This is a genomic window from Leptotrichia shahii, assembly GCF_008327825.1.
GTDB lineage: Bacteria > Fusobacteriota > Fusobacteriia > Fusobacteriales > Leptotrichiaceae > Leptotrichia > Leptotrichia shahii.
The window spans coordinates 1-461,373 of record NZ_AP019827.1 but is presented as its reverse complement, the minus strand read 5'-3'; the positions used below and the strand labels follow the sequence as shown (position 1 = coordinate 461,373).

Below are 461,373 nucleotides of genomic sequence, written 5' to 3'. Positions count from 1 at the left end.
ATATTGGATTACAACAATGATAATAAATATTTTCAACTGACTTTGCGGCTTAATTCTTTTTGAATCTAGAAAAAATTTATAAACATAATTTGTTATAAAAATAATAAAAATATACTTAAACATATTAAAAAATTCCAGTGAAAAACCTCTCTTATATCCAAGAAATATAAATATTATCAATAAGACTACAAATCCAATATCCAGTATCATTTTTTTACTCCTATTTTTCTACATAAATTCTAGGCACTCTTTGACTTATTCCACATAAAATTTCGTATGAAATAGTGCCACATAATTCAGCAACTTCCGCAACACCTATATTCTCACCAAAAAACTCCACAACATCACCTTTTTGAGCCACACCTTCCAATTCTTCAGGAAGCAAAATCATAAGCTGATCCATACAGACACGTCCTACAATTTCACACTTATGCCCCTTATAAAAGACATAACCTTTGTTTGACAAGTCACGCCTTACTCCATCAGCATATCCAATAGAAACAGTCGCATAAGTTTTTCCAGCTTTTCCAAGATAAGTGTTTCCATAACTTATAAAACTGTCTTCCTTTAATGTTTTTATATAGCTTATTTTCGCAAAAAGAGACATTACAGGCTTAAATTTATAAGGTGCTGTTTCCCTATCTGTAACTCCTCCATAAATTATAATTCCAGCCCTCACAAAATCTTCTATGCTTTCTTGAAACTTTAAAGTTCCAAAGCTGTTGTGCAAATGTCTGTATCGTATTGATGGTATTCCACTTGATATTTTTTCACACATTGCTTTAAATTTTCTTTCCTGCAATTTTGTATATTCTTTGTCGCTATCAGATGATGAAAAATGCGAAAAGATTCCTATTGGATTAATATGCTTAACATTCTTAAGAATTTTATTTAATTGTCCTGCTTCATTTTCCTGAAAACCTACACGTCCCATTCCTGTATCTATCTTTATAAACACATCTACAGTTTTACTGTTTTCTGTTCCAGTTTTTTCTAAAAATTCTATTTCTTCAAAATCTGTAACCATAAAATAAATTTTCTTGTCAGCAATGAGATCCATATATTCATTTTCCACAGGTCCCAATATCAGCACCATAATATCATTATGGAGCTCCTTTATTTTAAGTGCTTCATCACTTGTTGCCACAGCAAAATTTTTAATTCCTTTTTTTATTAAGGCATCGCATATTTTTAACATTCCATGCCCATAAGCATCAGCCTTTATTACTGCTATTATTTTTTCTTTAGGCACAATTTTTTGAATTTCATCAATATTGCTATATAAATTATTTATATTTATTTCTGCCCAGCATCGCATTTTTCATTTCACCTTCTAAACTTATCATTTTATTTTTTTATTATATTTGTAAATTAACTAAACTAAAACCTTATCCTTTTCATCATAGCCATTTACTGTTTTTCCAGAATCTTTTATAGTATCTTTTGCTTTTGGCTCATCTTTACCTTTTTTCATAATATAAACTAAAGGGCTTGCCACAAATACTGATGAATATGTTCCAACTAACATTCCCACAAATAATGTCATACTAAAAGTCTTCAATGTATCTCCACCAAGAATAAGAAGCACAATTACAGAAAACAATGTAGTCAATGAAGTATAAATTGATCTTGTAAATACTTGATTTATAGATTTTTCTATTACTTCACCAAATGACATCGTAACTTTATTTCTACCTGATCTATTTTTCTTAATATTTTCCCTAATTCTGTCAAATACAACAATCGTATCGTTGATGGAGTATCCCAAAATTGTAAGAATTGCCGCAATAAACGGAGTATCTATCTCATATCTAAGCATTGTGATAACTCCAAAAGAAATAATAACATCGTGAATTAATGCCACAATTCCTGCTACGGCATAAATGAACTCAAATCTTACTGTTATATAAATAATAATCAATATGCTTCCTATTATTAATGCTTGAAATGCATTTGCTGTCAATTCCTTACCAATTACCGCACCTACAGTTTCATTTTTTACAACTTCATATTTCCCAGTTTTTTGATTTAGCTCTGACATTATTTTTGCCTTTTGAGAACCGCTCATTTGCTCAGTTCTTATAATAACTGTATTATCCGTATCGGAAAACTGCACTCTTTTGGCTTTCATTTGAGGAATTTGTCCAACTAAGCTGTTTAAGGCATTATTTACTGCATTTTGGTCTATTTTTTGGTTATATTTTAATTGAATTAATTCTCCTCCTTTAAAATCAACTCCCAAATTTAATTTTATAGTAAATAGTGATATTAGTGAAATTAAAACCATTGCCACTGAAATTCCCAAATAAAGTTTTCTCTTTTTTATAACTTTCAAATTAATCTTCATTATTTAAAGCTCCTTTCCAGAACAATCGTTCTCTTTTTATTTTAAATACTTTTATAAATAGTCTCAAGAATATTTTTGAAACAAATACCCCTGTAATTACTGTAGCAACTACACCAAGTGATAATGTCACAGCAAATCCCTTTATCGGTCCTGTTCCAAAGAAAAATAACACAGCCGCCACAAGTAACGTTGTTATATTTCCATCAATTATCGCAGGAAAAGCATTTTCATAACCTTTTTCCACCGCATCGTGCAATGATTCTCCAAGCCGCAGTTCTTCCTTTATTCTCTCATAAGTAATTACATTTGAATCAACTGCCATTCCTAATGTCAATATAAATCCAGCAATTCCAGGAAGTGTCAAAGCTGCACCTACACCACTAAGCAATCCTAAAACTAAAACTCCATTTATAAGAAGCGCAATATCCGCCACAATTCCAGGTATTTTATAAATAGCGATCATAAATACTGAAATTACACATAGAGCAATTAATCCAGCTACACCAGTTTGTCTTATCGAATCCACTCCAAGTGTAGCTCCAACTGTTCTATTTTCAACAATTTTGATTTCCACAGGCAATGCTCCTGATTTTAATAGATTTGCAAGGTTATTTGCTTCTTCCATTGAAAATCTTCCAGTTATAACTCCACTTCCTCCACTAATTTCACTATTAATCGTAGGAGCCGACTGTTCTTTATTATCTAGCATTATCGCCAGTTGCTTTCCAATATTTTCTCTTGTAATCTTAGCAAAAGTATTTGCCCCTTGCGAACTTAATTCAAAACTGACTGACGGCATTCCCATTTGATCTCTTGTTACTCCTGCGGATTTTAAGGCAGAGCCCTCCAAAAGCACAGGCCCATAAGAACCATCCTTATTTTTTATTCTAAACTCAAGTTTTGCCGTTGTACCAATTAATTCAACAGCTTTTTGAGGATCTTTTATTCCTGCAAGTTCCACTATCAATTTATCATTTCCACTAAGCTGAATAACAGGTTCAGCCACTCCAATACTATTTACCCGTCTTTCAATAATATTTCTAACCTTACTCATTGTATCAGCCTCTATTTTCCCCTGTGCCTGTAATACAACTGATGTTCCACCACGTAAATCAAGTCCCAGTTTTACTTTATTAAAGTACAAAATAAGAGCTGGAACAAAAATTACCAAAAGTAACCAAACATAATGTGATTTTTTATTCTGCATTTTTTTATCCTTCCTTTTTTCCTATCTAAATATTTTTCATAAATTTATTCTCCAATTATTTAGATTACTGATTTTTATTTAGTCATTAAAATTTACTTTTATTAAAAATTTTTAAACAAAATTTCGTTAAAAGAAATTATTATATAAATAAAATAATTCTAAACTAACGTATCTAAATATTTTTGCAAAATGATTGATGCTGCCACCATATCTACAACTTTTCTTCGCTCTTTCCCATTCTTTTTGGAATAATTCTTTAAATAATGTTCTGCTTCTGTTGTCGTATATCTCTCATCCACAAAAATAATCTGAATTCCAGATATTTCTTTTTTTAGATCTTCCACAAATTCTTCAACCTTTTCAACTTGTCTTTTTTTTGTTCCATCCAAACTTTTCGGAAGTCCAACAACGACTTTTTTTGTGTTTTCATCATCCAATATTTCTTTTATCCGAGAAATAGGCTCAGTTTTATTTCTATCAATCACTTCAAGAGCAGTCGCAAGAATTCCCATTGGATCGCATTTTGCAACCCCAATTCTCACATCTCCGACATCAAGTCCAATAAATTTTCTCATCTTTTTCTCATTTCTAAATTTTATTATTCAAATCATAATTTAATTTTACTTTTGACAAAGGGGCTTGATCCCTTGCTAAGTAACATTTACGTGATTATAAAATTATAATTTTTCGTTTACAAACTCAAACGCTTTGTTTACAGCTTCTTTTACAGCACTTCCATTTTTTCCACCAGCTTGTGCAAAGTCAGGACGTCCTCCACCGTTTCCGCCAGCAACTTGAGCCGCAACTTTTACTATTTCTCCAGCCTTCACTTTTGAAATCAAGTCTTTTGTAACTCCTACTACAAAGATTGCCTTTCCATCGTTATTTGTTCCCAAAATGATGATTCCAGACTGCATTTTTTCTTTTCCTCTATCTACAATCTCTTTCAGCTCATCAACATTTTTATTTTCAAATGAAGTTTTTAATACTTTCACACCATTTACTGTTTCAACATTCTCAAGCATTTCATTGATTTCATATTTTACAAGTTTTGTCTGCATTTCTTCATACACTTTTACTGCAGCTCTCATATCCCCAATATATTTTTCAATAATATCAACAACATTTTTTTCATCTGTTCTGAAAATATCAGATATTTCCTTTATTTTTTCTTCAAGCCTGTTTACATAATTTAAACTCTTGTGTCCTGTTGTAGCTGTAATTCTACGTGTTCCTGAAGCAATACCGTTTTCAGACTCAATATTGAATAATCCGATTTCTCCCGTCGATTTAACATGTGTTCCCCCACAAAGTTCAATTGAATATCCATCAATTTCCACAACACGGACTACATCTCCATATTTGTCTGAAAATAATGCCATCGCTCCTCTTGCCTTTGCATCTTCAATATTTTCATAATTTATTTTTACCTGTAAATTTGATAAAATAATGTCATTTACACCTTTTTCAATTTTTTCAATCATTTCTGGACTGATTGCCTCATAATGTGAAAAGTCAAATCTTAATTTTTCATCATCAACAAGTGATCCAGACTGTTCAACGTGTGTTCCAAGATTTTCTCTTAAAACTTTGTGTAAAATATGTGTAGCCGTATGATTTCTCTGAATATCTTTTCTACGATTTATGTCAATTTGCATTTTCACTTCCACGCCTACAGCTGGAGCAATTCCCCTTGTGATTTCAACCTGATGAATAAAGACATCATGTTTTTTAACCACATTTACAACTCTTCCTTCAAATTCTCCAGAAGTAATAATTCCTGTATCAGCAACTTGCCCTCCAGATTCAGCATAAAACGGTGTTTTGTCAAAAATCATCTCATATCCTGAAATTCCTTCACTTTTGGCAATATGTAAAAGCGTGCTTTTTTCCTCAAAATTTTGTAAATATCCAGTAAATTCAGTTTTCCCATGTTTTTCAAAAAATTCATCTATAAATTCATCTTTTATCATATCAGAAATTGTTGTTCTGCTGTCCTTTGAACGTTGCACCTGTTCTGCCAGTTTTTTCTCAAATTCTTCTTCTGATGCTTCAAATCCTTGATTTTCCAAAATCAATTTTGTAAGTTCAAATGGGAATCCAAAAGTGTCATACAATTTGAAAGTCAGTTCAGCTGGCAATTCCTTCTGATTTGCCTCTTTTAATTTCTGAATTTCTTCTTCCAGCATTTCAGTTCCATTTTTCAAAGTTGTTGCAAATCTTTCTTCTTCCAGCCTTATAACTTTTTCAATGTATTCCTGCTTTTCAGCTAATTCTGGATATGCTTCATTCATTGTTTCAAGAACATAAGGTACTAATTTATAAAGAAATATATCCTCTTTTTCAAAAACTTTCTGTTTTGCAGAACTTCCAGCTCCAAAGGCACGTCTTATAATTTTTCTTAAAATATATCCACGTCCTTCGTTTGACGGCAACACTCCATCTCCAATCAAAAATACTGATGCTCTTACGTGATCGGCAATAATTTTTATTGCTTCCTCATTTTCATTTCCTTGAATTTCAAGTACAGATTTTATACCTTTTGTAATATTTGTAAACAAATCAGTATCAAAGTTGTTATCCTTGTTTTGCACAACTGAAGCAATTCTCTCAAGTCCTGCCCCTGTGTCAATATTTTTTTCTGGAAGTGGTACAAGTGAACCATCTTCAAGCCTGTTCCATTCAGTAAATACCAGATTCCAAATTTCTAAAAATCTATCTCCGTCATCTCCTGGCTTTCTGTCAGCTTCTTCGTTATTTTTTCCCATATTCTGAGTATCGTAATAAATCTCGCTACAAGGCCCGCAAGAACCTACAGGTCCTGCTGCCCACCAGTTGTCCTCTTCTCCAAGCCTAACAATTCTTTCTTCTGGCACTCCAATTTCCTTGTTCCAAATTTCATAAGCTTCATCATCTGTTTTATACACAGACACCCAAAGTCTGTCCTCTTCCAGTTTCAATACTTTCGTTATATATTCCCAAGACCACTCGATAGCTTCCTTTTTAAAATAATCTCCAAACGAGAAATTACCCAACATTTCAAAAAATGTATGATGTCTAGGCGTTCTCCCTACATTTTCCAAGTCATTAGTCCTGATACATTTCTGATAAGTCGTAATCCTTTTAAATGGTGCCTCCTTTTCTCCCAAAAAGAATGGCTTAAACGGTACCATCCCTGCTACAGTCAGCAACAAGCTCTTATCATCTGGTATAAGCGACGCACTTTCAAAATGTTTATGCTCCTTTGATTTAAAAAAATCTACAAAACTTTTTCTTATTTCATTTCCTGTCATTTTTTTTCCTTTCTTTAATTACAATTTATATATTTTTATAAATTCTTGTTTTTTCAATATTTTATTTTAATTTTAAAGTATTATTCCATTTCAAACTTATTAAAAACTTCCTTAAATTTTTCTAAGAACACATAAAAATTTGTCCAATTAAAACTGCTATTAATTTTTTCTTTTTCTTTAAGATTTTCGATTTTGCTTATTCATTCTTTTTTTCTAGCCATAAATAAACCCCAAAATCTTTTAATTTAAGTATTTCATCAAAATTTCCATTCAAATAATCTCTTAATAAGTATTTATTTTTTTCTTATCCTAAAATCATCATTTTCAACCAATACAACTTCTTTATTATTAATCACTTTCAAATCCAATTTATCTTTATAAAGTTCAACAACTTTTCTAGAACTTTCCACAAAAGGCTCCTCTTCAAAATGTGGAACTACATAAAAATCTACAAGATTTAATCCAGTATAATCATTCAATTCTGTTGCTAGTGCCTTGTCATCCACTATATCAGCATATCCTATATTGGGAGCTGTTATTACAGAACCTGCAGATTCTCCAATATAAAGTAATCCATTTTCTATTTTTTCCCTCAAGTAAGATATTAGATTTTTCTTCTTTAATTCCTGTAATAAATAAAATGTATTCCCACCAGAAACAAAAATTATCTTTGTTTCCGATATTTTTTCTTTTACAGTTTCTTCTGAAAAAACAGAAATATCAAAATTTTCCACTTCATATCCAAAGTCTTCAAATACCTTTTGCGTAAGATGTATATATTTTTTATATTCATCAACATTAGTTGCCGTTGGAATAAATAATATTTTTTTGCTTTCAGTTTTTTCATTCAGAAACTTTTTGACAATTCCCATACTTTCGTATAAAGATGATGTTAAAATCATATTTTTCAAAAAAATCAATCCTCCTAGTCTAACTTGAAGTTATCTCCTAGATACACCCTTCTCGCTGTTTCATCATTTGCAATCTGTTGACTCGTTCCTGCAATTAGAATAGTCCCTTCTGCCATTATGTAAGCTCTTTCCGTAATTCTCAATGTTTCACGCACGTTATGATCGGTAATCAAAATTCCTAGTCCACGTTCCTTTAGCTGCATTATTATATTCTGGATATCTTCAACTGCAATCGGATCTACTCCCGCAAAAGGCTCATCTAGCAATATAAAATCTGGATTTGTAGAAATTGTTCGAGCAATTTCCACCCGTCTACGCTCCCCTCCAGAAAGTGCATATCCCAAACTTTTTGCAACGTGCGACAACTTAAATTCTTCAATCAGACTTTGCATCGTGGCAATTCTTTCCTTCTTATTTACCCCACGCATTTCTAGAACCGAAACAATGTTTTCTTCTACAGTCAAGTTTCTAAAAACTGACGCTTCCTGCGGCAAATACCCAAGTCCAAGTCTAGCCCTCTTAAACATTGGCAAGTTTGTAATTTCCTCTCCATTGTACATTACTCTTCCATGATTTGGTCTTACAATCCCTGTAATCATATAAAAGGTAGTTGTCTTTCCTGCCCCATTTGGTCCAAGAAGTCCTACAACTTCACCCTTTTCCATCGCAAGGCTTACACTTTTTACGACTTCCCTGTTTTTATATATCTTTTTCAAGCTATCGGCTTCTATACTAATTTTTCTAGCCATATTCTCTCCTACTTATTCTCTCTTTTCTAGTTATTTGTAAAAATTTTAATTTTTTTATTTTCTCTACTTTTTAATAAATTTGAAAATCTCTCATCACTATAAATATTACTATCATCCAATTTATAGCCTTCACTTTTATATTTCCCAATTTTTTTTCAATACCAATTTATTTTAACTCCAATAATTTTAAATTCTTAAAATTATTATTACTTCGATATATTATAAATCATTTTTGCTTTTTTTTCTACTTTTTTTTAAAATTGATACTGTAAAAATTTGATAAATGATTTAAATTATTAAAAAAATTTGTTTTTAAAATATTTTTATTATATAATTTAAAAAGAAATATAATTGTAAAAGGAAAGGAAATAAAAAATGATTTTTTTAGATAAAGCTATCTTGTATTTAACGCAAAATATTGAGAAACCACGTGAAGTAATTGAGGAAGAGCTGGAATTTGTAATAAAGCAGTGTATTTTAAACTATTTTGTAAATGAAAAGAAAATTGACATTAATGAACTTTCTGATTTAAATGTAACACTTGTTATAGATTTTGAAGATGATGATACCAATAATAAGAAAAAAATGATTGTAGAAGAATATATGTTTGAAATAAATCATAAAAACATTCCGTTAGTACGAACTTTTAGACTTGGAGCTGATAACGAGCATTATGTAAGAAACGATTTAAAAGAGTTGGAAAATGAAATTGATATGTTTGAAAATGGGATTGGCATTTCAAAAAAATAGTTAAATAAAAAATAATATTCTTATACCATTTCTCATTTCTAATTCATAAATTTATTATGAATTTTTAGTTTTAGCAAGGGGGGTGACCCCTTGTTGTAAAATAAATAAAATATAGTTTCTATTTTTTAAACATGGTCTAGTATTAAACAAATGGTAAAATAATAAAATCAACAAATCATAAACCCTATATATTTTACCATTTTTATAAAACCAACACTTCAGATTTTCAAAAATATACAATATTTATTTTTAACTTGCAAAATACTCTTTTACCTTTATATATTTTATTAAAAATTCAAACAATTTTATTGAACATACACTCCAAAATCTTTATTATCAATCAAAATTTCTATATTTTGTTTTTCTTTATATTTTGGATAAATTTCTGTCAAAAACCACGCCACAAGTTCTTCATCTCTTTCAATTTCCGTACCATTATTCACAAACACACTTATAACCAATTCCTTAAAATTTTCCATTCCTTTCTCAATGTCGTTTAAAATCTGTTCTTTTGTCTGCCCTTTTGTACAAATCATTAATAGACACATCTGATATTCACTTTTCAATTTTTCTAAAACTCTCTCATTCAAAATAAACTTTTTCTTCAAAACTTTAGTTCTATAATCATTGTCAAAAGTTTCCAATCCAAATGCAAATCTCACTTCCTGTTCAGAAAAATACTCTCTAATTTCATTCAATCTGTTCAAATACCCAAAATATGCCTCAAAATAAAGAATTTTTATATTTTTCTCTTTACAAATTTTTCTTATTCTTTCCAATGTCACACTATTCAATTCAAACACAGAACCAGAATTTATTACTTCAAGAACTCCATATTCGCCTGTAACCCTGCTTAAAGCCTCAAAGTTTACCTTTTTCATTTCTTCTTCGTCATTCGTATTATCCAAAATATAATTACAAAAAGCACACTTTCCATATGCACAGCTAAATCCTTTTAAAAGTACTATTTCTCTAGGATTTTTTTCTTTTATTACACTATATCTTATCATTATATTCGCTGATCTAACTCCTTAATTTTTCCTTGTTTTTTCCACAATGCCGCTAAATATACAAACGGCGTATCCATCACAGAAATAAATAATTCAAGAAAGTATGTTGAAAACGCAATGACAAATAAAGTTTGAATATTATATACACCTGCAAATGCAAGAATTGTAAATAATGAATTATCTATCACTTGTCCAACTACTGTACTTAAATTATTTCTTATCCATATATCTTTATAACTCGGACGCCAATTTCTAATTACCTGATAAGCCCACACATCAAATAGCTGTGATATTATAAATGCTGTCATACTCGCTAATGTTACCCTTATAACTGACAATTCATTAATTGCAAGTCCAAATATTGGTTTTAAATGCTGCTGAAATTCATCTGCTGGAGCAGGCTTTATTGCTAATGCCCAGTTCATCACGATAGTAGTAAATACCATTGTAATAAATCCAATTGTAACTAATTTTTTTGCATATTTCTTTCCTTCTACCTCAGATAAAATATCCGAAACTAAAAATACACCACCAAACGCAATATTTCCCATTGTAGTATCAATACCAAATAATGTCATCATTTTTAATACCTGTATATTTGCCAAAACTACTGATAGCGGTACAAAAATAAGTACACCAACTTTTCCCCAAAATCTATAAGCTAATAAAACAGCTGTATAATTGAATATTAAATACCCCAGCCATAGTAGTTCATTTGTTCCAAATTGAAAATGTTTTAAAAATTCCAAAATTTTTCCTCCTCATAATTTTTATTTTTTATTTAATTAAAATTTTCCCTATTTTTTTAGACAAATAAAAAACACACACTATCCTTTTGAATAATATGTGTTTCCAAAAGGTTTTTTTTATAGATGGAATATCCCAAACATCATTATATTTTTTATTACTATCATTTATAGTTATTTTTACTGGCTTTTATTATACAAGTATTTGACAAAAAATGCAAGAAAATAATATTTTTTTATCTTCCTTTAATTTCTATCCGAACTTTTATATAAATTTTCAATATATTCATTCTTTTGCCCATTTTCATCATAAACAAAAAGAGGCATTTCAATGGAAAATCCCTTCTTAGCATCTTTTATTGCTTCCAATAAACAAATTTTTGAGTTTTCACCCCATTTAGTATAGCAATTTTTCATTCTTTTTGGCTCTAAATTATATTTTTGTAAAAGCGCTAGAACTTCCACCAGCCGTTCGCTTCGGAATACAATTGAAAAACTTCCCATATTTTTTAATAAATAGGAAGAAATTTTTATAATTTCCTCAAGTGTCAAATTAATATTGTGCCTTGCGTATGCCAGCTGTTCCAAATTGCTTATCTGGGAAACATTGCCGATAAACTCAAAATATGGGGGATTTGTAACAATTGCGTCAAATTCATCACGGTTAAAAATATTTTTATAATTTTTTATATCTTCATTTATTATTTTAATTTGATTCTCAAATTTATTATTTTCAACATTTCTTTCAGCAATTTCTGCCATCGTTTGCTGCAATTCAATGCCTGTAATTTGTGCCTTTGAACGTTGTACCAAGAGTAAAGCGATAATTCCGCAGCCAGTTCCAATATCAAGAATATTTTTTGTTTTCCGATTAATTTTTACAAAATCAGAAAGTAAAACTGAATCAAGCGTAAAGTTTTGAAAATCATTTCGCTGAATTATTTTCATATTTTTTATTGGAGTAATCATCTCTTCTCCAGTTTTTTTCATAAAATATAGCTCCTTTTTTCTTATTCACCTAATTTATCCTATTCCCCATTTTAACAGATTTATTATAAATTTTAAATCACACGCTATTTAGCAAGCGGGATTGATCTCTTATTTTATCTTTTAAATAGAGTTTATAGTAAAACCAATTTAAAACTGAACTCAAAAGCTATGACTATTTTAAGTTTCTATAATTTTAATAATTCAATTTTAAATAGGTTCGAGTATAGTACTATTTCTTTTATTTTTTATAAAAATAAATGCGGAAATTAATTCCGCAATATATGTTTTTATAATTCTCCAGCATAATTGTGATGAACTTTTTGAACATCATCATCATTTTCCAGAGTGTCAATTAATTTTCTTAATTTTTGCAAGTCTTCTTCACTAAGAGTTTCAACTTCAATCGACGGTAAATATTGAATATCTGCTTCCAATAATTTGTATCCTGCATTTCTTAAAGCATCTGCCACAACATCAAAGTTCCCTGTTTCAGTTGTGATGTAAAAACTGTCTTCCAAAGTTTCCATATCTTCCATTCCAGCTTCAAGTGCTACTTCCATTAACGCTTCTTCATCAATGTCATCAGTCTTTTCAATGATGATTTCACCTTTTCTTCCGAACATATATGAAACTGACCCAGAAACGCCAAGATTTCCGCCATTTCTATCAAAAGCCATTTTTACAGATGAAGCAGTCCTATTTTTGTTGTCTGTAAGAGCTTCTACAATGATAGCAACTCCCGCAGGTCCATAACCTTCGTAATTTAATGTTTCAAAAGCTGTTGAACCGTCAGTTCCTGCTCCTTTCTTGATTGCTCTATTAATGTTGTCATTAGGCATATTAATTGCCTTTGCTTTTTCGATTGCATGTTTGAGGGCAACATTAAATTCAGGATTTTCTCCACCTCTTGCTGCCACTGTTATAAGTCTAACAAGTTTTGTGAATGATGCGGCTCTTTTTCTATCCTGTGCTTCCTTACGCCCAGCTATTGTACCATGTCTTCCCATTTTTTCCTCCTAAATTGATTATATAAAATTATATCATAAAAAAAAAGTCTAATCAATGGTGAAATTAAAGGAATTTTTTTATTTTAAAAAATTTATATTTATTCTTGACTTTTTTTTTAAAAGTGATATTATAAAGATAGAGATACAAGTTTTGTAAATCAAATTATTTTAATTTGGGAGGAATTTACGATGAAAGAAAGATTAGAAAGAATGAGAAATGGTAAAGGATTTATTGCCGCATTGGATCAAAGTGGTGGAAGTACTCCAAAAGCACTGAAATTGTATGGAATTGACGAAAGCGAGTATTCTAATGATACAGAAATGTTTGACTTAATTCATAAAATGAGAACAAGAATCATAAAAAGTCCTGCTTTTAGTGATAAAGAAATTGTAGGAGCTATTTTATTTGAACAAACTATGGATAGAAAAATTGACGATAAATATACAGCTGACTTTTTGTGGGAGGAAAAAGGAGTATTACCTTTCTTAAAAGTTGATAAAGGACTTCAAGAATTGGAAGATGGTGTTCAATTAATGAAGCCAATTCCAGGATTAGATGAACTTTTGAGCCGAGCGAATGAAAGACATATTTTTGGAACAAAAATGCGTTCTGTTATAAAAAAGGCATCACAAACAGGAATTGCAAAAGTTGTAGATCAGCAATTTGAAGTTGCAGATAAAATTATTGCAGCCGGACTTGTTCCAATTATTGAGCCAGAAGTAGATATTCATAATGTTGACAAAGCAGAATGTGAAACAATTTTGAAAAATGAAATCAAAAAACATCTTGATAAATTACCTGAAACTTCAAATGTAATGTTGAAAGTAACTTTGCCTACAGTTGAAAACTTTTACGAAGATTTGACAGAACATCCAAGAGTTGTTAGAGTTGTTGCATTATCAGGAGGTTACCCAAGAGAAAAAGCAAACGAGATTCTTGCTAAAAATAAAGGAGTTATTGCAAGTTTCTCAAGAGCATTAACTGAAGGATTGTCGGCACAACAAAGTGATGATGAATTTGATAAAGATTTGGCAAAAGCTATTAAAGAAATTTATGAAGCTTCTGTAAAATAATTTTATATTAAACTAAAGATGTGAAAAAGTAACTATTATTTTATAAAAAAACAGAATCTTTCACTATAAATTATAAATGAAAGATATTAAGCTATTAAATATAAAAACTAGCTCGTTTCAAAAGGATGAGCCAGTTTTTTTTATTACAAAGATAAAAATTGATACAAAAAAATAATCTCATATTTCATTTAATACTATTTAGCAAGGAAAAAAACTTTCATTAATTTTATGAATAATTTTTTTATATTTCAATCAAAATTTTCCTCATTTCTTCAAATTCTCCCCAATTTTTTTTATTAACAAATTCCTTCCATTTTTCAAAATCATTTTTTCTCATATATTCTCTCAGAGTTGAAGCATTTATTTTTATGTCATCTCTAGAAATTACAATAAAATTTACAGATTTTTTTATTCTTTCACTAAACCAGCTCTTACATTTAGATTCCTCACCATATACGATACAGTCAACTTCTCCAAAAATTTTTCCCGCTTCACAAAACAAATAATCTCCCCATTTTGTAACATTTCCAGCTCCCAAGTCAGCAAGTGGGGAAATTACCAATTTATTTTTCACAATTTCATTTCCATAAATTTTTTTTATCAATTTTTCCCTTAATTCATAGGAAAAAGGATTTTCAATTGTTCCAGATTTATCGCTAGAACCTATAAATACCAAAACTTTATCACATATCTCAAGAGCTTTATTTATAATGTATTCGTGTCCTTTGTGAAATGTCTGGAATCTTCCCAGAACCAAGCCTGTCTTATATTTTTTCATTAAAATTTCTCCGTTTTTTATAAATTAAATATAAAATTTCAATATTCTTTTTCCCGCTCCAGCCTAAATTTTACTGATGCCTTCAAATATTTTAAATATTTTTCATCATCACACATGACTTTTCCTTCCACATCACTCAATTTAGCAACTGGCCTGCCATTTACATACTGAAGTTTTATTACAATATTCAGTGGCTTTTCTTTCGTATCATTAGTTACAAATGTTCCGATTCCAAAAGAAATTTTTACTTTATCTTTGAATGTCTGGTAAAGTTTTTCTGCTTCATCAAAATTTAGTGAATCGCTGAACAAAAGTGTCTTTGTCTTTGGATCTATTCCATATTTTTGGTAGTGATTCAATATTTTTTCAGCCCAGATATATGGATCACCTGAATCATGCCGCACTCCTGTGTAGTTATTTACCATGCTTCTGTCAAAATCTCTTAAAAATAAGTCTGTCGTTATTGTGTCGGTAAGTGCTGTTCCGTTATCTCCCTTGTATTCGTCATACCAGTCTTTTAATGCATAATGATTTGTGTAAGATAGCGGAATTGAGTCGATTCCCTGATACATTTGGACATATTCATGTGCATAAGTTCCGATTGGCACTAAGTTGTATTTCATTGCCAAAAATACATTGGAAGTTCCGACCATATTTTGAGTTTCGCTGGATAATTTTTTCACTACTTCTTCCTGCCATTCCCTTGAAAGACGTCTTCTACAGCCAAATTCGGCAAATTTAAAGTTATATTTTTTATTTTTAAAATCCAAAATCTTTTTTTCTAATTTTTCTTTTGCAGAAATAAGCAATTCATCATAATTAAACTTCATTCTAAAATACACTTCGTTAATAATTTCAAGCAAGTAAATTTCAAACTGCATTGCACTGAAAAGTGGTCCTGAAACAATAACTTTAAGTTCTCCATTTTCAAGCACTGTGGTTACATAATCTTTAATTGGATGCCACAGTCTTAAAAATTCGACATAGTCTGGCTTTATAAATCTTATCGAACGCAAGTAGTTTAATTCTTCATTTTTAAACCGTAAACTGCACAAATGGTCAATTTGATCGTTTATTTCCGTAACCATTTCTTTTGTAAAAAAAATATTTGGAGTACGGCATTTAAAGTGATATTCTCCGACTAAATCAGTATGTTTGTGAAAAATTACTTGATTCATATTAAATTTGTAAAGATCTGTATCAAGCAGTGATGTTATAATTGGCTTTAGTTTCATTTTATTTTTCTCCTTTTTTATACGATGGCATAGGTAAAATTTTGTGTAAATTTATTTTGTGTAAATAGTCTATTTTTTCTTTTATTCTCAAATCTGAAATGTTTCCCGTTCTAATATATTCATCCAAAACTTCATAGCTAAATCCCAATTTTTCCTCATCAGATTTCCCGCTCATTCCATCTTCAGGCACTTTTTTTAAAAACATTTCAGGGAGTCCAAGTTCAGCTCCCAGTTTCCGAACTTCAGTTTTTGTAAAATCAGAAATTGGAGAAAAATCCCCCGCAGCATCTCCAAATTTTGTTGAATAACCCACAAAATCTTCCGACAAATTACAAGTATTAGCCACTCTCCCGCCAATAATGGCAGAAACTCCATAAAGCACAGCCATCCGTATTCTAGCAGGCTGATTAGTCTTATAGGCGTCAAACTCATCTGGATTTACTCCTATTTGCTGCGAAATTAACTCCTTTAAGTCATTCACAGGCTTTTCCACATTCACTTCATAATGCTTTATTTTCAAAAACTCAACTAATTTTTTGGAATAATCAATATCATGCTGCACACCTTTTGGCATAAGAACTCCTATCACATTTTCCCGTCCCAGAGCTGCCACACAAAGTGCCGTCACAACTGAAGAATCTGTTCCTCCTGAAATTCCTACAACTGCCTTACAGTTTTTTCCATTTTCTTCAAAATATTTTTTTATCCATTCGATAACTTTCTCTTTTTCATTTTTCATAAAATCACCTCTTTACTTTATTATACCTGGAAGTTTTGTGAATAACAAGGTTTTCAAGAAAATTATATTGATAAAACTTTATAAAAATTATATAATAAATTTGTTTTATAAGTAAAATTGATTTAAAATTGAACTTAGAAGCTATAACTATTTTACCTAAGTTTATATAATTTTTTTCTTTTTTAAGCAGAAGTGTCATTGCCCTACCTATGCACCATGGATAGTCTACAACAGTAGATATTTTATTTAAAAACCTATATGAATAAAAATTATATCCTAAAAATTTTTACTTTAATAAAAAAAATATAAATGAAAAATATAAAAAATAACTTAATTAAAAGATTTAAGAATAAATATTAAATTATAATTATTTGATATAAAAAATAAAAAAAGTAAGGGGGATAAATAAAAAGTGAGTACTAAATACTTAAAAATTAAGCCATCAGATGATTTTTTTAGAAAATATGGGATTAAAAATTTTGAGATTGAGTATGTCAATTTGTTTTCTAAAAAGAGAGAGATGGAGATATTTGTAAGGGTTCATAATTTTGCTGCACATAGTGAGATACGAGATTTAAGATGGTCGCTTTACAAAAATTTTGAAGATGGAGTAAAACTTAAAATCAAATTGGATGTTAATCCTGAATTGATTCGAGAAAATGTTGCTGAATTTGTAAAATTTATGATTGAGAATTATAAAGATGAAAGTAAAAGATATCAATATATTTTTGCAACTTATGAAGTGGAAAGCATAGAAAATTCTGTATTTATAAAACTACCATCACATCATTTAATAGAAGAGGCTCAAAAGACCGATGCAAAGGAAGAGTTAAAAAACAAGATTTGTGAATGTACTAGTGATTTAGTAAAAGTTGAATTTGTGAATGGCGAGTTTAAGGAAATTAAGGAAAAATTAAAAGCTCAAAGCGAGCTAAACTCGGTAAAGGCTAGCGAACTTCCTAAATATGAGAATACTGAGACGAAGAATGGAAACAGATATTCAAATGGCGGGAATTTTAATGGAAATAATAATGGATATAGGCGGAAAGAAATTCCTGATATGGAGGCTGCCCTTTTTTCTACACTTGATATTTTAAATGATGGAAAAAATGTAGCGTTAGAAGGAAAAGTTTTCAATGTAGGCATGAGAGAAACTAAGAATGGGAAGTTAATGTGTGATTTTATGATTACAGACTATACAGATTCTGTTAGTTGTAGAATATTCTTTAATACAGATGAGGATATTCAGGTAAAACTTGGGGAATGGGTAAAAGTTACAGGAACATTTGAATCGGATATGTATACTGGGGAAAAATATATAAGAACTCAAAAAGTGGAAGCTATTGACTCCAAAGATGTGAAAAAAGAAGACAATGCTCCGAAAAAAAGAATAGAACTTCATGCACATACGAATATGAGTGAAATGAGCGGAGTTATGTCAATCAAGGATTATGCAAAAAGAGCGAAAGAATTTGGGCATAGCGGGATTGCTGTGACGGATTACGGAGTGGTGCATTCATTTCCGTTTGCATTTAAAGAGGCAAATGAGGATTTCAAGGTTATTTTTGGGATGGAGGCGTATGTAGTCGATGACGAGCAGGACTTGATTACTAATCCTAAGGATAAGATGATTGAAGATGAAATTTATGTTGTATTCGATATTGAAACGACAGGATTTGATCCGTTTAATGATAAAATAATTGAAATTGGGGCTGTGAAAATGCGTGGAAAGGAAATTATCGGGGAATTTTCTGAATTTGTAAATCCTGAAATTCCAATTCCGCCAAAAATAACAGAACTTACAACAATTACTGATGAAATGGTCGCAAATGCTGAAAAAATAGAAACTGTACTGCCAAAATTTTTAGAATTTTGTGCTAATACAACGGTAGTTGCCCACAATGCGAAATTTGACGTGGGATTTATCAAGCAAAAAACTATTGAGCAAGGGCTTGAGTATTCTCCAAGCGTGATTGATACATTGCCTTTGGCTAGAACATTGCTTCCTGATTCGAGAGGATATGGTCTTGCTAATTTGGTAAAATATTTTGGAATCACACTTGAAACACACCATAGGGCTGTTGATGATGCAAAGGCTACTGCGGAAGTTTTTCAGAAATTTTTAAATATGATTTTAAGTAAAGGGATTTTGAAACTGATTGAGATTAATACGGATTTACAGCCGAATATTCAAAATTCTGAAACATTGAACACCATGATTTTGGTAAAAAATCAGGCTGGGCTTCGTGACCTATACGAGCTTGTATCACGTTCCAACATAGAATTTTTTGGAATGAGAAGACCTAGAATACCAAAAACTTTGTTAAACAGCATGAGGGAAAATCTGTTAATTGCAAGTTCGGCTTCGGCTTCTGAAAGAAATAAGGGGGAACTTGTAAATCTATATTTACGTGGGGCAGAAAAAGATGACATTGAGGAAAAAGCGAGATTTTATGATTATATCGAGATTCATCCATATACAAACTATGCTGACATGGTGGAAAGAACGAGCAAGGAAATTGAAAGTTACGATATAATAAAGGAAATGAACAAGTATTTTTATGAACTTGGAAAAAGTCAGAATAAAATTGTAGTTGCTACAGGGGATGCACATTATCTTGAAGAGCGTGAAGCAATTAACAGGAATGTTCTTCTTTTGGGAAGTGGAACAATGTGGAAAACTGAAACTTCGGAGGGAGTTAGAGGATATGAGTTTTTCGACAGAAAATTGTATTTTAAAACTACTGAAGAAATGTTGGAGGCATTTAACTATCTAGGAAAAGAAGCGGCTCAGGAAGTCGTTGTGGAAAATACTCATAAAATCAATGATATGATAGAGCAGGTTCGTCCAATCCCAACTGGATTCTATCCGCCGAAAATTGACGGGGCAGAAGATGAAGTAAGGGAAATGACTTACAAGAAACTTGAAGAACTTTATGGGGAAAATATTGATGAGAGCCTGAAGGAAAGAGTGGAAAAGGAGCTTAATTCGATTATTCAAAATGGATTTGCGGTGCTTTATCTGATTGCACAGAAACTTGTGCATAAATCGGTGGACGCAGGTTATCTTGTAGGTTCACGTGGTTCGGTTGGATCTTCAATAGTTGCCTATCTTATGGGAATTACCGAAGTAAATGGACTTTATCCGCACTACAGATGTCCGAAATGTAAGCATACGGAATTTATGAACGAGGAAGGAAGTGGAGTTGACTATCCTGACAAAAATTGTCCAGAATGTGGTACAAAATATATAAAAGATGGACACGCCATCCCATTTGAAGTGTTTATGGGATTTAACGGAGATAAAGTGCCAGATATTGACTTGAACTTTTCCGGGGAATATCAAGGGGAGATTCATAAATATACGGAAGAGCTGTTTGGAAGTGACAATGTCTTTCGTGCTGGAACAATTTCTACACTTGCTGAAAAGAATGCTTTTGGGTATGTGAAAAAATATCTTGAAGAAGTGGAAGGAACACCTGAAATAAAGGAAAGAAAAGCAGAAGTTATGAGAATTGCAAAAGGCTGTGAAGGGGCTAGAAAAACTACTGGACAGCATCCTGGCGGAATGATAGTCGTTCCAAAGGACAAGTCAATTTACGATTTTTGTCCAATCCAGCGTCCAGCAAATGATATGAAATCAGCTTCCAAGACAACCCATTTTGATTATCACGTAATGGATGAACAGCTTGTAAAACTAGATATACTGGGACACGACGATCCGACAACGCTTAGAATTTTGCAGGATTTGACAGATGTTGATATTTATACGATTCCGCTTGATGATAAGGAAGTAATGAGTTTATTCAGCGGTACAGAGGCACTTGGTGTAACTCCAGATGAAATCGGCTCTCCGACAGGTACATCAGGAATACCTGAATTTGGAACGTCTTTCGTAAAACAGATGCTAGTTGACACACGTCCAAAAACTTTTGCGGAATTAGTCAGAATTTCTGGACTTTCACACGGAACAGACGTTTGGCTGAATAATGCACAGGATTACGTAAGAAGTGGAATTGCAACCTTGAGTCAGATTATCACGGTGCGGGATGACATTATGAATAAGCTGATTGACGATGGACTTGATAAATCATTAGCCTTTTCCATAATGGAATTTGTAAGAAAAGGACAGCCTACGAAAAATCGTGAAAAGTGGCAGGAATATTCTAAAACAATGAAAGAACACGGTGTAGAGCAATGGTACATTGATTCATGCGAAAAAATAAAATATATGTTCCCAAAAGGGCATGCGGTGGCTTACGTAATGATGGCAGTAAGAATCGCTTATTTTAAAGTGCATTATCCAATCGAATTTTACACAGCATTCCTAAATAGAAAAGTTGGAGATTTTAAAATGACAACAATGTTCAGACCAGTGGAAGACTTGAAACGGGCAAAAATGGAAATGGACAGAAAAGGAAACTTAAACGCTAAAGAAAAGCAAGAATTATTCCTATACGAAATTTTAATTGAAATGCACTACCGTAAAATCGAACTGGAACAAATTGACATCTATAAATCAGAAGCAAAACTTTTCACAATACAGGACGGCAAAATTAGAATGCCATTAATTGCAATGGATGGACTGGGAGAATCTGTTGCTGAAAAGGTAGTTGCCGAGCGGAAAGAATCTAATTTTCTGTCAATTGAGGATTTGGTGAAACGTACGAAATTGAATAAGACGGTTGTGGATTTGATGAAGGAATATGGATGTTTGAAGGATTTATCAGCTACAAATCAGCAGACATTGTTTTAAAAAATAGAATAAAATCAGAACAAAATTAATTTATTTGTTTTTCCAAATATTGACAATTATGCAAAGATATAATATGATATATTTGTAAAAAAATCAAGAAAAATAGTAAAACGAACAAATTATAAATGAATATCGGAAAAGTCTATTAGTTATGAACTACGGCTTTTTCGATTTTTTAAATAATAAAAAATGTAGGAGGATATAAGAATGACAGATATTGAAATTGCTCAAAATGCGAAATTGAAAAAAATTGGTGAGATTGCAGAAAGTATTGGACTTACAGAGGATGATTTTGAGCCGTACGGGAAGTATAAAGCTAAGGTTAGTTTGGAAGTATTAAAGAAAAATGCAGGGAAAAAAGATGGGAAATTGATTTTAATGACGGCTGTTACTCCTACACCTCCGGGGGAAGGAAAGTCTACTGTTACTGTTGGATTGACTCAAGCGTTAAATAAGTTTGGGTATAAGTCAATTGCGGCACTTAGGGAGCCGTCTTTGGGGCCTGTGTTTGGTATGAAAGGTGGAGCTGCCGGTGGTGGAATGTCGCAAGTGGTGCCTATGGAAGAGATAAATTTACATTTTACAGGGGATATTCACGCAATTTCAGCTGCACATAACTTGATTTCTGCGTGCATTGACAATCATATACATTTTGGAAATGAACTTGATATTGATGTGAATAATATTACTTTTAAGCGTGTGCTTGATATGAATGATAGAAATTTGAGAAGTATTGTTGTTGGGCTTGGACCAAAAGTGAATGGCGTGCCTCGTGAAAATTCGTTTCAGATAACAGTTGCTTCAGAAATTATGGCGATTTTCTGTCTTGCTGACTCTATTACCGACTTAAAGGAAAGAATTGGCGAAATAGTTTTTGCATACAACAGAAAAGGAGAAATGCTTAAAGTTAAGCAGCTTAATATTCAAGGGGCAGTAGCGGCATTACTAAAAGATGCGATAAAGCCTAATTTGGTACAGACTTTGGAAAACACACCTGTATTTATTCACGGTGGGCCTTTTGCGAATATTGCACATGGATGTAATTCGTTGCTGGCTACAAAAATGGCTTTGAAATTGTCAGATTACGTGGTTACGGAAGCTGGATTTGCAGCTGATTTGGGTGCTGAGAAATTTTTGGATATAAAAGCTAGGCTTGGGAACTTGGAGCCAAACGTTATTGTAATTGTTGCGACAGTTCGTGCGTTGAAGCATCACGGCGGAGACAAAGACTTGAAGTCGGAAAATATCGAAACATTGACAAAGGGGCTTGTAAATCTTGAAAAACATATTGAAAGCATGCAAAAGTATAATTTACCAGTTGTCGTGGCAATTAACAAATTTATAACTGATACTGACGCTGAAATTCAAGTGATAAAAGATTTTTGTGCAAAAATGGACGTGGAAGTTGCCAACTGCGAAATCTGGGAAAAAGGTGGAGAAGGTGGAAAAGAGCTTGTGGAAAAAGTTATGAACGCCATTGAAAAGAATGAAAAATTAGATAAAAAATACACTCCACTTTATGATTTGAACTTGTCAATTCAGGAAAAAATTGAAAAAATTGCAAAAGAAATTTATGGAGCAGATGGAGTGAACTTTGCACCAAAAGCACTTAACAATATTAAAAAATACGTAGAAAACAGCTATGACAAATTGCCAATATGTATCTCAAAAACACAAAAATCATTGTCAGACAACCCAAATCTTTTAGGGCGACCAACAGGCTTCACAATTACAATCAACGAAGTAAGATTATCAGCTGGAGCAGGATTCTTGGTAGCAATGGCTGGAGAAATAATCGATATGCCAGGATTACCGAGAAAGCCAGCGGCAGAGTTAATTGACATTGATGAAAGTGGGGTAATTTCAGGATTATTTTAAATTTAATATTACAGATATAATAGAATGGAAAAACATAAAAATGGAAAATACAAAAGTAAAAATGCGAAGACGGGACAGAGAAATTACAGACAACGAAAAAATAAAAGAAATTATAAAAGCCTGTGACTGTTGCCGTCTTGGCTTAAACGATAATGGAAAAGTATACATTGTCCCACTAAATTTTGGCTTTACCGAAGAAAACGGAAACTATACATTTTACTTTCATGGTGCAAGAACAGGGAGAAAACTTGATATAATAAAACAAAATAACTACGTAGGATTTGAACTTGACACAAATCACAAAATTTATACGAAAGGCGATAAAGCCTGCAATTATACCGCCAGATTTCAAAGTGTAATCGGAAATGGGAAAGTTGAAATTATTGAAGATTCACAGGAAAAAATGAAGGCGTTGCTGGAACTGATGAAACATAATACTGGAAAAACAGAATGGGAGTTTGATGAGCAAATGTTGAAAGCAGTTTGTGTGTTTAAACTTGTAGTTGAGGAGATGAGCTGTAAGGAGCATGAATAGAAATTGCACTTATATAGTGCAAGAACTGGATGGTGAAATAATTGGGAATGTTTGGAAAAATAATAGATAAATTTCGGAATAAGGATAACGAAGAAGAAAAGTATTTAAAGATTGCAAAAGAACATATAGATAAGGCAGGAGAAAATTTAACAAAAGAACAAATTGATGAAATGATGAAGCTGGGAATGGATACATGGGAGTTTTATCCAGAAGTTTCAAAATTGTATTTTGAACGAATAGAAGATTATGTTCCAACAGCTTCAACGATGTTATCTACTTTTTACATGGGTAAAGATGAAAAACTATATGAAAAATATTGTTTAAAGGCTGCAAATAAGGGAGAAAAAGTAGCACAGAAGAGTTTAGTCATATTTTATGCAAAACAGAATAATGAAGAGAAAATGCTGGAATGGTACAATAAGCTTGATGATAAGGAAGATTACGATGTATTAGCCTACATGTCAAATTATTACATGTTTCAAGATAATTATGACAAAGTAAAAGAAATAAATTTTACAATATTAAAAAATAAGAAAGATGATAAGTATGCTCCAAATTGTTTAGGTGATGCATATTTTGTTGAAGGTGATTTTGAAAATTCTGAAAAATATTATAAAATGGCTTTGGAAAATGGAAGTCCTGATTCAAAGGATAAATTATTTAATCTTTATCAAACAACAGAAAATATAGAAAAGTTTAGAGAGTTAATTGAAAGAGATGAAACTAAAAGAGGAGAAGATTTTTTAAGCTTAGGAAACCTTTATTTTAATAAAAAAAATTATAAAATGGCTGAAAAATGGTACCTAGAGTCTGAAAAATTAGGATTTTTAGAAACAAAATATAATTTAGGATATGTTTATTATGAAATTGGAAATTTTGAAAAAGCTGAGAAGTATTTTCAGGAAGTAATAGAAAAAGTCCCACATCTTAAAGAAAGTGCTATTGAAAAATTAATAAATGTATATAACAGTCAAGCAAATGTCTATCTAACCAGTGGAGATTTTGATAAAGCTGAAAAATATTTAAAAGTATTGGTTGAAAAATATGGGATAAATGAATGCTGTTACAATTTAGCAGTAATAAATAGAAAAAAAGGAAATATAGAAAAATATAAAGAATATATTTTGAAAGGAATTGAATTTGGAGATAGAGAATGTATGTTTAATTATGCATTATTTATTTATTCTGAAACTGGAAAATATACTAATGAAATAGATAAGTATTTAAAAAATTCTGCTGAAGCAGGAAATGTTGAAGCAATGTATGAATTAGGACTTTTTGCTGATGAACAAAATAAAATAGATGATTCTAAAAAATGGTATAGAAAAGCAATTGAAAAAGGGCATACAACGGCTATGAATAATCTTGCGAATATTTATAGTGAGGAAGGAAATAAAGAAGAAGCAATGAAACTTTATCTGAAATCAGCTGAAAAAGGTAATCCTTTAGCATTTTTCAACCTTGGAAATTATTATGAAGAAAATAATAATATAAAACTTGCGAAAAAATATTATGGTAAAGTATTAGATTCATTAAAAGGTTATCCAACATGTAAAATAGAGCAAGAAGCCTTGGAAAAATTAAAAAGATTGGAGAATAATTCAGAATTAAGGAAATAATTAAAGATAGAAGGTGAAAAAATGTCAAAAAAATATGATTTTGAAACAATCTTAAGCAGAAAAGGGCAAGGCTCGTACAAATGGGAGCAGATGTATGAAGTGCTTCCAGAGCTGGAAGACGATATTATTCCGTTTTCTGTGGCGGACATGGAATTAAAGATTGCTCCTGAAATAACGGAAGGGCTGAAAAAGTATATTGATGAGGCGGTTTTGGGTTATTCGGGGACTTATCCTAAATATTATGAGGCTGTTATAAATTGGATGGAGAGAAGACACGGTTTTAAGGTGGAAAAAGACTGGATTTTGTGTACACCTGGCGTGGTTTCAGCTATATATGTTGCGATTAAGGCTTTTGCGAAGGAGGATGAAGGGGTAATTACGTTTACGCCTGTTTATTATCCGTTTTATAGTGCGATTACTTCAAATAAGAGAAAATTGGTGGATTGTGGCTTAGTTGAGAGTAAAAATGAGAATGGGGAAGCCAAGTATTATATTGATTTTGAAAAGTTTGAAGAGTTTGCAAAAGATAAAAATAATAAAATATTACTTTTGTGCAGTCCTCATAATCCGCTTGGGATTGTGTGGAGCAGGGAAGATTTGGAAAAGATTGGGAAAATTGCGGTTGAGAATAATTTGATTGTGATTTCTGATGAGATTCATTTTGATATTGTGATGGCTGGGCATAAACATACGGTTTTTCAGACTTTATCAGAGGAACTTGCTGAAATTACAATAACATGTACTGCCCCTACAAAAAGTTTTAATCTAGCTGGAGCAGGAATCTCAAATATAATTATTAGAAATGAAAAACTACGTAAGAAATTTAAGGCTGAAATGGAAAAAATGTCGATGCATGTTTTTTCAACATTATCATATAAGGCATGTGAACTAGCTTATACAGAAGCAAAAGAATGGCTGGAAGAATTTTTGCTATTAGTTGATAAAAATCAGAAATTGGTAAATAGATTTTTTGAAGAAAGATTTGTAGATTTGAAGGCACCACTAATACAAGGGACTTATTTACAATGGCTAGATTTTCGAGCATTGGGGCTTAAAAATACAGAACTCAAGGAATTTATGAATAAAAAAGCAAAAATATTTTTTAGTGAAGGATATACGTTTGGGAAAGATGGAAATGGATTTGAGAGGGTAAATCTGGCTGTGCCAACGAAATATTTGGAGAAAATGCTGGAAAGACTTTATGAAGTGATAAAGATGGACTTTTCACAATTTTGTAAATAATCCAATTTATTATTATTTTATGTTTTACTTTTTTAGGAATATTATGGTATAATATAAACGAAAAATAAAATTTTCTGCTTTAAAAATAAAAATTTTTGAAAAAAGGATGGAGAGATATTAAAATGAAAAAAGTTAGTAACTTTTTGATTGATGAGTGGAAATGTTTTGGAAAGAGAAAATGTAGGAGGGGAAATTGTGACAAAAAAATTGGATAATATTATTAAATCAGGAAAAGAAAAGATAAAAAAATGGAAAAAAATAGAAATTGGAATAATGGCATTAATTAATACAATTATAGGATTTAACACAAATGCAGAGCCATTAAATCTACCAAAGGAATATTCTGAAAATATTGTGGTAAAAGGGCAGGAAAAAGATGTTTTTGATTATGATTTTAATAGTGATGGGATAAATGAGAAAGTTGTTGTAACTTATAGTGCAGTAAATAATTTAATTGGGGCTGTTATTTCAATTTACACAAATCAAGGCGGGAAAGATATTTTGACATATCAAATAGCTTTTGATAAAAAATTTAATATAATGGAACTTCAGGCAATGCAAAAAATGCTCGATAAAGTAAAGGAATATTATCCTGAATATTCTAAAAATATTCAGCCAAATGAAACTAGATATATTACAATTTATGGAGATAATAAAACAAATGATATTGTTTTTGATAAGGTAAAATTTAATAATCATTCTCCCGAAAATACAAATAACTTTTTATTTATAAAAAAATCATCAAGTATGCTAGATGCTCCAAATGGAAGTGCAATAGCTGATTTGAAATTTAGTGAAAAACCTGAAATACTGTTTGACATGGTTTCAGATGCTCCAAATGCACAAACAAAATGGTATTATACTGAATTTACAAAAAGAATTACTACTAATGTAAGTAAAAAAGTTAATAAAGATAAAAATGGTAAAGTTATCGCAGAAAATCCAACAACTATCAAAGGATTTATTGCAGGAGGAGAAGATAATGTTTCTAGAAGAGGCTTTTATTGGGACAAAATGATTAGTAAGATAGAAATTGTAAACGACTTTATTACTAAAGCCACAAAAGCTAATGAGCAATTGTATATTGTTACAGAGTATGCTCCTCTATCACGTGATAAACCAAGTAAAAAGGATAAATTTGGAAATAAAAATAATCAAAGTATTATAGGTTATACAAATTCTAAAAAAGAAGGAGAAATAATTAATATCCCTGATCAGACAATTTTTAGAATAATTGGTGAAGTAAATAATATGTTAAAAATTGAAACACCATTCTATGGAGGACCTTATTTTATTGAGAAAAAGGAAGATACTTACAAAAAAATTGAAAATATAAAAGGTGAAGTAAATAAATTTGTTGCAATTGATCCAAGCAGCCAAACTGAAGTGCTTTTTCAAAGAAATCCCGAAACTGAAAAATATGAAGTTGTGACATATTCGTATGTAACAACAGGAAAAGATGGATGGGGTTCATATGAAACGCCACACGGAGCATTCTTAATAGCATTCACAAGACCATACATGACATTTACAAGACACGCAAGAGAAGGAGACAAAACTCTTCCTGGAAGATCTGATTTGACTATCGGAGGAAGTGCAAAATACGCTGTAAGATTCAGTGGTGGAGGTTATATGCACGGAATTCCTGTGGGACTTAATTTTAAAGGATCTACATTAAGCACGGGAACTGCTCAAAAAATTGGGACATACAAGGATTCTCATAAATGTGTAAGACACTTTGATGATCAGATTGAATTTATTGTCAAATGGATAAATGCAGACAGTAAAATCAAGGATAGAGACAACACAATTCCTGAAGAGCCTGTAATAGCAGTAGTTTTATAGAATAACCTTAAAATAAAGAATAAGGAGAAAAAATTTATGGTAAAAAAAATGAATTTACAAAAAATGAAATTTTTTATTTTGGCATTAATAATGATTTCTACAGTGTCAATAAATACTTTTTCTGCACCAAAAGAAACTCAAAAATTAGAATGGAAGCAAATTTCTTTAGAACCAGATTTAGATGGAGATGGAATTAAAGACAAAATTGACGTGGATTATGCAGTAGAAGGAAATAGCGTACATTTAAAATTTACTCCATATTTATTTAGTGAAAAAGCTAAATTTATGAAAGGAAAAAGTGTAGAAAAAACAATAAGTAAATCTGAATTTGAAGTAAAATTTGATACCTTTATAAAAGGATTTATAGCAGAATATCCTAAAAAATCAGGAATTTCAGCTAAATCAAAACAAAATACACAAACTCAAATTCCAGAAAAACAGGAAACAGTAAAACCAGCAACACCAACAGGAACTAAAGTTAATGATGGAAATAAAAAAACCAATTTACAAAATGATTCTCAAAAAAATGACAAGCCTATAAAAAATAATACAGAGGATCAAAAAACAACTAATATGAAAAAAGCTCAAGATTCTATAATTGAGGAGAATAAAAAAGGTGATAATTCAAGTGAAAATACAAAAACAGAAACACCTAAAAATACAAGTTCAAATTCTCCAAAGGGATCTCATCCTTACATAAAGGAATTTTCAGCCCAAAGACCTAAAAATCTTACTTTTAATTTTCAATATGATAAACATTCTCCAAAAGATATGGATGAATTTGTTTTCATAAAAACTGCAACAAATATAAAAAAAGAGCCAAGTTCAAACTCTAAAACAATAAAATCTGCATCCTATTCTCAAAAATACAAAACTATAGGTATTGTAGGAAGTAAATCAGATGAATGGTATGAAGTATTTTTTGACAATCAGATTGGATATATTCCAAAATCTGCTGCTGAAAAAAGAGAATTTGACTGGAATGACATGATGAATAAAGTTGAGAAAACAAATAAATTCATAAATGAGGCACTTTCAGCAAATAAAAAATTATATGTTTTAGATGACTATATTCCCCTTGGCGGTGGAGAAAATGGAAAACGTGATAAATTTGGAAATCGTGCTAACCAAAGTGAATTTGGATATTTGGACAAAACTTTTAAAGACTATATAAATATTCCAGATAGAACTATTATGGTTATTGATGAACAGAATGACAAATATATCAAAGTTAAAATAGATGCTTATGATAGCGGTACTTATTATTTAAAGCCTTCTACAGGTAAATATTTAAAAGATGCTGGAATTACAGGAGAAATAACTAGATTTATCTATGTTGACAGAGCTAGCCAAAATGAAATGATTATTGAAAAATCTGGAAATGACTGGAATGTTGTAACTTCTTCATTTGTAACTACTGGAAAAGATAGTGGAAATTCATTTGCCACTCCTTATGGAACATTTTTAATTGCCTATTCTAAACCTGTAATGCAATACACAGGTTCAGATAATAAAACTGTCGTCGGAGATGCAAAAAATGCAGTAAGATTTAGTGGTGGCGGTTATATGCACAGCATCCCATCATTATTTGAACCCAAAAATACAAGAGAGCAAAGAAAAGCTGCAACAGCTAAAAAAATTGGAACTTATCCAGAATCACACAAATGTATAAGACATTATGATGATCAAATCAAATTCATTTATGACTGGTTAGGAAATTCTACACCAGGACATAAGGAAGGTTTTAGAGTTCCTACTGTTCCTACTGTAATGCTAGTTAAATAAAAATCTATTTAAGAGGGTATCTCAAAATGAGATAGCCCTTATTTTTTTATAACAGTAGATTGTAAGTATAATTGTCACTTTTTACGAAATATATTTTTATACTTGGAATATTATTAAAAGGTATTCATACGTCTGTTTATAGTAAAAAGAAAGGACTTCTAAAGTAAAATATAAATCCTATGAAAAAACATTGAACATACTAAATAAATTAGAAAAAAATAAAACACCCTAATTTAGAGTGTTTTATTTCTTATCGATTCTACTATTTTATAAATCATTTTAAATAGTTATTTTAAAAGTTTTGAATTAACTTTACTTTTTAATCCAAGGCATTAATTTTCTTAATTCCGCTCCAACTTTTTCTACGCCATGATTAGCAAATTCTTGTCTTTTTTCTTTTAAGAATGGCTGTCCTGCTTTGTAGTCCGCTAAGAAGTCGTCAGCAAATTTTCCTGATTGAATATCTTTTAAAACACCTCTCATAGCTTCTTTAGTTTCAGGTGTAATAATTTTCGGACCAGTCAAGTAATCTCCATATTCAGCTGTATTTGAAATAGAACTTCTCATTGTTGCAAGTCCACCTTCATAAATTAAGTCTACAATTAGCTTCATTTCGTGAATACACTCAAAGTAAGCATTTACTGGGTCATATCCAGCTTCTGTCAATACTTCAAATCCAACTTTCATAAGTTCTACAACTCCACCACATAATACTACTTGTTCTCCAAATAAGTCAGTTTCTGTTTCTTGTCTGAATGTAGTTTCAAGAATTCCACTTCTTCCTCCACCAATTGCTGATGCCCAAGCTTTAGCTACTTCCATAGCATCTCCTGCTGGATCTTTTTCCACTGCTACTAAACAAGGTACTCCACTTCCTTCTTGGAAAGTTCTTCTTACTAAGTGTCCAGGTCCTTTAGGTGCAACCATAAATACACTTATATCTTCTCTTGGAACTATTTTTTCAAAATGAATATTAAATCCGTGTCCAAATGCAATGTATGCTCCTTCTTTTAAGTTTGGTGCAATGTCTTTTGCATAAACTTCTGCTTGTAATTCATCTGGAATCAAGATCATAACTATGTCTGCACCTTTTACAGCATCTGCAGTTTCTTTAACTGTAAATCCAGCTTCTGTAGCTTCATCCCAAGATTTAGAACCTTTTCTAAGTCCAACAGTTACATCAAATCCACCTTCTTTTAAGTTTAATGAATGAGCATGTCCTTGTGAACCATACCCTAAAACTGTTATTTTCTTCCCTTCCAATTTACTTAAATCACAATCAGCGTCATAATAAACTGTTGTTCCTAAAATGTTTCCTGCCATTTTTGAGTCCTCCTAAATTTTTATTTAAATTTGCACACTTATATAATATAACATTTTCCAAATTTTTTCAAATTTTTTTTAAATATAGCTATTATTTTTATAAAAAATACTATCCTGTACTATATGTATTACATTTTGAATTTACACAAATTTTTGGACACTTTCGATCATTTTATTAAATATGAATTTTTTATTAATCTTTGTTATACTTTTTACCAAAATTTTCAATTTTCAAATTTACTGAAAAATCTTTTTATTTTGTCTTTAAATGAATGTGCCTTTTTATAATTTTTTTTATTATCAAGCGAACCATCAAATTCACGTAAAATATCCTTTTGCTTATCAGTAAGGTTTGTTGGAGTTTCTATTTTTATTTCTACAATTTCATCTCCTCTGTTTTCACTTCGACTATATTTTATTCCTTCATTTCTCAATCTAAAAATTTTTCCATTTTGAGTTCCTTCTGGAATTACTATTTTTTTCTTGCCACTAAGTGTAGGTACTTCTACTTCACCACCTAAAATGGCTGTTGTCATTTTTAGAGGTATTTCACAATGAATATCATATTCACTTATCCTATCAAAAATATCATGTCTTGCAACAGTTATATAAACTCTTAAATCTCCGAAAATTCCACCATTTGCCCCTGCATCTCCACAATCTCTTACTATTAATTTTTGTCCAGTTTGAAGACCTGATGGAAATCTTACTTTTTTTGTAAATGTTTCTCTTTCTAAGCCTATTCCGTGACAAGTATGACATTCTTTTTCAGGTATTTTTCCAGTTCCATGACACTTATCACATTCCTGTATCCCACTCGCCATTCCAAACAATGTTCTTTGCTGCACTTTTATATGTCCTGAACCATTGCATTTATCACACGTTTTCGTACCGTGTCCAGGTTCAGCACCGCTTCCATGACAAGTGTGACATTGTCCATTTCTTTTATATTTTAATTCCTTTTCTGTACCAAAAGCTACTTCTTCAAGAGTTAATGTTAAATTGTATCTCAAATCATCCCCTCTATGCACTCTTGGTCCTTGACTTTGTTGACCTCTTCCACCAAAAAAACTTCCAAAACTTCCAAAAATATCTCCTAAATCTTCAAAATCAAATCCACCAGCACCGCCAAAGCCGCCAAAACCTTGTCCTCCAAAGCCACCTGCTCCAGCTCCGCCATTTTCAAATGCCGCATGTCCATATTGATCATAAGCTGCCCTTTTTTGTGGATCGCTTAACACTTCATTTGCTTCTTGTACTTCCTTAAATTTGGCTTCAGCTTCAGGATTATCCTTATTTCTATCTGGATGATATTTTTTCGCCATACTCCTATACGCTTTTTTAATATCCTGTTCCGAAGCGTTTTTGGGTACGCCAAGCACTTCATAATAATCTTTTTTTGCCATTTTCTATCTTTATATCCTTTCCACTTCTGCAAATTTTATTTTACCTATTTTTTATAATAAAATTTTTTTAAACTGTAATTTTTCTATTATTAAATTAAATACTTCCAATTAGGCTTACTAAACTGAATAATACTAACATTTCATTATTTATATTTTCCATACCTTTAAAATACATTATAGAACCAGGATATCTATAAAGTATAAGCCCTATCATAAGAGCAATTAATAAATATAAACCTCCTATTACAGGTTCTTTAATTTTTCCAACTTCCTTTACTTTATTAAAAACGGAACTAATTGAAATATACATAAATACTCCGTATAAAAATGACTTAAAACTCGTATCTAGCGGGAGCATATAAATTGCAACTATTAACAAAGTTTCTACAATTGCATTTTCAAATCCTACTTTTAGTGTTTTACCAACAAAACAATAAATAACTAATGCAATTAAAAAATATACAAATAAATACATTATATTCGAAAAATTAAAATTAAAGTTATAACTTAACATTCCAAACGATACTGAACCTACAAAAATTGCAAATTTTTTTAAGTCATTTTTTAGCAGATCTAACATTTTCACTTCCTTCTATTATACAATTCCATAAAAATATCTTCTAAATTGTCAGGAACTTATAATTTTTTTTAGGTTTCTAGCTGATGTCCAAAAAACTATAATTATCCATTAATTGGTTTTCCAGCTAATTGAATATATTATAACCTAATTTTCCGATAAAACCAACATAAAATTTGAATTTTTATCTATTTTTTCCCTTCAATAACTAATTTTGCAAAAAAGTTTTCACCATTTTCCAATTTTAGAATCCCTGTCTTTTCTTCCAATTTCCCTGTACAGTTTTCAAAATCTGAAATTCCATACCAAGGTTCTATACACACATAAGGAGCTTTTGGCTTACTCCAAAATGCAATATACGGGAATCCTTTATATTCAACGCTTAATTCTTTAGAATTTTTATTATTTTTTATTGTAACTTTTTCTGATTTTAAACCTTCAAATACTATTGCATCATCATCAAATACATTTTCAGTAATTTGAATCTTGTTAGTATTATTCAAATAATCAACTTTTTCATCAAAAACTAGCCCATTATTAGTAAGTTTATATTTTTGCGAAGTTTCATTTTTTTCAAATTCCAAGTAATAGTCATCTAATTTTAGACCATCGTTCACATTAAGTGCAAATGCAGGATGTGTTCCTAGTGAAAAATACATCTCAGAATTATTTTTATTTACAACATCATATCCAATTTCCAAGATACCGTCATTAACTGTATAAGTTAAAAACAAATCAAATTCAAACGGATATTTTTTTAAAGTTTCACTATTTGAAGAAAATCTAAATTTCAAAGAATTTTCAGTTTTTTCAACAAAATCAAAATCTTCTGTTCTTGCAAATCCATGTCGTGTAGTGATTTCATAGTCTTTCCCTTTATAATTGTATACTCCATTTTTTATGCTACCTACAAACGGAAACAACACAGGTGAGCTGGCAGCCCAGATTTCAGGATTTCTATCCCACATAAATTCTTCTCCATCTACCTTGTAACTTCTCAATTCAGCCCCTCTATCAGCAACTGCGATTTCAACACTTCCACATTTTAAAGTTCTTACTGTACTTTCCATCTTTAACACATCCTTTTCTTAAAATTTTTATTTATTTTTATTTTTTAATTTTATTATCTCAATTTCAAATTTATTTTTTTATTCAATTTCTATTTCTGAAAAAATAATGTCTACGACTTTTTCTAAAATATCCTCTGGTAATTTTTCAATAATTTTATAACTTCTTTTATTAATATCCAAAGATTTAAGGTGTTCACATAAAATTATGCCCATCGTAGCAGTCCGATTGTCTAATTTTATATGAAGCGGAAATTTGTCTATTGAATCTGTAATTGGACAAACTAAAACTAAATTTGTTACCCTATTGAAAGTACCATTACTTACTATAACCGCAGGACGATATCCAGCTTGTTCATGTCCCATCTGCGGATTAAAATTTATCTTTATTATATCCCCTTGTTTTACCATACCTCTTTACCTACTGGTTCTCCCCAATCTATTTCCTGTTTTTCATAATCCTCATTATAATTTGCAAACAATTCCTTTATTGTCTTTCTTTTTTCTTTTTTTATTTTTTTTAATTTAAGGCAATTATCTCCCTCTTCTATCAAAATAGTATCATTTACTTTTAAATCAAGTATTTCCAATATTTTTTTAGGAAGTCTTATTCCCTGACTGTTTCCCCATTTTTGTATTTTTAAAACCTCTGCCATAATAATCTCTCTTTCTATTAAGTATATACATAGTATATACTTTTTTTTATGAAAAAATCAATTATTTTTTACAAAAGAAGGAGAACTAATTCCCCTTCTCAATCCTATCTTTCACTTTAAATTTCTACTTCTTAAATTAATCCACAACTTCCGCATCTTCCACATTGTCAGCGCTAGAATTATTATTATCTCCAGCCGCTTCTCCACCTTGTGCTCCTTGTTGAGCTGCTGCTTCTTGGTACATTCTAGTTGCAAATCCTTGAGATACTTTCGACAATTCTTCGATTCCTTTTCTGATTGCTTCGATGTCGTCTCCATCTTTTACTTTCTTCAATTCTTCGATTGCTTTTTCGATGTCTTCTTTTTCAGTTCCTTGCAATTTAGATTCATTTTCTTTTATAGTTTTTTCAGTTGCAATTACTAATTGGTCAGCTTGGTTTCTAGCTTCTACTAATTCTTTAAACTTAGCATCTTCAGCTTCATTTGCTTCAGCGTCTTTTTTCATTTTTTCGATGTCTTCTTTAGACAAATTAGATGAACCAGAAATTGTTACTGTATTTTCTTTACCAGTTCCTAAATCCTTAGCTGATACATGCACGATACCATTTGCATCAATATCAAATGTTACTTCGATTTGAGGTACTCCTCTTGGTGCAGGCGGAATGTCATTCAAGTTAAATTCTCCTAATTTATGGTTGTCAGCCGCTCTAGCTCTTTCCCCTTGCAATACAACGATTGATACTGCTGGTTGATTATCAGCCGCTGTTGAAAATACTTGTGATTTTTTAACAGGAACTGTAGTATTTCTATCAATAATCTTAGTAAATACTCCTCCCATTGTTTCAATTCCTAATGACAATGGAGTTACATCTAATAACAATACGTCTTTAACATCTCCCATTAATACTCCACCTTGAATAGCTGCTCCTGCTGCTACAACTTCATCAGGGTTAATTGATTTATTAGGTTCTTTTCCAAAGAATGATTTAACCCATTCTTGAACTGCTGGGATTCTTGTTGATCCACCAACTAACAAGATTTCATCAATTCCACTTGGATCTAAATCTGCATCTTCTAATGCTTGTTTAACAGGTCCTTTAGTTGCTTCAACTAAATCTTTTGTCAATTCATCAAATGCCGCCCTAGTTAATTTCTTTTCCAAATGTTTTGGTCCAGTTGCGTCCATTGTAATGAATGGCAATGAAATTTGTGTTTCTAATGTTGTTGATAATTTTTTCTTAGCATCTTCTGCTGCATCTTTCAATCTTTGAATTGCCATTTTATCATTTCTTAAATCAATTCCAGTTTCTTTTTTAAATTCATCAGCTAACCAGTCAATAATTTTTTGGTCAAAGTTATCTCCACCTAAGTGGTTGTTTCCTGAAGTTGAAATAACTTCTACTACTCCATCTCCAATTTCCAATACTGATACGTCAAATGTACCTCCACCTAAGTCAAATACTAATACTTTTTCTTCTTTTTTCTTATCTAATCCATAAGATAATGCCGCTGCTGTTGGTTCATTAATAATTCTTTGGACTTTCAGTCCTGCAATTTCTCCTGCATCTTTAGTTGCTTGTCTTTGAGCATCAGTAAAGTAAGCTGGTACAGTAATTACTGCTTCTGTTACAGTTTCTCCTAAATAGCTTTCAGCATCTTTTTTCAATTTTTTCAAAATCATTGCTGAAATTTCTTGTGGTGTATAATCTTTTCCATGAATATTTACTTTATAATCTGATCCCATTTGTGTTTTAATTGAAATTACTGTTGAATCAGGATTTGTAATTGCTTGTCTTTTAGCAATTTCCCCAACTATAATTTCTCCATTATCTTTAATATTTACTACTGAAGGTGTTGTTCTTCCTCCATCACTATTTGGTATTATCGCAAAGTTTCCACCTTCCATAACTGCCACGCAGCTGTTTGTTGTTCCTAAATCTATTCCTATTATTTTACTCATATATATCATTCTCCTTAATTTTCAATTTATTTAAATTTATTTAAATTTATTTAATTTTTTTATAAAAGTCTTATTTTAAAATTTATTCTTTGAATTTTCAAATTATAACTTTTACAAAATTACTTTTTATTAACTGTTACCATCGCTGGTCTTATAACTTTCCCTTTCAATTTATATCCTTTTTGGAACACTTTCACAATAACATCATTGTCTAAATTTTCCACATTTTCAGTCATCATCGCTTGATGTTCATAAGGATTAAATTTCACACCTTCTGCTGCTTCCAATTCTTCAACACCTTCTTCAGTCAAAAGATTTTTCAAATTTCTCAAAATCATATTAACTCCTTCAACCAGTGCATCAAAGTTTTTAGTTTCAGCAGAGGCCTGTTCAGCTCTTTCTAAATTATCAATGTTATCTAATAATTTTGTGATAATTCCTTCGGAAGCATATTTTTTCATTTCAGCAACTTCATTTTCTTTTCTTTTTGTAAAGTTTTGAAACTCAGCTAACTTTCTTGTATAAGAACTTTTCCATTCTTCCAAGTCCTTCTCAAGTTTTGCAATTACTTCTTCAGGTGTTTCTTCTTTAATTTCCTTTTCAGAATCATCAGTTTTATCTTCCTTATCTACCGCTTCCTTTGATTCTTCGACTTTTTCTTCTTTTTCTAAATCTTTCTCAGACATTTAAAAACCCCACTCTCCTTCTTATTTATTTTTTGATTTAACAACTGATTTACTTCCTCTGCCACATACTCAACGAGTCCAACCGTCTTTGAATATTCCATCCGCTTTGGTCCAATCACACCGATAATTCCCTTCGCATTATTAAGCGTATAAACCGAAAATACGAATGAGAAATCCTCAAGCCCTGCAATTTTCAAATCTTCTCCAAAAATTACATTCACTTCTCCATCTTGAAATTCCTCCATTTGCAAAAACTGTGAAAATACATTTCGCAAATCATTCGGATTGTTAAACAGTTTTACACGATTTATAATGTTCATTATATCAGATGTATTGTTTTCAATAAGATTCGTTCCGCCTTCAAAAAATAATTTTCCTTCATCTGAAATCCCATTGCCTTGGAAATCGCTTTGTGAAAATAGATTTGTATTTGTAAAAAAATCTTTTAAATCAGATAACGTAAAATACTGACTATTTGTAATTTTTTCATTTAAAAAATCGTTTATTTTCTCAACTTCATTTTCAGTTACAGGATTTTCCAAAAAAATATTCAAATTTTTTGTAAGAGAAGAATTCATTATAACCACAGCAAGTACGGTCGTGTCATTAATATGCACCAGCTTTACCTTTCTTACACCTTCCTGCGTAAATGCTGGCTCCAAAACAACACCAGCATATTGACTAATCTTTGACAATAACCTGGATGTTTCTTCAAATATCACATCAATTTGATTCATCCGCTTATTGTACGCCTGCATGACTTTCGCCTTTTCCTCTTGGGAAATATCTCTAATTTTCAAAAGCTCATCGACATACAGCTTATATCCTTCACTTGTCGGAATACGTCCAGAAGATGTATGTGTTTTTACAATTAGACCCTTATCTTCCAAATCTGCCATTGTATTTCGAATAGTGGCTGAAGACACTCCAATATTGTATTTTTTCTCAAGTGTCCGTGATCCTACACTCTCACCAAATTCCAGATAATGCTTGATAATAGCCTTTAAAATTAATTGCTCCCTATCATTCATCTTGGCACCTTCCTTTTTTCTTGTTAGCACTCTCTAGCATTTAGTGCTAATCACAAATATATAATATTACATTTTTTTAATTTTGTCAACACTTTTTTTAAAAATTTTTTCATTTTTTTAAAAAGGTGTGAAGATTATTTGTTATTACAAAAAAATTTCAATATGCAATTATTCTATAGAAAAATATTCTTTACATTTTCTGTTTTTTCTATTATACTTTAAATATATAAAACCAAAAGACAGGAGGATAAATAAAATGAAAATCGCTGAGGCTCTTATTTTACGTGCTGATATTCAAAAAAGAATTGCACAATTAAAGGTAAGGCTTAATAATAATGCCAAAGTTCAGGAAAATGAAGAACCTGCCGAAGATCCTGAATTTTTATTAACTGAATTAACTGCCTTGATTTCTCAATTAACAGAATTAGTAATAAAGATAAATAGAACAAATACTCTTTCAAAAATTGATGGAATTTCATTAGTAGAGTTAATTGCTAAAAAAGACATGCTTTCACAAAAGGCGGGAATTTTACGTGAATTTATTGAAATTGCAAGTCAAAAGGTAAATTTATATTCTGCAACGGAAATAAAAATTTTTAGTACAGTTAATATACCTGAACAGCAAAAAAATCTGGATAAACTTTCTAAGGAAATTCGTGAAACTGATACAAAATTACAGCAGGCAAACTGGACTATTGATTTAATTGGAGAGTAAAAATATAATTTAAAACTAAAAATTTTAGGAGTAAACATTATTAAGGTGAACATAAACCTTTGGATATTAGGGGAAAAATATCTCACAATGTGAGTAATGCGGGGAAGTTGCAAAAGTTATAGTTAATCCCAGTATTGTTACATCTGTACGAATTATTGTAATAGTTATTACCGTATGTTAATTGATAATGTTGAGGTTGGGTTGCGGGATTAGTTTTGTTATGAAAAAATTTTAGGCAATTGTAAAAATAAAAGCGATAAAAATTGAATAACAGGAATATTTAAGACTACATGGAGGCAAGACTCCTTGTCAAAGAGCAGAAGGAAATAATAAAGCTAAAAAATTTAAAAATGCTGTATTTATTGGAATTTTTATGTTTTTACAAATGGCCAATGTAAAAATTTTATAAGGAGAGAAAATATTTTATGAAAAAAATAGGGCTTGTGCCACGTTTGATTATTTCGATTGTTCTTGGTATTTTGCTAGGATTAGTTTTACCAAGTCCAGTTATAAGGATTTTTGTTACGTTTTCATCGCTGTTTAGTAAATATTTGTCATTTATTATTCCATTTATGATTATTGGATTTGTTGTAACTGGGATTTCAGATTTACGGCATGGAGCTGGAAAATTACTCGGGATTACAACTTTGATAGCTTACATTTCTACAATTATTGCAGGGACGCTTTCATATTTTATGGCAATTACTATTTTTCCAAAAATTCTTAATTTTGCTTCATTTGTGACGGTAGAACATCCTGAAAAGAATCTTTTGACAGCTTATTTTGACATTCCAGTTACACCAATGTTCGATGTAACCTCAGCGATTATTTTTGCCTTTATAATGGGACTTTCGATAAGCTGGCTTAGAAACAAGGGAGAAGGTCAAACGACTTACAATCTTTTTCGGGAATTTTCAAAAATAATTACAAAATTGTTAAGTACCTCAATTATTCCGCTGCTTCCAATTTATATTTTTGGAACCTTTATGAATATGACTTACAGCGGACAAATTTTTGCAACACTTTCAATATTTTTAAAAGTATTTATTTGTGTAATAATTTTACATATCTTATATACTGCAGGTTTATTTATATTTGCTGGCGGACTTTCAGGAAAAAATCCATTTGTCTGTATGAAAAATCAGATTCCTGGATATTTTACAGCTCTTGGTACACAGTCTTCAGCTGCCACAATCCCAATAAATATTGAATGTTCCAAAAAAAATGGAACATCGCCTGAAATTCGTGAATTTGTAGTTCCTTTATGTGCCACAATTCACTTGGCTGGAAGCATTATTACAATTACAAGCTGTGTTGTTACTGTGCTTATGATGCACGATATGTCCTATGGAATGTCAACAATTTTTCCATTTATAATGGTTCTTGGAGTGGCAATGGTAGCCGCACCTGGAGCACCTGGAGGAGCAATAATGTCTGCACTTCCATTTTTAGGAATGGTTGGAATTGCCTCAAGCAGCCCAATGGCCTCTCTTTTAATTGCACTTTACATAACACAGGACAGCTTTGGAACAGCAGCTAATGTTTCTGGAGATAATGCGATTGCTATTATAGTTGATTGGATTTATCATAAATTTATAAAAAAATAATTAATATAGTTGAAGAAATGAAAAATTCTCATTATTAATATATATTATCCATATTAAATTAAAAAGGTAAAAAGAATGCTCTATCTGATTAGGGTATTTTTTTATTTATAAGAAAAAGTCAACAATATAAAAAACTTTTAAGAAAATTAATATCTCAAAAGTTTTTTTATAAATTTAAATATTTAACTCTTTTTTTTTATAAATTTTAATAATGCAGTACAACCTTTTACAACATCATTATAAGTTGTATCAAAATCTCCAGTAAACCATGGATCTTTTATTTCCCGTTTTTCTCCTGCATATTCGAGCAGCATTTTTATTTCACCTTTATTTTTGCCATCTGCGAAAAGTTTTATATTTTCTATATTGCTTTCATCCATTCCAATAATATAATCAGCATCCAAGTCATCATTATTTAAAATTCTTGAATACATTCCCTTTACGCTGATTCCTTCTTTGGCAAGCCTAGCTTTAGTACCGTGATGGACTGGATTTCCATGTTCCCAAGAACTTGTTGCAGCTGAGTCAATAATAATTTTGTCAGATAGCCCTTCTTTTTTTACCATATCTCGAAAGACTGCCTCTGCCATCGGGGAACGGCATATATTTCCTAGACAGACAAATAATACTTTTACCATTTTCACCTCTTTATTTATTTTTTATCTCAATTCTAATTATTTTAATTTTTTAAAAACTTCTCCTATACTCTCATGTATAGACAAATTTGCAAAATTGTCTTGTTCGGTCTTAGACTTATTTATTAAAACAAGATTTTTTCCTTGAAAATAGTGTATAAGAGAAGCAGCTGGATACACGATAAGGGAAGTTCCTCCTATAATTAGTGTATCGGCTTTGGATATTTCGTTTATTGCCTTTGTAAAAGTCCCCTGATCAGGTATTTCCTCATACAAAGTAACATCTGGCTTTATAATTCCATCACATTCTGGGCAATGTGGAATATTTTCTTTTTCACAGATTTTCAAAAATTCTTCCATATTGTATTTTTTACCGCAAGTAACACAAGTATTGCTGTCAACAGTTCCGTGCAGCTTCAAGACATTTTTGCTTCCAGCCATTTCATGTAGACAGTCGATATTTTGAGTAATAACAGCCGTCAATTTTCCATCTTGTTCCAGTCTTGCTAAATATTTATGAGCAAAATTCGGTTTTGCATTGGGATAAACAAGATGCTTTTTATAAAAATCATAAAATTCTTCTGGATATTTTTCATACATTGTGTGGGAAACAAGCTCTTCTGGAGAAAAATTCCTATCAAGTTTTAAGTTATAGACTCCGTTTGCACTTCTAAAATCAGGAATGCCAGATTCTGTAGAAACACCAGCACCTCCGAAAAAGACAATCCTTTTACTTTCATCAACTATTTTCTGAAGTAGACTTATTTTATCCATTTTTATCACCTTGTTTCATTTTTGTAAAAAAATTATAAATATTTCAATTTCCCTCTGAAATCTTCAATAGTTTTATATCCTTTTTTATCCATAATAGCTTTTAATTCATTAGTAATTCTTTCAAAAGCGGCAGGACCTTCCTTGTGCAAAGTTGTACCAATCTGAACCATGCTTGCTCCGCACAAAATATGTTCAAAAGCATCTTGCCCTGTAAGAACTCCGCCTGTTCCGATAATTTTAATAGATGGGTTCAATCTTTTATAAAATGCGTGAACATTAGCAAGAGCAGTTGGTTTTATATATTCTCCACCAATTCCGCCAAATCCATTTTTAGGTTTTATTACAACGCTTTCATCTTCAATTACAAGTCCATTTCCAATGCTGTTTATACAGTTTATAAATGTCAATGGAAATTTATTGAATACCGCCGCCGCTTGATCGAAGTGGACGATATCAAAATATGGAGGCAACTTTACTCCAAGTGGCTTTTTGAAATATGAAAAAATATCTGTTAATAATTTTTCAGTAGTTTCCAGATCGTACGCAATTTGTGGTTTTCCCGGCACATTTGGACAAGACAGGTTAAGTTCTGTTATTCCGCTAAAATCACTTTCCTGAACTTTTTTCAGTAATGCGTGAGTGTCTTCCGTTGACATTCCTACAAGCGAGAAAAAGAAAGTTCTGTCAGGATGTGTTTTCTGCAATTCCAATAAATAATCCAAATAGTAATCAAATCCCAAGTTTGGAAGTCCCATTGAATTTATGCTTCCTAAAGCTGTGTCGTGGTATCTAGGTTCAGGATTTCCTGAACGTGACTGTAATGTAGCAGTCTTTGTAACAAATGTTCCTGCCTCTGAATTTATCACTTGTTCCAATTCATTTCTATCATAGCAGAAAACTCCTGCCGCATTCATAAAGCAGTTTTCAAATTCAAAATTACCTATTTTTGTTTTTGTGGTTGGCATTTTTCCTCCTAAATTATTTTTATTATAGTCATTTGTAAAAGTTTAAAAATTGGGATAAACACCTGTATCTCCTAATGTTTAATTTTCTTATTTTCTCCACTCTCTGATAAAAGGAGCTTGACCCTTTGTTATTATAAATACTGCTATTATTCAATCTTTATTGCTTTTACAATTGCCTGTATTCTGTATTATGTAATAGATATGTTCGATAACCTAAGTTTTTTATCTATACAAGGGGTCAAGAACCCTTGCTTCAAGATATTTATTTTATTAAATTCTAAGTTTGTATAGTTATCGAACAGGTCTAATTTATAAAATTTATTAATAGATTTGTTTGACAACTCTATTTTTTGGACAAGAGAATACTGACTCCCTGTTCCAGAATATTTGTTTTCAGATAACAAATACAATTTTCTTTTTTTAAATTAAGACTTTAACAAAATTATACATGTAAAGCTAATTTATAGTATTGAATAGCTGTCTTTAACTGGTCAGCTTCTTCATAAAGTTTTGCAACTTCGATGACATTATCCGAAACTTTTAGATAAATATTGTCTTTTAGATTCTCTTCAGCATCCTCAAATTTACCTAATTTTATACAGCATTTCCCAAAATTAAATTTAAGTTTTTCATCATCAATTTTTTTCATATCAACTTTTACATTTGCACGTTTTCTTCCTTCAAAAAAATGATTATAATTTGTATAAGCAAGATTATAATTTTTTTCATTAGCAAATATGTTTCCAAGTAGTACAAATGATTCCAAATGATCTTCATCTGCAAGTAATGTCAAATAGTGCTTTGTAAGTGTTTGATTGTCTTTGTCTGCATAAAGTTTATAAAGTACTTCTTGAGCTTTTTTATTATCATAGATATCTGCCGCTGTTTTTAAGTGTCTTTCAGCAGTTTCAATGTCTTGTTTTTCACCATATAATTTACCGAGGAGATAATAGGCTTCTCCATTATCTTTAGCTTTGTGCAGATATTCTTCAGCTAGCTCAATTTGTCCATTATCGTAATAAAGTTTGGAAAGCAGCACTTGAGCTTCTTGGTCTCTTTCATCTGCTGCAGGTTTTAAATATTCCATCGCAAGACTTTTTTTATTATATTGGTAATATAAGTTTCCAAGATTATATCGAGCTTTTTGATTACCGTTATTTATAGCTTGTTTAAAGTAATATTCTGCTAGTTCAAAATTAGCTTTTTTCTTATAAACTGTTCCAAGTTTATTTTGAAGCTGAAAATCCCCACCATCAGCAATCTTTTTTAAATATTTTTCTGCCAAATTTAATTTATTATATTTCAAATAGATATCAGCAAGTATAAAAACTGCATTCCTATGTCCACCTTTTGCAGCTTCTTTCAAATATTTTTCCGCTAATGTATCAGAACCATTATCATAATAGTTTTTTCCCATTTGATAAAGTCGTTCAGAATTATTATTGTCAATATTATCAAAATTGTCAAACTCAATGTTTTCCATGCAAATAAACCTCCTATATTTATTGTTTTATTTTTTATTTCAAATTATTTTGATTCAAAAGAAATTTAAACTTATTACAAAAATTAAATTTCATTATATTATACTATATTTTTTTATATTTGTCATAATATTTTGAAAAATAACAAAATTTTATATTTAATATTAAATTTTATTAGTAAAAATAGGAAATTCTCACATAAAAATAAAAATAAATGAAACACTATTTTACTGTTTTTTTCAAATTATCATTTAAAAAAATTAACAAAATAAAAACTAATTTTATAAAATTATTTACAAATTTTAATAATGGAAATATAAGATATAATAAGTTACAAATTGTTTAATATTAATTTTTAAATACTTTAGAAAGAGCATTTTTATTTTTAAAAATATAACATAAAATAAGAATTTTAAACTATTTAACAATTTAATTAAACATAGATTAAACAAAGAAAGGTGTGAAATTATGAAAAAACTGGCAATGGGATTGTTTTTAGTTTTAGGATTAGCTTCATTTGCAGCACAAAATAATATTGAAGTAAAAGCAGGTTATGATTTTGGTGGAAAATATGACATCGATGATTTTTCTGGATCAGATAAAGTCAAAAATGGAGCATTTGAAGTAGGTGCAGAATATAGATATACAATGACTTCAGGAATAGAAGTAGGTGCAGGAATAGCATACCAAGGACATAAAAAACTTAAAGATTCTAACACTGTAGAAGGGTTTGACTCAATTCCTGTATATGCAACTGCTAAATACAATTTTGATACAGGTTCATCTCCAGTAAAGCCATATTTAAAAGCAGATATGGGTTATTCATTTAACACAAATGATTTTAATGACGGAATGTACTATGCAGCAGGATTAGGAGTTTCATATAATAACTTCAATGCTGAATTAATGTATAAAGAAAATAAATCAAAAATTGATACTTGGTGGTATGACGGAAACCTTAACTATAAGAGAGTTAGTCTTGGTATAGGTTATAATTTTGGTTTCTAATTTGATAAATTTTATTAATAAACATGGGAACTGTTTATCTTTTGAACCCTTTCGATATACGCTAAATTGTTGAGAGGGTTTAAATTTCAGTAAAATTTAGCAACAATAATATTTAATTAAGGTATTAATACATTTGATTAAAAAATAATAAAAAGGAGAGAGTGACATGAAAAAATTAGTAAAAATTTTAGTTATTGTATCAGCAATGATGGCATTAAGTAGCTGTAGTGACGCATTGATGTGTGAATTAGGATCAAGAACAGCTTGTATAGATTATGCTAGATAATCAAAAATATTTTTTGAAGGGCAGGTTTAAAAATGAGAAAACTAAAAATAATTTTATTAATAATAGGATTGATGTCAATGACTACAAGCTGTGAAATATTAAGAGTAATAGATCATTGTTCTAAAAATCCTACTGCTAAAGGTTGTTAATTGCTAATTTAACAATTTAATAAAATCTAGCAAGAAGCCGTAAACTTTTATAAGCGGAAATAGAGCACTAAATAATGAAACTGTCTTAAATTAATGTTGATAATAATTTTTTAAGGCAGTTTTATTTTAGAAATTAGATTTATGTAACTTCATTTTGAAATATAAAGTACGATATTTTTACGTATTATTATACAAATAATAGAGCAGTAAAAATAAAAAAGAGCATTGTCAAACTTTGAACTATGTTAATGAAATTTTAAAATATTAGAGAAGGAGAAAATATCATGAAAAAAATTTCATTATTTATTTTAATACTAACAATTTTAGCAAATGTAATATCCTTTGGGAAAACAACAAATAAAACTAATAATAAAGCAAATTCTCAAAATCAAATTTCAGGAACTAGATATGGAAATAGAAATGTAGGATATGTAACAAAACCAAGCAATTGGATTAATTTTAAAGATCCAAACAGTTCTCCAAATACTGTTCAAATAGCGATAGATCCAGTTAATATAGTAACTTTAGATGTAATTATGGCTAATGGACAAGCAACATCTAATGAAGCAGTATTAGTAACTCAGGAAAAATATTTAAATTCTGGAATAAAAAAAGAAAATATTAAAATAAAAGATGTTAGTCTTAATGGTTATAAAGGAAAAAGAATAAAAATAGATTTTCCTGATGGAACAGTTTATACAGTAAATTACATTGATTATAATGGAAATATTTATCTTATAACACAAGAAGGACTTCCAGAATACCAAGATAAATTATCAAAAGTTATAGATACTTGGAATCCAGTTAGATAAATTGGAAATAAAAAATTTTTAAAATTAGTAAATAAGAGTAGGACATTATAGTTTTACTCTTTTTTTGTATATTAATAATTTTTTAAATTAACTTGATTTTTTCAAATTTCAAGTTAAAATTTAATATAGAGTATTTTAAAAAGATAAATAAAAAAATAGAAATATATAGGGAGGAAACTGTTATGAGAATATATGATAGCAGCAACATTAGAAATATTGGAATTCTAGGACATAGTGGGTCTGGAAAGAGTAATATGGTGGAAGGATTGGAATTTACAGCAGGACTTACTAATCGGATTGCGGGAAATGAAAACGATACTAAAATTACAAGCTCTTTAAGTCTTCATGCGGTGGAATATCAAGGGGGCAAGTATAATTTTGTGGATATTCCTGGATACGGTGATTTTTTTGGAGAAGTTGAATCTGGACTTGCAGCAGTTGATGGAGCGATTATTATTGTTGATGGAACTACGAATTTAACAGTTGGGACTGAGACGGCTTTGGAATTGACTGACAGCAGAAATATTCCACGAGTTATTTTTGTAAATAAAATTGATAACGAAAAAGCTGATTATGAAAAAACTCTTTCACAATTGAGGGAAAAATATGGAAAACGGATTGCACCGTTTCATGTGCCTTGGGGAAATGGGGAAAACTTTAGAGGGCACATCAATGTAGTGGATATGTTTGCGAGAGAGTTTGATAAAAATCAAAATGAGTGCAAAACGGTGGATATGCCAACTGATATGGATGATGAGATAAATTCTGTGCGTGAAATGCTTTTAGAGGCTGTTGCGGAAACTGATGAAGAATTAATGGATAAATATTTTAATGGAGTTGAGTTTACTACAGCTGAAATTCACCGTGGACTTAGACAGGGAGTGCTTGATTGTTCAGTAATTCCTGTTATTTGTGGTTCAACTTTGAAAAATATTGGACTTCATACAACTTTTGATGTAGTAAAAGATTTCTTGCCATCACCTGATGATAATAAAAAAATACAACCTGAAAAAAATGAATTTGTATGCCAAATTTTTAAAACAACAATTGATTCTTTTTTAGGAAAAATTTCTTATGCAAAAATTTATTCTGGTGAAATTAAGCAAGATAGTGAAGTTTTTAATTTGAATAGAAAAGCAAAGGAAAAAATCGGTAAAATTAATACATTTGTAAATAATAAGATGGATGAGGTTCAAAAGGGAATTGCAGGAGATATTGTTGTATTCTCAAAATTTAACAGCACAAGAACTTCTAACACACTTTCGGCTAGTGAAAAAGAAATACCGTTAAAGGACATAACGTTCCCTAAACCTCAATTATTTGTAGCTATAGAGCCACTGAATAAAAATGATGATGAAAAAATGTCGTCTGGATTGAATCGTTTGTTGGAAGAAGATCCATCATTTACTTGGCATAGAAATCTTGAAACAAGTCAAACAGTTCTTGGAGTACAAGGAGAACTCCATTGTGCAACGGTTATAGAAAAATTAAAGGCAAAATTTGGAATAACAATAAAAACTGTAGAATTGAAAGTACCTTACAGGGAAACAATTAAAGGAACTTCAGATGTTCAAGGAAAATACAAGAAACAATCTGGAGGACACGGACAATATGGAGATGTCTTGATCAAATTTTCACATATAGATAAAGATTTTGTCTTTGAAGAAACAATTACAGGTGGAAGTGTTCCAAAATCATATATTCCAGCGGTTGAGAAAGGATTGAGAGAATCGTTAAAAGAAGGAGTTCTTGCAGGATATCCAGTAACTAATGTAAAAGCTATCCTATACGATGGCTCTTATCATGATGTAGATTCTTCTGAATTAGCCTTCAAAATTGCGGCAAATTTGGCTTTTAAAAAAGGGATGCTTGAAGCAAAACCGATATTGCTTGAGCCAATTATGGAACTTACAATTATCGTTCCAGAAGAATATATTGGGGATATAATGGGAGATATTAATAAAAAGCGAGGACGTGTTTTAGGGATGGAAGCCCATAAAGGAACAAAACAAAAAATTACCGCTGAAGCTCCAATGTCTGAAACTTTTAAATATGCTAATGAATTGAAGGCAATTACGCAAGGTCGTGGATATTTTGAAATGAAACTTGTGAAATATGAAGAATTAACAGGAGAGTTGGCACAAAAAGTTATTGAAAAAAGAAAGAGATAAAGATTATACTAGATCTCATTTAAAAAATAGAAATTATATTTTATATTATTTTCTGACAAGGGATCTTGATCCCTTCCAGAGAAATTCATAATCAGTTCACTGTTTAAATAAGAAATAGTATTGGTTAACACAATATTTTATAAAAATTATTAACCAAAAAAATAAAAAGTTCCCAATAAATCTATACTGGGAACTTGATTTTTTTATGCATGAACTAAAAATATAGCTAAAAGAATCAATTTTATTAATTATTATCAATATTTATTAATGGAGGCGACAACCAGATTCGAACTGGTGTACAAGGTTTTGCAGACCTCTGCCTAAGCCACTCGACCATGTCGCCATTTAACTTTCATAAGTTTATCATATTTTTAGACTTTTGTCAAATATTTTTTATTTCTCCTCCACCAATAATCTCATTTTCCAAATAAAATACAATATGCTGCCCTTCAGAATTTTCATGAGTCTTTTCATCAAATTCAAAAATTAATTTATTTTTTTCATCTTCTAAAATCTTTAATTTTCCAGTTAGACCTTTTGAAGAAAATCTTGGACGTGCAATTAATTTTACTCCAATTATATTTTCCAAACCACAATGAAATTTATAATTTATCACTTCAATTTCCTTTACCAGCAATTCTTCAAAATCACCCACAACAACTTCATTCGTTTCAGGTCGAAGTTTCAGCACAAAAAATGGCTTTCCCAAATTAAGACCCAGTCCACGCCGTTGTCCAACCGTATAAAACTGGTAACCTATATGCTCTCCAATGATTTTCCCGTTTTTATCCACAAAATTCCCCTTTTTTACATCATTTCCAAGCACTTTTTTCAAAAATGGGATATACCCGTTTGGAGCAAAACAGATTCCTTGGCTATCTGGCTTATTGTGTGTATGAATTCCATTTTGTCTAGCAATTTCTCGAACTTCTAACTTTTTGTATTCTGAAAGCGGAAATAAAAACCGCTCCACTACTTGCTTATCTAGTCGATAAAGCATATAAGTCTGGTCTTTTCTGTTATTTTTATCCCACAAAAGCATATTATTTTGGCTGATTTTTGAATAATGCCCTGTTGAAATGTACTTTATTCCCATTTTGTCAGCAAATTCTACGAGTTTTTTTATTTTTACCTTTTCATCGCAAATCACACAAGGCGAGGGAGTTTTTCCTGCATTATACATTTTCACAAAATATTCCATCACATCTCTTCTAAATTCCTCCACAACATTTAAGACATAATGAGGGATTCCTAAAGTGTAACAAGTATATCTTGCATCATTTATATCATCCAAAGAACAGCATGTCTTTCCTGGATTTTCCGAAAGCTCATCAGACAAATGCTTTAATGTAACTCCAATTACTTCATATCCTTGCTGCTTTAACAAAAGAGCGGCAACAGAGCTGTCTATCCCGCCGCTCATTCCAACAACGACTTTTTTATCATCTAGTTTTTTATCCATTTTTTATTTTTATTTCTCCTATTTTCTACAACTTAACTTTTTTCCACATAAATTCTCCAATTGGAATTGCCAATATTAAAAACAATTTACTTTTGCTTTCTTGAAATATTTTTCTAAATTTATAGCCTGCTACTTTGCAAAATTTATAATAAACGGCATTATTTAAAATTTTCTGTTTAAGAGTCAACTTTTGAGAATTTATTTCATTATGATAAAGTGCCTGTCCTTTTGGATTTCGCAACAATAAATTATTGTATTTTGCAGTTAATCCGTCCTCCTGATATTCCTTTATTTCAATTTTCTCATTTACGTAAACCATCTTATATTTTTCACAAATTCTATTATAAACAACAGCTTCTGTAATAAACTTCTCATCTTCAAAAACTGGAAATTTGTATTTTTTTATAATTTCAGTTCTGAACATAAGCCCCTTATCGCCTTTAACCCTATATTTATTATAGATTTTAAATTGTGTAGAGATCATTTCCTTTTCTGGAAAACTAGAGCCGATAACTTCTCCATTTGGATAAGTTGACAAATATCCCATTCCAGCAATATCAGTATTTTTCTCATACTTTTTCCAATATTTTAAAATAGTTTCAAGTCCATTCTCCACATATTCATCATCTGAATCAAGGCATATAAAAAGTTCCCCATTTGCTTTTTCTGTAGCAAAGTTATAAGCTCGCTGCTTACCGCCATTTTCCTTAAAATAATATTTTATATCCAACTTCTTTTCACACAAAAATTCTTTTACTTTTTCTTTAGTCCCATCAGTAGAACCATCATCTACAATAAGCCATTCAAAATCTTTATAACTCTGCTTTTGAAGCGATTTATACAATTTTTTAAGTAGTTCCTTGCGATTAAAAGTCGGTGTAAAAACTGTAAATTTCATTTTCTAATTCCCCTTATTTTCCAAAAATTTAAAATTTATCGTTTCATAATTTTTCTTCTTATGCCATTCACAAGATTCGCAATTTTATTATATACTTCCTTATTTACAAGAAATTTTGTAACTATTGCCAAATATACTATTTTAAATCCAAATTTTACTATTGAAAGCTGATCATTTGACAAATAAAATATAATAGGATTTACAATAATTATAAAATAAAAAAATAATTTTTTATAATTAAATGAAATTTTGTATTTCTTTCTTATAATCAGCATTTCCATTATTGCTCTGAACAAAAAGGCAAGCAATGTTGTCCATGCTGCAATGATTGGGCCAATTTGAGGAAATTTTGGTATAAATATTATATTTCCAACCAAATTAAATATCATTGCAAACATTGTAAAATAAAAAATGTATATGCTGTCTTCGTGAAAATGGAAAAAATAATCAAGACAAAATAACGCCTGAATTACAATTCCAGCTAAAATTAATGACATATAATTAATTGCAGGATAATAACTTTTTGGAAATATTAATTTTATCCCCTCTGGAGCAAATAGCTGTGCAATTACACATGCAAAAGAAATAATTGCGATAAAATTTTCTACGCTTCTTGTTATCGTCGGGTTTGTTCTATCTTCCTTCATTGCCTCATAAAACTCTGGTGTCCAGCTATTCACAAAAGATCCCGTAACAACTGATAAAACTCTTCCACCAGTAAAAGCAAGTGTATATCCCCCAACTACCGCAAGAGAAACAAATTTTGCCAAAACAAGCCTGTCACTTAAATTTACAACTTGGTCTGTAAGTTCAATAAAAATAAGTGGTAATCCATTTCGCAGCGAATATTTCACATAATCAAAATTCAGCTTAAATCTAAATTTCCCAAAATAATCTTTAAAATAAAATAAGAATACTATAAGCAATGCAATTAAATTTGCAAACTGATTCCCAAAAACTCCCCATTTTAAATACTTTATAAAATAAATTGCCAGAATATAAGTAGTAAAAAGACTTATAACACTTCCTATTGCCACTTTCATATACATTCTCTTCATTCTGAACAAAGTAGTTGAAAGATTATTAAAAGCATTTGCTGTGGCAATTAAAATACTGACAATTATCAAGGGATAGTAACTTACTTTACTTAAATCTACAATGTATGAAAACAGCCTTTGAGCCACTGGCGTAAATAAAAAAATATACGTCAAAATATTAAAAACAACTATTATCAAAGTTGAAGAAAACATATAGCTTCCAAATTCATCTTCACTTTCCTTCAAATCCACATATTTTTTCATCTGAGCATTATACAGCCCTAATCCCAAAATCACTGTAAATAGTGAAGTAATCGGAGCTAATGTTCCTACAATCCCAAATTCCTCCTGTGTAAGCAATCTTGTTATTATTGGTAAAAATACAAACGAACCCATTTTTGTAACTAAATTCATAAGAGAATAAACCATTGTTCCCTTTAATAAATTTTTATTATCCATTCAATAATTCCCCTTCTTATCTTAATCCTATTAAATCGTGAATTCTTATAAGCCCTGTGACATTCCCATTTTCCACAACTGGCAGTACATTAATCTGACTTTTTCTATTTTCCATCAGATGAAGCGCATCAAGAGCCATCGCATCCTTTTCAATCGTTACTGGTGTAGAAATCATAATATCAGAAGCAACATAATCAAAAAATTTATCCTTATGCTCCAATGCACGCCGAATATCCCCTTCCGTTATAATTCCAAGCAATTTCCCATTTTCAAGACCTGTATCTGAAATACACACAGCTCCCAATTTTTTCTTAGTAAGAACCATTAGCACATTTTCAATTTTTTCATCCTTCCTTACAACTGGTAATTCATCTCCAATATGCATTAGATCAGAAACATGCAGCAATAAACGTTTTCCAAGGCTTCCACCTGGATGATATTTTGCAAAATCATTTTCAGTAAAGTTTTTCAGCTTCATAAGACAAGCGGCAAGGGCATCTCCTGTTACAAGTGTCGCCGTAGTCGAACTCATTGGAGCTTGCCCCAGCGGACACGCTTCCTTTTCAACTCCAACATTAACTGTAAGTTGTGCATATTTCCCCAATGTAGAATTGGGATTTCCAGTAAATGCAACGATTTTCCCGCCAATTTTTCTTATTGGTGCTAAAATACTCAATACTTCGTCAGAATTTCCACTATTCGAGATGGCAATTACCACATCTCCATTGCTAACCATTCCCAAATCACCGTGAAGTGCTTCTGCTGCATTTATAAATACAGCGGTTGTTCCAGTCGAAGCAAGCGTTGCTGAAATTTTTTTCCCAATTATTCCAGATTTTCCGATTCCAGTAATGATAACTTTGTTATTATTTTTAAGTTCTAAAATCATTAGAACCAATTTTTGAAAAGCATCTCCCAATTTATTTTTCAATTTTTCAAGTTCTATTATTTCAATATCAAATACATTTTTAGCTTCTTTTATAATATCTATTTCCATTTTTTATTTTTCTCCTTTTTTTGAATATATCAATATAAACAACAAAAAATTTTATTTTTTTACTTTATTTAATTCAATTTTATTTAATATTTTCTTTACTTCCTGACTTTTATCCTTATGACAGACAAGCAAAGCATCCTTTGTATTTACAATAACAATATTTTCAAGCCCAATTGTAGCAATAATTTTTTCATTTTCCTTATTAATCACAATATTTCCTTCAGATTCAATCTGCTCAAAATAATCAGACCGCACAACGTTACTGTCTTTATCCTTTGGAAAAATATCTTCAAGTGACTTAAAATTCCCAACATCATTCCAGTCAATATCAACAGGAATTACACTCACAGATTTAGTATGCTCCATCACTCCAAAATCTATCGAGATTTTTTCAAATTTTTCAAACTCATCTTTTACAAAATTACTCAATTTTTCTCCAAAAACTTGATCTAAATCCACATTTTCAAGCATTTTTTCAATATTTTCCAAAATCACTTTATGTGTTTCCATGTGTTTTTTTATTTCGTTTAAAATAAATTCCGTTTTCCATACGAACATTCCGCTGTTCCAAAGATAATTCCCCTGCTCAATATATTTTTCAGCTAATTCCTTATTTGGCTTTTCTCTAAATTTTTTCACTTTATACGATTCAAATTTTTCTTTAATTCCATTCTTTTCACAATCATTTTTTTTATTTTTCCTATCAATATACTCAATATATCCATATCCAGTTTCAGCATAAGTCGGCTTAACCCCAAGCGTAACAATCTTATTCTTTTCAGCCTCACAAAATGCAAATTTCAGGCTTTCCAAAAATTCCTTTTCTTTTTTTATTAAATGATCTGATGGTAAAACTGCCATAATGCTATTTTTATAAATTTTCCTAATAATGCAGGCTGCATATCCTATACAAGCCGCTGTATCTCGTGCCATTGGTTCAAAAATTATATTTCTGTCAGCAATTTCAGGCAATTCTTTTTTTATTATATCAAAATATTTAATATTTGTAGAAATGAATATTTTTTCTACTGGAATGATTTCTTTTATTCTGTCGATAGTTTCCTTAATCATTGTCTTTTCCGACACCAGATCCAAAAATTGCTTCGGCTTGTCATTTGTAGATAATGGCCAAAATCTTGTTCCACTTCCTCCAGCCATAATTAAAGCTACTTTATCCATATTTTTTCTCCTGTTCTTCTAATTAATTTCATTTATCTCATCATTTATCTCATGATAAGGGTTTGTAACCTCTTGCTAAATAGCATTTATCCTATTTAAAAGATTTAGTTACTTATTGACTTCCTTCATAACAAATTTGTTATTTAAATAGGAAAGAATATTACTCAAAATTCATATAACTATTAAATAAGTATAGTTAATTTTTCCTTTAAAAGTATAACACAATTTATCTGTTTTATCAAAAGGAATTATTTAGAAAAAAATTAGCAAAAAAAGTAATATTGTGATAAAATAAATTATATGAAAAACTTTTTAGAAAGGATTCAGATTATGCTAATAGATAAAGTGAAAAAAGTTAAAATTACTGATGATATTACGATTGGTAATGACAAGATTTTCTTGATTGCAGGACCTTGCGTGATTGAATCGGAAGATCTGGTTATGGAAGTGGCTGGGAAAATGAAAGAAATTACGGATGAACTGGGCATTCAATATGTTTTTAAGGCTTCATTTGACAAGGCTAACCGTTCTTCAATTTCATCTTTTAGAGGACCTGGACTTGAAAAAGGACTTGAAATTTTATCAAGAGTCAAGTCTAAATATGGCGTTGCTCTTGCGACTGATATTCACGAACCTTATCAATGTAAAGAAGCTGCAAAAGTAATTGACCTTTTACAAATTCCAGCTTTTTTATCACGGCAAACCGACTTGCTTGTTGCCGCAGCCAAAACAGGAAAAGCTGTAAATATTAAAAAAGGGCAGTTTTTAGCACCTTGGGATATGAAAAATGTTGTAAAAAAATTTCAGGAAGTTGGAAATGAGAATATAATGCTTTGCGAACGTGGAGCTTCATTTGGATACAATAATCTTGTTGTAGATATGCGTGGACTTTTGGAAATGAGAAAATTTGGATATCCAGTTATATTTGATGCAACACATTCGGTACAAATTCCAGGAGGAAGAGGTGAAACTTCAGGTGGTAACCGTGATTATGTTTATCCACTTGCAAGAGCGGCTGTATCTGTGGGAGTAGATGGGATTTTTGCTGAAGTACATCCCGATCCCGATAAAGGTCTATCTGATGGACCAAATATGCTAAAATTAGATAATATTGAAGAAATTTTAACAAAACTTTTGAAATATGATAAATTAACAAAAGAACTATAAAAAAATAAAAAATATAAACTTTAGGAGGAAAGATTTATGAGTTCAAAATTATTATTAACACCTGGGCCAACAAATATACCAGAAGAATATCTAGAAATTTTAGGAAATGACATTATTCATCACAGAACACCTGAATTTAGAAGAATTATGAAAGAAAACAATGAAAACTTGAAAAAAGTATTCAAGACAACACAAAATGATGTTGCTGTTCTAACTTCTTCTGGAACAGGTTCAATGGAAACTGCCATTGTAAACTTTTTCTCAAAGGGAGATAAAGTTTTAGCTGTAAATACTGGATATTTTGGTGACAGATTTAGAAAAATCGCAGAAATTTATGGCTTGAATGTAATTAATTTACAATATGAATTTGGAGAAAGCTATAAATTGGAAGATGTAAAAAAAGTTATTTCTGAAAATCCTGATTTAAAGGGAATTTTAGCTACTCATAGTGAAACTTCAGTTGGAATTTTAAATGACATAAAATCACTTGGAGATTTGACTAAAAATACTGAAATTTTATTAGTAGTTGACACAATTAGTGGACTTGTAGTAAATGAATTTAATTTTGATGAATGGCATGTTGACGTTGCAATAGCAGGAAGCCAAAAGGCATTTTTAATACCTCCAGGGTTAGCTTTTGTAGCAATTAGCGATAAGGCAAAAAAAGCGATGGAAACTTCTGATTTGCCAAAATATTACTTTGATTTAAAACAATATATTAAATATTTTGAAGAAAAAGGAGAAACACCTTATACTCCAGCAATTGCATTAATTTTAGCATTAAATCAATCATTGAAGGATTTAATCAAAAATGGAATTGAAAATACAATAAAACAAAAACACAACTTGAGAAAATATGTGGAAGAAAAAGCAGAAAAACTTGGATTTAAATTATTAGTTAAAAATGAAGAAAATAGAACAAATACATTAATTTCTGTTTACAGAGAAGGAATCGTAATAAAATCAATTATTGCCGCTCTTGAGGAAAAGGATTATACTGTTACAGGCGGAAAAGGAAAATATGCTGAAAGCCTTATGAGAATTGGTATTTTGGGACAAATTTCAAAAGAACAAATTGATGACTTCTTTGTTATCTTTGAAGAAGAATTAAAAAAACAATTATAAAATTTAAAAAATAGGGGCTTGTTTTTAAAAAAATCAGAAGCCCTTATTACATAATATTGAAAAGGAGCATAAATGAGACCATATTTATTTAAAATTGGAGGTTTTGAACTTAGAATTTACAGTTTGATGTATATTTTAGCTTTTCTTTTTGGAATGTTTATCGCACTTTCAGATGATGTTGCTGAAAAAAGAGGAGTTAATGATCGAAAAATTATTGAAGATTTTGCATTTACAACGATAGTATCAGGATTAATTGGAGCAAGGCTATATTATGTTATTTTTAAATTTGCCGATTATATTGGGAATCCTTTATCCATATTTTATATTTGGGAAGGCGGTCTTGCAATTCATGGCGGAATTATCGGAGCATTTATTGGTGCATGTTTTTATGCTAAAAAAAATAAAATGAATTTATGGGTGCTTACAGATATGGCTGTTGGACCTTTATTATTTGGACAATTTTTAGGAAGATTCGGAAACTTGGCAAATGGCGAAGTTCATGGAGTTCCTACATTTACTCCACTTAGCATAATTTTTTCAGGAAAATTCAATGAATGGTGGATAAAATACCAATCAATGAGCACTACTGCACAAGCTCAATTTAAGCAGCTTGTACCTTGGGGATTAGTTTTTCCGCTAAATACACCAGCTGGATCAGAATTTCCAAATTTGCCGTTACATCCTGCTATGCTTTACGAAGCATTTTTAAATTTAATTGGATTTACAATTCTTTGGTTTTATTTTAGAAAAAAAGAATATAATCCTGGAGTTTTATCAATGATTTATTTAATTATGTATGCGATTATAAGAACATTTGTAAGTACATTTAGAGCAGAAGATTTATTAATTTTTGGAATAAGACTCCCATATTTAATAAGTATAGTTATGATTGTTGTTGCGATTATCGGAATAAAATTCTTTAGCAATCCAGAAAGAAAATTTGTGCCTGCTAAAAGTGAGGAAAAATAATAAGTTATGCTAAATTACTTGTTAAATAAAAATTCATAAGAAAATAGTATTAAAATATACTCGAACCTATTCAAAATTAAGCTATTAAAAATCATATAAATTCAAGATTTGAGTTAGATTTTAAATTAGCTTTATTATACAAACTAAAAAACTGTCATTTTCATATTTATCAATGAATTTGACAGTTTTTTCAATATTTAATATTATTTTTTTATTTCATTAGATTATTTCTTAGTTTCAGAACGTCTTTTCCCACGGTTATCTGTTAAAGCATCAACTCCACCATTTTCATATTTTTTTACCCATGAATAAATTTGTTGATATGAAATTCCGAATTTACGAATAGTCAGATTATAGTCATAATTATTATTTTGACAAAATTCAACAGCTTCGACTTTAGCTTCAATAGTTTTTCTTACATGTTTTTTTAATGCCGATACTTTTCCGTGTTCATCTATACTTTTTCTATAGTCTCTAATCCAGTAATTCAATACACTTACAGATGCAATATCATATTTTTTACAAATTTCAAATAATGAACCTTCATTATTTAAATAGCTCTTAACAGCTTTTTCTTTAATTTCACGAGAGTAATGCCTATTTTTATCTTCAACTTTTATACTTTCTTCACCTATTTCAATATATTTTTTTTTCCATGTCATTAATGATGACTTTGCAACATTATATTCCTTTGATAATTCTTGAATAGTTCCCTTCCCCTCTAATATCATTTTTACGAGTTCAATTTTTAGCTCATTAGATACTTTCGATTTTCTTCCCATTAAATTACCCTTTCTAAATAAGATATATTCTTTTTTTACTTAAACTAAGTAATACACAGCAAAAAAGTGTGAAATACTTCCTAAAATTACAAAAATATGCCATATCATATGATTAAACTTACATATTTTCCATGAATAGAAAATTGTTCCAAGCGAATATAAAACTCCGCCTAAAATTAAATAAATCAGCGAAATTTGATTGATATTATTTATCAGATCATTCCAAGCAAATATAATCATCCATCCCATTATTAGATAAAGTAATGTTGAAAATAATTTAAATTTACCTGTAAAAAATGCTTTAAACACAATTCCTAAAACACAAACTATCCATTGAATCGTCAATACGATTTTATTTGTTGGAGAATTAACAACTAAATACAAAAATGGAGTATAAGAAGCGGCTATTAAAACATAAATTGCCGAATGGTCAAAAATTTCAAATATTGATTTGGCTGTCCCCTGCTTTAATCCGTGATATATGGATGACATTGTATACAAGACAATCAATCCAAAACCAAATGCCATAAAGGATATTATTGTTCCTGCATCATGCGTCCAGCTAGCACGTATCGTTAATATTATAAAAGCTAGTATTGATAATCCTGCTCCAACCGTATGGCTTACAAAATTAGCAATTTCCTCTCCATGTGAAAAATTCTCCGCTTGTTTATGTATTTCATTTAATATATAATTATTTTTCTTAGTTTTTTTATTCATATTTTCTCCCTCAAATACAAAAACATTTTTTAGCTATTTACAATACATAATCAAATTTTTCTGATATTATTTTTTATTAAATAAACTTAGAAATTAAGTAAAACAGTTATAACTTTTAAATTCAATTTAATAAGATGAATTACTATAAAATAAACTTTATATAGTAAATTTACATTATAATAATATCATATAAAGTTTAATAATGTATGTTTTTTTGCTTATAAACCAGTTACTGTTTTTTTTTTGTAAATATTAAAATTTTTTTGATTTAAAAATAATAAATTAAAATAAAATCAATACTCTTGTGAAATGCTTATATCCCTTTAGTTTAGAAGTAAAATTAACTTTCATAATTATTATAACAGATGTTTTAATTATATTCAACTAAAAATCTGACTATTATTAAATTTTTTTGTAATTTTAGTAAACTAAGAAAAGTGAGCCTTATAATTTTACCCACTTTTCATGACAATTATTTAAAATTGCTGACGATAAGATGCTCCATCGTATCTTAGTGTTGCAACATTCCTATCTCCATTTTTACTCCAAGATATTGGTATATCTATTGTTCTTCCTCTTACATTCACTCTAACTGATGAAGGCAGATTTTCTCCATCTTCTGGGACATAAATATTGCTTGCTGCTCTTACTAGCATTTCATGTGCTGATTCTGTTGGAACACTTACGCTAAAAGTTCTTTCTGCTGTATCTACTCCGGCTTTTGCCGTTGCAGTTAGTGTTACTCCTTTAGTTCCCCCGCCATAAAATTGCTTATTAACTCTTCCAGACGTTGAAAATATGCTTGAATTTGAAGAATGCCACCTTATCGTAACTGGAACACCATTTGAGGCAGTCATTGATTTCGGAAGATGACCTCCTTCAGAAACTGATAACTTACCTATGACTTCTTGAACAGCTTCGGAATTTTTAGGATCTGATTTTGCTTGTTGAATTTCATTATTATTTTGAACTTCATACTGCATTTGAATATTTCCTTCATTTTCAAGAATTTTTTTATCCATATTATATATTGCACTTTTAGATGAAATTTGATTTTTACCTTGGTAAGTTACGACATTTCCATTTAATTTTATTTTTTTGTCCTTCAGATAAATTGTAGCCTTATCAGCACTTGTATTAATCGCTCTAAACTGTGGCAATGTACTTACAATTTTTATGTTATTTCTAGCATATCCTTCCTGCTTATTCATATCCATATACAGATAATTTGCAGTCATCTTAGTGTTATTCTTAAAATCAACCATAACCTTATCTCTTGCAAGTATAAGGTTTCTTCTTGAATCCATCTCATTATATTGGGAATCTAATGTAATATCCTTATAAGTCATATGAACATTTTCCTTGATTTCACTACGTGTAATACTCATATTACTTCCATTTTTATGGGAAACAAAATAAACTTTTGCAGTATTTCCAATAAAATGGACTGCTTCTGATTCTACAAGTGGTCTTGGATCATTCACCAGATCTTTCACATTCCCCCGAATTTTACCTTTAACATGTCCATCAAATCTGAATTCCTTTTTCTCAAAACTTCCTTGTCCAATATCAGATGAAATTCTATCTCCTTGAACACTCGTCATTACCATTTTATTTGCAAAAATATCTTTTGAAATGGTGTTCATTTTACCATTTTCTCCGTGAACTGTAAAATTTTGTTTTTTTACATTAAAAGGTCCATTCATAACGGCATTTCCTGTAGGGAAAACATATACAAGGTTTGTTCCGTCCATTTTATAATCATCATAATTAGCAGTATAGTAATCATTTGTTGTCATAGTGTGTGTTTTTAAGTCATAAACTCCACTTTTGTAAGTTCCTGTTGTTTTTCTTGGCAAATAATTATAGGTACCATTTCCATCACCATTTATTATATTGGCAATTTTGTCGTAAAATACATGATCTCCTGTAATTATCATAGTTTTTCCCGTATATCTAACATGCCCTCTTCCATCAACTTGTTTCTTATCAACAAAATAAACAGCACTGTCACCTGTAATTACACTTTCTTTACTTTTATAAACAACATGTCCATTTCCATTAATTTGTTTTTTCTTGATGAAATAAACAGCACTATCTGCTGTAATTACACTTTCCTTTCCTGTATAAACAACATTTCCAAAACCTTCTACTCTTTCATCGTCACCATTCATATAATAATCTGCCTTTTGAGCATCCAGCTTGCTTTCAGGAGAAGTATAATGAACATTTCCTTCTGCATTTCCTATTTTATTAATATCATCATATCGCATTTTATCTGCCGTAAGGGTTCTTTTTGTCTTTTCTTCCTTATAAACAACATGCCCCTCTGCAAAACTTACCTTTGTTGGATCATTATACGTAATCTTATCCGCTGTCATAGTTTTCTTGTCTTTTTTATTATTATATCTTGCATGTCCTGTAGCTACAATCGTTTCAAATTTTGTCGTCGTTTCAACTTTATCTGCTTCAGAAACAGTGTCATCAAACGTATTTACGAGTTTTGTCTTTACTGGCGAATTTAACAGGTCGCCCTGTTTTTTATAATCTACACGTTCCGTATAAATTTCCCATTTTTTGTCTTTGGTTGTCCCAACGACTTTCTTCATTAACGAGACATCAAGTGTTTTAGTATTTACAACTCCTTCTTTTCCAGAAATTACCATCTGTTTTTTTACAAGATCTATAATCACATTTTTAAACTTAATGACTTCATCTCCTTCAGATCCGATCTGTTCATCTGCATAAACAATCGCTTCATCTTTTAACCTATACACAACTTTTTTTGCCTTCATATCTTTTTGTATCCTATTTATTATCTTTTTTCATATTTTCCTTTAATTCAAACAAAAATTTCATTGCATCCATCGGTGTAATATTATTTATATCATAACCTTCTATTTTATTCACAATTTCTTGCAAACTTTCCTTCTCCTCCTCAATTTGAGCCAATTTTTCCTCGTAAAACTGATTATTTTCAATATTTTCTAAATCATTTGCATTTTCAAATTCTTCAAAATCACTTTCAAATTCTGAGTTTCCTCCAAAAAGCGAAAGCTGGTGAACATCCACAGTCCTCTCAATCAGCTCCTTTTTCTGCTCCAGCCGTTTCAATATTTTCTTGCTTTCAACCAATATTTCTTTTGGAAGCCCCGCCAATTTTGCCACTTCAATACCATACGACTTATCTGCCCCGCCTTTTACAATATTTCGCAAAAACATTACTTTTCCCTGCTTTTCATCCACTTCTATCCGATAATTTACAATATGTGCAAATTTATTTTCCAAATCAGTAAGTTCGTGATAATGTGTTGCGAAAACTGTCTTAGCACCAATTTTATCGTGAATATACATTGAAATAGCAGTCGCAATGGAAACACCGTCGGTTGTGGAAGTTCCACGTCCAACTTCATCTAATATTATCAGGCTTTTTTCAGTCGCATTGTTTAGAATGTTGGAAACTTCGCTCATTTCCACCATAAATGTACTTTGCCCAGTCAAAATATCATCAGAAGCCCCAATTCGTGTCAAATATTTGTCTATAACTGATAAATTTGCTTTTTTAGCAGGGACAAAAGAGCCAATCTGAGCCATTATGGAAATTAATGCGATTTGCTTCATATACGTTGATTTTCCTGACATATTAGGTCCTGTTAGCACAACAAAGCTTTCTTTTTCAGTAAAAACTGTATCATTTGAAACATAATCCGTCCTTCCAATCAGTTTTTCCACAACTGGATGCCTTCCGCCTTCAATTTTAAAGGAATATTCCTCGTTCATTTCAGGTTTTGCATAATTATTTTCAATGGCACTTACAGCAAAAGATACCATTACATCAATGTATGCAATCCTTTCTGCAAGTTCGGACAAAATTTTTCGATGTTCCTTGAGTTTTCCACTAATTTCCTTGAACAAATGATACTCCAAATCTTCGATTTTTGCTTTGGAATTTATTATTGTATCCTCATATTTTTTCAGCTCAGGCGTAATGTACCTCTCTGAATTTGAAAGTGTCTGTTTTCTTATGTAATGTTCTGGCACCATATCCAAATTTGCTTTTGTAATTTCAATAAAATAACCAAAAACCTTGTTAAATTTTATTTTCATATTTCGAATTCCTGTTGCTTCCCTTTCACGCTGTTCAATATCCAGCAAAAAGTCCTTCCCAGAATTCATAATATTTCTAATTTCATCCAGTTCCGCATTGTATCCAGATTTTATAATTCCGCCTTCACGTACTGAAAATGGTGCATCTTCATTTATACTGTTGTCGATTATTTTATAACACTCAAACAAAATATTTGCATCAATATTCTTAAAAAAATCAGTATTTCCCAAAATTCTCATTATTTCAACAGCCGATTTTATCGTCTTTTTCAATGCCGTCAAATCTTTCCCATTTTCACTACCAAAGATTATTTTCCCCAAAAGCCGCTCCAAATCGTAAATATCTTCAAGTTTTTCCCTCAAATCCTCACGAATTAGAATATTATCAATAAAATACTGTACATCTTCCTGCCTTTTCCGGATTTTTTCAATATTTAAAAGTGGATTATTTATAAATCTTTTTAAAAGTCGTGTTCCCATCGAAGTTTTACACTCGTCCAGCACCCACAAAAGTGATCCGTAAACAATTTTTTCCCTCTGATTTTTCAATAGTTCCAGATTTCTGCTTGTAATCGCATTTATTTCAGCATAATTGGAAATATTTACAAACTCAATCTTTTCCACAGTCAGCTCATGCTCAACCTGCATAGTAGCCGCATAATCAAGTGCCATGGCTGCAGCCCCAATTATCCCTTTTTTATCCTTAATTCCATAACTTTCCAACGATACAATCTCAAAATAATCCATAAGATATTTTGCACTATCCCGAACCTTATTTATAAAAGTCACAACCGAATCATTCTTTTGTAAAAAATCATCTAACTTTTCCTTTATTTCTCCATAAAAATCCTCTGTAACAAGCACTTCCTTAGGCTCAATCTTATTAATCTCATTAAATAATTTTACAAAATCATCATCCTTTTCAACTTCCGTTACTTTAAACTCTCCAGTCGTTATATCAATATACGTAATTCCAAGTTTATTCTCGATTTTCAAAATACTCATCAAGTAATTATTGCTCTTGGCATCAAGTGCCTCCACATCCACAACTGTCCCCGGCGTTATAATCTTCACAACTTCTCGTTTTACAATTCCCTTTGCCATCTTCGGATCTTCTGTCTGCTCACAAATCGCAACTTTATACCCTTTTGAAACAAGTTTTGTAATATAGGAATCCGCCGAATGAAACGGAACTCCTGCAAGCGGTACATCTGCATTTTTTTCCTTATTCCTTGAAGTCAATGTAAGCCCCAGCTCTCGTGACACCTTTACCGCATCCTCAAAAAACATTTCATAAAAATCACCCAATCTAAAAAACAATATAGAGTCCTCAAAATTTGATTTTATCTCCTTATATTGCTTCATAAGTGGTGTATCTGCCATCGTTATTTTACCTCTGTTCTCTTTATTTTTTCGTTCTTAAATTTTATCATAGTTTATTTTCTTTTTCAATTTTTTAAAAAATTAATAAAAATTATCCCCTGCTTATTTCTTAGTGAACTACTCCCGCTTTTAGAAGCGGGAGCTTCTTGGGAAGTATCTGCTTTTGTTAGCCAAATATATTTACCAAGCTCTTTGAGTAGTTCCTACCCTGTCTTCTTTTATTTTCCTAATATTCTAACATCAATTTTCCAATGTTTTTTATATTCAATGCCGCATTGTAATCTCTATCAATTTCAATCCCACAGCACTCACATTTATAACTTCTTTCTGATAATTTCAATTTCTCTTTAACGTTTCCACATTTACTGCAAGTTTTCGACGATGGAAACCACTTATCTATCTTCAAAAATTGTTTCCCTAAAAACATCAGTTTATACTCAAGCATTCTCAAAAACATTCCCCATCCATTATCTCCTACACTTTTCCCAAAATTTAATGCCTGGCTCATCCCTTTCATATTCAAATCCTCAACAACCACAGCATTATACGTTTCGGACAATTTTTTTGATAATTTATGTAGAAAATCTCTTCGGCAATTTTTGATATACTCATGTAATTTTGATATTTTCATTTTTTGCTTATACCAATTTTTAGAAAATTTTACTTTTCTCGATAATGATTTTTGTAATTTCTTCAATTTTTTCTCCAACATCCTAAAATATCTTGGATAATCAGCTCTTTGGTTTTCAGAACTGACAAATAATTCAGATATTGAAAAATCAAGTCCAATTACTTTATCACTATTTGGCATTTTTTGAATTTCTTTTTCAAATTCTGTCAAAACAGAAACATAGTAATTTCCATTACTGTTTGTTAGTGTTACCGACTTTATTCTATAATTTTTTGGTATTTCTCTATGATATTTCAATTTAATTTTTTTTAATTTTGGCAAAATCAAATATTTGTTTTCCTCTATTTGTATCGAATTATTCACACAATTTGTCGTATAACTTTTAACACTATTCTTTTTAGATTTGAACCTCGGAAATTTCGCTCTCTTCTGAAAAAAATTCGTAAATGATCGTTTTACATTCAATTGAGCATTTGAAAGTGCTAGACTGTCTACTTCTTTTAGAAATTGATTTTCACTTTTCAAACTGGCAGGTGTAATTATTTTATTTTTTCCAGTTTCTTCATAAATTTTATTAGCTGTATACAAAATTATATTGTAAACAAAACGAACACATCCAAAAGTCTTATTTATCAATAATTCCTGATCTTTATTTGGATAAATCCTGTATTTGAATGCTAAATTATATTTCATGAAATTACACCTCCTTTTAATTTTGAATATTATTTTTTAATTATTTCTCTTCGATATTTTATACAAAAATTGTATCATAGGCATATCCTTTTTTTAATTTTTTTTACAAAAAAAGCAATTCATCTCCCACTTATAGAAGTCGGAGACTTCTTGCTATCTTTTTGTTAAAAATCTTCTTAAACCAATTTAAACTCAATTCTTCAATTTTATATTTTTTCCCATATTCTATCTTTTTTTCTAAATCTTAATTTAACAAGATCACTATTTGTATCTTCAAATCCATATGACTCTATTTCTACTATTGCTTCATCAATATCTACAAATTTAATCTTTATCAGAAATGAACCTTGAACCTGAAAATTTTTTCTGGTATTTTTTTTATCTTTTTATTCTTTATTTCTTTTTCAAAGTACTTTTTAAAATTTTCCACAATTAAGAATTCATTATTTTCTAGTTCTTTGTCTGTAATTTTCACATTTTCTGTTTTTTCAGTTTTTACTGTTAAACCAAAAGCATTGTTATTAATAAAAAAAACTTCTGATGAGTAACTTATTATATAAAACAATAAGAAAAATACCAATATTTTCCATTTAATTTTATTTTTTGAATACATTATTCTTTCTTCTCCAAATATTTTAAAATTATTTTGTAAACTCTCTCACAATTCCCCTTATCTACATACTTTAAAAACTTTTCTCTCAATTTATCAGACTTTTGCTTCATTTCCTTGTCATAATGAAAATTATTTTCAGAAATCTCAATAATTTCCTCTACACATTTTTCCACAATTTTAGCCTGTTTTCCAAACAAATCCTTATCTAAATCTACGTAAGAGCCAACTTTTTCTTCATATTCACGTTTATCAAACTGGAAGAAGATAATTGGCTTGTTTAGATAATAAAAGTCGTAGGCTACGCTTGAATAGTCTGTTATTAATAATTTTGATTTTTGCAGTTCCTCAGTTATATTTACTTCTTTCGGAAGTATTCTTATATTTTTTCCAAGTTTTATATTTCCAAAATTTTTTAAATGATCCTGCATTAATTGATGAATGTAGACATTCAATTTAATATTATTTTTTTCCAGATAATCATTTAATTTTTTATCTGTAATTAAATTTGAGATATTCTGAAAATATTTTGTATCTTCAAATTTTTGATTTTCTGATTTTAGCCAATTTCGCCAAGTTGGCATAAAAAATATTTGTTTTTCAGCGATTTCCAAATTATATAATTTGTCATATCTTGGATAACCTGTTATAACCGCTGTTTCTTTCGGCACTTCCCACCAGACTTCTGTTTTCACTTTTCTTTCAAATTCTGAGTCACAGATATTTAAATCATAGGATTTTACAAGTGCTTCTGCTACTTTTGCTGTTTTTGGATTCATTGCCTGTCGGACTTTAAAGCCTACTGTTCCATGATTCAGGAATACTTTGAATACTTTTTTATGAAATTTATTTATTAATGGTACTACAAACAGGTATGGGACAATGTCCGCAGAAATTGAGTGGGAAAATAATGCAACTTTTGCATTCATAAAATAAAGGTAGCTTTTTATACTTCCTTTTATCAGCTTTTCTCCTGGAATTTTTTTAGCAATTTTGGCATTTCTGTTTATCACCCAGTATACTTCCTCCTGCTGTTTTGACCGTAAATACTCATACATCGCACGTCCATTATCCACAAAAAGTTCTCCTGCGTTTCCGCCTACAAGCCAAATATTTCTATTTTTGAATTTTTCTTTGTTAAATGGATAAATGAGATAAGCTATTATCATATTTATCAAGCATTTTACCTTATCCATATTCTTCTCCTAATTTTTTACTTTATTTAATTTAAAAATTCTAATATATTTCCTTCAAATTTTATTTTTTTAGCAAAATTACTTATTGTATATGGTCTTATATCCAAATTTTCCTGATATTTTGTAAACCCACACATATATTTTGTATCTTCGTGTATATTTGGAGCAACGAAAATTGAAAATATATTTTCTTTCTTTGATTTTTCATTTAATTCTACTAAATGTCTAGTTATTGCAGGGATTTCTAGTATAGATTGCTGTCTATTTTTTATTAATGTAACTTCTACTAAAACATCTGATTTTTCATCATAAACTTCAATATCTGCTATTCCACCTTTTGCTGTAAATGTCGGATTTCCTTCATCGTCTATCGAATAATTCGGTTTTATTATTAAATTAGGATAATTTTTTATCAAAATTAAACTTGTTAAAAATTCTAAACGAGTTGGATTATCTATTAATTTTAGAAATTCATCCTTTGAATGTCTATTTTTTTCCAAACATTCCAATTCTTCAATAATTTTTTTATTTTCATATTTTTTGGCAAAATTATTTAATGCATTAATTTTTATATTTTCTTTCAATTCATAATTAACATTTTCTTCAATATTAATTACATTTAAATCCAGTTCTCCCATATATTTATAAAAATCATATTCTGTTTCATAAGTTTTAGATTCTGAATAATTTTTTATTATATATTCTATTTTATTCTTTTCTAATTCATTAATGTCAATAAATTTTCCTAACCCTCTTAACGAAAAAATTCCTGTTATTCTTAATTTTCTAATTAAATCATCAACAGATTCCTGTATAATTTGTTTTATTTTAAATCTTTTTTCATTTTCACTTTCTAATAATTCCAAACATCTTTCATAGACGACTTCATTACTTGCAGTATATCTATAAATTTTTCTAAAATTTTTTATATATTTATATAACTCATCGGAATCATTATTTCTCCAGCAAATTAGAAAAGGTAATTCTTTTCTAAAAATTCCTGCTCCATTTTCTTCTTTATCATTTTTCAATTTTTTCAAAACATTTAATAAAAGGGGAATCGGTGTACTTTTATTTAGATTTTTTCTATAAGGATTATCCACATTATACTTCATTAAAGCATTTAAAAATATTTTCTGTATCTTTTCTCCTGAATTGCTATTTTCATTCTCTAAATAAGCATCACAAAGCATATGTCCTGTTTTTGAAATTTCTATTGGTTTATCCATTTCATAATAAAGAAATCCAAATTCCTTTGATAATTTATACCAAGTGTCAAACCTACTATCCCACCCTTTTTCAAATCCTGCTTCTTGATGATTCTGTGGACTATTTTCTATAATTTCTTTTATTTCTTCTTTACTAAAAGAATTTGTATTATTTTTTAATATTTTTTTCAAATGTGGTATTCTTTTTATGTATTTTGGAGCATACAATTTATTTTTTATTAATTTTTCTACTATTTTCATAATAACTTCTTTTGTTAAAATTTTCCCTTCAAATTCTTTCAGATTTTCAATAAATGAAGCTATTCTTTCAGGATTTCTCATAGTTGTTGAAAACGATAATGGTTTTCTCTCTAATTTTCTCTTTCTCATAATTTGTTACATAAACCTCTCTTGAATTTATTTTTCTTGTATTATCAAAACGACTTATATAATTACTATTTACTTCGTATACTTTATATTTTTTCATCCAATCTAATAATATTTCATTTTTCTTATCTTTATGTATCACTAAATTGGAAAGCCCAAATTTAACATCTTGATTATCTATGTCTTCTAAAATTTGATATAGTTCTTCTTCATTTTTTTCATTCCATATTTTATTATACTCACTATTTGAAATTAAATATGGAGGATCTAAATATACAAAATCATTTTTCTCAAAATCACGGTTAATTAAGAATTCTTTGTAATCTTGATTAAAAAAGTTTAGATTATTTTTTTTAGAAAAATCAAAATAATTATTTAAGGCATTATACACATTTTTATTAAAATCCACATTTCCTACTGGTAAATTAAATTCTCCTTTTAAATTAAATCTTATCATATGATTAAAACCATAAATTAATAATAAATATAGCAATTCAAAATTTGATTTATTTTTATTATAATCTTCTCTCATTTTCATATAATTTTCTTTATTATATCTTGAATAATATGTTTTTATAAATTCTTTTTTTAATTCATCTGGTACAATTTTTCCTAAAAAAGAACAGGATAATCCATATTTTTTTATAGTTCTAAAAAGGCTTTCAAAAAATTTATCTTTACTTTCCCTAAAACTTTGTAAATAACAGTGTAATTGAATAACGTATTTATTTATATCATTTAAAAAAAAATTCTTTGCTTCTGTGTTTAAAAAACTGCTTCCACCACCAACAAAAGGTTCGTAGTAATTATTTATATTAACTGGAAATAATTTTTCTAACTGAGGCATTAGTTTATATTTATCACCAACATAAAAAAAAGGCGATCTAATTTTTGATTTCATTTATATTATTTTACCTCCGTTAAAAATAAAAATTCTTTATGAGCCTTAAAATCTGTTTTTCCTGCATTAAAAAACTTATATTCCTTTTCAAAAACTTTTGTTTCTCCAACCTCATTTAAAGATTTTGATATTTCTTCAAAACTAATTTTATTTTTTGAAGATGAACTTTTTGAATTATAAGTATTATTATATGTAACAGCAATATATTTACAATTTAATTTTTTTACTAAATCATCAAACACTTTTGGTGCATTACTCCTACAATAATCACTCATATTTTTTTCTTTTGGTTTTAATGCTACACCAAATAATTCTGGTTTTTCCCACTCAATTAAATTTTCAATTACATGATAAAATCTTGAATATTGTCGAGAATTATAAGGAGGATCTAAAAATACTATATCTGATGTTATTTTATTACCTAATTTATTTGCTTCTTCTCTAAAAATTTTTATATTTTTTCCTTTTGTGTCTAATGGCTTTATTAAATTAAAAAATAATAAGTCATCTTTTATAGATTTTTTTATGTATGCCTCATAATGCCCAACCGTGTTTGCAATCTTATCAATTGAATAAATAAGAGAAGATAATAAAATATTATATTCTTTTTCACTTATTTCTTTCTCTCTTTTTTTTGTTTCAATTTTCTCACGAATAAATCCTATTCTTCTTGCATCTCTTTTACCAAAATATTTATCTCCAAAATTTTTATCAAAATAATTCTCTTCTAAATCTTCATATTTGCAACTATTTATATCTACTGCTATTTTTTCTAATTTCTTTTTATCATAATCTTCATTTCCAAAAAATGCTTTATAAATAACATTATTTGAAAATAAAAAATCATTAATTATAATCTCATCATAATAATTTAAAGCTTCTTTTGATACTGAACCAGTACCTGAAAAAATATCAAAAAAAGAACTTCCAATTGTATTTTCTCTTATTTTTTCAAAAATCCATTCCAACAACTTACTTTTATTTCCAATATATCTTCTATTATTTATGTTAAATTTCTCCATTTTTCTCCTAAATTTCTATTTTAGCTCATAATGTTTGTATCCTATTTTTCTACCCTTCATCACAACTCTATGATATGCCCTGTTTCTTGTAACAATCATTCCAACAAAACTTCTAAATTGCCGCTTCCAGTATTTCAGAATATAAAATCTGTTTTTTCTACCCTTAACTTCCTTTTTTACTAATGCTCCAAATCCCAAAGCATATTTATATGCACGATCCAAATCGCTGTAGTTTCCTTTTTTAGCTGGATGAAAAATTATGTCGTTTGCAAAATATCTTCCCTTGTAGCCTTTATGAAGTAATGTAAGCACATAGTCAGTTTCTTCTCCACTTCCAAAAGTAGCACCAACTCCCAAATTTTCATCAAATAAAATAATATCATCTTTTTTATAATTTACAAAAAAAGTTATAGATTTCACTGTTTTATCTACATTATCTTTAGTTATTTCCATGTCTTTTTTTTCCATAACACCTGTTCCATAAGTTTTCCCACGTTCAAGTGTACGACACGAATAAATCCGATAATTTTTTTTTCTTTCAAAAAAAGCAACAACTTTTTCCAACGTATCAGGCTGATACTCACAGTCATCATCGGGAAATCCCACAATTTCCCCTTCCATAAGTACAAGCCCTCTATTTCTGTTTAAACTCAGCCCCTTTTCATCGCTTTTTGCATATTTTATCTTAAATTCCTCTTCGTAATCTTTCACAATTTCAAAAGCTTCATTTCCTTCATTCTGATCCACTACAATTAACTCAAAATCTTTATAAGTCTGTGTTCTCAAACTTTTCAAAAATAATTCAAGTTCAGTTGTAACATTAATTGTTGGCATTACAAGGGAAACCTTCATACTTCATACCTCCTTTTATTTTTTTTCTATCCCAATTTTTTTATTTTATATCCACAGTTGTTATATATGGAAGATGATCCGACAATTTTGTCCAGTCTTGAGTTGCATCATTGATAAAATAACTTGACTTCACCTTCCATTTTTTTGACTGACTTCCAAAAATATAGTCAATTCTTGGATCTGAAAGTGATCTTGCTCCACTAAAATTAGCTTCCATATATGTATCTCTCCAGTCCTTTGTCATTTGTCCATAATATTTTGTTGATGGCAAAAAATTAAAATCTCCGCTTATAAATTTTATATCATCTTTATCAAAAAATTTTGTAAGTAAATCAAGTGATTCCATTTCCTCAGGTTTTATACTTGGCTTAAAGTCTAAATGTGTATTCATAACTAAAACCTTTTTACCAAAAGTCTTTTTAGAAAGTTCTGCAACTACAAGCTGTCTTCTTTCCTCACCTTCTGATGGCAATTCATAAGTGTATATTTTCTCAAGCGGATATTTTGAGATAAATGAAATTCCATATTCCCCGCCATCATAATCTCTAGATTTTTTGAAAAAATAATAATCATATCCCAAGACTTTTGCAATATCAGACGTTACATCCCTAAAATTGCTTCTCTTTGTAAATTTATCAACTTCCTGAAGTGATATAAAATCAGGTGCATACGGCTTTATGCTTTCTCCCAATTTCTGTCCGTTTGTAAGCCTTGCCCCATAAATATTATACGTCATCATCTTAAATTCCTTCGCCCAGCTAACAGTCGCCCCACAAATCATAAGCGGCAATAATACTTTTTTTAATTTGCTCATTTTTCTCTTGTTTCTCCTAATCCTTTGTTTATTGTATAAATATTTCATTCCATTATATCACTTTTTTTAGTATCTACCAACTTTATTTTTTCCTTTGTCTTTTATTTACGCTTTTCCTTCAAATAATACCTAGCAATTATCCTGGCTCGCTTCATTAATTTTTTTACTCCCGACAAATGCTTCGCTTCCAAAAACAGCCTCGCCTTCAAACTACTCCAGCTGTCATTCCACCAATGAATTCCGTATGTTTCAGGCTTTATACAATCATCTGTATATTTTTCATGAAATCCGTAAGGATAAAAATATTCTTTTGGAAAAATAACTATCTTTCCATCTTTCAACAAATTTTCCCTTTTTCCGCTCAAATTATACTTTTTCTCAAAAATATACGTAAATATTTTTGGAATCGTCCAAACTGGCTTTTCCCAAATCTCTTTTTCATAAAACTCTTTAATATCCTTCAGCACTTCATTGTGTTTTGATGTTCCAAAAATCCCAACGCTTATGTGCTTTTCATCTTCATAACCTATAAAAAAATCCATTTTTTTTAATTTCTCATTTTTTGGATTTTTAAAAAAAGAATCTTTTTCTTCTAAAATCAGTGTCAAATTTTTAATTATTTCCATATCCGTATCAACATAAATTCCCGAATTTTCATACATAAAATGCACTCTCATATAATCTGAAACATAAGCCCAAAGCCTTCTTTCATAACATTCACGGAAAAATCTATTTTTCGAAAGATGTTTTTCCATGTCAAAATTTTTCTCATTTATCTCTATAATTTCAAAATCAGGCAAATTCTTTTTCCAAGATTCCAAACATTTATAGAAAATATCAGGCTTTTTGGCATTTCCAACCCAGACATAATATATTTTTTTTTCTATCATCATTTTCTCCTATTTTTCACCTTTTTCTATAATCATCATATACTTTTTCATCGGATTTTCAGTAATATTCACAACTTTAAATCCCACTTTCTCATACAATTTCTTTGCCCCCACATTATAATCAAACACATTCAAAGTAATAGAATTTACATTCTTTTCTTGAAAAATCAAATTTATAAATTCCAACAAAGCCCTTTTTCCAAGTCCTTTTCCAGTAAGTTCAGGATTAATCAAAAATCGCCCAATATGGATATTATTCATTTCTTTTCGTATTTTCTGAATAATCCCCACAAATTCATTTTTACAAAAAATCGAGTAAATATCCTTCAAATCATCAATTTGGCTTTCTGTAAGCGGAAAATCAAGGCTTTTTCCAGCCCACTGTTCAAGAAAGTCCTTTCCCTTTTCATTAGTCCATTTGACTATATCATTTTTATTATTGTCATTTATTCCGCCTATTATTTCTATATTTTCTACTTCCATCAATATTAAACTCCTATTTTTCTACACCAACTCATATTCAATTTCATTCACAATACAAAATTTTATTATTTCTTCATAAAGACTTTCATAATTTTCATTTATCCTGAAATTTTTAAATTCTAAATCTGAAGATAATATCAAAGTATAAATTCTTCTTCCGTCATTTTCAAAAATTTTTAATGTCCTGTATCCAAACAATTTTAACTTTTCAGATTGAGTCTGCAGACTTGTAAACATCAGTTTTTGAATGTCATACTTGCTGTATTCTGTATTATCAATGCTTATAATATCAGCAGATATTCTTATATTTTCAGGTGTATATAACTTCATTCTAATAAAGAAAACAATCTTAAAAATTAAAAGTAGCAAATAAATAATTATAAAAAGAATTATCATATATGTATTGCTTGAAAAAACTATTATTCCTACTATTAACGGAATCATATTAAAAACACAGCTTATAAAAATTTCTTTTCGTTTTTTCACAATTAATTCTTTTTTTTGAATTTTAAATGCCTTATCTCTAACTTTTGATTTTTTATACCAAATCTCATAAATAGCTTTTTCAAAGTTTAACATTCCTTTAGTTCCTAGTAAATAAATTGGTATTTCATAATCATTTATTGATAAATATTTTATTCTATATCTCTGTTTAGAAGTACCTTTTTCTTTATCATATATTTTAATATTATGCCTTCCTATCTCTGCACGATAACATTCTTTTCGCTTTTTATAATAAATCAAAGTATTTCCAAGTATTACAATTTTTTTATTATATATAAAAATTAACTGATATAACAAAAATACTGTAATTGGAAACATTACTATCAAAGAAACTACCAAAATCACTCTATAATTTGTAAGTAAAGGAACATTGAGAAGCATCATCATTGCATATATACTTGGAATAATTCCTAACAGTTTTAACTTCTCTATCCACGACATTTTAAATACTTGCTCTTTTTTGCCCAACTTCACTCAACTCCCTAAAAAATCAAATCAGTTCCTTCTTTTCCTCAATCTTCCTGTACATATAGTCAAAGCTAAAGACTAGAACGTAAACCGCAATTAGCATTGCCATATTTTTTATTAATCCTTCTCCAAAGAATGAACCTCTTGGGATGTAAAATAAATTTGGGATAAAGTAATAACTTGTCAATAATAAAAATCTATTTTTTACAACATATTTTTCATACTTTATAATTGCAATTCCAAGTAAAATTGAAATTATAATTAACCAGATATATCCTAAATCATATATTTCAGCGATGTAATTTGAACCAATTCCTTCACCTTTTAGATAAGCTCCTGAATTTAGGTAATATGTTAATCTGTCTGCAAGTGAATTTGTTGTTTCAAGAGTTTCAAGCGACTGTGATTGGAAGCCTAACAGTCCCTGCAAAATGTACGGATAGCTTCCATGTCCGACAATGTTATGCTTGAAGTTAATTGTGTAGCCTAGGACAAGGTAGCTTACACCTTGAGAAAATAGGAAATTGTAAATTGTATTTATTAAATCTAAACTGAATATTTTTTTACTTCGGATAGATACTAAAATTTGTGAGAAAATCACTGTAAATCCTACTAATTTTACCATTGTCTTGGCTTTTATCCTGATTCCATAGACTTTTGCATAATACCACATTATGAAAAGCAGCTGTGTCAAAAATATTGCTCTTGCCCCCTTGAACGAATCCAACAGTTTTACCATAAGATAAAGTGAAGAAATTGTCAAAAATTTTCTTTTGGATGGAATTGAAATTAGAAATATTAAAAATCCAATTGTCATTACTGTTCCAGAACCTTTTGTAAATGCAGGATAGTCAACTCCTTTTAAAATTCCAGTATAATATGCCTCATATCCGGCATGTAATATTACTCTTAACTGTATGAACATTTTGTAGGCTAAAGCAGGCAATGAGATTATAAATAAAGCCATTCCAATATCTGTAAACATTCTTCTACTTTCAAGTGTAATGCTGCTTCTTATTTCACTAATTTTTTCATTTGAAATTCCAATAAAAAATCCCAAATGTGTAAACAATAAGACAAGTAAAAAAACTGTTATTATCTCATTTCTCACATCATAATAAAAATAAAAGTTAGCAAACTTCGTAGCCCATCCAAATTCTTTATAATTCACAATATCCAAAAATATTCTTGTAAAATTAAACAAAAATAACGTATACAAAAAAATCATATACGAATTTAACCACTCCAAATAAATTTTTGCCGTAAAAAATGTATAAATATATACTCCCATAAGCAAACATTCTAAAAATTTCATTTCCAATGCATCATTTGGAAAAGATACAATACTTTTTAAAAATAGTACAAATGCAATAACAAATATATGAAATATTAAAAATCCAATTTTATCTTCCTTTATAAAATTATTCCTTTTCATCAATTTACCTCTATTTTCATTTTTTTCTTTTATACTCAAATCCTTTTAATATCAATCTGTTTCAAATCAAACAGGGGATTGAATAAATATCCATAGTTTTTTCTAAATTAGTTTTACTATGATTCCATCTAAAATTTTATCATATCGCCACTAAAACTTCAATGATAAATATTTTTTTCAATTTTCATTTTTTATACATCAATATTCCCTAAAAAAATTGGTAAAATGTGGCAATTAATACTATAAATATATATTATAAATAAAAAAAGAAACTATCTATTTATTTAAGACAGTTTCTTCAATATTTTCAATCTAAAAAATTACAAATTATTTTCCCTCAAATATTCTTCCACATCAAGTGCCGCAATTGCTCCACTTCCCGCTGCAACAATTGCTTGCTGATATTTGCTATCTTGAACATCTCCAGCTGCAAAAATTCCAGAAGTACTTGTTTTAGAAGATTTTCCTTTGGTTGCAATATAGCCTCTGTTATCAATTTCAACTTTTCCCTCAAGAAATTTTGTATTTGGAGTTCTTCCAATTGCTACAAAAATTCCATCTGTTGCCAAAGTTTCAGTTTTACCTGTTTTGTTATTTATAAGTTCAATTCCTGTAACTTTTTCATCTGCCAATACTTTTTTAGGCGTGTAATCCAATTTCCATTCGATTTTATCATTATCTTTTGCTCTTTTTTGCATGATTGCAGAAGCACGTAAAATATCTCTTCTATTAATAATAGTAACTTTATTTACAAATTTTGTTAAAAAAATTGCCTCTTCCATTGCAGTATCTCCCCCGCCAATTACAACTACTTCTTTTCCACGATAAAAAAATCCATCACAAGTGGCACAGGCACTAACTCCTTTTCCAATATTTTCCTTTTCATTTTCAATTCCAAGATATTTTGCACTTGCTCCTGTTGATAAAATTATTGTCTTTGTTTCTACAATATTTCCATTATCTAAATGTAACTCAAATGTCTTTTTCCCATTATTTTCAACATCTTTAATATCCTTTACCACCGCTTGCAAAAATTCAGTCCCAAAATTTTGGGATTGAGATTTTATATCTTCCATTAATTGCGGTCCTGAGATTCCTTGTGGAAATCCCGGAAAGTTTTCAACTTCTGTTGTTGTTGTAAGCTGTCCGCCTGGCTCCATTCCATTTATCACTATATTTTTTAGTCCAGCACGGCTTAAATAAATTGCAGCTGTAAGTCCTGCCGGTCCTGATCCAATGATTACTGAATCGTACATATTTTTCACCATTCCTTTTTTATATTATTAAAGTCTAGTGAAAAAATGACCACTAGACTTATCCTATAAATAAATATTTCTTTAATAACCTATTTCACCTGATTGTAATTATAACACTTGATTTACTTCTTCATAAAGTGCTTCTTTTGAATGTAATCCAACTAATTTTTTAACAGGTTTCCCATCTTTGAATAAAATTAATGTAGGAATACTTTGGATTCCAAAAGATTGTGCCAATTCCAATTCTTCATCTACATTTACTTTTCCAACTGTAGCTTTTCCTTCCATTTCTCCTGAAAATTCTTCAATAATAGGAAGCTGCATTTTACAAGGTCCGCACCAGCTAGCCCAAAAGTCAACTAGAGCCACTCCATTTGCAATACTTTGTTCAAAATTATCTTTATTTAAATTTAATGCCATTTTACATCATCCTCTTTCTTTTTTTATTTTTTTCTTTATTTAAGTTAGTAAATTTATAGTTTATTTTTTAAAAAATTTGTGTTATACTATTTTTAGAAAATCAACTATTCAATCAAGTAATTGAATAGTATCATATTTAAAAAAAATTGTCAATACTTTTATTTAAAATTTTAAAATTATGCTTGAACTTTATCAATATTTAAATTAATTTTAACTAAATTTCATTTAAAAAACAGAAATTATATCACATTTATTCGATATAAAATTTAAATTGAAAATAGTATAAATTATACAGAGCTAGAAGTTTAAGCAAAATTCAAGTTTGACTTTAAAAAAATTTTACTATTACAGTAAAACCAATTTAAAACTAAACTCAAAAATTATGACTATTTCACTCAAACCCTAAGTTTATATGATTTTTAACAGTTTAATTTTTACGAGTTCGAGTATATAATTGAAAAGGAAGATAAATAAATGGATAAAATATGTGAAAATTACAAAAATAGCCTGTATTCAGGATTATCAAAAATTGGAAAATGCCTGTCTAGTGAAAAAAGGATTGAAATATTGGATCTGCTTGTACAAGGGGCAAAAACTGTGGAAAGTATTTCAAATGAAACAGGAATGAGCATCGCAAATACTTCTAGGCATTTGCAGATTTTAAAGGATGGAAACCTAGTCATTAATGAAAAAAAGGGAAATTATGTTGTCTACGAAATTGCAAATACGCAGATAATTGACTTGGTGTATCTTTTAATTGGCGTGGGAGAAAAGCAGCTGGCAGATATTCAGCGAATACACAATGAATTTAATGACAGCTGTATGAAAATCCGTCCTATTACATTAGAGCAGGCATATGAAATGGCAAGACAAAACAAAACACTAATAATAGATTTACGACCTGAAGATGAATTTAATTCAAGCCATATAGAAAATGCAATTAATATTCCGATGAAATATCTTGAAAAAAATATTAAAAATTTGCCAAGAGATAAGAAAATCATTGTTTATTGCAGAGGAAGAAACTGCGCCTATGCAAATTTGGCTTCCAAATTGTTAAATGATAACGGTTTTCAGGCATATAGCCTGAATCAAAGCTATTATGACTGGCAGAAAAATAAAAATTTTTAACTTTATTGAATTAAAAATAAAAAATATAAAACAGGAGATAAAATGGGATTAATTTTTGTTACTGGCGGAGCTAAAAGCGGTAAAAGCAAATTTGCTGAAGAGATGCTTTTAAAATTGAATAACGGAAATCAGAAAAATATATATCTAGCAACATCGCTTGTGTTTGATGAGGAAATGAAAGAAAAAGTTCGACTTCATAAAAAAAGGAGAAAAAATGACTGGTTTACAGTAGAAACTTACAGGAATTTTAAAAATAAATTGAATAATTTTTTTGAAAATAATGATAAAATAAAAAATAATATGCTTGTAGACTGCCTTACAAATATGATTACTAACATAATTTTTGAAAATCAAAATATTGACTGGAACAATTTTGAGAAAAAATTGTATATTCAAACTTTAAAAAAATTAAATAAAAATGTAAAAAACTCTGTAGATGAGCTTTTAAATATTACAAATCAATTTGAAAATACTGTAATTGTGTCAAATGAGCTGGGAATGGGGCTTGTCCCAAGTTATCCACTTGGAAGGTATTTTCGTGAAATTGCTGGGAAAATGAATCAGATTGTGGCAGAAAAGGCAGATGAAGTGTATTTTGTAGTTTCTGGGATTCCAATGAAAATAAAATAAATAATAATTGATAACTATACAAACTCAGAATTTGATAAAATAAATATCCTAAAGCAAGATATCTTGACCCTTCACAATAAAAAATAAATCAAAACAAAGGAGGATAATTTTAATATGGGAAAACAAAAAACAGATTTGCAAATAAAAAAAGATAAAATTAGAAAACAAATTTTAGAAAAAAGAAATAATCTTTCTATTGAAGAAGTAGACAAAAAAAGTGAATTAATTATAAAAAATTTATCTCCATATCTAAAAAATGCTCAAAATATAATGATTTTTATGGATATGAAAAATGAAGTTAGAATTACAAAATTATTAGAATTTTACCCTAAAAAAAATTTTTTTATTTCAAAAATTGTAAATAGCAAAAACAGAGAAATGAAAATTAACAAATATAACGAAAATGAGCTTATTTTACACAAATTTGGCTATTATGAATCTTCTTCCAATGATTTTTATGACGAAAAAATATTGGATATTGTGATTGTTCCAGCACTTGCCTTTGATTTTAAGAAAAATAGGATTGGATTTGGTGGCGGGTATTATGACACTTTTTTGAATAAAGTTAGAAAACAAAATAAGAAGGCTTTATTTATAGGTGTTTGCTATGATTTCCAAATGATTGAGGAAGTGCCGATTGAAGGGCATGATATAACTTTGGACTTTATTATTAATGAAAGTGAAATTATATGATTTTTAAATAAATTAAAAAAAATTTTCTCTTGAAATTATAAAAAAAAAATGATAATATATATTGCTAAAATAAATAAAATATCCTATAATATTCCCAAAAAAATTTATTCATTCTTATCTAACACAATATTAATGGGATTTGGTTATATTCTAATTCGGACTACAACCCAAATTTAATTAGTCCGAATTTATTATTTTAAAATTTTTATTGGTCAAAAAATTTTAAAGGAGATGAAATTTTAGAAAGGAGGTTTGTATGAAGAAAAAGTTGAAAAATAATAATTTTTTAATCCCATCTTTTTTAGCAGGAATGACAGGTTTAGGATTTGGAGAAAAAGTGGAATCAAATAATGCTCCATCCGTAAATATTTCAAATAAGAAATTATCTCAAAATAAAAGAAATTTATCAAATAAAAAAAATAATGATTTTTCAAAAAACGAAGAAATTTATGATATTATTAAAAATAATCTAAAAATTGAAGATAAATTTAAAGTGGATTTTGGATATACAAATGGATTTCATAAAAGTCCAATTAACGATTCTTTTTCAGAATCTAAAGAAATTAATGAAAAAAATTCCACTAAAAATGAAACAACAGTTCCCTATGTTATTATTAATCCTGCAAATGGACCTTCTGACAAGGCAGAATATGAATATATTGTACAAATTAGAAAAAATAAGGAAATGGGAATTAAAAATTTGGGATATATCACAACAGATGAATATACAAAAAGTATAAAAAAAGTAACTTTTGAAATTGATAATTATATACAATTTTACGGCTCAAACAATATTTCTGGAATTTTTATTGATGAAATCTCATCAGGAACAAATCCGCTAGAAGTCGATTATATGGCACAAATATACACGCATATAAAAAATAAATATCCTGACTCAATCGTAGTTGCAAATCCCGGAGGCACAATAACTGACGAAATGTCCAAATATTCTGATTTATGGCTAACAAGTGAACAATCCGCCGATAACTACATCAATCATTGGACGCCAAGAACCTATAATTTTGAAAATGATCCTAAAAATGCAAACCGTATTGTCCATGTTATTCATTCTGCAACATCTGAACAATACGAAACTCTATTAAAATTATCAAAAGAACGAAATGCAGGTTTTCTAATGATAGCAACTGATATTCCAAATATTCCTTATGGTGATTTGCCACAAAATTTTGAAAATCTAATAATGTCAATAAATACTCCCAGACTTGAAAATCTTTCAGATGTAAAAGACACTTTATCTGAACAATTAACGATGGAAAATAAAAATACAGAATCAATCTCTGATAATTCAGAAAATCCTGCATCTGAAGAAATTACAAAAAATCCCAAAATAGAAGATGAATTTGGTTTACAAAAATTTATTTCATCAGGAAAATATAGCATTAGCGGAAATCTCAAAATTTCAAGTCTTGATTTCTGGAATCTTCTAAATTTTCATTGTAAACCTGAAATATTGCTTTCTTATCTTAATATCGGATACAACATTTTAGAAGAATTTACTGTAAAGCCTTCAGAAAAAATAAATGAATCTGGAGATTTTAAATTTGATTTAAATAAAAATTGGGATGTCTAATAAATATAAATAAAAAAATAGGCTGTTTCATAGATATTTATGATACAGCTTTTTTATTAATACTTTTTTCCATTTAAGCAACGAATTAACTATGAATTTCTTTGCAAGGGGTAAAGCCCCTTGTTAGAAAATATACTCAAATCCATTCAAAATTGAATTATTAAAAATTATATAAACTTAGGGTTTGGGTAAAATAGTCATAGCTTTCGAGTTCAGTTTTAAATCATTCTTACTATAAATAAAATATAATTTTTATTGTTCTTGTATTCCGCTCTTTTCCACAATTACCTTTAGTGAGTGCCAACTCAATGTAGCACATTTGACCCTTGCAGGCATTTGAGCTACATACTCCATAAGTACCGCATCTCCTAATTTTTTACTTTCTTCCCTTGTCAGCTTTTCCTCCTGCTTCATCATTTTAAAAAATAAATCTACCTTTTCTTTTGCCTCTTTCATTGTCTTTCCTTTTATCAAGTCAATCAGCATAGCCATAGAAGCTGTTGAAATAGCACATCCAGAACCGATAAATGCAGCATCTTCTATTATGTCATTTTCATCAGTTTTTATTTCCAAAGTTAAGTCATCTCCACAGTTTGGATTATGCCCTCTTTCAGCAAATGTCGGATTTTCAATTTCACGGTTTAATTCTCTACGTCTACTGTATTCTAGTATTGTCTGCTGATAAATTTTTTCTAAATTCATAATAACCTTCTTTTCAAATTTTTATTTTTTACTTTTTTTCTATAATCCAAAAACTTCTTTTACTTTTAAAAGCCCTTCTATCAATTTATCAATATCCTCTTCGTTATTGTAAATGCTAAAACTAGCACGGCAGCACGACGGTATTCCTAGATAGTTCATCAAAGGCTGAGCACAATGATGTCCTGAACGAACTGCCACATCATAAGAATCCAATATAAATGCCACATCGTGGGAATGTACATTTTTCACGTTAAAGGCAATAATTCCAGTATGTTCAACATCCTTTGTAAAATATGTTTCGACAAAATCCAATTTTTTCAATTTCTCCAAAGCATTTTTTGTAAGTGAATTTTCAATTTCATTGATTTTCTCATAACTTATTTCCTCAATAAAATTAATCGCTTCCTCCAAAGTTACAGCTCCTTCCACATTTTGAGTCCCACCTTCAAACTTATTAGGAAGCTGTGCAAATGTTGATTTTTGCTCTGTTACAAACTCAATCATATCTCCACCATACAAAAAAGGCGGCATTTTCTCAAGAAGCTCCTTTTTTCCATACATAACTCCAATTCCCATCGGTGTAAACAGTTTATGCCCTGAAAATACAAGAAAATCTGCATCGAAATCTTGAACATCATGTCTAAAGTGCAGCATTGACTGTGCAGCGTCTACAAGAACAAGTGCATTTTTATTTCTATTACGTGTGATTTCGATAATCTCTTTTATCGGCTGAATAACTCCTGTAACATTTACCACGGCAGAAACTGCCACAAGTTTTGTTTTATCAGACAATTTACTTTTAAAATCTTCAATATCAAACTGTCCATTTTCAGTAAGATATACAAATTTTATCTTGGCATTTTTCTTTTCTGCCACAAATTGCCACGGCACAATATTTGCATGATGATTGGAAACTCCCAGTATTATTTCATCATTTTCATTTATAAATTCTATTCCATAGGAATAAGCTATTAAATTAATTGATTCTGTCGTATTTTTTGTAAAAATAACTTCCTTATCGTATTTTGCATTAATGAACTTTTGTACAGTTTTACGTGCATTTGCCATTAAATTTGAGGCTTCCATAGACAATGTATGTGAACCACGTCCTGGATTTCCATTATATTTTTCATAATATTCCATAATTTTATCTAGGACTCTTTTTGGCTTTTGTGAAGTTGCCGCTGTATCTAGATAATGGCTATCTCTATTTTTAAATATTGGAAATTCTTTTCTATAATCCATATTTTTTCCCTCCTTATAATTACAATTTTGCCCACAAGTAATACAAAATTATATCACTTTGCGGGCATTTTTTCAAACTTATACTAAACCCTCATAAAAAAACAGAAATTATATTTTATTTACTGACAAGGGGCTTGAACCCTTGTAAAAAATCTGCTATTTAAATAAGAAATAGTATTATATTCTAATTTTTTAAATTCTTCTTTCCAATTCATCAAATAATTTATCTCTCAATTTTTCATCATCAATGTTATCCATTATTGGACGGAATGAAGATTCGACTATTAATTTTTTTGCCCTGCTTTCAGAGAGTCCACGGCTCATTAAATAAAATAACTTAGCTTCGTCAACTTTCCCAACAGAAGCCGCATGTTCTCCAATAACGTCATCTTCACTACAAAATAACGTTGGAATGGAATCAGCTTTTATTTCATCATTTAATAAAATCGCAAATTCTCCTTCACGTCCTTCAGACTTGCTAGAACCTTGCTTAAAGTAAAGGTTTCCACGGAATACCTTTTTAGCAGTATCCTTTACAGCTCCCCTTGCCTGAAGCTCCCCAATCGTTCTACGTCCACGAAATACTACCGAATATTCCAAGTCCAGCTTTCTGTCTTCATCAGCAAGATATGCAGGCCATACATAAACTTCTGATGAATCTTCTTCAAGATATGATTTATGGCTTATCGCATTAATTTTCCCACCTAATTCAACGCTATAATATTCGGTTTTTCCTTGTCCCATTGTTTCAATTTTTGATGATTCAAAATTAGAGCTTTTGGTATTTAATGTCTGTATTTTTATAATTTTTACTTCTGAATTTCTTCCAGTAACCACTTTGATAATTCCATTATGATAAACTGGTGTTTCATCTAGTGAATCATAATTAATAATTACTGTAACTTTTGCAAAATCTTCCACTTCAATTACATTATAGTCAACTAAAAAGTTATTTTCCTTATTTGTATGATAATTTAAATAAATTGGCTTATCAATTTTTTTTCTTTCTCTAATTTTCAAATATTTCCCTTCGTTATAAAAAGCAAAATTTTGCTTTTTGAAAAAATCTCCTAATCCATAATCATTGTCATTTTTCAATTTTTCCAATTCTTCTAACGATTCACTTATATTTTTTATAACAACTCCATCCTGATTTTCATTTTTTATTTCCAAATTATTAAATTCCTTAAATGCTTCAGGTTCTTCATACTGGTAGCCTACTCTTTTCCAATTAACCTTTTCAAGCGTTTTATATTCTTCAAAGATTTTTAATCTGTAATCGCTGTTATCAAGATTCTGTATGCTTGATTTTTCTAACATTTTCTCTCCTCTCATTTTTTAAGCAATAAATGTATTTGTAATTTTTTTTGAAAAGGGGTCAAGACCCCTTGCTAGATAATATCTATTTTATACAATTTTAAATCCATATAGTTATCAAACAGATCTAAAGTCTTTTAATTATCCAATTGTCCCTTCAAGTTCCAATTCAATCAGCTTATTCAATTCAACTGCATATTCAAGCGGTAATTCTTTTGAAATTGGCTCAACGAATCCTCTTACAATCATCGCCTTTGCCTCATCTTCGCTAATACCTCTTGACATCAAATAAAATATTGCTTCATCACTTATTCTTCCAATTTTTGCTTCATGTCCAATATCCACACTGTCGTTATTTATATCAATTATTGGTATTGTATCTGAAGTTGATTCATTATCCAGCATTAATGATTCACATTCTACAGTTGATCTTGTTCCCGTTGCTTCTGGCAGAACTTTTAAAAGTCCTCTGTAAAAAGCTGTTCCTCCATTTTTTGAAATAGATTTTGAATGAACTGTCGAGCTTGTATTTTTCCCCTGATGAATAATTTTACATCCTGTGTCTAAATATTGCCCAGCTGCAGCAAATGTAACTCCTGTAAATTCACATCTTGAACGATCTCCCTTTAAAATACTCATTGGATAAAGCATAGAAACTCTTGATCCAAATGATCCTGACACCCATTCTATTACTCCGTCTTCTTCCACCAATGCTCTTTTTGTATTTAAGTTATACATATTTCTTGACCAGTTTTCAATCGTAGAATATCTTAATCTTGCCCCTTTTCTAACAAAAAGTTCTACTGCTCCTGCATGTAATGCATTTTTTTGATATTTAGGTGCTGAACATCCTTCGATAAAATGTAAATCTGCTCCTTCATCAACAATTATAAGGGTATGTTCAAATTGTCCAGCTTCTGGTGCATTTAGCCTAAAATATGACTGCAATGGCATTTTTACCTTTACTCCTTTTGGAACATAAATAAATGATCCTCCAGACCATACTGCTCCGTGCAATGCTGCGAATTTATGGTCATTGACTGTAATTAATGTCATAAAATATTCCTTTAGCATATCTCCATATTTTACAATTGCTGTTTCAATATCTGTATAAATCACTCCTTGTTCTTCCAGTTCCTTATGAACGCTGTGATAAACCACTTCAGAGTCATACTGTGCTCCTACTCCCGCAAGTGACTGCTTTTCAGCTTCTGGAATACCAAGCCTGTCAAATGTATCCCTTATATAGCTTGGCACATCATCCCAATTTTCATTCATTGGTGCCGAATCAGGCTCTAAATAATGTACAATGTCATTCATGTCAAGGTCTGATAAATCTGGACCCCAATCAGTCATTGGCTTTGAATTATAAACTTCCAATGCCTTTAATCTAAATTCCCTCATCCATTCAGGCTCATTTTTTCTTTCTGAAATTTTTTTAATAATTTCTGGAGTAAGCCCTTTTTCAACTTTATATCTATAATGCTCTTCATCCTTTATATCATAAACACCACGCTCAATATCCGCAATATATGTTTTTTTTCTATTTTCCATTATTCCCACACTTTCCATTCTGTAATCAAATTTTATAATCCTAATTCTTCTTTTATTTTAGCATAACCTTCTTTTTCAATTCTTTCCACTAATTCTTGTCCGCCTGTCTTTACAATCTTTCCATTCATTAAAATATGAACAAAATCAGGCTTCAAATAGTCAAGAACTTTATCATAGTGAGTAATTATAAGCAAAGCTGTATCCTTAGTCTTTAACTTTTGAACTCCTTCAAATACAATCTTTGTCGCATCAATGTCAAGCCCAGAATCAGTTTCATCCAGAATAGCCAATTTCGGTTCTAAAACTGCCATTTGCAAAATTTCATTCTTTTTCTTTTCTCCACCAGAGAATCCAACATTCAGATGTCTATCTGCATATTCAGGATTTATATGAAGTTTTTCCATTTTTTCCACCAACTCATTGTGAAATTGCATCAAATATTGTTTTTCCCCAGTAACAGCTTCCTTTGCCGTTCTCAAGAAATCCTCCACAGTAAGCCCTGGTATTTCCTCTGGATATTGGAATGATAGGAAAATCCCCTTTTTAGCCCTTTCATCTACAGCAGCATCATTAATATTTTCTCCATCCAGAATAATATCCCCAGAAACCAGTTCATGCTTTGGATGTCCCACAAGAATACTTGCAAGCGTTGATTTTCCAGCCCCATTAGGTCCCATAATTACGTGAACTTCCCCTTTATTTATAGTTAAATTTAATCCCTTTAGGATTTCTTTTCCTTCTACTTCCGATCTTACATTTTTTAATTCTAACAAACTCATGTTAATTTTACCTCCAAAAAAATTTTATAAATATATCCAAATTTTATAAACTGAAAAAAATAAGATATATTAACCAGAACATATTTAATTTTTACATTTTGTTCTTAAACTAATTTTATCATAAATTTATTTGTTTATCAAATTAAATATCTTTACAAATATTAATTTTTACATTTTTCAATAATTTAGACTTTCAAAACAAAAATAATTAACAATGTAAAACTTTATAATAGATTTTTTTAAATATATAGTAAAATAATTTTAAGAAGAATATAATAAATCTATTATTTCAATAAAATTACATAATATCATTCCCTATTTAAATAGCGAATTTTTTATAAGTTATTTTTAGCAAACTAGCTTAATCTTTGCTAAAATATTATTCTATTTTTTATGTAATTCAGTATAAAATGAATTTTCTTTGACACAAGGAGGATGAATAAGGAAATGGATGAAAAAAGCAAGGTAAAAAATGACTGGAAAATGACAGATGATGAAATGGGAAATACAAACGTTCCTGTAATAATAAATAAAAGCTATGATGAACTGCTGCAACAGTTGACGGATACAATTAAAAAAAATGGTCTAGATGTAGATATGGACAAGATTTCAGAGGCTTTTACACTCGCTTATGAGTCACATATCGGACAGAAGAGAAAAAGTGGAGAAGATTATATTCTACATCCTGTGGAAGTCGCAGAAATACTTGCTGATATGCAAATGGATACAGATACGATTGTGGCTGGACTGTTGCATGATGTGGTTGAAGATACGCTTATATCCCTTTCAGATATAGAATATAGCTTTGGAGTAAATGTGAAAAAACTCGTAGATGGTGTTACAAAACTTAGAAATTTGCCAAGAACAAATAGTAAAAAATTAGAAAATATACGAAAAATGGTTGTTGCAATGTCTGAGGATATTCGGGTTGTAATTATAAAATTGGCAGACAGGCTTCATAATATGAGAACGTTAAAATATATGAAACCTCAAAAACAGCTGGAAAAATCTAAAGAAACTCTTGAAATTTATGCACCAATTGCCCATAGAATCGGAATGGCTAGAATAAAATGGGAACTAGAAGATATAAGTTTTAGATTTTTGTATCCAGATGACTATTATGAAATTAAAGAACTTGTTAATTCCAAAAGAAAAGAACGTGAAGAATACACGGCAAAATTCATCGAAAAAATAAAGGAAGAGCTTAAAAAAAATAATATAAATGGAGAAGTTACTGGGCGTCCAAAACATTTATACAGCATTTACCGAAAAATGCACGAAAAGGAAAAAAGATTTGTGGATTTGCATGATTTAATCGCAATAAGAATTATCGTTGAGAAGAAAAATGAATGCTATAATGTGCTTGGAATAATTCACGATTTATTTATCCCTGTATTTAAACGTTTCAAGGATTATATCTCACAGTCAAAACCAAATGGTTACCAATCCATCCATACAACAGTAAAAGGAGTAAATGACCAAAATGTAGAGATTCAAATTAGAACAAGAAAAATGCACGAAATTGCAGAAGAAGGAGTTGCTGCACATTGGAAATACAAAGACAAAAAATCAAAATCTAAAAATGAAAAATTTTATGCAGATGCAAAAAAATTAACAGATTCTGTTCAAAGAAAAATAGATGAGAAGGAACAAAAGGGATTTGCCCAAGAAGTTACTGGAGATGTGCTTAAACAGACAATATTCGTATTTACGCCTAAAGATGATGTTGTGGAAATGCCTAGAAATTCAACTGCACTCGACTTTGCATTTCAAGTTCATACACAAATTGGGTACAGAACAATCGGAGTAAAGGTAAACGGAAGAATTACACAGCTTAATCAAGTGCTTAAAAACGGGGATAAAGTCGAAATTATGACTTCTAAAAATATTAATAAGGGACCTGGAAAAGACTGGATTGAAATGGTAAATAACCATAGTTCACGTGTAAAAATTAGAAAATGGTTCAAAGATAGGGAATTTGAAGAAAAGTCTAAAGAAGGGGAACAAATTTTAGAAAAAGAATTTGAAAGGCTTGGTTTAAAGTTAAAGGATATGCTTGAAGATGAACGTGTTTTCCTTTATATGAAAAAATTCAATATTCCTGATAATAAAACATTATTTTATAGATTCGCCATTGGAGATTTGTCACTTGACGGATTTTTGAATAAATTTGAGAAAAAGGAAGAAAAGGCTCTGGAAAAGGTGCTTGAGGAAGAAACAGAAAAGGCAAATAGACAAAAGGAAAAAAACGGCGGTATTAAAATATCTGGAACTGAAAACACAATGTACCGTTTTGCAAAATGCTGCAGTCCGCTTCCAGGTGATGAAATAGGTGGTTATGTAACGAGAGGTCGTGGAATTGCAATACATCGTTCAGATTGTGAAAATTTTATTTCCCTTATGGAAAAGGAACCTGAAAGAGAGGTTGACGTTTACTGGGATGAATCTGCAATATCTGCCAATACAACATACGAATTTAATTTTACAATAAAGGCTTCAGACCGAAACGGATTACTTCTAGATATAATCCGAATTTTAAACGAATATAAAATGAACCTTCTAAATGTAAATACAAATACCTTTAAAGAAAATGGGAACAAACGAATGCTCATACATTTAAGAATAACAATAAAAAGTCGTGAAGATTTTGAAAGATTGTCAAACAATTTAAAATCAATGTCGGAAATAATAGATATAATAAAAAAATAAAGAGTATTTTTAAAAGGGGGAATTTATATGGATTTAAAATTTTTAATTACATTAATTTTATTCATATTATTATTCAAAATATTTATATACATTACAAAAAAAATCATTTTTTTATTTTTCATAATTGTAATTTTTATAGTTATTATAAATTATTTTAAATATTGAATATAACTTTTATGAAAAATATAATTCAATAAATTAATAACTTATAAAAAATAATGACAAGGGACTTAATCCCTTGTCAAAAATAATTTATAGCAAATTTACTATTTAATGGGAATAGTATTTAATAAATACTAATTTTGATTTTCCTGATTAAAGAATGAACCAGTATTATTTAGATTTGGTGTACTTGGTGTTTCAGTTTCATCATTTGATGTATTATTAGTAGTTGATGATTTAAATTCAAATGGATGTAATCTATCCTCAGGTATTTGATAATTATTTATTTTTTTAATAGTTATGATTCCATTTTTATTGGAAATAGTACCGACAACATCTAAAACGACAATATCAGTATCTGTAACTCCATATTTTTGACCAATAAAATTATAAATCTGATCCAGTAATCCAGAATCATCTTTTACTGTATAATTAATTGTCTTATTTGGGAATATTAAATTATCTTTTACATAAGTGAAAGTATTTGTTGCTTTTACATATTCTCCTTCAAAAGATTTATTTACAGTTTTTTTTGCAGCTGTTCCAATAACAGACATTACAAGCATCATTATTAGTAGTAGTAATTTTTTCATAAAATCTCCTTGATTAATATTATTTATGGAAACCTAAATCAGCTGGATTGACATCTCCAGAGATTTTTTTTACAGCTCCTCCTTTTTTCTCAAACTCATTTCTCATTAAAGTGGTTTTTTTTATAAGTTCAACTGTATCCTTTTCAAGGTTGGAACTGTTATATCGCCCTTTAGTCCAGTATTCGATAACTAATGAACTATCTCCAAAAATTATTTTTGTGCCATATTTTTTTGCATAGACAAAAGCTATATAAATACCAACTAATTCACCAAAATTGTTTGTTCTAGTGCTGGCGACATAATAGTTTCCAAATTCATTGATATTTTTTTTATTCATAATCTTGTAAAGCAGTGAATTGCCCTCAAAATCAGTTAATCTGACTTCCACGCCATTGCCTCGCCCTGTTCCCGCATCAAAATAAATTGCTTCACGTTCCAGTTCAGAATGCAATTCTATTAAATTCTTTTTTTCTTTTTTTTCATAATTTGCTCCAGAATTTAGCCATTCTTGTGCTTCCAAAAGGCTTTTAAATGATTTATAACGAGCTTTTTCACCGCTTACTTTTTTTTGACAATCTGCCCAACTTTCAAGTATTCCATTTTCATTTGTACCTATAATGAAATAAGCATAAAATTTTTGATTTTTTGACATTTTTAGATTATAAGTTCAATCCTCCGTCAACTCTTAATACTTGTCCTGTAACGAATTTAGACATATCACTTGCTAGATATAATGCTGCATTTGCTACATCTTCAGCATCTCCCATTTTTCTAAGAGGAGTATTTGCAAGTACATTTTCTACAATTTTTTCGGGTAACACGTGAGTCATATTTGTTTCGATGAACCCTGGTGCAATTGCATTTGCTCTAAGATTTTTTCTACCAAATTCCTTTGCCCAAGTTTTTGCCATAGCAATTACTCCACCTTTGGTAGCTGCATAGTTAGTTTGTCCTGCATTTCCATCAACTCCAACAACAGAAGCCATATTAATTACACTTGAGGCTTTACTTTTTAACAATAATGAAACAAATCCTTGCATTACGTTGTAAACACCTTTTAAGTTAATATCAATTACTAAATCCCAGTCAGCTTCCTTCATTCTTTGAAGCAAAGAATCTCTTGTAATTCCTGCATTATTTACAAGAATATCCAGTCTTCCATATTTTTCCTTGATTTCCTTTGCAACTTCCTTAATATTTTCCCTATCTGTAACATTTAATTTTATATGTGACACATTTTCGTGGCTGTAATCAGGATCAATTAAATCTCCAGAAATAACTGTAGCTCCATTTTCTGCAAATTTTAATGCAATTTCCTTTCCAATTCCTCTTGAACCGCCTGTAACTAATGCAATTTTACCATTTAACACTATATTTCCACCTTTCTATTCTTATTTTTTTTATTTTATTTCTTTTATAATTTAATTAATTTAAATTACTCAGAACTTCCAATTTTACTTTTGTTAATCCTTTTCCTGGACTTTCAATTTTTGAAAAAGCTCCATAACTTAAATCTATTACACGTCCTTTTGCAAAAGGTCCTCTATCATTTATCTTTACAACAACTTCCTTCCCATTGCTTAAATTTGTAACTTTAACTTTTGTTCCAAATGGCAGACTTTTATGTGCAGCTACCATTTCGTTTGAATTATGTCTTTCTCCACTTGCCGTTCTGCTTCCGTGCAATCTTTTCCCATAATATGAAGCAACTCCACTTTGTGAAGATTTACTTTTTGTTTCAAATTTTTTTGCTTCAGAAGAAATTTCGGATTTTTTTGAAACGATTAAATCTGGTCCGCTTTCAGCCGCTTTCATCATTTCTTTTTTTATGTAAATTATATTTGTTTCATCTGTTTTTGTTTCTGAAACTAATGATAGTGAAACTACCAGACCTGCAAACATAGTAATTATTTTTCTCATTTAATATCTCGCTACTAAAAATATATTAAAATATATTCTCTCTAAATATTTATTAGTAGGCTCTCCTTTTATTCCTTATTTGAGAATATATGACTTAATTATATCATACTATTAAAGTTAATTCACTTTTTTTTATCTTAGTTATTTTAGGATTAATTCATTTCAGGTTGTTTAACATGTTGAATTTTAGGGCTATTTACATTAAGTGTTTCAAATGTGTATCCTGCTTTTTTATATCCATCTATAATTTGCTGTAAAGCCTGAACAGTAGTTTTCTTAGCATTTGTATCGTGCATTAGTACATTAATGTCAGAATGAGTTGTACAAATACCGTATTTTACTAATTTTGCCACAGGTACATTATTTCCTGAAGCATCTGTGCTGTCACAGTTCCAGTCAAAATAAACAAATCCTTCTCTTGTCAATCTATTAATGATAGCAGTTTTTAAAGCCTTTGAAGCAATAGCGTTGCTAGAACCTCCAGGAAATCTTATAATTTTTACATCTTGCCCAGTTGTAGATTTTATAGCGTCACGTATTTGATAAAATTCTTTAAAGAAACTATCTTCATTTGCATAAACTTTTTTATATTCATGTGTAAAGCTGTGCAGTCCAATAGCATGTCCCTGATCAGTTATTTTCTTGTAGTCTTTAAAGTTTTTTCCGATTCCGATTACAAAAAACGTAGCTTTTATATTATTTTTTTTCAAAATTTCAAGAATTTGATCAGTATGTCCTGAAGGTCCATCATCAAATGTCAAATAGACTGTTTTAATTTTCTTGTCAGCTTTTAACTTTTGATATTGTGCTTTCACATCAGCATTTTTTTTAGTAACGGCAGCCAGTTCTGCAGTTTTTTTATCTTTTTCGTTAGTTAATTTTTTTACACTTGATTCTAAACTATGATGTTCTATAAATTTTGCAGTTGTACCAAAAATATGCACTCCTGAATACAAAAATCCTATTATAGCCAATGTTATTCCAATGACTGAAAATGTTTTTTTCATTTTTAATTACCTCTCATTTCTTATTTGTATTTGTTAATTAATGCTTCAACTTTTTTGTAACTGTCGTTGCCGTGCTTGATATTTCCGTCAAGAATTTCAACTTCTTTTTCTAATTTTTGTTTATTTTCCTTCAATGTTGGAATTTCTTTTTTAAATTTTTCACCTTGTTTGATTAGGACAAAATGTGAAAAAAGAAATAGTAATACAGAAATAATAAACAAAATAAATGCCTTTTTTGCTAATTTTTTATTATTTTCATCATTATGATCATCTCTATAGTCATAAATAAATTGTTGTCGCTTTGCCATTTTTCTCCTCATTTCTATTTTTTGTTTTTTATTATCAATTTATAAAAAAGACCTCTTAAAAAAGAGGTCTCATAAAAGGGGGGGTTAATTGAGGTTTCAGATCTTTTAATCGATCTAATTATAGTATACACTATAACCATTAAATTAACATTAAACCAAAATTGTTTTTTGATTAATTTTATCTCTTTTTTAATTGATAATGTATTTATGATTGATTTTTATAAGTTTAAAATTATAAATTTTAAATTTACATTCTATTTACTGTGCTTATTCCGAGTAAACTAAGCCCTTCTTTCAGTATAAAAGCAGTTTTTCTTGCCAGTAAAATTCTTGCATCCATTACTTTTTTATCTTCTTCCTTTAAAATAGAGCTTGAATTATAAAAGTTATTAAATAATTTTGCCATATCAAATAAATAATCTGCAATTATATTTGGACGATAATTCTCATAAGATTTTACCACAGCTTGTGGAAATTTTAACAGTTCAACTGCAAGTTCACGTTCAATTCCATTCATATTATCCAAGATAATATCGTTATTCTTAGGTTCAATATTTTCTTCCTTCAATTTTCTAAAAATTGACATAATCCGAACATAGGTATATTGCAGGTAAGGTCCTGTATTTCCCTCAAAACTAAGCACTTTATCCCAGGTAAACGTTATATCAGAAGTTCTATTTTGACTTAAATCAAAATATTTTATAGCTCCACTTCCTACAATTTCAGCAATTTTTTCCTTTTCATCTTCTGGAATATCTGGATTTTTTTCATCAATTACTTTTTTTACTTGAGCTTTTGCTTCATCTAGCAAATTTACAAGCCTTATTGTATTTCCACTTCTAGATGAGAAAATTATCCCATTGCCAAATCTCATAATTCCAAATACAATGTGAGTCTTTTTATAATTGTAAGGCTCACCTAGCATTCTTCCAATTTCAAAAACCTGCTTAAAGTGATTTTGCTGTCTATCATCTGTTAAATAAACTGCTTCGTCGACTTTTAATTCATCTTTTCTAAACTTCATTGTAGCAAGATCTGAAGTCGTATATAAAAAACTTCCATCTTTTTTTTGAACAATCGCAGGCGGCAATCTATTATTTTCAAAAAATACTACTAGTGCACCTTGATCTTCTTTTGCGATACCTTTTTGCTTTAATTCTTCAAGAACCGATGGCATCATATTGTTGTAAAATGACTCACCAAAATAATAATCGAAGTTTACGCCAAGTCTATCATAAATTTTATTATATTCTTTTAGTGAAATATCAATAAATTCTTTCCATAATTTTTGATTATTTTCATCTCCAAGCTGTAATTTCTTCAATTCTTCCCGTGCTTCATCTTCCAAAGCAGGATTTATTTTAGCTTCATCTGAAAATTTTACATAGATTTTTTCCAGTTCTCCAATGGGATCTTCTTCGTAAGCCTTTTTATCCAGCCAGTTCTTATAAGCCACAATAAGTTTTCCAAATTGTGTTCCCCAGTCACCAATATGGTTATCAGCAAGTGTATGAAATCCTAAAAACTGTAAGATTCTTTTAATAGAATCTCCAATAATTGTACTTCTCAAATGCCCAATGTGCATTCTTTTGGCAATATTTGGAGAAGAGTAGTCGATAATTACAGTTTTATCAATATTTAAAAACGAAAAATCATATTTTTCATTTTCTACTTTTTTTATTTCCTCATTTAAGAAATTATTTTTTAGATAAATATTGATAAATCCTGGTCCTGCAATTTCCAGCTTTTGAATAATGTCATTTTCTGAAAAATTTTCCACAAGAATATTTGCAATTTCACGTGGACTTTTCCCAATTAATTTTGAACTAACCATTGCAAAATTTGTCTGAAAATCTCCAAATTCTTTTTTAGTAGAATTTTGAATATCAATCTTTTCTGTATAATCTGCACTAAAAATGTTATTTATATTTTCTGAAAATAACTTTTTTAATTTTATCGTTAGCAATTCCATTATTTTAAATTTTTTCCCTTCCTTTCAAAATTTCAAAAATTTACGTTAATTATCAGGATAACGCATAATCCTTTTTTCCAAAAACATTATACTATAATTAAAGACTTTTTTCAAATTTTTTATAAATAAAAAAAATATCATTTTTCTTAACTCAAAGAGAATATTTTAGCAGTATTTAATTTATAGTAAAACTTATTTAAAATCGAACTAAAAAGCTATGACTATTTTGTTCAGACCCTAAGTTTATATGATTTTTAATAGTTCAATTTTAAACAAATTCGAGCATACATTTAAAATAGAGAATTGACATATAAAATTAAAAATGTTACTATAATTATAAGTTTCACATACAAATTTCATAAAAAAATAAAAGAGGTGAACATAAAGAATGAAAAAAATATTAGTTTTTTTAATAATTTTATCTAATTTAGCTTTTGGAGAGCAAAAAAATCCTATAAATTCAAGAACATTGGATAGTATAATTGAGCAAGTGTCAAAAGATGTTGACAGAGGAAATACTCAAAAGGCTATATCAACATTGAAAAAGAAAATAGCAGAAAATCCTTCAGAATCAGTTTCACTAAAAGTAATGTTAGCAATGCTTTATGAAGATAACGGAAGAAAAAAGGAATCTGAAAAAGAGCTAAACGAGGCTATAGAATTACAGAAAAAGTATCCTTTTTATGATGAAGATGGGAAAAAAAGAGATATAAAATTAGCCATTGGGATAATATATTTATCAATGGATGATTATGAAAATTCCTTAAAATGGCTAAAACAAGCCGATGATAAGGATTTTAATGAATTAATTGAAGATCAGGGGATGCCAAAGGATTATTTTTTAGGTTATATCAGTTATTTGGCAAATAATATTGAAGAAGCTAAAAAATATCTATTAAAGTCATACATTCATGATAAAGAGGGGCTTTCAGAAAATGTTTTAGGACAAATTTATTTTGCTGAAGGAAATCAGAAGGAAGCAATAAAATGGTTTTTAGCTTCAGCAAATAAAGGAAATCCCGGAGGTCAAGGTAATTTAGGTTATCTTTATTATCAACTAGGAGATAAAAAGTCAGCGTTAGAATGGTTACAAAGAGCCTTTGAAACAGCGAAAAAGACTAAAGATAATGATCTGATGAAAGAAATGCAAGAATCTATTAAAGAAGTTAAAAATAGTCAAAAATAATATTTTTATTTTAGATGATTGTAAAAGCGAATGAATTAAAAATAGTATTTAAAGGCAAGACTCCTTGTAAGAAAGTGGAGAAAAACAGGAAAGTCAAATATTGTACTTATTGGATTCTTGTACTTTTACAAATAGCTATATTTTTATCTTAGGAAAGGAAAGTTTTAATATGAGAAAATATTTAATTTTATTAGTATTAGTTGCGAACTTAGGATTGGGGATTCAAAGTTTTTCAGCAATGACAAGACAGGAAAGAGAAAATTTGGAAAAACAGATAAGCGAAGCTTATGATAAAGATGATCAAAAGAAATTATTGCCTCTGGTTACTAAATATGTAAACGAGTTTCCAAATAATGCGGATTATTTAAACAAACTGGGAGTTTTATATGATAATTTGGATAATTATTCAGAAGCTGAAAAATACTATTTAAAGGCTATAGAAAGAGGAAATTATAACGCAATTTCAAATTTGGCTTATGTCTATTATGAAAAAGAAGAATACGAGAAAGCTATAAAATATTATAAGGAATATCAAAAAATAGCAGATAATACTGATAATTATTTTTGGATCGGGGCATCTTATGAAGAATTGGAAGATTACAAAAATGCTAAGGAATGGTTTTTGAAAGTTACGAAATTTGAAAAGGATGGATCTTCTGAAAATAGATTAGGATTAATTGCTGAAAATGAAGGAAATCAAAAAGAAGCAATAAAATGGTATTTGGCATCAATACAAAAGGGAAATTTGTGGGCTTACGATAATTTGGCAGTTTTGTATATTGATTTGGGAGATTATGATAATGCAGAAAAATTAGTAAAAAAAGGATTGGAATTATCTAAGAATTCAGATGACGAAGATTTGAAAAAGGAATTTAGAGAAACACTCGACGTTATTCGTAAAAAAAGATAATGCTATTTAATCAAATGGTTTCTTTTTCAGCATTTAATTTTTTAAAGATTAATAAAATAGATAGATTATATATATAATATATATTTTACAAAATTAATGATTTTTGCTATAATAATTGCATAAAAATGAGCTAGAGAAAAATTGGAGGAAATTATGTCATTATTAATTTTAGTCTTATCATTATTACTGATTATTGAAATTTTAGAAATTAAAACTGTGCAAAATAGAAAATATGTTGCCTTAAAAGTTTCTGATAATGATTTTGTTACATTGGTAAATGATAAAAAAGTAATGACTAATTTTACTGAAAAATAATTATATAGAATCATAATAATATTAAAAAACTATTTTTGTTTTTATAACTTTGAGGCGATTTATATTTAAATCGTCTTTTATTTTTTATTAAAAAAAATAGGTAAAAATTTTACAAAATATGTGATAAAATATATTCAAATAACTTTAAATGATTATATTGTTAATTTTTAAAGGTTATTGATATTTATATAAAAAAATTTAGGAGAGTGAAAATCAATGAATGGAAAAGGAAGAAGTAATAATTTGACAAAAGGTGCAGCTAGAGCGCCGCACAGATCATTGCTAAAGGGATTAGGATTCACAAGTGAAGAAATGGAAAAACCAATAATCGGAATTGCGAATTCCTTTAATGAAATAATACCAGGGCATGTTCATTTGAAAAACTTGGTTCAATCGGTAAAAGATGGGATTAGAATGGCTGGAGGAGTTCCAATGGAATTTAATACAATTGGGATTTGTGATGGACTTGCAATGAATCACATTGGGATGAAATATTCGCTGGTTACAAGAAATATAATTGCAGATTCTATTGAAGCGGTTGCTATGGCGACTCCGTTTGATGCGATTGTGTTTATGCCAAGCTGTGATAAAGTAGTGCCTGGAATGCTGATTGCTGCGGCAAGATTGAATATACCTTCAATATTTGTAAGTGGAGGAGCAATGCTTGCTGGAGTTTATAAAGGTAAAAAAATTGGATTAAGTAATGTGTTTGAAGCGGTTGGAGCTTATAACACTGGACAAATTACTAAAAGAGAATTAAATTCAGTTGAAGAAATGGCTTGTCCTACTTGTGGTTCTTGTTCAGGAATGTATACTGCAAATACTATGAACTGTCTGACAGAAGCTCTTGGAATGGGACTTCCTGGAAATGGAACTGTTCCAGCTGTATTTTCAGAAAGAGCAAGACTTGCTAAAAAAGCGGGAATGCAAATTATGGAAGTTTTAAAAGCAGATTTAAGACCAAGCGACATTTTAACAAGAGAAGCGTTTGAAAATGCGGTTGCAGTGGATATGGCACTTGGAGGATCTTCTAATACAGCATTGCACTTACCTGCGATTGCTCATGAAGCTGGAATAGATCTGACTTTAGATGACTTTAATGAAATTGCTCAAAAAACTTGTCAAATCTGTAAATTATCGCCATCTGGAGAGTACTTTATTGAAGACTTGTATAGAGCTGGTGGGGTTACTGGTGTTATGAAGAGAATGCTTGAAAACGGAAGATTGCATGGAGATACGAAAACTGTAGCATTGCAAACACAAGGAGAATTAGCAAAAAATGCGTTTATTAATGATGATGATGTGATCAAACCTTGGGATAAACCAGCTTACAAAACTGGGGGAATTGCTGTACTGAAAGGAAATTTGGCACCGGATGGCTGTGTTGTTAAAGAAGGTGCAGTAGATCCAGAAATGTTGCAGCATACAGGACCTGCAAAAGTATTTAACAGTGAAGAAGAAGCTGTCGAAGCGATTACAGGTGGAAAAATTGTAGCAGGAGATGTTGTGGTTATTAGATATGAAGGGCCGAAAGGTGGACCGGGAATGAGAGAAATGCTATCACCAACAGCGATGATTGCAGGAATGGGACTGGATAAGGATGTTGCACTGATTACTGACGGAAGATTCTCAGGAGCTACAAGAGGTGCTTCAATTGGGCATGTTTCGCCAGAAGCTGCTTCAGGAGGAAATATTGCAATAGTTCAAGACGGGGACATTGTTGAAATTGATATTCCAAACAGAACAATTAATATTAAAGTTTCAGATAAAGAGATTGAAGCTAGAAAAGCTAAATTGGAACCGTTTAAACTTGAAGTAAAAGGATATTTGAAAAAATATGCGATGCATGTGTCTTCAGCAGATAGAGGAGCCATAGAAATTTTAGATTAATAAAAAATAATATTGGAATTAATTCTAGTAAAAGGCACATGACTGATTTTTAGCAAATAAACATTAGACCTGTTCGATAACTATACAAACTTAGAATTTAATAAAATAAATATCTTGAAGCAAGGGGTCTTGACCCCTTGTATAGATAAAAAAACTTAGGTTATCGAACATCTATTAGATGGAATTTGATATTGTTAACTTTAAATTGTAATTATAGGAAAATTTCAGAGGAGAAAAATGAAATGGTAAATGATAATGAAAGTAAAATTCTAAATGTTAAATTGACACAGGAAAAAATAAAATCAATAGTAAATGTTACTTATTCTCAGCCAGTCAGCTATTTTAGGAAAAATATAAAATTGGAAATGGATATTTTAAAGCCTAATAGAGAGGGGAAATATCCGACAGTATTATTTGTGCCAGGAGGGTCTTTTGCACACAGCTACAAGGAAAACTATTTGCAGCAAAGATTGGAAATTGCAAAGGCGGGTTATGTGGTTGCAAGTATAGAATATAGAACTATTCCTGATGGAGTGTTTCCACAAAGCGTGGAAGATGTAAAAGCAGCAATCAGATTTTTGAAGGCAAATGCTGATGAGTATGGAGTTGATAAGGGGAAAATAGCATTGATGGGTGAATCTGCTGGAGGTTATCTGGTAGCAATGGCAGGAGTTACAAGCGGAACTACCAATTTTGACAGGGGCGAGAATTTATCCGAAAATAGTGATGTGCAAGCAGTTATAGATATTTATGGCGTAACGGATTTTGGAGAAGTTGATTTTGATATTCCAGAAGATGCAGAAGAAGGCTATAGGGCGATACTTATGTCAGTAAAGTTCTGGCTAAATGATGTAAGGAATAATATTGAATCTACAAATCCTATATCTTATATTTCACAAAAAACGCCTCCATTCCTATTAATGCATGGAGATGCAGATACATTGGTTCTTCCGAATCAGACAGAAATACTTCATAAGGCGTTGATTGAAAATGGTGTGGACTCAAAAAGATACATAGTTCCGGGAGCGGGACATTCAGATGAATATTGGTTTCAGCCAGAAGTTACAGAATTGATAATAGATTTCTTGAACAAAAAAATAAAAAATATTTAAAGTAAGACAGGGAGTGCCTAATAAATCATAAATTATTTTTATTTGATTTATGAGGTAGCTCCTTGTAAAAAAACTGAAAGAAAATTAGGGAAATAAAAAAATTGGAGAAGGTGAAAAAATTGCATAAATTATATGATTTTATGGAAGCTAGAGAACGATTGGGGACAGTTATTGAAAAGACGAAATTGATTCATAGCAATATTTTTTCTGATGAATCAGGAAATGATGTCTATATTAAACCAGAAAATTTACAAAGAACAGGTGCATTTAAAATAAGAGGTGCTTATAATAAAATTGCGAAATTGACGGAAGAAGAGAAAAAAAGAGGAGTAATTGCAGCATCAGCTGGAAATCATGCACAAGGAGTGGCACTAGCTGCTCAAAAATTGGGAATTAAGGCTGTAATTGTTATGCCTAAACATACCCCGCTTATTAAAGTTGAAGCGACTAGAAGATATGGTGCAGAAGTTATTTTGACTGGAGAAGTTTATGACGAGGCTTATGAGTATGCAAAAAAATTGCAGGAAAAAGAAGGATATACTTTCGTGCATCCGTTTAATGACGAAGATGTGATTGAAGGGCAAGGAACAATTGCTTTGGAAGTACTGGAGGAATTGCCTGATGCAGATATAATTTTGGTGCCAATTGGTGGCGGTGGACTTATTTCGGGAATTGCTTCGGCTGCGAAATTAAAAAATCCATTGATAAAAATAATTGGTGTTGAGCCAGAAGGTGCGGCAAGTGCATTGGAGGCTAGAAAAAGCCATCATGTTGTTGAACTTGATGAAGCGAATACAATCGCAGATGGAACGGCTGTGAAAAAAATTGGTGAAATTACATTTGACTATATTGAAAAATATGTAGATGACATAGTTACTGTATCTGATTATGAGCTAATGGCGGCATTTTTAGTCTTGGTTGAAAAACATAAGATTGTTGCGGAAAACTCAGGAATTTTAGCTGTAGCAGGATTGAAAAAATTGAATGTTAAAGGGAAAAAAATAATTTCAATAATAAGTGGCGGTAATATAGATGTATTAACTATTTCATCTATGATTAATAAAGGGCTGGTAGCTAGAGGAAGAATTTTTACATTTGCGGTTGATTTGCCAGACAAGCCTGGTCAACTGGTGGCTGTATCGCAAATTCTTTCAAAACAGAATGCGAATGTAATTAGGCTGGAGCATAATCAGTTTAAAAATCTGGACAGGTTCCACGAAGTTGAACTGCAAGTAACAGTTGAAACAAATGGGGAAGAACATATAAATAAAATAACAGAAGAATTTAAGAAAAAAGGGTATATAATAAAAAGATTAAATTCTCAAGCTATGATTAATGATTAAAAAATAGAAAATAAAAAATTTAGAAAAGGTGGTTGAAACAATGGGTGAAACTAAGATGATAAACGGTGGCAGAATTTTGCTGGAATCGCTACATAGATTAGGAATAACAGATATTTTTGGGTATCCGGGAGGAGCGGTAATACCAATATTTGATGAAATTTATAGCTATGACAAAATAAATTACTATTTTGCAAGACATGAGCAAGGATTGTCACATGCGGCAGATGGTTATGCGAGGGTTTCTGGAAAAGTGGGAGTTTGTCTTGCGACTTCAGGACCTGGCGCAACAAACATGGTTACAGGAATAATGACTGCACACATGGATTCTGTGCCAATGATTGCGATAACTGGACAAGTTAGATCAAATTTATTGGGAAGAGACGCTTTTCAGGAAACTGATACAGTTGGAATTACAATGCCAATTACGAAATGTAATTATTTGATTCAAAATATAAAAGAGATACCTAGAGTTGTAAAAGAGGCTTACTATATTGCAACAACAGGTAGACCAGGACCAGTTCTTATTGATATTCCAAATGATATTCAACTTCATCAAATTCCGTATGAAGAATTTGAAAGATTATTTAATGAAGAAATTGAATTGGAAGGATATTCGCCAACTTATGAAGGGCATCAAGGTCAAATTAAAAGAGCAATTAAATTGATAAAAGAAGCGAAAAAACCCTTGATAATTGCAGGAGCGGGAGTTTTGAAATCGAAAGCCTCTAAAGAATTGTTTGAATATGCTGAAAAAATGCAGACGCCTGTGGCTACGACATTGCTTGGATTGGGAGCGTTTCCTGAATCGCATGAATTGTCTCTTGGAATGTTAGGAATGCATGGAACTGTACCAGCGAATTATGCAACAGACGAAGCCGATTTAGTAATTGCCGCTGGAATTAGATTTGACGATAGAATTGCTGGAAATCCTAACAAATTTATTGAAAAAGCAAAGATAATTCATATTGACATTGATCCAGCTGAAATTGACAAGAATAAAAAAGCGGATGTGCCTATTGTCGGTGATCTGAAACATGTTCTGACTGTTATTAATTCGGAAGTTAAACCACAAACTCATACGGAATGGGTTAAAAAAGTTAATGATTGGAAGAAGGAATATCCATTGGGACATAGGGAAGTTGGAGAAGACAGATTGCTTCCACAAGAAGTTTTAAGAGCGATTGATGATATTCTGAAAGGAGACACAATTATTGTAACTGATGTTGGTCAGCATCAAATGTGGGCTGCACAATACTTCACTTATCAAAATCCCAACTCTATTGTAACTTCAGGTGGAGCGGGAACAATGGGATTTGGACTTCCTGCGGCAATTGGAGCGCAAATTGGAGCACCTGATAAAAAAGTTGTGCTAATTGTTGGAGATGGAGGATTTCAAATGACGTTGCAGGAACTAATGATGATAAAACAGTACAATCTGCCAGTAAAAGTTGTTATCCTTAATAATTCATACCTAGGAATGGTTAGGCAATGGCAAGAACTATTTAAAGACAGAAGATATTCATTCGTTGATCTAGAAATAAATCCAGACTTTATCAAAATTGCTGAAGCATATGGAATTAAAAATGCAAAACTTACAAACAAGGAAGATTTGAAAACAAAATTGAAAAATTTAATATTGTCTGATGAAGGTGTGTTAATCGAGTGTGTTGTTGAAAAAGAAGAAAATGTATTCCCGATGATTCCAGCAGGAAAAACTGTAAGTCAAATGATCGGAAAGAAAGGTGTGTTAGAAAATGAATAGAGAGCATGAAATTTTAATAATTGCAAAAAATACTGATGGAATTGTATCGAGAATAATGTCTTTATTCAATAGAAGAGGATATTCCGTTTTAAAAATGACAGCAGGAGTTACTAATAAACCAGGCTATGCAAGATTGACTTTGTCAGTTGAAGGAGATGACAAAACATTAAATCAGATTCAAAAACAAGTTTATAAAATTGTCGATGTCGTAAAAGTGAAAGTGTTCCCAGTTGAAAACGTTATCAGAAGGGAATTAATGTTAATAAAGGTAAAAGCTGATGCTGAAACTAGAGCCCAAATCGTTCAAGTGGCAGATATTTACAGGGGAAAAGTTCTGGATGTGTCGCCAACTTCCCTAGTAGTTGAATTGACTGGAAGTGTAAAAAAATTACGTGGATTTGTAGAAATTATGCATAATTACGGAGTTCTGGAAATTGCTAAAACTGGAGTTGTAGCAATGAGCCGTGGAGAAAAATTATAGAATTTTAGAAATTTTGAAATAAATTTTGAGATTAAATATTAGAAAAATAGAGATGTTTTGTTAAAATAAAAATTCTTGTTGAAAATATAAACAGAAATAGTACAGAAAGAAGGTTCAAAAAAATGAGGGTAAGTCAACATTGGGAAAAGGAAAAATATGAGAAAAATGCACGGTTTGTTTCAGATTATGGGAAGGAACTGATTGAATGGTTGAATCCACAAAAAGATGAGTATATCTTGGATTTAGGCTGTGGAGATGGAGTATTGACTAAGAAAATTACTGAATATGGGTGCAAAGTTTTAGGACTTGATGGAAGCCAGAAATTTGTTGAGGCGGCAAGAAAAATTGGGGTTGAGGCAGTACAGGGAGATGCACAGAATATGAAATTTGAAAATGAGTTTGATGCGATTTTTTCCAATGCGGCGCTACATTGGATGACTAATCCAGAGAAAGTAATGGAAGGAGTATCTCGAGCCTTGAAAAAAGGCGGACGCTTTGTAGCCGAAACGGGCTGTAAAGGAAATGTGGAAAAAATAGAAAATGCAATGTTTGAAGTTGCAGAAAAACATAATTTTAAAGCTGTAAAATGCTGGTTTTTTCCAACAGAAAAAGAAAAAACAGAATTACTTAATAAATACGGCTTGAAAGTGAAAAGAATGATAACTTTTTCTCGTCCAACTTTACTTCCTACAGGGATAAAAGGATGGCTGCAAACCTTTTCTGCACCTGCTTTTATAAACATTCCAAAAGAAATGCAAGAAAAATTGATTGATGAAATAGCTGAAAAATTAGAAAAAGATCTTGAAAAAAATGAAAATGGACAAATTTTGGCAGATTATGTGAGATTGAGATTTGAAGCTGTGAAAGAATAGTAAATTTTTGTTTTTAAAGTGAATATTTTTGAAACAAATTTTTGAATTTAATAAATTGAGATGGAGAAAATAGAAGAGCGAAACAAAAAAATTATTAACAAGGAGAATAAGACAATGAAAACGCATATTAAAATATTCGATACGACCCTAAGAGATGGAGAACAAACACCAAGAGTTAATCTTAATGCTGAAGAAAAATTGAGAATTGCAAAACAATTGGAAAGTCTGGGAGTGGATATAATTGAAGCTGGGTTTGCTGTGGCATCGCCTGGAGATTTTGAAGCAGTTAAAATGATTGCGGAAAATGTCAAAAATTCTACAGTCTGCAGCTTGTCAAGAGCTGTGAAGAAAGACATTGAAGCAGCAGGGAAGGCTCTAAAAGGTGCGGCAAAGCCTAGAATTCATACATTTATTGCGACTTCGCCTATTCACAGGGAGTTTAAGCTGAAAATGACAAAAGAGCAAATTGTGGAAAGAACAAGAGAAATGGTGGAACTTGCAAAATCATTTGTTGATGATGTTGAATTTTCTTCAGAAGATGCGACTAGAACAGAGAAAGAATTTTTGGCGGAAGTATACGAAACAGCTATAAAAGCTGGAGCTACTACATTAAATGTGCCTGATACTGTGGGTTACAGAACTCCAAATGAAATGTTTGAATTGATAAGTTATTTGAAAAAAAATGTAAAAGGAATTGAAAATGTGGATATTTCTGTGCATTGTCACGATGACTTGGGACTTTCGGTTGCAAATTCGGTTGCAGCGATTCAAGCTGGAGCGACACAGATTGAATGTACGATAAATGGACTTGGCGAAAGAGCTGGAAATACTTCACTTGAGGAAATTGCGATGATTTTGAAAACAAGAAAAGACTTATTTGAAGAATATTACACAAACATTGACTCAAAGCAAATTTATCCAACAAGTAAATTAGTAAGTCTTTTGACAGGGGTTACTACGCAGCCAAATAAAGCAATCGTTGGAGCGAACGCATTTGCTCACGAATCAGGAATCCATCAGCACGGAGTTTTAGCAAATCCTGAAACTTACGAAATTATGAGTCCAGAATCTGTAGGAAGAAATCCAGACAGCTTGGTACTTGGAAAACATTCAGGAAAACACGCTTTTATACAAAAGTTGGAATCTTTAGGATTTGACCATGTTGGAAGTGACAGAGTGGAAAAATTATTTGCACAATTTAAAAAATTGGCAGATAAGAAAAAATATGTTTTAGATGAAGATATTATCGCATTAGTTGCTGGAGATGCAGCAAAAATCGAAGGAAGAATCAAATTGACTCACTTTGAAATTTCAAGACAGGAAGGAAAAAAGCCAAAAGCTACAGTAACAATTGATTTAGATGGAGAAAAAATGGTTAAAGAAGCTCTTGGAGACGGACCAGTTGATGCGGCTTATAATGCAGTTAATTTGGCAGTGAGCGACACTTTTGTCTTAGAAGAATATAAATTGGAAGCAATTACAGGAGATACGGATGCACAGGCACAGGTTGTTGTTATAATTGAGAAAAATGGAAACAGATTTATTGGTAGAGGACAAAGTACAGATGTTGTGGAAGCAAGTATAAAGGCTTATATTAACGGAATAAATAGATTATATAGTAATTAAGTGAAAATATAGGAGAATAAAAAAACATGATAATGATGCAGTATAAAGTAAAACTTCCAAATGATTTTGATATGAACAATATTAGAAAAAGAGTGCAAGAAAATGGATTTAAAACAGATGGATTTGAAGATTTATTTTTTAAAGCCTATTTAATATCTGAGAAAAATAAAGAATATTCGCCATTATACTTTTGGAAAGATAACAAAGGAATGAATAAATTCATATTTGATGGATTTTATGACAATATCTTAAATTCTTTTGGCTGGCAGACTATAAATATTGGAATACCATTGTCGCAAGAATTTAATGAAAACTTTTCTAAAGCAAAATATTTATTGGAAATAGAGAATGAAACAAAACCGATGGAAAAAATGAAACGAATGGAATTTTCTATATCAGATGATAAAATTGTTGGAAAAGCATTAGTATATAACCCTGAAAATTGGAAACATACAGAGTATTATTTTTTTGAAGATGCCCCTAAAGAAACAGAAAATTCAAAAGTGTACGAAGTTTTACATATTTCTCAATAAATTAAGATGAGAGTAATAGATTTTACCGTAATCAAAATTGATTTTGGAAAGATAAAAATGGAAATAGATAAAGTACGGATGCTGTGGAAGCAAGTATAAAGGCTTATATTAATGGAATAAATAGGCTTTATAATAAATAGTTTTTATAATAGACATTTGTAAAAATATAAAAAAATATAAAATAGAAATGAAAAATTAAAATAAAAAGATACTGAAAAAAAATTCAAATTAATTGATATTAGAGTTATTAGAAGAATATTCGGAAAGAGGAGGAAATTACTTCCTGTACATTGAAATTAGGGTTATTTTAAAAATTTTTGGTTTCTTTGAGTTTAAAGTTAAAAAGAGAATTTATTCTCTATTTTTCTAGTTTTTGATTCTGACAAATGACAAAAAATATAAAAACAGAAAGGAGAGTATAATTTTATATAAGGAGTTATAATATAAAATTATATAATAAAAAGATGAACGATAGTTATAAAGGAATTATTGATGAGTACTTAAAAAATTCAAATACAGAAAAATTAGTAAAACATATATTTCTTTTGAAACCAAGCTTAAAAATAACTTCTAAAAAAGTTTATGATATTTTTGATAAAATATCTAAAGAGTATAACATTCCCTTTAAAGATTTTAAAATCATTGGTTCAACTCATACTGGTTTTAGTTTTGTAAAACCTAAAAAATCGAAAGAAATTAAATTTTTTTCAAATGATTCAGATTTAGATATTGCAATAATAAACAAAGATTTTTTTTATTATTTATATAAAAATACTTTGAAAATAACAGAATATTTTAAAAATAATACTTTTTTTAGTAAACCTGAACATGAACAATTGTTTAAAGAAAATTATCTTAAAGGTTATATAAGACCTGATACTATAGGAGACAAGAAATTTAAAAGAAATTGGAGAAATTTTTTTTATGAGTTAAGTAAAGAATATAACCAAAAAATAAGTGCTGCGATATATTTAGATGAAGAAACATTTCATAATAAATTAAAGGAAAGTTTAGAAATATATAAAGAAAAATTGGAGGTATATAATGGGAAGTGAAATTTTAGGTGGGAAATATAAATTAAATTCAGAAGATATAGGAAATTTAGAAAGTATGATGAAAAAGGGAGAATTAATCTATGCACCATATTATCAAAGAAATTTTGTATGGGATATGAAAGATCAAATAGAATTTATTGAAACGATTTTATTAGGATATCCTTGTCCTGAAATTTTTATAGCTGAAGGTAAAAGAGATTTAGAAAAAAATATCAAATATATTCATGTAATAGATGGACAACAGAGATTAACAACAATAAAAAGATTCATAAATAATGAGTTTTCAGTTAAAGAAAAATTTTATAAAGAACTTTCAGATGAAGAAAAAACAAAATTTCTTGATTATGAAATAGGTACGGTTACATTAAAGTTAAATCCAGAGCAAGATATTTCAGAAATAGAAGAAATATTTAGAAGGTTAAATAAAAATAAACATACATTGAATGAGACTGAAAAAAGAGTTTCGCTTCTTTCAAATAATAATTTTATGTTATTTGCCAGACTTTTATCTGGAGACTTAATAATAAAACAAGATGAGGATTTAGAAGAAAATGAGGAGAAATTATTTATAGAAAATCCTTTTATTACTTTAGAATTTAAAAAATGGGCTTCAGATAAAGATTTTAAAAAAATAGTAGAATATATTGAAGAAAGAGTTTACACTCCGAATCAAATAAAACAAAATTATGCAACAAAAGATATTATTGATATTATTGGTACTTATATTAAAGGAAGTTTTTTTTCAAGAATTTTAGATGAAGATGAAATTGTTGAATTAACAGATAAGGTTGATAAAAAGAAAACAAAAATATTTAATCTTTTTTCTAAAATAATAGATATTTTTCGTGAAACTAAATTTCCAACTTATAATTATTCACGAAAGAAAAATTATTTTATGATAAGAGGAAATTTTTTTAGTTTAGTTTTAGCTTTAATGCTTAATGAAGAATTTATTGAAAATATAGATATAAAATTATTTGAGAAAAATTTAGATATATTTTTAAAAACGATTCCTGATGAATATGTACAAGCTGCTAAAAATAGTGTTATGGACAAAAAGCAAAGAGAATTAAGACATAAATATATATCAGAAATTTTATCAAAATCTTTAAATTAAATCCTGGACAAAATAAATAAAAAATGTTATCCTAAATAAAGAGAATGGAGGATATATGAAACCAATAGTAATTGATTTATTTTGTGGAGCAGGAGGGATGAGTGAAGGGATTTTACAAGCAGGATTTCATATTATTTTTTCAAATGAAATAAGTAAAGATGCTTCTGAAACATATAGAAAAAGACATGAACAATTGGGATTAGTCCAAGGTGAGAATACTTGGCTTGAAGTTGGGGATATAAAGAATATAACAGGAACGTATATAAAGAGAATAATTTCGGAATTAAAAGACTTTGAAGAGAATAAAAATATAGAGATTGATGCTGTTTTTGGTGGACCACCTTGTCAAGGATTTAGTAGAGCAGGAAAGCAAGAAGAAAATGATAATAGGAATTTATTGTTTAAAGAATATTTAAGGGTTATAAATGAAATAAAACCAAAATATTTAGTTTTTGAAAATGTTCCAGGAATAATTGATATAAAATTTAAAAGTTTTGTATCTGATTTTGATAATGAAATTTATAAAAATAAAAATGCTATAGATATAATTGAAAATGAATTAAAAAAAGTAGAATATAATTTATTAGAACCAAGAATATTAAATGCCTCAAATTATGGGGTTCCTCAAAATAGACATAGATTAATATTAATTGGTTTTAGAAATGATATGAAAAAACCTAAATATCCAAAAGAAATTCAACAAAAAATTACTTTAAGAGAAGCAATATCAGATTTAACAAATTATGAATTAGATAATAAGAAATATCAAAAATCTTCTCAAAAAGGAAGAACAAAAAATATAGTAACTAATAAAACAATTTCAGAAAAAAAGAAGTATAATAATGAACTTTCAAAACATTATAACTATATAGAAGAAAGATTTTCTCTTTTAAATGAAGGAGAAAGTAATTCACAGTTAAGGAAAAGACTAATAAAAGATGGATTGGAAATTATTAAATATCCTAATTTATTGGAATATTTATCAAATAGATTAACTACTTCAAAGTCGGAAATAGTAAAAAAGTGTAAAAATATTTCAAAGGAGAAGAAATTATTGGATTTGATAGTTACTAAAAAAAATTCAAGAATAAAATTATATTTAGATAAACCAAGTAATACAATCTTAACTTTGCCTGATGACTTAATTTTACCTATTTGTAATAGAATATGTTCAGTTAGAGAATTTGCAAGACTTCAATCATTTGATGATAGTTTTGTGTTTTATGGAAAAAGAACTACTGGTGGAAAAGCAAGAAAAAATGAAGTTCCTCAATATACACAAGTTGGAAATGCAGTTCCACCATTATTGGCAAAAGCTATTGCATTTGAAATATATAAAGTTTTAAAATAAATAAATATGGATTAAAAACAAAAAAAACAAATTTAGGGTGTGTTTGAAAACTTTCAAAATGACAAATTTTTAATAAATTTTTTCAAAACCCAAAATAATAAATGTTAATTTTAATGTAATTTTTAAAATAAGAAACATTAAAAATAACATAAATTTCGAGTTTTCAGACAAAGTCTAATTGACTTTTTTGTATATAAAGATTTTAAACAGAAATAAGTTTATAATAAAAAAGTAAAAATATTTTTATTTTATTTGATAGTGAGGGAGAAATGACTAGAGTTTGATCTTATAAATCTAATTAATTAATGGGTTTAGTTTTGAGTAAATATATGTATTACACATAATTTAATTTTTACATTTTTCTTCTCAAAAATGAACATAAAAATCAAAAGCTTTGTAATCTTAATAATAATCCTGACAATAAATATTATTATATGGATGAACAACTATCATTTTATTAGATTTAACACGCAATAATATGGGAGTAAGGAGGAATATTCATCTTCTTATTTCTAGTTATTTCTAGAAGTTACAGTAAAATAAATATGTTCTTTAGGTATGTATTTTTAATACAACTAGTTATAAATATACTACAGAAAAAGAAAAATGAAGAAAAATTGACTAATGAGAAATCAAAAATAAAGTATGAGATATAAAAAAACAAAAAAGGAAGAAAGGAAATAAAAATGAAAATAATAGTTTTTGCACATCCATGGAAAGGAAGTTTTAACAAGGCAATTTTAGATAAAGTAATGGAAAAACTTGATGAAACAAAAGAAAAATATACAGTTATAGATTTGAATAAGGATAAATTTAATCCTGTAATGACAGAAGAAGAATTGTCTTTGTATTCACAAGGGAAAAGTATTGATCCTTTGGTGGAAAAATATCAGGAAATATTGAAAAATACTGATGAACTGATACTTGTATTTCCAATTTGGTGGATGTCAATGCCTGCAATATTAAAAGGATTTTTTGACAAAGTTATGACTAAAGGATTTGCTTATGAAAGTACACAAACTGGAATAAAGGGTGTTCTAACTAACATAAAAATGGCAAAAATGATTACAACTGCTACAGCACCAAAATTTTTGCTGAATATTACAGGATTTGGAATTACTATGAAAAAGGCTAATTTTGGTGGAATTGGGATAAAGAAAACGAAATGGATTCATTATAGTTTTAAAGCAAAAGGTAAAGATGAAGATAGGAAGGAATTTCTTGAAAAAGTTGGAAAATTTGTGAGTAAATGAGAAAAGGAGGAGAAATGTTTATATTTAAAATTATAATTGTAATTTTCGGTTTAATAGAAATTATGACAAATGGTTATTACCTTTTTGGGAAAGATAAAATAATGAAGGCTAAATTACAGCATAGAGAATTACCTGAAGAAATCACAATTTTGCAACTTAAATTAAAAGTAATGTTGATGTTTTTAAGTGGATGTCTGTTTCTTATAACAGGAATAGCATCTTTCTTTAAAGAAAAAGAATATTTATTATTTTTATCATTAATTTTCTTTAATTTGTATGCTTTGTGTGAAACTTTATATTATAGATATTGGAAAGTATTTGGCTTTTTTATAGTTTCAATTTTTATGACATTGATTTATATTTTTTTAAGGTCGTAATTACATAAAATAACGAGTTTTATATTATGAAAAAGAAATTGTACAAATCAGTAAAAGATAGAAAACTTACAGGCGTATGCCGAGGAATTGCAGAATATTTTGATATTGATTCAAGTATTGTAAGAATAGTATGGCTTGTTTTGATTTTTTGTGCAGGAACGGGTCTACTGGCTTATATTATTTGTGCGATAGTTCTTGATGATAATACTAATGAGTAAAATATTTTTGAAAAAAAGAATTTGATTTTTGAAATTCTTAAATATCTAAATAAAAAATTAGGTGGAGAATAAAAATGAAAAAAGTATTTTTTTGGTTATTCTACTTGCTATTTTTAATATTTTTTGATATTGTTTTGGTGATTATAAGGTTTAATAATAGCATTTATGATTTTTTAACAAGTTTGAATATAAAAAATGAGTGGATTTTAGAAAGATTATTTTCACTAGAAGAAATTATTTTTATCATCATTAGTTTGATTTTTACTTATTTAATTTCAAAAATAAAAGTAGATAAAAAAAGTTTGTTAATCCCTCCATTAATTATAGTAACAATAAAAGCGGTGATACTTTTTTTTGTATTAAAATACATAACATCCCTTGATAAAACGGGAGAAAGTATATTTTTTACATTTTTCATGATAGCAGGATTTGGAGCTTATATGGGAATGAAAAATTTATACTTTTATTTGGGGTTATTGTTTAATTTATTTAGAAGGAGAAAAAATGAAGGCAAAAAGTTGGATTATTAAATTTTTGTTGGTTTTTGTAGTATTAATTGTGATATTTTTAATTGATGCTCATTATGAGTATAGGCATATTAAAATTAAGGCGATTGAGATAAAGTCGAAAGATATTCCAAAAGAATTTGATGGTAAGAGAGTACTGTTTGTAGCGGATTTTCAGTATGATACGATGACACGGTTTAATCGAGTTCAGGAAAAAAAGGCGATTGAGCTGATAAATGCACAGAAAAAGGATATAATATTGCTGGGGGGAGATTATGCGACTTGGGAGAAAAATATTCCTAAGTTTTATGAGGATGCTAAAAATATTAAAATTCCCGAGCTTGGAGTATATGCGATTTACGGAAATCATGAGTATCCAGGTGAAAAGGAAACTGCTGAAAATATGAAAAAACTTGGATTTAATCTTCTTACAAATGAAAACAGAAAAATAACAATAAATAATGAAAAAATATATATTGCAGGAGTGGCTGATTTGTGGCATGGAAAGCCTGATGCGAAAAAAGCTCTTGAAGGTACAAAAAAAGAAGATTTTGTATTGTTTTTGACTCACAATCCAGAATATTTTGAGGAAATGACAGAGAATGAGAAGGAAAAGGCAGATATGACGCTTGCGGGGCATACTCATGGCGGACAGGTTACTTTCTTTGGAAAAATTATTATGTCGGCAGTAAAAGATAAGAAAAAATATGGCTATGGAATGAAAGAGTATGGCGGACATAAAATTTATATTACCTCAGGGCTAGGAGGGGCCTTTCTTGAAATGTTTATTCGATTTTTTGCACAACCTGAGATTGTGATTTTTGAACTTAAAAGAGGATAAAAAAATAATAAAATTTTATTATAATCTTTTTGATAAGCCAGAATATGAATATTATTATTGAAAAAATAAGAGAAGTATGAGAATTTGAAAGGAATTAAATTAATGAGAAAAAATATAAGCGGAAATTCTCCATGGGAGGACATTGTAGGATATTCGAGAGCAGTAAGGATAGGAAATATTTTTGAAATAGCAGGAACAACAGCTGTCAAGGATGGAAAGCCTTATGCAGCAGGAAATGCCTATGAACAGACAAAATATATTCTTGAAAATATAAAAAAGGTTCTTAAAAAGGAAGGATTGGCGTTAGAAAATGTTATTAGAACAAGAATGTTTGTTACAGATATTTCAAAATGGGAAGAATATGGAAAAGCACATGGAGAATTTTTTAGGGATATTAAACCAGCTGCAACAATGGTAGAGGTGTCTTCATTAATTGATAAGGAATTGATGATAGAAATAGAAGTAAGTGCAGTTTTTGATTAGGAAATAAATGAAAAATTATAAATTCTAAAATCAGAGAGAAAAAAAACAAATAAAAAGGAAAATTTTATGATAACTAAAAAAACAGTATTTTCAGTTTTAGGAATTTTAGCAATATTTTTTATAATCTGCCTAATTTATGCACATTATGAATATACACAACTTAAGGTTAGAACAATAGAAATTGCCTCAAAAGATATTCCAAAAGAATTTGATGGAAAGAAAATTGTGTTTGCGGCAGATTTTCAGCTGGATACTTATGCGAGATTTAATCAGAAGCAACTTGACAGGATTATTGATTTGATAAATAAGCAGGAAAAGGATATTATAATTCTGGGTGGTGACTATACTAACTGGACTGGTAAAATTCCACGATTTTACAAAGGAATGGAAAAGTTAGAAAAGCCTAAATATGGAATTTATGCAATTTTGGGGAATCATGATTATAATTCTGTGGAAAAAAATATGGCTGGACTGAAAAGCCTTGGGTACAAAGTGTTGGTAAATAAAAATGACAAAATAACAGTAAATAACCAGAGTATCTACATTTCAGCAGTTGACGATTTACTAAAAGGCAAACCTGATGCACAGAAGGCACTTAATGGTATAAAAAAAGATGATTTTAATATCTTCATCACACATAATCCTGATTATTTTGAAGAAATGACAAATGAACAGAAGGAAAGGTCAGATATAACTTTGGCAGGGCATACTCATGGTGGACAGATAACATTGTTTGGATTGATATTGTGGGCAGAAATTAAGCATCCTTGGAAATATGGATATGGATTAAAAGAATATAATGGACATAAGATTTATACTACTTCAGGTGTTGGTGGTGGAGCTTTTGAGATGTTTATTCGATTTTTTGCACAACCTGAAATTGTGGTGCTGAAATTGAAGAAAGTTAAATAAAACTTGGAAGAGGTGTAGAATGGAAGAGAAAAAATTAAAGATTTTAGCAAAAGATATTTTTGAAAAAATAGAAAAAAAATATCAAGAAACAGCAAAAGAAATGAAAGTTGCATCTGCTTCAGTTAATGCTTCAAAGGAAATAAAAATAACAGACAGTAAAATTGAAGGAATTCCATATATTCCAAAAGGGAGTAAAATTCCAACAAATTCAGAAGGGAAACAGTTTATGTTTCTTGCACAGATAAATTGTGCTGACTTAAAAGGTCTAGAAGATTTTCCAAAAGAGGGGATTTTGCAGTTTTGGATTCTGGGAGAAGATTTGCTGGGATTGGATTTTGACGATTATACAAATCGAGATGGTTTTGATGTGATTTATTATGAAAAAATTGAAGATTATCATTCGGAAGTTGAGTTTAAGAAAATGTACAATCCTTATAGAGAAAATTCAGGAAACTTAGAAATAGCAAATAAGCCTTGTGAAATGAATTTTTCTTTGGAAAGTAGTGAAAAAGAAACTTTCGATTATACGCTTTTGGAAAAGTTATTTGAAGAAGTGTTAAAAGAAAAAAATATTGATGTAGGTGAAAAAGAAAAATTGTATCAAAAAGTTGAGGGAATATTCATAAGTAATTCTAATGGGGAAAATGGCGGAACGAAATGTAATGGATTTCCATTTTTTACACAATTTGAGCCAAGAGATGAAGAACAATTGAAAGAATACGATACTTTGCTATTTCAAATTGACAGTGGAGGGGAAATTATGATTGGAGATTGTGGAGTGATGAATTTCTTTATTAATCGTGAAAAGTTGAAAAATAAAGATTTTTCAGATATTTTTTACAACTGGGATTGTTATTAATTTTATAAGAATAGAAAGTTGAAAAAGATGGATATAAAAACAATAAATTATGAGTATTTTTTAGATTTATCAGTAAGAATGACGCATCACTCGAATGCTATCGAAGGAAATACATTGACACTAAATGAAACTGCTACGATTATTTTAGATAGTACAATACCTGGAAGTAAGAGTGTTCGTGAAGTTTTTGAAGTTTTGAATCATAAAAGGGCGATTGACTATATGTTGAATAAACTTGCGAATGATCAAAATTTGGATATTTATATGATAAAAAATATAAATAAGGAAATTTTAGATAGGTTAAATGATAATGCTGGAAATTTTAAAAATAGCAGTAATGCAATAATTGGTGCAGATTTTCAAACTTCTACACCAAGTCAAGCGCCAGTTCTTACAAAAAATTGGATTGAAAACTTGAATTATCGGTTGAAATTGTGTAAAAATGATGATGAAAAGTTGTCAGAAATATTAAATTCTCATATAGAATTTGAGAGAATTCATCTTTTTAGCGATGGAAATGGGCGAACAGGAAGGCTGATTATGCTGTATTTGTGTTTTCAGGAAAATATAAGTCCGTTTGTGATTGAAAAAAATGATAGAGCATTGTATATGAACTATTTAAGGGAACAAAATGCAGATATTATTTTAGATAAAGTGAAGGAATTGCAAGAATTTGAAAAGAAACGAATGGAACAATTTTAAATAGATTAATAAATTAATTAAAAAAATATAAATAAAAAATTTGGAGAGAAAATCGGAGGAGAAAAAATGTCAGAAATTAAAAATGAAGCGAAAAAACCAAAAACATTGTTTGATAAAGTTTGGGAAAAACATGTGATTACGGGAGAACCTGGGGAAGCACAACTTTTGTATATTGATTTGCATTTGATTCATGAGGTTACTTCGCCACAGGCATTTTCAGGATTGAGAATTGCAGGGAGAAAGGTTAGAAGACCTGACTTGACATTTGGAACAATGGATCACAATACGCCAACAATTATGGCTGACAGAATGAATATTAAAGATAAAGTTTCAAAGGCACAGTTGGATGCGTTGTCAGCTAACTGTAAAGAATTTGGGATTGAATTGGTTGACATGTTTAATGAAAATAATGGAATTGTGCATATGGTTGGACCTGAACAAGGGTTGACACAGCCTGGAAAAACTGTAGTTTGTGGAGATAGCCATACTGCGACTCATGGAGCTTTTGGAGCTTTGGCATTTGGAATTGGAACAAGTGAAGTGGAACATGTTTTGGCGACACAGACAATTTGGCAAAAGAAACCAAAAACAATGGGAATTGAAATAACTGGTGAATTACAAAAAGGTGTTTATGCGAAAGATATAATTTTGCATATTATTAGAACTTACGGAATTGGGCTTGGAAATGGATATGCATTTGAGTTTTTTGGAGATACAATAAGAAATATGTCAATGGAAGGAAGAATGACAATTTGTAACATGGCAATTGAAGGAGGAGGAAAATCAGGAATTATCGCACCTGACGAAATTACTTTTGAGTATGTAAAAGGAAGAAGATTTGCACCAAAAGGCGAAGAATTTAATAAAAAAGTGGCTGAATGGAAAGAATTGTACACAGATTCTGTAGATGCATTTGACAAATACATAAAAGTTGATGTTTCAAATCTTGAACCACAAGTAACTTGGGGAACAAATCCTGAAATGGGAATTGGAATAAGTGAAAGATTCCCTGAAATTAAAGATGTAAACTATGAAAGAGCATACAGCTACATGGGACTTACACCAGGAGCATCTCCTTACGACATTCCATTAAAACATGTATTTATCGGATCTTGCACAAATGGAAGATTAGCAGACTTAGAAATTGCAGCAAAAATTGTAAAAGGGAAAAAAGTTGCTCCAAATATCACAGCAGTAGTTGTTCCAGGATCACAAGTTGTTAAAAAAGCAGCTGAAGAAAACGGGATTGCACAAATATTCAAAGACGCAGGATTTGAGTGGAGAGAAGCAGGATGCTCAACTTGCTTAGGAATGAACCCAGACTTAATCCCAAGTGGAGAACACTGTGCCTCAACTTCCAACAGAAACTTTGAAGGAAGACAAGGAAAAGGGGCAAGAACTCACTTAGTAAGTCCAGCAATGGCAGCAGCAGCGGCAATTTATGGAAAATTTGTGGATGTTAGAAAATTGGATGAAGTGAAATAGAAATTTTAGTATAAAGGAAACGATATATTAGACATGTTTGAAAACTATACATATTTAAGATTTGATAAAACAAATGTTCTAAGGCAAGGGGTCAAGACCCCTTGTCAGAAAGTTGAGAAAAACAAGAAAATTAAACATAAAAAATACAATATTTATTGCAGTTCTTAGAGTTTTAGAAATAACTATAAAAATAAAGGAGAAAAATATGAAACCATTTACAAAATATGAAGGAACAATCGTTCCAATAATGAATAACAATATAGATACAGATCAATTAATTCCAAAACAATACTTGAAAAGTATTGAAAAAACAGGATTTGGAAAACATGTTTTCGATGAATGGAGATACAACGAAGACGGATCTGACAATATGGATTTTAATTTGAATAAGCCAGAATACAAAAATGGAACAATTTTGATTACTGGAGAAAATTTTGGTTGTGGATCAAGTAGAGAACATGCTGCTTGGGCATTGCAAGACTATGGAATTCATGTAATCGTGGCGGGAGGATATTCGGGAATTTTTTACATGAATTGGTTAAATAACGGACATTTGCCAATAACATTGCCAGAAGCAGATAGAATCGAATTATCAAAATTGCCTGGAGATACGAAGGTTACAGTTGACTTGGAAAATAATAAATTGATTGCGAATGGAAAAGAATATGTTTTTGAGCTGGAAGAAAGCTGGAAACAAAGATTGCTTAAAGGGCTTGACTCGATTGGGTTGACTTTGCAGCATGAAGATGAGATTAGAAAATATGAGGAAAGTCATAAGTAGTTAAAAAAGGAGTAAAAATGAAAAATTGGGAAGTCATAGATGGATAGCATACTCGTAAAGTGATGTGGATAAATCATGAAATAGAAATGAAATTGTACTGTAATGGTGAAGATGACATTGATAAAGAGGAAATTGATGAAATAAAAATCGAAGAAATGGTTGAAAAAATTTTAGAAAAGAAAGAATACTGGGATAAAAAGTGTAAAAATTTGTTTGCTGATGAATTTGTTGACTGGTTTAATGAAGAAAAATGGGTAAAACCAGAATATGCTGAAATTTATTATGAAACAAATAGTATTGAAGAAGTGGAAAAAGAATTACTTAAAATTATTGGAAAAGAAGATACAGAAAAAATTATGAAAAATTATTTTTTAAAGAAAGAAGCGTTTAAAAAGTTGCTTGATAATGATGAAATAGAAATAGTAATTGATTATGGTGAGGTAGAAGAAAATTCTAATTTTACAATAGCTATGCATGAAAAATTATTTTTTGTTGATAAAATGTTTTATGCTTGTTGTAATTTTAATGGTGAAATAGACGAGTATTATATGGGCTAACTTTCTTAAATTTTTTTAGAAAGGAAAATCAGATATGGAAATTCAGGATTTTCGAGAAAGTTCACATAGCAGTTATTTTAAAGAATGGTATGGGAAAGTTATTTGGAAAGGTGAAGAAATACGAGTAAGTCTAACAATTTCCAAAAAATGTGATAATGTTGAACTTGAAAAAGAAAAAATGTTTAAAATTTTGGAAGAATTGTATCTTAATCAGGATGAATGGAATAAAAAAGTGAAAGATACGATGGTTAAGTATTTTTATGATGTGCTGAATGATGATTTTTTTAATGATGGAGTATTTCCAGAGTATCCAACTTGCTATGATATGTTATTTGAAATTTTAAAAGACGATTTTACAAAAGAAGAAGCAGAAAGAATATGGAAAACAAAAGTATTTCCATTGGATAAGTATAGAAATTATATTTTTGTTGATAATATTCAGATAACAAGTGAAGGAAATTTTTATTTTGAAGTAGCTGATGATTATACAGTTGTGGGGGATAACTGGATTTGGTTAAAAGGGAATATTGATAAGGGATTTTTTGCTGCAAGTTTTGATGATCTTTTTGAATTTGTCACTGACTTAGAATTAAATGACGAGTTTTCTTCAATTCTTCGTGAAAAATTTAAAATAGGTTATGCAGATGCTAGTAGTTTTTTTGTATCAAGAAGAGAAGGATTGACAAAACTTTATTATAAGAAGAATCACAAATTAGCGGCAATTGGAAATTATAAATCTGGAAAAAAAGAGGGAATTTGGAAATTCTATGATGAGGATGGGAAATTGACTAAAAAGGTTAATTATGTTAATGATATTGCTGAGGAAGAAGTTATTTATTGAAATAATAGAATAAAAATTAGAAAGAAAAATTTAAAAGATGGCAGAAAAGTCAAAAAGACAATTAAAAGTGGAAGAATATTTTAAACAAAATGGGATAGAGTATGATAAAAATTTTGTTTATGGTATTAATTAAAAAAGAAAGAAATTTTGAATTTGTAACTGAAATTTTTTGTATTTTGCGAAGGGAGAATATTGATTTATGTTTTCAATATTAGGTGCAGTATTATTTGGCGTTATAGCAATTATGACAGTTCTTGTTGTTTGCGGTTTACCTCTGGGCGAATTTACAATGGGTGGACAACATAAAATCTTACCTAAGAAATTTAGAGTTATGGCAGTCATTTCAGTGGCTATCCAAATTTTTGCAATGATAATTATTTTGCAAGCCGGAGGTTTTATTTCCTTGTGGCTGTCTTTTAAGGTTACTAAATATATTTGTTTCTTCTTTGCCGCTTATCTATTTTTGAATACTGTTATGAACATGATTTCAAAAAGTAGGAAAGAAAAATATGTTATGACTCCTCTTTCACTTATAGCCGGAATATGTTTTTGGATAACGGCATTTCAAATGTAGTATATAAAATGAGGATCATCTACAGTGTGTCAAATTGGAATTTGTAGAGGTGAGAAAAATATAATGGCAACACATCCAACTTAAATTGAAATAGTATAAAATTACGAGGAGATTATAAGATGAATAATTATATAAAATTAAATGAAGATAGATGGAATAATGTAACAAATGACTATACTGAGCCATTGACACATGAAGAATTAGAAGAAGTTAGAAATAATCCAATTTCTGTTGCATTAACTGTTGGGAAAAAAGTTCCAAAAGAATGGTTTGAAAAAGCAAACGGAAAAAAGATATTAGGTTTAGCTTGTGGTGGTGGACAGCAGGGACCAGTTTTTGCTATAAAAGGTTATGATGTAACCATAATGGATTTTTCTAAATCACAATTACAAAGAGATGATATGGTTGCTAAAAGAGAAGGCTTAAAAATCAACACAGTTCAAGGTGATATGACAAAACCATTTCCATTTGAAAATGAAACTTTTGATATTATTTTTAATCCGGTTTCAAATGTATATATAGAAGATTTAGAAAACATGTATAAAGAAGCCTCTCGAGTATTGAAAAAGGGTGGATTGTTGATGGTCGGATTTATGAATCCTTGGATATACATGTATGATGCTGACATTGTATGGGACAAACCCGATGAGGAATTACTTTTAAAGTTTTCAATACCTTTTAATTCAAAAGAGCTTGAAGAGGAAGGTAAGATAACCATAAATCCAGAATATGGATATGAATTTAGCCATACCTTAGAAACTCAGATTAGAGGACAACTTAAAAATGGTCTCGCAATGATAGATTTTTATGAATCATGTGATAAAAGACATAGATTATCACGTTATGGAAATGACTATATAGCTACACTCTGCATTAAACTATAATGTTATAGAACATACTTCACGAGAATAGCCCATTTTATTTTCCTTAAGGGTTAAAATCTAAAAATCCCAGTTTACAAAGAAAAGAAAAAATAGATTTCTGAGAAAATATCTACAATAAAGCTGGAGGTGTATTGTTAATTTGAAAAAAACTCTGAAACAAAAATTGACTAATTTAGCTGTTGGAGAATTAGTGGCGGTAGTAGTATTCTGGATAAATTTTTTTCTGTTCAAAAAATTAATTACTACTACAAAATCTCTAATTTCTATTTCTTTCTCCTTATTTATACTAAGTTTTATTCTTGTACAAGGCTCTATTTTTTGGTGTATTTTGATAAAAAGAATTTCAAAATCAGGATTTGCTGCAAAATATACAGGCAAGATTTACAATAAACTAAAGATATTAAATGTAATTTTGCTATGCATGGGAGTCCTAGTGATAATATTAAATTACAGTACGTTTTTTACAATGATTATCTCTTTTGCTATTTGGATATTTGCTGTGATAGAGTGGGTAAATTACTATAAATTACAATTATCGTATAGCCTTAATCCTGTCGTTTTATTAAAATACATAATACAGAGAAAATTAAGAAAAAGTAGAATAGCAAATGAAATTGACAATAGTTTTGATTTTGAAACATATGGAGAAACATTGGAAGAGGCTCATAAAAATTTTAAGACAAAGATTGTCGATGGGCAAAAAACGGAATTTGTGCCATATGGGAAACCAGGGATTCCGCCTAAAAACAGCAAGTTTTCATTGGTAAATTATCCATCAAAATTAGGAGAAATGCCAATGTATATTACAGCAAAAGAAAATAATGGGAAAAAATATCCTGCAATTATATATTTAAACGCTGGATTTGGTGGAATTGGAGATAGTGAGTTTGGCTGGGATGAAGAATCACCTAAAAATAATTATCAAGGAACAGATGCATTTAAAAGAGATGATTTTGTACTTGCAATACCAAGTGCTAGAGGAGAAAATGCAAATCCTGGAAAATATGAAATGTTTTATGGGGAAATTGAAGACTTGGAAGAAGCCAGAAAATATGTGGCATCACTTCCTTATGTTGATCCAAACAGAATTTATCTCTTGGGCATAGTACAGGCGGGACAAAAGCAGTCTTATTAAGTGAATATTCAAAAGGATTTAGAGCAGTTTTTGCAGTGGGTCCTTGCCAGATTTCTTTTGGGCAACAGAAAAAACAACAATGATCGCACAAAAAATATTGGCTGATACAGGGGCAAAAACGAATATTCAGTTTACAGCAGAGGATTTGGAAAAAATTTCAAAAAATATTGTTAAATAGCAGATAATTTAATTTTAGAAATTTGATTGAAAATGAAAAATTATCGATGTAAAAGTAGAAAATACGAGTTAGAAAATAAATTTCAAGTTTCAGATATAATCTGAAAAAAAGGAGATGTCTATGTGGTCAAAAGGAATTGAGTATAGAAAGCGAGAAAAAGAAAAACTTTCTAAAATAAGTTCAAAAGATTTACCATTTGATGTGTTTGTAAAAAATGGAGAATTAGTCAGCTGGAGAAGAAGTGGCTGGTGTAAGAGAGCTTATCAGTTTTACAAAAAAAATTGCAAACGAAATTTTAGAAGAAATAAAAATCTTGAAACTTCAGTTAAAGGGAATTATTACAGAAAGTGCTATGAGTTGAAGTATGCTTGGATCTAGCAAAAAATTTTCATATGACTAGGAGATAAAAATTATGCGAACTATCAAAGAATGGAATAAAATAATAGAAAATTATTTTAACGAAAATAATATTGAGTATGACAGAAATTATTTATGTTTTTTTCCTGAAAACAATTTTATAAAATTGTTTTTTGATAAAAATCTTATTTATGATTTTAACAAGGATTTAAGAGAAAGTATTATAGTTTTATTTAAGAAAGATAACATAGAAATATTTTCGTGTGATATAACATTAAAAATACCTTCAGGAATACAACTTTCGAATATAGGTAAAATGAGGAAAATAATCCCTCGGGAAAAAGTAAAGGTTTTAAAATTAGTAAAAAAAATAATGAGATATAAATTATATTTTAAATTAGATAATGAAAGTAAAGCTTTTAGAATTGATATTTTTTTTAGATTTAATAAAAACTGGGTAGTTGAAAATATAAATTATTTGATAGAAAATAGATTAATAGATTTAAAAAAATGAAAAAAGTAAATTTTTTTTGAAAAAGTTAATTAAAATATTGATTTTTACACCATTTAGTAATATAATTACATTGTGTAATAAAAGTATTACAAAGGAGTGGTAAAAATGGCTACAGTAACAGCAAGAGTTGATGAAAATGTGAAAAAGGAAGCAGAAACTCTGTTTAAGAAAATGGGGCTTAATATGAGTACTGCTATGAATCTATTTTTGAAGAAGTGTATTTTGGAGCAGGGAATTCCGTTTGAGTTGAAAGTTCCAAATGAAGAAACTTTAAAGGTTTTGGATGAAGTTGAAAAAGGTATCGGATTAAGCAAAACTTTTGATAGTGTAGATGAGCTAATAGAAGACTTACAAAAATGATGAGAAAATTTCAATTAAAGAAACACTTGAGACAATGTAGGAAATCTCAAGATATTTTTAGTGGGAAGAGGGTATAGCAGAATAAAGTTAGTCAAAAGAGGTGTAAATGGAAAATTATGTAGATTGGAAATCAACAGAAATATTTGAAGATGGAGAATTTAAAGAAATTATATGGAGAAATCACAAAGTAAAAGTTTTTGTATTTTGGGACAATGAGTCAAAATTTACAAAAAAAATTATAATATCGAAAGCAAATAATTTATTGGAAAATGAGATAGATTATTATTTGGAAAAAACTAAAGATACAATTATAGAATGCCTTATGAATAATTCTGAACCTTCAGAAGATATGCCAAAAATAATTTTGAAACATATAGAATTTTATGGAATAGAAAATGTAAAAAAGAAATTATTGAAAATAATTGGAAAAAATGATACAGAAAAAATCTTGCAGAAAAAAATTGTTACAAAAAAAATGTTAAAAAAGTTGTTGGAATCTGAAAAAATTGATATTGATGTGGAATATGAGGAAATAATAGTCAATATGTACGAAGGTAAATTTTTTATACATGAGTTATTTACTGTTGTTTGGGATTCTTTAAATAAAAAAATAAAAGAAATAAATATTTGTTAATAAAAGAAAGGAAGTGCAAAAATGAACTATAAAATTGCAGTATTAAATGGAGATGGAATTGGTCCAGAAATCGTTGATGAAGCGGTAAAAGTTTTGGATAGAATTGGAGAAAAATTTGGGCATAAATTTGAGTATACGCAAGGATATTTGGGAGGAGAATCTATTGATAAATATGGGATTCCTTATTCTGAAGAAACTGCGAAAATTTGTAAAGAGAGTGACTCGATTTTGTTAGGATCAGTTGGAGGGCCTAAATGGGATAATGTTGAGCCTGATAAAAGACCTGAAAAAGGACTTCTTGCGATAAGAAAAGAATTGGGAGTTTACACAAATTTAAGACCAGCGGTTCTGTTTAAACAATTAAAAAGTGCTAGTCCATTGAAAGATGAAATAATTGGAGAAGGGCTAGATGTAATGATAGTTAGAGAGCTTACAGGAGGAATCTATTTTGGTCCTAGAGAATATTCTGATGAAAAAGCTGTCGACACATTGCCATATACAAAAGGGGAAATTGAAAGAATCACAAAAAAAGCATTTGAAATTGCAAAATTAAGAGGAAAAAAAATTACAAGTGTGGATAAACACAATGTTTTAGATACTTCAAAATTGTGGAGAAAAACAGTAAATGAACTTGCAAAAGATTATCCAGAAGTGGAAGTTTCTCACATGTATGTGGACAACGCTGCAATGCAATTGATTGCAAATCCAAGACAATTTGATGTAATTTTGACAGATAATATGTTTGGAGATATTTTGTCAGATGAGGCTTCAATGCTTACAGGATCACTTGGAATGTTGCCATCAGCAAGTTTAGGAGATGGAAAAGTTGGACTTTATGAACCAAGCCACGGTTCAGCACCAGATATCGCAGGACAAAACATAGCAAACCCGATCGCAACAATTTTATCAGCAGCAATGATGTTAAGATACGCATTTAACTTGACAAAAGAAGCAGATGCAATTGAAAAAGCAATCGAAGAAGTGTTGCAAGATGGATTCAGAACAGTGGATATTTATACTGATGGAATGAAAAAAGTTGGAACGGCTGAAATGGGAACTGAAATTGCTAATAGAATATAATTTTATTTTTTAAATTTCCTCAAAATTAATTTCATGTAAATGATTGAAAAAATAATTTTTATAAATAATAGCAAAAAAGAAAGGAAAGTTTTATGGAAGAAATTTTACATTACGAAAACATAACTTTCAAGAGGGAAGGCAGAGAAATTTTAAAAGGGATAAACTGGCACATAAATAAAGGAGAAAACTGGGCTTTACTGGGGCTGAATGGTTCCGGTAAATCCACTCTTTTGGGAATGATTCCGGCTTATAATTTTCCAACTTCAGGAGAAATGCGAGTTTTTGGTCATAAATTTGGAAATTATGCTTGGACAAAAATTCGAGATAGAGTAGGTTTTGTAAGTTCTACTTTAAATAATTTTTTGAGTACATTGAATTCCGAAAAACTAGAAGATGTTGTAATTTCTGGGAAATTCAATTCGATTGGAATTTATCAGGAAGTAACAGAGAAAGACAGAATAAAAGCTGAAAAAATAATCGAAGATTTTGGAATAACATACATCAAGGACAAATATTTTGCAACATTGTCGCAAGGTGAGCAAAGACGGACATTACTTGCAAGGGCATTTATGAATGAACCAGATTTGCTGATTTTGGATGAGCCATGTTCAGGATTGGATGTAAAATCAAGAGAATATTTATTGTCAGTCTTAGAAAAAAATTCTAAAAATGAAAATGCTATTCCATTTATCTATGTTACACACCAAATTGAGGAAGTGATTCCAGCAATAACTCATATAACTCTTTTGAAAGATGGAAAAGTTTTTGCAAAAGGAAGAAAAAAAGATATTTTGACAGATAAAATTTTGTCGGAGATGTTCGAAATGCCAATAAAAATTGTTTGGGAAAATGAGAGGCCTTGGTTGATTGTGAAATAATAAAAATTATGGAGCAAAAATTTTTCAAAAGATTAAAATATTTGAAAATTTTACTCCTTTTTTATAATTTTGTGTAGCAATAAAGATGGCAAATAGAAGTAAAAATTCAATACTGGAAACAATAAAATATCTGACAACCAATATTCCCAAAGAAGCATTTAAGACTTTTATCAGACAAGGGCAAGTAATTTTCATGCTAGGAAGAAGTGGAGAAGCTGGGAATAGATTTCTATTTTGCAGATCCTTATTGCTCGTGGCAGAGAGGGTGTAATGAAAACAGCAACAGTCTTCTAAGAGAATTTTACCCAAAGAATACTAATATATCAAAAGTAGATACAGAAGACTTGATAAGAACCTTGATACTAATAAATTCAAGACCAAGAAAATGTTTAAACTATGCAACACCATTTGAAAAATTTTTACATGAAATTAGTTTTTAAAAAAATTTGGTAAAATGTTGCAATTAATATTGTAATTTAGGTAAGAAAATTAGCAACCGTTAATTTAATTTGTTTATAAATTGTTATAAAAAAATTATGAAATGAAAAATCTTGACCTCTGCATTTTTTTTATAACTATATTGTAGATAAGAATATTTATGCTGTATATCTGTGATAACTGAATGAAAGTTTAAGTGTTATGTAAGAACGTCAGCCACAGAGTCACTATTTGAGTGGTATTTTTTATTAAATAATAATTGATTTTTAAATATTTTGGATGTATAATATACATATATTATAAATTTTAGGGAGTGATAGAAATGAGTGCAACAACTATAAATATAGATGAGAATACTAAAAAAGAAGCCCAAGAATTGTTAAAAGATATGGGAATGAATTTGAGTACAGCAGTAAATGTATTTTTAAAACAATTAGTAAAGGAGCAAAGAATACCTTTTGAGATTGGAAATCCACGTCCAAGTCAAGAATTATTAGAAGCATTAAGGGAAGTAGAGGAAATGAAGAAAAATCCCAATACGGGAAAAAGATATTCTTCTTCAAAAGAAATGATAAAGGACATACTGGAAAATGATGAACTTTTGTTATATTTGACAGATATAGGAACTCACAGCGATTTATTTGGATAAACTGATTGAATCACAGTTATTAATTTAGCCGTGATTTTTTCTTGAAATTATTTTATATAAATTAAAAAAATCAATTAGTATCGTTCTGGTAGACTTTTTCATTTCAAGGAAAGGTTATTTATCCAAAAAATTTTTTAACGAATGCTACAAGGCTATTACACGGATATACGAGCGAATAATAAAAGGGACTTACTCCAAAAAGCAGTCCCATAAATTTAATAATTCATTCTTAAAACACACGTTATCATTTTCTTGATTTTATTTGAATTTTTCCTTAAAAAAAGCATTTTGAATTTTATTAAACAATTCCTCTTTTTCTTCAATATTTATATTTTCATTCTTAAAAAATGATACGATATTTGATTCTAAATCATTATAATCTTTTTCAGTACCATACAATATGTATTCAGGTGAAACATTATATAAATTATATAAATTAGATAACTTAATTAAACTCTCACTATTTATTTTTCTTTCGTTATTTTCATATCGTGAAATAGTTCCAACAGATGATTTTATCTTTCTAGCCACTTCTTCCAAAGAAAATTTATACTTTTCCCTTAAATTCTTTAATCTTTTTCCTACATTTTCCATAGTAATTCTCCTTTAAAATCAATATATTTTATCAATTTAATTGAATTAATCTTGATAAAATTTTAATTTATGATATAATCATTTTACTAATTAGCAAAGGATAAGAGATTTAAAATGAGAAAAAATCTTTTAAAATCGAAAATGAGTTTACACGAAGACAACAATAAAACACTTGCACATAAATTAAAAATAACTCTTTCAGCATTTTCAAGAAAAATAAATGGAACTAGTAATTTTACTATTGAAGAAATGAAATTTATTAGGAAAGAATATGAGTTGAGTGATGTTGAGTTTTTGGATATTTTTTTGATAATTAATTTGCTATTTGGAAAAATCATTTTTAAAGTTAAGGAGAAAATGGAAGTAATGGAAGGAAATAACAATAAGACAATTAAAATTTTAATTGGAGTAATAATTGGATTATCTGCAATTATACTTTTTAGTGGAATATTCTATATCTTAAATATGCAGGGTAAAATAGCAAAATTGGAAACAGAACAGGAAGAACGATTAAAAAGGCAAATGGAAAGTCAAAATATGGCTTCTGTTCAAACTATGCAATCAGCACAAACACAACAACAGTCTAATATTAATAGAAAAGAGGAAACAGGAACACGTTCACAACAATCTCAAACAATTACATCCAATGGAATAAACATAACTAAAGAAGAAGGTGTTTATATAAGAGTTAATTTCAATACTTTTTTTGGTTCAAATGAAGTATGTCATAACATAGGGAGAAATCACGTTAATTTTCCTGCAATTTATAGTGGTAACAGACCTGATTTATCAGCTGCTCTTTTGAGATTTATAAAAAAATCAGATTCAAGTTTTGTTAATAATTCTAATCTTTCGGATGAAGATAATGTAATGAATTGGTACACAGCAAATTGTGTTAGATATAATGCAATTGGATCTGAAAATAGTAAAACACTTAGATATTTTTACAATTATGTTTCCAATTTTTAAAATATGTATTAAATGAAAATTTAATAAAATAGATAGGAGAGAGAGAAATGAAAAAGAAATAAATATATTTACTGGTTATGATATTAAAAAACTGTGGGATAATATTAAAATTGATTGGGTAGAATACATTTTAATTATGATTTATACAGGAATGCGGATTGGGGAAGCTGTTAATTTAAAAAAAGAGAATGTTGACTTGATAAATGGAATCATATTTGGTGGAAATAAGACGGAAAAAGGGAAACATAGACAAATACCTATACACAAGGATATATTTCAGCTAGTGAAAGGACTATATGAGAGCAGTCCAACTGAATATTTGCTATATAACAAAAAATGGGTATTTGAGAAAAAGAAAAAGGAAAACAAGCCGATATGTACAAATTATTTCAGGGAAAAATTTTATAAAACACTGGAAGAGTTAGAAATGAACCATAAGCCACACGATTGCCGAAAGACATTGGCAACCTTTATGAACAATCAAAAAATAAATAGCGTTTAATATAACCGATATACTAGGACACGAGGACATCAGCACTAAGAACGAATACTATATTCAATCAGACATCGAGGAATTGACTGTATCAATGGACAACATCAAATTTTTAAATGATGTAAATTAAAACTATAAGTTGATCCAACAAAACTGATAATTTGCAGGCATTGAATTTGGAGTCCAACGCTAGTCCAACGGATAAGGTAAATGAGTACCTTTTTATAAAAAATTACAAAAAAATAGAAAATCATAAAAAATGAAAAAGGTAATAGAATACCTTTTTGGTACTGTATTACCTTACTTTGTAAAAAAATGGCAAAAAAAATATGCTACCCTTGTGATAGCATATTTAAAAAGGAGTTTTGAAGAAAAAACTACTTTTTTAAGAGAAAGCCATTAAAAATGGGGGTAAAATTTTCATTTTGGTCTAACCGTGGTCTAACCTCAAAAAGTAAAAAAACGAAGTCGCTATTTATGGGGGTTTGCGAGTACCAATAAAAATATCACTACTTTTGCAATTTTAAAACGAAAAATCTAGCTAATAAAAAAAAGGATTATTCAAATTTGAGTAGTCCTTTTTTGATATAAATTATTTTCCAGCTGATTCAAATTCTATGCAAAATATGGTATAATTATGTTACCAATCCAAAGGCTAGTAGTGTATTTCATAATGGTACTACTCCATAAAAATTTAATAATGCAACCAATTAGAATTGGAAATACAACCAAAAAGTAACCAAAAACACAACCAATTTTAATGGTTGCAAAATGCTAAAGAACACAGTAATAATAAGGATTAAAGGTAACAACCAAAAATGAAAATATTTGCAAAAAATTTCAGTAAATGCACCCACTTTTTTTCAAAATGCACCCCTTTATAAAAGAGTGCAAAACATCAAATAAGCCTGTAATTATGGTATATTGAAACGGTAACCAAAACCAAATAATAATGGCAAAAAGTGGCAGTAAAAACCAAAAAGTAACCAAAATGCACCCACTTAAAAAGGTTGCAAATTATACAGGAATATATAAATAACGGTATATACACACTGCACCAAATTAATAAATTTTGCACCAAAAATATAAATGGTGCAATAGACAAACGAAGCTAGAAATTATAAACGATTGAATAGATAAAAAGGTCTTACAAAAAAATGGAAAATCACGGAAAAATTTGCACCAAATTCTAAAAAAATGCACCAAAAATATAAATGGTGCAGACAGTAGACGAGAGCAATAATGATAAGTGGTTGAATAGATAACAAGGAAACACGAGAGATTGCAAAAATTTTCAGTAAATACAGCCAAAAGCGAACGAACGTTGGAAATAAAATTATTGAACTTAAATAAATGGGCCTGATGTAAAATTTCAGACTTTTTTATTGCTTTTTATATATTTTAAGTGTATAATATATATATAATATAAATATTTAAGGAGTGATAAAAATGAGTGCAACAACTATAAATATAGATGATACTACTAAAAAAGAAGCACAGGAGTTATTTAAGGACTTAGGAATGAACTTAACTACAGCGATAAACATATTCTTAAAACAGGCAATAAAAGAACAGAAGATACCTTTTGAAATTAGGAATCCACGCCCAAGACAAGAGTTATTGGCTGCTATTAAAGAGGCGGAAGAAATGGAAAGAACTGGCAATATGGGTAAAGGTTATTCGTCAGCAAAAGAAATGATAGAGGACATACTGGAAAATGAAGAATAATGATAAAATGATATACTCGATACATACAACTAAACAATTTCGCAAAAGTTTGAAACGTGTAGAAAGACGTGGATATAATACAAGTTTATTAAATGAAGTTATAGAAATGCTGGCAAAAGGGGAGAAGTTACCTGAAAAGAATAAAGACCATTCTTTGATAGGAGACTATGTAGGACATCGTGAGTGCCATATAGCACCTGATTGGCTATTGATATACAAGATAACAGAAAAGGGCTTGATACTGTTATTAACAGATACAGGAACTCACAGCGACCTATTTGGATAAGATAAACGAATCACAGTTATTAATTTAGCTGTGATTTTTTTATGCAAAAATGAAAAGGTACTTTGGAGAGATTTTTTTGCCCTGTGGGTCTAGCGAGTCCCAATTAATTTACGCACACTATTATTTTTTAAATTAATGTCCGTTCCGCTTTTTTTATCTAGGAAATCTATAAATACCCTATATTTAGGTACTTACAAACATTTTTTCTATTTACTAAAACGGACATAAAAACGGAAATAACACAAAATATTACTAATCAGCAATAAATATAAAGCGATTTAAGAGCCAAAATATACCAAGACATAGTTGTTTGTAAACGAACGTGAGCGAAACGCTAGCCACCTTAAAATTGATTTTAAGAATAAGTGTTGAAATATAAATTATAAAAATTTCACTCCAAAAAATTACGGAATCAAATTATAAAAGCTGATGCGAAAAATTTCCATATCAGGTAAAAGCTCCCCTAATATTTCAGGAGGGGTATTTTTGTGTAGTAATTTGTAGTAATTTTTATGAAACCTTAAATTTAAGTTATCGTATTGGGGTTGGCTGAAATTTCCGCAGACCTATTCAAAAATGATGTGAGTAAAATATTTTACCTACATACTTCACAAAGAATAACGCTGAAGCTACTACTTAAATTTAAGTAACAGCTAATAACAAATGGGCCTATTGTTAGAACAGCCTATAAAAACGCAAATAGCACGTTATAATTAAAAAATAAAAATAGTTTTTTAATGGAAATTAAGCGATTTAAGAGAGATTTATGCTCTATCCATAGATTAATACCAAAATTTAATTTATCGAACGTGATACCCACTCTACGTTCGTCTGTGAACGTCTTATGAATAAATTGAGAAATAGAAAATATAAATTACTAAAAAATACTAAAATTTGAAATAATCTTAACTTGCTGATTCATTGTAAAAATAATTTTAGGAAACACTAAATTTGAATTAGGGTATAAAAAAACTCCCTAAGTTAGATTTATGCAGTACGGATATAAAAACTTAACAAAAGCCAACAATTTAATTTCTATTAACATTAAAAAAATGTTTTATTTTTTAATCTTAACGTGCTTATCCGGATTTAAGGAATAGGCCCAAATGTAAATTTAAATATCGGTAAGTTTACAATCATAACTTGTGTATAGATAAGTTGTACTTGGAAATATCAAGAAATGAAATAAAGAGCGTGTATAGGCTTGTATTTCGCTTATACAAGGTTGTATTTCACAAGTAATCAATTCACGGTACAAAAAATTTCCATATCAGGGTTATCACTTATTTATACTAGAAAAAGTTATAAGGGAAATTGACGGTATAATTCTGAATCACAGACAGTGATTCAAAAAATAACTGGAATAAAATCACGTTCGCCATAAGGGCGAGGGCAAACAGCAAAATATATTGTTTATTGACTTTTCCCCACAAACGGAGAAATAAAAACAACCAAAGGGGAGTTTATCCCTATTGGCTGTATTCAATGATTATTCACGACCTAAGTTTAACATAGCCCGTTATCTGATATATAAATTTTATATACTGGCTAACAAGATAACACAGTAGATTTTATCTATGCACTTCAAAGGGGGTCATTTTAACGGACTCCCTTAATAATCCGTTCAATAGGGGTAGACAATTCGCCTAGTCCTTTAACTATGGGTAGGCGATTTACCCAGTCATTTAATTATGGGTGCACAATTCGTTCAGTCGTTTTGAGATGGCAGAAGTTTTGCTGTTTGATTAATCGGTGTCTTTAATTTCAATATCTAAAATTTTTAAGTATTTCAAAAAATTATCCGATACATCTTTTTTTAGTAACATTAATATATTTTCAAAAAGCATAGAATCCATTTTATAAGTTGATTTTTCTTTTTTTATTATAAATTTTCGTGTTTTTTCGATAACTTGTATATCAAAATCTAAACATTTCAATAAATCTATTAAAATTTTATCACTTGTTTTAAAATCGTCAAAGTTTTTTTTGTTAGGCTTTTCAAGTGATTGATTATCTTTTTTTAAAAAATTTTTGTTGTCGCTAGAAAGTTTTTTTAAAAGTTCGAGCGTATTTTTTAATTTTTCCACTTCGTCGCCAGCTATTAGTAAATCTTCAAAAAAATTTGTTCCATTATCTTTTTCGTACTGCGAATTTATTCCATTATAATTATCTATCATTAAATTTTCAAGTTGATATAATTCTTGATAAATAGCATTTTCTTTTTCTAAGCGTTTTTTATAAAAAAATTCTACTTCTTCTATTTCGTCAAGATTATCAAAATTAATTTCAAGTATTTTTTTTAATTCTAGTTCAAAATGTTTTTCTATTTTTTCAATATTCTTTTTAGTTGGGTTAAATTCAGAACGTAAATATTTTCTAACTGTTGGCAGTGGGACATCACTTTTTACAGCAAAATCAACTTGTGTTAAATTATGAATTTCCATTAATGCCTTAATTATCCTTGCTATATTATTCATTTTTCTACTCCAATCCAATAATTTTATACAAAAGTAACCTATGTATTACATAAGTAATATATCATAATTTTTTAAAAAAGCAAAATTTTGTTTGACTTTTATAAAACTATGTGATATAAATAACCTATAACATTACCGATATAAGTGATAGGTAATAAATTATAGGAGGGATAAATAATGAAATCAAACAAATTGAAAGCTAAATTAAGGGAATATGATTTTAATTATAGGGATTTTTCCAAAAAAATAAAATCAAATGTTTCTAGCTTTAACAATAAAATTAATGGGAAAATTCCATTTAATTCAAGGGAAATAGCCAAAATCAAAAAAATCTTAAATTTAACCAATGATGAAGTAGTAGAAATCTTTATAAACAAGTAGGTACTCAATTCAAATTTGAGTTGAGATGGGCTGAAATTTTAGCCGAGTAATATTAAAAAAAAAGGATAGGAGAGGTAAGAAATGAAACACAAATTTGAAGCCATAGGAATGGTAAACAAAAACAGCGACAAGGCAAGGGAAAAGGAACAAAATAAAATCATTAACAGAATCAAGAAAATATTTAAATAGAAGAGTGGTGCAAATGGAAAAGAAAATAAGAGAAGAAATATTAGGCGACAAGGCAGACGAAATAAGGGAAGAAATATGGCAAAAAGAAAGGTATGCAGAACGTGAAAGCCTAAAACTTGTTAAGAATGAAAAAGTAAAAGAAAAATTAATTGAACTGTTTACAGTTATACAGGTAGCAAGGGAAGAAATAACAATCAATGAAGATATACAAAAAACATACAAGGAAAACATCAGTAATATGGATATTGAAAATGTTATACGTGAAAGCATAGTTGTAATTGATGTATTTACAGAGGAAGAAAAAACGATAAAAGAAATATTGAATAAATCAAATTAAGGAGTGTGGATTAAATGGAAGAAATGAAAGAGAAAGCGAAAAAAAGTATGGAAGAAGCAATACTTGAATGGGCAGATATAGAACTTGAGATACGTTGTAAAAGAAAAATGGATATTGTAATGAAAGAACTTAAAAGCAGTAGAGAGGCGAGTAATTTTTTTGCTGATTTACTTGTAGAAACACAAAAAACTTTTTTTAAATTAGGAAAGCAAGTGGCAAGAATGGAAATGGAGGAGATAGGAAATGGAATTAATGGAAAATAAAGAAATGATAACAAGTAGGGATTTATTAAAGAAAATCAATGAACTTAGAGAAAAGGAATATGAAGAAAAGGCAAAGGCTGGGACATTAACGGAATCAGAAATTAAAAGAGGGAAATTTATTGAATTAAGACACGATACATTAATCAGTATCATAAAAAATGAATTTTCTGAAGAAATAACAGGGCTTAAAAATTACCTTAGTGAAAACTTAGGTGTCCAAAATATTTTGGAGACCTCACAGCAAAAATTATTACTGTTAAATGAAAAAATAGGTAAAGGAAAAATTTCCTCGACCTCGATTATAGAAAGTGAATATATTGACCAATGGAATAGAAAGCAACTGATGTACATACTTGGATTGCCACAAGCCAAACAAGTTTTAATGAGGGAAAGTAAATTTGTAAGAAAAGCCGTGATTGAGTATATAGACTATTTAGAAAATCAAAACAGGCAATTAGAGGAGCTTGCAAGGCTACAGGCAAGGGAATTAAGCAAAGTAACAAGGAACATTGAAACATTGAATCTAAAGGCATTGCTGGAGTATGGGAAAGTAAGAAAAGAGAAGCAGAGAATATATTATATTCATTATTCAAACTTGGCACGGAACATTGCTGGAATACCTAAAGGAATCAAAAGAGACGAATTGACGCAAGGACAATTAGGAATATTACAGCAGGTAGAATTGATTATGGCGGCTGTTATAAACGAATGTATGGCAGAAAATATACCTTTTGTACTTATGTATCAGGAAGTAAAGGACAGAACGGAAATCAAGGCTAAGGTGCTGTTAAAAGCATTGCAGAGAATTGAAAACGTAGATAATGGGCCTGTGTGGAAAATAGGATATTAATTATAAAAAAATAGCCTAATTTTTCAAGATAATTGTAATTTTAGGCTTTAAATTTGAAAAAATAGGAGAAATTTAAAAATGGAGAAAGCAAACAGTGGCGAAAGAGCAAAGGCGATAATCAAAGCATTTAAACAATTAAGCTTGGAAGAAATGGAAAAATTATTAATTAAGTTAGGAATACCAACAAACAAAAATTACAAAACCATAAAAAGTTGTGTAAAAAAATGAAAAAAATTACAAAACTATAAAAGTTAGAGGAGAAAAGTAATGGGAAAATACGAAAAGAAAATGCCTAATGTTAGAAAAAATATTCAAAAGATACAGAAACATAAAAATTATAACGAGGATATAGAAAGCGTGATAAAGAAATTAGATAAGGAAATAGACGATTATAAGCTATATGAACGACATTTAACATCAATATATGAATTAATGAATCTTGGTATAAAGATAACAGCGTTAGCATACAATTAAGGGATAGAATGGATAAAATAGATATATTAAGAAAAGTCTTAATAACAGCAAAAGGAGAAAATATGAAATCAGTATATTGTAAGCATTGCGGAACATTCTTATTTGGAATAGAAAACAGTTGTGTATATTATGTTACAAAATGCAAGAAATGTGGCAAAGTGAACTATGGGAACACTACCCAAGTTTTTAAGCCAAATAAAAAGAATAAGAAATAAAAAAAATGCCTGTTATTTCACAAAAGGGGGAGTGTTATAACAAGCAATCATAATTATTTTGGTGTATTTTTATATATCAATTATACCATATCACAGCAGTTAAGACAATCAAAATTTTAGGCCCTAATCTTTAAATGATAAAAGAATAAAAATGTAATATTAAATACCATAACAAATTATACATTTTTGAAGTAAAAAACAGGAAATAGAAATGTAAAGTTAGATACCATAACAACCAAAAATGTAAGATTAATACAAGGTTAAAAAAATTACGTGATTTTGAATGAACAAAAAATTATTTTCTTTTCTTTATATAGTAATGTGGGATTGAATTTTACATTTTTAATCATTTTTCATTCAAAGATATAATCTAGATAGCATAAATAAAGGCTTAGAATACAAAATAATCTATATATTTCAAAGAAAAGCAATGATAATTTATTGATTATATACAGACATACACAAGGGAAAATAATTATAGAAAAAAGAGAGGGATAATGCACGCCGAATTTAACATTTGGGTAAGGAAGTGAAATTAATGGAGAAAAGGGGAAATTATCCTAAGCGATATAGATACACAGAAAAAGAAACAGATAGGATAATAGAGATATTGGAAATCATAGAGGAATACAGGAAAGCGAGTGAAATTAATGAAACGCTTGATTGCATAAACAATGAACTTTTATTTGGAACAGGAGAAATAAACTATGTTACAAGGTGTAAGCGTCAAACTTGTCCTTTATGCAGGGAGAACAGAAAATACAAGACATATCTAAAATTAAAGGAAAAAATCAATGAACAAAATGGAATCCGATATATCCTAATGACATTTAACGGCAGAGAAATAAACGATTTATCAAAATTAAGCAAGGAAGTAGGAGAAAATAATGATATAGTGGCTAAAATCATAAGGAAAAGGAGCATACAGGCAATAATGCTGGGCTATGTAAAGATAGTTGAAATATCCTATAACAAGTATTCTAAAAGGCTTTTGCCACATATTCATTTGTTGCTGGGAGTTAGAGAGGACTTTAAGAAATATTGGATTAGAAAAAAAGAAATAGAAAAATTGGAAAAGACCTGGAAAAAATGGAAAAAAGAAGCAATCACAAATGCTATTGATGTAAAAATAATAAAAGATACAGATGAGGACATAGAAAAAGTATTAAGATACATCACAGTAGCAAGGAAAAAAAGAATAATGAAACTTGATGATATGGAAATTCGGGCCTTTTTTGAAATGATAAACGACAGAAAAAGGCTGTTTACTACTTCAGGGATATTCAAATAACAAAACGGGGTGATTTAATTGAACTTGAGAGCAAAGAGAATGGCATACGACGTATTAAAGCTCAAGATAAAGGATAAAAAATTGAATTACCAGAAATTAGCTAAGGAATTAAGAATATCGGAAAGCGGACTTAATAAAAAAATAAACGGAAAAAATTATTTTACACAGTCGGAAATATACCAGTTAAAAGAGTTATTGGAATTATCTAACAATGAACTTATTGAAATATTTTTTTGACTATTGTAAAAAACGGTATTAAAATTATAGGGCAGAGTAGTGCCTATTAGCTAGATTTTTGGATTGGTGGAAGAAATGAAAAGAATAAAAAATGCAAATGGGCAGGGGAGCATATCAAAAGTAACAACGAATAAGAAAAATCCCTACCGTGTAAGAGTAACGGACTGGAGAACAGGAAAACAGAAATCGCTGGGATATTATGAGACAAGGAAACAGGCAATGGAAGTTCTGAATGAATATTTATACAATCCCTATGATTTAGAAAACAGTACGATGACGTTTAAAGGCTTGTATAGGCTGTTTATTGAAAATCAGAAAGGATTGGTTGCCCAAAGCACCATAAAGGGATATGAAAATAGTTTTAAGAGATGTGAGCCGTTGCATACTTTGGTATTCAGGGAAATAAAAGGCCCACAAATGCAAGATACACTAAATAATCTTACTTGCAGTGTAGCAACAAAGAAAATCACAAAGAACTTTTTAACAGTATTATCCAATTATGCTATGGAACTTGAGATAATGACAGTGAACAGAGCAAAGTTTATAAGATTGCCAAAGGAAAGCAGTAAAAGGCAAAAGAACGTGTTTACAGGCTACGAGATTCAAAAACTGTGGAATAACATCAGCATACAGTGGGTGGACTATATTCTAATTATGATTTACACAGGTATGAGAATAGGAGAACTTGCAGACCTAAAAAAAGAGAATATTGACTTGTTACGTAGAATAATAAACGGTGGAAACAAGACAGAAAAAGGAAAGCATAGGCAGATACCTATACACAAAGATATATTTCAGTTGGTAAAAGGGCTATACGAAAGCAGTCCAACGGAATATTTGTTATATAATAAAAAATGGATATTTGAGAAAAAGAAAAAGGAAAATAAGCCTATACGTGTAAATTATTTCAGGGAAAAGTTTTATAAAACACTAGAAGCCTTAGAAATGAGCCATAAGCCACACGATTGTAGAAAAACATTGGCAACCTTTATGAACAATCAGAAAATAAATAGCGTTGTAATTACTGATATACTAGGACACGAGGACATAAACACTACAAATGAATATTATATTCAATCAGACATTGAGGAGTTGACTGTATCAATGGACAATATCAAATTTTTGAATGATGTAAATTAAAACCATTAATTGAATCAATAAAATTGATATTTTGAAGTCGTCATTTTTTTGGTCTAACCGTGGTCTAACCGACAAGGTAAATGAGTACCTTTTTATGAAAAATCACAAATAAATAAAAAATATTAAAAAATGAAAAAGGTAACTGAATACCTTTTTGGTACTGTATTACCTTGCTTTGTAAAAAATTGGCAAAAAAAATATGCTACCCTTGTGATAGCATATTTAAAAAGGAGTTTTGAAGAAAAAAGTTTTCACTTTTTCTATTGGTCGAATAATATTATACAGCAATATTCTTATAATAAAATTTTTATTTACTTTGTTTTTTGTTTGTATAATAGAGATTATAAAAATGTAATTAAGCCCTATGTATATAAAATCATAAGTCATAAGATTAAATATTACTAGGACTTTTTTATTTTATAACTTTTGAATCATTTTTACTACTTAACATGATTTTCTACTTTTTTATGTGAACTGCAAGTTGAACCACCTGAACAATGGCAGCAGTCTGTTCCACAAAAATTTTTATTTTTTTTGTAGTCCTTGTATATCTTTCTAAATACTGTAAATACGATTGCAGCTGCAATTATAGCGATGATAACTGTTTTTATTATCATTTTTTGCACTTCCTTTCAAAATTTTACTTTATATTTATATAAATAGCCTTGCAATATTGAAGAATAAGGTTGATACTACATAAGGCAGGATTAATAGCATTGACACTTGAAATACTAATAATTTCCATCCAAATTCTTGTTTTAAAGCTCCCATTGCTACGGCACATGGCACTACTAGAAGGACATACAACATAAATGAATATGCTCTCAGTTGACCATATTTGTCATTCCACAAACTTCTAATTGCTGGAATGATATTTCCGCCTGCATCCTGGTCAAGCTCCTCCTGACTTTTCATTTCTAATGTTGAAATTTTAAATGTTGCAATATGCCCTAATGATTTTATTGAATCTACTGCAGCTCCTCCCAATCCAACTACTTGATCCTTCAAATCTGACATAAAATTATATTCTTTTTTCTCATCATCTCCTTGAGATAACAAGATTTGTCCTAAAAATCCAACTACTGTTTCTTTTGCGATGATACTTGGCACAATAGAAGCCACAGGTTCCCATCTGTCACCAAAACCAGTTGGTTTGAATACAGGCTGAACAACTTTTGCTGCTTGACCTATGTATGAATTTTGAGCATCTCCTTTATTTGGGAAATATTGGAAGAACCAAATAATTAACAATATTCCTAAAACTATTGTAGTTGCTTTTTTTATATAAGAAAAAGTTCTTGATTTCATATTATGCCAAACGGCTTTTGCACCTGGAAGTCTATATGGCGGTAATTCTATAAGTAACTCTGTATTGTTTCCCTTAAAATATTTAAATCTTTTTAAGACAAAAGCTACTAAAAGAGCCATAAAAACACCAAAAACATAAATTGATACTACAACTATAGCTGCATGTTTACTAAAAAATGCTGCTGCGAGTAATGAATAAACTGGCAGTCTTGCTCCACACGACATAAATGTTGCGATAACTCCTGTCAATCTTCTTGTTTTCTCATCTTCCAATGTTCTTGTTGAATAAATTGCAGGAACTGTACATCCAAATCCGATCAGCATCGGAATAAATGCTTTTCCTGAAAGTCCAACTTTTGTCATCATTTTGTTTAAAATAAATGCAACACGAGCCATATATCCACTTTCTTCAAGTATTGCCATAAAGAAGTAAATAAAGAACATAAGTGGAACGAATGTCAATACTGAACCTACACCAGCCAAAATTCCATCAAGTATAAAGCTGCTTAGCCAATCTGGCACTCCTTCAATAGCGTGACCCACATATTTTATGACAAAATCACTAAAAAAACCATCAATCCAGTCGATAAACGGCGAACTTCCATCAAACACGATTACAAAAACGGCATAAATTATAGCAAGAAATGCTATTCCACCAAAAAATTTATTTAAAAGAATCTTATCAATTTTATCGGTTAAGGCAAATTTATCTCCTGTACCTCTTTTTAGATTCATTGAAATAATACCACGCACTATTCCATATCTTTCCCTTGCCAAGGCATCTTGAGGTTCAATTCCATAACGATTCTCAATATTTCTCTTTTCAGATTCTCCCATACTTGAAAGACTTACTCCAAATTCAGATTTTACTCTTGCTTCTACATTAGAATCATCTTCTAAAATTTTAATTGCAAGCCATTCTACTGGATATTTTTTCAAAACTTTTTCATAAGATTTATCATTTTCCAATTTATCCTTTAAACTTTTAATATTATCTTCGATTTCTTTTTCAAATGGCAATCTATGTTGTATTTTTTTATCTGAAGAATTTTTTTTGTAAAGTTCTACAGCTTTTTCCATAAGTTTGTCTACTCCAGCTCCAGATCTTCCACTTGTGAAAACAACAGGAACTCCCAATTGCTTTTCAAATTTTTCCACATCTAATTCATAACCAATTCTTTTAAATTCATCTTCAAAGTTGAGTGCCATCACAACTGGAATATCAAGTTCCTTTAACAAAGCTGTTAAATAAATATTTTTTTCAAGTGATGTGGAATCTAGAACATTAATTATCACATCAACTTTTTCGTCTAGCAAAAAATCTCTTGAAACTCTTTCTTCAGCTGTACTTATTGATAAATTATAAATTCCTGGCAAATCAATTAATTTTACATCTTCATCCTCAACTTTAAAAAAGACTTCTTTTTTTTCAATTGTTACCCCTGGCCAGTTTCCCATTTTTAGACTCGCATGTGAAATTTGATTAATTAAGGCGGTCTTTCCTACATTAGGATTCCCGACAAATGCCACATTTATCATTTTACCACCTCAATTTTAATATGATTTGCTAAATTTGTACTAATCACAATTTTAGTTTCAACTGTCTTTATAAGAACATTTCCATTTGCAATATTTTCAATTGTACATGCATCTCCTCTACAGACTCCTAAACTCAATAATCGTGTGTCCAATTTTCTTTCATCAATGTCCTTTAATAAAAATTTTTCTCCGACTTTTCCCTCTATTAATGTCATGTCAGATCATCTCCTCTCGTTTTATATCTTATGTGATATTATTTATTCTCGATTTTCAAAAAACATTTATATATACAAACTAATATAAAAACTTCCTATATATTAAAGCACTTTATAATAATTTCAAAATTGTATCAAATACTATGAAAATCGAATATTTTAATTACCAAACTAATTTTATACCTTTTTAGAAAATAATGCAAGTTTTTTCTAAATAAAAAAGATTTAAAGTAAGTTACAAGTGTATCTAATATATTCTCCTTTCCTGAATATCAAATCTACCTCAAGCAAGTCCTTAAAAACTTTTTCTAAAAAAGCTAGAATTATTTTTTCCAATCAAAAGATTTATCTTATTATTTAAATTCTAGAAAATTAAAACGGCCTAATTTTCATATTCTAAATTATGGCAATCAAAATTATGAAAAAAGACTTTTTTTGAAACCAAATTAAACAATAATAATTTTATTTATTATTTTTAAGTGTGAAAAAATAAAAAGTTAAAACCCGAAAGTATTTTCTTTATTATTAAGAGCACTCTCAGGCAAAGGAAATCGCTTATTTAACAGAAGAAAGGAAGTATAAAAAAATTTTTGAATGATGATAAGTATTTATCTAAAGAACAAAGAAATGTTATAAATAAATTAGTCTATTAAAATAGTTGCCAGTAAGTTGCCAATAAATTTTTAATGTATTGAAATAAATAGAAACAGATTAAGACAGGATAAAACTGCAAAGTACCATAAATAAAAGAAAAAAGTGCAATTCAGCATAAACACTGATTTGCACTATATATCACATTTTTAACTATTCTAATGGTGCCCAGACGCGGAATCGAACCACGGACACAGGGATTTTCAGTCCCTTGCTCTACCGACTGAGCTATCTGGGCATAATGGCGGGTGAACTGGGATTCGAACCCAGACATCTTGCGATTTCGCCGGTTTTCAAGACCGGTCCCTTAGCCGTTCGGACATCCACCCACAACTCTATTAAAACATTAACACCATAAACTTTTTAAAAAAAATACCACAATTTCAAATTATGGTTCTAAAAGAATAAATGGTACGGCCTAGGGGGATCGAACCCCTGTTGCCAGGATGAAAACCTGGAGTCCTAACCACTAGACGAAGGCCGCATAAATTTAAATGGTGGATCCAGCTGGACTTGAACCAGCGACCGCTCGGTTATGAGCCGAGTGCTCTAACCAGCTGAGCTATGGATCCATATGGCGTGCCTGAAGAGATTCGAACTCCTGGCCCACGGCTTAGAAGGCCGTTGCTCTATCCAACTGAGCTACAGGCACATATGGTTATTTAAATGGTGAGCCATACTGGGATCGAACCAGTGACACCTTGATTAAAAGTCAAGTGCTCTACCGACTGAGCTAATGGCTCATATTTTGGAGCGGGAGACGAGGGTCGAACTCGCGACATTCAGCTTGGAAGGCTGACGCTCTACCAACTGAGCTACTCCCGCATAATATGATTTTTATGGTGCCTCGGGCCGGACTTGAACCGGCACGGGATAAATTCCCACAGGATTTTAAGTCCTGTGCGTCTACCGATTTCGCCACCAAGGCATTAGTAACTTGTATTTTTTACCTACTCACAAGCACCTGTTTAGTATATCATATTTAAGTAATATTGTCAACACTTTTTTTAAAATTTTTTCAAGAAAGGAAATTGCAAGTGTAAATATTACTTTTTATGAAATATATTATTTTAATTGAATTTCATATATTGCATTTGAATCTTTTCCATTAAAAAGTTTTCTAGGATAATTATTTATCCACTTTTCTATTTACTTTCTTTTCTGTTATTCCTGTCATATCCTGTCCTTTCTTTTTCATTTTCTCCAGTAACTTATCCCAAGTTCTTGTGCTATCTGAATTTTTAAAATTTGTGCTTTAAGAAGAGCTTTTTCCTCTCTCAATTAATTTTAAACGTTGCCCTTTTCTTCTTTATTATTATATACTATCGAACTCATAGCTCCATATAAACTCTTCTGAATAAATTGCCAGATGCAAATAAATTGGGTTTCTTTAATTAATGGTACCTTGAACTATTTTTTTGAAAATTTACGTTTCTGCATCTGCATAGCGGGTGGTTTTGTGTTTTGCACGCTTTGCATACTTAACTGACTAAAGTCAATAATAAAAAAATCGGGATTTTCCCGATTTAAAAATTATAATATTTTTATTTTAAAATTCCTGATAAATAAACAAGGAAAAATATTGTAAATCCTGATAAATATACGATTCCCGCAACTGACAAAAACCATAGCCAAACTGGCAATTTGCTGTTATCCTTAACAAGTGAAAAATTAAGGTAAGAATAAACAGGGGCTGAAACAAATGAAAATATCATTGCAAAATTCATCATTGCAGCTACATTTCCAGCAAAGAAAAATACTATAATCATTGCTAAAATTACAGTTACGATCATCCATATATTGAAATCTGCAGTTGTTACTTCCTTTTGCTTACGAATTAAACGTAAACATTCAGCATTTGCACGTGAATAACCATCCACAACTGTAATTGTCGTACCAAAAATACACATAAAGGCAATAAAGGCAATAAGAAGTCCCGACCAGTTTCCAATTACACTTGAATACATTTTTATAAATTGAGTAATATAAGCTGCACTTGCTCCTTTAATCGCAGTTCCTGTACCATATTGAATCAATGCCCCAAGTGCTAAAAACACAAAGGCTAATATTGTTGTAACATAATAACCTACATTAAAGTCAAGCATCGCGATTTTACGAGGCACTTTCATTTCTTGCTGCTTTTCAACAGTCCACATCGAATTAATTGCTGAAATTTCAATTGGTGCAGGCATCCATCCCATCAATGATATAATAAATGGCAATGCCTTTAATTTCCATGGAGATGGAGCTACAAAATTTGGTGCCATAGGATGATGTTTAAACATTGCTATAACAACCGCAATAACTGTCGCTACTGTTAATGAAACAACAATAAATTTCGATGAACTGTCTAAAAGTTTATAACCTCCAAATATCATCATTGCAAGTGAGCCCACGAGAACAATTGTAGTAAGCATATTGATCATTGAGGCCATTGCTGCAGGTGTAAGGCTAGGTAAAACTGTCAATTTTAAGATATTTGCTAAAATTGCAGCTGTCAAAATACCTACTGCTGCAATGTTAATAATTGCTGAAAATATATTCATAATGAAAAATACCCATAAATAAATCTTTCCTTTTTCCCCATAACCTTCAATTAATGTTTTTTTTCTTTCCAAGGTATATTGAGTTCCAAAACGGAAAAACGGATATTTAAAAATATTTACTAAAATTACAATAATTGCCAATTGCCATCCGTATAATGCACCCGCTTGTGTAGATGCCACAATATGAGAACCCCCAATAGCCGCCGAAGCCATAAGAATACCAGGCCCAAAGGCTTTAAATTTGCTATACCAGCCTGCTTTAGTCTTTGCTATATTTGTCATAAAAATACCTTCCTTCTCTATTATTTGTTTCAAAAACTACAGTAAATTCCTCTAAGACTTAAAGGTTAATCATACTCTTTAAACTTTAAATTCGTATAATTCTTATTAATCCAACTAATCTCACTTATAGAAGTCCTAGACTTCTCTATTAAATTAAATGAAAATTTTCTAAATTTTCCCAAGTTTAAGTATATTTTGATTACCAAATTTTTGAAATTATATAGGTATTATAGCACTTTGTCTTAAATATTCAAAATTTTTTTAACTAATTTTAGTATATTTTTAGACTTCTTTTTATTTTTTTTAAAATAATTTTATCCCAACTTAAATACTTCATCTTCAAAATGCCGTATCATTTCCCCTCTAAAGAATTTTCCCATTTCCTGTTCCATCATATCCACAAATAAATACTCACTTTCAAAATGCCCAATATCAACTAAAATACGCCCTTCCTCCAAAGCATCCAAAGCTTCATGGTATCTCAAATCCCCAGTAAGAAACACATCTATTCTATTAGCGACTTCATACATAAATGAACTTCCACCACCTGTAACAAGACCAATTTTTCTCACATAAGAATTTTTATTCCCAACATATCTCACATAGCTTATCCCAAGTGAATCCTTTATTCTTTCTATTAAATCCCCAAGTTTCATTTTTTCATTTAATATTTTAATTCTGGCAAGTCCGCCACGAACATGCTCCATTTTATTTTTTATTGGATTATAATCTTCAAATTCATGTTCATTAAAAATTATTTTTTCACCATCTAAATTCAATTTATCCATTATAAAATCATTTAGTCCATTTATTGCAAAATCTGAATTTGTATGAATTGAATAAACTGCTATTTTATTTTCTATTAATTTTAAAATTTTTCTCCCATGCACAGTTTCGTTTGTAATTTTCTTCAATCCTGAAAAAATAACTGGATGATGTGAAATTATCAAATCCACATTGTTATCCACAGCCTTTTGCACAGCCTTCTCCGTCACATCCAAACAAAATAAGACCTTGTTTATTTCTCTGGTGTTATCTCCCACAAGAAACCCAACATTATCCCAATCTTCCGCTATTTTCGGACTGAAAATTGTCTGCAGTTCTCCCATTATTTGCCATAACTTCATAATTTTATTTCCTTTCATTGTTTTTTATTTTATAATTTTCCTATCTTCTCAACCTTTTTGCGTCAAGTATTTTCATTTTATACTCTAACCCATCCAAAATCGAACTATTAAAAATCATATAAACTTAGGGCTTAAGTAAATAATCATAGCTTTTGAGTTCGGTTTTAGATGAGTTTTGCTATATTTTTACGAGAAACCAAATCTCCTTGCTTCAGAATCCCAATTTCTAAAAATTCTATTAATTTACTGTATAATTTGCCTCTTCGCTATTTTCGACAAAATCATTCCTCATCATATCAATGGAAAGTTTATTAAGTGCCTTCTCCTTTAAAATTTTCACGTTATGTCTTGCAATATTTAATGACTTTGCAATTTCCTTTTCTGTATAAACTTTATCATCAAGCCCATAAGTCATAACCAAAATTTGCTCATCCAAATAATTTAATTTTTTCGGAATATTTTCTAAAATATACATTTGTGTGATTTTATCCGCTTTTTCAAATATTTGTGTATTTTCCATTAATTCTTCAGGCTCAGCCTCATCAAATAACATTTCCAGCTGTTCAATATATTCTGTTGAAACATTCATTTGCCTGCTTATTTCCTTCATTGAAAGTCCCATACTTTTATCCATTTTTACTTTCAAATACAAAATATATGATAATTCTGAAGATTTAATATCTTTTAACAATTCCTTTTGAAATTCCAAAATATATCTTACAGCAAAATTTTTTATAAAAAATTCAGGATCTTTTGTAATTTCTGTAATTTGACTATAATAATTCAGCCCTGACATAATTCCAAGCGTAGCCTCCTGAACCGTATCCAAAAATGAAAATCCATATTTTGAATAAAGCAGGCTTTCCTTTACAGCAATTTTCAGATATTTATCAATTAATTCCTCATTTTCCTTTTCACTCTCGCTCTTTTTCTCAAATTCTTCATATTTTTCCTTTATATTTTCTAAATATGATTTTATAATGTCTTTTTCCGCAATAAAAACATTTTCATCCTCTAACACAATAAAATCACTTCCATCAGTTGAATTTCTAACTTCAGGGATATTTTCCAGATGAACAAATTTTAGAAATTCAAAAAATTCATCATCACTCATTGTATAATTCTCAATGATTTTTTCAAAACTAAAACTTCCCTTCTTCCTAATATCTTCAAAAATTTTGGCTAACATTTACTTCTCCCCTTATTTTATTTTTTATTTATTTTATGACATAAAAACCGATGAAATTACACTTTAGCTATTTAATACCCTGCTAAATTATTTATACTGAATATCTAAAAGGAGCTAAATAATAATTTTAGCTCCTATAATCTTCCAGTTTTTTTCTTCTGCTCGGATGTCTTAACTTTCTTAATGCTTTTACCTCAATCTGTCTGATACGTTCTCTTGTTACATTAAATATTTTTCCAACTTCCTCCAAAGTCTTCTGGGAACCATCATCCAGTCCATATCTATATCTAAGTACCATCTCTTCCCGCTCGTTTAATGTTTTCAGCACATCATCAAGCTGTTCCTTTAAAAGGACTCTTGTTGTCGCATCATAAGGATTTGCAAATTTGTCATCTTCTACAAAATCTCCCAGTTCGCTATCTTCTTCACTTCCAACTGGAGTTTCCAGCGAGATTGGATCTTGATTCATTTCAAGAATACTTTTTACTTTTTCAACAGGTAATTCAAGTTTTTCAGCCAATTCTTCCGCAGTCGGCTCTTTTCCAGTTTCCTGAAGAATTATTCTGCTTTCCTTTTTAATTTTATTAATCGTTTCAATCATATGAACAGGTATTCTTATTGTTCTTCCCTGATCAGCAATTGCACGTGTTATAGCCTGTCTAATCCACCAAGTTGCATAAGTTGAAAATTTGAATCCCTTCTCATATTCAAATTTTTCTACAGCTTTCATAAGACCCATATTCCCCTCTTGAATTAAATCCAGCATTTTTAAGCCACGATTTGTGTGCTTTTTTGCAATACTGACAACAAGTCTTAAATTTGATTCAATTAATTTTTGTTTAGCTTCTTCTTCCCCATTTAAAACTCTTTGAGCATAATCAATTTCCTCTTCATAGCTAAGTAACGGAATTTGCCCGATTTCTCTTAAATACATCTTTATCGGCTCATCCACATCCATACTTTCAGCCATTTTCAATAGATCTGTCTGCAACAATTTATCCACTTCCGAATCATCAATTTCACTCTCTACAAACTCATCATGCGAATCTTCAAAATCTGTTAATTCCATTTTTTCAATATCTTCCATAGATTCAGGAACTTTTAACAAATCTTCCTTTTCCTTTATCGTATCTACAATTTGAACACCGTCATCAGTCAGTTTTTTTATTAACTGATCAATTTTTTCAGTTGAAAATCCGATAGACAAAACAGAATTTATTTCTTCGTAACTTACAACTTTTTGCTCTCGTGCCTGTTTTATAAAATTTGCGAGACTATTTTTTAAATTTTGTTTTTTATCAGACATAACCCAGTCTCCTTATCAATATAAATTCATCATATAATTTCTTTATTTCATCAATTTTATTAATATTTTTTATTTTTAACAACAATTTTCTTAACTCAATTTTTTTTATTTTATTATTTTCTTCTTCTGACTTTTTACTTTCCTCTCTTATTTCACGCTCAAACCATCCAGAATAAACTTCCATAAAATATCTATCTTTAAAATAGCTATCCTTGTACTTAATATCCTTATCTGCCCGTAATTTTAATTGTGTTACAACTTCTCTGCTTTCTTCGCTAATGTCATTTTTATCAAGCTGTACTATATCAAAATTTACAAGTTTTAGTTTTTTTATTAGCTCATTAAACAAAGAATGGCTAAATTCCTTATTTAACAATTCTTCGCATCTTTTCCTTTCAGAATCGTAAAATTCCAAAATGTACATAAGTGTCTGTTCTTCCAATGCAATATTCAAGTCTTCTTTTAACTTTTTATATTGAACTTTTTGATTTCCGTAATCTTTTCTTTTTTTTCTTTGTGAAGTTTCACCTGATATATTTTTTAGCGATTCTTCCAATACAAAGTCGTTAATTCCAAAATTGACTGACAATCGCTGTAAATATAGATTTTTACTAAGATTATTCGTAATATTTGAAAAAAATGGCTTTAATCTTTCAATAAACTTTTTCTCACCATTTATATTATTTAAATCCAAATCCTTTGAAACTTCCTTTGTCAAAAAGTCAAAAATTTCTTCCGATTTTTTTACAACTTCAATAAAAGCCCTTTTCCCATTTTTTCTCAAAAACTCGTCAGGATCCTTCTCACTTCCATCCATAACTAGGCACTTTACATCAAAATCATATTTTTTCAAAATATATCCAGCTTTTACAATTGCATTTTTCCCTGCTTCATCATTATCGTATGAAATCAATACCTTATCCGTATATCTTTTCAAAAGCTCTCCCTGCTCTTCGGTAAATGCCGTTCCAAGACTTGCTACCGCATTTTCAAACCCATTTTTCTGAGCTGTCAGCACATCGAGATAACCTTCCATTAGCATCGCAAAACCTTTTTTTCTAATATTTTCCCCTCGGTACTTTATTCCAAAAAGTTCATTTCCTTTTTTAAAAATAGGCGAATCTGGAGAATTTAGATATTTAGGCAAGTTAGTATTTTTCTCAATTATCCGTCCTCCAAATCCAACAATTTGGGCATCTGCATTATAAATTGGAAAAATTATTCTATTTCTGAAACTATCATAGATTTCTCCATTTTCATTTCTTTTGACAAGTCCCAGTTCCATTATTTTCTGTTCTGGAAAATCCTTTTTTAGTAAATATCGAAATAACTCATCCCGTGAGCTAGAAGCAAATCCGATTCCAAACTTATTTATTTCATCCAGCGAAAAATCCCGCTCCTTCATATATTCCAATGCTTCATCATACTTCTCGATATTTTCCCTAAAAAATATCTGAGCTTCCTTCATTATTTCAAAATATTCCTTATTTACAGCCTTTTTTTTCTCAATTTCCTGATTAACTATCTCATATCCCCTATTTTTTTTTAGCGGAATATTATACTTTTGTGACAATTCCTCAACCGCCTGAATAAATCCAATGTCATTAATTTTCATATAAAATGAAATTACACTTCCACCAATTTGAGTACTAAAATCTTTAAAAATATTTTTTACTGGACTGACTGTAAAGGAAGGGGTCTTTTCCTCCTTAAACGGAGATAGCCCCTTATAATCTGAACCTGCCTTTTTCAAATTAACATATTCACCAATCACTTGAACAATGTCCAGATTGTCAATTAACTTTTGTATTTCTTTTTTACTGTAAAACATTATTCTTCATTCCTCCGCAAAACAGTCACTAAAAAATACTTACACTATTAGTATAATTTATTTTTCTAAATAGTCAATACTTTTTAAATAAATTTTTTTAATTTTCTTCATTCTTTTCTCTAATAATTACTACTTCGTCTTCCATAATGTCCTTAAAAACTTCATCCATTATTTCTGATTTTGATTTTCCTTTAGCAAATTCTTTTTTTGCAATTTTTCCTGAAATAATTGCAAGTTCATATTTATTAGATACTTTAGTCAATAATTCATCTATTGTTATTTTTTCTTTTTTCATTTTTTATAATTTCTCCTATTATTTTAGAATTTATATTAACTTTACGAATTAATGATATTTATTAATTTTTGGCAAGATTCTTCAATATCATTATTTATTATTGTATGATCATACTCTTTTTCATACTCCAGCTCTTTTAGTGCATTTTTTAAACGTGTCTGAATAACTTCCTCTGTATCAGTATTTCTATTACGAAGCCTTTTTTCAAGCGTTTCCATATCCTTTGTACGAAAAAACACTAAAATAGCATCTCTTTTCTTTTCCTTCGCAATTAATGCACCTTGAACATCAATCTCTAAAATTACATTTAGCCCTTTATTCAAGTTGCTTTCCACAACTTCCTTTAACGTTCCGTAATAATTGCCATGAACATTTGCATATTCATAAAATTCATCATTTTTTATTTTTTGTTCAAAGGTTTCCTTAGTTAAAAAAAAGTAATCTTTTCCGTCGATTTCTCCATTTCTTGGCTTACGAGTTGTAGCTGATATTGATAATGGGATATTTAATCTATCTTTTACTAATTTTGTGACTGTTGATTTTCCTGAGCCTGAAGGCCCCGAGATGATAAATAGTTTTCCTTTCATTAAAAAACCACCTTTATTTTAAGTGAATAAGGGGAAATTCATATTTACAAATTCCCCTATTCATTAAATTTATTTTTTCTTTTCTAAGTTTCAAACTGACAAATTACTTTACTTTGTAAACAATTTTTATAGTAAAGCCGATTTAAAATCAAACTTAAAAACTATGACTATTTTATTCAAACCCTAAGTTTATGAAATTTTTTATAATTTACTTTACAAAGGTAGCGAATGTATCAGTCACTTAATTTAGAATTTTTCTAAACTTCTGTTTCTTCTGTATTTTCTACGAATTCTACTGTTTCATTTTCTAAAACATCTGAAACTGCCTCAACTTCTTCATTTCCTTCATTCGTATTAGCTTCCATTTCTACTTCAGAATCTTCTACGATATCACTTTTCAAAGTTGCATCCAAATATTTATAATCTCTAAAACCAGTACCTCCCGGTATTTTCTTACCAATGATTACATTTTCCTTAAGTCCTTCAAGTCTGTCTGTTTTTCCTTCAACTGCAGCATTTGCAAGAACTTTTGTTGTTTCCTGGAATGATGATGCTGAAATGAAACTTTCTGTATTTACTGCAGCTTTTGTAATACCTTGTATTACAGGCTCATAAGTTGCTGGACGTTTTCCTTTTGAAATCAATATTTCATTTTCACGTTCCACAATTTTCTTATCAATCAATTCATCTTCAAGGAATAGCGAATCTCCAGCTTCTTTAATCTTAATTTTTTGGAACATTTGTTTTACTATTATTTCAATATGCTTATCATTAACTGCAACCCCTTGTTCACGATAAACTTGTTGCACCGATTCTAAAATAAATTGCTGTGCTTCTACAAGCCCTTTAATTTTTAAGATATCATGAGGTGAAACTGGTCCATCTGTAATTTTAGCACCTTTTTCGATTAACATTTCATTAGTTACAACCAGATGTTCCCCCACAGGAACTGTATATTCTTGAATTAATTCCCCAGTTTCAGGATCTTCAATTAGGATTAATCTCATACCTTTTTTCTTTTTATCTGAGAATACAACACGTCCTGCAAATTCTGATAAAATAGCTTTTCCTTTAGGATTTCTCGCTTCAAACAATTCCTGAACACGAGGAAGTCCTCCAGTAATATCCTTATTTCCTTCTCCTGTTTTCAAGATTTTTGTAATAGTTTGCCCTTTTTTAACTATTTCTCCTTCATTTACCATTAAATATGCCCCATAAGGAACTGCATATTCCACTCTTCTGTCATCTTTTGTATAAATTATAATTCTAGGGTTTACATCGCTACTTTCCACAGGTTTTATTGCCACTTTTTCAGTAACTCCATATTTTATGTCAATATTTTCTCTCACATAAATATCTCTAAATTCCACTTTACCTTCTTCAGATGTAATAATCGGTGTTTGATAAGGGTCAAATTCAACTAGGACTTGTCCTTTTTCAACTGTGTCTCCATCTTTTACATGTAAAACTGAACCAGATTGAATTTCATATCTATGTTTTCCTATTATCAAACGTCCATTTTGAGAAACAACAATTTCCTTTCCTTCTTCATTTACAAGGGTAGAAATATCTCTAAATTTAATTTTCCCAGAAACATCTGCTTTATAATCAGATTGAACAGAAGCTGCTGTGGCAACTCCTCCAGTATGGAAAGTACGCATTGTAAGCTGTGTACCAGGTTCTCCGATTGACTGTGCCGCAATAACTCCTACTGCCTCCCCTTTCAAAATTTCCTTGTGGTTAGAAAGATCCAATCCGTAACATTTTTTACAAACTCCCTTTTCCAATTTACAAGTCAAAGGTGTTCTGATTTCCACTTCACGAATATCCAATTCTTCAATCTTTTTAATCAATTCATCATCAATCAAAGTATTTCTAGTCGCAATAACTTCTCCATTATGAACCAAATCTGTTGCCAAATTTCTTCCATAAATTCTTTCACTTAATTTTTCAATAACTTGCCCAGCATCCATCAAGTCTGATACGACAATTCCGTGTTCACATCCGCAGTCATCATGATTTACAATAACTTCGTGTGAAATATCAACTAGCCTTCTTGTCAAATATCCTGAATCCGCGGTTCTTAGTGCAGTATCGGCAAGTCCCTTTCTGGCTCCATGCGAAGACATAAAGAATTCCAAAATATTAAGCCCCTCTCTAAAGTTCGCTTTAATTGGCATTTCAATAATTCTACCTTGCGTATCCGCCATAAGTCCACGCATTCCACCTAATTGACGCATTTGTGCGATTGACCCTCTGGCTCCAGAGTTTGCCATCATATATACTGGATTAAATTCATCAAGATTGTCCATCATATCTTTTGTAACTCTTTCAGTAGCTTCTGCCCAGATACCCACTGTTTTTCTGTATCTTTCTTCGTTAATAATTTCTCCATCTTTATATTGTTTTTCAACTTCTGCTACATCTTTTTCAGCATTTTCAAGTATTTCTTTTTTAGTTTCAGGAATTTTCAAATCTTCAATTCCAACTGTAATTCCAGCAAGTGTACCATAATGATACCCAAATTCTTTAATATCATCCAGTAACTTTGAAGTTTTTTCAAATCCATATCTCTTATAAAGTTCAGCAATTAGATTTTTCAATTCTTTTTTACCAAATGTAATTCCATAATTTCTAACTTCTTTTGGCAAGATTAAGTTAAACATTAATCTTCCTGGTGTTGTTTCAAGAATACTATTTTCCACTCTAACTTTTACTACAGCATGAACTGATATTTTTCCGCTTTGATAAGCAGTAATTAACTGATTTCTGCTAGAAAATACCTTTCCTTCTCCTTTTGAACCTTTTTTCTCTTTCGTCATATAATAACATCCCATTACCATATCTTGTGACGGAACGGCTATCGGTCCACCATTGGAAGGAGCTATAATATTATTTGTAGCAAGCATAAGTAATTTTGCTTCCATTTGCGCTTCTTGAGATAATACTAAGTGAACTGCCATTTGGTCACCATCGAAATCCGCATTAAATGCAGAACATACAAGCGGATGAAGTCTTATTGCCTTTCCTTCTATCAAGATTGGCTCAAATGCCTGAATCGAAAGTCTATGCAACGTTGGAGCACGATTTAGAAGCACAGGGTGATTTTTAATAATTTCTTCAATCAATTCCCATACATTTTCATCTTCTTCTTCTACCATTTTCTTAGCAACTTTAATATTTGAAGCCAATTCTCTTTTTACAAGTTCTCTCATCAAGAATGGCTTATACAGTTCAAGTGCCATCTTTTTAGGCAATCCACATTGATTCATTTTCAAGCTTGGTCCAACGACAATAACCGACCTTCCTGAATAATCCACACGTTTTCCCAATAAATTTTGTCTAAAACGTCCTTGTTTCCCTTTTAACATATCAGAAAGTGATTTCAATTCCCTGTTGCTTTGATTAACAACAGGTTTTCCACGTCTACCATTATCAATTAACGCATCTACAGCTTCCTGCAACATTCTCTTTTCATTTTTTATTACAATCTCAGGAGCTTTAATTGACATCAATTTTTTAAGCCTGATATTTCTATTAATTACTCTTCTATACAAATCATTCAAGTCAGAAGTAGCAAATCTTCCACCATCTAATTGAACCATCGGTCTTAAATCAGCTGGAATAACTGGCAACACAGTTAAAATCATCCATTCAGGTCTATTTCCAGCTTCTATCAAATCTCTTACTACTTTTAATCTTTTTATAACTTTTCTTCTTTTTTGTGTAGAATGTTCCACATCCATCTCATTTTGAAGTTTACTTTCCAATTCATGTAAATCAATTTCCTCAAGTAAAGTTAAAACTCCTTCAGCACCCATTTTTGCTGTAAACTCACCTTTAAATTGACTTTCATGCAATTTATATTCTCTTTCTGTCAAAATTTGACCTTTTTCAAGCCCAGTTTCTCCAGGATCAGTTACAATATATCTTGAAAAATACAAAACTGATTCCAATTCTTTTGTGCTAATTCCCAACAAAAGACTCATTTTGTTGGGCGTACCTTTAGAATACCAAATATGTGCAATCGGTGTAGCCAGTTTAATATGTCCCATTCTTTCACGTCTAACTTTTGAAGTTGTCACTTCAACACCACATTTTTCACAAACCATGCCTTTGTAACGCATTCTCTTATACTTCCCGCAGGCACATTCATAGTCCTTAGACGGCCCAAATATTCTCTCACAGAATAATCCGTCCATTTCAGGCTTTAATGTTCTATAATTTATTGTTTCGGCTTTCGTAATCTCACCATACGACCATTCCAAAATCTTTTCTGGCGATGCCAACTTTATTTGAATACTGTCAAAATCTCTTATACTCATTCGTTAAGAGCCTCCTCTATTCTTTAATTCCACTTTTTTTGAAAAGTAAAGTGGGAAAACTTTAATTATTTTTACCAGTCTACCATGTCAGGAGCACCTGAATTATCGACTAGCCATTTTCCATTTACATTTTTTACTTTTACTTTAACTTTAAAGTCAGGCATATCAATACCTTGAATTATTACAATTACTTTATTAGAATTATAGGAAAGAATTTTTAATTTAGGATCATAATATTGGTGTCCTGTAATTAAATCTGCACCGCAGCCGTCTTCCTCAGAATAACATTCTACGGTTAATTTTAATAACTCATTTCTAAATCTTTCTGTAATTAAATCCGTTGTTTTAAAATAAATATATTCTACATCATAATCTTCTGGATTAGATACATCATTTGGAATACCTGTCGTATTGTTTTCTAAAACTTCTGTATACTCTTTTAAAAATTTTAATGCAACTTGTGCTGCCTCTGAATTTATTTGACTAGATGAATTTTTTTTATTCGAATTTGATTTTCTAGTTGCAGAAAATGTATTAACATTCACAAAAACTGCTAAAACAATCGCTAAACAAAATATTTTTTTCATATTCTCTCCCAAAATTGTTCTTATTTTTATTAATTTTCAACAAGGGGTCAAGACCCCCTTGCTATTTTATATTTAATTTTACTAAGCATCTACATTTTTATCTAATTCAATTTGTTCCCCATCTTTATCATAAAGAGCCACATCTAGTCCAAGTGACTGGAATTCCTTAATTAATACTCTAAATGATTCTGGAGCGTCTGCTTCTGGCATTGCCTGTCCTTTTACGATAGCTTCATAAGTTTTTGTTCTTCCGCTAATGTCGTCTGATTTAACTGTAAGCATTTCTTGAAGGATATTTGACGCACCGTAGGCTTCCAATGCCCAAACTTCCATTTCTCCAAGTCTTTGTCCACCAAATTGGGCTTTTCCTCCAAGTGGCTGCTGAGTAACAAGTGAGTATGGTCCAATTGCTCTGGCATGCATTTTATCTTCTACCAAGTGGTGAAGTTTTAGCATATACATACGTCCAACTGTTACTGGATTGTCAAATGGCTGTCCAGTTCTTCCGTCAATTAGTTTTACTTTACCAGTTCTGCTGTATCCAGCTTCTTCCAAGTAATTTTTAACATCTTCTTCACTTGCTCCGTCAAATACTGGCGTTGCAATATATTTGTCAATATCTCCAATTGCAAGTCCCAAATGCACTTCCAGAACCTGTCCAATATTCATACGTGATGGTACTCCAAGCGGATTAAGACAAACATCTATTGGTGTTCCATTTTCTAAATGCGGCATATCTTCGACTGGCAATACTCTTGAAATTACCCCTTTGTTTCCATGACGTCCAGACATTTTATCCCCAACCATTATTTTTCTTTTTTCCGCAATATAAATTCTGATTAGTTTATTTACTCCAGCTTTCAAATCATCTCCATTTTCCTTAGATAACTCAAGTACGTCTACAACAGTACCTTTTACCCCATGCGGAAGTCTTAATGAAGTATCTCTTACATCTTTTGCTTTTTCCCCAAAGATTGCACGTAATAGTTTTTCTTCTGCTGGTGGCTCAGTTTCCCCTTTAGGAGTTACTTTTCCAACAAGAATATCATCAGGAATTACGTGAGCTCCTATTCTTATAATTCCATTTTCATCAAGGTTTCTCAAGGCTTCCTCAGAAACATTAGGAATTTCTCTTGTAATTTCTTCATCTCCTAATTTTGTAGTTCTTGCCTCAATATCAAATTCTTCAATATGAATTGACGTGAATACATCATCTTTTCTAAGTCTTTCAGAAATAAGGATTCCATCCTCAAAGTTATATCCTTCCCAAGGCATAAATGCCAGCAGGATATTTTTACCTAATGCCAAATCTCCACCTGCAGTAGATGGTCCATCTGCAATAATATCGCCTTTTTTAACTTTATCTCCCAAGTCAATAATTGGTTTTTGATGTAAACACATTGACTGGTTAGATTTTTCAAAGTTTAGTAATCTATGGTAATGTTCTTTTCCATTTTCATCAGTTACAATAATTTTTCTTGCATCTACAAAAGTTACAGTTCCTGCTGCTTTTGAAGTAATAACTGCTCCCGAATCCACAGCAACTTTTCTTTCAAGCCCAGTTCCTACATAAGGAGCCTGAGTTTTTAATAATGGTACGGCTTGACGCTGCATATTTGACCCCATTAACGCACGATTGGCATCATCATGTTCCAAGAATGGAATTAATCCCGCTGAAACAGATACTAGCTGTTTAGGCGACACATCCAAAATATCAACTTTTGACTTATCAATATGTACAATTTCATCTCCGTAACGGCACACAACTTCATCAGTCAAGAAGTTTCCATCTTTGTCAATAGGAGTATCAGCCTGTGCGATAAACAGTCCTTCCTCTTCATCAGCGGCTAAATATCTAATATCATTAAAATCAGCTTTTCCATCATTTATTTTTACAAACGGAGTTTCAATAAATCCGTATTTATTAACTTTTCCATAAGTTGAAAGTGAAGCGATAAGTCCGATGTTTGGTCCCTCTGGAGTTTCTATTGGACAAATTCTTCCATAATGCGAGTTATGAACGTCACGAACCTCAAATCCTGCTCTATCTCTAGAAAGCCCTCCCGGTCCTAATGCCGAAATTCTTCTCTTATGAGTCAATTCAGATAACGGATTTGACTGATCCATAAATTGTGATAGCTGTCCACTTCCAAAAAATTCAAGAATTAACGCATTTAATGGTTTTGTATTTAATAAACTTTGTGGAGTCAATGTTGTGATATCTTGAATTGTCATTTTTTCTCTGACCATTTTAGACATTTTAAGCATTCCACCTTTTATTTGGATGGAAAGCAGCTCTCCAACACCTCTTACACGTCTATTTGACAAATTGTCAATATCATCTGTAAATCCTTCTCCGCTTACAAGATTTTTCACATATTCAATAGTCTGTAAAACATCCTCTTTTGTCAATACAATTACATCTGCTGGAACTTCCAGTTTTAATCTTTTGTTAACCTTGTATCTTCCAACATCTGCCAAATCATATCTTTGTGGATTAAAAAACATCTGTTTAACAAGCGATCTGGCACTGTCCACAGTTACCAAGTCTCCTGGACGTAATTTTCTAAACACTTCTATAACAGCCTCATCACTGTTTTTTGTATTATCGTGAACCAAAGCATTAGCAATAATTCTATCTTCAGGTTTTACTTCCCAAATACTAAGTACAGGTACTTTTGCGTCAATTATTCTCTGAATGACAGGCATATCAATAATTTCTTCCGATTCCGCTACAAATTCTCCAGTTTCTTCATCTAAAATATCTTCTCTTACAAAACTTCCTTCTAATCGTGAACGCAAAATTTCTTCCAACTCAGTATCTCTATACTTTGAATAAAGTTCTGACAATTCTACTTTCTTTAATTCAAAAAATTCATTCATAATTTCTTCATTACTGTGGAAAAAATCAACTGCTTTAAGGAAAACAGGCAATAAAACTTTCTTTCTTCTATCAATTTTTACATTTAAAATATCATTCTTGTCAGTTTCAAATTCAAGCCATGTTCCTTTATAAGGGATAATTTTTCCAATAAACACATCTTTTCCTGTCTGAATATTCAATTCTTTGTTAAAAGTAATTCCTGGTGATCTGTGTAATTGGGAAATAACGACTCTTTCTGCACCATTTATAATAAATGTTGCTTTATCAGTCATAAGCGGTATATCTCCAAAATGAACTAATGTCTCTTGAATTTCTCCTGTTCTCTTGTTAGTTAATTTTAATCTAACTTTTAATTGACCAGAATACGTTTTACCTCTTTTTTTACATTCCAATTCATCATTTAAAGGCTCATCATTATCATGAATTTCATACCATAAGTATTCTAATTTCAATAATCCATTGCTGGATTCAATTGGAAAAATTTCATTAAAGATCGCTTCAAAACCTTTATTTTCTCTCTTTTGAGGCGGCACTTTTGTCTGCAAAAAATCTTCATAAGAATTTATTTGAAATTCTAAGAAGTGCGGCATTTCCCCTCTGTCTACTATTTTTCCGAAACTATATCTTTCAATAAGTTTGTTCATTTAAAAAATTCCTCCCTATAAAGAACACATTCTTCTTCAATTCAAATCAAAAATTAAGCTTTATATAAACTTCTAAATTTAAATTTCTAAACATCTATAATTATGTTCGCTTTAAGTTTTATATATCAAAACTACTTTTCATAATTCAATTATTTAAAAATAATCAAATTTATCTAAAAAACAATCTATTTTTTCAATATTCATGTCTTTTCATAAGCAGCTTTGCTGTATTATAATTATGAATTTGTTTTGACCTATTTTTATCTCTAAAAATTAATACAAAAAAGAATAAATTGTCTATTCAATTTTAAAGTTTTATAGTGGAAAAAGACACTCTCTGTAACGTCTAAGAGTGTCTTCACTTTTGATTTTGATTTTGACTATTTAACTTCTACAGTTGCTCCTGCACCTTCTAATTGAGCTTTAACTGCTTCAGCTTCTTCTTTAGAAACTCCTTCTTTAACTGCTTTTCCACCAGCTTCTACTAATTCTTTAGCTTCTTTAAGTCCTAATCCAGTAATTCCTCTTACTTCTTTAATTACTGCTAATTTAGCTCCTCCTGGAGATACTAAGATTACATCAAATTCAGTTTTTTCTTCAGCTGCTCCACCTGCTGCTGCTGCTCCAGCAACTGCTACTGGTTGAGCTGATACTCCAAATGTTTCTTCAATAGCTTCAACTACTTCTTTTAATTCTAATACAGACATAGCTTTTAAATCTTCTATAAATTGTTCTTTATTAAATGCCATTATTTTATTTCCTCCTAATTTTTCTTTTTTTAAATTTATTTTTTATTACTTCAATTTATTAATATTTTTATTTAATTATTCAGCTGCTGCTCCAGTTTCTTTTTGTTCTGCAACATTTGATAATGCCACAGCCAACATTCTAACTGGTGACAACAATCCGTAAGCAATTTGACCAAGTAATTCATCTCTAGATGGTAATTTAGCCAATGCTTCAACAGTTGACACGTCAACTCTTTCAGATTCTAATAATCCACCTTTAATTGCTAATTTGTCTTTTAGTTTTTTTCCAAAATCAAAAACTAATTTAGATGGCGCAACTCCATCTTCATATCCTAATGCAAATGATGTAGTTCCTTCCAACAGATCATCAACGTCAGTGTCAAATCCTGCTTCCTTCAATGCTATCTTAAACAATCTGTTTTTAGCAACAAAGTATTCTACTCCTGCTTCTCTAGCATTTTTACGAAGTTCAGTATCTTCATTAACACTAATCCCTTTATAATCAACAAATACTACTGCTTTAGCATCTTTTAATTTTTCAACTAAACTTTTTACAACTTCTAATTTTTCTTGTGCTGGCAATTCACTTCACCTCCTTATAATAAAAACCTCTGAAACAAAAACAATAAGCCCAGAGGTATCATATTATAAAAATATTTATTATTTAACTTTAATATCTATTTGTAATAATATTTACCTCGGTAGGGTTTAAAGAATTTTAATTCTACCTACTGTCTTTGGTTATATTTTTCTATATGATTTATATATTATAAACCAATATATATTATTATACAACAATTTTCACAAAATTGCAAGTATATTTTAAAAATCATTATTAATTTTTATATTTTTTTAAATTACCGAACAGAAAAAATCCGCTCGGTAATTTATATTATTAAGATTATTTACTATTTAGCAACAAATGCTCCAGCCAATAATGGATCAACTTTAATTCCAGGTCCCATAGTTAATGAGATTGCAACTGTTCTTAAATATTGCCCTTTTGAAGCGGCTGGTTTTAATTTGATAATTTGATCTAATGCTACTTTGAAGTTTTCTACGATAGCTTCCTTTGTAAAATCAACTTTACCGATTGGTAAGTGAATCGATCCTAATTTATCAACTTTAAATGCAACTTTTCCTTTTTTAAATTCTTGAACTGTTTGTTCAATGTTTGTTGTAACTGTTCCTGATTTAGGGTTAGGCATAAGTCCTTTAGTTCCTAAAATTCTTCCTAATCTTCCTAGTTTAGGCATCATATCAGGTGTAGCAATTACTAAGTCAAAATCAAGCCATCCACCTTGGATTTTGTTAATATATTCATCATCTCCAGCAAAATCTGCTCCTGCTGCCAATGCCTTATCAATATTTTCTCCGCTTGTAATAGCCAAGATTCTTACTGTTTTACCTGTTCCGTTTGGTAATGAAACTGTACCTCTTACTTGCTGATCAGCGTGTCTTGGATCTACTCCCAATCTTATTGCTAATTCTACTGTTTCCACAAATTTTGCACTTTTAGTTTCAAAAACTAAATCCAATGCTTCTTCTGGTGTGTAAACTTTCATTTTATCTACTTTTTGAGAAATGTTATCGTATCTTTTTCCTCTTTTTGCCATTTATTATTTCCTCCTCTGTGGTCATTGGTTTTATAACCTTCCACTTGTTCTAATAATCATTATAATTCTTTATTTCTTATCTCTAATTTAAATATTTAATTATTCAGAAATTTTAATTCCCATACTTCTTGCAGTTCCTGCGATAATATTCATAGCCGCTTCAACTGATCCAGCATTTAAATCTGGCATTTTAGTTTCTGCAATTTCTTGCAATTGAGCTTTAGTTATAGTTCCAGCAACTTCTTTTACTGAGTTCCCAGCACCTTTTTTAACTTTAGCAGCTTTTTTCAACAAGTCTGATGCAGGTGGTGTTTTTAGTATAAATGTAAAACTTCTATCTGCATAAACAGTAATTTCTACTGGAATTACGAATCCCATTTTATCTTGTGTCTGAGCGTTGAATGATTTACAGAATTCTGCAATGTTTACCCCATGTTGTCCTAATGCAGGCCCTACTGGTGGTGCAGGATTCGCTTTCCCCGCTTCTAATTGTAATTTAATCTTCCCGATTACTTCTTTAGCCATTTTTCCTCCTCTGTGGTAATTGAATTTTTAAAATCTCCCACTCTTTCTTTCAAATTAAAATTTCGCTAATTGTTATTCTTTAATAATACTTTCCTTTAAAATAATACTTTTTTTGTTTTTAAATTTTAATAATCTATTTTTTCTATTTCAGTATGCTCTACTTCTACAGGAGTCAAACGCCCCAATACTTCAAGCATTACCTTTATTTTACCGTGTTCATGGTCAATTTCTGAAATTTCTCCTTGCTGTCCATCAAATGAGCCACCTTTAACAGTAACAACTTCTCCAACTGTAAAATTAATATCAAGTCTCGGAGCTTTTTCTTCTCCATCGATATCAATTCCAATTTTAGAAAGTAAATCTGCAGCTTCTTCATCAGACAACGGTATTGGATCACTTCCAACCCCGACAAATCCAGTAACTCCATTAGTGTTTCTTATTACATACCAGGCATCACTGTCAACACGATATCCCAGCCCTAATTCATTTTCTTCTCTAACAGAAAGCATTTCTATCATTACATAACTTGGAAAAAGTTTTCTTGGAACTTTTACCATTTTTCCACGTTTTTCTTCTAGAACCTCTTCTTCAGGCACCAAAATTCTAAAAACTCTATCCGTCAAATCAAGCGACTCTATTCTTTTTTCTAAATCAGCAGCCACTTTTTTTTCATAACCAGAATAAGTGTGAATTATATACCATTTTTTTTCGTATGCAACTTCCTCTTCAACCTTTTCACTTGCTTCAGTCACTTTACGCGCCTCCTAAAATATTTCTTAGAACTTCACTTATTTTTGCCAACACAAAATTAAATGCTGTATCAAAAAGAAGTGTATATACAGCTATAAAAGCTGTCATCAAAATCACAATTATAGTAACATGATAAATTTCAATTTTATCTGGCCAATATATTTTTTTATATTCCTCACGTAAATTTCTGATAGCATCCTCTAAATTAAATTTACTCATAATTATCTCCTAGAATCATCCAAGAATTTTAACTAAAAAACTAAATTCTCCTACTCTAAATAAAGAAATTTAACTTAAAAAATAAATAGTTCTCAAACCATATATAACTAATTTCTTTATTAAAAAAAATTCTCATAAAATAAAATGGCAGGCCAGGCAGGAATCGAACCCGCAACTTTCGGTTTTGGAGACCGACGCTCTACCAATTGAACTACTGACCTATCTATTTTTATGAGATTATTTAACTTCTCTGTAAAGAGAATGTCTTTTAAGCACTGGATTGTATTTTCTCATCTCTAATCTTTCAGGATGAGTTTTTTTATTTTTAGTTGTAACATAATGTCTCAACTTAGTTTCAGTGCACTCTAAAATAACTTGTACTCTCATTGTTTCTATCCCTCCCAATAAAATATTGGTATTACCAGAATAAACTAGCTCATTTATAATACCATACTCTGTAGCTTTTGTCAACACCATTTCTTTACTTTTTTAAATTTTTGCTGTTTTTTTATAAAAAATAACCTTTAAACAAAATCAATGCCTTAAAAATAATTCCATCACCTTTAAAATGCAAAATGTAATTCCGCTGGCAATAACTGGTCCTGCCGCAATTCCTTTAAAAAATACAACTCCCATTATTGTCCCAATTACAAGGGCAACGGTGATCTCAGGCTGCCCAGAAAGAAGTCCGACTCCTTTTGAAGAAAGGATGGAAACTGTAATTCCACTTATAATTGCAACCCATCCAACTGGAGATTTAAAGGCAGAAAGCAGATGGGAAAAACCAATTTCCCCAGTTGCAATAGGAATCAAAATTGCAATTGTAATTATTAACACTCCCCAGCTTATCCCTTCCTTTCTAAATTGAGTCATAAATCCTTCAATATTAATTCCCTTTATTTTATAATATTCAGTAATATTAAATAAAGATTTTAAAATTAGCACAAAAATTGTTGCCCAAACAATAGACTTATTATTTGTTATTGCTCCAACTAACAAAATAATTCCTAAAAAAATAAAACTTTCCAAATTTTTCTCCTTTAAAATTCATATTCTCCATTCCAAGTAATAAACAATTTAACAAGTTCTTCAGCTACTTTTTTATTTCTTGTTTCAATATCTTCAAAAGTCCAGTCATTCTTATCATCTGGTATCAATTCTCTAACATATTTAATTTTAGATTTTTTATAACTTATCTTTTTCTTTTCAAAGAAGTTTTCCGTAGCTTTAATTGACAATCTTCTTTCAAATGGAATCTTGTTTCCTATATAATTTATATGCTTCTTAACTTCTTTATTTTCGACACTTTCTGTAAACCGGTCACTCCATTTTTGTGGCAATATATATTCAACTTCCCATTTTTCAGGCAACAGTTCATCTTGATTATTATAGACAACCATTTTTAAAATCATACGCACAAGATTTTTATTGGGCGTTTTAACTCTTTCCTGTAATATCGTGATTGGAATATTTTTAAACGCAACTTTTGGAGAAATATTATCAACTATATCAACATTTAATTTGAGAATGTCTGCTTTTACTGCTGAAACACTTGGCGTTACAAGGTAATTGGCAGTTAATTCCAAAAACAGCTTTCTCAAAAATTTTAGAAAACACGCTTCAAAATTTTCCTTTTCTCCATGCGACAAATAATATACAACAACTGGATATTTCCAAGATTCATTTGGATATGCTGACAAAGTATCCAAAATTTTAATAATATTTATATTTTCAGTCCAAGGCTTGTCGTCAATAGATTCATGCCTGTTCATTACAACCCATAAATCCAGAATTTGATCCAGATGTTTTAGTAAATTTGATTTATACAGCCTTGTAAATCCATTTTTTGAATAAAAACGTCTAAGTCCAAGTGTAGTTGTTGCAATATCCTTTTCTACTGCCCTTAAATAGAACATATAGTAATAAAACAGCTGTTTTACATTTTCTCTGGCATAGGTTGCCCGTTCACTTAGATTTTTCCATTGCTTAATAAACATTTTCTTATATTCTTTTTTTATTCTATTATACATTTTTGCCTTAAATATATCCGCTTCAGATAATGGCAATCCTCTGTCATTCAAAGTAGAAAACACGCTTAGAGCATCATCTTGAGAATCTGTCTTTATTGGGAAAACTACCACCTTATTTAATGTATAATAAATAAATTCCAGCATTAAAGTTGGACTTAATTCACAAAGTTTATCAAATAGCCTTTGGAATAAAATATAATTTTTAGAATAATTGTCCTTTCTCTTATGGTCAGCAATTCCTGTTTCTAAAATATCCTGTAAAATTTTATTTCCCTCATTATCTATAACTCGTGATGTAATCAGCACACTTTTATAATCAACTTCTCCAGTCAATTTTTCCTGTTTCCAAAGTGCAGGCTGAATCTGTCTTATAAAGTTTTCCTGCTCAACAGTTTTTTCCTTATAAGAAGTTAATTTTGTATAAATTGCACGAAGAAGCAAGAACAATGAAGTGATTCTTTGCTGCCCATCAATGATTTCCTGCTCTCCAGCTTCATTTTCATAAGAAACGATACTTCCTAAAAAATATGTTCCTTCCACTTCACTATTTTTTTTCGACTCACTTTCTGTAAATTCCAAAAGATCGTAAAATAATGTCTTAGTCTCATTTTCAGTCCAGGAATATGGCCTTTGATATTCAGGTATTAAAAACATCTGTTCTTTCCCGCTTTCCAGCAGCCGTTTTATACTTTGTTTATTAACTTGTATTGTTGCAACCATAAAGCCTCCTATATTTTTCTTTATTTTAGTTTTATGTAAAAGTTTATATAATTTTTACAGACTTTACTTTTACAATTTCCTATTTATTTTCCTCAATTATTTTTATCTATAATAATTTTAATATTCTAAAATATATTATACTCTAAAATTTATAAGATTGCAATTTTTTGACGGTATTTTAAAAATTATTTGTTTTCTATAAAATTATTAATATTTTTTTTATTTTTACTGTTATTCTATTTATTTTTAAAATACTTTGATTAACAAAATAAAAATATTTAATTGTAAAAATTACAAAAACATTATATAATTAAAACAGTATGCATTGTATAAACAAATTTTTTTAATATCAAAATAATTAAGTAATAAAGGAGGTTTTATGTTTGAAAAATTTCGGCTAAAAAAACTCTCAAAAGTTGTACAGTCGGTTATATCAATTCTTTTTGACCAAATAACAAAAAAAGATTACTTTGGTACTTTTTCTAAAATAAATTTTTTAAATATTGAAAACGTTGCTTTATTATATAAAAAAAATAAAAATATTGTTATTAGCAAAAGTGATGGATTTCTAAAGGCTTTGGATAAATATATTTCCAATTCAGGCATTGATTTATCCTTTTTGGAAAATGTTGATTTAAAAAGGCTCGTTGAAAAATTTGAGAGGCTTTGTGCCAATGGATATAAAAATTTTATTGAAAATGATATTAGAAATAAGATAATCGAAAGAATAAAAAAAATATTAGAAATTTTACAAAAACTATATTTATTTTTTTATATTCTCTTAAATTATACTTCAATAAGTTCAAATACAAAAATTTGTAGAGCTCCTCCGTATAATTTTCATAAAAATAACTATTAATAAAAATTATAAAATTGGAGGAAATTAAAGTGAATAAAGCATCAGAAATAAAAGAAGAAAATTCTGTAAATTTAAATGAAGAAAAAATAAATGAAAATAAAAAAATTGAATTAAAGGGAATTAAAATAGGAAAATATTTTATTGAAAAACCAATCGTTCAAGGTGGAATGGGAGTTGGTATCAGCTGGGACAGACTTGCTGGAAACGTTGCAAAAAATGGATGTCTTGGAACAATAAGTGCAATTTGTACTGGATATTACCAAAATATGAAATTTGTAAAAAAAGCTGTAAATGGACGTCCTCTTGGAACAGAAAATGCCTATAATCGTGAAGCACTTTTTGAAATATTTAAAAATGCAAGAAAAATTTGTGGAGATAAACCGCTTGCCTGCAATATTCTCCATGCAATAAATGATTATGCGAGAGTTGTAAAGGATGCACTTGAAGCTGGAGCAAATATTATTGTTACAGGAGCTGGACTTCCGCTGGAACTTCCAAAACTTGTAAAAGATTATCCAGATGTGGAAATTGTTCCAATAGTTTCATCAGCCAGAGCATTAAAAATAATTTGCAGAAAATGGAAGGCTGCTGGAAAAATGCCAGGCGCAGTAATTGTGGAAGGACCAAAAAGTGGAGGACACCAAGGTGCAAAATATGAAGAATTATTCGCTCCTGAACATCAGCTGGAAGCAATTCTTCCTCCAATAAAGGAAGAGCGTGATAAATGGGGAGATTTTCCTATTATTGCAGCAGGTGGAATATGGGACAATAACGATATAAAAAATATTATGGCACTTGGAGCAGATGCCGTTCAGATGGGTACAAGATTTATCGGTACTTACGAATGTGATGCAAGCGATGTGTTAAAACAAGTATTGATCGATGCAAAGGAAGAAGACATTGTAATCGTAAGTTCTCCAGTTGGTTATCCTGGACGTGCAGTAAAAACAAATTTAATCAAAACATTAGAACCAAATACAAAAAAAATCAAATGTATAAGCAACTGCGTATTTCCTTGTGAACGTGGAAAAGGTGCAAATAGAGTGGGATACTGTATTGCCGACAGCTTGGGAGATGCTTATCTAGGTAGACTTCAAAGCGGATTGTTTTTCTCAGGGGCTAATGGATGGAGATTAAAGGAACTTGTGCATGTAAAAGATCTGATAAATGAACTTATGACAACAAACTAATTAATATTTTGATAATATTCTGGAACGAGGGGCAAAAACCCCTTGTTTTCTAGTTATTGATAAGATTTTCTTTAAATCTGAACCTTTAAAATTATTGACTTTTTTTAAATTAAAAGAGTTCGCCTTATTACGTAAATTTACTAAAAATTAATAAATAAAAAATGGAGATAAAAATGGTTAGAAGAATAAGTTTTAGACGAATAGCAAACATCCTTTTCAACAAGAACATTGATGAAGATGAAAAGACTATAAAAAAAAATACAAATAAAGAACGTCAACCAATGAAACCAATGACAAAAAATACCAAAATAAAAGAAATTGCAGATCCCAACCTTTTTTACATACCTCTTTCACAACATATAGGAAGTCCAGCTATTCCAATAGTAGAAATTGGAGACCACGTAAAAAAATATGAAAAAATAGGAGAAATTTCTGGAAATATTTCAGCTAATATTCATTCGCCAGTTTCTGGGGACGTCGTTGATATTATTGATCATCTTATGGCAAACGGAAAAAAAGTCAAAACAGTTATTATTGTAAATGACTTTCAAAATACAGAAGAAACTTTGACGAAAAGAGAACTACGTGATTTAAGACTGATAAAAAAAGAAGAAATTTTTAAAATAATCAGGGAAGCAGGAATAGTTGGGCTTGGAGGAGCACAATTTCCCACACATGTAAAATATGATATAAAATTTAAAAAAGTAGAAACCCTTATAATAAACGGTGCTGAATGTGAACCATATTTGACTTCTGACTACTCTGTTATGAAAAATTTTACAACAGAAATTTTCCGTGGCTTAAAAGTTATACAAAAATTATTAAATCCGAAAGAAATTGTAATTGGAATAGAAGAAGAAAATAAGGAACTAATTGAAATATTTGAAAAAATACAAAAAGAAGAAAAATTTGAAGTAAAAGTAAAATTGCTTCCTACAATTTATCCACAAGGAAGTGAACTACAACTAATAAATACTATTACACAAAAAAAAGTTAAAAAGGGGGAACTGCCTCTTGAACAAGGTGTAATTGTAAGTAATGTAAGTACAGTCAAAGCAATTTACAATGCTTTTTTTGAAGGAAAGCCACTTATTGAAAGAATTGTTACAATTTCTGGAGAAAAAGCAAGAAATATCGGAAATTATAAGTTAAAATTTGGAACTCCACTTTACTATATTGTAAATGAACTAAAAATTGTAAATGAAGATAAAGTAATTTTTGGCGGACCAATGATGGGAACAGAAGTTTTTGATTCTAGAATACCAACAGTAAAAGGAACTTCTGGAATACTATTTTTAGACACAGAAGAAATTGAACGTAAAAACTGCATTTCTTGCGGATATTGTGTAGAAGCCTGTCCAATGAACCTAATGCCTTTTGAATTTGCAGATTACTATAAAAATGGGAAATATGAAAAAATGATAACAGCTAATATTCAAAACTGTATCGACTGCGGAGCTTGTGAATTTGTATGCCCTTCAAGAGTTCCTTTGATGGAAAGTATAAAAACTGGAAAATTAATTTTGTCGGAATTGGAGGTAAAAAATAATGAAAAATAACGAAAAATCGTTAATGGAAGAAATATTAGACAGAAAAAAGAATAACGGCAAAAAGGGACTTTTAGACAACGATGATACACTTTTAGATTCTACAGTTCACAACCTTCCAAAAGCTAAAAAAACTGAACAATTAAAAAAGAATTATTCTCAAGATTCTGAAATAGGCAGAACCAACAGTAAAATAAAAAATTCAAGTAATTTGAATACAACTGAAAACATTAAAGAAAGAGAAAAGAAAAAAGAAACAGAACTACTAAAAAAAAATAAGATTGATATAAAAAAAATATTTTCTAAAAAAGAAGCTCTAGAAAGCGATGAAAAAATTAAAAGAAAAAAAATAATAAAAAACTTTTTTAAAAAAAGAAAATTACAGAAATTATCTTTTACTCCATATATCAGAACTGAAACAGAAGTAAGAAATATTATGAAAGACGTAATCGCAGCATTATTTCCAGCTATTATCGCCTCAGCTTTAGTTTATGGAACAAAATCGCTCCTTTTAATAGCGACTTCTGTCTTATCCGCTGTGGTAACTGAAAAACTTTTTTCAAAATATTTTTTAAATGACAACGATTCTGTTCATGACTTGTCAGCAATTATAACAGGTATCTTGCTGGCTATGACACTTGCCCCATTAACTCCATTACCTATAGTTATTTTTGGAGCTTGTATGGCAGTTATTTTTGGAAAATTAATTTATGGCGGAATTGGAAAAAACATTTTTAATCCTGCAGTAATAGGTCGGGAATTTATGACTGTATTTTTTTCATCAGCAATGTCCTCTGGAACAATATGGTTCAGTCAGGAATTAATACAATTATCTAAAATAAAATTTTTTGCAGGATTTCATAATTCTTCAATTACTAATTATCTAGACGGATTACTATTAACTTCTTCAGGATCTGTTGGTGCTTATTCTGCATTTGCCCTAATTTTAGGAGGACTGTACTTGTTATTAAAAAATCGAATTTCATGGCATATTCCAGTAAGTTTATTTGCTACATTTTTTCTAGTTTCAATATTTTTAAGAAATAATATTAATATTTCAACTGGCGGATTATTATTAACAGGAATCTTTATGGCAACAGATATGCCAACAAGTCCATCATCTGCACCAGGAAAAATATATTACGGGATAATGCTCGGACTTGTAATTGGACTTTTATCAATACTTGGAGTAAAAAACGAAATATTATCTTATGTTCTATTAATATTAAACCCTTTTACAAGAATTATGAATAAAGTTTTCCGTCCTGTGGTATTTGGTTACGATGTGAAGGAAGAAATGTTAAGAGAATCTGGAAAAATGATTTTACTTACTCTTGGAATTTTTGTTTTTGCAATTGTTTTTACTGAATTCCATAAAGTTGGGGCTATGCCATATTTGGTATATCTTTATATTTTAATCTCAACATTGAATTTAATTTCAAAAAAAAATAAAAATAAAATAATCCATAAAAATCTAAAAATGTAATATAAACTCCATCATTTATTTCTAAAAATGTTGCAACTCTTTTAAATGAACAATTTGGATTGACTTGTATAACTAATGTTAAAAAGATTTTCAAATATTTTTTAGTTAAAGGTTTTGATAAAAATAAAAAAAAATGGCTGTCTCATAAAGTTAATCTTACGAAATACAGCCTTTTTTAATACTCCTATTTTTTTATCAATGTAACGCTAACTTCAGAATCCTCTAAAGCAACACCATTAATAAAATTCACTCCGTCAAAATGCAAAATATCTCCTGGAACTAAAATATGTTTTTCAGTTTCATTTAAAAATATTTCCATTTTTCCCTTCAAAACTGTGAAAATAATTTCTTCATTTTCATGATTATGTTTAGCAATTTTTTCATCCCTTTTCAAAACTTTTTTTACCAATTTAAAATTTTCCTTGTTAAATAACAATCCTGCTTCATATTTTACATTTCCAAACATTTTTACTCTCCTTCTATTTTTTATTTATTTATTTTTTTCGTTTTATACAAATCTTCCAATAATTCATCATTATTTTTATATTTTTTTATAAGCTCAATTAGATTTCTTATTCCTTCAACTTCAGACATTTCATTTAATTCTCTTCGCAATTTCCATATTTTTTCCAAATTCTGTCTTGGAATTAAAAGCTCCTCACGTCTTGTTCCACTTTTCAGCACATCAATCGCTGGAAATATTCTCAACTGCTCAAGCGTTCTGCTTAAAATGATTTCCATATTTCCTGTACCTTTAAATTCCTCAAAAATCACTTCATCCATTCTACTTCCAGTTTCAACAAGAGCCGTCGCAATAATTGTCAAACTTCCACCATTTTTTATATTTCTCGCAGCTCCTAAAAATCTTTTTGGATAATAAAGTGCATTTGGATCAATCCCTCCTGAGATCAACTTTCCACTTGATGGAATGGTTATATTATATGAACGTGCAAGCCTTGTCAGGCTATCCATAAGAATTAAAATATCTTTCCCACGTTCCACTTGTCTTTTTGCCATTTGAAGCACATTTTCCGTAACTTCCGTATGCACTCTAGGATCCTCATCAAAAGTCGCCGAATAAACTTCCGCATCCTTCACATTTTCCTTAATATCCGTAACTTCCTCAGGCCGTTCATCAATTAGCAGTATCCAGACATCAATTTCTGGATTATATTTTATAATATCATTTGCAAGTGTTGAAAGAAGCACAGTTTTTCCCGCTTTTGGGGGTGCAACTATGAGCCCTCTCTGCCCTTTCCCAATAGGCGAAACAAGGTCTATAATTCTAGATGAAATTTCTCCACCTCCCAAATTTAACTTTTCATCTGGATAAGATGGCACTAAATCATCAAAATACGGACGTTCCAGCGATTTTTCAGGCAAATCCCCATTTACAAGCAAAACCTTCAAAATCCCATAATTTTTCTCTGTTCCAATCGGAATTCTTAATTCCCCAAATACAATATCTTCATTTCTTAAAAAAAACCTCTTTATCTGAGAAATCGACACATACACATCAGGTCCAATTGATGTATTTCTCAAAAATCCATAATTTCCGTCGCCTATTACATCCAGTTTCCCAAATCCATAGGTTTTTCCTCTTTCCTCACCTTTTTTTATCAAAATAGCATTTATAAGTTCAAGTTTTGACATTCCAGAAAAACCTTCAATTTTATATTCCTTTGCCATTTTTTTCAATTTAGTTACATTTTCAGAAAGAATATCTTTTATCATTTTTTCTTCATAATTTAAGTTTTCATCGTCTTTATGTTTTTTTTCTTCCCCTGATTCAGCACTTTCCAAAATTTTATCTGTTTCTATATTTCTTATTCGTCCTCTTCTTAGTTTTGTCGTTTCTGGCTGTTCTTCCAATACTTTTTCATCTTCAATTTTTTTTTCTTTTTTTATCATTTATTCCTCCACCAACTCTCCATATAATGTCCATGTCTTAGCATCATAAATTTTTGTATTCACAAATTTTCCCTTTAGATCCTTTCTATCACTTTTAAATAAAACTATTTTATGCGTAGAACTTCTACCAGTCAACATTTCAGGATTTTTTTTGCTCGGTCCTTCAACTAAAACTTTTACAATTTTCCCTAAATACTTTTGACTTTCTTCCTTTGCCTTCATATTTTGCAATCTCATAAGCTGTTGTAATCTCTCATTTTTTATATGCTCGTCAACTTGCTTTTCCATTGTAGCCGCAGGAGTTCCTGTTCTTTTAGAATACATAAACATAAACGCATTTTCAAATCCAACTTCATTTACAACATCCATCGTATCTTGAAAATCCTCATCAGTTTCTCCTGGAAATCCTACAATAATATCAGTTGTAAGCCCAATATCAGGTACTTTTTGCTTAATTTTCTTAGCAAGTGCAATAAATTCCTCCTTTGTATATCCTCTATTCATTGCATCCAAAATTTTCGTAGATCCTGATTGTAATGGCAAATGTAACATTCTAGCTATTTTAGGATTTCTTGCAATCGTATCAATTACTTCGTCACTAAAGTCCTTTGGATGTGGCGATACATATTTTATCCAGAAATCCCCTTCCACATTTGCACTTTGCTCCAAAAGTTCAGCAAAATTATCTTTTCCATTTGCAAAATCACTTCCATAAGAATTTACATTTTGACCCAAAAACAATATTTCCTTATATCCCTTCTTAGTATACTGCTCGACATCCCTCACGACTTCATTAAGAGGCACAGAACGTTCCATTCCACGCACATAAGGCACAATACAGAAAGTACAGTAATTATTACATCCATAAGTTATCGAAATGGAAGCCACAATATCATCTCCAAAGTCAGCATCCACTCTAGTTGGCAGTTCATCCTCATCTTCTACCATAACAATATGCGTTTCTTCCCCAGCCTCAATTCTTTCTAAAAGATCAGGAATTCTCCCAATATTTTGATTCCCAAGCACCAAGTCAACATAAGGCGTCTTTTTAATAAACTCATCTCTTACTTCCTGAGCCAGGCACCCCGTAACTCCAATAATCATTTTCCCATCTTTTTCTTCTTTAATTCTCTTCAAATCTCCAAGTTTTCCATACACTTTAACAGCTGCACCTTCTCTAACTGTACAAGTATTCAAAAATACTAAATCTGTATTTTCAATATCTTCAGTCATACTGTATCCCATTGTTTGCAACATCTGCTTCATTTTTGCACTTTCATTTACGTTCATCTGACAACCATAAGTTATTATTGTCGCTCTTTTTTCCACTTTTTCCCTCCAAATTTTAATTCTTTTTTACTCTTTTGATTTTTCCTGAATAGCTTTTGAATTGCTGTAAATATGATATATCTTATTACTCAAATAGCGCTTCAATACTATCCAAGTCAAAATCTATATTTTCAAGTTTATTTTCTCTTGTCATAATGGTATCATTTTTATTTTATAATTTCAAGAAATTTTTATTTTTAGTTTTCTTTATCTTTATCACTTAATTTCAATAAATAAAAAACACTCTAAAAATGTAGAGTGTGATTTATTATGAAAAAATTTAATTATATTATTGGTGCCCGAGGCCGGAGTCGAACCGGCACGATATAAAATCGACGGATTTTGAGTCCGTTGCGTCTACCAATTTCACCACTCGGGCTAATTTTTAAATTACCTAATTATTATAATATATTTTTTTAATTTTGTCAACTTATTTTAAAAATTTTTTTGATATTTTTACCAGATTTGAAATTTTTTGATCTTATTTAATATTATTTTCTTTAAAAAATACTAAAAAAAGAGATGAAATAACTTCTTCATCCCTTTTAAATATGAATCTAATTAAAATAAACTATTTAACTTCTAATCCAACGTTTAATCCTGCTCTTAATTCATTGTATTCTCTTGTGTATTTATCAGTGTTATAACGTCCATCGTTAGCATATCCTTTAACAGTTTCTTTATTAACAACTCTGTATTTAACTTCAGGATTTAATGTCAATGTTCCTACTGACAAATCAATTCCTGTTTTATATCCTAATCCAGTCCATACTGAGAAGTTATTTTTGAAACCATGTCTAGCAGTTTGTTTTTCCCATTCATTTTCAGTATTAACTAACCCATAGAATCCTGCTAATTCAGGTGTTTTATAAGTTGCACCAGTTACATAGTCTAAATATACAGTAGATTTAGCATCTTTTCCAGTTTCAGTTAATTTACCGTTTGCATCTCTTAAATGGTTATTTAAAGTAATATAGTAATTTAAATTCCCGGCTCCATTATCAAAAACTTTACCATTAGTTGTTAAATCAAAATTACCACCTACACCACTTGTTTTTCCATTTTTGAAATCATTTCCAGACCATGCATTATCTGCATCTTTTTCTCCTGATTGGTCAAAATATACAAATTGAGCTTTCCCATCAAAATGTTGACCAAAGAAATTAATTCCAAATTCTGGTCCTACATAAATTTCATTTGATGTTCCTCTATGTCCTGCATATCTACCATTACCATTTGTAGATTTATATTTCCATCCCAAATCCCATTTAGCAGTCCAAGCACCTAATTTAATATCTTTATATAATGCAATATCATTTTCCCAAGTTTGAGCTTTATCAACAGTTCCTTTTGTACCTGTTTTAGTTTTGTAATTAAAAGGATTTTCAACTCTATCTTGATCATTTTGAAATTCAAATCTTAATCCTAAATTTCCTTCATCTACTAAACGTAAATCTCCACCAAGAACATTTTTCCATTTAGTTTTTTCTTTGTTTTCTCCTCTAAATCCTGCAATTCCTAATCCATTTCCTGTATTTGATTTTTTATCTGTGTAAGTTTGTCTTAATTCTGAAGAGAAATGAATTTCTTTTAATGTATCTTGTTCTTGATCAGCGATTGCTAAACTAGATACGCTTAAAACTAATGCTAATACTCCTAATACTTTTTTCATTGTTTTTTCCTCCTAAAAATAATTTTAACAAATATATATCTTAACGATTCACAGTTAATTTTACCATAATAATATAAATTTGTAAAGTCTTTTTTAAAATTTAGAAAATAATTTTAAAAATTTATTGAACCACTTTAATTTAATCAAGCAATTACTTAGTAATAGTTTACATTTCGATCTAAAATTCTATTTATTTCCTCTTTACATAAATTTTTTATAAACATAACTAAAAATCTTTATTAACTGATAAACTTAATCTGTATTTAAAATAAATCTTATTATGTAATATAGTATACCTTATTTTTCTTTTAAAAACAATAGCACACGATAATTTTATGAAAATTTATTTAATCGAGTGCTATATAAATTATTTTTTGATTATAAAAATCTTATTTTAATAAAATAACCTTAATTTTAAGAACTCATAACTACTTAGTAATAGTTGCAACTACTCCTGAAGCTACTGTTCTTCCACCTTCTCTTATCGCAAATCTTAATCCTTCTTCCATTGCGATTGGGTGAATTAGTTCCACTGTCATTTCTATGTTGTCTCCAGGCATTACCATTTCTACTCCTTCTGGTAAGTTTACTTCTCCTGTAATGTCAGTCGTTCTGAAGTAGAATTGTGGCTTGTATCCTGTGAAGAATGGTGTATGTCTTCCTCCTTCATCTTTTGTCAATACATATACTTCTGATTTAAATCCTGTATGTGGAGTGATTGTTCCTGGTTTTGCAAGTACTTGCCCTCTTTCCACTTCTTCTTTCTTAGTTCCTCTTAGCAATGCTCCTATATTATCTCCAGCTTGTCCTGAATCCAATAATTTTCTGAACATTTCTACTCCTGTTACTGTAGTTTTTGAAGTTGGCTTGATTCCTACAATTTCTACTTCTTCCCCAACTTTCACTACTCCTCTTTCTACTCTTCCTGTTACTACTGTTCCTCTTCCTGTAATTGTAAATACATCTTCAATTGGCATCAGGAATGGTTGGTCAACTGGTCTTTCTGGTGTCGGAATATATTCATCCACTGCGTCCATTAGTTCTGCAATTGCATCTACCCATTTTTGTTCCCCATTTAATGCTCCTAATGAAGACCCTTTGATTACTGGCACGTCATCTCCTGGGAATCCATATTCGTTCAATAGTTCTCTTACTTCCATTTCTACTAATTCTAATAACTCTTCGTCATCTACCATGTCTACCTTGTTCAAGTATACTACAATGTAAGGAACTCCAACTTGTCTTGCCAGCAAGATGTGTTCTCTTGTTTGAGGCATTGGACCGTCAGCTGCTGATACTACTAAGATAGCTCCATCCATTTGTGCTGCCCCTGTAATCATGTTTTTTACATAGTCAGCATGGCCTGGACAGTCTACGTGAGCGTAGTGTCTTTTTTCTGTTTCATACTCAATGTGAGCTGTGTTAATTGTAATCCCTCTTTCTCTTTCTTCAGGGGCTTGGTCAATGTTTTCGAAGTCAACTTTTTCAGCTAGACCTTTTTCAGATAATACTTTTGAAATTGCTGCTGTTGTTGTTGTCTTACCGTGGTCAACGTGACCTATTGTCCCTATGTTTACGTGTGGTTTGCTTCTCTCAAATTTAGCTTTTGCCATTTTAATTTTTCCTCCATTTTATTTTATTTTTTTGTTTTTTATTAATGTATTTTATAGCATTTTGATTATAGCATATTTAAAAGACAAATGCAAGTATATAAAATTTCCAAAAATATTTTCCCAATTAAATATTTTTTAAAACTGCTTCTGCAATATTTTTAGCTCTTAATCCATAATTTGTAAGCATAGTTTCTCCATCTGCACTTTGTCCAAAAATATCTTGTATTCCATGTCTTATTACTTTTGTTGGATGAACTTCTGATAAGTATTCTGAAACTGCACTACCTAATCCGCCAATTACTGAATGTTCTTCACTTGTTACAATAAATTTACATTCTTTTGCAGCTTTTAAAACTGTTTCTTTATCAAGCGGTTTTATTGTTGAAACATTAATTACTCTTGCTTTTATACCTTTTTCTTCCAATACTTTTGCAGCTTTTAAGGCTTCTGAAACCATAAGTCCTGTTGCTAATATTGCCACATCATTACCTTGTGTCAAAGTTACAGCTTTTCCTATTTCAAATTTATAATTTTCATCAAATAATACTGGAATATTCAATCTTCCAAGTCTTACATAAACAGGTCCTTCATATTCGGCTACTGCAAAGATCATTTTCTCTGTTTCAACTGCATCTGCTGGAGATAATACAACCATTCCTGGAACTGCACGCATTAAAGCCACATCTTCAACTGATTGATGCGAACCTCCATCTTCTCCTAACGAAATTCCTGCGTGAGTCGGACAAATTTTTACATTTAATTGAGTATATGCTACCGAATTTCTAATTTGATCAAAAGCACGTCCTGCTGCAAAATGTGCAAAAGTCGAAGCAAATGCTATTTTACCAGTTGTTGCAATTCCTGCTGCGGTTGCAATCATGTCAGCTTCTGCAATTCCAATGTTTATATGTCTTTCTGGAAATTCCTTTTGGAAATATGCAGTCATTGTCGATTTTGACAAATCAGCTTCCAGTACTACTATATCTTTATTTATTTTCCCCAATTTAACCAGTGTTTCCCCATAAGCCACTCTAGTTGATTTTTTTTCCATTGTTATTATTCTCCTATTTTTAATATTGATATTTGCTTATTTGTAAAAATTTATGAAATCCTATTAATATAGCTTTTCCTGTTTATTTTCTCCTCTTCTTTAAAAAAGGGCAGAATTTCTTTCTGTATAAATAAATAGATATGTTCATCAACTCAATTCTTTTTATTTTTTATAAAGAACTAAGCTGCTTTGCTTCAAAATATTTGTTTTTTCATAATTTTAAATACTATTACTTCCAAGCGAATCTACTTTTTACAACTTTTACTTCTAATTGCTATTCTATTTAAAAATCTGAATTTTAATCTTAGTTCAATTCTTCCATCGCTTTTTTATATTCTTCCTCATTCGGAGCAGCTCCATGGAATCCTGCATTATTTTCCATAAATGAAACGCCTTTGCCTTTTATAGTATTTGCAACGATAACTGTTGGCTTATCTTTAACTGTTCTTGCTGTATTAAGGGCATTTATAATTTCTTCATAATTATGTCCATCAATTTCAATTGCATTCCAATCAAATGCCTCAAATTTTTCTCCAATCGGAGCAACATTCATTACATCCGAAACTTTTCCATCAATTTGTAAATTGTTATAATCAACTATTGCAACTAAATTATCAAGTTTATAGTGTGCAGCAGTCATAACCGCTTCCCAAATTTGCCCTTCCTGCAATTCTCCATCTCCCAAAATTGCATAAACTCTATAATTATTTTTATAAATTTTCGCACTCAAAGCCATTCCATTTGCGGCAGAAAGCCCTTGTCCAAGTGAACCAGTTGACATTTCAACTCCAGACAGTTTTTTCATGTCAGGATGCCCTTGAAGCGGAGAATTCCATTTTCTCAATGTTGGAATAAGATTTTTCCCTTCTTCGCCTAAAAATCCTTTCTCAATTAAAGCTGCATAAAGTGCAGGAGCTGCATGGCCTTTACTAAGCACCAGCCTATCTCTGTTTTCCATTTTTGGATTTTTTGGATCAATATTCATTTCTTTCCAGTAAAGCACAGCCAAAATATCAGCAATTGAAAGCGAACCTCCTGGATGCCCCGATTTCGCTCCATAAACCATTTCAATAATATCTTTCCTCAATATTTTTGCCTTTTTTTGCAAATCTCTTATTTCCATAAAAACCTCCATTTTTTATTTATAAACAATAATAATTAACTAAATTAATCTTCCTTTTTTAAATTATAAAAAAACAATGAAACACCAAACAGAACCAATGCCACAACAAGCGTTATCTTAACCCCCAGTTCAGTTGCACCTTTTACGCCATTTTGAATATTTTGATTTCCAGCAACTAACAAAGTTGACTGAACAACCTGCTGAACTAGAAATGCCAATTTTAAAAACATTCCCTGTATTCCAAACATAAAGCCTTCCAAACTTACTTTTTTTATTTCTGACAGCTTTGCAGAAATTTCACTAAGCATTGCCTGTGGGAAAATAAACGCTGCACCACTTAATCCTGTTCCACAAATTACAAAAAGCAAATATGCAAAAATCGAATTATTTTTATTAATGAACAGCAGTCCAAAGGTACCGATTATTAAAAGCAGCATATCCACAATCAATATTTTCTTATACGAATATTTTTTCCCAAACTTGTTTGTAATTGGAAAAAACAGCCCCGCCATCCCAAATAGCACAACTGATATTACAGTCAAATACTTTATGTCCTTTTGCATTACAGCACTCAAATAATACGTCAAATCCCCACGAAGTATATTAAATCCACAAAAGAAAAAGAAATATCCCAAAAAATACAAAATAATTTCTTTATTCTTCAAATGTGAAATTGATTTCATAAATCCTAGTGATTCAGTCTTAGGGCGATTTTGTGTAAGCTGTTTTTCCTTTAGAAAAAATACGCACGCATAAATTCCCAAAACTGACAATATTGTAATCAAAATTACTGTTTTACGTATTCCAACTTCTGTATTTAGAACTCCATTTATTCTTCCCAATTTTGAAATCAAAATACCAGGCAGAACCATCGCAATACCAGTAAATATAAGCCTAAAAGTCGACTGCATCGTAGATAAGTTAAGTCTTTCCTCCTTATTGGAAGCCAAATCTGGAATTAAGGCATTATACGGTGCTGCAACCAAAGTATAAGCTGTAAAATACAGTCCTCCAACAATTGACAAATAAATAAGTGTTACCAGCTGCGAACTTTTAACTGGATAAAAATACATAATTGTAAGAAGTCCAAGCGGTAATCCTCCAATTAGCATAAATATTGACCTTTTTCCAAAACGTGATTTGGAATTGTCTGATAAAAATCCTACTACAGGATCTGATATTGCATCAATAATCCTCGCAAAAATAAATGCCAGAACTAAATATTGAGGCTTTAGCAACGGAACTAAATTTTTTTCCGTTTCAGGCGGCAAATAATAATACGACAGCCATTGATTATAAATCTGGTCAATCATAAAATATGAAACACCAAGCCCATAAATTATATAACTTTTTTTCGTTAACCTTGAACTCATTAATTTTTTTACCTTTCTGCTTTTAATTTATATTAATTTACCAAAAATTCCTTTACTGCTTTGGCATATTCATCTTTGCAATCAGGATCAGCATAAATTCTAGTGTGTGAACCTTTTTCAAAAACCTTTAATCTAATATGTTCATTTTGTGCCAATTCATTGTATTCTTCCATAAGCATTCCGTAAGTTGTTGCTTTATCATTTTTAGACTGAATTATCAAAGTCGGTATTCTTTTTAGCAAATATGACAATTTTAATTTATCAAGATGACTTCCAACTCTAAAATTAAAAATTCTCACAATAACACTTACAATAAATTTTGGAACACGACGTTTTCTTGCATCTTCCTTAATTCTCTTTCTTATATTTGAAATTGAACTATCCAATATTAATTTTTCAATAATTATCCCTTTTTTTCTAAGTGTCTTTATATACATTTTAGAAGCAATGGCAGACCCCATTCCCCCTTGTGAAAACCCATAAAGCGTAAAATTATTCTTTCCAAACTTTTCATTCAGCATTTCCATAGTATGAAAAATATCCTGCCCAAAGCAATATCCCATCTTAGTTCTAGCTACATCAGACTTCCCAGAATTTCTCAAATCTGGAATAAAAAAATTATACTCCTTATCAAGCCCAATATCCTTAAACATCCCCAAATACTGTAATGCCGCCAATCTATTCACACCACGCCCATGAGAAATAATCATAGTTTTTGCAGCTTCCTTATTTTCAATAAGCCACCCATAAAGCTGAATTTTCCCTGATTTATACTCAATTTCTTTAAAATTATAACCATAATCATAAGGATTTGCCTTATTATTCTCAATATTATACTTCTGTCTTAACTTTTTACTATTATACACCTCTTCAAATGTGATTCTTGGATATTTCTCAATCTGATTAATAAAATACCGTATTGATAAATATGCAATCACAAAGAAAAATATCATAAATAGTACATTAACTATTATTAATAACTCCGTTCCCATAACTCACTCCTATTCTACTTTAATTTTTTAACATTTATAAAAGCATATAAAATCTCTTTAAATAATATCATTTTTTTATTTCCTTACTACTACTGCTTAATTTTTAAAGATTTTACTTTTATAGTTGCCTGTATTTTAATTTTGATTATTCAAATAAATAATTGGATTCAATTTTTCTCTTTTTTCTAAAAATAATTCTTTTAATAGAAATCCATTTTTTTCAATTTTTATTTTTTTAAAAAAATTTTCTTGAATTTTAAAATTTTTTATATTTTCTGAATTTTCCATATTCCCATTATTTTCAGAAAAACTTCCAAATTTTTCAATATCCTTCCAATTTACAAAAATATTTTTTTTCTCAAAATCATTTTTCCCTTCAATATCTTCAAAATTATTATTTTCTCGAATTTTTTTCAAATATTTCTGTCCCTTTTTATCAAATCCTAAAATTCTGACATAATTTATCTCAAAATCCATCATTTCAGCCTTTATGTTTAGCAAAATATTTAAAATAATCCGCTCTACACGCTTATTTGACAAGTTTCTTGATTTCGTATTTTCCAAAAATTCCTTATAATTTTTTGAAATTGCCGCTCCCCTATATATTCTAGCATAAATTTCACAATTAATGTCATATATTTTCATTATTTTTTCTTTTTTTTCAGTCAAAATCTTATATTTTACGATTTTAAAGATTTCTTTCTTTAATTTTTGCCAATTAATTCCATTTTTTATTTTAAATTCTAAATTTTCAAGAATTATTTCAAAAGACTTTTTTGGCACAAATTTCTGAATTTTTTCCAGCTTTTCCAAAATAAGTTTTTTAGATTTTAAATTTTTATCGCCACAAAATTCTTCTAATATTTTTTCCAGTTCATTCCGTAAAAACGAAGCACTGGCAAACTCTTCCCTCTCTTTTTCAACTTTTTCTTCATTATATTCTGAAATTTCCCTTTTTACAATAAACGGCTTTATTTTAAGATTACTTTTTTCAATCTCACGCATATATTCCAAAGCCAAAATATTATTCGATTTCACAATTCTATCCAGTCCATATTCCTTCAATGCCAACCTTTGAGAAGTGCTGTAACTATTGCCCTTTTTCATATACTCCATAAGTTTGTCCTTATAATCCTGACTTTTCTGCAAATCAAGCACCTTTTGCAAAACCTCAATGTTTTCTTCTTCTGCTCCAAAAACCTGAATATCCATTCCCAAATAATCCAAAATTTGTGTCGCCATCTTTGAAAAAATCTCAGCATTTTGAATTGAATAGTAAAGTGGGAGCTCTGTAATTAAATTAACTCCATACTCTAAATTAACCTGAGTTTTCTCCCATTTATCCAAAAACGAAATTTCTCCTCGCTGAACGAAATCTCCACTTATCACAACTGCAATAAAAACATTTTTACCAAATATTTCCTTAATTTTCCGGATTTGATACAAATGACCATTGTGAAACGGATTGTATTCAGCTACAATTCCTATTTTTAACAATTTTTTCTCCTAAAAATTTTTCTTACGTTACACATATTATATCATATATCCACCTAATTTTTATAAGTTTTTTTAATTTCTTTGCAAAATTTCTTGTTTGAATCCTTTTCTTGAATTTTCTTGATGAAAATTATATAATATACTTGATCTCTTTGACCTTAAAATTTGAATAAAATCTTAATTTTAAAGTGATTTCACCAAAAATCTAAAATTTGAAGGAGCACAAAAAATGAAAATACACTTCATATTACACGAAATATTTGAAGTCCCAGGAGCTTATCTTGCTTGGGCAGCACTTTCTGGACATGATGTTACAATGACAAAAGTCTATCAAAATGAGAAACTTCCTGAAAATGCGGATTCATTTGATTTTTTAATAGTAATGGGAGGCCCTCAAAGTCCAATTGGAGATAATAGCGAGTTTCCTTATTTTAATCCAAAAGCTGAAATTGATTTGATTAAAAAGGCTATAAAAGCTGATAAATACATAGTTGGAGTTTGTCTTGGAGCTCAACTTTTAGGAGAAGCTTATGGTGGAACTACAGAAAAAAGCCCTTCTTGCGAAATTGGGAATTTTCCAATTGAACTAACTGAAGCTGGATTGGAAGATGAAAATATTAAACATTTTGGAAAACAAGCTATAACTGGACATTGGCACAGCGATATGCCAGGACTGCCTGACACGGCAGAAATTTTAGCAAAAAGTAAAGGATGCCCACGACAAATTATAAAATACAGCAAAAAGCACTACGGCTTTCAATGCCATCTTGAATTCACAAAAAAAGTGGCAGAATTACTAATTAATTCAGATAAAGATCTTGAGAAGAAAAGCCAAACTTTACCTTATGTCCAATCACCTCAAACAATCCGTGATTACGATTACAATGAAATGAATAATCTTCTTTATGAATTTTTGGACAATCTTACAAAAAGGAATAATCAAATGCAAAAACTTAAAAATTATAAACAAATACTAAATAAAATAAAAAAAGAAAAATATTTTTTATTATATGTTTCTATGAATAACTGCAGTATCTGTCATGCTGATATGCCAAAAGTTGAAAAAATTGTAAATGAAGAAAATTTTCCAGCCTATTATATTGAAGCCACTGAAATTCCTGAAGCTATTGGACAATTAAGTTTATTTTCAGTTCCAGTAGTTATTTTATTTTATGAAGGCAGGGAGATACATAGGCAGGCTAAAATTATTGATTTTAACGAATTAAATTATAGAATGAAGCAAATATGTGAAAACAAGTAAATTAAAAGGGAACCGATTCTAATAAAAATAGAAGTAATTCCCTTAATTTTATTTATCCAATAATTTTAACCCATAAGATCTAAAAATTCCCTCAGCTTTTTCAACTAATTCTCGTGTCGGTGTCGGTGTATCCTTTAACTTATACTCTTTTCCAACCTTTTCCCATTTATACTGCCCCATTTGATGAAACGGCAAAACATCCACTCTTTCCACATTTTTTAACTGTGACACAAACTTTGCCCACTCATGCAAGTCATTTTCATCATCAGAATACCCTGGAACCAGTACATATCTTAGCCAAGTTGGCTTATTAATTTCGTTCAAATATTTTGCAAATTTTAATGTATTGTCAAGTTCTACTGAGGTCAATATTTTATATTTTTCAGGATTTATGTGCTTAATATCTAAAAGTACCATATCCACAAGCTCCAATACTTTTTTCGCCTTTTCATTGAAAATATATCCAGATGTGTCAAGTGCTGTATGAATACCATTTTCACGGCAAAGTTTAAACAATTCCATTAAAAATTCAGGCTGCATCAAAGGCTCACCACCAGATACAGTAACTCCGCCACTTTTTATAAATCCTTTTACTTTTAAAATTTCCTTCATAACTTCCTGTGCTGTCATTATCATCTTTTTATCTTTAATTTCCCAAGTATCTACATTATGGCAATACAAGCATCTCAAAGGACATCCCTGCAAAAACAGCACAAATCTAATTCCCGGTCCATCCTTTGTCCCAAAAGATTCAAATGAATGAATATACCCTTTTATTTCCATATTAATTTTCTCTCTTTCTCTTTCTATTCAATAAATTTGTTCAATAACTTAAATTTTATTTTAAATTTATTGGCTATGTCATCAACATCAAACTTTATTTATTTTATGACAAGAGGAAAATACCTCTTGCTAACACTGAAAATCCATAATAAATCTATTACCAAAAAATGAGAAATAGCATCTAACAAATTTATTATAAATTAAATTTCAAGCCACATAATAGAAAATAATGCCGCATAACTCATATTCTTATGAAACTATGCGACATTTTTCATATTTCTAACAATTTATTAAATTTATTTTAGCAATTAAATTTTTAAATTTTCAAAAACTACATTTTATTTGAAATTGTTCTGTTAATTACATCTAATTGTTGTTCTCTAGTCAATTTAACGAAGTTTACTGCATATCCAGAAACTCTGATTGTCAATTGTGGATAATTTTCAGGATGTTCCATTGCATCTTCTAATAAATCTCTTCCGAATACATTTACATTTAAGTGGTGTCCTGTTTGGTTGAAATATCCGTCCATTAATCCAACTAAGTTAGTTTGTTTTTCATTTGCATTTTTACCTAATGTTTCTGGTGTAATTGCGAATGTATAAGAAATTCCATCATTTGCATCTTCAAACGGAATTTTAGCTACTGAAGCAAGTGAAGCAACAGCTCCTCTTGTATCTCTTCCATGCATAGGGTTTGCTCCTGGACCAAATGGTGCTCCAGCTCTTCTTCCATCAGGTGTATTTCCTGTTTTCTTACCGTATACAACATTTGAAGTAATTGTCAATACTGATTGTGTAGGTATTGCATCTCTATACATTTTGTGAGTTCTCAATTTGTTCATAAATCTTCTTGTAATATCTACTGCAAATTGGTCAGTTGCGTCGTCATTATTTCCAAATGGAACATAGTCTTTTTCATTAATATAGTCAACTGCATCTCCTTCTTCATCTCTTACAACTTTTACTTTACCATATTTAATAGCCGCAAGTGAATCTGCAATAATTGAAAGTCCAGCAATTCCAAATGCTTCTGTTCTTCTAATATTAATGTCGTGCAATGACATTTCTAATGCTTCATAAGAATATTTGTCATGCATATAGTGAATAATATTCAATGCTTTAACATAAGTTGAAGCTAACCAGTCTAACACTTTATCTAATTTTTCCCATACTTCGTCAAATTCTAAGTATTCACCTTTGATTGGTTCAAATTGTCCAACTGGTGTAACTTGAATCTTAGATTTTTCATCTTTACCACCGTTAATTGCGTATAACAATGCTTTTGGCAAGTTTACTCTTGCTCCAAAGAATTGCATTTGATGTCCAATTGTCATTGGAGATACGCAACATGCGATTCCATAGTCATTCCCAAATTGTGGTCTCATAATGTCGTCATTTTCATATTGTACTGATGAAGTATCAATTGACACTTTAGCACAGAATTTTTTCCAAGTTTCAGGCAATTTTTCACTCCATAATACTGTTAAGTTTGGTTCAGGCGAAGTTCCCATGTTATACAATGTGTGTAAAATTCTAAATGAATTTTTTGTAACCATTGATCTTCCGTCTAATCCCATTCCTCCGATTGATTCAGTTACCCAAACTGGATCTCCTGAGAACAATGCATCGTATTCAGGTGTTCTTAAGAATCTAATTATTCTTAATTTCATTACAAAGTGATCCATTATTTCTTGAGCTTCTTTTTCAGTCAAAGTTCCTTCCTGTAAATCTCTTTCCAAGAAAATATCTAAGAATGTAGAAGTTCTTCCAATACTCATTGCAGCTCCATTTTGATCTTTTGTAGCGGCTAAGTATGCAAAATACAACCATTGTACTGCTTCTTTACCGTTAGTAGCTGGTCCCGAAATATCAAATCCATAAGCTTCAGCCATTCTCTTCAATGCTTTTAATGCTTTAACTTGTTCAAAAATTTCTTCTCTAAGTCTAATAACATCTTCTGTCATTTCAGCTGGATCTAAGTTTTTAAATTGTTCTTCTCTATCAGCTATCAGTCTGTCAACTCCGTAAAGTGCAACTCTTCTGTAATCTCCAATAATTCTTCCACGTCCATAAGCATCTGGAAGTCCTGTAATAATTCCTGTGTGTCTTGCTTTTTTGATTTGGTCAGTATAAGCTGAGAAAACTCCGTCATTGTGAGTTTTTCTGTATTTAGTAAAAATTTCTTCAGTTTCAGGATCTAATTCGTATCCAAAAGCATTTAAACTATTTTTTACCATTCTTAATCCACCATTTGGAAAGATTGCTCTTTTTAAAGGTGCATCAGTTTGAAGTCCTACAATTTGTTCCAAATCTTTATCAATGTATCCAGCTCCATAAGCATCTATTTGAGAAGGTATTTTAGTTTCAGCATCATAAATACCTTTTTCTCTTTCTACTTTAAATTTTTCAGAAAGATTTTTCCATAATTTAGTAGTCGCTTCAGTCGGTCCTTCTAAAAAACTGTCATCTCCTAAATATTCTGTGTAGTTTAATCTGATAAATTCTGTAACATCAATGTTGTCTTTCCAATTTCCTTCTTTAAATCCTCTCCATGCGTCCATTACTTAACAACACATCCTTTCAATTTTTAATATTTGTTATCTATTTACTTGTAATCATTATAATATTGAACTTAACTCCACACCTATTATACCCCAAAAATTTCATAAAAGCAAATATATTTTTTAAATTATTGAAAAAATTTTTTACAAAAAAAGTTGCTCAAACGCCGTAAAATAGTGAAAAAAATAATTTATATAATTAAACGCTTAAATTACCTGTAGTTCATTCTTTTACGAAATATTTTCCTATCTTTTTTAAATTCCAAATACTGAAACATCATTGTACGTAAATATATCATTTGCTTCAAAATATTAGTTCTGCTTTGTAAAGTCCCTCTTTCTTTTCCTAATACAAAATTAAAAATGGGAATATCTGAAAAGTTTCTTATTATATTTAAAAATTTTGAATTTGAAATTATCAGTATCTGCTCATAATTTGTATTATTTTTTGTAATAATCTTCTTAAAATTGTTTAAGTGATATATTTCTACTACTTCTACAAAATTAAAAAATTTCATTACTTTGTTAAATGACTTTAAAATCTGATTTTCTTCTACATCAACTAAAACTAATGTCTTTATTTTTGAAGTTTCATCCAAATGAATATACTTTTTCACAAGTTTTTTATTTAACAAATTTTCATTTCCAAAATTTACAGATGTTTCAGCAATACTATAAACCTCTACTTTATCTTCTTTTTTCTTTTTAATTTCCACTTTTTTTATTCCAAATGTCTCTCGACTTTTTTCAACCATTACAGCCTTATTAATTTCACTTAATATTTTTTCAGGTTTTCTTTTCTTTCTATGTAATTTTTTATAAAATAACGTAATAAATTTATAATCCATCTTCAATTTTTCTCTTTTGTAAATTTTCTCCATCATTAAGAAAAATTCTTCAGTTTCAGCAGTTCTTTTTATACAGTATTTAAATTTTATATTTGTATTTCTCATATTCAAAATAAAATATGTCAATATAGAATATTTCTCATACATTGAAATTATATCGGTAGACTGTTCAATATACGAAAAAATAAGTTTCTTCATATATTTAATTCCTTTTAATTCCAAAATTTCCTGTAATATCTTAAAATAAAAATTTTCCTGATATGTACTTTTCCCAATATAAATCTTTTCCATTCTTCTCATCAGTATTTCCATTAAATAATTTTCTCTTAATTCCTTAAGGTCATAATTTTTACTTTCAAATAATTTTTCGATATTCGATATTTTTACATATTCTGAATGCTTTATATTATAAATTTTTAATATCTGCTTTAGATCATTTTGAATATTTTTGGTATTTTGTTCATTTCGTCTGATTTGCTTATTGAATTTATAAATATTCAACTTTTCTTTTCCAAGCAGCAAGATAAGCGTGATAAGTTCTCTCCTGAATGACATTTTCATATTTATGCTTCTATCATCCACTTTGAATAGTTCTTCATAATATTTTCCAAAATAATATAAATAATTTTTACTTTTATGTATTATTCCATTGTTATTTTCACATAAAAAATCATTTATATGTTCAATTGTGTAATCCAATATTTTAAATCCATATTTTTCCTCTAATTTTCTTCTATTAACAATTTTAAAATTTAAAATATCCTTTAATATATCACTTTCATTAAAATCAATTCCCATTGATTGTTTTCTCCTCATAATTCTTAATTAAACTCGCAATATCAATGTTTGCGAATATTTTCATAATAACAATTATGAGTTTATTTTTTTAGATGACTTTTTTGACTTTCTCAATTTTGAGAAATCTACCTAAAATAAGGGTTTCCAACGATTTATTAAAATTAATTTAAAATTAAACACATACAAGAATATTTTTAAAATTATACTTTTTAAGTTCTATTTTTATTGATAAAAAATATACTAATAATTTTCAAAATTTATGATTTTTTTTGAAAAAATTCTTAAAAGCTAAAATATAACGGCTATTCTATTTTTTAAATGGAGATAAAGCCAACAATAAAATTTGTAATTGCAAAAAAAATAATATTGTATTATAATAAATATATACATTACACAAGACTACTTTAAAACTAAACTCTAGAGTTATAACTGTTCTACTTAAATCTAATAAAATGCAGACTTCTACAAGCGGGAATAATTTACGTTAATAAATAGAATAATGTTTTTTAGGAAGGGAAATAATGAAAAAACAGTATTTTGAAAGTTTTGATGGAAAAAAGGTTCCTTATTTATTTTTTGAATCAAAAAGATATAAATATAAAAATAATATTGTAATATTTCACGGAATGACCGAACCTATTGACAGATATGCTGAATTTGGGGAATTTTTGGCTTCAAATGGATATAATGTGTTTGTTATGGAAATTCGTGGTCATGGGGAATTAAAAGATAGTGAAATTGGAGATTTTGGAAAAGGGGGAATAAAATCTGTCTTTAAAGATATTGATTCCTTTTTTAAAAAAGTTTTGAGCAAAGTTGGAGCAACTCCAAACAATACTACAATTTTGGGGCATAGTATGGGTTCTTTGATTGGGACAGAATGGGGAATCAGAAATAAATATAAATATTTTATTTTATCAGGTTTTCCATTGAAAAGCCAGTTAATAGCTATAGGTGGAAATTTTGCCACTTTTTTAGAAAAAGCGATTTTCAGAAAAGTTTCTGTATTTAATAAAATTTCAGAAAAGTGGAACGCAAATTTTGAGCCAAATAAAACAAAATTCGACTGGCTTACAAGAGATGAAACTGAAAATAAAAAATATGAAAATAATGAGCTTTGCGGCTATTCTGTCACACCAAAGTTTTATTCTGGAATTTTTTCCACAATAGGATTTATCAATAGAAACTATAAAAAATTAGATGAATATGCGAGAATATTAGCCATTTATGGAACAGATGACAAAGTAATAGATATTCCATATATTAATCAAATTTTTAATACATTAAGAAAGAAAAAAAGAAGAATAAACATTCTTGAAAATAAGAATGGACGGCATGAATCTCTTAATGAAACAAACAAATATGAAATTTATGATGAAATTTTAAAATGGCTAAATGCAAAAGATTTTTAATTTATAACAAAAAATTTAAAAAATTTACAAAAAATAATAAATTTTTATCAAAAAGTATGGTATAATTAAGAAAGTTAATTTTAATAGGAGGAAAAATGGGAGCATTTGATTTTGTAAAAATATTTAGAGTAAATAAAAGCATCTCAATAGATTTGGGAACTGCAAACATATTGATTTATGATAAACAAAGAAAAAAAATAGTATTAAATGAGCCATCTGTAGTTGCAAGAGATAGAAAGACTGGAAGGCTAATTGCAGTTGGAAGAGAAGCTAGAGAAATGTTAGGGAAGACTCCTGACAGTATTCAAGCTATAAAACCTTTGCAAGACGGAGTTATTGCAGATATTGATTCAACAAAAGAAATGATTACATATTTTATTCACAAAATTTACGGGAATTCATTATTCAAGCCTGAAGTAATGATTTGTGTGCCAATTGAAGTAACAAGTGTTGAAAGAAAGGCATTATTTGATGCAGTAAAAGGTGCTAAAAAAACATATATCATCGAAGAAGGAAGAGCAGCTATTATTGGTTCTGGAGTTGATATTTCTCAACCTGAAGGAAGTATGGTAATTGATATAGGTGGAGGTTCTACTGATATTGCAATTCTTTCTTTAGATGAAATTATTGCAAGTAAATCAATTAGAATTGCTGGAAACAGATTTGATGAAGACATCGTAAAATATGTAAAAAGAAAATATAACTTGCTAATCGGAGATAGAACTGCAGAAAAAATAAAAAAAGAACTAGGTTCAGCATTAAAAGTTCAATCGCCTGAAATTATGGAAATAAAAGGTAGAGATTTGGAAACTGGAATTCCTAATACTGTGGAAGTCAACGCAAATGAAATTTATGAAGCAATTGAAGATTCTTTATTCCAAATCGTAAACTCTACAAAAGAAGTTCTTGAAAAATGTCCGCCTGAACTTGCAGCAGATATTTTGGATAATGGAATTGTAATGACTGGCGGAGGTTCACTAATCAAAAACTTCATTGACATGATGGAAAAAGAAGTCGGAATCAAAGTATTCTTATCTCCAAACCCATTGGATTCAGTAGTTTTAGGTGGAGGAGCCGCATTTGACAATAAAAAATTATTAAGAACTCTTCAAATGAAAGAAAATTAATATTTGTTGTTAATTAAAAAAACGAGAAAATGAGAAAAAATGAAATTACAGGAAATAACCGAAAAATTTAAAAATGAAATAAATCAGGATAAAATAAGTGCAAGTTATCTCTTTTACGGCGATAAGAGAGTTGACTTGCTTTCTTATGCACTAATGTTTTCAAAGATGATTATGACAAAGGATGTGCAGAATGACGCTGAAAGAGAGAAAATCGAACGGCTTATTAATAATTTTCAATATCCTGACATTGAAATAATAAATAAAAACAATGAAAACATAAAAATTGACGAAGTGCGAGAAATCATCTATTCATCAATAGAATCTTCATTTAATTCACCAAAAAAGATATTCATTCTGTGTGGAATCGAAAATTTGCGAAAAGAATCTTCAAACGCACTTTTAAAAATTTTGGAAGAGCCCCCGCAAAATGTATATTTCATACTTCTATCAAAAACATTAAACATCATTTCCACAATAAAATCCCGCACATTCAAATTTCATCTATCTGGAATGAATAACGACGAACTGGGAGTAAGCAAGGAAATTTACTATTTCTTTGATGGAAATGAAAACGATATTTTAGAATTTAAGAGGCAAAATCTCTCACTTGATGATATTGAATTTAAAATTAATACTGTAGAAGATATTTTGCAAATCATTTTTGAGATGAAAAATTACACAACTGGAGAACTAATTATGAAAAATAATCTAGATTTGACCATAAAATATAATAAAAGTATTGAACTGCTGACACAGCGAATACGCTTCTGGGATATTGAAAATGTGTATTTTTTTATAAACGAAATTGAAAATGAACTGAAAAAGGAAAAGGAATTTCTGATAAGCTTTCTTTCAAAAATCATTATAAATGTTAAGCATTCTGTGGAAGTAGAAGATTTGAAAAAATTGATAAATTTTAAAAACAGCATAAGAAGCAATGTAAATGTGAAAAGTGTGATTTTTAACTTTTTTGATATTTTACAAAGTTCTTGAAAAAAGAAAAAAAATTAATAAAAGAAAATGGGAAATAAACTGTGTAGTCAGAATATCTCCCATTTTTTATAGTAAAACTCTAAATATATTTAATAAAAGATTCAAAACATATCTACAATTTAATTTTTATCCTTTATAATCGGAACCCAAAGTTCCATTTCATAATTTGGATTATACATATCCCCTTCACCATAAACTTCCAAATCAGGCGTTCCAGCGTGTCTATAACCTTGTTCTGGAAAAAATGTCCCTGTCACATATTTCCATCCTTCATGAATGCAATTTGGAACAATTCCCTTCAATTTTACTACAGCATATTCAGTTTCCGGAACTTCAAGTATATTAAGGCCCAAATCGTTTGCTTCGGTAACATTTTGAATATCGTATCCAGCCATATAATTTACAGTAAACTTGCTTTCACAATTTTCATTTTTCTCAATTTCATAGCAAGCTCCATAACTTTGTCCATTTCCTAAATTTTCTAATTTTTCTGGAGATACTTTTTTAAAAAGTTTATCCCAAACATTAGGAAAATTACCGCCTTCTTCAATTCTTTCTGCTAAGCCTGCTATTTTAAAAGCCGATTTTTTCATAACTTTGATATCCATATTTTTTCCTCCTTCAATACTTAAAGATAATCTTATAGGAGAAAAAATTTGAAATGCACTTCCTTTTCTGACTTCCTTTGGCGTGTGCCCATGAAATTTTTTGAATGCCAAGGAAAATGAATCTTGAGATTCATAGCCGTATTTAAAGGCTATTTCTATTATTTTTTCATCGCTTTCACGTAAATCTATCGCAGCACAGCTTAACTTTCTAAAGCGAACATACTCGCTTAACGGATAATCCACCATAATTGAAAACATTCTGCTAAACAGCGGATACGAATACCCAGAAAGCAATGCAATCTTTCTCTCGTCAATTCTATCAGTCAAGGTTTCTTCGATATATTTCATCGTTTCATTAAATGCCTTAATCATATATTTTTCCTCCTTACACTAAAAGTATATATGATTTTTCGACTTTTTTCCCGATAATTCCTGTACAAATTTTATAGTTTTAAAATTCAAAAAATTCCTCAATCATAGTTTTCAATCCATGCTCCACATTTGAAGTTGAAATAAATTTAGCTATTTCCTTGATTTCAGGAATTGCATTTTCCACAGCTACAGGCATTCCCACGTACTCCAGCAACGGCTTATCGTTCGCACTGTCACCAACCGCAATCATTTCCTCAGGCTTTATATTTTCAATTTCTCCCAATTTTTTCAATGTTTTCCCTTTATCCACATTTTTATTAGCAATTTCTAGAAATATTGGTTTTGAAATTGCGATAAAATAATCATTTTCGTGAACTTTTTTCATATGTTCCTGAGCAATCAATACCTCCTGAGGTGTTCCAATAATCATACATTTTGTAGTTTTATATATCCCTTTTTTTTCTAAATCTTCAAGTGAATCAAATTTTTGGAATTTCATTTTACATTGATCTGCTTCATACATTACTCCCTCTGTTGCTTCCGTTCCATAAATCGTGTCTCCAACGTACAAAATCATCGGAACATTTATCTCCTTTGAAACCTTATAAACATTTTCAATATCCTTTTTTTCCAGCCCTTCGTGAAAAATTACTTCATTTGTCTTCATATCAATTAATTCTCCGCCGTTAAATGCCAAAACATAGCCTTCATACTTATCCATTTGAAGCTCTTTTGCATACTCAAGCATCGCATAGCTAGGTCTACCGCTCGCAAGCACAAATTTAACACCTTTTTCCCTTTGAACTTTCACAATCGCCTCTATATTTTCCTTTGTTATTCCATGCTCCTCATCAAGCAATGTTCCATCCATATCAGTTGCAATTAACTTATAATTCATAAAATCCTCTCACTTTCTTCTATTATAATAATTTTATTAATTCATCCAAATCTTTTTCCGTAGTTGCCCAGCTCGTTGCAAATCTTATTACCGTATGATTTTCATCGTATTTTTCCCAAAATGAAAAACTTACGTTTTTTGCCAGTTTTTCCATTTTTGTATTTTCAATTATGATAAACTGCTGATTTGTAGGTGATTCAAGATAAAATCTGTAATTTTTTTCATGTAAAATATTTTTTAATTTTTCAGATAAATTTATAGTATGTTTTCCAATCCTTTTGTACAAATCATTTGAAAATAATGTGTCAAACTGTACTCCAAGCAGCCTTCCCTTAGCAAGTAATGCTCCATGCTGCTTTATCCTTGTTATAAAATTCTTTGGTGTATTATTTTTGGTAAAAACAACTGCTTCCCCAAGCAATGCTCCAGCTTTTGTCCCTCCAAAATAAAAAACATCACAAAGCCGAGCAATATCTGGAAGTGTAACATCCGTATCCTTTGCCATAAGCCCGTATGCCAGCCTTGCTCCATCCAAAAATAACGGAATCTTATATTTTTTACAAATTTCTGAAATTTCTGTTAATTCGTTTTTGGTATACAAAGTTCCATATTCTGTTGGATGTGAAATATAAACCATTCCAGGAAAAACCATATGTTCGTGATTTTTATCCACATAAAATGTCTGTAAATATTCCTTCAACTCATTAACATCAATTTTCCCACTATGATGTGGCAACATCAAAACCTTATGCCCTGTAAATTCAATCGCTCCAGCCTCATGCACACTAATATGCCCCGTTTCAGCCGCAATCACCCCTTCATAAGACTGCAGCATCGAATTTATCACAACTGTGTTAGTCTGTGTTCCACCAACTAAAAAATAAACATCTGCATTTTCCAATTCACAAGCTTTCCTAATTTTTGCTTTTGCACTTTCACAATATTTATCAGCCCCGTATCCAGACAAATTCTCAAAATTAGTCTTAACAATCGCATCCAAAATCTCTTGACAAGCCCCTTGCGTATAATCATTTGCAAAATATAACATAAATTTTTCCTTTCTGTAAAACCGGTGCTTCATATTCGTATTATACAGTAAATTATGGGAAAAGTCCAACTTATAAAGGTTTAAATCCATTTTCTATTTCTTCTATTAGTGCAATAATATTTGTTGCTCTGCCTTCATAATTTTGAATTTCTTTATAACTTTCTTCATAAATGTTCCAAGTTTTTATTTCACCTTGTGAAAATGAACTTTTAAAATCTTTTTTTCCATTTGACACATCTATTGCAAATTCTGTAGATAATTTTGTTTTTTTCTTATCAGATAATCTATTTTCTATACCATATAAAACATGTTCCAAATTATTTCCAAAAAAAATTACTTCAAACGGTTTCTCTTGAACCTTTAGATTTTCCAATTTTCTTTAATTTAAACAATTTATTTAGACATTTCCTTTTATTTATTAAATTTTCTCTTTCTATTTTGAAACAATTATCTGTATCAGTTACATAATAAACTTTTATAATATCTGCCCATTTTATAACATTTGATGGCTTTTTTAAAAAACTATTTACAACTTTTTGTAATTCTTTTATTACATTTGAAGATGTAATTTCAAATTCTTTCGAATATTCTTTATATCTTGTAAACATATCACCATGTATCACAATTGGTGTAACTCTTTTTCTCAATTTATTTATAGTTCTGTTTATCCATGGAACAAGAGTTTCTTCGTCACTAATTCCCTCAACTATTATTAATATAACACTCCCCTTCATTTATTTCACCAACTTCCTCATATACAATGCTATTTCTGTTTCACTTATATTTAATGGATTTATATTGTCTTCACTCCATATTGCTTGTGATCTTATGTATTTTTGTCTTAAGTTGGTTGTTTTAGAAATTCTTTTAAAATAGCTGTAATTTATTTTATCTTCATCAAGAGAAGTAACTATTATATTTTCTCCTTTTAACCTTTCCATTGGAGAAAGATTATGGGCGGTAAAAATTAGTTGTCCTTTTGCTATTTTTGAGATTTGTTCCAAGATTACTGCGAGCAAATATTCAAAAATATGGGCATCCAATTCATCTATTACTACAAGCGCATTTTCGTCTTGAATACAGTAAATCAAAGCTGATAATATTGAAACTATCTTTTGTATTCCTACAGATTCATTTTTTATAGAAATTTTATCTCCTTTTTTTATTATATATAAGTTTATTCCTTTTTCCTTTTCTTTTTCAGTTATTCTTTCTCCTTCTATTTCGCATACTAATTCAGAATCAGGTATAATTGCTTTAAAAATTCCGTTTATTTGTTTTACAGTATTTATAATTGCTTCTGCTATATTTTCAGAATAAAAATTATTATTTTGGTTAAGTGTAATTGGGATTGTTCCTTGTGAATTTTCCAAGTGGATATTCATATTTAAGAAAATTTTCAAATTTGTTATTGCTTGATTTTCTAATGTTATAACAAAAATTTTAGTTAAATAGTTTTCAATTTCTAAAAAATTTATCAATACATTTTCGAGTTCATCATTCAATTCTATTTTATTTTCACTTTTTTGATTCTCAATAATTTGACTAAAAATAATCCCTAAATAACTATTTAAATTTACATTTTCTAAATTTATGCTTAATTTACTTGTTTCCTGCTGTTTCAATATTTTTTCTATTATATTGATACTTTCAGATTTTTTTAACTTAATTTGCTGTGTTTCATAACTTTTGAAAGAAATTAATTTTTTATAAGTTTCTCTTTTTTTATCTGCATTTTTATATAAAATTTTTTCTTCCATAGGCAAAATATTATTAAACTTGTCTTTTGAAAAATTTAGAATAATCTTATATTTTTTTGTTTCACCTTCTATTTCCAACTCAATAGAAGTCGTAGTTTCTCCTATTTTTATAAAATTTTTTAACTTTTCATCCAATTCCTTTTCCATAAAATCAGGTTTATCAATCAAAAAATATTCTCTTACAACTTCAATTGCCTCTATTACAGCCGTTTTCCCACTTCCATTAGGTCCGTAAATTGCTGATAAATTATTACTTTTAAATTCAATTTTTGAATTTTTTATATTTTTAAAATTCTCTAATTTTATAGATTTTAATTTCAAAATTAATCTCCTTTACTAAAACATATTTTATTAAATATATTATACTATATTTTTTGATTTTTTCAAGAAAAATTTAGTAAAAATACATTTTTTTATTGTTTTTTTGCATTAATTTTATAATTTTTCTATTTCAATTTTTCCTTTTTTAAAAAACTTCTTCAAAACAAAAAACCATCTCAAAAAGCTAAAAAACTTTTCAAGACAGTTTTCAAAAACAAATATTCTAGTTTCTTAATTTTATCCTCCCAAATAAGCCTTCTTAATTTCAGGATTTGTAAGCAGTTCCTTCCCAGTTCCTTCCAGAATGATTTTCCCAGTTTCCAGAACATATCCTCTATCTGCGATTGATAGTGCCATATTGGCATTTTGTTCTACTAACAGCACAGTTACGTTTTCTTCCTTATTAATTCTTTCAATAATATTGAAAATTTCCTGCACTAATAATGGTGCTAGTCCCATTGATGGCTCATCTAGTAATAATAACGAAGGATTTGACATTAAGGCTCTTGCCATTGCCAGCATTTGCTGCTCTCCTCCACTCATTGTTCCTGCCAATTGTTTTTTACGTTCGGCAAGTCTTGGAAACAATGAAAACATATGTTCCATATCTTTTTTTATTTGATCTGCATCATTTCTTGTGTATGCTCCCATTTCCAAGTTTTCCAGTACAGTCAGCTCTGTAAAGATTCTACGTCCTTCTGGCACGTGTGCCATTCCACGGCTGACAAGTTTGTAGGCATCAGCATTGGTTATATTTTCTCCGCTCAAGGAAATTTCTCCTGATTTTATTGGTACAAGCCCTGAAATAGCGTGAAGTGTGGATGTTTTTCCAGCTCCATTTGCACCGATTAGAGAGACAATTTCACCTTTTTTTATCTGAAATGAAATGTTTTTTATGGCATGAATTCCGCCATAATAGACATTTAAGTCATTTACATTTAAAATATTCACATTTCCTCCTTTTTGCTAATTTTATTAATTTTACAGCTTAAATTTTATTCTCCTAGATAAGCTGCGATAACTTCCTTATTATTCTGAATTTCATCTGGAAGTCCTGAAGCAATGATTCTTCCAAAGTTTAACACATATAATCTTTCACAGATTCCCATTACCAGATCCATATCGTGTTCGATTAACAAAATCGCAATTTTAAACTTATTTCTTATAAAGCTAATTGTATTCATTAATTCCTTCGTTTCATTTGGATTCATTCCAGCCGCTGGCTCGTCTAGCAGCAATAATTTAGGATTTGTTGCCAAAGCCCTTGCTATTTCTAGTTTTCTTTGTTGTCCATAAGACAAGTTTCCAGCTGTAATATTTGCCATTTCAGCCATATCAAAAATATCTAATAAATCAAGTGCATTATCTGTCACTTCCTTTTCTTCTTTCCAAAATCTAGGAAGTCTAAAAATCGCTTCAAAAGTATTATAATTCATACTATTGTTAAATGCCAGCTTTACATTATCTAGTACACTTAATTCTTTAAAAAGCCTAATATTTTGAAATGTTCTGGCAACTCCCAAAGCAACTATTTGTGGAGTGGTTTTTTTATTTATACTAATCTGATTTATAGAAATATCTCCATCTGTAGGCTTATAAACACCTGTAAGTAAATTAAATATTGTTGTTTTTCCAGCTCCGTTTGGACCAATCAATCCAATCAGTTCACCTTCCTTTATTTCAATATTTACATCATCAACTGCTCTTAGCCCTCCGAAAGATATTCCCAAATCTGTCGTTTTTAATAATGACATATTCATATCTCCTATTTTACTTCTTTTTTTATTTTATTAAAAATACTTAATTTTCATTTTTATTATTTTTATAATCTCTAATTCGCTTAATTCTTTTTTTTGTGCCTGCAAATGTAAATTCCTTTGTACCGAAAATTCCTTTTGGACGGAAAATCATTAACGAAATCAATATAATTGCATAAACTAAGTATCTAAATTGTGAAACGTCTCTTAATTTTTCATTTAATAATGTCAAAATCACTGCAGCGACAATCGCTCCTGTAATACTTCCAAGTCCTCCAAGCACCACCATAACAAGAATTTCTATTGAGAATAAAAAACCAAATTTATCAGGCGTTAAAATTCCTACATTATGCGCAAATAGTGATCCCCCAATTCCAGCAAAAAATGCTGAAAGTGCAAAGCCATAAAGTTTTACACGATTTAATTTAATTCCAATATTTTCAGCCGCAATTTCATCTTCCCTAATTGACAAAACTTCCTTTCCTTTTCGTGAAGTCATAGCCATCGCAATTACAATAATTGAGATAACTACAATGAAATACGTATTTGAAAAACTCAAAAGTGTCGGAATATTGCTAAGTCCAGTCGCTCCACCTAAAAAGTCTAAATTTTGAATAATATATTTTATAATTTCTCCAAAGGCAAGTGTAATAATTGCAAGATAGTCTCCTCTTAATCTAAGCGTACTTCCCCCAACTAAAAATCCAAATACAGCCGCAACTAATCCACCAAATAGTGATACTATAATTAATTGTAAAAATGGCGGTAAATTATACTGAACTAATATTTTTGAAATAAATGCCGCTGAATATCCGCCAATTGCAATAAATCCAGCTTGTCCCAAATTAAGCTGTCCCATAAGTCCAACTGTTATATTCAAACTTACTGAAAATAATACGTATATTAGGATATTTATATAGATTCCCTTTGTATAGCTGAAAGGGTCATTTGGATTAAAAGTAAAACTTAGAACAAAATAAAATACAATTATCAAAAGAAATGTAGCAACATAATTTTTCACATTTAATTTGTTGAAATAATTTAAGTCATTCCATCTGGAATTTTTTGTTTCTTTATCTTTTTTAGAATGTTCATCATGATTCTTTTCTGAACTAGCTATATTTTCTGTCTTCACATCTTTGTTATTTTTTTCCATTTTTTCAATTTCCTCCCTTCTAAGTTATACTTTTTCCTTCATATTTTTACCAAATAATCCATTTGGTCTAAAAATCAATATTAATATAAGCACACCAAATACAATTGGATTTGCCCAAGTTGTAAGCGATGACCCTTTTACATACGCTTCAAGCAGTCCCAGAACATATCCACCAACCATAGCTCCAGGAATGCTTCCAATTCCTCCAAATACAGCCGCAATAAATGCCTTCAATCCAGGCAGCATCCCCATATATGGCTCAATTTGGGGATAAACAATCGCATACAATGCTCCACCTAATGCACCAAGTCCAGAACCAATTGCAAATGTTATGGCAATAGTCTTATTTACATTAATTCCCATAAGCTGTGCCGCTCCTGTATCCTGTGAAACCGCTCTTGTAGCTTTTCCCAATTTTGTCTTTTTAATAAATAAATTTAAAGCTACCATACATATTATTGTAATCACAATTACAAATATTGTAAGTGTGCTTATTTGTAAGAATCCTAGCTTCATTTTATTATCATTTGATAAAAATGCTGGTATATATTTTGGATCAATAACTTTTGGATTTGCACCAAATATTATAAGTGCCAGACTTTCCAGTAAAAAACTCATTCCAATCGCAGTAATCAATGCCGAAATTTTAGGTGCATTCCTAATTGGACGATACGCAAAAAAGTCGATCACAACTCCCAAAATCGCACACAAAACAATTGATAAAACAATAGCCAGTATCAATGGCATCCCATTTGACACAGCGATAAGCGTAATATAAGCTCCCACCATAAGTATATCACCATGTGCAAAATTTATAAGTTTAACGATACCGTAAACCATTGTGTATCCCAAAGCAATCAGGGCATAAATACTTCCAGTTTGCAGTCCGTTAATAGTTTGTTCAATAAAACTCTTTAACATAATTTTAAACTCCTATATCTTCTATTTATACAGTTTATTTTATACTTAGGCAACCTAAAAACTATATTTAATTTTACTCAAATTTCCATATAATCTTAAAGCTGCTTACGTATATTTTTATTTACTAAATTTCATTGTCTTTATTTTACTAAATTCTAAATCATTAAATAAAAACTCTTTTAGATAAAAAAAGTTCTCGATTGCCAGAAAAAAGAAAAAATCCCCAACAACCGAACTTTATAATAATTATTATTGCCTATATTTAGATATATTTGACAATCTAAATTTTTTTATTTCAACAAGGGGTCAAAACCCCTTGCTTTAAAATATTTGCTTTTTTAAATTTTAAATTTCTCTAATTTACAAACAATTCTATTATTCTAGAATTTTTCTTTTAATGTAAGTTTTCCATCTTTTACTTCAATGAATGTAACTTTCTTTTCAGGGTTTCTTTCTGAATCATATTTTAATGAACCTGTAACAAGATTTGTTCCATTAAAGTTTTTAATTGCATCTTTAATTGCATCTTTTGAAGAAAGATCTTTTACATTTTTCAATACAGTTTCTAAAATTGTTCCAGTATCATATCCTAAAGCTGCAAAAATAATTGGATTAGCTTTGTATTCTTTTTTGTATGATGCAATAAATTTTTGAACATTTGGATCAGGATCGTCTGGTGCAAATTGACTTGCGAAAATTGCTCCATTAGCAACTTTTCCAAAGTTAGTCTGGATTCCATCCCATCCATCTCCACCCATAAATTGAGCGTTTATTCCAAGATCTTTTGATTGTGTCAAAATTAATCCAATAGTATTATAATAATCAGGTACAAAAATTACTTCAGGATTGTATCCTTTTACTTTTGTAAGTAAAGCTCTAAAGTCTTTGTCATCAGCAGTATATTGTTCTTCTTTAACTTGGATTCCTTCTTTTTTAGCTTGTTCCTTAAATGCGTTTGCAAGTCCAACAGAATAATCACTACCTGTATTAGTCAATACTGTAATATTTTTATAACCTTTTGCTTTTGCATATTTTGCAACGATAACACCTTGATAAGGATCTGTAAATGTTGTTCTAAATACAAAATCTTTATCTTTTGTAATATCAAATGCAGTTCCAGTTGCTGTAATCATAGGAATTTTTGCTTGTTGTGCAAGCGGTGCAATTGCAAGAGATGGTCCAGATGTAACTTCTCCCATAAAAATATCAATTTTATCTTGTGAAACCATTTTTTTAAATGCATTGATTGCTTCCTGTGCGTCTCCCTTACTATCTGCCACAACAAGTTCGATTTTTTTACCGTTAATTCCACCAGCAGCATTTATTTCCTTTACTTTTAACTTAAATCCATTGATTGTACTTGTTCCATATTGCGCTACATTTCCAGTCAAAGCTCCAATAACACCAACTTTTATAACATTTTTATCTTTTGCAGTTTTAGCTCCGCAGCTAAGTACAAACAATGCCAATAATGAAATTAAAAATAATATCTTTTTCATAATTGTTCTCCTTTACAAAATTTATTTTTATATTCAAAATAATTCACTTAAAACTTTTTATTTTCTTGAATTTTTTTACTTTTAGAATTTTTCCTTTAATGTAAGTTTTCCACCTTTTACTTGGATAAATGTAACTGCCTTTTCAGGATTTCTATCAGCATCAAATTTTAATTTACCAGTTATCAAATCTATACCGCCTACATTATTCATAGCTTCTCTTATAGATGCTCCAGACATATCTTTCGTAGATTTTAGAGCAGTTTCTACAATTTGCACAGTATCATAACCAAGTGCCGCAAACATTATTGGCTCTTTGTTATACTTAGCTTTATAAGCCTTCATAAATTTTTGGACATTTTCAGATTTATCATCTGGAGAAAATTGACTTGCAAAAATTGCTCCCTCTGCAACTTTTCCAAAGTTAGTTTGAATTCCATCCCATCCATCTCCACCAAAATACTGTGCATTAATTCCCAAATCTTTAGCTTGTGAAATAATAAGTCCAATTGTATTGTAATAATCAGGTATAAAAATAGCTTGTGGATTTTGTCCTTTTACTTTTGTCAATATTGCTTTAAAATCTTTATCATCATTTGTATATTTTTCTTCAGTAATAGTTATTCCATCTTTTTCAGCTTGTGCCTTAAACGCATTTGCAATTCCTATAGAATAGTCATTTGAAGAATTTGTCAATATCGCAATTGATTTTACACCTTTAGATTTTGCATATTTTGCAGTGGCAGTCCCTTGATAAGGATCTGTAAATGTTGTTCTAAATACAAAATCTTTTCCCTTTGTAACATCAAGGTTTGTAGCAGTTGCGGAAATTAAAGGCACTTTTGCCTGTTGTGCAAGTCCTGAAATAGCCTGTGAAGTAGCTGACACAACTTCCCCAATCACAACATTAACCTTATCTTGTGAAACCATCTTTTTAAAGGCATTTACCGCTTCTTGAACATCTCCTTTGCTATCTGCAGTCACAAGTTCAATTTTTTTACCATTGATTCCACCTGCATTGTTAATAGCCTCAACCTTCAGTTCCACACCTTCTTTTACCGCCACTCCATATTGTGCATAATTCCCTGTAAGCGGTGCAATAACTCCAATTTTTATGACATTACCATTGGCAGATTTTTTACCACATCCGACAATAAACATCGTGGCTAACAGCATCATTAAAAATATTTTTTTCATATTGTCATCTTCCTTTCTATTTTAATACTAAATTCACATAAAAAAACAAATTATCTTTCAGTTATTTCAAGATTCCTTTTCCAAAAAGACTCATAAAAAATCTGTTAATTTAAGTGGAAAATAGTATAAATTGTTTATACACTTATCTATGTTTATTATTATATCACAAAAAAATAAAGAATTGAAATTATTTTTAAAAATTTGTATAAAAAAACTACTACATTTCGTAGTAGCCAAAAATTATTTTTTTTGTTATTAAAATACTAAACTATTATTTATTAGTTTCCTAAGTTGAAATCATAACCTACACCAAGAGATACTCTTCTGTAGTTAGCATCATATTTTCTAGATACACCTAAAGGTCCTTCATATTTATAGTCACCTTGGTTTTCTTTATACATAAGTTCCACGTTTACGTTGTTGAAGTTAATTCCTCCACCTACTCCATAGTATAATCCATTTTTAGCTTCGAATTTTCCTAAAGTTCCATAATCGTGATTTCCACTATTGAATGAATATCCTAAATCACCTTTTAAATAAGGTTTTACTGCTGTTTGTGTATCAAAAGTATATTTTGCAGTTGCATAAACTGGAACAGAACTATAGTTTTTTTCATTTTGTCCACTTACTTTATCTTTTAAATCTTTGTGGAATTGGAAAGCTGTACCTCCTCCAACTTCTAATCCAGGAACTACTTCATTTCTATATTCAACTCCGATTTCTCCTGAACTGTTTTTAGTTTTTTGATCTTTGTAGTTTCCTCCATAATGGTATTTTCCACCGAAATCTATTCCACCTCTAGCTTCAATTTTTCCAGTATCGGCAAATGAAGCGGCTCCTAAAACTAAAAATAAACTAATTAATGTTTTTTTCATAGTCAATCACCTTTCTTTTAAAAAACTCCTCTGAAATTTTTTATTATGATTTTTTCATTTAAAGATTCCTTAGCTTCAAATGATAACTAATTATACATCATAGTTCTTATAAATAAATTTTTATATATATTGTTTTACCTTTGCAAGAAAAAACAACCAAACTTTATAAAATATAAATCAAAAGAATGATTGTTTTTAGCATAGGATGTTTTATTTATTTTGATCTCTAAGTTCTTCAGGCTTTTGTGATACTCCTGTTGATGGTCCTGTTTCTGGAAGTTCTACTGCTGTTTCTTCTTCTTTTCCAAGATTACCCAAATTTAATAAGGTTGTATTAAGCTTCCCAAGCAATACATCAATATTTTCAGCTGTTACTACTACTTTTTCTCCTTGTGGAGTCTTCTTAACTATAAATTTTGTTCTGTTTTTTGTTTTTGGTTTATCTTTTGCTTCAATCTCCTGTTTAAATCTTTCTTCAACTGAAAGTGACTTAGAATCTTTATTTGTAAAAACTTCTTGTGACATTTTTTGGAAAACTTGTAAAAATACTTTTTGTACATCTAAATTTGTTACTTCTACAGTTACAATAGTAGTGTCATTATCCTGCTTTTCTGTTCCAACTATTTTATATTCAAGATTTTTTAACAATGTTTTAAAAAGTAATTCCTGAGTTTTATTATTATATGTTATTTCTAAATCTCCTTCAAAACTATCATCAATAGCATATTTTGCCGCTTCTCTCGGCTTGCCAGCCTTTATATTATTAATAAATTTTGAAACTGTGTCGTTAGGCCCTGATCCACAGCTAACTAGGCATAAAAGCATAAATATCCCTAACAGTAATTTTTTCATCTATAACTCCCTTCTCTTTATATAATCTCTTTGTTCTTTATTATTTATTCTACATCATTTGAATTAATAAGTCAAGGAAGTTTTAAAATTTCGATAGAAAAGTCATCTTTTATTTTTTATCCTCAAATTTTGTATTAATATTTTTTTCAAGTTTTTTCACTCGTTTTACAAGTTCAGGCACTTTCCCCATTGACATTTTCACTCTCAAATCTTCCATATGCTCTCTTAACGGATAACCTGACATTTTCTTTCCATCCGGCACATCATTTGTAACACCTGATTTTGCCGCAATTACCACATTGTTTCCGATTTTAAGATGTCCTGCTACTCCAACTTGTCCTGCAAGTATTGAATTATCTCCCACTTCCACACTTCCAGAAATTCCAACTTGTGCAATAATAAAACAATTAGAACCAATCACATCATTATGACCAATGTGAACTAAATTATCAATCTTTGTACCTTTTTTTACAATTGTATCACCAATAGCTCCTCTATCAATACAAGTATTTGCTCCAATTTCAACTTCATCTTCCAATATAACATTTCCAATCTGATCTATCTTTACATTATCGCCTTTTACTTTTATATAACCAAACCCATCAGACCCGATAACAGCTCCTGGTTGAAAAATACATTTTTTACCAATCTTAGAAAATTCCCTAATAGTAACATTTGAATAAACAATCGTTCCTTCTCCGATTTCTGTTCCTTCAAAAATCGAAACATTTGGATAGATTACAACATTTTTACCAATTTTCACATTATGTCCAATATAAGTGTTAATTCTTGAAACATTCGCTGTTTCATCTATTAATGCCGAATCTTCTATTGCTTTTTCAAACGGCTTTATTTTTGGCTTAAAATAATTTAATAAAATCGGCATCAGTTCTCTCGGATTTTTTTCAACTATAATATACGTTCTATCTTTTGGCAAATTTTTCAATGGCGGAACAACTATTGCCCCAGCATTACATTTTTCAATATTTTTTAACATTTTTTCATCTGCTGCGAAAGTCAGTTCATCTTCTGTCGCATAAAAAAACGGCGATAATTTCTTTAAGACCAAATTTTCATTTCCATTTATTTTTCCACTAACTAATCTTGCTATTTCTTTTATATCATACATTTTGAACATCTCCTTATTTATTTTTCTTTTAGCCATCTGTAAAAGTCTAAAAATTACGACAAACACTGTATTTTTACAGAACTTTTATAAAATTATAGGGATGAAATTAATCATCCCTCTTTAACTATTTTTATTTTTTATTTATTTGAAAAACTAGAATGATTGTCCAAAGCTAAAGTAAAATTTACCTTTATCTTTTTTCTCACCTTTTTTCTCTGGATCCATAGGCCAACCATAATCAAATCTTAACGGTCCAATTGGCGTATTCAATCTTACCCCAACTCCATAACCTTTTTTAAGATCTTTAAAGTCATGAGCATCTTTTCTATTTGGTTTATAGATTTTTTTACCAGTAATAGGATCTTTTGACTCCTTTTGCCAAGCATTTCCTATATCAAAGAATGCTACTAGCTGCAACGTGTCATTGATTTTTGTTCTATTTTCAATAGTTGCATGAAATTTATCATATCCATCAAATGCACTATAATCATATCCACGAATTGATTCAGCTCCACCTATGCTAAATCTCAATGCTTCCGGTGTTCCGCTTCCTGTTGATCCCCAAGCTACTCTATACGCCATTACATTTTTATCACCAAAGAATGTTGGATGATAAGCTCTTAAATCGGCTTCAAACTGATCATACTTTCTAGGATCATTTATAAGTTCTCCTCTTTCATAAGAAAATATTGAATAAATTCCTTTTGTAGGACTATATTGATTATTTCTTGTATCATAAATTAATGATGGCCCTACTGCAAGCAAATTATATTTATCATTTACTTTTTTATTTGAGAATAATTCTTCATAATGATCGTATCTTGCTGCCAATCTTACATAAAGATCGCTATTAAGTCCTTTACCAATTGTCCAACGAGTACCAATTTTTTTAACTTTTTCCACTTCATCTGGATCAGCATTGTCATCAACTGATACATTCCAGTAAATTGTTCCTCCTGCTTGAACACGTTCAGTTCCTCTTATCCAAGGATCAAACCAGCTAATATCAAATGTTTTATCTCCTTTATTTGAAGCTGATAAAGTAATTGCGGCATCTTGACCTTTTCCCAAGAAGTTTGAATCTGCTAGTTTAAGTTCCCCTACTAAACCAACAGAAGTTCCATAAGAAATACTTCCATTAATTGTAGTAGTTGGACGTTCTTCTACAAGTAATTTTACAACTCTTGCATTTGGATCATCCTCTTTTCCTTCAAGAACTGGCTCTATTGAAGTAAACATTCCTGTTCTGTAAAGTTCTTCTACCGTATCCTTTATATTTTTAGTTTGAAAAATTTGTCCAGGTTTTATTTTTTGAACTCTCTCAAATATATAAGGTTTTGTTCTTAAGACAGAACGTTTTTCAGACTGTCTTTCATTATCCTTTCTAGAAGGCGCCTTTTCAAATTCTACAGAATCAACAACTCCTTCAGACAATCCTATTTTTATATCCCCTTCATTTGAAACGTTTATTGACTCAATTCTTGCAACAGAATATCCATCCTTATTGTATAACTTTATTATTCCATTCTTATCAGGATTCAATAAATTACCGTTTAAAATTTCACCTTTTTTTATGCCTAAAGCTTTTTCTAACTCAGCATCTTTATACAGTGTATTTCCTTCAAAACTTATACTTTGAATAGCTGGATTTTCTTTTACTTCATAAACTATTGAAACAGTATTATCCGCTTTTCTGTCAATTTTTGGTTCAACTGTTGAAAAATATCCAGAGTCAAATATTTTTTGTGCTCCATCAACTGCCTTTTGCGGTACGAAAATATCTCCTGGCTTAATTGGCAAATTCTTTAGATATTCTTCTTTTCTACGAGTTTGCAATCCTTCAATATCAATACTTGCTACAGTATATTCTGTCTCTTTTTTCATCTCTTCTTGCATTTGTTTTCTTTGAATAATTGCTGAAGCATTTTCAACTTCTGCAACTTCAACCATTATATTTACAGTATTTCCACGAATTTTGGGATAAACATTTGCTTCCGAGATGTATCCCAGTCTTTTAAGTGAAAGATAAATATCACTAAGTTTTTTATTAGTATAGCTATCCCCTGATTTTACAGGTATTTTTGACAATAACAAATCTGGAGATAACTCTTTTAAATTTGAAAATTCAATCGAACCAACTTTTAAATCATGTTTTGTTTCTCTATCTGCTTCAAATACATTATTTGTTTTACCTTTTCCTTTTGCTGCTTGACGTGCTGAATTTCTTCTATTTTTTTTAGCCTTTTTACTCGATAATTCATTACCAAGTTCTACTTCTTCAGTAGTATATCTGCTTTTAATGTCTGAAATTCTATCATCGTTATCTAACTCTTCACGGCTAGATATTCTACCTGCATTATCCGCCAATTCCATTCCAGCTACTGTGCTTTTTTCTTCAGCTTCCGATAAATTATTTACAGACATAAATAATGTCACCGTAATGATCAAAGCATAAATTTTATTTCTTACTCTTTGTTTTGACATTTTTCCTCCTATTTTTTTAGTGTATCTAATTTTTTCTTCCTAAATATCTTTTTTAAAAGATCTCCAAATGTATCAGCTTTCGTTGAAAAATCGACTCCAAAATAATAATTTATCTTTGCACCGTTACTCATATTCGTACTAGAACTAGATCTTTTCAGACTTTCTCCTCCGATTCTTAAATCTAATCCATTTGAAACACCATAACTTAACCACGCATTATATCCAATTGGATTTTTTTCATCGTTTTTTGAAGTCTGATATGGAAATTTAACTGAAGCATTCCAAAATAATCTATCCTTGTATAAATTATTCTGCAGTGTAAGCGTTGTCGCCGCACTATATTCTCCTGTTTTATTTGAACGGTCAACATTCGTAGAAACATTGAATTTTGATATTCCTAATACATCTTTTATTTTACCAGTTACTGATGAAAGAAACAGTTCATTTAATGCAGTATTGACTAAGGATCCTGCCACTACTACTCCATCGGCTGAATTATCCTTATTTTCACCAGGCTTATCACTATTTCCAATTACAGTATTAAATGCAAGTAATGATATTATTTCTTCTCTAGTTTTTCCAGAAGAAGATGTAAATCTAATCTCAGGATTACTTATATTTCCATTTACACTTATTTCAATCCTATCACCATTTACTACTGTACTAGCATCAAAAATCACAAATGGATCTGATACAGACGCTGTTAGGCCATTAATAGATGGAACAAATCTTATCTCTGCCCCTTCAATTTTAAAATCATTACCATTTACAGAAAAAGAACCTTTTGTAATTCCATACTCTCCATCTATTCCAATTTGACTATCAGCATAAGTAATTTCAGATGAACCTTTTACTGTCCCTTTTATATTTCTCACAATGCTTACATTTGGAATATTAATTTTTACATTGTCACCAGCTTGAACATTTAATTCAACTGTATACTGCTTTAATATTTTGTCAATTACCTCTTCTACAATTCCTTCTACAATTGTTTTATCTTGTTCTTTTTTCTTCTGCTGTTCTGAGTTTTCCATTTCAGCATTTTCTGAATTTGATGAATTAAAATTTGGAATCTCACGTATTTGAGCATTATTCACAACAAGATCTCCAAACAATCTGTTTTCTGTAAATATTGCATTTCCACTAAGTGCGAAATCTATTCCCGTTCCATAATGAAGTCCTACATTGTTAAGGTTTGCATTCAATTCAAATTTTCCAAGTTCCAGACGCTTTGTCTTCATAAAATCATTAGGAATAGTTGGAACATCCAAATCTCCTGTTACTTTAAAAGTTCCTCCATTATATCCACCATCTAGCCTATTTACTATAAGTTTATTATTTTTAAGATTAATATCAGTATTCACGTTATCTATAAGCGTCAATTTATCCTTTGTTTTATAATTAAAGTTATTCAACAAAATATGACCTGTTGTAGCTTCATTTGAGAAAATCGCATCTATATTCGCAACTCCACTTGCTTGCTCTATATCTTTATTAATCCCTAAGAAATCCAAGTTAAAGTCTTTTGCTAACATAGAAACATTATACTTTACTGGTATAAATTGGACATATCCATTTACAAGAAGTGGATTTTTTTCATATTCTAAATAAAATTGTCCAATATTTAAAGCTTTTTCATCAGCTTGTAAATCAATATCCACATTTTTCACAGGAAATCCACTAAGTTTAACTGAATCTGACTTTATCTTAACTCCAGTTATAAATTTCTCAAAACTTCCACGATAAAAGAATCCAAAATCTATATCTCCACTATATCCCTTATCTTTTAAGTCCTGTATCGAATCAAGCGAAAATTTTTGTTTTTCCAACTGATAATCAATATTTACATTTGCTAAATCAAATTTAGTCTGTGTTTCAAATAATGTTTCCTGATTATCTCCAATAAATCTCAACTTTTGCAAATCAAATGTTCCATACTTAAACAATTTATCTGTAGTTCCATTAGAATATTTAATATCTGCAACAATATGCGGAATTTTATAACTTTTAAGACTCATATTATTTAAAGCTAACTGTCCTTCCAAGTTAAAATTATTTAAATTTCCCTTAAGCTTAAGATTTGACTTCGTTCCAAATGTCAACTCTTTCATATCCAAAAGTTTTGGAATATCTGGCTCATTTAAACTAAGCTCAATATCTGAAATTCCAGTTTTAAGATCATAAGTTCCATTTAGTTTATTTTCACGTAAAGTCACATCGTCAAATCTCATAATCCCATCCTTTATACTAATTGATGCGTTTGTATCACCTACATAAGTTGATTTTATTGTTGTTGGTGCAGATGGCATTATTATACTTCCAGAAAGTTTATCTACTGTTCCTGTTAAATTTGCATCCAAATTTTTAACTTTTAAATTCACTTTATATGGAGAAGTGTCATAAAGCATATAATCTTTTAATGCTGCATTTATATCCATGTTACCAGATTTAATGTTATATTTACCACTTGCATTCAGGTTTTCATTTCTTATACTTGCGATATTAACAACATTATCTTTTATTCCGAGATTAGCTGTTACATCCTTTAAACGCTGATAATTAAGCCATAATTCATCCATTTTTGCGTTAGCTGTCAGATCTAGATTTAATAAATTATTGATTTTGCCATTGGCATGCAATTTCTCGTATTCCACTACATATTCCCCATAAGGACTATAAAGTTCATAATTTCCAGAAAGTTTATCTGCCGTTCCTGTCAAATTAGCATTTAATGTTCCAATTTTTACATTCATTTTAGAGGGCAAATTATTATTAGTGAACATATAATTTTTTAATCCTGCAGTTATATCTATTTTACCAGATTTGATGTTATATGTACCACTTGCATTCAGGTTTTCATTTCTTATACTTGCGATATTAACAGCATTATCCTTTATTCCAAGATTAGCTGTTACATTTCTCAAACGCTGATTTTCAAACTGCAGTTCTTTTACCTTTGCATTGACTGTCATATCCAAATTTGTCAAATCATTAATTTTACCATTAACATGTAAATTTTTATACTTTCCCAGATATTCACCATAAGGGCTATGGATTTCATAAGTTCCAGAAAACTTATTATTTACACCATTAATCCTGGCTTCTGCAGTTGCAGGCAATTTTGCCTTATCCAGCCCGTTAAAGTTGTATCCATTAGCCCTTAACAACTTTGCAATATCAACTTCTTTTGGCAAATTAAGGGAGTATGAATGTTTCATATTGGAAGTTGTTGTTCCGCTTATATTTAATACTCCCCCACCTTTCATTCCAGCTGTTCCGCTTATTCTGTAATTTCCATTACGAATTCTTACCTTGACCTTTATAGCTTTTATAAAAGGAACTGATAAATCTTTTACTCTTGCCTTAATTATTCCAGAACGAAGTATATTTTTACTGTTAAACTTCACAACTAGATTGTCAACATCAGGACTGATTTTATAAGCCTTGCTACTATAATTTACAGTAAAATAACCGTTACTTCTTGCATTTACTGCAACTGTCTGTGCTTTTGGATTTACTGTATATCTACCTTTTAGAACATTGGATCTCACCGTACCTGTTATGATATTTTTCGGCGATATTTTAGCACTTCCAGTAATTTTTTTAATGTCAAAATCAGAACCAAGGTTGCTTAATACATAATTTCCTGTACCAGTTTTCTTTTTCAGATCATATTCAAATTTTCCGACTTTAACATCTTCATTTACTTTAAATCCTGAAAATTCTTCATTAAATAAGAAAGATGTATCAGTTAAAGTCAGTTTTTCATCTGCAATTTTCATAGAAGTTTTTATATTTTGAAAATTATAATTTGAAATATTTATGTTATCTGAAGAAAATTTCCCAGTAAGTGCTGTCTTTTTATTTTTTGTATCGACATTTACTTCAAGATTTCCTGTAACCGCACCTTCAGCTGAAATTTTTGAACCTTTAATTATTTTATACCGTGCAATTTGCTCAAATGGAAGTTTATCTGTAACCAGTTTTAAGTTCAGTTTTTGATTTTGTATAAAATACGCCAATGTCAAAGTTACTGGACTTTCACTTAACTTGGTATTTGCATTTACTGTGATCTTATCTTTTTTCAAATCAATAACAGCATTAACATCTTCAATATCACCATCAAAATCAACATAAGTCAATTTTCCATTTTTAATTTTCAAACTTCCTAAAACTTGCATTGCCTTTTTGATTTTATCGTGTTCTAATTTTAATACACCTGTAAGTGTTCCGCCTTTTACCTTTATCATATCAAGAGGTACATATTGTCCCAGTTCTTCAGTTATTCCAACATTTTCAAAACCAAAATTCAGACGAAATTCTTTTCTTCTTTCATCGCTGTTTTTTATTTTATCAAACATTGAATAAATTGATTGCTTAGATTTCATAAGGCTTTTTAATTCAATCTTTAACACTTCAGTTTTCCCATCTTGGCTTTTATTTCCAGAACCTTTTGCAACAAGTGAGAAACCACGAGATTTTGATGTTTCCAATCTTCCATTCACTTTTTTCAATGTTTTACTTATTTTTTTAGTATAAGTTACATCTGTATAATTTAAAACTGTATTGTGAATATGAAGTTTTCCGATTCTACTTGTTGGATCAAATGTCTTTGGCTTTTTAGGATCTGTTTTTATTACATGAAGAATATTATAATCTTCATTTTTTCTACGTTCTAAATTTACAGTTCCATTATACACGTCAATTCTATTAAGCCTTGTCGGCATAAGAAGACTTATTCCAGCCGTAGTTTTTTTAGCATCAATAACTACATTTCCCTTAAGATCTTTAACTTTCAAGTTGTCAATTTGAATTTTACTAAACCCGATTAACTTGACAGCCCTAAATTCAACGTTCAGTCCGCTGCTCTTCAAAATTGAAGTCAGTACGCCCCTAAAGTTTTTTGTCGAAATATAAAACTTTAACGCAAATAAAGACATTAGAAGAAAAATAAATACAATCAAAGATCTCTTTATGTATTTCATCTCACGTTTTTTACCTCCTCTTCTCTGTTTTTTTTGAAAAGGATAATTATTTTCATTGTCCTAATTTCCATCTATGCTTTCTTTATCTTTTCTTGTATTTTCAAAATTTATGTTCAAGAGAAAACATCTTTTTTATTTTATCATAAATTTACATAAAAATCTATTATTATATATGTTTTTTTCGCTTAGAAAAAATTAAACTCAATTATATGACTCATTCTCTTGACTTAAATTATTGAATAAAATAAATTGCTCGACATATTGGTCAAAAAAACTTTTATTATCAAAATAAATTTATTGACTTTTTATATAACACATGTTATATTATCTGTACTTAAAATTTTATCAAATAAATATATTAATAAAAATGATAAATTTTAAAAGTAGAAGTTATAAAAATAAAATAATAGCAACATTTATAAATTTCTTATAAAAAATTTAAAAAAAATTAAAATTTAAAAATGTATATTATTTAAATTTTATAAATAACTACAACAAAATGAAAAAACAGAAATTAAAAATAAGGAGAAAAAATTATGAAATTAAAAATAGCCATTCTATCAGTTTTAACTGCAATTTTTTCAAATGCAGCAAGTATTGATTATTTATCAAATAATTCAGCCTCATACTTTCAAAATCCATCTCAAACAGGACAAATTTCTGTAGAAGGTGCCTTTTATAATCCAGCAGGAACTGCTTTTTTAGATGATGGAACTTATATTAATGCAAATTTACAAAATTCAATGATTGATGAATCAATGACATTAAATGGGAAAAAATTAAAATCACATAGATATGCAGGAGCACCTTCATTTAATCTTTTATACAAAAAAAATAATTACTCATTTTTTGGAAATCTAAGCGTTATTGCAGGCGGAGCTACTCTTCGTTATAACGATGGAGTTGCTGGAATTGAACTGGCTGGAGAAACTTTTAACAATATTACTGGAGGAAAGCTCGGAGCGAAAGTTGTAAAAAACCGTTTTACAGGACAAAACCGTTACTATCAGCTAATGCTCGGAAGTGCCTATAAATTCAACGATACTTTCTCAATGTCAGGCGGTCTTAAATACGTTTATGCTCACAGAAAATTAGATGGGGAAGCACAATACAGTTATAATCCACTTGTAGGAGCAGCTATCGGTCTTAACAAAAATTATTTATCAATGAACTCAAAACGTAATGCCCAAGGAATTGGAGGAATCATCGGATTTGACTACAGACCTACTGATACTTTAAATTTTGCAGTAAAATATGAAACACCTGTAAAATTAAAATTTAAGTCAAAAGCTCAGGAAAATAATAAAATGCTTCTTGCAGGACGACCTTTAGGAATTTCATTCTTCTATCCAGAATATGCAGATGGAGTTAATTTAAGACGTGACTTGCCAGGAGTTTTGGCATTAGGAGTTTCAAAAGATGTAAACAAATGGACTTTTTCTGGCGGATATACACATTATTTCAACAAAGCCGCAAAAATAGACAGATTTAAATATAATGACGGATATGAAGTAAACTTTGGAGCAGACTATAGAATTAATGATAAATTTACTTGGCATGCCGGATTCAACTATGCAGACACTGGAGCCAAAAAAGAATCATTCTCTGATGTAGAATATGCGATAAATTCTCAAATTTACGCAACTGGTCTTACTTATAAACCAACAGAATCTTCAGAATGGAAATTTGGACTAGCACATGTAAACTATAATTCTTCCAACGGAAAACGTGAGAAAACTTCCCTTCCAGGAGTTACTATTGATAAATCAAAAGTAAAATATGATAAAAACGTAAATGTATTCACAATTGGATACACACATAAATTTTAAAATCTAAACTTCTTTAATCTTTATGATAATAATCGCAAAAATCATAATCCATTATAAAATAAAAATTAGTCATTAGACTTGTTCAATTTGAAATTTAATAAAATAAATATTCTAAAGCAAGGGGGCTTAACCCCTTGTTAAATAAAAAAATTAAGTTATCGAACAAATCTTTTTGGCTATTTTTTATTTTTACTTTAAACTATTTTCACAAATTCAGATAAATTATGAACTACTAAATCTCATTTAAAAAACAAAATTAGACTACTTGCTATTTTGAACTTTTGCCAAAAATTCATAATTAATTCACTATTTAAATGTGAATGAAAAAGAAAAAGTAAAAAAATAAATAGAAAAAACTTCTAATTTATGTTACACTTTAAAAGTAAAAAATTTTAATGCAAAAGAGGGAAAAATATGGAAAAAAGAACTGAAAAATTATCAAGAATCTTAAATGAACTGAATATTGATGGACTATTTATTACAGATTTGTATAATCTTCGATATTTTACTGGATTTACTGGAACTACTGGAGTTGCTCTTGCGACAAAATATGGAAATTTTTTCTTTTCGGATTTTAGATATAAAACACAAGCTACTAGAGAAGTTACTGAAATGGGATTTGAATTTGTTGAAGTTTCACGTGGTTCGCTTCAGACAGTTGGAGAATATATAAAGAAATTTGGACTAAAAAATGTCGGATTTGAAGATATTAATGTTTCATTCTCGCTTTATCAAACAATTAAAGAGATTTTTAAAGTCGAATTAGCCCCTGTTGGAAATAAACTTGTAATGGAAAGAATGGTAAAATCTAACGAAGAAATTGCTCTTATCAAAAAAGCGGTAGAAATTAGTGATGTGGCATTTTCAGAAGCCTTAAAAATCATAAAGGAAGGTGTTTCTGAAAAGGAAGTCTCTTCATATATGGAATATATTCAAAGAAAATTAGGAGCAGATGACCGTTCATTCACAACAATTTTTGCCAGCGGTTATCGTTCAGCTATGCCACATGGAGTAGCTTCTGATAAAAAAATTCAAAAAGAAGAATTTATCACAATGGATTTTGGAGCATATTATGAAGGATATGTCTCAGATATAACAAGAACTGTTTACTATGGAAACAATATTACAGAAAAACATAAAGAAATTTATAATATGGTTCTAGAAGCCCAATTATTGGGAATCAACACAATAAAAGAAGGTATAATGTCAGATGAAGTTGACAAAACTGTTAGAAATTTCTTTAATGAAAAGGGATATGGCGAATATTTTGGACACGGATTGGGACACGGAATTGGTGCTGAAATTCACGAATTGCCTTATTTATCTTCTGCTTCTCAGATTGAATTAAAGGAAAACATGGTAGTTACCTCTGAACCCGGACTTTATTTTGATGGATGGGGCGGAGTCAGAATTGAAGATGATGTCGTAGTCAAAAAAGATGGAAGAGAAGTATTAAATAAGAGTAACAAGGAATTAATTATCCTATCTTAAAAATATTTTTAAAATTTAAAAATAAAAGTTATATTTTCTTAAAACAAGGGGCCAAGACCCCTTGTTAAATAATATTTGTAGCTATAATTTAAATTATAATATTAAAACTAATTAATACTCCTTGTAAAATAATTTTTAATTTATAGCAAAACTTATTTAAAACTGAACTAAAAAGCTATGGATATTTTGCTCAAACTCTAAATTCATATAATTTTTAATAGTTCAATTTTAAATGGATTCAAGTATAATTCAAAATTCATAACAAATCTTTACATCACAATCTTTTTTCCAAAATAAAAATTGAAATAAAAACCAGTACAAATCCAATTAATTCAACGAAAGAAAATCTCAATCCAAAAATAATTACTGACAAGATTGCCGCAAGCACAGGCTCAAAAGCTGTTAAAATTCCTGCAAGAGAAGAGGAAATGTAATTTAAACTTGCAATGTAGATTAAATATGCAAGGGAAGTTCCTAAAATTACTACAATTATTACTTGAATAATAGATTTTAGATTTACATCTCCTTGTATTTTCCAGATTGGATAAACAATATTTGAAATTATGCTCCCTACTATCATTCCCCATCCAACTACTGTTATACTTCCATATTTTTTCAAAAGTTTTTTGGGATAAATTGAATAAAAAGCAATCATAATTGCTGAAATAAGTCCAAGCAATAATGCCTCTGGCGAAACAGACAAACTTGAAACTTTCCCCTTTGTAGCTATAAATACAACTCCTAAAACCGTCATAAAAAGTAAAATCACTGTTGAAACAGCTGGAACTTTTTTATTTTTTATAGATTCATAAATAAATATAAAAAACGGTGCTGTAAACTGTAAAATTGTTGCAAATGAAACATTGCTTAATTCAATTGTCTTAAAATATGTATATTGAACCAAATACATTCCTGCAGTTCCAAATAAAATTATTCCAATAAAATCCTTTTTATTTTTCAATGGCTTTAAAATAGATTTTTTCTCAATAAAAATGACCACCATAAAAAGCAATATTCCAGAAATTAATGTCCTTGTTGACACCAGCCAATCTGATGAAAAGTTATATTTTTCAAATAAAATTTCTCCAGAAATTCCTGATATAGACCATAAACTTGAAGCTAAACCTGCTAACAACATTCCTCGTAATTTCATTTTTTCTTTCATAGTAATCACCCTTCAAAATTTTTTTATACAAAAAAAATGCCTTTCCAAATAACTTGTAAAAGCATCTTTTTTATATTAAATCTATTTACTATCTTAAAGATTTAATTACTTCAAAGTTACTAATAATTTGTTGTTCTTTAGCAATTTCTTTGTCTAATTGATTTCTTAAGTTTCTATATTCAGCAGCCTTAGCTTTGAATTCTTTTCCGAAGATGCTAGTGTCTTCATTTGCTTCAATTTCAGCAAGTCTTTCGTCAATTTTAGCTTGCATTGCTGTATAATTTTCTAATCTTTGAGATGCTGCATTTGCTTGAGCTTCTTGCTCTCTATATTTTGCATCTTCCATTTGTTGTAATTTTTCTAATTGATTTTCTAAGTTACTTAAGCTGCTTTCAATTGATCCACCTGATGGTTTTGTAGATTTTGCAGGTGCTGCAAATGAAACACTACTTAATACTAATACTCCTAATAATACTGCTAATTTCTTTTTCATACTTTAATCTACGAGAATTAAATATAAATTACTTCTTATCTATACTTTTATCTCTCGTATCTCCTTTCATTTTTTATTTTTATTGATCTCCTTTTAGAGATTTAATGGCATCAAAATTCTCAACTTTTGTTCTTAAAGATTTGATTTCTGAATCTAATGCTTTAACTACAGCTTTATATTGTTTTGCTAAATCAGAATATTGAGCTTTGAATGCTTTTGAATCTGCTGCTGCTTCAATTTTTGCGATTCTTTCTTCAATTTGAGCTTTTTGAGCTTCTTTTTCAGCTAATGTAGTTGCTGCAGCATCAGCATTTTCTTTTAATTTATTATACTCTTGGTTCTCCATATTTACCAATCTTTCGTATTCTGCTTCTAATTGATTAAATCTACCAGTTACTGTTTGAGTTGTTACTGTTTTTGTAGTTTTTGTTTTTGTAGATTTTACAGTTTTGGCAGAATTAGCTGAAAATGATAGAGCACTCAAAAGTACAAATAAAATTCCAACTTTTTTCATGTTTTTGCCTCCTAATTAGTTATCTATTTTAATTATCTTTATATATTATATATCATTTAACAATAATTGTCAATTTTTTATATAAATTAAATATATAAAAAATAATATTGAAAAGGGAACTTCTTGGAAATTATATATTTTTTATATATTTACCAAGCTCTTCGGTCTGTCCCTACCCTGCAAATTTATAATAACATAATTTTTATATTAATTATTTAATATTGATGTTATAGAATGCTTTTTTACCTTCGTAAACAGCTTCTTCAGCTAAATCATCTTCGATTCTTAACAATTGGTTATATTTAGCCATTCTGTCTGTTCTTGAAGCAGATCCAGTCTTAATTTGTCCAGCATTTGTAGCAACTGCGATATCAGCAATTGTATCATCTTCAGTTTCTCCTGATCTATGAGATACTACTGCAGTATATCCTGCTTTTTTAGCCATTTCAATTGCATCTAAAGTTTCAGTCAAAGTACCGATTTGGTTTACTTTAATTAAGATTGAATTAGCAATTCCTTTTGCGATTCCATCAGCTAATCTCTTAGTGTTAGTAACGAACAAATCGTCTCCTACTAATTGCACGTTATCTCCGATAGCATCAGTTAATTTTTTGAATCCATCCCAGTCATCTTCAGCTAATCCATCTTCAATTGATACGATTGGATATTTAGAAGTTAAGTGTTTGTACCATTCAACCATTTCGTCTGAGTTTCTTACAACTCCACCTTCTCTTTTGAATGTATAAGTGTAAGATCCGTCAGCATTTTGAGTTGCAAATTCAGATGAAGCGGCATCCATTGCGAATGTAACATCTTCTCCTAATTTGTATCCAGCAGCTTCAACAGCTTGAGAAATTACATCTAAAGCTCCTTCAGTTCCGTTAATATTAGATGGTGCATATCCACCTTCATTTCCTACGTTAGTAGAATCTCCGTTTGCTTTTAAGATTTTTCCTAAGTGATGGAAAATTTCAGATCCCATTCTTAAAGCTTCTTTATATGTTTTAGCCCCTACTGGTTGAACCATGAATTCTTGAACGTCAACTGCTGAATCAGCATGTGATCCACCATTTAAGATGTTCATCATTGGTACTGGTAATTCTTTAGCATTTACTCCACCTAAATATCTGTATAAAGGTATCCCTAATTGATTAGCTGCTGCTTTAGCTACTGCTAATGAAACTCCTAAGATTGCGTTAGCTCCTAATTTACCTTTGTTAGGTGTTCCGTCTAACTCGATCATAGCTTTATCAATAGCTACTTGGTCTAAAGCGTCAAATCCGATTAAGTGTTCAGCGATAACTTTGTTTACGTTTTCTACTGCTTGTAATACACCTTGTCCTAAATATCTAGATTTGTCACCATCTCTTAATTCAACTGCTTCGTGCACCCCAGTTGATGCTCCAGATGGTACAGAAGCTCTTCCCATTGCTCCACCTTCTAAGAAAACTTCAACTTCCACAGTTGGATTTCCTCTTGAATCAAGTATCTCTCTCGCATAGATATCTTCAATTCTAGTCATTTCTAATTACCTCCATAAATTTATTTATTATAACATTTCTCAACTCTAATTATATCACAATGTGTTCCGATTTTCAAAATAAAATTTCAATTTTTTGAAAAAAATTTGATAAAATTTATTAAAATTAGATAAATAAAAATATTATTACTAATCTTTTCATAAATAATTTTCATTTTATGGTTGCTACTAATGTTTCAGTTTATATTAAAATATATATATATATATTTATTTATTTATTTATTTATTTATTTTATTTATTTTCCTGTCATATACTTATAAAATTCATACGTATCAGTAAAATCCCAATTACCAGTTAGCTTGTAAGAATAATCATGTGCATAAACTTGATTTTTCCCGCCAAAGAACTCATTTTCAGGCATTTCACCAAAATCATAATCACTTTTTATATGATTATAATGTTTATTTAAAAATTTATTATATTTGTCATAATTCTTAAAATTATTAGTTTCAATTTTATCGCTTTGAGTAAAATAAAAAAGTTTTGGAATATCAATTACTTTTCTATTGTTTATAATAATATCTTCTCTGTCTTCATTCACAAGCGTATATTTAGCACTCTGACATGCTTCAATTTCTCCGCCGGCAAGTACAACTTTATTTGCATTTCCACAAAGTTCTAGAGTCGCCCCTTCATAGACAACTATTGTACTGTCAGGTATATTTCCAGTAAGTTTTAGCGTCCCTTCCAGCACTTGAGTTTCTCCCCCATAAAGCAAATCCCCAGTTATAGTCAATTTATGCTTTCCAGCTTTTCTAAGTCCTGGCACATATTTACTAGTTTCTTTATAAAAATTTTCTTCACTTGGTAAATAATTTTGTATCGTCACTCTTCCTGTTATACTGTCGTCATCTTTATCCAAGGCCATAATATAAGTTGATGTCCCGCTTGGCTTGTCACTTAGTCCACTGTCTATATCATTAGTCCAGACCCAATCAGTTTCAGGTTCTGCCCAAAAATAAATGTCATTACTTTTTTTATTAAAAATCTTGTCATACATCCCAGTATAAAATTTATTTTCTTCAATCAGTCCTGCATTCAAATTTGTTGGACCATTAAGCGCCTTTCTTATATCAACAATTCCCCAGCCCATCTGATTATCAAGCCTATCTTTTTCACGATAAGATGTTGTCAAAAGAATTTCTTTAACCTGATGATAAGTCAACCCCTTAAATTTATTCAAAATAATCGCTGCATATCCAGCCGTTCTAGGTGTTGCAAAACTTGTTCCAAATCTATTTGAATCTTCCACTTCACTGTATATATTTCCAAGTGCTACTACTGTATTTCCACGTGCATAAAGTGCATCAGATCCAATTTCATAATTTTTTTGTGACATTGTACATTTGCTTGAAAAATCCGATATTTTTTTACCTCTATAACTTTCATTTAGTAAAACGAGATTAGTTATATCCTTTTTCCCATAAGTAAAACAATTTGCAGCATCAACCATTATTCTCTGACTTCTAAATAATTTTGCAACTTCATCGCTATACAGAGGGAATTTTGCAGTTGCATCATTAAGCAACACTTCAGCATCAGAATCATTTTCATTTTTCTGGGCATTTGGAAGGGCAATTATTAATAAATTTCTGTCATCTGTATTTGTTGTAGCAAGTCTAGGCATATAATTATTTAAAAGCGTTTCATTTATTACATTTCCAAAATACCACGCATTATCTGTCAGTAAATATTGAGAATAATATGGCGTACTTGTACTATACGAAAATATTCCTTCTAACATATTCCATTCATTTTCAGCACCATAATTTATTACTTGGTTCAGATCAAATCCCGTTGTTTCAAGAAAAGTTTTCGTTGCAAGTGTTGTATGATCCTCACCTTCCTGATCTTTCAACGGATGTTTCCCTATTTTTTTCCAATTTTTAGGAAGATACGTTGGTGGCATCTCGCCCCCAACTTCCTCTTCCCAATTATCGTAACCTGTTGTATTATCAGTTATAGCATAGTAAGTTTTACCTTTTTTATACTCATTTTTTTGATATTTTACTAAACTTTCTTTTACATCGTAATCAGATACCTCTGTTTTTTTATCAGTGTAAACTAGCTTTGCCCCAAATATATTTATATTTAAAATTATACTTGCAAGAATTATTAAAAATCTTATTTTCTTCACTTATCACTCCTTTTTATTTCATCCCATAAATTTTCTTCGCATTTCCCGTAGTCACTTTTATAACTTCTTCCACCGAAATTTCCTTAATTCTAGCCACTTCTTCTGCCACATATTTTGTATAAATCGGCTCATTTCTTTTTCCACGGAAAGGAACAGGTGTCAAATACGGACAATCTGTTTCCAGAACAATTTTTTCCAAAGGCAGTTCTCTCACAAGCTCCTTCGTCTTTTTATTATTTTTAAACGTCAAAGTACCACCAATTCCCAAGTAATACCTTTCTAAAAACGGCTTTGCCGCTTCCAAAGAACCTGGATAGCAATGCAAAATCCCGCCAACATTTTTATAATCCTTCAAAACATCAAGTGTATCCTGCAAAGCCTCTCTCGTATGAATAACAACTGGCTTTTTTACCCTTTCAGCAAGTTCCATCTGCTTTCTAAATCCAGCAATCTGAACATCTTTTGGATCTTCCATCCAATGATAGTCTAACCCAATTTCCCCAATTGCAACAACCTTTTTCTCAGTCAATGCCAATCTTTCAAGTTCTTTTTCCACTTCATCATTATATTTTTTTATATCCACAGGATGAACTCCAATTACCGCATTCACAAACGAATATCTATTCGCAAGTTCAATGCTTTTAAGTGAACTTTCCAAATCAAATCCAATGCTCACAATCCCTTCCAGCTCGTCTTCAATCCTTTTCATTACATCATCAAAATCACTTTCAAACTGTTTATCATAAATGTGCGTATGCGTATCAATTATTTTACTCATTTTAACAAGATAAAGTTATTCCAAAATTTTAAAATAACTTCATTTCCTTTCTAAAATTTAATTTTTTTTATTTTATTGTTTTACAATTCTATGAAACATCCATTCTTTATTTACTTTTTTCAAACTTATTGTTACATTCTGATAAGTAAATATTTTTGTAGTTTTAACTTTTTCTATTGTAAAATCACTCATTAGTTGGAATAATGTTGAAACCCACTCAGGTTTTATATTTTTTTTTGGTGTAGTTTTTAAAATTTCTATTGATTTTCCAGTTCTTTCTTTAAACCTCTTAGAAATCTCTCTCATCATTTCATCTTCACTAAAGTTTCTACTATCTAATACAGGAATTTTTATTTCAAGATCTAAATTAACAATGTTGTTTGAAATATATTCAATTTTTTTTATAGAATATTGTGTATTATAAACAAGCTGTTTTGCCATCCCATCAGTTAAAGCCATTCCAAGTCTTTGACTGCTTTGTGTAGTCAATTCTGCCTCTCTAATGCCCGCAGCCTTCTGTTTTTCTACAAATTTTTCAAAAGCCTTTTCTATCCCTGCATTATTTTTCTCAATTTCTGACTGTTGAATTTTCACATTTGGCTTAACTTCCACCTTATAATTTGCAGAAAATCCAAGATTTACTGTTAGTAAAAATAATATTAATATCTTCTTCATTTACTCATACCTCTTCTAATTTATTCACATTATTTTCCAAAATTTTCAAACATAGAATCAAAAATATCAAAACCATCACTTTCTAATGTTTCTTCATCTTTATATTCCCATTTTTTCTGATTTTTTTCCAAAATCATTTTTCTCTTTTCAGTTTCATATTCAAATTGGTTATTATCCAATCTTTTTATCATTTCATTTTGAGATTCAGACATAATTATTACATTTGCTTTCAATTTTTCTTCATTGGACAATTTTTGAATTTTTTCCTTATCTAATTTATAACCCAATTCTTTTGAAACTTTATCTTCAAGTTTTTTGTTAAATTCTTCAGAGAACATAATTTCAAAAATATTCGGAGATTTTTCAATATAAATTATCTCTACTTTGTTTTTTGAAATAAAATTAATATTTTCAATTTCATAAATTGTTTTTTCATAAACTTTGTTATTCATCAAAACATTTGGCATATTCACTTTAAAATTTTTTTTGCCAGTTTCCAAATTAGTATTTTCCGAATATTTTATTACCTTATTTTTACTTTCTATCTTATCAGAAATTTCTTTATTAAAAACTTCAACAACTTTTTCACTTTGATTTTTCATTTCCTCTTCTGATAATTTTAAACTCTTATTTTTTGTAATTTTAAAATTTTCTTTTTTTAATTCAAATGAAAAACTTAACGAAAAAATAACCAAAAATAAAATCATTACTTTTTTCATAAAGCTCCTTTTTTACAAACAACAATGGATATTTGTTTTATCAAATTCTAAATATGCTGAAACTCTTTTAAAATAAAACTATTAAAAATTATATGAATTTAGGGTTTGAGTACAATAGTCATAAATTTTAGGTTCAGTTTTAAAGCAGTTTTACTGTATATAAATTTTCTTATCCAAACCTATTTCAGTTTTTCATATCTTTTAGATAATTCAATTGCCCTTTCTTTAGTCAATTTTATTAATGATTGTGTGTATTCCAGACCGTAGGCTGTTCCACAAAGTTTTTCTCCATTTACAGTTCCACAAAACTTATCTGCCGTTTCTTTTGCCATTTTTTCTTTTCTTTTTATCCATGCTCTTTCTTCATTTCTGAGTTTCAATTGTTCTTTTTTTGACAATTTTGACATTAACAATTCATAAACTTTATTTAATTCCTCATCCCATCCCTTAAAAACAACCACAGCCGCTTCTTTCATTTCAACATTGCTTCCTCCAAAGGACTCCTCTACACTTTTCTCTTTAGTTTCCATTCTATTAATCATATCATTCGTATAACCAGCAAAGCTGCTAATTGTAATCATTAAACTTACAACTACAATTATTAGTTTTTTCATAAAAATCTCTCCTTTTTACTTTCTAATTGTCATTTTCAAAAATATAGAAATTCAAATAAATTATTCAGCATATTTTAGAACACATTCAAATGTTCATATTCTACTCAGGATAATTTAAATTTTCTTCTCGTAAATTCTCCAAAGTTTCTTCCAAAAATCTTTTTGATTCAAAATTAGCCATCGCCAAGTTTTGATCCAAATAATTTCCACATTCAATTGCAGTTGCTCCTGGGATTTCTCCTTTAAATTCTGCCATAAATTTGTAAAGTTCTTTCATTAAGTCAACGATGTCCTTTGATTCTAGTTTTCCTTTTAAAATTACATAAAATCCTGTTCTGCAACCCATTGGTCCAAAATATACAACTTCATCTCTCCAAGTTGGATGATTTCTTAAAAATGTTGCTCCTAAATGTTCCATTGTGTGAAGTTCTGCGATATTTATTACTGGCTCTCTATTCGGCAGCTTCATTCTCACATCAAAAGTTGTGATGTAATTTCCGTTAATTTCATCAATTCTTGACACATAAATTCCTCTGTTTAATTTTTTATGATCTACTGTAAAACTTGCTATTCTTTCCATATTTTCTCCTCCATATTTTTGATATATTTAATAACAAGGGGATAAAACCCCTTGTTTTAACAATATTTACTATAATTTATCTTTCCACTTTTAACGAAGATTCAATTAATAGATCTAGTGTTTCTGAGTAGCTGTATCCTTTTGAAGCTGTACTTTTTGGCAATAAACTTGCAGCTGTCATTCCTGGTGATGTGTTTACTTCCATAAAATATGGTGTTTCTTCGTTTACTACCATAAAGTCAATTCTTGCAAATCCTTCACATTTTAATCCATAGTAGCTATCTTGTGCAAATTTGTTAATTTCAGCTTGTACTTTTTCTGGAAATTCGAATACGTATTCTTTTGCTCCACCTTTTGCATATTTTGATTCATAATCAAAGTAATCTCCAGCAAGAGCTTCGATTCTTATTGTTGGGAAAACTTTTCCACCAATTACTGGCACACTTATTTCCACTCCATGCAATACTTCTTCAATTAAAGCCTCTTTATCCATTCCAAATACAAGTTCTAACCCTTTTTTCAATTCCTCTTCAGTTTCCACAAAACTTACTCCAATACTTGAACCACCATTATTCGGTTTTACTATAAGATGATTTCCTAATTCTTTTTTCAATGTTTCAAAATCAACTGTTTCTCCTATACGAACACTTTTCCATTTTGCAATTCTAACTCCATATTCAGACACAATTCTTTTTGAAAATTCCTTATCCATACAAACTGCACTTGACATTACTCCAGGCCCACTATAAGCAATCCCCAAACTTTGCAAAATTGCCTGTATTCTTCCATCTTCTCCAAACACACCATGTAAAGCAATGTAAGCAAAATCTAAATTCAAGTCTTTTATTTTTTCATAAACTTCCTTTTCAGTATCAATTACAATATCAAAAACTTCATATTTATCTCTATTTAAATTTGCTACAATTTCACTTCCTGTTTTTAGCGACACTTCTCTTTCTGTCGAAACTCCCCCACGTATTACACCTACTCTTAATTTTGACATTCTTTTCATCTCCTTCTTAGTTTATAATTAATTTCAAGTAAAATCCTTTTTCGTAAATTCATATTTTTTTCTGCAAAAATGACATTCTGTCTCGATCTTTCCTTCTTCTTCCAAAATCTTATTAATTTCATCTTTTCCAAGTGTAATTAATCCTTTGTAAAATTTATCCCTTGTGCAATTACACTTATATTCCAAGTCTGATTCTTCCAAAATTTCAAAATCTTCCACATAAATCTTTTTATGAGCACCATCGACATCAGTTTCTTTTTCAAATGCTGAAATATCCTCATAAAGTAATTCTACAATCTGTTCAAGGCTCATTCCACCTTCTAAAAGTTCAGTAATTGTTCTAATTTGCTGCAATTTATTTTCCAATTTGTCAATAAATCCATCTTCCACTCCTGGCAACAACTGGATTAAATAACCGCCAGCCCTTTTCACTTCGCCATTTTCATCTAATTTCACCCCTAGTGCAACAACTGACTTTATTTGTTCAGACAAAAGAAAATAATGGGCAACTATATCAGCGATATCCTCTTCATTTATTTTGGTAACACCAGAAAATGGATCACGTAATCCCAAGTCCTTTATAACCTGCATTGTTCCATTTCCAATAAATCTGATTTGTCCAGTTTCATCCTTTATAAAATTACCATTTTCATCTATAATTTGATGAAATTTTTCCTCTGGATTTCCAATGTATCCCTTTACTTCTCCTTTCATATTCCCAGTTGCAATCATATTTCCATAAGGTCCATCCCCATTTATTCTAACTGATATCAAATCCTTTTCATTCTTTAAATCTTTTCCCATCATAGCCGTTACTGTCAATAGTTTCCCAAAAACAGTTGCTGCTATTGGATCAAGTCCGTGTACTTTCTTTGCCTCTTTTACAAGTTCTGTAGTATCACAGACAAAAAATCTTGCACATTTACTTGTTCCTCTAATTATTTTTGATTTTTCCATATTTTTTACATCCTTCTTTTATTTTAATACTATATTCTGATAAGCCTTTTCCACTTATAAAAACAGGAATTTCTTCCTAAATTTCGCTTATTTGATAGATAAAGAACTCATAATGAATTTATTATTTAAATAGAAATAGTATTAATTTTTATAAATCTGATTTTAAATATATTCCAGCGTATCTTTAAAATCACATTACTAGAATATCATATTCTATACAAAAAAAAGGCAATTCATTTTTCCTTTTTATAAATTTTTACTAAAAAATCTATGAAAATTAAAAAAATGTGCTATACTAAATAAAGGAAAGTATAATTTAAATATATTTATACTTTTTTATTTAATTACTAAAAATTACAAAAAAAATCAGGTTTTTAAAATTTAATATATTGCAAAAAAAATTAAAAAGGAAGAGAGGTTTAATATGGAAAAAAAATCTAAAATAACAGCAATGTTATCTGTATTATTGGTTTCAGCTCCAACTACAGCTAAAAAAATTACGACGTCAAATCTTCGTGACAATACGATGAGATCAACTGCAGTCGAAGTTGACGGGACAAATATAGATAATCTGGAAATATCAAAAAGTGAAAATGATCCCAGTGTTGTCGTATTGGATACAAGCAAATTAAAATTTGACTTTAATAGTGCTACAATAAAGGAAGAATATAATCCTGTATTAGAAAAATTAAAAGATTATATTGAATCTAAAAATTATAAAATTTCAATTACTGGATATACTGATTCTAAAGGAACTAAAGAATATAACAAAGAATTATCTTTAAGAAGAGCTGAAAGTGTTGAAGAAAAATTAATTGAACTTGGACTTCCTCCTGAAAAAATTATCGAAACAAAAGGAAAGGGAGATAGCAATCCAATTGCTTCAAATGATACGGAAGAAGGAAGAACTGCAAATAGACGTATTGAAATTCAATTTATAAATTAATATCCATGCGATTATCAAATTACGCCAAAATACCTATACTATATATGGTAATTGGCGTTTTTTTTACATTCGGCAATCAACTATATTCAAAGTCAATAACCTTAATAAGAAACATAGCCCCTTATTTTGATTTTATACTCGAACCTATTTAAAATTATATAAACTTAGGGATTGAGTAAAATACTCATAGCTTTCCAGTTCGATTTTAAATCAGTTTTGCTATACTAAAAAACAAGGAACTAAGGTCCCTTGTTAAACAACGTAATAATTATACTAGCTATAATCCTGCTCCAAATTCAAATCCTTTTCCAGAATAATTAAACTGAACATTCTTTTCTGGGAAAGGAGTTACTCCAAATTTTAATGAAACTACTGGATAATATCCTAATTTTTTATTATTAGGTTTATCCCATTTCATCCCTGCTCCAATTTCCCATTCAACATTTTCAAATCTATGCGTCAATGTTGCCATTCCTAAAGTTAATTTATTAACTTTTTTAGCATACCATGAACTTTCATAGATTTCAGGATCGGAAGATTTGGGTGCTCCATTTTGTACATATTGTATCTTTCCTCCAACCCACCATGGCTTATCTGGATCTCGTGAAAACATATATTTCCCTTCAAATTCATGCTTTCTAAAATCAAAAGTACTATTACGGGTAGAATTATTACGATATATTCTGTCTGGTCTTTCCATTATAAAAGCATATCTTACAAACATTTTTTCCAGATATCCTGCCTCAACTTTAAAGGTCAAGTCGTTAATTTTATCAAATCCGTTCATTCCACTAGGATTAGCTGCATCAGAACCATCTATTTGTATATCCATACCAATTTGAAAATATTTTTTATTACTTCTCAAACTTTGAAGTTTAGCATTAAAATCATTCAAGCTAAATTTATTCTGACGATAATTCTCCTCCTCCACATAACTCTTATATGCTTCTTCCTCTTCACTACTTAAAAATAGCCTATTATCACTATTTACAACAATATTATCTATATTGGATTTATTGGCATTATTAATAGAAAATTCCCGTGTATTTGAATTTTTTACCATATTTATATCTTTAATCTGGTTTTCTGATTTTATAATTTCTGCTTCCTTATCTTTTTCTTTTTTGTTCAAATCAGCAGCATATCTAGGTTTTGCATTATTTTCATATTTATACAAAAATCCAATCGTAGTATAATCATTTCCACGTATATATCTGTCATCTGAAGTAACAATTGGAGTATTATTCAAATCCCTATATACTTTTTTACCAAATCCAAGATTTACTCTAAAATAATGGTCTGACTCAAATTTTTTATTTTTCATTTTTGAAGTATCATAGACAAATCCCAGCTTATGATAGTTTGTTTTTAATTTTAATGCTGGATATCCAAACGTTGCAACATTTCCATAAATATCATTCGCTTTATTTAATGTATTCGTATATTCAAGTCCCCATTCATTAAAATTGGCTCCAAAACTTCTTTCCTTCAAAGATTCCTTGTATACTTTTTGATTCCAACCAAGGCTAGTATTGTACGGAAATAGCTGTTTATTTTTATCAGAAAATTTATACAAAAAGTTATCTCCAGCATCTGATACATATCCATATTGAATTTCTCTATTAAAATCCCTTCTAGATTTAAAATCCTTAAATTCGTATTCATCATTATTTTCAAAATTAAGACTTACAAAACGTTTATTTGCAATATCAGCTTTAAAGTAATTTCTCACATATCTATTTTTTAACCAGTGATCCTTAAAATGCCTGTCATCTCTCATTGTTAAATTATAGTTAAATGTTACATTTCCTATATGATAATTAAAATCATTTCTAAGTCCAAGTGCATTTGTTGGGATTTCTACAACGTCATACCCTCCATAAGTTGCACTGTCAGCATTTGTCCGCTGAAAACTGACTGTTGCATCATTCGTAACTTTTACATCATATTTATTATTATTTTGGGAGGTATTATCGAAAAATGTTGTAAATAACCTTGTGTCTAATGTAAAAATTCTCATCGAGGGACTTTGTTTTATAGAATTTCCACTTGCATCCCTTGCAACTTTATATCCTGTTTTTGAATTCAGATCTTCTACTTTACGCCCATTTCTAAATTCAGGTACTGGCAAGCTACTATAATCACGATTTTCAAATGCTAAATTATACCCAATAAATGAATTTCTTAAAGGAATATCAATTCTGTCATTTCCCATATTAAACCTTTGTGATCTATACTTTTCATAAATAATTTTTTTAGGACGACGTATTGTTTCATTATCCTCATAAACTTTATAAATACGGCTTTCATCAGTTGTTGCAGAATTAAGAAATAAGGAATTATAATTTTCATTGTCTCTTGTGTAATCATATTCATATTCTTTTTTTATCAACTCAACTTGTTTTGCCTGTGCTCCAAAATACAGCGTATTCGTCAAATTTTGATAACCAGTACGGGGCTGATACCCAAAAAAGTCACTTTCTCTAAATGGATAATAATTTCCAAATGTTAATCCCCATTCCTTTCTCTTATCATAAGCAACATTCTGAACCCAATGAATTGTCTTATCGTCACTACGGTCACGCACTCCTAAAAGTTCACCATATTCATCCTTATCTGAATTAAGATAGTCAAATCTTATTTTTGGACCTTTAAAGTCAATTCCATAATTTCTTTTTTTTCTATATGAATTCAAATCTCCAATATACCCGGGATTAATATCACGAAAATCCTCATTATCTAATGTTATTTCCACATCTTTATTACCATTTGTATATTTTATGCTCTTATACAGATCAACATCTGTTCTACGTGGATCAAGATTATCATCATCCATAATCTTGTCATTTATATCAGTCAATGCTTTTAACGCATGTTTATCCTGCGTCCAGTAATATTTTACGTTAAATTCTCCATTCTGACCAAGTTCCTGATTGATATTCATATCCCAGAAACCAATATGTCTATATTTATCTACAAACGCAGTATAGTCGTCCTTTAATTTTGCACCATCAACTGCATACATTAAATTGGTTGTAATATTTTGATAATTCAAATTCCAGATTCCATAACCTGCATCATAAAATTTTCTATCTTCTTTGGCTTTTTTTGGCACGTTTACAACTTTATGATTCCACTTGAAATCCCATTCCTTTTTATGATTTCCAATTGGCACGACAACTCTGTTTACAAATATATTTCCAGAATTATTTCCCCAAAAAGAATAATCATTTGAAATTTTTAAAGCTAACTTTTCCTTTGTACTTAGCTCAAAATCAACAAATCCCTGTGCAAGTGGACCTAGATCATAATCAAATCCCATAATTCCAAAAAGTCCTCTGTCACTATCCATCCCAACATAAGGAAATAATGTAGCCCTTTGAGTTGACGGCTTTAGAGAAGTTACATAATATGGCAGTTTAAACCAAGTTTTTCCTCCTGCAAAAAGACCAATATTTCTTGCAATAGCTTTTCTATTTGGATAAATTTCTAGTTCATCTGCATTTACTTTATAACTCGGATTTTCATAAGGACTTGTAGTAAACCATCCGTTTTTTATAAAAATTAATTTATTTCCTAAACTTAAAGTTTCTTCACCACCATAACGTAATTTTAAATTAGTATCATAGCTTTCTGAATTAAATATTTTTGCTAATTTTGTATCCATATCAAAAATAAGGTTATCAGCCTTTATAATTTGAGAACCTTGAGAAAATTCAACATTTCCAGAACCCGAGAGAATATTTCTTTTAGCGATTTTTTTTAGTTTATCAGCATTTATCGTATAATCTCCATATTTTACAGTAACATTACCTTCTGTTTCTATTTCTTCCGTTTCCAGATTTATTTTAGATTTTTCTGTTTCCAAATCTATTACTTCCCCAGCAGCATTCAGCTTGCCAAAAAGTATGATATAAAACAGCAAAATAAACAATACTTTATATTTTTTCATCCTTTTCATTTCTTCAACCTTTTATTCTTTATTATATAATATCTTATCAGTCACTAAAATTATATCATACCTCTATGTTTTTGAACCTTTCATAATAAAATTTATTAGCCTTTTAGCCCTTTTTATTTATTCCAAATATTCTTAATTTCCTTGTTATCACAGTTCAAAATCACTCGTATTTGACATACTTAATTATTGTTTTCATTATATCACAAGTGACAAAATGTTTCAAATTTTTTGTCTTTGAGGACAAAGTAAAAATTATATCTCTAAATAATTTATACTATTTTCCATTTAAACAGCGGACTGGTTATATACTCAAACCCATTCAAAATTAAGCCATTAAAAACCATATAAACTTATGGTTTGAGTAAAATAGCCATAACTTTTGAATTCAATTTTAAATCAGTTTTACTAAAAATCTTTTTGCAAGGGTCAAGAATCCTTGTTAGCAAATAATAAAAATATAACTCCTATTTTTAACTAGAGTTTAGTATTACTCTGTCATCTTTGAAAACAATATAAAAATAACAACTAAAGAAAAAAACTGCCTTGAGCCATTGTTACATAGCTAAAACAGTTTTTTCATAAAATTAAATATTTTTTTTATTAATTATTTTCATCATCTTTCTTTTCTTCTAATGACGATATATATTCTATTCCTTTACTTTCATCTGCCGCTTTATTTGCTTCATTTTTATAATTTTCTCTAGCAAAATAAAATTCTGAAGGAATTTCAGTATTATATTCTACATTCAAATAAATTATTGAAATAATTATTACTTGGAATATATTAATAACTGAACTTATGAGTGCTCCTATAATAGTTCCTATAGTTCCTAAAAATCCCAATATAATCCCTATTAAAAGTCCTATAACAGCTAAAATGACCAAAGGTAAAAACATTCTAAGTCTATTTCCTTGACAAAGAAAAAGATTGTATTTAAATGTTTCACCAATACTTCCTCTTCTAGACATATATGCAGGTATAAAATACAATATGAATAGTGTTACAACAATAAAAACAGCTATTAGGATAACAATTGGAATAATTATAGCCGCTAAAACTCCAATACCTCTTCTACTATATAATGCCATTCCCACTATTCCACCTATATATGGAAGCAAAAGAAGAGCTAGCAAAAATCCTGCCAATATAGCGATTCCAAGCAATATAAATGATTTTACTATAGCCGTATCACCTGCTTCGTATTTTTTCCCTTCAATTTTAAAAACAACTTTTCTATAAAAAATCCATATTCTAATTAAAGTAGCAAATGATACTAAAGTTCCAATAAAGCCTACTGATTGAATTTTGTTAAACAGTACTGAAATTAATGATAAAACCATAATGATTATCATATCTTTATTATCATTTCTGATCATTTCGTTAAAAAGTTTGTATGCTTCTTCAAAATATTGAGGTAAACTTAACTTTTCACTTTTTAATAAGTTCCTTAATGCGTTCATTTCGTTCTCCTTTTGTTATTTTAATTTGACTATTTGTAAAAATATAAAATTCTAATAAACACAGCATTTTTAAGTTTTTAGATTTATTATTTTTCTCTATTCTTTGACAAGAAGTCTTAATCCCTTATAATTATAAATACTGCTTTGCTTTCATTTTTACAATTGCCCATTATTTTAATTTACTCTAGAATTTTAGCACGTTTTTTTTCATATATCAAGAATTTTCAGCTAAAATTAAAAATTTAAATATTTTTATTGATTTGACATTTTTTTTAATTTTGATTCCCATTCACTGACTTCATCAGGAAAATAATCTAAGAACTTGTCTATTTTCTTTCCTTTAATATCAATGTTTAATACTTTGTCATCCTCTCTTAAAGTTCTCAATACATTTAAATCTTCACGAGATTTTATTCCGCCAATAATTGTATATTTTCCATTTAATTCTTTCATTGCTTGCATAGTAATGAAAAACTGACTGCTGTTGGTATCTGGACCTGAATTTGACATCGCTAAGATTCCTTCCACATCAAAAGTTAGCCATTTCTTTTTCTCATCTGGAATAAGGTATCCTGTTGTTCCAGTTCCATTTTCAGCAGAATCTCCTCCCTGAACAAGCCCATTTGGAACAACTCTAAAAAATTTCAGTCCATTGTAAAAATCATTTTTTGCCAAAAATACAAAATTTGCAACATTTTTAGGAGCTGCTTCAGGATATAGAAAAAATGCGATATCTCCTTTTGTGGTTTTCATTACAGCTTCCATCTGAAAATCCTTCATTATCTTTTCAAATTTTTTATTTTCTTTATTTTGCTGATTCCTACTTCCTTTGGCATTTACAGTGTTGACTATCATAATCATTAACACACTAACCAATATTGCTATTTTCTTCATTATTTTCCCTCACTTTTTTATTTTAAATTACACTAATGCTTTAATTATCGACTTTATACTTGTAATTAAAATTATAAACTAATCTTAGATTTACTTCATAACAAGGAGTCTTGAACTCTTGCTAAAATTTATATAACTGCCAAAAAGCTAATGTGCCCTTTTTATATATTTTATCGTATCTTCAACTTCAATTTTGTTATTAAAGTCAAATTCTAAAATTCTAAAATCAATTTTTTCAACATCTAGATTATATTTTAGAAGCTCCTTTTCTTCCATAATATTATCATAAATTACAAGGACGGAAAACTGGTTTCCAAATCCGTCAACCAGCTCCAATGTGTTAATTACTCTATTTTTTTTCATATTAAGGGAATTTCTTATTATTTCATTTGCTTCCCTTTTATTTCTAGCTTCTTTATAAAGTTCAGAAATTATCATAGGAAGTTTTATCGCAAACAAGATTTTTAGCTCTTCCCTTTTTTTAAATTTTATTATTGCCATTTTTAAAATCCTTATTTTTTATTTTTGTAAATTTATCCTTGAATCACTTTTGTCAATGGCGGAATAATTTGTTTCTTTCTTGAAACTACACCTTTTAAAGTTACTAAATTACTGTCAACTTTTTCTCCAAATGCCTTTTCAACAACATCATTTCCATCACCAGAAATTAAAGCAGCAGAATCATTTGTCAAAATATTTGTAATTGCAAGCATAAAGAACTTTAGCCCTTCTTTTGCAATAATGTTATCAATTTCAGCTAATAATTTTTCTTTTCTTTCCAAAACTTCTGCTTCATTTACAGTATTAACTTGTGCCACACCAATTTTTGTACCGTCAATCTCAAAGATTTTCATATCCATATTAAGAAGTTCCGCTTCAGATTTATCTCCAAGTGCAGTTCCAGCTTTTAACATTTCAAGTCCATATTCCTTTAAATCTACTCCAGCAATTTCAGCTAATTCCTTTCCAGCCTTCGCATCACATTGTGTACAAGTTGGAGATTTGAACAATAATGTATCTGAAATAATGGCACTTAACATAAGTCCAGCAGTTTCTTTACTTGGTGTAAGACCATTTTCCTTAAATAATTTTAAAATAATAGTTGCAGTACACCCAACAGGCTCTACTCTTGCATACAATGGTTCATCCACATTAAAGTTTGAAATTCTGTGATGATCAATCAATTCCAGAACTTTTGCTTCTTCAAATCCATCAGCAGTCTGGGTTCTTTCATTATGGTCTACTAAAATAATTTCCCTTCCAGCCACATTTTCCACCAATTCAGGCTTTTCAACTTTAAAATAGTTCAAGGCATATTTAGTTTCTTCATTGATTTCTCCAAGTCTTACAGCCTTTACATCTTTTCCCAATTTATTTTTTAGTTCTGCATAAGCAATTGCCGAACAAATTGTATCTGTATCTGGATTTTTGTGTCCAAAAACTAATATTGACATATTTTTTCCTCCTAAATTTTAATCATTTTATATTATTATAACCTATTAATCTTATTTTTGAAATAGAAAAAGCCATTTTTTGAAAAAAACTTAAAATAATAGATATTCTAAAGCAAGAGTTCTCGTTCTTTGTTAAATCAAATACTTTTATAATTTATAGTAAGAATTAAAACTGAATTTCAAAAGCTATGACTATTTTACTCAAATCCTAAGTTTATATAATTTTTGACAGTTTAATTTTGAATGGGTTCAAGTATATTTTTAAACTTCCAATAATTTTACATCAATTTCATAATCCTCTGAAACTTTTCCCCTTAAAATATTCTTATATTCCTCAATTTGCTCCTGATATTCTTTTTTCGTTTCAGGCTCAAATCCAGTCTTGTAATCATAAATATAAATTTTCCTGTTATTCTCATCAATATTAATTCTATCAATAATACGCTTCTTTCCATCAGAATCATAGATTTCAAATTCTGTATAAACTTTGTATTTCTCATCATAAATACCACTATTCTTTTCAATAAATTTATCCATTCTGACAATCAGTTCTTCCACAATTTTTTTCCCCAGCATATTCCCATATCGGCTCAAAAGTGCAGATTTTGCTATCTTTTTCTCATTTTCTAAATCATTCAGAATATGCTCGAAATAATAGTGCATTGCAAGACCTTTTTTACGCTTAAACTCATTTTCCAACGTGTTTACCGATGTTTTTACAATAAACTTATCATCGTCAAAATATGTTTTGAATAAACTATTGCTAATTTTTACATCTGAAGTATCTGTTGTTTCTTCAGGAATTTCTGATTCTACGATTTCACCTATTTTGTATCTATTTTCATCTCTGTAGACATCAACCATTCTCTTTGCTAGAGTATCTGTATATCCATTTTTGTCAGTAATTTCAGCATCAAATAACAATATCAAATTTTTCTTGGCACGAGTCAATGCGACATAATCGTTATTAATTTCTTCCATTTCTTCCTTTTGAGCATTTTTATCTATAATTTTACTCAAATCATTTTTAATCATTTTCTTATCATAACCTGAAAACAATAATATAAATTTTTTCACATCAGAAAATTTTTCATCAAAATCTAAATAGCTTTTTAAATTTTCTTTATCGTTATTTCCCTTATTTGATTTACGCTTATAATAAAATACCGTATCAAATTCCAATCCCTTTGAAGCATGAATCGTCATCAAGTTTATTGCATTAATATCCTTGCTGCTGACCTGTCTAAAATTGTCCTTTCTTTCCTCAATAAACGTAATGAATTCATACAAATTACTGTATTTCTTCAAAATGTTAAAAAATATGAAAATATTCTTCAAATCACTATTTGTCGAATAAAATTTTGTTATCTCAAAGTTCTCAACAAGTTTTCTCGAAAAATTTTCCTTTTCATATTTATTATTCAAGTCAATCGACAATGCTCTCAATTCCTTAACTTTTTCAAGAATTATCTCAAAAATCAAGCCATTTCTTTCTAGAATATTAATTCTTTTATATTTCAAAAGTTCTTCTTTTGTATTTTCATCTTCCTGCATATCAATAAACTCTTTAAAACTAATTATTTTTGAATTTTTATTAACCTTCTCAAAGCTATTTCCATTAATATACTTAATAATCTCATTTTTATTTTCAAGCAAATATTTTACATGGCTATTCAATCCACCTATCAAATCACTTCTCATAAATTCCAACAGGTATTTGAAATTATCAAATGCATAAAATTTAATTAGCTGATACATCGGAACAATTGGCTTATACTCTAAAATTGTTGTTTTGCTTTCAAGCGTATACGGAATTTTTGCCTCATTCAGCACATCCGCAATTTCTTTCAGGTGTGTGTTCGTACGACAAATGATTGCACTTTTTCCTAAATTTTTTATTTGACCATTTTCTATCATTTCAATAATTTTCGTATAAATTTTTGGTGCTTCTTCTTTTGTATCTTGAATAAAATATCCAAAATATCCCTTCTGGTACTCTTTGTCATCTCTGTAATTTGAGTCAGCATAATTCCATTTTGCATCATAACCATTAAAGATTTTATTAACATTTTCAATAATAGCCTTATAACTTCTATACGATTTATTCAAATTCTGAACATTTCCTTCGTTTATCGTCTCCAATTTCTCAAATAACTCCTTCTCACCGCCACGCCAGCTATAAATACTCTGTTTCTCATCACCAACGCAAATAATATTTTCCGAAGTATTCATCAGCAATTTCAAAATTTTCCATTGTAAAACACTCGTATCTTGAAACTCATCAATCATAATCGTATCTATTTTTCCACCAATTAATTCAAGAAATTCTTCCGTTACCTTATCATCTTTTACAAATTTTAAATCTTTATTGAAAATAAATTCATACGTATACACTAGAATATCATTATAAGTAAATCTTTTGGAAGAAATTTTTATTTTTTTAGCGATATTAAATATTATTTGGGCTATATTCTTTAATTTTTTGTCTAATGGCAAAATTTTTGTTAAATAGATATATTTAGACAATCTCTCTTTTAATTGATCCTTACTTTTTTCAGCACTTTCCCTTTCAGCCGACATATCTATTTTTTTAGTATCACCTACAACAGCATTTATCCAATATGGTTCTTTATCTTCAACCATCACTAAAAGAGCATCATTTTGTTCAACTAATTTTATTTTTTCTTTTAATTTTTCATTTTCATTTAACTTTTGATTTTCTAAAATTTTTATATATTCACAAAAGAAATTTTCATACTTTTTTCTGTATATGCTTTTACTTTTCTTTTTATCATGTGCTTTTTTTAATGTATCCACAATATCATCTAGATTATTTAAAAAATTATACGATACTTTCTCTTCATTTTCCAGCATCTCAAAATCTTTAGCCAAAACAAAATTAGACTGCATCCCCAATATCTCTTCAATAATTTCCATATATTTTTTAATATTTTTCTTCTCTTTTTTTTCATCAATAATAAATTCAAAATCTTTAAAAATTTCCTTATTTTCAATAATTTTAATCAAGATTTTTGAATAAAATTCATCAGTTTCCTTATCTAAAATTTCATAATTATAAGTATTAAAATACGGTGCAATCGCATTTTTAAAAATTTGATTCGTAAAACCATCTATCGTGGAAATCCGAATATCCTCTTTATTTTTTATCATCTCAAAATAAATATTTTGCAATTCCTTTTTATTCAAATTATCAAATTTATAAATTTCTTTTAAGTTTTTTTCTAATTCTGCCCCATTTCCTTCATTAAAAGCAATTTGATGCAAAAAATCATAAATTCTCTCTTTAATTTCAGCAGTCGCCTTTTTTGTAAACGTCATTACAACTATATTTTTATAATTAACACCTCTTATTAAGTTAGCTATAAATTCTAGCGACAATCTGTATGTTTTCCCTGTTCCTGCACTAGCCTTTAAAATTATATTATTCTTCCTCATCACCTACTTCATCCTCCCCTCTGCAAATATTTTTATACTCTTTGTAAAAATAATTTTTTGGATCTTTAAAATTCCCTAAATCATAATATTTTTCAGTTTGATATCTTGTAATAATTTCTTCAACAGTTTTTTTAGTTAATATCTTATCTTCATTTCTTTCATCTGACACCAATTTCCCTTCCCAAGTATCAACAACTATTTTCTCAATTTTTTTCTCTCCATCATTTTCCAGCATTAACGAATAATAATCCAACTGTTCCAATGCCTTGTCAACCTTATAATTTTTATAACCTTTTTTACTGTCTTTCAATTTCCCAGATTTATAATCAAATAAATAATCCTTATCACTAGTTTTTATATGTAAATCCGTAACTCCATTAACAAACACATTTTCAAACAATTCTTTTTCTGAAGAGAGCTTTATTCTTTCCTCAAAATGAATTTCGATATCCTCTTCCTCTTTCAATTTTTCAGTAAATTCCATGAAATATTTCTCTGCCGAATTTAAAATTTCTTCAAACGAAACTTTTCTATAAAATTCTAAATATTCCTTAGGAACCTTGTAATCAAATGAATTCAGAACTCTTTTCAAAATTTCTGATAACTGATCCCGATCAATCTTAAAAATTTTATTTTCCAAAGCTGCCTTATTCTCCATAACAACATTCTCATAAAAAGCATGAATTATCGTTCCAAAAATCTTAACATTTATTTCATCTTCAATTTCTTCAGCTTCCTGCTCACCTATCGCTTTTTCCAAATAATATCCATACTCAAAATCTCTCATTTTCTCAAATGAATAATATCCCAAACTCAATTTTTCATTTTTTATTTTTTCAAAATTTTTCTCCAATTTCGATGGAATAAACTCTCCAATTTCCTTTTGCACCCATTTCTCTGTTCTGTCCTTCAAAAAATATTTCTTTGCAAAAAAAAGTTCTTCTGCTTCACTTATCTCACCTTTTATAACTCCAATTCCATACTTCAACTTCAATTCCTCAATAACACTCGCCGAATCAACATTGCTTTCCAAATCCTTAACATACGCCAAATACACATTTTTCGCTGCAAGAATATTTTGATAAATTTTAAATATTCCAATCAATTTTTTATCGTCACTTGTAGGAAGACCCATTTTCGCACGCTGAACTTTTGAAAACAAAAAGTTATGAATTTTCACTTTTGGAAATGAATCCTGTAAATTTAAAATAATTATATTTTCCTTCGCATTTTCAGAAATATTTGCAAAGGAATTTATTGAAAAAGTATCTTCAGATTCATCTTCAATACTGTCTTCCAAGTTCAATCCAATTGATTTTTTATCCAAATATTTCAAAAACAATTTCAATAAATTAGATGAAACATTTTCATCAAAAAATTTATCCCACAAATTGTCAAAGCTAAAATCTTCCAGCACAACCATTTCTGACAAAGCCTCAAAATACTTGTCTTTTACATTCTTGTCCTGTTTCACTTTCTCCTCATTATCCAAATAAATTTTTTCCAAATAATCGCTATATTCCTTCAATGTCCTATACTTATAGATCTCTTCCAGCTTTTCAACAAATTTAATAATTTTACCAACAGCTATCATCCTTTGTTTATAAACTTCCTTAAATTTTTCCTTTTGGTTTCCTTTTTCCAATTTTTCCAAAACTTCTTGATTTATTCGCTCCAATTCCTCTTTTGAAATATACTTATAATCTTTTGAAACCAAATCCTGAAAAACATAATAACTCTCTTCCAAGTCAAAAATCTTCAACAAATCATTCGACTTATAGGCATCATAAAAATCTTTCACTCGAAATAAAAATAATTTTTCCTTGCCTTTTTTCTCAATTTCCTTCATATTATCTAGCAAATTATAAATCAAATTCAAGATTCGGTATATTTTCGTATCCTTCATTGTTATTTCCAAATTTGAAGAAATCTTTTTCTGTCTCAAAAGCTGATAATCACTTTTCATCTCTTCTGTATTTTCTTGTGCTTCAAAAATCCGATAATTTTGTTTTAGAATCTCATTTTTGCTGCTTGACTTTTTATTCTCTTTCTCAACTTTCTCCAATTTTCTAACCAGCCCCAGCAATTCTCCAAATTTACTGCCAAATTCATGAATTTCAATATTTATATTCTTTTCATTAAAAACTTCCTTCGCTGGTAATGAAAAGTCTTCAGATATTTTCAATTCTTTTTCATCAAAATCATTTTCCAACAATTGTAAAATATTTTCCACAATTATCCCTTTTTCCTCAAATTTTTCCACAAGTTCCTTTTCAAACGGAGAAAATCTGACTTTATTCACAAAATAAATCTTTTTATATCTTTTCAAAAAATTATCCGAAATATTTTTCACATTTCTAAGCATATATGGCAAAATCAGACCCTTCAGCTGACAAGTTTCCTTCACCTTTTTATCAACCATTTTCAGCGTCTCAAACAATTCTTCCTGCCATTTTTCCAATTCAACCTTTTCCAAATTAATCTTATGTTCCTGTAATTCCGCAAACAAATTGTAATAATTATAGGCAATGTCGATAATATCATAATAACTCGACACTTCCAATCTCTTTTTCAACTTTTCATCCAACGAATTGTAAAACAGGACAACTTGCTTTTCCTCTTTCACAACAATTTTATCAGTAACAAACAGATTTTCATAAAAATCATAGCTATTCATCATCTTGAAATTCTGAAAAATGCCTAATTCCTGCTGTATCTCCTCATCTCGTAAAAACTCCCTTTTAATCTCAAAAAACGAAGCCGAATTTTCAAATACAAAAAGCACATCTTCATTTTTCCTAAATTCCTCAAACAATATAACTTTTAAATCAGATCCAATATTTTTGTAGTTAATTTCCATAATATCCTTCCCTCCCTAATGTTGAAATTTTCCCCTTTTAAATTTTAATTCTATAATTAATGTTTTATTTAATAATTTTTTCTAATTTTCATAAAGAGATAACTTAATTAATAACCCCATTTATATTTTTAAACTTTACTTGAAATTTATATTAATTAAAATATCTTTTAAATTGTCATGATTTTTTAGAATAAAATTGACTGTTTGAGCTTTTTCCAAACCTTTAAATTATAAACAATTTAAAAAAAATCCTTATTAAAAAGCGAGTTTCAATTCTATTTCAAAAAACGCTTAGACAAGCGGGGATTGTAAAGGGGATGACAACTGATCACCTTTACATTAAAAAATGAAAAAACAAAAAAATACAGAAAAAATTTTTATTGACAAAAATTCACTTTATAAATTATCTTTTATTATTATAACATTTTTCTGAAAAAAACTGAAAAAAAAATCACAGCCAATATTCTTAACTGTGATTTTAATATTTTTACAAAAAATCAAAAAAACTTACTTTTTAAAATTTTATATTCAAAATTATTTATCTTACAATTTGGAATAAAATTGCAACGACTAGAAATAATGTTGCAACGATTTCTGTAAATTTTTCAATTCCTTCTTTTTCTTCATCCAAGATATTTGCAGAACTTTTTGCTAAACCTTGGCTTCTGTCTGGCTGTAGTAAAATTACACTTATCATAATGATTGATAAAATTACTAAAGCTACAATTAATAAATTTTCTAACACTTTATTAGTTCCTCCTATAATCTAAAAAACAAGAGAATAGCTAATTATTTTTTATTTTCAAAACAATTATTTAGCTGCTGCATCTCCAGCTTTTATTATTACAGCGAATTTTTCAGGAATCAAACTTGCTCCTCCTACTAATCCACCGTCAATGTCTGTTTGAGCAATTAAGTCAGCTGCATTTGCATCGTTCATTGATCCACCGTATTGAACTGTTACGTTTTCTGCAACTTCTTTTCCGTATAAGTCAGTTAATAATCCTCTAATGAATGCGTGAACTTCTTGAGCTTGTTCAGGAGTTGCAGTTTTACCTGTTCCAATTGCCCATACTGGTTCATAAGCAAGTACAACATTTGCCATTTGTTCAGCTGTAACATCTTTTAATCCGCCAACAATTTGAGTTTTTACAACATCATTAGTAGTTCCAGCTTCTCTTTCTTCCAATTTTTCTCCAATACATAAGATTGGTTTTAAATCATGAGCCAATGCTGATTTTACTTTTTCATTGATGATTTCATCATTTTCATGGTAATATTCTCTTCTTTCAGAATGTCCTAAAATTACATATTCCACACCTAAATCCTTTAACATCAATGGCGAAACTTCTCCAGTATATGCTCCGCTTTCTTTAGCGTTCATATTTTCAGCAGCGATTTCAATGTTGCTTCCTGCAGTTTCTCTAGTTGCTGTTTCTAATGCAGTAAAAGGTGCTCCAATTACAATTCCTGCATTTTTTACATCTGCTACTAAAGGTTTTAATTCATTGAAGAATTGTGCAGCCTCTTTTGCAGTTTTGTTCATTTTCCAGTTTCCAGCTACTATTACTTTTCTCATAGTTTTTTCCTCCATTATTTATTTAATACATTTTCTTTTATTTTACCATATATTACCTTTTTTATCAATGCTGATACATCGAATTTTTTTCCTTGAATATTTTTTATATTATCTCCCATTTTAACAGCAGACTGATTATAAATTTCCTTGTAAGGAGGAATACCCCCATATAAAATATAACTTCTATTTTTAAACGAGATTTAGTATTATATAATTAATTTATATAATCCAAAAATCAAAATCTTCACTTATCTTATCATATTTTTTATCTTTTCCAAGCACATCTGCAAATTCCTTAAAACTTTCGCCAGTTTTTCTTAAATATTCTTCATTTCCTATAACTTCTTCTATTTTTTCTGAAATTCCATCCCACGATTTATAAATGTCAGGTATTATTTTTAATCCTTCTGCAGTTATTTTAGTAATTGAATTTTTCCCAGATTTTTCCCTTTTCACATATCCCTTAGCAATTAATTTATCCACAAATCGTGTAACTGTCGATGGAGCTATTGCTAATGTTTCAGATATCTGATTTACTGTAAGCCCGTTTTCCTCTTCCTTTAATATAATCATCAAAAATCCATGTGTCGGATAAATATCTATTTTTTCAAATGATTCTTCCGCTATTTTATTAACTATTCTAAACATTTTTGAAATTGAAAAATAAATACATTTTTGAATTTCCATTTTTCCCTTATTATCCATAAATTTTCACTTCCTTTTTTCATTTAATTTATTATTTACAGTATATTTTTCCCAAAAAAATAGGAAAGTTAATTTAACAATGATATATACAGGAATTGCAATAAATGCTCCTCCAATTCCAAATAACGCTCCTCCAATAAGAACTACCAGAAGTGTCGTAATTGGATGCATTTCTACAGATTTTCCAGTAAGCCAAGGTTTTACAATATTCGCCTCTATAGTTTGTACAATTGTAATTAACACTACAATAAAAATCACTAATTTAAATGATTTTGTAAAAGCATAAAGTATAGCTGGAATCAATCCAATAAACGGTCCAATAAATGGAATCACATTTCCAAAACCTATAATTACTGAAAAAAGCATACTGTAATCCATTTTCAAAAAATAAAATATTATAAATGACACAACTCCAACTATCATACTGTCAAGTGCCGTTACAAGAATATATTTCCCAATTGTTTCGTCCATATTTTTTATAAGAATGATTAAATCTTCCCTATCCATATTCCGCAATACTCGCTTAACTCCATTTTCAATATTGTCATAACTAAAAATAAGCATTATCGTAAAAATAGGAGTCATAAACAACAAGCTAAATGTACTGCTTATCAATGAAAAACTTGAACTTAATACTTTTATAACATTTGATACAATTATATCCTTAGAACTTATCAAAGAACTTTTAAGGTCAATATTGTTTCTTTCAAGAAATTCAAAAAAGTTATTTTGAAGTTTTCCCTGATTCTTTAGCAAAAAATCAATAAGACTCGATACTTGCTTTGTAAATATCGGTACAATTGTCAAAACAATATAAAGAAAAATGATAAAAAATACAGTCAGTACAAGCAAAATTGCAAATGTACGATTTAATTTAATTCGCTTTTTCTTATTACTCTGTGAAATTTCATTAAATAGCTCTATTTTTTTTCTTTTCTCTGAATCGCTTATATTCATCTTTTCCACTTTTTCCAGCTCATCAAGTTTACTATTTTTTAAAAAACTGTCATTTTTGTCCTTTTCACTTATCATATCAATAAAAGGCATAAGGCAATATACAATTATAAACGATAAAATAAACGGAAAAATCGTACTTGTAACAAGCCTTATCGGTTTTGCAAAATTATCATAAACTCTAAAAAACAGTAAAAGTGCCAAAAGTGCCAATACAGTTACAATTAAAATATTTCTTAATTTTAACAGTTTTTCTTCATCGTAAAATTTCATTCACTTTTCCTTTCTATGTATGTTAAACCCTATTTAGTTTGAGTATATATCAAATTTTCTATCTAAAACAGGAATAGCATAAATTTATCCAAAATCCTTTTCACTTTTTTTATTAAATACAATGTCAATCGGACATCCTTCAAATCCAAAATATTCTCTTAATTTATTTTCAATATATCTTTGATAAGAAAAATGTATCAATTCTGGATTGTTTGCAAAAAATACAAATTTTGGCGGTGCTTGGTTCACTTGTGTTGCATAATTTATTTTTACTGCCCGTCCTTTTCTTGTTGGAACTGGATTTTGTGCTATCATTTCTGACAAAATTTGATTCAAAAGACCAGTAGTTATCTTTTTATGATATTCTTCATTAATAAATTTAGCCTGCTCCAAAATATTCAAAGTTCTTTTTCCAGTCAATGCCGAAATCGTAACAATCGGCGCATAATCCAAAAACGCCAGATCAGCCTTCACAAGTTCAGTAAATTCCTTTACACTATTATTATCTTTTTCAATCAAATCCCATTTATTTATAGCAATAATAATCGGTTTTCTTTCCTCATAAATCATTCCAGCGATTCTCTTGTCCTGATCTGTCAAAAGCTCTGTTGCATCCAGCATAAGCACACACACATTCGCCCTTTTTATAGATTTCATTGCACGTAATACACTGTAATACTCAATATCATCTTCCACTTTTGACTTTCTACGAATTCCCGCCGTATCAATTAAAGTATAAGTTTCTCCATTATATTTCAAGCTGGAATCAATCGTATCTCTCGTTGTTCCCGCAATATCACTTACAATAGAACGCTCTTCATTTAAAAGTTTATTTACAAGCGAAGATTTTCCAGCATTTGGTCTTCCTAAAATAGCAATATTAAGTCCATCTTCAGTTTGTTTTATCTTTTTATCTTCAAATTTGTTAATTACAGCATCCAGCAAATCTCCCAAATTTGTCTTATGCTCCCCAGAAATTCCAATAACCTCCTCAAATCCCAGCCCATAAAATTCAAAAATATTTTCCTGATCACGCATATAATTATCAATTTTGTTTACAGCCACAACAACTTTCTTATCCTGTTTTCTAAGTACAGTTGCCACATCTTCATCAAGCCCAGTAATCCCAGCTTTTCCATCAACTAAAAATATAATTACATCCGCTTCATCAATCGCAACTTGTGCCTGCTGCTTAATTTTCGCCATCATAAAATCCTCAGTTCGAGGCTCAAGCCCACCAGTATCCACCAGTATAAATTCTTTCCCGCTCCACTCCATCTCACGATAAAGCCTATCTCTAGTAACTCCCGGCTCATCCTTCACAATAGACAGCCGATCTCCCACTAGCTTATTAAATAACGTTGATTTTCCCACATTGGGTCTACCAACAATTGCTACTGTATATTTCATATTTTCCCTCCATTTTCCTGTTTATTTTTTCATTAATTTTATAATAAATCTGTTTAAAAGATAAATTTAAAAGTTTTGACTATTTCATTCAAACCCTGATTATATATAATTTAGATTAATTTATTTATAATTTTAAAAGAGTTTAAATTTCAAAAAAAAATTTAAATATATAATATATTTTATCACACTTTTTATATTTTTATTAGTTTTTTTTATGATATTACAAAAATATATAAAAAAGAACCCCCTTAAATTTACGCTGACTAAAAAAATTAAATACAGTTCAATTAAAGCAGTTCCTTTTTATTAACTATTTATTTTTTTCAAAAATTTTCATTTCTTCACTGATAAAATAATTTATCATTTCTCTATAAATCAATTCCACAACATCTCGATTGTTATCATAAATTTTAGCTTTTTTCCTGACCTTTTTTATTAGATATGTTCGATAACCTACGTTTTTTTATCTATACAAGGGGTCAAGACCCCTTGCTTCAAGATATTTATTTTATTAAATTCTAAGTTTGTATAGTTATCGAACAGGTCTATTATTTTTCAACTCTATCAGCTGCTTTTACATCTATTTTTGACTTTTTAAAATAAGCAGCCTGTTTTACATAATCTGAACGCTGTGCAATTAATTTTATAATTTTATCATCTATATTATCAATATTTTCTCTCACTTCTTCCAAGCTGTCACATTTCATGATATTATCTCCAAAATTCTAAAATTTAAAAAGCCCAATTTCCTTTTCTAAATACAGGAATTCTCGTTCCATCTTCTAAAATTCCGTCAATATCCATTTCAGAATCACCAATCATAAAATCAACATGCGAAATTGATTGATTAATGTGAGCTTCCTTTAATTCGTCTTCTGTCATTTTTGTTCCATTTTTTACATTAGTTGGGTATGCAGCACCCAATGCTAAGTGGTTTGAGGCATTTTCGTCAAATAATGTTTGATAATAAAGAAGCCCTGAATTTGAAATAGGCGAATCATTTGGCACAAGAGCAACTTCTCCTATCCTTCTCGAACCTTCGTCAGTGTCAAGCAGCTGCTTCAAAATCTCATATCCTTGCTCTGCTTCAAAATCTACAACTTTTCCGTCTTTAAAAGTCAATTTGAAATTATCAATAATATTTCCTTGATACGAAAGCGGCTTTTTATTAGAAACATAACCATCCACACGATCTCTGTCTCCAGCTGTAAACACTTCCTCTGTCGGCATATTAGGCAGGAAATCGGCTCCTTTCGCATTCACGCTTCCAGCCGCTACCCAAATATGATTTTTAGGAAGTCCAACTGTCAAGTCAGTTCCTTTTGAAGTATAATGAAGTGCCACGAAATTTTTGCTATTCAAAAATTCAGCTTTTTCAGTTAAATTCTGTCTATGTTCCTCCCAAGCCTTAACTGGATCAGCTTTATCAACTCTTACAGTTTTCAATATCGCATCAAGCAATTTTTCCTGTGCGGCATCAGCATCTATTTCATCAGGAAATACAAGTTTTGCCCAATCTGCTGAAGGATAACTTGCAATTGTCCATGAATTTACATCTGTCATAATACATGTTCTATAATGTTTGTAGGCTTCCCCAGCATTTTTTGCCAATGCTCCCAATTTTGCTGGATCAATTCCTGCAAATAAATTTGGAGAACTGCTTAAAATATGGATAAACACTACATTATTATCAAGATAATCATTTCTCTCGTCAATCGCCCATTGAGGAATGTATGAATAGACTTCTTTTGACTGATATTCAGCATGAAGTCTTGACAATTTATCATCTGTCAATTTAACATGAACATCACTCGCACCCTCTTTATAAGCCAATTCCGTAACTTTATAAACTAATGGCAACGAGTCAGTTGTGCAGTTTACCCATACTTTCTGCCCTTTTTGCACATTTGCACCAATTTTTACAATTACTTCTGCATATTTATTTAATTTTTCTTCAAAGTTGTTCATTTTTTATCCTTTCAAATTAAAATTTTTAATCTTTATAATTCGGTTGATAACCAAATTCTAATGAGACCGTTCCATCTGTAAACTTGCTTTTATATTTTTTAGCAGGACTGTAGTATTCTCTTTTCAATCTTGGTGTTGTAGCAACATTTAATCCAAATGAAAATCTATTTTTTTGAACTCCAATTCCCAAAGCAGCATATCCATTTAACGGCATAGCTTTTATTCTTCCGTTTCCACCATTTTTATCAGTCCATTTTACACTTCCGCCTGCAAGTGATGCACCAAACGAAAATTTGGAATAGATTCCATTATCTGTTCCTGTTCCTATCATAAAATAAACTGGAATTGAAACTAAACTTCCTGAATTGCTGTTTATATCTTTTCCTTTAACTTTCAAAGAATTATATGTCAATCCCATTCCAATCCCTATTACAACATCATCATCGATTCCACTTTTTTCTTCAAGGGAAATTTTAATACCGCTTCCTGTAACACCTTTAACAAGAGCATTTTTATCATTATTATTTTTTTGCTTACCATAAATAGGGCTTATAATAATTTCATCTCTTTCTCCATATGCCATTGCAACTGGCGTTAATAACATGAACGCTAAAAATAATTTTTTCATAAAATATCCTCCTAAAAAATTTTATTTATATTTTACAATGATTATTAATCCTTAAATCCATTTGGATTTTTCTTTTGCCAATTCCAAGAATCACGGCACATATCTTCAATTGTATATTTCGCTTCCCAATTCAATAATTTTTTAGCTTTTGAGGCATCTGCGTAACAAACTGCAATATCTCCAGCTCTTCTTCCGTCAATTACATAAGGAATTTCTTTTCCAACAGCTTTTTCAAAATTACTTAAAATTTCAAGAACACTGTAACCTTTTTCACTTCCTAAATTTATCGCATCAAAACCAAGATTTTCATTATTAAATAAATAATTTAATGCTGCTGAATGTCCTGCCGCCAAATCATTTACATGAATGAAATCTCTTATGCAAGTTCCATCTGGAGTGTCGTAATCATTTCCAAAAATATGTAATTTTTCCAATTTTCCAACCGCAACTTGAGTTATGTAAGGTGAAAGGTTGTTTGGAATTCCGTTTGGATCTTCTCCAATTCTTCCGCTTTCATGAGCACCTAATGGATTGAAATATCTAAGAGCAATAATATTCCAAGTATTGTCAGATTTTGCCAAATCCATTAAAATATGTTCGATTATTACTTTTGTACGCCCATAAGGATTTGTAACTTCTCCCATCGGATCAGTTTCCACAAAAGGAACTTTTTCAGAAACACCGTAAACAGTGGCTGACGAACTAAATACGATATTTTTTACATTGAATTCTTTCATTACTTCAAGTAAAGTAACCATTCCAAATAAATTGTTATCATAATACATAAGCGGTTTTTCTACAGATTCTCCCACTGCTTTAAATCCTGCAAAATTAATAACAGCATCGATTTTATTTTCTCTAAAAATCTTTCGTAAACCTTCTTTATTTTTTATATCTAACTCATAAAAATTTATTTTTTCTCCAGAAAGTTCTTCTAAAATTGTAATAACTTTTTTACTAGAATTACTAAAGTCATCTACAATAATAGGATTAAAACCTTTTTTTATCAAGTCTAAAACTGTGTGACAACCGATATATCCTGCTCCCCCTGGAACTAAAATAGTTTTCATAAAAATATCCCTTCCTTCTAAAAATTTTTATTTCCATATACAAAAAAATTTAAAATACTACATTAATACTAAACTCTGTTTAAAAAATAGAAATTATATTTTATATTATTTTCTAACAAGGGGTCAAGACCCCTTGCAAAGAAATTTATAACTATTCTGCTGTTTAAATGGAAAATAGTATAAATTTTTATAAAAAAATAAAAATAATATCTTAATTAGTCACAAAGAATTTCCCTTGTCAAAATAAAAACGAGTTTAAAATTAACTATGTAAATTAATTTTTTCCATAATTTCATCAAAAGTCTGAAAACCATTCAAAGTTTCCACAATTTGTCCATCTTTAAAAAGTAAAAGCAAAGGCAGTCCTCTTATTTTAAACTTCGCTCCAAATTCTGGATAATCATCAACATCAACTTTGACAATTTTACATTCTGAAGCATTAGCCACTTCCGCTAGAACTTTTTCCAACATTTGGCAAGGTCCGCACCAGATGGCAAAAAAATCAACAAGTGTAAGCCCATTTTGCAAAATTATTTCATTATCAAAATCTTCTCCAGCATAATTTATGATTTTACTCATAATTTCACTCCTTTATTAAATTTATATTTTTTATTTGACATTTTTTTATATCAAACACATTCTTTTGTTAAATTTTAAATTCGTATAACTTCTGAATATGTTTATTATACTAAATTTTAATCAATTTATGCAATTTTTATCTTCTAAAATTTTTCTGTAATTTTTTCATATCTCTTTCAATATCTTTTCTTTTCAGCGATTCCCTTTTATCATGCATTTTCTTCCCTTTTGCAAGTCCTATTTCCATTTTTACAAGCCTTTGCTTCGTGTAAACTGAAATTGGAACAATGGTATAGCCCTGCTCTTTAATTTTTTCACCCCACTTTTTTATTTCACGTCTATTCAAAAGCAATTTTCTCACACGAGATTCTGCCACATTGTTAATATTCCCAAATTCATAAGGCGTAATATGCATATTCATCACAAAAATTTCATCTCGTATAATTCTTATAAAACTTTCTTTTATGCTGACTTTTCCAGCCTTTGCCGACTTCACTTCCGTTCCCACAAGCTCAATCCCTGCTTCCAGCTTGTCTTCTATGAAGTAATCGTGAAAAGCCTTTTTATTTCTAGCTAATACTGGCATTTTCCCTCCTTTTGCTATTTTGCTTTTTATTCTTCTTCAGTTTCGTCAATTTTTACTTTTTCTTCCACATAAGGTATGACCTCAATTTCCATCTTAGCATAACTTGCACTTACAATGCTCACTTTCATTGTACTTCCCATAGTATAGGATTCATTATTTCTTTTATCTACAATTTTAAAGTTTTCCTCATCGTAAATGAAGTTATCACGTGCTGTTGTAACATTGTAAACCACTTCTATGTGATTTTCCAGCTCCATAAATATTTTATTTTTATTCATTCCGCTAAGTCTGGCAACATAAACCTGTCCAATTTTATCCTGCATATACTCAATTAACTTGATTTTTACGCTATCTTCTTCCAGTTTGTCCGCCACTCTCTCAGTTCTTGAAATACTTGACGCAATTGCTTCAAAATTAGCTCCATATTTAGCCTTTTCCTTTTCACTCATAAATTTTTCAATCGAACGTCCAAGCATTCTGTGAACAATTAAATCAGAATATCGACGGATTGGTGACGTAAAGTGCAAATAATATTTAGAAGCCAGTCCAAAATGTCCTAGATTTTTGTTGGCATATCTCGCACGCTGCATTGCCCGTAAAATTAATTTATGGATTAAGTAGCCTTCAGGCAGTCCTGTCGTTCTTTCAATAATATTCTGGAATTTTCCAGGATGAATTTCCTCCAATCCCTTCAGAGAATATCCAAATTTTATCAAGGTTTCATTTAATGCCTGAACTTTCGCCTTGTCAGGATCTTCGTGAACCCTGTAAATCGCAGGAATTTCCTCCCAGAAAAGTTTTTCCACCACAGTTTCGTTTGCAATAACCATAAAGTCTTCAATGATTCTTTCTGCTTCCCCTCTAGAACGCAATACGATGTCCTTCACGGCCTTGTTTTCATCCAAGACTACCTTTATCTCAGGCAATTCAAAATCAATGCTCCCACGTCTTTTTTTATTGCTTCTAATAATTTTAGAAAGTTCCAGCATGTTTTTTAACATATCATCAATTTTTCTATATTTGTCATAAAGATTTCTGTATTCTTCTGATTCTTCATTTTTTTCCAGAATTGTATTTACATTTTCGTAAGTCATTCTGTATTTTGATTTTATAACTGATTTATAAAAATCATTTTTTATAACTTTACCCCTTTTATCTAAATCCATTTCCACAGTAAAAGTCAGCTTATCTTCATTTGGATTAAGTGAACAAAGATTGTTTGACAATTTTCGTGGAAGCATAGGAATTACCCTGTCTACAAGATAAATTGAATTTCCACGTTTTAATGCTTCTATATCAAGTTCGGTATTTTCCCGCACGTAGTAAGAAACATCGGCAATGCTTACAAAAAGTTTATATCCGTCTTCCGTTTTTTGCACATAAACTGCATCATCCAAATCCTTTGCATCAGAGCCATCAATTGTGATAATGTCAAGATGCCGTAAATCCTTACGATTTTCAAGTTCATCTGAAAAATTCTCATCTATTTTATCCAATTCCTGCAAAACTTCATTTGGAAATTTCTCCTCAATTCCCTCATTTAAAAGCAACGATGAAATAAGTGCTTCTGTATCTTTAGGACTTCCTAGAATACTCACAATTCCGCCTTCAGGCTTTCTTTCCTCATCTCCCCAGAAATCCACTTTTACAGCCACTAAATCTCCAGTTTTAGCACCTTTTATTAATTTTTTTGGAATATAGATATCCTTTGGAGAATTTCTTGGACGTACAAATCCAAAACTCAAGTTATGTTCAAAAACTCCGACAATGACATCCCGATTTCTTTTTATAACTTTATAAACTTCACCTTCCCGCTTTTTATTGTCTGAACTTTCCTTTAAAATACGAACTAAAACAGTATCTCCATTCATAGCTGTATTTAAATAAGCTCCAGGAATAAAGACACTAGCCTGCCCATTAATATCAAGAAATCCAAAATTCCCGCTGGAAATGGAAATTTCCCCCTTTACAAAGCCTTCTTTTTCGGGCAAAGTATATTTCCCATTTCTTTTCAAATAAATTTCTCCACTTTCTTCCCAAGCATTTAAAAGCTGCTTATACATTTTCCGTCTTTTCTGGCTCCATTCTAAAAGCTGCAATATTTCCTGAAAAGTAAATTCATATTCTGACAGAACTTGCTTTAAATATTTCAATTCCCGTTCTTCTTTAAGTTCCATTTTGGGAGTTTTCTGATTTTCCTTTTTAGCATTATAATTTTTTTTACCAAATCTTTTTTCCTTGTGAAAATCTTTATCATTATTTTCAATATTTCTATGTCTTTCTTTCTTTTTTTTATTTCCCATATTTTACCTCTATTTTTTTATTCTAAATTTTATTAGCTATTATCGAATTTCTAAATTTTATAACATTTGGATGAATGATAGAATCCTTCGCAAGTAAATACTTTAATTTTTCCTCAATTTCAAATTTTATTGCCTCATCTAAATCTGTTTTTGCCAATTCTCTAGCCTTTTCCACACCTTCCCAGCTTCTCTTTTCCTCTATCGCATCAGCAAGATAAACAATTTTTGCAAGTGTATTCATATTTTCGCATCCAATTGTATGATATTTAATCCCATCCAAAATTTCCTCATCATCAATTCCAAACAATTCATAATTTTGCCGTACAAATTCAGCCCCTGCAAAGCCGTGCAGCACAGCTGTTGATTGGGACATTTTATCTGCTACTTCAGGATATTTTCCCTTTGTCAAGTCAATCATAACAGACAAATCAAAAAATTTTGCCACATCGTGAAGCCAAGCTGAAGCCTCCACTTTTTCCACAGGAACTCCATAAATTTTTGCCATCTCCACAGCACATTTTGTCACTCTTTTCACGTGTTCGTATCTTTTTTCATCCAAAAATTTTTTTACATTTAATTTAATTACTTCCATATTCATTTTAATTTCCCCTTTGCATAAATAATATTTTCAAAATTATACTTAAATCCAAAAATTATTTAATTTTTTAATTTAAATACACTATAATTTATATTTCATTTATATGTTACCACAAAAATAAAACCCAGACAACTTATTTTTTTTAACTAAGTTTGCCTGAGTTCTTAAAATTATTGAATTTGTAATGGCTGTATTTCCACATATCCTTCCAACTGTTTAAATTTACTTGTATTAGTAAATTTTTTCTGTATTCTCTCATAATCGGCATCTGTCAATTTTTTAGCCTTTTCTCCACTTGAATATGAACTTTTCATAAATATTGCCACTTCAACCATTCCAAAAGCCTCTTTATCAGCATCATAATTATCTTCCAGTGCCTTTTTAGAAACCTTCACATTTTCAATATCATTTATATAATCATCCACAAGCCGTATCTTATCCCCTGTTTCAAGATATTTCTCGGCCTTTTTCATAAAATTATCCAAAACTTTTGCATATTCTTTACTATTTAATTCTTTTGAACTGCTCTTTGAATTTTTTGATGTAACAGCTGGTCTTTTTACATTTTTAAATTTTCCGATTTTATCTTCTGCTTTCGCATTTCCAATGCAACCTATACTCATTACAAGCAAAACTGCCATAACTATCTTTTTACTTTTTTCCATTTATTATTTTCTCCTTTTTTCTTTTAATAATTATTATAACCAGCAATCTTAAGTTATTGACTTGAATAGTCTTTTAGTTGGCTTACACCCAAATATTTTTCTTTAAAATTTTCCTTGAAATCATAAATCAAAAATGATAATATATACAAAATATTTTATATGCAAACTAAAAAAACTTAAAATAATAGAAGGTAAAAAATGAAAATAGAAGATCTATCACTTTTTTTAACAAAAGTTTCGCTATTTAAAGGATTAAATCCCAATGAAATCTTAAAATGCCTAACAAAAGTTGACTTTAAAATAAAAAAATATAAAAAAAATGAAATTGCATTTTTTCGTGGAGATATTTTAAAAAAAATTATTATTATTGTAAAAGGTACAGCACATGGAGAAATGCAGAAATTTAACGGAGATACAATTGTTATAAATCAAATGAAGGCTGGGGAAGTGCTGGCTTCTGCATTTTTATTTGGAAAAGATAATGTTTTTCCTGTTGATTTGATAACTTTGGAAAATTCTGAATTTCTTTTTCTGGATAAGGAAAAATATCTGGATCTGATCCAATCAGATAAAAGGCTTTTACTTAACTTTATAAGTGAAATTTCAAATAAAAGTCAATATTTATCAAAACGCATCTGGTTTAATTTTACACATAAGACAATTGAAGAAAAGGTTCTTAGCTATATAAAAGAAAATGCTCAGGATGATAAAATAAAATTTTTCCCCAGTATTTCAGCTCTAGCCAAAAAATTTGAAGTAACAAGACCTGCCTTATCAAGGGAAATTTCAAACTTATGCAAAAAGAAAGTTTTAAAAAAAATTGAAAATAACGTATACCTTGTAAATTTTTCAAAATTTTTTTAAAAGAATATTTGACATTTTTTTATATAACGGTTATAATATTGTAGTAAAATATAATAAATGTTTTTACTTAGATTAATGTAAAAAATTCAAATATTATCATATTTCTGGTCTATACGCCACTAACAGCGAATTTTTGGGCTTTACTTTTTTTTAATGGGGTTATCCCTTTATAAATTGTCTCAGGAAAATCACGACTACTTTAAGTTTTGTACGGATTCTGTACAGTTTATAAATATGACTACCACCTGTAACATTTTGCAGGCAACCAAAAATTAAGTTAGAACGGTAGATCGGATTTTTTTATTTGAAATCATATAAACTTAGGATTTGAAAAAAATGGTCATAGTTTTCGAGTTCGATTTTATACTATTCTCCATTAAAACAAAGGAGTTTTTATAATTCTGTTTAGCAAGGGGTCAAGACCCCTTGTCAGAAAGTAAATAGTAAATCAGTTTTATTATATAAAAAATTGCAAGGTTATTATCCCTGCAGTTTTTTTATCTTATATCGACTTTGGCTTTATCCAATCACTTTCTTTCCCCATAGCATAATTTCTCAGCACTTCTTCCTTATATTCCTTAAATCTTCCATCAATAATTGCCTCACGTGCATTATCCATAAGTTTTAACAAAAAATGCAAGTTATGATATGTTGCAAGTCTTTGCCCTAAAATTTCTCCAGCCTTGAATAAATGTCTAATATAGGCCCTTGTATAATTTTTGCAGGCATAACAGTCGCAATCCTCATCTAGTGGTCTGTCATCTCGTGAATAAATTGCATTTTTTATAACAAGACGTCCATATTTTGTAAAAACAGTTCCATGTCTACCAATTCTTGTAGGCTGAACACAATCCATCATGTCAATTCCATGTTCCACAGCCTCAAGCATATCCGCTGGCTCTCCAACTCCCATCAAATATCGTGGTTTATTCTCAGGCAATTTGGGCGTAATATATTTTAAAATCCTATACATATCCTCACGTGGCTCTCCAACTGCAAGCCCTCCTAAAGCATATCCCGCAAATCCATAATCAGCCTCATGCAATTCCTCAAGGCTTTTATCCCGCAAATCTTCATAAATTCCACCTTGGACAATTGCAAAAAGACCCTGTCTGTCTTTATTTCTATTTGCTTCAATACAACGTTTTGCCCATCTTGAGGTTCTTTCAATAGATGGAATCAAATATTCACGTGTTGACAATCCTGGCGGGCATTCATCCAGCACCATCATAATGTCGCTTCCCAAATTATTTTGAATTGAAATAGATTTTTCAGGCGATAAAAAGTGCTTTGACCCATCCAGATGCGAGCGGAAATAAACACCTTCTTCCTTTATTTTTCTCAAATCTCCCAGACTAAATACTTGAAATCCACCACTATCAGTTAATATCGGTCTATCCCATTTCATAAATCCATGAAGTCCGCCAAAATCATTTACTAATTCATCTCCTGGACGTAAATACAAATGATATGTATTCCCAAGAATAATTTGAGAATTAATTTCTTCCAGTTCCTCCTTAGTCATAGCTTTCACAGTTGCTTGTGTTCCAACTGGCATAAATACTGGCGTTTTTATTTCTCCATGTGGAGTTGTTATAACTCCCGCACGTGCATTTCCATCACTTTTTTCCAATTTATATTTTATTGGATTATTAAAATCCTGATTTTCCTTTTCGATACTCATTATTTGTTTTCTCTCCTAAATTTATTTTTTATTATAGTCATTTGTAAAAGTCTAAAAACGCAATAAACACAGTATTTTTATGATTGATTTTTCTTGTTTTTCTCCGCTTCCTGACAAGGGGTCTTGACCCCTTGCGATTACAGATACCGCTGTTGTTCAATATTTATCGCTTTTACTTTTACAATTGCCTATTATTTTTTATATATAACTTTTAAAAAAATTTATTATAATCCTATAATTTCCCAATTATTATGACTTTTCCCTTCTATTATGCCATTTTTCACATTTTTTATATAATCAATCATCATATTTTGAATAGTTCCATCAATTTCGCCAATTGCTTCCTTAGATGCCCATAATACAGGGATTTTCTGCCCATCAAAAATTCCGCCTTTTCTCGCTAACTGCTCAAATCTGTAAGCATTCATTCCAACCTTCAGTTCCATTTCAGAAGTTATCTCTTTTCCATTTACAAGCATTAAATTAGTAATTTTATTACCTTTCTCATTCCTCAAGTCAATTTTATATTTCACTCCCCCAAAAATATCAAAAGTCACATATTTTCTTCCTGCACGTTCACTGTTATACCTATACTCTGTATCTCCAGAATGTATCGTGTCAAAATAGTCAGCAGCCCATTCCATATAATCTTTCAATTGCTTCCCTGTCATTTTATAAATTGTAACATCTCCACCTGCATATCTGTAATTGTAAACTATGTCCTTTCTCCTAATTTCCCCCTTATTAAGCCTAACATTTTCATAATTATATGCAAATGAAACCACGTCTGCCCCACTGTAATAAAGTTCTACATCCGTTATAAACGAAGACAGTCCAGTGTCTTTGGCAAAAGCTGCCGATATACCATGATATTTTTTCTTTGGCACCATGTCATTCAATGTTTCGCCTACTTTTTCATTTGCAATTCTGCAAAGCCTGTTGTGAAAAGGCTTGTAAATTTTTTCTATTTCTGGATCAGGCTCTTCATCTTTTACAGGAACAGTTGTCGAATCTTTGCTTATTAAACTGATTTTTGCATTTTCAATTTCAAATTTTAAATCGACTTCTGAAACAAAAGTGCCGTATCTATGAGGCTCTGTAATTAAAACACCGTTAATTATTTTCTTTGGAACATTTTGATGCATGTGTCCTGCAATAATTACGTCAATTTCAGGTACAGCATTTGCCAAATCTTTCACTCCAGTTTCTGGAATGTTATTTTCATTTTCAATTCCCATATGAGCAACTACGACAATCGCATTTGCCCCTTCAGATTTTAATTTTTCTATTTGCCTTCTAGTTTCATTTATAGGAGATACAAAGTAAAAATCCTTTAAGTAGCCTGTATCTTCTTCAAACTGCGCAGACATCGGAGTTGATAATCCAATAACTCCTATTTTTATGCCATCTCTTTCAATAATTACAGAGGCATCTAAATACCTTCTTTTATTTTTTGAAAAGTTAGTATCATTTTCAGCATTTTCATTGTAATATAAATTAGCTGTCAATTTATTAAGTTTCATATCTCTTAAAATATTTGACAAAGTTGGCATTCCAAAATTAAATTCGTGATTTCCAGGTACAAAGATGTCATAGCCCATATAATTTAAAATCTGGGGAACAGGATGCTTTGGAACCATCGCAAATTTTTCTATCCAGTTATCCTGTATCGCATCTCCAACTTCCACTAAAATTATATTTTTATTCTCTTTTTTTACTTTTTTTACCAATGTTGAAATTTGTGCATAAGAACCCGACCTGTCCTCCTCATCTGCCCCATAGTTCCAAGCAAATACTCTTCCATGCACATCGCTTGTTCCAAGTATTTTTATATTCACTTCTCTTTTATTTTCTAAACAAGTATCAATATTTTTCATTGACATAATTTCTATTTTCCCTCTTCTTTTTTATTTTTTTTATTTTCTATAATATTTTTCCACTTTTCCCGAGCTTCATAAATTGAAAATTCTCTTTCGTATTTTACTTTATTCAATTCATCTTTTATATAAAAGATCTTTTCCAAATCAATTTCATAATAATTCGCAATCGCAATAATATAATAAAATACATCAAATGCTTCCTCCTCAATCGTCCCCTTTATATTTTGTCCATCAAACCTCGTATTTTTTCTAATATTTTCAGCCAGTTCCCCAAACTCTTCGATTAATTTTAAAACTAATCTTTGTCCATTTTCTTTTTTGGGCTGCGATTCTTCCTTATCTCTACTTTCATCTAAAGTCCCTTTTTCTATTCTTTTAATCAGATACTGGACTTCCTTAAGCGTCATATCTTCAATATTATTTTTCATCATAAAATTACCTGCCTTTTTCAAAAAGATTTAGATTATTTTAATTTTTTAAAATAGATATGTTCGATAACCTAAGTTTTTTATCTTTACAACTTCCTGAATTAATCCTAATATTTAAAAATCACATTTGTAGATTTTGGCTTTCCAATTTCCTTTTTCTCCTTCAAATAATCAATAAACATCTTTGTATCGCTTAAATGAGTATCATTTCCTCTTTTTTGAGCAGTAATTTTCCCTAATGTTGTATATCCGTCTTTTCCTTTGGCAATATATGAATTTACAGCCAACATATAAGTTTTTTTAGCGTCAATTGGTATCCATTTATTTGCTTTAAAGTCAAATACTTCTATTTTTTTTACTCTTGTTCCAAGAGTCCCTTCCTTTGTTGCTTCGTATCTAATTCCTGCACCATAAGGGAAAGCTCCTGTTGATCCTCCATTTAACACATAGTCAATTGCATCTTCCAAAATTTGTTTTACTTCTGCACCTGTAACATCTGTTATAAATACTGTGTTTGAAGTAAACGGCAATAATGAATATGCCAAATCGTATGAAAAATCTCCGGGATTTAGCGTAATTCTTACATTTCCTGCATTTCCAATTACAAAATCAACATTTCCAGTTCCTGTATTTCTCAATTTATACAAAACAGATTCTGCCACAAGAGTTGTTGCGAATGAACCGTCTTTATTATGTTCGCTTGGCACTCTGTTATCTGAACCCCCTGGAATTTCTTCGGTAATTTTACCAATTTTACGTTTTCCAAGTTCTGTTTTTTCCTTTTGGTATCTTTCTAGAAGTTTTGACAAAGCTGGATCATTTTTTATGGCAACTATATTTTTATTATTTTTTATTGAATTTAAAATCTTGCCTTTTTCCTTTTCGTCAAGTTGAACAGCTTTACCATCAGCATCCTTCACTTCAAAAAAGTCATCTCCAATTAGCAGTTTTGGTGCAGGGGTTAGTTCTGTAATTACTCCATTCTTGTCAAATTTTGCCTTCATTTCACCAAGCAAATATGAATAATTCCACGCTTCTGCAATGTAGACAGGATTTCCATTAGGTGAATTTACTTTTTTAGGATAACTGTCAGCTTCAGGAACTAATCCGAACTGCTCAAATTCCTTTCCTAGCAAGTAATGCGTATCTCCTGATATAATCAAGTCAATTCCATCAACTTTTTGCCCAATTTCCACATTTTTTTCATATCCTGCGTGAGATAACAGCACTATTTTATTTATTCCCTTATCTTGAAGTTCTTTTGCATATTTTCTAGCTGTTTCAACTTCATCTAAAAATTTAATATCTTCTCCTGGACTAGAAGACTCCTTCGTTTTTTTCACAACATCTATCCCAATAATTCCCACATTTTGTCCACCAATATTTTTTATAATATAAGGCTTCCATTTCCCTTCCAGTATGCTTCCCTTGTCAGGCACTACATTAGATGAAACTACTGGTATTTTCAAAACGTCTAGAAATGCTCCTAAAACTTTATTCCCATCATCAAATTCATGATTTCCCAGAGTATAGGCATCAAAATTAATCGCATTCATAAGTTCGGCATCTGCTTTTCCTTCAAATAGCGTATAATAAAGAGTTCCTGTTACTGCATCACCTGCATGAACCACAAGAGTATTTTTATTATTTTTCCTGAAATTTTTAATTTCCTGTCCCACTCTAGGTAATCCTCCAATGTGTACCGTAACTGTCTTCCCATCCAGTTTGAGAGGCATTTTCTCCTCTTCCAGATGTGAATGATGATCGTTGATATGAGCAACATTCAATTCAAATACACTTCGAGAATTTTTTCCAGCTGCTTTTTTATTAGTTTTTGCTTCTAAATTTACCACTGGCAGTAATGACAATACTAAACCTAACAAAAGTAACTTTTTCATAATTTTTCCTCCTACATCATATATAAAATTATTTTCATTTTCCAAGTTTTTATATTTCCTAGTTTAATTATAACTTGATTTTCAAAAAAAATCACTAAAAAAAATAATTTTTTTAAACATAAATTTCAAATAAATTTTACAATATTTTTTAATAGATACGTGTTATAATATTGCATAACAATTTATGTTGTTAAAAAATAATTTTTAAAGAAGGGAAGATGATAAAATGAATATAAGAAGTCTTATTAAAAAAATGATTCTAATTTTTGGAGTTATTGGAATCTCACTTACATCTTTTGCAGCACCTAAAAGAAACAACAAAGTCGTATATGTAAAAAAAGAGCCATCACGTAAAGTAATAGTTAGAAGAAGATACATTTTCGTGAAAGTTCCTAAAAAGAAAAATTCAAAAGTCGTATATGTAAAAAAAGAACCTACACGTAGACAAAGAGCTGCCGCTAGAGCAAGAGCTGCTAGAAGAAGATAATTTAGTAAACATTAAGTATAAAATAATTATATAACAAAAATTTTATTTATTGATTTATTTATTTTTACAACGGGATTCTTACTATAAGAAAAAATAATAACTTTAAATAATCGTTGTTGTAAAAGACAACGGTTATTTTTTATTTCCAAATTAAATTCATTATTTTTTAAAAAAATTGAAAAAGAAAATTGAAAAATAACTATTAAAATGTTAAAATTAAGTATAGATAAATAATTTAGAAAGGAGCGATATTTTAAATATCGAATAATAATAATATGAATATAGTATTATTTGGAGCACCTGGAGCAGGGAAAGGGACTCAAGCAAAAGAATTAATTAAAAAATATGAAATTCCTCAAATTTCAACTGGAGATATTTTAAGAGCAGCAATTGCTAATAAAACTCCACTTGGACTGGAAGCAAAAAAATTGATGGATGAAGGAAAATTGGTTTCAGACGACATCGTAAATGGACTTGTAGAAGCAAGACTTAAAGAAGATGACTGTAAAAAAGGGTTCATTTTGGATGGATTTCCAAGAACTGTGGCTCAGGCCAAAGAACTTGACAAAATTTTAGCAAAATCAAATAGAGAAATTGAAAAAGTAATTGCACTTGAAGTAAGTGATGAAGAAATTATTGAAAGAATTACAGGAAGAAGAGTTTCTAAAAAAACTGGTAAAATCTACCACATAAAATATAATCCGCCAGTTGACGAAAATCCAGAAGACTTGGAACAAAGAGCAGATGATAACGAAGAAACAGTTAAAAAAAGATTGGCAGTTTATAACGAACAAACAGCGCCAGTATTGGATTTTTACAAAAATCAAAACAAAGTTTACAGCGTAGATAGTGCCAAAAAACTAGAAGAAATTACAAAAGATATAATTGATATTTTGGAAAAATAAAATATAGCCTTGTTCAAAAACTACAAATATTATAAAGCAAGGCAGCTTGATTCCTTGTTCAAATAAAATATATGTTGTTGAGCATATCTAATAGAATTGATTTTGATACTAAATCCCATTTAAAAATAGAAGTTATATTTTATATTATTTGCTAACAAGAGAGCTTGACCTCTTGTAAAGAAATTTATAATTAGTTTACTGTTTAAAATGGGAAATAGTATAAATTGTTATCAATATTTAAATTAAAAAAAGAAATTTAGAAAGAAGAAAAAAATGATAATTTACAAAACATTAGATGAAATTAAAAAAATAAAAAAAGCTAATGAAATAATTGCAAGACTTTTTGAAGATGTATTGCCAAAATATGTAAAAGCTGGAATAAGCACTTATGAACTTGATCAAATAGCAGAAGATTATATTAGAAGCCAAGGAGCAATACCAGGAACAAAAGGGTATGACATAGGAAGCCCATATCCTCCATATCCAGCTGCAACTTGTATTTCTGTAAATGAAGTTGTAGTACACGGTATCCCTAGCAAAAAGCAAATTTTAAAAGAAGGGGATATTCTAACAATTGACACAGTAACAGTACTTGATGGATATTTTGGAGATTCTGCAATTACTTATGCTGTTGGAGAAATTGATGAAACTTCTAAAAAGTTGATGGAAGTTACTGAAAAGGCAAGAGCTATTGGAATTGAAGCTGCACATGCTGGAAATAGAATTGGCGACATTGGACATGCTATTCAAGAATATGTGGAAAGTTTTGGATTCTCACTTGTAAGGGATTTTGCAGGACACGGAGTTGGAAAGGAAATGCACGAAGATCCAATTATCCCAAATTATGGAAAAGCTGGAACTGGAGCTAAAATTGAAGATGGAATGGTAATTACAGTTGAGCCAATGGTAAACGTCGGAACTTATAAAGTAAAAATATTGCCTGATATGTGGACTGCCGTTACAAAAGATGGAAAACGTTCAGCCCAATATGAACACAGTTTTGCCATTATTGGTGGAAAGCCTGTAATTTTAAGTGTAAGAGATTAATGAAAAAAAATGTAAAAATAAAAAATATAATGAAGGGAGAGAATCAAATTGAGCATACTGGCATTCATATTAATACTATTCGTGGCAATGGAACATTATTACATATTAATTCTTGAAATGTACCTAAATGAAAGCAAATCCATCCAAAAAAACTTTGGATTGGAACTAGACTTTCTAAAAGATGAACGTGTAAAAAAAATGCTGGCAAATCAAGGGCTATACAACGGTTTTCTTGCCTCAGGATTAATGTGGAGTTTAACCGAAAGCGGAGAATTTCAATTTCAAATTGCAATTTTCTTCCTGATTTGTATTATCTGTGCAGCAATCTATGGTTCTGTAACAGTTTCAAAAAAAATATTCTTATTACAGGGAGTTCCTGCATTAATAGCTTTTATTTTATTATTATTGCCATTAATAATTTCATAAATTTATATAAGATGCACCTAAACTGAAGAAAAATTTTAGGTGTTTTTTTTTATAAATAATAAGGGGTCAATAACCCCTTACTTAGTAAATTCAAAATTTTACATACTTTTAAAAAATTTAATATTAAATTATTTAAGATTATCATATCTTCGAGCTAGTTCTATTGCTCTATCTCTTGTCCATTCAGTCATTATAGAATAATATACTAGTCTAAAACCCATTCCGGTTCCACCTTCAGTTTCACTATTAACTTTTCTTTCTCTTCGTTTTAACCATTCTCTTTCTTCATTACGAAGTTTAGTTTTTTGTGTAGATGAAAGTTTTGACATTAATAATTTATAGACTTTGTTTAATTCATTATCCCAAGCATTTTGAACCTCATCCATCATTTGTGCCTCTCCAGTTGGACCCTGTCCATAATAATTAGATGTAATTCTTTTTTCTTTTGCTTCCATTTTACTAATCATATCAGTTCTATAACCTGCAAAAATCATTGAACTTCCAATTAATGTTAAAATTAAAATCTATTTTTTCATAATATTTCAACTTCCTTTCTAAAAATTTTTTATTCTTATTTAACTATATCACAATTAACCAATAACAGTCTTTTTCTTTTTCTTTTTCTTCTTTTTTTTTTGATTAGAAAATTAAAATATAATAAAATATAAATGGATTGCTTAACAACAATATATGTTATTCAGCAAATCTAATTTTAAAAATTAACTTTTTATGTGACTTTTACCATTTTTATCAGGATTTTCAATTTTATCCTTTTCTTTTTTTCTTTCATTTTTTAGAACTTCATCCAACAGTTTAATTACTCTTGTATTTTCAAAATCCTTTCTATATTTGTTTACTACACTTTCATCAGCGATTGCAAGCATTTGGGCAACAGCTAGATAAAGTTCTAGTTCTGACTGCTCGTTAAAGTATACATCTTCATAACTTACATCCTTTGTTGAAACGTTATCTAAATAATATTTTACTGCACTTCCCACTCCATAATTCATCATATTTTTAGCTATCTCTATTTCTGCGATTTTTAACTCAAATCCTCTTACATAGTCATTTGGAATACCAAATTCCTTTTGGTTTTTATCAATTTTAAAATAATCCACTATTCGCTTATATTTACTGACTTCCTCTTTTTGACTTTTTATGGTATCTTTTCCATCATCAAGAATTTCTTTTATGCTTTCAGAATAAGTCTGATTATCTTTTTCAGTATTTTCCGCTTCATCTGAATCATTATCATCTTTATTTTGAATAATTCCATTTTTTTCGTCGTATAAAAAACCATCTGGAAGATCATTTGCTTCACTATTACTATTGTTATCTTCTTCAGTTAGATAATCTCTCAATGTATTAAGAAATGAAATCATCTCTAAATTATCATTTAATATTTCAATCAAATCCATAGCTGGAGTTCCTTTATAACTTCTTTTCAAAAGATCGTAATACTTTTTGGAAAGTTTTTCATCGCCCTTTAGTTTATAATAGCTCCATTCATTTGACAATCTATCAAATTTTGACGAATATTTTGAAATTTTATCCATATATTGTCTTGCTTTTTTAAAATCCTTTTGTTCTCCAATCATATATGCACCAGCAATAGTTGCTCCCAATGTTTCATTTCTCTCGTCTTTTTCATAAATTTCCTTTAATTTTAAAAGGTCATCGTTTTCCTTCCCATCTTCTGTAAAAAAATTTTTTTCATCTTTAATATCGTACTCAAGTTTTATGGTTTCATCAATAATATCCTGTTTTATTCCAATTTTAGAAAGCCTATCCTGTATAAGCTCTGCCCGTGTATATGCTAGTGATTTTGAATTTAAACCAAAAAACAGCAGCAATGGCAACAATACAAACAATTTTTTCATAAATTTCCTCCTGTTTTTATATAAATTTTATTTAAATATTTTGTTTATTTATACTGGCATGGAACTCCTGTTCTCTTATTTAGCGGTATTAATTTACCATTTTTGCTAAGAAATCCTTATCCTTTTCAGTTTCTTTTTGAATTTTGTCAGCAATCCAGGTATCTTCCAATTTTACTCCATTGTTTATTTTAAGTACGACTTCCTTTATTTCCTCATTCATTATTACAACATTAAAATAAAGTATTACTTCCGCACGAAGATTATAATTTCGTATTTCGTTACTGACATCATCATTTGCAACATTATTCAGATATTCAGCAACAGCCTGTTTTACTTCTCCATTATCAAATAATCTACGTATCTTATTTAAATAATAAGTCAATTTCATAAGATGGTACTCTTCATCAGAAACTCCTATTTTTCTTCTTTCACTTTCTTCTTTTAGCAATTTTAGAACTTTTTCTGTCAGCATCTGCTTTTCATCAGGATTCTTTGCCACAAAAATTTTTGACAATGCTACTATCGCAGGATCATTATATTTTTTAGGAATTTCATCCATAATTTTTTCAAATTCAGGCATATTTCCTTGATCTAGAGCGTACATCATTTTTGAAAAAGTTTTTGTATATTCATAAGGCGTATATTTTTCAAATAAATCCAGATATTTTTTATAATCTCCGCTTATTTTTGATTCAAAAATAGTAATCAATGCCTGTGCGGCTATATAATTCCTCTTATCCTTCTGAAGCAATTTTTCCAGCTTTGCGACCCGTTCTCGTATGATTTTCTCATCTTCCTCAAAATATTGCGTATCACGTATTTCATAATCCAATGCAATCGTTTCATCAATCAATTCTTGCTTAACTCCAAGTTTTGACAATGTTTCCTGAATCTTTTCCTTTTGTGTAAATCCATATATTTCAAAATTCATCATTAAAAATATTCCTAAAATCAAGAATAATTTTCTCATCTTTACCACATCCTTAAAATTTTGATAAAAACATCTCCTTTAATATTCATTGTACAGTTATTTGTAAAAGTTTAAAACTTTCAATAAACATAGTATTTTTTATGCTTTAATTTCTTATTTTTTCCACTTTCTGACAAGGAGTCTTGACCCTTGTAATTATAAATACTGTTGTCATTCAGTCTTCATCGCTTTTACTTTTATACTCAAACCCATTTAAAATTGAACTATTAAAAATTACATAAACCTAAGGTTGGGGTAAAATAGTCATAACTTTTGAGTTCGTCTTTAAATCATTTGTACTATACAATCGCCTATATTTTTTATACATTATAGTATATCCCACATTTTTGATTTTTAAAAATTTTTTCTTGATTTTTTTTGAAATTTAAAACATCAAATTAAAATTAATTCCCGCTAATTTTAAAAGGAACTCCACAATTACTATAAATCCATTCATTAGAATTCGACTTCCAAAGTAAACTATGGCAAATATAATTAAAATTCCATATTTTTCAATTTTATCATAAAATTTTCTTACTCTTTTACCAGAAAAAGAATAAATTATCCTTCCACCATCCAAAGGTGTTATTGGTATTAAGTTAAACATACCAAGCAACAAATTTATTAGATATGTATAAAGCAGAACTGTCATAAAAATATTTTCAATATCCAAGTATTTCCCAAGATATTTTAATAAAAGAAGTGAAACTGCAGCAATAATAAAATTTACAGTTATTCCAGCTATCGCAACACAAAATAACCCAAGCCGATGTGGTCTTAGATTATCAAAATTCACTGGAACAGGCTTTGCCCAGCCTACCAAAAACTTAAATCCACTCAAAAGTATTAAAATAGGCAAAAGTATTCCTGTCAAGTCAATGTGCCTTAAAGGATTCAGAGTTATTCTCCCATTCATTTTTGCCGTATTATCCCCAAATTTATAAGCCACATATCCATGTGCCACCTCGTGAAAAGTCATTGATATTACAAAAACTACAAGTGAAATTATCATATCCCTTGAAATTTCCACCACAAAAAAAATTCTTGCAATAAAATAAACAATAACTGCAACAATAATCCCCAATTTTATTCCCGAATACTGCGGATTCAAACTCTTGAATCTGTCATAATAGTCTTTTAATTTTTTCACAAAATTTCCTTTCCAAATTTGACTTTACATAATATTTTTTATTCATTACTCAAATTCATCACCCAAGATCCAATTCCTATTGCATAAATTATATCAAATTTTCCCAAAAATAACAAAACATTTTAAAAATTTGATGGATTAAAGTATTTAAATCTTTTTTTACAAATAAAAAAAACAACCTTATGTAAAAGTTGTTATTTTTAACGAATAGTTTAATCCTTGTTTTGATGGATACTCTACTTTAACGATGAAGAAAATTTAATATTGATCGATTGTGGGTTTCAATCCTTATTTTAGTGGATACTCTACTTTAACACAACAATAGACATTATAATGTCGGGAATATGACCGATTCGTTTCAATCCTTATTTTAATGGATGCTCTACTTTAACCTATGAAATTTATTGTTGATCAGGAAACTTATAACTCGTTTCAATCCTTATTTTAATGGATACTCTACCCGTACTTTTGAGAAAATTCTTTATTTATCGGTGTTACAGAGATTTTTTCAGACATTAAAATCGCATTTTTTTGATTAATTTTTGTTATTTTTTGCTGTTTTTTTGGTATTTTCCGTAACTTCTAGCCTCCATTTTTACTGGCTTTCAATAGATTTTTCTCTAATTTTTCTATTATTGGTAGTGGTAGGAATTTTTACCACAAACTTATTATACCACATTTTTTTGATTTTTCAAAATTTTTTTTAAAAATGGAGTACCAAAAATGATACTCCAACTAACTTTTTGTATTAAGTTTTTGTTTTCACTATTTTTTAAACATTCCAGTAACTTTATCTGCTAATCCCTTAGCTCCTTCTACTGTCTTATCTACTGCTTTTTCAGCACCTTTTTCCACATCTTTAACAATTTTGTTATTTGCTGCTTTTTCAGCTAAATCTTTTGCTCCTTCTACTGTTTTTTCAAAAACTTCTTCAGTTCCTTTTTTAATATTTTGAGCAACTTCGCTTCCTGCAATTTCCTTTGTTTTGTCAGCAGCTTTGTCAGCCAAGTCTTTTGCTCCATCTACAGTTTTTTTCAATGCATCTTCTGCACCTTTTTTTAAATCGTCAAATTTCATAATCTTTTCCTCCATTTTTTTATTTATAATTATTAGATAACTATCTTTTTTATTCTACAGTTACTGATTTTGCCAAGTTTCTTGGTTTATCAACATCATTTCCCTTTAATTTTGATAAATAGTATGCCAATAACTGATGAATTACGATTGTAGGGAATCCTGCGTAATCATCTGCCACATTTGGAATATAGAATACTTCATCTGCCACTTCTTCCACAACTGTATTTCCTTCTTTTGCAACTGCAATGACATAAGCACCCCTTGATGTAACTTCCTTTATGTTTGATACTGATTTTTCAAATAAGTCAGATTGTGTAGCATTTACAACAACTGGTACTCCATCTGTAATTAATGCTATAGTTCCGTGTTTCAATTCCCCTGAAGCAAAGGCTTCTGAATGAATATACGAGATTTCTTTAGATTTTAGGGCACCTTCCACAGCGATTACATAATCAAGTCCACGCCCAAGATAGAACATGCTTTCACTATCCTTGATTTTATCTGCAACATCTTTGATTTTTTCATCATATTCCAGCATTTTTTGAATACTTTGTTCCACTTCATACAATTTTTTAATATCCTCAGCTGCTTCATCTTTTGTAATTTTTCCAAATTTATATGCAAAATCAATTGCCATCAAGTTTAAAATTACCATTTGAGTAGTGTATGCCTTTGTAGAGGCAACGGCAATTTCAGGTCCTGCCCAAGTATAGATAACATGGTCTGCTTCTCTTGCCACTGAAGATCCTACCACATTTGTAATCGCAACAACTCTTGCACCGTGTCTTTTAGCTTCCTTCATAGCTTCAAGCGTATCCAAAGTTTCTCCAGACTGGCTTAACACTATAACCAGTGCCTTATCATCAATTACAGGATTTCTATATCTAAATTCAGAAGCAATATCAACATCTACACGTATTCTCGTTTTTTTCTCAATAATATGCTTTCCAGCAAGTCCTGCATGATAAGCAGTTCCACAAGCCACAATATAAATATCGTTAATTCCGCTCAAATATTCCTTTGTAAGCCCTGCATCATCAAAATTAATATTATAATTCTCATCAACTCTGCTGTTTAATGTTTTCACAAGGACTTCTGGCTGTTCAAAAATCTCTTTTTCCATAAAGTACTCATATCCACCTTTAGAAGCAGCTTCCAAATCCCATTCAATATGAATTATATCTCTTTTTATCTCATTTCCATCTATATCCATAATTTTTACAGAATCTTTTTTTATTTCCACAATTTCATTATTTTCAATCAAATATACATCTCTTGTATATTTCAAAATAGCAGGGATATCAGATGCAATAAAGTTTTCTCCCTTTCCAATTCCAACTATTAACGGACTTTCTTTCCTAGCCGCAATAATTCTGTCAGGTTCTTTTACAGACATAATTCCAAGTGCATAAGCACCTTTTATAACTTTCAGCAATTTTTTTACTGTTTCAAGTATATCTCCTGTATAAAATTCATCCAATAAGTGTGCTACAACTTCTGTATCAGTTTCTGACTTAAACTCATACCCTTTTGCAATTAAATCTTTTTTTAATTCCAGATAATTTTCAATAATTCCATTGTGAACAACAACTAATGTCTTATCCTTGTTAAAATGAGGATGTGAATTTTCATCAGATGGCTTACCGTGAGTCGCCCATCTTGTGTGCCCTATCGCAACTGTCCCTGAAAGCGGATGTTTCTTCAGCTCATCAGCCAAATTCTGCAATCTTCCCACTTTTTTCACAATCTCAAATTTTTCACTTCCAGTATTAACAGCAATCCCAGCCGAATCATATCCTCTGTACTCTAATTTTTCCAACCCGTCAATAACAAATTCCTGAGCATTTTTTGCTCCAATGTAACCTACAATACCACACATGGCTCTTCTCCTTTAATAACATAAAATTACTAGAAAATGTTACTATAATATTTTTGTAATTCCAATTACTTGAAATTTTTGTATATTATTGAGGCTGTAACCACCTAAAGAGCATCCGCCGATTACTTCGATAACCCTTTTCCTCGTCTTCTTTAGCCATAATATATTTAAAATTATTTCTAAAGAACTGGCGCTTTTTTATATCTTTATTTCCTAGTTTAAATGATTATAGCAAATTTTTTATATTTTTTCAATATATATACAAATTTTTTAAAATAAATAAAAAAATTATTTCACTTTTACTTAATTAGTTTGAAATGTTTGTAATGTTGTGATATACTAAAACTATAATTAGAAATTTAAACAAAAAAATTAAATTGGAGGATTTTAAGATGAATAATAAATTGAAAATGGGTATTTTAGCAACATTATGCATATTTGCATTATCTTGTGGAAATGGAAATGGACAAAGTGGAAAAGTATTATTTGAATCAGCAGATAAAAAAATAAAAGTATATGAAAATGAAGTTAATATTGAATTGGAAAAAAACTTATTTTCCAACGGTATATCACAAAAAGATCTTACACCTGATCAAATTAAGCAAATGAAACAATCTATTGTTAAAAATATCGCTTTAAACAGAGCTCTTGCCATAAAAGGTAAAGAAGAAAAACTTGATAAAGATAAAAAATATACTGAAAATCAAAATGTTATAAAGGAGCAATTATTGGCAAGCTTAACTTTAGTTAATGAAGTTAATGGTAAAATCAATGTTTCTGATGAAGAAGCTAAAAAATACTATGAGGCAAATCCTGCTTCTTTCACTCTTCAGGAAGATTCTGCAAAATTACAGATTATTCCATTTAAAGCCACAGATGCTGCAACAGCAAACCAAGTATTAAAAGATGTCCTTGCAAACCCTAGCAATTTTAATACTTACGCACGTAAATATAATTCAAACATCGCTGGAGTTTCTGAAATTGGAGAAACTCCTGAAATTCCAGACAGCCGTTTAGGAGCTTTAGGAGAGGCTATTAAAAATGTAGCAGTTGGACAAATTGTTAATAATGTAGTTAAAGTTGACAATGCTTTATATATCGTAAAAGTTTTAGGAAAAAATTCTAAAGGTTTAGTTCCTTTTGAAAAAGTTAAGGAAGGTATAAAAGCTCAAATAAAAAATCAAAAAAGACAAGTTGAACAGCAAAATTATTTAAAATCTGTGTCTGATGAATTTAAACTTTCAAATATGGATGATTCTATAAAAAATATTAAATAGTTTAATTAATCAAAAAGGAGGGTTTTTGTGAAAATTTTAAAATACTTGTTAAGTGCTATATTGATAGTATTAATTATATTTCTTTTTGGTATTATGTTTTCGAGCAATATTGTTTCATTTATGGCAAGATCCAAGCATTCTAAATTTGAAAATGTAAAATATTCTGTAAAAAATAGCCAGATGGTTTTTGATAATTTTGTAGTTAATGGAAAAGATCTTGGAAAAGGACATGCCACAGTTGGAATAATACGAACTGGACTGTTTAAACTTGTGCCAAAATTGACAATTTCTAACCTAAAGCTGGAAGATGTGAAGCTAGAAGGCATTTACAAAGAAAAAGATTCTCAAATTGATACTTTTACAGAAAAAATAAATTCCCTTAGCGCTCAAGAAAAGGCAAGTAAAACAACTGCTGATTTTATTAAGGAAACAACAGATAAGACAACAACTTTAACAACTAATACTGATAATCTTATCAATAACAAATGGAAACAAAGCATTGAAAAAATTAATACCTTGAAAAAAAATTATGCAGAAACTACAGACTTGAAGAGCAAAGCTCAAAAAATTGTGGAATTAAATAATGAAATCAAGCCACTTGTAAAATCTATAAATTCTGAAAAGGAAAATGTTGAAAAAAATATTTCTGAAATTGAACTGGAAAGAGATATTGTACTTGCAAATGTTTCTGATAATTTGACTAAACTTGAAAAGGAAATTTCATTAAACGACTTTAACAATAACTCCAACAGCAATATTCAAAATATGAATCTTTATATATTTCTAGATAAAGGGAAAGATTTAGAAACTTCATTAAATACAGCTTTAAAGGCTACTGCTCTCGTAAAGGAAATAAAAGATTTAAATATTAGAATTTCAGATATGGATATTAACGAAGGAAAAATTGTGGCTAAAGGGTTAAATGGAAATCTTTCGCAAGTAAGTGGAGAAATTTTATTACAAAATCATTCAAAGGCTTTGATAAAAGGTCAGAATAATGGTTATGAAATTACATATAATAAAGATAACTTTACTTCTAAAACTTTATTTGCAGTTAATAAAATAGTTTCACTTATTGAATATTCCAAAAATGATCTAATTGAAGGAAAAACTGTAAAACTTTCTTCAGAACTTGTTATGGAAAATAATAATTTTAAAAACTTGAATCATACTGTCTTGACTGATGAGGAAAAAACATTGCTAACTCAAAAAATTGAAAACTTGAGAAATAATAATTATCAGCAAATTATGACAAAATATGAGGAAGATAATAAAAATATTGAAACATTAATTGACACCGTTTATGCTCAAAAGGATAAGCTTGATAAACTGCAAAAGGATTTACTGTCACTTGGAACTATTGTAACAGTTGAACAGGCTGCTGTAACTAATGAAAATGCTCCACAAAATAACAATCAAAATAATGGTTCAGCAATCAATATTTTAAATAATAATGCAAGTTCTAGCAATATTAACAATGACAGTAACAATAATACCAATAACAGCAGTAATAATGCAGAAAAGCAAAATGGCAATCAAAATACTAATAAAATTAATATTGGAAACAGATAAATTTTATAATAGGCATACCGATAATGATATGCCTTATTTTTTAAAGTATTATTTGTATAGTAAAACTAAACTTGAATTTTAGAAAGGAATTTTTTTATGTTATTAAGTGTAAAAAATATTTCAAAGGAATATAACAATGGAATAACTGCCTTAAAGAACGTTTCATTTGACGTGGAAAAGGGAGAATTTATTTCCATCATTGGACCATCGGGTTCTGGAAAATCGACATTGCTTAGAAGTATTAATAAAATGATTGATATTTCCCAAGGTTCAATTTTATTTGAAAATAGGAATATCGAGAATTTAAAGAAAAGGGAAATTGAGCTTGTAAGGCGTGAAATTGGTATGATTTTTCAAAATTATAATCTTGTGGAAAGACTGACTGTTATTGAAAATGTGCTTCATGGACGGCTTGGATATAAGTCCATATTTGCTGGAATATTGGGAATTTATTCAGAAGAGGAAAAAAAAGAGGCTTTTACCTTTTTAGAAAAGGTAAATATGACTAAATATGCCTATCAGAAGTGTAACGAACTTTCAGGTGGGCAAAAACAGCGTGTGGGAATTGCGAGAGCAATAATGCAAAAGCCGAAACTGCTTCTCTGTGATGAGCCAATCGCTTCACTTGATCCAAAAACTTCCGAAAATATAATGGATTATTTAAAAAAAATCGTTACAGAACTGAAAATTACATGCATTGTCAATCTTCACCAAGTTGATATTGCAAAAAAATATTCCAACAGGATCATTGCTTTGAATAAAGGTGAAAAAATTTTTGATGATAAGCCAGAATATCTTACAAATGACACGATTGAATTTATTTATAAAGATGAAGAACAGGATTAACGGGAGGTTTTATGAACTTAGACAAAAAAGATATTTTTAAACAGAGATTTTATTCTAAAATTATATTTGTGCTGATAATTATTTTACTTTACATAATATCCTCTATTATTTCAGGTTTTCAAAATGGAATGGCATTCTCCTCAATTCCAGCTGGAATTTTTTGGCTACTTCAAAAATTTATTCCCTCACAAAATGCCCTCCAATATTTTCCAGAAATCCTAAATTCTGCTCTAAAAACAGTTTTTCTTGCCATAACTTCCACAATGATTTCAGCAACATTTGCCCTATTTCTCGCAATAATCGGCTCAAACTCAACTGGAATCAACATTTTTACAAAAATTATAACAAAAGTAATCGCTTCATTTTTTAGAAATATGCCAATTGTAGCCTGGTCATTAATACTTGTATTTTCCTTTAAACAAAGCCAATTTACAGGCTTTCTGGCGTTATTTCTAATAACATTTGGATATTTGACACGTGCCTTTTCTGAAACAATAGACGACGTTACAGGCGATGTGATTGAAGCATTAAAGTCAGTAGGAGCTTCATATTTTCAAATAATATTTTGCGGAGTTATTCCAAGCATATCTTCCCAGCTTTTATCCTGGCTTCTATTTTTCATAGAAACTGGAGTTAGGGAATCAACATTAGTCGGTATTTTAACAGGAACTGGAATAGGATTTACATTTAGCTTATATTACAAAAGTTTCCGTTACGATGCCGCTGGGCTTGTAATTTTAGTCGTTACAGTCATTGTAGTTGGCATAGAAATTCTTTCAAACAAACTTAGAAGTGAATTAATGTAAAATATTTGAATAATTTTCTTTATTATAAAAATCAAAAAGAAATAAATAAAATAAAAAAGAAGGTGAATATTCTTTTGGAAAAAATAAAAATAAAAAAACTTACAAAATCAAGAATCTATTTATACACAACTTTATCAGTGTTATTAATTATTACAGTTTATACTTTAGTCACAATGGATTTTGGAGGTGTCAATATTATTGAAGCAACTAAACATTTTTTTAAAGACTTAAAAACAATGTTTTTTTCTCCTAGTTTATCTGACAGATACACTTATGCCCAAGTGTTTCAAAGCCTTGCAGTAACAATCGCCCTAGCAGTCCTTACAACAATAATTGGCTCATTTATAGCATTATTTTTATCCTTTTTTGCAGCCCAAAATCTTTCCAATAAACATTTATCAAAAATTATAAAATTAGGTTTATCCTTTATTCGAGCAATCCCAACAATATTATGGGTTATGGTCTTTTCAGTCGTCGCAAATGTCGGAGTAGAAGCTGCAATTATAGGAATGTCCTTCCATAGCATCGCCTACCTCGTAAAAGCCTATTCTGAAAGCATTGAAGAAATAGACAGTGGAATTATCGAAGCCTTAAGTGCAACAGGAGCTTCATTTTGGAAAATTATCTTTCAAGGAATTTTACCAAGCACTATAACTTCTATTCTATCCTGGACTTTTATCCGTTTTGAAATAAACTTTACAAATGCGGTTTTAGTAGGAGCTGCCGCTGGAGCTGGTGGAATTGGATACGATATGTTTATGTCTGGAACAATGTATTTTGATATACGTGAAATTGGAGTATTTGTATATTTAATATTTGGTGTAGCAATTATATTGGAATTTATTTCATATTTATTGAGAAAAAAATATTTGAAAAATTAAAATTTTTAATATTATTTCCCATTTAAATAGAGAAATAGTTATGCAAGGGGGCAGAACCCCTTGTTAGCAATAACTTGTCATTGACTAATTTTTCTTTTAATATTGAAATGAACGATTTTGTAATTTTATATCTTCAATCAGTTGGCTTTATTGCATTATATGGTATTTTCCAAGCTCTTCCTTCTTGATATGCACCAAGAGTTTCTCCAGAGCATAAAATTCTTGCTCTTCTATCGGATATATTCCATTTTTCAGCAGCCTGTTTTACTGTGATAATCTTATCATTCTATCGAAATAATACTTTCTTTTGAAACAATATCACATATTTAGACCTGTATCAACCAATATAATGAAATAATACTTTTTATATGAATAAAATCTGTATCTTGATAGCCTCTCTCTCTTTTATTCCAAAGTTTTGGATATTCTCTAATTAAAAAATATGAATCTAGTTTACTTAATAAATAAAAAAACTCTAAAAAGTATTTTAACTAATTAGAGATTTTTTATTTTATATAAAATCTAAATTTTAATATTAACGATGTCTTCTATTTACAAAACTCTTCATATGTTTAACTGCCAAGAATGAGTCTATCTGCAATAATATTTCTACAGCAGTTCCAACTAGAATTAGTAAACTTGTTCCTCCAAGCATTACTGGAAGATTTAAGATGTATCCAAACCATATATTTGGCATAATACCTAATAATGATAAAAATATCGCACTTCCAAATGTTACTCTTGTTGCAACTTTTTCCAAATAATCAGCAGTTTCCTTTCCAGCTCTTACTGTTGGAATTGTTCCTCCACTTTGCTTTAAGTCATCAGATACTTTGTCTGGATCAAAAGCAATTGTAAGTGTATAAAAAAATGAAAATACTGTAATTAATATTGCAAATAATAATAAGTAAAAAATTCCTTTTGGCTCAAATTGAGCTGCCAAGAAGTTTTTTAAATTTCCAGATTTCATCATTGAAACTAAAAACGGAGGTGCTGCCATCAATACTGACGCAAAGATTATTGGCATTACTCCAGACATATTTATTTTTAATGGCAAGTATGTTCTTTTTCCAACTGTACTTTGTCCACCACCAAATCCAAGACTTCCTTTTCCAGCATATTGAATAGGAATTCTTCTTTCAGCTAACTGTACAATTACCATTAATGCAATAAATATTATAAATACTATTACTGATAAGCCTAATAAAACTTTTCCCATTCCACTAGGCAATCCAGCAGACATATTACTAATAACTGATGGCAATCCAGCAACAATATTTAAGAAAATCAACATTGATGTCCCATTTCCAATACCTCTTATCGAGATTCTTTCAGAAATCCACATTAAAAATGAAGTTCCTCCTGTAATTAGAACTACTGTACTAAGTATAAATTTAGAACCTGGTTCTAACACTAATCCTTGATTTTGCATTAATATTGCAATTCCAAAAGATTGAATTAATGCAAGTACAATTGTTACATATCTTGACCATTGAGTTATTTTATCTCTTTCTTTTCCACCTTCCTTTTGCATTTCATCTATTTTAGGAAAAATTACTCCTAATAATTGAAATACAATGGAAGCATTAATGTAAGGGACAATTCCCAATGCAAAAATTGAAGCTCTTTCAACAGCTCCACCCGAAAATAAATTTAAAAATTGAGCAATCGCATTTCCTTGCTGGAAATTTTTAAAAGCCTCTGTATTAATTCCAGGAACTGCTATGTGAATTCCAACTCTTGCAACCATTATCATAAGTAATGTGAACGTTACTCTTTTTTCTAACTCAGGTATATTAAAAATAGCTTTTACCCTACTTGATACTGCTTCAGCTAGAGTCAATTCTACCACTCCTTTAGTGTATGAAGAAAAAGCAAGATATTAAATCTTACTTATCTCCATCTTCTTTTTTATTATTTCCTGCTTTAGCTGAATATGATTTGATTTCTAATAATTCTACACTTCCTCCAGCTTTTTCGATTAATTCTTTAGCTGCTTTTGAGATTTTGTGCGCTTTTACAGTTAATTTTTTATTAACTTCTGTATTCCCTATAATTTTTAATAAGCTAGTAAATTCTTTTTCTTTTACATAAGCCTCAACATTTGAGTTTAAGTACTCTTTTACAGCTCTTCTTCCTTTTACATTTCTCAATGCTTCATCAGAATATTTTTTTATAAATTTAGGGTTTTTAACTATTCCATTTTCAACTAATGTTTCTAAGCTAACTACATCTCCATCATTGAATCTTTCTACAATATCAGCCAATGTAATTGCTATTATATCTTTTTTAAATGGTGCATTAGAGAATCCTCTCTTAGGAATTCTTCTAATAATAGGCATTTGTCCACCTTCAAATATAGGTGATACATAAGAACCTGATCTTTGTTTTTGTCCATTGTGACCTTTACCAGCTGTTTTTCCCCAACCAGTTCCATGTCCTCTTCCTACTCTTTTTCTTTCTCTTTTCGATCCAGCAGCAGGTCTTAATTCATTAAGATTCATCTATTCTAAACCTCCTCTACTTTAAGTAAATAAGAAACTAATTTAATTTTTCCTTCAATATCAGCAGTTTTGTTATGAACTGCACTTTGACTGATTTTTCTTAATCCAAGTGATTTTACAGTCGCAACATGATTAGGTTTTCTTCCATTAATTCCTTTTACAAGCGTTACTTTTACTTTAGACATTAATTTTACCTCCTAACCTTATTATCCTAAAATTTCTTCAACTGATTTTCCTCTAAGTCTTGCAACATCTTCGATAGAACGTAATTGTTTAAGACCTTCTAAAGTTGCTCTTGCAACGTTATCTTTAGTTTTTGAACCTCTAATTTTTGTAAGCACATCGGTTACACCTGCTAGCTCAAGTAATTCCCTAGTTGCTGAACCTGCGATAACTCCTGTCCCTTTTGAAGCTGGTTTCAATAATACACTAGTTGCGTTGTATTTTCCAATTTGCTCATGTGGTAAAGTTCCACCTTTTAATGAAACATTTACTAGGTTTTTCTTAGCATTTGCAATGGCTTTTCTAATTGCATCAGGTACACCGTTAGCTTTTCCTAAACCGATACCTACTTTTCCTTTTTCATCTCCAACAGCTGCTAATACTGAGAATGAAATTCTTCTTCCTCCTTTAACAGTTTTAGAAACTCTGCTTATTCTTAAAAGTCTTTCTTTATATTCACTTTCTCTTTCTCTGTTATCTCTATCTCTAGCCAAAATAAATCCTCCTTATCTTTAGAATTTTAATCCTGCTTCTCTAGCAGCATCTGCCACAGCTTTAATTCTTCCTGTGTACACGTATCCACCTCTGTCGAATACAACAGCAGTAATCCCTTTATCTAACGCTTTCTTAGCAATTCTTTCTCCAACTTGTTTAGCTGCTTCAATATTTGAACCATTTTCAATTTTCGCACCTTTTTCAATAGTTGATGCAGAAACTAAAGTGTTTCCAGTTGTATCATCAATTACTTGAACGAAGATATTTTGTAAACTTCTATACACAGCAAGTCTAGGTCTTTCAGCAGTTCCAACGATTTTTTTTCTAATACTTCTATGTTTTTTTTGTCTTAATTTATTTCTATCAAGTTTTTTTACCATTAAAATCTACCTCCTATCCTTTCTTACCTTCTTTTCTTCTAATTACTTCATCAGCGTATTTAACACCTTTTCCTTTATATGGTTCAGGTGGACGTTTAGCTCTTATATTTGCAGCAACTTGTCCAACTAATTGTTTGTCAATTCCTTCAACAGAAATTTTAGTATTTCCTTCAACTTTGAAAGTAATTCCTTCTACTGCTTCAATTTCAACTGGATGTGAATATCCTAAAGATAATGTTAATCCTTTTCCGCTAGCTTGTACTCTGTACCCTACTCCGACTAATTCCAATCCTCTAGCAAATCCTTCACTTACTCCGACAATCATATTGTTTAAGTTTGCTCTTGTAGTTCCGTGAAGAGCTCTTATATTTGGCAAATTATTTGGTCTTTCAAATGTAATTTCGTTACCATCAATATTTACTTTAATTTCACTGCTTAATTCTCTTACTAATTGCCCTTTTGGCCCTTTTACAGTAAAAGTGTTTCCATCCTGCTTAATCTCAACGCCAGCAGGTATAGTTATAGGTTTGTTACCTATTCTTGACATTGTTTATCCTCCTAATTTATAAAATGCGTAAATTACCACACGTAGCAAAGAACTTCTCCACCAACGTTATGCTTTCTGCATTCCTTGTCTGTAATAACACCTTGTGGTGTTGAGACAATGGCAATTCCTAATCCACCTAATACTTTAGGTAAACTTTCTACAGATGTGTAAACTCTTCTTCCAGGTTTTGATATTCTTTTCAACCCTTTGATTACAGCTTCTCCATCTACAGTTTTTAAAGAAACAACTATATTTTTTATAGCTCCTTCTTCTTTAATTTCATAACCGTTTATATATCCTTCATTTTTTAATATATTTGCTATACTTTCTTTAATTCTTGAAAATGGTACTGCAACTTGTGCATGTTTAGCCATGTTTCCGTTTCTGATTCTAGTAAGCATATCAGCAATAGGATCTGTTAAATACATTAATTCTTCCTCCTCTCAAAATTACCAACTTGATTTTTTTACTCCTGGGATAACTCCCTCTCCTGCTAATTGTCTGAACATAACTCTTGAAATACCAAATTCTCTCATGTAACCTCTTGGTCTTCCGTTAATCTGACATCTATTTCTAACTCTTGTAGGTGAAGCATTTCTTGGTAATTTAGATAATTCTAAAATTGCTTCTCTATCACCTTTTTTAGCTCTTGCTTTTAATTCAGCTCTTTTAGCTGCATATTTATCAACTGTTTTTTCTCTTTTTAAGTTTCTTTCAACCATTGCTTTTTTAGCCATTGATTAAATTACACCTCCTTCAAAATAATACTATTTTGCAAACGGCATTCCGAATGCTTTTAATAAAGCTCTTCCTTGCTCATCATTTTGTGCTGTAGATACAATTGTAATTCCTAATCCAAAGATTTTATCTACTTTATCAATTTCGATTTCAGGGAATACGATTTGTTCTCTTAGTCCTAATGTATAATTTCCTCTTCCATCAAATCCTTTAGGTGAAACACCTTCAAAATCTCTTACCCTTGGTAATGTAATGCTGATTAATCTGTCTAGGAATTCATACATTTTTTCTTTTCTTAATGTAACTTTTGCTCCAATTTTTTGTCCTTCTCTTAATTTAAATCCAGCTTCTGATTTTCTAGCTGCTCTTGGTACAGGCTGTTGTCCTGTAATTTGTGCTAATTCAGCAATAGCCGCATCTATTAACTTAGGATTGCTTACTGCTTCTCCAATCCCCATATTCACTACTATTTTATCAATTTTTGGTACTTCCATAACATTAGATAAATTTAATTCTTTCAATAATGATGAAACTATTTCATCTTTGTATAATTTCTGTAATCTTGGAATATATTTTTCAGCCATTTATTACATCCTCCTCTCTAAAATATTATATTTCATTACCAGATACAACTGATATTCTTACTTTTTTTCCATCTCTAATTTCTTTTCTTACTCTTGTAGGTTTCCCTGCTCCTTCGTCCCAAAGCATTACTTTAGATGAGAAGATTGGCATTTCTCTTTCTACAACTTCGCCTTGTGGGTTCATTGCATTAGGTTTAATATGTCTTTTTTTGATATTTACACCTTCAACAATTATTTTTCCAGTTTTAGGGAATACTTTTAATACTTTTCCAATTTTTCCTTTATCTCCAGTTTGCGTACTGCTCTCATTACGTAACAAATCTTTTGATCTACCACTAATTACAATAACTGTATCTCCAGTTTTAACATGTAATCTTTTAGGTACTGATTTTAAGTTTGGTTTAGCCACGTTTAACTCTCCTTCCTATAATACTTCTGGTGCTAGAGAAACTATTTTCATAAAGTTTTTCGCTCTTAATTCTCTTGCTACAGGTCCAAAAATTCTTGTCCCTCTTACTTCTAATGCTGTATTTAATATAACTGCCGCATTATCATCAAATTTTATATATGAACCATCTGCTCTTTTTAATTCTTTTCTTGTTCTAACGATTACGGCTTTAACTACATCACCTTTTTTAACGTTTCCATTTGGTATAGCTTCTTTTACAGTTGCTACTACGATGTCTCCTATTTTACCGAATCTTCTTCTTGATCCACCTAATACTCTAATAACCATGATTTTTTTAGCTCCAGTGTTATCAGCAACATTAAGCATCGTTTGTTGTTGAACCATTTAAAATTTCCTCCTCTCAAATGTTAACTCACACTATTTTTTTCCTGTTTTAATATTGAAAATAAAACATCAAGTAATTTTTTAGTAAGATTAAATTATTTAGCTCTTTCTAAAATTGTAACAACTCTCCATCTTTTATCTTTACTTAATGGTCTAGTTTCCATAATTTGCACTTTATCTCCGATTCCACAGTCATTGTTTTCATCATGTGCTTTATATTTTTTAGAAGTTTTTACTCTTTTTTTATAAAGTTTGTGTAATTTCATTGTTTCTTCAAGAACAACTACAGTTTTATCCATTTTATTTGAAACAACGATTCCTTCTCTTACTTTTCTTTCGTTTCTTTTATTTTCCACTCTTGATCCTCCTATTTACCAGTTTTTTCAGTTACAACAGTTTTTAATCTTGCTATTGTTCTTTTAACATCTCGTATTTTAGCAGTGTTTTGTAATTGTCCAAGAGTTTTTTGAAATTTTAAATTAAACAATTCTTGTTTCAATTCATTTACTTTAACTTCCAATTCTTCCAATGATAATTCTCTAATTTCGTTAATTGTCATTACTTATCACCACCTACTTCTTCTTTTCTAACAAATTTAACTTTTATAGGTAGTTTATGTCCAGCTTTTCTTAATGCTTCTTTGGCTTTCTCTTCAGATACTCCACCAACTTCAAACATTATTTTATTCTTTTTAACTACTGCTACCCAACCTTCTGCATTACCTTTACCTTTACCCATTCTTGTTCCTTCAGGTCTTTTTGTATAAGGTTTATCAGGGAATATTCTAATCCAAATTTTACCTTCTCTTTTAAACGTTCTGTTGATTGTTACCCTACAAGCCTCAATTTGTCTTGAAGTAATCCAACCAAATTCTCTAGCGGCAAGTCCAAATTCACCAAAATCAACTTTGTTTCCTTTAGTTGCTACACCACCCATTTTTCCTCTGAACTGTTTTCTATATTTCGTTCTTTTAGGTATTAACATATTATTCGTTTTCTCCTTCCTTTGTAGTAGAAAGAACTTCACCATTAAATATCCATACTTTTAATCCTAAAGCACCGTATGTAGTGTGTGCAGTAGCTGTTGCATAATCAACATCTGCTCTTAAAGTATGTAGTGGTACTCTTCCTGAAAGTGTCCATTCACTTCTTGCAATTTCGGCACCATTCAATCTTCCCGATACCATAACTTTAATTCCTTTAATCCCAGCTTTTTCTGCTCTTTGAATAGCTTGTTGAACTGCTCTTTTATAAGCAACCCTTTTTTCGATTGCTGTTGCAATGCTTTCTGCTACTAATTGAGCGTCTTTATTAGGATTTTTGATTTCCTGTACTTTAATTTGTACTCTTTTACCAGTTAATTTTTCCAATTTTACTTTTAAAGCTTCAATTTCTTGACCTTTTCTACCAATTAAAATTCCAGCTTTTCCAGTTTCTATGATAACTGCTACTTCTGTAGGTGATGTTCTTTCTATTTGAATAGAAGAAACCCCCGCGTGGTAATAGTTTTTCTTAATATATTTTTTTATTTTTAAATCTTCATGAAAATTATTTACGTACTCTTTCCCCTCAGCGAACCATTTTGAATCCCAAGTTCTTGTGATTCCTAATCTTATCCCCCTAGGATCTACTTTTTGTCCCACAGACTTACCTCCTTATTAATCTTCTTTTTCATCAACTTCTACTGTGATGTGAGCTGTTGGTTTTCTGATAATATCAGCTCTTCCCATTGCTCTTGGGCTGATTCTCTTTAATACAGGTCCTTTGTCAATTAATATTTTTGAAACAAATAATTTATCAGGATCCATATTGTTATTATGCTCAGCATTTGCAATGGCTGATCTTAATGTTTTTTCTATGTATAATGCTGCTTTTTTGTTTGTAAATTTTAATATATTTAATGCTTGCAATGCGTTTTTCCCTCTTACAATATCAGCAACTAATCTTGCTTTCTGAGGGCTCAATCTTTGGTATTTCAATTTAGCTACAACTGCCATTCAAAGTCCTCTCCTTTCCAATGTATATCTATTAACTTTTATCTCTTAATTTTTCATATTATTTAGCTTTTTTTGCATCTTTTCCATGTCCATAGAAAGTTCTAGTTGGTGCAAATTCACCTAATTTATGTCCAACCATTTCCTCAGTCACATATACAGGTATATGTTTTTTACCGTTATATACAGCAAAAGTATGTCCAATAAATTGAGGGAATATAGTTGATCTTCTAGACCATGTTTTAATAACTTGTTTTTTACCTCCTAATGCTTCTATTTTTTTTAATAAATATGCATCAACAAAAGGTCCTTTTTTTAATGAACGAGCCATTCTTTCCTCCTTATTTCATTTTTTAAATCGAGAAATGTTACTCAATACATTTCATCTTAGATTATTTAATTCCATGTATTAAGCAATATTTTTATATTCAGCCAAACTTCTATTTAGATATTTTGGCTGGCACAGTCCATTTCTACGTTTTTTATTTAAAAATTTTATCAATATATTTTGGAATATTAAGTCAATTTTTAAACAATTATTTTTTTCTTCCTCTAACAATGAATTTATCGCTAGGTTTTTTACCTCTAGTTTTCTTACCAAGTGTAGGTTTACCCCAAGGTGTAACTGGTGATTTTCTACCTATTGGAGATCTACCTTCTCCTCCTCCGTGTGGGTGATCCACAGGGTTCATTACAGATCCTCTAACGTGAGGTTTTCTTCCTAAGTGTCTATTTCTTCCAGCTTTTCCTAATGATACTAATGAATGTTCAGAATTTCCTACTGCTCCAATTGTAGCCATACATTCCTTATGAATAAGTCTTAATTCTCCAGATGGTAATTCTACGTGGCAGTAAGTTCCTTCTTTTGCAACAAGTCTTGCAGCTGTTCCTGCTGATCTTGCTAACTGTCCACCTTTACCAGGCATTAATTCAACGTTGTGAATAACTGTCCCTACTGGTAAGTCTTTTAATTTTAACGCATTTCCAGGTTTGATATCTGCACCTTCTCCTGATAATACAATATCACCTTTTTTAAGTCCATTTGGAGCCAAGATATATCTTTTTTCTCCATCAACATAGTGCAACAATGCGATGTTTGCAGTTCTGTTTGGATCATATTCAAGAGTTGCAACTTTTGCTGGTACTCCGATCTTATTTCTTTTCCAGTCAATTACCCTATATAATCTCTTGTGTCCTTTATGTCTATTTCTACCTGTTCTATGTCCATAGTTGTCAATTCCATAAGATGAATTTAATGGCTCAACTAAAGATTTTTCAGGTCTTACTTTATCTAAGTCCTTATTAACTAATATCGACATATGCCGTGTCCCACTAGTCATCGGTTTTAATTTTTTTATTGGCATAACTTATGTTCCCTCTCTTCCTATTTCTCTTTTAATTTTATAATTATTCAAAAATTTTTTAAATAATTTCTATAATTTTACATAACTTATTTATTATAGCATTTTTATTAAAGAATTTCCACAAAAAAATTGTTCATTTTGCTTTTTTTAATTAAACTTCAAAATCAAAATAAATTTTATGTATTATTTATCCTTCGTAAGCTGTAATTGATTCTCCAGCCTTTAATTTAACAATTGCTTTTTTTATAGCAGCTGTTTTATACATTGACATTCTGAATCTTTTGTTTTTTGGCTTAATGTTTAAAGTATTTACGCCTTGAACTTTTACATTGAATAATTTTTCAACCGCATCTTTAATTTGAAGCTTATTTGCTCTTTTATCTACGATAAAAACATATTCATTATTTTCTAGCAAAGTTCTAGCTTTTTCTGTATTAATTATAGGTTTTTTGATAATATCAGTAATATGCATTATGCCAGCACCTCCTCAATAGTTGCAAGAGCTTCTTTAGTTAAAATTACTTTATCTTGTTTGATTAACCAGTAAATACTTAAATCTCTCGTATTAATTGCTGCAACTTTTTCAATATTTCTAGTAGATAAGTATAAGAAGTAATCTCTATCTACAGTATCTGTATCATCATTTGTTACATATAACTGTTTTACGCCATCAAAGTTCAATGCTTTTGCAAAATCAATAAATGTTCTTGTTTTTGGTGTTTCTAAAGCAAAATCATCTAATACAATTACATTTCCTTCACTAATTTTTTGAGCTAAAGCTGATCTTAAAGCTAATCTTCTAACTTTTTTATTTACTTTTTTAGCATAATTTCTAGGTTTTGGTCCGTGAACTACTCCTCCACCTACCATGTGTGGTGCTCTTGTAGATCCTTGTCTTGCTCTTCCTGTTCCTTTTTGTCTAAAAGGTTTTCTTCCTCCACCTCTTACTTCTGCTCTTGTTTTTGTTGAGGCAGATCCTTGTCTGGCTTCAGCTAATTCTGCTACTAAAACTTCGTGCATTACGTGTTTATTTGGTTCAATTCCAAATATGTCGTTATTTACTTCAATAGTTCCTGCTTGTGAACCGTCTAATTTATATATATTTAAAACTGGCATGTTATCCTCCTCTCTTTCCTATTAATATTTCTTTACTGATTTTTTGATAACTAAGTAACCATTTTTTGGTCCTGGAACAGCACCTTTTACTAATAAAAGACTGTTTTCTACATCATATTTAATAACTTGCAAGTTTTGAACTGTTACTTTTTCAGCTCCCAATCTTCCAGCCATTTTTTTACCTTTTGGAACGTTACTGTTTGATGCGGCTCCTCCTGCGTTAGAACCTCCAAGTCTATGGTTTCTTGAAACCCCATGTGAAGCTCTGTTTCCACCAAAGTTATGTCTTTTCATAACTCCTGCAGTCCCTTTACCTTTTGAAGTTCCAGAAATATCAACAAATTCGATACCTTCTAATACGTCTACTTTAATTTCTTGTCCTAATGTAAAGTCAGCTGGATTAGCTACTTTAAATTCTTTAAGAAATCTTTTTGGAGTAACTCCTGCTTTTTTAAATACACCTAATAATGGTTTAGTAGTATTTTTTTCTTTTTTATCTCCATAAGCTAATGTGATAGCGTTGTATCCTTCTTTTTCTTCAGTTTTAATTTGTGTAATGAAGTTAGTTCCTGCTTCAATTACTGTAACTGGAATTAATTTTTCATCTTCGAAAATTTGAGTCATTCCGATTTTTTTACCTAATATCATTTTTTACTTTTCCTCCTTAATATATTGGTTGACAGCTTTTATGCCAACTTGTACTAAGCCTTACGATTGCTTAATTTCAACTCCCACACCTGATGGCAAGTTTAATGATGCCAATGCATTTACGATTTGTTGATTTGAATTTTTGATTTCTACAAATCTTCTGTGAATTCTCATTTCAAATTGTTCTCTTGAATCTTTATTTACGTGAACTGATCTTAAAACTGTATATTTTTTAATTTTTGTAGGTAATGGAAGTGGTCCTGCTAATTCTGAACCATTTTTCTTAGCTACTTCTGCAATTTTTTTAGCAGATTGATCCAACAGCTTGTGATCATAAGATTGTAAATATATTCTTATTTTATCCAAAGTCTTTCCTCCTGTTTATTTTACCTTGTTTTTTTAATAATTAGAGAAATTAGATTATCAAAATCTAATCTCTCCTTTTTATTTAACTCAAACTATTCTTTCTATTACATTTCTAAATATTATAACAAATATTTTAATTATCTGCAATATTTTTTTCATATTTCAAAAAAATTACTATTCATAACTACTTAGTAATAGTTGCAACTACCCCTGAAGCTACTGTTCTTCCACCTTCTCTTATCGCAAATCTTAATCCTTCTTCCATTGCGATTGGGTGAATTAGTTCCACTGTCATTTCTATGTTGTCTCCAGGCATTACCATTTCTACTCCTTCTGGCAAGTTTACTTCTCCTGTAATGTCAGTCGTTCTGAAGTAGAATTGTGGCTTGTATCCTGTGAAGAATGGTGTATGTCTTCCTCCTTCATCTTTTGTCAATACATATACTTCTGATTTAAATCCTGTATGTGGAGTGATTGTTCCTATTTTGCAAGTACTTGCCCTCTTTCCACTTCTTCTTTCTTAGTTCCTCTTAGCAATGCTCCTATATTATCTCCAGCTTGTCCTGAATCCAATAATTTTCTGAACATTTCTACTCCTGTTACTGTAGTTTTTGAAGTTGGCTTGATTCCTACAATTTCTACTTCTTCCCCAACTTTCACTACTCCTCTTTCTACTCTTCCTGTTACTACTGTTCCTCTTCCTGTAATTGTAAATACATCTTCAATTGGCATCAGGAATGGTTGGTCAACTGGTCTTTCTGGTGTCGGAATATATTCATCCACTGCGTCCATTAGTTCTGCAATTGCATCTACCCATTTTTGTTCCCCATTTAATGCTCCTAATGAAGACCCTTTGATTACTGGCACGTCATCTCCTGGGAATCCATATTCGTTCAATAGTTCCCTTACTTCCATTTCTACTAATTCTAATAACTCTTCATCATCTACCATGTCTACCTTGTTCAAGTATACTACAATGTAAGGCACTCCAACTTGTCTTGCCAGCAAGATGTGTTCTCTTGTTTGAGGCATTGGACCGTCAGCTGCTGATACTACTAAGATAGCTCCATCCATTTGAGCTGCTCCTGTAATCATATTTTTTACATAGTCAGCATGGCCTGGACAGTCTACGTGAGCGTAGTGTCTTTTTTCTGTTTCATACTCAATGTGAGCCGTGTTAATTGTAATCCCTCTTTCTCTTTCTTCAGGGGCTTGGTCAATGTTTTCAAAGTCAACTTTTTCAGCTAGACCTTTTTCAGATAATACTTTTGAAATTGCCGCTGTTGTTGTTGTCTTACCGTGGTCAACGTGACCTATTGTCCCTATGTTTACGTGTGGTTTGCTTCTCTCAAATTTAGCTTTTGCCATTTTAATTTTTCCTCCATTTTATTTTATTTTTATTATTTACCTTGTCTTTCATCAATTACTTGTTGAGCAATATTTTTTGGAACTTCTACATATTTTTCAAATTCCATTGAGTAAGATGCTCTTCCTTGTGTTTTTGATCTTAAATCAGTTGCATAACCGAACATTTGTGCTAAAGGTACTTTTGCATCAATAATTTTTGCGTTATTTCTGTCAGTCATTCCTGAAACTTGTCCACGTCTTGAATTCAAATCTCCGATTACATCTCCCATATATTCTTCTGGAGTAGTTACTTCTACTTTGAAGATTGGTTCCAATAATACTGGATTAGCAGCTCTAAGCCCTTTTTTAACTGCCATTGAACCTGCTATTTTAAATGCCATTTCTGATGAATCGACTTCATGGTAAGATCCATCATACAATGTAACTTTTATATCTTGAACAGGGTATCCTGCAACAACTCCTGCTTCTAATGCTTCTTGAATCCCTTTATCTACTGCTGGTATATATTCTCTTGGAATAGCCCCTCCAGTAATTTCATTAACAAATTCATAGCCTTTTCCATGATTAGCTTCAACTTTCATCTTAACATGTCCGTATTGTCCACGTCCTCCAGATTGTTTCGCATATTTTTCTTCAACATCTGTTGCTCCATTAATTGTTTCTCTATAAGCAACTTGCGGTTTACCAACATTTGCTTCCACTTTGAATTCACGTTTCATTCTATCTACAATGATTTCCAAGTGTAATTCTCCCATTCCTGCGATAAGTGTTTGTCCAGTTTCTTGGTTAGTCGTTACTTTAAATGTTGGATCTTCTTCTGCAAGTTTTGCAAGAGCTGTTCCCATTTTTTCCTGATCGGCTTTAGTTTTTGGCTCTACCGCAATTTGGATAACTGTATCAGGGAATTCCATTTTTTCTAAGATAATAGGAGCATTTTCAGCACACAATGTATCTCCTGTTGTAGTATCTTTTAATCCAACTGCCGCAGCTATATCTCCAGAGTAAACTACATTAAGTTCTTCTCTTTTATTAGCGTGCATTTGAAGCAATCTTCCCATTCTTTCTTTTTTACCTTTAGTTGAGTTTAATACATATGATCCTTTTTCTAGGACTCCTGAATAAACTCTGAAGAATGATAATCTTCCAACAAATGGATCTGTAATGATTTTGAACGCCAATGCTGAAAATGGAGCATCGTCTCCCATTTCTCTTTGAATAGGTTCTTCAGTTTTAGGGTCAGTTCCATTAATTTTTCCACCGTTAATGTCTAGTGGTGATGGCATATAAGCAACTACTGCATCAAGTAATGGTTGAATCCCTTTATTTTTGAATGCTGTTCCACATAAAACTGGTACAACAGTTCCTGCGATTGTAGCAACTCTCAATGCTTTTTTAATTTCTTCTTCAGTGATTTCTTCTCCACCAAAGTATTTTTCCATCAATTCCTCATCAGTTTCAACTACAGATTCTATCATATGTTCTCTAGCTTCTTGAGCTTCGTCTGCTAATTCAGCTCTTATGTCAACCACTTCATAATCAGCTCCCATAGTTTCATCTTTAAATAAATATTCTTTCATTGTTACTAGATCGATAATTCCTTCAAAATTATCTTCTGCACCGATTGGTAATTGAATTGGTACACCATTTCCACCTAATTTTTCTTTAATATCGTTTACACACATATTAAAATCTGCACCGACTCTATCCATTTTATTTAAAAATGCCATTCTTGGTACGTTATATTTGTCTGCTTGTCTCCAAACAGTTTCTGATTGCGGTTGAACTCCATCAACTGCTGAGAATACAGCAACAGATCCATCTAATACTCTTAATGATCTTTCTACTTCAACTGTAAAGTCAACGTGGCCTGGTGTATCTATTATATTAATTCTATGTCCATTCCAGAACGCTGTCGTTGCAGCTGATGTAATTGTAATTCCTCTTTCTTGTTCTTGTTCCATATAATCCATCGTAGCAGCTCCTTCGTGAACTTCTCCGATTTTATGATTTACTCCTGTATAAAATAAAATTCTTTCAGTCGTAGTTGTTTTTCCGGCGTCTATATGTGCCATGATACCAATATTTCTGGTATCTTTCAAAGCAACTTTTCTTGCCATTTAATTTTTCCTCCTTATTTTTTAAACTTCTTTTAAAAAGAAGTATGTGTAAACTGCTCTAAATTTTTAAAAGCTAGAGCTTCTTGGAAAATATATTTACCAAGCGCTTTGGATAGTTCCTACCCTGATTATCATATTTTTATAATTCAATTCTGAAAAAATGAATTTTGTAAAAATATAAATATCAAATATTTTTTAATGCTCAATATTTTATTAAGCAAATTTAAGATTACCATTTGTAATGTGCGAATGCTCTATTTGCTTCAGCCATTTTATATGTATCTTCTTTTTTCTTAATTGATCCACCTTCGTTATTGGCAGCAGCAATTAATTCTTTTTTTAGTTTAGCAACCATTCCGTATTCTTTTCTTTCTCTTGTATATCTAACTAGCCATCTGATTGCTAAAGTTTGTTGTCTTTCTTTTCTCACTTCAACTGGTACTTGGTACGTTGCCCCTCCGATTCTTCTAGATCTTACTTCTAATTGAGGTCTTACATTTTCCATTGCTCTTCTGAATACTTCAATTCCTTCTTCTTGAGTTTCTTCAGTTATTTGTTGCAATGCTGAATAAAAAATATGCTCAGCTAATGATTTTTTTCCATCTTTCATTAATCCATTAATGAATTTAGTTACTACTTTATCGTTAAATTGAGAATCTGGTAATACATCTCTTCTTTCCGCTCTTCTTCTTCTTGACACTTAATTGTCCTCCTTACTTTTTTAAAAATTAATTACCCTTTTTTCGCTCCGTATCTTGATCTACCTTGTTTTCTGTTTACAACTCCTGCTGTATCCAATGCTCCTCTGATTATTTTATATCTAACCCCCGGCAAATCTTTTGTTCTTCCTCCTCTTAAAAGAACGATACTATGTTCTTGTAAGTTGTGTCCGATTCCTGGAATATAAGCAGTAACTTCGATTCCATTTACTAATTTAACCCTTGCTACCTTTCTTAAGGCTGAGTTAGGTTTTTTAGGTGTAGTTGTATATACTCTTACACAAACCCCTCTTTTTTGTGGATTACCTTTCAATGCAGGTGATTTTTTCTTTTTCTCAGTTGTACTTCTACCAAATCTTACTAATTGATTAATAGTAGGCATCTGTTTTCCTCCTCTCAAATTTCTTTGATTTATATATTTATTCTCGCGTTATTTTTCAAAACTAAAACTTTTTATAAAGCTCATTTCTTCAATCTATATTTGATAAAGCTGCACTTGACAAAGTTTTTAATTTTTTTGCTTTTCTCATCAAACATAACTGCACACTTATTTTAAGTATGTCGATTTACTCTAAAATTCACTTCAAAACACACTATTTTATAAAATAATATATTTTTCAAAATTTAGTTATGAGTTCTAACCTAACTATTTTATACTATAAAAGCCCTTTTGTCAAGGGCTATAAAGATTTTTATTTAATATTTTTTAGATGACTAAAACTTAACAAAAAACATAGTTTTATTTTTCTTCTAAAATTTTTCTTACTATTTCTCTATCATCAAAATGGTTTTTTTCATTTCCAATTATTTGATAAGTTTCATGTCCTTTTCCTGCGATTAAAAGGCTGTCTCCCTTTTGAAGAAGTCGCATTCCGTATCTTATAGCTTTTTCTCTATCGGCAATAATTATATATTTGTCAAATGGGTATTTTTCAGCAATAAGCCCTTTTTCTATATCTGCTAAAATTTTTACAGGATTTTCTGTACGAGGATTGTCTGATGTTAAAATGATGTAATCGCTAAATTCTGTTGCCGCTTTTGCCATTTTTGGACGCTTATCATGGTCTCTGTCACCACCTGCACCAAATATTGTAATTACTTGATTATCTGTAATTTGCTTCAAAGTTTTTCCAATATTTAAAAGTCCGTCATCTGTATGTGCAAAATCCACTACGATCCTTGCTTCCAGATTATTTTTTATTGTTTCAAATCTTCCTGGAACTGATGGCATTTCCTGTAATTTTTTCACAATAAAATCTATTTTTACTCCAAGCGACAATGCACTGGCAACACAGCCAAGGACATTATACAAATTATATTCTCCCACTAATTCTATTTCAAATTTGTATTCTTCTTCATCTTTACTTTTTACAAGATTTCTTCTTTCAAAATAGTTATCCAAGTTTATTTTTATTTTCATTCCATGATTTGTATAATTTAAAATATCTCCCCATATATCAGCTTCTTCATTTTTTATGCTTATGGAAATATAATCATTATTTTCATCTTTTTTTTCAGAATAAATTTTTTCTCCATACTTATCATCAGTATTAATTATTCCTGTACCATTATTTCTCAACATTGAAAATATTTTTTTCTTAGCATTAAAATAATTTTCCATAGTTTTATGAAAATCAAGATGATCTTGTGTTAAATTAGTAAATATTGCAGAATCAAATTGAAGCATATCCACACGTCCAATTTCAAGAGCATGGGAACTAACTTCCATTATAAAATAATCTGCACCTTTTTTTACACTTTTATCTATTAATTTTATTAATTCCAATGATTCTGGAGTTGTATTAACTGTTTCAAATTCTTCATCTAAAATACGGTTTCCAGTAGTTCCTATTCTAGCTGTTTTTTCCAAAATATTTTCCAAAATAAAACTTGATGTAGTTTTTCCGTTTGTTCCTGTAATTCCAGCTATTTTTATTTTATTTTGTGGATAATCGTAATAATTTGAAGCAATTATTCCTAATTTTTTACGTATATCTTCCACTTGGACAAAAGTTGCAGAATCAGCATTTTTATATTCTTTTATATCCACATTCTTTTCACAAATAATCATTCTAGCTCCACTGTCAATAGCCTTTTGAATAAAATCATGCCCATCTGCAGTACTTCCTGTCATTGCCACAAATACAAAATCCTTTTCAATTTTCCGTGAATCATACTCAATACCCTTGATTTCAAAGTTTTCACCCTCTTGAAGCACTTTGTAATTTACATCTTTAAATATTTTATACATTTTCATATCCTCTTCCTTTTCCAAAAATCTTATAATTCTAAAATTTTTAATAATATATTCAAACCTTCTTAAAATCGAACTGATTAAAAATTAAGTAAAACTAGGACTTAATGTAGAAAATTATAATTTTTGAGTTCGGTTTTAAAGTAGTCTTACTATGAAACAGCTTATTTCAAACTAAATTTTAAATTTGTTAAATTTATTTAGCTTTTATTAATCTGAATTTTTAAGAGATCTAAAAATACCTTATAATATATTTTACCACTTTAACTAAAAAAAATCTAGAAAAAAAAGTTGTTGACAAATTTAAGAAAATACTGTATAATCTTATTTGTAAGTTTACTTTTAAGTAAATATGCCTTGGTGGCGAAATCGGTAGACGCACAGGACTTAAAATCCTGTGGGAATTTATCCCGTGCCGGTTCAAGTCCGGCCCGAGGCACCACTTATAAGAAATTTTTATTGTCGCGGGATAGAGCAGCATGGTAGCTCGTCGGGCTCATAACCCGAAGGTCGTTGGTTCAAATCCAGCTCCCGCCACCAAATGCCTAGATAGCTCAGTTGGCTAGAGCATACGGTTCATACCCGTAGGGTCGGAAGTTCGAATCTTCTTCTAGGCACCATTATATTAATTAAGCTATACTTGCAATTAATGTAGGTATTTTTTTTTATAAAATGTAGTTAAATGGCTACATTTTTTTATTTTATACTATTTTCCATTAAAATAATAGATTTGCTATAATTTCTACTATGCAAGGGGTCAAGACCCCTTGTCAGAAAATAAATAAAATATAATTTCTATTTTTAGAAAGAAAAACACTTGACTAATAATAGTTTTAAATTATAAAATAACATGAAGTAACATAAATAAAAGTTTAAAAACTTATAAATATTTTGCTCAAATTTTTACTTAAATTTATCTTGATATTAAAGAAATCGAGTAAAATATTATACTTTAGAAGAGGAAAAAATATGAAAATATTAATAATAAGATTTAGCTCATTTGGAGATATAGTGCTTACAACTCCAGTAATAAGGGCAATTAGAGAAAAATATCCAAAGGCTGTAATAGATTTTGTAGTTTACAATACTTTTTCTGAAGCAATTTCATTAAATCCTGAAATTAGAAATTTGATAATTTTTGATAAGAAAAAAAGTAAGGATCAAAAATATATAAAAAATATGATAAATAGACTAAAAACAGAAAATTATGACTATGTCATTGATCTTCATTCTAAATTTCTGTCTAGAATTATTGGAAAAAGTCTTGAAAATAAGCATACTCACTATTGCCGATATAAAAAAAGAAAATGGTGGAAAACTATTCTTGTAAAAGCAAAACTTATAACTTATAATGCAGATTGTACTATTGTTGAGAGTTATTTTACAGCTTTAAAAAAATTAGGAATAAATTTTTTGGATGAAAACATAAAAAATGGACTTGGGGATAATCTAGAATTTTATATTGATAAAAAAATGGAAGAAGAGTTTGTAAAAAAATATGATTTGAAAAATGGAAATTATTTTGTGTTAGCTCCTGGAGCTTCTAAATTTACGAAAAAATGGCCTTATTATGATGAATTGGCAAAAAAAATTTTGAAAAATAAAAATAAATTTGTAAATAATGAGGAAAAATTAAGAATTTTTGTGATTGGCGGAAAAGAAGATGAAAATGTTGTAAAAACTGATGAAAATGTCCAAATTATTGATTTGTGCGGGAAAATTTCCTTTAAGGAAAGTGGAATATTGTTGAAATATGCAAAAGTGGCTGTTACAAATGACTCAGGCCCATTTCATATAGCTAGGGCTGTAAAAGCCAAGACTTTTGTATTTTTTGGACCGACTGATCCGAAATTATTTTCCTTTGAAAAAAATACTTTTTTACTCAATAATCCAAGCTGTCCGCCACATTCACTTTACGGAGACAATAAATTTCCAAAAAAATACGCAGATTGTATGACTGGAATCTCAATAGAAACTGTATTTAATAAAATTATTAAAGAATACAATTAATAGACCTGTTTGATAACTATATAAATTTAGAATTTAATAAAATAAATATCCTGAAGCAAGGTATTTTAACCCTTGTATAGAAAAAAACTTAGTTTATCGAACATAACTAACAAAATTTTTATAAATTATCAAATAATTTTATACAAAAAATAAAAAAACACAAAAAGAAAGAGAGAAAAATTATGAAAATACTTGCATTTGAATCATCTTGTGATGAAACTTCTGTTGCAGTTGTTGAGGATGGGAAAAAGATTTTAAGCAATATTATTTCCACACAAATTGATATTCACAAAGAATTTGGCGGTGTAGTGCCTGAAATTGCTTCACGACACCATATAGAAAATATTTTACCGGTATTTACTGAAGCTCTGGAAAAAGCCAACTGTAAATTAAGTGATATTGATTATATCGCAGTAACAAATACTCCTGGACTTATCGGGTCTTTACTTGTAGGCTTAATGTTTGCAAAATCCCTAAGCTATGCCAATAACATTCCATTAATCCCAGTAAATCATATTAACGGACATATTTTCTCAAGTTTCATTGACAATGATGTAAAATTACCTGCAATATCACTAGTTGTATCAGGCGGACATACAAATTTATACTACATTTATGAAGAAAATGGAAAAATAATTACTGATTTACTTGGTGAAACGTTAGATGACGCTGTTGGGGAAACATATGACAAAATTGCAAGAATATTGGGGCTAGAATATCCAGGAGGTCCGCATATTGATAAACTGTCAGTAAGTGGTAAAGATATTCTGAAAATAAAAAAACCAAAAGTTGATGGTTATAATTTTAGTTTTAGCGGAATAAAAACTTTTATAACTAACTATGTAAATACTCAAAATATGAAAGGTAATCCATTTTCAAAAGAAGATATTGCAAAATCTCTTCAGGAAATTATCGTAAATGTGCTATATGATAAAATTTTGATGGCTGTGAAAGAAAAAGATGTGAAAACGATACTTGTTGCAGGTGGTGTTTCTGCAAATAAACGGCTTCGTGAAAAATTTTTAGAATTTACAAATTTAAAAACTGATGAAAATGAGCAAATTCAAGTTCATTTTCCGAAAATGGAATATTGTACTGATAATGCGGCTATGATAGGAGTTGCGGCTTATTATGATTTAAAAAATAATTCTCAAGGTGAATTGAAACAATACGATGTGGATGCGATTTCTACTAAAAATTAGAAATTTGCATATTTGTGAATAAATTTTGATATTTTATACTATTCCCCATTTAAAAAGTGGATATTTATTCTAATTATTTAAAAGTAAAAATTAGGTTTAATCCATTAAAAAGATTTATAATACATTTGTTATTCAAATGGGGTTTAGTATAAAAGTGCTGTTTTGTCTATTTTCTGAATGTAATACAATAGAATCTGTTATTCCATAAAAAGTCCATCTTCTTTTCTTTTACATTTACAGGTATACATTTCTGGATTTCACTTAAATCAAAATCTGTATTTTTATAGTAATTTTTTGTGAAAATACTTTTCTTATATTGAGTTCCAATAAAATCTGCGGTTTCATCTGCTATCATTATTTTTGAACCAGGTTTTGATACACGAATCATTTCTTTTATAGCTCGAGCCTTATCAGTAAAAAAATTAATTCCTCCTACATGAAAAACAATATCAAAAACATTATCCTTAAAAGGCAAATCTTCTGCACAGCAATTTACTAATGTAAGATTTGTCTTTTTTTTCCAGATAGAATAACATTTTTTTAACATGCCATAGGAAATGTCTACTCCCGTAAAATCTAAAGAATTTAAATCAATGTCCTGTGGAATAAAATTTAAATCCTTTCCAGTACCAATAGAGATATATAAAACAGAAACTCCATTTCTCCATTCTAGATGTTTCATAAGATTTTTTCTCATTTCAGAAATTGTATTTCCATATCTGAGCAATTCTATCCATTTTTCACCAAAATCATACCAAAATGATAACTTATCATACATATTCATATATTTTTCATTATCTCCTGTGAGATAGTCTTTATTTACATATGAAAATATTTTCCCATCCCCTTTTAAATTTTCAATATTGATATTTTCTTTCATTTTTTTTAGAAACTTTTCCTCATTGGCTCTTAACATAATACTCTCCTTTAATTTTTTGTTATACAAATCAAATTTATTCATAAATGAATTTTTTAGATTAAACAGATAATACTATAAATAAAAAATAGTTATTATTTTTAAAACATTTCAGAAAAATATAACTTCTTTTTTAAACAGAGTTTAGTATAATATATTTTTTTAATTTAAAGAGATTTTTAATTATTAAATATTTTTTGCTCTTTCCAAGAACAGTTCCTGTAATTTCACAGCTTCTCCATCTTCCGTATTTGATTGAACAAATTCAAAATCCGTTGGCAACAGTTTTCTTAATCTGTCTATGGAATTTCCCATTGCATAACCTTTCCCAACCATTGTAAGCATTTCAAAATCGTTTTCACCATCACCAAAAGCTACCGCATCCTTCAATTCCAAGCCTTCCCTTTCTAACAGAAATTTTGCCGCTGCACCCTTATTTGCTCCTTTTGCCATAATTTCCATACAATAATCGGTAACAAAAATAACATTTACATCATTTCTTATTTTCAAGATGGCTTTTTCCAAGTTTGTAAGCTGCTCATGTTCTCCAATGTAGAATATTTTTAAAATATCCAAGTTTTTTAATTCATCTTTTGGAACTTCCTTAAAATCAACTTTTACATCCCTTGAAATTCTGTCATACACTTTTTGAGCCGTTCCCTTTGTAATAATCCAGTCATTTCCCGAAAAAATGTTTAAATGTGAACCTTCAGCTATGCTTTCATAATCCAGCCCCAAGATTGCCTCTGCTGCTTCTTTTGGCAAACCTTTTTCATAAATCATATTTCCATCTGCATCAAAAATTCTTGCACCATTTGCAGCTATAATGGGAATTTTTACTTCAAGCTGTTCAGTTATATACCCAATTTGATCATAACTTCTACCTGAAGCAATGTAAAAGTTTATTCCTTTTTTTATTATTTCCCTTATCACATTTTTAGTAAATTTTGTAACGTGATGCCCTCTGCTTAATAAAGTTCCATCCAAATCACTGATAACCGCTTTATACATAAACTCTCCTTTCCTATTTCTTTCAACAAATACAGTATTTTTTATTGTTTAATTTCTTATTTTTCTCCATTTTTGACAAAAAGTTTTAACCTCTTGCTACCTAGCATAAATACTCACTTAATTTTCATAACATTCATTTTTTTATTATAGATTAAACAATTCTCTAACTTTTTTTGCCATTCCGTCTTCCGCATTGCTTCCAATAATTTCAGTATCTGTCAGTTTTTCAAGCAGAAGATAAATCGAATTTCCCATTGCAAATCCAAGTCCAGTTTCTGTTATCAAGTCATAGTCATTTACTCCATCCCCAAATGAAACAGCATCATCCAATGTCAATCCATCCCTTTTCAATACTGTTTCAGCCGCCTTTGCCTTATTACAGCTTGCAGAAAATACTTCCAGGCTTCCTTTATTTGCAAATAAAAGACTTACATTCCCTTCACCAACAGCTTTTTTTATTTCATTTTCAAGAGCAAGAAGCTCGCTATGTTTTTCTCCAAGAAAAAATATTTTTGCAAAATCATGTTTTCTAAACTCTTCAGGAGTAATCTGTTTTGGGTATCTAGTTCTATCAGGCTTTTTATTATAAAAATATTCTCTCAAATCTTCAGTAACAAACCAGTTTGGTCCTGAATATCCTGTTATAATTATATCTTTTCCAAACGACTTGTAATCAATATCCAAAACTTTATCTAAATATTCTCTCTTTAACTTATTTGAAAAAATCTCATTTCCATTTTCATCAAAAGCAGCAGATCCATGCGAAGTAATAAGCGGAACTTTTATTCCAAGTTCATCCATAGCTTCTTTTGCTCCCAAATAATTTCTTCCAGTCGCAATATAAAACTTTATCCCTTTTTCTAATAATAGTTTTACTGTTTCCCTAGTAAATTCACCTACCTTATGTTCCGCATTCAAAAGTGTGCCGTCCAAATCGCTTACAACAGCTTTAAACATTTTATTCTCTCCTTCTCTTATTATATTTTTAGCTATTTGTAAAAGTATAAAAATTTCAATAAACACAGTATTTCTTATTGTTTAATTTTCTTATTTTTCTCTACCTATCTGACAAGAGGTCTTGACCCCTTGCAATTATAAATACTGCTGTTATTCAATCTTTATCGCTTTTACTTTTAGAATTATCTATCATTATATTTTTTATGAAAAATTTATAAAAATCTAATTAATATAATATCTTTTAACTCTATTACTTTTAAAATTACTCATTATCGCACTTCAATAATTTTTATGAAAATAATTTTGAAAATTCATTCATAAATTCCACTTCATTAAAAGGCTTTGATAAAAATGCCTTTGCTCCAGCTTCTTTTCCCATTTTCATATAATTAGGAAACATAACCATTGTGCTGCAAATCATAATTTTTGCTTCCTTATCAAAATCTGTAATAATTTGTGCAGCTTTTAATCCATGCATTCTTGGCATATTTATATCCATTGTTACAACAGATGGACTTACCTTTTTATACATTTCTACAGCTTCCAGCCCATCACTTGCTTCATATACCTTATATCCTTGCTCTTCGAGAATATCCTTTATATCTTCTCTAATATACGATGCATCATCTACAACCAATGCAATTTTATTCATTTTTTCCCTTCTCTCTTTATTTTATTTATTATTTTAAAACCAAACCTATTTAAATTCATTTAATAATAAAGTTCTTAACTCTTTGTAATTCTATTATTATTTAAAAATATTCAAATTTTATATTTTTGCTAAGTCTTAAATATTTCCTTTACCTTCGTTGCCATTTCATCTTCAGCACTACTTCCAATAATTTCATTATCCATTAATTTTTCAAGCAATCTATAAATTGAATCTTTTATTACAAATCTAAATCCAGTTTGAGTTATCAAGTCATAATTATTAAATCTCCAAACGAAACAGCATCTTTTAATGTCACCTCATTTCTTTGAAGCAAGAATCCAGCCACCACAGCCTTATCACAATCCCTTGAAAAAGTTTCTAAGCTTTTTTCATTTACAAATACAATATTAACTTTATTATTCATTACTTTTCTTACTTCCTCTTCTATTTCCAACTGTTTTTATACATGCCTAGAAAAAATATTTTTGTAAAAGCAAGTTTTTCAAAGTCGTTCCATTCAATTTACTTTGAATATTGCTTTCTATTTATAAAAATAATCTTCTAACCTCTTCCTGATATAACAGCCTTATACATAAAATTCCCTACTACAATGATTTTAGCACATTCCCAAAAAAATTTGAATTAAAATTTTTTTGAACTTGCAAAAACTTGCCTAATAATGATACAATGTCAAAAAGAGAAATAAAATTTATGAGGTGAAAATAATGGGAACATTTGAAGATTATTTAAAATTTGAAGTGACTGAATCGCAAGAGGACAAAAAGCAGCTAAGGATTATAGAAAAAATCTCTTTATCAAAAGAAACTGAAAAGGCTATAAAAGGTATAGACAAGGATATTACAATTATCGCCGTAGCACAAGTTTACTGTCCAGATTGCCGTGCAACTGTCCCTTTCCTAAAAAAATTCAGCGATTTAAACAGTAAAATTAAAATCGACTACCGTTCAAGAGAAACTGCCAGAGAATTTTTTCCAGACACAGAAGAACAAATAAAAATACCTACATTGATTTCGTATGTTGATGGAAAATATAATACTTTTTGGAATGAATTTCCAGCTGTAGTAAGAAAAGAGATGAATGAAAAACCAGAAAATTTTGACGAGATAAAATACAATTTTAGAATTGGAAAATTTAATGCAGAAATTGAAAAGGAACTGGTTGATTATTTGACTTCTCTATAAAATTAATTATAAAATATCTTGAATGAAAATTCATTTATAGAAAAACTGATTTAAAATCCAATTCAAAAACTATGGCTATTTTACTTATTAGACCTGTTCGATAACTATACAAACTTAGAATTTAATAAAATAAATATCTTGAAGCAAGGGGTCTTGACCCCTTGTATAGATAAAAAAAACTTAGGTTATCGAACATATCTATTATATAATTTTTAGCAGTTCAATTCTGAATGGGTTCGTTCATATAAAAAAGTTCTATTCTTTATTGAATAGATTCTTTTTTATATTATTAAAATTATTTTGGAATTATGAAATATCATTAAATTTTTTAATTTACAGAATATCCCACCGATAATCCAAATCTTACTTCTTCTGTTTCTGTAGTTTTTCTATTTGATCCTGATTTCTTATAAGAATCCCTATAATATGGACGATATTTTACAAAAGGATTTACCGAAACTTTGCCTTCCCCCGCTTCAAATGATTTTTTATATCCAGCTTCTGTAATTACACCAAACATATTTTCCCAATAATATCTTGGATATCTTTCAAATTCATTTTCTAAGACAACTTTCCCGTAAATTCCCGCAACTGACGGTGTCGTATATGATAAGTTTGCATAATAATCTTGATAAACTGATGGTTTAGCCTTTTTCCCATTTTTTTGTGTCTTATTCGTGTCTCGGTAATGATTCGTGAAATAAGCATAATAATCTAAACTTCCCCATTCTCCCTTTTTAATATTATTACTTACTTCAAGATCCGCATTAAGTCCCCAACCATTAACTTTTGACCCTTTAAAGTCATTTCCGCTCAAATAATATTCTCCTCTTCTATTCCCCTTAAATCGAAAATAAACACCTTCTACAGCCAATGTTACATTTTGTCCCCATATTTTTTTATTAAACGTCGGTCCTATCGCAAATTCATTCCCAATTCCTGTTGTAGAAATTTCTTTTGTAACTAAATCTTTATTTCTATAAATATCATTTTGCCATCTAATTTTCAATTTAACATCATCTGATAATTTCTTCTCTAATCCTAATTTACTATAAATTCTATCATTTTTTCTAAAAGTTCCATACTGAGTAATTGTTTGTCCATTAAATTTATTTCTATTTTGATCTTTATCCCATCTTGTAAAAAAAGTCAAATCCCAGTCCCCTTCGTCAACTAATCCGATTTTTCCAGAAAAAATATTTCTTACCCGTGTTCTCCCGCGATTATCCTTTTTAATTCCCGCAAATCCAATTCCATTTGCATCATCACCTGTCTTATCCTGATAATTCTGCCTATATTCAGTAGAAACATTAATATTTTTCAATACATCCTGATCCGCTTTAGCAAATCCAGAGGTTACCAAAGTCAAAGACAATAGTCCCAATAATTTTTTCATAAATTATTACCTTCCTCTCACTTATTTTCTTATTTTAATTCCATTATTATAACACGTGTTATAGTATCATTTTTTAATTTGATTGTCAATGAATTAATTATATATTATGTATATTATATATATTTTGTTAATAATTAATTACTTAATTTCAATTACCGAATTTATTTTCCCACCTTTTTTCCCATGCACAACAACCAAATCTACCTTTTTGTACTTATTTATTTTAATCGACAATATATTTAGCTTATTTTCATAAATATACCGAAAAACATCATTTAATCTGCTGTTCGGTACAACTATAAAAAATTCTCCATAATTTTTTAATAGCCTTCTTATTTCTAAAATTAATTCTTCCAATGTCAACAAAACTTCATATTTACTAATTCGTTCTACTTTATTTTGAGACATTTTCCCAGAATCAGTTTTTTTATATGGAGGATTTGAAAAAATAAAATCATATTCTCCATCAACCTTTTTTATATTTTCATTAATCGGAATTATTTTTTCATTTAAATCATTTATTTCTATATTTTTCCCTAAAGTCGCAAAAACTTCTTCTTGAATTTCCACAGCAAAAATCTTTGAAACAATATCAAGTTCCGAAAGTAATAATGAAATTATCCCCTGTCCTGCTCCAATTTCTAAAAATAACTTCTTATTTTTTAAATTTTTGTATTTCTTATTAAAATAACTTTTTATAAATTCTGAAAGTAAAATAGCATCTTCTGTTATTTTAAGCCCTTCTTCCTCCACAATTATCTTTTTTCCGACACTTTCTAAATTTTCAATATAACTCATTTTAACTCCTGATCTTCAATAAAATTATACTATTTCCCATTTAAACAGCAGACTGGCTATGAATTTTCCTGCAAAGGTCAAGACCCCTTGTTATCAAATAATATAAAATATAACTTCTATTTTTAAACAAGATTTAGTATTAATATAAATAAAAAACTGCCTTAAATATTTTTAGTATTTAAAACAGTTCTTTATAATATTTTGTACTTTGTTTATTTGATAACAAAAGAATCCTTGATAAATCAAATCTAACTATTTAAATGGAAAATTATTGTGTAATTCCCAATTGCTTATCTGCATATTCATGTGCAAGTTCCAATCTTACACGTTCTTTTGAATTTTCAAATGTTGCCTGTGTAAATGGTATTTCTGATGTTTTTGCAATTAAGTAATATCCAGTTGTATCATTTTTTTCTAAAAATCCATTTATTTGCAATGCAAATATTTGATCCATTAATTCTTTATTCATTCCAATTCCTGGAATTGCATCAGTTTTAACTAGCTTTTTAAATCTTTCTTTTACACTAAAGTTATATTTATCCTGTTTTTCCACATTACTCCAAGTAACTTTCTTACTTTGAATTTCAGCTTTTAAGTCTTGAATTTTCTTAATAACTTTTTGTTTTGAAGCTTCAGAAATAGTCGGAGTTATTAAAATATGGCTAACTTTCGCTACATTTTCATTTTTCGGATCTTTACTTTGAATGTAAATAATATGATAACCAAACTGTGTTTTTATTGGTCCCACAATATCCCCAGCCTTACCGTTTTTAACCGCATTTGCAAATTCTGGAACAAGTTTTGATAAATCCGCTGTTTCTCCTAAACTTCCACCATTTTTAGCCGAACCAGAATCCTTTGAAAATTCTCTAGCTTTTTCTGCAAAATTATCTTTATTTGTAGTCTTCATAATTTCTTCAGCCTGCTTTTTAGCCATGGCAAAATCATTTTCTCCAGCCTGATATTCTTCTCCAATTACATAACCGCCTATACTATTTTGAGTATTGTAGCTATCTCTCCTAGAGTCAAATTTTGCTTGTAATGCCGCATTATCAGGTTTATAAGTATCAATTAAATAATTATAATATTTTTGAGAATAATCTCTTAACTGATCTACTCCTACTAAATCAGCATCTGCCTTTATTCCAGCCGCTTTAGCCTTATTTGCAATTTGTATAAATTTATTCAAATTTGTTTTTAACATACTTTTTAAATCATTTGCCATTTTTGGTGAATAACCTTCTTGAGTTTGTGAAACAGCATTTACAATTTGTTCATTTACATCTGCATTTGTATATTTATACTCTCCATTTTGTGCCACAGCTGCTGTTATATTAGCATACATTTTTTTAAATTTTTCATCTTTAAATTCAATTTTAGCTTTTTGTTTAGCCTTTGCAATAAATGAATTTAAAATCATAATATCTTTATCTTGCTTCATATTTTCTTTAATTTGATCTTTTACATCATCAAATTCTTGATTTTCAAAGGCTTGAGTATATTTATTTCTTTCATAAGCCTTCCTAACTTCTTCATCTGTAATTTTATCATCTGCAAATAATTTTTCTCTCATTTTATCAACAGTTTTTTGATCTTTTATCATTTTTTTAAATGAAGTAACATTATATCCAACTGATCTTAAATATTGAGAAAATTCATCTTTCCCTAATTTTGACTGTTTTTGATAAGCTTTAAATTCCTTATCAACTGTTGAATTGCTCACTTTTATTCCCAAATTCTTAGCTGATGAAAGTAGTATTTCCTTATTTACCAAAAGTTGCAAAACATATTGATCTATAATGTCATCAGGAATATTTTTTATATTTTCAGTATTTACTCCCGCTTGTGCTAACTGCTGTATTTTTTGCTGATTAATCTCATTTAGCTGATTTTTTAACGAATAAGTTTCCCTTTCAAAATCATCACGATAAATTTTTGTCCCATTAATTGTCGCAATTACTTCTCTATTACCTTTTGACGCTTCAAAAATATTATTTTTCAAAAATAGTATTCCAGTAATAAGCATTGCTATTCCAAATACCCCCATCATAACTGCTGAAGCAATTTGGATCGCTCTTTTGTGACTTCTGAATCCCATTGTCTATCTTCCTTTCTCTCTTCTCTCACTTTTAATCATTTTATTATTATAGCATATAATCCTTTATTTTTCTATTGTTTTTTTCAATTCAGGCAAAGTAATACCATTTTCCATTTAAAACGCAGACTGGTCATAAATTTCTTTGCAAGAAGTCAAGATCCTTTGTTAGCAAATAATATAAAATATAACCTCTATTTTTAAACGGGGGTTAATATAAATACCAAACTCTGTTTGAAAATCAATAAAAAACCGGAAACTGATTTTTTTCCTCTTCCGATTTTTTTAATTATCTACAATTTTTGAAAACTAATAAGTTGCCCTAAATCCAATTCCACCTCTAACATTGTTTCCTTTAGTGTCATATCCAGCATTTACCGTAACACCAAATCTTGTATTGTCAACTCCGATATTAAGGTCAAACTTACCGTTTCCACGTCTATCTTCCTTTTCTTTTTCAAGATTATACCAGTTTGCTGTCGTGTATCTTACTCTTGCCTGATTTCCATTTTGTAGTTTCCCAAGCTCGTTTTCATAAGCAGCTGTAAGCCCTACTGTCAAGTTTGTTTTTACCGCAAGTGGCTGAATATACTTAAATTCAACTCCTGCTTCTGGTTTTACTGAAAAATAGTCATTTCCTTTAACTTGCAATCTCATTTGTCCAGAATTTTCTTTCACATCGTTAAATCTTCCATATTCCATCTTCACAGCTCCAAATGGTCTTAAATGTGTTCTTTCACTCATTCTTATATCATAACCAAGTTCATTTTTAAGAGCTGCTCCATAAGTATGGTATGTAGATTTAGCTTCAAATGTATCATCAACTATCCAGAATTTACGCTTCATGTTATTAATTCCTGCAAATACATCTCCTGCAACTGTCCACTGCAATGCTCCGTTGTAATCCTTTTTAGGCGACATTGTCTTAAATATTCCAGCTTTTATCATTGTCTGATCTTCTCTTGACTTTCCTAGATCCTTGAATCTGAATCTGTTTGTTACTGCTCCTGCATACCATCCACTTGAGTTACCCATTCTGACTTTTTCATCTTCGTGAACATAAGCTACTCCATAGGCATTGCTCTTATAGTCAACAATTCCAGCTGTATCAGTATTGTATTCGTCTCTTAATCCAAATGCTTTGATTTTATTATTTTGCTTAGTTGGATTTCTCCATTCATTTCTCAAATAGCTAAACTCATTGTCCAGAGCATTTCCTGTGGCATTAGTTCTTTGTTGAATATTTGCATATTGATGACCTTTCATTTCATCTACAGCCTGTGCTAGAATATGAGATTCACTTTTCCCTAAATTATTTAACTTATTAAATAATTCTTTTTCTCTTCCACTTTCTTCTGCTCCATATCTTTGTTCTAGTCCAGCTAAAAAATTATAAGTATCTTTATCTTGAGCAAATGCAGTATATGGTATCTTTACTAAATAAACTTTTCCTAAAGCACCAGTAGATAAATTTTGCGTTGCTGTGGCAAACCAAGTTAAACTTCCTGCATTTAAAGCAAATTTCATTCCACTACTTGATGCCGCTAATGATAATATCATGTTATTATACGGACTTATTATATTATCCCCAACTTCTATAACTTTACTATTAGTATATCTTGCTGCCTCATTACCAAATATCAAATTAATTTTTTTTAATCCTGTCAAATTATTCAATCCTTCAATCGGATGTGTATAATTTACTCCTGATGTATCAATATACATTCCAAGTACTCCAGCTTGTTCATTTGATGGAATACTTCCCAATTTCGTTGAGTTTAAGTCTATAGTTGTTACTGTTCCGTCTGGAGAAGTTACTGTTGCAACTGACGGATTTGGTGTTGAAGTATTCGTATTTATAACCGTTGGAATTACAATATTATTGTTTATTTTTATAGTAGCTGCTGTTGCTGCTGGTGGGGCTATTATTTCTATTCCTGCTACGGTTTTACTCGTTGGATTGCTTACTTTTCTTATAACTCCATCTGCGCCGTTAGTATTTGTAACAGTTCCTGTTATACCCCCACTAGTTTCATTTGTGTATGTTCCTGTAGAACCAAGATATCCAGCTTTATTATTAGGACCGTCTACAATAATTTGTCCATAGTTTTTAATTATTCCTCCACCTGTTGCAACCACACCTAAAATACCATCATTATTTGCTGTAGGAACTGTTTTAATAATCCCCCAGTTTTCTCCTACTGCATTATTATCAACATACATTCCTTTTGTATTTTTTCCACTTAATTCTATTACACCTGTACTGCTGTTTATTGCTCTTGATCCACTTCCTGAAGCAAACATTCCAATTCCTTCATCAACTGCCACCTTTATTGTTCCGTTGTTTGTTATTGTTCCGTTAGACGTTGCCATTCCCATTCCATATTCTGGAACTGGAGTTGCTAATAAATTACTTCCACTTACTGAAATTACTGCATTATTTGTTGCATTTCCACCATTAGTCGCATAAATTGCCACACTTCCTGTTCCTCTTCCAAAATCAATATTTGCATTATTTACTACTGTTCCTGGAGAGTAAATTCCATAAGTATTATTTCCTGTTGAAGTCAATGCAACATTATTACTTACTGTTATATCGCTATTGTTAGAATAAATGAATTTTGCTTCATTTCCTAATGCAGCTGTTCCATTTGTTGTTAAAGTTGTTGTTCCTGTGTTTTTAATTACATAACCAAATGAAGAATCTCCAATTGTCATATCAGTATTAGAATTTATTGTTCTTCCTGCTGTTCCAGTAGTAAATACTCCTACTCCTTCATTTGCTCCAATTTTTACTTTAGAACCTGGATTTAATGCGATATTTCCTTCTGTTGAATAAATTCCTACTCCTTCATCTCCAACTGTGATTTCTCCTGTTGCTCCATGAGTTACTGTTGTTCCAAAAATACCGTAGTTTTTATTTCCACCAGTAATTTTACCATCATTTACTATATCTGTTGTTGCATCATTAGTATAAATCCCTACACTTGGAATAGAACCTGTTGAAGCTGCTAAATTAATTTCTCCCTTATTTATCAATGATGAACTATTATTAGCAAACATTCCAACTTGTTCCTGTCCTGTCATATTAATTTTTGCATTTATATCATTTGTTAACGTTGCTTTATCTCCTATCATTCCGATAGATTTATCTCCTGATAAAGTTAACGCTCCATTTCCTATATTTTTACCAGTAGTTCCAGCTTTAGTTCCTGTTAAATTATTATTTTTCACATAAATTCCATAAGATGTAGTTCCATCCAATATAACATTACCTTTATTTACAACGTTAATTGTTCCTTCACCAGGTTTCCCACCAAATTCATTTACTTTCGACACTCCAGTAGCTGCATCTTCTCTATACGCCAATCCTAACAATCCAATTGAACTGTTTCCGCCAACATTTACAGTACCTTCATTATTTACATCTGAACCATTTACAGCATAAATTCCTACAGCACTGTTATTATGAGAGTTAGTTGTTAATTGTTCAACATTTATTGTAGCTGATAAATCTGTATGAACTTTTCCGTAGTTTATGAATAATCCTACTGCTCCGTTTCCACCGTCTGTTCTGTCTGCCGAAACTTTAGAACCTGCTGCAAGATTTATTTGTGTTTCATTATTTGAAACTGCTGAACTGCTTGAACTCATATCAAGTCCAACAACAGCTTTCATTCCTGTTGCTGTTAGGTCTGAAGAACTTAAATGAGCTGTTACATTTTTACCTGCCTGCAAATTCAAAACTGCACGTTGAGCTAAATATCTCTTAACAAATTTAAATGAATCTGTTGACTCATTAGCAATATTTGCAGCTAAACTTTTATCAATATCTGCATCAATATTATAGTTCGTAATTCCATCTACAAATGCTTTTTTATAATCAGTATACGTAGTCGTTGAATCTTCTCCGTTTATAACTTGAATTCCTGAAGCGGTAATACCTAAATCTGTATCTATGGATGTTAAGTTGACCGTTCCTTTATTTTTAAATTCAAATGGAATAGCATCATTTGACATAACAACTATTTTTGTATTTGCATTTGTTGTTATATCACTTAAAGAAGATCCTTGTACTCCTATAGCCTTTCCTCTTAAAACAACTGTACTTCCTCGTAAATCGATTTTCCCATTATTTCCACTATAAATGGAATAACCACTTCCTTTATAATCTAAAATTGAATTTTTTAAATTTATATTGCTTGTGGAACCGTCACTATACACACCGACTAATCCATCAGATAATTTCATAAAACTGTTTTCCGCTACAATTTGCCCTCCATTTGTAGCATAGAATCCAACTCCATTATTTCCAGAAATAGTAACTTTAGGAGTTCCTATTGATAAATCTGTTACAACTGTCACTCCTGATGAATTAACAGTAGTTGATGGTTGGGTAACTGCTGCTTCTGTTACAGTAATATTTCCACTGTTTTTCGCATAATACAGTACTGCATCAGAGCCAGCAACTTTTCCTGTAACACCTTGATTCAATGTAACTGTTGAACCAGATCCTTCAGAATACGCTAAAGTAAATCCTTTTCCACTAACTGTTGTTGAAGCTAGAGGTAATGAATTATTTATTTTCAATGTTCCACCACTTTTGGAAGCAAATAATATTGCATTATTTCCCTTAACTTTAAAATTATTAGTTGTATTATTATAAACTAAATTATTATTTGTACCTCCATCTGAAAGATATCCTATGTTATCTTCCCCATCAATAGTTATAACGCTAGCAGCTGAATCATTAAATGTAAGCTTAGCTTCTCCTGCTCTAAGAGCTATTGAATTTTTAGAATTTTTCTCTAAATTCACATTATAATTATTTATATCTAAATTTGTAAATCCATTATTATTAACTGTAAAATCAAAATTTAGTCCAACTGAATTTTGAACTTTTTTTAGGTCTCCTTTGGTATCACCATAAGTAGCTTCTTGTGAAGTTAAAGAAGATCCTCCAATTTGAATATTAAATTTTGAATTAAAAAAATTATTTGAGCTAGTATCTGGCTCTGACAAGAAACTTGCTCCTACTGATTCATCTCCATATATTTCAATTGGTGTATTAAGCTGAATATCTGCGTGTGCCATTTGTGTAGTTGTAGTATCACTATCAGTAGCTATTCCTAAACTGTTTTTTCCAAATAGTTGCATTTTACCATTATTAATTGAACTTCTCGTTATAGCTTGCGTATTACTTGCACTGTATGCCCATCCTACACTTTCTGGCGCATAGAAAATTACACTTCCATCAGAAGCATTTTCTATTTTATCACTTTCTGAAGTTCCATAAGAATAAGCTCCAAATATATGATTCCCTGGAGTTGCTCCAGTTAACGTTGTACCTGAAGTATCAACAAATGTTCCATTTTGTGCATGTCCTATTATATTTCCTCTATTTACAAAAGTTATACCACCTGTACTAGCCACGTTATCTATATTTACTACTGCTATATTATTTCCATAGATATTAGTATTTGCTTTATGTATTAATTTAGCTTCAGAATTTCCTGAACCTGACGGATTCCCCATATAATAAATTGAATTTAATTGTCCTCCTCCACTACTGTTACCTACAACATTAACTGTTACCGCACTCGGTATTTCTACCTGTGCCTTACCACTTAGTGTATAGAATGCAGCTGTATTATTACTGCTTCCAGCACCAGAAGCAGGTAAATGTGTAGCAGATCCTGAAGGAGTATACGCAGTATTTTCACTAGCACCACTAAAATTATATTGAAGCGGTTGTCCCACTCCACTAAAATAATTATTGAATGTTCCTGATATTATCTCCAATTGAGCCATTAAAGCATTATTTCCTAAGGTATTATTTACATTATAACCCCACGACCAGTTTGGAACATTCTGAAACGCAACATCTGTTGGAGGTGCTGAAGGAACCTGACTAATATTAACATTTTTAGGATTAATAACAGGCGGTGTTACCATCAATGGATCAAACGGAGGCAATCCTCCACTAGGCGTAGTAGGCACAAAATTAGGTGCCTGCTTATCTATTGCTAAGGTTCTTAATGAAGCATCTACTTCAATTTCTACTGACTTTTCCATATTATCAGAATCTAATTTCAGTCTTGTTGCTCCGTAAGTGCTTAAATTTTTTGGCTGGTAGCTATATTTTCCCATTGTAGTGTCTCTTTGATAGAATTTGCTGTCCTGAACTCGATTTCCTTTACCTTTAAAATGTCCATGCCAGTCATTATAGAAATCAGTTGCTCCAATTTGCCAGTTGCTCCATGGAGATTTTGTTACATGATCTCCCTGTTCCATTAATTGTATAAGTTCCAAGTTTGTATTTTTAATTAACTTATCATTTTCGGCTCTTGCATGTTTAAAGTCTTTACGCATTTGACCTATTGAAGAATTAATCAAACTCATTTGATTGCTAATTCCCGAATCCTTTGATTCTGCAACCAATTCACCTGTTGAAATTAACATTCCATTTAACAAAAATGTAAATAAAGCCGAATCTGTATATTTAAATCCCTTACATTTTTTTGCAAACGACTTTAAATCTCTTTTTAACTGTAATAAATTATTAGTCACTGATATCTCCTTTTACTTTTTTATAGTTTAAATTTTCAATTTAAAAATTTTTTCAAAAATAATAATTATTTTAAATACAGGAAAAAATGATTTTTATAATAGCTTAAGTGATAATTATTTTCTCTGTATTTTACGATAAATTCTATTTAAAAACAGAAAACATATTTTATTTATGATCCGTCAAGAAATCTTAATCCTTGTTAAACAGAATTTAAAATAAATTCATTATTTCCAAAAAAAAATCTCTTTCTATTTATTATATCACACCAAAAAAATATTTTTTGAAATTTATTTAAAAAAAACTGCTTTAATATTAAAAATCTCTTATTAATATCAAAACAGTCTATTTTGATGTTTCCCTTAAATGCTTCACTTTCTATTGATTATTTGTTTCCCCGTCTATTTGAATTATAACACTTTGAATATTGGGAAAGTTTTTTAAAATTGTATTTGTTACAGCCTGAGAAAATCCATTAAATAATTCAGGATTTTTTTTTAAATTTGCAAATGCTGCATTTAATTTTACAACTGTTGTATTTACGTTGTCAATTCTAAGGTTATAAGCACTTCTAAACTTCATATCTTCTGTAATATAGTTTGAATTTCTAATAATTCCATTTATAAAATCTCCCTCTATCAAATTTATTTGACGAGGAACTGTAATTTCTCGCTCACTAATTGTTTTTGTATCAGAATCATATACAAATATAGAAATTTTATTTTGAACTTCTTCATCTTTTACTGTTTCTTTTACTAAATTTTTATCAACAGTTACATGTATTTCATCTCTATGTTTTCTATCATATCTATTTATTGCAACTACAGCAGCTGTTATTAAAAAAAGCAATATTATAAAAAATGTGCTGCTAAAAAATCCTTTTTTCTTTTTAGGTTTTTCTCTTGATTCTTCTTTTTTTGGCATAAATCTCTCCTAATTTGGATAACATTTTCATTATCTAAAATAATTTCTTATTGCATCACCAATAGCGCTTGCTGCTCTTTCCTGACCATCTGGTGTTAAATATTGCGATAAATCAGAATAATTATTCATAAATCCTAATTCTACAAGTATTGATGGTGAATTACTTCCACGAAGTACTGCAAAATTTGCTCCAAAAACTCCTCTTCTTCTAAGCCCTGTTGTATTTATAAGATTATTTAATACAGATTCTGCTATAGCTTGACTTGTCTTTTGATTTTTTCTATAAAAAATATCATTTAGAATAAAGTCCGAAAATGGCACATCTCCATAGCTTCCATCAACTTTATTTTCAAATTTGGCTACTTGCGCAGCATAACTTCCTTGATCTTTTTTACTAAAATAAAATACTTCTGTTCCATTTGCTGATGAGCTCGAACTTGAATTTAAGTGGATACTTATAAAGAAATCTGCATTTGCATCATTTCCAATTTTAGCTCTTGTATCTAATGGCACAAAGAAATCTGAATCTCTTGTTATTATAACGTTATAATCTCGTCTTAAATTATTAGCCAATCTTGTTGCTACTTGTAATGCTATGTCTTTTTCATTATATCCATTTCCTCTTGCTCCTGAATCATGCCCACCATGTCCAGGATCTACAACTATTGTATATTTTTTATTTCCTCTTGAAGTATTACCTGACTGGCTTTGTGACTGAGTCTGTGTTATTCTTGTATTGTTAGTGTTATTATTCTGGCTTTGTGGTGTATTATATGATTTTTGCGCTGTTGCAGCTTTACCTCCATCTAATGTTACTTGAAACTCGCCATTTCTACTGGTAACTTGATAAGTAACAGATGGTTTTAAATACACATACACTACTACCATTCCATTATTTTCAACTGTATAAACCTTACTTATATACTGATCACTTTTGTTAATAAATGCTGGAACGCCACTTTCCATTTTACTATCTGGGAAACTTAACATTAACAGGTCTTCACCCCCTAATTTTGTGACAGAAGCATTTGGAATAATCTGTTTATTTTCCCTAAATGTTCCAATTACTTTTCCATTATTATATGAAACATTTTTTAAAGTATCAGAAAATGTAATTGCACTTACAAAAAGTAACAAAAATAATAATATCCTCTTCATTTTTCCTCCTATTCTTTATTAATCATTTTAATTATTTTTTAAGTTCATAAACTTCAATAAACATAATACCTCTAAATTTTTATTTTTTTCTATTTCCAGGAAAAAATTCCTATCTCTTGGTTATTATAGATACTATGCTTTTCAGTTCCTACATCTTTTACTCTTATAATTGTCTATAAATACGACGACCATTCAATTTTTATAATTTTTAATTTTATACTGGTTTAAAATTGAACTCAAAAGATGCAACTATTTTACTCAAACCCTGAGTTTATATAATTTTAACAGTTCAATTTTAAATGGGTTCGAGTATAATTTATAAAATTTATTTTGTTTCAATTCTTTCAACTGCAGATTTAAGGACAGTCATTCTTGCATTTTTATCAATTTTCATTTCCACAGTATCTGTAAAAACATTTGTAATAGTTCCTTGAATTCCTCCAACTGTAGTTATTTTAACTCCTACCTTCAAATTTTCCACTAATTGAGCTTTTTGTTTCTTCTTTCTCTTATTTGCAAAATACGTCGGTAAAATCAATACTGCCAAAAATACTACATAAATTATTATTACTCCTATTGAATTCTTTTCCATAATTATTTATTTCTCCTCCTTCTTAAATTCTAAAATCTTTTTTAATTATACCACAATTTAGATTATGTTTCAATTTTAAAAAAAATTATTTTTAGTTAAAAATCTTTTGTGAAACAGTTATAACTTTTAATACTAACTTTTATAAAAAAATGACTATCTTAAAAAATTAATTTCAAGACAGCCATTTCGTGATTAAAATGAAAAAATTATTTTTAGTTAACTAAATTAATAGTTATTTAAGTTAGCTTCTTATTTATTAGAAATTGCATCTACTCCTGGCAATACTTTTCCTTCCAAGTATTCAAGCGATGCTCCTCCTCCAGTTGAGATATGTGAGAATTTATCAGCAAATCCTAATTGAATAGCTGCTGCTGCTGAATCTCCACCACCAATGATTGTTTTAGCTTCAGACAATTCTGCGATTGCTTTACATACACCAATTGTTCCTTTTGCAAAGTTTTCCATTTCAAATACTCCCATTGGTCCATTCCATACTACTGTCTTTGCACCAACTAGAGCGTCTGAGAATAATTTGATAGATGCTTCTCCTATATCTAATCCCATCCATCCATCTTCAATAGCATCTACAGAAACTGTTTTAAATTCTGTATCATTTTTAAATTCTTTTGCTACAACTGTATCAATTGGCAATAATAGCTCAACATTTTTTTCTTTAGCTTTTTTGATTAGTGAAGCGGCTAATTCTACTTTGTCAGCTTCTAATAATGAAGAACCTGTGTTTTTACCTTCAGCTTTTAAGAAAGTGAACATCATTCCTCCACCAATAATTACTTTATCAGCTTTATCCAATAAGTTTTCGATTACACCAATTTTATCAGAAACCTTAGCTCCACCTAAAATAGCAACTAATGGTCTTTCAGGATTATCAACTGCTCCACCGATAAATTTAATTTCTTTTTCTACTAAGAATCCTACTGCTGATTCTTTAATGTTAGAAGCAATTCCTACATTTGAAGCATGTGCTCTGTGTGCAGTCCCAAATGCGTCATTTACAAATACATCTCCAAGTGATGCCCAGTATTTTCCTAATTCAGGATCATTTTTAGATTCTTTTTTACCATCCAAGTCTTCAAATCTAGTGTTTTCAAACATTAAGATTTCTCCATCTTTTAACTCAGCAACTGCTGATTCTAATGCTGCTCCTCTTGTTTCAGGAACGAATTTAACTGGTTTTCCTAAAAGTTCTTCCAATCTTTTTGCAACAGGTGCTAAAGTTTTTGAGGCTTTGTCAGCTTCTTCTTTAACTTTTCCCAAGTGAGAGAATGCAATTACTTTTCCACCGTTTTCCAAAATATATTTTAAAGTTGGAATCGCAGCTGTGATTCTATTATCATTTGTGATAACTCCATCTTTTATTGGTACATTGAAATCAACTCTTACTAATACTTTTTTACCTTTTACGTCTAAGTCTTTTAAAGTTTTTTTAGCCATTCCGTTATATCCTCCTAAAATTTATTTATAAAATCTCTTTTTTTTCCACTTAAATTATACCACTCTTTAATCTGATTTTCAAGTGATTTAACATATAATCTCAAAACATTTTCAGTATCTTCAGTAACAAGCTATTTTATGCCTGTAAAATCAATATTTAATAATAAAATCCTAAAAAATTTTTATGCTTTTTATAATTCTAAAATTTGTTTTAGTTCAGCTTCATCAATTTCTGATACTTTTTTTATCGGATTCGGATTTTTAGGATACTTAGAAATAGCCTTTTCAAACCAAGTAACGCCAATCCATTTTCCAAATTTATATCCAGAATTTTCAAAAAGCGCAACTTTTTTAAATCCAAAATAATTATGCAATTTTTCACTGCTTTTATTTGGATAAGTTACAAGTGCATAAATATTTACAACATTTTGCAGCTTTAGTATTTCAATTAAAATTTTATACAATTTTTTCCCAATTCCATTTCCCGCATAATTCTCATCTGTATAAACTGAAAGCTCTGCATCCCACTGGTAAGCAGCCCTGCTCCAAATTTTATGTGCATAAGCATACCCAGTAATTTTCCCTTCATATACACATACGATATATGGATACTCCTCCAAAATTTCTCTAATTCTTTCCCTAAATTCCTCAATCGTAGGCACTTCATACTCAAAAGTTATTGTCGTATTTTCAATATATGGCTTATAAATATTCAAAATTTCTTCGGCATCCTTTTCAGTTGCAAATCTAAAAATTAAATTATTCTTTTCTAATTTCATTATACTACTACCTCTTAACTTTCTCTATGCAAACTCTTCTTGCTATCTTTTGTTAAATATTAACATTTTTTTCAAAAAAATTCCATTAAAAAACAGCCTTTCTCTCTATTTAAAGATAAAAGCTGCTTTTTTTGTCAAAAAATTGTTAAACTTCAATTTGTTAAATAAACTATCTTAGGTACTTTTTAATTTACAAAGTCATTTTACCACAAAAAACAATTTTTTAAATGAATTTTATCTGAATTAAAAATATTGTATTTAATCTTATACTCGAACCCATTCAAAATTAAACTATTAAAAATTATACAAATTTAGAGTTTGAGTAAAATAGTTATAATTTTTGAGTTGGATTTTAAATAAGTTTTACTATGCAATTCAAAATAAAAAATGGCGTACCCGTGAGGAATCGAACCCCAAGCCTTCTGATCCGAAGTCAGACGCTCTATCCAGTTGAGCTACGGGTACACACAAAAGTAAGTTTTAATAACTTACTTTGCCAATATTTTTAATATTTTAGGGCTTAATGTTTCTTTATTTTTTAATAAGATTTTTTTAACTTGATCGTTATTTTTCCCTTTTAATGTTTTCATTGCTTTTGTACAAACTCTTACTCTAACTTCTTCATTATTGATAGTTAAAAGCATTGTTTGTAAATTTGGTCTCCAAATTCTTTTTGTAGCTCTGTGAGAGTGACTTACTCTATTTCCGTGGCTTACTGTTTTTCCAAAAACTTCACATCTTTGCATTTTATTCACCTCTACTAAATATTTTAGTAGTTCTCCTTTCATCTTTATTTTTTTACAGTCCTGCTGTTTTTATTATAATATATTAACTCAACTATTTTAAAAAAAACGTTATTTAGTTAAAATTATTTTTACATATCGCATTCTATTTTATCATATTTTAGGAACTTTTACAAGTTATTATGATATTTTTTTACTTTATTTTTCAAAAATTTCCCCTTATTTTTCAAAAAATTTCTTCAAATTTGGCGGAAAATAATTTGGCCCTTTTACAACTTTCCCATCTTCCCGATAAATTGGATTCCCATTTTCATCTAATTTGCTCAAATTGCTTCTATGAATTTCTTCAAAGACATCGTCAATCACATTTTGCATACCATGTTCTATAATAGTTCCACAAAGGATATAAAGCATATCCCCAAGGGCATCTGCCACTTCTGTAACATCTCCTTTTTTAGCCGCTTCCAAATATTCTCCATTTTCTTCAGCCATCAAGTCAAATCTCAATTTTTCCAATCCATCTTTTAATTTTCCAATTGGCTTATCAGAATTTCCAAGTTTATAAATTCTATGAAATTCTTCTACACATTCTATTTTTCTTTTCATATATTTTTTTATTTCCCTTTCAAATTTATATTAAAATCATTGTGCTTATTATAAGAAAAATCAGTATTTTTACAATGCCAGTATACAAAACCGCCGCCGCATAAAATCTTATTTTCTCCAAAAATTCAGTTTCATTATTTTCTAAAACTTTTATTTTTATCATATTTTTTATTTTTTTTGAATCAAAAATTATTAAGATTATTACTAAAAATAGCGATATTATTAGTAATATTACAGGCAAAACTCCAATATTTTTCTGAAACAAAACTTTTATTATAGAAGAAAAAATCGACAAGTTTAATCCAGTTAAAAGCGAATAAACTACAAAACTTGACTTTATAATTTTTTTGCTTTTATTGATTATAATTTTATACAAAAAAAATGTCAAAAAAATTTCTAAAATAATTATTGCAATAAATAAAAATGACATTTTATCCAAAACTTTCCTCATTTTAAAAATATACATAATTTTGTATATTTCAGCTTGTAAATTTAACATCTGTGACAGCAAAACTGAAATCATTATGCCACAAAACACCCAAATTTTGCTGTTTGTAATTTCATCATTAATAAATTTTTCCACATCGCTATTTAATTTATTATCTTGCAAAACTTTCTCACTTTCTAAAAAAGTAAAATTGCTTTAAAATCAGAAAAACTCCGACTTTAAAGCATTTTTTACATAAATATTTTAAAATATAATTTATCTTCTTCTTCCTAAAAGTCTTAAAATATAAATAAACAAATTTACAAAGTCTAAATATAAATTTAACGCACCGACTATTTCTATTTTATTTAAAATTTCTGAATCTTCTTGAACTGCGTAAGCTATGATGCTGTTTCTTATTCTATTTACATCAACTGCAATAAAAATTGTAAATATAATTACTCCAATTATTGATATAAACAAGTCAACTCCACTATTTTGCAAAAAGATATTTATTATGCTTACTAAAATAATTGCAATCAATCCAGCGAATAAAATTGGTGTAAACTTTGTCAAATTTTCTCTAGTCAAATATCCATAAACTGCCAAAACTGCAAATAATACAAATGTTCCTAAAAATGCTGAAACTATAATTTCAGGAGCATAAACAATTCCAAGAGCTGAAAATGTCAATCCATTTAAAAATGAATATACAAGAAATATAAGTCTTAATGTACTTGAATTAGCTTTATAAACCAATGCAGTAAATCCAAATACCAGAGCTATTTCCAAAGCAGCAAACAGCCAATACATTTTTAAAATTCCGTACGCAATTGGATTGCCTGAAGCTAATCCTGCATACACCGTATAACCTGTAATCCCTGTTACAAGAAGTCCTAATACCATCCAAAGCATACTCCCACGGACTTTTGAACTTACAACTCTGTTTAAATCATCGTAAGTCATTCTTGCTTGTCCACCATATTCATTATAACTATCGTTATTATGATTATAAGTTTCCAATTCGTCATAATCGTTTTTCATAAAAATCACCTCTCATTTATAAACTTTTTTATTAAATTATTTATCTAAAATAATTTGAATCAATTTTTAATTCTATAGAATTTAAACCAAAATTTATATCCAAACTATCATAGTATAATACCACTGTATTTTTTTTAAAGGCTTTTTTTTATCTGTAAAATCTCTTACATTATATTTTATTTTTAAAAATCCATATTTATCAATGGTACAAAGCCTCTTGTTACTAAATAGATAAATATTTCTAATTTTTAATATTAATTATTTAATTATAATTCAAAATTCAAACTTACTTTTTAAACGGAACTTTTGATTCTTCCACCAAAATATTTAAAATTTCATCAACTGACACATTTTTGCTTTCTTGTGAACCAAACCTTCTCATATTTACTTCATTATTTGCAACTTCGTTTTTACCAATAATCAATTGAACTGGTATTTTTTGATCTCCATTTGCTTCCCTAATTTTATATCCAATTTTTTCCACTCTTGTGTCAAGTTCAACTCTAATTCCCGCATTTTGAAGTTTTTCAAATACTTCTTTTGCAAAAGGCACTTGTTCATCAGAAATTGTTAAAATTCTTGCTTGAACTGGCGCTAACCAAGTTGGGAAAGCTCCTGCATAATGTTCAATCAAAATTCCAAGGAATCTTTCCAAACTTCCGTACATTGCACGGTGAATCATTACTGGTTCATGTTTTTCTCCATCCGCACCAATGTAGCTCATTTCAAATCTTTGTGGCAAATTGAAGTCTAACTGGATTGTTCCACATTGCCAAATTCTTCCAATTGAATCTTTCATTTTAAAGTCAATTTTTGGACCGTAAAATGCTCCATCTCCAGGATTTAACTTGTAATCAATTCCTTTGTGTTCCAAAGCTGATTTTAAATTAGCTTCCGCCATTTCCCAAATTTCATCTGAACCAATTGCTTTATCAGGTTTTGTCGATAATTCAATATGATATTCAAATCCGAATAAAGTATAGAATTTATCGTATAAATCAATAATCTCGATAATTTGTTCCTCAATTTGCTCTTTTGTACAGAAAACGTGAGCATCATCCTGTGTAAATGCCCTAACTCTCATAAGCCCGTGTAAAGCTCCACTAAATTCGTGTCTATGAACAAGCCCCATTTCTCCGTATTTTAATGGTAAATCCTTGTATGAATGTAAATTATTCTTGTAGGCAATTATTGAACCCGGACAGTTCATAGGCTTTATTGCATACTCTTTTTCATCAATTGTTGATGTGTACATATTTTCACGGTAATTGAACCAGTGTCCAGAAATTTCCCATAATTCCTTATCCAGCATAATTGGAGTCTTTATTTCCTGATAGCCTCTTTTTTTATGCTCAACTCTCCAGATTTCCTGTAATTTATTAAACAATTCCACACCTTTTGGCATAAAGAACGGGAATCCTGGTCCATGTTCATCCAAGAAAAACAAGTTAAGCTGTTTTCCTAATTTTCTGTGATCCCTTCTTTCAGCTTCTTCCATCATTGTCAAATAGTCATCCAGCTCTTTTTTAGTTGCAAAAGCCACTCCGTAAATTCTTTGAAGCATTTTATTGTTTGAATCTCCACGCCAGTAAGCTCCAGCAGTTGACATTAATTTAAACGCTTTTAGATATCCAGTTGACGGAACATGTGTTCCACGGCATAAATCCACAAATTCTCCCTGTTTATAAATGCTAACTTTGTCAACTCCCAAGTCATCAATTATTTCAACTTTATAAGTTTCACCTTTTTCAGCAAAGAATTTTTTAGCTTCTTCGGCACTCATTTCACTTCTTTCAAAAGGATAATTTTCTTTTACTATTTTTTTCATTTCATTTTCAATTTTTTCCAAATCTTCTTCAGTAAAAGGTCTTTCGGGATCAAAGTCATAGAAAAATCCATTTTCTATAACAGGCCCTATTGTAACTTTTGTATTTGGGAATAATCTTTGCACAGCTTGAGCCATTATGTGAGCCGCACTATGTCTTATAATTTCAATTCCCTTTTCACTTGTATTAGTAATTATTTCAATTTCTCCAGATTTATCAATAACATAAGATGAGTCAACTTGCACACCGTCAATTACCGCCCCAACGGTTGCCTTCCCAAGACTGCTCCCAATACTTTTTGCAAACTCCACAACAGTCATCGGATTTTCCAACTGTCTTTTACTACCATCAGGCAAAATCATTTCTATCATTTCAATTCCTTCTTTCTATCTTTTTCAAATAAAATTAGGCTCTAGTTAGCCTAATCGCATAATTATTTATTATAGTATAATTCTTATTTTTTTTCAACCTAAAAATTTAAAACATCTCCAAAAATTTTCGTTTCAGAACAACCAAGCAACCATATTCAAAAAACAATAAAAAATGAGCAAGAATTGAAATTTTATTCTCACTCAGAAGTTATTTTTATTAAATATCACTTTTCGATATTGGGGTGGTCTATATCAATTTAAAAGACAGAATAGATAATTCTTTAGAGTTTTAGTCCCCTTCGATATTGGGGTGGTCTATATCGAAAAAGAAGAGTTTATTCAGATAGATTTGTCGTTTTAGTCCCCTTCGATATTGGGGTGGTCTATATCCTCATTTTTACCTTTTCCCCTTTAGTTATCAGTTTTAGTCCCCTTTGATATTGGGGTGGTCTATATCAATATGGATTACTTGGTAGAACAGCAATCTAGTTTTAGTCCCCTTCGATATTGGGGTGGTCTATATCAATATGGATTACTTGGTAGAACAGCAATCTAGTTTTAGTCCCCTTCGATATTGGGGTGGTCTATATCCCATCCTAATTTCTTGCTGATGAGATATTTATTTCTAATTTTTCTATTTTGTCTTTATTTTCAATACTTTCAATCCTATTTTTCTCTTTATTAATAATATAGAACCACCCTATACTATTATACCATATTTTTTGATTTTTCAAAATTCCAATATTTTGTTTTGTGAAATTTTTTCTCCCATTGTCACTTCTCCTGCAAGTACCTTCATTTTTTGAAACTGATCTTCTGTCAGGATAATGGAACGGATTGATGAATTTTCTGGAGCGAGCATTGATAACTGTTTTTCTGCCAGTTCGATTTTTTCTTTTGTTTTCGACCTCATTATATATACCGATTTTTGAAGCTGATAATATCCCTTTTCTATCAATTTTTTCCTAAAAGTCCTATATTCAAATCTCTCAACATCTGTCTGCATAGGAAAATCATACATAAGCAGACCAAAATACTCAATACTCATAGTCCATCACGCTCAATGTCGGAATTATCACTTCTTCATCTTTTACAAAATAATTTCGTATACTATCCAAATAATAGTCTACCGCTTGGAAAAAATCATATTTCTTATTGTTAAATAATACCTTCTGCTGTGCTACAAGAAGTATTTTTTGCCTTATTTCCTTACTTAATTTCACTTCATTCAAAATATCCTTGTACATATAAACAAGATAATCCACCATAGGACGAAAAACCTCTATTATATCATCAGAAAAATTATAGGCATTAAACTGTGACTTATGATGTAATCCTAAACTTGGATGAAATCCTTTTGCTACAATCTTTGATGATATTATAGCTCTTAAAATCATATATCCATAATTAAGTGCAGAATTCACTCCATCTTCATCAAATCTTTTAAAACTATTACTATACAATTCCTGAAAATATATCCTTGAAGCTATTGCTTCCTGATGTTCTGCACTCGCATCATCTTTTTTCAAGTTTTCCTTATATGTTTTCAGTCTTTCAATGGAAATATCACTTTTTTCAAGATACTCTAACAATGCTCTTTGATTTTCAATCTTATTCTCCACTATCCTGCTCCACAATTTTTCCTTTTTCTCTTTTTCCCACTCAATCTGCTCATTTATTCGTAAAGTCACTTGAAAATGATTAAATAATCCCAGCGAATGAATTTCAGGCTGATGTTTCTCGTTGCAAATAATAATCGGAATGTTATTTTCCACCAGCCTCAACTGCAAAATCGCACTAATCTTACAATAGCAGTTTTCAATAACTATCGCAGATATATCATTCAAAGAAATCTTATTTTTCTCATCATTATTGTCTTCATCAACCATTATAAGCTGATTATTCGATATTGACAAATCATCAGCCCTTGTTATGTGAATTATATTGGGCATTTTAATCATACTCCTTATAAATTTCATTCTTATAACGTATCATTCGTATTTTCTATTTTTGTTAAAAGTTCTATTATCAAGTTTTTAATATAATCAGAATTATAACTTTCTAATTCTAAAACAGAAACTTTTTTAGGTTTCATTAATCTTTCAAGTATATCATTATTACCGATAAGTTTAAATTTTTTCTTTAATTCATCATAATCTAAATTCACATCTTTTTTAAATACTTCAAATACACTTGCATAAGTTGAATTATTATAACGTGTACTATATGATAATAAATTAGAAACTCTATCAATTTGTTCTGCAATACTGTAATCAGCAAACGGATTTCTTACAATATAGAAATGTGAAATATAGTTTCTAATACTTTCATTTTCCGGCTTATTAATTTCAGAATTTTCAGACAAATCAATTCCAAATCCATAACATATTTTCTCAAATTTTTTATAAGATTCTTCATCAAAAAATTTATAGTATGCTGTTGTTGTATAAAAGCCATCAGATCCATTACGCTTAGGATAAGCTCTACTTATTCCAGTATTGTAGCCACTTAACTTAATAATTCCTAATTCTCTTAGCCCATTTACAATATAGTGCATATCTCTTTCAAATCTAGCCATTTGAATAGCAAGTTTCCAATTTATATCTATCAAATAACTTTCTATTTTATTCAAATAATTAAATTCTACCAAATCTCTAATTTTTTTGTATTCAGAAACTCTATTATAATCTTTTTCAAATGATTTATAGTTTTTATTTTGTATATTTTTTGCAAAAAAGTCATCATTTTCTTTCAATTTTTTTATATACTTCTCTTTGTATTCTTTAGAATATCCATTTAGTTTATCATTTAGATTTTTCAATATTGCATCAATTTCAGATATTTTATTTTTTCTAATATTTTTACCATCAATATTAAATAAAAATTTTGCATCAGCCATTTTAATATCATTTGAAATTAATCCATAAATTTTATCAAAATTTGGATTTCCAATATTTAAAAATAAATTCTTTTTATAAATATATAATTCATTCTTACGTTCTTTAGGATAATATATTTCTTGAAATTTATTTTCATTCTCTGATTCCATATCTTCTATTAAATTATCTATTTCTTTTTTGTATTTTTTTAAAAAATCAGAATTAAATATTATTCTACACAATATTTTACTCTTTATTTCCTGATCTTTATCTTTTATATACTGATCAACCTTTTTTTTCAAATCCTTTTTATTTATGTTTGATAACTTTCTTTGTTCATCTTGTAATATATTCGATTTTTTATCTATCTCAAATTTAGTTTCATCATCAAAAATTACAATTTTTTCTAATTTTTTCTCTAAAACATCACAACCATTAATATCATCTTTAAATTCAGTTAATATATTATTTTTTATATCCTCATAATAATTATTAAAAATTTCTTTTTTAGTTTGTATTTTAAAATCATCAAAGTCTTTTTCTATCTCTTTCATTTTTTGAATAAATTCTTCTAAATTAAGATTCCAATTTTCAGTTATACATTCATTTCTCAAAGTATTTAATTGCATTATTTCATCTAAAATATCTATAATATTTTGATATTCTGAAGTATTTAACCAAACTGATGTTGCAAAAAATCTATTTCTAATTTTATTTATAACCGCATTACTATTTAACAGTGCAAATATTGAAATTATATATTCAAAATCATCATTTATTACTATAGTTTTATCACTAGTCTTTACAGTTATTCTTTCGTAAGTTTTATTATCATTAATGTCTTTTATTTGTTTCTTAATTTCTTGAATATTCATTTTAAAATCTGAAAAATCAAAAAGTTCCTCATAATTTTTTCTCAAATATCCAATATAACATTCTATTACTTTTTTCTGATATTTTTTAATAGCTTTATTATTACCTTTTGAAGCAGAAATCTGAGCATTTTTATAATAATTTTCTATAATATTTTCATCTATTTCATCAATGTTTCCTAAAGTTTTCTTTAATTCTTGTAAAAATATATTCTTACTTTCATTTTCTTCTAAATCATCTTCTAAAATTAATTTCTTATACAATTCTTTATTCACATATATTAAAGCATTTAATACTATTTTTTCTGTTTCTATAGTATCAAATGGTTCATTCTTAGGATTATTCCTATATAAATTTAATATTTCAGGAAGTACTTTAGAAAAGGATGGTAAATATTTAATATCATTATTATTTTCTTCTGAAATTTTAATATCATTTATTTTAGTAATTATATTTTTTTTATCTTTAAATACTACATCTAAATTTAATGCTTTTGACACTTCTTCATCTGATATTTTTAAATTTTGAATTATATTTATGACTTTATTATAGTCATCTTGCGTTCCTTGTAAATCTCTTTCCTTGCTAATCGCATGTAATATCCTGTTTCTTTCATTTGTTCCTATCTTTGTAAATTTCCTAATAAAATTATTTGTAATGTTATTTTTATTATCTATAAAATCTAAGTCTCTTATTATTTTTATTTTTGAATTTAAAATTTTTTTATCAAGTACGTAATTTTTTTCTCGATCTCCTCCAAAGAAATCTATATTTTCATCATTATTTATATTTTCTCTAGAAAAAATCTTATTTAATTCCATATTGGTAGAAGCAAAAAAAGTAATCAATTCTAAATCCAATTCCTCTTTAGCGTGAAGTCTAGAAAAATCATCAGTATTTACTGTTGTCATATCTATATCATTATGTCTTAATTTCCCTAAATACATAATATGCTCTAACGTATATTGCTTAACTCTTTTTAAAATTTTTTCAGATAATATACTTTCATTTAAAATTTTTTCTATTTCTATTTTTTCCATTTTCTTTAATCTGACTTTTTGTTCATTTACCAATATTTTTTCAATTCTTCCTTTCAAATATCGATATATGATTTTATATAGTTCTTTTTCTTCATCAGATTTCTTTGAAAATTTTTTCGAATCAAAATTAACTTTATAATGTTTTTTAAATATTCCAAAAATTTCTGTATCACAATTTCCTTTTTTTAGTTCTTTTTCTAATTTTTTTATTAATTCATCTATTTTAAATTCTGCTAAAATTTTTTCTATTTTTTCTTTTATACTATTATTTTTTATATTTTCTACAAAAAATTTTACAATTTTATCTTTTTTATTTTCTCTTTCTATTTTAAATTTTTCGTGCTTATCTAATAGTACATAAGATTTTATATATGTTCTATTTCTTCTCTTTTCAAGAAATTCATTATTAACTTTTTTTACTTTTTCAATTCTTTTAGTAATATTCCAAAATTCTAACTCTTTTATAACAAAATCAGCTATATCTTCTACTGTTAAATCTACATTTATATTTAAAATTTTTTCAACAAGCATTTTTTTATTTTTAGATTTCTTTTTATCACCACCAACATTAAGATAAAATTTTACAAAACCCAGAATTTCTAAATTACTTTTTATTTTTTCTCTTATTTCCATAAAATTAGTCAAAATAACATCTATTTTATCATCTTTCAATAATTTTTCTCTTAAATGTTCTTCATAATATCGATTTTCAAATACTTTTTCTGTTTCATTTTCAATTATTTTTTCTATAATCTTATATAAACTCATGTTAATATTTTTAAAAATTTCGTAAATTGATTTTTTTGTTTCTAATTCATCATTTTCTATTATTCTTAATATTATTGAACAATCATTTAGTGTTTTATTAGTATACTCATCTCTGATATCTATCTCTATTTCTTCTTCATTCTCTTGTCTCTTTATTTCTATTTTTTTATCATCTTTAGTTATTCCTTGCCTAATTGCTTCATCTATTATTTTCTTTTTTGTAATCCCCAATGCTTTCAATTTCTCAGATTTTCCATATGCTTCTATATATAATACAACTTCTTCTGTTTCCAAAAAATCATCATTATTTTCTATTCTTATGATTCCTTCTTTACCTTTCAACTTAAATAGAATATTTCCTGCATGAAATTTTCTTGTAAATTCTTTAAGAATATTATCATTTTTTTTGTAATTAATATATTTTCTAATAAATTTATTATTATCAATTTTTTCTTTATTATTATTTTCATTAATATTTAAAATGTATTTGTTTCCATCATAGTTCCTTTTAACTTTTACTTTCCGTTTTATTTTAAAATCTTTTTTATCACGAACTTCATACCATCTCTTATGTCCAAATAAATTTCCCATTCCAATCTCCTCGTTTCTACTTTAATCTAATAAAATATTTTTAAATTAAATCAATTTTACATCTTTCTAATCAAAAATACAATTTTCCATTTTTAGTATACCACATCAATATTAAATCTCAAAAAAATAAGGAGCCGTCAAACATAGCTCCCTACTTCTATTTACTCATAATCCCCATCTATCCTTACTTTTCGTAAAATCAATCCTTCTTTCGCCTTTAGATCCAACTTAATTTTCCCATTTGAACCTGTTCTAAATGTTCTGCCTTCTGTTACCAAATCAATAAATCTTTCATCCTGATAATTTGTTTCAAATTCCACATTTTCCCAGCTGTTAAACGAATTATTTATTACAACAATAATTAAATGATCCTCGATTACTCTTTCATACACAATTATTTCCCTGTCGTTATCAGCAAACATTTCCCTAAACTTACCATAAACAAGTGTTTTATTTTCCAATCTTATTCTTATTAACTTTTTGTACCATTCAAATAAATCGCTGTCGACTTTTTGTTCATAAACTTCATTCTGATTAATATGTGATGGATTTTTTTCATTATCATACAAAAATTCCTTCCATAACATTGGCTTTCTGCAATATGGGTCTGTTGCTCCCCACATTCCAACTTCATCGCCGTAAAATAACATTGGTGCTCCAATATAAGTCATTTGGAATATTGATATTAATTTTAATATATCTTTTGGCTTAATTGGGCTGTTTCGCCAATCTATCGTTGTATTTGGATGATTATTTGAAGCTAGGTCAGGACGAATTCCATTGTATCCTTTTTCTAACTGCTTTCCTTCTTCCAGATTTCTTCCAATTACATCATTTACAATTCTTGAATAAAGCCTGTCAGTATCGTGTGAACCGTTTAGATTCTGACTCGCCTGTAACGCCTGATACGGATACCAAGTTCGTTTTTCTCGAAGTTCATTGAAAAAGTCCTGTGCCTTTAATTTATACCTTACTCCACCTTCACGGCTTTGATTTATGAAAAATCCAATAACTGTTTTTAACCATTCATAGTTCATTACAGTGTCAAATTTATTTCCGCCGTTAATATCTCCTGAAGCATTTCCCCAAAGTTCGGCAGTTATGTAGGAATCTTTCTTGCTGCCTTTTACAACTTCTCTCCATTCATTCCAGAAATTTTGATTTTCAAGGCAGTTTGGCACATCTAAACGCCATCCGTCAATTCCGTCATCTTCCATCCAGTTTTCACTTTCTTTTCCATCAGGTCCACACATCCATTTTCTCGTAATGTTAAAAATGTATTCTTTATATTCCTGATTAAAAGTGTTAAATTCAGGAAGCGAGTCAAATCCACCCCAAGCATTATAAATAGTTCTCTTTCTATTTGCAATTAATGTTTCAAATGCCTGTTCATCACTCATATCATCTGTAATCGGAACATGCTGTCCAAAATCTGTAAATTTGTACCAATCTTTATATTTAGAATTTTCACCGTCTGCAAGCACCATATTAAATGTCCAATGCTCACTGCTGCTATGATTGAAAACTCCGTCAAATATTACACGAATACCATTTTTATGAAATTCCTTTATCAAGTCAACCATTATCAAGTCTGACTCTGTCCAAACCCAAGTAGCTGGATCTTCTGTTTCTCCATATCCATTTTTTCCTCTGTTTTCACCCTTTAAGTTCACTTCCAGAAGTTTTAGCTCGCTACTTGTTGTAGCCTTGTTTCCAAGCACATCCACGTATGACTTATTCCCATATTTATTATTTCTATTAATTTCCACACTGTGAGTTGATCCGCTTGTCTTTATTGTCCCAAAATCTGGCGAAATATGTCTAAAGTCATTTGCTCCATACTTATGATTTTGATACGAGAAAAATACTGGATTTAGCCATACAGCATTAATTCCAAGCTCCTTCATATATGGTATTTTTTCCTTAATTCCCTGTAAATCTCCACCATACATTCTGGCATATTTCAAGCTGTAGTCAATTTCACGCTCTCCCAGCTTTTCCCATATTACCTGTTCCTTAAAATCAGCCGTCCATCGGTTTCTGTCAAAATGACTAATCACATTATTACTTTTTTCCCATTTATATTCTTCTACAAAATTCTGTTCATGAAGTCTGTTAGGTTTAAATGCCTCTGGTCCAAATTCATTGAAAATCGGATCATTGTAATGATTTCCATTGTAAAATCTATCTGGAAAAATATTATACCAAACAGCTTCTTTTGCCCAATTTGGTACATTAAACAGCTGTATATCCTTAGAAGTTGTATTTACAACAAGTCTTTTAGGTTTGCTATAACTCAATGTTGTTCCATTAAAGTAAGCTCTTGAACCATTATCTTCCAAAATAAAATAATACAACAGTTTTTTAGCTTCTTTTCCAAAGTTTATAATTCTTTCAAAATAGTCAAATCCGTTCGTCTTATCTTGGTATCTTTCAAGTTCATAAATCATTTCATAATTATCTTCTTCATGTAAAACAATGCTTATGTAAGCACGCTCCACATCATTCATCTGTGTTCTTATTTTAAATTCATACTCACTGTCAGACAATTTATTAAAATATTGCAAACTATCATAGTTATGAACAATCGCCTTTAAATTTGTATTTTTATCAATCGCTTCATAAACAAATTTTCCAGTTCCCAAATCTCCTTGTGCAAATAGCGCTCCATTTTCTCCTATTATAAGTTTTTTATTTTCATTTTCAGGATACCATTTTCCGTCAATCAAGTATTTGTATTCATAAACTCCTTCAGGCGAAGCCAGTGTCACTTCGTAATTTGTCCCTTCAAAATGGTGAATTGGCTCAGTATCGGGCTTCCAGTTATTAAAGTTTCCCGCAATCTCAACCTTATCCGCCTTTTCCAATCCAAAATCAGCAATATTCAAGTTCATTCTGTAAAATTTCATTTTAGTTAATGAAAATGTCTTTTTAGATGGAAAATATTCCACATAAATATCTATTCCCTTTTGAAATCCAGTAATTGATTTTGGCGGCAAATTTTCATCCACCACAGCCTCAAATTTTTTTGCAAATGGAGCAGTGTGACTATAAGTTACTCCGCTTATCGTACCACTTTCCTCATTTTTTATTTCAAAAAAATAGCTTCCTGATTCGACGTTTCCCCATTTGTATATAAAATTTTCCCAATTTTGCTTTAAATTTTCTTCCTTATAAAATTTATTGTCTTTATAAATTATAATTTTATAACCCATATTTTTTCTCCTAATTTATCTACTCTTTCCCTAATCTAACTCAAAAAATACTTTATACGCCCTATATGTTTCATACAAGTCTGCTTTTGATGAAATTTCAAATAAAGAATGCATTGATAAAAGTGCTGGTCCTGCATCTATCGTTCTAATTCCGTAGTAAGCCAAAAACTTCGCAACAGTTCCTCCTCCACCTTCATCAACTTTTCCAAATCCGCCCGATTGATATTTAATTTCATTTTTATCAAATATTTGTCTTATTTCCTGAATAAATTCAGCATCAGCATCATTTGCCATAGATTTTCCACGGCTTCCAGTATATTTTGCAAATGCCAGTCCATAAGACAGCCGTGCTACATTTTCTATATCATGAACTGATTTAAACACTGGATTCAATGCAGCTGTAACATCTGACGATAATGCTTTAGAATTCCATAAAGTTTCCCTCAATATTTGATCATTGTAATTTTTTTCTGTAAGTGAAAGCATTTTCCCAACAACATATTCAGGCAATGTTGACTTCAAGCTCGTAGAACCTTCACTTCCAATTTCTTCTTTATCTGTCAAATATACCATAACAGTTTTCTCAGTTTCCTTAACATCAAACAAGGCTCTAAGCGAAGTATACGCACAAATTCTATCATCTTGACCATATCCTCCAATCATGCTCTTATCAAGCCCTACATCCCGCAATTTCCCAGTAGGCACTACTTCCAGCTCCGCCGTAAAGAAATCATCTTCTTCTATTCCATAATCTTTTTTCAATTTATCAAGTACAAACTGCTTTATTTTTTTATTCACATTCTCATCATTTAAAGGCATATTTCCAAATAACAGCTTTAATTCTTCACCTTTAATAACATCTCTTGCCTTTCTTTCATCCTGCACATTATAGGACAAATGAGGCAATATATCTGGCATACTGAATACAGGCTCATCATTTTTTTCCCCAATTGAAAGTGTAACTTTTTGTCCATTTTTCAAAAAAACAACACCATGTAATGCAAGCGGAGTGGCTGCCCATTGATATTTTTTAATTCCACCATAATAATGCGTGTTTAGAAGGGCAAATTCTTCAGTTTCCATTATCGGATTTGGCTTTAAGTCCAGTCTTGGCGAGTCCATGTGAGAAACAATCATATTGATTCCGCTTTTTATATCATTTCCCACAATTACTGCAATAACATTTTTATTTCTGTTGTTAAAATAAATTTTATCCCCTTTTTTCAATTCACTTTTTTCATTAATATCAACAAAACCATTTTTCTTCAACTCTTCTTCCGTCAAATCTACAAATTCTCTTTCAGTTTTTGCAGAATCCAAATATTTCTTATACTCTTCAGCAAATTCAAAAATTATTTTTTTCTGTTCGTCAGTATAATTTTTCCATAAATTTTCCTTTGTCATTTTATATCCTTTCTATTAAAGACAGAAATTATATCAAATTATTTAATAATAATTTTTATTTTAGTTTTATAAATTTTACTTTTTTAATTATATTCCCAATTTTTCCAAATATTTTTTAATTAATCGTAACATTTTTAATAAAAAACTATCAAGCAAAATTTCGGTAAAAGAAAAATATCTGTTTGAGCTTTTGAAGTAAATTTTAAATTGTATTTAGGCATTTATATTAAAATTATCTATATTCAAAAATGAGTTCTATTTTTCTTTTATTAAAAACATTTTACTATTATCTCTAAGTAGCAGTCAGTTAAATATGTTAAAATAACTGTTATTACGAAAGAGGACATGGCGTCTGATACTCTTACGTTAAAAAAACTAAAAAATTCAAATAAAAAAACAATTATTAATCAAAATAACTTGTAGTTTTATTCTGAGAAAATATACAACAAAAGATGGCGACTTGAAAAAATATCCCAAATCAGCCACCTTCTTTCGTAATCAATTCTTCAATTTATACAAATTATTTAACTTCATTTAATTTTTTTTCCAATTCTTTTCCAGCTTCTTCATATCCAGGTTTTCCTAATAACGCAAACATATTTTTCTTATATGCTTCTACTCCAGGCTGATCAAATGGATTTACACCTAAAAGATACCCGCTTACTCCACATGCTTTTTCAAAGAAGTAGAATGTATATCCCAAGTGATAAGGAGTTGCTTCAGGAATGTTTACTCCCAAATTAGGTACATTTCCATCAACATGTGCCAATATTACTCCATCAGTTGCTTTTTTATTTACATAATCCAATGTTTTTCCAGCAATAAAGTTTAGTCCATCAAGGTTATCCTTGTCGCTTTCAATTATAAATTCCACTTCAGGTTTTCCAATAGAAACTACTGTTTCAAAGAATAATCTTTTTCCTTCCTGAATGTATTGTCCTAATGAATGCAAGTCTGCCGAAAAATCTGCTGAAGTTGGATACAATCCCTTTCCATCTTTCCCTTCAGATTCTCCAAACAATTGTTTCCACCATTCTGCCAAATAGTGAACTCTTGGCTCATAATTTACCATTAATTCCAAGTCTTTTCCTTTTCTATGCAAGATATTTCTCACAGCTGCATATTGTAAAGCCTGATTTTCATCCATATTTTTGTTTGCAAAGTCATTCATCGCATCTTTTGCTCCAGCCATTAAGTCATCAATGTCAATTCCAGCCGCAGCGATTGGTAAAAGTCCTACTGCAGTCAACACAGAAAATCTTCCTCCAACATTGTCAGGTACAACAAAAGTTTCATATCCTTCAGCTGTAGCAAGTGTTTTTAATGCTCCCTTCGCTTTATCTGTTGTGGCATAGATTCTTTTTGCAGCTTCTTCTTTTCCGTATTTTTCTTCCAGCATTTTCTTGAATACTCTGAATGCAATTGCAGGTTCAGTTGTAGTTCCAGATTTTGAAATTACATTTACTGAAAAATCTCTATCTCCAACTACATCGATTAAGTGTTGTAAGTAAACACCGCTCATATTTGTCCCTGCAAAATAAATTTCAGGTGTTTTTCTCTTATCTTTTGGCAAGTTATTGTAAAAGCTGTGTGATAAAAATTCGATTGCAGCCTTTGCTCCCAAATAAGATCCTCCAATTCCAATTACAACTAAAACTTCCGAATCATTTTTAATTTTTTCAGCCGCCTTTTTAATTCTAGCAAATTCATCTTTATCATAAGTTTCCGGCAAGTCAACCCATCCTAAAAAATCATTTCCTGCTCCACTTTTTGAAGTCAATACTTCATTTGCCAATTCTACATAAGGCTTAATTTGTTTTAATTCACTTTCGTTAAAAAATTTTTTTGCAAATTGATAGCTAAAATTTAATTTCATTCTTTCTTATCTCCTTAATATACAATTTTATTTTAGTCCATTGTAAAAGTTTGTAAAATTCCATTAATAAAGGTTTTATCAATTTTAATCTTCTATTTCAATTTTTTAGCAAGAGATTTTAAACTCATCACTTAAATTTTATACCCATTACTTTTACAATTTCCTAATACAATTTTATTTCCTAAATTTTTTCAAAATCAAAAAACTTTTATTTACACATAGTAACACAACCTTAAAATCGAACAAAAATAAGTCTCTATAATTTCAATTTAATATCTCGATTTTGAAGCAGTTTCATAATAAACTTGCCTGATAACCATATAGTTTTCAAATTACAAGCCAAAAGCTAAGTTAGCAAAATAAAAAATATACAAAAAACTTTCTTCCGTTTTAAAGTAATTTTTTACCAAACTTTTTTTCAATTAAAGTATAACAAAAAACAAACTTTTTTTCAAATTTTTCCACTTATATTTTACAATTTTAAAAATTTTTTCCTGAAATTTTAAGTTTTATTATACAAATATCCTTAATATCTAGTCAATTTCCCCTTGCTTATTGTCCCCTTCACATTAAACTTTTCATCAAAATATGTCAAATCTGCAAAATATCCCTCTTTTATAAATCCATATTTTTCATCAATAGCCACCGCTTCAGCAGGATAGGAAGTTGCCATTCTGAGTGCTTCCTCAAGCGAAATATGAACTTCTTCCACTAGATTTTGCACCCCTTTTATCATAACAAGCGAAGATCCCCCCAAAGTCCCTTCTGGAGAAATACATTTTCCATCCCTATACAAAACCCTATTCCCTTCAAACATAAACTCGGTCATATTATCAGTTCCGGCAGGACTGACTGCATCTGTCACAAGATAAAGTCTGTCTTTCATTATTTTCTTAGCAATTTCCACAGAAGCAAAATCTATATGAAGCCCATCAGCTATTATGCCACAATTTGTAGTATTATTATTAAATAAAAATCCAACAACTCCAGGTTCTCTTGAATCTAGTCCTCTCATTGCATTATACAAATGAGTTCCACAGTTATAGTATTCCTTCTTTTCCACACACTCTTTGTAAGTTGCATTCGTATGCCCAATAGCCACATTAATCCCAGTATTCCTCAATTTCTTCAAATGTTCAACTTTAGCCTTTTCAGGTGCTATCGTTATTATTCTAGTAACTTCTGGTCCTGCCTTAGCTATTTTTTCAATCATTTCATCTGACAAAATTCTTATATATTCAGAACGATGAATCCCTTTTTTTTCTACACTTATATAAGGTCCTTCAATATGAATCCCTAAAACTCCAATTTCCTCCTTATCCTCCATTTTCTCCATAAGCTCAAGGGCCTTTTCTATTTTCTCATCTGGAGAAGTTATAAGCGTAGGCAAAAACGAAGTACACCCATATCTTTTATTAGTTTCATTCATTATTTCCAATGCTTCCCTAGAAATATCATCATTAAATAACACTCCACCACATCCATTAATCTGCAGATCAATAAATCCTGGCGACAAAACCATTCCCTCGACATCAATAATTTCCTGATTTTCTAATTCTTTTTTATCAATCAAAGAAAAACCCACTATCTTTTTTATAAATTTCCCTTCTAAAACAATCGTATTTTCCCCAATAAACTTCTCCCCATTAAATATCTTTGCATTTTTTATGATCATCTTAACAATAGCTCCTTTCTTTATTTTTATTTTAGAATATTTTAGTTAATAGCTGTTTTTTTCTCATTCCACTTAGTATGTTTTTAAAATAACTATTATAATTAAATTAAAAATGTCGTGATTTTTTTGGAATAAAATTGACTGTTTGAACTTTTTAATAACCTTTAAACTATAATTATTTAAACAGATAAAATAACTATTATCAAAAAGCGAATTTCAATTTTGTTTCAAAAAATGCTTAGACAAACCAGAGATGCAAGGAAAATGGCAATTAATTTCCCTTGCTTTGAGAAAAAGAAAAAACATAAAACCTATAGAAAAACATTTATTAACAATAATTCATTAAAGAAAATTAATAAAACTTATTTTCCCAATTCTATTAAATATTTTTTATACTTTTCTAAATCCAGATTCTTAGCTTCAATTTCCTTAAAATACCTATACGTCTTAACCTTTATATCCGAAGCCGCCATTTCATCAATTACCAGCACAGCCCTTCTATGCAGCTGTAAAGCCGAAATTGTCCAAAGGTGATTTACTCCGCCTTCTACACCATGATAAACTGCACGAGCTTTTTTATAACCATTTGCAAGAATCATGACCTCTTTTGAGTCCATAAGCGTTCCTACGCCGATTGTCAAGGCTAACTTTGGAACTTTCTCAATATCATTGTCAAAAAATCTGGAATTTGCCAAAATTGTATCATAAGTTAGATCCTTGTCACGTGTATGTGAAGAAAGTGATGAACCAGGCTCATTAAATGCAATATGCCCATCCTCTCCAACTCCACCTAAAAACAGCTGAATTCCGCCAGTTTTTTTTATTTTTTCCTCATAATTATGACATTCTTCCTCTAAATCTTCAGCACATCCATTTAGAATATTTATATTTTCTTTTTTTATGTTAATGTACTTAAAAAAGTTCTCATTCCTGAACCTCCCACGACTAAAGTCGTAGGATTCTAAAATCTTTAAAAATATTCAAAAATTTTCTAAGAAGTTTGATAGCTTTACACTACCCTTATTCTTTTAGGCGTGTTCAGCTCACCTCTATTGTATAGGATACTTAAATCCACAACTTTACTTTTTCTTAAAATATTTAATGCTCCGTTACAATCTGCATTTAATTGATAGCCTTTACTTGTTTGATATAGTCCTCTTTTTATTCTTTTTCCACTGAATATATATTCTTGCGGATTTTCTTTATCATATACTGGGATTTCATCTTCGTCAAAGAAACTTGCTTTTGATGTATAACTTTCTTCTTGCAGTTTAATTTCTATTCCATATAGTTTACATAGATATATTAATTTATCTCTTAATTTTCCATACGGTATATTTACAGAGTTTTGATTATTTATACTTCCTATATTTGAATTTCTTTGAAAATCTTCATTATATCCTAGAACTATTTTTCCTATATCATTATTAAGACAATAATTTACAATTATTCTTGCTGCTTTTGAAAGATAATCTTCTATACGATTGTTTCTCTTTCTAGTTATTCTCTTTTGCCTTAATGTTATATGCTCTATCTTTTGCTTATCTTTAATGCTTTGCAATTTTGCATTTATCTTATTATAGTATTGATTAATTGATTTTAATTTTCTACCATCTATTATGAATGAAGCTCCAGCATTTGTAACACAAGTACAAAGATTATTTATACCTAAATCAATCCCTAGTGCATTGTTTTCATTTAATTCCCTTTGAACTTCTTCTACCTTATAAATGTATTGAATTTCAAAGTACCTAGAATGTTGTTTAGGTATTATCCTAATCTCTTTTATCTTCTTGTCTTTTAATACTGGTGGCAGCTTAATTTTAACTTCCTGATGAGTTTTCTTAAACGAATTTGAATAAGGAACTATCAGAATATCATCTTTTAATCTTACAAAACCTATAACAAGAGTAGTAAAACCATCTTTAGCAAGATATTTAGGTAATTTTATTTTTTTATTATCATATTGACCATTCTTAGCAAGTTTTAAAAGTTCAAAAAATGATTTAAAACTTCCGTCTACTTCTTTTAAAATTTGTTGAGCCATATTAGAATTTAACTTCTTATAGTTCTCACTATTTTTAAGCATTTTATAGTTTTCATTATAACTTAAATACTTTTTCTTATTAAAATAGTATTGCCTAATATTGTATATAGCCTGATTCTTTAAATTCTTAGCTATATGGCACAAATATTTTAAATTTTTAAACTCTTTTTTACTAAGATGTTTTACCTGCTGTTTTAATGTTAAATACATATATAATCACCTCCTTTTCATCAGAGATATTATACCATGTATTCTACATTTTATCTGTCAAAAAAGTAATATTTTTTATTTATTTTTTAAATATTTTTAAAGTTTTTAAAACCCCACAACAGTGGGAAGTGTTGTTCACATAAGTACGCTACTACTTATGCAGTTCTCGTGGCATCTATACTCCTTAATAAATTAAAGAGATTATCCCTGAACTTCTTATTATCTCTAACAAGCACAGACTATATCTTATCCATATCCTATTTCAAGGACTTAGGCGAAACCACTTCCAATACCAATCGCTTGTATTGTACTCCCCTCACGAGGGATAGTCGTTGAACTTTCCTTTTCAGGCTTAGCTGCTGATTGTCTATTATCATAATGTTTAGGATTTAACCTTGCACCATCTAGTATATTTTTTCTGCTTTCGCTACCTTCATATTTGCCTCTTATGAGTAAGATTGCTATGTTGTGGTTATACTAGCTTTAAGAGTTCCCAGCAATTCAGTTTCTTTGTTGCACGGTTTTGCTCCGTGTCTACATACAAGTTTCCCTATATGCTTACTAAAATTTTCATGCAATTTATCTCACGACTAAAGTTGCGAGTGTTCTTGCACTATTTAATAAAATAGTGGTAACTTTGTGGATCTTCAGGTTTTAATCCCACATATTCATCCATATTAAAAGTTACAATATTTTCAAATGACAATATCCCTTCATTATACAAATTTATCAATTCTCGATAAGTTGCAAGCGGTGTAGAACCAGTAGGAAGCCCCAAAACAAAAGGTTTTTCTTTTGTAGGATTAAATTTTAATATTTTCTTAGTTATCTGATAAGCACTCCATCTCGCTACTTCATGAGCATTTTTTAGGATAATTACTCGCATTTCATCCACATCCTTTAATGATTTGAAAAATTTAAATTTTCATTAAAATACTTCTTACTACTATTATATAACCTTTTTTGATTATGTCAAGAATATTTTTCCTTTTAATAAAATCTTATCAATTTCTATTGGAAAAAATCAAAAAAACATTATATAATTTGTATAGTGATAATAAATAAAAAACTATAATTTTCAAAAAATTAATTAGGAGGAAAATGTGAAAACATATTTAGTGACAGGTGCTGCTGGCTTTATTGGCTCTAATTATTTAAAGTATATTTTAAATAAACATAAAAATGATGATATTAAAGTAATTGTAGTTGATGTGCTTACTTATGCAGGAAATTTAGGAACAATTGCAAAGGAAATTAAAGATGAAAGAGTAAAATTTGAAAAGGTTGATATTCGTGATCAAAAGGAAATTGCTAGAATTTTTTCTGAAAACGAAGTAGATTTTGTTGTAAATTTTGCAGCAGAATCCCACGTGGATCGTTCTATCGAAAATCCACAAATTTTTTTAGAAACAAATATTCTTGGTACGCAAAATCTTTTGGAAAATGCTAAAAAAGCATGGACTGTTGCAAAAGATGAAAATGGCTACCCAATTTACAAAGATGGCGTAAAATATCTGCAAGTTTCAACTGATGAAGTTTATGGAAGTTTATCAAAAGATTATGATACAGCAATTGATCTAGTAATTGACGATGAAGAAGTGAAAAAAGTTGTAAAAAATAGAACAAACTTAAAAACTTATGGTAAAAAATTCTTCACAGAAAAAACTTCCCTTGATCCAAGAAGCCCATATTCAGCTTCCAAAGCAAGTGCAGATCACATTGTAATCGCCTACGGTGAAACTTACAAAATGCCAATAAATGTCACAAGATGTTCAAATAACTATGGTCCTTACCACTTTCCAGAAAAATTAATTCCACTTATGATAAAAAACGTTCTGGAAGGTAAAAAGTTGCCAGTTTACGGAAAAGGAGACAACGTAAGGGATTGGCTTTATGTGGAAGATCATTGTAAAGGAATCGACTTAGTTTTAAGAAATGCTGATATTTATGAAATTTACAATATTGGAGGCTTTAACGAAGAGCAAAATATTAATATTGTAAAATTAGTTATTGATATTTTAAGAGAAGAAATTGAAAATAATGACGAATACAAAAAAGTTCTAAAAACTGACTTGCAAAATATAAATTATGATTTGATTACTTATGTTCAAGATCGGCTTGGACACGATATGAGATATGCCATTGACCCTTCAAAAATCGCAAGAGATCTAGGATGGTATCCAGAAACAGACTTTGAAACTGGTATCAGAAAAACTGTAAAATGGTACTTGGAGCATCAAAACTGGGTAAATGAAGTAGTTTCAGGAGATTATCAAAAATATTATGAAGAAATGTATGGAAATAAATAATTAAATTTATATAAAAAAAGGAGAAAATCAATGAACAATTTTACTATAAAGGAAACCCCAATAAAAGACTTGGTAATAATCGAGCCAAAAGTTTTTGGAGATGAAAGAGGATTTTTTTTAGAAACTTATAATCAAAAATCCTTTGAAGAATTAGGACTTACAATGAACTTCGTCCAAGACAACCATTCAAAATCTAAAAAAGGCGTTTTACGTGGACTTCACTTCCAGACAAAGCACACTCAAGGAAAATTAGTTCGTGTAATAAAGGGAAGTGTCTACGATGTAGCAGTTGATTTAAGAAAGGGCAGTGAAACTTTTGGAAAATGGTACGCAGTAAAATTATCTTCTAAAAATAAGCTGATATTTTACATCCCCGAAGGCTTTGCACATGGTTTTTTAACACTAGAAGATGAAACAGAGTTCACTTATAAATGCACAGATTTATATTCTCCTGAGTATGATAGCGGAATTTTATGGAGTGATGAAATAATAGGTATTGACTGGAAATTTGAAGAATTTGGAATAAATCCCAATGAATTGACAATTTCTGAAAAAGATAAAGTTCAACAAAAATTTGATAAAAATAAAAATTATTTTTAATAATCCATAAATTGCAATATTAATTGTGACATTTTACCAAATTTTTTTTTAACTAATTTCGTGTAAAAATTTTCCAAATGGTGTTGCATAGTTTAAACATTTTCTTGGTCTTGAGTTTATCAACATTAAAATTCCTATCAATTCTTCTGTTCCTACCTTTGATATGTCGGTCTTCTTTGAGTAAGATTCTCTCAGAAGGCCGTTGCTGTTTTACAGCCTCTCTGCTACGAGAAATATAGTTCTGAAAAATAGAAATCTATTCCCGTCTTCTCCACTTCTTCCCAGTATGAAAAATTTTTCCCCTATCTGATGTAAAAGTTTTAAATGCTTCTTTTGGAATATTGGTTGTCAGCTGTTTTATTGCTTCCGACATTGAATTTTTACTTCTATCTTCCATCTTTATTATTCATATATTATACAATTTATGTTTTTCTTTTGTAAAAAAAAACAGAAAAACTTATTTCACAAAAATTTTTCTGCCTAAATTATCCTTATTTACATTAATCAAATTAAAATTAATTTATTTTTTCTGATACACCCTTACATAATCAACTTTCATTTCTGTTGGGAAATCTACATCTCCATCTTCTCCAGTTTTCTTGCTCAAAGCCACATTTATCATTATAAAATATGGTTGGTTAAATGGATTTTCCAATCCTTTCTTTTCTAATTCCTTGTAAGTAAATCTTTTATATACTTTATTGTTAAATAGCCATTTTATTTCCTTATCATCCCATTCTACTGCATAAGTATTAAAGTGTGTCAATTTTTCCTTAGACCATTTACTTATTTTATAGTCACTTCCTTCAAATGATTCATAAGTATTATCACTTCTTAGAACATGAACTGTTCCTGTAACACGATTCATCTCACCGCCATCAGTTTCTACTATATCAATCTCACCGATTGCAGGTTTACCATCTGATTGAGAATACCCTTCAGGCCATAGCCAAAATGCAGGCCAAGTACCAATTCCCTTAGGCATAGCAGCTCTCATTTCGATTTTACCATATTTCACATTATAAAGATTTCTAGTATGAATTGCTCCTGAACTATAAAGAATTTTTCTTTCAGTACCATTAACATTTACTTTTTTAGCATTTTCCTTTTTTAATGTTATAACCATATTTCCATTTTCAACTTTAACATTGTCTCTCAAATAATAATGTTTTGCATCAAATCCGTACTGATTTACCAATTTTCCATTTTCATCAACATAATTTCCTGCATTCCAAGGATTTCCATTTTCCCAGTAAGCCCATTTTGTACTGTCTAAATTATCCCCATTAAATTCATCATCCCAAACTAATTTCCAACTCTTGCCTTTTAATTTAGAAATGAATTTATCTATCTTGCCTTTTTTAGCTTTTATAGTATTTTCAGCTTTATCTATATTGTCTTCAATCTTTTCCTTTGCCTTAGTTATACTAGATTTAACTTGCTCAAGACTTGTATTTTGATTTGTTTCCGTACCTGCGGCAAACATTATATTTCCCATTAATATAAATAAAACTACTTTATAAAAAATCTTTTTTTTCATATTCTCTTTCTCCTTTTTATTATCTTAAAAAAATCTAAAAATTCTAACTTACTATTATAAATAGTACTGTATTACCAAAAAAACAATGCCAAAGTAATCATAATATTATTATAACATTTTAGTAGCAATAATTTCTACTTTTTTTTTAATTTTACAAAAAATTTCAATATTTTGATTAACTTTGTCCAATAAAGCAATTTTTTATAATCGTTTTTACTTGAAAAATTGAAAACTCTTTATCAAATTTATAAATAAACTCACATTATCTACAATTATTTTTTATATTTTCTCATACATTCTTTATTTTTTATTTTTCTTTCTTTATCAAAAAACCATCCCCACTTATTAAAATATTTTATGGCTGAATTCATATGTAACATCATCATTTTTCTTGATCTATATGAAGCTTTTCCATGCTTATGAATTATTTCTGCTTCAGGATAAAAAACAGTTCTCCATTTTTTCCCAATTCTTCTACACAAATCATAGTCTTCCATATACATAAAATATCTCTCATCAAAACCACCAATTTCTTCCAGAACATCCATTCGTACAAAAATAAAACACCCTGATAAAATTGGAACATCAATTACCTTCTCATAGTCATACCATTTCATCTCATAATTATAATCAAGTTTTTCAACAATCAATTTCACAGGTAAAAATCTTCTAAATATTAAATTTATAGGTGTTGGAAATAATCTGCAAGATCTACTAAGCCTTCCATCATATTCTAAAATCTTAGGACCAATCTGCCCAATATCTGTATTCTTTCTCATATAGCTAACAATTTTTTCAATTGTATTTTTTTCAAAAACTACATCTGCATTTACCATTAAATGAAATTCAGATTTTATACCATCTTCTAATAGCTTTTTTACAACAACATTATGCCCACTTCCAAATCCATCATTTGAATTATTAAAAATATACTCAATTCTATCATCTGAAAATTTTTCTATAAATTCTTTCAAATCATCTTTTTCAGAATTATCAGAAATCCACAGTTTAAATCTAAGCTCTACTTTTTGAAAACATTCTATAATTTTCTTCAACTCATCTCGCTCAGTATTATATGTAACAATACAAGCCGTAAAATCATACATAAAACAACCTCTATTCATAATCATACTATTCTTTTTAAAAATAACACAAAAAATCTCCATAAGGAGAAAATAAAAAAAATGGCGTCCCCGGCTGGACTCGAACCAGCGGCCCTCTGATTAACAGTCAGATGCTCTAACCAGCTGAGCTACGGAGACACACATATTGAAAAAAGTTTGGCGACTGCCTATCTTCCCGGGACGAATCCAAGTATTTTAGGCGAAGACAGGCTTAACTGCCGGGTTCGGAATGTAACCGGGTGTATCCCTGTCGCTATGATCACCAAACTAACAAAAGTACTGCCGATTAAGACAATGAGAAATAAATAGTAAAGGCAAAAGACAGTTAAAAAAGCGTATGTAATATTAGTACCAGTCAGCTGAGCGCATTGCTGCGCTTGCACCCTGGCCTATCGACCATGTGTTCTCCATGGATACTGCGAATACTCATCTCAAAGTTGGCTTCCCGCTTAGATGCTTTCAGCGGTTATCCGTACCAGACGTGACTACTCAGCCGTGCCACTGGCGTGACAACTGATACATCAGAGGTCTGTCCAACCCGGTCCTCTCGTACTAAGGTCAGATCTTTTCAGTATTCAAGCGCCTGCAGTGGATAGGGACCGAACTGTCTCACGACGTTCTGAACCCAGCTCGCGTGCCTCTTTAATGGGCGAACAGCCCAACCCTTGGGACCTTCTCCAGCCCCAGGATGAGACGAGCCGACATCGAGGTGCCAAACACTTCCGTCGATATGGACTCTTGGGAAGTATCAGCCTGTTATCCCCGGGGTAGCTTTTATCCGTTGAGCGACGGTCCTTCCATGCGGAACCGCCGGATCACTAACTCCTACTTTCGTACCTGCTCGACCCGTCAGTCTTGCAGTCAAGCTCCCTTATGCGTTTGCACTCCTAGGCTGATTTCCATCCAGCCTGAGGGAACCTTTGAACGCCTCCGTTACTCTTTTGGAGGCGACCGCCCCAGTCAAACTGCCCACCTAGCACTGTCTCCGTTACCAGATTAGAATTTCAGCAGCATATGGTTGGTATTCCAACAGCGACTCGGCAACAGCTGACGCCGTTGCTTCACAGTCTCCCAACTATCCTATACACACATTGCCAAAACCCAATGCCAAGCTGCAGTAAAGCTCCACGGGGTCTTTCCGTCCTACTGCAGGTAGCCGGTATCTTCACCGGCATTACAACTTCACCAGGTCTCCAGCCAAGACAGCTCCCAAATCATTTCACCATTCGTGCAGGTCGGAACTTACCCGACAAGGAATTTCGCTACCTTAGGACCGTTATAGTTACGGCCGCCGTTCACCGGGGCTTCAAATCGGAGCTCTCACTCCTCCTCTTAACCTTCCGGCACTGGGCAGGTGTCAGCCCATATACGTCGCCTTTCAGCTTAGCATAGACCTGTGTTTTTGGTAAACAGTTGCTTGGGACTCTTCACTGCGGCCTGTTTCCCCTGGAGGTGTTTCTCCTTTCAGGTATGTCAGGCACCCCTTCTCCCGAAGTTACGGGGCTATTTTGCAGAGTTCCTTAGCTAGAGTTATCCTGTCGGCCTTAAGTTTCTCACTCTGTCCACCTGTGTCGGTTTACAGTACGGGCACTACTTCTCATCGATAGAAGTTTTTCTAGGCAGTGTAGGATCTGTGACTTATGCATATGCACTTCCCCGTCAGGTCTCACGTTTAGGCGCGCGGATTTTCCTGCGCGCCCACGCTGGGCCCTTAGAAAGGCTAAACCGTCAGCCTTCTCACATACCTTCCTGCGTCACTCCGTCTCTCAAGCGATAATAGTGGTACAGGAATATTAACCTGTTTTCCATTCGCCGTCACAATTTTGCTTATGCTTAGGTCCCGACTTCCCCAGGGCGGACAAGCCTTCCCCTGGAAACCTTGGACTTCCGGCCGGCGGGATTCTCACCCGCCTTCTCGCTACTCATTCCTGCATTCTCGCTTCTGATATCTCCAGCAAGCCTTGCGGCATGCCTTCATAGACCTACAGAACGCTCTCCTACCAAGATACTGATGTATCTTCCACAGCTTCGGTTTATGTCTTAGCCCCGTTACATCTTCGGCGCGGGCACTCTCGACCAGTGAGCTGTTACGCACTCTTTCAAGGCATGGCTGCTTCTAAGCCAACCTCCTTTGTCTGTGAATGTCCACCTCCTTTCCCACTTAGACATAATTAGGGACCTTAGCTGGTGGTCTGGGCTGTTCCCTCTCGTCCGAGGACCTTGTCATCCACGGACTCACTCCTGGCAATAATATATGGTATTCGCAGTTTGCTTGATTTCGGTAAGCAGTACGCCCCTAGATCATACAGAGCTCTACCCCACATATCTCAATGCCAAGGCTGCACCTAAATGCATTTCGGAGAGAACGAGCTATCTCCTAGTTCGATTGGCTTTTCACCCCTAGACCTGCCTCATCTCCCAACTTTTCAACGGCGGTGAGTTCGGCCCTCCACTGAGTCTTACCTCAGCTTCAGCCTGGACAGGCCTAGATCACTAGGTTTCGCGTCTATGGCTAACGACTTGTCGCCCTGTTAAGACTTGGTTTCCCTTCGGCTCCGTTTATTAACCTTGCCACCAGCCATAACTCGCAGGATGATTAACCAAAATCCACGCAGTCACCCTTAACGGGCTCCTACCGTTTGTAAGCACACGGTTTCAAATTCTTTTTCACTCCCTTGCTCAGGGTTCTTTTCACCTTTCCCTCACGGTACTCTTCACTATCGGTCAGCAACAGTATTTAGCCTTGCGTGATTTGGTCCACGCTGATTCACGCCAGATTCCTCGTGCCTGACGCTACTCGGGTGCTTCCAGTCGCAATATGCACTTTATGTTCTACAGGACTATCACCTTCTTTGGTCCAGCTTCCCATCTGGTTCCACTTACATGCATACAGCTTAAACATTATGACAATCCGTTAAAGGAAGTCCCACAACCCCGTGCCAGCAAGGCTGTCCGCTTGGCACTGGCACGGTTTAGGCTTCTCCCCGTTCGCTCGCCGCTACTCAGGGAATCGTTTTTACTTTCTTTTCCTCCTGCTACTTAGATGTTTCAGTTCGCAGGCTTACCGTCTTCACGCATGCCCTCCAGGCATGCAGGTTTACCCATTCGGAAATCCGGGGATTAGAGATTATGTGCATCTGCTCCCGGCTTATCGCAGCTTATCACGTCCTTCATCGGCTGTTGCTGCCTAGGCATCCTCCGTGTGCCCTTTTTAGCTTTTTTATCCAGAATAACTTTTACTCCAGTTTATTGTAATCTTTTACCTACTATTCATTTCCCATTGTCCTAAGATTATAAAGATATGTGAAGAAGCAGTGCGTGATGCTCCTTAGAAAGGAGGTGATCCATCCGCACCTTCCGGTACGGATACCTTGTTACGACTTCACCCCAATCACTGTCCACACCTTAGACGCCTTCCTCCTTTCGGTTGGACCGGCGGCTTCAGGTGCAGACAACTCTCGTGGTGTGACGGGCGGTGTGTACAAGACCCGAGAACGTATTCACCGCAGCATTGCTGATCTGCGATTACTAGCGATTCCAGCTTCATGAAGCCGAGTTGCAGGCTTCAATCCGAACTTGGACCGGCTTTAAAGATTCGCTTGGCGTTGCCGCCTGGCAGCTCTTTGTACCGGCCATTGTAGCACGTGTGTAGCCCAGATCATAAGGGGCATGATGACTTGACGTCATCCCCGCCTTCCTCCTGCTCTTCGCAGGCAGTCTCGCTAGAGTCCCCAACCTAATGATGGCAACTAGCGATAGGGGTTGCGCTCGTTGCGGGACTTAACCCAACATCTCACGACACGAGCTGTCGACAGCCATGCACCACCTGTCTCTGCGTTCCCGAAGGCACGGCCTGCTCTCGCAGGCCTTCGCAGGATGTCAAGATCTGGTAAGGTTCCTCGCGTTGCGTCGAATTAAACCACATGCTCCACCGCTTGTGCGGGTCCCCGTCAATTCCTTTGAGTTTCAGCCTTGCGGCCGTACTCCCCAGGCGGATTACTTATCGCATTAGCTTCGGCACGGACACTCTTCATGCCCACACCCAGTAATCATCGTTTACAGCTAGGACTACCAGGGTATCTAATCCTGTTTGCTCCCCTAGCTTTCGCACTTCAGCGTCAGTTGCCGTCCAGTGAACTATCTTCATCATCGGCATTCCTGCACATATCTACGAATTTCACCTCTACTCGTGCAGTTCCGTCCACCTCTCCAGCACTCTAGCCCTGTAGTTTCCGGGGCAGGCCTGCGGTTGAGCCGCAGGTTTTCACCCTAGACTTACAGGGCCGCCTAGATGCCCTTTATGCCCAATAATTCCGGATAACGCTCGCGACATACGTATTACCGCGGCTGCTGGCACGTATTTAGCCGTCGCTTCTTCTGCAGGTACCGTCACTTTCTTCTTCCCTGCTGAAAGCACTTTACAATCCGAAAACCTTCTTCGTGCACACAGAATTGCTGGATCAGGGTTGCCCCCATTGTCCAATATTCCCCACTGCTGCCTCCCGTAGGAGTAAGGGCCGTATCTCAGTCCCCTTGTGGCCGTCCACCCTCTCAGGCCGGCTACCTATCATCGCCTTGGTGGGCCATTACCCCGCCAACAAGCTAATAGGACGCAAGGCTCTCCTGCAGCGTCTCCTTTCATCGCCAGGCACATGCGTGCCGGCAACTGTATCAGGTCTTGTCAGTCGTTTCCGTCTGTTATCCCTGTCTGCAGGGCAAGTTCCTTACGCGTTACTCACCCGTCCGCCTTGGCTCGTCTGCGCAAGCGCAGCTTCGCCAAAGACTTGCATGTGTTAAGCATTCTGTCAGCGTTCATCCTGAGCCAGGATCAAACTCTTCATTCAATATATCTTCATATATCTTAATTTTCACCTTTTAGTCTTGACGTGATCTCTTTCAAGATTCTTGACTTGTTTTTCTTACACTTTATTGCTTCTTCATACTATTTATATCTCTATTGTCCATGATACATTTTCGTATCGACAGGATATATCTTATCATAAAAGTAATTCTTTGTCAACTACTTTTTTCAATTTTTTTTACAGGTGTACTGTCAAGTGCAATGCCTAGTGCATAATAAAAATTGTATGCTAATATGCATAAATTTAGTATTGAGACTTTCTGTAGCGTTTACATACTTAAAATATAATACATTTTTTTATTTCCGATTTTTATTTTATTATTTCATAGATTTTCGACAAATTAAAAAAATATAAAAACTCATGATAATTTCGTGTTAAAATGTTAGTAACCACAAAAACATTAATGAAAGGAAATATATCATGAGCCATAAATATTTTACTATAAATGAAAGAAATAAACTAGAGATTCTGCTAAAAGAAAATTACAAAATTTCTAAAATCCTTAACAGTCACAGGGCTATCATTTACCGTGAAATAAAAAGAATTAATGGTGAATACTCTTCTGAAAATGTTCAGTCAGATGCCAATACAAAAGCTGCTAATAAAAGAAAAAATTAAAAATTACTCCCAAATTGAAAAATCTGATAGAAGACAGGCTCTGGAAAACATGGCCTTCTGAACAAATTGTTGGCAGGGAATTAAAGGAAAAATTATCCTTTAAAACTATTTATAACTGGCTATCCAGTAATTTTCTGAAAGTTTCCCTGAATGTCTTAAGAAGAAAGGGAATAAAAGCAGAAACTAAGGAGATAAGAAGCCTTGATAAGAACCTTAATACTAATAAATTCAAGAACAAGAAAATGTTTAAACTATGCAACGCCATTTGAAAAATTTTTACATGAAATTAGTTTTTAAAAAAATTGGGTAAAATGTCACAATTAATATTCCAATTTATGTATTATTTAAAAATATTTCTTTTAAAAAATTATCCTAATTTATTATTTTCAATTGATGCAGCAATATTAACACCATTTTGTTTTTATTCTTTAAAAATTAATTAAAATTTAATTTTATATTTTTTAACAATTAAAAATCTAATAATTTTGATTTTTAGAGGGCTTATTCTATTTTTTATATATTTATTTAATTTTATTTTAATATTTATAAAAACAAATAATCTCTTTATTATAAGTACTTTATTATGCATTTAATAAAAAATAAAATCTACTCTAATAATTTGAGATAAATTATGATACAATATTTTAAATTAATTTATTTGTTCAATAAATTATTAGAAAAAGTATTTTTATTATTATGTATTTTGAAAAAATATACGATAAATATTAAATACTAGTTCAAAATAAAAAAATTAAATATTTAAATTAATGAAAATAGTTAAAAAAATGGAGGAAATGAATTATGAACGATGAGCTGAAAGACTTTATTTACTTTATGGATAAAGAAAATATTGAAAAGTTAAGTAATGAAATATGTAAAAATTTTTACTTAAGAAAGGAGGAGATCAAAGATAAAAATATCGAAAAAATTCAGTTTGATAATTTGACATTTGGGATTTATTTTTCTAAAGCCAATGACAATAAGGAAAGAATACTCGTTTTGAAAAATAAAAAGAAAATAAAATGCGGATATTTTTCTATAAATGGAATAAAAAAGGAATTTTATACAGATTTATATTTTTTAATTTTACACAAAAAAGAAAAAGATAAAAATATTATTTTTGAAGAACTCATTGAAAAAATTTTAGGAATTATCAGAATAAAAGAAATAAATTTATAGAAAATTTAGTTAGAAATACAGTGAATAATTCTAATCTTATTTAATCTTAGATAATTCAACTTAAAATAAAATATTTTTTTTAAAAATAATTTGATTTTTTGAAAAATAGGGGTATACTTTAATTGTAAAGAATAAAAATGGAGGTATTTATATGAAAGTTTTAGCTATGATTTTAGCTGGTGGAAGAGGTTCAAGGCTCGATATTCTATCAGAAAAAAGAGTTAAACCAAGTGTTCCTTTTGCTGGAAAATTTAGAATAATAGATTTTGCACTTAGTAACTGTTCAAATTCAGGTATTTACGATGTTGCATTACTTACCCAATATTTGCCATTATCATTAAATGAACATATTGGTTCTGGAAAACCTTGGGATTTTGACAGAAGAGATTCTAGTATTACGATGTTACAACCACATGAAAAACTTGGTGGAAATTCTTGGTATCAAGGAACTGCCGATGCAATCAGACAAAATATTGATTTTATTAAAAGTAAAAATCCTAAATATGTATTAATTTTATCTGGAGATCATATTTATAAAATGGATTACAGATGGATGTTGAAAGAACATGAAGAAAACGATGCTGAATTAACAATTGCTGTACAACCTGTACCTATTGAAGAAGCAAGCAGATTTGGTATTTTTGAAGTTGATAAAGATAAAAAAATATTAAATTTTGAAGAAAAGCCTGCGGAACCAAAAAGTAATTTAGCTTCAATGGGAATTTATATTTTTAATACTGATTCTTTGTTAGAATATCTTGAAAAATTAGAAAATAGCGATTTAGATTTTGGAAAACATGTTATTCCTTCAATGATTCAAGAAGATAGAAAAGTTTATGTTCACACTTATGATAGCTATTGGAAAGATGTAGGAACTTATGATTCATACTTAGAAGCAAATTTAGACTTAATCAAAAAATCTGAAGAAGTTGGAATTAATTTGTATGATCAAGGATGGAAAATTTATACAAGAAGTGAAGATTTGGCACCAGTTAGAATCGGAGTTACAGGAAGTGTTCAAAATTCATTAATCTGTAATGGATGTAAAATTGAAGGAAGTGTAGAAAATTCAGTTTTAGGACCAGGAGTTACAGTTAGAAGAGGGGCAACTGTCAGAAATTGTATTATTTTCTCTGGAACATATGTAGATGAAAATTCTCACTTAGACACAGTTATTGCTGATAAAAAAACATATATTGGTAAAAACTCATTTATAGGAAATGGAAATGCAAATGTTCCAAATAAAGAACGTCCTGATTTATTATCTTCAGGAATTACTGTTATTGGAAAAGGTGTAGTTATACCTGATGGGTCAATTGTTGGTAAAAATGTAAGAATTTTTGCGGGAGTGAAAATTAGTGAAAGTAACAGAATAGTTGAAACTGGGGAAACTGTAAAATGGTAGTTTGAACTGCTGAAATTAGTTAAAAATCATATTTTTTAGACAATTTTGCTTATTATTTAATAATTTTTAGAATTGTTTGAAATTTAAAAAAATTCAGGTTATTGAGATTTTTACATAATTCTAGATAGTGTATGTCTTAGTAACTTGAATATTTTAGAATATATTTAAATCTTTATAAAATCTAACTTACAAACTTTAGGAAATAAAGTCTTGCATAAATAAAAATAATAGGAAAATTATAATTTTTGAGTTTGATTTTAAAATAATTTTTATAAAATTTTTAAGAATAGGAGTGATTAATTTGAAAATAGTATATTTGGCATCTGAAGTGGCTCCGTTTTATAAATCTGGTGGACTGGCTGATGTATTGGGAGCATTGCCAAAAAAAATGCAGGAGCTTGGACACGAAGTTTCTATAATAATGCCTAAATACGATGTAATACCGCTAAAATATCTTGAAAAGCTGGAATGGGTGGCAAGGCTTGAAAGTCACGGAGATGTGTTTAATTTGGTAAAATACCCAGATGATAAGATAAATTATTACTTTATTGAAAATAAAGCATTATATGAAAGAGGACATGTTTACGGAGATTTTGATCAAGATGTTCAATATGCGATGTTTTCAGAATTGGCACTTAGATTTTTGAAGGAAATTAATCTGCAGGCGGATATCTTACATTGTAATGACTGGCAAACTGGTCCAGTTCCATATTTTTTAAATGTTAGATATAACTATGATCCATTTTACTGGGATATGAGAACTGTTTATTCAATCCATAACCTAATGTATCAAGGTAAGTTTTCTAAATATTCATTCGAAAGAATGGGATATTATATGAATGATAGACATGATCTAAACTTTATGGAAATTGGAATAGGATATGGTGATGTTGTAAATACAGTAAGTCCAACTTATGCTGAAGAAATAAAGTATGCATATTTTGGTGAAGGGCTTGAATGGATCACAAATAGAAAATATATTCACGGTATTCTAAATGGAATAGATACAGACGTGTTTAATCCTGAGACAACCAAAGGAATAGTTCATTTTAATAAAGATTCTTTAGATAAAAAACAAGAAAATAAATATTTATTACAAGAAAAATTAGGACTTCCAAAGTCAGATGTTGCCTTGATTTCAATAATTTCAAGACTTGTTGAAGGAAAAGGATTGGATCTAGTATCTGCAGCTCTTGAAAATTTGCTGCAATATGATGCAGTCCAAATTGTAATTTTAGGAAGCGGAGATAGGTTCTATGAAGACTACTACAATCATCTAGCTTGGAAATACCCTGATAAATTTAAGGTTTATCTTGGATACAACGGACAACTTGCGAATGAAATTTATGCAGGAAGTGACATGTTTTTAATGCCTTCAAGATATGAACCTTGCGGACTTAGTCAAATGATTGCAATGAGATTTGGAACTATCCCAATTGTAAGAGAAACTGGTGGATTAAAAGACTCAGTAAAACCTTATAACATCTTTACGGATGAAGGGAATGGCTTCTCATTTACAAATTTTAATGCAGATGATATGTTATTTACAATAAAAGTTGCAGAAGGAATCTATTATGACAAACCTGATATATGGGAAAAATTAATTAAAAGAAATATGGATTTAGACTTTTCTTGGGATAGATCAGCAAAGGAATATGAAAAACTTTATGAATTAGCTAAATCTTATTAATCATAAAATAAAAATGGAGTAAAACAATACTGTTAAACTCCATTTTTATTATTAACCCTTTATTTTTTCACAGACAAAAAAAATGGCGTCCCCGGCTGGACTCGAACCAGCGGCCCTCTGATTAACAGTCAGATGCTCTAACCAGCTGAGCTACGGAGACACACATATTGAAAAAGTTTGGCGACTGCCTATCTTCAGGACGAATCCAAGTATTTTAGGCGAAGACAGGCTTAACTGCCGGGTTCGGAATGTAACCGGGTGTATCCCTGTCGCTATGATCACCAAACTAACAAAAGTACTGCCGATTAAGACAATGAGAAATAAATAGTAAAGGCAAAAGACAGTTAAAAAAGCGTATGTAATATTAGTACCAGTCAGCTGAGCGCATTGCTGCGCTTGCACCCCTGGCCTATCGACCATGTGTTCTCCATGGATACTGCGAATACTCATCTCAAAGTTGGCTTCCCGCTTAGATGCTTTCAGCGGTTATCCGTACCAGACGTGACTACTCAGCCGTGCCACTGGCGTGACAACTGATACATCAGAGGTCTGTCCAACCCGGTCCTCTCGTACTAAGGTCAGATCTTTTCAGTATTCAAGCGCCTGCAGTGGATAGGGACCGAACTGTCTCACGACGTTCTGAACCCAGCTCGCGTGCCTCTTTAATGGGCGAACAGCCCAACCCTTGGGACCTTCTCCAGCCCCAGGATGAGACGAGCCGACATCGAGGTGCCAAACACTTCCGTCGATATGGACTCTTGGGAAGTATCAGCCTGTTATCCCCGGGGTAGCTTTTATCCGTTGAGCGACGGTCCTTCCATGCGGAACCGCCGGATCACTAACTCCTACTTTCGTACCTGCTCGACCCGTCAGTCTTGCAGTCAAGCTCCCTTATGCGTTTGCACTCCTAGGCTGATTTCCATCCAGCCTGAGGGAACCTTTGAACGCCTCCGTTACTCTTTTGGAGGCGACCGCCCCAGTCAAACTGCCCACCTAGCACTGTCTCCGTTACCAGATTAGAATTTCAGCAGCATATGGTTGGTATTCCAACAGCGACTCGGCAACAGCTGACGCCGTTGCTTCACAGTCTCCCAACTATCCTATACACACATTGCCAAAACCCAATGCCAAGCTGCAGTAAAGCTCCACGGGGTCTTTCCGTCCTACTGCAGGTAGCCGGTATCTTCACCGGCATTACAACTTCACCAGGTCTCCAGCCAAGACAGCTCCCAAATCATTTCACCATTCGTGCAGGTCGGAACTTACCCGACAAGGAATTTCGCTACCTTAGGACCGTTATAGTTACGGCCGCCGTTCACCGGGGCTTCAAATCGGAGCTCTCACTCCTCCTCTTAACCTTCCGGCACTGGGCAGGTGTCAGCCCATATACGTCGCCTTTCAGCTTAGCATAGACCTGTGTTTTTGGTAAACAGTTGCTTGGGACTCTTCACTGCGGCCTGTTTCCCCTGGAGGTGTTTCTCCTTTCAGGTATGTCAGGCACCCCTTCTCCCGAAGTTACGGGGCTATTTTGCAGAGTTCCTTAGCTAGAGTTATCCTGTCGGCCTTAAGTTTCTCACTCTGTCCACCTGTGTCGGTTTACAGTACGGGCACTACTTCTCATCGATAGAAGTTTTTCTAGGCAGTGTAGGATCTGTGACTTATGCATATGCACTTCCCCGTCAGGTCTCACGTTTAGGCGCGCGGATTTTCCTGCGCGCCCACGCTGGGCCCTTAGAAGGCTAAACCGTCAGCCTTCTCACATACCTTCCTGCGTCACTCCGTCTCTCAAGCGATAATAGTGGTACAGGAATATTAACCTGTTTTCCATTCGCCGTCACAATTTTGCTTATGCTTAGGTCCCGACTTCCAGGGCGGACAAGCCTTCCCTGAAACCTTGGACTTTCGGTGGGCGGGATTCTCACCCGTCTTCTCGCTACTCATTCCTGCATTCTCGCTTCTGATATCTCCAGCAAGCCTTGCGGCATGCCTTCATAGACCTACAGAACGCTCTCCTACCAAGATACTGATGTATCTTCCACAGCTTCGGTTTATGTCTTAGCCCCGTTACATCTTCGGCGCGGGCACTCTCGACCAGTGAGCTGTTACGCACTCTTTCAAGGCATGGCTGCTTCTAAGCCAACCTCCTGGTTGTCTGTGAATGTCCACCTCCTTTCCCACTTAGACATAATTAGGGACCTTAGCTGGTGGTCTGGGCTGTTCCCCTCTCGTCCGAGGACCTTGTCATCCACGGACTCACTCCTGGCAATAATATATGGTATTCGCAGTTTGCTTGATTTCGGTAAGCAGTACGCCCCCTAGATCATACAGAGCTCTACCCCCACATATCTCAATGCCAAGGCTGCACCTAAATGCATTTCGGAGAGAACGAGCTATCTCCTAGTTCGATTGGCTTTTCACCCCTAGACCTGCCTCATCTCCCAACTTTTCAACGGCGGTGAGTTCGGCCCTCCACTGAGTCTTACCTCAGCTTCAGCCTGGACAGGCCTAGATCACTAGGTTTCGCGTCTATGGCTAACGACTTGTCGCCCTGTTAAGACTTGGTTTCCCTTCGGCTCCGTTTATTAACCTTGCCACCAGCCATAACTCGCAGGATGATTAACCAAAATCCACGCAGTCACCCTTAACGGGCTCCTACCGTTTGTAAGCACACGGTTTCAAATTCTTTTTCACTCCCTTGCTCAGGGTTCTTTTCACCTTTCCCTCACGGTACTCTTCACTATCGGTCAGCAACAGTATTTAGCCTTGCGTGATTTGGTCCACGCTGATTCACGCCAGATTCCTCGTGCCTGACGCTACTCGGGTGCTTCCAGTCGCAATATGCACTTTATGTTCTACAGGACTATCACCTTCTTTGGTCCAGCTTCCCATCTGGTTCCACTTACATGCATACAGCTTAAACATTATGACAATCCGTTAAAGGAAGTCCCACAACCCCGTGCCAGCAAGGCTGTCCGCTTGGCACTGGCACGGTTTAGGCTTCTCCCCGTTCGCTCGCCGCTACTCAGGGAATCGTTTTTACTTTCTTTTCCTCCTGCTACTTAGATGTTTCAGTTCGCAGGCTTACCGTCTTCACGCATGCCCTCCAGGCATGCAGGTTTACCCATTCGGAAATCCGGGGATTAGAGATTATGTGCATCTGCTCCCGGCTTATCGCAGCTTATCACGTCCTTCATCGGCTGTTGCTGCCTAGGCATCCTCCGTGTGCCCTTTTTAGCTTTTTTATCCAGAATAACTTTTACTCCAGTTTATTGTAATCTTTTACCTACTATTCATTTCCCATTGTCCTAAGATTATAAAGATATGTGAAGAAGCAGTGCGTGATGCTCCTTAGAAAGGAGGTGATCCATCCGCACCTTCCGGTACGGATACCTTGTTACGACTTCACCCCAATCACTGTCCACACCTTAGACGCCTTCCTCCTTTCGGTTGGACCGGCGGCTTCAGGTGCAGACAACTCTCGTGGTGTGACGGGCGGTGTGTACAAGACCCGAGAACGTATTCACCGCAGCATTGCTGATCTGCGATTACTAGCGATTCCAGCTTCATGAAGCCGAGTTGCAGGCTTCAATCCGAACTTGGACCGGCTTTAAAGATTCGCTTGGCGTTGCCGCCTGGCAGCTCTTTGTACCGGCCATTGTAGCACGTGTGTAGCCCAGATCATAAGGGGCATGATGACTTGACGTCATCCCCGCCTTCCTCCTGCTCTTCGCAGGCAGTCTCGCTAGAGTCCCCAACCTAATGATGGCAACTAGCGATAGGGGTTGCGCTCGTTGCGGGACTTAACCCAACATCTCACGACACGAGCTGTCGACAGCCATGCACCACCTGTCTCTGCGTTCCCGAAGGCACGGCCTGCTCTCGCAGGCCTTCGCAGGATGTCAAGATCTGGTAAGGTTCCTCGCGTTGCGTCGAATTAAACCACATGCTCCACCGCTTGTGCGGGTCCCCGTCAATTCCTTTGAGTTTCAGCCTTGCGGCCGTACTCCCCAGGCGGATTACTTATCGCATTAGCTTCGGCACGGACACTCTTCATGCCCACACCCAGTAATCATCGTTTACAGCTAGGACTACCAGGGTATCTAATCCTGTTTGCTCCCCTAGCTTTCGCACTTCAGCGTCAGTTGCCGTCCAGTGAACTATCTTCATCATCGGCATTCCTGCACATATCTACGAATTTCACCTCTACTCGTGCAGTTCCGTCCACCTCTCCAGCACTCTAGCCCTGTAGTTTCCGGGGCAGGCCTGCGGTTGAGCCGCAGGTTTTCACCCTAGACTTACAGGGCCGCCTAGATGCCCTTTATGCCCAATAATTCCGGATAACGCTCGCGACATACGTATTACCGCGGCTGCTGGCACGTATTTAGCCGTCGCTTCTTCTGCAGGTACCGTCACTTTCTTCTTCCCTGCTGAAAGCACTTTACAATCCGAAAACCTTCTTCGTGCACACAGAATTGCTGGATCAGGGTTGCCCCATTGTCCAATATTCCCCACTGCTGCCTCCCGTAGGAGTAAGGGCCGTATCTCAGTCCCCTTGTGGCCGTCCACCCTCTCAGGCCGGCTACCTATCATCGCCTTGGTGGGCCATTACCCCGCCAACAAGCTAATAGGACGCAAGGCTCTCCTGCAGCGTCTCCTTTCATCGCCAGGCACATGCGTGCCGGCAACTGTATCAGGTCTTGTCAGTCGTTTCCGTCTGTTATCCCTGTCTGCAGGGCAAGTTCCTTACGCGTTACTCACCCGTCCGCCTTGGCTTGTCTGCGCAAGCGCAGCTTCGCCAAAGACTTGCATGTGTTAAGATTCTGTCAGCGTTCATCCTGAGCCAGGATCAAACTCTTCATTCAATATATCTTCATATATCTTAATTTTCACCTTTTAGTCTTGACGTGATCTCTTTCAAGATTCTTGACTTGTTTTTCTTACACTTTATTGCTTCTTCATACTATTTATATCTCTATTGTCCATGATACATTTTCGTATCGACAGGATATATCTTATCATAAAAGTAATTCTTTGTCAACTACTTTTTTCAATTTTTTTTACAGGTGTACTGTCAAGTGCAATGCCTAGTGCATAATAAAAATTGTATGCTGGTATACGTCTCCAAATTAGGAGAAATTATTCTCGGCTATATGAATAGTATTATAAATTTAAAGTCGCTACAAGCATTTAACTTCACTTGGCAATATGGCATTTTACTTTTTTCTATAATTTTTAATGAACAAAATCTACTATCAATTCTTTCATATTCTGCTGTTTTTTTATATATATTTTTTTAATGCTGATTTAGAAAATTCACTTTCAAAAAGTTTTATCCAATTTTTCATTAAATTTGACTTTTTAATTTTTTGCATTTTATTTTCGACTATTAGTTTTCTCATATAAATTTTTTTAAAGCACTAAAAACATTTAGACACTTTGGTTACATAAAAATAGACCATCCTCTGTTTTATAACAAAAAAATTATATTATTTCAAAATTTTAAATAATTTTATTTCCAAAAATTCCTACTAGTTTATAAAATTTTCTACACTTCCATTTCAAATACATTAATTACAGGTGTTTCATAAGGATGTATTTCTTTAATCAAGTAATATGCCAACTCCTGAAAATCTTTTTTCACTCTAAATTTCATAATTTTTTCATTGGCAACGCTTGTTTTTCCAACTTCGCCATCAAAAGGATTTCCACCTTCCAAAGTTTTCCAATATCCGATTCCGTCAATTATTGAATAAACATCTGCGTAAAATCCTTCTGTCAAGAGGTTATATCTCTGTAAGTTTTCCACAATTTTTTCTACATAATTTTCTGGGACAAAAACTTCAAAACAGCTATATTTATCTTTAAATTCTAATTTTGAACTTAATAAATTATCGTTTTTATAATTTAAGGTCAAATAGAAAAATGGTGTATTTTTGAATAATGACTCTAAAAATATTTTATCACCTTCCCACAATGTCAAATCAAAAATTTCTTTTTTGGGTACCCATTTTAAATCGCCTTCATCACATGCATGCTGATTTCCTGAGAAATTCGAGCTTGTGTAGAGATATATAAATAGCGGCTCATCATTGTTGTAATTAAAAATTATAAGTCCACGAGATTCATAACTATTCAATTTATAGCCAGTTTCTTCTTGAACTTCTCTCTTCAAGCATTCTTCAGGTGTTTCCCCAGCTTCTAATTTTCCGCCAATTCCTAGCCATTTTCCTTTATTTATATCTTTTTGCTTTTTTGTTCTATGTAACATTAAATATTTTTCATCTTTTTCTAAATAGCATAGTGTTGTAATCATTTTTATCTTCCTTTTTTATTTTATTTATAAAATATTATAGCATATAGTTGTATTGATTTAGAATAGTGTTAAAAAATTTTAATATTGAAATTTTTGGTAAACTCAAAAAAAACTTACATAAAAAATTTTTTTATGATAGAATAGTAAAAATTATAATTTTAAAGGAGAGAATTAATGCCTAGAAATAAAAAAGAGGGAATTATTTTTGGAGTTACAATGTGTTTTTTAATGGTTTGTGGAATGAGTACCTATAATTTGGCTCTTGTTGGAAAATTGAGCTTTGCAAAATTTGTGATTGGATTAATTCCAGGATTTATTGTTGCTTTTTTCTTTGATACAGTTATAGTTGGACCTGTTGCAAAGAAAATTGCTTTCAAATTACCAATTAATAAAAATAGCAAATTACAGATTATTTTAGCAATTTCGCTTTTAATGGTTACAGGAATGGTTACGTTCATGTCTATTTTTGGTTTATTAATGCGTCCAGAAATACCGCAAAATATTGTAAGTGCTTATTTTATAGGATGGGGAATGAATTTTATTGCCGCCCTGCCGTTGCAATTGCTAATTGTAGGCCCAATTTCACGGTTAAAACTTCAAATGTTACAAAGATATTTTGATAGCAAAATATAAATAAAAACATGATTATCAAACTATTATCAGTTTCTTTAATCATGTTATTTTTTTACTATTTTACATATTTTTTAACTCTTATTTTTCAAATCACACCTTTTCCCAAATTCATCATATTCTTCTCTTGTTACAATCTTATTATTTTTATCAAAAAAAATCCAGTTATAAAACTTTCTCCCATCTCGTATAACACCTTTTATAACTGCCTTTTCTCTCAAATTATCGTCTTTTCCCTTGCTAAACCATTTATTGAAATATCGAAGAAATTTATTTTTAATTTCGACAAAATCTGTAACTTCTATTTTAGCATTTATTTTTTTGCCATTTAACCTATAAATTGAAACATCTTTTTCAAAATCTTTTTCTTCAATTTCAATAATATTATTTTCTACTTCCAATTTTTTCCATTTCTTGAGATTATTCCATTCTTCCAAAGTCATTTTTATCATATCAAAATCTTTAATTGACTTAAAATCACGAAATTCTACAATTATGTATTCTCTAATAAATTTCCCTATTTCTTCATTTTCTAAAAACTCGCCATTCTCAAAGACAATTCTACTCACATTATTTTCTTCAATAAATTCCATTATCTTCTCAAAACCAATTTCCCGTGTTACAACATCATCAGAAATTTCTGTTTTTTCTTTCCAAATTGATTTATACAGTCCAACTTTTTTCAGTTCTATCCGAAATTTCTTCTTGTTTATTTTTTCTCCCACTTTTATTTTCTCAAGAAGTTCAATTAATTTTTTTGAAAAATCAACCTTATTTTTATGAATTATTTCTTTCAAATATCTAATTGTGCTATTTCTCAAAATATCATAATTTCCTAAAATTTCATTTTCCAATTTTTCATCATTCGTAACTTCATTTTCGTAACATTTCCACGAATAATCCTGCCCATCAAAACAATGAAATATTTTGTCTCCCTTTTCTTTCTCAAAATTATAATAAGAACAGCTATACAGCGGATCATCTTCCCTTCTCAAATCAAATGCCACATAATTTTTATCTTCTTTTGCTTCTCCAATATGCAAAAAATATTCTGCTTCAAAAAAAGAATCATTTTTCTGATTTTCAAGTTTTATAATTTTCATATTTTTTAAATCCCTAGGTAATAAATAGTATTTTATCACTTCATTTTTTTTAACATTTCTTCAAATTTTTCCGCATCCTTAAATTTCCAGTCATTCCCGATTTTATTTAATTCATTCGTTACTTTATCTGTCACATAATTCTTAGGATTTCGCATTCCTTCTCTTAACATTTCATTCATTATATCTATCCATTTTTTTACTTCTGAAAGACTAAAAAAATCTTCAGCGTCTTTTATTTCATATCCATATTTTTTAAAAAATCTTTTTTTAATTTCTTTTTCATCTAAAATTTTATCCAAATCAAGAATAACTACTTCATAAGTAACAGAAACCTTTCTATTTGATAAATATTTTACAGTTTTTATATTAAATTTTGAATTGTTAAATATTTCAGAAAAAAAACTAGAAAATTCTTTTAATAGCAATTGCATACTCTCTTTTTCTTCTTTGCTCATTTCATTATTTACTTTATTTGATACAGAAAAATAATATGAAATCATTTCTTGTAATACTTTCTTAGGATATTTACTCACTGTTTCTTCAATTTTCTTATTCTCCAAATCAATCTGCTCTTTTGACAAAGTAACATTTTTTTGCTTTATTACTTGATACTGCCCTGCAAAAATTTGCATAGAAAATATAAATAAAATTATTGTTATTAGTTTTTTCATTATTCCTTAATTCCTTTCCTAAACTCATGTGAAAATGCCTTGTCATAAAGTTTAGACTTAGAATATTCGTTCCCCATAAAGTTTCCTACAAGAATTTGTGCCGTTTTTGTGATTTTTTCCTTTTTCACAAGTTCAGCAATGTTTTCTAATGTTCCCATAACAATTTTCTGATCTTCCCAAGTTGCTCTTTGAACAATTGCAATTGGCGTTGTTTTATCATAATGTTTTAATAATCTTTTTACAACTTCATCAATCATTTGCACAGATAGGAATATTGCCATCGAACATTTATGTGAAGCAAGGCTTTCAAGACTTTCTGCTTCAGGGACAGGTGTTCTTCCTTCCAGTCTTGTACAAATTATTGTCTGGCTTACATCAGGCAGGGTAAATTCTTTTTTTATTGCAGCAGCAGCAGCCACAAATGAACTTACTCCTGGAATTACTTCATACTCAATCCCATATTCATCCAGGATATCCATTTGTTCCCTTATTGCACCATAAATGCTCGGATCCCCAGTGTGAACCCTTGCTACCAGCTTCCCTTTTTTCTGTGCCTTTATCGTAACTTCCATCACTTCGTCCAAGTTCATTGAAGCAGAATTATAAATTTCAGCTCCATCCTTATGACAATCAATAACCTCTTTTGGAACTAATGAGCCAGCATAAATTATTACATCTGCTTCCTTTACGATTCTTTGCCCTTTTACTGTAATCAATTCAGGATCTCCTGGTCCTGCTCCTATGAAGTATACTTTTTTCATAAATTATTCCCTTCTTTTTGAATTAATTTTTTATTTTTATAATATTTCATTTATTTCAAAACTTACTGATATTCCTGTATTCAAATATATTTTTTCATTTTTCTTAAAAAATGCTTCCCAGACTTTCCCATTTTCAAGATAAATGGATATTTTATTAAGTTTTTCAACTTCTTCAACATTTATTTTTTCTATTTTTTTGTTTTTCATTCCAAAAATCTTTTCAAATTTTCCTGAAATATCGTTATTAATTATCTCGTTATCTACAAAATAAATTTCATTAACCAATTTTTTCTGATAATCTTCAAAACTATTGCAAAATTCTCTAAACTGACTATTACATGCCCATTCACACAAAATATCCTTTATTGTCAATTTCTTAATTTTATTAATTTCTTCCTTGTTCTCTAAAATTTTTTTTATATCATTCTCCAAAAATTCCAACGGTAAATATCCATATACCTTCTCATTACAAAAATTATACTTAGGAATAAAATAAATTTTATCTTTCCATTTTTTTAAATAAATTTTAAAAAATTTGTAATATTCTATGTTTCCATAATTTAAATAAAATACATAATTTCCATTTTCATATTTCGGCAATTTAAAACTTCCACTATAATGAATTTCTTTCCCGTCTTTTAAAACTTGAATATATTCTTCATACCAATCCTTATCATCATAAATTTTTCTTTTTATTTCCAACTTTTTTCTCTTTTCCTATTATTTGCTTTTCATCAAATTATAAATTATTATTTTTAACTATTTTTACTTTTTAAATATCAAATATTTACTTCCTGTATATTTCATAAGCCACACATTGTTATTTGATAAATAAAATTTAATATAGCACTTTCCCCTTTTTAAAGTTACCATTTTGTTACCTTGTAATAAAAATGTGCCTTCTTCACAATTTTTCTATTTTAAGCTATAATTAACATAGTTAGCTAACTCAAAAAAATATATCTGGAGGAAATTAAAATGATTGATTATAATAAAATATTAAAAGAAAACTCTTACGGAGTTTTAGCTACACTTGACAATAATAAACCTAAAACAAGAATTTTTCAGTATCTGTTTTCTGAAAAAGACAAAGTGTATCTTGCAACTACAAATAATAAAAATGTTTATAAGCAGTTAAAAAAATGTCCTTACGTTTCTTTTCTCTCTCATTCAGAAGATTATTTATCATTTATATCCGTAAATGGAAATATTCATTTTACTGATGATATTGATCTTAAAACAAGAGTTTTAAATGAATATCCAGCAATAAAGGAACTTTTTAAAACTCCTGACAATCCTATTTTTGAACTCTTTTATATTGATTCGGAAGAAATCAGAAGCTTTGATTTAAAAACTTATACCAATGAAAATTTTAAAATAGAAAAACCATAATTAATTTGATACAATCTTAGTTATTCATATTTTGTTTTTTCTTTGTAATTTACCCCCCATTTGTCCATACTTTCCAGTATCGGCTTTAAGCTGTAGCCTGTTTCAGTAAGAGAATATTCAACTTTTGGAGGAATTTCAGGATAAATCTTTCTTATAAGAAGATTGTCCTCCTCCATTTCTCTTAAATTATATGTCAAAACTCTATTAGAAATTCCATTTATAGATTTTCTCAACTCTCCAAATCTTTTTGTTCCATCAAGCAAATCTCTTATTATAAGTATTTTCCATTTATTAGAAATCAAAGAAAGTGTTATTTCAACAGAACACTTTGGTAATTCTTTTTTATTCATAATTATCATTCTCTATTCTTTTTAATTTTATTTTCTTATCATATTCCCTCAAAACCTTTTTCACCTCATTTTCAAGCACTTCCTTATTAGTATATAATGTGTATTTTGAAGCAAAAATCTGATTAGAAAGTCCACCTAGTGCATATTCAGACTGAATACCATTCTCTTCATAAAATGCTCTTTCTTTATCATCAGATATACTCAAAATCTCACAATAATGAGACCAGCTCAATTTTCCAGACACTGTCTGGAATTTTTGATATTTCAAATAAAATTTTTTCATATTAAATAAATTTGATTTTGAAAAGCCCTTTCCATATTCTTTTGTCAATTTTTTTGATAATTCTTTTAAAAGTTTTTTCCCATATTCCGCCCTCTCATTATTTTCCTGCTCATCTTCTATAATAATTTTCCCAATTTTCCAATAAGTCTGCACAAGAATATTATTAATCTTTACAGACACCTGTTTCCTTGCATTTTCCATCAATTCTTTGATTTGCAAATAAACCATATTACTTTCAATTCCTTTTTCAATTTTACCCATTTTAACCCCCTATTTATATTAAATTCTAAAAATAATTTATAACTTATCAAACATATTTAACTAATAACTAATTTTTTGTTCAACATTCGGATTTTGAACGGCTTTCTCATACAATCCCTTTAATTCTTCAAAATGGTTTCCATTTTTTTCTCTATATTCTTTTTCCTTTTCTGTCAATTCCCTATTATACGGATTATCTCCCAAACTGCTGTGAAGTGCAACTCCAAATTGTGTTATAATATCAAATTTCATGATTTCCTGCGACAAACTTTTATCTGTATAAAATTTATAACCATCGTAATTTGAACCTCTTCCCGCATCATAGTAAATATCGTTATTGTATTTTACTTTTACAATATTTTTTATTTCTTTTTTTGTTTTTCTTTCATAAATAACTGCTTTGTTGTTTTCCACCAATTCAGCAATATAATTACGAACATAATCCAATTTTTTATCCTTATCCGAAATATTATTTTTTATATTATTTTCTTTTTTATCCCTATTTTTATTGTATAATTCCAATAGATCACTTTTTCTCACTAAAATATCATAATTTTCAGTTTTATACGTTACTATATTCTTTTTATCACTTGGCAATACATAACTCAAATTTATTTCCTTTTCAAAAATTTGACTTAATTCTATGTATCTTTTTTTCTTCGTATCATAAGTTCCTTTTACAATTGTTTCTGCTAGTCCTTGAATTGCTACTCCAAGTAACAAAACAAATAATATTTTTTTCATAATAATTCCTTCTTTCTTTTAGCTCTTAAATTTTAACTACTTCTTATTAAATATCCCCATCAATCTTGTTTTCAACACAATTTTTCCTTTTATTTTTATTATTTATTTTCAAAGTTCCCAAATAAAATCCCATATTAACAACCATCGCATAAACAAAATACCTCGACTCCAGCGTCTTTATAATTCCAAATTTTTCAATGCTGTTCTCACCTTCTTCTAAATACATCAAAACTTTATACGGAAAAGTATAAATTATTGCGTGGTAATCTTCTTTGTACCAGTTAAAGCCCATAAAAATAAATATTCCCATAATTATTAGACAGCCTGTTATTGTCAATATTCTTACAACTTCAATTTCTTCTTTATCAAAATATTTTTTTATAAAAAGTCCGAAAAATACATTGACAAGAAAAAATGGAACTAAAATTCTGTATTGACCAAAACTTCCCCCAATTTTCAAAATACTTTCTATTATTAAAAAAAAGATTGCGAAGAAAATTGAAAAAATAATTGAAAGAATAGGAATAAAAAAATACATTACAATAAACCATAATATAATTTTAGAAACTTTGGACAAATAACTGCTAATCTTTATTTTACTTCTAAATATTCCTAAAATGAATAATCCGTTGAAAAAACATAATTTTATAACTCCAATAATGTCTATTCTAAATAATAATATTATTGATAAAATTATAAAAAATATTGGCAATTTCAAAATTTTATCATTTTCATATTCCGATTTTTTCCCCATTAAATAAAATATCAATCCAAAAACTATTCCTGTTATTGCTGAAAATATTCCACCAAATAATAACCGAAATGGCAAATCAAAACCATAATCCCAGTCACATTTTCCTACCCAAAAATAAAATGCAAAAAATAAAATTTGAAGAATTATAAACTTTGCCAGTTCTATTTTTCTTAAAGTATTTTTAGAAATCTCTTCCACTCCTTAACTCCTTCCCTCTTCAATATCATTGTCGAAAAATAAGGAACTTCCTCCACTTTCTCAATATCCCAATAAACAACTTCATTCTCTTTCCCGCAATCTGAAACAATTACAGCATTTTCTTTATTCCCAGTTTCAATTATCGCTTTTTTTATTTTCTCAAAATTTCGGCTAATTTTCATTAACACTAAATTATCATTATTCTCAATTTCTTTATAAATATCAGTCTTTTTATTGACAGAAACTACTTTTAAATCTTCATCTCCGATCATTAACGGTATATTAAGCCTTGCTGCAATGCTGTTAAATGAAGTTATTCCCGCAATAGTTTCAACTTCCACATCGTCTGCAATATGCTCCAAAACATAAGTATATGTGCTATAAGTCATTGGATCTCCAATTGTTAAAAATGCTACATTTTTCCCATTTTCAAGTTCAACACTTATTTTGTCAGCATTATTTTTTCGAAAAACTTTTCTTGCTTCCACATCTTTTATCATCGGAAATTCTAAAAACAGCTGTTTCACATCAGTTTTTACATACTCTTTTACAATATTAAAAGCCGTACTCCCTTCCCCGCTTTTTGCCTCAGGCAACACAATTACATCTACTTCATGCAATCTTTTTACTGCTTTAATCGTTATATTTTCAGGATCTCCTACTCCTACTCCGATCCCATAAAATTTGCCTTTTTTCATATTTCACTTTCCTTTCTTTGATAATTTTTTATTGAAATTTTTAGATTTTATCTTTGATAAAAGCACTTGAAACCCTATTATTATTCATTTTTACAAATTCTACTTTCTCAATTTCTCCTCAATAAATTTTCTCAATACAGGAATATGACTCAATTCTGGAATTCTACTTGCATAAATCAATGTTACATTCCTTTTTTTTAACTCTTTCAATACTGTATCTTCAAATTCTTTAAAATTAGTATTTTTATCCAATTCTGCCCTATATTTTTCTGAAAAACTTTTAAAATCAATAATTTCTTTATGATAACTTTCCCTTAATTCTTTTGATGGCGTAATAGCTTTTGCCCAATAATCAATCTTTACATCTTCTTTCTTTAATCCTCTAGGCCACAATCTATCAACTAACACTCTAAAACCATCCATCTCTTCAACTTTTTCATAAACTCTTTTCCATTTAATTTTAAATTGCATTTTTACTCCTTTTTGACACTTTTAAGAAATTTTTTAAATATATCATAACATATTTACTATACAAAGTATTAATTATTAAATTTTTCTTTTTGTTTGACAGTGTTGTCTATTATTATCATCTTGATTAGTAAATTTTAGAAATAAGAAACATATAAATAGAAATCATATTTTATTTATTTAGTAACAAAAATTTTAGCCTCTTTCAGCCAATATTTCCTTTAAAACCCTTATAATCCTATCATTACTTCTCCTATCCTTAATCGCCATCCTAAAAAATCTTTCATCCAGAAACTTAAAATTAGAAGCATCTCTAATCAAAATCCCCCTTTCCAGCATTTTTCCCTTCAATTTTTTCACAGTCATACCTTTTGAAGCCTGTTCATCCTTTATTTTTACACAAATAAAGTTTACTTCTGTCTTATAAGCCTTTATCCCCAAAATTTCATTTAGTTTTTCATACATATATTTTTTTTCTTTCGTTATCCATTTCAATGTTTTTTCAATATATTCAACATCATCAAGCACCGTTATTCCAGCCATTTCAGCGATATTGTTCACGCTCCACGGCTCTTTTTTTTCAGCGATTTTCTTTTCTAAATTTTTGTCAAAATAAATTCCATATCCCAATCGTAGTCCTGGAATAGCAAAAAACTTTGTAAATGCACGAGTTACAAACAAATTTTTTTTATTTTCTTCACTATTTACGATACTTTCCTTTAGTCCATCCTCTAAAAATTCAATAAATGCCTCATCAATAAACAACTTCGTATCATATTTATTGCATTCTCTCAGAATTTCCTCTGTTTCAGCCATTTTCAAAAATTTTCCAGTTGGATTATTTGGATTGCAAATTATTAATAAATCGTATTTTTTTTTAAGTTCCTTTTTTAATTTTCTAATATTAAGCAAAAACTCATCTTTTTCTTCCAGTTCAAAATATTCAATTTCAATTTTCCTAATTTCAGAACCATCCCAAGCCTTAACCGCTCTTTCATATTCTCCAAAAGTAGGCGACACAATTAATACTTTTTCTGGCTTTAACACTTTCATAAACAAAAATATTGATTCTGTTGCCCCATTTCCAACAGTAATATTTGAAATATCAACGTTATTTAACTTTGCTAATTTCTCACGCAATTCCACATAGTCAGGATCAGGATACCTTTCAAGAATCCCAATATTTTCTGTAATCTTACGTCTTAGGCTCTCAGGCACTCCGTAAGGATTTATATTTGAGCTGTAATCCAGTATTTCTGTTATATTTTTTTCCCTGAATATTCTATAAATGTTTCCACCATGAAAATCCATTTTTCCCTCCATTTTGACAAACAAGAACTTTTATTTAATTCCCATTATTTCATAAACCTTATCAATATCTACATTTTCCCTCAAAATCTGTGCCAATTTATTGTATTCTCGATTCTTGTATTCCTTAAAGCTAAAATCTTCATTCACTTTGTCAAGCCCCTTCAACTTTCTCACTTTGTTCAGAAAATGATTTGTAAATTCAGAATTGTCAAATATTCCATGAATATAGGTTCCGACAACATTGCCTTTTACAGCACCTTTTAGCTTTTCATCGTCAAAGATACATTTTATCTCGGTTTTTTCCTCATTTACAGGATAGCTGTAGCCTTGATGTATTTCATATCCTTTTATTTCAATGCCTTCCATTCCATTCAGTATTCCATCTGCATTTTTTATTTTATTTCCATACTGTGTTGTTGTTTTTGCCGTTTCCATAACTGTTTCTATGTCAAGTAAATCTAAGCCTGAGATTTCCTTTAGATTAGATTCAATATTTTTTGGATCCATTATTTTTTGACCCATTATTTGAAAACCACCGCAAATTCCAAATACTATCGTTCCTCTTTTTGCAAGCCTTATAATTTCCCTGCTTATATTTTTATCAATTAAATCCTTCATATCTTCCACAGTATTTTTTGAACCGGGAATAATAATAATGTCCTCATCTCCAAGTTCAGAACTTTTTGTAACATATTTCAAGGAAACATCGTTATAATGGCTAAGTGCATCAACATCAGTAAAATTCGATATATGTTTTAGTTTAATAACTGAAATCCGAATTTTCCCTTCTTTTTTCACATTATACTTGTCAATTCCCAGGCTGTCCTCTTCCTCGATTCCCAGTGGTACAAACGGCACGACTCCCAGAACAGGCACATTTGTCAGTTCTTCAATCATCTCAATTCCAGGAGTCAAAAGGCTTTTGTCCCCTCTAAATTTGTTTATAATTACACCTTTTATACGTTTTTTCTCACTTTCTTCAAGCAGCATAATTGTACCATAAATTGCCGCAAAAACACCCCCTCTGTCAATATCGGCAACCAAGATAGCAGGCGAATCAGCCATTTCCGCCATCCCTGTATTTACAATGTCATCTTCCTTCAAGTTAATTTCCGCAGGGCTTCCTGCCCCTTCCAGCACGCAAATATCAAAATTATCCCTTATGTGATTGTACGCCGCCATTATATCCTTTTTTAAATTATGCTTATAGGCGAAATATTCCCTTGCATCCATGTTTTTATAAACTTTCCCATTCACAATAACCTGTGACTTTCTGTCTGTCGTAGGCTTTAATAATATCGGATTCATAAATGCCTGAGGCTCGATATTAGCGGCTTCAGCCTGTACCACCTGAGCTCTCCCCATCTCTTTTCCATCCTTTGTAATAAATGAGTTCAAAGCCATATTCTGCGACTTAAACGGAACTACACTGTGCCCATCCTGATAAAATATTCTGCAAAGCCCTGCTGCAATTATACTTTTCCCTACATTTGATCCTGTTCCAAGCAGCATTATATTTTTATGATTTCTTCCCATAAATCCTACTCCTATTTTTAATTTATATAAAAAATTTCCAATTTATTTATAAACAAACTATCTGTTTCTACTAAAATAAGTATAGCAGATAAAAATGCCATAAACAAATTGGATTTATAAAAATAATTACTATTTTCTTTTAAATTTTATACTGCCTAGAATTTTCTTAACTTTGTCGCTATAAAATGCTCCAATTATAAATAAAATATGTGATATTGTACAAAATATATATTTCTTCCCATTTGTCAAATAAGACATTATCGAACTATTTTTGTTTTCAAAAAGAGCTTTAAACACAAAATAAACCAATATTACAATCATTATCCAAGTTAATGCCTTTTTATTCATTTTTTTCAAAAATCCTTTGCACAAATATCCTAAAAAGTACATAATTCCCAATACTATTATCAAGCAAGTCACTGAAAACACAATTACAAAAATCTTCAAAATATGTTCTGGAGCTACCAAAAAAAGTGCTGTAGAAAATAATGCAGAAACAAACCAAAATAAATATGCTAATGCTGGATATATCCCCGCCTGAATAAAAAAATAAATTATTGCAAATAAAATTAATCCTAAAGGATTATTTGGTTTCGTCATAAGTTTATCTGTATTTTTTTTCATTTTTCTTCTCCTTCTTTTATTTATTTTTTCTTTTAAATTTTATATGATTTAATATTTTTTTGACTCTGTCGCTAAAAAATACTCCGATTGTATAAAAAATATGTGATGCTGTACAGAAAATATGTACTTCCCGTGCTGTTGGTGCAAACATTGCTGTACTCTCATCTGTTTCTGTAAAAATTTTATACACAAAATAAATTAAAATTGCTATCATTGCACCACCTAATACAGTTTTATTCATTTTTTTCAAAAATTTACTGCACAAATATCCCAAGTAAAATACAAGTATAAGCACAATTATCAAAGCAATTCCTGAAATTACAATACCAATAATATTAATAACTATTTCTGGAAGATTTAAAATTTCTAGAGAATTAATAATTGCTCCTGCTAACGACATTGCACAAATTAACCAGAATAAAAGTGCAAATATTGGATATATCGTTTTTTGAAAGAAAAAGTAGATTACTATAAATAAAACTAATACTAAAAATTCTTTTGGTTTTGACATAAATTTATTTTCATTTATTTTCATCCTTTTTTCTCCTTATTTTTTATTTTTTAGCTTTGTAAAAGTCTAAAGAATTACAATAAATACAGTAGATATATTCAGCAACGCAATTCTTTTTATCTTTATAAGAGCCAAGACTCTTTACTTCAGAAAAGCTATTTCTACAAACTTGAAATTACTCATATTTTATCATATACAATTGATTTTTTCTATATAAAAATTTTCTCAAAATATATATTTGGCAATTTCATTACTTTTACAAGATATCAGGGGCACTTACTAAACAGAATTGGAACAACACCATTGTTTTTTAATAAAAAATAGTATAGTAAACAAAAAAATATGCTTACTGGCAAGCAATATGTTCGCCCTGCTAAAATAAGCATATTTTCTATATTATCCTAAACTCTGTTTAAAAAACAGAATTTATATTTTTTATAATCTGCTAACAAGGGGGGACTTGTCTCCTTACATAACAGAATTTATGACAACTCTATTATTTTAATGGGAAAGAGTATTTAGATTTTTTGACAACCTATTTCTAATTTTGATTTTCAATTTGAGTTGGATTCCCTTCAGGTCTTCTAGGTCTTCTCTTTCCAATTTTATCTAAAATATCCACTAACTCTTCTCTTTCACTTGATGTTAATTTCTCTGATTTTAATTTTTTCTTCAACTCTTCAATTCTTTTTTCTCTTTTTTCAAATTCTGCTTTCATTTTTGTCTCATCTGGTCTCATCGTATTACCGTTTTCATCTTTTGGCGGCTCTTTATCAAATTGTCCTTCAGGTCCTTTCATCTCGCCTTTTGGCGGTTTGCAGCCTTTTCCATGTTTTCCTTTTCTGCTTAAAATTTCAATTATTTCTTCTGCCTCTTTTGATGTCAAGTTTCCTGATTTTAATTTATTTTTCAATTCTTCAATTCTTTTTTCCCTTTTCTCAAATTCAGCTTTCATTTTTGTCTCATCTGGTTTCATTGGATTTCCATTTGCATCTTTTGGCGGTTCTGGACATTGCTCATTTTGCACTGGCATCTGATTTTTATTTCCTTTCAATGTTGTAGTTCCTGCAAATACTGATAATGATGCTAATAAAGCCATTCCCATAATTCCTTTTTTACTAATTTTTCTCATAATTATTTCCTCCATATCTTTTTGATACTTTTTTTGTACCTATTTTTGTATTTTTTTTCGTGTTCCTCTTGAACAAACACATAGTACCATTTAATTTTGACAAAATTATGTTTTAAATATGAAGTTTTTGTGTTTTTTTATATTTTTTCTATTTTTTTAAAATCAGAAAAATAATTTCCAAATTATATTTGTATTTGTAAGCATATTCACTCCTTAATTCATATATACTCGAACCCGTTTAAAATAGAACTGCTAAAAATTATATAAATCTAGGATTTGAGTAAAATAGTCATAGCTTTTGAGTCCTGTTTTAAGGCGATTTTACTATATTTATAACTCTTTTATTTTCCAGAAATACTTTTCAAATAATTCTCATAAATTTTTTTCGTAAAATTTTATTGTGTATGAAGTTAAACCTGTTTTTTTTGAAAAATTCCTTTATTTGTATTGTTCTATTTTTTCTCCTTCAATATCAGCTTACAATAGTCATTTGTAAAAATTTAAAAATCTAAATAAATGCATCATTTATACAATTTCATTTTTCTTGTTTTCTTAGCTTCTGATAAGAGGTCTTAACCCCTTGTAGTTATAAATACTGCTGTTATTCAATCTTTGTTACTTTTACAATTGCATATACTAATTTATAAAACTATTACACAACAAAAAAAAGCTACTGCAAAATACAATAGCCTAAAGTTATCATTTTATTTCAAATTATCTTTAAAGAAACTTTCAATTTTATCAAATGGAATTACATGATTTTTTCCACCATCATATAAATCAGTATGAGATGCACCTTTTACGATATATAATTCTTTATTTTTATTTCCTAATGCTTTGTAGGCATCTTCTGAGAAGTATCTTGAGTGAGCATTTTCTCCGTGTACGATTAAAGTAGGTGTTCTCATTTCAGAAGCATATTGTAAAATTGGCATATTAATCAATGGAAGCATTCCAGTTGTTGTCCAGGAACCATTTGGATTTGAATTTACTGCTCTCTTATGGAAACCTCTTTTTGTTGTGTAGTAATTAGAATATTCTGCAATAAATTTTGGAGTTTCTGCTGTAATTTGTTCTTTTCTTAAATTATTGGCTGGATTTAGATCAGCATAATTATTTTCAACAGCTGTCCATCTAGCTTCATTTAATTGTTTTTTCAAGTTATATCTAGCTTCTACATCTACAGTATCATTATATCCTTTTGCAGAAACTCTTGTCATGTTATACATAGTGGAAGTTGCCACTGCTTTAATACGAGTATCTGAAATTCCTGCATTTAAGGCAAATCCTCCCCATCCACAAATTCCTAAAATTCCAATCTTATCTCTGTCAATAAATGATTGTGTTCCTAAAAAATCAACTGCCGCACTAAAGTCTTCAGTATTAATTTCAGGTGATGGAACATTTCTTGGCTGTCCTCCACTTTCTCCAGTATATGAACCATCAAATGCTAATGTTACAAATCCTCTTTCTGCCAATGTCTGAGCATACAGTCCTGATGATTGCTCTTTAACTGCTCCAAATGGACCTGAAATTGCTATTGCGGATATTTTTTTATTTCCAATATTTTTTGGAACATACAAATCCCCAACCAGAGTTATTCCATAACGATTTTTAAACATAACTTTCGTATGCTCAACTTTATTACTTTCCAGAAAAATTTTATCCCATTTTTGTTCTAATTTTATACTCGAATCTTTCACTTGTTTAATTGCAGGTATTGCCATAATATTTCCTCCTATACTTATTATTCCTAATATTGCAGTTACTAATAACCTTTTTCTTAATATTATTATCACATTCCTTTGTTTTGATGTTTTATTTCTTTTGTTTTTCACAAGTGAATTGTATATCATTTTTTTAACTATTTCAAATACTTCTAATTTATACATAACTATAATTTCTAGTTATAATTAGAAATATATATTTTCAAATTTTCTAAAAATTTTTTTGAAACATTTGATAAAGTTTGATTTTTTTTCCAAATAATGCTCATCTCTGTTTCAAGCTCCGGTTTTAATGGAATGAATTTCAAATTGCTTTCACTCGTATTTATTATTCCATCAAAGCATAGAACACTTCCAATATTCTGCTTTGCCATTAATGATGCATTATAAAGTAAGTTATAAGTACCTACAACCTTAAAATTTTCTATACTTTTTCCTATCCAGCCAGCTAAAAAATTATCTATATTTGTTTGATTTGAAACAATTAAAGGAATGTTTTCTAAATCTTTGGACAAAATATAATCTTTTTTTGCAAGAAAATTATCCTTTCTCACAAGCAATCCCCATTTATCACACCAAGGCAAACTCAAATGCTCATATTTACTTTTATCCACAAACCCAAATGTAATTGCAAAATCTAAAATTCCATTATCCAGTTTTAAAAGCATTTCGTCTGCATTTCCACTAGTAACATTTGTTTTTATATTTGGATAATCAATCATCATATCATTAATAATCTTAAAAATATGTCCCATTTGAGCACTTTCTCCTGCACCAATATTTATCTCTCCTCCAATAATATCTTCTTGTGTCAAGTTGGCAACTGTCGTATCAACTAATGCTAAAATTTCTTTCGCTTTTGTTAAAAAATAAACACCATCTTCTGTTAAAGTAATATTCCGATTCCCTCTTTTAAAAAGTGTAACACCCAATTCTTCTTCCAGATTTTTTAATTGTTTTGAAAGTGCTGGCTGTGAAACATAAAGAATTTTAGCCGCATTAGAAATATTTCTTTCTGTTGCCACAACTAAAAAATATTTTAAAACTCTTAATTCCATTTTTGTCTCCTTTTTTACTATAACTAAAACTAATATATAAACATTAGTTATAAATATTAGATATTTTTATTGTTTTATATTATACTAAATATGTAAAATAAAAACAACTTAAAGAAAAAATTTTGGAGGAAAAAATGGAAACTTTATTAGAAAAAATTAAAAAAGTAAATGAAATTTTGAAAGATGATGAACTTTTTAAAGAAATTCATATCGCCAAAGGGGAAAATGAGAAATTGATTGCTGAAATGAATAATGGATATAAAACAAATGAAGAAAAATTAAAGTATCTTGAAAAAATAACTGGTAAATCAATTAATAAATCTGTTACAGTTTCTTTACCATTTCAAACTGACTTTGGAAAACATATTTCTTTTGGAAAAAATATTTTTGTGAATAAAGAAGCAATATTTGTTGATTTAGGAGGAATTACAATTGAAGATGATGTGCTTATTGGACCTAAAGTTTCACTGCTCACTGTAAATCATATTTTAGAACCAAGCAAAAGAAGAGGACTTGCGACTGGAGAAATTATTATAAAGAAAAATGCTTGGATTGGAGCTGGATCTACAGTTTTAGCGGGAGTAACTATTGGAGAAAATTCAGTCGTTGCAGCAAATTCAACTGTTACAAAAAACGTGCCTAATAATGTGATTGTAGCTGGGACACCTGCAAAAATTATTAAAAAACTTTAATTTTGGAAAAAGTTTCAAAAAACTCTTGACTTATACTATACTCTAACTGCTATCCTTTATTTATCAAATTTATGGAGGTAATAACTATGAAAACCAAATATACTGTTATAACAGGAGCAAGTTCGGGAATAGGTAGAGCCGTGGCTCTAAAATTCGCAGAAAGAAATAAAAATCTTATTCTGATTGCACGGAGAAAGAATTTACTAGAAGATCTAAAAAGCGAAATTTTGAAGAAAAATCCTAATTTGGAGATTATTGTAATAGATTTTGACTTAACTGATGTCGGTAAAATCCCTGAACTATATTCAAAATTAAACAATTATCACATTGAAACTTTGATAAACAATGCAGGTTTTGGGATGTATGGCGATATAAAAGAGCAGCCTTTAAATAAAATTTCAGATATGCTTCATCTCAATGTAGAAGCATTAACTTTGCTATCTTCTTTATACGTCCAAGATTACCACAACGAAAAAGGCTCTCAATTAATCAATATCTCCTCAGCAGGAGGCTACACAATCGTTCCAAACGCAATTGTCTACTGTGCCACAAAATTCTACGTAAACGCCTTCACAGAAGGACTTGCACTAGAATTAAAGCAAAACAACGCACAATTAAAAGCAAAAGTCCTAGCACCCGCCGCAACCAAAACTAACTTTGGAAATGTCGCAACTGGTAAGACTAATTTTGATTATGATAAATCTTATCCAAACTATCATACATCCGAAGAAATGGCAGATTTTCTCATTCAACTTTACGAAAGCGACAAAACTGTCGGTTACATCAGCCGTGAAATTTTTGAATTTGACTTGTCCGATGGATTTTTTCAAAATGCATTTAGTTCTAAAAATAATGTGAAATTTTAAATATTAGTTTTTATTATTGATTTTCCTAAAAAAATATTATAAAATATATGCAAAATTTATTATTTAGGAGTGATTTTATGAAAAAAATTATATTTGCGTTGTTTTTACTGACTTTTAGTTTAAATTTTTCTAATTCTGATATTAATATATTATCTTCCAAAGTCTGGAACTGTTCCAGTCTAGATAGTACGCTTAGAGGACTTATCTATGTCAAATTCTTAACTAAAGAAAATGAACCTTATATTGCTTTTAGCCAAATAGATTCTCGTGCAGCTTTAAAAACAGGAAAAGTTATCCTTGAACTTTCAGAATTAAATTTTGAAGTAAAAGAAGATGAAAACGCCATCTATTTTACAAATTTGAATGAAAAAACCAAAATTTTTTCTAATTACAAGTTAGCATATTCATTTGACAAGAAAAATAGACCTAAAATGTCTATAAACCGTATTTCAGATAACAAAAAAATTTGTAACCTTTCAATAAATTAAATTATCACAAATACAAAAATAATCAATAATTTTTAAGCAACGATTTCTTAGTGATTTTCGTTGCTTAATTTTTTTCCGACGGTTTTTATATATCTGATATTTCTAGTTGCCCCTATTTTTTGTAACATATCATTTTTCACCAAATATCTTAACAAATCTCTCGCACAGCTTTCTTTTACATTCAAAAGTTTTTCTAATTTCAATCGTGTAAGTTCATTATTAGTTTCAAAAAACTCCATTATTTTTTGAATTTGCACTTCTAAAATCTTTCTTTTTTTGATTTCAGTTTTAATTGTGGATTCCCTATTATTTAAATTTTTTATAAAATCATAATTTAAGTTTTTCATTACCACTCTAAATCCATTAAAATCTGAAAAAAATTCAACTAATTTTGTTTTCTGTATAATCATAGATTTGTAATATAATTCTATATACTTTTATTTTTTATGTATTCCTCAACATAAAAGTTACCAAATTCTTCCATTGTATCGAGGACAGGAATCAATTTTTTTCCTTTCTCTGTCAAAAAATATTCAACTCTAGGAGGAACTTCAGGATAAACTTTTCTTCCCACGATACCGTCTTCTTCAAGTTCCCTTAACTGTTTAGTAAGTGAACCTTGAGAAATATTCGATAAAAACTTTTTGATTTCACTATATCTTCTGGCTTCATTTTTTAAAAACCAGATAATTGTTATTTTCCATTTTCCTGCAAAAATTTTTTGAGTATAATTTATTCCACATATTCTATTATTCTTTTCAATATTCTTTATTTTGTATTTTTTTAAATCTTTCATTAGAAAACCTCCTCATATCACAAAAGTACATTTTTTAATACTATGTCATTTTTTATTGCCTACTTCAATATTTAGTGTAAATGTATTATAATATTTTAAAACAAAAAAATCAATAAAAATTGAGAGGAGAATAATAATGAAAAAAAATAGAATAACAGAAATTTTAGGAATCAAATATCCGATAATACAAGGACCAATGGCATGGCTAACAGATGCAAAACTAGTAGCAGCCGTTAGTAATGCCGGTGGACTAGGAATTTTAGGACCTAGTGCAAGTCAAACAACAATGACGCCTTCTCCACAGGAAACAATGGAAAGAATGAGGGAAGAAATTAGAAAAACAAGAGAATTAACTGACAAACCTTTTGGTGTTGTAATAATAGTAGATGTAGATATGAAATTTACAAATCCTCTTTTAGATATGATAATTGAAGAAAAAGTTCCAGTTGCACTTGTAAACGGAGTCGCAGGAATGGATTTTGAAAGTACATTTAAAAGATTAAAAAATGCTGGGATTAAAATAGTCTTTAGAGGGGAACCAACTGTTGAAAATGCTAGAACTATAGAAAAATTAGGAGCAGATGTATTTGTTGCAACAGGATTTGATGAAGGAGGAATGCTTCCAGGAGGGCAGATAGGAACTTTTTCAATAGTACCTTTAATAGTAGATTCTGTAAAAAATATTCCTGTTATGGCTGCTGGAGGAATTTCTGATATACGTGGTGTCAGAGCTGCATTTGCACTTGGAGCTGAAGGAGTATTTCTTGGAACAAGATTTTTAGCTACAGAAGAAGCAAGAACAGCACATAACGTAAAAGAATTAATGCTAAAGACAACTGCTGAAGATTTACATATTTTTAGAACATTGCCTCACTTTTACAGATCTATTCCTACAAAACTATCGGCAGAATTAGTTGAAATGGATAAAAACGGTGCTACAAGAGAAGAACTGTTCTTAAAACAGGGTGGAGGAAAAAATATGAAACTCGGAATGCTTGATGGGGATGAAAATGGATACATTTCGGTCGGTTTAGGAGTAAGTTTTATTAAGGAAATTAAATCTGTTAAAGAAGTTGTAAACGAATTAATGGCTGATTTTATTGATTAATTAGAGAGGTGTCTCATAAGTTAGAAATAATCCCAAAAACATATATATTATATATTCTTATTATATATTCTTAGAAATTAAAGATGTTTGTTTTTATTAATTTTATAAAAATAATCATATATAAAATTTATGATTTTGTATTTTTATTCTCCTTATGAGACATCCTTTTTTATTTCATTTTTCTAATATACCCATTCCCATAAAACGCAATTCCCAACTGCCCCACCATCACAATCCAAATCAGCGGCTCGCAAATCATTACTCCAAAATAGCCTAATTTTGGTACGACAAAAATTACGAAGATTATTTTCCCAAAAAATTCTATTACGCTGGAAACAAGAGGGATTAATTTTTCTCCGAGAGCCTGTAAAGCGTATCGCAAGTTAAAGAGGATTCCTAGTATTGTGAAAAATGGGGAGGCGATTTTTAGGTAGGTTGAGCCATTGTGGAGAACGATTTCAGATTCGGAGCCTGACATCAGGTGAATCATATTTTTGGAAAATAAATATACAAAAATTGTGATTCCGATTGCAAAAATTATATCCATCATATTAGCATAAAATACGCCTTTTCGGATTCTATCTACTTTGTTTGCACCTTTATTTTGGGAAACGAAAGTGGCAAGTGCGAGTGCTATTGTAGTTAGCGGAATGTTGCAAAATCCCATAAGTTTTCTTGCCGAAGTATGCCCGGCGATAATCAAGTACCCAAACCCATTTATCGCATACTGTAAAATCAGCGTTCCCATAAGTACAATTGCAATCATAAATCCCATAGAAAGTCCTTGTCCAAGCAGTTCCTTGTACAATTTTTTATCAAATCTGAAATGTTTTTTTCTAGGGATTAAAATCGGCTCTTTTACGTAAATGTATATAATACTCAAGATAACCGAAATTGCCTGTGCAATAACTGTTGCAATCGCAGCTCCGCCAATTCCCATTTTAAGGGAAGTTATAAAATAAATATCAAGAAAAATATTTAAAATTGAGGCAATTACCAAAAATACAAGCGACATAAAGCTGTTTCCGATTGCACGCAAAAGTCCTGACGACAAGTTGTAGGAAAAAGTTACACCAATAAACATTGTTATTATGTTTATATATTCAAATGCTTCTTTTATAATATTTTCAGGTGTATGCAAGATTTTTAGCATTGGCATAAGAATAAACCGTGATAAAATCATTACTCCCACAGTAATCCAGATTCCAATAACAATTGAGCCAGCCACCGATTTTTTCAAAAGATTTCTATTATTCGCCCCATAATTTCTAGCCGTAACCATACTAAGCCCATTTCCAATTCCTAACGCAAATCCAAAAATCAGCTCAAAAATAGCCGCCGAAGCCCCAATAGCCGCAAGCGAGTTATCTCCCAAAGTATGCCCCACAATAGCAATATCCGCCATATTGTAAAGCTGCTGAAAAATATTCGACACAAGTATGGGTATCGAAAAAATCAGAAGTGACTTCAAAATATTATCATTTATCAAATCAACCGAAAAATTAAATTTTTTCATTTTTTGTCCTTTCTTTTTGCCTTTCAAATCATAAATTTGTTATTTTTATTTTAAAAATAGTTTTTTGTAAAAAATATAATTTTTCTATTTTTCCAAAAACTCTTTTATATCCGAAAAAATTGGTATTTCCAATTCAACTTCCTTTTTGCTTGCAGGATGTGTAAATTTTACCTTGTAAGCATGCAAAAATTGTCTATTTATTCCAAGTTCTTTGTTTAAGCCATTTCCATAAAGTTCGTCTCCTACGATTGTGTGTCCGATGGATTTTAGGTGAACTCGAATTTGATGTGTTCTCCCTGTAAACAGTTCACATTCTACTAATGTTACATTTTTTTCAGGGTAAGTTTTCAATACTTTTACAGCTGTTTTTGCGTATTGACCCCGCTCATCAATTATTCTTTCCAAATTATCCCTATCTCGAAAAATTCGCCTTTCAATAATTATTTTATTTATTCCATTTTTTTCCAAAATTTCATTATTAAAATCATTTTTATTTTTCAAATTTAAATTATCTTTTGCATTTTTACTGTTAAAACCTGTATTTTCTCCAATTTTACTATCTTTGTTTTCAAGAATTAAATTGTTTTCTATTTTCTCCATTTCATCGTATTTTTTCATCTCTCCAAAATTAACTTTTTCAATTTCAGATTTTAAATTTTCCTTTTCTAAATCCTGAATCTTATGTTTTTCCCCATCTTTTGCAAGTTCTTCATTGATTCTAGCAATTTCGTTACCATCGATAATTCCATTCACAATCGCCAGATATTTTTTCTCAAAAATCGAAAAATTTTGTAAAAATGCCTGTGCAAAACTGTTTTTGGCAATAATAATCAGCCCAGATGTATTCATATCGAGCCTATTGTAAAATCGTGGAACTCTCACTTCCCCATATTTTTCCAAAAAATGATTTACAATTCCGTTTGCAAGTGTAAAATCAGCTTTTTTCTGTGTCGGATGTGTCAGCAAAAATGGCTCTTTATTCACAACCAAAATATCTTCATCTTCAAAAATAATATCAAGTGGCAGTTTAATCGGCTTAATGTCCGTCCCCTTTTTCTTCTCTACAACTCTCAAATTCCCATGTGACGGTAATTTTTTGGTCAATCTTACCTGCTTTCCATTCAAAAAAACTTCCACATTTCTCAAACTTCGCCCTGAATAATTCTGCACTTCCCGCAAATACTGCGAGATTTTCATCCTCTGATGTTCCTTTTCAATTCTAAATTTTTTCATTATCTATACACATCCTTTTTACAAATTTATTTTTTTATAAGCTTTTAGTTTTAAAAATAAGTTGCTAAACAAATCTATTATTATACCATCTTCCCATTTAAATAATAAAGATTAGAAAATTAACGGAATTAAAACCTTTTTTACAAAATTGTACTATTTATAATCTATGTACTTATAGAATATCCTTTAATTAAAGTTAGTCATTAAGTATCCATCTTAAAGACTTTTGTAATTTTATTTATAAATATTATGATTAATAAATGCTTTTTCTTATTTCATTTATATGTTTTTTTAACGTAAGGGCATCAGATGCCATGCCCTTACAACCCCGCTTTACGCAAAACTTTCTTATAAAGAAAAAATAAAACTCGCTTCGTAAAAACTACGCTCAGACAGTTATTTTTCCTTTAACGAAATTTTGCTTATTTAATATTTTCCAAATGTAAAACCTAAAATTTAAATATAATAATTTTTATAATTTAATATAGAATGTCGTGATTTTTTTGGAATGAAAACGACTGTTTGAGCGTCAGCGAGTTTCGTTTTTATTTCAAAAAAATGCTTAGACAAGCCAGGGTTGCAAGGGAAATGGCGATTGATTTCCCTTGCTTATATAAAAAGAAAAAACATGAAATTATGAAAAAATATTTATTAATAACAAGCAGTTTTTCATAACTCTAAATAAAATCCCTTATATAGATACTTAAAAATTAGATTTAATTTTTTAAATGAGGGTGTTAGTATAAAAGATTTTTATTATTATTTTTCAAAATAATTATCAGCTTCCCACTTTCAAATTCCACATTTGCCTCATCTCCACAGATTACATTACTCACAAGTCTGGAACTTTCCCTTTTCACATCAATTTTATCTGTTTCAAATTTAAAGCCCTTCAAGGTTAATTTTTCAACTTTTTTACTAATTGGAATGATTGAAAATTCATATTTCTTTTTATTTTTTAGGATAAAAGACTTTTCTGCATAAAAAATTTCTTCATTTTCCTGCAAAAAAACAAGATTTTTGTACTTTTCCATTATGAATAAATTGCTCAAAGTCATATCTAGCCTTTTTCCAAGCCCACCAACAACAAATATTTTTTTCATATAATTATTATCTTTTTCAATTTTAATGATTTCTTTCAAAATCAATTCAAAATCTGTAAAATCCTTGTCTTTTGGGAATTTTTTTATCAAAATGTTTTTACTTTTATAATATTCCAAAACTTTTTTCTCAATCGAATCCAGATCTCCAACAATCACTTCTGGAATTTTACCATATTTAAACGCAAAATTTGCCCCTCCATCCGCACAAAAGCAAACTGCATTTTCCGAAACCAATTTATCCATAAATTCTTGTGAATATTTATATTCACCATTTAAAAAAATTACAAACTTTTTTCTCATATTTTTCCTCCATCTTAAAACACAACTATTCTATATTATACTTGTTTATTTAATTATTTACAAGATAATTATTTTTTTATATCTATTTATGACTAGTATAATTAAATATTTTTTTTTGAAAAAAGGATGATAAAATTACCATCCAAACGTTATTTATTTTAAATTTTTAAATATTTTTGAATTGACTAAATAATCTCAGCATAGCTTTTTCATTTCTCCACACCTATCTTAAATCATTGGCTCCAAAATTCTGCAATGTTGTGTTATGAAAAAAAAATGAATAAGGTTTTTATATTATACAATTCTAATCAAATTCAAAAAAAAAAAAAAAGATTAACTATTTATAATATAAGAGCTAATAAAAAAATTATTATAAAGAGGTGTTTTTTATGAAAAAAATTATTCTAGCAAGTTTCTTTTTATTAAGTATTTTGAGTTTTTCAAGATATATTGAAAGATGTAAAGTTCTTGACATTCGCAGATGTAAAAGTTTAAGCTCTGGTAAAATATTCCATTTTGGACCTGCACCTCCTTTTATGGGAAATGGATTATTTAGAGGAACTAAGGGAATTGTTAAAATAACTTTTAATGGTAATGGATATAAAAATTTAGAATATATTGATCGGGATTATGTTGAATAATAAAAAATTAAATTCTAAAAAATACCATATATAAAAAGAAGCCCTGTTCAATAATAAACAGAGTTCCTTTTTTACTATCAACTTTTCATATCATAAAAATTCTCCAAAATCAGCAAAAGCTCTTCCCCGTAATCTCTAACTTTCCGTTTCCCCATTCCTCTTATTTGCGAAAGTTCTTCAACATTTGTAGGGTTTACCTTTATTATGTCGACTAAAAGCTGATTTGAAGCGACGATGTAAGGTGGATAGCCTAGTATTTGTGCTTCTCCAGCTCTCCATTCCTTCAAAATCTTATACAGCTCAGCTTCCTCTTCTGAAAGATATTCCTCGTGATTTCTATTACTGTCTTTGGTTTCTTTCCCATTTGGTGAAAAGTTATTCTTATCAATCTTCTCTGCCTTTTCATATTCAACAAAAGCCGTCCAGTAATATTTCCCCTCAATTTTCACTAGCTCAGCCTGATACTTCACAATCTGAACATTTCCCAGCACCCTTTCCAACTTTCCCTGCTCAAATTCTTCCATCCTTTCATTAAATGGCAAAGTTACAATTTTTAACACCCAATTTCCCCCTTTTTTATATTCTTACTGTCTTAAAACCGCTCCATAATCTTTCTCAACTTTAGCCACGATTTTATTTGAAATATCAACTATTTCCTTTTCTTCAAGTGTTTTGTTTTTATCTCTCAAGATTACACTAATTGCCACACTCTTCATTCCTGGCAACACTCCTGAACCTTGATAAATGTCAAATAATTCCACTTTTTCGATTTTTTTATCAACTTTTTGAATAGTTTTTAAAACGTCTCCAACTAAAATATCTTCTCTCATAACGAACGCAAAATCTCTTGGCACTGCTGGATATTTCACGATTCCTTGATATTTAATTTTTTTACCAATATATTTCTGAATCAAGTCAATGTTAAATTCTCCAACTAAAACTGATGTTTTTCCTAAATCAAAGTTTTCCAATACGTCTGGATGAATTTCCCCAAAACTTCCAATCAATTCACGACCAACAAATACGTCAACTGAACGACCTGGATGGAATTGACTTTGCTCTGAACGTTTTATCACATAATTATTGAATTTTAATTGTGTGAAAATTTCTTCCACAATCCCTTTTAAATCATAAAAATCATAAGGAATAGGTTTTGGATTCCATAATGTCTTGTCGTTTTCTCCAGCCAGAATTATTCCCAATTTTACTTCTTCCTTAGCCAGTTCTTCTACTTTCACAAAAGTTCTACTAACTTCAAAAAATCTAATATTTGTAGCATTTCTATTCATATTTTCTTTAGCGTTTTTTAATAAGCTATAAAGCAATGTTGGACGTAATGTTACAAAATCTTCTGTAATTGGTCTTAATAAATCAATTAAATTTTCTCTTTCAACGCTTGTATATTTAATTTTTTCCATCGCATCTTTTGGTACAAAACTGTAATTGATAACTTCTTTAAGCCCAGCATTTGCCGCAATCAGTTTCACTTGTGTAGAAAGTTTTGTTGTATCAATAACTGGTTTTTCACTGATATCCAATTTTGGCAAAATATTTTCAATGTTATCAAAACCGTACATTCTAATAACCTCTTCAAAGTAATCTTGCTCATTTTCCAAGTCATCACGGTAAGTAGGTGCTGTCAATGTCAATGTTTCTCCATTATCCACAACCTCGATTTCAAGTCTAGTCAATATTCCAATAACTGTTTCACGTGGAATATTTTTCCCAACAAAACGGTTCAATCTCTCAAAGTTTAATGCAGCTGTTTTTTTCTTATATGGAACTGGATAATTGTCAACTGCTCCTTCTAAAATTTCTCCACCCGCTACTTCTTGAATGATGTTCGCAAGTCTATTTATCACATTAATCGCATTTTCCTCATCCACTCTTCTTTCAAATCTGTATGAAGAATCACTTGATAAAGTCAATCTTCTTGAAGTTTTTCTGACATTTTGTGAATTGAAGTTTGCCACTTCTAGCAAAATATTTTTCGTATTTTCAGTAATTTGAGAATTTTCTCCACCCATTACTCCACCAAGTGCAACTGCTTTTACACCATCAGATATCACGATATCATCGCTATTCAATTCTCTTTCTTGCTCATCAAGCGTAACCAATTTTTCATTTTCATGTCCCGCTCTAACAACAATTTTTCCACCTTCAATTTTATCCAAATCAAAAGTATGATTCGGTTGATTCAATTCCATCATTATGAAATTTGAAGCGTCTACAATATTGTTAATACTTCTAATTCCAATAGATTCCACTCTTTCTTTCAACCATTTTGGACTTTCCTTAACTGTAACATTTTTAATAATTCTAGCCACATATCTTTTTGCCAAATTGCTGTCTTCTATTTCAACCGAAATGTTATCAGCTGTCTTTTCAGAACTTTCCGAATTTATCGCAAAACTTGGATATTTAACCTCTTTATTATAATAAGCTCCCAGCTCTCTTGCAATCCCAATGTGCGACAAGCAATCAGGACGATTTGGAGTGATTTCCAATTCAAAAACTGTATCATTGATTCCCAAATACTCTTTCATAGGCACTCCAACTGGTGTATCTTCAGGTAAAATCATAATTCCAGAAGAATCTTTCCCAATATTTAATTCTTCTTCAGAACACAACATTCCGTTCGATTCTACACCTCTAATTTTACCTTTTTTAATAACAAAATCTGGAGCTAATTTTGCCCCAACCTGTGCCATCACAACTTTGTCCCCAGCTTTATGATTAGGTGCCCCACACACGATTTCCAAAATTTCTTTTCCATTATCAACTTTACAAATCGTCAAATGGTCAGAATCAGGGTGCATCTCTTTTTCAATAATTTGTGCCGTTACGACATTTTCTAAATTTCCCCCTAAAACTTCAATTTTTTCTACTTCCTGACCAATCATAGTCAAGGCATTTTCCATTTCATTTATTCCTATTCCATCTAAATCTATATACTGCTTTAACCAGTTTAACGAAATTAGCATTTTTTCTCTCCTTATTTTTCTTTTTTTTATTTCAAATATATTATACAATCTATCTTATTAATAAATGGTAATCCAAGTTTTTTGATTAGTAATTATTTTTTCTTTTTTTATTTATCATAAGTTTTTCTAAGCAGGGAGATCAAACGCCATCTCCCTGCACCCACGCTTTACGCAAAACTTTCTTATAAAAGAAAACTCGATTTTTAATAAAGATTATTTCATTTCTTTAAGTAATTACAATTTAAATTACATTCAAAAATCTCAAACAGTTCTTTTTCTTTTAACGAAATTTTGCTTGATTTTTGTTTTAATCAAACAATCATTGTAATTAAATTAAAATGTCGTGATTTTTTTGGAATAAAATTGATTGTCTGAGCTTTTTCAAGATTTTTAAATTACTAAAATTTAGAGAGTTTATAATAACTTTTATTAAAAAGCGAGTTTCAATTTTATTTCAAAAAAATGCTTAGACAAGCTGGGATTAGTGCGTAGCACTTTCGCCAAAATATTCAGATGTTATAATTTGAAGAAATTGAAATAATTAATATTGCGAAATAAAAAGGGATAGCGACTGTTCCCCTTTGCTTTATAAAAAAGAAAAAACATAAAATTATAGAAAAAATATTTATTAATAGTTATTTATTTATAAAATTTAAAAATATTTTTTTTGCTACTTTTATAAATAATTCAGGTTTTTCTATATACTTCATATTTTTTGAAAAAACAATTTCTCCCGTTTTCTTCTCAATTTGTATATTTTTATTGTTCTTATTTTCTAAAACCGTAATTTTTCCAATTTCCTTCCAAAAATAATTTTCTAAAAGTTTTCCATTTTGATTTTCCACTCTAATTTCATCTTTATTTAAAAAAATATATTTATGTATCTTGACTTTTTCCAAGTTTTTATCCATATTTAAACTAAAAATTTTGTCTTTCATTAAATTATTTTCTTCAATAATTCCGAATTTAAAGTCAAAATCATTCTTATTTTTTAAATCTTTGCTCAATTTATCTTTAAAAACAAATTCAACATAATTTTTTACAAACAAGCTTGAAGTCATCTTGTTTAATTTCAGATTTATTGTAATTTTTTCCAAATTATTATTTATTAAATTTTCTTTATTTTCCACTTCACTAACAAGAAATCCAACATTATCAGAACCATTTTCCAAATTTAAATAGAAATAATTTTTTACATCTTTAAAAAATATTTGTTTCTTTTTCAAGATACTTTCAAAGCCATTTTCATAAAAAATATATTTTCCAACCGAACTTTCTTCCATTTTTAGCCATAAAAACTGAATTGGTGCAAGTGATATAATAAATATTCCAATCCAGAATAAAAACTCAAAATAATTTTTCCCCCAGTTCACAAGCGACGAAATTACAACGAAAAATCCCAAAATAATACAAATTGCCATAATAAATGTGGTTTTTATAATCAAAACTTGTGAAATTCCAGCTTTTCCAACTGTTTTTCCTAATATTTTTTCCTTCATTTTCAAAAATTATCTCTCTTTATCTTTTCTAAATTTTTCCATTCTTACAATTCCTTCATTATCTGCTTTGTTCACTCCATTTTTGCAACTATATCCCATTTTCTTATAAAACGGGACACCTGTAATAGATGCAGGTACTTCGATTCTTTTGGCTCTTAAAAAATATTCATCTTTTTCCAATGTTTCAATAATTTTTCGTCCTATTCCCTTTCCCTGATATTCAGGCAAGATAAAAATAGTAAATAAAGAACTTTCATCAATTTTATCCCAATATGGTGCAATTGCACCACATCCAATAATATTGCCTTTTTCTTGCGCAACATAAAAATGTGTCCACGAGGCTCTTTTAAGAACATTTTCAGGCTGGAAATTATTTACGTGATTTTCTATTGAATCAGCAGAATAATCTTTTATATTTGTTTTCCGCAATGTATCAATAATCAATTCAGATACTTTTTTAGCATCCTTTTCTTCAAATCTACGTATTTTCATATTTTTCTCCGCTTTTTAAATTTATTTATAAATCTCTTTCCTATGCCCGATATCAAAAATATAAATTGTTATTTTTTCATCAATGATTGTAGCTAAGATTCTGTAATTTCCAACTCTATATCGCCATTTTCCCTTATGTTTGCCTTGTAGTGCTTTTCCCTGACTACCTGGATTTTCAAGTTTTTCAATTATTTCCTTGATATAAGTTTTTATTTGCTTTTGGGATTTTTTATCCAATTTTAATATACTCTTTAATGCTCTTTTATCATATTCTACAATATAAGCCATTATACACCTACTAAATCCCAAAATTCATCACTAGAATAAAATTCTCCATCATTTTCCTCAATTGCTTTATCCAAATCTTCAGAATCTTTCAAATCTTCCAGATATTCCTGCAACAAAGCAGATAATACTTCATTTTCATTTTTTCCAATTTTTTTGACTTCTTTTTTAAATTTATTTATTAAATTTGAATTAACATCAACCTTATATATCATTTTTTCTCCCCCAATACTAATTAAAATTGATTCAAAAACCTCTCATCATTTTCAAAAAATGCTCTCAAATCATCAATTCCATATTTAAGCATTGTAATTCTTTCAAGCCCTAGCCCAAATGCAAAACCTTGATATTTTTTCGGATCAATTCCAACACCTTCCAGAACTTTCGGATTTACCATTCCGCTTCCCAAAATTTCAAGCCACCCAGTCCCTTTACAAACTCTACATCCAGCTCCTTTACAAACTCCACATTCTACATCCATTTCGGCCGATGGCTCTGTAAATGGGAAAAAGTGTGGACGAAATCTTACTTTTCTGTCTTCTCCAAATATTTTTTTCACGATATTTTCCAAGATCGCTTTAAAATTTGCAAAAGAAACGTCTTCTCCAACCATAAGTCCTTCCATTTGGTGAAACATTGGCGTATGTGACACATCATAGTCTGGACGGTAAACTTTTCCAATTGAAATCATTCTAAATGGCGGCTTTCTGTCTTCCATGTATCTAATTTGCATTCCAGAAGTTTGGGTTCTCAACACAACTTCGTTTTCTTTGATATAGAATGTATCTGTAATTTCCCTCGATGGATGCGTTTTGGGAATATTCAATGCATCAAAATTATATTTTACATACTCAACTTCAGGTCCGTCAACAATGTCAAATCCCATAGAAGAAACTATATCTTTTATTTCCATAACTGTTTTAGTAAGCGGATGAAGCGATCCTATGTTAGCTTTTCTTCCAGGTAAAGTCACATCTATTGTTTCATTTTTTAATCTTTTTTGTTTAGCAATTTCCTTAAGTCCAGCTGTTGTTTCATCAAATTTTGCCAATAGCACATTTTTTATTTCATTTGTCGTTTTTCCAAACTCAGCTCTTTTTTCAGCGGCAATATTTCCCATTTCCTTCATTATCGCTGTAAATTCTCCTTTTTTACCTAAAATTTTTACTCTCAATTCATTCAGTTCCTCAAGAGTTCCAACTTTATCAAGTTTTTCTAACACTTCTTCTCTCAAGTGTGCCAATCTGTCTAACATTTTTCCTCCTATTTATTTCACTATTTCAATATTTTTCCCATAAAAATTTATGTTTTAATTATATCATACTTTAAATATATAAAAAAGTTTAAATTTTTTATTTCATTTCTAAAAAAGAAAAAAAAGGGGCTGTCTCATAAGATAAATAAAATTCACAAATCATAAATTTTATATATTTTACTATATTTATAAAATCAATAAAAATAATATCTGTTGATTTTTAAAATATATAATACTTATGTTAGCAAAAATTATTTTTGAATTATGAGACACCCTCTTAAATATTTAAATTATAGTTTATATTTTCAATATAATTACAAAATTACTTTTTATATTTTTCAACAAATTTTTGAAGTTCTGCTATTTCTTTCTTCGCTTTATCTGACAAGACTTTTACATCGTTAATCATCTGTTTAGAACGAGCTGCTATAAAATCTAAATATTCTGTATTTTTAGTCTTTAAGTACATGTCTTTAGCGTAATACATATCACGAAAATCATTCTTAGCCTGTTTTATCAGCAACTTTTGTCCAGCCATAACAATTAGCGCCGCTGCTAAAGCTATTATTGTTCCATAACCTTTTGTAAATGGATATAAAATCATTCCCAAAATCATAAGCCCTGTAACTAAAATAGAACTATTTTTAATATACCCTTCCTTTGGCGGAACCTTCACAAATTTTTCTACTTTTGAAATCATTTTTTTAAACATATTATGCCAAAATTCCTAACCAGAATCCAATTATTCCTATTGCAAAGAATCCAAAGATAATCCAAATAGCATTTACTTTTCTCTTCAACAAGTGCATACAAGCAAAAGTAAGTAATAAAGCTAATAATCCAGGCAATAGAGAATCTAAGATACTTTGGACAGTAGTTACAACTTCTTTTCCTGTCGCATCTTTATATTTAGACAATACTAACGGAACATTTATTGAAGTCCATTTAGAAACCAAGGCTCCCATTACGAAAAGTCCTAAAATAGAAGCACCTTGAGTTAATTTTTGAATAACTCCACCTTCCATATCCCCAACGATTTCAGTACCTTTTTCATAACCATATTTTAATCCATACCATCTAGTCAAAACTCTTGCGATATTTATTCCAATGAAGAAAATCAATGGACCTAATAAATTTCCTCCAGCAATAGCTAGTGAAGCTCCAAGTGCCGCTAAAACTGGTCTTAATGTTCCCCAGAAAATTGGATCTCCAACTCCAGCAAGTGGTCCCATAAGCCCTACTTTAATACCACTTATAGTTGCATCATCAATGTCTACTCCATTTGCTTTTTCCTGTTCCATCGCAGCCGTAACACCCATTATAGTTGAACCAATCCAAGGTTGAGTGTTAAAGAATTCCAAATGTCTTTTTAATGCAGCTGCTTGATCTTCTTTCTTAGAATAAAGTCTTTTTATTGCAGGAATCATCGTTACACAAAATCCCATTGACTGCATTCTTTCAAAGTTAAAAGAACCTAATAAAGTAGTAGATCTCCAATACATGCTTTTCAAATCTTTATCAGTTAATTTTTTTTCTACATTATTTTCTGCCATTTTTCTTACCTCCTATAGTCCTTCCAATTCATCGTCAGCTTCTTCTGCAATTCCGGCTCCACCGCCATCATTTCCACCACTTGGCAAAACAATAGAAGCGTGATATTTAAGATTTAATTGAATGTACAAGATTGCAAGACATAGTCCCAAAATACCTAAACCAACTAAGGTGAACTACTCCCGCTTTTAGAAGCGGGAGCTTCTTGGGAAGTATCTGCTTTTGTTAGCCAAATATATTTACCAAGCTCTTCGGGTAGTTCCTACCCTGTTTTTTTATTTCCTAATATTTCAACATTTCTTTTCCAATATCTTTTATATTCAGTGCCGCATTGTAATCTCTATCAATTTCAATCCCACAGCACTCACATTTATAACTTCTTTCTGATAATTTCAGTTCCTCTTTAACATTTCCACATTTACTGCAAGTTTTCGATGATGGAAACCACTTATCTATCTTCAAAAATTGTTTCCCTAAAAACATCAACTTGTACTCAAGCATTTTCAAAAACATTCCCCATCCATTATCTTCTACACTTTTCCCAAAATTTAATGCCTGACTCATCCCTTTCATATTCAAATCCTCAACAACCACAGCATTATATTCTTCAGACAATTTTTTTGATAATTTATGTAGAAAATCTCTTCGACAATTTTTGATATACTCATGCAATTTTGATATTTTCATTTTTTGTTTATACCAATTTTTAGAAAATTTTACTTTTCTCGATAATGATTTCTGTAATTTTTTCAATTTTTTCTCCAACATCCTAAAATATCTTGGATAATCAGCCCTTTGGTTTTCAGAACTGACAAATAATTCAGACATAGAAAAATCAAGCCCAATTACTTTATCATTACTTGGCATTTTTTGAATTTCTTTTTCAAATTCTGTCAAAATAGAAACATAGTAATTTCCATTACTGTTTGTCAATGTTACTGACTTTATCTTGTAATCCTTCGGTATTTCTCTATGATATTTCAATTTTACTTTTTTCAATTTTGGCAAAATCAAATATTTACCTTTCTCAATTCGTATCGAATTATTCACACAATTTGTCGTGTAACTTTTAACATTATTCTTTTTAGATTTGAACCTCGGAAATTTCGCTCTCTTTTGAAAGAAATTCGTAAACGATCGTTTTACATTTAATTGAGCATTTGAAAGTGCCAGACTGTCTACTTCTTTTAAAAATTGATTTTCACTTTTCAAACTGGCAGGTGTAATTATTTTATTCTTCCCAGTTTCTTCATAAATTTTATTAGCAGTATACAGAATCGTATTGTAAACAAAACGAACACATCCAAAAGTCTTGTTTATCAATAATTCTTGCTCCTTATTTGGATAAATTCTGTATTTGAATGCTAAATTATATTTCATAAAATTACACCTCCTTTTGATTTTGAATATATTTTTTAATTATCTCTAACGGTGCACCTCCAACACTTACAACTAAGTAACTTCTACTCCAAAAATATTCTTTCCACAATCTTCCCCTTATTTCAGGAAATTCTTTTTTTATCAACCTGCTGGAAGCACTTTTGTAAGTATTTACAAACTTAGAAAGTTCAGTATTAGGCATAGCATTAATCAACATATGAATATGATCAACATCATGTTCCCATTCTTTAAGAACAATGTTATACTTCGGACATATTCTTTCAAAAATCTCTTTCAATCTATTAGAAATTTCATCATTAATTACTTCTCTTCGATATTTTATACAAAAAATCATATGATAATTTATATCAAATACTGAATGATAATTACTATTATATGACATTATTATTACCTACTTTTATAATATTTCACTGAATAAATTATATCATAAATATATCCTTTTTTCAATTTTTTTTTACAAAAAAAAGCAATTCATCTCCCGCTTGTAGAAACTGGAGACTTCTTGCTATCTTTTGTTAAAATTTTTTAACCATTTGTAATTTAAATAAATATAATATCTCTGTAATTTAATTTTTCTTGTTCCCCCATTTTCTGACAAAGGGCCTTGATTATACATTCATTTATTTTTACAACTGCCTAAATTAAAATTTTTTATTTCATATTTTTAGTATACCTCAATAAAATGTATTGTCAATATCAATTTTTGAAAAAATTTATATTTATCTGTTTTTTTGGTTATAAAATTATAAAAAAATTAAATAATAAAACTATATTACAAAGTTGAATACAGAATATTCTGAAAAAAATACTATTTCTCGTACTAAATTCGCTTGAGTGCAACAAAAATACCAAATTTCAAATTAATTATTTTGCTTTATTTATTTCTAAAAAAAAATTTGATATGCTACGATTGAAATAAAAAATAAGATATGCTAGAATTAATAAAGAAAATAAAATTAAAGGAAAAATAATAAAATGCAAGAAAGTAAAAATTTAAATACAGATAATAAAAAAAACTTTTTTTATAAAACTTATGAATATAAAAAGGGGAAAGCTATAAAAATTTTTTTTGGCTTAACGAGAGAAAAAGGGAAAAACTCCTTAAAAGTTGCAGAATATTTGAAAAAAGATTTTCCAGAATTGAATTTTATGAAAATAACAAGGTATAAGGTTATAAAATATACTCCATTCCACATAAAGATAGAAACTGTCTTGGAAAATATAAATAAGACATTTAATGGAAATTTTATATCCTATTATGATTATCTTATGGAAAAGAATGATTTTGAAATTACATACAAAACAATTGATTTATGGTACAAATTTGAAAAGAAATTTTTTGAAAAAGGATATTATCACATGGACTTTAGCTTAGGAAATTTTTTTGTGGATAAAAATAATGGAAGAATTGCGTTTATTGACTTTGATGACATTGTTAGAAAACCTCCTTTTTTTAGAAAATGGCTTTATTTGACGAAATCTATTAGAAGTTTTGAAGGATCTATGAAATTTTTTCTGTCAGTAAAAAAATTTTCTAGAGAAGAAAATAAAAGGATTATTGATAAGTTAGAAGAAATTAAAAAAATATACAATGTTATTTCAAGAGAAAAAGATATAAGAAAAACTGAAAAAATTTTAAATAGATAGAAAAATATATCCCAGTCAAATAAATGACTGGGATTTTTTTATTATCTATCAAATTGTTGTTGTTGCTGTTGCAGTCTTTGTTGCATAATACGTTGCTGCTCGATGGCATTTGGAGTTTTCACAAGAGTTACTGATACTTCTGTTGGTTTTCCATTTCTAAATATAGTTAATTTTACAGATTGACCAACTTTTTTAGCGGCTATTTCTCCAACGAAGGCACCTGCAGAATTTACTTCTTTTCCATCAACTGCCGTAATAACGTCATTTTGAGCAATTCCTGCTGCTGCGGCTGGACCATTTGGAACAGAACCAGCTACAAATACTCCATTTGAAGATTTTAAGTTAAGAGCTTTTACTTTGTCTGCATCTAAATTACCTAAATATATACCAATGTATGGCTTTTCAAATTTACCAGTTGCAATAATTGAATCTTTTACAGTCATTACTAAGTTTGCAGGAATTGCAAATCCGATTCCTACACTTCCTCCACTTTGTGAATAAATCGCAGTATTTACTCCTATAACCTTTCCTGTTATGTCAATTAATGGACCTCCACTATTTCCTTGGTTAATTGCGGCATCAGTCTGAATAAAGTTTTCAATTTCTTCAATTCCTAGTGAACTACGTCCAGCAGCACTTACGATTCCAACAGTCATTGAGTCATTTAATCCTAACGGATTTCCAAAGGCAATTGACCATTGTCCAATTTGAACTTGATCTGAATTTGCAAATTCCAGCGGTTTAAATGTTTCGTTTGAATCTATTTTTAATACGGCAATATCAACTTCAGGCGAAGTTCCTACAAGTTTTGTACGGTATTCACGTCCATTTGAAAATTTCACATAAATTTCATCTGCACCGTCAATAACGTGATTATTTGTAACAACATACCCATCTTTTGAAACTACAAATCCTGAACCAAGCGAACCAGATTCACGTTTTTCTTGACCTCCAGAACGTCCATATAGCAATTCTTCCAAAGGATTGTAAGTATTTACTGTAACAGTTTTTTTCGTTCTAATATTTACGATTGAATCTTTAACGCTATTATGCACGCCTACAAAGGCATCTTGCATTTGTGCCGCATTCTTAGTATATTTTTTCAGCTCTTCTGGTGAAATTGTTTTCTGCTGTTCAGTATTTGCTGTGTTACCTATGCTTTCTGAATTATTTCCAGTTTTATTAGAGCAGCTTAAAACTAAAAATAAGATTGAAAGCAAAGTAAATTTTTTATTTTCCTTTTTTATAAAATTCATTTTTGTCATATTTAATTACCTCGTTTCTATTATATCAAAATCACTTTATACTAAACCCTATTTAAAAAATGGAAGATATTTTTATTCATTTTCTGGCAAGAGGTCAAGACCGCTTATTAAACAGAATTTACAATAGTTCCATTACTTTAACGGGAAATAGTATTAGTTCCTGCCCAAAGGATTGGATATATTTTAGTGAATAAAAGTTTTTTATCCTTATGATTTTTATTTGAATTTCATTTATTAGCAATATTTTTGGTAAATTTATAAATATTTTGCTAGATAAATTTTAAATTTTCTCGATTAAATAAGAATTTTTGCCTATATAAACTCTATTTCTCTATCTTGTTTTTTCTCCTATAATATGTTATCCTATATTCAGCAAAATTAAAAAAATAAAGTTTTAAAAATATTGTATTAATTGAATTTCATAGACTTTTACAAATAATTATAAAAATAAGGAGAAAAATTAATAATGTTTAATAATTTAGGAGATAGATTTAAGGATATATTTAAAAAAGTCAGCGGCCAGGGAAAGTTGACTGAAAATAACATGAAAGATGCTTTAAGGGAAGTGCGATTGGCATTGCTTGAGGCAGATGTAAATTATACTGTGGCTAAGAATTTTGTGGCAAAAATTAGGGAAAAAGCTCTTGGGGAACAGGTTATTAGCGGGGTTAATCCAACACAGCAATTCATTAAGATTGTAAATGATGAATTGGTAGAAGTGCTGGGAGGTTCAAATGTTTCAATTGCTAAAGCTGAGAAAAATCCTACAATTATAATGCTTTCTGGACTTCAAGGAGCTGGGAAAACTACATTTTCTGGAAAATTGGCTAAACATCTGAAATCAAAAGGGGAAAAGCCGTTTTTAATTGGAGCAGATGTTTATAGACCTGCTGCTAAAAAGCAATTAAAGGTATTGGGAGAGCAGGTGAAAGTTCCAGTATTTACGATTGATGAGAGTACAGATGCATTGGAAATCGTAAAACAGGGAATTGAGGCTTCAAAGGCGGAGCATGCAACTTATGTAATTATTGATACGGCAGGAAGATTACACATTGATGAGCAGCTTATGCATGAATTGCAGGATATAAAGGACAGTTTTAATCCAAATGAGATTTTGCTTGTCGTTGATGGAATGACTGGGCAGGATGCGGTTAATGTGGCAAAGGAATTTAATGAACAGCTTGATATTACTGGGGTTGTACTTACGAAACTGGATGGAGATACTCGTGGAGGAGCTGCCCTTTCAGTAAAGGAAGTTGCAGGGAAACCAATTAAATTCATAAGTGAAGGCGAAAAGCTGGACGACATCGCACCATTTCACCCAGACAGGCTTGCTTCACGTATTCTTGGAATGGGGGACGTTGTTTCCCTTGTAGAAAAAGCACAGGAAGCCATTGATGAAAAAGAAGCCAAGAAAATGGAGGAAAAATTTAGAAAGAATCAATTTGATTTTGAAGATTTTTTAAAGCAATTTAAAATGATAAGAAAAATGGGATCAATTGCGGGAATTATGAAAATGATACCTGGAGTTGACACAAGCATGATTGACATGGGAATGGCTGAAAAGGAAATGAAAAAGGTTGAAGCAATCATTTTTTCAATGACAGTTCAGGAAAGACGTGACCCAAAACTTCTAAAAAATGGAAGCCGTAAAATGAGAATTGCCAAAGGAAGCGGAGTTCAAGTGAATGATGTAAATAAATTAATAAAACAGTTTGAACAAATGAAACAAATGATGAAAATGTTTAACAGTGGCGGTATTCCAGGACTTGGCGGAGGATTTTTGAAGGGCAGAAGAAAATAAAAAATATGGAAATCAGTAAGGCATAGGAAATTTCAATGCCTTTTTTTATAAAAATATTAATTTGAAGGGAAGGAAAAAGAAATGAAAAAAGCTATTTTAGTAACAAGTTTTGGAACATCACATAGGGATACACGGGAAAAATGCCTTGATTTGATTCAAAGGGAAGTGGAGGAAAAATATGGGAGTGAAAACGTGGAAAGAGCTTATACCTCAAGAATTATAAGACGAATAATAGAAAAAAATGAAGGGATTCACATATTTGATCAGGAGGAAGGGCTGAAAGCTTTGAAAGATAGAGGATTTGAAAAAATAATAACAATGTCGCTGCATATTATAGATGGAATTGAATATTCAAAACTTAATGACAAATATGGAAAAATATCAAAGCCGCTTTTGATAGATGACAATGATTTTAAGAAAATTGTAGAAAATGAAAAGTTTAATGATCTTGAGGGAAATGATGCCATAGTGTTTATGGGGCATGGAAGTGAAAGTACCGCAGATTGTACTTATCAGAAATTACAGAATGAATATTTAAAAGCTGGAAAAAATAATATTTTCATAGCTACTGTTGAAGGAAAAGTGACTATTAAGGATATTATTGAAAAAATGAAGGAAAAAGACTTTAAAAGGATATTATTAAAACCTCTTATGATAGTGGCTGGAGATCATGCTAAAAATGATATGTCTTCTGATGATGAAGATTCGTGGAAAACAATATTAAAAAATGAAGGCTATGAAGTAACAGCTGTTTTAAAAGGAATGGGAGAATATAAGTTTATTCGTGAAATGTTTATGGATAAACTGAAAGATATTTATTATCTAGCTTGACAAATATAGGAAATATAATATAATATTTATAAAGAATAATAGGCGTTTTGCAAACTTAATAAGGAAATCGGTTAAAATCCGATACAGCCCCCACTACTGTGAAACTGACGAAAGTACAAAAATCCACTGAAATATTGTAAATATTTTGGGAAGGGTACAAGTAGGATGAAGTTAGTCAGGAGACTTACCTAATATTTTTATATAAAATTTTCTGGGAAGGGAAGATTTGATATACATCAATAAAATAAATCACTATTGATTTATTCCATAAAATTATTATGGATATTTTGACGTATATTAAATTCGGCTTTGAGCTGATTTTTTTTTAGATTGTCTAATGTCAAATAAATTGTGGAAGGAGAAAGTATGAAAAAGAGAACATTATTGTTTTTAGTTTTAACTAGTATGCTATTAATAGGTGTAAACGGTTATTCAATGCACATTATGGAAGGATTTTTACCAATAAATTGGGTTATCGTGTGGTTTGTTGTGTGTATTCCATTTTGGATTTTGGGAATAAAAAGGCTTCAGGTTGTTTCTAAGGGAAGTATTAAAGATAAAATGACGCTTGCATTGGCGGGAGCATTCATTTTTGTGCTGTCGGCATTGAAGATTCCGTCAGTTACAGGAAGTTCATCGCATCCAACAGGAGTAGGGCTTTCGGCTATTTTGTATGGACCGTTTGCAACTTCAATTTTAGGGACAATTGTATTGATATTTCAGGCTGGATTGCTTGCTCATGGAGGATTTACTACTCTTGGGGCGAATACGGCTTCAATGGCGATTGCTGGACCGATTGTCTCATACTTGATTTATAAGGGACTTGCTAAGAAGAACAGGGCAGTTGCAATATTTTTGGCAGTGGCAATAGGTGATCTTGCAACTTATGTTGTTACATCTTTTCAACTGGCACTTGCGTATCCGTCGCCTGAAGGTGGAGTACTCGCTTCATTTATCAAATTTGGAATGGTGTTTGCAGTAACTCAAATTCCACTTGCTATAATTGAAGGACTGCTTACAAATGTTGTAATGAATATACTTGAAAAATATGAAGTAAAAGGGGTGGAAGCGTAATGGCAGAGAATAAAAATAAAAGTGTTTTTAAAAAGAATATTATTTTAATAGTTTTAATACTTTTGATAGGTGTCGTTCCATTGCTTCTTGTAAAATCAGAATTTGGTGGTTCAGATGATAAAGGAGAAGAAGTAATTAAAACGATAAAACCTAATTATGAGCCTTGGGCTAAAAATTTAATAGAATTGCCTGGAGATGAAACAGAAAGTTTACTTTTTGCGTTGCAGGCGGCAATAGGTGCAGGAGTTGTAGGGTATGTTTTAGGATATTTCAAGGGTGAAAGAAAAAATGCTCATAGATAAGATATCTTACACAAATCCCATAAAAAATATTAATCCTGGAATAAAATTTACATTGTCAATGATGACATTAGTATTTTTGCTTTATACAAGAAGTAAGGCAGTATTTATCTTTGATTTAATACTGTTTAATTTGCTTCTTCTGTTTATTGTTAAAGTAAAAGCAAGAGATATGCTGAAGCTAAATTTTATTCCAGCTTTATTTATTTTATCAACCGTAATTTCATTGTGGTTAATAAAAGCGGATATTTGGACATTTTTGTTACGTTCATTTTCGTCAATATCAGTAATTTATTTCCTTATTTGCTCGACACCAGTTGTAGATTTAGATTATATATTTGAAAAACTGAAATTTCCAAAAATATTTAGGGAGATGTTTTTATTAATTTACAGATATATATTCTTATTGTTTGATAATAAGGAAAAGCTCAAAAATGCACAGGAAGTACGGCTTGGATATGGCAGTTTTAAAAACGGGATGAAATCGTTTCCAATGTTGGTAGTCGCAATATTTAAAAAAACACATTACTACAACCTTAATTCTATAAAAGCTGTAGAATCAAGAATGGGAAAAGAATTCATCTTTTCTCATAGAAAATACAAAAAAATTGGATTTGAAATAATTTTTGCAATAATAATAATTGCAATAAACTTATATTTGGTGGTAAAATAAAATGCTTAAACTTGAAAATATAACTTTTTCGTATGACAATGAAACTGAAGCGTTAAAAAATATAACTCTGGATATTGAAAAAGGTAAGAAAACATTATTTCTTGGGGAAAATGGCTCAGGAAAATCAACTTTATTTTTAATAATGAATGGACTTTTGAAGGCACAAAAAGGGGATATTTACTTTGAAGGGAAGAAGGTTAAATATAAAAAAAAGAACTTAGAGGAATTGAGGAGAAAAGTTGGAATAATTTTTCAAGATCCTGAAATACAAATTTTTGCTCCATTAGTTTTTCAGGAAGTGGCTTATGGACCTGAAAATCTTGGATATTCTAAGGAAAAAGTGGAAGAAAATGTTAATAGAGCAATGAGGGAAATCAATATTGAAGATTTGAAGGACAGACCTTGTCATCACCTAAGTTACGGTCAGAAAAAACGGGTTTCAATAGCGGCGATTACGGCAATGGAGCCAGAATTACTAATTTTAGATGAGCCGACAGCTTGGCTGGATTCTAAAAATACAAGAAGCGTTTCTGAAATTTTGGATAATTTTTCCAAAGCTGGAAAAACTCTTGTGGTTTCGACACATGATGCGGATTTCGCTTATGAATTTGCTGATTATATTTATGTTCTTGATAAAGGGAAAATTGTAAGGCAAGGTAATAAAGATGAAGTCTTTGAGGATTTTGAATTTTTGAAAAAACTAAATTTGAATGTGCCAAACGTGTTGAAAATTAAAAGTTATCTCAAGTATAAAAATCTTGATGAAAATGATTATTATAAATTTTTGGAGGAAAAAAATTTGTTATGAAAAAAATATTAATATCAGGAACGATGAGCGGGAGTGGTAAAACTACAGTAAGTAGTATTTTAATGTCTGCTTTGGAAAATGTAGCTCCGTTTAAGGTAGGACCAGATTACATTGATCTGACTCATCATGAGGTATTTACAGGACACCATTCACACAATTTGGATATTTTTATGACAGATGAGGACGCTGTGAGACAGATATTTGAGATGTATTCGCAAGGCAGGGATATTTCTATTGTTGAGGGTGTTATGGGACTTTATGATGGAATTGGGAACGAAAAAGACAATTTTAGTACGGCTCATTTGGCGAGAGTACTTGATATTCCTGTGATTCTAGTTGTGAATGCTAAGGCGATTTCGACGAGTATTGCGGCAGAAGTTCTTGGATTTAAGATGTTTGATGAACGAATGAATATAAAAGGTGTGATTCTTAACAATGTTTCTTCACAAAAATTGTATGAGAGCTTGAAGGAAGCAGTTGAGAAATATACGGGAATTGAATGTTTGGGCTACATTCCTAGAAATGAGCTACTTGCTACAGAGAGTCGACATTTAGGCTTGAAACAGGCTTTTGAAGAAGATAATGCACGAAAACAGGAGTTATTTAAGGAAATTGCACAAAATTGCTTGAATTTGAAACGAATAAAAGAAATTGCACAAGAATTTGAGTCAAGTCGAAATATGGACAATTATGCGAAAATAGGACATCTAAAAGATAAATTTAAAGGAAAAAGAGTAGCGATTGCAAGAGATGAAGCGTTCTCGTTTTACTATGAAGCAAATATTGATTTGATGAAATTTTGTGGAGTAGAAATAGTTGAGTTCAGTCCAATTCGTGATAAGGAAATTCCTGAAAATATAGATTTTATCTATTTTGGTGGAGGCTATCCCGAATTATTTGCAAAAGAGTTAAGTGAAAATATTTCTATGAAAAATAGTATTGTTGAAACGTGTAAAAATAACGTGAGAATATTTGCAGAATGTGGTGGATTTATGTATTTGGCAAAAAAATTACGTTTATTAAATGGAGAAATTTTTGATATGTGCGGAATTTTCAATATTGAAATTGGGATGAGAAAACGCTTAAATATTGGAAGGTTTGGGTATGTCAATATTGAAACTTCAAATGGGATAAAATTGCGAGGGCATGAATTTCATTATTCGGAAATTTTGGAAAATAATGAAGTGGACAGAAATAACTCAAAAGGCTATTTTTATGATATTTACAAGAATAATGGGAAAGAGTGGAAATGTGGGTATGTGAAAAATAATGCGATAGCTGGGTATCCACATATTCATTTTTACTCGAATGTGGAGTTTCTTGAGTTCTTGTTGAATGTGAAGAGAAATTAAGAAGATTTTGAAGAGAAATTTTAATTTTAAAAATTTTTATCAAAAGATAGCAAGAAGTTTCTGTCTTCTACAATTGGGAGTATTTCACGATTGTTAAAAAAATGAGAAATTTTTGATTTTTTTGAAAAATAATGAATTAGAAGTGTGAAAAATGATAAAAAGAAAGGAGAGTGTGGTAGTTATTATCGCACAATGAAATATGTCATATATTAAAGATCCAAAATCAATAGAAGTGAGAAGTTTTGAAATAATAACTGAAGGGTTGGCTGGGAAAGCTGACCATTTTAGTGAGGAAGAGCAATTAATTGTGAAAAGACTGATTCATACTACAGGAGATTTTGATTATGTAAATATTGTTCAATTTCAAAATAATCCGATTGAGTCGGCGAAAGAAGCATTAGAAGCTGGGAATTGCAGAATTTATTGCGATACTAATATGATTGTTAACGGTTTAAATAAAAATGGATTGAAAAAATTTGGAGCTGAGGCTTATTGCTTGGTAGCGGATCCAGATGTGGCGAAAGAGGCGAAAGAAAGAGGGATTACACGTTCGATGGTTGGATTGGAAAGAGCGTTAAAGGATCCGCAAACGAAAATTTTTGTGATTGGGAATGCACCAACAGCGTTGTTTACATTGCTTGAAAAAATGGATAAAGAAGGAGAAAATGTACCAAAATTAATAGTTGGAGTTCCAGTTGGATTTGTGGGATGTCCTGAATCGAAGGCTGAGCTTTCAAAATACAATGTTCCGTTTATAAGAACGAATGGGACGAAAGGTGGAAGCACAGTTGCAGTCGGTATAATGCACGGAATCCTTTATCAAATGTACGAAAGGGATAAATATTTTAATAATTAATTATAATTTTATGTGAAAATTAATTAGTGAATTTATCAATATCTGAAAGTTTATTTTAATTTTTGTATTTTAATTTTTTACAATGAAAGATAATATAAATTATTGATTTAAAGTATTTTCAGATATACTTTAGTACAATTTTGGAGAAATAAAAAATGGAAAATTATGTATATTTTAACGGTAGAAAATTGCGATATGGATATACTACTGGAAGTTCAGCAACGGCAGCGACTAAGGCGGCATTGTTACTTTTGCTTGGGAAAGTCGAAAAAATTGAAGCAGTTGAAATAGACGTTCCAGCAGGTCAAAGGATAAAAATTGGGATTAAATCTTTTGAAAAGACAAAGGATTATGCGACGGCGACTGTTGTAAAAGACGGGGGAGATGACCCTGATGTGACACACGGTTTAGAGATTGTTTCAAAAGTGAGTTTTAGAAAAGATGATAAAATCAATATTTTTGGAGGAAAAGGAGTTGGAAAAGTTACAAAAGTTGGACTTCCTGTTGAAGTTGGAAAATCAGCGATTAATCCAACGCCAATGAAAATGTTGATAAATATTGTTGAGGAGTTTCTTCCAAATGGAAAAGGAGTCGATGTTGAAATAAGTGTGCCTTTGGGTGAGGAAGCTGCAAAAAAAACAATGAATGGAAAGTTAGGAATTATAGGCGGAATTTCGATTCTCGGAACAATGGGAATTGTGCGACCGATGTCTGAAGAGTCATGGAAAGCCTCTTTGGCGATAGAATTGAAACAGAATTTGACATATTTTAATACGAAAACAGCAATATTTCTTTTTGGAAATCGTGGAAAAATGTTTTTGAGCAAGGAATTTCCAAAAAGAGCTAAAGAAGGTGTTGTAATTAGTAATTTTGTCGGATATATGTTTGACAAAGCGTGTGAATTTGAGGTTAAGAAAGTTTATTTTATTGGTGAGTTGGGAAAATTTGTAAAAGTGGCAGGAGGGATTTTTCATACACACAGCCGAGTTTCTGATGCGAAAATGGAAATTTTAGCTGCAAATGCCTTATTAGTTGGAGAAAAATTGGAAAATATATACAAAATTCTGGAATCAAATACGACTGAAGAAGCCTCTGGATACATTGAAAAAAAGGAAGTTTTCAATTTGTTAGCTGAAAAGGCAAAACAAAAATGTGAGGAACATTGCAGAAAAAATGGCTGGGATTTGGAGGTAGAAACGTTGATTTTATCGGCTGAAAAAAAGGTTATTGGACAAAGCAAGGACTTTTTTAAAGATTTCTAAAATTTTCTTTTTGCTTGTTATAAAAATAAATATTGTAAAAAATTATAGTTTTGAAAAGAGGAAAAATGGAAAAAATACAAATTCTAGGGCTTGGGCCTGGAAATTTAGACTATACATTGCCGATTGTTTTGAAGAAAATTAAGGAATCGGAAGTAATTGTCGGTGGAAAACGGCATATTGAAAGTTTGGGAGAGTATGCGGCAAATAAGGAATATTGCTACATTTCAGCTGATTTGCAAAAAGTTCTGGATTTCATAAATGAGAATCGACATAAAAAGATTTCCGTGATTGTGTCTGGAGATACCGGATTTTATAGCCTTTTGACTTTTATGAAAAAACATTTTGAAAGTGAAGAGCTAGAAGTTATTCCAGGAATTTCATCGGTTCAGTATATGTTCGCAAAAATTTCAGAATATTGGTATGATGCTTGTATTGCCAGTGTTCATGGGAAGGAATTCGATTTTGTGGAAAAATTAAATGAGTATGAGAAAATTGGATTGTTGACTGATTTTAAAGAAAATACACCACAGAAAATAGCACAAAGATTACTGGAAAATAATTTTGAGAATGTGGAAATTTTTGTTGGAGAAAATTTATCTTACGAGAATGAGAAGATTTATCAATTTAAAGCAAATGAATTGGTGAATTATGAAGAGAAATTTGGAATGAATGTGGTAATTTTAAGAAAATAGGCAAATTTGAAAATTTCAATTGCTTTTTTCATTTCCTATGGTATAATTAAAATGGATAATTAGTTTATAATAATTATAAAAATATAAATACTTTAAATTATATATTAAGAAAGAAAGGAGAGGCTACTTTTTATAATAATTTGACAGATATACAAAATTTGTCCTAATTATCAATAATAAATTAGGATTAAGTAGCAAATAAAAAATGAAAAAAATACTGTTATTAATTGGCTTGATTGCCACGTTATCCAGCTGCGGCGGCGGTGGCGGCGGTTCACAGACATCTCAAGCAACTCCTACACCTAATCCAAATAAACCAACTGAAAATCCATCTCAAATCCCCGGAAATATTGGTGACAAAAGTAATTTTAATCCAAGTCAGGATATTGGAAATTCTGAATCAAACAATAATTCTAACTCTGGACAAAGTACTGGAAATTCTACAACAAACAACAGTTCTAATTCTGGACAACAAAGTCAAGTACCCATCCCAAATAATTTTGAAAAACCTACAAATCAGGGCATAATGACTGGAAAAGGTGTACAAGTGGCAGTTTTAGATGAAGATTTTATTACTGATAATGAAACAATGAAATATTACAAAGTTGGACAAACTTTCGAGAAAGTAAAAAAAGATGAATTTAAAGGAAGACTAGATTCAAATTATCCAGTTGCTACAGGTCATAGTCCAAGTAAAAATGATCACGGATTGAGAGTAGCTACAATACTTGGTGGTGAAAGCGGTAATGGAGCAAAAGGAGCCACAATACACGGAGTATCTTTGGGAACACAAAGTACTGGATTAATTATAAATGTAGATAGATACAAAGAATTACAAGCTAAAGGTGTAAGAATATACAACCAATCTCTTGGAATACCTCAAGAATTTTCTCCTGCAACTTATAGAAACGATTTATGGGAATCTATTAAAACTGTTGGAATCTGGACTCAAGATAAAATGGATCAAAAGGTAGATGAGTTAATAAATTTCTACAAAAAAGCTGTTAATGAAGGTTCACTATTTGTCTGGGCAGCTGGAAATTATAAAGCAGATAAAACTGAGCTTACAGCAGTATCTGTTCAGTCGGGGTTACCAATAGCAATCCCTTCATTACAAAAAGGTTGGATAGCAGTAGTAGGTTTAGAAGAACAGGCTGACGGAAGTGCAAAAGATTTTCCAAAACATTTTGCATGGGCAGGAGAAAGTGCAGCATATTGGACTATTTCCGCAAATGGACGTTGTGAATTGCCAGGTTGTTCTTCACCAGGTTCATCAAATGCGGCTCCAAGGGTTACAGCAACAGCTGCAAAAGTTAAAGAAAGATTTCCTTGGATGACAGGACACGAAATTCAGCAGACAATTTTAACGACAGCAACTAAAATAAATACATTATTAATCGGTAATGGAGATGTAAGTTCAAGATATGGATGGGGATATTTGAATGAAGAAAAAGCATTAAAAGGACCTGCTCAATTTGACAATATTCTTCTTGTTGGTAAAAAAGCTTCAGATAACGGATTAAAGGGACAATTTAATGCAAATATCGGAAATTCGATGACTTCAATTTTTGAAAATGATATTAAAGGTGACGGTGGATTAAAAAAATCTGGAAACGGAACATTAATTTTGACAGGGAATAATAGTTATGCTGGAAATACTACCATAGATGAAGGAAAATTAGAAATATATGGAAATAATACTTCTGATATAACAATAAATTCACAAGGAACACTGGTAACTTATCCAACGGCTATAATAAATAAAAAGGATGGTGAGCCAAAAAGTATCTACAATAATGGAGGGACTTTTGAAAATAGAGGTTCTGGAGCTATTATAACGGGAAATTATATAGCAACAGCTGGTTCTATAACAAAAGCAGAAATTGGTTCTAAACTTATAGTTAATGGAACAGTGAATTTAAATGGAGAGAGTGCAACATTACAAACTTTGAGCAACGGAAGATATATTACAGCAAAACCATTATCGACAGCTGTAATTGAAGCAGGAAAAGGGATTAAAGGAAATTTTGCAAATGTTGAAACAACTGAATTGGTAAATGGTTCAACGGAAGTTAAAGGAAATCTATTGAATGTTAATTTAAGCAGGAAAAATGTGCTGGATTATGTAAAAGAATTTAAGGAAACTGATATAATGCAAGAAAATACAGCACAAAATATCGAAACAGCCTTTCAAAAACTAGATGAAATAATTGAAAATGGAACTGCTGAAAACATTGCCCAATTTGAAAGAAAGGCTGCGACTTTACAAGCTCTTACTTCTTTAAATAGGGCTGCTGTTTTAGACAGTTTATCAGGACAAATCTATGCTTCAGCTCAAGCATTGACTTTTCAACATTCACAAACTGTAAATAAAGATTTATCAAATAGACTTGTAATGCTTGGAACGCTCGACAATGTTGGGGATAAATTCGGACTTTGGGTATCAGGTTTTGGTGCAAATGGAAAATTAAAGCAAGATGGATACGGAACAGGAGATACAAAAGTATTTGGAGGACAAGTAGGAGTTGACAAGCAATTTGGTGAAAATTTAATTTTAGGAACGGCATTATCTTATTCAAAAGCTGATGTTAAATTTGATAGATATGGTGGAAAATCTAATGCAAATAATTTTGGAGTTTCGTTATATGGAAGATTAGGCAATAAAAATAAGCCATTGTATTTGCAAGGTCGTCTGGGAGCAGGATTTGTTGACAGCGATGTTGAAAGAGATATTATTTTAAGTAGCAATGACTATTCACGAGCAAAAATTAATCATAACGATAAAATTTATTCAGGATACTTGGAAACAGGGTATGACATTAAAAATAAAAATGAAGATTTTGTCTTAACACCATTTGCAGGATTAACTCACGACACACTTCAAAGAGGTTCATTCTCTGAAAAAGAAAGCCAATTTGGACTTACAGCGACTAGGAAAAATTACAGCCAGACTGCAGCATTAGTAGGACTTAGAGTTGGAAAATCTGTAAATTGGTCTAGTGGAAGCAAAACAACTTTCCAAGGATACGTAACTCACCAAAAAGCCTTTAAAGATGAAGATTTAAGCTTTGATGCAAGATATACTGGACTTCCAGGAGCAAAATTTAAAGTAAAAGGTATCGGACTTTCAAAAAATAAAACTTGGATAGGTGCAGGAGCATTAACAGAAGTAAATAAAAATTTTGGCTGGTATGTAAATTACGATGGTTCTGTTGACAGCAAAAAAGGTAAAGGAAACAGTAATGTATACACAACAGGAGTTAGAATCAACTTTTGATTAAACTAAATTTATAAAATACATTCTTTAATAATTAGAAAACTCTGATATTAAAGAATGTTTTTTTTTAGATATTATAGAAATTATCAGTATTGTAAACTTTTTTCTTTTTTAAAAATTTTATTTTTCAGCTTGATAAAAAATTGAGGAGTACATGTTTAGCATAGATATATTTTTACATAAAATATTAATAGTATCATCAATATAAATATTTTTAATTAATAAATTGACAAAGAACAGAAAAATTACTAGAATGTAGATAATGATTTATGAAAAATAAGGAGCGAGAAATTTGTTATGAATAACTTATTTAATCAGAAAATACTAGCTAAAAAAGCTGAAGAAGAAGTCGATTTAAGTAAACATAAGTTTTCTGAAAGAAGAAAGGCACTAAATAAATGGATAAATAATCTTGAAAATGGTGTTTTGGATAAATCGAAAGAAGAAGAATTTCAAGGAGAATTTTTGTACGATATTTTTACAACTGTATTGAGAGCTGTGAATAAATCGGATGGAAAAAATGAATGGAATTTAGAAAGAGAAACTAAAACAAAGTTAGATGGGCAGAAGGCTGATGGAGTTTTGGGATTTTTTGATGCAGATGGAAAAAAAGATGTCAGGGCTGTAATTGAGCTGAAAGGTGCAAAAGTTTCGCTAGATGTAAGGCAGAAAAGAACCGGTGATACAAGAACGCCTGTAGAACAGGCTTTTAACTATGCTCCAAAATATGGAAAGAACTGTCAATGGGTTATAGTTTCAAACTATAAGGAAATAAGGCTTTACAGGTCAAATGATATGACAGAATATCAAGTGTTTTTTCTTGAAAAATTAAAAGATGATTTAGAATTTAAGAAATTTATTTACATTCTTTCATTTTACGCTTTGGTAGGAACTGAAAAGAAAAAGGCAAAAACAATAGAACTTTCTGAAGAATATCAGAAAAATCAATCTGAAATTGAGAAGAAATTTTATAACGAATATAAAGCTATTAGATTACATATCTTTGAAAATATGCGGAAAAATAATCCCACAGTAAATGAAAATACGATAATTGAAAAAGTTCAAAAATTATTGGATAGATTCCTGTTTATCTGCTTTTGTGAAGACAAAGGATTATTGCCAAATAATATTTTTCATAAAACTTTGGAAAAAGGTAAAAACTTTGGAGATGTTTTTGAAGTTTTTAAAATGCTTTGCAATTGGATAAATTTAGGAAATCCGAGAAAAAATATTTCTCATTTTAATGGAGGTTTATTTAAAAATGACGATATTTTAGAGAGTCTTTATGTGGATAATGAAGTTTTTGAAGAAATGAAAAAAATATCTGAATATGATTTTGACTCTGAACTGAATGAAAATATATTAGGGCATATTTTTGAGCAATCTATAAGCGATATAGAGGATTTGAAAAAAGAATTAAATGGGGAAGAATTTGACAAGAAAAAAGGGAAACGTAAAAAAGACGGAATTTTTTACACACCAAAATATATAACCAAATACATTGTAGAAAATTCGATAAAAAACTGGCTTGACGACAAACGAAAAGAGCTAGGCGAAGATAAACTTCCTGAACTTACAGAAAAAGATTTTGAAATAGAGTATACTCGTAAAAAAAATGAAAAAAGAACTTATGAAAAAAGAATTTATAGTGAAAATTTAAAAAAGCATATAGAATTTTGGACAAAATACAGAGAGGCTGTAAAAAATATAAAAATCGTAGATCCAGCTTGTGGAAGCGGAGCATTCCTAATCACAGCCTTTGAATATTTATTAAATTATAACAATTACTTAAACGATAAAATTTTTGATTTAACTGGAATAAAAGATTTGTTTTCAGATACAACAAAGGAAATCTTGCAAAATAATATATTTGGAGTGGATTTGAATAAGGAAAGTGTAGAAATCACGAAATTATCATTGTGGCTAAAAACTGCTGATAAAAATAAAACATTGGCTACACTTGAAAATAATATAAAATGTGGAAATTCGTTGATTGATGATGCTGAAATTGCTGGGGAATTGGCATTTGATTGGGAAAAAGAGTTTCCGCAAGTGTTTAAAAATGGTGGATTTGATGTTGTGGTAGGGAATCCGCCGTATTTCAATGTTCAAACATTTGGAGCGAAATCACCAATAGTAAGTTATTTAATGGATAAATATTCAGAAATATGGCAAGATAAAAGTGATATATTATTTTACTTTATTTATAAGGCATTGAAAATATCAAAAGGAGAAGTAGGCTTTATAATCTCAAATGCTTTTTTATTTTCAGATAAAGCTCAAAAATTAAGAAATTATATTGTTGAAAAGAGAAGGTTAGAAAAAATAATAAATTTTGAAAAATATATGATTTTTGAAGAGGCTTCTATAACATCTTGTATAGTGATGTTTGGTAAAGAAAATAGAAAAGTTAAAGGAATAAATTTAAAAGAAAAAAATTACAGTAATGATGAAATTTTAAAATATTTGAATGGAAATAAAGAATATGAAATTGAATTAAAAAAAGATGATGTATTTGCAATAGTTGATAAACAAATACAAAAATTAAATACCAAAATAGATGAAAATAATCCAAAATTACAAGATTTAGTAATAATAGGAAAGGGAATGGAAACAGCAGCAAATGATATATTTTTATTTGGAAGTAATAACTTAAATTTCCCAAATGAGTTTATGAAAAATCACATTAGTGGAGAAGCAATAAGTAAATATACAATAAAAAACAGTCAAAAAAAATTACTATATTTTGAAAATATAGAAAATTTTGAAGATTTACCTATAGAAATAAAAGAATATTTAGAAAAAAATAGAGAAAAATTAAATGACAGAGCAACAGTTAAAAATGAGGGTAGAATTTGGTGGAGATATTCAAGACCGATGCACAAAGAATATTATCATTTAAATAAAATATGGTGTTCTTATAGAAGTACAACTAATGAATTTTGTTATGATGATACAAAAGAATATATCGGATTAACAAATACGACAGTTATTTTTGATACAAATGAAAAAATTAAACTTAAATATTTATTAACAATATTAAATTCAAAATTATTTAAATTTCGTTACAGTTCTATTGGAAAACAAACAGGAAGTGGAGTTTATGAATATTTTTCAAATGGAGTGGGAAAATTTCCAATAAAAGAAATTTCATTACAAAAACAAGAACCATTTATCGAAAAAGCTGATAAAATGTTATTTTTAAACAAAAACCTTCAAGAAATTTCACAAAAATTCCAACGAATGATTATGAGAGAACTTGGTTTAGAAAAAATTTCTACTAAATTACAAAATTGGTATTTATTGAATTTTGATGAATTTATAAAAGAGTTATCAAAAGTAAAAGTGAAATTAAGCCTTTCGCAAAAAGCTGATTGGGAGGATTATTTCATTGCAGAAAAATCAAAAGCAGAAACATTAAACAATGAAATTACAAAAACGGATAAAGAGATTGATGGGATGGTTTATGAGCTGTATGGGTTGAGTGAGGAGGAGATTAGAATTATTGAGGAGAATTAAATTTTTTAATTTTGAAAGATATTAAAATTATAATTTTTTCAAAAAGAAAAATAAATGGAGGAAAATATGTACTTAAAAAGTTTGGAAATAAAAAATTTTAGAAAATTTGGAGATAAAAATAATATCGTTGAGTTCATAAATTCTAAAGATACTCCTGAAGGAACTGAAATTAATGTAGCACAAAATACAACTCTAATTATCGGAAAAAATAATTCAGGAAAAACAACAATAATAGAAGCATTAGATACTTTAGTAAATGGTAAATTTACAGGTTCAGATTTTAATTTTTTTTATTTAAAAAAATTATTTGAAGGTTATGAAAATGAGAATACAAACAAACAATTTCCTGAAATAGAGTTTAAATTAATAATAAATTTGGAAAAAAACAAAAATGATGATATAACAAATTTAGTTCCATTGATGACTTTAGAAGACTTAGATGATACTGAAATAGAATTAAAAATTAAAATTGTTTTGGAAGAATCACAAGAATTTTTAGGTGAATTTGATAAAATAATAAATAAAAAAATATCGGGAACAGAAAAATTTTTAAAAATTATAGAACAAATGAATAAAATAGGGTACAAAACAAAATTTTATAGAAATGATGATATTGAAATAGAAAATTTTAAATTGGATAAATTAATAAATGTTGTTTCTATTAAAGCAAATAATGTTTCGGATAAGAATAGTTTAAAAATGCATTTAATAAAATAATTAGCTATCGTTTTAATGAAAAACATCCTAAATCAAGTAAGTATTTTCCAAACAAAGAAAAAGTAGAAAGTAAATTTGATGAGTTAAATAAAGATTTGACCGAAACTATTACTATCGGACAAACAAATAATATTAATGATACATTATCAAGTGTAATTTCTCAAGATAATTTAAAGATTTTTTTGAATTCTGATTTGTCTTTAGATAAAGCATTAAACGATTTAGTTAATTATCAATATCTTGATAAAGAAATTCCTATTCCAGAAAATCAATTTGGACTTGGATATACAAATCTTGTTATGATTATTGCTAATTTAATTGATTACATTGATAAATATGAAGGGGATATGTCAAATAGTAAAATTAATTTAATATGTATTGAAGAACCTGAAACGTATATGCATCCACAAATGCAAGAATTATTCATAAAATATATAAATGATGCGATAAATAAGTTATTGTCAAAAGAAGATAAAAAAAATCTTAACAGTCAATTAGTTATATCAACACATTCATCACATATTTTGAATAGTAAAATTCATAGTGGAGATGGATTTGATAATATAAACTATGTAACTTTTAAAAACAATGAGTCGAGAATAATTATTTTAAAAGATGAAAAAATAACTCCGAAGAATTTAGAAACGAATAAAAAAATGGAGCATTTAAAATTTATAAAAAAACATATAAAATTTAAAGTTTCGGAATTATTTTTTTCAGATGCAGTTATTTTGGTTGAAGGGGATACAGAATATAATTTGTTACCTTTGTATATAGATGAAAATGAATATTTAAAACAAAAATACATAACAATATTTAATATAGGTGGAGCATACGGACATTTGTATAAAGAATTATTTGAACTGATAGAATTACCAGTTTTAATAATAACAGATTTGGATATTAAACGAGAAAAAATAGAGGGAAAAAATGGGAAGAAAAAAAATGATATAAGCCAAATAGAAAAAATTGAAGAAAATATGCAATCAACTAATACCACTTTAAAATTTTTTAATAAAAATAATGAAATGATTGTTAATATAATTAAGGAAGAATATATAAAGAATAAAAATATAATTGTATGTTACCAGAATAAAATTTATGAATATTATCCTACAAGTTTTGAAGAAGCATTTATATTAACTAATTTTGATAATAAGATATTAAATAAAGTACTTAAGAATATTTTACAAAGAACTTATTCAAGAATAGTCAAGAATGATTATGAAAATAATAAAAAAAATTCTTATGAATGGCAATTTAGGATAGGAGAAAATAACAAAAAAACAGAATTAGCGAACGAATTATTTTATCATATTGTAACAACTAATAAGAATAATAAAATTCCTGAATTACCAGAGTATATAAAGAAAGGGTTAGATCAATTAGACAAATTACTCAGAGAAAATGGTGAAATAAAAAATGTTATCAAAAATAAATGATAAAAATTTATTAAAAGAAAAAGAAATTTTAAAAAATTTATTTAAAAATATATCTAAAAATAAAAGTACTCTTTTTAATGCGGGAGCAGGTGCAGGGAAAACCTATTCTCTAATTGAATGCTTAAAATATGTTATAAGAGAAGAAGGAAGAAATTTAGAGAATAAAAATAAAAAAGTAATATGTATAACTTATACGAATGTTGCAACAAACGAAATAAAAGAAAGATTGGGAAATACTAATCTTATTTTAGTTTCAACAATTCATGAAAGGATTTGGAGTTTGATAAATAATAAACTTTATCAATCTAAGTTAGTAGAAATTCATTTTGAATATACTAAAGAGAAGATAAAAGAAGAAAATGAAAAATTGAAGAAGAATAAGAAATATTTGTTGTATAATAAAGAAGAAAAAAGTTATATTAATGAAATCATATCGAAAACTAATATAAAAATACAATTTTTGAATAAAGATAATTTTGAAGAAGAATTGAAAAAAGAAAATATTTCTGATGAAATCTTTTTTGATATGAAAGTTACGAATTTTAAAGAAATTTATAAAAAACTAAAAAAAATATCTAAACTTGAAAATTGTCTAAAAGAAATAGAAAATAAAAAATATAAAAATATAGAGTATACGCCTTTATTTAATTTTGATGTGTTACATAAAATGAAAATAAGCCATGATACTCTACTAGAATACGGATATAGAATGATAAAAAAATTTGACTTATTAAAACAAATAATAATTGATAAATATCCTTATATTTTTATAGATGAGTATCAAGATACTGATGAAAAAGTAGTTAAAATAATGAATTTATTAGATGAATATTCAAAAAAAATTAATCATAAATTTTATGTCGGATATTTTGGAGATTATGTACAGAATATTTATAATAGTGGAGTAGGTGAATCAATAAAAGAATTGCATACTGATTTAGATAATGTCTATAAAAAATATAATAGAAGATCTGCTAAAGAAATTATTGAAGTTGCAAATAAAATTAAAAAGAATGAATTTCCTCAAGAATCTATATATGAAGATAGTGACGGTGGAACAATAGAGTTTTTTTCTGGAAAAGAAGAAGAAATAAAAGCCTTTTTAGAAAAAGTAGAGAAAGAATGGAATATAACACAAGATAGTCCTTTACATTGTTTTATATTAACAAACAAGTTAATTGCAGAATATTCTGGTTTTCAAGATATTTATGATTTTTTTTATAAAAGTGACTATTATAAAAAGAATTATAACCAATTAACGTCAGAATTATTTTCAAATGACATGACAAAATTAGGAAGTATTCCTAGTTTCTTTTTTAGAATAAGCAAATTTTTAAATGATTTGCAAAATGAAAAAACTTTTGTAACAGATATTTTCAGTAAAGTCTACAGAGGGAAAAATTTAAAACAATTAAGAACTTTAAAAAAAATTATGGTAGAAATTAGAAATAGCAAAAAAGAAACTTTAAATGATTATTTAGAAAAAATATTTGAATTGTATAATAGAAATGAAGATTTAGATTACAAAAAAATAGTAAAAAATGTATTTCAAATTGAAGATATATCCTTAGAAAATATAAAAAAATATATTATTCAAGAACTTTTTGATGATGAATATGGAAATAATATAAATGAAGTTGAAAATTTTTTGAAAATTGAGATTAATCAATATTTTAATTGGTACAGATATTTAATAGAAGAAAAAGGAGAAAAAATATATTATCATACGTATCATGGAACAAAAGGTAGGGAATTTGAAAATGTTGTTATAATAATGGAAAATTCTTTTGGAAGAAATAACAAAAATCTTTTTTTTGATTTTTTTAAAAATTACAATAAGAAAATTGAAGAAAAAGATTTAAAAAAACATAATGAAGCAAGGAATTTGTTATATGTTTCTGTAACTAGAGCAATTAAAAATCTTAAAATATTTTATATAGATGATATTTCAGAATTTTCTGGAAATATAAAGAAAGTATTTGGAGATATAAAAAAGTTTCAATAAATTATAAGAAAGGAGTAACCACAAATGAAAATAAAAAATCTTCACATAGAAGAATACAACGGACTTGAAAACTTAAATATAAACTTTGAGTCAGAAGGAAAAGTTTTGGATTTGATAGTTCTGGCTGGAATTAATGGGAGTGGAAAAACTAGAGTTTTGGAAAGCATTCGTTATTGGTTTGAAATGTTTAGAAGCAAAGCTGTTAATGTGGAATTATTTTATGAAGAGAATGAAAGAGAAGTTTTGGAAAGTCTTATGAATAGTGAAGGATTGACAGAAGTTGAAAAAGAAGCACAAAAGGATATTGAATTTACAGATTGCTTGAAAAATATAAAATTTTATAACTATGATTACAGACACAATAAAACAGAAAATCAAAATTATAATTCAAAAATAATAAGCAGAAGTTTTGGAAAATTAAAAATATTTCCCAAAATAATTTATGTTCCAACTGAGATTAATTTTGAAGAAATTAAAAAAGCTCAAACAAATTTAAAAAAAGAATATAGTTTTATTAATATTGTAGATTCATACGAAATCAAGGATATTCCGTCCTATATTGCAACTCGGATTTCAAGAGTTGCGAATGAAGAGGAAGATTTGACAATGGGACAAGTTAGAAAAAAAGTTTTTGCGGAAATTAATGGAATTTTTGAAATTTTGGAGTTGGATGTAAAACTTTCAGAAATATCGAAAGATGAGAATAGTATGCCGATTTTTACTAATTCTAGTGGAAAAAAATTTGGAATAAATGAACTTTCTTCGGGGGAAAAACAGTTGTTTTTACGGACTTTGGCGATAAAAATGTTGGAGCCTGAAAATTCCATAATTATGATTGATGAGCCTGAATTGTCGTTACATCCGAGATGGCAACAAAAAATTATTGATGTTTATAAAAAAATTGGGAAGAATAATCAGATAATTTTAGCAACACATTCTCCGCATATTTTAGGGAGCGTTGAGAAAGAAAGTATAATTTTGCTAGTAAAAAATAAGAATGGTGTCGTGGAAGTTAGAACTGGAGAAAATTTTGGAGATTCGTATGGACAGACTATGGAAAGAATTCTGGAAGATATAATGGGGCTTGAAACAGATAGAAATCCTAGTGTCCATGAACTTCTTAATCAAGTAAAAGAAATGATTAGGAATGACAATTATGAAAATTCTGAATTTGAGAGAAAATACAGTAAAATAAAAAATATTCTAGGAGAAGACGATAGAGATTTATTTTTAGTGGATATGGATTTGCAAATAAAAAAGGGGAGAAAAAATGCTGAAAATAGATAAAAACGATGAGCCAAAATTTTTTGCGGAATTTAAAAAGAAAAGTAATCCAAAAAGCTGGAAAGATTTTGATTTTAAAATAAAGGGAAAACTAAAAGAGTATATGCTTGAAAATGAGCAGAAAATAGATGAAAATTATTTTTGTCCTTATTGTGAAAGACAGATTTCTGTTGAGAAAAGTCAAATTGAGCATATAAAACCTAAAGACAAATTTCCAAAGTTGTTTCATAATTACAGTAATTTTTTGACTGGTTGTCTTGAAAATCAAACTTGTGGTTCAACAAAAGGGAACAAATGGGATGATAATTTTGTGAATCCAGTTGAATATAATCCTAGAGATTATTTTGAATATAGTATTAGTACAGGCGAAATAATTCCAAAATATGAAAATGGAATAGAGTATGAAATGGCAATGAAAACAATAGAAATTTTAAATTTGAATCAAAAAAAATTATGTGAAAGCAGAAAAAGTTTTATTTATCAAAATTCTTCAAGAAAAGAAGGGAAAATAGTAATTAATATTGAAAATTTAAAATACATAACAAAATTTCCTACGCTAAAAGAATTTCTTTTAAAAAATTTAAAATCTGAAACTAAAAAATAAATAAAAAAACGGAGAGAGAAAAAAATGAATGAAAATTTAGTAAAAAATTTTTATATTCTAAGTTTTAGTTATAAAAATTTGAGTTTGGAAGAAAGGGAAAAGTTTGTAAAAGAGGGGTATCGGCATATTTTGAGCGAGTATATGGATAAAATGGTTATAAAAGGATATGTTGTTGTTGAAACTTGCTTGAGAATAGAGCTTTATTTGGATGTTTACAAGGAATTTGAGGTTGAGAAACTAAAAAGAGATTTTAAGATTGAGAAGATGAAGGTTTACAAAGGGAGCGAGGCGGTGCATTATTTACTGCGGGTGATTTGTGGGCTGGATTCGATAATAAAGGGAGAGGATCAGATTCTTGTACAGCTTAAAAAAGCATATTTTGACGCTCTTGACAAAAATATTACGTCTTCTTTTTTGAATATAATGTTTAATCAGGCGATAGAAACTGGGAAAAGATTTAGGGCGGAAAGCAAGATAAATGAAAAAAATATTTCACTTGATTCGATAGCTGTAAAATTTATAAGAACAAAATTTGAGAGCCTTGAAAATAAAAAAATATTTGTAATTGGAGTGGGAGATTTGAGCCAGTCAATTCTTGCACTTCTTCACAAAATGAACAATTGCTATTTGACAATGACAAATAGAAGTTTACGACGATCAATTGAATTGCAGAAAGTGTATCCAGATGTTCAAACTGCAGAATTTAATGAGAAATATAATGTTATAAAAAATATGGATATTGTAATAAGTGCCACTTCTGCACCACATTTGATTCTTGAAACAGCGAAAATTCAAAATATTTTGAATGATGGAAAAAAACGGTTTTTCCTTGATTTAGCCGTTCCGAGAGATATTGAGGCAAGTATAAGGGAGTTTGAAAATGCTTCGCTTTATTATTTGGAGGATATTTGGGATGAATATAATAAAAATGTGGAAAAGCGGGATGAAATTGTAGAAAAATATTCTTACATTATTGAGGAGCAGTTGAAAAAAATAGCGGAAAAACTTGAAAAAAGAAGAAAATATACAAATCAGAAAAATATTGAGATGGGTGAAAATAGATGAAATCAAATAAAATAATTATTGGAACGAGAGGAAGCATTTTGGCACTTGCACAAGCGGAAAAAGTGAAGGAAATGCTTATTAAAAAATATGATGAATTAAGAAGTGTGGAGAATTTTTGTGAAATTGAAGGATTTGAGAAAAAAAATCCACTGGAAATAGAACTGAAAGTTATAGTTACAAAGGGAGATAAAGACCTAAGGGACTTTACAAAAATAAAAGGAACTACGCAAAAGGACTTATTTGTGAAGGAAATTGAAAAGGAAATGCTGGAAAATAAAATAGATTTGGCGGTACATTCGTTAAAGGATATGCCACAGAACACTCCAGAAGGGCTTTTGAATGCATGTTTTCCAATGAGGGAAGATAACCGAGATGTGCTTGTTTCAAAAAATGGAGAAAAATTAAAGGAACTTGCAGAAAATTCTGTAATTGGGACAGGGAGCATAAGACGGGAAAAGGAGCTTCTAAATTTACGAAATGATGTAAAGATAAAAGCAATTCGTGGAAATATTCACACAAGGCTAAAAAAACTTGATGATGGAGAATATGATGCGATTGTGCTGGCTGCGGCTGGATTAAAAAGAGTTGGGCTGGAAAACAGAATTACTGAATATTTTGATACAGATTCATTTATACCAGCACCAGGACAAGGGATTTTGTGTATTCAATGCAGGGAAAATGATAATAAAATACTAAATCTTCTGAAAATTATAAATGATGATGAAGTTACGATAATGTGTAAAGCTGAAAGAGAATTTTCAAAAATTTTTGATGGAGGATGCCATACTCCGATAGGCTGTTCATCGGTCATTGAGGGAAATATATTGAAATTAAAGGGAATGTTTAATGATAATGGAAACAGAATATTTAAAGAAGTTGAAGGAAATAAGAAAAATCCAAAAGAAACTGCACAAAAACTGGCTGAAGAAATAAAAAAAGAGGAGACAAAAGATGGAAAAAAGTAAAGTTTATATCGCAGGAGCAGGCTGTGGGGATGAGAAACTTATAACTTTAAAATTGAAAAACGTGATAGAAAAAGCTGACTGCATTGTTTACGACAGGCTTGTAAATAAAAATATCTTACAGTATGCAAAGTCTGATGTAGAACTGATTTATATGGGAAAAGAAAATACTGCTGGAGGAAAATTGCAGGCGGAAATAAATAAAAAACTTGTGGAAAAAGGTAAAGAGGGACTTTTAGTATTGAGATTAAAAGGAGGAGATCCGTTTGTATTTGGGCGAGGGGGAGAGGAAATAGAGGCTTTGGTTGCTGAAAATATAGATTTTGAAGTAATTCCGGGGATAACTTCTTCAATTGCTGTGCCAGCTTATGCTGGAATTCCTGTAACTCACAGAGGAATCAACACTTCTTTTCACGTATTTACTGGACATACGCAATTTAAGGGAATAGAACTTGATTTCCCAGTTATTGCAAAATTGGAAGGAACTTTAGTCTTTTTAATGGGATTAAACAATCTTGAAAAAATAGCAGAAAACTTGATAAATAACGGAAAAAATCCGAAAACACCTGTCGCAATAATAAAAGATGGAACAACGACAAGACAGAAAACTTACACAGGAACATTGGAAACAATAGTAAATACAGTAAAAGAACATAATGTAAAATCGCCTGCCATTATTTTGATTGGAGAAGTGGTGAATTTACGGAAAAAAATGAAATGGTTTGAGAATAAGCCGTTATTTGGGAAAAATATTCTTGTCACAAGAAATAGGGAAAAACAGGGAAATATATCAAATAAAATAAATGAACTTGGCGGACAGGCTTTGAGCCTTCCATTTATTAATATAGAATATGTCGATTTTGAAATGCCTGATTTGAAGGAATACAGCACCCTTCTATTTAACAGCATAAATTCTGTTATTGGATTTATGAGAAAAGTAAAGGATATTCGTACTTTAGGAAATGCTAAAATAGGTGTAGTGGGAGAAAAGACTGCTGAAGAAATTGAAAAATATAAAATAATTCCAGATTTTTATCCAGAAGAATACACGGTAGAAAGACTGGCTAGCGAAAGTGTGAATTTTACTAAGGAAGGAGAAAAAATACTGTTTATAGTATCTGACATTTCTCCAGTAAATGAAAAAAAATATTCAGATTTATACAATCGAAATTATGAAAAACTTGTAGTGTATAAAACTCAGAAAGTTAAAGCAGAAAAGGAAAAAGCTGAAAAATACATAAAAGAAAGCGACATTTTAATGTTTTTAAGCTCGTCAACCTTTAAAGCCTTTGCTGACAGCATAAACTTGAGTGAAAATGAAGAAATAAAAGAAATTCTGAAAAATAAGGTTATTGCTTCGATTGGTCCTGTTACTACAAAAACTATTGAAAAATATGGAATAAAAGTTGGGATAGAAGGGAAAAAATATACTGAAGAAGGGCTATTTCAAGAAATATTAGTTAGATTTTGTAAAAAATAAATAATATTAAAACAAGGGGAGCTTAACCCCTTGTTAAAAAACTTATAATAAATCCATTTCCAAAATGAAAACTTGTATTATTTTTTAATTTCTCATATTTTTTAATACTTCTGAAAAATCCAAAATATCATTTACAACTATAGAATTTAACTTAGTTCCTTCAAGTTTTTTCAAACTTTCCAAACCATATCCCGTCTTTACCAAAACAGGTGTGATTCCCAATTTTTCTGCAGGAATTAAATCAGTTATCTTATCCCCAATCATAAAAGAATTTTTCACATCAATATCAAACTCCTTTATCGCCAACTCAAAATTCCCCGTATTTGGCTTTCGGCAATCACATTCTATTCCATATTTTCCAGTAACATTTGGGTGATGTGGACAAAAGTAAGACTTTTCAATTTTTATTCCTTTTTTAAATAAATCATCTTCAATAAAACTCTGTAACTTCAAATAATCCTCTTCTGTGTAATATCCTCTCGCAATTCCTGCCTGATTCGTTATAATCGCAAATCTATATCCCAAATCCCGCAATCTTAAAAGTCCTTCCACCACATTTTTTTCATATTCAAAATCTTCTATTTTATGTAAGTACGATTTTTCTATATTTATAACTCCATCTCTGTCCAGTAGGACAAATTTATTTTTCATAAAATTATATTTCCTTTTTTATTTTTTTAGTTTAATAATATTAAACCCATTTAAAAAACAGAAATTATATTTTGTTTATTTACTGGCAAGGGATCTTGACCTCTTGTAAAAAAATCTGCTATTTAAATGGGGAATATAAAATATTATTCTTAAATTTTTGTTTTAGCCAAAACTAGTTCATTACAACATCTCTAATAAAGAATTCACCACCAATTGACACAAATCCCAAATTTTTAACTTTTGGATTTACTAAATAAAGTTTTTGTTTTTGGAATAAGATTGTAACTGGTTGTTCTTCTGAAATAAGTTTTTCCATTTGGATCATTGCTGGAACTCTTACTTTTGGATCAGCAGAACTTTTTACAATTTTAGTCAATTCATCATATTTTACATTTTTGAAATCTCCACGGTTATTTGCATTTGTACTATCAAATAAATCTAAATATGTGATTGGATCTAGGAAATCTCCAGTCCAGTTTTGCAGTGAGATTTGGTAATCTCTCTTCTTAGTTCTTTCGATACGTTCCTTACCGCTTACCTTATCTAATTCAACATTTGCACCTAAGTTATTTCTTAAACTTTCTTGAATGTATTCAGCAATAGCTTTTCTGCTTCCTGTGTCGTTAAATAAAATTTCAAATCTTGGAAGTTCTGAAAGCCCTTCTTCTTTAAGTCCTTCCGCAAGTAATTTTTTAGCTTCTGCTACGTTAAATTTAGGCTGGTCAGTTGCTACTTCTGCTGGAAAATCTTTTGAAACGCCATTTAATCCAATTCCAGATGGAGTAAATGTCTTAGTTAATTTTTCAGATCCTTCCAGCACTTTATTTACAAGTTCTTCCTTATTTATTGCCATAGTTATTGCACGTCTTACTTTTGCATTTTTAAATACATTTTCTTTTGTATTAAACAATAAATAATAGATTCCACCATCATTTGCTTTTACAAGTTCTGGTTTTCCTGCAAATTCCTTAGCTTGCTCGAAAGTTACCGCTGTTACATCAACTTCCTTATTTTTAAAGGCATTAACAGCTGAATCAGTTGCAATTATTTTTAATTCAACATTATCAATTTTTACATTGCCTGCATCCCAGTAATTAGGATTTTTCTTAAATTTTAACTCTGAATCATGAGTCCATTTTTCCAAAGTATAGGGACCGTTTGAAATTGTATATTTTGCTTCTGTAAAGTATTTGTCCTTTGCTTCATTATAAAATTTTTGATTTAATGGCATAAATGATTTAAACGTAACCAAGTCATCAAAGTATGGAGTAGGTGATTCCAAGGTTACTTGTAAAGTTTTATCATCAATAACTTTTATTCCAACTTCATTTTCTGAAACTTTTTTAGCATTATATTTTTCTCCATTTTTTATTACAAATAACATGCTCGCATTGCTTCCTGCTGTGTCAGGATTCAATCCACGAATCCATCCCGCTTTAAAGTCCTTTGCAGTTACAGGGTCACCATTGCTCCATTTAACTCCATCTCTTAAATGAAATGTCCACACAAGTCCATCTTTTGATTTTTCCCATTTTTGGGCAATTCCAGCTACAGATTTCCCTGTTTTATCTTTTCTTAAAAGCCCTTCCAAAATCAATTCATCAACAGTTCCTCCAGGAATATCTGTAGTTATTTGCGGATCAATTGACGATGGCTCTGTAACTATATTTAAAGTGAATGTACTCCCACTTCCACTTTTTTTCCCACACGAAAGTGCAAATACCAGCAATGTCAATATTAGAAATATTTTTTTCATTAATTTATTTCCTCCTTATTTCAAATTAAAGAATAACTATTTTCAAAAATTTTTTAAATCATTATTTTTAATAATTTTATTTTTTTCACAAGGGATTAAAAACCCCTTGCTACTTCTCTAAACTTTTTATTTTTACAATTTTTTTGTTAATTAAAGAATTTATTTAAAGATTTCAAATCACTATTTTAATGACAAGTTTCCAAAATAATATTCTCCACCAATTGGTGTAAATTCAAGTCCTTTTACACGTTTATCAACTAAGTATTGTTTTTCCCTGTGGAAAAGTACACCTACTGGTAAATCTTGTGCGATTATTCCTTCAAGTTTTACAAGTGCATCCATTCTTACTTTTTGGTCATCTGTACCTTTTACAGTTTTAACTAATGCATCATATTGAGGATTGCTGTATGAACCATTGTTATTTCCACCTGATGATTCAAATAAATCAAGATATGTAATTGCATCAGGATAATCTCCAGACCATCCAGCAAATACTATATCAAAGTTCTTTTGACTCATTCTTGACCATCTTTCTTGAGCAGTCATAGGTTCCAAATTCAATTCAATATTTAAATTTTTTCTCAATTGTTCTTGAATATATTCTGCAATAACCTTATTATTTCCACTTTCATTAAGTAGCATTGACATCTTAGGAAAATTAGATTCTCCAACTTCCTTTAATCCTTCTGCAAGCAATTTTTTTGCTTCTACAGGATTATATCCTAATGTTGAAGTAGGAACACCTTCTGTAAAGTCTTTATTATCTAATCCCTTTATTCCGATTCCCTTTGGTACAAGAGTTTTTGCAGCTGTTCCATATCCATTTAATACATTGTTTACCAATCCTTCTCTGTCGATTGCCATAAGAAGAGCTTTTCTTACCTTCAAGTTTGCTAAAGTCTTGTTATTAAAGTTAAATAGCAAATACCATACTGAACCATCATTTTTTGAAATCATTTTAGGATTGCCTTTAAATCCTTTTGCTTGTTCAGCTGTAATTGAAGTTACATCAACTTCCTTATTGTTAAATGCATTTAATGAAGAATTATTATCAGGAATTATTTTATAAACAATATTTTCAACTTTCACATTAGCAGCATCCCAATAATTAGGATTTTTCTTAAATACTATTTCTGAACCATGTGTCCATTTTTCCATTGTGTATGCTCCAGAAGACAAAGTTTTATTAGCTTCAGTAAAATAGCTGTCACCTGTTTTGTCAAAGAATTTCTGATTTAATGGCATATATGTCTTAAATGCAACTAAACTGTCAAAATATGGAACAGGAGCTTCCAATTCCACTTCTAAAGTTTTGTCATTAATAACTTTTATTCCGACTTTTTCAGCTGAAACTGCCTTTTTATTATATTTTTCAGCATTTTTTATTGGATAAAGCATATACGAATACTGTGAAGCAGTTTGAGGATTTAACGCACGTAACCATCCATTTTTAAAGTCTTGTGCTGTAATTGGATCTCCATTGCTCCATTTTATTCCATCTCTTAGATGAAATGTCCATTTTAGTCCGTCAGCCGATTTATCCCAGCTTTTCGCAAGTCCTGGCACAAATGTTCCGTTTTTTCCTTTTCTGGTCAATCCTTCCGTTACAAGGTCATCAACAGTTCCACCATTAACATCCGTCGATATTTGCGGATCAATAGATTTTGGCTCATCTATTAGGTTCAATGTAAATGTTTTTCCACTTCCACCATTTTTTCCACAAGAAATGGCAAAAATTAACATTGCCAATAAAATTATTATCTTTTTCATAATAACTTCCCTTCCTCTATAAAAATTTTTTTTGATTATTTTATATAAGTATTATCCAGCACAAAGTCTTTTCCTATTGGGCTAAATACAATATTATGAACTCTTGGATTTAACAGCTTAGTATTTTGTCTATAGTAAAGCAATCCCACAGGCATATCTTCAGCTATTATTTTTTCCATTTCAATCATATTTTTTACTCTTTCTTCCTGATTTCCAGAACTTTTAACTTTTTTAACAAGTTCATCGTAACGTGGATTTGAGTAATCTGAATAGTTATTTCCATCCTTTGTCAAGAATCTATCCAAATAAGTAATAGCATCGTTATAATCTCCATTATATCCAGCTAGAGCAATTTCATAATCTCTATGTTGCATTTTGTCCAATCTTGATTGGAATGTCATTCCTTCAATATTAATATTTACTCCTAAATTTGTTCTCAAACTTTCTTGAATATATTCAGATATAACCTTGTTATTTCCAGAATCATTGAAAATCATTGTCAATTCAGGTAATTTTTGTAATCCTAGTTCCTTTAACCCTTCAGCTAGCAATTGTTTTGCCTTTTGTGGATTATAAGCTGGGAAAATTTTTCCTGCTTCTTCAGAAAAGTCTTTTGAAATACCGATTATTCCAACACCTTTTGTCGTATAAGTATACGCAGCTTCCCCTGTATTGTCAAGCACATCTGTAATCATTTTTTCCCTGTCTACAGCAAGCGACAACGCCTGTCTAATTTTTTTGTTCGCAAGCACTTTATTTTTCATATTATATGTCATATACCATACAGAACCATCTTTTGTTAGTATTTTACGTTTATCATTTTTAAATTCCTTCGCTTGTTCTATTGAAATATTTGTAGAATCAATTTCTTTGTTTTTAAAGGCATTTACACTTGCAGATGGATCATTTATAAATAACATTTTTACATATTTCAATTTAATATTATCCTTGTTCCAGTAATTTTCATTTTTTTCAAATACAATTTCAGAATCTCTTGTCCAAGATTTTATTACATAAACACCTGATGAAATCGAAGTTTCAGGAGATGTCATATATTTATCTCCTACTTTTTCATAGAACTTTTTATTTAGCGGAGCATAAGTTTGAATTCTTACAATTGAATCAAAATATGTAAGAGGATTATTTAATGTTACTTGCAATGTGTAATCATCAATAACTTTTATCCCCAATTGATTTTCATCTTTAATTTTTCCAGCATTAAATTGTTCAGCATTTTTTATGTAAAACAATTTATCTGCATATTCTCCAGCTGTCTTAGGATCTAGTGCTCTAACCCAACCATCTCTAAAGTCCTTTGCTGTAATTGGATCTCCATTGCTCCATTTTGCATTTTTTCTCAAATGGAATGTCCAAACTGTTGAATCTGCATTGTGTTCCCATTTTTCAGCCACTCCAGGAAGAGATTTTCCATCATCCGACTGTCTTGTCAATGTTTCAGTAACAAGCGAATCCACAAATTCTCCAGTAGAATCATTCGCAAGCTGCGGATCATAAGATTTTCCCTCCTCCTTCAAATTAAGTTTCAATGTTTCAGAATCGCTGCTTTTTCCACATGAAATTATAAAAGCCAGCAATATTGTAAATACCAGTAATATTTTTTTCATATTTACACTCATCCTTTCTTTCATCAAATAAATTTGACAAAATTAAAAATTATTTTGTTATAGATGCGTTATAAAAGTCGATAGAATCTCCAACTGAACGTATTACAACTCCCTTTAATTTAGGATTTATCAAATAAACTCCCACTTCATAATAAAGTGTTGAATATGTAAAATTATTTGCTAATAATTTTTCGGCTTTTTTCATTGCATCCATTCTAGTTTTATTATCTTGATTAACTTTAGCCAAGTCGATTAATTCATCATACTCAGGATTTGAATATTTAGCGAAGTTAATATCCTTTGCCTTTGAATGGAAAATTTCCAAATAAGTCATAGGATCTGCATAATCAGGTCCCCAAGCATATCTTACAATTTCAAAGTCTCCAGCTTTTGCACGTGCAATTCTTTCTTTTTTAGTAAGAACTTCCACATCGACATCAATTCCCAGTTTATCCTTCCATTGAGATTGATAAAATTCAGCTTCCTTTTTACCAGTTCCATTTTCATCTACCAAAAGATGCAATTTAACTTGTGCAGGCGTCATTTTAAGTTCCTTCAGCCCTTCATCAAACAATTGTTTTGCATTAACTTTTGCAAATCCAGCAAATAAGTCTCCAGCTTCTGCCCTGAAATCGCCTTTTTCTCCAGCTGTTCCATTTGAAACAATTCCAGAACCTACAATTCCAGCTCCATTTAAAATACTGCTTACAAGTTCTTTTCTATCAATTGCAAGAGATAATGCCTCTCTTACCTTTTGATTTTTCAACACAGGATTTGATGTATTAAATCCTAAATAGTAAACTCTTCCATTAGGGAATTTATGCAATTCAGGTTTTCCTTCATAGTTTGCCATTTTTTCCACAGAAATTTTTGTCAAATCCAATTCTCTATTTTCAAATAGGTTTGTAGCAGCTTCAAAGTCAGTTACAATTAAGCCTGTAAGTGTATCAACCTTTATATTTTTAGCATTCCAGTAGTTAGGATTCTTTTTCATGACAACTTTGTTGTTGTGTACCCATTTTTCTATTATAAACGGTCCATTATAGATAGACTTTTTAGCTTCAGTTGCATATCCATCTCCGTTGGTAGCCAATGCCTTTTCATTAACTGGGAAATAAATTGGCATAATTAATGTTTTTAAAAAGAATGGTGCAGGTTGTGACAATCTAAATTCAAGTGTATAATCATCCTTTGCCTTTATCCCAACTTTTCCAAAATCCTTTAATTTTCCAGTATTATAATCTTCTGCATTTTCAATATAATATGCAAGAAATGCATACTCAGAGGCTGTTTTTGGTTCAATTCCTCTTTTTATACCATTGTAGTAGTCTTTTGATGTAACTGGATCTCCATTTGACCATTTCATTCCTTGTCTAATTTTAAATGTCCATACTTTTCCATCGTCTGATTTAGTCCAGCTTTCAGCTCCAGCAGGAATAATTTCATTTTTTTCATTCAATCTTACAAGACTTTCATAAGTCATACTTGTTACAAAAAGTCCACTCATATCAGTCAAAATTTGCGGATCCAACGAAGTCGGCTCAGCTTCCATATTAAATGATACTGAATTTCCCGAACCTTTTCCTCCTTTTCCACAAGAAACAACAAACATTGATAACATTAAGCAAATTATTAAAAAAGTTTTTTTCATATCTCGATAATCCCTTTCCAACATAAATTTTTATAAAAATTGTTTCAAAAATATTCAAAATTTTCTAAATAAGCCCTTTTTCTTCTAAAAAAGAAGTTTCTACAAAATGTCCAGGTCTATATTCAGTTAATTCAGGCGTTTCAGGAACAACCCCTATTTCAGACACATCTCCCATTGGACTTCTCAAATAAGATTCATCCATATTGATTTTTGATGTTTTTTTGTAATCAGGGTCTGCTATTGGTACAGCTGAAATAAGTGATTTTGTGTAGCTGTGAACAGGGTCACCATAAACAGCTTCAGGAGTTCCTAGTTCAACCACTTTTCCACGATACATAACCGCCACCCTGTCTGAAATATATTTTACCATTGACAAGTCATGGGCAATAAATAATAATGTCAAGTTTCTTTCCCTTTGCAAATCCTTTAATAAATTTACAACTTGAGCCTGAATTGATACATCTAAAGCCGAAATTGGCTCATCACATACAAGCACTTCTGGATCAACTGCAAGTGCTCTTGCAATCCCAATTCTCTGTCTTTGTCCACCTGAAAACTCATGTGGAAAACGGCTCGCATGTTCCCTATTCAATCCAACAATTTCCAATAACTTATAGACTTTTTCCATTCTTTCCTGCTTTGAGCTTGCTAACTTATGAATATCAATCCCTTCAGCAACAATATCTCCAACAGTCATTCTTGGATTCAGCGAAGCCTGCGGATCTTGAAATATCATTTGAACTTTTTTTGTAAATTCTTTTCTTCCATAAGCTTCCACTGGCTTTCCATTAAATAAAATATCTCCATTTGTCTTTGCATAAAGTCTGCTGACAGTTCTTCCAAGTGTAGTTTTTCCAGAACCTGATTCTCCTACAAGACTTAGAATTTCACCTTTGTAAATGTCCATTGTAACGTTTTCTACAGCCTTTAGTACTTGTCTTTTTTTCATTGGAAAATATTTTTTTAAATTTTTCATTTCTATTAATTTTTCATTCCTATTTTCGTTTGATGCCATTATTTCCCCTCCATTTCTTTATTTTCTGCTTTATCAGATTCTATCGATTCAAAAGGGGAATTTACTTTTGGAGCACCCTTTACATAAAGCCACGACTTTACAAAGTGCCCATTTCCCAAATCAATTAACGGAGGTTTTCTTTCATAGTCAATTTTCATTGCATATTCAGAACGTGCTGCAAATGGATCTCCCACAGGCGGATTAAGCAAATCTGGAGGTGTCCCTGGAATAGAAGCCAGTTTTTCTCCAATTTTCATATCCAATCTTGGCAGTGATTTTAAAAGTCCCCAAGTATATGGATGTTTTGGATTTTTAAATAGTTCCCTTACAGGAGCTTCCTCCAATTTCTCTCCAGCATACATAACAACTACTCTATCAGCAGTTTCGGCAACTACACCCAAATCATGTGTTATAAGTATTACTGCTATATTCAGCTCTTTTTTTAATTCATTTATCAAATCCAAGATCTGTGCCTGAATCGTAACATCCAAAGCTGTTGTCGGCTCATCACAAATTAACAAGTCTGGCTCACACGAAAGAGCAATCGCTATAACAGCCCTTTGCCGCATTCCTCCAGAAAATTCATGTGGATACTGATGAAATCTTTCTTCAGGTTTAGGAATCCCAACTTTTCTAAGCATTTCAACTGCTTTTTGTCTTGCTTCTTCTTTTGTTACTTTTTTATGAATTAAAATTCCTTCCATAATTTGCTTTCCAACTTTAATAGTTGGATTAAGCGATGTCATAGGATCTTGAAATATCATCCCAATTCTACCGCCACGAAGTTCACGCATTCTCTCAAGAGGAGCTTTTACCAAGTCTTCCCCATCAAAAAGAATTTCTCCATTTTTTATTTCTCCTGGAGGCATCGGTATCAATCTCATAATCGTTTGCACAGTAACTGATTTCCCTGAACCAGACTCCCCAACGATCGCAAGTGTTTCCCCTCTATCTACAGAAAAGCTAATCCCTCTAAGAGCCTGCACTTCCCCAGCATACGTATTAAAAGAAACACTCAAGTCTTTCACTTCTAATAATTTTTTTCCCATTATCTAATCCTCTCTGTATTAATATGGATTGTTTTTACATAACTTTTATAACTAAATACTTTTTCTTTATTAACTCTATTTATTTTTAATTCATTTAACTTTTTTATTTAATTATTAAAGCAAAATTTCGTTAAAGAAAGTTTTGCGTAAAGCGGAGATGCAAGGGTATGGCGTTTGATACCCTTGCTTAAGTAAACTAAAATAAATGAAATTAAGAAAAATAATATTAAATTATAGAATAGTAAATTTTATAAAATTTTTAAATTTTTAATCTCTTAGTTTTGGATTCAATGCATCATTTAAAGCATCTCCGACGATGTTAAATGCCAATGTGATTAATGAAATTACAACTGATGGAATAACAAATAAATATGGATATGAAGTCATATTTACGAAACCATCAAATACCAAATTTCCTAATGAAGCCTGTGGAATTGGTACTCCAAGCCCGATGAAACTTAAAAATGCTTCTGTAAAGATAATATTTGGTATATCTGTTGTAAGTCTTATTATTATTACACTTAACGTATTTGGAATCAAATGCTTTAGAGTTATCCACAAGAAATTTCCACCAAGTGATTTTGAAGCCAATACAAATTCATTTTCCTTGATTTTCAAAACTTCTCCACGCACAAGCAGTGAGTAATTTAGCCATCTTGTAAGTGACATTGCGATAATTATTGTTTTTACACTATTTCCCATAACAACCATTAATAAGATTATGTAAATCATTGATGGAATAATTAGTAAAATTTCCACAATTCTAGTCATAATTGTATCAATAATTCCGCCAAAATACGCTGAAACAGCTCCATAAATTGTTCCAAAAACAACACAGATCGCAGCTGTTATTATTGATAATTCCATTGAAATTCTTATTCCTTGAGAAAGTCTGGCAAATAAGTCACGACCTAAATTATCTGTTCCCAAGTAATGCCCACTTGCAATTCCCTTTGAAGGACTTAAAAATTTTGATGATAAATCTTGCGCCCTGTATGAATATTTTGTCAAATGCTGCCCAAAAATTGCTAAAAATAAAAAAATAATTGTTATTCCTAAAAACGATAGAGCCAATTTATTTTTCTTGAATCTTCTCCATCCATCCTGCCAAAATGTTAAACTTGGTTTGTAGATTTCTTCACTTTGAGCTGTATCTGGACCTACGATTTTAAAATCTTCAGGTGTCGGTATATAATCATTTCCAGTTATAACTTTTTCTACGTTTTTTGCCACTACACTTCATCTCCTTTTCCAAGTTTAATCTTAGGATCAACTAAAACATACACAATGTCTACAAGTATCATCATTATGATAAGAAATATCGCATAAAACACCGTAACTCCAAGCACCATTGTATAATCCCTGTCATTAATACTGTCTACAAAATATTTTCCTAATCCTGGAATTGAAAACATCTTTTCAATTACAAATGAACCTGTCAAAACTGCCGCAATTGTTGGTCCCATTATTGTAATAATCGGTAAAATCGCATTTCTTAAAGCGTGCTTAAATACAATATTTTTAGGTTTCACACCCTTTGCAACAGCCAACCTTATATAATCCTGTCCCATTACTTCAATCATCTTATCCCTCAATAAACGTGCAATTAATGCCACTGTATAAAGTCCAAGTGCCACAACTGGAAGGATCTTCTTCTCTGGGCTATCCCATCCAGACAAACGAATTCTAAAAAATTCTGGCAAAAATCCATTGTCAATTAAAAATCCATTATGTATATCGACAAAGTACTTCTGCATAAGTCCCGCTAGTACAAAACTTGGCACCGATATTCCAATTATAGCCACAATCATAGCCAGCCTGTCCTGATATTTCCCTCTTTTAAGAGCCGCAATAATTCCAAGCGGAATACCCAAAACTAATGCAAATATAATAGATCTAGCTCCTAAATCAGCTGATGTAAGAAAACTCTGGTTAATTACATCATTAACAGTTCTCCCACGGACTTTCATAGACGATCCTAAATCTCCCTTTGCTATATTTTTTAAATATTCAACATATTGTTCGCCAAGTGGACGGTCTAGATGGTATTTTGCCATCAAGTTTTCCTTTACTTTAGGCGGAATCGCTTTTTCACTTTGAAACGGGTCACCAGGTAACATGTGTATCAGAAAAAATGTAATCGTAATAACTAGCCATAACGTTACAAGACCCATTGCAATTCTCTTAACTAAAAATTTTAAAATATTTTTCATACTCGCTTCCTTTCGCTAAAATTTTATATATCTATATTATATCTTATATTTAGTTATATTTGCAAGTAATTTTATCTATAAAAATATTTTTTTACTATTAATTTTATTTATGAACAAATAATAGTTCTCTAAATATAATATATTTACTGAAATTTCATAAAAAACAAAAAAATAGCCTAAACAAAAATTTAGACTACCTGATATAATTTTTTAAGTTTAATTTTTATAAGTATTACAACGATTTAACCATCCTTGCAGCCATTTTTTCTCATTACTGTCAGGACCAGCATTTTTTACACGTCTTTCAAGAACAGCTTTTGCAGAATTGCTAAACTCTTCAAGAGCCGCTTTTCCACTTCCTGTCCCTTTCATATTTTCCAATACTTGAAGAAGCCCCCATCCTTCTCCATTGTAAGTTTCGGTTCTAGTTGTTCCTTCTCCCTTGAAATTAACATAGTCAATCAAAGGATAAAGTCCGTTTGGTGACTGGGCAACACGATAAAATTGTTTTTTTACATTTTCTGGATTATCTGAAATCGCCATCATCTTTTCCAAAGAATTTTCCAATCTTTCAAAAATGAATGCAACTTGAATATCTTTCGTATTATACAAAAAATTAGTCAATTCAGTAATATCATTATCCATAATTCTTTTCAATCTAAAAAGCTCATCACTATTTGCCCAAGGAGAATATTCATTTTCCTCAATAATTTTAGGTAATTTTATATCATGAGCCCTATAATAAGCCACAAGCTGCGGAAAACTTTCAGCAAATTTTCCCCTTTGCCCCGCTCTATACCATATAAAATGTCCAATTCCAAGTGAAGGAAAATCCTCACCAGTATTCCAATAAACAATATCCTCTTTTTTACCTCCAGCTTCATTTTTAAAAATCTTATCAGCTACAACATTTAATTCCTCCTTTGAAATTTTAAGCCCAGCCTTTTTTACATCAGTATTAGTATTATCATTAGTGTTAACAGTTGCATCTACATTCTCAATTTTTGGTTTTGAAGGTGATTTTTCCATATTTTTACTAGACATCCCAAAAGAAGTCATCGAAATTACAATAACACTAACCAAAATTAGTAATCTACATTTATTCTTTTTCATTAAATCTTACTCCTTTTTTTATAAATTATCTATTTTAGACTACATCGAAAAAAATTACTTAAAAACACATGCTCTTTTTATCCTTGTGTATTTAATAACTCTTATTTCATATATAAATTTATATCACAAATATCTTTTTTTTTCAATAGACCTAATTATGTAAATAGTTTACTTCCACACTATTTCAATATGTGATATAATATTAACATATATTTTAAAACGTGGGAGAGAAAATGACTAAAATAATAGAAGAAGAAAATGAAAATTGTGAAGTAAAAGTTATACATAAAAGTATCGTAGAAAAAGTGGAAAAGACAATGCCAGAAGAAGAAGTTGTATACGATTTGTCAGATTTTTTCAAAATATTGGGAGATACAACTAGAATGAAAATTTTAAGTGCATTATTTCAAGAGGAAATGTGTGTTTGCGATATCGCATATCTTTTAAAAATGACTCAATCTGCTATTTCACATCAGCTGAGAGTATTGAAGCAAGGAAGATTTGTAAAATATAGAAAAGAGGGAAAAGTAGTATATTATTCGCTGGAAGATGAGCATATAAAACATATTGTGGAACAGGGAATGACGCATATTTTAGAAAAAAGATAATTATTATTTGAAAATCAAATAATTTTTCTGTACAAATAATTTTAAATATGTTATAATTACAAACAGTAGATACTTGTAAATACAAAAAAATTAAAATAAAGGAGTCGAAAAATGGCAGAAATAAAAAATAAAGTGACATTCAAGGGAAATCCCGTAACTCTTGTGGGAAATGAAGTAAAAGCTGGACAAGCAGCACCTGATTTTACAGTTTTATCACCTGAATTAAAGGAAGTAAAATTAAGCGACTATAAGGGAAAAGTTGTTGTAATTGCAGTATTCCCATCAGTTGACACTGGAGTATGTGCATTACAGCTGGCTAGATTTAACCAAGAAGCCGCAAGTTTTGGGGACGATGTACAGCTGCTTACAATTTCAGTTGACTTGCCGTTTGCACTTAAAAGATATTGTGCAGATAAAGGAATTGAAAATGCCTTAACAGCTTCAGATCACAAAGATTTAGACTTTGGAACAAAATATGGATTTGTAATAAAAGAATTAAGATTGTTAGCTAGAGGAGTCGTTATTGTTGATAAAAATGGAATTATTCAATATGTAGAATACGTTCCAGAAATTGGGGAACATCCAAATTATGAAAAGGCATTGGAAATAATAAAAGAATTAACTAAATAATCCTGATACTAGTTATTTATTATTAAATATAAAAATCAGAAATATGAATAATGGCTACTTTTCTTTTGGCAGTTTCAAAAATTTTGAAAACTAGTTCAGAAAATATCATCATATAACTGAAAAATATTCTCTAAAAAGCCCATATAACATTCATACAGTTCAAAGAATCAATTTTTGGTATAAATAATTTTGGATTGTAGAAGTTATATGGGAAAATTTGATATAATTAGCTCAATATACATAAAACTTCTTTCTCTAGTTATTCTTTTTTAGAATTTAAAATTTCATTCAATACACAAATCGCTCTTTCATTATTCTTATCTAACTCTAAAATTTCTTTTGCTATGTTCTCTGCCTCTTCATCATCCATTAAATATTCTGGAAGACCATAAAAACTTAATAAAGTCACTAAATTTTCAAGATTTTTTTCAATTCCTACTGCTTCTCTAGCATGAAAAATACCAACAGCATAAGCTCCTTCTACACAACAAAATGTAAATGATAGCAAACTTGCTGACAAATTCAACCAAATTACATTTTCTGTTTTTTTATACATATACTGTGAAAATCCATAAAAAGTGAAACTTTCTGTAATATCAGCCATATTCCATATTATTTCATATATTTCTTGTTTATTAATATTCACTATTTTTTTATTCGCTTCTTCATAATTTACATTTAATATATCTACCCCAACTTCTCTCAATACATTTAACATATTTTCATCATATTTTTTCAACATATCTTCAGTAAATATATTTTTCATATTTTCTGTAAACATTTTTCTCATTTTTTTGTTATACGCTTCTTTTATATCTTTCATATTTTTCTCCAATTATTTTATCTAGACATTCTTAATTCTTATTGAACTATCTGAATCTTCAAAATATTCTTTATCCCTCTTGCCTTCAGCTTCGTATCATATTTTTTCTCATCAATCTGTTTTAACGCCTTCTGTGCTTTCTCTTCCATCCCCTTTTTCGTCTTCGATATTTTAAATTCCATAAGGTAAGCCTTCTCATTACTTTTTATCGGAATCATCGCAAGGTCATATCTTCCATATCCACTCTCATCATTTGAAATAATCTCATATTTCCCCATCAAAAATCCTACAAGCCCTATCATAAATACTTGATAAATCTTCTCCATTTCCTTATCTAAATCAAAATGACTCAGCATATTTATCATTATTTCTCCCAATGTTTTCTCAAATTTCTTAATGTCTCCATTTTCAAGAGCTTTTATCAAAGTATTCGTTTTCACTTCTGTTCCAAAAAATCTATTTAAGAACATATTCCCAAAATATTTTCGTATTTCCTTATTTGGAATTCTCAAGTTATAAACATCTGTATATTCTGAAGTTACATCTATTTCCTTCTGCTTTTCATCCTTTGTCAAATACCCGCTGTATAAGAGTAATTGCCATATTTCATCATCATTATTTAAAAGACTTTTTATCGTAGTTCCATCTGAAATATATTTTTCAATGCTTTCTCCGTCAGTAAATCGTTTTAAGTCATCGTAGACACTTTCTCCAGCATTATCAAGCATATTCTCCAAAAGTGTATTCCCTGAAACATTTGCCCAGTATGCTTTAATTTCTTTTTCTCTCACATAATTTACAATAGACCAAGGATTGTATACTTCACTTTCTCCAAAAATATATCCATCATACCATTCTCTAACCTCTTCAATCTTATATTTCATATCAAAATACTCAAGCATTTCAATCACTTCGCTCTCAAAGAGCCCAAAATATTCTAAATAATCCTTACTTAAAATTGTATTCACATAAAGATTATTTAAGCCAGAAAATATCCCTTCCTTTATAATCCTTGTTATTCCTGTCAAAATACCATATTTCAAGGAATTGTTTGTCTTTAGTGCTGAACTGTAAAATGTTTGAAAAAAATTGATTGCTTCATTGTAATATCCTTTATCAAAAGCATTTATTATTGGAGCATCATATTCATCTATCAAAATTATGACTTTTTCTCCATAATATTTATTTAAATAATTTGATAAATCTAAAAGCGAAGTTTTAAAATTTCTCTCATTTCCTGTTATTTCCCAAATTTTATCAAATTGTCTTTTTTCAACAATATTTAATTTTTCCCTTAAAAAGTTATATTCATTAAAAATTTTATACATGATATCCTTAATGCTTTCAAGACATTCCTCCCAAGTATCTTCTTTTAAATCCTTCAATGAAATGAAAATTACAGGATATTTTCCCTGTTCGCTCATATATTCACTATCATATATTTTCAAATTTTCAAAAAGCTTTTTATTCTCTTCTTTATCTTTCACATCAAAAAAATATTTCAACATCGACATATTCAGTGTTTTTCCGAATCTACGTGGTCTTGTAAAAAGCGTCACAGGAGTTCTGTTTATCAATAATTTCTCTATTAGCATCGTTTTATCTACGTAATAGTAGTCTTCATTTATTATTCTTTCAAAATCTTCAATCCCCACAGGAACAGCTTTTTTTCTCATAAAATTACTCCATTATTTTTTCTTTTTTCTACTGAATTATTTTTAACTTGATTTTATTTTATCCAAAATTCCTATAGAATTTTTTTCCCACTTTTTTTATTATTTTATATTAATTATCTACAAATGAAGATAATTATTTTTTTATCAGTCCTTCACCTTCACTTCTTGATAAAAAGACCTGCAACAGAGCCATTATTATATTAAACAATTTATTTAGTGTTATATTTATTCATTAATTTTTGAGTTGTCATATCATCTTTTATATCATCAATCAAATTAAAAATTTTTTCTCTCGAATCTTTTAAAACTTCCTTTTCTTCAGGTGAAAATTTCCCAAGTACAAATCCCAATGTCTCTTCTTTCGTCTTCGGCTTTCCAATTCCAAACTTTATCCGTACAAATTCATTTCCAACATGTGAAATAATGGATTTTATCCCATTATGCCCACCAGCACTTCCATTTTGCTTAATTTTCAATTTTCCAAACTGCATATCCATATCATCATAAATTACAAAAAGTTCAGTTTTTGGATCAATCTTAAAAAATCTGACAGCCTCTCCAATCGCTTCTCCACTCAAATTCATAAATGTAGTCGGCTTTTGATAAAAAACCTTATCCCCATTATAATTTGTCTGAACAAATAGCGATTTAAATTTTTCCCTCATATCGCTTATATTATTTTCCTTCAAATATTCATCAATAAATATAAACCCAATATTATGCCTTGTTAATTTATACTGTTCTCCAGGATTTCCAAGTCCTACTATTAATTTCATTAAATTACTTCTCCTTTTTTAATCATTTGTAAAATTCTAAAAACTCCAATAAACACTGTATTTCTTTATGTTTAATTTCTTACTTTCTCCACTTTCTGACAAGAGGTCTTAACCTCTTACTGTGAATACATTATTGATAATTTTTTAAAAATTTTACTTTTACAGTCATCTATTCTTATTTTATTTATCATTCATAAAAATTTATGAATTTCAATTAATATAATATTTTTAATTCTTCAAAATTGCAATTAAAAGCGAAATATCATTATAAGTAACTCCACTAATTCTACTAGCCTGTCCAATCGTTTCAGGCTGTCCATACACAAGCCCAGAAATAGCAATATTGCTAAGCCCTTTGACGCTTTCATAGTCAAAGTCCTTTGGAATTACCATTTTTTCCAGCTTTTTAAACTTCTCAATCTGTGCCTTTTCTCTTTCAATAAATACGTTATATTTTGCATTTATTTCCACTTGTTCCTTCGCTAAATTTGATAATTCCACAGTTTCCACAAATTCACTTAAATTATCATAGTTAATTTCTTTTCTTGCAAGAAATTCAAAGGCTGAAACAGGGCTGTTCATGCTATTTTTACTATTTTTTTCAATTTCCGCACTTTCAGATTGATTTTGTTTTTCTACAATTTCAAGTAATTTTTCATTATTTTCCTTAGTCGGATAAACCGTAATTCCTTTCAATCTTTCAACTTCATTTTCAATTTCCTGACACGTATTTTTAAGTTCGGCTAATTTTTCAGCATTTAATAACCCAATTTCCTTCGCTTTTTCCAAAAGTCTTATAAAAATGTTATCTTGACGCAAAGTCAGTCTGTATTCAGCTCTTGAAGGCAGTACACGATAAGGCTCTGCCGTTTTTTTATTTATTATATCATCAATCAAAACCCCTATATATCCTTCACTTCTGTCAATCACAATTTCCTTTTTCCCTAAAATTTTTCTCGCAGCATTCACTCCTGCCATAAATCCTTGACAGGCAGCCTCTTCATATCCGCTCGTTCCATTAATCGTTCCCGCTGTGTAAAGTCCATCCAGAACTTTTGTTTCAAGAGTTAATTTTAACTGATACGCAGGTACAAAGTTATATTCCACAGCATACCCGTAACGTACAATTTTGGCATTTTCTAGCCCACTAATCGTCTTTAACATTGCTTCCTGTGCAAATGGAGGCATTGCTGTCGTAAATCCATTTATGTAGATTTCGTCAGATTCTATAGATTCCTGCTCCAGAAATATCTGATGATTTGTTTTTTCTGGAAAGTTCATAATCTTCCTATCAAGTGAAGGACAATGTCGTGGACCCTTCGTACTTACAATTCCAGTAACAATGGGCGAATATTTAAGCATTTCCTGTCCCACTCTTATTGTTTCAGGTGTGGTGAATGTAAGCCAAGTTGGTAAAGTAGAATTATATTCTTTTTTTGTTTCGTAAGAAAAATATCGTGGCTTGTCCTCTCCCTTTAATTCCTCTGTTTTTGAAAAATCAATTGAAGATTTGGCAATTCTCGGAGGAGTGGCAGTCTGGTATCTATCCAGCTCAAAGCCATATTCCACAAGTTTATTAGGTAAATCCACACTTGCAGGCTCTCCTTGCCGCCCTGAAGAATATTTTACATCTCCCATCACATATTCTCCGCCCAAGAACGTCCCTGTACACAAAACAACAGCCTTTGCACCATATTTTATCCCAAGATTGTCTTCAACTCCCATAACCTTTTTATTTTCCACAATCAAATCCACAACTATTCCCTGTACCAAATCCAGATTTTCCTGCTTTTCGATAATTTCCCTCATTTTAACCCTATACCAGTATTTATCGGCTTGAGCCCTTGTAATTCGTGAAGCCAGACCCTTCGTATGATTCAAATTCTTTAACTGCAAATTGTAATTGTCAATATGCCTTGCCATTTCTCCGCCAAGCATTCCAAGTTCTGACACCAGATGGCTTTTTCCCGGCCCTCCAACCGACGGATTGCACGACATCATCGCAATATTGTCAAGATATATTGTAAATAACGCTGTTTTCAATCCATGTCTTGCCGCAGCAAGAGCTGCTTCCACCCCAGCATGTCCCGCTCCAACAACAATTATGTCATAATTTTTCATTTTTTAAATTTTCCTTTCAACTTATTATTTTTTTGCTAAACTTATTCAAATTCTAATTCTAAAAGGCTTTTTTATAATCTTAAATTTTTATTTATTAATTTTATTAGTAATTTTTTCCCTTTGCTTTATAAAAATAGAAAAAACATAAAAATGAAATAAAAAATCATTTATAAAAATACTTTGTATAAACTTTAAATATAAAATCTTTTAGTTTTTAAAATTATCAAATAAGACTATATTATTTTTTTCTTTTAAAAACATTCCTTACTGGACGAGTAATATCCTTAAAATATACATATCTCTTATGTTTTCTAATATAATATCTCAAATATCTAAAAACTATCTCTTCCCGCTGTTTATAACACTTCGCATATTCATTAGCAAAAATTCTAGCTATTTTTTCATTCTCCATCATTCTTGACACATTTTTCATTCTTCTATTTAAATTAAGTTTCACGTTAAATTTCATTCTATTTAAATCCACAAGATAAAAGTCATAATTCCCGCTTTTATCTTTAATTAGTACATTTCCAGGAGAATAATCCTCAAATTCCACTCCATTTTCATGCAAATTAAACGAAAATTTTGCAAACTGCTTTATTATTTTTTCACGATTTTTTTCCACTTTGGAAAGCATTCTTTCCATTTCTTCATTTATTTTATAATTTTCACCTTGCTTAGCCTTTTCCTCCTCAATATCTTCAGGCCAGAAAACTTCCCTGCAGGTAAAATCATATTTTAATTCTTCGCTTATATAATAACTGTTTTTTTTATTATCCTCATTCACAAATTCATCAAAATAAGCAATCGGCTCTGGTGTCTTTATTTTATATTTCAATAATTTTTTTGCATATTCATAAGAACGTTTTGCCTTTGAACCTTTAAATTTGTAAAAAAAATTTGTAATAAAATCCTTTTGCTTAAATTTTTTTATATTTATCATTTTTTTCTTTTTAAAATCATCAATTTTGTTATGTTTTTTTCTTTTCTTACTTACTTTTTCCAAATTGTTTTCAAAATTTATCTCAAATCTTTTTATCTCATTTCTCCCAGGTTCTACAACATATTCCCCAGCTTTATCAAAATTTTTTAATATGTTAATTAATATTTCTTCATCATATTTACCATTAACTTCAAATTTTTTTTCTTCCATATTAAAATCTCCATAACTTCCAAATTTTTTATTTTTCAGATCTTTCCTTATTTTCCTTTTCAAATTTTTTCTTATTTTTCTTTATTCTTTTTTTCAGTTCCTTTGTAAATTCCTTATCTTCCATAATTTTTCCCATTTTATCTACATATTCAAGTGCCTCATCGTATTTATGCTGTAATTCTAGAACATAAGCTAAATTCACATAATGGCGAAAATTTTCAGGCTCTAAAATTATCATTTTATCACAAACTTTCTGTGCGTTTTCATAATCTGCAACTTTCACAAAAAATCTTCCTTGCAAATTCAGCATTTTTATTCGTGAAAGCTCCTTATTTTCATTCGTTGCATTTTCATAATTTAAAAGCAAAAGTCTTATTTCCTCATATTGTTCTGCTCTAAATAATATCTCAAAATAATCTTCAAATATGTAATCTTCCACATTTTCACAATTTATAGCAATATTATAATATTTTATAACTTCCTTTATATCATTCGTATAAGCCATCGTATCGCCCATTCGTGCATAAAGCGAAAATTCCTCCACCTCATTAAATTTAGAATTCAGCAATTTTTCATATTCAGAAATCGCATCATCATATTTTCCCATCATTGTAAGGCAATCCCCCTTTTCAACATACGCTTCTGAGCTTTCAGGCTCCATTTCTATCGCCATATTAATATTTTCAATTGCCTTTCTATAATACTTCAATAAAGCGTAGGACATTCCCATGTTAAGATACACAAAATAATTTTTTTCTATTTCTAAAAATTTTTTATAAAGCGAAATCGCCTTTTTCAGTCTCCCAAGCGACTGATAAATAAATCCCAACGTAAAAAGTGTATCCTTACTCTCAGGATACTTTTTATACAATTTTTCAGCATACTCCTTCGCTTCCTCAAACATCCCAAAATCTGTATAAATTTTGGAAAGTGTCATAAGCGCCGAATAGTTGCTCTCATCAATTTCAAGCACTGACTTCAAATACACAAGCGCATCATCATACTTGTAATTTTCCATCGACTTATCCGCTTCCTTCAATAATTCTTTAATATACATTTTTTCTCCATTTATATTTAAATTCTTTTGTAATTTATAAAAGTCTATTAATACAGTATTTTTCAAATTTAATTTTTTTATTTTTGGTTACTTTCTAGCAAATCTAATGATAATAATAAAATCAATTATTAATCATATTTACCATTTCTACAAATTTAGATGGCTTCCTGTCATAAGGATTTGGAATAACATCATCTGTTATCATCAGCCACCCTGCATTTCTCTCTCTTGATAATCTTATAATCTTTGCATATTCCTTAGGATTAGCGCTGTGCACAATATGCCAGATATGTTTTGCATTCACCTTATTTTTTTCAAAATCAGATTTGGGCTTCTCAAACTTATTAATATACACATTTGCACTTACCTCACTTGTCACAAAAATATCCGCATAAGGCGAAATTGCATCAGTAATCGGTGCTCCTGGATTAGCAATTACAAGATTACTTTTAGACTTCCCTTTTACATAATCAAAAATTTCCCTCATATAATTTACCTGCTGCAAAGTATCTAAAGCAATTTCATCAAAAAAGAATCCATTTATATTATCTTTGCCGTAAAACTCAAAATACCTGTCAACTTCATCTTTTACTTTCTCAATATTTCTTTTCTGATAATTTGTAGAAATATAAGCAATGTTTTTTATCTCAGCTTCCTTATTTTTCATAATTTGAGCCAGATAATGCATTTCAACTTTTTTCCCTGCTCCGTTATCTGGATTTATCAGCACATAGGGAATTTTATCTTTCCCAAGTGCCAAAATATCATCCCAAAAGGAATTTTTTCCATCTGGATAAGTATATGCTGTAACTATTACAGACTGCTTCATTTTTGCATTGTTATCAATATTTTCGCTTGAAAATCCATTAATTCCCAACATTATTCCAACTATCAAAAATATTTTTTTCATTATTTATTTTTACCCTCTTTCACTCCTTTTAAATCAAATAGCCAGTAGCAAATGCTATTAAATAAAAAATAATACAAGATATATTATTTTAACATATTTTTTGAAATAATTGTAATTTTTCAATAAAATGATAAAATAAGATCAATATTTCCTACTATTTTCAAGCCTAAACCTAACATCCCTTTTCAACCTTCTCAAAATCGCCTTCCTTTCAATCCTAAAAACTTCCTCATTATCACTCCCAATTTTATAATCCACATAATTTTTTATCCATTTTTCCACATCTTCCCGTGATTCACTCCTAATTTCAAACTCATAATCTCCATTTATAGAAATTTCCTTATTTTTTTCGACACAATAATAAAGCATATCGTTATAAGTCTGCTGTGCCAAGATATCCCGTGCCTTATAATATGTGGATTTATCTGTATCTGTTATTCTGACTGCTTGTTTTTCAGACATGTATGGATTATCTTTTATCAAATTTGACATTTTCTGAAATTTCTGATTTTTCTCATTCATTCTGCATTCAAAACACATTTTTTCATTGCTTTCCTGTAAAAATAGAATTTTACATTTCTCACATTCAACATATCCAATACTTTTCAAATATTTTTCTCTTTTTTTCAATTTTATTGCAATTTTTTCCAAACTTCTAGCAATGTCCTCGTATTTTTTATCAATTTTATCAATATTCTCATGAATTTCCTTAATTTCCTTTGAAGAAAGCACAATATCCCTTATCTTTTCTGTAATTTTATTTTCCAATTCAACATTTTTCCTTTTTTCTCCAGCATTTCCTCTCAGAATTTCTCCAATCCGAATTGTCCCCCTATTTTCCTCATTTTCAATAAGTTCATCCAGCAAATCACGTTTTACTTTATAATTTATTTTTACAAACTCGATACTTTCCACAAATTCTCCATTCAAGAAAGTATTTATTTTCTCCTTTATAACCTCTGTACACATTATTGCTGTATGATAAATAACATTATCATTAATAACCACAACCAAATTTTTATTAAACAGCCCCTTCGCATAAGTTTTTTCACCAATCGGACCATTCACGATCTGCTTCCAATTTCTTTTAATTTTAAAAAAAATATATTTCTCATTTTTCCAAAGCGAACTTTTTTTCTCAATCGCCTCTAATGCTAAACTTTTTAATTCTCTAATTCCTTCCATTTTCAATCCTTTTATTTATTTTTTCTATAACTTTTCCCTTTTCCACAATGAATTTTTTCCCTTCTATCCCCAAATCCTCTGTTGAAGTTATAAAGCATTGAATTTTTTTATTCAAAAAATAATTTAAAATGCTCTTTTTTCTCACTTCATCAAAATACGAAGCAATGTCATCCATAATAAAGATCGGATACTCATTTTTTTCTTTTATTAAAATATCAATTTCTGAGATTTTCAGCGAAAAAATTATAGATTTTTTTTCTCCTTGAGAAGAATATGCCTTTGCATTTTTCCCATTTAATTCAAAGATAAAATCATCCTTTTGTGGTCCAAGCAAACTATACCCCAAAAATTTTTCCCTTTCACTTTTTCTTTTACACATTAACTCAAAATTTTCCTTTAACTCTTCCCTGCTCTTTTTTTCCACATCCCCAAGAAAACAGTCATATTTTAATCTAAGCTCTGAATTTTCATCAAATAATTTTCTATAATTTAAATTCAGCAAAATTGACAATTTTTTTATAAATTCCTGACGATTTAAAACAATATTCAGCCCTTCCTCGATAAATTTCTCATTATAAATCCTATAAATTTCCTCTCCAGTCTTTTTTTCCTTTATAAGTTTATTTCTCACCTTCAATATTTTCTCAAAATTTACAATCGACTGCAAATATTCCCTTTTTGCCTGCGAAATTTCATAATTAAAAAAACTTCTCCTAACTCCAGGATTCCCAATAATTAGCTCAATATCTTCAGGAATAAATGAAATAATATTCAAAAGTCCCACATAATTTATATATTTATTTTTTTCCCTGTCAATATAAAAATCCCTCCTATCCTCATTCACATCAATAGCAATAACATTTTCTGATAAATCCCTATGCTGGTATTTCCCAAACACAATTAACCTGTTCAAATTATACTTGCGAATCTCCTTAACCTTCTTAGTCCTAAAACTTTTCCCCGTAGCTAAAAAATAGACAGCCTCAATAAGTGATGTCTTTCCCTGTCCATTTCTCCCATATATTAAATTAAAATACCTGTCAAACTTCAACTTTCCATCCACAAGGCACCGAAAGTTATTAAAACTAATCTGATCCAAATACATTGCTATTTTTTCCCCTTCAAACTATACTAAATCTCAAAAAATTATTTCTATTTTATTCTTATAACTATCTTTTCCCCAGCAAACTCCACAACATCCCCATCATAAATTTTTTTCCCACGTCTAGTTTCCACAGCATCATTTACTTTCACTTCTCCATTCAAAATAAACATTTTCGCTTCCACTCCAGAACCTGTAAAGTTTGCCCACTTCAAAAGCTGATCCAATTTTATAAACTCTGTATTTATCGTAATTTCTTCAATTTCACTATCTATATTTTTCATTTTCTTTTCTCCTTCTATTTTTTTTTAATCATTAATAAAATTAATGGTTAATTTTTCTGTGGAAAACTCATTTTTTTTGTGGAAAACTTTTTCCACAATTTTTTCCACATCTTTTCCACAATTGCATTTTATCCTCATCTTTACTATCTTCTCTAATCAATTATTTTTCCACATTGCATTGTGGATATAATTTTTGTCTATGTGGAAAACTTTTCATATTTTTTATTTATATAATTTTTTAACAATTTATATTTAACTAAAAATTAACTAATATTATTTTATCAACAAATGTGGAAAATCTTTTTTAATAATGTGGATAACTAAATTACAGTTTTACACAATAAGATTTAACTTTTCCACAATACTAGTTTTAATCGGAAATTTTACCAATCTTTTTCCACAATTTTTGTGGAAAACTTTTCAACATACTGTGGATAATTATTTTTTACTTTTCCACAACATTAAAAATTATTTTTTTTATTAATAAAAATATAATTGTTTTTATAATAAATATTTATAAAAATTTAGATTGTTGAAAAACTTTTCCACTGTGGAAAACTCTAGATCTTTTGGTGTGAGTTTCCAACAAAGTTTTCCACATACTTTCCACAATCTTTTATACCTTGAATATTTTCTTATTTAACGTGTCAATTTCCTTCTTAAATACAATATCTTCCTTTATTTTCTTATCAATTTTTCTAATACTGCTTATAACTGTACTATGATCTTTTCCACCAAAAAGTCCACCGATTGCAGTCAGGCTTAAATCAAGATCATCATTGTTTTTTAAAAGATACATTGCGGTTTGTCTTGTTTCAACTATCTTTTTTTGACGTTTTTTAGATTTCATATCGGCCACACTGACGCTATAATGTGCAGAAATCATTTCTATTACTTTTTGAGCTGTCATTTTAGATTGTTCCCGCTTTACATTGTGCATAAGCATTTCCTGCACTAATTCCAATGTTATTTGTTCATTTAACAGTTTTGCCCTTGCGTTAAGGTTTGTAAGCGTTCCTTCCAATTCCCTTACATTTGTATTTAAGGAATCTGAAATATATTCTAGTATACTGTCATCTATCTCGATTCCTTGTGCTTCTGCCATATTTTTTAAAATCATCATGCGAGTTTCATAGCCTGGACTTTGTATTTCCACAGTTAAGCCTGACAAAAATCTTGATTCTAGACGTTTTGACAAATTTTTTATTTCCTTTGGCGACTTGTCGCTTATCATTATTATTTGCTTTCCTAGTTCCTGCAACTTGTTAAAGGTGTGGAAAAACTCCTCTTCCACAGTTCCTTCTCCACGTCCAAACACCTTTTCAAAAAACTGTATGTCATCCAAAAGAAGCACGTCTAAAGCACGAAAGGTGTCACGAAAATGCTGAATCCGTCCACTATTTAAAACTTTGAAAAACTCATTTGCAAATTCTTCTGAAGTGGAGTAATAAACTCGTTTTGTTGGATCTTTTTCTAAAATTGTATTTCCCACAGCCTGCATAAGATGAGTTTTTCCAAGCCCTGAGCTTCCAAAGATGAAAAGTGGATTATAAACAGTCGGATTTTTCACAACTGCAAGACATGCGTTATATGCTAGCCTGCTGTTTTCCCCAACTACAAAATTATCAAGCCTATGTTTAGGATTTAATCCTGTATGAATTGGAGCTTTTTCCCTTGCTTGTTTCGGAAATCTGTGTGTTTCAGATTTATACAGCATTACATCCTGTTTTTTTACTTCAAAGTTCATTTTAATTTCCTCATCTGTCACAATTTCCACAATTTCTTCCATCTGGCTTTTATACTTTTCCACACTTTCCTTTATTAACTTGGAATTACAAGTAAGTGTAAATACATTATCTTCTATTTTTACTGCCTTTACATTCTCAAAAAAAAGTTCAAACTCTCCTTCATTAATCTTCCTTTTCATAATTTTTTTTACTTTTTCCCACAATTTCACGACATCCATCTGCTATTTCCCTTCTTTAATATTATAATTTATAGTGAATCACCATCGTGTAGTCTCTAATTTGATTTAACTATAACATATATAAAATAAATAATCAAGATTTTGAAAAAAAGTTTTCCACACACTTTTCCACATATTAAAAATATCCATTAACCCAATATTTATAATAGCTGTATCATTTATTTTTATACTTTCCCACAAAATTTTACATCCCGATTTTTAGAGACTTTCCACAGGTTTTCCACAACTAATTTAGTTTTCCACATCTTATGTTGATAAGCGTGTGGACAACTTTGTGGAAAAAAGTTTTCCACAAAATCAGCAAAAGTTTTCCACAGGTTATTCTCTGGCAATCCCTTTATTCATCGGTGTTTCCACATTTCCACAGTGCATAATAATAATATATATAGTAATATATATTATATTAGTTATTATAGGAATGTGGAAAATTGAAAATACTATTCAAAAAAACATTTTAATAATTAAAATAAAAGTTACAAATTAGAAAATAAACTTTTTTATTCTTCAAATGACTTATTTAAGTAAGATAAATTTTATATAGAAATAACTAATT

General features: G+C 30.0%; 411 protein-coding genes, 17 tRNA genes, 6 rRNA genes, 1 other RNA gene, 3 pseudogenes, 1 riboswitch and 1 other annotated feature (1 of these 440 only partly in view). Of the genes and pseudogenes, 141 read left to right on the top strand and 297 right to left on the bottom strand.

The window, feature by feature from the left end; genetic code table 11:
- The 8 genes from F1564_RS02195 to lptB form a co-directional block, all read right to left on the bottom strand.
- A protein-coding gene (locus F1564_RS02195; RefSeq protein ID WP_018450811.1) for a CvpA family protein crosses the window boundary here: on the bottom strand, positions 1 to 210 show its beginning. 372 nt of this gene lie to the left of the window's left edge; the window shows 210 of its 582 coding nt (coding positions 1–210); the start codon lies at positions 208 to 210; its stop codon lies beyond the left edge, outside the window.
- A gap of 10 nt (positions 211 to 220) precedes the next feature.
- On the bottom strand, positions 221 to 1,318 hold the full coding sequence (gene alr, locus F1564_RS02190) for an alanine racemase (protein ID WP_018450812.1): 1,098 nt from the start codon (positions 1,316 to 1,318) through the stop codon (positions 221 to 223).
- Positions 1,319 to 1,375: 57 nt separating this feature from the next.
- Positions 1,376 to 2,347 carry a protein translocase subunit SecF gene (secF, locus tag F1564_RS02185; protein WP_018450813.1) on the bottom strand — a complete coding sequence of 324 codons (972 nt, stop codon included), beginning with the start codon at positions 2,345 to 2,347 and terminating at the stop codon, positions 1,376 to 1,378.
- Complete coding sequence (secD, locus tag F1564_RS02180; RefSeq protein WP_018450814.1) at positions 2,337 to 3,554, bottom strand: protein translocase subunit SecD; 1,218 nt, start codon at positions 3,552 to 3,554, stop codon at positions 2,337 to 2,339. The genes secF and secD overlap by 11 nt, the downstream gene beginning before the upstream one ends.
- 158 nt (positions 3,555 to 3,712) lie before the next feature.
- The gene (gene ruvX / locus F1564_RS02175; RefSeq protein WP_018450815.1) at positions 3,713 to 4,129 is read right to left on the bottom strand and encodes a Holliday junction resolvase RuvX; all 417 of its coding nucleotides are present in this window, start codon (positions 4,127 to 4,129) and stop codon (positions 3,713 to 3,715) included.
- A 102-nt stretch (positions 4,130 to 4,231) separates the two neighbouring features.
- Positions 4,232 to 6,847, bottom strand: coding sequence for an alanine--tRNA ligase (gene alaS / locus F1564_RS02170; protein ID WP_018450816.1), 2,616 nt, complete (start codon positions 6,845 to 6,847; stop codon positions 4,232 to 4,234).
- Positions 6,848 to 7,140: 293 nt separating this feature from the next.
- On the bottom strand, positions 7,141 to 7,758 hold the full coding sequence (locus F1564_RS02165) for a Type 1 glutamine amidotransferase-like domain-containing protein (protein ID WP_018450817.1): 618 nt from the start codon (positions 7,756 to 7,758) through the stop codon (positions 7,141 to 7,143).
- A 14-nt stretch (positions 7,759 to 7,772) separates the two neighbouring features.
- On the bottom strand, positions 7,773 to 8,507 hold the full coding sequence (gene lptB, locus F1564_RS02160; protein WP_018450818.1) for an LPS export ABC transporter ATP-binding protein: 735 nt from the start codon (positions 8,505 to 8,507) through the stop codon (positions 7,773 to 7,775).
- Between the two features lie 375 nt (positions 8,508 to 8,882).
- On the opposite strand from lptB, the gene F1564_RS02155 reads away from it, so the two are divergent.
- Positions 8,883 to 9,257 carry a hypothetical protein gene (locus tag F1564_RS02155; RefSeq protein ID WP_018450820.1) on the top strand — a complete coding sequence of 125 codons (375 nt, stop codon included), beginning with the start codon at positions 8,883 to 8,885 and terminating at the stop codon, positions 9,255 to 9,257.
- Between the two features lie 305 nt (positions 9,258 to 9,562).
- On the opposite strand, the gene F1564_RS02150 is transcribed toward F1564_RS02155, so the two are convergent.
- The 4 genes from F1564_RS02150 to F1564_RS02135 all read right to left on the bottom strand — a co-directional run bounded on the left by F1564_RS02150 (position 9,563) and on the right by F1564_RS02135 (position 13,010).
- Positions 9,563 to 10,267, bottom strand: coding sequence for a radical SAM protein (locus F1564_RS02150; RefSeq protein ID WP_018450821.1), 705 nt, complete (start codon positions 10,265 to 10,267; stop codon positions 9,563 to 9,565).
- Positions 10,267 to 11,016: a queuosine precursor transporter gene (locus tag F1564_RS02145; protein ID WP_018450822.1), complete on the bottom strand. Its 750-nt coding sequence runs from the start codon at positions 11,014 to 11,016 to the stop codon at positions 10,267 to 10,269. The genes F1564_RS02150 and F1564_RS02145 overlap by 1 nt, the downstream gene beginning before the upstream one ends.
- A 243-nt stretch (positions 11,017 to 11,259) precedes the next feature.
- Positions 11,260 to 12,003, bottom strand: a complete 744-nt coding sequence (locus tag F1564_RS02140) for a tRNA1(Val) (adenine(37)-N6)-methyltransferase (protein WP_018450823.1) — start codon at positions 12,001 to 12,003, stop codon at positions 11,260 to 11,262.
- A gap of 287 nt (positions 12,004 to 12,290) precedes the next feature.
- Positions 12,291 to 13,010, bottom strand: coding sequence for a YebC/PmpR family DNA-binding transcriptional regulator (locus F1564_RS02135; protein ID WP_018450824.1), 720 nt, complete (start codon positions 13,008 to 13,010; stop codon positions 12,291 to 12,293).
- A 189-nt stretch (positions 13,011 to 13,199) separates the two neighbouring features.
- On the opposite strand from F1564_RS02135, the gene F1564_RS02130 reads away from it, so the two are divergent.
- Positions 13,200 to 14,084 (top strand): fructose bisphosphate aldolase, encoded by an 885-nt coding sequence (locus tag F1564_RS02130; RefSeq protein ID WP_018450825.1) that lies wholly within the window; start codon positions 13,200 to 13,202, stop codon positions 14,082 to 14,084.
- Between the two features lie 241 nt (positions 14,085 to 14,325).
- Here F1564_RS02130 and F1564_RS02125 read toward each other — a convergent pair whose 3' ends face one another.
- From F1564_RS02125 to nadE, 3 genes are read right to left on the bottom strand one after another with little or no spacing between them, the layout of a single operon-like run.
- Entirely contained in the window at positions 14,326 to 14,862 is a 537-nt protein-coding gene (locus F1564_RS02125; protein WP_018450826.1) for an adenylyltransferase/cytidyltransferase family protein, read from the bottom strand.
- 38 nt (positions 14,863 to 14,900) lie between these two features.
- Complete coding sequence (gene pncB / locus F1564_RS02120) at positions 14,901 to 16,097, bottom strand: nicotinate phosphoribosyltransferase (RefSeq protein WP_018450827.1); 1,197 nt, start codon at positions 16,095 to 16,097, stop codon at positions 14,901 to 14,903.
- A 1-nt stretch (position 16,098) separates the two neighbouring features.
- Positions 16,099 to 16,836, bottom strand: a complete 738-nt coding sequence (gene nadE / locus F1564_RS02115) for an NAD(+) synthase (protein ID WP_018450828.1) — start codon at positions 16,834 to 16,836, stop codon at positions 16,099 to 16,101.
- Between the two features lie 412 nt (positions 16,837 to 17,248).
- On the opposite strand from nadE, the gene F1564_RS02110 reads away from it, so the two are divergent.
- The 7 genes from F1564_RS02110 (at position 17,249) to F1564_RS02080 (ending at position 30,496) form a co-directional block, all read left to right on the top strand.
- On the top strand, positions 17,249 to 21,592 hold the full coding sequence (locus F1564_RS02110; protein WP_018450830.1) for a PolC-type DNA polymerase III: 4,344 nt from the start codon (positions 17,249 to 17,251) through the stop codon (positions 21,590 to 21,592).
- Positions 21,593 to 21,799: 207 nt separating this feature from the next.
- Complete coding sequence (locus tag F1564_RS02105; RefSeq protein ID WP_018450831.1) at positions 21,800 to 23,470, top strand: formate--tetrahydrofolate ligase; 1,671 nt, start codon at positions 21,800 to 21,802, stop codon at positions 23,468 to 23,470.
- 40 nt (positions 23,471 to 23,510) lie between these two features.
- Positions 23,511 to 24,005, top strand: a complete 495-nt coding sequence (locus tag F1564_RS02100; protein ID WP_018450832.1) for a pyridoxamine 5'-phosphate oxidase family protein — start codon at positions 23,511 to 23,513, stop codon at positions 24,003 to 24,005.
- 47 nt (positions 24,006 to 24,052) lie between these two features.
- The gene (locus tag F1564_RS02095; protein ID WP_232053387.1) at positions 24,053 to 25,624 is read left to right on the top strand and encodes an SEL1-like repeat protein; all 1,572 of its coding nucleotides are present in this window, start codon (positions 24,053 to 24,055) and stop codon (positions 25,622 to 25,624) included.
- A gap of 21 nt (positions 25,625 to 25,645) precedes the next feature.
- Complete coding sequence (locus F1564_RS02090; protein WP_018450834.1) at positions 25,646 to 26,866, top strand: MalY/PatB family protein; 1,221 nt, start codon at positions 25,646 to 25,648, stop codon at positions 26,864 to 26,866.
- A gap of 195 nt (positions 26,867 to 27,061) precedes the next feature.
- Positions 27,062 to 28,711: a L,D-transpeptidase gene (locus F1564_RS02085; RefSeq protein WP_040505648.1), complete on the top strand. Its 1,650-nt coding sequence runs from the start codon at positions 27,062 to 27,064 to the stop codon at positions 28,709 to 28,711.
- Positions 28,712 to 28,747: 36 nt separating this feature from the next.
- Positions 28,748 to 30,496 (top strand): L,D-transpeptidase family protein, encoded by a 1,749-nt coding sequence (locus F1564_RS02080; RefSeq protein ID WP_018450836.1) that lies wholly within the window; start codon positions 28,748 to 28,750, stop codon positions 30,494 to 30,496.
- A gap of 312 nt (positions 30,497 to 30,808) precedes the next feature.
- Here F1564_RS02080 and ilvC read toward each other — a convergent pair whose 3' ends face one another.
- The 9 genes from ilvC to hrcA all read right to left on the bottom strand — a co-directional run bounded on the left by ilvC (position 30,809) and on the right by hrcA (position 39,202).
- Entirely contained in the window at positions 30,809 to 31,819 is a 1,011-nt protein-coding gene (ilvC, locus tag F1564_RS02075; protein WP_018450837.1) for a ketol-acid reductoisomerase, read from the bottom strand.
- 224 nt (positions 31,820 to 32,043) lie between these two features.
- Positions 32,044 to 33,225 carry a molecular chaperone DnaJ gene (gene dnaJ, locus F1564_RS02070; RefSeq protein ID WP_018450838.1) on the bottom strand — a complete coding sequence of 394 codons (1,182 nt, stop codon included), beginning with the start codon at positions 33,223 to 33,225 and terminating at the stop codon, positions 32,044 to 32,046.
- A gap of 94 nt (positions 33,226 to 33,319) precedes the next feature.
- Entirely contained in the window at positions 33,320 to 33,805 is a 486-nt protein-coding gene (locus F1564_RS02065; protein WP_018450839.1) for a hypothetical protein, read from the bottom strand.
- 185 nt (positions 33,806 to 33,990) lie between these two features.
- Positions 33,991 to 34,872: an aldose 1-epimerase family protein gene (locus F1564_RS02060; RefSeq protein ID WP_018450840.1), complete on the bottom strand. Its 882-nt coding sequence runs from the start codon at positions 34,870 to 34,872 to the stop codon at positions 33,991 to 33,993.
- Between the two features lie 78 nt (positions 34,873 to 34,950).
- On the bottom strand, positions 34,951 to 35,280 hold the full coding sequence (locus F1564_RS02055) for a type II toxin-antitoxin system PemK/MazF family toxin (protein WP_018450841.1): 330 nt from the start codon (positions 35,278 to 35,280) through the stop codon (positions 34,951 to 34,953).
- Positions 35,274 to 35,525: an AbrB/MazE/SpoVT family DNA-binding domain-containing protein gene (locus tag F1564_RS02050; protein ID WP_018450842.1), complete on the bottom strand. Its 252-nt coding sequence runs from the start codon at positions 35,523 to 35,525 to the stop codon at positions 35,274 to 35,276. The genes F1564_RS02055 and F1564_RS02050 overlap by 7 nt, the downstream gene beginning before the upstream one ends.
- Before the next feature lie 136 nt (positions 35,526 to 35,661).
- On the bottom strand, positions 35,662 to 37,485 hold the full coding sequence (gene dnaK, locus F1564_RS02045; protein ID WP_018450843.1) for a molecular chaperone DnaK: 1,824 nt from the start codon (positions 37,483 to 37,485) through the stop codon (positions 35,662 to 35,664).
- Positions 37,486 to 37,604: 119 nt separating this feature from the next.
- On the bottom strand, positions 37,605 to 38,171 hold the full coding sequence (gene grpE, locus F1564_RS02040) for a nucleotide exchange factor GrpE (protein ID WP_018450844.1): 567 nt from the start codon (positions 38,169 to 38,171) through the stop codon (positions 37,605 to 37,607).
- Positions 38,153 to 39,202, bottom strand: a complete 1,050-nt coding sequence (gene hrcA / locus F1564_RS02035) for a heat-inducible transcriptional repressor HrcA (protein ID WP_018450845.1) — start codon at positions 39,200 to 39,202, stop codon at positions 38,153 to 38,155. Before hrcA ends, grpE begins: the two co-directional genes overlap by 19 nt.
- Positions 39,203 to 39,458: 256 nt before the next feature.
- On the opposite strand from hrcA, the gene F1564_RS02030 reads away from it, so the two are divergent.
- Together F1564_RS02030 and F1564_RS02025 are read left to right on the top strand one after the other, a co-directional pair.
- Complete coding sequence (locus F1564_RS02030) at positions 39,459 to 39,917, top strand: DIP1984 family protein (protein WP_018450846.1); 459 nt, start codon at positions 39,459 to 39,461, stop codon at positions 39,915 to 39,917.
- Positions 39,918 to 40,342: 425 nt separating this feature from the next.
- Positions 40,343 to 41,524 carry a dicarboxylate/amino acid:cation symporter gene (locus F1564_RS02025; RefSeq protein ID WP_018450848.1) on the top strand — a complete coding sequence of 394 codons (1,182 nt, stop codon included), beginning with the start codon at positions 40,343 to 40,345 and terminating at the stop codon, positions 41,522 to 41,524.
- A gap of 182 nt (positions 41,525 to 41,706) precedes the next feature.
- Here the strand turns inward: F1564_RS02025 and F1564_RS02020 are convergent, their stop codons facing one another.
- The 4 genes from F1564_RS02020 to F1564_RS02005 form a co-directional block, all read right to left on the bottom strand.
- Entirely contained in the window at positions 41,707 to 42,162 is a 456-nt protein-coding gene (locus F1564_RS02020; protein WP_018450849.1) for a low molecular weight protein-tyrosine-phosphatase, read from the bottom strand.
- Between the two features lie 36 nt (positions 42,163 to 42,198).
- The gene (locus tag F1564_RS02015; protein ID WP_018450850.1) at positions 42,199 to 42,933 is read right to left on the bottom strand and encodes an NAD-dependent protein deacylase; all 735 of its coding nucleotides are present in this window, start codon (positions 42,931 to 42,933) and stop codon (positions 42,199 to 42,201) included.
- Positions 42,934 to 42,965: 32 nt separating this feature from the next.
- A complete protein-coding gene (locus tag F1564_RS02010; protein WP_018450851.1) occupies positions 42,966 to 43,898 on the bottom strand; it encodes a dihydroorotate oxidase in 933 nt (310 codons plus the stop codon).
- 442 nt (positions 43,899 to 44,340) lie between these two features.
- Complete coding sequence (locus F1564_RS02005; RefSeq protein WP_018450852.1) at positions 44,341 to 45,381, bottom strand: tetratricopeptide repeat protein; 1,041 nt, start codon at positions 45,379 to 45,381, stop codon at positions 44,341 to 44,343.
- Positions 45,382 to 45,847: 466 nt separating this feature from the next.
- Between F1564_RS02005 and F1564_RS02000 the strand changes: the two genes are divergently transcribed.
- The 3 genes from F1564_RS02000 to F1564_RS01990 all read left to right on the top strand — a co-directional run bounded on the left by F1564_RS02000 (position 45,848) and on the right by F1564_RS01990 (position 49,805).
- On the top strand, positions 45,848 to 46,387 hold the full coding sequence (locus F1564_RS02000) for an outer membrane beta-barrel protein (RefSeq protein ID WP_018450853.1): 540 nt from the start codon (positions 45,848 to 45,850) through the stop codon (positions 46,385 to 46,387).
- A 719-nt stretch (positions 46,388 to 47,106) separates the two neighbouring features.
- Positions 47,107 to 47,634 carry a hypothetical protein gene (locus tag F1564_RS01995; protein WP_018450855.1) on the top strand — a complete coding sequence of 176 codons (528 nt, stop codon included), beginning with the start codon at positions 47,107 to 47,109 and terminating at the stop codon, positions 47,632 to 47,634.
- A gap of 182 nt (positions 47,635 to 47,816) precedes the next feature.
- Complete coding sequence (locus F1564_RS01990; RefSeq protein ID WP_018450856.1) at positions 47,817 to 49,805, top strand: elongation factor G; 1,989 nt, start codon at positions 47,817 to 47,819, stop codon at positions 49,803 to 49,805.
- Positions 49,806 to 50,073: 268 nt separating this feature from the next.
- Here the strand turns inward: F1564_RS01990 and F1564_RS01985 are convergent.
- From F1564_RS01985 to F1564_RS01960, 6 genes are all read right to left on the bottom strand, one after another.
- Positions 50,074 to 50,148 (bottom strand) — tRNA-Cys (locus F1564_RS01985).
- Between the two features lie 39 nt (positions 50,149 to 50,187).
- The gene (gene mnmA, locus F1564_RS01980) at positions 50,188 to 51,267 is read right to left on the bottom strand and encodes a tRNA 2-thiouridine(34) synthase MnmA (RefSeq protein ID WP_018450857.1); all 1,080 of its coding nucleotides are present in this window, start codon (positions 51,265 to 51,267) and stop codon (positions 50,188 to 50,190) included.
- 25 nt (positions 51,268 to 51,292) lie between these two features.
- Positions 51,293 to 52,165, bottom strand: coding sequence for a glycosyltransferase family 2 protein (locus F1564_RS01975; protein WP_018450858.1), 873 nt, complete (start codon positions 52,163 to 52,165; stop codon positions 51,293 to 51,295).
- 35 nt (positions 52,166 to 52,200) lie between these two features.
- On the bottom strand, positions 52,201 to 53,661 hold the full coding sequence (locus F1564_RS01970) for an oligosaccharide flippase family protein (protein WP_018450859.1): 1,461 nt from the start codon (positions 53,659 to 53,661) through the stop codon (positions 52,201 to 52,203).
- A gap of 16 nt (positions 53,662 to 53,677) precedes the next feature.
- A complete protein-coding gene (locus F1564_RS01965) occupies positions 53,678 to 54,658 on the bottom strand; it encodes a KpsF/GutQ family sugar-phosphate isomerase (RefSeq protein ID WP_018450860.1) in 981 nt (326 codons plus the stop codon).
- A gap of 51 nt (positions 54,659 to 54,709) precedes the next feature.
- Positions 54,710 to 55,837 (bottom strand): mannose-1-phosphate guanylyltransferase, encoded by a 1,128-nt coding sequence (locus tag F1564_RS01960; RefSeq protein WP_018450861.1) that lies wholly within the window; start codon positions 55,835 to 55,837, stop codon positions 54,710 to 54,712.
- 330 nt (positions 55,838 to 56,167) lie between these two features.
- On the opposite strand from F1564_RS01960, the gene kdsA reads away from it, so the two are divergent.
- From kdsA to lgt, 3 genes are all read left to right on the top strand, one after another.
- Positions 56,168 to 57,004 (top strand): 3-deoxy-8-phosphooctulonate synthase, encoded by an 837-nt coding sequence (kdsA, locus tag F1564_RS01955; RefSeq protein WP_018450862.1) that lies wholly within the window; start codon positions 56,168 to 56,170, stop codon positions 57,002 to 57,004.
- A gap of 36 nt (positions 57,005 to 57,040) precedes the next feature.
- A complete protein-coding gene (locus F1564_RS01950; protein ID WP_018450863.1) occupies positions 57,041 to 58,129 on the top strand; it encodes a pyridoxal-phosphate-dependent aminotransferase family protein in 1,089 nt (362 codons plus the stop codon).
- A 72-nt stretch (positions 58,130 to 58,201) separates the two neighbouring features.
- Positions 58,202 to 59,098, top strand: a complete 897-nt coding sequence (lgt, locus tag F1564_RS01945) for a prolipoprotein diacylglyceryl transferase (protein ID WP_018450864.1) — start codon at positions 58,202 to 58,204, stop codon at positions 59,096 to 59,098.
- A gap of 224 nt (positions 59,099 to 59,322) precedes the next feature.
- Here lgt and F1564_RS01940 read toward each other — a convergent pair whose 3' ends face one another.
- The 18 genes from F1564_RS01940 to trxA all read right to left on the bottom strand — a co-directional run bounded on the left by F1564_RS01940 (position 59,323) and on the right by trxA (position 79,860).
- Positions 59,323 to 59,880, bottom strand: coding sequence for a helix-turn-helix domain-containing protein (locus F1564_RS01940; RefSeq protein ID WP_018450865.1), 558 nt, complete (start codon positions 59,878 to 59,880; stop codon positions 59,323 to 59,325).
- Between the two features lie 39 nt (positions 59,881 to 59,919).
- Positions 59,920 to 60,600, bottom strand: a complete 681-nt coding sequence (gene trhA / locus F1564_RS01935; protein ID WP_018450866.1) for a PAQR family membrane homeostasis protein TrhA — start codon at positions 60,598 to 60,600, stop codon at positions 59,920 to 59,922.
- Positions 60,601 to 61,076: 476 nt separating this feature from the next.
- The gene (locus F1564_RS01930) at positions 61,077 to 63,395 is read right to left on the bottom strand and encodes an LptA/OstA family protein (protein ID WP_232053386.1); all 2,319 of its coding nucleotides are present in this window, start codon (positions 63,393 to 63,395) and stop codon (positions 61,077 to 61,079) included.
- 13 nt (positions 63,396 to 63,408) lie between these two features.
- The gene (gene mutS, locus F1564_RS01925; protein WP_018450868.1) at positions 63,409 to 66,090 is read right to left on the bottom strand and encodes a DNA mismatch repair protein MutS; all 2,682 of its coding nucleotides are present in this window, start codon (positions 66,088 to 66,090) and stop codon (positions 63,409 to 63,411) included.
- 226 nt (positions 66,091 to 66,316) lie between these two features.
- Entirely contained in the window at positions 66,317 to 67,414 is a 1,098-nt protein-coding gene (locus tag F1564_RS01915; RefSeq protein ID WP_018450869.1) for an RNA-guided endonuclease TnpB family protein, read from the bottom strand.
- 334 nt (positions 67,415 to 67,748) lie between these two features.
- Positions 67,749 to 68,027 carry a hypothetical protein gene (locus F1564_RS01910; RefSeq protein ID WP_018450870.1) on the bottom strand — a complete coding sequence of 93 codons (279 nt, stop codon included), beginning with the start codon at positions 68,025 to 68,027 and terminating at the stop codon, positions 67,749 to 67,751.
- Entirely contained in the window at positions 68,027 to 69,220 is a 1,194-nt protein-coding gene (locus F1564_RS01905; RefSeq protein ID WP_018450871.1) for a CDP-glycerol--glycerophosphate glycerophosphotransferase, read from the bottom strand. Before F1564_RS01905 ends, F1564_RS01910 begins: the two co-directional genes overlap by 1 nt.
- A gap of 26 nt (positions 69,221 to 69,246) precedes the next feature.
- On the bottom strand, positions 69,247 to 70,818 hold the full coding sequence (locus tag F1564_RS01900) for an AlwI family type II restriction endonuclease (RefSeq protein ID WP_018450872.1): 1,572 nt from the start codon (positions 70,816 to 70,818) through the stop codon (positions 69,247 to 69,249).
- A complete protein-coding gene (locus F1564_RS01895) occupies positions 70,757 to 71,716 on the bottom strand; it encodes a DNA adenine methylase (protein WP_018450873.1) in 960 nt (319 codons plus the stop codon). Before F1564_RS01895 ends, F1564_RS01900 begins: the two co-directional genes overlap by 62 nt.
- 5 nt (positions 71,717 to 71,721) lie before the next feature.
- Positions 71,722 to 72,738 (bottom strand): DNA adenine methylase, encoded by a 1,017-nt coding sequence (locus F1564_RS01890; RefSeq protein ID WP_018450874.1) that lies wholly within the window; start codon positions 72,736 to 72,738, stop codon positions 71,722 to 71,724.
- 15 nt (positions 72,739 to 72,753) lie between these two features.
- Positions 72,754 to 73,590 (bottom strand): glycosyltransferase family 2 protein, encoded by an 837-nt coding sequence (locus tag F1564_RS01885; RefSeq protein ID WP_018450875.1) that lies wholly within the window; start codon positions 73,588 to 73,590, stop codon positions 72,754 to 72,756.
- A gap of 40 nt (positions 73,591 to 73,630) precedes the next feature.
- A complete protein-coding gene (locus F1564_RS01880) occupies positions 73,631 to 74,404 on the bottom strand; it encodes an endonuclease/exonuclease/phosphatase family protein (RefSeq protein WP_018450876.1) in 774 nt (257 codons plus the stop codon).
- A gap of 101 nt (positions 74,405 to 74,505) precedes the next feature.
- Entirely contained in the window at positions 74,506 to 75,294 is a 789-nt protein-coding gene (locus F1564_RS01875; protein WP_018450877.1) for a glycosyltransferase family 32 protein, read from the bottom strand.
- A gap of 9 nt (positions 75,295 to 75,303) precedes the next feature.
- Positions 75,304 to 75,777, bottom strand: a complete 474-nt coding sequence (locus F1564_RS01870) for a GNAT family N-acetyltransferase (RefSeq protein WP_018450878.1) — start codon at positions 75,775 to 75,777, stop codon at positions 75,304 to 75,306.
- A 21-nt stretch (positions 75,778 to 75,798) separates the two neighbouring features.
- Complete coding sequence (locus tag F1564_RS01865) at positions 75,799 to 76,755, bottom strand: hypothetical protein (RefSeq protein ID WP_026231265.1); 957 nt, start codon at positions 76,753 to 76,755, stop codon at positions 75,799 to 75,801.
- 16 nt (positions 76,756 to 76,771) lie between these two features.
- Positions 76,772 to 78,184, bottom strand: a complete 1,413-nt coding sequence (gene wzy / locus F1564_RS01860; RefSeq protein WP_018450880.1) for an O-antigen polysaccharide polymerase Wzy — start codon at positions 78,182 to 78,184, stop codon at positions 76,772 to 76,774.
- A gap of 320 nt (positions 78,185 to 78,504) precedes the next feature.
- Positions 78,505 to 79,440: a thioredoxin-disulfide reductase gene (gene trxB / locus F1564_RS01855; RefSeq protein ID WP_018450881.1), complete on the bottom strand. Its 936-nt coding sequence runs from the start codon at positions 79,438 to 79,440 to the stop codon at positions 78,505 to 78,507.
- A gap of 108 nt (positions 79,441 to 79,548) precedes the next feature.
- Entirely contained in the window at positions 79,549 to 79,860 is a 312-nt protein-coding gene (gene trxA / locus F1564_RS01850; RefSeq protein ID WP_010137541.1) for a thioredoxin, read from the bottom strand.
- 474 nt (positions 79,861 to 80,334) lie between these two features.
- On the opposite strand from trxA, the gene F1564_RS01845 reads away from it, so the two are divergent.
- The 4 genes from F1564_RS01845 to F1564_RS01830 all read left to right on the top strand — a co-directional run bounded on the left by F1564_RS01845 (position 80,335) and on the right by F1564_RS01830 (position 83,905).
- On the top strand, positions 80,335 to 80,991 hold the full coding sequence (locus F1564_RS01845) for a metalloregulator ArsR/SmtB family transcription factor (protein WP_018450882.1): 657 nt from the start codon (positions 80,335 to 80,337) through the stop codon (positions 80,989 to 80,991).
- Positions 80,992 to 81,033: 42 nt separating this feature from the next.
- Complete coding sequence (gene cobU / locus F1564_RS01840; RefSeq protein ID WP_018450883.1) at positions 81,034 to 81,621, top strand: bifunctional adenosylcobinamide kinase/adenosylcobinamide-phosphate guanylyltransferase; 588 nt, start codon at positions 81,034 to 81,036, stop codon at positions 81,619 to 81,621.
- 114 nt (positions 81,622 to 81,735) lie between these two features.
- A complete protein-coding gene (locus tag F1564_RS01835; protein ID WP_018450884.1) occupies positions 81,736 to 82,314 on the top strand; it encodes a 5-formyltetrahydrofolate cyclo-ligase in 579 nt (192 codons plus the stop codon).
- A gap of 256 nt (positions 82,315 to 82,570) precedes the next feature.
- Positions 82,571 to 83,905, top strand: a complete 1,335-nt coding sequence (locus tag F1564_RS01830; RefSeq protein WP_018450885.1) for a spherulation-specific family 4 protein — start codon at positions 82,571 to 82,573, stop codon at positions 83,903 to 83,905.
- Positions 83,906 to 84,157: 252 nt separating this feature from the next.
- Here the strand turns inward: F1564_RS01830 and sufU are convergent, their stop codons facing one another.
- From sufU to sufC, 5 genes are all read right to left on the bottom strand, one after another.
- Positions 84,158 to 84,607 carry a Fe-S cluster assembly sulfur transfer protein SufU gene (gene sufU, locus F1564_RS01825; protein WP_018450886.1) on the bottom strand — a complete coding sequence of 150 codons (450 nt, stop codon included), beginning with the start codon at positions 84,605 to 84,607 and terminating at the stop codon, positions 84,158 to 84,160.
- A gap of 39 nt (positions 84,608 to 84,646) precedes the next feature.
- Positions 84,647 to 85,852 (bottom strand): SufS family cysteine desulfurase, encoded by a 1,206-nt coding sequence (locus F1564_RS01820; protein ID WP_018450887.1) that lies wholly within the window; start codon positions 85,850 to 85,852, stop codon positions 84,647 to 84,649.
- Between the two features lie 192 nt (positions 85,853 to 86,044).
- Entirely contained in the window at positions 86,045 to 87,172 is a 1,128-nt protein-coding gene (gene sufD, locus F1564_RS01815) for a Fe-S cluster assembly protein SufD (protein ID WP_018450888.1), read from the bottom strand.
- A 138-nt stretch (positions 87,173 to 87,310) separates the two neighbouring features.
- A complete protein-coding gene (sufB, locus tag F1564_RS01810; protein ID WP_018450889.1) occupies positions 87,311 to 88,741 on the bottom strand; it encodes a Fe-S cluster assembly protein SufB in 1,431 nt (476 codons plus the stop codon).
- Positions 88,742 to 88,755: 14 nt separating this feature from the next.
- On the bottom strand, positions 88,756 to 89,502 hold the full coding sequence (gene sufC, locus F1564_RS01805) for a Fe-S cluster assembly ATPase SufC (protein ID WP_018450890.1): 747 nt from the start codon (positions 89,500 to 89,502) through the stop codon (positions 88,756 to 88,758).
- Positions 89,503 to 89,937: 435 nt separating this feature from the next.
- On the opposite strand from sufC, the gene F1564_RS01800 reads away from it, so the two are divergent.
- Positions 89,938 to 92,211: a RelA/SpoT family protein gene (locus tag F1564_RS01800; RefSeq protein ID WP_018450891.1), complete on the top strand. Its 2,274-nt coding sequence runs from the start codon at positions 89,938 to 89,940 to the stop codon at positions 92,209 to 92,211.
- Between the two features lie 296 nt (positions 92,212 to 92,507).
- On the opposite strand, the gene F1564_RS01795 is transcribed toward F1564_RS01800, so the two are convergent.
- From F1564_RS01795 to argS, 7 genes are all read right to left on the bottom strand, one after another.
- A complete protein-coding gene (locus F1564_RS01795; protein WP_018450892.1) occupies positions 92,508 to 92,966 on the bottom strand; it encodes a hypothetical protein in 459 nt (152 codons plus the stop codon).
- Between the two features lie 19 nt (positions 92,967 to 92,985).
- Complete coding sequence (locus F1564_RS01790; RefSeq protein ID WP_018450893.1) at positions 92,986 to 93,618, bottom strand: ribonuclease H family protein; 633 nt, start codon at positions 93,616 to 93,618, stop codon at positions 92,986 to 92,988.
- A 7-nt stretch (positions 93,619 to 93,625) separates the two neighbouring features.
- Positions 93,626 to 94,336 (bottom strand): 3-oxoacyl-ACP reductase FabG, encoded by a 711-nt coding sequence (gene fabG, locus F1564_RS01785; RefSeq protein WP_018450894.1) that lies wholly within the window; start codon positions 94,334 to 94,336, stop codon positions 93,626 to 93,628.
- Positions 94,337 to 94,391: 55 nt separating this feature from the next.
- Complete coding sequence (locus F1564_RS01780) at positions 94,392 to 94,886, bottom strand: septal ring lytic transglycosylase RlpA family protein (RefSeq protein WP_232053385.1); 495 nt, start codon at positions 94,884 to 94,886, stop codon at positions 94,392 to 94,394.
- Between the two features lie 152 nt (positions 94,887 to 95,038).
- On the bottom strand, positions 95,039 to 95,893 hold the full coding sequence (locus F1564_RS01775; RefSeq protein ID WP_018450896.1) for a polysaccharide deacetylase family protein: 855 nt from the start codon (positions 95,891 to 95,893) through the stop codon (positions 95,039 to 95,041).
- A 20-nt stretch (positions 95,894 to 95,913) separates the two neighbouring features.
- Positions 95,914 to 96,201 (bottom strand): hypothetical protein, encoded by a 288-nt coding sequence (locus F1564_RS01770; RefSeq protein WP_018450897.1) that lies wholly within the window; start codon positions 96,199 to 96,201, stop codon positions 95,914 to 95,916.
- A 247-nt stretch (positions 96,202 to 96,448) separates the two neighbouring features.
- Positions 96,449 to 98,173 carry an arginine--tRNA ligase gene (gene argS / locus F1564_RS01765; protein WP_018450898.1) on the bottom strand — a complete coding sequence of 575 codons (1,725 nt, stop codon included), beginning with the start codon at positions 98,171 to 98,173 and terminating at the stop codon, positions 96,449 to 96,451.
- Between the two features lie 388 nt (positions 98,174 to 98,561).
- On the opposite strand from argS, the gene F1564_RS01760 reads away from it, so the two are divergent.
- The 40 genes from F1564_RS01760 to F1564_RS01575 all read left to right on the top strand — a co-directional run bounded on the left by F1564_RS01760 (position 98,562) and on the right by F1564_RS01575 (position 131,222).
- A complete protein-coding gene (locus F1564_RS01760) occupies positions 98,562 to 99,359 on the top strand; it encodes a tetratricopeptide repeat protein (RefSeq protein WP_018450899.1) in 798 nt (265 codons plus the stop codon).
- A gap of 169 nt (positions 99,360 to 99,528) precedes the next feature.
- Complete coding sequence (locus F1564_RS01755) at positions 99,529 to 100,269, top strand: tetratricopeptide repeat protein (RefSeq protein WP_018450900.1); 741 nt, start codon at positions 99,529 to 99,531, stop codon at positions 100,267 to 100,269.
- A 153-nt stretch (positions 100,270 to 100,422) separates the two neighbouring features.
- The gene (locus tag F1564_RS01750) at positions 100,423 to 100,584 is read left to right on the top strand and encodes a hypothetical protein (protein ID WP_018450901.1); all 162 of its coding nucleotides are present in this window, start codon (positions 100,423 to 100,425) and stop codon (positions 100,582 to 100,584) included.
- 216 nt (positions 100,585 to 100,800) lie between these two features.
- Positions 100,801 to 102,474 (top strand): dihydroxy-acid dehydratase, encoded by a 1,674-nt coding sequence (gene ilvD / locus F1564_RS01745; RefSeq protein ID WP_018450902.1) that lies wholly within the window; start codon positions 100,801 to 100,803, stop codon positions 102,472 to 102,474.
- 242 nt (positions 102,475 to 102,716) lie between these two features.
- Positions 102,717 to 103,586 (top strand): alpha/beta hydrolase, encoded by an 870-nt coding sequence (locus F1564_RS01740; RefSeq protein WP_018450903.1) that lies wholly within the window; start codon positions 102,717 to 102,719, stop codon positions 103,584 to 103,586.
- A 119-nt stretch (positions 103,587 to 103,705) separates the two neighbouring features.
- Positions 103,706 to 104,929: a threonine ammonia-lyase gene (gene ilvA, locus F1564_RS01735; RefSeq protein ID WP_026231268.1), complete on the top strand. Its 1,224-nt coding sequence runs from the start codon at positions 103,706 to 103,708 to the stop codon at positions 104,927 to 104,929.
- Positions 104,930 to 104,969: 40 nt separating this feature from the next.
- Complete coding sequence (ilvB, locus tag F1564_RS01730; protein ID WP_018450905.1) at positions 104,970 to 106,691, top strand: biosynthetic-type acetolactate synthase large subunit; 1,722 nt, start codon at positions 104,970 to 104,972, stop codon at positions 106,689 to 106,691.
- A complete protein-coding gene (gene ilvN / locus F1564_RS01725; RefSeq protein WP_018450906.1) occupies positions 106,684 to 107,172 on the top strand; it encodes an acetolactate synthase small subunit in 489 nt (162 codons plus the stop codon). Before ilvB ends, ilvN begins: the two co-directional genes overlap by 8 nt.
- A 122-nt stretch (positions 107,173 to 107,294) precedes the next feature.
- Positions 107,295 to 108,044: a class I SAM-dependent methyltransferase gene (locus F1564_RS01720; protein ID WP_018450907.1), complete on the top strand. Its 750-nt coding sequence runs from the start codon at positions 107,295 to 107,297 to the stop codon at positions 108,042 to 108,044.
- Positions 108,045 to 108,104: 60 nt separating this feature from the next.
- Complete coding sequence (locus F1564_RS01715; protein ID WP_269473398.1) at positions 108,105 to 109,670, top strand: 2-isopropylmalate synthase; 1,566 nt, start codon at positions 108,105 to 108,107, stop codon at positions 109,668 to 109,670.
- Positions 109,671 to 109,696: 26 nt separating this feature from the next.
- Positions 109,697 to 110,203, top strand: a complete 507-nt coding sequence (locus F1564_RS01710; protein WP_018450909.1) for a DUF4865 family protein — start codon at positions 109,697 to 109,699, stop codon at positions 110,201 to 110,203.
- Between the two features lie 464 nt (positions 110,204 to 110,667).
- Entirely contained in the window at positions 110,668 to 111,258 is a 591-nt protein-coding gene (locus F1564_RS01705) for a hypothetical protein (protein WP_018450910.1), read from the top strand.
- Entirely contained in the window at positions 111,248 to 112,375 is a 1,128-nt protein-coding gene (locus F1564_RS01700; protein ID WP_018450911.1) for a GmrSD restriction endonuclease domain-containing protein, read from the top strand. The genes F1564_RS01705 and F1564_RS01700 overlap by 11 nt, the downstream gene beginning before the upstream one ends.
- A 55-nt stretch (positions 112,376 to 112,430) precedes the next feature.
- Positions 112,431 to 113,726, top strand: coding sequence for a DNA cytosine methyltransferase (locus F1564_RS01695; RefSeq protein ID WP_018450912.1), 1,296 nt, complete (start codon positions 112,431 to 112,433; stop codon positions 113,724 to 113,726).
- 686 nt (positions 113,727 to 114,412) lie between these two features.
- A complete protein-coding gene (locus F1564_RS01690) occupies positions 114,413 to 114,979 on the top strand; it encodes an NAD(P)H-dependent oxidoreductase (RefSeq protein WP_018450913.1) in 567 nt (188 codons plus the stop codon).
- 14 nt (positions 114,980 to 114,993) lie between these two features.
- Positions 114,994 to 115,356, top strand: coding sequence for a hypothetical protein (locus tag F1564_RS01685; protein WP_149201882.1), 363 nt, complete (start codon positions 114,994 to 114,996; stop codon positions 115,354 to 115,356).
- A gap of 26 nt (positions 115,357 to 115,382) precedes the next feature.
- On the top strand, positions 115,383 to 115,574 hold the full coding sequence (locus F1564_RS01680) for a PspC domain-containing protein (RefSeq protein WP_018450915.1): 192 nt from the start codon (positions 115,383 to 115,385) through the stop codon (positions 115,572 to 115,574).
- Between the two features lie 74 nt (positions 115,575 to 115,648).
- Entirely contained in the window at positions 115,649 to 116,104 is a 456-nt protein-coding gene (locus tag F1564_RS01675; protein WP_018450916.1) for a hypothetical protein, read from the top strand.
- On the top strand, positions 116,079 to 116,921 hold the full coding sequence (locus F1564_RS01670; protein WP_018450917.1) for a metallophosphoesterase: 843 nt from the start codon (positions 116,079 to 116,081) through the stop codon (positions 116,919 to 116,921). The genes F1564_RS01675 and F1564_RS01670 overlap by 26 nt, the downstream gene beginning before the upstream one ends.
- 102 nt (positions 116,922 to 117,023) lie before the next feature.
- Positions 117,024 to 117,404, top strand: coding sequence for a RidA family protein (locus F1564_RS01665; RefSeq protein ID WP_018450918.1), 381 nt, complete (start codon positions 117,024 to 117,026; stop codon positions 117,402 to 117,404).
- Positions 117,405 to 117,470: 66 nt separating this feature from the next.
- The gene (locus F1564_RS01660; protein WP_018450919.1) at positions 117,471 to 118,316 is read left to right on the top strand and encodes a metallophosphoesterase; all 846 of its coding nucleotides are present in this window, start codon (positions 117,471 to 117,473) and stop codon (positions 118,314 to 118,316) included.
- 19 nt (positions 118,317 to 118,335) lie between these two features.
- Entirely contained in the window at positions 118,336 to 119,175 is an 840-nt protein-coding gene (locus F1564_RS01655; protein ID WP_018450920.1) for a YwqG family protein, read from the top strand.
- A 27-nt stretch (positions 119,176 to 119,202) separates the two neighbouring features.
- Positions 119,203 to 119,877, top strand: coding sequence for a Fic family protein (locus F1564_RS01650; protein ID WP_018450921.1), 675 nt, complete (start codon positions 119,203 to 119,205; stop codon positions 119,875 to 119,877).
- 66 nt (positions 119,878 to 119,943) lie between these two features.
- Positions 119,944 to 121,362, top strand: coding sequence for a 3-isopropylmalate dehydratase large subunit (leuC, locus tag F1564_RS01645; RefSeq protein ID WP_018450922.1), 1,419 nt, complete (start codon positions 119,944 to 119,946; stop codon positions 121,360 to 121,362).
- Positions 121,363 to 121,567: 205 nt separating this feature from the next.
- Entirely contained in the window at positions 121,568 to 122,143 is a 576-nt protein-coding gene (gene leuD, locus F1564_RS01640) for a 3-isopropylmalate dehydratase small subunit (protein ID WP_018450923.1), read from the top strand.
- A gap of 86 nt (positions 122,144 to 122,229) precedes the next feature.
- Entirely contained in the window at positions 122,230 to 122,700 is a 471-nt protein-coding gene (locus tag F1564_RS01635) for a hypothetical protein (RefSeq protein WP_232053384.1), read from the top strand.
- A 34-nt stretch (positions 122,701 to 122,734) separates the two neighbouring features.
- Entirely contained in the window at positions 122,735 to 123,541 is an 807-nt protein-coding gene (locus F1564_RS01630) for a DUF2262 domain-containing protein (RefSeq protein ID WP_018450925.1), read from the top strand.
- Positions 123,542 to 123,740: 199 nt separating this feature from the next.
- On the top strand, positions 123,741 to 124,115 hold the full coding sequence (locus F1564_RS01625) for a hypothetical protein (RefSeq protein ID WP_018450927.1): 375 nt from the start codon (positions 123,741 to 123,743) through the stop codon (positions 124,113 to 124,115).
- A 119-nt stretch (positions 124,116 to 124,234) separates the two neighbouring features.
- Positions 124,235 to 124,999 carry a class I SAM-dependent methyltransferase gene (locus F1564_RS01620; RefSeq protein WP_018450928.1) on the top strand — a complete coding sequence of 255 codons (765 nt, stop codon included), beginning with the start codon at positions 124,235 to 124,237 and terminating at the stop codon, positions 124,997 to 124,999.
- A gap of 433 nt (positions 125,000 to 125,432) precedes the next feature.
- Entirely contained in the window at positions 125,433 to 126,134 is a 702-nt protein-coding gene (locus F1564_RS10200; protein WP_197737470.1) for an alpha/beta hydrolase family protein, read from the top strand.
- A gap of 43 nt (positions 126,135 to 126,177) precedes the next feature.
- Positions 126,178 to 126,312, top strand: coding sequence for a hypothetical protein (locus F1564_RS10455; RefSeq protein ID WP_269473397.1), 135 nt, complete (start codon positions 126,178 to 126,180; stop codon positions 126,310 to 126,312).
- A 120-nt stretch (positions 126,313 to 126,432) separates the two neighbouring features.
- Positions 126,433 to 126,690, top strand: a complete 258-nt coding sequence (locus F1564_RS01610; RefSeq protein ID WP_018450931.1) for a hypothetical protein — start codon at positions 126,433 to 126,435, stop codon at positions 126,688 to 126,690.
- Positions 126,691 to 126,724: 34 nt separating this feature from the next.
- Entirely contained in the window at positions 126,725 to 127,183 is a 459-nt protein-coding gene (locus F1564_RS01605) for a hypothetical protein (protein WP_018450932.1), read from the top strand.
- Between the two features lie 105 nt (positions 127,184 to 127,288).
- Positions 127,289 to 127,543, top strand: a complete 255-nt coding sequence (locus tag F1564_RS01600) for a type II toxin-antitoxin system RelB/DinJ family antitoxin (RefSeq protein ID WP_018450933.1) — start codon at positions 127,289 to 127,291, stop codon at positions 127,541 to 127,543.
- Between the two features lie 106 nt (positions 127,544 to 127,649).
- The gene (locus F1564_RS01595; RefSeq protein WP_018450934.1) at positions 127,650 to 128,177 is read left to right on the top strand and encodes a hypothetical protein; all 528 of its coding nucleotides are present in this window, start codon (positions 127,650 to 127,652) and stop codon (positions 128,175 to 128,177) included.
- A gap of 21 nt (positions 128,178 to 128,198) precedes the next feature.
- Positions 128,199 to 129,257: a 3-isopropylmalate dehydrogenase gene (gene leuB, locus F1564_RS01590; RefSeq protein WP_018450935.1), complete on the top strand. Its 1,059-nt coding sequence runs from the start codon at positions 128,199 to 128,201 to the stop codon at positions 129,255 to 129,257.
- 92 nt (positions 129,258 to 129,349) lie between these two features.
- Complete coding sequence (locus F1564_RS01585) at positions 129,350 to 130,135, top strand: ABC transporter ATP-binding protein (protein WP_018450936.1); 786 nt, start codon at positions 129,350 to 129,352, stop codon at positions 130,133 to 130,135.
- Positions 130,136 to 130,220: 85 nt separating this feature from the next.
- A complete protein-coding gene (locus F1564_RS10145; protein WP_169333547.1) occupies positions 130,221 to 130,406 on the top strand; it encodes a hypothetical protein in 186 nt (61 codons plus the stop codon).
- Entirely contained in the window at positions 130,342 to 130,575 is a 234-nt protein-coding gene (locus F1564_RS01580; RefSeq protein WP_018450937.1) for an IS30 family transposase, read from the top strand. Before F1564_RS10145 ends, F1564_RS01580 begins: the two co-directional genes overlap by 65 nt.
- A 320-nt stretch (positions 130,576 to 130,895) precedes the next feature.
- Entirely contained in the window at positions 130,896 to 131,222 is a 327-nt protein-coding gene (locus F1564_RS01575) for a type II toxin-antitoxin system RelB/DinJ family antitoxin (RefSeq protein WP_018450938.1), read from the top strand.
- 258 nt (positions 131,223 to 131,480) lie between these two features.
- Here the strand turns inward: F1564_RS01575 and F1564_RS01570 are convergent, their stop codons facing one another.
- Complete coding sequence (locus F1564_RS01570; protein ID WP_018450939.1) at positions 131,481 to 131,816, bottom strand: helix-turn-helix domain-containing protein; 336 nt, start codon at positions 131,814 to 131,816, stop codon at positions 131,481 to 131,483.
- Positions 131,817 to 131,930: 114 nt separating this feature from the next.
- Here F1564_RS01570 and F1564_RS10245 point away from each other — a divergent pair, with 114 nt between their 5' ends.
- The 5 genes from F1564_RS10245 (at position 131,931) to F1564_RS01550 (ending at position 135,292) form a co-directional block, all read left to right on the top strand.
- A complete protein-coding gene (locus F1564_RS10245; RefSeq protein ID WP_018450940.1) occupies positions 131,931 to 132,785 on the top strand; it encodes a hypothetical protein in 855 nt (284 codons plus the stop codon).
- Between the two features lie 136 nt (positions 132,786 to 132,921).
- The gene (locus tag F1564_RS10240) at positions 132,922 to 133,287 is read left to right on the top strand and encodes a site-specific integrase (RefSeq protein ID WP_018450941.1); all 366 of its coding nucleotides are present in this window, start codon (positions 132,922 to 132,924) and stop codon (positions 133,285 to 133,287) included.
- A 250-nt stretch (positions 133,288 to 133,537) separates the two neighbouring features.
- Entirely contained in the window at positions 133,538 to 133,681 is a 144-nt protein-coding gene (locus tag F1564_RS10075) for a hypothetical protein (protein WP_018450942.1), read from the top strand.
- A 1,046-nt stretch (positions 133,682 to 134,727) separates the two neighbouring features.
- Positions 134,728 to 135,006, top strand: a complete 279-nt coding sequence (locus F1564_RS01555) for a type II toxin-antitoxin system RelB/DinJ family antitoxin (protein WP_018450943.1) — start codon at positions 134,728 to 134,730, stop codon at positions 135,004 to 135,006.
- The gene (locus tag F1564_RS01550; RefSeq protein ID WP_018450944.1) at positions 134,996 to 135,292 is read left to right on the top strand and encodes a type II toxin-antitoxin system YafQ family toxin; all 297 of its coding nucleotides are present in this window, start codon (positions 134,996 to 134,998) and stop codon (positions 135,290 to 135,292) included. Before F1564_RS01555 ends, F1564_RS01550 begins: the two co-directional genes overlap by 11 nt.
- A gap of 1,745 nt (positions 135,293 to 137,037) precedes the next feature.
- Here F1564_RS01550 and F1564_RS01545 read toward each other — a convergent pair.
- A complete protein-coding gene (locus tag F1564_RS01545) occupies positions 137,038 to 137,769 on the bottom strand; it encodes a helix-turn-helix domain-containing protein (RefSeq protein WP_018450945.1) in 732 nt (243 codons plus the stop codon).
- 177 nt (positions 137,770 to 137,946) lie between these two features.
- Here F1564_RS01545 and F1564_RS01540 point away from each other — a divergent pair, with 177 nt between their 5' ends.
- The 10 genes from F1564_RS01540 (at position 137,947) to F1564_RS01500 (ending at position 143,146) form a co-directional block, all read left to right on the top strand.
- A complete protein-coding gene (locus tag F1564_RS01540) occupies positions 137,947 to 138,150 on the top strand; it encodes a hypothetical protein (protein WP_018450946.1) in 204 nt (67 codons plus the stop codon).
- A 202-nt stretch (positions 138,151 to 138,352) separates the two neighbouring features.
- Entirely contained in the window at positions 138,353 to 138,676 is a 324-nt protein-coding gene (locus tag F1564_RS01535) for a hypothetical protein (protein ID WP_018450948.1), read from the top strand.
- Positions 138,677 to 138,690: 14 nt separating this feature from the next.
- Positions 138,691 to 138,939 carry a hypothetical protein gene (locus tag F1564_RS01530; RefSeq protein WP_018450949.1) on the top strand — a complete coding sequence of 83 codons (249 nt, stop codon included), beginning with the start codon at positions 138,691 to 138,693 and terminating at the stop codon, positions 138,937 to 138,939.
- The gene (locus F1564_RS01525) at positions 138,920 to 139,789 is read left to right on the top strand and encodes a hypothetical protein (protein WP_018450950.1); all 870 of its coding nucleotides are present in this window, start codon (positions 138,920 to 138,922) and stop codon (positions 139,787 to 139,789) included. Before F1564_RS01530 ends, F1564_RS01525 begins: the two co-directional genes overlap by 20 nt.
- A gap of 78 nt (positions 139,790 to 139,867) precedes the next feature.
- Positions 139,868 to 140,017: a hypothetical protein gene (locus tag F1564_RS10070; protein WP_018450951.1), complete on the top strand. Its 150-nt coding sequence runs from the start codon at positions 139,868 to 139,870 to the stop codon at positions 140,015 to 140,017.
- 39 nt (positions 140,018 to 140,056) lie between these two features.
- Positions 140,057 to 140,263 (top strand): hypothetical protein, encoded by a 207-nt coding sequence (locus F1564_RS01520; protein WP_018450952.1) that lies wholly within the window; start codon positions 140,057 to 140,059, stop codon positions 140,261 to 140,263.
- Positions 140,264 to 140,271: 8 nt separating this feature from the next.
- Positions 140,272 to 140,478: a hypothetical protein gene (locus tag F1564_RS01515; RefSeq protein WP_018450953.1), complete on the top strand. Its 207-nt coding sequence runs from the start codon at positions 140,272 to 140,274 to the stop codon at positions 140,476 to 140,478.
- Between the two features lie 538 nt (positions 140,479 to 141,016).
- Positions 141,017 to 141,769, top strand: a complete 753-nt coding sequence (locus F1564_RS01510; protein WP_018450954.1) for a protein rep — start codon at positions 141,017 to 141,019, stop codon at positions 141,767 to 141,769.
- A gap of 39 nt (positions 141,770 to 141,808) precedes the next feature.
- Entirely contained in the window at positions 141,809 to 142,006 is a 198-nt protein-coding gene (locus tag F1564_RS01505; RefSeq protein ID WP_040505657.1) for a DUF739 family protein, read from the top strand.
- Positions 142,007 to 142,081: 75 nt separating this feature from the next.
- A complete protein-coding gene (locus F1564_RS01500) occupies positions 142,082 to 143,146 on the top strand; it encodes a tyrosine-type recombinase/integrase (protein ID WP_018450956.1) in 1,065 nt (354 codons plus the stop codon).
- A 440-nt stretch (positions 143,147 to 143,586) separates the two neighbouring features.
- Here the strand turns inward: F1564_RS01500 and F1564_RS01495 are convergent, their stop codons facing one another.
- From F1564_RS01495 to F1564_RS01345, 31 genes are all read right to left on the bottom strand, one after another.
- Entirely contained in the window at positions 143,587 to 143,763 is a 177-nt protein-coding gene (locus tag F1564_RS01495; RefSeq protein ID WP_018450957.1) for a FeoB-associated Cys-rich membrane protein, read from the bottom strand.
- 34 nt (positions 143,764 to 143,797) lie between these two features.
- Positions 143,798 to 145,993 carry a ferrous iron transport protein B gene (gene feoB, locus F1564_RS01490; RefSeq protein WP_018450958.1) on the bottom strand — a complete coding sequence of 732 codons (2,196 nt, stop codon included), beginning with the start codon at positions 145,991 to 145,993 and terminating at the stop codon, positions 143,798 to 143,800.
- Positions 145,990 to 146,208, bottom strand: coding sequence for a FeoA family protein (locus F1564_RS01485; protein WP_018450959.1), 219 nt, complete (start codon positions 146,206 to 146,208; stop codon positions 145,990 to 145,992). The genes feoB and F1564_RS01485 overlap by 4 nt, the downstream gene beginning before the upstream one ends.
- Before the next feature lie 813 nt (positions 146,209 to 147,021).
- Positions 147,022 to 147,097: transfer RNA gene (locus tag F1564_RS01480), tRNA-Phe, on the bottom strand.
- A 4-nt stretch (positions 147,098 to 147,101) separates the two neighbouring features.
- Positions 147,102 to 147,188, bottom strand: a tRNA-Ser gene (locus tag F1564_RS01475).
- An 80-nt stretch (positions 147,189 to 147,268) separates the two neighbouring features.
- Positions 147,269 to 147,343: transfer RNA gene (locus F1564_RS01470), tRNA-Glu, on the bottom strand.
- 11 nt (positions 147,344 to 147,354) lie between these two features.
- Positions 147,355 to 147,431 (bottom strand) — tRNA-Ile (locus F1564_RS01465).
- Between the two features lie 3 nt (positions 147,432 to 147,434).
- A tRNA-Arg gene (locus F1564_RS01460) sits at positions 147,435 to 147,511 on the bottom strand.
- Between the two features lie 15 nt (positions 147,512 to 147,526).
- Positions 147,527 to 147,602 (bottom strand) — tRNA-Lys (locus F1564_RS01455).
- A 6-nt stretch (positions 147,603 to 147,608) separates the two neighbouring features.
- Positions 147,609 to 147,684: transfer RNA gene (locus F1564_RS01450), tRNA-Gly, on the bottom strand.
- Between the two features lie 15 nt (positions 147,685 to 147,699).
- A tRNA-Leu gene (locus F1564_RS01445) sits at positions 147,700 to 147,787 on the bottom strand.
- Positions 147,788 to 148,403: 616 nt separating this feature from the next.
- The gene (locus F1564_RS01440; protein ID WP_018450960.1) at positions 148,404 to 149,687 is read right to left on the bottom strand and encodes an NRAMP family divalent metal transporter; all 1,284 of its coding nucleotides are present in this window, start codon (positions 149,685 to 149,687) and stop codon (positions 148,404 to 148,406) included.
- Positions 149,688 to 150,001: 314 nt separating this feature from the next.
- Positions 150,002 to 150,814: a Nif3-like dinuclear metal center hexameric protein gene (locus tag F1564_RS01435; RefSeq protein ID WP_040505644.1), complete on the bottom strand. Its 813-nt coding sequence runs from the start codon at positions 150,812 to 150,814 to the stop codon at positions 150,002 to 150,004.
- A gap of 238 nt (positions 150,815 to 151,052) precedes the next feature.
- Positions 151,053 to 152,003, bottom strand: a complete 951-nt coding sequence (locus tag F1564_RS01430) for a sigma factor-like helix-turn-helix DNA-binding protein (RefSeq protein ID WP_018450962.1) — start codon at positions 152,001 to 152,003, stop codon at positions 151,053 to 151,055.
- A 127-nt stretch (positions 152,004 to 152,130) separates the two neighbouring features.
- Positions 152,131 to 153,309 carry an RNA polymerase sigma factor RpoD gene (rpoD, locus tag F1564_RS01425; RefSeq protein ID WP_018450963.1) on the bottom strand — a complete coding sequence of 393 codons (1,179 nt, stop codon included), beginning with the start codon at positions 153,307 to 153,309 and terminating at the stop codon, positions 152,131 to 152,133.
- Positions 153,302 to 155,140, bottom strand: a complete 1,839-nt coding sequence (dnaG, locus tag F1564_RS01420) for a DNA primase (RefSeq protein ID WP_018450964.1) — start codon at positions 155,138 to 155,140, stop codon at positions 153,302 to 153,304. Before dnaG ends, rpoD begins: the two co-directional genes overlap by 8 nt.
- Positions 155,141 to 155,237: 97 nt before the next feature.
- A complete protein-coding gene (locus F1564_RS01415; protein ID WP_018450965.1) occupies positions 155,238 to 155,435 on the bottom strand; it encodes a DNA-directed RNA polymerase subunit omega in 198 nt (65 codons plus the stop codon).
- A gap of 41 nt (positions 155,436 to 155,476) precedes the next feature.
- Positions 155,477 to 156,022, bottom strand: a complete 546-nt coding sequence (gmk, locus tag F1564_RS01410; RefSeq protein WP_018450966.1) for a guanylate kinase — start codon at positions 156,020 to 156,022, stop codon at positions 155,477 to 155,479.
- Between the two features lie 257 nt (positions 156,023 to 156,279).
- Positions 156,280 to 160,347 carry a DNA-directed RNA polymerase subunit beta' gene (gene rpoC / locus F1564_RS01405; RefSeq protein ID WP_018450967.1) on the bottom strand — a complete coding sequence of 1,356 codons (4,068 nt, stop codon included), beginning with the start codon at positions 160,345 to 160,347 and terminating at the stop codon, positions 156,280 to 156,282.
- 71 nt (positions 160,348 to 160,418) lie between these two features.
- Entirely contained in the window at positions 160,419 to 160,934 is a 516-nt protein-coding gene (locus F1564_RS01400; protein ID WP_018450968.1) for a hypothetical protein, read from the bottom strand.
- Between the two features lie 81 nt (positions 160,935 to 161,015).
- Positions 161,016 to 164,462: a DNA-directed RNA polymerase subunit beta gene (rpoB, locus tag F1564_RS01395; protein ID WP_018450969.1), complete on the bottom strand. Its 3,447-nt coding sequence runs from the start codon at positions 164,460 to 164,462 to the stop codon at positions 161,016 to 161,018.
- Positions 164,463 to 164,842: 380 nt separating this feature from the next.
- Entirely contained in the window at positions 164,843 to 165,211 is a 369-nt protein-coding gene (gene rplL / locus F1564_RS01390; RefSeq protein WP_018450970.1) for a 50S ribosomal protein L7/L12, read from the bottom strand.
- 75 nt (positions 165,212 to 165,286) lie between these two features.
- Positions 165,287 to 165,793, bottom strand: a complete 507-nt coding sequence (gene rplJ / locus F1564_RS01385) for a 50S ribosomal protein L10 (protein ID WP_018450971.1) — start codon at positions 165,791 to 165,793, stop codon at positions 165,287 to 165,289.
- A gap of 11 nt (positions 165,794 to 165,804) precedes the next feature.
- Positions 165,805 to 165,970, bottom strand: a sequence feature (ribosomal protein L10 leader region).
- Between the two features lie 149 nt (positions 165,971 to 166,119).
- Positions 166,120 to 166,827, bottom strand: coding sequence for a 50S ribosomal protein L1 (rplA, locus tag F1564_RS01380; RefSeq protein ID WP_018450972.1), 708 nt, complete (start codon positions 166,825 to 166,827; stop codon positions 166,120 to 166,122).
- A gap of 99 nt (positions 166,828 to 166,926) precedes the next feature.
- Positions 166,927 to 167,352 (bottom strand): 50S ribosomal protein L11, encoded by a 426-nt coding sequence (gene rplK, locus F1564_RS01375; RefSeq protein WP_018450973.1) that lies wholly within the window; start codon positions 167,350 to 167,352, stop codon positions 166,927 to 166,929.
- A gap of 125 nt (positions 167,353 to 167,477) precedes the next feature.
- Positions 167,478 to 168,104, bottom strand: a complete 627-nt coding sequence (gene nusG / locus F1564_RS01370) for a transcription termination/antitermination protein NusG (RefSeq protein ID WP_018450974.1) — start codon at positions 168,102 to 168,104, stop codon at positions 167,478 to 167,480.
- A gap of 1 nt (position 168,105) precedes the next feature.
- Positions 168,106 to 168,321: a preprotein translocase subunit SecE gene (gene secE, locus F1564_RS01365; RefSeq protein WP_018450975.1), complete on the bottom strand. Its 216-nt coding sequence runs from the start codon at positions 168,319 to 168,321 to the stop codon at positions 168,106 to 168,108.
- Between the two features lie 145 nt (positions 168,322 to 168,466).
- Positions 168,467 to 168,542: transfer RNA gene (locus tag F1564_RS01360), tRNA-Trp, on the bottom strand.
- Between the two features lie 16 nt (positions 168,543 to 168,558).
- Complete coding sequence (gene rpmG, locus F1564_RS01355; protein WP_006807173.1) at positions 168,559 to 168,708, bottom strand: 50S ribosomal protein L33; 150 nt, start codon at positions 168,706 to 168,708, stop codon at positions 168,559 to 168,561.
- 147 nt (positions 168,709 to 168,855) lie between these two features.
- A complete protein-coding gene (locus tag F1564_RS01350; RefSeq protein WP_018450977.1) occupies positions 168,856 to 169,350 on the bottom strand; it encodes a DUF441 domain-containing protein in 495 nt (164 codons plus the stop codon).
- 11 nt (positions 169,351 to 169,361) lie between these two features.
- On the bottom strand, positions 169,362 to 171,071 hold the full coding sequence (locus F1564_RS01345; protein ID WP_018450978.1) for a DUF262 domain-containing protein: 1,710 nt from the start codon (positions 171,069 to 171,071) through the stop codon (positions 169,362 to 169,364).
- Positions 171,072 to 171,450: 379 nt separating this feature from the next.
- On the opposite strand from F1564_RS01345, the gene F1564_RS01340 reads away from it, so the two are divergent.
- The 4 genes from F1564_RS01340 to F1564_RS01325 all read left to right on the top strand — a co-directional run bounded on the left by F1564_RS01340 (position 171,451) and on the right by F1564_RS01325 (position 176,153).
- Positions 171,451 to 171,930 carry a hypothetical protein gene (locus F1564_RS01340; RefSeq protein ID WP_018450979.1) on the top strand — a complete coding sequence of 160 codons (480 nt, stop codon included), beginning with the start codon at positions 171,451 to 171,453 and terminating at the stop codon, positions 171,928 to 171,930.
- Between the two features lie 167 nt (positions 171,931 to 172,097).
- The gene (locus F1564_RS01335; protein ID WP_051074864.1) at positions 172,098 to 173,120 is read left to right on the top strand and encodes a nitronate monooxygenase; all 1,023 of its coding nucleotides are present in this window, start codon (positions 172,098 to 172,100) and stop codon (positions 173,118 to 173,120) included.
- Positions 173,121 to 173,293: 173 nt separating this feature from the next.
- Entirely contained in the window at positions 173,294 to 174,679 is a 1,386-nt protein-coding gene (gene rsxC / locus F1564_RS01330) for an electron transport complex subunit RsxC (RefSeq protein WP_018450981.1), read from the top strand.
- Complete coding sequence (locus tag F1564_RS01325) at positions 174,669 to 176,153, top strand: RnfABCDGE type electron transport complex subunit D (protein ID WP_018450982.1); 1,485 nt, start codon at positions 174,669 to 174,671, stop codon at positions 176,151 to 176,153. The genes rsxC and F1564_RS01325 overlap by 11 nt, the downstream gene beginning before the upstream one ends.
- Before the next feature lie 184 nt (positions 176,154 to 176,337).
- Here F1564_RS01325 and F1564_RS01320 read toward each other — a convergent pair whose 3' ends face one another.
- The 11 genes from F1564_RS01320 to F1564_RS01270 form a co-directional block, all read right to left on the bottom strand.
- Complete coding sequence (locus F1564_RS01320; RefSeq protein ID WP_018450983.1) at positions 176,338 to 176,619, bottom strand: cupin domain-containing protein; 282 nt, start codon at positions 176,617 to 176,619, stop codon at positions 176,338 to 176,340.
- Positions 176,620 to 176,639: 20 nt separating this feature from the next.
- On the bottom strand, positions 176,640 to 177,887 hold the full coding sequence (gene rho / locus F1564_RS01315; protein ID WP_149201946.1) for a transcription termination factor Rho: 1,248 nt from the start codon (positions 177,885 to 177,887) through the stop codon (positions 176,640 to 176,642).
- A 177-nt stretch (positions 177,888 to 178,064) separates the two neighbouring features.
- Positions 178,065 to 179,393, bottom strand: a complete 1,329-nt coding sequence (gene miaB, locus F1564_RS01310; protein ID WP_018450985.1) for a tRNA (N6-isopentenyl adenosine(37)-C2)-methylthiotransferase MiaB — start codon at positions 179,391 to 179,393, stop codon at positions 178,065 to 178,067.
- 293 nt (positions 179,394 to 179,686) lie between these two features.
- Positions 179,687 to 179,772 (bottom strand) — tRNA-Leu (locus F1564_RS01305).
- 192 nt (positions 179,773 to 179,964) lie between these two features.
- The gene (locus F1564_RS01300) at positions 179,965 to 181,065 is read right to left on the bottom strand and encodes a hypothetical protein (RefSeq protein WP_018450986.1); all 1,101 of its coding nucleotides are present in this window, start codon (positions 181,063 to 181,065) and stop codon (positions 179,965 to 179,967) included.
- Positions 181,066 to 181,493: 428 nt separating this feature from the next.
- Complete coding sequence (gene tuf / locus F1564_RS01295; RefSeq protein WP_149201881.1) at positions 181,494 to 182,678, bottom strand: elongation factor Tu; 1,185 nt, start codon at positions 182,676 to 182,678, stop codon at positions 181,494 to 181,496.
- Positions 182,679 to 182,802: 124 nt separating this feature from the next.
- Entirely contained in the window at positions 182,803 to 183,729 is a 927-nt protein-coding gene (locus F1564_RS01290; protein WP_018451360.1) for a transketolase family protein, read from the bottom strand.
- A 304-nt stretch (positions 183,730 to 184,033) separates the two neighbouring features.
- The gene (locus F1564_RS01285) at positions 184,034 to 184,852 is read right to left on the bottom strand and encodes a transketolase (RefSeq protein ID WP_018451359.1); all 819 of its coding nucleotides are present in this window, start codon (positions 184,850 to 184,852) and stop codon (positions 184,034 to 184,036) included.
- Positions 184,853 to 184,896: 44 nt separating this feature from the next.
- Positions 184,897 to 186,225, bottom strand: a complete 1,329-nt coding sequence (locus tag F1564_RS01280) for an MFS transporter (protein ID WP_018451358.1) — start codon at positions 186,223 to 186,225, stop codon at positions 184,897 to 184,899.
- A gap of 32 nt (positions 186,226 to 186,257) precedes the next feature.
- Positions 186,258 to 187,217 (bottom strand): alpha/beta hydrolase, encoded by a 960-nt coding sequence (locus F1564_RS01275; protein ID WP_018451357.1) that lies wholly within the window; start codon positions 187,215 to 187,217, stop codon positions 186,258 to 186,260.
- A 135-nt stretch (positions 187,218 to 187,352) separates the two neighbouring features.
- The gene (locus F1564_RS01270) at positions 187,353 to 188,714 is read right to left on the bottom strand and encodes a tRNA(Met) cytidine acetate ligase (protein ID WP_018451356.1); all 1,362 of its coding nucleotides are present in this window, start codon (positions 188,712 to 188,714) and stop codon (positions 187,353 to 187,355) included.
- A gap of 229 nt (positions 188,715 to 188,943) precedes the next feature.
- Here F1564_RS01270 and F1564_RS01265 point away from each other — a divergent pair, with 229 nt between their 5' ends.
- Entirely contained in the window at positions 188,944 to 189,975 is a 1,032-nt protein-coding gene (locus tag F1564_RS01265) for a glutamine amidotransferase-related protein (protein WP_018451355.1), read from the top strand.
- A 48-nt stretch (positions 189,976 to 190,023) separates the two neighbouring features.
- On the opposite strand, the gene pflA is transcribed toward F1564_RS01265, so the two are convergent.
- The 3 genes from pflA to F1564_RS01250 all read right to left on the bottom strand — a co-directional run bounded on the left by pflA (position 190,024) and on the right by F1564_RS01250 (position 194,967).
- Positions 190,024 to 190,752 (bottom strand): pyruvate formate-lyase-activating protein, encoded by a 729-nt coding sequence (pflA, locus tag F1564_RS01260; RefSeq protein ID WP_026231298.1) that lies wholly within the window; start codon positions 190,750 to 190,752, stop codon positions 190,024 to 190,026.
- A gap of 337 nt (positions 190,753 to 191,089) precedes the next feature.
- Positions 191,090 to 193,321, bottom strand: a complete 2,232-nt coding sequence (pflB, locus tag F1564_RS01255; RefSeq protein WP_018451353.1) for a formate C-acetyltransferase — start codon at positions 193,319 to 193,321, stop codon at positions 191,090 to 191,092.
- Between the two features lie 212 nt (positions 193,322 to 193,533).
- Positions 193,534 to 194,967: a hypothetical protein gene (locus F1564_RS01250; RefSeq protein WP_018451352.1), complete on the bottom strand. Its 1,434-nt coding sequence runs from the start codon at positions 194,965 to 194,967 to the stop codon at positions 193,534 to 193,536.
- A 521-nt stretch (positions 194,968 to 195,488) separates the two neighbouring features.
- Here F1564_RS01250 and F1564_RS01245 point away from each other — a divergent pair.
- The 3 genes from F1564_RS01245 (at position 195,489) to F1564_RS01235 (ending at position 198,499) form a co-directional block, all read left to right on the top strand.
- Positions 195,489 to 196,379 (top strand): alpha/beta fold hydrolase, encoded by an 891-nt coding sequence (locus F1564_RS01245; protein ID WP_018451351.1) that lies wholly within the window; start codon positions 195,489 to 195,491, stop codon positions 196,377 to 196,379.
- A 95-nt stretch (positions 196,380 to 196,474) separates the two neighbouring features.
- On the top strand, positions 196,475 to 197,506 hold the full coding sequence (gene mreB / locus F1564_RS01240) for a rod shape-determining protein (RefSeq protein WP_018451350.1): 1,032 nt from the start codon (positions 196,475 to 196,477) through the stop codon (positions 197,504 to 197,506).
- 39 nt (positions 197,507 to 197,545) lie between these two features.
- Complete coding sequence (locus tag F1564_RS01235) at positions 197,546 to 198,499, top strand: ATPase (RefSeq protein ID WP_018451349.1); 954 nt, start codon at positions 197,546 to 197,548, stop codon at positions 198,497 to 198,499.
- Between the two features lie 119 nt (positions 198,500 to 198,618).
- Here F1564_RS01235 and F1564_RS01230 read toward each other — a convergent pair whose 3' ends face one another.
- The 17 genes from F1564_RS01230 to F1564_RS01150 form a co-directional block, all read right to left on the bottom strand.
- A complete protein-coding gene (locus F1564_RS01230) occupies positions 198,619 to 199,479 on the bottom strand; it encodes an AraC family transcriptional regulator (RefSeq protein ID WP_018451348.1) in 861 nt (286 codons plus the stop codon).
- Between the two features lie 79 nt (positions 199,480 to 199,558).
- Positions 199,559 to 200,377, bottom strand: coding sequence for a Cof-type HAD-IIB family hydrolase (locus tag F1564_RS01225; protein WP_018451347.1), 819 nt, complete (start codon positions 200,375 to 200,377; stop codon positions 199,559 to 199,561).
- A gap of 22 nt (positions 200,378 to 200,399) precedes the next feature.
- A complete protein-coding gene (locus tag F1564_RS01220; protein ID WP_026231297.1) occupies positions 200,400 to 201,425 on the bottom strand; it encodes a threonine aldolase family protein in 1,026 nt (341 codons plus the stop codon).
- A gap of 70 nt (positions 201,426 to 201,495) precedes the next feature.
- Complete coding sequence (locus F1564_RS01215; protein ID WP_149201879.1) at positions 201,496 to 201,741, bottom strand: hypothetical protein; 246 nt, start codon at positions 201,739 to 201,741, stop codon at positions 201,496 to 201,498.
- Positions 201,742 to 201,763: 22 nt separating this feature from the next.
- Positions 201,764 to 202,159 (bottom strand): hypothetical protein, encoded by a 396-nt coding sequence (locus F1564_RS01210; protein WP_018451344.1) that lies wholly within the window; start codon positions 202,157 to 202,159, stop codon positions 201,764 to 201,766.
- On the bottom strand, positions 202,160 to 203,506 hold the full coding sequence (locus F1564_RS01205; protein WP_018451343.1) for an AAA family ATPase: 1,347 nt from the start codon (positions 203,504 to 203,506) through the stop codon (positions 202,160 to 202,162). It abuts the gene before it with no gap.
- Between the two features lie 237 nt (positions 203,507 to 203,743).
- Positions 203,744 to 204,457, bottom strand: coding sequence for an ABC transporter ATP-binding protein (locus F1564_RS01200; RefSeq protein ID WP_018451342.1), 714 nt, complete (start codon positions 204,455 to 204,457; stop codon positions 203,744 to 203,746).
- A 44-nt stretch (positions 204,458 to 204,501) separates the two neighbouring features.
- Positions 204,502 to 205,260 carry an ABC transporter ATP-binding protein gene (locus F1564_RS01195; RefSeq protein WP_018451341.1) on the bottom strand — a complete coding sequence of 253 codons (759 nt, stop codon included), beginning with the start codon at positions 205,258 to 205,260 and terminating at the stop codon, positions 204,502 to 204,504.
- 46 nt (positions 205,261 to 205,306) lie between these two features.
- Positions 205,307 to 206,419, bottom strand: a complete 1,113-nt coding sequence (locus F1564_RS01190; RefSeq protein WP_018451340.1) for a branched-chain amino acid ABC transporter permease — start codon at positions 206,417 to 206,419, stop codon at positions 205,307 to 205,309.
- Between the two features lie 24 nt (positions 206,420 to 206,443).
- The gene (locus F1564_RS01185; RefSeq protein WP_018451339.1) at positions 206,444 to 207,340 is read right to left on the bottom strand and encodes a branched-chain amino acid ABC transporter permease; all 897 of its coding nucleotides are present in this window, start codon (positions 207,338 to 207,340) and stop codon (positions 206,444 to 206,446) included.
- 380 nt (positions 207,341 to 207,720) lie between these two features.
- Complete coding sequence (locus tag F1564_RS01180) at positions 207,721 to 208,839, bottom strand: ABC transporter substrate-binding protein (RefSeq protein ID WP_018451338.1); 1,119 nt, start codon at positions 208,837 to 208,839, stop codon at positions 207,721 to 207,723.
- Positions 208,840 to 208,920: 81 nt separating this feature from the next.
- Complete coding sequence (locus tag F1564_RS01175; protein ID WP_018451337.1) at positions 208,921 to 210,033, bottom strand: ABC transporter substrate-binding protein; 1,113 nt, start codon at positions 210,031 to 210,033, stop codon at positions 208,921 to 208,923.
- A 278-nt stretch (positions 210,034 to 210,311) separates the two neighbouring features.
- Positions 210,312 to 210,908: a porin family protein gene (locus F1564_RS01170; RefSeq protein WP_018451336.1), complete on the bottom strand. Its 597-nt coding sequence runs from the start codon at positions 210,906 to 210,908 to the stop codon at positions 210,312 to 210,314.
- 210 nt (positions 210,909 to 211,118) lie between these two features.
- A complete protein-coding gene (locus F1564_RS01165) occupies positions 211,119 to 211,760 on the bottom strand; it encodes a DUF4878 domain-containing protein (RefSeq protein ID WP_018451335.1) in 642 nt (213 codons plus the stop codon).
- Positions 211,761 to 211,869: 109 nt separating this feature from the next.
- Entirely contained in the window at positions 211,870 to 212,889 is a 1,020-nt protein-coding gene (gene lpxD, locus F1564_RS01160) for a UDP-3-O-(3-hydroxymyristoyl)glucosamine N-acyltransferase (RefSeq protein WP_018451334.1), read from the bottom strand.
- Positions 212,890 to 213,042: 153 nt separating this feature from the next.
- Complete coding sequence (locus tag F1564_RS01155) at positions 213,043 to 215,373, bottom strand: BamA/OMP85 family outer membrane protein (RefSeq protein ID WP_018451333.1); 2,331 nt, start codon at positions 215,371 to 215,373, stop codon at positions 213,043 to 213,045.
- Between the two features lie 8 nt (positions 215,374 to 215,381).
- The gene (locus F1564_RS01150) at positions 215,382 to 220,358 is read right to left on the bottom strand and encodes a translocation/assembly module TamB domain-containing protein (RefSeq protein WP_018451332.1); all 4,977 of its coding nucleotides are present in this window, start codon (positions 220,356 to 220,358) and stop codon (positions 215,382 to 215,384) included.
- A 536-nt stretch (positions 220,359 to 220,894) separates the two neighbouring features.
- Between F1564_RS01150 and F1564_RS01145 the strand changes: the two genes are divergently transcribed.
- Positions 220,895 to 222,187: an OmpP1/FadL family transporter gene (locus tag F1564_RS01145; protein WP_018451331.1), complete on the top strand. Its 1,293-nt coding sequence runs from the start codon at positions 220,895 to 220,897 to the stop codon at positions 222,185 to 222,187.
- Between the two features lie 414 nt (positions 222,188 to 222,601).
- Complete coding sequence (locus tag F1564_RS01140) at positions 222,602 to 223,678, top strand: M24 family metallopeptidase (RefSeq protein ID WP_018451330.1); 1,077 nt, start codon at positions 222,602 to 222,604, stop codon at positions 223,676 to 223,678.
- Between the two features lie 274 nt (positions 223,679 to 223,952).
- Here F1564_RS01140 and F1564_RS01135 read toward each other — a convergent pair whose 3' ends face one another.
- The 12 genes from F1564_RS01135 to F1564_RS01080 all read right to left on the bottom strand — a co-directional run bounded on the left by F1564_RS01135 (position 223,953) and on the right by F1564_RS01080 (position 234,863).
- Positions 223,953 to 224,843, bottom strand: coding sequence for a DMT family transporter (locus F1564_RS01135; protein WP_018451329.1), 891 nt, complete (start codon positions 224,841 to 224,843; stop codon positions 223,953 to 223,955).
- An 88-nt stretch (positions 224,844 to 224,931) separates the two neighbouring features.
- A complete protein-coding gene (locus F1564_RS01130; RefSeq protein WP_018451328.1) occupies positions 224,932 to 225,336 on the bottom strand; it encodes an adhesion protein FadA in 405 nt (134 codons plus the stop codon).
- 79 nt (positions 225,337 to 225,415) lie between these two features.
- A complete protein-coding gene (locus tag F1564_RS01125; RefSeq protein WP_018451327.1) occupies positions 225,416 to 225,850 on the bottom strand; it encodes an adhesion protein FadA in 435 nt (144 codons plus the stop codon).
- A 211-nt stretch (positions 225,851 to 226,061) separates the two neighbouring features.
- Positions 226,062 to 227,372, bottom strand: coding sequence for a phosphopyruvate hydratase (eno, locus tag F1564_RS01120; protein ID WP_018451326.1), 1,311 nt, complete (start codon positions 227,370 to 227,372; stop codon positions 226,062 to 226,064).
- A 254-nt stretch (positions 227,373 to 227,626) separates the two neighbouring features.
- Positions 227,627 to 229,528 (bottom strand): S8 family serine peptidase, encoded by a 1,902-nt coding sequence (locus F1564_RS01115; protein ID WP_018451325.1) that lies wholly within the window; start codon positions 229,526 to 229,528, stop codon positions 227,627 to 227,629.
- 13 nt (positions 229,529 to 229,541) lie between these two features.
- Positions 229,542 to 230,306, bottom strand: a complete 765-nt coding sequence (locus F1564_RS01110) for a TatD family hydrolase (RefSeq protein WP_018451324.1) — start codon at positions 230,304 to 230,306, stop codon at positions 229,542 to 229,544.
- A 72-nt stretch (positions 230,307 to 230,378) separates the two neighbouring features.
- Positions 230,379 to 230,981 (bottom strand): hypothetical protein, encoded by a 603-nt coding sequence (locus F1564_RS01105; RefSeq protein ID WP_018451323.1) that lies wholly within the window; start codon positions 230,979 to 230,981, stop codon positions 230,379 to 230,381.
- Positions 230,982 to 231,010: 29 nt separating this feature from the next.
- Positions 231,011 to 231,700 (bottom strand): hypothetical protein, encoded by a 690-nt coding sequence (locus F1564_RS01100; RefSeq protein WP_018451322.1) that lies wholly within the window; start codon positions 231,698 to 231,700, stop codon positions 231,011 to 231,013.
- A 179-nt stretch (positions 231,701 to 231,879) separates the two neighbouring features.
- Entirely contained in the window at positions 231,880 to 232,314 is a 435-nt protein-coding gene (locus tag F1564_RS01095) for a lysozyme inhibitor LprI family protein (RefSeq protein WP_018451321.1), read from the bottom strand.
- Between the two features lie 100 nt (positions 232,315 to 232,414).
- Positions 232,415 to 232,894: an S-ribosylhomocysteine lyase gene (locus F1564_RS01090; RefSeq protein WP_018451320.1), complete on the bottom strand. Its 480-nt coding sequence runs from the start codon at positions 232,892 to 232,894 to the stop codon at positions 232,415 to 232,417.
- A gap of 76 nt (positions 232,895 to 232,970) precedes the next feature.
- On the bottom strand, positions 232,971 to 233,897 hold the full coding sequence (locus tag F1564_RS01085; protein ID WP_018451319.1) for a D-alanine--D-alanine ligase: 927 nt from the start codon (positions 233,895 to 233,897) through the stop codon (positions 232,971 to 232,973).
- A gap of 33 nt (positions 233,898 to 233,930) precedes the next feature.
- Positions 233,931 to 234,863, bottom strand: coding sequence for an Hsp33 family molecular chaperone HslO (locus F1564_RS01080; RefSeq protein WP_018451318.1), 933 nt, complete (start codon positions 234,861 to 234,863; stop codon positions 233,931 to 233,933).
- Positions 234,864 to 235,287: 424 nt separating this feature from the next.
- On the opposite strand from F1564_RS01080, the gene F1564_RS01075 reads away from it, so the two are divergent.
- A complete protein-coding gene (locus tag F1564_RS01075) occupies positions 235,288 to 235,809 on the top strand; it encodes an OmpA family protein (RefSeq protein ID WP_018451317.1) in 522 nt (173 codons plus the stop codon).
- 277 nt (positions 235,810 to 236,086) lie between these two features.
- Here the strand turns inward: F1564_RS01075 and F1564_RS01070 are convergent, their stop codons facing one another.
- From F1564_RS01070 to F1564_RS00965, 21 genes are all read right to left on the bottom strand, one after another.
- The gene (locus F1564_RS01070; RefSeq protein WP_026231295.1) at positions 236,087 to 239,770 is read right to left on the bottom strand and encodes an LPS-assembly protein LptD; all 3,684 of its coding nucleotides are present in this window, start codon (positions 239,768 to 239,770) and stop codon (positions 236,087 to 236,089) included.
- Positions 239,771 to 240,370: 600 nt separating this feature from the next.
- A complete protein-coding gene (locus tag F1564_RS01065) occupies positions 240,371 to 241,231 on the bottom strand; it encodes a hypothetical protein (protein WP_018451315.1) in 861 nt (286 codons plus the stop codon).
- A 252-nt stretch (positions 241,232 to 241,483) separates the two neighbouring features.
- Positions 241,484 to 242,125: a peptidylprolyl isomerase gene (locus F1564_RS01060; RefSeq protein WP_018451314.1), complete on the bottom strand. Its 642-nt coding sequence runs from the start codon at positions 242,123 to 242,125 to the stop codon at positions 241,484 to 241,486.
- A gap of 147 nt (positions 242,126 to 242,272) precedes the next feature.
- Complete coding sequence (locus F1564_RS01055; RefSeq protein ID WP_018451313.1) at positions 242,273 to 242,626, bottom strand: hypothetical protein; 354 nt, start codon at positions 242,624 to 242,626, stop codon at positions 242,273 to 242,275.
- Positions 242,627 to 242,658: 32 nt separating this feature from the next.
- On the bottom strand, positions 242,659 to 243,579 hold the full coding sequence (locus F1564_RS01050; RefSeq protein WP_018451312.1) for a manganese-dependent inorganic pyrophosphatase: 921 nt from the start codon (positions 243,577 to 243,579) through the stop codon (positions 242,659 to 242,661).
- Between the two features lie 261 nt (positions 243,580 to 243,840).
- Positions 243,841 to 247,035 carry a UvrD-helicase domain-containing protein gene (locus tag F1564_RS01045; RefSeq protein ID WP_018451311.1) on the bottom strand — a complete coding sequence of 1,065 codons (3,195 nt, stop codon included), beginning with the start codon at positions 247,033 to 247,035 and terminating at the stop codon, positions 243,841 to 243,843.
- Positions 247,022 to 249,895, bottom strand: a complete 2,874-nt coding sequence (locus F1564_RS01040) for a PD-(D/E)XK nuclease family protein (RefSeq protein ID WP_018451310.1) — start codon at positions 249,893 to 249,895, stop codon at positions 247,022 to 247,024. The genes F1564_RS01045 and F1564_RS01040 overlap by 14 nt, the downstream gene beginning before the upstream one ends.
- Positions 249,896 to 250,433: 538 nt before the next feature.
- On the bottom strand, positions 250,434 to 250,640 hold the full coding sequence (gene secG / locus F1564_RS01035; protein WP_018451309.1) for a preprotein translocase subunit SecG: 207 nt from the start codon (positions 250,638 to 250,640) through the stop codon (positions 250,434 to 250,436).
- 66 nt (positions 250,641 to 250,706) lie between these two features.
- Positions 250,707 to 251,474 (bottom strand): triose-phosphate isomerase, encoded by a 768-nt coding sequence (gene tpiA / locus F1564_RS01030; RefSeq protein ID WP_018451308.1) that lies wholly within the window; start codon positions 251,472 to 251,474, stop codon positions 250,707 to 250,709.
- Positions 251,475 to 251,693: 219 nt separating this feature from the next.
- On the bottom strand, positions 251,694 to 252,179 hold the full coding sequence (locus F1564_RS01025; RefSeq protein ID WP_018451306.1) for a MarR family winged helix-turn-helix transcriptional regulator: 486 nt from the start codon (positions 252,177 to 252,179) through the stop codon (positions 251,694 to 251,696).
- A 6-nt stretch (positions 252,180 to 252,185) separates the two neighbouring features.
- A complete protein-coding gene (locus tag F1564_RS01020) occupies positions 252,186 to 253,406 on the bottom strand; it encodes an AI-2E family transporter (RefSeq protein ID WP_018451305.1) in 1,221 nt (406 codons plus the stop codon).
- An 84-nt stretch (positions 253,407 to 253,490) separates the two neighbouring features.
- Positions 253,491 to 254,816: a ribosome biogenesis GTPase Der gene (gene der, locus F1564_RS01015; protein ID WP_018451304.1), complete on the bottom strand. Its 1,326-nt coding sequence runs from the start codon at positions 254,814 to 254,816 to the stop codon at positions 253,491 to 253,493.
- Positions 254,817 to 255,364: 548 nt separating this feature from the next.
- The gene (locus F1564_RS01005) at positions 255,365 to 255,523 is read right to left on the bottom strand and encodes a chorismate mutase (protein ID WP_018451303.1); all 159 of its coding nucleotides are present in this window, start codon (positions 255,521 to 255,523) and stop codon (positions 255,365 to 255,367) included.
- Positions 255,524 to 255,548: 25 nt separating this feature from the next.
- Complete coding sequence (locus tag F1564_RS01000) at positions 255,549 to 256,784, bottom strand: aminopeptidase (protein WP_018451302.1); 1,236 nt, start codon at positions 256,782 to 256,784, stop codon at positions 255,549 to 255,551.
- Positions 256,785 to 256,809: 25 nt separating this feature from the next.
- A complete protein-coding gene (locus tag F1564_RS00995; protein ID WP_018451301.1) occupies positions 256,810 to 257,412 on the bottom strand; it encodes a hypothetical protein in 603 nt (200 codons plus the stop codon).
- Between the two features lie 44 nt (positions 257,413 to 257,456).
- Positions 257,457 to 258,482: a UDP-glucose 4-epimerase GalE gene (gene galE / locus F1564_RS00990; protein WP_018451300.1), complete on the bottom strand. Its 1,026-nt coding sequence runs from the start codon at positions 258,480 to 258,482 to the stop codon at positions 257,457 to 257,459.
- A gap of 261 nt (positions 258,483 to 258,743) precedes the next feature.
- Entirely contained in the window at positions 258,744 to 259,061 is a 318-nt protein-coding gene (locus tag F1564_RS00985) for a thioredoxin family protein (protein ID WP_018451299.1), read from the bottom strand.
- Positions 259,062 to 259,197: 136 nt separating this feature from the next.
- A complete protein-coding gene (gene smpB / locus F1564_RS00980) occupies positions 259,198 to 259,647 on the bottom strand; it encodes an SsrA-binding protein SmpB (protein WP_018451298.1) in 450 nt (149 codons plus the stop codon).
- 26 nt (positions 259,648 to 259,673) lie between these two features.
- Positions 259,674 to 261,950: a ribonuclease R gene (gene rnr / locus F1564_RS00975; protein ID WP_018451297.1), complete on the bottom strand. Its 2,277-nt coding sequence runs from the start codon at positions 261,948 to 261,950 to the stop codon at positions 259,674 to 259,676.
- Between the two features lie 22 nt (positions 261,951 to 261,972).
- The gene (gene yqeK / locus F1564_RS00970; protein ID WP_018451296.1) at positions 261,973 to 262,548 is read right to left on the bottom strand and encodes a bis(5'-nucleosyl)-tetraphosphatase (symmetrical) YqeK; all 576 of its coding nucleotides are present in this window, start codon (positions 262,546 to 262,548) and stop codon (positions 261,973 to 261,975) included.
- 170 nt (positions 262,549 to 262,718) lie between these two features.
- Complete coding sequence (locus F1564_RS00965) at positions 262,719 to 263,213, bottom strand: hypothetical protein (RefSeq protein ID WP_018451295.1); 495 nt, start codon at positions 263,211 to 263,213, stop codon at positions 262,719 to 262,721.
- 198 nt (positions 263,214 to 263,411) lie between these two features.
- On the opposite strand from F1564_RS00965, the gene F1564_RS00960 reads away from it, so the two are divergent.
- The gene (locus tag F1564_RS00960) at positions 263,412 to 264,077 is read left to right on the top strand and encodes a Crp/Fnr family transcriptional regulator (RefSeq protein ID WP_018451294.1); all 666 of its coding nucleotides are present in this window, start codon (positions 263,412 to 263,414) and stop codon (positions 264,075 to 264,077) included.
- A 98-nt stretch (positions 264,078 to 264,175) separates the two neighbouring features.
- A non-coding RNA gene (gene ssrS / locus F1564_RS00955) (6S RNA) lies at positions 264,176 to 264,378 on the top strand.
- A gap of 201 nt (positions 264,379 to 264,579) precedes the next feature.
- Here ssrS and tgt read toward each other — a convergent pair.
- From tgt to nadN, 4 genes are all read right to left on the bottom strand, one after another.
- A complete protein-coding gene (tgt, locus tag F1564_RS00950; RefSeq protein WP_018451293.1) occupies positions 264,580 to 265,761 on the bottom strand; it encodes a tRNA guanosine(34) transglycosylase Tgt in 1,182 nt (393 codons plus the stop codon).
- A 224-nt stretch (positions 265,762 to 265,985) separates the two neighbouring features.
- The gene (locus F1564_RS00945) at positions 265,986 to 267,644 is read right to left on the bottom strand and encodes a bifunctional metallophosphatase/5'-nucleotidase (RefSeq protein ID WP_018451292.1); all 1,659 of its coding nucleotides are present in this window, start codon (positions 267,642 to 267,644) and stop codon (positions 265,986 to 265,988) included.
- Positions 267,645 to 267,649: 5 nt separating this feature from the next.
- Positions 267,650 to 268,072: a MazG nucleotide pyrophosphohydrolase domain-containing protein gene (locus tag F1564_RS00940; protein WP_026231291.1), complete on the bottom strand. Its 423-nt coding sequence runs from the start codon at positions 268,070 to 268,072 to the stop codon at positions 267,650 to 267,652.
- A 104-nt stretch (positions 268,073 to 268,176) separates the two neighbouring features.
- Positions 268,177 to 269,967, bottom strand: coding sequence for an NAD nucleotidase (gene nadN, locus F1564_RS00935; protein WP_026231290.1), 1,791 nt, complete (start codon positions 269,965 to 269,967; stop codon positions 268,177 to 268,179).
- 226 nt (positions 269,968 to 270,193) lie between these two features.
- Between nadN and F1564_RS00930 the strand changes: the two genes are divergently transcribed.
- The 4 genes from F1564_RS00930 to F1564_RS00915 all read left to right on the top strand — a co-directional run bounded on the left by F1564_RS00930 (position 270,194) and on the right by F1564_RS00915 (position 272,832).
- Positions 270,194 to 270,454 carry a hypothetical protein gene (locus F1564_RS00930; protein ID WP_018451289.1) on the top strand — a complete coding sequence of 87 codons (261 nt, stop codon included), beginning with the start codon at positions 270,194 to 270,196 and terminating at the stop codon, positions 270,452 to 270,454.
- A 275-nt stretch (positions 270,455 to 270,729) separates the two neighbouring features.
- The gene (locus tag F1564_RS00925) at positions 270,730 to 271,359 is read left to right on the top strand and encodes an adenylate kinase (protein ID WP_018451288.1); all 630 of its coding nucleotides are present in this window, start codon (positions 270,730 to 270,732) and stop codon (positions 271,357 to 271,359) included.
- 273 nt (positions 271,360 to 271,632) lie between these two features.
- Complete coding sequence (map, locus tag F1564_RS00920) at positions 271,633 to 272,406, top strand: type I methionyl aminopeptidase (protein ID WP_018451287.1); 774 nt, start codon at positions 271,633 to 271,635, stop codon at positions 272,404 to 272,406.
- Positions 272,407 to 272,454: 48 nt separating this feature from the next.
- Positions 272,455 to 272,832 carry a DUF1304 domain-containing protein gene (locus tag F1564_RS00915; protein ID WP_018451286.1) on the top strand — a complete coding sequence of 126 codons (378 nt, stop codon included), beginning with the start codon at positions 272,455 to 272,457 and terminating at the stop codon, positions 272,830 to 272,832.
- A 128-nt stretch (positions 272,833 to 272,960) separates the two neighbouring features.
- Here F1564_RS00915 and F1564_RS00910 read toward each other — a convergent pair whose 3' ends face one another.
- From F1564_RS00910 to glmS, 6 genes are all read right to left on the bottom strand, one after another.
- Complete coding sequence (locus tag F1564_RS00910; RefSeq protein ID WP_018451285.1) at positions 272,961 to 273,326, bottom strand: lysozyme inhibitor LprI family protein; 366 nt, start codon at positions 273,324 to 273,326, stop codon at positions 272,961 to 272,963.
- Between the two features lie 225 nt (positions 273,327 to 273,551).
- A complete protein-coding gene (locus F1564_RS00905; protein WP_018451284.1) occupies positions 273,552 to 274,712 on the bottom strand; it encodes a hypothetical protein in 1,161 nt (386 codons plus the stop codon).
- An 88-nt stretch (positions 274,713 to 274,800) separates the two neighbouring features.
- The gene (locus F1564_RS00900) at positions 274,801 to 275,682 is read right to left on the bottom strand and encodes a hypothetical protein (RefSeq protein ID WP_018451283.1); all 882 of its coding nucleotides are present in this window, start codon (positions 275,680 to 275,682) and stop codon (positions 274,801 to 274,803) included.
- A 385-nt stretch (positions 275,683 to 276,067) separates the two neighbouring features.
- Complete coding sequence (locus F1564_RS00895; protein WP_018451282.1) at positions 276,068 to 276,832, bottom strand: site-2 protease family protein; 765 nt, start codon at positions 276,830 to 276,832, stop codon at positions 276,068 to 276,070.
- Between the two features lie 765 nt (positions 276,833 to 277,597).
- Complete coding sequence (locus F1564_RS00890) at positions 277,598 to 277,909, bottom strand: hypothetical protein (RefSeq protein WP_018451281.1); 312 nt, start codon at positions 277,907 to 277,909, stop codon at positions 277,598 to 277,600.
- Positions 277,910 to 277,958: 49 nt separating this feature from the next.
- Entirely contained in the window at positions 277,959 to 279,788 is a 1,830-nt protein-coding gene (glmS, locus tag F1564_RS00885) for a glutamine--fructose-6-phosphate transaminase (isomerizing) (RefSeq protein ID WP_018451280.1), read from the bottom strand.
- 392 nt (positions 279,789 to 280,180) lie between these two features.
- Between glmS and F1564_RS00880 the strand changes: the two genes are divergently transcribed.
- The 5 genes from F1564_RS00880 (at position 280,181) to F1564_RS00860 (ending at position 285,170) form a co-directional block, all read left to right on the top strand.
- Positions 280,181 to 281,065 (top strand): peptidyl-prolyl cis-trans isomerase, encoded by an 885-nt coding sequence (locus F1564_RS00880; protein ID WP_018451279.1) that lies wholly within the window; start codon positions 280,181 to 280,183, stop codon positions 281,063 to 281,065.
- Between the two features lie 27 nt (positions 281,066 to 281,092).
- Complete coding sequence (locus tag F1564_RS00875; RefSeq protein WP_018451278.1) at positions 281,093 to 282,637, top strand: hypothetical protein; 1,545 nt, start codon at positions 281,093 to 281,095, stop codon at positions 282,635 to 282,637.
- A 96-nt stretch (positions 282,638 to 282,733) separates the two neighbouring features.
- Positions 282,734 to 283,483 (top strand): phosphonate ABC transporter ATP-binding protein, encoded by a 750-nt coding sequence (gene phnC, locus F1564_RS00870; protein WP_018451277.1) that lies wholly within the window; start codon positions 282,734 to 282,736, stop codon positions 283,481 to 283,483.
- Between the two features lie 11 nt (positions 283,484 to 283,494).
- Positions 283,495 to 284,289, top strand: coding sequence for an ABC transporter permease subunit (locus F1564_RS00865; protein WP_018451276.1), 795 nt, complete (start codon positions 283,495 to 283,497; stop codon positions 284,287 to 284,289).
- 74 nt (positions 284,290 to 284,363) lie between these two features.
- The gene (locus F1564_RS00860) at positions 284,364 to 285,170 is read left to right on the top strand and encodes a PhnE/PtxC family ABC transporter permease (protein ID WP_026231289.1); all 807 of its coding nucleotides are present in this window, start codon (positions 284,364 to 284,366) and stop codon (positions 285,168 to 285,170) included.
- A gap of 535 nt (positions 285,171 to 285,705) precedes the next feature.
- Here the strand turns inward: F1564_RS00860 and secY are convergent.
- The 27 genes and pseudogenes from secY to F1564_RS00715 all read right to left on the bottom strand — a co-directional run bounded on the left by secY (position 285,706) and on the right by F1564_RS00715 (position 303,375).
- Positions 285,706 to 287,013 carry a preprotein translocase subunit SecY gene (secY, locus tag F1564_RS00850; protein ID WP_018451274.1) on the bottom strand — a complete coding sequence of 436 codons (1,308 nt, stop codon included), beginning with the start codon at positions 287,011 to 287,013 and terminating at the stop codon, positions 285,706 to 285,708.
- 46 nt (positions 287,014 to 287,059) lie between these two features.
- Positions 287,060 to 287,674: a 50S ribosomal protein L15 gene (gene rplO, locus F1564_RS00845; protein ID WP_018451273.1), complete on the bottom strand. Its 615-nt coding sequence runs from the start codon at positions 287,672 to 287,674 to the stop codon at positions 287,060 to 287,062.
- Positions 287,675 to 287,679: 5 nt separating this feature from the next.
- Positions 287,680 to 287,859: a 50S ribosomal protein L30 gene (rpmD, locus tag F1564_RS00840; RefSeq protein ID WP_006806072.1), complete on the bottom strand. Its 180-nt coding sequence runs from the start codon at positions 287,857 to 287,859 to the stop codon at positions 287,680 to 287,682.
- A gap of 21 nt (positions 287,860 to 287,880) precedes the next feature.
- Positions 287,881 to 288,390 carry a 30S ribosomal protein S5 gene (gene rpsE / locus F1564_RS00835; RefSeq protein ID WP_018451272.1) on the bottom strand — a complete coding sequence of 170 codons (510 nt, stop codon included), beginning with the start codon at positions 288,388 to 288,390 and terminating at the stop codon, positions 287,881 to 287,883.
- Positions 288,391 to 288,408: 18 nt separating this feature from the next.
- Complete coding sequence (gene rplR / locus F1564_RS00830) at positions 288,409 to 288,771, bottom strand: 50S ribosomal protein L18 (RefSeq protein WP_018451271.1); 363 nt, start codon at positions 288,769 to 288,771, stop codon at positions 288,409 to 288,411.
- Positions 288,772 to 288,784: 13 nt separating this feature from the next.
- Complete coding sequence (gene rplF / locus F1564_RS00825) at positions 288,785 to 289,318, bottom strand: 50S ribosomal protein L6 (protein ID WP_018451270.1); 534 nt, start codon at positions 289,316 to 289,318, stop codon at positions 288,785 to 288,787.
- A 32-nt stretch (positions 289,319 to 289,350) separates the two neighbouring features.
- Entirely contained in the window at positions 289,351 to 289,746 is a 396-nt protein-coding gene (gene rpsH, locus F1564_RS00820) for a 30S ribosomal protein S8 (protein WP_018451269.1), read from the bottom strand.
- A 21-nt stretch (positions 289,747 to 289,767) separates the two neighbouring features.
- Positions 289,768 to 290,055: a 30S ribosomal protein S14 gene (gene rpsN, locus F1564_RS00815; RefSeq protein WP_006806077.1), complete on the bottom strand. Its 288-nt coding sequence runs from the start codon at positions 290,053 to 290,055 to the stop codon at positions 289,768 to 289,770.
- 30 nt (positions 290,056 to 290,085) lie between these two features.
- A complete protein-coding gene (gene rplE, locus F1564_RS00810; RefSeq protein ID WP_018451268.1) occupies positions 290,086 to 290,640 on the bottom strand; it encodes a 50S ribosomal protein L5 in 555 nt (184 codons plus the stop codon).
- Between the two features lie 25 nt (positions 290,641 to 290,665).
- On the bottom strand, positions 290,666 to 291,049 hold the full coding sequence (gene rplX, locus F1564_RS00805) for a 50S ribosomal protein L24 (RefSeq protein WP_018451267.1): 384 nt from the start codon (positions 291,047 to 291,049) through the stop codon (positions 290,666 to 290,668).
- 15 nt (positions 291,050 to 291,064) lie between these two features.
- The gene (rplN, locus tag F1564_RS00800) at positions 291,065 to 291,433 is read right to left on the bottom strand and encodes a 50S ribosomal protein L14 (RefSeq protein WP_006806080.1); all 369 of its coding nucleotides are present in this window, start codon (positions 291,431 to 291,433) and stop codon (positions 291,065 to 291,067) included.
- 95 nt (positions 291,434 to 291,528) lie between these two features.
- Positions 291,529 to 291,789, bottom strand: coding sequence for a 30S ribosomal protein S17 (gene rpsQ, locus F1564_RS00795; RefSeq protein ID WP_018451266.1), 261 nt, complete (start codon positions 291,787 to 291,789; stop codon positions 291,529 to 291,531).
- Between the two features lie 11 nt (positions 291,790 to 291,800).
- On the bottom strand, positions 291,801 to 291,992 hold the full coding sequence (gene rpmC / locus F1564_RS00790; RefSeq protein WP_006806082.1) for a 50S ribosomal protein L29: 192 nt from the start codon (positions 291,990 to 291,992) through the stop codon (positions 291,801 to 291,803).
- Entirely contained in the window at positions 291,992 to 292,417 is a 426-nt protein-coding gene (gene rplP, locus F1564_RS00785) for a 50S ribosomal protein L16 (RefSeq protein ID WP_018451265.1), read from the bottom strand. Before rplP ends, rpmC begins: the two co-directional genes overlap by 1 nt.
- Before the next feature lies 1 nt (position 292,418).
- Positions 292,419 to 293,075: a 30S ribosomal protein S3 gene (gene rpsC / locus F1564_RS00780; protein WP_018451264.1), complete on the bottom strand. Its 657-nt coding sequence runs from the start codon at positions 293,073 to 293,075 to the stop codon at positions 292,419 to 292,421.
- Between the two features lie 15 nt (positions 293,076 to 293,090).
- Positions 293,091 to 293,429 (bottom strand): 50S ribosomal protein L22, encoded by a 339-nt coding sequence (gene rplV / locus F1564_RS00775; protein WP_018451263.1) that lies wholly within the window; start codon positions 293,427 to 293,429, stop codon positions 293,091 to 293,093.
- Between the two features lie 58 nt (positions 293,430 to 293,487).
- Positions 293,488 to 293,757, bottom strand: a complete 270-nt coding sequence (gene rpsS, locus F1564_RS00770) for a 30S ribosomal protein S19 (protein ID WP_018451262.1) — start codon at positions 293,755 to 293,757, stop codon at positions 293,488 to 293,490.
- 205 nt (positions 293,758 to 293,962) lie between these two features.
- Positions 293,963 to 294,790 (bottom strand): 50S ribosomal protein L2, encoded by an 828-nt coding sequence (gene rplB, locus F1564_RS00760; protein WP_018451260.1) that lies wholly within the window; start codon positions 294,788 to 294,790, stop codon positions 293,963 to 293,965.
- Between the two features lie 187 nt (positions 294,791 to 294,977).
- Complete coding sequence (rplW, locus tag F1564_RS00755; RefSeq protein WP_018451259.1) at positions 294,978 to 295,262, bottom strand: 50S ribosomal protein L23; 285 nt, start codon at positions 295,260 to 295,262, stop codon at positions 294,978 to 294,980.
- The gene (gene rplD / locus F1564_RS00750) at positions 295,262 to 295,906 is read right to left on the bottom strand and encodes a 50S ribosomal protein L4 (RefSeq protein WP_018451258.1); all 645 of its coding nucleotides are present in this window, start codon (positions 295,904 to 295,906) and stop codon (positions 295,262 to 295,264) included. The genes rplW and rplD overlap by 1 nt, the downstream gene beginning before the upstream one ends.
- Positions 295,907 to 295,927: 21 nt before the next feature.
- Positions 295,928 to 296,554 carry a 50S ribosomal protein L3 gene (gene rplC / locus F1564_RS00745; RefSeq protein ID WP_018451257.1) on the bottom strand — a complete coding sequence of 209 codons (627 nt, stop codon included), beginning with the start codon at positions 296,552 to 296,554 and terminating at the stop codon, positions 295,928 to 295,930.
- Between the two features lie 60 nt (positions 296,555 to 296,614).
- Positions 296,615 to 296,920, bottom strand: a complete 306-nt coding sequence (gene rpsJ, locus F1564_RS00740; RefSeq protein WP_018451256.1) for a 30S ribosomal protein S10 — start codon at positions 296,918 to 296,920, stop codon at positions 296,615 to 296,617.
- 184 nt (positions 296,921 to 297,104) lie between these two features.
- Positions 297,105 to 298,288, bottom strand: a pseudogene (gene tuf / locus F1564_RS00735) (elongation factor Tu).
- Positions 298,289 to 298,320: 32 nt separating this feature from the next.
- Positions 298,321 to 300,405, bottom strand: a complete 2,085-nt coding sequence (gene fusA / locus F1564_RS00730) for an elongation factor G (protein ID WP_018451568.1) — start codon at positions 300,403 to 300,405, stop codon at positions 298,321 to 298,323.
- Positions 300,406 to 300,634: 229 nt separating this feature from the next.
- The gene (gene rpsG, locus F1564_RS00725) at positions 300,635 to 301,105 is read right to left on the bottom strand and encodes a 30S ribosomal protein S7 (protein ID WP_018451569.1); all 471 of its coding nucleotides are present in this window, start codon (positions 301,103 to 301,105) and stop codon (positions 300,635 to 300,637) included.
- Positions 301,106 to 301,137: 32 nt separating this feature from the next.
- Positions 301,138 to 301,506 carry a 30S ribosomal protein S12 gene (gene rpsL, locus F1564_RS00720; RefSeq protein WP_006806098.1) on the bottom strand — a complete coding sequence of 123 codons (369 nt, stop codon included), beginning with the start codon at positions 301,504 to 301,506 and terminating at the stop codon, positions 301,138 to 301,140.
- Between the two features lie 357 nt (positions 301,507 to 301,863).
- The gene (locus F1564_RS00715) at positions 301,864 to 303,375 is read right to left on the bottom strand and encodes a UDP-N-acetylmuramoyl-L-alanyl-D-glutamate--2,6-diaminopimelate ligase (protein ID WP_026231312.1); all 1,512 of its coding nucleotides are present in this window, start codon (positions 303,373 to 303,375) and stop codon (positions 301,864 to 301,866) included.
- A 357-nt stretch (positions 303,376 to 303,732) separates the two neighbouring features.
- On the opposite strand from F1564_RS00715, the gene F1564_RS00710 reads away from it, so the two are divergent.
- From F1564_RS00710 to tsaD, 5 genes are all read left to right on the top strand, one after another.
- Positions 303,733 to 303,820 (top strand) — tRNA-Leu (locus F1564_RS00710).
- A 21-nt stretch (positions 303,821 to 303,841) separates the two neighbouring features.
- Positions 303,842 to 303,918 (top strand) — tRNA-Met (locus F1564_RS00705).
- A 3-nt stretch (positions 303,919 to 303,921) separates the two neighbouring features.
- Positions 303,922 to 303,998, top strand: a tRNA-Met gene (locus F1564_RS00700).
- 349 nt (positions 303,999 to 304,347) lie between these two features.
- A complete protein-coding gene (locus F1564_RS00695) occupies positions 304,348 to 305,388 on the top strand; it encodes a glycosyltransferase family 9 protein (RefSeq protein WP_018451571.1) in 1,041 nt (346 codons plus the stop codon).
- A 182-nt stretch (positions 305,389 to 305,570) separates the two neighbouring features.
- On the top strand, positions 305,571 to 306,590 hold the full coding sequence (tsaD, locus tag F1564_RS00690) for a tRNA (adenosine(37)-N6)-threonylcarbamoyltransferase complex transferase subunit TsaD (RefSeq protein ID WP_018451572.1): 1,020 nt from the start codon (positions 305,571 to 305,573) through the stop codon (positions 306,588 to 306,590).
- Positions 306,591 to 306,756: 166 nt separating this feature from the next.
- Here the strand turns inward: tsaD and F1564_RS00685 are convergent, their stop codons facing one another.
- The 6 genes from F1564_RS00685 to F1564_RS10230 all read right to left on the bottom strand — a co-directional run bounded on the left by F1564_RS00685 (position 306,757) and on the right by F1564_RS10230 (position 310,550).
- Positions 306,757 to 307,506, bottom strand: a complete 750-nt coding sequence (locus tag F1564_RS00685) for a class I SAM-dependent methyltransferase (protein WP_018451573.1) — start codon at positions 307,504 to 307,506, stop codon at positions 306,757 to 306,759.
- A gap of 186 nt (positions 307,507 to 307,692) precedes the next feature.
- A complete protein-coding gene (locus F1564_RS00680) occupies positions 307,693 to 308,517 on the bottom strand; it encodes a Cof-type HAD-IIB family hydrolase (protein ID WP_018451574.1) in 825 nt (274 codons plus the stop codon).
- A 144-nt stretch (positions 308,518 to 308,661) separates the two neighbouring features.
- A complete protein-coding gene (locus tag F1564_RS00675; RefSeq protein ID WP_018451575.1) occupies positions 308,662 to 309,474 on the bottom strand; it encodes an HAD family hydrolase in 813 nt (270 codons plus the stop codon).
- 289 nt (positions 309,475 to 309,763) lie between these two features.
- Positions 309,764 to 310,126, bottom strand: coding sequence for a response regulator (locus tag F1564_RS00670; protein ID WP_018451576.1), 363 nt, complete (start codon positions 310,124 to 310,126; stop codon positions 309,764 to 309,766).
- A gap of 128 nt (positions 310,127 to 310,254) precedes the next feature.
- Positions 310,255 to 310,395, bottom strand: coding sequence for a hypothetical protein (locus F1564_RS10235; protein ID WP_232053382.1), 141 nt, complete (start codon positions 310,393 to 310,395; stop codon positions 310,255 to 310,257).
- Entirely contained in the window at positions 310,392 to 310,550 is a 159-nt protein-coding gene (locus F1564_RS10230) for a hypothetical protein (RefSeq protein ID WP_232053381.1), read from the bottom strand. Before F1564_RS10230 ends, F1564_RS10235 begins: the two co-directional genes overlap by 4 nt.
- A 301-nt stretch (positions 310,551 to 310,851) precedes the next feature.
- Here F1564_RS10230 and F1564_RS00660 point away from each other — a divergent pair, with 301 nt between their 5' ends.
- Complete coding sequence (locus F1564_RS00660) at positions 310,852 to 311,328, top strand: thioredoxin family protein (RefSeq protein ID WP_018451577.1); 477 nt, start codon at positions 310,852 to 310,854, stop codon at positions 311,326 to 311,328.
- A gap of 328 nt (positions 311,329 to 311,656) precedes the next feature.
- Here the strand turns inward: F1564_RS00660 and F1564_RS00655 are convergent, their stop codons facing one another.
- The 25 genes and pseudogenes from F1564_RS00655 to F1564_RS00525 form a co-directional block, all read right to left on the bottom strand.
- Positions 311,657 to 312,724, bottom strand: coding sequence for a hypothetical protein (locus F1564_RS00655; RefSeq protein ID WP_018451578.1), 1,068 nt, complete (start codon positions 312,722 to 312,724; stop codon positions 311,657 to 311,659).
- A 138-nt stretch (positions 312,725 to 312,862) separates the two neighbouring features.
- Positions 312,863 to 313,522, bottom strand: a complete 660-nt coding sequence (locus F1564_RS00650) for a methyltransferase (RefSeq protein ID WP_018451579.1) — start codon at positions 313,520 to 313,522, stop codon at positions 312,863 to 312,865.
- Between the two features lie 268 nt (positions 313,523 to 313,790).
- Complete coding sequence (locus F1564_RS00645; RefSeq protein ID WP_018451580.1) at positions 313,791 to 315,620, bottom strand: peptidylprolyl isomerase; 1,830 nt, start codon at positions 315,618 to 315,620, stop codon at positions 313,791 to 313,793.
- 306 nt (positions 315,621 to 315,926) lie between these two features.
- The gene (locus tag F1564_RS00640; RefSeq protein WP_018451581.1) at positions 315,927 to 322,187 is read right to left on the bottom strand and encodes an autotransporter-associated N-terminal domain-containing protein; all 6,261 of its coding nucleotides are present in this window, start codon (positions 322,185 to 322,187) and stop codon (positions 315,927 to 315,929) included.
- A gap of 376 nt (positions 322,188 to 322,563) precedes the next feature.
- Complete coding sequence (locus F1564_RS00635; RefSeq protein ID WP_018451582.1) at positions 322,564 to 323,109, bottom strand: GerMN domain-containing protein; 546 nt, start codon at positions 323,107 to 323,109, stop codon at positions 322,564 to 322,566.
- A gap of 30 nt (positions 323,110 to 323,139) precedes the next feature.
- Positions 323,140 to 324,267, bottom strand: coding sequence for an N-acetylmuramoyl-L-alanine amidase family protein (locus tag F1564_RS00630; RefSeq protein ID WP_018451583.1), 1,128 nt, complete (start codon positions 324,265 to 324,267; stop codon positions 323,140 to 323,142).
- Positions 324,268 to 324,592: 325 nt separating this feature from the next.
- Entirely contained in the window at positions 324,593 to 324,859 is a 267-nt protein-coding gene (yajC, locus tag F1564_RS00625) for a preprotein translocase subunit YajC (RefSeq protein ID WP_018451584.1), read from the bottom strand.
- Between the two features lie 249 nt (positions 324,860 to 325,108).
- Positions 325,109 to 326,311 (bottom strand): phosphoglycerate kinase, encoded by a 1,203-nt coding sequence (locus F1564_RS00620; protein ID WP_018451585.1) that lies wholly within the window; start codon positions 326,309 to 326,311, stop codon positions 325,109 to 325,111.
- Between the two features lie 191 nt (positions 326,312 to 326,502).
- Positions 326,503 to 327,090, bottom strand: coding sequence for a GNAT family N-acetyltransferase (locus tag F1564_RS00615; protein ID WP_018451586.1), 588 nt, complete (start codon positions 327,088 to 327,090; stop codon positions 326,503 to 326,505).
- A gap of 388 nt (positions 327,091 to 327,478) precedes the next feature.
- Positions 327,479 to 327,555: transfer RNA gene (locus F1564_RS00610), tRNA-Arg, on the bottom strand.
- 23 nt (positions 327,556 to 327,578) lie between these two features.
- Positions 327,579 to 327,836: a 50S ribosomal protein L28 gene (gene rpmB, locus F1564_RS00605; RefSeq protein ID WP_018451587.1), complete on the bottom strand. Its 258-nt coding sequence runs from the start codon at positions 327,834 to 327,836 to the stop codon at positions 327,579 to 327,581.
- A 216-nt stretch (positions 327,837 to 328,052) separates the two neighbouring features.
- The gene (locus F1564_RS00600) at positions 328,053 to 328,439 is read right to left on the bottom strand and encodes a pyrophosphohydrolase domain-containing protein (protein WP_018451588.1); all 387 of its coding nucleotides are present in this window, start codon (positions 328,437 to 328,439) and stop codon (positions 328,053 to 328,055) included.
- A 25-nt stretch (positions 328,440 to 328,464) separates the two neighbouring features.
- Positions 328,465 to 329,049 (bottom strand): hypothetical protein, encoded by a 585-nt coding sequence (locus F1564_RS00595; RefSeq protein ID WP_018451589.1) that lies wholly within the window; start codon positions 329,047 to 329,049, stop codon positions 328,465 to 328,467.
- A 93-nt stretch (positions 329,050 to 329,142) separates the two neighbouring features.
- Positions 329,143 to 329,910 (bottom strand): Bax inhibitor-1/YccA family protein, encoded by a 768-nt coding sequence (locus F1564_RS00590; RefSeq protein WP_018451590.1) that lies wholly within the window; start codon positions 329,908 to 329,910, stop codon positions 329,143 to 329,145.
- A gap of 286 nt (positions 329,911 to 330,196) precedes the next feature.
- Entirely contained in the window at positions 330,197 to 332,107 is a 1,911-nt protein-coding gene (thrS, locus tag F1564_RS00585; protein ID WP_018451591.1) for a threonine--tRNA ligase, read from the bottom strand.
- 730 nt (positions 332,108 to 332,837) lie between these two features.
- Positions 332,838 to 333,155, bottom strand: coding sequence for a CRISPR-associated endonuclease Cas2 (cas2, locus tag F1564_RS00580; RefSeq protein ID WP_018451593.1), 318 nt, complete (start codon positions 333,153 to 333,155; stop codon positions 332,838 to 332,840).
- Entirely contained in the window at positions 333,145 to 334,059 is a 915-nt protein-coding gene (cas1, locus tag F1564_RS00575) for a type II CRISPR-associated endonuclease Cas1 (protein ID WP_018451594.1), read from the bottom strand. The genes cas2 and cas1 overlap by 11 nt, the downstream gene beginning before the upstream one ends.
- A gap of 29 nt (positions 334,060 to 334,088) precedes the next feature.
- Positions 334,089 to 338,258, bottom strand: coding sequence for a type VI-A CRISPR-associated RNA-guided ribonuclease Cas13a (gene cas13a / locus F1564_RS00570; RefSeq protein ID WP_018451595.1), 4,170 nt, complete (start codon positions 338,256 to 338,258; stop codon positions 334,089 to 334,091).
- Between the two features lie 161 nt (positions 338,259 to 338,419).
- The gene (locus F1564_RS00565; protein ID WP_018451596.1) at positions 338,420 to 341,473 is read right to left on the bottom strand and encodes an alpha-amylase family glycosyl hydrolase; all 3,054 of its coding nucleotides are present in this window, start codon (positions 341,471 to 341,473) and stop codon (positions 338,420 to 338,422) included.
- Between the two features lie 30 nt (positions 341,474 to 341,503).
- Positions 341,504 to 342,877 carry an aminopeptidase gene (locus F1564_RS00560; protein ID WP_018451597.1) on the bottom strand — a complete coding sequence of 458 codons (1,374 nt, stop codon included), beginning with the start codon at positions 342,875 to 342,877 and terminating at the stop codon, positions 341,504 to 341,506.
- A gap of 520 nt (positions 342,878 to 343,397) precedes the next feature.
- Entirely contained in the window at positions 343,398 to 344,753 is a 1,356-nt protein-coding gene (locus tag F1564_RS00555) for a glucose-6-phosphate isomerase (RefSeq protein ID WP_018451598.1), read from the bottom strand.
- A gap of 526 nt (positions 344,754 to 345,279) precedes the next feature.
- On the bottom strand, positions 345,280 to 346,428 hold the full coding sequence (nagA, locus tag F1564_RS00550) for an N-acetylglucosamine-6-phosphate deacetylase (protein ID WP_018451600.1): 1,149 nt from the start codon (positions 346,426 to 346,428) through the stop codon (positions 345,280 to 345,282).
- Between the two features lie 362 nt (positions 346,429 to 346,790).
- Positions 346,791 to 347,363: pseudogene (gene nagB, locus F1564_RS00545) on the bottom strand (glucosamine-6-phosphate deaminase); the annotation flags it as partial.
- Positions 347,364 to 347,437: 74 nt separating this feature from the next.
- Positions 347,438 to 348,685 carry an RNA-guided endonuclease InsQ/TnpB family protein gene (locus tag F1564_RS00540; protein WP_018451602.1) on the bottom strand — a complete coding sequence of 416 codons (1,248 nt, stop codon included), beginning with the start codon at positions 348,683 to 348,685 and terminating at the stop codon, positions 347,438 to 347,440.
- A gap of 619 nt (positions 348,686 to 349,304) precedes the next feature.
- Positions 349,305 to 349,571: pseudogene (locus F1564_RS00525) on the bottom strand (glucosamine-6-phosphate deaminase); the annotation flags it as partial.
- Positions 349,572 to 349,788: 217 nt separating this feature from the next.
- Between F1564_RS00525 and F1564_RS00520 the strand changes: the two are divergent.
- Entirely contained in the window at positions 349,789 to 350,994 is a 1,206-nt protein-coding gene (locus F1564_RS00520; protein ID WP_018451604.1) for a dTDP-glucose 4,6-dehydratase, read from the top strand.
- A gap of 30 nt (positions 350,995 to 351,024) precedes the next feature.
- Positions 351,025 to 351,594 carry a dTDP-4-dehydrorhamnose 3,5-epimerase gene (rfbC, locus tag F1564_RS00515; RefSeq protein WP_018451605.1) on the top strand — a complete coding sequence of 190 codons (570 nt, stop codon included), beginning with the start codon at positions 351,025 to 351,027 and terminating at the stop codon, positions 351,592 to 351,594.
- 256 nt (positions 351,595 to 351,850) lie between these two features.
- Here rfbC and F1564_RS10065 read toward each other — a convergent pair whose 3' ends face one another.
- From F1564_RS10065 to F1564_RS00485, 7 genes are all read right to left on the bottom strand, one after another.
- Complete coding sequence (locus F1564_RS10065; RefSeq protein WP_154669378.1) at positions 351,851 to 351,991, bottom strand: hypothetical protein; 141 nt, start codon at positions 351,989 to 351,991, stop codon at positions 351,851 to 351,853.
- 123 nt (positions 351,992 to 352,114) lie between these two features.
- Positions 352,115 to 353,134: a glycoside hydrolase family 16 protein gene (locus F1564_RS00510; protein WP_018451606.1), complete on the bottom strand. Its 1,020-nt coding sequence runs from the start codon at positions 353,132 to 353,134 to the stop codon at positions 352,115 to 352,117.
- Between the two features lie 272 nt (positions 353,135 to 353,406).
- Entirely contained in the window at positions 353,407 to 354,240 is an 834-nt protein-coding gene (locus F1564_RS00505; protein WP_018451607.1) for a glycosyltransferase family 2 protein, read from the bottom strand.
- Between the two features lie 79 nt (positions 354,241 to 354,319).
- Positions 354,320 to 354,396 (bottom strand) — tRNA-Asn (locus F1564_RS00500).
- A 16-nt stretch (positions 354,397 to 354,412) separates the two neighbouring features.
- Positions 354,413 to 354,525: ribosomal RNA gene (gene rrf, locus F1564_RS00495) — 5S ribosomal RNA — on the bottom strand.
- A gap of 58 nt (positions 354,526 to 354,583) precedes the next feature.
- A 23S ribosomal RNA gene (locus F1564_RS00490) occupies positions 354,584 to 357,480 on the bottom strand.
- Positions 357,481 to 357,590: 110 nt separating this feature from the next.
- Positions 357,591 to 359,102, bottom strand: a 16S ribosomal RNA gene (locus F1564_RS00485).
- The 16S, 23S and 5S rRNA genes sit together here with 1 tRNA gene alongside, the layout of an rRNA operon.
- A gap of 438 nt (positions 359,103 to 359,540) precedes the next feature.
- Here F1564_RS00485 and F1564_RS00480 point away from each other — a divergent pair.
- From F1564_RS00480 to F1564_RS00465, 4 genes are all read left to right on the top strand, one after another.
- Positions 359,541 to 359,738 carry a helix-turn-helix domain-containing protein gene (locus F1564_RS00480; protein WP_018450758.1) on the top strand — a complete coding sequence of 66 codons (198 nt, stop codon included), beginning with the start codon at positions 359,541 to 359,543 and terminating at the stop codon, positions 359,736 to 359,738.
- Between the two features lie 801 nt (positions 359,739 to 360,539).
- The gene (locus tag F1564_RS00475; protein ID WP_018450757.1) at positions 360,540 to 360,917 is read left to right on the top strand and encodes a hypothetical protein; all 378 of its coding nucleotides are present in this window, start codon (positions 360,540 to 360,542) and stop codon (positions 360,915 to 360,917) included.
- Positions 360,918 to 361,068: 151 nt separating this feature from the next.
- Positions 361,069 to 362,322: a glucose-1-phosphate adenylyltransferase gene (locus F1564_RS00470; protein WP_018450756.1), complete on the top strand. Its 1,254-nt coding sequence runs from the start codon at positions 361,069 to 361,071 to the stop codon at positions 362,320 to 362,322.
- Between the two features lie 301 nt (positions 362,323 to 362,623).
- Entirely contained in the window at positions 362,624 to 364,012 is a 1,389-nt protein-coding gene (locus tag F1564_RS00465; protein ID WP_018450755.1) for a glycogen synthase, read from the top strand.
- 83 nt (positions 364,013 to 364,095) lie between these two features.
- Here the strand turns inward: F1564_RS00465 and F1564_RS00460 are convergent.
- From F1564_RS00460 to F1564_RS00440, 5 genes are all read right to left on the bottom strand, one after another.
- Positions 364,096 to 364,172: transfer RNA gene (locus tag F1564_RS00460), tRNA-Asn, on the bottom strand.
- 15 nt (positions 364,173 to 364,187) lie between these two features.
- Positions 364,188 to 364,298, bottom strand: a 5S ribosomal RNA gene (gene rrf, locus F1564_RS00455).
- 58 nt (positions 364,299 to 364,356) lie between these two features.
- Positions 364,357 to 367,254 (bottom strand): 23S ribosomal RNA (locus F1564_RS00450).
- A 110-nt stretch (positions 367,255 to 367,364) separates the two neighbouring features.
- Positions 367,365 to 368,874, bottom strand: a 16S ribosomal RNA gene (locus F1564_RS00445).
- Between the two features lie 683 nt (positions 368,875 to 369,557).
- Positions 369,558 to 370,325 carry an NUDIX domain-containing protein gene (locus F1564_RS00440; protein ID WP_018450710.1) on the bottom strand — a complete coding sequence of 256 codons (768 nt, stop codon included), beginning with the start codon at positions 370,323 to 370,325 and terminating at the stop codon, positions 369,558 to 369,560.
- 174 nt (positions 370,326 to 370,499) lie between these two features.
- On the opposite strand from F1564_RS00440, the gene F1564_RS00435 reads away from it, so the two are divergent.
- Positions 370,500 to 370,958, top strand: a complete 459-nt coding sequence (locus F1564_RS00435; RefSeq protein ID WP_018450709.1) for a hypothetical protein — start codon at positions 370,500 to 370,502, stop codon at positions 370,956 to 370,958.
- A gap of 71 nt (positions 370,959 to 371,029) precedes the next feature.
- On the opposite strand, the gene F1564_RS00430 is transcribed toward F1564_RS00435, so the two are convergent.
- Genes F1564_RS00430 through F1564_RS00415 form a run of 4 tightly spaced genes read right to left on the bottom strand, consistent with a single transcriptional unit; the run spans position 371,030 to position 374,192 of the window.
- Entirely contained in the window at positions 371,030 to 372,058 is a 1,029-nt protein-coding gene (locus tag F1564_RS00430; protein ID WP_018450708.1) for a hypothetical protein, read from the bottom strand.
- Between the two features lie 35 nt (positions 372,059 to 372,093).
- Positions 372,094 to 372,729 carry a hypothetical protein gene (locus tag F1564_RS00425; protein ID WP_018450707.1) on the bottom strand — a complete coding sequence of 212 codons (636 nt, stop codon included), beginning with the start codon at positions 372,727 to 372,729 and terminating at the stop codon, positions 372,094 to 372,096.
- The gene (gene cobM, locus F1564_RS00420; RefSeq protein ID WP_018450706.1) at positions 372,729 to 373,490 is read right to left on the bottom strand and encodes a precorrin-4 C(11)-methyltransferase; all 762 of its coding nucleotides are present in this window, start codon (positions 373,488 to 373,490) and stop codon (positions 372,729 to 372,731) included. Before cobM ends, F1564_RS00425 begins: the two co-directional genes overlap by 1 nt.
- Positions 373,491 to 373,526: 36 nt before the next feature.
- Positions 373,527 to 374,192: a hypothetical protein gene (locus F1564_RS00415; protein WP_018450705.1), complete on the bottom strand. Its 666-nt coding sequence runs from the start codon at positions 374,190 to 374,192 to the stop codon at positions 373,527 to 373,529.
- 276 nt (positions 374,193 to 374,468) lie between these two features.
- Between F1564_RS00415 and F1564_RS00410 the strand changes: the two genes are divergently transcribed.
- Positions 374,469 to 374,882 (top strand): pyridoxamine 5'-phosphate oxidase family protein, encoded by a 414-nt coding sequence (locus tag F1564_RS00410; RefSeq protein ID WP_018450704.1) that lies wholly within the window; start codon positions 374,469 to 374,471, stop codon positions 374,880 to 374,882.
- 20 nt (positions 374,883 to 374,902) lie between these two features.
- Here the strand turns inward: F1564_RS00410 and F1564_RS00405 are convergent, their stop codons facing one another.
- From F1564_RS00405 to F1564_RS00345, 13 genes are all read right to left on the bottom strand, one after another.
- Positions 374,903 to 375,232 carry a winged helix-turn-helix transcriptional regulator gene (locus F1564_RS00405; protein ID WP_026231255.1) on the bottom strand — a complete coding sequence of 110 codons (330 nt, stop codon included), beginning with the start codon at positions 375,230 to 375,232 and terminating at the stop codon, positions 374,903 to 374,905.
- Positions 375,225 to 375,776: a DUF1016 N-terminal domain-containing protein gene (locus tag F1564_RS00400; RefSeq protein WP_018450702.1), complete on the bottom strand. Its 552-nt coding sequence runs from the start codon at positions 375,774 to 375,776 to the stop codon at positions 375,225 to 375,227. The genes F1564_RS00405 and F1564_RS00400 overlap by 8 nt, the downstream gene beginning before the upstream one ends.
- Before the next feature lie 60 nt (positions 375,777 to 375,836).
- Positions 375,837 to 376,520 carry a hypothetical protein gene (locus F1564_RS00395; RefSeq protein WP_018450701.1) on the bottom strand — a complete coding sequence of 228 codons (684 nt, stop codon included), beginning with the start codon at positions 376,518 to 376,520 and terminating at the stop codon, positions 375,837 to 375,839.
- A gap of 46 nt (positions 376,521 to 376,566) precedes the next feature.
- Positions 376,567 to 377,472 carry a hypothetical protein gene (locus F1564_RS00390; protein ID WP_018450700.1) on the bottom strand — a complete coding sequence of 302 codons (906 nt, stop codon included), beginning with the start codon at positions 377,470 to 377,472 and terminating at the stop codon, positions 376,567 to 376,569.
- A complete protein-coding gene (gene cobI / locus F1564_RS00385; protein ID WP_018450699.1) occupies positions 377,445 to 378,170 on the bottom strand; it encodes a precorrin-2 C(20)-methyltransferase in 726 nt (241 codons plus the stop codon). The genes F1564_RS00390 and cobI overlap by 28 nt, the downstream gene beginning before the upstream one ends.
- Positions 378,171 to 378,269: 99 nt before the next feature.
- On the bottom strand, positions 378,270 to 378,641 hold the full coding sequence (locus tag F1564_RS00380; RefSeq protein WP_018450698.1) for a DUF488 domain-containing protein: 372 nt from the start codon (positions 378,639 to 378,641) through the stop codon (positions 378,270 to 378,272).
- Between the two features lie 192 nt (positions 378,642 to 378,833).
- Positions 378,834 to 379,949, bottom strand: a complete 1,116-nt coding sequence (locus F1564_RS00375) for a pyridoxal phosphate-dependent aminotransferase (protein WP_018450697.1) — start codon at positions 379,947 to 379,949, stop codon at positions 378,834 to 378,836.
- 30 nt (positions 379,950 to 379,979) lie between these two features.
- Positions 379,980 to 381,485: a cobyric acid synthase gene (locus F1564_RS00370; RefSeq protein WP_018450696.1), complete on the bottom strand. Its 1,506-nt coding sequence runs from the start codon at positions 381,483 to 381,485 to the stop codon at positions 379,980 to 379,982.
- Between the two features lie 129 nt (positions 381,486 to 381,614).
- A complete protein-coding gene (locus F1564_RS00365; protein WP_018450695.1) occupies positions 381,615 to 382,109 on the bottom strand; it encodes a hypothetical protein in 495 nt (164 codons plus the stop codon).
- Positions 382,110 to 382,125: 16 nt separating this feature from the next.
- Positions 382,126 to 382,644, bottom strand: coding sequence for a hypothetical protein (locus F1564_RS00360; protein ID WP_018450694.1), 519 nt, complete (start codon positions 382,642 to 382,644; stop codon positions 382,126 to 382,128).
- A 517-nt stretch (positions 382,645 to 383,161) separates the two neighbouring features.
- Positions 383,162 to 383,752, bottom strand: coding sequence for a hypothetical protein (locus F1564_RS00355; RefSeq protein WP_018450693.1), 591 nt, complete (start codon positions 383,750 to 383,752; stop codon positions 383,162 to 383,164).
- Between the two features lie 704 nt (positions 383,753 to 384,456).
- Positions 384,457 to 385,479: an alpha/beta hydrolase gene (locus tag F1564_RS00350; RefSeq protein WP_197737469.1), complete on the bottom strand. Its 1,023-nt coding sequence runs from the start codon at positions 385,477 to 385,479 to the stop codon at positions 384,457 to 384,459.
- A gap of 176 nt (positions 385,480 to 385,655) precedes the next feature.
- Positions 385,656 to 386,537: a LysR family transcriptional regulator gene (locus F1564_RS00345; RefSeq protein WP_018450691.1), complete on the bottom strand. Its 882-nt coding sequence runs from the start codon at positions 386,535 to 386,537 to the stop codon at positions 385,656 to 385,658.
- Positions 386,538 to 386,671: 134 nt separating this feature from the next.
- On the opposite strand from F1564_RS00345, the gene F1564_RS00340 reads away from it, so the two are divergent.
- The 3 genes from F1564_RS00340 (at position 386,672) to F1564_RS00330 (ending at position 388,583) form a co-directional block, all read left to right on the top strand.
- On the top strand, positions 386,672 to 387,229 hold the full coding sequence (locus F1564_RS00340) for a DapH/DapD/GlmU-related protein (protein ID WP_018450690.1): 558 nt from the start codon (positions 386,672 to 386,674) through the stop codon (positions 387,227 to 387,229).
- Positions 387,230 to 387,315: 86 nt separating this feature from the next.
- The gene (locus F1564_RS00335; protein WP_018450689.1) at positions 387,316 to 388,095 is read left to right on the top strand and encodes an SDR family NAD(P)-dependent oxidoreductase; all 780 of its coding nucleotides are present in this window, start codon (positions 387,316 to 387,318) and stop codon (positions 388,093 to 388,095) included.
- Between the two features lie 77 nt (positions 388,096 to 388,172).
- Positions 388,173 to 388,583 (top strand): hypothetical protein, encoded by a 411-nt coding sequence (locus tag F1564_RS00330; RefSeq protein ID WP_018450688.1) that lies wholly within the window; start codon positions 388,173 to 388,175, stop codon positions 388,581 to 388,583.
- A 47-nt stretch (positions 388,584 to 388,630) separates the two neighbouring features.
- On the opposite strand, the gene F1564_RS00325 is transcribed toward F1564_RS00330, so the two are convergent.
- On the bottom strand, positions 388,631 to 388,993 hold the full coding sequence (locus tag F1564_RS00325) for a hypothetical protein (RefSeq protein WP_018450687.1): 363 nt from the start codon (positions 388,991 to 388,993) through the stop codon (positions 388,631 to 388,633).
- 17 nt (positions 388,994 to 389,010) lie between these two features.
- Positions 389,011 to 389,379 carry a winged helix-turn-helix transcriptional regulator gene (locus F1564_RS00320; protein WP_018450686.1) on the bottom strand — a complete coding sequence of 123 codons (369 nt, stop codon included), beginning with the start codon at positions 389,377 to 389,379 and terminating at the stop codon, positions 389,011 to 389,013.
- A 112-nt stretch (positions 389,380 to 389,491) separates the two neighbouring features.
- Here F1564_RS00320 and F1564_RS00315 point away from each other — a divergent pair, with 112 nt between their 5' ends.
- On the top strand, positions 389,492 to 390,487 hold the full coding sequence (locus F1564_RS00315) for an NAD(P)H-dependent flavin oxidoreductase (protein ID WP_026231253.1): 996 nt from the start codon (positions 389,492 to 389,494) through the stop codon (positions 390,485 to 390,487).
- Positions 390,488 to 390,656: 169 nt separating this feature from the next.
- On the opposite strand, the gene F1564_RS00310 is transcribed toward F1564_RS00315, so the two are convergent.
- From F1564_RS00310 to F1564_RS00300, 3 genes are all read right to left on the bottom strand, one after another.
- Positions 390,657 to 392,003: an MATE family efflux transporter gene (locus tag F1564_RS00310; RefSeq protein WP_018450684.1), complete on the bottom strand. Its 1,347-nt coding sequence runs from the start codon at positions 392,001 to 392,003 to the stop codon at positions 390,657 to 390,659.
- 84 nt (positions 392,004 to 392,087) lie between these two features.
- Complete coding sequence (locus F1564_RS00305) at positions 392,088 to 393,236, bottom strand: RluA family pseudouridine synthase (protein ID WP_018450683.1); 1,149 nt, start codon at positions 393,234 to 393,236, stop codon at positions 392,088 to 392,090.
- Between the two features lie 737 nt (positions 393,237 to 393,973).
- Positions 393,974 to 394,639 (bottom strand): thiamine diphosphokinase, encoded by a 666-nt coding sequence (locus F1564_RS00300; protein ID WP_018450682.1) that lies wholly within the window; start codon positions 394,637 to 394,639, stop codon positions 393,974 to 393,976.
- A 389-nt stretch (positions 394,640 to 395,028) separates the two neighbouring features.
- On the opposite strand from F1564_RS00300, the gene F1564_RS00295 reads away from it, so the two are divergent.
- Positions 395,029 to 395,280 carry a hypothetical protein gene (locus F1564_RS00295; protein WP_018450681.1) on the top strand — a complete coding sequence of 84 codons (252 nt, stop codon included), beginning with the start codon at positions 395,029 to 395,031 and terminating at the stop codon, positions 395,278 to 395,280.
- Between the two features lie 77 nt (positions 395,281 to 395,357).
- On the opposite strand, the gene F1564_RS00290 is transcribed toward F1564_RS00295, so the two are convergent.
- The 12 genes from F1564_RS00290 to tnpA form a co-directional block, all read right to left on the bottom strand.
- Positions 395,358 to 395,840, bottom strand: a complete 483-nt coding sequence (locus F1564_RS00290; protein WP_018450680.1) for an HRDC domain-containing protein — start codon at positions 395,838 to 395,840, stop codon at positions 395,358 to 395,360.
- 24 nt (positions 395,841 to 395,864) lie between these two features.
- The gene (gene pheT, locus F1564_RS00285; protein WP_018450679.1) at positions 395,865 to 398,264 is read right to left on the bottom strand and encodes a phenylalanine--tRNA ligase subunit beta; all 2,400 of its coding nucleotides are present in this window, start codon (positions 398,262 to 398,264) and stop codon (positions 395,865 to 395,867) included.
- A 635-nt stretch (positions 398,265 to 398,899) separates the two neighbouring features.
- On the bottom strand, positions 398,900 to 399,763 hold the full coding sequence (locus F1564_RS00280) for a hypothetical protein (RefSeq protein WP_040505635.1): 864 nt from the start codon (positions 399,761 to 399,763) through the stop codon (positions 398,900 to 398,902).
- Positions 399,764 to 399,772: 9 nt separating this feature from the next.
- Positions 399,773 to 400,255 carry a GNAT family N-acetyltransferase gene (locus tag F1564_RS00275; protein WP_018450677.1) on the bottom strand — a complete coding sequence of 161 codons (483 nt, stop codon included), beginning with the start codon at positions 400,253 to 400,255 and terminating at the stop codon, positions 399,773 to 399,775.
- A gap of 21 nt (positions 400,256 to 400,276) precedes the next feature.
- Positions 400,277 to 400,543, bottom strand: a complete 267-nt coding sequence (locus tag F1564_RS00270; protein WP_018450676.1) for a type II toxin-antitoxin system RelE family toxin — start codon at positions 400,541 to 400,543, stop codon at positions 400,277 to 400,279.
- Complete coding sequence (locus F1564_RS00265; RefSeq protein ID WP_018450675.1) at positions 400,543 to 400,755, bottom strand: hypothetical protein; 213 nt, start codon at positions 400,753 to 400,755, stop codon at positions 400,543 to 400,545. The genes F1564_RS00270 and F1564_RS00265 overlap by 1 nt, the downstream gene beginning before the upstream one ends.
- A gap of 20 nt (positions 400,756 to 400,775) precedes the next feature.
- A complete protein-coding gene (gene pheS / locus F1564_RS00260; protein ID WP_018450674.1) occupies positions 400,776 to 401,795 on the bottom strand; it encodes a phenylalanine--tRNA ligase subunit alpha in 1,020 nt (339 codons plus the stop codon).
- A 322-nt stretch (positions 401,796 to 402,117) separates the two neighbouring features.
- Entirely contained in the window at positions 402,118 to 402,507 is a 390-nt protein-coding gene (locus tag F1564_RS00255) for a hypothetical protein (RefSeq protein WP_018450673.1), read from the bottom strand.
- A 1-nt stretch (position 402,508) separates the two neighbouring features.
- On the bottom strand, positions 402,509 to 403,348 hold the full coding sequence (gene manZ / locus F1564_RS00250; protein WP_018450672.1) for a PTS mannose transporter subunit IID: 840 nt from the start codon (positions 403,346 to 403,348) through the stop codon (positions 402,509 to 402,511).
- Positions 403,349 to 403,360: 12 nt separating this feature from the next.
- Positions 403,361 to 403,498 (bottom strand): hypothetical protein, encoded by a 138-nt coding sequence (locus tag F1564_RS00245; protein ID WP_018450671.1) that lies wholly within the window; start codon positions 403,496 to 403,498, stop codon positions 403,361 to 403,363.
- 130 nt (positions 403,499 to 403,628) lie between these two features.
- Positions 403,629 to 404,726 carry an RNA-guided endonuclease TnpB family protein gene (locus F1564_RS00235; RefSeq protein WP_018451434.1) on the bottom strand — a complete coding sequence of 366 codons (1,098 nt, stop codon included), beginning with the start codon at positions 404,724 to 404,726 and terminating at the stop codon, positions 403,629 to 403,631.
- 4 nt (positions 404,727 to 404,730) lie between these two features.
- The gene (gene tnpA / locus F1564_RS00230; RefSeq protein ID WP_018451433.1) at positions 404,731 to 405,129 is read right to left on the bottom strand and encodes an IS200/IS605 family transposase; all 399 of its coding nucleotides are present in this window, start codon (positions 405,127 to 405,129) and stop codon (positions 404,731 to 404,733) included.
- Between the two features lie 593 nt (positions 405,130 to 405,722).
- Here tnpA and F1564_RS00225 point away from each other — a divergent pair.
- The gene (locus F1564_RS00225; RefSeq protein WP_018451432.1) at positions 405,723 to 406,394 is read left to right on the top strand and encodes a phosphotransferase; all 672 of its coding nucleotides are present in this window, start codon (positions 405,723 to 405,725) and stop codon (positions 406,392 to 406,394) included.
- A 41-nt stretch (positions 406,395 to 406,435) separates the two neighbouring features.
- Here F1564_RS00225 and F1564_RS00220 read toward each other — a convergent pair whose 3' ends face one another.
- Positions 406,436 to 407,659: a S1C family serine protease gene (locus tag F1564_RS00220; RefSeq protein WP_018451431.1), complete on the bottom strand. Its 1,224-nt coding sequence runs from the start codon at positions 407,657 to 407,659 to the stop codon at positions 406,436 to 406,438.
- A gap of 466 nt (positions 407,660 to 408,125) precedes the next feature.
- Here F1564_RS00220 and ffh point away from each other — a divergent pair, with 466 nt between their 5' ends.
- The 20 genes from ffh (at position 408,126) to cobA (ending at position 433,665) form a co-directional block, all read left to right on the top strand.
- Entirely contained in the window at positions 408,126 to 409,463 is a 1,338-nt protein-coding gene (gene ffh / locus F1564_RS00215) for a signal recognition particle protein (protein ID WP_018451430.1), read from the top strand.
- Positions 409,464 to 409,544: 81 nt separating this feature from the next.
- Positions 409,545 to 410,294, top strand: a complete 750-nt coding sequence (locus tag F1564_RS00210; RefSeq protein ID WP_018451429.1) for a sirohydrochlorin cobaltochelatase — start codon at positions 409,545 to 409,547, stop codon at positions 410,292 to 410,294.
- A 23-nt stretch (positions 410,295 to 410,317) separates the two neighbouring features.
- Positions 410,318 to 410,500: riboswitch (cobalamin riboswitch) on the top strand.
- Between the two features lie 160 nt (positions 410,501 to 410,660).
- Entirely contained in the window at positions 410,661 to 411,368 is a 708-nt protein-coding gene (locus F1564_RS00205; protein ID WP_018451428.1) for an energy-coupling factor ABC transporter permease, read from the top strand.
- Complete coding sequence (locus tag F1564_RS00200; RefSeq protein ID WP_018451427.1) at positions 411,368 to 411,670, top strand: energy-coupling factor ABC transporter substrate-binding protein; 303 nt, start codon at positions 411,368 to 411,370, stop codon at positions 411,668 to 411,670. The genes F1564_RS00205 and F1564_RS00200 overlap by 1 nt, the downstream gene beginning before the upstream one ends.
- Positions 411,657 to 412,340 carry a CbiQ family ECF transporter T component gene (locus F1564_RS00195; RefSeq protein WP_026231303.1) on the top strand — a complete coding sequence of 228 codons (684 nt, stop codon included), beginning with the start codon at positions 411,657 to 411,659 and terminating at the stop codon, positions 412,338 to 412,340. The genes F1564_RS00200 and F1564_RS00195 overlap by 14 nt, the downstream gene beginning before the upstream one ends.
- Before the next feature lies 1 nt (position 412,341).
- Complete coding sequence (locus tag F1564_RS00190) at positions 412,342 to 413,148, top strand: energy-coupling factor ABC transporter ATP-binding protein (RefSeq protein ID WP_018451425.1); 807 nt, start codon at positions 412,342 to 412,344, stop codon at positions 413,146 to 413,148.
- Positions 413,145 to 414,500 carry a cobyrinate a,c-diamide synthase gene (locus tag F1564_RS00185; protein ID WP_018451424.1) on the top strand — a complete coding sequence of 452 codons (1,356 nt, stop codon included), beginning with the start codon at positions 413,145 to 413,147 and terminating at the stop codon, positions 414,498 to 414,500. Before F1564_RS00190 ends, F1564_RS00185 begins: the two co-directional genes overlap by 4 nt.
- A gap of 199 nt (positions 414,501 to 414,699) precedes the next feature.
- A complete protein-coding gene (locus F1564_RS00180; protein ID WP_018451423.1) occupies positions 414,700 to 415,356 on the top strand; it encodes a precorrin-8X methylmutase in 657 nt (218 codons plus the stop codon).
- Between the two features lie 155 nt (positions 415,357 to 415,511).
- On the top strand, positions 415,512 to 416,618 hold the full coding sequence (gene cbiD, locus F1564_RS00175) for a cobalt-precorrin-5B (C(1))-methyltransferase CbiD (protein ID WP_018451422.1): 1,107 nt from the start codon (positions 415,512 to 415,514) through the stop codon (positions 416,616 to 416,618).
- A gap of 65 nt (positions 416,619 to 416,683) precedes the next feature.
- On the top strand, positions 416,684 to 417,310 hold the full coding sequence (gene cbiE / locus F1564_RS00170; protein ID WP_018451421.1) for a precorrin-6y C5,15-methyltransferase (decarboxylating) subunit CbiE: 627 nt from the start codon (positions 416,684 to 416,686) through the stop codon (positions 417,308 to 417,310).
- 205 nt (positions 417,311 to 417,515) lie between these two features.
- On the top strand, positions 417,516 to 420,587 hold the full coding sequence (locus F1564_RS00165) for an autotransporter domain-containing protein (RefSeq protein WP_018451420.1): 3,072 nt from the start codon (positions 417,516 to 417,518) through the stop codon (positions 420,585 to 420,587).
- A gap of 297 nt (positions 420,588 to 420,884) precedes the next feature.
- Positions 420,885 to 424,106, top strand: a complete 3,222-nt coding sequence (locus tag F1564_RS00160; protein WP_018451419.1) for an Eco57I restriction-modification methylase domain-containing protein — start codon at positions 420,885 to 420,887, stop codon at positions 424,104 to 424,106.
- A 66-nt stretch (positions 424,107 to 424,172) separates the two neighbouring features.
- A complete protein-coding gene (locus F1564_RS10450) occupies positions 424,173 to 424,823 on the top strand; it encodes an AAA family ATPase (RefSeq protein WP_172965189.1) in 651 nt (216 codons plus the stop codon).
- Positions 424,820 to 426,265 carry an ATP-dependent nuclease gene (locus F1564_RS00150; protein ID WP_149201874.1) on the top strand — a complete coding sequence of 482 codons (1,446 nt, stop codon included), beginning with the start codon at positions 424,820 to 424,822 and terminating at the stop codon, positions 426,263 to 426,265. Before F1564_RS10450 ends, F1564_RS00150 begins: the two co-directional genes overlap by 4 nt.
- A complete protein-coding gene (locus F1564_RS00145; protein WP_018451416.1) occupies positions 426,246 to 428,270 on the top strand; it encodes a UvrD-helicase domain-containing protein in 2,025 nt (674 codons plus the stop codon). The genes F1564_RS00150 and F1564_RS00145 overlap by 20 nt, the downstream gene beginning before the upstream one ends.
- 24 nt (positions 428,271 to 428,294) lie before the next feature.
- A complete protein-coding gene (locus F1564_RS00140) occupies positions 428,295 to 429,557 on the top strand; it encodes an AAA family ATPase (protein WP_018451415.1) in 1,263 nt (420 codons plus the stop codon).
- A complete protein-coding gene (locus tag F1564_RS00135; RefSeq protein WP_018451414.1) occupies positions 429,541 to 430,158 on the top strand; it encodes a retron system putative HNH endonuclease in 618 nt (205 codons plus the stop codon). Before F1564_RS00140 ends, F1564_RS00135 begins: the two co-directional genes overlap by 17 nt.
- Before the next feature lie 24 nt (positions 430,159 to 430,182).
- Complete coding sequence (gene hemA, locus F1564_RS00130) at positions 430,183 to 431,223, top strand: glutamyl-tRNA reductase (RefSeq protein ID WP_018451413.1); 1,041 nt, start codon at positions 430,183 to 430,185, stop codon at positions 431,221 to 431,223.
- Entirely contained in the window at positions 431,220 to 432,188 is a 969-nt protein-coding gene (gene hemC, locus F1564_RS00125; RefSeq protein WP_018451412.1) for a hydroxymethylbilane synthase, read from the top strand. The genes hemA and hemC overlap by 4 nt, the downstream gene beginning before the upstream one ends.
- The gene (gene cobA, locus F1564_RS00120; protein WP_018451411.1) at positions 432,175 to 433,665 is read left to right on the top strand and encodes a uroporphyrinogen-III C-methyltransferase; all 1,491 of its coding nucleotides are present in this window, start codon (positions 432,175 to 432,177) and stop codon (positions 433,663 to 433,665) included. Before hemC ends, cobA begins: the two co-directional genes overlap by 14 nt.
- Before the next feature lie 84 nt (positions 433,666 to 433,749).
- Here cobA and F1564_RS00115 read toward each other — a convergent pair whose 3' ends face one another.
- From F1564_RS00115 to F1564_RS00070, 10 genes are all read right to left on the bottom strand, one after another.
- Positions 433,750 to 434,316: a D-glycero-alpha-D-manno-heptose-1,7-bisphosphate 7-phosphatase gene (locus tag F1564_RS00115; protein ID WP_018451410.1), complete on the bottom strand. Its 567-nt coding sequence runs from the start codon at positions 434,314 to 434,316 to the stop codon at positions 433,750 to 433,752.
- A 172-nt stretch (positions 434,317 to 434,488) separates the two neighbouring features.
- A complete protein-coding gene (locus tag F1564_RS00110) occupies positions 434,489 to 436,072 on the bottom strand; it encodes a peptide ABC transporter substrate-binding protein (protein WP_018451409.1) in 1,584 nt (527 codons plus the stop codon).
- A gap of 180 nt (positions 436,073 to 436,252) precedes the next feature.
- A complete protein-coding gene (locus F1564_RS00105; protein ID WP_018451408.1) occupies positions 436,253 to 437,842 on the bottom strand; it encodes a peptide ABC transporter substrate-binding protein in 1,590 nt (529 codons plus the stop codon).
- 35 nt (positions 437,843 to 437,877) lie between these two features.
- On the bottom strand, positions 437,878 to 439,467 hold the full coding sequence (locus F1564_RS00100) for a peptide ABC transporter substrate-binding protein (protein ID WP_018451407.1): 1,590 nt from the start codon (positions 439,465 to 439,467) through the stop codon (positions 437,878 to 437,880).
- Positions 439,468 to 439,516: 49 nt separating this feature from the next.
- On the bottom strand, positions 439,517 to 441,118 hold the full coding sequence (locus F1564_RS00095; protein ID WP_018451406.1) for a peptide ABC transporter substrate-binding protein: 1,602 nt from the start codon (positions 441,116 to 441,118) through the stop codon (positions 439,517 to 439,519).
- A 64-nt stretch (positions 441,119 to 441,182) separates the two neighbouring features.
- The gene (locus F1564_RS00090; RefSeq protein ID WP_018451405.1) at positions 441,183 to 442,133 is read right to left on the bottom strand and encodes an ABC transporter ATP-binding protein; all 951 of its coding nucleotides are present in this window, start codon (positions 442,131 to 442,133) and stop codon (positions 441,183 to 441,185) included.
- The gene (locus F1564_RS00085) at positions 442,133 to 443,182 is read right to left on the bottom strand and encodes an ABC transporter ATP-binding protein (protein ID WP_018451404.1); all 1,050 of its coding nucleotides are present in this window, start codon (positions 443,180 to 443,182) and stop codon (positions 442,133 to 442,135) included. Before F1564_RS00085 ends, F1564_RS00090 begins: the two co-directional genes overlap by 1 nt.
- Positions 443,183 to 443,449: 267 nt before the next feature.
- Entirely contained in the window at positions 443,450 to 444,415 is a 966-nt protein-coding gene (locus F1564_RS00080) for an ABC transporter permease (protein ID WP_018451403.1), read from the bottom strand.
- Positions 444,415 to 445,395 carry an ABC transporter permease gene (locus tag F1564_RS00075; RefSeq protein ID WP_018451402.1) on the bottom strand — a complete coding sequence of 327 codons (981 nt, stop codon included), beginning with the start codon at positions 445,393 to 445,395 and terminating at the stop codon, positions 444,415 to 444,417. The genes F1564_RS00080 and F1564_RS00075 overlap by 1 nt, the downstream gene beginning before the upstream one ends.
- A 216-nt stretch (positions 445,396 to 445,611) precedes the next feature.
- Positions 445,612 to 446,508 carry a hypothetical protein gene (locus F1564_RS00070; RefSeq protein ID WP_018451401.1) on the bottom strand — a complete coding sequence of 299 codons (897 nt, stop codon included), beginning with the start codon at positions 446,506 to 446,508 and terminating at the stop codon, positions 445,612 to 445,614.
- Positions 446,509 to 446,741: 233 nt separating this feature from the next.
- On the opposite strand from F1564_RS00070, the gene F1564_RS00065 reads away from it, so the two are divergent.
- Positions 446,742 to 447,116, top strand: a complete 375-nt coding sequence (locus F1564_RS00065) for an ArsR/SmtB family transcription factor (protein ID WP_018451400.1) — start codon at positions 446,742 to 446,744, stop codon at positions 447,114 to 447,116.
- A 111-nt stretch (positions 447,117 to 447,227) separates the two neighbouring features.
- Positions 447,228 to 447,746: a thiol peroxidase gene (tpx, locus tag F1564_RS00060; RefSeq protein ID WP_018451399.1), complete on the top strand. Its 519-nt coding sequence runs from the start codon at positions 447,228 to 447,230 to the stop codon at positions 447,744 to 447,746.
- Positions 447,747 to 448,005: 259 nt separating this feature from the next.
- On the opposite strand, the gene F1564_RS00055 is transcribed toward tpx, so the two are convergent.
- The 11 genes from F1564_RS00055 to dnaA all read right to left on the bottom strand — a co-directional run bounded on the left by F1564_RS00055 (position 448,006) and on the right by dnaA (position 460,799).
- On the bottom strand, positions 448,006 to 448,569 hold the full coding sequence (locus F1564_RS00055; RefSeq protein WP_018451398.1) for a hypothetical protein: 564 nt from the start codon (positions 448,567 to 448,569) through the stop codon (positions 448,006 to 448,008).
- A 38-nt stretch (positions 448,570 to 448,607) separates the two neighbouring features.
- Entirely contained in the window at positions 448,608 to 450,245 is a 1,638-nt protein-coding gene (locus F1564_RS00050) for an AAA family ATPase (RefSeq protein WP_018451397.1), read from the bottom strand.
- 209 nt (positions 450,246 to 450,454) lie between these two features.
- Complete coding sequence (gene pth / locus F1564_RS00045; RefSeq protein WP_018451396.1) at positions 450,455 to 451,021, bottom strand: aminoacyl-tRNA hydrolase; 567 nt, start codon at positions 451,019 to 451,021, stop codon at positions 450,455 to 450,457.
- 228 nt (positions 451,022 to 451,249) lie between these two features.
- Positions 451,250 to 453,142 (bottom strand): tRNA uridine-5-carboxymethylaminomethyl(34) synthesis enzyme MnmG, encoded by a 1,893-nt coding sequence (mnmG, locus tag F1564_RS00040; RefSeq protein ID WP_018451395.1) that lies wholly within the window; start codon positions 453,140 to 453,142, stop codon positions 451,250 to 451,252.
- Between the two features lie 238 nt (positions 453,143 to 453,380).
- Positions 453,381 to 454,295 (bottom strand): hypothetical protein, encoded by a 915-nt coding sequence (locus tag F1564_RS00035; RefSeq protein ID WP_026231301.1) that lies wholly within the window; start codon positions 454,293 to 454,295, stop codon positions 453,381 to 453,383.
- 28 nt (positions 454,296 to 454,323) lie between these two features.
- Positions 454,324 to 455,352, bottom strand: coding sequence for a tetratricopeptide repeat protein (locus tag F1564_RS00030; RefSeq protein WP_018451393.1), 1,029 nt, complete (start codon positions 455,350 to 455,352; stop codon positions 454,324 to 454,326).
- A gap of 121 nt (positions 455,353 to 455,473) precedes the next feature.
- Positions 455,474 to 456,262: a spherulation-specific family 4 protein gene (locus F1564_RS00025; protein ID WP_018451392.1), complete on the bottom strand. Its 789-nt coding sequence runs from the start codon at positions 456,260 to 456,262 to the stop codon at positions 455,474 to 455,476.
- A 141-nt stretch (positions 456,263 to 456,403) separates the two neighbouring features.
- The gene (locus tag F1564_RS00020) at positions 456,404 to 457,447 is read right to left on the bottom strand and encodes a DciA family protein (RefSeq protein ID WP_018451391.1); all 1,044 of its coding nucleotides are present in this window, start codon (positions 457,445 to 457,447) and stop codon (positions 456,404 to 456,406) included.
- The gene (gene recF, locus F1564_RS00015) at positions 457,434 to 458,552 is read right to left on the bottom strand and encodes a DNA replication/repair protein RecF (RefSeq protein WP_018451390.1); all 1,119 of its coding nucleotides are present in this window, start codon (positions 458,550 to 458,552) and stop codon (positions 457,434 to 457,436) included. The genes F1564_RS00020 and recF overlap by 14 nt, the downstream gene beginning before the upstream one ends.
- 47 nt (positions 458,553 to 458,599) lie before the next feature.
- Positions 458,600 to 458,833, bottom strand: a complete 234-nt coding sequence (yaaA, locus tag F1564_RS00010; protein ID WP_018451389.1) for a S4 domain-containing protein YaaA — start codon at positions 458,831 to 458,833, stop codon at positions 458,600 to 458,602.
- A gap of 616 nt (positions 458,834 to 459,449) precedes the next feature.
- Positions 459,450 to 460,799, bottom strand: coding sequence for a chromosomal replication initiator protein DnaA (gene dnaA, locus F1564_RS00005; RefSeq protein ID WP_018451387.1), 1,350 nt, complete (start codon positions 460,797 to 460,799; stop codon positions 459,450 to 459,452).
- Between the last annotated feature and the right edge of the window lie 574 nt (positions 460,800 to 461,373).

Bases quoted from the DNA above. Each gene is read 5' to 3' on its own strand.
- rplL (WP_018450970.1), bottom strand. From the start codon at position 165,211: ATGGCATTTAATAAAGAACAATTTATAGAAGATTTAAAAGCTATGTCT.
- F1564_RS01670 (WP_018450917.1), top strand. From the start codon at position 116,079: ATGAAGGCAAAAAGTTGGATTATTAAATTTTTGTTGGTTTTTGTAGTA.
- F1564_RS10145 (WP_169333547.1), top strand. From the start codon at position 130,221: ATGGCAAATAGAAGTAAAAATTCAATACTGGAAACAATAAAATATCTG.
- F1564_RS01175 (WP_018451337.1), bottom strand. From the start codon at position 210,033: ATGAAAAAAATATTTTTAATGATGCTGTTAGCCACGATGTTTATTGTC.
- rplP (WP_018451265.1), bottom strand. From the start codon at position 292,417: ATGTTAATACCTAAAAGAACGAAATATAGAAAACAGTTCAGAGGAAAA.
- F1564_RS00020 (WP_018451391.1), bottom strand. From the start codon at position 457,447: ATGGAAGGAATTAGAGAATTAAAAAGTTTAGCATTAGAGGCGATTGAG.
- sufD (WP_018450888.1), bottom strand. From the start codon at position 87,172: ATGTTAGAAAAATCAAGCATACAGAATCTTGATAACAGCGATTACAGA.
- F1564_RS01600 (WP_018450933.1), top strand. From the start codon at position 127,289: ATGGCTACAGTAACAGCAAGAGTTGATGAAAATGTGAAAAAGGAAGCA.
- F1564_RS02155 (WP_018450820.1), top strand. From the start codon at position 8,883: ATGATTTTTTTAGATAAAGCTATCTTGTATTTAACGCAAAATATTGAG.
- F1564_RS01905 (WP_018450871.1), bottom strand. From the start codon at position 69,220: ATGGATAAGGTAAAATGCTTGATAAATATGATAATAGCTTATCTCATT.
- rplR (WP_018451271.1), bottom strand. From the start codon at position 288,771: ATGGTAAAAAAACTTGATAGAAATAAATTAAGACAAAAAAAACATAGA.
- F1564_RS00265 (WP_018450675.1), bottom strand. From the start codon at position 400,755: ATGATATATAAGGTTGATGTTAATTCAAATTTAATAAATAAATTTAAA.
- F1564_RS00470 (WP_018450756.1), top strand. From the start codon at position 361,069: ATGAAAGTTTTAGCTATGATTTTAGCTGGTGGAAGAGGTTCAAGGCTC.
- F1564_RS01400 (WP_018450968.1), bottom strand. From the start codon at position 160,934: ATGAAAAAAATATTTTGTTTAGCGATTGTTTTAGCAGTTTTTGTGAAT.
- F1564_RS00635 (WP_018451582.1), bottom strand. From the start codon at position 323,109: ATGCCAAAAAAAGAAGAATCAAGAGAAAAACCTAAAAAGAAAAAAGGA.
- F1564_RS01685 (WP_149201882.1), top strand. From the start codon at position 114,994: ATGTTTATATTTAAAATTATAATTGTAATTTTCGGTTTAATAGAAATT.
- F1564_RS01790 (WP_018450893.1), bottom strand. From the start codon at position 93,618: ATGTCAAAAAATCAAAAATTTTATGCTTATTTCATTATAGGTACAAAT.
- F1564_RS00905 (WP_018451284.1), bottom strand. From the start codon at position 274,712: ATGAAAAAATTGTTTGTATTGTTGCCATTGCTGCTGTTTTTTGGTTTA.
- F1564_RS01715 (WP_269473398.1), top strand. From the start codon at position 108,105: ATGGAGAAAATAGAAGAGCGAAACAAAAAAATTATTAACAAGGAGAAT.
- F1564_RS01340 (WP_018450979.1), top strand. From the start codon at position 171,451: ATGTTTGAAAAATTTCGGCTAAAAAAACTCTCAAAAGTTGTACAGTCG.
- F1564_RS00135 (WP_018451414.1), top strand. From the start codon at position 429,541: ATGCTGAAAATAGATAAAAACGATGAGCCAAAATTTTTTGCGGAATTT.
- F1564_RS01300 (WP_018450986.1), bottom strand. From the start codon at position 181,065: ATGAAAAAAGTATTAGGAGTATTAGCATTAGTTTTAAGCGTATCTAGT.
- F1564_RS00965 (WP_018451295.1), bottom strand. From the start codon at position 263,213: ATGGAAAAAAGTAAAAAGATAGTTATGGCAGTTTTGCTTGTAATGAGT.
- secD (WP_018450814.1), bottom strand. From the start codon at position 3,554: ATGCAGAATAAAAAATCACATTATGTTTGGTTACTTTTGGTAATTTTT.
- hrcA (WP_018450845.1), bottom strand. From the start codon at position 39,202: ATGAATGATAGGGAGCAATTAATTTTAAAGGCTATTATCAAGCATTAT.
- F1564_RS00370 (WP_018450696.1), bottom strand. From the start codon at position 381,485: ATGGGAAGAAATCATAAAAATATAATGCTGCTTGGAACAGGATCAAAT.
- F1564_RS02050 (WP_018450842.1), bottom strand. From the start codon at position 35,525: ATGGCAGAGGTTTTAAAAATACAAAAATGGGGAAACAGTCAGGGAATA.
- F1564_RS01890 (WP_018450874.1), bottom strand. From the start codon at position 72,738: ATGGAGAAATTTAACATAAATAATAGAAGATATATTGGAAATAAAAGT.
- rplB (WP_018451260.1), bottom strand. From the start codon at position 294,790: ATGCCAATAAAAAAATTAAAACCGATGACTAGTGGGACACGGCATATG.
- alaS (WP_018450816.1), bottom strand. From the start codon at position 6,847: ATGACAGGAAATGAAATAAGAAAAAGTTTTGTAGATTTTTTTAAATCA.
- ilvN (WP_018450906.1), top strand. From the start codon at position 106,684: ATGAATAGAGAGCATGAAATTTTAATAATTGCAAAAAATACTGATGGA.
- F1564_RS00110 (WP_018451409.1), bottom strand. From the start codon at position 436,072: ATGAAAAAAATATTTCTAATATTGACATTGCTGGTATTTGCACTTTCG.
- F1564_RS00615 (WP_018451586.1), bottom strand. From the start codon at position 327,090: ATGAAATTAGAAAAGAATAATTTAATTTTTAGATTTGCAACTGAAAAG.
- F1564_RS00590 (WP_018451590.1), bottom strand. From the start codon at position 329,910: ATGAAAAACGATTATGACGAATTGGAAACTTATAATCATAATAACGAT.
- F1564_RS00650 (WP_018451579.1), bottom strand. From the start codon at position 313,522: ATGAGTTATATTGAAAATTTAGAAAGTGTCGGAAAAAAGATAATTGTG.
- F1564_RS00220 (WP_018451431.1), bottom strand. From the start codon at position 407,659: ATGACAAAAATGAATTTTATAAAAAAGGAAAATAAAAAATTTACTTTG.
- F1564_RS00995 (WP_018451301.1), bottom strand. From the start codon at position 257,412: ATGAAAAAATTATTTTTAGCGTTCATGTTATTAACGCCAGTTGCAATG.
- F1564_RS00255 (WP_018450673.1), bottom strand. From the start codon at position 402,507: ATGTTTAAAAAAATGATTTCAAAAGTAGAAAAATTTGTGAAGGTTCCG.
- F1564_RS00930 (WP_018451289.1), top strand. From the start codon at position 270,194: ATGAATATAAGAAGTCTTATTAAAAAAATGATTCTAATTTTTGGAGTT.
- F1564_RS00225 (WP_018451432.1), top strand. From the start codon at position 405,723: ATGCAAGAAAGTAAAAATTTAAATACAGATAATAAAAAAAACTTTTTT.
- rplE (WP_018451268.1), bottom strand. From the start codon at position 290,640: ATGGCTGAAAAATATATTCCAAGATTACAGAAATTATACAAAGATGAA.
- F1564_RS01435 (WP_040505644.1), bottom strand. From the start codon at position 150,814: ATGAAGTTATGGCAAATAATGGGAGAACTGCAGACAATTTTCAGTCCG.
- sufC (WP_018450890.1), bottom strand. From the start codon at position 89,502: ATGAGTTTGTTAGAATTAAAAAATGTAAGATCGGAAGTAGAAGGAAAA.
- rpoC (WP_018450967.1), bottom strand. From the start codon at position 160,347: ATGAGTATAAGAGATTTTGACAGTATTCAAATAAAGTTGGCATCGCCA.
- glmS (WP_018451280.1), bottom strand. From the start codon at position 279,788: ATGTGTGGTATTGTAGGTTACATTGGAGCAAAAAATGCTCAGGAATTT.
- F1564_RS00695 (WP_018451571.1), top strand. From the start codon at position 304,348: ATGAAAATATTAATAATAAGATTTAGCTCATTTGGAGATATAGTGCTT.
- pflB (WP_018451353.1), bottom strand. From the start codon at position 193,321: ATGGACGCATGGAGAGGATTTAAAGAAGGAAATTGGAAAGACAACATT.
- rplN (WP_006806080.1), bottom strand. From the start codon at position 291,433: ATGGTTCAACAACAAACGATGCTTAATGTTGCTGATAACACTGGAGCT.
- F1564_RS01190 (WP_018451340.1), bottom strand. From the start codon at position 206,419: ATGGAAAAAAATAACAAAGATGTGAAGACAGAAAATATAGCTAGTTCA.
- F1564_RS01245 (WP_018451351.1), top strand. From the start codon at position 195,489: ATGAAAAAACAGTATTTTGAAAGTTTTGATGGAAAAAAGGTTCCTTAT.
- F1564_RS01070 (WP_026231295.1), bottom strand. From the start codon at position 239,770: ATGAAAAGGATGAAAAAATATAAAGTATTGTTTATTTTGCTGTTTTAT.
- F1564_RS01630 (WP_018450925.1), top strand. From the start codon at position 122,735: ATGGAAATTCAGGATTTTCGAGAAAGTTCACATAGCAGTTATTTTAAA.
- F1564_RS01695 (WP_018450912.1), top strand. From the start codon at position 112,431: ATGAAACCAATAGTAATTGATTTATTTTGTGGAGCAGGAGGGATGAGT.
- F1564_RS01895 (WP_018450873.1), bottom strand. From the start codon at position 71,716: ATGAAATCAAAAATTAGATCGCCTTTTTTTTATGTTGGTGATAAATAT.
- F1564_RS00070 (WP_018451401.1), bottom strand. From the start codon at position 446,508: ATGAAAAAGAATAAATGTAGATTACTAATTTTGGTTAGTGTTATTGTA.
- F1564_RS01650 (WP_018450921.1), top strand. From the start codon at position 119,203: ATGGATATAAAAACAATAAATTATGAGTATTTTTTAGATTTATCAGTA.
- smpB (WP_018451298.1), bottom strand. From the start codon at position 259,647: ATGCCAGTATTAGCTAGAAATAAAAAGGCTTTTCACGATTACTTCATA.
- F1564_RS00140 (WP_018451415.1), top strand. From the start codon at position 428,295: ATGAAAATAAAAAATCTTCACATAGAAGAATACAACGGACTTGAAAAC.
- F1564_RS00565 (WP_018451596.1), bottom strand. From the start codon at position 341,473: ATGGGTTATAAAATTATAATTTATAAAGACAATAAATTTTATAAGGAA.
- F1564_RS00270 (WP_018450676.1), bottom strand. From the start codon at position 400,543: ATGGCTTATATTGTAGAATATGATAAAAGAGCATTAAAGAGTATATTA.
- F1564_RS01105 (WP_018451323.1), bottom strand. From the start codon at position 230,981: ATGAAGAAGATATTAATATTATTTTTACTAACAGTAAATCTTGGATTT.
- cobI (WP_018450699.1), bottom strand. From the start codon at position 378,170: ATGAAAAAAGGCAAATTTTATGGGATCGGAGTAGGAGTAGGAGATCCT.
- F1564_RS00235 (WP_018451434.1), bottom strand. From the start codon at position 404,726: ATGAAATATAATTTAGCATTCAAATACAGAATTTATCCAAATAAGGAG.
- F1564_RS01820 (WP_018450887.1), bottom strand. From the start codon at position 85,852: ATGGATTATAGAAAAGAATTTCCAATATTTAAAAATAGAGATAGCCAT.
- F1564_RS01520 (WP_018450952.1), top strand. From the start codon at position 140,057: ATGGGAAAATACGAAAAGAAAATGCCTAATGTTAGAAAAAATATTCAA.
- F1564_RS00505 (WP_018451607.1), bottom strand. From the start codon at position 354,240: ATGTATGATTTTACGGCTTGTATTGTTACATATAATACTGAGCGAGAT.
- F1564_RS02005 (WP_018450852.1), bottom strand. From the start codon at position 45,381: ATGGAAAACATTGAGTTTGACAATTTTGATAATATTGACAATAATAAT.
- tnpA (WP_018451433.1), bottom strand. From the start codon at position 405,129: ATGTCATATAATAGTAATTATCATTCAGTATTTGATATAAATTATCAT.
- F1564_RS01210 (WP_018451344.1), bottom strand. From the start codon at position 202,159: ATGAAGGGGAGTGTTATATTAATAATAGTTGAGGGAATTAGTGACGAA.
- F1564_RS10070 (WP_018450951.1), top strand. From the start codon at position 139,868: ATGGAGAAAGCAAACAGTGGCGAAAGAGCAAAGGCGATAATCAAAGCA.
- F1564_RS01555 (WP_018450943.1), top strand. From the start codon at position 134,728: ATGAGTGCAACAACTATAAATATAGATGATACTACTAAAAAAGAAGCA.
- F1564_RS01220 (WP_026231297.1), bottom strand. From the start codon at position 201,425: ATGTTATATTTTGCAAATGATTATACGCAAGGGGCTTGTCAAGAGATT.
- F1564_RS01155 (WP_018451333.1), bottom strand. From the start codon at position 215,373: ATGTCAAAACAAAGAGTAAGAAATAAAATTTATGCTTTGATCATTACG.
- F1564_RS01005 (WP_018451303.1), bottom strand. From the start codon at position 255,523: ATGAAATGTGACAGCTTGGAAGAAGTGAGAGAAAATATTGATAATATA.
- tpiA (WP_018451308.1), bottom strand. From the start codon at position 251,474: ATGAGAAAAGTAATAGTAGCTGGAAACTGGAAAATGAACAAAACTGCA.
- F1564_RS01845 (WP_018450882.1), top strand. From the start codon at position 80,335: ATGGATAAAATATGTGAAAATTACAAAAATAGCCTGTATTCAGGATTA.
- cbiD (WP_018451422.1), top strand. From the start codon at position 415,512: ATGGAAAATTATGTATATTTTAACGGTAGAAAATTGCGATATGGATAT.
- F1564_RS02125 (WP_018450826.1), bottom strand. From the start codon at position 14,862: ATGAAAAAATATAAGACAGGCTTGGTTCTGGGAAGATTCCAGACATTT.
- F1564_RS01540 (WP_018450946.1), top strand. From the start codon at position 137,947: ATGAAATCAAACAAATTGAAAGCTAAATTAAGGGAATATGATTTTAAT.
- F1564_RS02105 (WP_018450831.1), top strand. From the start codon at position 21,800: ATGACAGATATTGAAATTGCTCAAAATGCGAAATTGAAAAAAATTGGT.
- F1564_RS00345 (WP_018450691.1), bottom strand. From the start codon at position 386,537: ATGGAATTAAGAGTTTTAAAATATTTTTTAGTTGTGGCAACAGAAAGA.
- F1564_RS00475 (WP_018450757.1), top strand. From the start codon at position 360,540: ATGAACGATGAGCTGAAAGACTTTATTTACTTTATGGATAAAGAAAAT.
- F1564_RS00200 (WP_018451427.1), top strand. From the start codon at position 411,368: ATGGCAGAGAATAAAAATAAAAGTGTTTTTAAAAAGAATATTATTTTA.
- ilvB (WP_018450905.1), top strand. From the start codon at position 104,970: ATGGGTGAAACTAAGATGATAAACGGTGGCAGAATTTTGCTGGAATCG.
- F1564_RS01675 (WP_018450916.1), top strand. From the start codon at position 115,649: ATGAAAAAAGTATTTTTTTGGTTATTCTACTTGCTATTTTTAATATTT.
- F1564_RS01620 (WP_018450928.1), top strand. From the start codon at position 124,235: ATGAATAATTATATAAAATTAAATGAAGATAGATGGAATAATGTAACA.
- F1564_RS00440 (WP_018450710.1), bottom strand. From the start codon at position 370,325: ATGATTACAACACTATGCTATTTAGAAAAAGATGAAAAATATTTAATG.
- rsxC (WP_018450981.1), top strand. From the start codon at position 173,294: ATGGTTAGAAGAATAAGTTTTAGACGAATAGCAAACATCCTTTTCAAC.
- rpoD (WP_018450963.1), bottom strand. From the start codon at position 153,309: ATGTCTGATAAAAAACAAAATTTAAAAAATAGTCTCGCAAATTTTATA.
- F1564_RS01235 (WP_018451349.1), top strand. From the start codon at position 197,546: ATGAAATTACAGGAAATAACCGAAAAATTTAAAAATGAAATAAATCAG.
- rnr (WP_018451297.1), bottom strand. From the start codon at position 261,950: ATGGGAAATAAAAAAAAGAAAGAAAGACATAGAAATATTGAAAATAAT.
- F1564_RS00145 (WP_018451416.1), top strand. From the start codon at position 426,246: ATGTTATCAAAAATAAATGATAAAAATTTATTAAAAGAAAAAGAAATT.
- F1564_RS01700 (WP_018450911.1), top strand. From the start codon at position 111,248: ATGGGAAGTGAAATTTTAGGTGGGAAATATAAATTAAATTCAGAAGAT.
- F1564_RS01775 (WP_018450896.1), bottom strand. From the start codon at position 95,893: ATGAAAAAAACATTTTCAGTCATTGGAATAACATTGGCTATAATAGGA.
- sufB (WP_018450889.1), bottom strand. From the start codon at position 88,741: ATGGAAAGTGTGGGAATAATGGAAAATAGAAAAAAAACATATATTGCG.
- F1564_RS01185 (WP_018451339.1), bottom strand. From the start codon at position 207,340: ATGTTAAAGAGTTTTATTGAACAAACTATTAACGGACTGCAAACTGGA.
- rpsL (WP_006806098.1), bottom strand. From the start codon at position 301,506: ATGCCTACTATTAATCAATTAGTAAGATTTGGTAGAAGTACAACTGAG.
- F1564_RS01585 (WP_018450936.1), top strand. From the start codon at position 129,350: ATGGAAGAAATTTTACATTACGAAAACATAACTTTCAAGAGGGAAGGC.
- F1564_RS01505 (WP_040505657.1), top strand. From the start codon at position 141,809: ATGGCATACGACGTATTAAAGCTCAAGATAAAGGATAAAAAATTGAAT.
- F1564_RS01910 (WP_018450870.1), bottom strand. From the start codon at position 68,027: ATGTATTCAAAAAATAAAATTAAATGGAAAATATTGGTATTTTTCTTA.
- argS (WP_018450898.1), bottom strand. From the start codon at position 98,173: ATGGAATTGCTAACGATAAAATTAAAAAAGTTATTTTCAGAAAATATA.
- rpsN (WP_006806077.1), bottom strand. From the start codon at position 290,055: ATGGCTAAAAAAGCAATGGTTGAAAGAAACTTAAAAAGAGAAAAAACA.
- F1564_RS01880 (WP_018450876.1), bottom strand. From the start codon at position 74,404: ATGAGCAAATTAAAAAAAGTATTATTGCCGCTTATGATTTGTGGGGCG.
- F1564_RS01095 (WP_018451321.1), bottom strand. From the start codon at position 232,314: ATGAAAAAACTAATAATTGTAGTTGTAAGTTTAATGATTACAATTAGC.
- dnaA (WP_018451387.1), bottom strand. From the start codon at position 460,799: ATGGATGTCGTGAAATTGTGGGAAAAAGTAAAAAAAATTATGAAAAGG.
- F1564_RS01960 (WP_018450861.1), bottom strand. From the start codon at position 55,837: ATGGATAAAGTAGCTTTAATTATGGCTGGAGGAAGTGGAACAAGATTT.
- F1564_RS01795 (WP_018450892.1), bottom strand. From the start codon at position 92,966: ATGAAAAAATTACTACTACTAATAATGATGCTTGTAATGTCTGTTATT.
- F1564_RS00305 (WP_018450683.1), bottom strand. From the start codon at position 393,236: ATGAAAAAATTTAGAATTGAAAAGGAACATCAGAGGATGAAAATCTCG.
- F1564_RS02090 (WP_018450834.1), top strand. From the start codon at position 25,646: ATGTCAAAAAAATATGATTTTGAAACAATCTTAAGCAGAAAAGGGCAA.
- tpx (WP_018451399.1), top strand. From the start codon at position 447,228: ATGGCAGAAATAAAAAATAAAGTGACATTCAAGGGAAATCCCGTAACT.
- F1564_RS00375 (WP_018450697.1), bottom strand. From the start codon at position 379,949: ATGGATTTTCATGGTGGAAACATTTATAGAATATTCAGGGAAAAAAAT.
- F1564_RS01165 (WP_018451335.1), bottom strand. From the start codon at position 211,760: ATGAAAAAATTACTGTTAGGGATATTTATGCTTTTATGCCTAGTTAGC.
- F1564_RS00940 (WP_026231291.1), bottom strand. From the start codon at position 268,072: ATGATGAAAAATAATATTGAAGATATGACGCTTAAGGAAGTCCAGTAT.
- F1564_RS01535 (WP_018450948.1), top strand. From the start codon at position 138,353: ATGGAAAAGAAAATAAGAGAAGAAATATTAGGCGACAAGGCAGACGAA.
- feoB (WP_018450958.1), bottom strand. From the start codon at position 145,993: ATGATAAATGTGGCATTTGTCGGGAATCCTAATGTAGGAAAGACCGCC.
- F1564_RS00680 (WP_018451574.1), bottom strand. From the start codon at position 308,517: ATGTATAAAGCGGTTATCAGTGATTTGGATGGAACTTTATTAAGCAGA.
- yajC (WP_018451584.1), bottom strand. From the start codon at position 324,859: ATGGAAAAGAATTCAATAGGAGTAATAATAATTTATGTAGTATTTTTG.
- leuC (WP_018450922.1), top strand. From the start codon at position 119,944: ATGTCAGAAATTAAAAATGAAGCGAAAAAACCAAAAACATTGTTTGAT.
- trxB (WP_018450881.1), bottom strand. From the start codon at position 79,440: ATGTACGATTCAGTAATCATTGGATCAGGACCGGCAGGACTTACAGCT.
- phnC (WP_018451277.1), top strand. From the start codon at position 282,734: ATGTTATTAAGTGTAAAAAATATTTCAAAGGAATATAACAATGGAATA.
- F1564_RS01595 (WP_018450934.1), top strand. From the start codon at position 127,650: ATGGAAAATTATGTAGATTGGAAATCAACAGAAATATTTGAAGATGGA.
- F1564_RS00555 (WP_018451598.1), bottom strand. From the start codon at position 344,753: ATGAAATTAAATTTTAGCTATCAATTTGCAAAAAAATTTTTTAACGAA.
- F1564_RS01050 (WP_018451312.1), bottom strand. From the start codon at position 243,579: ATGTCAATATTAGTTTTTGGACACAAAAATCCAGATACAGATACAATT.
- rpmG (WP_006807173.1), bottom strand. From the start codon at position 168,708: ATGAGAGTACAAGTTATTTTAGAGTGCACTGAAACTAAGTTGAGACAT.
- F1564_RS02015 (WP_018450850.1), bottom strand. From the start codon at position 42,933: ATGGATAAAATAAGTCTACTTCAGAAAATAGTTGATGAAAGTAAAAGG.
- F1564_RS01870 (WP_018450878.1), bottom strand. From the start codon at position 75,777: ATGGAAGTAGAAAATATAGAAATAATAGGCGGAATAAATGACAATAAT.
- F1564_RS00405 (WP_026231255.1), bottom strand. From the start codon at position 375,232: ATGAATAAAAAAGAATTACCAAAGTGTTCTGTTGAAATAACACTTTCT.
- F1564_RS01710 (WP_018450909.1), top strand. From the start codon at position 109,697: ATGATAATGATGCAGTATAAAGTAAAACTTCCAAATGATTTTGATATG.
- F1564_RS00105 (WP_018451408.1), bottom strand. From the start codon at position 437,842: ATGAAAAAGATAATAATTTTATTGGCAATGTTAATTTTTGCCATTTCT.
- wzy (WP_018450880.1), bottom strand. From the start codon at position 78,184: ATGAAAAGGAATAATTTTATAAAGGAAGATAAAATTGGATTTTTAATA.
- F1564_RS00085 (WP_018451404.1), bottom strand. From the start codon at position 443,182: ATGGGAAAAAAATTATTAGAAGTGAAAGACTTGAGTGTTTCTTTTAAT.
- F1564_RS01875 (WP_018450877.1), bottom strand. From the start codon at position 75,294: ATGATAGAAAAAAAAATATATTATGTCTGGGTTGGAAATGCCAAAAAG.
- F1564_RS01750 (WP_018450901.1), top strand. From the start codon at position 100,423: ATGTCATTATTAATTTTAGTCTTATCATTATTACTGATTATTGAAATT.
- F1564_RS00330 (WP_018450688.1), top strand. From the start codon at position 388,173: ATGAAAAAAATTATATTTGCGTTGTTTTTACTGACTTTTAGTTTAAAT.
- ruvX (WP_018450815.1), bottom strand. From the start codon at position 4,129: ATGAGAAAATTTATTGGACTTGATGTCGGAGATGTGAGAATTGGGGTT.
- F1564_RS01500 (WP_018450956.1), top strand. From the start codon at position 142,082: ATGAAAAGAATAAAAAATGCAAATGGGCAGGGGAGCATATCAAAAGTA.
- F1564_RS01655 (WP_018450920.1), top strand. From the start codon at position 118,336: ATGGAAGAGAAAAAATTAAAGATTTTAGCAAAAGATATTTTTGAAAAA.
- F1564_RS02095 (WP_232053387.1), top strand. From the start codon at position 24,053: ATGTTTGGAAAAATAATAGATAAATTTCGGAATAAGGATAACGAAGAA.
- F1564_RS01415 (WP_018450965.1), bottom strand. From the start codon at position 155,435: ATGAAAAAAGAAAAAATAACAATAGATGAATTATTGACTAAAGTATCT.
- lpxD (WP_018451334.1), bottom strand. From the start codon at position 212,889: ATGTATGATATAAAAGAAATAGCAAGATTAGTTAGTGGAAAAATAAAT.
- F1564_RS10245 (WP_018450940.1), top strand. From the start codon at position 131,931: ATGAGAAAAAATCTTTTAAAATCGAAAATGAGTTTACACGAAGACAAC.
- F1564_RS01265 (WP_018451355.1), top strand. From the start codon at position 188,944: ATGAAAATACACTTCATATTACACGAAATATTTGAAGTCCCAGGAGCT.
- pheS (WP_018450674.1), bottom strand. From the start codon at position 401,795: ATGTTAGACAGATTGGCACACTTGAGAGAAGAAGTGTTAGAAAAACTT.
- F1564_RS00600 (WP_018451588.1), bottom strand. From the start codon at position 328,439: ATGAAAAGAAAAATAGAATGTGTAGAAGAATTTCATAGAATTTATAAA.
- gmk (WP_018450966.1), bottom strand. From the start codon at position 156,022: ATGAAAGGAAAACTATTTATCATCTCGGGGCCTTCAGGCTCAGGAAAA.
- yqeK (WP_018451296.1), bottom strand. From the start codon at position 262,548: ATGAATATGGAAGTAATTAAATTAAATGTAAAAAAATTTTTGGATGAA.
- ilvD (WP_018450902.1), top strand. From the start codon at position 100,801: ATGAATGGAAAAGGAAGAAGTAATAATTTGACAAAAGGTGCAGCTAGA.
- F1564_RS00960 (WP_018451294.1), top strand. From the start codon at position 263,412: ATGAAAATAGAAGATCTATCACTTTTTTTAACAAAAGTTTCGCTATTT.
- F1564_RS10230 (WP_232053381.1), bottom strand. From the start codon at position 310,550: ATGAATAATAAAGTTAATATTGTATTTGTAAATGAAAAAAGCTTAGAA.
- F1564_RS01485 (WP_018450959.1), bottom strand. From the start codon at position 146,208: ATGACATTAATAGAGGGAAAAGTCGGAGAAAAATTTTTATTAAAGGAC.
- F1564_RS01930 (WP_232053386.1), bottom strand. From the start codon at position 63,395: ATGAAGGCAAAAAAAGTTGTGTATAGGTTAAAAGATGAAGCGATTGTT.
- F1564_RS01325 (WP_018450982.1), top strand. From the start codon at position 174,669: ATGAAAAATAACGAAAAATCGTTAATGGAAGAAATATTAGACAGAAAA.
- grpE (WP_018450844.1), bottom strand. From the start codon at position 38,171: ATGTCTGAGAAAGATTTAGAAAAAGAAGAAAAAGTCGAAGAATCAAAG.
- F1564_RS01130 (WP_018451328.1), bottom strand. From the start codon at position 225,336: ATGAAAAAGAAATTAGCAGTATTATTAGGAGTATTAGTATTAAGTAGT.
- F1564_RS10240 (WP_018450941.1), top strand. From the start codon at position 132,922: ATGATTTATACAGGAATGCGGATTGGGGAAGCTGTTAATTTAAAAAAA.
- F1564_RS02140 (WP_018450823.1), bottom strand. From the start codon at position 12,003: ATGAAAAAAACTGGAGAAGAGATGATTACTCCAATAAAAAATATGAAA.
- galE (WP_018451300.1), bottom strand. From the start codon at position 258,482: ATGAAAACTATTTTAGTTCCAGGGGGAGCAGGATATATCGGTTGTCAC.
- hemC (WP_018451412.1), top strand. From the start codon at position 431,220: ATGAAATCAAATAAAATAATTATTGGAACGAGAGGAAGCATTTTGGCA.
- cas1 (WP_018451594.1), bottom strand. From the start codon at position 334,059: ATGCCCAATATAATTCACATAACAAGGGCTGATGATTTGTCAATATCG.
- ilvC (WP_018450837.1), bottom strand. From the start codon at position 31,819: ATGGCAGGAAACATTTTAGGAACAACAGTTTATTATGACGCTGATTGT.
- rpmD (WP_006806072.1), bottom strand. From the start codon at position 287,859: ATGTCTAAAGTAAAAGTAACGCTTGTAAAAGGAATTAATGGAAGAAAA.
- F1564_RS00670 (WP_018451576.1), bottom strand. From the start codon at position 310,126: ATGAATAAAATTGCATTGGTTGTAGATGATGCATCGTATATTAGAGAA.
- F1564_RS00365 (WP_018450695.1), bottom strand. From the start codon at position 382,109: ATGAAAAAAAATACAGATAAACTTATGACGAAACCAAATAATCCTTTA.
- cobA (WP_018451411.1), top strand. From the start codon at position 432,175: ATGGAAAAAAGTAAAGTTTATATCGCAGGAGCAGGCTGTGGGGATGAG.
- rplO (WP_018451273.1), bottom strand. From the start codon at position 287,674: ATGAATCTTAATGAATTAAGACCTGCTGCTGGATCGAAAAGAGAAAGA.
- F1564_RS00620 (WP_018451585.1), bottom strand. From the start codon at position 326,311: ATGGCTAAAAAAACTTTAAAAGACTTAGACGTAAAAGGTAAAAAAGTA.
- F1564_RS01605 (WP_018450932.1), top strand. From the start codon at position 126,725: ATGCGAACTATCAAAGAATGGAATAAAATAATAGAAAATTATTTTAAC.
- F1564_RS10450 (WP_172965189.1), top strand. From the start codon at position 424,173: ATGTACTTAAAAAGTTTGGAAATAAAAAATTTTAGAAAATTTGGAGAT.
- F1564_RS00335 (WP_018450689.1), top strand. From the start codon at position 387,316: ATGAAAACCAAATATACTGTTATAACAGGAGCAAGTTCGGGAATAGGT.
- F1564_RS01970 (WP_018450859.1), bottom strand. From the start codon at position 53,661: ATGGATAATAAAAATTTATTAAAGGGAACAATGGTTTATTCTCTTATG.
- F1564_RS01575 (WP_018450938.1), top strand. From the start codon at position 130,896: ATGAGTGCAACAACTATAAATATAGATGAGAATACTAAAAAAGAAGCC.
- map (WP_018451287.1), top strand. From the start codon at position 271,633: ATGATAATTTACAAAACATTAGATGAAATTAAAAAAATAAAAAAAGCT.
- F1564_RS02000 (WP_018450853.1), top strand. From the start codon at position 45,848: ATGAAAAAACTGGCAATGGGATTGTTTTTAGTTTTAGGATTAGCTTCA.
- trxA (WP_010137541.1), bottom strand. From the start codon at position 79,860: ATGGCATTAAATTTAAATAAAGATAATTTTGAACAAAGTATTGCAAAT.
- F1564_RS01740 (WP_018450903.1), top strand. From the start codon at position 102,717: ATGGTAAATGATAATGAAAGTAAAATTCTAAATGTTAAATTGACACAG.
- F1564_RS01055 (WP_018451313.1), bottom strand. From the start codon at position 242,626: ATGGCAATAATAAAATTTAAAAAAAGGGAAGAGCTAAAAATCTTGTTT.
- F1564_RS00985 (WP_018451299.1), bottom strand. From the start codon at position 259,061: ATGAGTAAAATCATAAATTATGCTGGAGAAGATTTTGATAATGAAATA.
- F1564_RS00055 (WP_018451398.1), bottom strand. From the start codon at position 448,569: ATGAAAGATATAAAAGAAGCGTATAACAAAAAAATGAGAAAAATGTTT.
- F1564_RS00395 (WP_018450701.1), bottom strand. From the start codon at position 376,520: ATGAAAAAAATATTATTTGTTTTGTTACTTGGAGTAGCAATTCAAGGA.
- F1564_RS00630 (WP_018451583.1), bottom strand. From the start codon at position 324,267: ATGAAGAGGATATTATTATTTTTGTTACTTTTTGTAAGTGCAATTACA.
- F1564_RS00480 (WP_018450758.1), top strand. From the start codon at position 359,541: ATGAGCCATAAATATTTTACTATAAATGAAAGAAATAAACTAGAGATT.
- secE (WP_018450975.1), bottom strand. From the start codon at position 168,321: ATGAGTAAATTTAATTTAGAGGATGCTATCAGAAATTTACGTGAGGAA.
- F1564_RS01180 (WP_018451338.1), bottom strand. From the start codon at position 208,839: ATGAAAAAGATATTATTTTTAATTTCATTATTGGCATTGTTTGTACTT.
- F1564_RS01995 (WP_018450855.1), top strand. From the start codon at position 47,107: ATGAAAAAAATTTCATTATTTATTTTAATACTAACAATTTTAGCAAAT.
- F1564_RS00050 (WP_018451397.1), bottom strand. From the start codon at position 450,245: ATGAGAAAAAAAGCTGTTCCTGTGGGGATTGAAGATTTTGAAAGAATA.
- rplA (WP_018450972.1), bottom strand. From the start codon at position 166,827: ATGGCAAAAAGAGGAAAAAGATACGATAACATTTCTCAAAAAGTAGAT.
- F1564_RS01170 (WP_018451336.1), bottom strand. From the start codon at position 210,908: ATGAAAAAAACATTAATTAGTTTATTTTTAGTTTTAGGAGCCGCTTCA.
- F1564_RS10075 (WP_018450942.1), top strand. From the start codon at position 133,538: ATGAAAAAGGTAATAGAATACCTTTTTGGTACTGTATTACCTTACTTT.
- F1564_RS00560 (WP_018451597.1), bottom strand. From the start codon at position 342,877: ATGACAAAGGAAAATTTATGGAAAAATTATACTGACGAACAGAAAAAA.
- F1564_RS00095 (WP_018451406.1), bottom strand. From the start codon at position 441,118: ATGAAAAAAACTTTTTTAATAATTTGCTTAATGTTATCAATGTTTGTT.
- nagA (WP_018451600.1), bottom strand. From the start codon at position 346,428: ATGATCATAAAAAATGCAAAGATATTTAATGGGGAGAAGTTTATTGGG.
- F1564_RS00275 (WP_018450677.1), bottom strand. From the start codon at position 400,255: ATGAAAATACGTAGATTTGAAGAAAAGGATGCTAAAAAAGTATCTGAA.
- F1564_RS00030 (WP_018451393.1), bottom strand. From the start codon at position 455,352: ATGTATATTAAAGAATTATTGAAGGAAGCGGATAAGTCGATGGAAAAT.
- F1564_RS00180 (WP_018451423.1), top strand. From the start codon at position 414,700: ATGTCATATATTAAAGATCCAAAATCAATAGAAGTGAGAAGTTTTGAA.
- F1564_RS02150 (WP_018450821.1), bottom strand. From the start codon at position 10,267: ATGATAAGATATAGTGTAATAAAAGAAAAAAATCCTAGAGAAATAGTA.
- F1564_RS00865 (WP_018451276.1), top strand. From the start codon at position 283,495: ATGAACTTAGACAAAAAAGATATTTTTAAACAGAGATTTTATTCTAAA.
- alr (WP_018450812.1), bottom strand. From the start codon at position 1,318: ATGCGATGCTGGGCAGAAATAAATATAAATAATTTATATAGCAATATT.
- leuD (WP_018450923.1), top strand. From the start codon at position 121,568: ATGAAACCATTTACAAAATATGAAGGAACAATCGTTCCAATAATGAAT.
- F1564_RS00195 (WP_026231303.1), top strand. From the start codon at position 411,657: ATGCTCATAGATAAGATATCTTACACAAATCCCATAAAAAATATTAAT.
- mnmG (WP_018451395.1), bottom strand. From the start codon at position 453,142: ATGAAAAATTATGACATAATTGTTGTTGGAGCGGGACATGCTGGGGTG.
- yaaA (WP_018451389.1), bottom strand. From the start codon at position 458,833: ATGAAAAATATAGATAGTGAAATTGAAGAAATTACGATAAATACAGAG.
- F1564_RS01885 (WP_018450875.1), bottom strand. From the start codon at position 73,590: ATGAAGGTTTCCCTTGTAATGCCAACAATTAATGTTACAACTGAACTT.
- F1564_RS00190 (WP_018451425.1), top strand. From the start codon at position 412,342: ATGCTTAAACTTGAAAATATAACTTTTTCGTATGACAATGAAACTGAA.
- F1564_RS00165 (WP_018451420.1), top strand. From the start codon at position 417,516: ATGAAAAAAATACTGTTATTAATTGGCTTGATTGCCACGTTATCCAGC.
- F1564_RS00185 (WP_018451424.1), top strand. From the start codon at position 413,145: ATGAAAAAAATATTAATATCAGGAACGATGAGCGGGAGTGGTAAAACT.
- F1564_RS01430 (WP_018450962.1), bottom strand. From the start codon at position 152,003: ATGTTAGCCAAAATTTTTGAAGATATTAGGAAGAAGGGAAGTTTTAGT.
- F1564_RS01000 (WP_018451302.1), bottom strand. From the start codon at position 256,784: ATGAACAACTTTGAAGAAAAATTAAATAAATATGCAGAAGTAATTGTA.
- mutS (WP_018450868.1), bottom strand. From the start codon at position 66,090: ATGGCAGATACACCACTTATGAAGCAATATAAGGAGATAAAATCAAAT.
- pheT (WP_018450679.1), bottom strand. From the start codon at position 398,264: ATGCTAATTTCGTTAAACTGGTTAAAGCAGTATATAGATTTAGATGGA.
- cas13a (WP_018451595.1), bottom strand. From the start codon at position 338,258: ATGGGAAATTTATTTGGACATAAGAGATGGTATGAAGTTCGTGATAAA.
- rpmB (WP_018451587.1), bottom strand. From the start codon at position 327,836: ATGCAAAGATGTGAAGTTTTTGGAAAAACAGTAAGCCACGGAAATAGA.
- sufU (WP_018450886.1), bottom strand. From the start codon at position 84,607: ATGAATTTAGAAAAAATTTATCAGCAGACAATACTAGAATACAGTAGA.
- rpsS (WP_018451262.1), bottom strand. From the start codon at position 293,757: ATGGCTCGTTCATTAAAAAAAGGACCTTTTGTTGATGCATATTTATTA.
- rplK (WP_018450973.1), bottom strand. From the start codon at position 167,352: ATGGCTAAAGAAGTAATCGGGAAGATTAAATTACAATTAGAAGCGGGG.
- F1564_RS00425 (WP_018450707.1), bottom strand. From the start codon at position 372,729: ATGAAAAAACTAATAACAATAATTTTATTTATATTTTCTATGCAAATT.
- F1564_RS01835 (WP_018450884.1), top strand. From the start codon at position 81,736: ATGGGAAAACAAAAAACAGATTTGCAAATAAAAAAAGATAAAATTAGA.
- F1564_RS00945 (WP_018451292.1), bottom strand. From the start codon at position 267,644: ATGTCAATGAAAAATATTGATACTTGTTTAGAAAATAAAAGAGAAGTG.
- F1564_RS01225 (WP_018451347.1), bottom strand. From the start codon at position 200,377: ATGAATTATAAGTTAATTGCAACTGATATGGATGGAACATTGCTTGAT.
- F1564_RS01085 (WP_018451319.1), bottom strand. From the start codon at position 233,897: ATGTCAAAATTAAGAGTAGGTGTAATACGTGGGGGAGTTTCGACAGAA.
- F1564_RS01145 (WP_018451331.1), top strand. From the start codon at position 220,895: ATGAAATTAAAAATAGCCATTCTATCAGTTTTAACTGCAATTTTTTCA.
- mreB (WP_018451350.1), top strand. From the start codon at position 196,475: ATGGGAGCATTTGATTTTGTAAAAATATTTAGAGTAAATAAAAGCATC.
- F1564_RS00655 (WP_018451578.1), bottom strand. From the start codon at position 312,724: ATGAAAAAATTATTGGGACTATTGTCTTTGACTTTGGTAACCTCTGGA.
- rplC (WP_018451257.1), bottom strand. From the start codon at position 296,554: ATGATATTAGGTAAAAAAATCGGAATGACTCAAATTTTCGAAGATGAA.
- F1564_RS01800 (WP_018450891.1), top strand. From the start codon at position 89,938: ATGAATAAGGAAATGGATGAAAAAAGCAAGGTAAAAAATGACTGGAAA.
- pncB (WP_018450827.1), bottom strand. From the start codon at position 16,097: ATGAAACTAAAGCCAATTATAACATCACTGCTTGATACAGATCTTTAC.
- dnaK (WP_018450843.1), bottom strand. From the start codon at position 37,485: ATGAGTAAAATAATAGGAATAGATTTAGGAACAACAAACAGCTGCGTG.
- F1564_RS00350 (WP_197737469.1), bottom strand. From the start codon at position 385,479: ATGGCAATACCTGCAATTAAACAAGTGAAAGATTCGAGTATAAAATTA.
- F1564_RS00380 (WP_018450698.1), bottom strand. From the start codon at position 378,641: ATGCAATTTAAAATTAAATGGAAAAGAGTTTATGAAAAAGTTGAAGAG.
- nadE (WP_018450828.1), bottom strand. From the start codon at position 16,836: ATGAAAAATGAAAAAGAGAAAGTTATCGAATGGATAAAAAAATATTTT.
- F1564_RS00160 (WP_018451419.1), top strand. From the start codon at position 420,885: ATGAATAACTTATTTAATCAGAAAATACTAGCTAAAAAAGCTGAAGAA.
- F1564_RS01550 (WP_018450944.1), top strand. From the start codon at position 134,996: ATGAAGAATAATGATAAAATGATATACTCGATACATACAACTAAACAA.
- lptB (WP_018450818.1), bottom strand. From the start codon at position 8,507: ATGGCTAGAAAAATTAGTATAGAAGCCGATAGCTTGAAAAAGATATAT.
- F1564_RS01060 (WP_018451314.1), bottom strand. From the start codon at position 242,125: ATGAAGAAAATAGCAATATTGGTTAGTGTGTTAATGATTATGATAGTC.
- F1564_RS01320 (WP_018450983.1), bottom strand. From the start codon at position 176,619: ATGTTTGGAAATGTAAAATATGAAGCAGGATTGTTATTTAACAAGGAA.
- dnaG (WP_018450964.1), bottom strand. From the start codon at position 155,140: ATGTTTTACAGTAAAAAAGAAATACAAAAGTTAATTGACAATCTGGAC.
- F1564_RS01755 (WP_018450900.1), top strand. From the start codon at position 99,529: ATGAGAAAATATTTAATTTTATTAGTATTAGTTGCGAACTTAGGATTG.
- F1564_RS02010 (WP_018450851.1), bottom strand. From the start codon at position 43,898: ATGCCAACCACAAAAACAAAAATAGGTAATTTTGAATTTGAAAACTGC.
- F1564_RS01275 (WP_018451357.1), bottom strand. From the start codon at position 187,217: ATGGGAACGGAGTTATTAATAATAGTTAATGTACTATTTATGATATTT.
- manZ (WP_018450672.1), bottom strand. From the start codon at position 403,348: ATGGCAGAAAATAATGTAGAAAAAAAATTAACTGATAAAGATTTGAAA.
- rpsH (WP_018451269.1), bottom strand. From the start codon at position 289,746: ATGTATTTAACAGATCCTATTGCTGATATGCTTACTAGAATCAGAAAC.
- F1564_RS00115 (WP_018451410.1), bottom strand. From the start codon at position 434,316: ATGAAAAATAAATTTGTCCTACTGGACAGAGATGGAGTTATAAATATA.
- leuB (WP_018450935.1), top strand. From the start codon at position 128,199: ATGAACTATAAAATTGCAGTATTAAATGGAGATGGAATTGGTCCAGAA.
- F1564_RS01570 (WP_018450939.1), bottom strand. From the start codon at position 131,816: ATGGAAAATGTAGGAAAAAGATTAAAGAATTTAAGGGAAAAGTATAAA.
- F1564_RS01125 (WP_018451327.1), bottom strand. From the start codon at position 225,850: ATGAAAAAAGTTGGAATTTTATTTGTACTTTTGAGTGCTCTATCATTT.
- F1564_RS00340 (WP_018450690.1), top strand. From the start codon at position 386,672: ATGGAAACTTTATTAGAAAAAATTAAAAAAGTAAATGAAATTTTGAAA.
- F1564_RS01965 (WP_018450860.1), bottom strand. From the start codon at position 54,658: ATGGAAATAGATATTATAAAAGAAGCTAAAAATGTATTTGATATTGAA.
- F1564_RS00900 (WP_018451283.1), bottom strand. From the start codon at position 275,682: ATGAGAAAATTATTCTTGATTTTAGGAATATTTTTAATGATGAATTTT.
- F1564_RS01610 (WP_018450931.1), top strand. From the start codon at position 126,433: ATGTGGTCAAAAGGAATTGAGTATAGAAAGCGAGAAAAAGAAAAACTT.
- F1564_RS01110 (WP_018451324.1), bottom strand. From the start codon at position 230,306: ATGAGTAAAATAATTGATACGCATACGCACATTTATGATAAACAGTTT.
- F1564_RS01515 (WP_018450953.1), top strand. From the start codon at position 140,272: ATGGATAAAATAGATATATTAAGAAAAGTCTTAATAACAGCAAAAGGA.
- pth (WP_018451396.1), bottom strand. From the start codon at position 451,021: ATGAAATTAATAGTAGGACTTGGAAATCCTGGAGAACAGTATAAATTA.
- F1564_RS00205 (WP_018451428.1), top strand. From the start codon at position 410,661: ATGAAAAAGAGAACATTATTGTTTTTAGTTTTAACTAGTATGCTATTA.
- F1564_RS01040 (WP_018451310.1), bottom strand. From the start codon at position 249,895: ATGGAAATTAACTACAAAAATATTGGATCTGATTTAAAAGTTATATTG.
- F1564_RS00075 (WP_018451402.1), bottom strand. From the start codon at position 445,395: ATGAAAAATATTTTAAAATTTTTAGTTAAGAGAATTGCAATGGGTCTT.
- F1564_RS00325 (WP_018450687.1), bottom strand. From the start codon at position 388,993: ATGATTATACAGAAAACAAAATTAGTTGAATTTTTTTCAGATTTTAAT.
- F1564_RS01990 (WP_018450856.1), top strand. From the start codon at position 47,817: ATGAGAATATATGATAGCAGCAACATTAGAAATATTGGAATTCTAGGA.
- F1564_RS01345 (WP_018450978.1), bottom strand. From the start codon at position 171,071: ATGGTTGCAACAATACAAGTTAATAAACAAAGTATAAAACGGCTGCTG.
- F1564_RS00715 (WP_026231312.1), bottom strand. From the start codon at position 303,375: ATGTATAAAATATTTAAAGATGTAAATTACAAAGTGCTTCAAGAGGGT.
- lgt (WP_018450864.1), top strand. From the start codon at position 58,202: ATGAGACCATATTTATTTAAAATTGGAGGTTTTGAACTTAGAATTTAC.
- F1564_RS01290 (WP_018451360.1), bottom strand. From the start codon at position 183,729: ATGGAAAAAAAATCAACTAGAGTGGCTTATGGGGAAACACTGGTTAAA.
- F1564_RS01665 (WP_018450918.1), top strand. From the start codon at position 117,024: ATGAGAAAAAATATAAGCGGAAATTCTCCATGGGAGGACATTGTAGGA.
- der (WP_018451304.1), bottom strand. From the start codon at position 254,816: ATGAAATATACAGTAGCAATTGTTGGTAGACCCAATGTGGGAAAATCA.
- F1564_RS01680 (WP_018450915.1), top strand. From the start codon at position 115,383: ATGAAAAAGAAATTGTACAAATCAGTAAAAGATAGAAAACTTACAGGC.
- F1564_RS00430 (WP_018450708.1), bottom strand. From the start codon at position 372,058: ATGAAAATTATAAAACTTGAAAATCAGAAAAATGATTCTTTTTTTGAA.
- rho (WP_149201946.1), bottom strand. From the start codon at position 177,887: ATGATAAAAGATATTCTTTCTGAAAATGTAACTAAATTGAAAAAAATG.
- F1564_RS01530 (WP_018450949.1), top strand. From the start codon at position 138,691: ATGGAAGAAATGAAAGAGAAAGCGAAAAAAAGTATGGAAGAAGCAATA.
- F1564_RS02135 (WP_018450824.1), bottom strand. From the start codon at position 13,010: ATGGGAAGACATGGTACAATAGCTGGGCGTAAGGAAGCACAGGATAGA.
- F1564_RS01635 (WP_232053384.1), top strand. From the start codon at position 122,230: ATGAAATTGTACTGTAATGGTGAAGATGACATTGATAAAGAGGAAATT.
- ffh (WP_018451430.1), top strand. From the start codon at position 408,126: ATGTTTAATAATTTAGGAGATAGATTTAAGGATATATTTAAAAAAGTC.
- F1564_RS01660 (WP_018450919.1), top strand. From the start codon at position 117,471: ATGATAACTAAAAAAACAGTATTTTCAGTTTTAGGAATTTTAGCAATA.
- F1564_RS00880 (WP_018451279.1), top strand. From the start codon at position 280,181: ATGAATAATAAATTGAAAATGGGTATTTTAGCAACATTATGCATATTT.
- F1564_RS01150 (WP_018451332.1), bottom strand. From the start codon at position 220,358: ATGAAATACATAAAGAGATCTTTGATTGTATTTATTTTTCTTCTAATG.
- tgt (WP_018451293.1), bottom strand. From the start codon at position 265,761: ATGAGTATCGAAAAGGAAAATCAGGATTTTAATAATCCAATAAAATAT.
- nadN (WP_026231290.1), bottom strand. From the start codon at position 269,967: ATGAAAAAGTTACTTTTGTTAGGTTTAGTATTGTCATTACTGCCAGTG.
- F1564_RS01045 (WP_018451311.1), bottom strand. From the start codon at position 247,035: ATGAGGAAGAATAATATAATTTTAAAGGCTAGTGCAGGAACAGGGAAA.
- F1564_RS01135 (WP_018451329.1), bottom strand. From the start codon at position 224,843: ATGAAAGAAAAAATGAAATTACGAGGAATGTTGTTAGCAGGTTTAGCT.
- F1564_RS01090 (WP_018451320.1), bottom strand. From the start codon at position 232,894: ATGGAAAGAATAGCAAGTTTTACAGTAGATCATAAAAAATTAAACAGA.
- rpmC (WP_006806082.1), bottom strand. From the start codon at position 291,992: ATGACAATTAACGAAATTAGAGAATTATCATTGGAAGAATTGGAAGTT.
- F1564_RS01440 (WP_018450960.1), bottom strand. From the start codon at position 149,687: ATGACAAATATAGCAAAGACTAAAGCAGGCTGGTATAGCAAATTTAAA.
- F1564_RS01100 (WP_018451322.1), bottom strand. From the start codon at position 231,700: ATGAAAAAAGTAATGATTTTATTTTTGGTTATTTTTTCGTTAAGTTTT.
- F1564_RS01495 (WP_018450957.1), bottom strand. From the start codon at position 143,763: ATGATAATAAAAACAGTTATCATCGCTATAATTGCAGCTGCAATCGTA.
- F1564_RS01195 (WP_018451341.1), bottom strand. From the start codon at position 205,260: ATGTCATTATTAAAAACGACAGATTTGGGAATATCTTTCGGAGGGCTA.
- F1564_RS02100 (WP_018450832.1), top strand. From the start codon at position 23,511: ATGGAAAATACAAAAGTAAAAATGCGAAGACGGGACAGAGAAATTACA.
- F1564_RS00360 (WP_018450694.1), bottom strand. From the start codon at position 382,644: ATGAAAATAAATGAAAATAAATTTATGTCAAAACCAAAAGAATTTTTA.
- F1564_RS00295 (WP_018450681.1), top strand. From the start codon at position 395,029: ATGAAAAAAATTATTCTAGCAAGTTTCTTTTTATTAAGTATTTTGAGT.
- F1564_RS00910 (WP_018451285.1), bottom strand. From the start codon at position 273,326: ATGATTTTTGCAGGTTATAGAACTGATATGATTAGTAAAATGGAAGCA.
- F1564_RS01025 (WP_018451306.1), bottom strand. From the start codon at position 252,179: ATGGATAATAAGGGAAAAATGGAAATTCAAAAATGTATTTATTTTTCA.
- tsaD (WP_018451572.1), top strand. From the start codon at position 305,571: ATGAAAATACTTGCATTTGAATCATCTTGTGATGAAACTTCTGTTGCA.
- F1564_RS02065 (WP_018450839.1), bottom strand. From the start codon at position 33,805: ATGTTAGATCTGCTAAAAAATGACTTAAAAAAATTTGCAATTTTTGTA.
- fusA (WP_018451568.1), bottom strand. From the start codon at position 300,405: ATGGCAAGAAAAGTTGCTTTGAAAGATACCAGAAATATTGGTATCATG.
- F1564_RS01950 (WP_018450863.1), top strand. From the start codon at position 57,041: ATGAGTTCAAAATTATTATTAACACCTGGGCCAACAAATATACCAGAA.
- F1564_RS00435 (WP_018450709.1), top strand. From the start codon at position 370,500: ATGCCTAGAAATAAAAAAGAGGGAATTATTTTTGGAGTTACAATGTGT.
- F1564_RS00100 (WP_018451407.1), bottom strand. From the start codon at position 439,467: ATGAAAAAAATATTACTGGTATTTACAATATTGCTGGCTTTTATAATT.
- cbiE (WP_018451421.1), top strand. From the start codon at position 416,684: ATGGAAAAAATACAAATTCTAGGGCTTGGGCCTGGAAATTTAGACTAT.
- F1564_RS00645 (WP_018451580.1), bottom strand. From the start codon at position 315,620: ATGGGATTCAGAAGTCACAAAAGAGCGATCCAAATTGCTTCAGCAGTT.
- eno (WP_018451326.1), bottom strand. From the start codon at position 227,372: ATGACTAGAATTGAAGATATCTATGCGAGAGAGATACTTGATTCAAGA.
- F1564_RS00035 (WP_026231301.1), bottom strand. From the start codon at position 454,295: ATGGAAGAAAAAAAATTTGAAGTTAATGGTAAATATGATGAAGAAATA.
- F1564_RS00410 (WP_018450704.1), top strand. From the start codon at position 374,469: ATGATTGATTATAATAAAATATTAAAAGAAAACTCTTACGGAGTTTTA.
- F1564_RS00310 (WP_018450684.1), bottom strand. From the start codon at position 392,003: ATGAAAAAATTTAATTTTTCGGTTGATTTGATAAATGATAATATTTTG.
- F1564_RS01770 (WP_018450897.1), bottom strand. From the start codon at position 96,201: ATGGCAAAGCGACAACAATTTATTTATGACTATAGAGATGATCATAAT.
- F1564_RS01065 (WP_018451315.1), bottom strand. From the start codon at position 241,231: ATGAACGCATTAAGGAACTTATTAAAAAGTGAAAAGTTAAGTTTACCT.
- F1564_RS01915 (WP_018450869.1), bottom strand. From the start codon at position 67,414: ATGAAATATAATTTAGCATTCAAATACAGGATTTATCCAAATAAAGAT.
- F1564_RS00320 (WP_018450686.1), bottom strand. From the start codon at position 389,379: ATGAAAGATTTAAAAAAATACAAAATAAAGAATATTGAAAAGAATAAT.
- cobU (WP_018450883.1), top strand. From the start codon at position 81,034: ATGGGATTAATTTTTGTTACTGGCGGAGCTAAAAGCGGTAAAAGCAAA.
- F1564_RS00540 (WP_018451602.1), bottom strand. From the start codon at position 348,685: ATGTATTTAACATTAAAACAGCAGGTAAAACATCTTAGTAAAAAAGAG.
- F1564_RS00355 (WP_018450693.1), bottom strand. From the start codon at position 383,752: ATGAGAAAAATTAGTAAAAAAGGAATTATGGGAATGGCTTTATTAGCA.
- F1564_RS01280 (WP_018451358.1), bottom strand. From the start codon at position 186,225: ATGAGTTCAAGGTTAACGAAAAAAAGTTATATAATTTATGGGCTTGGT.
- F1564_RS01625 (WP_018450927.1), top strand. From the start codon at position 123,741: ATGTTTTCAATATTAGGTGCAGTATTATTTGGCGTTATAGCAATTATG.
- rplW (WP_018451259.1), bottom strand. From the start codon at position 295,262: ATGCATATTACTGATATTATCAAAAAACCTATAATTAATACAGAAAAA.
- F1564_RS01140 (WP_018451330.1), top strand. From the start codon at position 222,602: ATGGAAAAAAGAACTGAAAAATTATCAAGAATCTTAAATGAACTGAAT.
- F1564_RS02020 (WP_018450849.1), bottom strand. From the start codon at position 42,162: ATGGTAAAAGTATTATTTGTCTGTCTAGGAAATATATGCCGTTCCCCG.
- cas2 (WP_018451593.1), bottom strand. From the start codon at position 333,155: ATGAGTATTGAGTATTTTGGTCTGCTTATGTATGATTTTCCTATGCAG.
- trhA (WP_018450866.1), bottom strand. From the start codon at position 60,600: ATGAATAAAAAAACTAAGAAAAATAATTATATATTAAATGAAATACAT.
- F1564_RS00280 (WP_040505635.1), bottom strand. From the start codon at position 399,763: ATGAAGGAAAAAATATTAGGAAAAACAGTTGGAAAAGCTGGAATTTCA.
- F1564_RS01705 (WP_018450910.1), top strand. From the start codon at position 110,668: ATGAACGATAGTTATAAAGGAATTATTGATGAGTACTTAAAAAATTCA.
- F1564_RS01760 (WP_018450899.1), top strand. From the start codon at position 98,562: ATGAAAAAAATATTAGTTTTTTTAATAATTTTATCTAATTTAGCTTTT.
- F1564_RS01940 (WP_018450865.1), bottom strand. From the start codon at position 59,880: ATGGGAAGAAAATCGAAAGTATCTAATGAGCTAAAAATTGAACTCGTA.
- F1564_RS00300 (WP_018450682.1), bottom strand. From the start codon at position 394,639: ATGAGAAAAAAGTTTGTAATTTTTTTAAATGGTGAATATAAATATTCA.
- F1564_RS00890 (WP_018451281.1), bottom strand. From the start codon at position 277,909: ATGAAATTTGACGATTTAAAAAAAGGTGCAGAAGATGCATTGAAAAAA.
- F1564_RS00660 (WP_018451577.1), top strand. From the start codon at position 310,852: ATGGGAACATTTGAAGATTATTTAAAATTTGAAGTGACTGAATCGCAA.
- F1564_RS01900 (WP_018450872.1), bottom strand. From the start codon at position 70,818: ATGAGAAAGAGAAAATTAGAGAGAAAACCATTATCGTTTTCAACAACT.
- F1564_RS01075 (WP_018451317.1), top strand. From the start codon at position 235,288: ATGGAAAAAAAATCTAAAATAACAGCAATGTTATCTGTATTATTGGTT.
- F1564_RS00685 (WP_018451573.1), bottom strand. From the start codon at position 307,506: ATGTTAAGAGCCAATGAGGAAAAGTTTCTAAAAAAAATGAAAGAAAAT.
- rfbC (WP_018451605.1), top strand. From the start codon at position 351,025: ATGAACAATTTTACTATAAAGGAAACCCCAATAAAAGACTTGGTAATA.
- F1564_RS02025 (WP_018450848.1), top strand. From the start codon at position 40,343: ATGAAAAAAATAGGGCTTGTGCCACGTTTGATTATTTCGATTGTTCTT.
- cobM (WP_018450706.1), bottom strand. From the start codon at position 373,490: ATGAAAAAAGTATACTTCATAGGAGCAGGACCAGGAGATCCTGAATTG.
- F1564_RS01510 (WP_018450954.1), top strand. From the start codon at position 141,017: ATGGAGAAAAGGGGAAATTATCCTAAGCGATATAGATACACAGAAAAA.
- F1564_RS02130 (WP_018450825.1), top strand. From the start codon at position 13,200: ATGAAAGAAAGATTAGAAAGAATGAGAAATGGTAAAGGATTTATTGCC.
- F1564_RS10065 (WP_154669378.1), bottom strand. From the start codon at position 351,991: ATGGAAGATAGAAGTAAAAATTCAATGTCGGAAGCAATAAAACAGCTG.
- F1564_RS00510 (WP_018451606.1), bottom strand. From the start codon at position 353,134: ATGAAAAAAAAGATTTTTTATAAAGTAGTTTTATTTATATTAATGGGA.
- F1564_RS01250 (WP_018451352.1), bottom strand. From the start codon at position 194,967: ATGGGAATTGATTTTAATGAAAGTGATATATTAAAGGATATTTTAAAT.
- F1564_RS01780 (WP_232053385.1), bottom strand. From the start codon at position 94,886: ATGAGAAAAATAATTACTATGTTTGCAGGTCTGGTAGTTTCACTATCA.
- F1564_RS02030 (WP_018450846.1), top strand. From the start codon at position 39,459: ATGAAAATCGCTGAGGCTCTTATTTTACGTGCTGATATTCAAAAAAGA.
- F1564_RS01720 (WP_018450907.1), top strand. From the start codon at position 107,295: ATGAGGGTAAGTCAACATTGGGAAAAGGAAAAATATGAGAAAAATGCA.
- F1564_RS01080 (WP_018451318.1), bottom strand. From the start codon at position 234,863: ATGGAAAAATCAAAAATAATTAGAGGAACAAGTAAATGTGCAAGATTT.
- mnmA (WP_018450857.1), bottom strand. From the start codon at position 51,267: ATGGATAAAAAACTAGATGATAAAAAAGTCGTTGTTGGAATGAGCGGC.
- F1564_RS02060 (WP_018450840.1), bottom strand. From the start codon at position 34,872: ATGGAAAGTACAGTAAGAACTTTAAAATGTGGAAGTGTTGAAATCGCA.
- dnaJ (WP_018450838.1), bottom strand. From the start codon at position 33,225: ATGGCAAAAAAAGATTATTATGAAGTGCTTGGCGTACCCAAAAACGCT.
- F1564_RS01545 (WP_018450945.1), bottom strand. From the start codon at position 137,769: ATGAATAATATAGCAAGGATAATTAAGGCATTAATGGAAATTCATAAT.
- F1564_RS01690 (WP_018450913.1), top strand. From the start codon at position 114,413: ATGAAAATAATAGTTTTTGCACATCCATGGAAAGGAAGTTTTAACAAG.
- kdsA (WP_018450862.1), top strand. From the start codon at position 56,168: ATGCTAATAGATAAAGTGAAAAAAGTTAAAATTACTGATGATATTACG.
- F1564_RS01335 (WP_051074864.1), top strand. From the start codon at position 172,098: ATGGGAGTTGGTATCAGCTGGGACAGACTTGCTGGAAACGTTGCAAAA.
- thrS (WP_018451591.1), bottom strand. From the start codon at position 332,107: ATGATAGAAATGATTTTGCCTGATGGTAGTAAAAGACAGTTGGAAAAT.
- tuf (WP_149201881.1), bottom strand. From the start codon at position 182,678: ATGGCAAAAGCTAAATTTGAGAGAAGCAAACCACACGTAAACATAGGG.
- F1564_RS02080 (WP_018450836.1), top strand. From the start codon at position 28,748: ATGGTAAAAAAAATGAATTTACAAAAAATGAAATTTTTTATTTTGGCA.
- rplD (WP_018451258.1), bottom strand. From the start codon at position 295,906: ATGCCAGTTTTAAATATATATAAATTAGACGGTTCACAAGCAGGAACT.
- rpoB (WP_018450969.1), bottom strand. From the start codon at position 164,462: ATGAACAAACTTATTGAAAGATATAGTTTCGGAAAAATAGTAGACAGA.
- rplV (WP_018451263.1), bottom strand. From the start codon at position 293,429: ATGGCAGTTGTAGCTAAATTGAAATACCAAAGATTGAGCCCTCAGAAA.
- F1564_RS01830 (WP_018450885.1), top strand. From the start codon at position 82,571: ATGAAGAAAAAGTTGAAAAATAATAATTTTTTAATCCCATCTTTTTTA.
- F1564_RS01525 (WP_018450950.1), top strand. From the start codon at position 138,920: ATGGAATTAATGGAAAATAAAGAAATGATAACAAGTAGGGATTTATTA.
- F1564_RS01020 (WP_018451305.1), bottom strand. From the start codon at position 253,406: ATGAAATTTTACGATGAAGAAAAACTGTTAAAATTAAGAAATATTTTA.
- F1564_RS01975 (WP_018450858.1), bottom strand. From the start codon at position 52,165: ATGAAATTTACAGTTTTTACACCGACTTTTAATCGCAAGGAACTACTT.
- secF (WP_018450813.1), bottom strand. From the start codon at position 2,347: ATGAAGATTAATTTGAAAGTTATAAAAAAGAGAAAACTTTATTTGGGA.
- F1564_RS00065 (WP_018451400.1), top strand. From the start codon at position 446,742: ATGACTAAAATAATAGAAGAAGAAAATGAAAATTGTGAAGTAAAAGTT.
- F1564_RS00400 (WP_018450702.1), bottom strand. From the start codon at position 375,776: ATGGGTAAAATTGAAAAAGGAATTGAAAGTAATATGGTTTATTTGCAA.
- F1564_RS00090 (WP_018451405.1), bottom strand. From the start codon at position 442,133: ATGGCATCAAACGAAAATAGGAATGAAAAATTAATAGAAATGAAAAAT.
- F1564_RS02055 (WP_018450841.1), bottom strand. From the start codon at position 35,280: ATGGTAAAACAAGGGGATATAATAAAGATAAATTTTAATCCGCAGATG.
- hemA (WP_018451413.1), top strand. From the start codon at position 430,183: ATGAATGAAAATTTAGTAAAAAATTTTTATATTCTAAGTTTTAGTTAT.
- F1564_RS00925 (WP_018451288.1), top strand. From the start codon at position 270,730: ATGAATATAGTATTATTTGGAGCACCTGGAGCAGGGAAAGGGACTCAA.
- rplF (WP_018451270.1), bottom strand. From the start codon at position 289,318: ATGTCAAGAATAGGTAACAAACCTATAACTATACCTGCTGGCGTTGAG.
- F1564_RS01230 (WP_018451348.1), bottom strand. From the start codon at position 199,479: ATGATTAAGGCATTTAATGAAACGATGAAATATATCGAAGAAACCTTG.
- F1564_RS00675 (WP_018451575.1), bottom strand. From the start codon at position 309,474: ATGTTTAAAGCTGTTGTAAGCGATTTGGACGGCACACTTTTGAATGCG.
- F1564_RS01285 (WP_018451359.1), bottom strand. From the start codon at position 184,852: ATGGAAATAAGAGATTTGCAAAAAAAGGCAAAAATATTGAGGAAAGAT.
- F1564_RS00025 (WP_018451392.1), bottom strand. From the start codon at position 456,262: ATGAAAAAAATATTTTTGATAGTTGGAATAATGTTGGGAATTAATGGA.
- recF (WP_018451390.1), bottom strand. From the start codon at position 458,552: ATGTATTTGGATCAGATTAGTTTTAATAACTTTCGGTGCCTTGTGGAT.
- F1564_RS00210 (WP_018451429.1), top strand. From the start codon at position 409,545: ATGAAAAAAGCTATTTTAGTAACAAGTTTTGGAACATCACATAGGGAT.